Source organism: Vibrio iocasae (assembly GCF_042245395.1).
GTDB classification, from domain to species: domain Bacteria; phylum Pseudomonadota; class Gammaproteobacteria; order Enterobacterales; family Vibrionaceae; genus Vibrio; species Vibrio iocasae.
Window position 1 is genome coordinate 1,322,403 of record NZ_CP145311.1, and the last position, 461,373, is coordinate 1,783,775.

The 461,373-nt window shown below is 43.3% G+C and carries 398 protein-coding genes, 1 tRNA gene, 1 pseudogene and 1 riboswitch (2 of these 401 running past the window's edge); of the genes and pseudogenes, 214 read left to right on the plus strand and 186 right to left on the minus strand.

Annotated elements, in window-relative coordinates:
* From SNR28_RS15885 to SNR28_RS15900, 4 genes are all read right to left on the minus strand, one after another.
* Window positions 1–968: the 5' portion of a TRAP transporter large permease gene (locus SNR28_RS15885; protein WP_375753642.1), read on the minus strand. 331 nt of this gene lie to the left of the window's left edge; the window shows 968 of its 1,299 coding nt (coding positions 1–968); its start codon is at window positions 966–968; the stop codon falls past the left edge of the window.
* Complete coding sequence (locus SNR28_RS15890) at window positions 965–1,489, minus strand: TRAP transporter small permease (RefSeq protein ID WP_375753643.1); 525 nt, start codon at window positions 1,487–1,489, stop codon at window positions 965–967. The genes SNR28_RS15885 and SNR28_RS15890 overlap by 4 nt, the downstream gene beginning before the upstream one ends.
* A 3-nt stretch (window positions 1,490–1,492) precedes the next feature.
* Window positions 1,493–2,518 (minus strand): TRAP transporter substrate-binding protein, encoded by a 1,026-nt coding sequence (locus SNR28_RS15895; RefSeq protein WP_375753644.1) that lies wholly within the window; start codon window positions 2,516–2,518, stop codon window positions 1,493–1,495.
* A 242-nt stretch (window positions 2,519–2,760) separates the two neighbouring features.
* Complete coding sequence (locus SNR28_RS15900) at window positions 2,761–3,930, minus strand: p-hydroxyphenylacetate 3-hydroxylase oxygenase component (protein WP_375753645.1); 1,170 nt, start codon at window positions 3,928–3,930, stop codon at window positions 2,761–2,763.
* A gap of 227 nt (window positions 3,931–4,157) precedes the next feature.
* Here SNR28_RS15900 and hpaA point away from each other — a divergent pair, with 227 nt between their 5' ends.
* Entirely contained in the window at window positions 4,158–5,063 is a 906-nt protein-coding gene (gene hpaA / locus SNR28_RS15905; RefSeq protein ID WP_375753646.1) for a 4-hydroxyphenylacetate catabolism regulatory protein HpaA, read from the plus strand.
* A 51-nt stretch (window positions 5,064–5,114) separates the two neighbouring features.
* The gene (hpaR, locus tag SNR28_RS15910; protein WP_375753647.1) at window positions 5,115–5,540 is read left to right on the plus strand and encodes a homoprotocatechuate degradation operon regulator HpaR; all 426 of its coding nucleotides are present in this window, start codon (window positions 5,115–5,117) and stop codon (window positions 5,538–5,540) included.
* Between the two features lie 133 nt (window positions 5,541–5,673).
* Here the strand turns inward: hpaR and SNR28_RS15915 are convergent, their stop codons facing one another.
* From SNR28_RS15915 to SNR28_RS15925, 3 genes are all read right to left on the minus strand, one after another.
* A complete protein-coding gene (locus SNR28_RS15915) occupies window positions 5,674–6,300 on the minus strand; it encodes a hypothetical protein (protein ID WP_375753648.1) in 627 nt (208 codons plus the stop codon).
* Window positions 6,301–6,417: 117 nt separating this feature from the next.
* A complete protein-coding gene (locus SNR28_RS15920) occupies window positions 6,418–7,044 on the minus strand; it encodes a LysE family translocator (RefSeq protein WP_375753649.1) in 627 nt (208 codons plus the stop codon).
* A 55-nt stretch (window positions 7,045–7,099) separates the two neighbouring features.
* Window positions 7,100–7,933 (minus strand): AraC family transcriptional regulator, encoded by an 834-nt coding sequence (locus SNR28_RS15925; protein WP_375753650.1) that lies wholly within the window; start codon window positions 7,931–7,933, stop codon window positions 7,100–7,102.
* 152 nt (window positions 7,934–8,085) lie between these two features.
* On the opposite strand from SNR28_RS15925, the gene SNR28_RS15930 reads away from it, so the two are divergent.
* Entirely contained in the window at window positions 8,086–10,107 is a 2,022-nt protein-coding gene (locus SNR28_RS15930) for a cache domain-containing protein (protein WP_375753651.1), read from the plus strand.
* A gap of 22 nt (window positions 10,108–10,129) precedes the next feature.
* Here the strand turns inward: SNR28_RS15930 and SNR28_RS15935 are convergent, their stop codons facing one another.
* Both SNR28_RS15935 and SNR28_RS15940 read right to left on the minus strand, forming a co-directional pair.
* Window positions 10,130–10,546, minus strand: a complete 417-nt coding sequence (locus SNR28_RS15935) for a hypothetical protein (RefSeq protein WP_375753652.1) — start codon at window positions 10,544–10,546, stop codon at window positions 10,130–10,132.
* Window positions 10,543–10,953 carry an NAD-dependent epimerase/dehydratase family protein gene (locus SNR28_RS15940; RefSeq protein WP_375753653.1) on the minus strand — a complete coding sequence of 137 codons (411 nt, stop codon included), beginning with the start codon at window positions 10,951–10,953 and terminating at the stop codon, window positions 10,543–10,545. The genes SNR28_RS15935 and SNR28_RS15940 overlap by 4 nt, the downstream gene beginning before the upstream one ends.
* 150 nt (window positions 10,954–11,103) lie before the next feature.
* Here SNR28_RS15940 and SNR28_RS15945 point away from each other — a divergent pair, with 150 nt between their 5' ends.
* A complete protein-coding gene (locus tag SNR28_RS15945) occupies window positions 11,104–11,355 on the plus strand; it encodes a LysR family transcriptional regulator (RefSeq protein WP_375753654.1) in 252 nt (83 codons plus the stop codon).
* 3 nt (window positions 11,356–11,358) lie between these two features.
* A complete protein-coding gene (locus SNR28_RS15950; RefSeq protein WP_375754100.1) occupies window positions 11,359–11,985 on the plus strand; it encodes a substrate-binding domain-containing protein in 627 nt (208 codons plus the stop codon).
* A gap of 354 nt (window positions 11,986–12,339) precedes the next feature.
* Here the strand turns inward: SNR28_RS15950 and SNR28_RS15955 are convergent, their stop codons facing one another.
* Complete coding sequence (locus SNR28_RS15955; protein WP_375748275.1) at window positions 12,340–13,368, minus strand: IS110 family transposase; 1,029 nt, start codon at window positions 13,366–13,368, stop codon at window positions 12,340–12,342.
* Between the two features lie 248 nt (window positions 13,369–13,616).
* Here SNR28_RS15955 and SNR28_RS15960 point away from each other — a divergent pair, with 248 nt between their 5' ends.
* The 3 genes from SNR28_RS15960 (at window position 13,617) to SNR28_RS15970 (ending at window position 16,035) form a co-directional block, all read left to right on the plus strand.
* A complete protein-coding gene (locus tag SNR28_RS15960) occupies window positions 13,617–13,970 on the plus strand; it encodes a VOC family protein (protein WP_375753655.1) in 354 nt (117 codons plus the stop codon).
* A 95-nt stretch (window positions 13,971–14,065) separates the two neighbouring features.
* Window positions 14,066–14,506 carry a GNAT family N-acetyltransferase gene (locus SNR28_RS15965; protein WP_375753656.1) on the plus strand — a complete coding sequence of 147 codons (441 nt, stop codon included), beginning with the start codon at window positions 14,066–14,068 and terminating at the stop codon, window positions 14,504–14,506.
* A 386-nt stretch (window positions 14,507–14,892) separates the two neighbouring features.
* Window positions 14,893–16,035, plus strand: coding sequence for a GGDEF domain-containing protein (locus SNR28_RS15970; RefSeq protein ID WP_375753657.1), 1,143 nt, complete (start codon window positions 14,893–14,895; stop codon window positions 16,033–16,035).
* Between the two features lie 338 nt (window positions 16,036–16,373).
* Here SNR28_RS15970 and SNR28_RS15975 read toward each other — a convergent pair whose 3' ends face one another.
* Both SNR28_RS15975 and SNR28_RS15980 read right to left on the minus strand, forming a co-directional pair.
* On the minus strand, window positions 16,374–17,015 hold the full coding sequence (locus tag SNR28_RS15975) for a hypothetical protein (RefSeq protein WP_375753658.1): 642 nt from the start codon (window positions 17,013–17,015) through the stop codon (window positions 16,374–16,376).
* Between the two features lie 332 nt (window positions 17,016–17,347).
* Entirely contained in the window at window positions 17,348–18,265 is a 918-nt protein-coding gene (locus SNR28_RS15980; RefSeq protein ID WP_375753659.1) for a LysR family transcriptional regulator, read from the minus strand.
* A 256-nt stretch (window positions 18,266–18,521) separates the two neighbouring features.
* Here SNR28_RS15980 and SNR28_RS15985 point away from each other — a divergent pair, with 256 nt between their 5' ends.
* On the plus strand, window positions 18,522–18,830 hold the full coding sequence (locus SNR28_RS15985; RefSeq protein WP_375753660.1) for a DUF1330 domain-containing protein: 309 nt from the start codon (window positions 18,522–18,524) through the stop codon (window positions 18,828–18,830).
* A gap of 551 nt (window positions 18,831–19,381) precedes the next feature.
* Here the strand turns inward: SNR28_RS15985 and SNR28_RS15990 are convergent.
* The 4 genes from SNR28_RS15990 to dhaR are packed head-to-tail and all read right to left on the minus strand — an operon-like array spanning window position 19,382 to window position 22,463.
* A complete protein-coding gene (locus tag SNR28_RS15990; protein WP_375754101.1) occupies window positions 19,382–19,639 on the minus strand; it encodes a LysE family transporter in 258 nt (85 codons plus the stop codon).
* A 7-nt stretch (window positions 19,640–19,646) separates the two neighbouring features.
* Window positions 19,647–19,913 (minus strand): DUF5062 family protein, encoded by a 267-nt coding sequence (locus SNR28_RS15995; protein ID WP_375753661.1) that lies wholly within the window; start codon window positions 19,911–19,913, stop codon window positions 19,647–19,649.
* 36 nt (window positions 19,914–19,949) lie between these two features.
* A complete protein-coding gene (locus tag SNR28_RS16000; RefSeq protein ID WP_375753662.1) occupies window positions 19,950–20,504 on the minus strand; it encodes a hypothetical protein in 555 nt (184 codons plus the stop codon).
* Window positions 20,505–22,463, minus strand: coding sequence for a dihydroxyacetone kinase operon transcriptional regulator DhaR (gene dhaR / locus SNR28_RS16005; RefSeq protein WP_375753663.1), 1,959 nt, complete (start codon window positions 22,461–22,463; stop codon window positions 20,505–20,507).
* A gap of 361 nt (window positions 22,464–22,824) precedes the next feature.
* On the opposite strand from dhaR, the gene SNR28_RS16010 reads away from it, so the two are divergent.
* From SNR28_RS16010 to SNR28_RS16030, 5 genes are all read left to right on the plus strand, one after another.
* A complete protein-coding gene (locus SNR28_RS16010) occupies window positions 22,825–23,550 on the plus strand; it encodes an MIP/aquaporin family protein (RefSeq protein ID WP_375753664.1) in 726 nt (241 codons plus the stop codon).
* A gap of 60 nt (window positions 23,551–23,610) precedes the next feature.
* A complete protein-coding gene (gene dhaK, locus SNR28_RS16015; protein ID WP_375753665.1) occupies window positions 23,611–24,675 on the plus strand; it encodes a dihydroxyacetone kinase subunit DhaK in 1,065 nt (354 codons plus the stop codon).
* 14 nt (window positions 24,676–24,689) lie between these two features.
* Window positions 24,690–25,313 (plus strand): dihydroxyacetone kinase subunit DhaL, encoded by a 624-nt coding sequence (gene dhaL / locus SNR28_RS16020; protein WP_375753666.1) that lies wholly within the window; start codon window positions 24,690–24,692, stop codon window positions 25,311–25,313.
* 62 nt (window positions 25,314–25,375) lie between these two features.
* Complete coding sequence (gene dhaM / locus SNR28_RS16025; protein ID WP_375753667.1) at window positions 25,376–26,878, plus strand: dihydroxyacetone kinase phosphoryl donor subunit DhaM; 1,503 nt, start codon at window positions 25,376–25,378, stop codon at window positions 26,876–26,878.
* A 190-nt stretch (window positions 26,879–27,068) separates the two neighbouring features.
* On the plus strand, window positions 27,069–27,476 hold the full coding sequence (locus SNR28_RS16030) for a GNAT family N-acetyltransferase (RefSeq protein WP_375753668.1): 408 nt from the start codon (window positions 27,069–27,071) through the stop codon (window positions 27,474–27,476).
* Between the two features lie 7 nt (window positions 27,477–27,483).
* Here the strand turns inward: SNR28_RS16030 and SNR28_RS16035 are convergent, their stop codons facing one another.
* Window positions 27,484–28,089: a TetR/AcrR family transcriptional regulator gene (locus tag SNR28_RS16035; protein WP_375753669.1), complete on the minus strand. Its 606-nt coding sequence runs from the start codon at window positions 28,087–28,089 to the stop codon at window positions 27,484–27,486.
* Window positions 28,090–28,261: 172 nt separating this feature from the next.
* On the opposite strand from SNR28_RS16035, the gene SNR28_RS16040 reads away from it, so the two are divergent.
* The 4 genes from SNR28_RS16040 (at window position 28,262) to SNR28_RS16055 (ending at window position 33,265) form a co-directional block, all read left to right on the plus strand.
* Window positions 28,262–29,347 carry an efflux RND transporter periplasmic adaptor subunit gene (locus SNR28_RS16040; protein WP_375753670.1) on the plus strand — a complete coding sequence of 362 codons (1,086 nt, stop codon included), beginning with the start codon at window positions 28,262–28,264 and terminating at the stop codon, window positions 29,345–29,347.
* Between the two features lie 8 nt (window positions 29,348–29,355).
* Window positions 29,356–32,433, plus strand: coding sequence for an efflux RND transporter permease subunit (locus tag SNR28_RS16045; protein WP_375753671.1), 3,078 nt, complete (start codon window positions 29,356–29,358; stop codon window positions 32,431–32,433).
* Window positions 32,434–32,463: 30 nt separating this feature from the next.
* A complete protein-coding gene (locus SNR28_RS16050; protein ID WP_375753672.1) occupies window positions 32,464–32,664 on the plus strand; it encodes a hypothetical protein in 201 nt (66 codons plus the stop codon).
* 133 nt (window positions 32,665–32,797) lie between these two features.
* Window positions 32,798–33,265, plus strand: a complete 468-nt coding sequence (locus SNR28_RS16055; RefSeq protein WP_375753673.1) for a hypothetical protein — start codon at window positions 32,798–32,800, stop codon at window positions 33,263–33,265.
* Between the two features lie 14 nt (window positions 33,266–33,279).
* Here the strand turns inward: SNR28_RS16055 and SNR28_RS16060 are convergent, their stop codons facing one another.
* From SNR28_RS16060 to SNR28_RS16105, 10 genes are all read right to left on the minus strand, one after another.
* Complete coding sequence (locus SNR28_RS16060; RefSeq protein WP_375753674.1) at window positions 33,280–34,440, minus strand: diguanylate cyclase; 1,161 nt, start codon at window positions 34,438–34,440, stop codon at window positions 33,280–33,282.
* A 183-nt stretch (window positions 34,441–34,623) separates the two neighbouring features.
* Window positions 34,624–35,661, minus strand: a complete 1,038-nt coding sequence (locus SNR28_RS16065; protein WP_375753675.1) for an aldose epimerase family protein — start codon at window positions 35,659–35,661, stop codon at window positions 34,624–34,626.
* Between the two features lie 23 nt (window positions 35,662–35,684).
* Window positions 35,685–36,647: a D-2-hydroxyacid dehydrogenase gene (locus SNR28_RS16070; protein ID WP_375753676.1), complete on the minus strand. Its 963-nt coding sequence runs from the start codon at window positions 36,645–36,647 to the stop codon at window positions 35,685–35,687.
* A gap of 94 nt (window positions 36,648–36,741) precedes the next feature.
* Window positions 36,742–38,271, minus strand: coding sequence for a tripartite tricarboxylate transporter permease (locus SNR28_RS16075; RefSeq protein WP_375753677.1), 1,530 nt, complete (start codon window positions 38,269–38,271; stop codon window positions 36,742–36,744).
* A 13-nt stretch (window positions 38,272–38,284) separates the two neighbouring features.
* The gene (locus SNR28_RS16080) at window positions 38,285–39,151 is read right to left on the minus strand and encodes a tripartite tricarboxylate transporter TctB family protein (RefSeq protein ID WP_375753678.1); all 867 of its coding nucleotides are present in this window, start codon (window positions 39,149–39,151) and stop codon (window positions 38,285–38,287) included.
* An 87-nt stretch (window positions 39,152–39,238) separates the two neighbouring features.
* On the minus strand, window positions 39,239–40,249 hold the full coding sequence (locus SNR28_RS16085; RefSeq protein WP_375753679.1) for a tripartite tricarboxylate transporter substrate binding protein: 1,011 nt from the start codon (window positions 40,247–40,249) through the stop codon (window positions 39,239–39,241).
* 83 nt (window positions 40,250–40,332) lie between these two features.
* Window positions 40,333–41,301, minus strand: coding sequence for a sugar phosphate isomerase/epimerase family protein (locus SNR28_RS16090; protein WP_375753680.1), 969 nt, complete (start codon window positions 41,299–41,301; stop codon window positions 40,333–40,335).
* Between the two features lie 65 nt (window positions 41,302–41,366).
* Window positions 41,367–42,332 carry a transketolase family protein gene (locus SNR28_RS16095; protein ID WP_375753681.1) on the minus strand — a complete coding sequence of 322 codons (966 nt, stop codon included), beginning with the start codon at window positions 42,330–42,332 and terminating at the stop codon, window positions 41,367–41,369.
* A gap of 25 nt (window positions 42,333–42,357) precedes the next feature.
* On the minus strand, window positions 42,358–43,182 hold the full coding sequence (locus tag SNR28_RS16100) for a transketolase (RefSeq protein WP_375753682.1): 825 nt from the start codon (window positions 43,180–43,182) through the stop codon (window positions 42,358–42,360).
* Between the two features lie 63 nt (window positions 43,183–43,245).
* Window positions 43,246–43,899 carry a GntR family transcriptional regulator gene (locus tag SNR28_RS16105; RefSeq protein ID WP_375753683.1) on the minus strand — a complete coding sequence of 218 codons (654 nt, stop codon included), beginning with the start codon at window positions 43,897–43,899 and terminating at the stop codon, window positions 43,246–43,248.
* Between the two features lie 425 nt (window positions 43,900–44,324).
* Here SNR28_RS16105 and SNR28_RS16110 point away from each other — a divergent pair, with 425 nt between their 5' ends.
* Genes SNR28_RS16110 through SNR28_RS16130 form a run of 5 tightly spaced genes read left to right on the plus strand, consistent with a single transcriptional unit; the run spans window position 44,325 to window position 48,075 of the window.
* Window positions 44,325–44,780: an RpiB/LacA/LacB family sugar-phosphate isomerase gene (locus SNR28_RS16110; protein ID WP_375753684.1), complete on the plus strand. Its 456-nt coding sequence runs from the start codon at window positions 44,325–44,327 to the stop codon at window positions 44,778–44,780.
* An 11-nt stretch (window positions 44,781–44,791) separates the two neighbouring features.
* Window positions 44,792–45,790, plus strand: coding sequence for a dihydroxyacetone kinase subunit DhaK (locus tag SNR28_RS16115; RefSeq protein WP_375753685.1), 999 nt, complete (start codon window positions 44,792–44,794; stop codon window positions 45,788–45,790).
* Window positions 45,791–45,792: 2 nt separating this feature from the next.
* Entirely contained in the window at window positions 45,793–46,428 is a 636-nt protein-coding gene (dhaL, locus tag SNR28_RS16120) for a dihydroxyacetone kinase subunit DhaL (protein WP_375753686.1), read from the plus strand.
* The gene (locus tag SNR28_RS16125; RefSeq protein WP_375753687.1) at window positions 46,425–47,213 is read left to right on the plus strand and encodes a triose-phosphate isomerase; all 789 of its coding nucleotides are present in this window, start codon (window positions 46,425–46,427) and stop codon (window positions 47,211–47,213) included. Before dhaL (SNR28_RS16120) ends, SNR28_RS16125 begins: the two co-directional genes overlap by 4 nt.
* Before the next feature lie 13 nt (window positions 47,214–47,226).
* Window positions 47,227–48,075: a sugar phosphate isomerase/epimerase family protein gene (locus SNR28_RS16130; protein ID WP_375753688.1), complete on the plus strand. Its 849-nt coding sequence runs from the start codon at window positions 47,227–47,229 to the stop codon at window positions 48,073–48,075.
* 54 nt (window positions 48,076–48,129) lie between these two features.
* Here the strand turns inward: SNR28_RS16130 and SNR28_RS16135 are convergent, their stop codons facing one another.
* Complete coding sequence (locus SNR28_RS16135; protein ID WP_375753689.1) at window positions 48,130–48,714, minus strand: hypothetical protein; 585 nt, start codon at window positions 48,712–48,714, stop codon at window positions 48,130–48,132.
* Window positions 48,715–49,011: 297 nt separating this feature from the next.
* Between SNR28_RS16135 and SNR28_RS16140 the strand changes: the two genes are divergently transcribed.
* From SNR28_RS16140 to SNR28_RS16150, 3 genes are all read left to right on the plus strand, one after another.
* A complete protein-coding gene (locus SNR28_RS16140) occupies window positions 49,012–50,172 on the plus strand; it encodes an iron-containing alcohol dehydrogenase (protein ID WP_375753690.1) in 1,161 nt (386 codons plus the stop codon).
* Between the two features lie 308 nt (window positions 50,173–50,480).
* On the plus strand, window positions 50,481–50,693 hold the full coding sequence (locus tag SNR28_RS16145; RefSeq protein ID WP_375753691.1) for a hypothetical protein: 213 nt from the start codon (window positions 50,481–50,483) through the stop codon (window positions 50,691–50,693).
* Window positions 50,694–50,864: 171 nt separating this feature from the next.
* Window positions 50,865–54,029, plus strand: a complete 3,165-nt coding sequence (locus SNR28_RS16150; RefSeq protein ID WP_375753692.1) for a DUF748 domain-containing protein — start codon at window positions 50,865–50,867, stop codon at window positions 54,027–54,029.
* A gap of 102 nt (window positions 54,030–54,131) precedes the next feature.
* Here the strand turns inward: SNR28_RS16150 and SNR28_RS16155 are convergent, their stop codons facing one another.
* Complete coding sequence (locus tag SNR28_RS16155) at window positions 54,132–55,622, minus strand: UxaA family hydrolase (RefSeq protein WP_375753693.1); 1,491 nt, start codon at window positions 55,620–55,622, stop codon at window positions 54,132–54,134.
* Between the two features lie 311 nt (window positions 55,623–55,933).
* Between SNR28_RS16155 and SNR28_RS16160 the strand changes: the two genes are divergently transcribed.
* Genes SNR28_RS16160 through SNR28_RS16185 form a run of 6 tightly spaced genes read left to right on the plus strand, consistent with a single transcriptional unit; the run spans window position 55,934 to window position 61,894 of the window.
* Window positions 55,934–57,370 (plus strand): tagaturonate reductase, encoded by a 1,437-nt coding sequence (locus SNR28_RS16160; protein ID WP_375753694.1) that lies wholly within the window; start codon window positions 55,934–55,936, stop codon window positions 57,368–57,370.
* A gap of 43 nt (window positions 57,371–57,413) precedes the next feature.
* Complete coding sequence (locus SNR28_RS16165; RefSeq protein ID WP_375753695.1) at window positions 57,414–58,406, plus strand: C4-dicarboxylate TRAP transporter substrate-binding protein; 993 nt, start codon at window positions 57,414–57,416, stop codon at window positions 58,404–58,406.
* Between the two features lie 56 nt (window positions 58,407–58,462).
* Window positions 58,463–58,993 (plus strand): TRAP transporter small permease, encoded by a 531-nt coding sequence (locus tag SNR28_RS16170; RefSeq protein WP_375753696.1) that lies wholly within the window; start codon window positions 58,463–58,465, stop codon window positions 58,991–58,993.
* Between the two features lie 2 nt (window positions 58,994–58,995).
* Window positions 58,996–60,282 (plus strand): TRAP transporter large permease, encoded by a 1,287-nt coding sequence (locus tag SNR28_RS16175; RefSeq protein ID WP_375753697.1) that lies wholly within the window; start codon window positions 58,996–58,998, stop codon window positions 60,280–60,282.
* A gap of 12 nt (window positions 60,283–60,294) precedes the next feature.
* Window positions 60,295–61,239, plus strand: a complete 945-nt coding sequence (locus SNR28_RS16180) for a sugar kinase (protein ID WP_375753698.1) — start codon at window positions 60,295–60,297, stop codon at window positions 61,237–61,239.
* 28 nt (window positions 61,240–61,267) lie between these two features.
* Window positions 61,268–61,894 carry a bifunctional 4-hydroxy-2-oxoglutarate aldolase/2-dehydro-3-deoxy-phosphogluconate aldolase gene (locus tag SNR28_RS16185; protein ID WP_375753699.1) on the plus strand — a complete coding sequence of 209 codons (627 nt, stop codon included), beginning with the start codon at window positions 61,268–61,270 and terminating at the stop codon, window positions 61,892–61,894.
* 43 nt (window positions 61,895–61,937) lie between these two features.
* Here SNR28_RS16185 and SNR28_RS16190 read toward each other — a convergent pair whose 3' ends face one another.
* A complete protein-coding gene (locus SNR28_RS16190; protein WP_375753700.1) occupies window positions 61,938–62,852 on the minus strand; it encodes a GntR family transcriptional regulator in 915 nt (304 codons plus the stop codon).
* 135 nt (window positions 62,853–62,987) lie between these two features.
* On the opposite strand from SNR28_RS16190, the gene SNR28_RS16195 reads away from it, so the two are divergent.
* Entirely contained in the window at window positions 62,988–64,004 is a 1,017-nt protein-coding gene (locus SNR28_RS16195) for a zinc-binding alcohol dehydrogenase family protein (RefSeq protein ID WP_375753701.1), read from the plus strand.
* Between the two features lie 225 nt (window positions 64,005–64,229).
* The gene (locus SNR28_RS16200) at window positions 64,230–68,396 is read left to right on the plus strand and encodes a caspase family protein (protein WP_375753702.1); all 4,167 of its coding nucleotides are present in this window, start codon (window positions 64,230–64,232) and stop codon (window positions 68,394–68,396) included.
* A gap of 102 nt (window positions 68,397–68,498) precedes the next feature.
* Here the strand turns inward: SNR28_RS16200 and SNR28_RS16205 are convergent, their stop codons facing one another.
* Complete coding sequence (locus tag SNR28_RS16205; protein ID WP_375753703.1) at window positions 68,499–70,061, minus strand: alpha/beta hydrolase; 1,563 nt, start codon at window positions 70,059–70,061, stop codon at window positions 68,499–68,501.
* A gap of 178 nt (window positions 70,062–70,239) precedes the next feature.
* On the opposite strand from SNR28_RS16205, the gene SNR28_RS16210 reads away from it, so the two are divergent.
* From SNR28_RS16210 to SNR28_RS16220, 3 genes are read left to right on the plus strand one after another with little or no spacing between them, the layout of a single operon-like run.
* Complete coding sequence (locus SNR28_RS16210; RefSeq protein WP_375753704.1) at window positions 70,240–72,291, plus strand: caspase domain-containing protein; 2,052 nt, start codon at window positions 70,240–70,242, stop codon at window positions 72,289–72,291.
* Between the two features lie 4 nt (window positions 72,292–72,295).
* Window positions 72,296–73,651 (plus strand): CHASE2 domain-containing protein, encoded by a 1,356-nt coding sequence (locus SNR28_RS16215; protein ID WP_375753705.1) that lies wholly within the window; start codon window positions 72,296–72,298, stop codon window positions 73,649–73,651.
* Window positions 73,651–74,040, plus strand: a complete 390-nt coding sequence (locus tag SNR28_RS16220) for a hypothetical protein (protein WP_375753706.1) — start codon at window positions 73,651–73,653, stop codon at window positions 74,038–74,040. Before SNR28_RS16215 ends, SNR28_RS16220 begins: the two co-directional genes overlap by 1 nt.
* On the opposite strand, the gene SNR28_RS16225 is transcribed toward SNR28_RS16220, so the two are convergent.
* From SNR28_RS16225 to amrB, 3 genes are all read right to left on the minus strand, one after another.
* Complete coding sequence (locus SNR28_RS16225; RefSeq protein WP_375753707.1) at window positions 74,009–74,785, minus strand: substrate-binding periplasmic protein; 777 nt, start codon at window positions 74,783–74,785, stop codon at window positions 74,009–74,011. The two genes, SNR28_RS16220 and SNR28_RS16225, sit on opposite strands and share 32 nt — an antisense overlap.
* Before the next feature lie 147 nt (window positions 74,786–74,932).
* Window positions 74,933–75,529, minus strand: coding sequence for an AmmeMemoRadiSam system protein A (gene amrA / locus SNR28_RS16230; protein ID WP_375753708.1), 597 nt, complete (start codon window positions 75,527–75,529; stop codon window positions 74,933–74,935).
* Window positions 75,498–76,295 (minus strand): AmmeMemoRadiSam system protein B, encoded by a 798-nt coding sequence (gene amrB / locus SNR28_RS16235; protein ID WP_375753709.1) that lies wholly within the window; start codon window positions 76,293–76,295, stop codon window positions 75,498–75,500. Before amrB ends, amrA begins: the two co-directional genes overlap by 32 nt.
* 69 nt (window positions 76,296–76,364) lie before the next feature.
* On the opposite strand from amrB, the gene amrS reads away from it, so the two are divergent.
* Window positions 76,365–77,399, plus strand: a complete 1,035-nt coding sequence (gene amrS / locus SNR28_RS16240; protein ID WP_375753710.1) for an AmmeMemoRadiSam system radical SAM enzyme — start codon at window positions 76,365–76,367, stop codon at window positions 77,397–77,399.
* A gap of 6 nt (window positions 77,400–77,405) precedes the next feature.
* On the opposite strand, the gene SNR28_RS16245 is transcribed toward amrS, so the two are convergent.
* Both SNR28_RS16245 and SNR28_RS16250 read right to left on the minus strand, forming a co-directional pair.
* Window positions 77,406–78,329, minus strand: coding sequence for a diguanylate cyclase (locus SNR28_RS16245; RefSeq protein WP_375753711.1), 924 nt, complete (start codon window positions 78,327–78,329; stop codon window positions 77,406–77,408).
* An 89-nt stretch (window positions 78,330–78,418) separates the two neighbouring features.
* Window positions 78,419–78,811 carry a ribosome recycling factor family protein gene (locus SNR28_RS16250; protein WP_375753712.1) on the minus strand — a complete coding sequence of 131 codons (393 nt, stop codon included), beginning with the start codon at window positions 78,809–78,811 and terminating at the stop codon, window positions 78,419–78,421.
* 152 nt (window positions 78,812–78,963) lie between these two features.
* On the opposite strand from SNR28_RS16250, the gene SNR28_RS16255 reads away from it, so the two are divergent.
* The gene (locus SNR28_RS16255; protein ID WP_375753713.1) at window positions 78,964–79,941 is read left to right on the plus strand and encodes an alpha/beta hydrolase; all 978 of its coding nucleotides are present in this window, start codon (window positions 78,964–78,966) and stop codon (window positions 79,939–79,941) included.
* Between the two features lie 21 nt (window positions 79,942–79,962).
* Here SNR28_RS16255 and SNR28_RS16260 read toward each other — a convergent pair whose 3' ends face one another.
* Window positions 79,963–81,117 carry a PLP-dependent aminotransferase family protein gene (locus SNR28_RS16260; protein WP_375753714.1) on the minus strand — a complete coding sequence of 385 codons (1,155 nt, stop codon included), beginning with the start codon at window positions 81,115–81,117 and terminating at the stop codon, window positions 79,963–79,965.
* 134 nt (window positions 81,118–81,251) lie between these two features.
* Between SNR28_RS16260 and SNR28_RS16265 the strand changes: the two genes are divergently transcribed.
* Window positions 81,252–82,121, plus strand: coding sequence for a GyrI-like domain-containing protein (locus SNR28_RS16265; protein ID WP_375754102.1), 870 nt, complete (start codon window positions 81,252–81,254; stop codon window positions 82,119–82,121).
* On the opposite strand, the gene SNR28_RS16270 is transcribed toward SNR28_RS16265, so the two are convergent.
* Together SNR28_RS16270 and SNR28_RS16275 are read right to left on the minus strand one after the other, a co-directional pair.
* On the minus strand, window positions 82,101–83,099 hold the full coding sequence (locus tag SNR28_RS16270) for a 1-aminocyclopropane-1-carboxylate deaminase/D-cysteine desulfhydrase (RefSeq protein ID WP_375753715.1): 999 nt from the start codon (window positions 83,097–83,099) through the stop codon (window positions 82,101–82,103). The two genes, SNR28_RS16265 and SNR28_RS16270, sit on opposite strands and share 21 nt — an antisense overlap.
* Window positions 83,100–83,258: 159 nt before the next feature.
* On the minus strand, window positions 83,259–83,726 hold the full coding sequence (locus SNR28_RS16275; protein WP_375753716.1) for a type II secretion system protein: 468 nt from the start codon (window positions 83,724–83,726) through the stop codon (window positions 83,259–83,261).
* 232 nt (window positions 83,727–83,958) lie between these two features.
* Here SNR28_RS16275 and SNR28_RS16280 point away from each other — a divergent pair, with 232 nt between their 5' ends.
* From SNR28_RS16280 to SNR28_RS16290, 3 genes are all read left to right on the plus strand, one after another.
* Window positions 83,959–87,024: an efflux RND transporter permease subunit gene (locus SNR28_RS16280; protein WP_375753717.1), complete on the plus strand. Its 3,066-nt coding sequence runs from the start codon at window positions 83,959–83,961 to the stop codon at window positions 87,022–87,024.
* 77 nt (window positions 87,025–87,101) lie between these two features.
* Entirely contained in the window at window positions 87,102–87,335 is a 234-nt protein-coding gene (locus tag SNR28_RS16285; RefSeq protein WP_375753718.1) for a DUF333 domain-containing protein, read from the plus strand.
* Between the two features lie 130 nt (window positions 87,336–87,465).
* A complete protein-coding gene (locus SNR28_RS16290; RefSeq protein WP_375753719.1) occupies window positions 87,466–88,749 on the plus strand; it encodes a phosphatase PAP2 family protein in 1,284 nt (427 codons plus the stop codon).
* 75 nt (window positions 88,750–88,824) lie between these two features.
* On the opposite strand, the gene SNR28_RS16295 is transcribed toward SNR28_RS16290, so the two are convergent.
* A complete protein-coding gene (locus tag SNR28_RS16295; protein ID WP_375753720.1) occupies window positions 88,825–89,484 on the minus strand; it encodes a helix-turn-helix domain-containing protein in 660 nt (219 codons plus the stop codon).
* A 373-nt stretch (window positions 89,485–89,857) separates the two neighbouring features.
* On the opposite strand from SNR28_RS16295, the gene SNR28_RS16300 reads away from it, so the two are divergent.
* The 6 genes from SNR28_RS16300 to SNR28_RS16325 all read left to right on the plus strand — a co-directional run bounded on the left by SNR28_RS16300 (window position 89,858) and on the right by SNR28_RS16325 (window position 96,717).
* Window positions 89,858–90,646, plus strand: a complete 789-nt coding sequence (locus SNR28_RS16300) for a hypothetical protein (protein WP_375753721.1) — start codon at window positions 89,858–89,860, stop codon at window positions 90,644–90,646.
* Between the two features lie 78 nt (window positions 90,647–90,724).
* Entirely contained in the window at window positions 90,725–92,629 is a 1,905-nt protein-coding gene (locus SNR28_RS16305; RefSeq protein WP_375753722.1) for a YadA-like family protein, read from the plus strand.
* Window positions 92,630–92,725: 96 nt separating this feature from the next.
* Complete coding sequence (locus SNR28_RS16310; RefSeq protein WP_375753723.1) at window positions 92,726–93,349, plus strand: DsbA family protein; 624 nt, start codon at window positions 92,726–92,728, stop codon at window positions 93,347–93,349.
* A gap of 493 nt (window positions 93,350–93,842) precedes the next feature.
* The gene (locus tag SNR28_RS16315; RefSeq protein ID WP_375753724.1) at window positions 93,843–94,079 is read left to right on the plus strand and encodes a hypothetical protein; all 237 of its coding nucleotides are present in this window, start codon (window positions 93,843–93,845) and stop codon (window positions 94,077–94,079) included.
* Between the two features lie 128 nt (window positions 94,080–94,207).
* A complete protein-coding gene (gene mak, locus SNR28_RS16320; RefSeq protein WP_375753725.1) occupies window positions 94,208–95,119 on the plus strand; it encodes a fructokinase in 912 nt (303 codons plus the stop codon).
* Between the two features lie 338 nt (window positions 95,120–95,457).
* Window positions 95,458–96,717 (plus strand): dicarboxylate/amino acid:cation symporter, encoded by a 1,260-nt coding sequence (locus SNR28_RS16325; RefSeq protein WP_375754103.1) that lies wholly within the window; start codon window positions 95,458–95,460, stop codon window positions 96,715–96,717.
* A 94-nt stretch (window positions 96,718–96,811) separates the two neighbouring features.
* Here the strand turns inward: SNR28_RS16325 and queE are convergent, their stop codons facing one another.
* Entirely contained in the window at window positions 96,812–97,480 is a 669-nt protein-coding gene (queE, locus tag SNR28_RS16330) for a 7-carboxy-7-deazaguanine synthase QueE (protein ID WP_375753726.1), read from the minus strand.
* A gap of 308 nt (window positions 97,481–97,788) precedes the next feature.
* On the opposite strand from queE, the gene SNR28_RS16335 reads away from it, so the two are divergent.
* The 11 genes from SNR28_RS16335 (at window position 97,789) to SNR28_RS16385 (ending at window position 111,732) form a co-directional block, all read left to right on the plus strand.
* Window positions 97,789–99,549, plus strand: a complete 1,761-nt coding sequence (locus tag SNR28_RS16335; protein WP_375753727.1) for a cache domain-containing protein — start codon at window positions 97,789–97,791, stop codon at window positions 99,547–99,549.
* A gap of 97 nt (window positions 99,550–99,646) precedes the next feature.
* On the plus strand, window positions 99,647–102,160 hold the full coding sequence (locus tag SNR28_RS16340) for a cache domain-containing protein (RefSeq protein ID WP_375753728.1): 2,514 nt from the start codon (window positions 99,647–99,649) through the stop codon (window positions 102,158–102,160).
* Window positions 102,161–102,379: 219 nt separating this feature from the next.
* Window positions 102,380–102,745, plus strand: coding sequence for a response regulator (locus SNR28_RS16345; protein ID WP_375753729.1), 366 nt, complete (start codon window positions 102,380–102,382; stop codon window positions 102,743–102,745).
* Between the two features lie 34 nt (window positions 102,746–102,779).
* A complete protein-coding gene (locus SNR28_RS16350; protein ID WP_375753730.1) occupies window positions 102,780–103,070 on the plus strand; it encodes a hypothetical protein in 291 nt (96 codons plus the stop codon).
* Entirely contained in the window at window positions 103,067–105,166 is a 2,100-nt protein-coding gene (locus SNR28_RS16355) for a chemotaxis protein CheA (RefSeq protein ID WP_375753731.1), read from the plus strand. Before SNR28_RS16350 ends, SNR28_RS16355 begins: the two co-directional genes overlap by 4 nt.
* A gap of 11 nt (window positions 105,167–105,177) precedes the next feature.
* On the plus strand, window positions 105,178–107,169 hold the full coding sequence (locus SNR28_RS16360; RefSeq protein ID WP_375753732.1) for a methyl-accepting chemotaxis protein: 1,992 nt from the start codon (window positions 105,178–105,180) through the stop codon (window positions 107,167–107,169).
* Window positions 107,170–107,184: 15 nt separating this feature from the next.
* Entirely contained in the window at window positions 107,185–107,703 is a 519-nt protein-coding gene (locus SNR28_RS16365; RefSeq protein ID WP_375753733.1) for a chemotaxis protein CheW, read from the plus strand.
* Window positions 107,678–108,232 carry a chemotaxis protein CheW gene (locus SNR28_RS16370; protein ID WP_375753734.1) on the plus strand — a complete coding sequence of 185 codons (555 nt, stop codon included), beginning with the start codon at window positions 107,678–107,680 and terminating at the stop codon, window positions 108,230–108,232. Before SNR28_RS16365 ends, SNR28_RS16370 begins: the two co-directional genes overlap by 26 nt.
* Window positions 108,233–108,236: 4 nt before the next feature.
* Window positions 108,237–109,037: a CheR family methyltransferase gene (locus SNR28_RS16375; protein WP_375753735.1), complete on the plus strand. Its 801-nt coding sequence runs from the start codon at window positions 108,237–108,239 to the stop codon at window positions 109,035–109,037.
* Window positions 109,037–110,107 carry a chemotaxis response regulator protein-glutamate methylesterase gene (locus SNR28_RS16380; RefSeq protein ID WP_375753736.1) on the plus strand — a complete coding sequence of 357 codons (1,071 nt, stop codon included), beginning with the start codon at window positions 109,037–109,039 and terminating at the stop codon, window positions 110,105–110,107. Before SNR28_RS16375 ends, SNR28_RS16380 begins: the two co-directional genes overlap by 1 nt.
* Window positions 110,104–111,732 carry an EAL domain-containing protein gene (locus SNR28_RS16385; protein WP_375753737.1) on the plus strand — a complete coding sequence of 543 codons (1,629 nt, stop codon included), beginning with the start codon at window positions 110,104–110,106 and terminating at the stop codon, window positions 111,730–111,732. Before SNR28_RS16380 ends, SNR28_RS16385 begins: the two co-directional genes overlap by 4 nt.
* A gap of 48 nt (window positions 111,733–111,780) precedes the next feature.
* On the opposite strand, the gene SNR28_RS16390 is transcribed toward SNR28_RS16385, so the two are convergent.
* Window positions 111,781–113,184: a cytochrome c peroxidase gene (locus SNR28_RS16390; protein ID WP_375753738.1), complete on the minus strand. Its 1,404-nt coding sequence runs from the start codon at window positions 113,182–113,184 to the stop codon at window positions 111,781–111,783.
* A gap of 404 nt (window positions 113,185–113,588) precedes the next feature.
* Window positions 113,589–115,853, minus strand: coding sequence for a YgiQ family radical SAM protein (locus SNR28_RS16395; RefSeq protein WP_375753739.1), 2,265 nt, complete (start codon window positions 115,851–115,853; stop codon window positions 113,589–113,591).
* Between the two features lie 321 nt (window positions 115,854–116,174).
* Here SNR28_RS16395 and SNR28_RS16400 point away from each other — a divergent pair, with 321 nt between their 5' ends.
* The 5 genes from SNR28_RS16400 (at window position 116,175) to SNR28_RS16420 (ending at window position 120,141) form a co-directional block, all read left to right on the plus strand.
* Window positions 116,175–116,483 carry a hypothetical protein gene (locus tag SNR28_RS16400; protein WP_375753740.1) on the plus strand — a complete coding sequence of 103 codons (309 nt, stop codon included), beginning with the start codon at window positions 116,175–116,177 and terminating at the stop codon, window positions 116,481–116,483.
* Between the two features lie 174 nt (window positions 116,484–116,657).
* Window positions 116,658–117,305: a hypothetical protein gene (locus SNR28_RS16405; protein ID WP_375753741.1), complete on the plus strand. Its 648-nt coding sequence runs from the start codon at window positions 116,658–116,660 to the stop codon at window positions 117,303–117,305.
* 81 nt (window positions 117,306–117,386) lie between these two features.
* Window positions 117,387–117,587, plus strand: coding sequence for a DUF4250 domain-containing protein (locus SNR28_RS16410; protein ID WP_375753742.1), 201 nt, complete (start codon window positions 117,387–117,389; stop codon window positions 117,585–117,587).
* 122 nt (window positions 117,588–117,709) lie between these two features.
* Window positions 117,710–119,437, plus strand: a complete 1,728-nt coding sequence (locus tag SNR28_RS16415) for an ABC transporter substrate-binding protein (protein ID WP_375753743.1) — start codon at window positions 117,710–117,712, stop codon at window positions 119,435–119,437.
* The gene (locus SNR28_RS16420) at window positions 119,425–120,141 is read left to right on the plus strand and encodes a substrate-binding periplasmic protein (protein ID WP_375753744.1); all 717 of its coding nucleotides are present in this window, start codon (window positions 119,425–119,427) and stop codon (window positions 120,139–120,141) included. The genes SNR28_RS16415 and SNR28_RS16420 overlap by 13 nt, the downstream gene beginning before the upstream one ends.
* A 33-nt stretch (window positions 120,142–120,174) precedes the next feature.
* Here the strand turns inward: SNR28_RS16420 and SNR28_RS16425 are convergent, their stop codons facing one another.
* Both SNR28_RS16425 and SNR28_RS16430 read right to left on the minus strand, forming a co-directional pair.
* Window positions 120,175–121,086, minus strand: a complete 912-nt coding sequence (locus SNR28_RS16425) for a LysR substrate-binding domain-containing protein (protein WP_375753745.1) — start codon at window positions 121,084–121,086, stop codon at window positions 120,175–120,177.
* 155 nt (window positions 121,087–121,241) lie between these two features.
* The gene (locus SNR28_RS16430; protein WP_375753746.1) at window positions 121,242–121,670 is read right to left on the minus strand and encodes an META domain-containing protein; all 429 of its coding nucleotides are present in this window, start codon (window positions 121,668–121,670) and stop codon (window positions 121,242–121,244) included.
* Between the two features lie 178 nt (window positions 121,671–121,848).
* On the opposite strand from SNR28_RS16430, the gene SNR28_RS16435 reads away from it, so the two are divergent.
* Both SNR28_RS16435 and SNR28_RS16440 read left to right on the plus strand, forming a co-directional pair.
* The gene (locus SNR28_RS16435; RefSeq protein ID WP_375753747.1) at window positions 121,849–122,103 is read left to right on the plus strand and encodes a DUF1289 domain-containing protein; all 255 of its coding nucleotides are present in this window, start codon (window positions 121,849–121,851) and stop codon (window positions 122,101–122,103) included.
* A 443-nt stretch (window positions 122,104–122,546) separates the two neighbouring features.
* A complete protein-coding gene (locus SNR28_RS16440; protein WP_375753748.1) occupies window positions 122,547–123,437 on the plus strand; it encodes a PEP-CTERM sorting domain-containing protein in 891 nt (296 codons plus the stop codon).
* A 63-nt stretch (window positions 123,438–123,500) separates the two neighbouring features.
* Here the strand turns inward: SNR28_RS16440 and SNR28_RS16445 are convergent, their stop codons facing one another.
* Window positions 123,501–126,278: a tetratricopeptide repeat protein gene (locus tag SNR28_RS16445; RefSeq protein WP_375753749.1), complete on the minus strand. Its 2,778-nt coding sequence runs from the start codon at window positions 126,276–126,278 to the stop codon at window positions 123,501–123,503.
* A gap of 228 nt (window positions 126,279–126,506) precedes the next feature.
* Between SNR28_RS16445 and SNR28_RS16450 the strand changes: the two genes are divergently transcribed.
* The 3 genes from SNR28_RS16450 (at window position 126,507) to argF (ending at window position 130,093) form a co-directional block, all read left to right on the plus strand.
* Window positions 126,507–127,664, plus strand: coding sequence for a D-alanyl-D-alanine carboxypeptidase family protein (locus tag SNR28_RS16450; protein ID WP_375753750.1), 1,158 nt, complete (start codon window positions 126,507–126,509; stop codon window positions 127,662–127,664).
* A 481-nt stretch (window positions 127,665–128,145) separates the two neighbouring features.
* Window positions 128,146–128,757, plus strand: a complete 612-nt coding sequence (locus tag SNR28_RS16455) for a TetR/AcrR family transcriptional regulator (protein WP_375753751.1) — start codon at window positions 128,146–128,148, stop codon at window positions 128,755–128,757.
* 289 nt (window positions 128,758–129,046) lie between these two features.
* Window positions 129,047–130,093: an ornithine carbamoyltransferase gene (gene argF, locus SNR28_RS16460; protein WP_375753752.1), complete on the plus strand. Its 1,047-nt coding sequence runs from the start codon at window positions 129,047–129,049 to the stop codon at window positions 130,091–130,093.
* 118 nt (window positions 130,094–130,211) lie between these two features.
* On the opposite strand, the gene SNR28_RS16465 is transcribed toward argF, so the two are convergent.
* On the minus strand, window positions 130,212–131,909 hold the full coding sequence (locus SNR28_RS16465; protein WP_375753753.1) for a methyl-accepting chemotaxis protein: 1,698 nt from the start codon (window positions 131,907–131,909) through the stop codon (window positions 130,212–130,214).
* Window positions 131,910–132,398: 489 nt separating this feature from the next.
* Between SNR28_RS16465 and SNR28_RS16470 the strand changes: the two genes are divergently transcribed.
* The 3 genes from SNR28_RS16470 (at window position 132,399) to SNR28_RS16480 (ending at window position 135,255) form a co-directional block, all read left to right on the plus strand.
* The gene (locus SNR28_RS16470) at window positions 132,399–133,133 is read left to right on the plus strand and encodes a substrate-binding periplasmic protein (RefSeq protein ID WP_375753754.1); all 735 of its coding nucleotides are present in this window, start codon (window positions 132,399–132,401) and stop codon (window positions 133,131–133,133) included.
* A gap of 49 nt (window positions 133,134–133,182) precedes the next feature.
* Window positions 133,183–134,349 (plus strand): MalY/PatB family protein, encoded by a 1,167-nt coding sequence (locus SNR28_RS16475; RefSeq protein WP_375753755.1) that lies wholly within the window; start codon window positions 133,183–133,185, stop codon window positions 134,347–134,349.
* A gap of 186 nt (window positions 134,350–134,535) precedes the next feature.
* Window positions 134,536–135,255 carry a helix-turn-helix transcriptional regulator gene (locus SNR28_RS16480; RefSeq protein WP_375753756.1) on the plus strand — a complete coding sequence of 240 codons (720 nt, stop codon included), beginning with the start codon at window positions 134,536–134,538 and terminating at the stop codon, window positions 135,253–135,255.
* A 68-nt stretch (window positions 135,256–135,323) separates the two neighbouring features.
* Here SNR28_RS16480 and SNR28_RS16485 read toward each other — a convergent pair whose 3' ends face one another.
* From SNR28_RS16485 to SNR28_RS16505, 5 genes are all read right to left on the minus strand, one after another.
* Window positions 135,324–136,730, minus strand: coding sequence for an aldehyde dehydrogenase family protein (locus SNR28_RS16485; RefSeq protein WP_375753757.1), 1,407 nt, complete (start codon window positions 136,728–136,730; stop codon window positions 135,324–135,326).
* The gene (locus tag SNR28_RS16490; protein ID WP_375753758.1) at window positions 136,723–138,264 is read right to left on the minus strand and encodes a tripartite tricarboxylate transporter permease; all 1,542 of its coding nucleotides are present in this window, start codon (window positions 138,262–138,264) and stop codon (window positions 136,723–136,725) included. Before SNR28_RS16490 ends, SNR28_RS16485 begins: the two co-directional genes overlap by 8 nt.
* A gap of 23 nt (window positions 138,265–138,287) precedes the next feature.
* Window positions 138,288–138,869 carry a hypothetical protein gene (locus SNR28_RS16495; protein WP_375753759.1) on the minus strand — a complete coding sequence of 194 codons (582 nt, stop codon included), beginning with the start codon at window positions 138,867–138,869 and terminating at the stop codon, window positions 138,288–138,290.
* Between the two features lie 57 nt (window positions 138,870–138,926).
* Window positions 138,927–139,832 carry a tripartite tricarboxylate transporter substrate binding protein gene (locus SNR28_RS16500; RefSeq protein ID WP_375754104.1) on the minus strand — a complete coding sequence of 302 codons (906 nt, stop codon included), beginning with the start codon at window positions 139,830–139,832 and terminating at the stop codon, window positions 138,927–138,929.
* Window positions 139,833–139,912: 80 nt separating this feature from the next.
* Complete coding sequence (locus SNR28_RS16505) at window positions 139,913–140,407, minus strand: universal stress protein (RefSeq protein WP_375753760.1); 495 nt, start codon at window positions 140,405–140,407, stop codon at window positions 139,913–139,915.
* 195 nt (window positions 140,408–140,602) lie between these two features.
* Between SNR28_RS16505 and SNR28_RS16510 the strand changes: the two genes are divergently transcribed.
* Entirely contained in the window at window positions 140,603–141,904 is a 1,302-nt protein-coding gene (locus SNR28_RS16510; protein WP_375753761.1) for an NAD(P)/FAD-dependent oxidoreductase, read from the plus strand.
* 37 nt (window positions 141,905–141,941) lie between these two features.
* Window positions 141,942–142,304 (plus strand): cupin domain-containing protein, encoded by a 363-nt coding sequence (locus SNR28_RS16515; RefSeq protein WP_375753762.1) that lies wholly within the window; start codon window positions 141,942–141,944, stop codon window positions 142,302–142,304.
* A gap of 67 nt (window positions 142,305–142,371) precedes the next feature.
* Here SNR28_RS16515 and SNR28_RS16520 read toward each other — a convergent pair whose 3' ends face one another.
* On the minus strand, window positions 142,372–142,761 hold the full coding sequence (locus SNR28_RS16520) for an MAPEG family protein (RefSeq protein ID WP_375753763.1): 390 nt from the start codon (window positions 142,759–142,761) through the stop codon (window positions 142,372–142,374).
* 243 nt (window positions 142,762–143,004) lie between these two features.
* Between SNR28_RS16520 and SNR28_RS16525 the strand changes: the two genes are divergently transcribed.
* A complete protein-coding gene (locus SNR28_RS16525) occupies window positions 143,005–143,970 on the plus strand; it encodes a DUF2860 domain-containing protein (RefSeq protein WP_375753764.1) in 966 nt (321 codons plus the stop codon).
* A gap of 94 nt (window positions 143,971–144,064) precedes the next feature.
* Here the strand turns inward: SNR28_RS16525 and SNR28_RS16530 are convergent, their stop codons facing one another.
* From SNR28_RS16530 to SNR28_RS16550, 5 genes are read right to left on the minus strand one after another with little or no spacing between them, the layout of a single operon-like run.
* Window positions 144,065–145,342, minus strand: coding sequence for a histidine kinase dimerization/phospho-acceptor domain-containing protein (locus SNR28_RS16530; protein ID WP_375753765.1), 1,278 nt, complete (start codon window positions 145,340–145,342; stop codon window positions 144,065–144,067).
* A 2-nt stretch (window positions 145,343–145,344) separates the two neighbouring features.
* Window positions 145,345–146,025: a response regulator transcription factor gene (locus SNR28_RS16535; RefSeq protein WP_375753766.1), complete on the minus strand. Its 681-nt coding sequence runs from the start codon at window positions 146,023–146,025 to the stop codon at window positions 145,345–145,347.
* Entirely contained in the window at window positions 146,018–149,173 is a 3,156-nt protein-coding gene (locus SNR28_RS16540) for an efflux RND transporter permease subunit (RefSeq protein ID WP_375753767.1), read from the minus strand. The genes SNR28_RS16535 and SNR28_RS16540 overlap by 8 nt, the downstream gene beginning before the upstream one ends.
* Window positions 149,166–150,314, minus strand: coding sequence for an efflux RND transporter periplasmic adaptor subunit (locus SNR28_RS16545; protein WP_375753768.1), 1,149 nt, complete (start codon window positions 150,312–150,314; stop codon window positions 149,166–149,168). The genes SNR28_RS16540 and SNR28_RS16545 overlap by 8 nt, the downstream gene beginning before the upstream one ends.
* A 3-nt stretch (window positions 150,315–150,317) precedes the next feature.
* Window positions 150,318–151,691 (minus strand): TolC family protein, encoded by a 1,374-nt coding sequence (locus SNR28_RS16550; protein ID WP_375753769.1) that lies wholly within the window; start codon window positions 151,689–151,691, stop codon window positions 150,318–150,320.
* Between the two features lie 173 nt (window positions 151,692–151,864).
* On the opposite strand from SNR28_RS16550, the gene SNR28_RS16555 reads away from it, so the two are divergent.
* Together SNR28_RS16555 and SNR28_RS16560 are read left to right on the plus strand one after the other, a co-directional pair.
* On the plus strand, window positions 151,865–152,428 hold the full coding sequence (locus SNR28_RS16555) for an SOS response-associated peptidase (protein WP_375753770.1): 564 nt from the start codon (window positions 151,865–151,867) through the stop codon (window positions 152,426–152,428).
* Between the two features lie 44 nt (window positions 152,429–152,472).
* The gene (locus SNR28_RS16560) at window positions 152,473–152,853 is read left to right on the plus strand and encodes a hypothetical protein (RefSeq protein WP_375753771.1); all 381 of its coding nucleotides are present in this window, start codon (window positions 152,473–152,475) and stop codon (window positions 152,851–152,853) included.
* 75 nt (window positions 152,854–152,928) lie between these two features.
* Here the strand turns inward: SNR28_RS16560 and SNR28_RS16565 are convergent, their stop codons facing one another.
* On the minus strand, window positions 152,929–153,129 hold the full coding sequence (locus tag SNR28_RS16565) for a hypothetical protein (protein WP_375753772.1): 201 nt from the start codon (window positions 153,127–153,129) through the stop codon (window positions 152,929–152,931).
* Window positions 153,130–153,414: 285 nt separating this feature from the next.
* Between SNR28_RS16565 and SNR28_RS16570 the strand changes: the two genes are divergently transcribed.
* The 6 genes from SNR28_RS16570 to SNR28_RS16595 all read left to right on the plus strand — a co-directional run bounded on the left by SNR28_RS16570 (window position 153,415) and on the right by SNR28_RS16595 (window position 157,365).
* Window positions 153,415–153,858: an HAD family hydrolase gene (locus SNR28_RS16570; protein WP_375754105.1), complete on the plus strand. Its 444-nt coding sequence runs from the start codon at window positions 153,415–153,417 to the stop codon at window positions 153,856–153,858.
* A 95-nt stretch (window positions 153,859–153,953) separates the two neighbouring features.
* Window positions 153,954–154,550 carry a glutathione S-transferase family protein gene (locus tag SNR28_RS16575; RefSeq protein WP_375753773.1) on the plus strand — a complete coding sequence of 199 codons (597 nt, stop codon included), beginning with the start codon at window positions 153,954–153,956 and terminating at the stop codon, window positions 154,548–154,550.
* A gap of 38 nt (window positions 154,551–154,588) precedes the next feature.
* Window positions 154,589–155,617: a hypothetical protein gene (locus tag SNR28_RS16580; RefSeq protein WP_375753774.1), complete on the plus strand. Its 1,029-nt coding sequence runs from the start codon at window positions 154,589–154,591 to the stop codon at window positions 155,615–155,617.
* Window positions 155,618–155,667: 50 nt separating this feature from the next.
* Window positions 155,668–156,123 (plus strand): GNAT family N-acetyltransferase, encoded by a 456-nt coding sequence (locus SNR28_RS16585; protein WP_375753775.1) that lies wholly within the window; start codon window positions 155,668–155,670, stop codon window positions 156,121–156,123.
* A 209-nt stretch (window positions 156,124–156,332) separates the two neighbouring features.
* Window positions 156,333–156,659, plus strand: coding sequence for a ribonuclease E inhibitor RraB (locus SNR28_RS16590; RefSeq protein ID WP_375753776.1), 327 nt, complete (start codon window positions 156,333–156,335; stop codon window positions 156,657–156,659).
* A gap of 151 nt (window positions 156,660–156,810) precedes the next feature.
* On the plus strand, window positions 156,811–157,365 hold the full coding sequence (locus tag SNR28_RS16595; RefSeq protein WP_375753777.1) for a hypothetical protein: 555 nt from the start codon (window positions 156,811–156,813) through the stop codon (window positions 157,363–157,365).
* 474 nt (window positions 157,366–157,839) lie between these two features.
* Here SNR28_RS16595 and rplY read toward each other — a convergent pair whose 3' ends face one another.
* The gene (rplY, locus tag SNR28_RS16600; RefSeq protein ID WP_375753778.1) at window positions 157,840–158,118 is read right to left on the minus strand and encodes a 50S ribosomal protein L25; all 279 of its coding nucleotides are present in this window, start codon (window positions 158,116–158,118) and stop codon (window positions 157,840–157,842) included.
* Between the two features lie 207 nt (window positions 158,119–158,325).
* Window positions 158,326–160,068 (minus strand): DEAD/DEAH box helicase, encoded by a 1,743-nt coding sequence (locus SNR28_RS16605; protein WP_375753779.1) that lies wholly within the window; start codon window positions 160,066–160,068, stop codon window positions 158,326–158,328.
* A 76-nt stretch (window positions 160,069–160,144) separates the two neighbouring features.
* Here SNR28_RS16605 and rsuA point away from each other — a divergent pair, with 76 nt between their 5' ends.
* From rsuA to SNR28_RS16620, 3 genes are all read left to right on the plus strand, one after another.
* Window positions 160,145–160,840: a 16S rRNA pseudouridine(516) synthase RsuA gene (gene rsuA / locus SNR28_RS16610; protein WP_375753780.1), complete on the plus strand. Its 696-nt coding sequence runs from the start codon at window positions 160,145–160,147 to the stop codon at window positions 160,838–160,840.
* Window positions 160,841–160,951: 111 nt separating this feature from the next.
* A complete protein-coding gene (locus SNR28_RS16615) occupies window positions 160,952–162,142 on the plus strand; it encodes a Bcr/CflA family multidrug efflux MFS transporter (RefSeq protein WP_375753781.1) in 1,191 nt (396 codons plus the stop codon).
* A complete protein-coding gene (locus SNR28_RS16620; protein WP_375753782.1) occupies window positions 162,142–162,822 on the plus strand; it encodes a DUF2913 family protein in 681 nt (226 codons plus the stop codon). The genes SNR28_RS16615 and SNR28_RS16620 overlap by 1 nt, the downstream gene beginning before the upstream one ends.
* Window positions 162,823–162,844: 22 nt before the next feature.
* On the opposite strand, the gene SNR28_RS16625 is transcribed toward SNR28_RS16620, so the two are convergent.
* Window positions 162,845–164,281, minus strand: coding sequence for a DUF2867 domain-containing protein (locus SNR28_RS16625; protein ID WP_375753783.1), 1,437 nt, complete (start codon window positions 164,279–164,281; stop codon window positions 162,845–162,847).
* A 118-nt stretch (window positions 164,282–164,399) separates the two neighbouring features.
* Between SNR28_RS16625 and SNR28_RS16630 the strand changes: the two genes are divergently transcribed.
* From SNR28_RS16630 to fabV, 8 genes are all read left to right on the plus strand, one after another.
* Window positions 164,400–165,779: an MATE family efflux transporter gene (locus SNR28_RS16630; protein ID WP_375753784.1), complete on the plus strand. Its 1,380-nt coding sequence runs from the start codon at window positions 164,400–164,402 to the stop codon at window positions 165,777–165,779.
* A gap of 170 nt (window positions 165,780–165,949) precedes the next feature.
* Complete coding sequence (locus SNR28_RS16635; RefSeq protein ID WP_375753785.1) at window positions 165,950–166,621, plus strand: ABC transporter ATP-binding protein; 672 nt, start codon at window positions 165,950–165,952, stop codon at window positions 166,619–166,621.
* Entirely contained in the window at window positions 166,602–169,046 is a 2,445-nt protein-coding gene (locus SNR28_RS16640; protein WP_375753786.1) for an ABC transporter permease, read from the plus strand. Before SNR28_RS16635 ends, SNR28_RS16640 begins: the two co-directional genes overlap by 20 nt.
* Window positions 169,036–170,154: a lipocalin-like domain-containing protein gene (locus tag SNR28_RS16645; RefSeq protein WP_375753787.1), complete on the plus strand. Its 1,119-nt coding sequence runs from the start codon at window positions 169,036–169,038 to the stop codon at window positions 170,152–170,154. Before SNR28_RS16640 ends, SNR28_RS16645 begins: the two co-directional genes overlap by 11 nt.
* 288 nt (window positions 170,155–170,442) lie before the next feature.
* The gene (gene nhaA / locus SNR28_RS16650) at window positions 170,443–171,594 is read left to right on the plus strand and encodes a Na+/H+ antiporter NhaA (RefSeq protein ID WP_375753788.1); all 1,152 of its coding nucleotides are present in this window, start codon (window positions 170,443–170,445) and stop codon (window positions 171,592–171,594) included.
* Window positions 171,595–172,007: 413 nt separating this feature from the next.
* The gene (locus SNR28_RS16655; RefSeq protein ID WP_375753789.1) at window positions 172,008–172,634 is read left to right on the plus strand and encodes a TetR/AcrR family transcriptional regulator; all 627 of its coding nucleotides are present in this window, start codon (window positions 172,008–172,010) and stop codon (window positions 172,632–172,634) included.
* Between the two features lie 60 nt (window positions 172,635–172,694).
* A complete protein-coding gene (locus SNR28_RS16660) occupies window positions 172,695–174,977 on the plus strand; it encodes an acyl-CoA dehydrogenase (protein WP_375753790.1) in 2,283 nt (760 codons plus the stop codon).
* A gap of 175 nt (window positions 174,978–175,152) precedes the next feature.
* On the plus strand, window positions 175,153–176,355 hold the full coding sequence (gene fabV / locus SNR28_RS16665; RefSeq protein WP_375753791.1) for an enoyl-ACP reductase FabV: 1,203 nt from the start codon (window positions 175,153–175,155) through the stop codon (window positions 176,353–176,355).
* A gap of 256 nt (window positions 176,356–176,611) precedes the next feature.
* Here the strand turns inward: fabV and SNR28_RS16670 are convergent, their stop codons facing one another.
* Together SNR28_RS16670 and SNR28_RS16675 are read right to left on the minus strand one after the other, a co-directional pair.
* The gene (locus SNR28_RS16670; RefSeq protein WP_375753792.1) at window positions 176,612–178,294 is read right to left on the minus strand and encodes an aspartate:alanine antiporter; all 1,683 of its coding nucleotides are present in this window, start codon (window positions 178,292–178,294) and stop codon (window positions 176,612–176,614) included.
* 176 nt (window positions 178,295–178,470) lie between these two features.
* Window positions 178,471–178,737 (minus strand): GrxA family glutaredoxin, encoded by a 267-nt coding sequence (locus SNR28_RS16675; protein ID WP_375753793.1) that lies wholly within the window; start codon window positions 178,735–178,737, stop codon window positions 178,471–178,473.
* Window positions 178,738–179,069: 332 nt separating this feature from the next.
* On the opposite strand from SNR28_RS16675, the gene SNR28_RS16680 reads away from it, so the two are divergent.
* A complete protein-coding gene (locus tag SNR28_RS16680; protein WP_375753794.1) occupies window positions 179,070–180,329 on the plus strand; it encodes an iron-containing alcohol dehydrogenase in 1,260 nt (419 codons plus the stop codon).
* Between the two features lie 64 nt (window positions 180,330–180,393).
* Here the strand turns inward: SNR28_RS16680 and SNR28_RS16685 are convergent, their stop codons facing one another.
* The 5 genes from SNR28_RS16685 to SNR28_RS16705 form a co-directional block, all read right to left on the minus strand.
* Window positions 180,394–181,248: a MurR/RpiR family transcriptional regulator gene (locus tag SNR28_RS16685; RefSeq protein WP_375753795.1), complete on the minus strand. Its 855-nt coding sequence runs from the start codon at window positions 181,246–181,248 to the stop codon at window positions 180,394–180,396.
* Between the two features lie 303 nt (window positions 181,249–181,551).
* Window positions 181,552–183,219, minus strand: coding sequence for a pyridoxal-dependent aspartate 1-decarboxylase PanP (panP, locus tag SNR28_RS16690; RefSeq protein ID WP_375753796.1), 1,668 nt, complete (start codon window positions 183,217–183,219; stop codon window positions 181,552–181,554).
* Window positions 183,220–183,342: 123 nt separating this feature from the next.
* Window positions 183,343–183,855, minus strand: coding sequence for a hypothetical protein (locus tag SNR28_RS16695; protein ID WP_375753797.1), 513 nt, complete (start codon window positions 183,853–183,855; stop codon window positions 183,343–183,345).
* Between the two features lie 158 nt (window positions 183,856–184,013).
* The gene (locus SNR28_RS16700) at window positions 184,014–184,919 is read right to left on the minus strand and encodes a lysine exporter LysO family protein (RefSeq protein ID WP_375753798.1); all 906 of its coding nucleotides are present in this window, start codon (window positions 184,917–184,919) and stop codon (window positions 184,014–184,016) included.
* Between the two features lie 30 nt (window positions 184,920–184,949).
* On the minus strand, window positions 184,950–185,870 hold the full coding sequence (locus SNR28_RS16705) for an HDOD domain-containing protein (protein WP_375753799.1): 921 nt from the start codon (window positions 185,868–185,870) through the stop codon (window positions 184,950–184,952).
* A gap of 384 nt (window positions 185,871–186,254) precedes the next feature.
* Here SNR28_RS16705 and SNR28_RS16710 point away from each other — a divergent pair, with 384 nt between their 5' ends.
* The 6 genes from SNR28_RS16710 to SNR28_RS16735 all read left to right on the plus strand — a co-directional run bounded on the left by SNR28_RS16710 (window position 186,255) and on the right by SNR28_RS16735 (window position 192,686).
* On the plus strand, window positions 186,255–186,836 hold the full coding sequence (locus tag SNR28_RS16710) for a TfoX/Sxy family DNA transformation protein (protein ID WP_375753800.1): 582 nt from the start codon (window positions 186,255–186,257) through the stop codon (window positions 186,834–186,836).
* A 193-nt stretch (window positions 186,837–187,029) separates the two neighbouring features.
* A complete protein-coding gene (locus tag SNR28_RS16715) occupies window positions 187,030–188,058 on the plus strand; it encodes an ABC transporter permease subunit (protein ID WP_375753801.1) in 1,029 nt (342 codons plus the stop codon).
* 3 nt (window positions 188,059–188,061) lie between these two features.
* Entirely contained in the window at window positions 188,062–189,105 is a 1,044-nt protein-coding gene (locus tag SNR28_RS16720) for an ABC transporter permease (protein WP_375753802.1), read from the plus strand.
* Between the two features lie 64 nt (window positions 189,106–189,169).
* A complete protein-coding gene (locus tag SNR28_RS16725) occupies window positions 189,170–190,999 on the plus strand; it encodes an extracellular solute-binding protein (RefSeq protein WP_375753803.1) in 1,830 nt (609 codons plus the stop codon).
* Window positions 191,000–191,010: 11 nt separating this feature from the next.
* A complete protein-coding gene (locus SNR28_RS16730) occupies window positions 191,011–191,859 on the plus strand; it encodes an ABC transporter ATP-binding protein (RefSeq protein ID WP_375753804.1) in 849 nt (282 codons plus the stop codon).
* 11 nt (window positions 191,860–191,870) lie between these two features.
* Window positions 191,871–192,686, plus strand: a complete 816-nt coding sequence (locus SNR28_RS16735) for an ABC transporter ATP-binding protein (RefSeq protein ID WP_375753805.1) — start codon at window positions 191,871–191,873, stop codon at window positions 192,684–192,686.
* 56 nt (window positions 192,687–192,742) lie between these two features.
* Here the strand turns inward: SNR28_RS16735 and SNR28_RS16740 are convergent, their stop codons facing one another.
* The 3 genes from SNR28_RS16740 to SNR28_RS16750 form a co-directional block, all read right to left on the minus strand.
* The gene (locus tag SNR28_RS16740) at window positions 192,743–193,291 is read right to left on the minus strand and encodes a hypothetical protein (RefSeq protein WP_375753806.1); all 549 of its coding nucleotides are present in this window, start codon (window positions 193,289–193,291) and stop codon (window positions 192,743–192,745) included.
* A 160-nt stretch (window positions 193,292–193,451) separates the two neighbouring features.
* Window positions 193,452–193,949: a response regulator gene (locus SNR28_RS16745; RefSeq protein ID WP_375753807.1), complete on the minus strand. Its 498-nt coding sequence runs from the start codon at window positions 193,947–193,949 to the stop codon at window positions 193,452–193,454.
* A gap of 12 nt (window positions 193,950–193,961) precedes the next feature.
* The gene (locus SNR28_RS16750) at window positions 193,962–195,908 is read right to left on the minus strand and encodes an ATP-binding protein (RefSeq protein WP_375753808.1); all 1,947 of its coding nucleotides are present in this window, start codon (window positions 195,906–195,908) and stop codon (window positions 193,962–193,964) included.
* Between the two features lie 191 nt (window positions 195,909–196,099).
* On the opposite strand from SNR28_RS16750, the gene SNR28_RS16755 reads away from it, so the two are divergent.
* Entirely contained in the window at window positions 196,100–197,362 is a 1,263-nt protein-coding gene (locus SNR28_RS16755) for a DUF945 family protein (protein WP_375753809.1), read from the plus strand.
* Window positions 197,363–197,574: 212 nt separating this feature from the next.
* Window positions 197,575–198,657, plus strand: coding sequence for a 3-phosphoserine/phosphohydroxythreonine transaminase (gene serC, locus SNR28_RS16760; RefSeq protein WP_375753810.1), 1,083 nt, complete (start codon window positions 197,575–197,577; stop codon window positions 198,655–198,657).
* Between the two features lie 86 nt (window positions 198,658–198,743).
* Here serC and SNR28_RS16765 read toward each other — a convergent pair whose 3' ends face one another.
* Window positions 198,744–201,191, minus strand: coding sequence for an EAL domain-containing protein (locus SNR28_RS16765; protein WP_375753811.1), 2,448 nt, complete (start codon window positions 201,189–201,191; stop codon window positions 198,744–198,746).
* A 465-nt stretch (window positions 201,192–201,656) separates the two neighbouring features.
* Here SNR28_RS16765 and SNR28_RS16770 point away from each other — a divergent pair, with 465 nt between their 5' ends.
* The 4 genes from SNR28_RS16770 to SNR28_RS16785 all read left to right on the plus strand — a co-directional run bounded on the left by SNR28_RS16770 (window position 201,657) and on the right by SNR28_RS16785 (window position 206,757).
* Window positions 201,657–202,772, plus strand: coding sequence for a phosphoserine transaminase (locus tag SNR28_RS16770; protein WP_375753812.1), 1,116 nt, complete (start codon window positions 201,657–201,659; stop codon window positions 202,770–202,772).
* A gap of 45 nt (window positions 202,773–202,817) precedes the next feature.
* Window positions 202,818–203,987, plus strand: a complete 1,170-nt coding sequence (locus SNR28_RS16775; RefSeq protein ID WP_375753813.1) for a phosphoglycerate dehydrogenase — start codon at window positions 202,818–202,820, stop codon at window positions 203,985–203,987.
* A gap of 40 nt (window positions 203,988–204,027) precedes the next feature.
* Complete coding sequence (locus tag SNR28_RS16780; protein ID WP_375753814.1) at window positions 204,028–204,567, plus strand: DUF1415 domain-containing protein; 540 nt, start codon at window positions 204,028–204,030, stop codon at window positions 204,565–204,567.
* A gap of 159 nt (window positions 204,568–204,726) precedes the next feature.
* On the plus strand, window positions 204,727–206,757 hold the full coding sequence (locus SNR28_RS16785; protein ID WP_375753815.1) for a methyl-accepting chemotaxis protein: 2,031 nt from the start codon (window positions 204,727–204,729) through the stop codon (window positions 206,755–206,757).
* A gap of 113 nt (window positions 206,758–206,870) precedes the next feature.
* Here SNR28_RS16785 and SNR28_RS16790 read toward each other — a convergent pair whose 3' ends face one another.
* From SNR28_RS16790 to SNR28_RS16810, 5 genes are all read right to left on the minus strand, one after another.
* A complete protein-coding gene (locus SNR28_RS16790) occupies window positions 206,871–208,061 on the minus strand; it encodes a C45 family autoproteolytic acyltransferase/hydolase (protein WP_375753816.1) in 1,191 nt (396 codons plus the stop codon).
* Window positions 208,062–208,275: 214 nt separating this feature from the next.
* Window positions 208,276–209,997, minus strand: coding sequence for a cysteine/glutathione ABC transporter ATP-binding protein/permease CydC (gene cydC / locus SNR28_RS16795; protein ID WP_375753817.1), 1,722 nt, complete (start codon window positions 209,995–209,997; stop codon window positions 208,276–208,278).
* Complete coding sequence (cydD, locus tag SNR28_RS16800; RefSeq protein ID WP_375753818.1) at window positions 209,990–211,777, minus strand: cysteine/glutathione ABC transporter permease/ATP-binding protein CydD; 1,788 nt, start codon at window positions 211,775–211,777, stop codon at window positions 209,990–209,992. The genes cydC and cydD overlap by 8 nt, the downstream gene beginning before the upstream one ends.
* Window positions 211,778–211,984: 207 nt before the next feature.
* Entirely contained in the window at window positions 211,985–212,944 is a 960-nt protein-coding gene (trxB, locus tag SNR28_RS16805) for a thioredoxin-disulfide reductase (protein WP_375753819.1), read from the minus strand.
* A gap of 128 nt (window positions 212,945–213,072) precedes the next feature.
* On the minus strand, window positions 213,073–213,900 hold the full coding sequence (locus SNR28_RS16810; protein ID WP_375753820.1) for a DUF2797 domain-containing protein: 828 nt from the start codon (window positions 213,898–213,900) through the stop codon (window positions 213,073–213,075).
* A 173-nt stretch (window positions 213,901–214,073) separates the two neighbouring features.
* Between SNR28_RS16810 and SNR28_RS16815 the strand changes: the two genes are divergently transcribed.
* From SNR28_RS16815 to SNR28_RS16825, 3 genes are all read left to right on the plus strand, one after another.
* A complete protein-coding gene (locus SNR28_RS16815; protein ID WP_375753821.1) occupies window positions 214,074–214,454 on the plus strand; it encodes a VOC family protein in 381 nt (126 codons plus the stop codon).
* Window positions 214,455–214,506: 52 nt separating this feature from the next.
* The gene (locus SNR28_RS16820) at window positions 214,507–215,064 is read left to right on the plus strand and encodes a GNAT family N-acetyltransferase (protein WP_375753822.1); all 558 of its coding nucleotides are present in this window, start codon (window positions 214,507–214,509) and stop codon (window positions 215,062–215,064) included.
* A gap of 115 nt (window positions 215,065–215,179) precedes the next feature.
* Entirely contained in the window at window positions 215,180–215,845 is a 666-nt protein-coding gene (locus SNR28_RS16825; RefSeq protein WP_375753823.1) for an SDR family NAD(P)-dependent oxidoreductase, read from the plus strand.
* 73 nt (window positions 215,846–215,918) lie between these two features.
* Here the strand turns inward: SNR28_RS16825 and SNR28_RS16830 are convergent, their stop codons facing one another.
* From SNR28_RS16830 to SNR28_RS16860, 7 genes are all read right to left on the minus strand, one after another.
* Window positions 215,919–216,803, minus strand: a complete 885-nt coding sequence (locus tag SNR28_RS16830) for a helix-turn-helix transcriptional regulator (RefSeq protein ID WP_375753824.1) — start codon at window positions 216,801–216,803, stop codon at window positions 215,919–215,921.
* A 102-nt stretch (window positions 216,804–216,905) separates the two neighbouring features.
* Entirely contained in the window at window positions 216,906–217,223 is a 318-nt protein-coding gene (locus SNR28_RS16835) for a hypothetical protein (RefSeq protein WP_375753825.1), read from the minus strand.
* A complete protein-coding gene (locus tag SNR28_RS16840; RefSeq protein WP_375753826.1) occupies window positions 217,223–218,854 on the minus strand; it encodes a 4Fe-4S dicluster domain-containing protein in 1,632 nt (543 codons plus the stop codon). The genes SNR28_RS16835 and SNR28_RS16840 overlap by 1 nt, the downstream gene beginning before the upstream one ends.
* 54 nt (window positions 218,855–218,908) lie before the next feature.
* Window positions 218,909–220,012 carry a tetratricopeptide repeat protein gene (locus tag SNR28_RS16845; protein WP_375753827.1) on the minus strand — a complete coding sequence of 368 codons (1,104 nt, stop codon included), beginning with the start codon at window positions 220,010–220,012 and terminating at the stop codon, window positions 218,909–218,911.
* 264 nt (window positions 220,013–220,276) lie between these two features.
* Entirely contained in the window at window positions 220,277–221,176 is a 900-nt protein-coding gene (locus SNR28_RS16850) for a LysR family transcriptional regulator (protein ID WP_375753828.1), read from the minus strand.
* Between the two features lie 118 nt (window positions 221,177–221,294).
* Complete coding sequence (locus SNR28_RS16855; RefSeq protein ID WP_375753829.1) at window positions 221,295–222,185, minus strand: MBL fold metallo-hydrolase; 891 nt, start codon at window positions 222,183–222,185, stop codon at window positions 221,295–221,297.
* Window positions 222,186–222,755 (minus strand): cysteine hydrolase family protein, encoded by a 570-nt coding sequence (locus tag SNR28_RS16860; protein WP_375753830.1) that lies wholly within the window; start codon window positions 222,753–222,755, stop codon window positions 222,186–222,188.
* 120 nt (window positions 222,756–222,875) lie between these two features.
* On the opposite strand from SNR28_RS16860, the gene SNR28_RS16865 reads away from it, so the two are divergent.
* Window positions 222,876–223,814 carry a GlxA family transcriptional regulator gene (locus SNR28_RS16865; RefSeq protein WP_375753831.1) on the plus strand — a complete coding sequence of 313 codons (939 nt, stop codon included), beginning with the start codon at window positions 222,876–222,878 and terminating at the stop codon, window positions 223,812–223,814.
* A gap of 154 nt (window positions 223,815–223,968) precedes the next feature.
* Here SNR28_RS16865 and SNR28_RS16870 read toward each other — a convergent pair whose 3' ends face one another.
* The 3 genes from SNR28_RS16870 to SNR28_RS16880 all read right to left on the minus strand — a co-directional run bounded on the left by SNR28_RS16870 (window position 223,969) and on the right by SNR28_RS16880 (window position 225,779).
* Window positions 223,969–224,703 (minus strand): SDR family NAD(P)-dependent oxidoreductase, encoded by a 735-nt coding sequence (locus tag SNR28_RS16870; protein ID WP_375753832.1) that lies wholly within the window; start codon window positions 224,701–224,703, stop codon window positions 223,969–223,971.
* A 32-nt stretch (window positions 224,704–224,735) separates the two neighbouring features.
* Window positions 224,736–225,251 carry a nuclear transport factor 2 family protein gene (locus SNR28_RS16875; RefSeq protein ID WP_375753833.1) on the minus strand — a complete coding sequence of 172 codons (516 nt, stop codon included), beginning with the start codon at window positions 225,249–225,251 and terminating at the stop codon, window positions 224,736–224,738.
* 123 nt (window positions 225,252–225,374) lie between these two features.
* On the minus strand, window positions 225,375–225,779 hold the full coding sequence (locus tag SNR28_RS16880) for a nuclear transport factor 2 family protein (RefSeq protein WP_375753834.1): 405 nt from the start codon (window positions 225,777–225,779) through the stop codon (window positions 225,375–225,377).
* Window positions 225,780–225,928: 149 nt separating this feature from the next.
* Here SNR28_RS16880 and SNR28_RS16885 point away from each other — a divergent pair, with 149 nt between their 5' ends.
* Window positions 225,929–226,822 (plus strand): LysR family transcriptional regulator, encoded by an 894-nt coding sequence (locus SNR28_RS16885; protein WP_375753835.1) that lies wholly within the window; start codon window positions 225,929–225,931, stop codon window positions 226,820–226,822.
* Here the strand turns inward: SNR28_RS16885 and SNR28_RS16890 are convergent.
* The 3 genes from SNR28_RS16890 to SNR28_RS16900 all read right to left on the minus strand — a co-directional run bounded on the left by SNR28_RS16890 (window position 226,819) and on the right by SNR28_RS16900 (window position 228,842).
* Window positions 226,819–227,610: an arylamine N-acetyltransferase gene (locus SNR28_RS16890; protein ID WP_375753836.1), complete on the minus strand. Its 792-nt coding sequence runs from the start codon at window positions 227,608–227,610 to the stop codon at window positions 226,819–226,821. The two genes, SNR28_RS16885 and SNR28_RS16890, sit on opposite strands and share 4 nt — an antisense overlap.
* 39 nt (window positions 227,611–227,649) lie before the next feature.
* Window positions 227,650–227,796 carry a hypothetical protein gene (locus tag SNR28_RS16895; RefSeq protein WP_375753837.1) on the minus strand — a complete coding sequence of 49 codons (147 nt, stop codon included), beginning with the start codon at window positions 227,794–227,796 and terminating at the stop codon, window positions 227,650–227,652.
* A 188-nt stretch (window positions 227,797–227,984) separates the two neighbouring features.
* The gene (locus tag SNR28_RS16900; RefSeq protein ID WP_375753838.1) at window positions 227,985–228,842 is read right to left on the minus strand and encodes an SDR family oxidoreductase; all 858 of its coding nucleotides are present in this window, start codon (window positions 228,840–228,842) and stop codon (window positions 227,985–227,987) included.
* A gap of 119 nt (window positions 228,843–228,961) precedes the next feature.
* Between SNR28_RS16900 and SNR28_RS16905 the strand changes: the two genes are divergently transcribed.
* From SNR28_RS16905 to trpS, 4 genes are all read left to right on the plus strand, one after another.
* Window positions 228,962–229,867 (plus strand): LysR family transcriptional regulator, encoded by a 906-nt coding sequence (locus SNR28_RS16905; protein ID WP_375753839.1) that lies wholly within the window; start codon window positions 228,962–228,964, stop codon window positions 229,865–229,867.
* A 64-nt stretch (window positions 229,868–229,931) separates the two neighbouring features.
* Entirely contained in the window at window positions 229,932–230,597 is a 666-nt protein-coding gene (locus SNR28_RS16910) for an OB-fold nucleic acid binding domain-containing protein (protein ID WP_375753840.1), read from the plus strand.
* Between the two features lie 245 nt (window positions 230,598–230,842).
* Entirely contained in the window at window positions 230,843–231,364 is a 522-nt protein-coding gene (locus SNR28_RS16915) for a GNAT family N-acetyltransferase (protein WP_375753841.1), read from the plus strand.
* 342 nt (window positions 231,365–231,706) lie between these two features.
* Window positions 231,707–232,729, plus strand: coding sequence for a tryptophan--tRNA ligase (gene trpS / locus SNR28_RS16920; RefSeq protein ID WP_375753842.1), 1,023 nt, complete (start codon window positions 231,707–231,709; stop codon window positions 232,727–232,729).
* A gap of 73 nt (window positions 232,730–232,802) precedes the next feature.
* Here trpS and SNR28_RS16925 read toward each other — a convergent pair whose 3' ends face one another.
* The 5 genes from SNR28_RS16925 to SNR28_RS16945 are packed head-to-tail and all read right to left on the minus strand — an operon-like array spanning window position 232,803 to window position 235,955.
* Entirely contained in the window at window positions 232,803–233,282 is a 480-nt protein-coding gene (locus SNR28_RS16925) for a peptide-methionine (S)-S-oxide reductase (protein WP_375754106.1), read from the minus strand.
* Between the two features lie 6 nt (window positions 233,283–233,288).
* Window positions 233,289–234,038: a BPL-N domain-containing protein gene (locus SNR28_RS16930; RefSeq protein ID WP_375753843.1), complete on the minus strand. Its 750-nt coding sequence runs from the start codon at window positions 234,036–234,038 to the stop codon at window positions 233,289–233,291.
* A gap of 17 nt (window positions 234,039–234,055) precedes the next feature.
* A complete protein-coding gene (locus SNR28_RS16935; protein ID WP_375753844.1) occupies window positions 234,056–234,604 on the minus strand; it encodes a biotin transporter BioY in 549 nt (182 codons plus the stop codon).
* On the minus strand, window positions 234,605–235,219 hold the full coding sequence (locus tag SNR28_RS16940) for an energy-coupling factor transporter transmembrane component T family protein (protein ID WP_375753845.1): 615 nt from the start codon (window positions 235,217–235,219) through the stop codon (window positions 234,605–234,607).
* Window positions 235,194–235,955, minus strand: a complete 762-nt coding sequence (locus tag SNR28_RS16945) for an energy-coupling factor ABC transporter ATP-binding protein (protein ID WP_375753846.1) — start codon at window positions 235,953–235,955, stop codon at window positions 235,194–235,196. Before SNR28_RS16945 ends, SNR28_RS16940 begins: the two co-directional genes overlap by 26 nt.
* A 253-nt stretch (window positions 235,956–236,208) precedes the next feature.
* On the opposite strand from SNR28_RS16945, the gene SNR28_RS16950 reads away from it, so the two are divergent.
* A complete protein-coding gene (locus SNR28_RS16950; RefSeq protein WP_375754107.1) occupies window positions 236,209–237,648 on the plus strand; it encodes a 6-phospho-beta-glucosidase in 1,440 nt (479 codons plus the stop codon).
* A 90-nt stretch (window positions 237,649–237,738) separates the two neighbouring features.
* Window positions 237,739–238,752, plus strand: a complete 1,014-nt coding sequence (locus tag SNR28_RS16955) for a LacI family DNA-binding transcriptional regulator (protein WP_375753847.1) — start codon at window positions 237,739–237,741, stop codon at window positions 238,750–238,752.
* On the opposite strand, the gene SNR28_RS16960 is transcribed toward SNR28_RS16955, so the two are convergent.
* Window positions 238,749–239,717, minus strand: a complete 969-nt coding sequence (locus SNR28_RS16960; protein ID WP_375753848.1) for a GlxA family transcriptional regulator — start codon at window positions 239,715–239,717, stop codon at window positions 238,749–238,751. The two genes, SNR28_RS16955 and SNR28_RS16960, sit on opposite strands and share 4 nt — an antisense overlap.
* Before the next feature lie 111 nt (window positions 239,718–239,828).
* Here SNR28_RS16960 and SNR28_RS16965 point away from each other — a divergent pair, with 111 nt between their 5' ends.
* The 3 genes from SNR28_RS16965 to SNR28_RS16975 all read left to right on the plus strand — a co-directional run bounded on the left by SNR28_RS16965 (window position 239,829) and on the right by SNR28_RS16975 (window position 241,908).
* Window positions 239,829–240,620 carry an MBL fold metallo-hydrolase gene (locus SNR28_RS16965; RefSeq protein ID WP_375753849.1) on the plus strand — a complete coding sequence of 264 codons (792 nt, stop codon included), beginning with the start codon at window positions 239,829–239,831 and terminating at the stop codon, window positions 240,618–240,620.
* 169 nt (window positions 240,621–240,789) lie between these two features.
* The gene (locus SNR28_RS16970; protein WP_375753850.1) at window positions 240,790–241,173 is read left to right on the plus strand and encodes a VOC family protein; all 384 of its coding nucleotides are present in this window, start codon (window positions 240,790–240,792) and stop codon (window positions 241,171–241,173) included.
* Between the two features lie 30 nt (window positions 241,174–241,203).
* A complete protein-coding gene (locus tag SNR28_RS16975) occupies window positions 241,204–241,908 on the plus strand; it encodes a helix-turn-helix transcriptional regulator (protein WP_375753851.1) in 705 nt (234 codons plus the stop codon).
* 86 nt (window positions 241,909–241,994) lie between these two features.
* Here the strand turns inward: SNR28_RS16975 and SNR28_RS16980 are convergent, their stop codons facing one another.
* The 6 genes from SNR28_RS16980 to SNR28_RS17005 all read right to left on the minus strand — a co-directional run bounded on the left by SNR28_RS16980 (window position 241,995) and on the right by SNR28_RS17005 (window position 248,107).
* Window positions 241,995–242,267, minus strand: a complete 273-nt coding sequence (locus SNR28_RS16980) for a hypothetical protein (protein ID WP_375753852.1) — start codon at window positions 242,265–242,267, stop codon at window positions 241,995–241,997.
* Between the two features lie 196 nt (window positions 242,268–242,463).
* On the minus strand, window positions 242,464–243,162 hold the full coding sequence (locus SNR28_RS16985) for an NrdJb (RefSeq protein WP_375753853.1): 699 nt from the start codon (window positions 243,160–243,162) through the stop codon (window positions 242,464–242,466).
* A 34-nt stretch (window positions 243,163–243,196) separates the two neighbouring features.
* Window positions 243,197–245,350 carry an adenosylcobalamin-dependent ribonucleoside-diphosphate reductase gene (locus SNR28_RS16990; RefSeq protein ID WP_375753854.1) on the minus strand — a complete coding sequence of 718 codons (2,154 nt, stop codon included), beginning with the start codon at window positions 245,348–245,350 and terminating at the stop codon, window positions 243,197–243,199.
* 227 nt (window positions 245,351–245,577) lie between these two features.
* Entirely contained in the window at window positions 245,578–246,948 is a 1,371-nt protein-coding gene (locus tag SNR28_RS16995; protein WP_375753855.1) for an SLC13 family permease, read from the minus strand.
* A gap of 159 nt (window positions 246,949–247,107) precedes the next feature.
* Window positions 247,108–247,704 carry a vancomycin high temperature exclusion protein gene (locus SNR28_RS17000; protein ID WP_375754108.1) on the minus strand — a complete coding sequence of 199 codons (597 nt, stop codon included), beginning with the start codon at window positions 247,702–247,704 and terminating at the stop codon, window positions 247,108–247,110.
* Window positions 247,705–247,783: 79 nt separating this feature from the next.
* Window positions 247,784–248,107: a DUF3392 domain-containing protein gene (locus tag SNR28_RS17005; RefSeq protein ID WP_375753856.1), complete on the minus strand. Its 324-nt coding sequence runs from the start codon at window positions 248,105–248,107 to the stop codon at window positions 247,784–247,786.
* 132 nt (window positions 248,108–248,239) lie between these two features.
* Between SNR28_RS17005 and SNR28_RS17010 the strand changes: the two genes are divergently transcribed.
* A complete protein-coding gene (locus SNR28_RS17010) occupies window positions 248,240–250,588 on the plus strand; it encodes a helicase-related protein (RefSeq protein ID WP_375753857.1) in 2,349 nt (782 codons plus the stop codon).
* Between the two features lie 193 nt (window positions 250,589–250,781).
* Entirely contained in the window at window positions 250,782–251,162 is a 381-nt protein-coding gene (locus tag SNR28_RS17015; protein WP_375753858.1) for a transporter, read from the plus strand.
* A 96-nt stretch (window positions 251,163–251,258) separates the two neighbouring features.
* Here the strand turns inward: SNR28_RS17015 and SNR28_RS17020 are convergent, their stop codons facing one another.
* The 7 genes from SNR28_RS17020 to SNR28_RS17050 form a co-directional block, all read right to left on the minus strand.
* Window positions 251,259–252,773, minus strand: a complete 1,515-nt coding sequence (locus SNR28_RS17020; RefSeq protein WP_375753859.1) for a hypothetical protein — start codon at window positions 252,771–252,773, stop codon at window positions 251,259–251,261.
* Window positions 252,774–253,012: 239 nt separating this feature from the next.
* Window positions 253,013–255,310 carry a formate C-acetyltransferase gene (gene pflB, locus SNR28_RS17025; protein WP_375754109.1) on the minus strand — a complete coding sequence of 766 codons (2,298 nt, stop codon included), beginning with the start codon at window positions 255,308–255,310 and terminating at the stop codon, window positions 253,013–253,015.
* Window positions 255,311–255,623: 313 nt separating this feature from the next.
* Window positions 255,624–257,297 carry a cytochrome b/b6 domain-containing protein gene (locus SNR28_RS17030; protein WP_375753860.1) on the minus strand — a complete coding sequence of 558 codons (1,674 nt, stop codon included), beginning with the start codon at window positions 257,295–257,297 and terminating at the stop codon, window positions 255,624–255,626.
* Window positions 257,298–257,315: 18 nt separating this feature from the next.
* Window positions 257,316–257,771, minus strand: a complete 456-nt coding sequence (locus tag SNR28_RS17035; RefSeq protein WP_375753861.1) for a cytochrome c3 family protein — start codon at window positions 257,769–257,771, stop codon at window positions 257,316–257,318.
* 25 nt (window positions 257,772–257,796) lie between these two features.
* Complete coding sequence (locus SNR28_RS17040) at window positions 257,797–259,344, minus strand: flavocytochrome c (protein ID WP_375753862.1); 1,548 nt, start codon at window positions 259,342–259,344, stop codon at window positions 257,797–257,799.
* 315 nt (window positions 259,345–259,659) lie between these two features.
* Window positions 259,660–260,433, minus strand: coding sequence for a response regulator transcription factor (locus SNR28_RS17045; RefSeq protein ID WP_375753863.1), 774 nt, complete (start codon window positions 260,431–260,433; stop codon window positions 259,660–259,662).
* 516 nt (window positions 260,434–260,949) lie between these two features.
* Window positions 260,950–261,723: a LuxR C-terminal-related transcriptional regulator gene (locus SNR28_RS17050; protein WP_375753864.1), complete on the minus strand. Its 774-nt coding sequence runs from the start codon at window positions 261,721–261,723 to the stop codon at window positions 260,950–260,952.
* Window positions 261,724–262,193: 470 nt separating this feature from the next.
* Here SNR28_RS17050 and SNR28_RS17055 point away from each other — a divergent pair, with 470 nt between their 5' ends.
* From SNR28_RS17055 to SNR28_RS17070, 4 genes are all read left to right on the plus strand, one after another.
* The gene (locus SNR28_RS17055; protein ID WP_375753865.1) at window positions 262,194–262,424 is read left to right on the plus strand and encodes a hypothetical protein; all 231 of its coding nucleotides are present in this window, start codon (window positions 262,194–262,196) and stop codon (window positions 262,422–262,424) included.
* Between the two features lies 1 nt (window position 262,425).
* On the plus strand, window positions 262,426–263,703 hold the full coding sequence (locus tag SNR28_RS17060) for a hypothetical protein (protein ID WP_375753866.1): 1,278 nt from the start codon (window positions 262,426–262,428) through the stop codon (window positions 263,701–263,703).
* A gap of 80 nt (window positions 263,704–263,783) precedes the next feature.
* Window positions 263,784–264,062, plus strand: coding sequence for a hypothetical protein (locus SNR28_RS17065; protein WP_375753867.1), 279 nt, complete (start codon window positions 263,784–263,786; stop codon window positions 264,060–264,062).
* 22 nt (window positions 264,063–264,084) lie between these two features.
* Window positions 264,085–264,591 (plus strand): hypothetical protein, encoded by a 507-nt coding sequence (locus SNR28_RS17070; RefSeq protein WP_375753868.1) that lies wholly within the window; start codon window positions 264,085–264,087, stop codon window positions 264,589–264,591.
* A gap of 20 nt (window positions 264,592–264,611) precedes the next feature.
* On the opposite strand, the gene SNR28_RS17075 is transcribed toward SNR28_RS17070, so the two are convergent.
* Both SNR28_RS17075 and SNR28_RS17080 read right to left on the minus strand, forming a co-directional pair.
* A complete protein-coding gene (locus tag SNR28_RS17075) occupies window positions 264,612–266,003 on the minus strand; it encodes a sensor histidine kinase (protein WP_375753869.1) in 1,392 nt (463 codons plus the stop codon).
* The gene (locus SNR28_RS17080; protein WP_375754110.1) at window positions 265,990–266,610 is read right to left on the minus strand and encodes a response regulator transcription factor; all 621 of its coding nucleotides are present in this window, start codon (window positions 266,608–266,610) and stop codon (window positions 265,990–265,992) included. The genes SNR28_RS17075 and SNR28_RS17080 overlap by 14 nt, the downstream gene beginning before the upstream one ends.
* A gap of 456 nt (window positions 266,611–267,066) precedes the next feature.
* Here SNR28_RS17080 and SNR28_RS17085 point away from each other — a divergent pair, with 456 nt between their 5' ends.
* From SNR28_RS17085 to SNR28_RS17105, 5 genes are all read left to right on the plus strand, one after another.
* Window positions 267,067–267,771, plus strand: a complete 705-nt coding sequence (locus SNR28_RS17085; protein WP_375753870.1) for a hypothetical protein — start codon at window positions 267,067–267,069, stop codon at window positions 267,769–267,771.
* Entirely contained in the window at window positions 267,771–268,265 is a 495-nt protein-coding gene (locus SNR28_RS17090) for a hypothetical protein (RefSeq protein ID WP_375753871.1), read from the plus strand. The genes SNR28_RS17085 and SNR28_RS17090 overlap by 1 nt, the downstream gene beginning before the upstream one ends.
* Before the next feature lie 211 nt (window positions 268,266–268,476).
* Window positions 268,477–269,394, plus strand: coding sequence for a helix-turn-helix domain-containing protein (locus SNR28_RS17095; protein ID WP_375753872.1), 918 nt, complete (start codon window positions 268,477–268,479; stop codon window positions 269,392–269,394).
* A gap of 14 nt (window positions 269,395–269,408) precedes the next feature.
* On the plus strand, window positions 269,409–270,581 hold the full coding sequence (locus SNR28_RS17100; protein ID WP_375753873.1) for an alpha/beta hydrolase: 1,173 nt from the start codon (window positions 269,409–269,411) through the stop codon (window positions 270,579–270,581).
* A gap of 95 nt (window positions 270,582–270,676) precedes the next feature.
* Window positions 270,677–271,657: an ABC transporter substrate-binding protein gene (locus SNR28_RS17105; protein ID WP_375753874.1), complete on the plus strand. Its 981-nt coding sequence runs from the start codon at window positions 270,677–270,679 to the stop codon at window positions 271,655–271,657.
* A gap of 5 nt (window positions 271,658–271,662) precedes the next feature.
* On the opposite strand, the gene SNR28_RS17110 is transcribed toward SNR28_RS17105, so the two are convergent.
* Window positions 271,663–272,574: a LysR family transcriptional regulator gene (locus SNR28_RS17110; RefSeq protein WP_375753875.1), complete on the minus strand. Its 912-nt coding sequence runs from the start codon at window positions 272,572–272,574 to the stop codon at window positions 271,663–271,665.
* Window positions 272,575–272,685: 111 nt separating this feature from the next.
* Here SNR28_RS17110 and chrA point away from each other — a divergent pair, with 111 nt between their 5' ends.
* The gene (gene chrA, locus SNR28_RS17115; protein ID WP_375753876.1) at window positions 272,686–273,816 is read left to right on the plus strand and encodes a chromate efflux transporter; all 1,131 of its coding nucleotides are present in this window, start codon (window positions 272,686–272,688) and stop codon (window positions 273,814–273,816) included.
* Window positions 273,817–273,889: 73 nt separating this feature from the next.
* On the opposite strand, the gene SNR28_RS17120 is transcribed toward chrA, so the two are convergent.
* From SNR28_RS17120 to SNR28_RS17145, 6 genes are all read right to left on the minus strand, one after another.
* On the minus strand, window positions 273,890–274,993 hold the full coding sequence (locus tag SNR28_RS17120) for a phosphoribosylaminoimidazolesuccinocarboxamide synthase (protein WP_375753877.1): 1,104 nt from the start codon (window positions 274,991–274,993) through the stop codon (window positions 273,890–273,892).
* Between the two features lie 233 nt (window positions 274,994–275,226).
* Entirely contained in the window at window positions 275,227–275,622 is a 396-nt protein-coding gene (locus SNR28_RS17125; protein WP_375753878.1) for a hypothetical protein, read from the minus strand.
* Window positions 275,623–275,809: 187 nt separating this feature from the next.
* Window positions 275,810–275,989: a hypothetical protein gene (locus tag SNR28_RS17130; RefSeq protein WP_375753879.1), complete on the minus strand. Its 180-nt coding sequence runs from the start codon at window positions 275,987–275,989 to the stop codon at window positions 275,810–275,812.
* Window positions 275,990–276,083: 94 nt separating this feature from the next.
* Entirely contained in the window at window positions 276,084–276,989 is a 906-nt protein-coding gene (locus SNR28_RS17135) for a hypothetical protein (protein WP_375753880.1), read from the minus strand.
* 20 nt (window positions 276,990–277,009) lie between these two features.
* A complete protein-coding gene (locus tag SNR28_RS17140; protein ID WP_375753881.1) occupies window positions 277,010–277,693 on the minus strand; it encodes a DUF2786 domain-containing protein in 684 nt (227 codons plus the stop codon).
* A 164-nt stretch (window positions 277,694–277,857) separates the two neighbouring features.
* Window positions 277,858–278,541 (minus strand): DUF3334 family protein, encoded by a 684-nt coding sequence (locus SNR28_RS17145; protein ID WP_375753882.1) that lies wholly within the window; start codon window positions 278,539–278,541, stop codon window positions 277,858–277,860.
* 223 nt (window positions 278,542–278,764) lie between these two features.
* Between SNR28_RS17145 and SNR28_RS17150 the strand changes: the two genes are divergently transcribed.
* Entirely contained in the window at window positions 278,765–281,803 is a 3,039-nt protein-coding gene (locus tag SNR28_RS17150) for an FAD-binding and (Fe-S)-binding domain-containing protein (RefSeq protein ID WP_375753883.1), read from the plus strand.
* 18 nt (window positions 281,804–281,821) lie between these two features.
* Entirely contained in the window at window positions 281,822–282,283 is a 462-nt protein-coding gene (locus tag SNR28_RS17155) for a methyltransferase family protein (protein WP_375753884.1), read from the plus strand.
* An 80-nt stretch (window positions 282,284–282,363) separates the two neighbouring features.
* On the opposite strand, the gene SNR28_RS17160 is transcribed toward SNR28_RS17155, so the two are convergent.
* Complete coding sequence (locus SNR28_RS17160; RefSeq protein ID WP_375753885.1) at window positions 282,364–283,098, minus strand: DUF3581 domain-containing protein; 735 nt, start codon at window positions 283,096–283,098, stop codon at window positions 282,364–282,366.
* A gap of 432 nt (window positions 283,099–283,530) precedes the next feature.
* On the opposite strand from SNR28_RS17160, the gene thrS reads away from it, so the two are divergent.
* The 4 genes from thrS (at window position 283,531) to rplT (ending at window position 286,713) form a co-directional block, all read left to right on the plus strand.
* Window positions 283,531–285,459 carry a threonine--tRNA ligase gene (gene thrS, locus SNR28_RS17165; RefSeq protein WP_375753886.1) on the plus strand — a complete coding sequence of 643 codons (1,929 nt, stop codon included), beginning with the start codon at window positions 283,531–283,533 and terminating at the stop codon, window positions 285,457–285,459.
* 3 nt (window positions 285,460–285,462) lie between these two features.
* Window positions 285,463–286,017, plus strand: a complete 555-nt coding sequence (gene infC, locus SNR28_RS17170; protein WP_277829226.1) for a translation initiation factor IF-3 — start codon at window positions 285,463–285,465, stop codon at window positions 286,015–286,017.
* A 105-nt stretch (window positions 286,018–286,122) separates the two neighbouring features.
* Window positions 286,123–286,317 carry a 50S ribosomal protein L35 gene (gene rpmI, locus SNR28_RS17175; RefSeq protein ID WP_004401085.1) on the plus strand — a complete coding sequence of 65 codons (195 nt, stop codon included), beginning with the start codon at window positions 286,123–286,125 and terminating at the stop codon, window positions 286,315–286,317.
* Between the two features lie 42 nt (window positions 286,318–286,359).
* A complete protein-coding gene (rplT, locus tag SNR28_RS17180; RefSeq protein ID WP_277827235.1) occupies window positions 286,360–286,713 on the plus strand; it encodes a 50S ribosomal protein L20 in 354 nt (117 codons plus the stop codon).
* Window positions 286,714–286,931: 218 nt separating this feature from the next.
* Here rplT and SNR28_RS17185 read toward each other — a convergent pair whose 3' ends face one another.
* Complete coding sequence (locus SNR28_RS17185; protein WP_375753887.1) at window positions 286,932–288,008, minus strand: PQQ-dependent sugar dehydrogenase; 1,077 nt, start codon at window positions 288,006–288,008, stop codon at window positions 286,932–286,934.
* Window positions 288,009–288,050: 42 nt separating this feature from the next.
* On the minus strand, window positions 288,051–288,512 hold the full coding sequence (locus SNR28_RS17190) for a GNAT family N-acetyltransferase (RefSeq protein ID WP_375753888.1): 462 nt from the start codon (window positions 288,510–288,512) through the stop codon (window positions 288,051–288,053).
* A 300-nt stretch (window positions 288,513–288,812) separates the two neighbouring features.
* Between SNR28_RS17190 and pheS the strand changes: the two genes are divergently transcribed.
* Together pheS and pheT are read left to right on the plus strand one after the other, a co-directional pair.
* Window positions 288,813–289,796 carry a phenylalanine--tRNA ligase subunit alpha gene (pheS, locus tag SNR28_RS17195; RefSeq protein WP_277827239.1) on the plus strand — a complete coding sequence of 328 codons (984 nt, stop codon included), beginning with the start codon at window positions 288,813–288,815 and terminating at the stop codon, window positions 289,794–289,796.
* An 18-nt stretch (window positions 289,797–289,814) separates the two neighbouring features.
* A complete protein-coding gene (gene pheT, locus SNR28_RS17200; protein WP_375753889.1) occupies window positions 289,815–292,202 on the plus strand; it encodes a phenylalanine--tRNA ligase subunit beta in 2,388 nt (795 codons plus the stop codon).
* Window positions 292,203–292,296: 94 nt separating this feature from the next.
* Here the strand turns inward: pheT and SNR28_RS17205 are convergent, their stop codons facing one another.
* Both SNR28_RS17205 and glgC read right to left on the minus strand, forming a co-directional pair.
* Window positions 292,297–293,229, minus strand: coding sequence for a DMT family transporter (locus SNR28_RS17205; protein ID WP_375753890.1), 933 nt, complete (start codon window positions 293,227–293,229; stop codon window positions 292,297–292,299).
* 167 nt (window positions 293,230–293,396) lie between these two features.
* A riboswitch (FMN riboswitch) is annotated at window positions 293,397–293,569 on the minus strand.
* Between the two features lie 128 nt (window positions 293,570–293,697).
* The gene (gene glgC, locus SNR28_RS17210) at window positions 293,698–294,954 is read right to left on the minus strand and encodes a glucose-1-phosphate adenylyltransferase (RefSeq protein WP_375753891.1); all 1,257 of its coding nucleotides are present in this window, start codon (window positions 294,952–294,954) and stop codon (window positions 293,698–293,700) included.
* A 597-nt stretch (window positions 294,955–295,551) separates the two neighbouring features.
* Between glgC and ihfA the strand changes: the two genes are divergently transcribed.
* On the plus strand, window positions 295,552–295,845 hold the full coding sequence (gene ihfA / locus SNR28_RS17215) for an integration host factor subunit alpha (RefSeq protein ID WP_277827243.1): 294 nt from the start codon (window positions 295,552–295,554) through the stop codon (window positions 295,843–295,845).
* A 67-nt stretch (window positions 295,846–295,912) separates the two neighbouring features.
* Here ihfA and SNR28_RS17220 read toward each other — a convergent pair whose 3' ends face one another.
* Window positions 295,913–296,689 carry a RelA/SpoT domain-containing protein gene (locus SNR28_RS17220; RefSeq protein ID WP_375753892.1) on the minus strand — a complete coding sequence of 259 codons (777 nt, stop codon included), beginning with the start codon at window positions 296,687–296,689 and terminating at the stop codon, window positions 295,913–295,915.
* Window positions 296,690–296,934: 245 nt separating this feature from the next.
* On the opposite strand from SNR28_RS17220, the gene SNR28_RS17225 reads away from it, so the two are divergent.
* A complete protein-coding gene (locus SNR28_RS17225; RefSeq protein ID WP_375753893.1) occupies window positions 296,935–297,585 on the plus strand; it encodes a thiopurine S-methyltransferase in 651 nt (216 codons plus the stop codon).
* Between the two features lie 121 nt (window positions 297,586–297,706).
* On the opposite strand, the gene purT is transcribed toward SNR28_RS17225, so the two are convergent.
* The 5 genes from purT to sbcB all read right to left on the minus strand — a co-directional run bounded on the left by purT (window position 297,707) and on the right by sbcB (window position 302,542).
* Window positions 297,707–298,882: a formate-dependent phosphoribosylglycinamide formyltransferase gene (gene purT, locus SNR28_RS17230; protein ID WP_375753894.1), complete on the minus strand. Its 1,176-nt coding sequence runs from the start codon at window positions 298,880–298,882 to the stop codon at window positions 297,707–297,709.
* Window positions 298,883–299,021: 139 nt separating this feature from the next.
* Window positions 299,022–299,909 (minus strand): cytidine deaminase, encoded by an 888-nt coding sequence (gene cdd / locus SNR28_RS17235; protein ID WP_375753895.1) that lies wholly within the window; start codon window positions 299,907–299,909, stop codon window positions 299,022–299,024.
* A gap of 140 nt (window positions 299,910–300,049) precedes the next feature.
* Window positions 300,050–300,742, minus strand: coding sequence for an LrgB family protein (locus SNR28_RS17240; RefSeq protein WP_375753896.1), 693 nt, complete (start codon window positions 300,740–300,742; stop codon window positions 300,050–300,052).
* The gene (locus SNR28_RS17245; RefSeq protein WP_375753897.1) at window positions 300,739–301,113 is read right to left on the minus strand and encodes a CidA/LrgA family protein; all 375 of its coding nucleotides are present in this window, start codon (window positions 301,111–301,113) and stop codon (window positions 300,739–300,741) included. Before SNR28_RS17245 ends, SNR28_RS17240 begins: the two co-directional genes overlap by 4 nt.
* A gap of 4 nt (window positions 301,114–301,117) precedes the next feature.
* Entirely contained in the window at window positions 301,118–302,542 is a 1,425-nt protein-coding gene (gene sbcB, locus SNR28_RS17250; protein WP_375753898.1) for an exodeoxyribonuclease I, read from the minus strand.
* A 574-nt stretch (window positions 302,543–303,116) separates the two neighbouring features.
* On the opposite strand from sbcB, the gene SNR28_RS17255 reads away from it, so the two are divergent.
* From SNR28_RS17255 to SNR28_RS17265, 3 genes are all read left to right on the plus strand, one after another.
* The gene (locus SNR28_RS17255; RefSeq protein ID WP_375753899.1) at window positions 303,117–303,800 is read left to right on the plus strand and encodes a hypothetical protein; all 684 of its coding nucleotides are present in this window, start codon (window positions 303,117–303,119) and stop codon (window positions 303,798–303,800) included.
* Between the two features lie 63 nt (window positions 303,801–303,863).
* The gene (locus tag SNR28_RS17260; RefSeq protein ID WP_375753900.1) at window positions 303,864–304,454 is read left to right on the plus strand and encodes a phage tail protein; all 591 of its coding nucleotides are present in this window, start codon (window positions 303,864–303,866) and stop codon (window positions 304,452–304,454) included.
* Window positions 304,455–304,465: 11 nt separating this feature from the next.
* A complete protein-coding gene (locus tag SNR28_RS17265; protein ID WP_375753901.1) occupies window positions 304,466–305,065 on the plus strand; it encodes a phage tail protein in 600 nt (199 codons plus the stop codon).
* Window positions 305,066–305,192: 127 nt separating this feature from the next.
* On the opposite strand, the gene SNR28_RS17270 is transcribed toward SNR28_RS17265, so the two are convergent.
* Entirely contained in the window at window positions 305,193–305,891 is a 699-nt protein-coding gene (locus tag SNR28_RS17270; RefSeq protein ID WP_375753902.1) for an NAD(P)H-binding protein, read from the minus strand.
* A 467-nt stretch (window positions 305,892–306,358) separates the two neighbouring features.
* Here SNR28_RS17270 and SNR28_RS17275 point away from each other — a divergent pair, with 467 nt between their 5' ends.
* From SNR28_RS17275 to SNR28_RS17285, 3 genes are all read left to right on the plus strand, one after another.
* A complete protein-coding gene (locus tag SNR28_RS17275; RefSeq protein ID WP_375753903.1) occupies window positions 306,359–307,312 on the plus strand; it encodes an L-lactate dehydrogenase in 954 nt (317 codons plus the stop codon).
* A 63-nt stretch (window positions 307,313–307,375) separates the two neighbouring features.
* Window positions 307,376–308,410, plus strand: a complete 1,035-nt coding sequence (cobT, locus tag SNR28_RS17280) for a nicotinate-nucleotide--dimethylbenzimidazole phosphoribosyltransferase (RefSeq protein WP_375754111.1) — start codon at window positions 307,376–307,378, stop codon at window positions 308,408–308,410.
* A 161-nt stretch (window positions 308,411–308,571) separates the two neighbouring features.
* Window positions 308,572–309,600: a succinylglutamate desuccinylase gene (locus SNR28_RS17285; protein ID WP_375753904.1), complete on the plus strand. Its 1,029-nt coding sequence runs from the start codon at window positions 308,572–308,574 to the stop codon at window positions 309,598–309,600.
* A 243-nt stretch (window positions 309,601–309,843) separates the two neighbouring features.
* On the opposite strand, the gene SNR28_RS17290 is transcribed toward SNR28_RS17285, so the two are convergent.
* Window positions 309,844–310,416, minus strand: a complete 573-nt coding sequence (locus tag SNR28_RS17290) for a nucleoside triphosphate pyrophosphohydrolase family protein (protein WP_375753905.1) — start codon at window positions 310,414–310,416, stop codon at window positions 309,844–309,846.
* Between the two features lie 141 nt (window positions 310,417–310,557).
* Here SNR28_RS17290 and SNR28_RS17295 point away from each other — a divergent pair, with 141 nt between their 5' ends.
* Both SNR28_RS17295 and SNR28_RS17300 read left to right on the plus strand, forming a co-directional pair.
* Window positions 310,558–311,613, plus strand: a complete 1,056-nt coding sequence (locus SNR28_RS17295; protein WP_375753906.1) for a diguanylate cyclase — start codon at window positions 310,558–310,560, stop codon at window positions 311,611–311,613.
* 21 nt (window positions 311,614–311,634) lie between these two features.
* Window positions 311,635–311,991: an MmcQ/YjbR family DNA-binding protein gene (locus SNR28_RS17300; protein WP_375753907.1), complete on the plus strand. Its 357-nt coding sequence runs from the start codon at window positions 311,635–311,637 to the stop codon at window positions 311,989–311,991.
* 56 nt (window positions 311,992–312,047) lie between these two features.
* Here SNR28_RS17300 and SNR28_RS17305 read toward each other — a convergent pair whose 3' ends face one another.
* Window positions 312,048–313,451 carry an MATE family efflux transporter gene (locus SNR28_RS17305; protein WP_375753908.1) on the minus strand — a complete coding sequence of 468 codons (1,404 nt, stop codon included), beginning with the start codon at window positions 313,449–313,451 and terminating at the stop codon, window positions 312,048–312,050.
* Between the two features lie 186 nt (window positions 313,452–313,637).
* Complete coding sequence (locus SNR28_RS17310; protein WP_375753909.1) at window positions 313,638–313,868, minus strand: glutaredoxin family protein; 231 nt, start codon at window positions 313,866–313,868, stop codon at window positions 313,638–313,640.
* A 194-nt stretch (window positions 313,869–314,062) separates the two neighbouring features.
* Between SNR28_RS17310 and SNR28_RS17315 the strand changes: the two genes are divergently transcribed.
* Complete coding sequence (locus tag SNR28_RS17315; RefSeq protein ID WP_375753910.1) at window positions 314,063–314,569, plus strand: M48 family metallopeptidase; 507 nt, start codon at window positions 314,063–314,065, stop codon at window positions 314,567–314,569.
* Window positions 314,570–314,850: 281 nt separating this feature from the next.
* On the opposite strand, the gene SNR28_RS17320 is transcribed toward SNR28_RS17315, so the two are convergent.
* Window positions 314,851–315,423, minus strand: a complete 573-nt coding sequence (locus SNR28_RS17320; protein ID WP_375753911.1) for a hypothetical protein — start codon at window positions 315,421–315,423, stop codon at window positions 314,851–314,853.
* Window positions 315,424–315,596: 173 nt separating this feature from the next.
* Between SNR28_RS17320 and SNR28_RS17325 the strand changes: the two genes are divergently transcribed.
* From SNR28_RS17325 to SNR28_RS17340, 4 genes are all read left to right on the plus strand, one after another.
* Complete coding sequence (locus tag SNR28_RS17325) at window positions 315,597–317,102, plus strand: DUF3612 domain-containing protein (RefSeq protein ID WP_375753912.1); 1,506 nt, start codon at window positions 315,597–315,599, stop codon at window positions 317,100–317,102.
* Window positions 317,103–317,128: 26 nt separating this feature from the next.
* Window positions 317,129–317,674 carry a hypothetical protein gene (locus SNR28_RS17330; RefSeq protein WP_375753913.1) on the plus strand — a complete coding sequence of 182 codons (546 nt, stop codon included), beginning with the start codon at window positions 317,129–317,131 and terminating at the stop codon, window positions 317,672–317,674.
* A gap of 26 nt (window positions 317,675–317,700) precedes the next feature.
* Window positions 317,701–318,207, plus strand: coding sequence for a GNAT family N-acetyltransferase (locus tag SNR28_RS17335; RefSeq protein ID WP_375753914.1), 507 nt, complete (start codon window positions 317,701–317,703; stop codon window positions 318,205–318,207).
* Between the two features lie 266 nt (window positions 318,208–318,473).
* Window positions 318,474–320,030 (plus strand): methyl-accepting chemotaxis protein, encoded by a 1,557-nt coding sequence (locus tag SNR28_RS17340; protein WP_375753915.1) that lies wholly within the window; start codon window positions 318,474–318,476, stop codon window positions 320,028–320,030.
* Between the two features lie 132 nt (window positions 320,031–320,162).
* Here SNR28_RS17340 and SNR28_RS17345 read toward each other — a convergent pair whose 3' ends face one another.
* The 5 genes from SNR28_RS17345 to SNR28_RS17365 form a co-directional block, all read right to left on the minus strand.
* A complete protein-coding gene (locus tag SNR28_RS17345; RefSeq protein WP_375753916.1) occupies window positions 320,163–321,185 on the minus strand; it encodes a C45 family autoproteolytic acyltransferase/hydolase in 1,023 nt (340 codons plus the stop codon).
* Between the two features lie 27 nt (window positions 321,186–321,212).
* Window positions 321,213–323,411, minus strand: coding sequence for an EAL domain-containing protein (locus tag SNR28_RS17350; RefSeq protein WP_375753917.1), 2,199 nt, complete (start codon window positions 323,409–323,411; stop codon window positions 321,213–321,215).
* 15 nt (window positions 323,412–323,426) lie between these two features.
* Window positions 323,427–324,404 (minus strand): phosphate/phosphite/phosphonate ABC transporter substrate-binding protein, encoded by a 978-nt coding sequence (locus SNR28_RS17355; protein ID WP_375753918.1) that lies wholly within the window; start codon window positions 324,402–324,404, stop codon window positions 323,427–323,429.
* Window positions 324,405–324,718: 314 nt separating this feature from the next.
* A complete protein-coding gene (gene dbpA / locus SNR28_RS17360; protein ID WP_375753919.1) occupies window positions 324,719–326,104 on the minus strand; it encodes an ATP-dependent RNA helicase DbpA in 1,386 nt (461 codons plus the stop codon).
* A 94-nt stretch (window positions 326,105–326,198) separates the two neighbouring features.
* Window positions 326,199–326,918 (minus strand): SIMPL domain-containing protein, encoded by a 720-nt coding sequence (locus tag SNR28_RS17365; protein WP_375753920.1) that lies wholly within the window; start codon window positions 326,916–326,918, stop codon window positions 326,199–326,201.
* Window positions 326,919–327,156: 238 nt separating this feature from the next.
* On the opposite strand from SNR28_RS17365, the gene SNR28_RS17370 reads away from it, so the two are divergent.
* Window positions 327,157–330,069: a response regulator gene (locus tag SNR28_RS17370; protein ID WP_375753921.1), complete on the plus strand. Its 2,913-nt coding sequence runs from the start codon at window positions 327,157–327,159 to the stop codon at window positions 330,067–330,069.
* 86 nt (window positions 330,070–330,155) lie between these two features.
* Here the strand turns inward: SNR28_RS17370 and SNR28_RS17375 are convergent, their stop codons facing one another.
* The 3 genes from SNR28_RS17375 to SNR28_RS17385 all read right to left on the minus strand — a co-directional run bounded on the left by SNR28_RS17375 (window position 330,156) and on the right by SNR28_RS17385 (window position 332,958).
* On the minus strand, window positions 330,156–330,608 hold the full coding sequence (locus SNR28_RS17375; protein ID WP_375753922.1) for a dCMP deaminase family protein: 453 nt from the start codon (window positions 330,606–330,608) through the stop codon (window positions 330,156–330,158).
* Window positions 330,609–330,683: 75 nt separating this feature from the next.
* On the minus strand, window positions 330,684–331,364 hold the full coding sequence (locus SNR28_RS17380) for a response regulator (RefSeq protein WP_375753923.1): 681 nt from the start codon (window positions 331,362–331,364) through the stop codon (window positions 330,684–330,686).
* On the minus strand, window positions 331,354–332,958 hold the full coding sequence (locus tag SNR28_RS17385; protein ID WP_375753924.1) for an ATP-binding protein: 1,605 nt from the start codon (window positions 332,956–332,958) through the stop codon (window positions 331,354–331,356). Before SNR28_RS17385 ends, SNR28_RS17380 begins: the two co-directional genes overlap by 11 nt.
* Before the next feature lie 239 nt (window positions 332,959–333,197).
* Between SNR28_RS17385 and SNR28_RS17390 the strand changes: the two genes are divergently transcribed.
* On the plus strand, window positions 333,198–334,526 hold the full coding sequence (locus SNR28_RS17390; protein WP_375753925.1) for an anaerobic C4-dicarboxylate transporter: 1,329 nt from the start codon (window positions 333,198–333,200) through the stop codon (window positions 334,524–334,526).
* Window positions 334,527–334,594: 68 nt separating this feature from the next.
* On the opposite strand, the gene SNR28_RS17395 is transcribed toward SNR28_RS17390, so the two are convergent.
* From SNR28_RS17395 to SNR28_RS17450, 12 genes are all read right to left on the minus strand, one after another.
* On the minus strand, window positions 334,595–334,816 hold the full coding sequence (locus SNR28_RS17395; protein ID WP_375753926.1) for a hypothetical protein: 222 nt from the start codon (window positions 334,814–334,816) through the stop codon (window positions 334,595–334,597).
* A 197-nt stretch (window positions 334,817–335,013) separates the two neighbouring features.
* Entirely contained in the window at window positions 335,014–336,237 is a 1,224-nt protein-coding gene (locus tag SNR28_RS17400) for a urate hydroxylase PuuD (protein WP_375753927.1), read from the minus strand.
* Window positions 336,183–337,550 carry a guanine deaminase gene (guaD, locus tag SNR28_RS17405; RefSeq protein ID WP_375753928.1) on the minus strand — a complete coding sequence of 456 codons (1,368 nt, stop codon included), beginning with the start codon at window positions 337,548–337,550 and terminating at the stop codon, window positions 336,183–336,185. Before guaD ends, SNR28_RS17400 begins: the two co-directional genes overlap by 55 nt.
* A 1-nt stretch (window position 337,551) precedes the next feature.
* Window positions 337,552–337,878, minus strand: a complete 327-nt coding sequence (gene uraH / locus SNR28_RS17410) for a hydroxyisourate hydrolase (RefSeq protein ID WP_375753929.1) — start codon at window positions 337,876–337,878, stop codon at window positions 337,552–337,554.
* Entirely contained in the window at window positions 337,875–338,369 is a 495-nt protein-coding gene (locus SNR28_RS17415) for a 2-oxo-4-hydroxy-4-carboxy-5-ureidoimidazoline decarboxylase (RefSeq protein WP_375753930.1), read from the minus strand. The genes uraH and SNR28_RS17415 overlap by 4 nt, the downstream gene beginning before the upstream one ends.
* Window positions 338,366–339,250, minus strand: coding sequence for a xanthine dehydrogenase accessory protein XdhC (gene xdhC / locus SNR28_RS17420; RefSeq protein WP_375753931.1), 885 nt, complete (start codon window positions 339,248–339,250; stop codon window positions 338,366–338,368). The genes SNR28_RS17415 and xdhC overlap by 4 nt, the downstream gene beginning before the upstream one ends.
* Window positions 339,240–341,621: a xanthine dehydrogenase molybdopterin binding subunit gene (gene xdhB / locus SNR28_RS17425; protein ID WP_375753932.1), complete on the minus strand. Its 2,382-nt coding sequence runs from the start codon at window positions 341,619–341,621 to the stop codon at window positions 339,240–339,242. The genes xdhC and xdhB overlap by 11 nt, the downstream gene beginning before the upstream one ends.
* On the minus strand, window positions 341,614–343,026 hold the full coding sequence (gene xdhA, locus SNR28_RS17430) for a xanthine dehydrogenase small subunit (RefSeq protein ID WP_375753933.1): 1,413 nt from the start codon (window positions 343,024–343,026) through the stop codon (window positions 341,614–341,616). Before xdhA ends, xdhB begins: the two co-directional genes overlap by 8 nt.
* 140 nt (window positions 343,027–343,166) lie before the next feature.
* Window positions 343,167–344,243, minus strand: coding sequence for a BMP family ABC transporter substrate-binding protein (locus SNR28_RS17435; protein WP_375753934.1), 1,077 nt, complete (start codon window positions 344,241–344,243; stop codon window positions 343,167–343,169).
* 268 nt (window positions 344,244–344,511) lie between these two features.
* Window positions 344,512–345,441 (minus strand): ABC transporter permease, encoded by a 930-nt coding sequence (locus tag SNR28_RS17440; protein ID WP_375753935.1) that lies wholly within the window; start codon window positions 345,439–345,441, stop codon window positions 344,512–344,514.
* Complete coding sequence (locus SNR28_RS17445) at window positions 345,441–346,589, minus strand: ABC transporter permease (RefSeq protein ID WP_375753936.1); 1,149 nt, start codon at window positions 346,587–346,589, stop codon at window positions 345,441–345,443. Before SNR28_RS17445 ends, SNR28_RS17440 begins: the two co-directional genes overlap by 1 nt.
* A complete protein-coding gene (locus SNR28_RS17450; RefSeq protein ID WP_375753937.1) occupies window positions 346,582–348,114 on the minus strand; it encodes an ABC transporter ATP-binding protein in 1,533 nt (510 codons plus the stop codon). Before SNR28_RS17450 ends, SNR28_RS17445 begins: the two co-directional genes overlap by 8 nt.
* A 255-nt stretch (window positions 348,115–348,369) precedes the next feature.
* On the opposite strand from SNR28_RS17450, the gene SNR28_RS17455 reads away from it, so the two are divergent.
* The 7 genes and pseudogenes from SNR28_RS17455 (at window position 348,370) to SNR28_RS17485 (ending at window position 356,181) form a co-directional block, all read left to right on the plus strand.
* Window positions 348,370–349,023 (plus strand): TetR family transcriptional regulator C-terminal domain-containing protein, encoded by a 654-nt coding sequence (locus SNR28_RS17455; protein WP_375753938.1) that lies wholly within the window; start codon window positions 348,370–348,372, stop codon window positions 349,021–349,023.
* Window positions 349,024–349,117: 94 nt separating this feature from the next.
* Window positions 349,118–349,999: pseudogene (gene puuE / locus SNR28_RS17460) on the plus strand (allantoinase PuuE); the annotation flags it as partial.
* An 18-nt stretch (window positions 350,000–350,017) separates the two neighbouring features.
* Complete coding sequence (locus SNR28_RS17465; protein WP_375754112.1) at window positions 350,018–351,202, plus strand: amidase family protein; 1,185 nt, start codon at window positions 350,018–350,020, stop codon at window positions 351,200–351,202.
* Window positions 351,203–351,237: 35 nt separating this feature from the next.
* Window positions 351,238–352,812, plus strand: coding sequence for a gamma-glutamyltransferase family protein (locus SNR28_RS17470; protein ID WP_375753939.1), 1,575 nt, complete (start codon window positions 351,238–351,240; stop codon window positions 352,810–352,812).
* 30 nt (window positions 352,813–352,842) lie between these two features.
* Entirely contained in the window at window positions 352,843–353,661 is an 819-nt protein-coding gene (locus SNR28_RS17475) for a sulfite exporter TauE/SafE family protein (protein ID WP_375753940.1), read from the plus strand.
* 11 nt (window positions 353,662–353,672) lie between these two features.
* Entirely contained in the window at window positions 353,673–354,902 is a 1,230-nt protein-coding gene (locus tag SNR28_RS17480) for a pyridoxal-phosphate-dependent aminotransferase family protein (RefSeq protein WP_375753941.1), read from the plus strand.
* 1 nt (window position 354,903) lies between these two features.
* Entirely contained in the window at window positions 354,904–356,181 is a 1,278-nt protein-coding gene (locus SNR28_RS17485) for an allantoate amidohydrolase (RefSeq protein WP_375753942.1), read from the plus strand.
* A gap of 59 nt (window positions 356,182–356,240) precedes the next feature.
* On the opposite strand, the gene SNR28_RS17490 is transcribed toward SNR28_RS17485, so the two are convergent.
* Window positions 356,241–358,985, minus strand: a complete 2,745-nt coding sequence (locus SNR28_RS17490) for a sulfide/dihydroorotate dehydrogenase-like FAD/NAD-binding protein (RefSeq protein ID WP_375753943.1) — start codon at window positions 358,983–358,985, stop codon at window positions 356,241–356,243.
* A 2-nt stretch (window positions 358,986–358,987) separates the two neighbouring features.
* Window positions 358,988–363,985, minus strand: a complete 4,998-nt coding sequence (locus SNR28_RS17495) for a 2-oxoacid:acceptor oxidoreductase family protein (protein ID WP_375753944.1) — start codon at window positions 363,983–363,985, stop codon at window positions 358,988–358,990.
* A 469-nt stretch (window positions 363,986–364,454) separates the two neighbouring features.
* On the opposite strand from SNR28_RS17495, the gene SNR28_RS17500 reads away from it, so the two are divergent.
* The 3 genes from SNR28_RS17500 (at window position 364,455) to SNR28_RS17510 (ending at window position 367,030) form a co-directional block, all read left to right on the plus strand.
* A complete protein-coding gene (locus SNR28_RS17500; RefSeq protein WP_375753945.1) occupies window positions 364,455–364,826 on the plus strand; it encodes a YgiW/YdeI family stress tolerance OB fold protein in 372 nt (123 codons plus the stop codon).
* 166 nt (window positions 364,827–364,992) lie between these two features.
* Window positions 364,993–365,727, plus strand: coding sequence for a glycosyltransferase family 2 protein (locus tag SNR28_RS17505; RefSeq protein ID WP_375753946.1), 735 nt, complete (start codon window positions 364,993–364,995; stop codon window positions 365,725–365,727).
* Window positions 365,728–365,755: 28 nt separating this feature from the next.
* The gene (locus SNR28_RS17510; RefSeq protein WP_375753947.1) at window positions 365,756–367,030 is read left to right on the plus strand and encodes an LssY C-terminal domain-containing protein; all 1,275 of its coding nucleotides are present in this window, start codon (window positions 365,756–365,758) and stop codon (window positions 367,028–367,030) included.
* On the opposite strand, the gene SNR28_RS17515 is transcribed toward SNR28_RS17510, so the two are convergent.
* Genes SNR28_RS17515 through SNR28_RS17525 form a run of 3 tightly spaced genes read right to left on the minus strand, consistent with a single transcriptional unit; the run spans window position 367,013 to window position 369,395 of the window.
* Complete coding sequence (locus tag SNR28_RS17515) at window positions 367,013–368,353, minus strand: ATP-binding protein (RefSeq protein WP_375753948.1); 1,341 nt, start codon at window positions 368,351–368,353, stop codon at window positions 367,013–367,015. The genes SNR28_RS17510 and SNR28_RS17515 overlap by 18 nt on opposite strands.
* The gene (locus tag SNR28_RS17520; protein WP_375753949.1) at window positions 368,343–369,002 is read right to left on the minus strand and encodes a response regulator transcription factor; all 660 of its coding nucleotides are present in this window, start codon (window positions 369,000–369,002) and stop codon (window positions 368,343–368,345) included. The genes SNR28_RS17515 and SNR28_RS17520 overlap by 11 nt, the downstream gene beginning before the upstream one ends.
* A 9-nt stretch (window positions 369,003–369,011) precedes the next feature.
* The gene (locus tag SNR28_RS17525; protein ID WP_375753950.1) at window positions 369,012–369,395 is read right to left on the minus strand and encodes a PepSY domain-containing protein; all 384 of its coding nucleotides are present in this window, start codon (window positions 369,393–369,395) and stop codon (window positions 369,012–369,014) included.
* 190 nt (window positions 369,396–369,585) lie between these two features.
* Here SNR28_RS17525 and SNR28_RS17530 point away from each other — a divergent pair, with 190 nt between their 5' ends.
* Window positions 369,586–371,586: a methyl-accepting chemotaxis protein gene (locus SNR28_RS17530; protein WP_375753951.1), complete on the plus strand. Its 2,001-nt coding sequence runs from the start codon at window positions 369,586–369,588 to the stop codon at window positions 371,584–371,586.
* A gap of 61 nt (window positions 371,587–371,647) precedes the next feature.
* On the opposite strand, the gene SNR28_RS17535 is transcribed toward SNR28_RS17530, so the two are convergent.
* Window positions 371,648–371,724: transfer RNA gene (locus SNR28_RS17535), tRNA-Val, on the minus strand.
* 295 nt (window positions 371,725–372,019) lie between these two features.
* Between SNR28_RS17535 and SNR28_RS17540 the strand changes: the two genes are divergently transcribed.
* Window positions 372,020–372,868, plus strand: a complete 849-nt coding sequence (locus SNR28_RS17540) for a DNA ligase (RefSeq protein ID WP_375753952.1) — start codon at window positions 372,020–372,022, stop codon at window positions 372,866–372,868.
* Between the two features lie 39 nt (window positions 372,869–372,907).
* Here the strand turns inward: SNR28_RS17540 and SNR28_RS17545 are convergent, their stop codons facing one another.
* From SNR28_RS17545 to SNR28_RS17555, 3 genes are all read right to left on the minus strand, one after another.
* On the minus strand, window positions 372,908–373,315 hold the full coding sequence (locus tag SNR28_RS17545; RefSeq protein ID WP_375753953.1) for a polymer-forming cytoskeletal protein: 408 nt from the start codon (window positions 373,313–373,315) through the stop codon (window positions 372,908–372,910).
* Window positions 373,225–374,169 carry a peptidoglycan DD-metalloendopeptidase family protein gene (locus SNR28_RS17550; RefSeq protein WP_375753954.1) on the minus strand — a complete coding sequence of 315 codons (945 nt, stop codon included), beginning with the start codon at window positions 374,167–374,169 and terminating at the stop codon, window positions 373,225–373,227. The genes SNR28_RS17545 and SNR28_RS17550 overlap by 91 nt, the downstream gene beginning before the upstream one ends.
* A 270-nt stretch (window positions 374,170–374,439) precedes the next feature.
* The gene (locus SNR28_RS17555) at window positions 374,440–375,810 is read right to left on the minus strand and encodes an MATE family efflux transporter (protein ID WP_375753955.1); all 1,371 of its coding nucleotides are present in this window, start codon (window positions 375,808–375,810) and stop codon (window positions 374,440–374,442) included.
* An 83-nt stretch (window positions 375,811–375,893) separates the two neighbouring features.
* On the opposite strand from SNR28_RS17555, the gene SNR28_RS17560 reads away from it, so the two are divergent.
* Window positions 375,894–376,505: a riboflavin synthase subunit alpha gene (locus SNR28_RS17560; RefSeq protein ID WP_375753956.1), complete on the plus strand. Its 612-nt coding sequence runs from the start codon at window positions 375,894–375,896 to the stop codon at window positions 376,503–376,505.
* Here the strand turns inward: SNR28_RS17560 and SNR28_RS17565 are convergent.
* Entirely contained in the window at window positions 376,502–376,705 is a 204-nt protein-coding gene (locus SNR28_RS17565) for a CPXCG motif-containing cysteine-rich protein (protein WP_375753957.1), read from the minus strand. The two genes, SNR28_RS17560 and SNR28_RS17565, sit on opposite strands and share 4 nt — an antisense overlap.
* Before the next feature lie 76 nt (window positions 376,706–376,781).
* Window positions 376,782–377,648 (minus strand): fructosamine kinase family protein, encoded by an 867-nt coding sequence (locus SNR28_RS17570; protein WP_375753958.1) that lies wholly within the window; start codon window positions 377,646–377,648, stop codon window positions 376,782–376,784.
* 336 nt (window positions 377,649–377,984) lie between these two features.
* Here SNR28_RS17570 and SNR28_RS17575 point away from each other — a divergent pair, with 336 nt between their 5' ends.
* Window positions 377,985–378,329: a DUF3802 family protein gene (locus SNR28_RS17575; RefSeq protein WP_375753959.1), complete on the plus strand. Its 345-nt coding sequence runs from the start codon at window positions 377,985–377,987 to the stop codon at window positions 378,327–378,329.
* Window positions 378,330–378,335: 6 nt separating this feature from the next.
* On the opposite strand, the gene SNR28_RS17580 is transcribed toward SNR28_RS17575, so the two are convergent.
* From SNR28_RS17580 to SNR28_RS17590, 3 genes are all read right to left on the minus strand, one after another.
* Window positions 378,336–378,842 (minus strand): C40 family peptidase, encoded by a 507-nt coding sequence (locus tag SNR28_RS17580; protein ID WP_375753960.1) that lies wholly within the window; start codon window positions 378,840–378,842, stop codon window positions 378,336–378,338.
* A gap of 118 nt (window positions 378,843–378,960) precedes the next feature.
* Window positions 378,961–379,572 carry an OmpA family protein gene (locus SNR28_RS17585; protein ID WP_375753961.1) on the minus strand — a complete coding sequence of 204 codons (612 nt, stop codon included), beginning with the start codon at window positions 379,570–379,572 and terminating at the stop codon, window positions 378,961–378,963.
* A 12-nt stretch (window positions 379,573–379,584) separates the two neighbouring features.
* The gene (locus tag SNR28_RS17590; RefSeq protein ID WP_375753962.1) at window positions 379,585–380,886 is read right to left on the minus strand and encodes a TolC family outer membrane protein; all 1,302 of its coding nucleotides are present in this window, start codon (window positions 380,884–380,886) and stop codon (window positions 379,585–379,587) included.
* A 438-nt stretch (window positions 380,887–381,324) separates the two neighbouring features.
* On the opposite strand from SNR28_RS17590, the gene SNR28_RS17595 reads away from it, so the two are divergent.
* Window positions 381,325–390,753, plus strand: coding sequence for a VCBS domain-containing protein (locus SNR28_RS17595; RefSeq protein ID WP_375753963.1), 9,429 nt, complete (start codon window positions 381,325–381,327; stop codon window positions 390,751–390,753).
* A gap of 114 nt (window positions 390,754–390,867) precedes the next feature.
* Here the strand turns inward: SNR28_RS17595 and SNR28_RS17600 are convergent, their stop codons facing one another.
* Entirely contained in the window at window positions 390,868–392,061 is a 1,194-nt protein-coding gene (locus SNR28_RS17600; protein ID WP_375753964.1) for a class I SAM-dependent methyltransferase, read from the minus strand.
* 129 nt (window positions 392,062–392,190) lie between these two features.
* On the opposite strand from SNR28_RS17600, the gene yccX reads away from it, so the two are divergent.
* Window positions 392,191–392,466: an acylphosphatase gene (gene yccX / locus SNR28_RS17605; RefSeq protein ID WP_375753965.1), complete on the plus strand. Its 276-nt coding sequence runs from the start codon at window positions 392,191–392,193 to the stop codon at window positions 392,464–392,466.
* A gap of 48 nt (window positions 392,467–392,514) precedes the next feature.
* Here yccX and SNR28_RS17610 read toward each other — a convergent pair whose 3' ends face one another.
* The 6 genes from SNR28_RS17610 to SNR28_RS17635 all read right to left on the minus strand — a co-directional run bounded on the left by SNR28_RS17610 (window position 392,515) and on the right by SNR28_RS17635 (window position 398,006).
* Window positions 392,515–392,844 (minus strand): TusE/DsrC/DsvC family sulfur relay protein, encoded by a 330-nt coding sequence (locus tag SNR28_RS17610; RefSeq protein ID WP_375753966.1) that lies wholly within the window; start codon window positions 392,842–392,844, stop codon window positions 392,515–392,517.
* 102 nt (window positions 392,845–392,946) lie between these two features.
* Entirely contained in the window at window positions 392,947–393,609 is a 663-nt protein-coding gene (locus SNR28_RS17615) for a Bax inhibitor-1 family protein (protein WP_375753967.1), read from the minus strand.
* A 220-nt stretch (window positions 393,610–393,829) separates the two neighbouring features.
* Window positions 393,830–394,579, minus strand: a complete 750-nt coding sequence (locus tag SNR28_RS17620; protein WP_375753968.1) for an amino acid ABC transporter ATP-binding protein — start codon at window positions 394,577–394,579, stop codon at window positions 393,830–393,832.
* A 21-nt stretch (window positions 394,580–394,600) separates the two neighbouring features.
* A complete protein-coding gene (locus tag SNR28_RS17625; RefSeq protein ID WP_375753969.1) occupies window positions 394,601–395,698 on the minus strand; it encodes an amino acid ABC transporter permease in 1,098 nt (365 codons plus the stop codon).
* Between the two features lies 1 nt (window position 395,699).
* Complete coding sequence (locus tag SNR28_RS17630) at window positions 395,700–396,905, minus strand: amino acid ABC transporter permease (protein ID WP_375753970.1); 1,206 nt, start codon at window positions 396,903–396,905, stop codon at window positions 395,700–395,702.
* A gap of 72 nt (window positions 396,906–396,977) precedes the next feature.
* On the minus strand, window positions 396,978–398,006 hold the full coding sequence (locus SNR28_RS17635) for an amino acid ABC transporter substrate-binding protein (protein ID WP_375753971.1): 1,029 nt from the start codon (window positions 398,004–398,006) through the stop codon (window positions 396,978–396,980).
* A 450-nt stretch (window positions 398,007–398,456) separates the two neighbouring features.
* Here SNR28_RS17635 and SNR28_RS17640 point away from each other — a divergent pair, with 450 nt between their 5' ends.
* Window positions 398,457–399,401 (plus strand): bifunctional precorrin-2 dehydrogenase/sirohydrochlorin ferrochelatase, encoded by a 945-nt coding sequence (locus tag SNR28_RS17640; protein WP_375753972.1) that lies wholly within the window; start codon window positions 398,457–398,459, stop codon window positions 399,399–399,401.
* 60 nt (window positions 399,402–399,461) lie between these two features.
* Here SNR28_RS17640 and SNR28_RS17645 read toward each other — a convergent pair whose 3' ends face one another.
* Together SNR28_RS17645 and SNR28_RS17650 are read right to left on the minus strand one after the other, a co-directional pair.
* Window positions 399,462–399,944: a YajQ family cyclic di-GMP-binding protein gene (locus SNR28_RS17645; RefSeq protein ID WP_375753973.1), complete on the minus strand. Its 483-nt coding sequence runs from the start codon at window positions 399,942–399,944 to the stop codon at window positions 399,462–399,464.
* A gap of 14 nt (window positions 399,945–399,958) precedes the next feature.
* A complete protein-coding gene (locus SNR28_RS17650; protein WP_375753974.1) occupies window positions 399,959–401,014 on the minus strand; it encodes a 3-deoxy-7-phosphoheptulonate synthase in 1,056 nt (351 codons plus the stop codon).
* A 236-nt stretch (window positions 401,015–401,250) separates the two neighbouring features.
* Here SNR28_RS17650 and SNR28_RS17655 point away from each other — a divergent pair, with 236 nt between their 5' ends.
* Window positions 401,251–401,730, plus strand: a complete 480-nt coding sequence (locus SNR28_RS17655; protein WP_375753975.1) for a DUF4442 domain-containing protein — start codon at window positions 401,251–401,253, stop codon at window positions 401,728–401,730.
* A 79-nt stretch (window positions 401,731–401,809) separates the two neighbouring features.
* On the plus strand, window positions 401,810–402,643 hold the full coding sequence (locus SNR28_RS17660; RefSeq protein WP_375753976.1) for a S1 RNA-binding domain-containing protein: 834 nt from the start codon (window positions 401,810–401,812) through the stop codon (window positions 402,641–402,643).
* A gap of 191 nt (window positions 402,644–402,834) precedes the next feature.
* Here the strand turns inward: SNR28_RS17660 and rsmF are convergent, their stop codons facing one another.
* The 3 genes from rsmF to SNR28_RS17675 form a co-directional block, all read right to left on the minus strand.
* Window positions 402,835–404,262 carry a 16S rRNA (cytosine(1407)-C(5))-methyltransferase RsmF gene (rsmF, locus tag SNR28_RS17665; RefSeq protein WP_375753977.1) on the minus strand — a complete coding sequence of 476 codons (1,428 nt, stop codon included), beginning with the start codon at window positions 404,260–404,262 and terminating at the stop codon, window positions 402,835–402,837.
* 100 nt (window positions 404,263–404,362) lie between these two features.
* Entirely contained in the window at window positions 404,363–407,011 is a 2,649-nt protein-coding gene (locus tag SNR28_RS17670) for an MlaD family protein (protein ID WP_375753978.1), read from the minus strand.
* On the minus strand, window positions 406,995–408,197 hold the full coding sequence (locus SNR28_RS17675; RefSeq protein ID WP_375754113.1) for a PqiA/YebS family transporter subunit: 1,203 nt from the start codon (window positions 408,195–408,197) through the stop codon (window positions 406,995–406,997). Before SNR28_RS17675 ends, SNR28_RS17670 begins: the two co-directional genes overlap by 17 nt.
* Before the next feature lie 240 nt (window positions 408,198–408,437).
* Here SNR28_RS17675 and SNR28_RS17680 point away from each other — a divergent pair, with 240 nt between their 5' ends.
* The 14 genes from SNR28_RS17680 to rmf all read left to right on the plus strand — a co-directional run bounded on the left by SNR28_RS17680 (window position 408,438) and on the right by rmf (window position 429,693).
* A complete protein-coding gene (locus SNR28_RS17680) occupies window positions 408,438–408,911 on the plus strand; it encodes a GAF domain-containing protein (protein ID WP_375753979.1) in 474 nt (157 codons plus the stop codon).
* 101 nt (window positions 408,912–409,012) lie between these two features.
* Window positions 409,013–409,648, plus strand: coding sequence for an RNA chaperone ProQ (proQ, locus tag SNR28_RS17685; RefSeq protein WP_375753980.1), 636 nt, complete (start codon window positions 409,013–409,015; stop codon window positions 409,646–409,648).
* Between the two features lie 17 nt (window positions 409,649–409,665).
* Window positions 409,666–411,663 (plus strand): carboxy terminal-processing peptidase, encoded by a 1,998-nt coding sequence (gene prc / locus SNR28_RS17690; protein ID WP_375753981.1) that lies wholly within the window; start codon window positions 409,666–409,668, stop codon window positions 411,661–411,663.
* A 140-nt stretch (window positions 411,664–411,803) separates the two neighbouring features.
* A complete protein-coding gene (locus SNR28_RS17695) occupies window positions 411,804–412,472 on the plus strand; it encodes a hypothetical protein (RefSeq protein ID WP_375753982.1) in 669 nt (222 codons plus the stop codon).
* A gap of 198 nt (window positions 412,473–412,670) precedes the next feature.
* Window positions 412,671–415,277: an aminopeptidase N gene (gene pepN / locus SNR28_RS17700; RefSeq protein ID WP_375753983.1), complete on the plus strand. Its 2,607-nt coding sequence runs from the start codon at window positions 412,671–412,673 to the stop codon at window positions 415,275–415,277.
* A 79-nt stretch (window positions 415,278–415,356) separates the two neighbouring features.
* Window positions 415,357–415,575 (plus strand): DUF2835 domain-containing protein, encoded by a 219-nt coding sequence (locus SNR28_RS17705; RefSeq protein WP_375753984.1) that lies wholly within the window; start codon window positions 415,357–415,359, stop codon window positions 415,573–415,575.
* A gap of 162 nt (window positions 415,576–415,737) precedes the next feature.
* Window positions 415,738–420,579 (plus strand): NAD-glutamate dehydrogenase, encoded by a 4,842-nt coding sequence (locus tag SNR28_RS17710; protein ID WP_375753985.1) that lies wholly within the window; start codon window positions 415,738–415,740, stop codon window positions 420,577–420,579.
* Between the two features lie 256 nt (window positions 420,580–420,835).
* Window positions 420,836–421,846, plus strand: coding sequence for a quinone-dependent dihydroorotate dehydrogenase (gene pyrD, locus SNR28_RS17715; protein ID WP_375753986.1), 1,011 nt, complete (start codon window positions 420,836–420,838; stop codon window positions 421,844–421,846).
* A 166-nt stretch (window positions 421,847–422,012) separates the two neighbouring features.
* Window positions 422,013–422,555: a cell division protein ZapC gene (locus tag SNR28_RS17720; protein WP_375753987.1), complete on the plus strand. Its 543-nt coding sequence runs from the start codon at window positions 422,013–422,015 to the stop codon at window positions 422,553–422,555.
* 517 nt (window positions 422,556–423,072) lie between these two features.
* Entirely contained in the window at window positions 423,073–425,196 is a 2,124-nt protein-coding gene (gene rlmKL, locus SNR28_RS17725) for a bifunctional 23S rRNA (guanine(2069)-N(7))-methyltransferase RlmK/23S rRNA (guanine(2445)-N(2))-methyltransferase RlmL (RefSeq protein ID WP_375753988.1), read from the plus strand.
* Window positions 425,189–425,437 (plus strand): glutaredoxin family protein, encoded by a 249-nt coding sequence (locus tag SNR28_RS17730; protein WP_375753989.1) that lies wholly within the window; start codon window positions 425,189–425,191, stop codon window positions 425,435–425,437. The genes rlmKL and SNR28_RS17730 overlap by 8 nt, the downstream gene beginning before the upstream one ends.
* The gene (locus tag SNR28_RS17735) at window positions 425,415–427,331 is read left to right on the plus strand and encodes an ABC transporter ATP-binding protein (RefSeq protein ID WP_375753990.1); all 1,917 of its coding nucleotides are present in this window, start codon (window positions 425,415–425,417) and stop codon (window positions 427,329–427,331) included. Before SNR28_RS17730 ends, SNR28_RS17735 begins: the two co-directional genes overlap by 23 nt.
* 5 nt (window positions 427,332–427,336) lie before the next feature.
* Window positions 427,337–429,313: a DUF3466 family protein gene (locus SNR28_RS17740; RefSeq protein ID WP_375753991.1), complete on the plus strand. Its 1,977-nt coding sequence runs from the start codon at window positions 427,337–427,339 to the stop codon at window positions 429,311–429,313.
* A 206-nt stretch (window positions 429,314–429,519) separates the two neighbouring features.
* Window positions 429,520–429,693: a ribosome modulation factor gene (rmf, locus tag SNR28_RS17745; RefSeq protein WP_375753992.1), complete on the plus strand. Its 174-nt coding sequence runs from the start codon at window positions 429,520–429,522 to the stop codon at window positions 429,691–429,693.
* 132 nt (window positions 429,694–429,825) lie between these two features.
* Here the strand turns inward: rmf and fabA are convergent, their stop codons facing one another.
* On the minus strand, window positions 429,826–430,344 hold the full coding sequence (gene fabA, locus SNR28_RS17750) for a bifunctional 3-hydroxydecanoyl-ACP dehydratase/trans-2-decenoyl-ACP isomerase (protein WP_375753993.1): 519 nt from the start codon (window positions 430,342–430,344) through the stop codon (window positions 429,826–429,828).
* 64 nt (window positions 430,345–430,408) lie between these two features.
* Entirely contained in the window at window positions 430,409–432,067 is a 1,659-nt protein-coding gene (locus SNR28_RS17755; RefSeq protein ID WP_375753994.1) for an AAA family ATPase, read from the minus strand.
* A gap of 149 nt (window positions 432,068–432,216) precedes the next feature.
* On the opposite strand from SNR28_RS17755, the gene matP reads away from it, so the two are divergent.
* Window positions 432,217–432,666: a macrodomain Ter protein MatP gene (matP, locus tag SNR28_RS17760; protein ID WP_375753995.1), complete on the plus strand. Its 450-nt coding sequence runs from the start codon at window positions 432,217–432,219 to the stop codon at window positions 432,664–432,666.
* Between the two features lie 12 nt (window positions 432,667–432,678).
* Window positions 432,679–432,987 carry a DUF3634 family protein gene (locus SNR28_RS17765; RefSeq protein ID WP_375753996.1) on the plus strand — a complete coding sequence of 103 codons (309 nt, stop codon included), beginning with the start codon at window positions 432,679–432,681 and terminating at the stop codon, window positions 432,985–432,987.
* A 205-nt stretch (window positions 432,988–433,192) separates the two neighbouring features.
* On the opposite strand, the gene SNR28_RS17770 is transcribed toward SNR28_RS17765, so the two are convergent.
* Together SNR28_RS17770 and SNR28_RS17775 are read right to left on the minus strand one after the other, a co-directional pair.
* Window positions 433,193–434,902: a response regulator gene (locus tag SNR28_RS17770; RefSeq protein ID WP_375753997.1), complete on the minus strand. Its 1,710-nt coding sequence runs from the start codon at window positions 434,900–434,902 to the stop codon at window positions 433,193–433,195.
* A complete protein-coding gene (locus SNR28_RS17775) occupies window positions 434,899–435,447 on the minus strand; it encodes a heme NO-binding domain-containing protein (RefSeq protein WP_375753998.1) in 549 nt (182 codons plus the stop codon). The genes SNR28_RS17770 and SNR28_RS17775 overlap by 4 nt, the downstream gene beginning before the upstream one ends.
* Window positions 435,448–435,768: 321 nt before the next feature.
* Between SNR28_RS17775 and SNR28_RS17780 the strand changes: the two genes are divergently transcribed.
* From SNR28_RS17780 to SNR28_RS17875, 20 genes are all read left to right on the plus strand, one after another.
* Window positions 435,769–436,086, plus strand: coding sequence for an STAS domain-containing protein (locus SNR28_RS17780; RefSeq protein WP_375753999.1), 318 nt, complete (start codon window positions 435,769–435,771; stop codon window positions 436,084–436,086).
* A 25-nt stretch (window positions 436,087–436,111) separates the two neighbouring features.
* The gene (locus tag SNR28_RS17785; RefSeq protein ID WP_375754000.1) at window positions 436,112–436,915 is read left to right on the plus strand and encodes an OmpA family protein; all 804 of its coding nucleotides are present in this window, start codon (window positions 436,112–436,114) and stop codon (window positions 436,913–436,915) included.
* Between the two features lie 2 nt (window positions 436,916–436,917).
* The gene (locus tag SNR28_RS17790) at window positions 436,918–439,011 is read left to right on the plus strand and encodes an SLBB domain-containing protein (protein WP_375754001.1); all 2,094 of its coding nucleotides are present in this window, start codon (window positions 436,918–436,920) and stop codon (window positions 439,009–439,011) included.
* Window positions 439,008–439,700 carry a chromosome partitioning protein ParA gene (locus SNR28_RS17795; RefSeq protein WP_375754002.1) on the plus strand — a complete coding sequence of 231 codons (693 nt, stop codon included), beginning with the start codon at window positions 439,008–439,010 and terminating at the stop codon, window positions 439,698–439,700. Before SNR28_RS17790 ends, SNR28_RS17795 begins: the two co-directional genes overlap by 4 nt.
* A gap of 94 nt (window positions 439,701–439,794) precedes the next feature.
* Window positions 439,795–440,601, plus strand: a complete 807-nt coding sequence (locus SNR28_RS17800) for a PhnD/SsuA/transferrin family substrate-binding protein (RefSeq protein WP_375754003.1) — start codon at window positions 439,795–439,797, stop codon at window positions 440,599–440,601.
* A gap of 11 nt (window positions 440,602–440,612) precedes the next feature.
* Window positions 440,613–442,898, plus strand: a complete 2,286-nt coding sequence (locus SNR28_RS17805) for an ATP-binding protein (RefSeq protein ID WP_375754004.1) — start codon at window positions 440,613–440,615, stop codon at window positions 442,896–442,898.
* A 29-nt stretch (window positions 442,899–442,927) separates the two neighbouring features.
* Window positions 442,928–444,418 carry a sigma-54-dependent transcriptional regulator gene (locus SNR28_RS17810; RefSeq protein ID WP_375754005.1) on the plus strand — a complete coding sequence of 497 codons (1,491 nt, stop codon included), beginning with the start codon at window positions 442,928–442,930 and terminating at the stop codon, window positions 444,416–444,418.
* Window positions 444,419–444,432: 14 nt separating this feature from the next.
* A complete protein-coding gene (locus SNR28_RS17815; protein ID WP_375754006.1) occupies window positions 444,433–445,461 on the plus strand; it encodes a glycosyltransferase family 4 protein in 1,029 nt (342 codons plus the stop codon).
* A gap of 130 nt (window positions 445,462–445,591) precedes the next feature.
* The gene (locus SNR28_RS17820; RefSeq protein ID WP_375754007.1) at window positions 445,592–446,812 is read left to right on the plus strand and encodes a glycosyltransferase family 4 protein; all 1,221 of its coding nucleotides are present in this window, start codon (window positions 445,592–445,594) and stop codon (window positions 446,810–446,812) included.
* Entirely contained in the window at window positions 446,809–448,269 is a 1,461-nt protein-coding gene (locus tag SNR28_RS17825) for a lipopolysaccharide biosynthesis protein (RefSeq protein ID WP_375754008.1), read from the plus strand. Before SNR28_RS17820 ends, SNR28_RS17825 begins: the two co-directional genes overlap by 4 nt.
* Complete coding sequence (locus tag SNR28_RS17830) at window positions 448,266–449,639, plus strand: O-antigen ligase family protein (RefSeq protein WP_375754009.1); 1,374 nt, start codon at window positions 448,266–448,268, stop codon at window positions 449,637–449,639. The genes SNR28_RS17825 and SNR28_RS17830 overlap by 4 nt, the downstream gene beginning before the upstream one ends.
* Before the next feature lie 94 nt (window positions 449,640–449,733).
* Window positions 449,734–450,492 carry an acyltransferase gene (locus tag SNR28_RS17835; protein WP_375754010.1) on the plus strand — a complete coding sequence of 253 codons (759 nt, stop codon included), beginning with the start codon at window positions 449,734–449,736 and terminating at the stop codon, window positions 450,490–450,492.
* Window positions 450,489–451,610 carry a glycosyltransferase gene (locus SNR28_RS17840; protein ID WP_375754011.1) on the plus strand — a complete coding sequence of 374 codons (1,122 nt, stop codon included), beginning with the start codon at window positions 450,489–450,491 and terminating at the stop codon, window positions 451,608–451,610. The genes SNR28_RS17835 and SNR28_RS17840 overlap by 4 nt, the downstream gene beginning before the upstream one ends.
* The gene (locus SNR28_RS17845; RefSeq protein ID WP_375754012.1) at window positions 451,607–453,043 is read left to right on the plus strand and encodes a GumC family protein; all 1,437 of its coding nucleotides are present in this window, start codon (window positions 451,607–451,609) and stop codon (window positions 453,041–453,043) included. Before SNR28_RS17840 ends, SNR28_RS17845 begins: the two co-directional genes overlap by 4 nt.
* Window positions 453,044–453,220: 177 nt before the next feature.
* A complete protein-coding gene (locus tag SNR28_RS17850; RefSeq protein ID WP_375754013.1) occupies window positions 453,221–454,327 on the plus strand; it encodes a glycosyltransferase in 1,107 nt (368 codons plus the stop codon).
* Window positions 454,324–455,511: a glycosyltransferase family 2 protein gene (locus SNR28_RS17855; protein WP_375754014.1), complete on the plus strand. Its 1,188-nt coding sequence runs from the start codon at window positions 454,324–454,326 to the stop codon at window positions 455,509–455,511. Before SNR28_RS17850 ends, SNR28_RS17855 begins: the two co-directional genes overlap by 4 nt.
* Window positions 455,512–455,524: 13 nt before the next feature.
* Window positions 455,525–456,163, plus strand: coding sequence for a sugar transferase (locus tag SNR28_RS17860; RefSeq protein WP_375754015.1), 639 nt, complete (start codon window positions 455,525–455,527; stop codon window positions 456,161–456,163).
* A 1-nt stretch (window position 456,164) separates the two neighbouring features.
* Window positions 456,165–457,436: a glycosyltransferase gene (locus SNR28_RS17865; RefSeq protein WP_375754016.1), complete on the plus strand. Its 1,272-nt coding sequence runs from the start codon at window positions 456,165–456,167 to the stop codon at window positions 457,434–457,436.
* Window positions 457,433–459,541, plus strand: a complete 2,109-nt coding sequence (locus SNR28_RS17870) for an LruC domain-containing protein (RefSeq protein ID WP_375754017.1) — start codon at window positions 457,433–457,435, stop codon at window positions 459,539–459,541. The genes SNR28_RS17865 and SNR28_RS17870 overlap by 4 nt, the downstream gene beginning before the upstream one ends.
* 10 nt (window positions 459,542–459,551) lie before the next feature.
* A complete protein-coding gene (locus SNR28_RS17875) occupies window positions 459,552–460,046 on the plus strand; it encodes a hypothetical protein (RefSeq protein WP_375754018.1) in 495 nt (164 codons plus the stop codon).
* Between the two features lie 91 nt (window positions 460,047–460,137).
* Here SNR28_RS17875 and SNR28_RS17880 read toward each other — a convergent pair whose 3' ends face one another.
* On the minus strand, window positions 460,138–461,373 hold the 3' portion of the coding sequence (locus SNR28_RS17880) for a methyl-accepting chemotaxis protein (protein ID WP_375754019.1). Its footprint extends 669 nt past the window's final position; the window shows 1,236 of its 1,905 coding nt (coding positions 670–1,905); its start codon lies beyond the right edge, outside the window — the gene reads right to left on this strand; it ends in the stop codon at window positions 460,138–460,140.

Below are 461,373 nucleotides of genomic sequence, written 5' to 3' on the forward strand. Positions count from 1 at the left end.
CCCATTGCCATCATTGGTGATACATCACCAACCTGAATCAGGTCGATAAGCGCTGTTGGTAAGCCAGCACGGTTGACGAAGTTAGAAAGAATCAGTGCACAGATAACAACGGCAAACAGTGATGCAGAGGTTTTCGCTGTATCGACTAATATATCGCGTAGAATTTCATAGTTGAGTTTTCTACGATATAGCGCAAGGAAAAATGCGCCTGTTGCACCAATACCAGCGGCTTCTGTAGGTGTAAATATGCCGGCATAGATCCCGCCCATCACTAGCGTAAACAGCAGCAGTGTAGACAGAATGCCTTTCAGTGCAACAAAGCGCTCTCCCCAGCTTGTTTTTTCACCAGGAGGTGCCTGATCCGGTGTACGGAAAACCACCCAGCGAACTGCCAGTAGATAAAGGCTAATACCTAATAATCCAGGCAAGAATCCTGCAGCAAACAGCTCACGGATACTACTTTCAGTCAAAAGACCGTAGATGACCAGCATAACGCTTGGTGGAATCAGGATACCCAGGGTGCCACCTGCAGCAATCGAAGCGGCAGCCAGACCGTCGGAGTAACCATACTTACGCATTGGTGGCATAGCCACTTTAGACATGGTTGCCGATGTTGCCAGGCTGGAACCACAGATAGCAGAGAAACCACCACATGCCAGAATCGTAGACATCGACAGACCGCCACGACGATGCCCAACAAAGGCATTACAGGCTCGGTATAGCTCGCTAGACAGGCCTGATTTAGTCACGAAGTTGCCCATCAGGATAAATAGCGGTATAACCGATAAACCGTAATCCTGGCCAGTGTCTATGATGCGTCGTGCAGCCATAGACATGGCGGCAGTCCAGTTATAATCATTGATATACCAGAACCCTATAAAGCCAACCACACCCATAGCGAAGGCGAGGGGAAGCCTTAAAAAGACCATGGCAATCAGAGCTGTAAAACCGATAATTGACTCAATCATTTGCTACTTCCCTCAGAAACTCTTGGTGCAGATTTAAAAATCGACATCTTTGAGACATAAATTCCGGCATTCAGAAGTGTTAGTACACCACCCACAAACCCCGTTACTGAAATCAGATATGTGACATATCCAAGTGGAATTTCGAGTATTTCGGATACTTCTTCATATTCCAGAGAGCGGCCTGCTAGTTTCCAGTTGGTCATCGCAACCAGTATTAGCGACACAGAGCAGATTAAGTTGATTACAGCCTGACGCAAATCTATCCATTTATCCGGGAAGTAAGCATCAAGCAGGTCGACGCAGATATTTTCTTCTTTCCATGAAACCAGCGGGAAAGCCATAAATACCATGACAGCGAGCAGAACCTCTATCATCTCTGTCGAGCCATCTATCGGTGAATTAAAAAAGTATCGCCCGAAAACATCGACAAATGTAATAGCCATCATAAGGAATAAGCTGATAGCAGCGAGGGTTTCTAACCCTCGCCTTACAGCTACCGAAACATTTTCAGCGACTGTCATAATTTACAACCCTTTCGTTAGTTGCTCGTTGTAGTATTCGAATGCTGCCGGGCCATCAACCTTGCGCTTCTTCGCGGTCTTATACCAGTTGTCAATCAGGCTCTGGCTCTTCTCTTTCACTTCAGCAACCAGCTCCGGAGACGCATTGGTAAAGGTGTGACCATTCGCCAGTGCTTTGTCGTAAGCTGCCTTGTCGTAGTCGTCCATCATCTTACCGAACAGGCGAGATAGCTTTTCACCAGACACTGCCATGATGGCCTCGCGGTCTTCCTTCGAGACGCCTTCTAGCGCATCACGGTTCATTACGATTGCGAAGCTGCCACGGTATAGACCGCCAGGGAACATAAGCGTATTGTTGGTGACTTCCGCCAGACGGAAGCTGCTTAGCGCTTCAACTGGTAGGTAAGTACCTTCTACAACACCTTGTGAGATTGACTCATATACTTTTGGCGTTGGGATGAATACTGGAGTTACTTCCATCTCTTTCGCGATAGTAGAGATAACGCCACCACCTACACGGATTTTTTTGCCTTTCGCATCAGCAATGGAATCAACTTTTTCTTTCGTGATTAGCTGGCCTGGACCGTGAACACCTAAAGCAAGCACTTCTACACCGCGGTGCTCTTTACCTTTCTTCAGGTATTTTTCGTAAGTGTTCCAGTAAGCTTTTGATGCTAGCTCTGAACTTACACCATCTTTGAATGTTGGGATTTCAGGCATCTGAGTCAGTTTAAAACGACCTGCCTTGTGACCGTGGAAAATCCAGGTAACGTCACCAATACCATCAGTAACAACATCAATTTGTGTTTGAGGTGGTGCCAAATCGTATTCGATCTTAACAGTTACACGGCCTTCAGTTGCTTCTTCAATCCATTCACCCCATGTAGGCCATACTATTTTGTTGATACCGTGGTTAGGTGATGCCCAGGAGCTGATTTTCAGCACTTTTTCTGGTGCTGCGTTTGCATTCATTGCTGCAAGAGCTAGTAGTCCGGTGCTTGCTAGTCGTGTGATCTTTGATTTAATCATGACACATCCTTGTATATAGGGTTATTTATGTTGAGGCTGACTTGTTTATATATGTTGTTTTTATCTGTTATGTGAATTTCAATAACATGTTAACAATCTATCAAATTAATATTAGTTAATATGTTAACAAGATCAAGTTTGCCTAATTTCTCTTCAATTTATCGCTTAGACTTTGGTCTTATTTATTTCATGAGTTAATGAAATAAGCACCCAGTCATACAATTGACTGAGTGCTAAGAGTTTTAAACCATGGTTGGATCCGGGTCTAATCCCATGATTTCACGACCAAGAATCTGCTTACATACATCATAATCTGTGTACGCGTGCGCTCCTGTCATGTGTGAATCGCGGAACAGTCGCTGACCTTCATTGTCCAGGAACCAGCTTTGACCACCCATCGCATCAAACAAACGATCAACAGATTCGATACACATCTTCACCGCATAAGCCTGGTTGGTACGCCAGTAAGCTAAGGTTTCGCGAGTAGGGTACTCTTTACGCTCACCGTGCTCTTTGTGGTCATCCCAGGTTTTTTCCAGCATTGCTCGTGCTGCAAATACCTGATGTGTTGATTCAGCAAGGCGCATAAGGGCCGGAGTCGATGCACCAACATTGGCACCAGTGTAAGCGCGAACTCGGTTTTGCTGCTTCTCTTTAAATACTTCAAGCATACGCTCTGCAATACCAAGGCTGATTGCTGCGAAACCACAAGCGAAGTATGGGCGGTAAGGGGTGTAGAAGATGTCACTGTCAGGGTATAGACCGAAACCAGCAGATTTACCTTCCATCATGCCTTTTGCGGTTTCGATGCGGTGCTCAGGAATAAAGACATCTTTTAGTACAAGCGTCTTTGTACCAGAAGACTTCATACCAGCGGCATACCAGTCATCAACAATTGTGTATTCGCTTCTTGGTACCACGCCAAAGCAGTAGACTTTGTTTCCGTCTTGGTCCATTCGGTTGAATCCAAGGATTGCCCAGTCTGCGTGGTCACAGCCGCTGCTCCAGCGCATGTCACCGTTGAAGATAACGCCGCCTTCTGTTTCTTCTGTTTTACCGAAAGGTGCGATACTGCTGCTTGCTGTTGCATCTGGATTTTCTCCCCAAAACTCTTCCTGTGCTTTTTCAGAGAACATAGCCATTTGATGGCTATGAGTTGCTAGAAGGCTTCCGCCCCATGCTGTACCACCGCATGCGCCAGCAAGCGCGGCTACACAGTCGGTAAATTCTGGTAGTGAAATCTCCAGACCACCGTACTTTTTAGGTTGGAATGCACGGAAGAATTTTATTTCACGTAGCAGACGAATGCTCTCTTCTGGTGGAGTTCGCAGTTGTTCTGCTTCCGCAGCATTTGCTGCGATTTTTGGTAGGACTTCCTGAAGTTTTTCTAGTAGTGGATTCGCTCGTTTCATTGTCACTTCCTTTTAATCAAGAACCCGCACTTGGCTGATGTTTATGTAGGGTATTGTGTGTTCTTGGATGTTATTATCATGTTAACTAATCGTTGTTTGAATGGATTAACCGCGATAACAATTGCACTTTTCGTAGAATTAGTTAATATGTTAATAGTTTTGAGCGTTAAATGTGACGTAGTGCATAATAAGGGCGCTAACTGGTAGAAATATAAAGGGAGTAAGCTGTGGCAGGGAATATACCCAATATAAATATCGGTAAGGTATACGATCAAAAGTACGAGAATGCTGAGTTACATTTTGAGCACTTGGACAATTTGGCGGATTTCTTCGGGCGTAACATGCCTGTTCATTATCACGACCGATTTTATCAAATGCATGTGATTTTGAGTGGCACAACACATGTTCACCTTGATGATAAACACTACACCAACGAGGGGATTACTCTCTTTTTCACCCCGCCTGCCGTTCCCCATTCATTTGTTACTGAATCATCCTCTCACGGGTTTGTTCTGACGATGCAACAGCAACTTGTCTGGCGTTTGCTTGAAATGGATAGCGGCCTCAATAGCATGATGGTCGATCAGATGAGTGCATTTTGTACTAACGTACCCGAGGACAACCCTCTGTTGAGACTATTGGTGCTTTTGCAAGATGAGCTGGATAACGCGGGAATCATGAAAGAGCGAGCGACTCAGTCATTGCTTCAACTTGTTTTAATTGAGGTGATGCGATTAGAGAACCGTAATCACTCGGATGCGAACAAGAGAAGCGTGGATGTAAGTGTGTTCCATAACTTTAACCATTTAGTGGAGTCGCACTACCGTGAGCATTGGCCACTCAATGACTATGCCGAGAAGATGGGTGTGTCGGTTTCCCGATTAAATGACATCTGCCGCAGGGTGAGTGGATTGTCATCGAAAAAGATCATCATCGACCGTTTAATGCAAGAGGCGAGGCGCTCATTGCAGTTCACCTCCCTTAGTATTTCCGAAATTGGCTACGATCTAGGGTTCAGAGACCCTGCTTATTTCGCTCGATTTTTTAAGAAGTATTCAGAAATAACCGCCTCGGAGTACCGAAATCAGGTCCAGAGCAACGTTTCATCGGCAACCGAGTCAGAAAAAGAATAATTATAAAAATATCAATATGAGTTTTAACTATCAGGTAAGGAAAGTGATCAAATGAGTGAGTTTAAGGATTCATTACCACTACAGCTAATAAAAGCCAGGGATGTGGCGCTGGATTATTTTCGTCCAGTGCTGACAGAGTATGAAGTAACGGTTCAACAATGGCGAGTGATGAGAGTTATACACTCATACACCGAAATTGACTTTACGAGCTTATCTAAAGAGTGCTGCATTCTGAGCCCAAGTTTAACGGGCATCATCAATCGGTTAGAAAAGCAGGGCTTTGTAAGCAAAATCAAATCTGCGGAAGATCAGAGAAGAGTGCACATTCGGTTGACCGAAAAGTCCAATGCACTGGTAGAAGAAATGAAGGTTGAAATCGACAAGCAGTATGGAAAACTCAAAGAGAAGTATGGAGCAGAGAAATTTACTCAGTTAACCATGCTACTCGACGATTTGATCCAGATGCGTGAAGAGTAGTGTCTAATAAAGCCAATTTTGTTTTTTTAGCCGTCAGGGATGACCTTTGAACTCTTTGGTCGTTGAAGCCTTCAATGATGAAGGCATCAACGTATCAATTCTACACTCTGATTTACGTTTAGGAACAACTGGTCTAATCAGTGGTATTCGCTGCTTTACAGCTCTTTTTCGAAGCCAAATGTTCTACCAGAATAAGGCTATCCGCCAAACCTGGCTTTAAACCAAAAAGTCCAACTTTCAGAACAGCACTAAACTGGTCGATGGCTGACTCTGGTTGAAATCCCTTGTTACATGACTGAAGCTGCTGAGCTTTGGCCCACAGAAAGTCTCTGTACTTGAATCCTTTCTCTATGCGAACACTTATCTCGTTTTTTACCGACTTAGACAGAGGACTCGTATTATCTGCCAATGTCTCATGGTACTCATCAATGACTATCTGAGGAACGTCTGTATTGAAGCCCAGATAGTAGAAAGAGCCTACTATTACAGAAACCGTACAGAATACACCACCGATGATTTTGATTAACCCTTGTCTGCTAATACCTTTAAAATAGGCTGGCCAGGTCAATATGCGGTATACCTCCATAACGATACCCATACCTGTATGGAAGACAGGTTCTTTCCCTTCTCCCAAAGATTCGTCTTTAAGAAAGAGATAACCAATCTTTACTATTAGCCCCATCATTAGATAGATTAGAAGTAATCCAGGTACCAAAAAGGCAGCAATAATAAGTAACGGTATAGGCCATAGAGCTTTCATACGTGTTTCCCCCTGAAGGTTTATGTCTGATAGCTACGATTAATGTTAATACAAGTACAAATTGAATGTAATACGTATTTAATACAAATGTGAAGTAAGTAGCGACATTTACCTTTTCTATTCCAGGAAAAGCCCAATACCAAAAAGAATGAGAATCACACCCGCGCCTCTTTCAATGATATGTACACTCTTCTGTAGATACGATTGCACAATCGGTTTCCCTATAAGCGTGGCGACAAGCAGGTCCCAGAATAAAACAGCGAAAAACATCCATACACCACAGATGACTTGTTGAGTCAAAGTGACTGAATTTCCGAGGATGACAGTCATCAAGCTCATATAAAAGAGAGCATTTTTAGGGTTGAGCAATGCAGAGTTTAACCCAAGAATTAGTTGCTTGCTCCATGATGGAGGTTGTACTTGTTGAGTATGCAAGAGTGCATCATTCTTTTTGCTTCTGATCAGCTGTGAACCTATCCAAAGTAAATAAATAGCTCCGAGGGTTTCAACGACTGAGAACAGAAGTGTGCTCTCTCGTATACTTGTCCATCCAATAATGGCAACTGCTATATAGATGGCATTGCCCAGAGCGACACCAAGACAAATATATCGGCTACCTTTTAGCTTGTGTCGAACTGAATGTGCAACAATCAGGAAAAAGTCCTGGCCGGGACTAAGCAATGCAACAAAATGAGCGAGCGCTAAAGCAGGGAAAGCGGCAGGAAGTAGGACTGTGGATACCATTTGGGGTCACCTATATTTGAATCATTTGGGCAATATAGGTGAGGTACGTTTGTAGTTATTGTCGAAAATTGACGCTAGTGCTCTGATACTGCCTGGGTGTCGATGCTGTGTAGGCTACGAAAGCTTTGTGAAATTGGCTTTGGTCAGAAAAACCCACTTCGTGGGCGACGTCAACAATACTCATTCCAGACTTCAACAGCAGTTTCGCTTTTTCTATCCGGTGATTGTTCAGGAAGGACTTTGGCGTGATACCGAACCGCTTTTTGAAGCCCCTTATCAAAGACTCAGCCGGACGAGATACATCTTCTGCAATCTCCTGTATCGAGGGTGGTTCTGTAATATCCTCCAATAAACGATTTTGTATTGTTTGTGCCAACTCATCACTTTCAGTATCGATATCGCAAGGTGTGCAAAAGCGGCTTACTAAAGTAAGAAGCAGGGCATTTACTGCCGTTATTGTGTTCGGGGACTCATCCTCAATTAACTTGAATAATAGCTCTGCCAGGGTGGCTGAACTCTTCGGGTCTGACACCAACTCTTGTTCGATAACAAATTGTTCAACATGTCGTTCAAACAGTGTCGAAAGTACGTTGCAGCACCACTGTTTATCGACATAGAGCATATAGTAACTGCGAGATCCCTCTGCTATCGGGTTGCAGGCATGTACTACATCCGGTGCGATAAGGATGGTGTCACCTTTACTTAGAATGATTTGTCTTCCCTGTAGCGTAAGGCATGTCGAGCCTGATTCTATTATCCCTATAGAAAGCTCGTTATGACTATGCTCTTTATAACCCTGAGTGCTGTTTGCAGTTCTTCTGACTGTAAGGTGCGGGATAAGAGGGTTAATCCAGAACTGTTGGTCAATATTACGAACGCTGGTGCTCAAGGGTGACATCCAAATGTGGGAAAGTGTGTTCATAATGCTAGTGGAATACATACCCTAGTGCAATGAGCACCAATGAACAGCAAGTTTCTGCTCTGATTGAAAAGCCTTTCTGGTTCGCCTACTTTTAAATGAGAGTAACGGGTGGAAGAGACATGCTGCATAGAGACGAATTAAAGATACTAAGAGCGATAAGGTTAGCGCCTTTAGTCATTGTTTTGTTTTCTGTAGCCACTATATTTCTGGTTATTTTTAATAATAAAGTTAATTTCGAAAAAGAAGTTGCCCGTGTTTATATCAATGCGACTGAAGAAAAAAAGGAGCTAATAAGAAATGAGGTAAATGAGGTTCATAATCTCATTCTTACTGAGCGTGAACAGACCATCGAAAAAATAGAAGCAAATATTCGATCTCGAGTTTATGAAGCGCATTCTATCGCTTTATCTATCTACAAAAACAATCCCGATAAAACCCCTGATGACGTTAAAAAAATAATTAAAGATGCGCTCAGAGACATTCGATTTAGTGATGGCAGAGGCTATTACTTTGTGTATGACATGACTGGTATGGGCGTGATGCACCCGATTCTGGAACATGTGGAAGGCAAGAGCTTATGGGATTTTCAGGATGTAAAAGGTGATTTTGTTATTAGGGATCTATCAGATATTGCCAAAAATAAAGGAGAAGGATTTTATCAGTGGTGGTGGACAAAACCGAATGATGTTGAAAACGAGTATCAGAAAGTTGGATTTGTTAAGTATTTTGCCCCGTTTGATTGGTTTATTGGTACTGGTGATTATGTTCTTGATTACGAAGAAGAACTCAAAGACAACATCTTAAGAAAAATAGATCGAATTCATTATAGTGAAAACGGCTATATATTTGTTGTGGATTATGAAGGGCTATTTTTAAGCCATATCAAGAAGTCTTATATAGGTGTAAATCGAATAAATTTAGTCGATGATGACGGGGTATACATTACTAAAGAGGTTATCGAAACAGCAAAAAAAGGAGAAGGCTACCTCTCCTATATCGGAACAATAAAACCCGATACGGGTATGCCAGCCAGAAAAATATCGTATGTTAAAGGGTACGATGACTGGTCATGGGCGATAGGTACAGGTAGTTATTTGGAAGAGATCGAGGAAGAGATTGAGCGGAAAAAACAGGCGCTGGATGAAGAAAACCGAGACAGTGTTTTTCAGTTGATTGCGCTATGCCTCGTGGTGTTTGTTGTCCTGATGGGAATGACCTTGCTCAACTCAAACTTAATAAAAGCTCGTTTCAGCCTTTACAAAGAAAAAGTAGAAGAGAAAACTCAGAAGCTGAATTTTCTTAATCAAAACCTCGAGCAGCAGGTAAAAGAGCGAACCAAAGATTTAAATAACAAGATCAAAGATATAGAAACCATGCAGAACCAGTTGGTTGAATCCGCTAAGCTGGCCAGTTTGGGTGGTATCGTTGCCGGGGTTGCTCATGAGATAAATACTCCGGTGGGGATTAGTATCACGGGGATCACTCATTTAACCGATATTACAAAAGAAGTCGATTCCAAGTTTGAAAACCAGTCATTAACTTCGGATGACTTTAAGCTGTATCTAGATGAAGTAAAGGAGACTTCCCATATCGTATTCCTGAACTTAGATAGAACAGCTAAGCTTATTCAAAGTTTTAAAATGATATCGGTCGATCAGGCAACAGAAGAAGAGCGAACCTTCAATGTTTATGATTATCTTATGGAAATCTTGCTAAGTGTAGAGACCATAACAAGAAAAAATAAGGTGAAAGTAGAGGTTACCTGCGACAAAAACATCGAAATTCACAGCCAGCCAGGCTACCTCTCACAGGTACTCACAAACTTAATCATGAACTCCATTCGCCACGGTTTTATCGTTGACCGTGAACACGTTATACGAATCCGTGTAGAGCAGAGTGAAGGGGAGTTAACCTTTATTTATGAAGACAACGGTGTCGGTATATCTCAGGAGCACGAATCCAAGATTTTTGAGCCGTTCTTTACCACCAATCGAGAAGAAGGTGGCACTGGCCTTGGCCTAAACATCGTGCATAACCTTGTCACCAGTAAACTAAATGGCCGGATAGAATGCACCAAACCACAGGGGGAGTGGATTCAGTTTGTGATGGTCTTGGTATCCCGAACGACGACTGAATCCTAGATTGAACTAGCTCACCTCTGTCTTACATTTTTATATTCGAGTAGATATACAAGTGCTTCATGAATGAATTATCTGATGTTTTTGGAGTCTCTTCGTTTGGCTTACTTTCGGATGTTAGTTCTGTCCCCCAAACATCAAAAGCATCAGATTTTGGGTCATAGCCTAAAGCTTTCTTAGTTTCCGATATATCTAACCTCTTAAACCGAATATTTGAGATGCCATGCGCAATCACAAAAGGCTCATCAGTTAAGTCATATTCGATACTGTTGATAAGCAAAGAGCATAGATCCTGAGATTCGCTCCATGCGCTTAAGTCTCGTGAGCTTAGCTGGCTCCACTCGTGTTGATATTCAAATGCTCCAATTCGAACGGCAATAACTTCAGTGTTTCTTTGATATGCGTAGTATGCACCCAGAGCTTCGCCAAATACTTTACTCACCCATACAAGTTTTTTGGTCGCACAGGCATATGCTCTTTTACTTGAATATCAAGCGGGTAGCCTTCTATCGTTTGAGCACTACTTGCGTAAATTACTCGTTTTACCCTTGTCTCAGAAGCTGCCTGGAAGATGTTGTAGGTGCCAACTATGTTTGCAGGGAGCAGATGTTCAAAGGGTGTATCAGGAGAAGCAAGTCCAGCCAAATGAACAACAACATCTATATCATTTTTTTCAAAAACGGCGCGAGTCGCTGCTAAGTCACTAACGTCTAATCCAATGCCTCTTTTTTCGGTAACGCTCAGATCACCTAAGATCAGATTGTAACCTGAGTAGTTGGCATCAATATATTTGACAAGCGCAGAGCCAACTCTACCGTTTGCACCTGTAATTAGGATTGTTTTTGACATATCTCATCTCCAATGAGTAACACACTCTCTCTACAAGGTTGAGCTAATGCTTCAAAGCTATGTGTTCACATTTTTTAGTTTGTTCTTTCTAGTTGCGGGAAGAATAACCACAATAGATATATGAATAAAATGATATAAATTTATACCCATATGAAGAGTGCTAATATCAATGTGATGATGTTAAAGACATTAGATTCGTTGAGAGAGACGGGCGGTATTAGTCGTACAGCGGAGCAACTCCATGTAACACAATCAGCGGTAAGTCATGCAGTTAAAGCTTTAGAAAGAACTTTGGAGACGCCTGTTGTAATACGAGAATCAAGGGGGGTATCACTCACGGCTGCGGGGCTAGCTGCAAGTGAGTCGGCAACTATCGCCCTTGAGGCGATCGACAACATTTAAAAACTGGCAAGTTCTTCGGTTTCAGGAAGAGTGAGTATTGCTGCAATAAATTGTGTTTCGAGAGTTATCCTTTCAGAGGTCTTGGTAAACGTCCGAAAGAGTCACCCTAACATAGAAATCAACCTAATTACCGGAACGGATCAGGAAGTAGAGCACTGGGTAAAAGGTGGGATTGCTGATATCGGCATCGCATATAACATGGATGCCTCAAATAGTGAGCTGCTCTTTGATGATGAGTTTTACCTAATCACATCGTATGGACAGTTAAAAACTTCGACTATCGACTTAGAGAGTTTGGATAGCAAGCCAATTATTGTCTCATCATCTGGATGTGAAATATTTATTCAGGAGTTATTTGACCAGCATGAGCACGAGTTATCTATCAAGACAACCGTATCTGATACGGCTGCATTGTTTTCGATAGTGTCATCTGGTTACGGAACTTCATTGATACCAGGCCTTGCTTTTCCAGACGACTGGAAAAAATTAGTCACTCGCCAAACTGTCTCACCAACCTTGCCGTGCTCTTTGAGATTAATGTGTGCCGAAGAGCATACATCGAACAGTGCTGTTCAGGTTTTAATCAACGAAATTAAAGAGATTGCGCAACTAAAACAAAAACTGATCTGAGCCCAATTATGCAGAGTTATAAAGGTTAGGATTTCAGAGCGATGGCTCTGTTACTGATAGATAAATGGGTATTAGTGTTTATTAGCTATGAATGGAAGGTATTGGACATATATGGACGCCCCTGTGATTGCAAGAACTGATTAGGTTCGGCTCGCTGACATATATCCGACGTCTCTATGAGCTTTTACTGCTCGCGCCATGATGTAATCTGCTCTCTGCTTCCTTTACATTTTCACGGCATCAGTAATGCCTTGTCCAAAATTAGGTTTTCGCAGAGACGTTGACCGTTAGTTCATCAATACTTGCAAACTCGGGTACTGCTGTTTATTTGTAAGTAACTCTATATATTAACGGTTACGCAAAGGCTTTATTCACGTTGAATTGTTCACCTGAGCTTAAAAGATGCCATCCAACTCGACATAGCTTATTAGCCAAGGCGACAACAGCTTTAACTTTGCCTCTTCTGGCAATAAGATCCCGTAACCAAATTCCCATCTTGTCCTGACGTTTATCTGCATACCGAACAACCGCTCGTGCGCCATGCAAAATTAGCGTTCGTAGCTGTCTATTGCCGTTTTTGGTAATACCTTTCAGGCAGGATTTACCGCCTGAACTATGTTGCTTCGGAACTAAACCACACCAAGCAGAAAACTGACGGCCATTAGAGAATTGCTTCCCAGTACCGAGTTCACTAATTAATGCAGAACTGATAATGGGGCCAAATCCCGGAACTTCTTGTAACGCTTTAAAACGGGGATTGGTTTTACACAGCTCCAGTAAGTCGTGTTCCACTTGCTGAATATCCCTATTTACCTGCCTAAGCTCATTGTAGTTTTCAAGCAATACACGCCTCATAACGTGAGATAGCTGATTACTCGCATCTTCAATAGCTAATGGCAGAAGTTCTTGAAATTTAGTCACGTGCTTAGGGAATATCACACCATATTCAGCAGCCATAGCACGAGATTGATTAACTAAAGCAATGCGATTATCAACAAGGCGTTGGCGAACGTTTCGCAACGCCTTGATGTCTTGCTGCTCAATAGTCTTTACTTGAACTGGGTGAACATCTGGTCGTTGGGAAGCTTCGCATATTGCTCTGGCATCATTGGCATCGTTCTTCTGGTGCCCAACAAACGGTTTAACGAATTGAGCTGGGAGCAGTATGACTTCAAACCCGTGTTGCTTCATTTGTCGTGCCCAATGATGGGATGATGCGCAAGCTTCCATAGCGATGAGAGTGTTTTCAGGAAGCTGACTCAGTTTCTTCATCAAATCACTTCTGGTGATCTTTCTGTTCCATGCCACCTTGTTATCATGAAGTAGAACACAAACCTGAAAGACGGATTTGGCAATATCGATACCAACAACTTTAATGTTCATGATGGATGCTCCTTCGCAATTAAGTGCTAACACCTTAATTCTGGCTCATCGAAGCCGTTAATGGGGGCGTCCATCACATCATTTTCTATCATCACGCAACTATGGTTTAAGATTCACTTTATTCAGACTCTTGCATAGAATATGCAAACTATGGTTGTCCTACTAGCACCAAAGCACGGTGTCAGTAAGTAAAAGTTTTTCTTGGCGTTGAGCGGCTAACAACGCGTCAACATAGTAGGAGGAAAATCATGACCCCGTCAGCAATTCTTGTTCATGTCCCAGACGTAGCTAAAGGGCTTGATTGGTATAAGAAAGCTTTTCCTGAGTCTGTAGCTGTTTATCATCCAGATTTTGACTTTACGGTACTTGAGCTAAACGGTTTTTCACTAGAAATCGTTCGAGCTGATGAAAAGGTTGGTAGTGGTAAAAACGGTACTGTTTTGTATTGGTCTGTTGACAACCTCGATGACGCATTAACACACTTCGAATCGCTTGGTGCGCATCTTTATCGTGGTCCAATGAAAATCGAAAGTGGACTTTCAATGTGTCAGATAGAAGATCCATTCGGAAACCTAATTGGTCTTCGTGGCTCAAACTCATAAGTTGCGGACAATACTTAGAAGTGGACGCATCATTTTTATGGCACCTTCGGCTAGAAGGCTGATTATCGGTTGATACATAAGGAGTTGAGGCAAATATGAAACTTAAGCTATCTCAAATAGCTCATAGTGACTCAGAAAGCATATTTTCTACGGTTAAAACAGGTCTAAAGCCGTATATCGATGCGGTATTTGGATGGGACGATAACTTTCAAAGAAAGCGATTATTAACTGAGTACGAACCACATTGGTTTTACTGGATATTTAGTGGTCGCCAAAAGGTTGGTATGTTATGTTTCAAAGAATATGAAAACTCATACCATGTGCATCTGTTGATCGTTTTCCCAGAGTTTCAACGTCAGGGATTGGGAACGCACATAATGAATTATGTTCATCATTTGGCCAAATCAGAATCACGCAGTACGGTTACCTTGTCTAGCTTCATCTGTAATGAAAAGGCTGTTAGGTTCTACCAAAATCTCGGCTATTCCATCAAACAATCCGAAGAATATTTTTACTCACTAGAGCTTAGGCTTTAAGTACGCCAGTCAAACTCGCCACAACATAATGTTGCTCTTTCTCTCCTTGAATAATAATGCATGTTGGCATACTCAGACATGACGTCTATTTTGAGCGAAAAGGGAAGGATGTGAGCATGGAAAGTTTTGTACCGTTATCGAAGAGTTGACGCATGAGGACGGACAATAGTTTTCGACAACCACTCGCATTCCGAGATCTATTTCATGCATATTTGTTAGAATTTATTCAGAGTATTAACGTCTGAAGAGGTATTCTCGTCACTAAATGCTCATAAATTGAGATGCATCAAACATATAGGAAATTAATGTCTCGCACTAACTCGTTGCTTTAAAAATACGTAATACTGATCTTAGAGAGTTTTGAGTTCAGTCCAATAGGGGATTTTATGGATATCTATACCCTTGCAGTTTACAGCTCTTTGTTATCAACCACGGTTGCGAGCGCTTTGTTACTCACTAATAAATATATGTTTGCTGGGACGGCTCTAGGAGTCAATCATATTGGTTACTCAGCTCTGTTATTTGGTATCAGTGTTGCGCCACTTTCATTGGGTTTTACACAATCGTCAACATTCATAGTTTTTTTCTCCAACTGTGCATTTACAGTCGCTTTTTGTTCGCTCCTCGCTGGTATTACGGTTTTACGAGGTGCTAGTAAATCATTTCTGCTAGTTTCAGCCGTTATTACGTTATTTACCTTTGGTTTTTTTGTTTACAATACATTTATTACTCCCTCTGTTGCTTCTCGAGTGGAAACACGTTCCATTTTAGTTGTAGCGGTGTGTGTTTTAGCCGTCTATGCGAACTATTCGGGAAGGAGGCGAGATAATATAAAAGCCAAGTTTCTACTCAACTCTATATTAATGGCAAGCGCATTATATATGGCGTTTAGGGCCGTATTTGCTTTTAAGGAAGGAACGATAGCAGATTATTATTCGGCATCTGATGTTCATAAGTTGTCTTTCGTTGTTTCCACGCTTACTGTCATTGGCCTTGCGTTTTCAGTATCTTGGATGCTAACTGACCGTTTGTTGAAACAAACATATCGCTCATCTATCACAGACGAGTTAACGGGTCTTTATAATCGTAGGGGCCTAACAGAACTAATGCCTAAGTTTATGCAACCAGGACGAGAGAATGATATATCTATCTTGCTCGCTGATTTAGATCATTTCAAAAAAATCAATGATAACTATGGTCATGAACAAGGTGACAAAGTGATTCAACACTTTGGCAGAGTTCTTCAAAAAACATGTCGTGATAACGATGTGTGTTTTCGTTACGGTGGAGAAGAGTTTGTGGTTATTTTGCCCAAAGCGACGCCAGAGCAAGCAATGATTATCGCCGATAGGATCCGAGCTTATGCAAAAAACCCTTCTATCGCAGAGCTATCCTGTTGCAGCTATACGGTTAGTATTGGTGTGACACGAGTTCTAGTTGATGACGATTGGAGTTCGTTAGTAAATAGGGCTGACAGTGCATTATATGAAGCAAAGTCTAGAGGGCGCGACTGTATCGTTCGACACTAACTACGCATAAGAAAATACGAACAAACACTACGTTTTATAATAGTAAGTGGTAATACACCACTTATCCCCTGAAACTGTGCATAAGTTTATCGTGTTCCAAAAGCTTATTTGAGAACAAAGCTAAACTAATCCCCATATCAGTTCTTTCCCAATGTGAGCCAGCGGTGTTTTAACCGATAAACAACGTCATCGGCTTTCCATACATTTCCTATATCAGGTTAGAACTAGGGTGTGCTCACTATTGGACAAATCCGTGCATTAGCAGCCGACATGGTTAGGTAGCTAAAGTGAGTTTGCATGTACCTAAACATCATAAGATGTCAATTACATAATAATGCTTACAGTTCAACCAATAAATGTTCTTGCCTTATTTTGTTAAAAACTCTTACCTTGTGTTCATCGATTTCAATCTTATTAATGTCAAAGTGTACGGTAAAAGGATCAGGTTCACTTTCAAAAATAACTTTTTCATCTTGAACATTTTTGCAATGGTCAATGCACTGGAATACTAGTTTGTACCTGTCAAACTGGTAACGATGGAGTAACTGAACGATGACTTTCCCAACCTTCTTAGACTTCGCTTTAGCGTCATATTTATATCCTCCTTCGAACTTTAGTTTCATTTTTTGTCGTAATTCATCTTCAAGATTTAGCCCAAACTTCTGATCAATTTTCGAAAATCCTTCTAAGTATTTTCTTACGAAATAACAATGGGTAAACTCGCTAGAAGTAAACTTTTCCATTGAGGTAAACTCTGGTTTGACGCAAATACGAAAGGCTTTGTCTCCCACAATAGACATATCTTCGTGATACCCTTCTTGAAAAACAAACCTATTAAACGTCCCCAAATCCAGCTTAAGTTCCTTGAGCCAGTCAGAAACAAATAAAGTTAGGTAGTTTGCAACATACTGATACCTTGCTCTCACAAGTGGCTCATACTCTAGTTCTTCTAATGTCATGTAGACTTGGGTTAGCTTCATGATAAAGTCCTGACTCGTTCTTTTTTGGGGATTATTTATGCTGGTTAATCATAGCTTTTATTGCTTATAAGCGCAGTTAAATAGATATGCAGTTGTGATAACAAAGCAATTTGTTGTAAATGAAAGGTTTCGGGAGGAAGTTGCCATAAGACATTTTGTCTCATTAGCGAAGGCCAGATGAACGGAGCTAGACAATTTCTTTCACATACTGCTCTAGTTCATGAAAAGGTTCTATGCGGAACTTGCAGGATAATATGCAAAACATCCTATGAAGCTATTGTAGTAAATAGTGATTTAGTATGGTGAGTTAAGGAAATGTCGGTTATAGGTATTTAACTTTCCCGAACATGTTTAATGATGAAGTCAACACAGTGTTTTATTTTTGGAATTTGATATTTTGCCTGCTGGTATAAAATGTACACATCATAGCTTTGAGTTTGGCGGTTGGAGATGGGCATGTTTACTGGAACCTCGACTAGTTTTCCTGAGGTCAAGTAAGAATTCACCCACCATAAAGGAAAAAGTGATAGCCCTTCACCTGCTAACGTTGCTTCTAGTAATGTTTCACCATTATTGCACCAGAATATAGGTGTAATGTCGGTGGGCTCCCAGTTTCCCTCTCTTTGATGCCACCACGTTAGAGCTCCATGTTTTCCTTTATACTGAAGAGTTGGGCTTGTTTTTAGGTCTTCGATAGACAGTTCGCTGCGACCAAACTTTGTTTGTAAAGTATCGAGCAACCTCGGTGTTGCCACTAGTTTGAATTCAGCGTCAGAGAGTTTTTTGGCTATCACGCGTTCGTTCGGAACGTTTCCAGCGCGAATAGCAATATCTACAGCGTCTCTTCCCAATACTGTTAGTTCATCAGAGAAATTTAAGTCTAAGATAATATTTGGGTACTGTTTCCGAAAATCTTGCATTATAGGAGCTAGAATTTTCCGACCAAAACTTGGGGTTGCGCTTATTCTGATTTTTCCCTCAAAAGCGTCACGTCTCTGAGATATTAGCTCATCGGCATCACTTAGGTTTTGCAGTATTTCAACAACCATTTCGTAATATACTTGCCCCAACTCAGTAGTGCTGACGTTACGTGTGGTTCGTTGTAACAGCTCAATACCCAACTCAACCTCGATATCTTTGATTCTGCGAGATATAGAAGAGGCTGGTACATCCAACTCTTTGGCTGCAGCGCTAAAACTACTTAGCTCGACAGTACGCTTGAAATAACGTAATGCGCGAAATCTGTCCATAATGGCCTTAAAAATCACAATATATAACATTAAATATAACTAACTATTGCTTTGTGGACAAAAGTAATTTGTTTTCGACAGGCTATTTCTTAGCTAGAGAGAAACATATCATGCTTGCATTGTTACTCGCTGGTTGATTTGAAAAATGTTTTGAATAGGGCCGATTGAGATCCCCTCAAACTCCAGCAAAAGAGTATCAACATTTATCTCATCACGACTACGTGTAGAGGTGTTTTAATAAAAACAGGAGATTAACATGCCCGCATATATGATGGCCTTTGTTCGCATTGAAAACGCTGACGCTTACTACCGAGACTACGCATCGCTTGCTGCACCTATTGTTGAGAAGCATGGTGGCAAACCTATGATAAGAACTGAGAATATTCAGACTATTGAAGGGGCTGTTCCTGAGGGGTTGTTAGCTATGTTGGAGTTTCCAACAATAGAGCAAGCGCAAGCTTTTTACGCTGACCCTGACTATCAACCTTTGATTAAAGTGCGCCAGAAGTATAGCAGTAGTGATGCAGTGATTTTCGAAAAAGGATTTGAGCCTTCAGATAGTTAAAGTTCATATTTAATAAAACATTGAAGTAAATAAATTGCGATAATTTTTTCACTTTAACGAGGGCACATGAAGGAGAGATAAATATCTTTGATTCTCTTCTTCGGGAGCCCTCCACCTATCTCAGATAGTGAAACTCTTTTTCAGCTTGAAGTGCTACTGATATCCCCCAAAAAAGCTCCTAGGTACAACTAATAATGGTATCTAATTAGTTCATCTACTGGCCGTCATTGATTGTACCGATCAAAATCCGTAGGCTGGGGTTGTCTTTAGCTGTGTAGCTGAAATTAGTAGTACTGTATAACTATGCATTTGGAGGCGTTACATTTGAGATGCTGCTTTTGCTCACTATTGGGAGAAACCGTCCATACTAAAAATAGTCCACTTCTGATGAATGAAGCACACCTACCTGAATTATTTAGTGCAAACGCGCATCAGCTAAAACAATCGGTACTCACACGCCATAGGCCAGGTAGCCGGACAAAAGAACATAAAAGACTGAGTTCACTTTATTAATCCACACCTTATTGTTTCCCGTAAACACGGAGCGTGCTTTATAGGCTAAAAGCGCATAAGTTACATGGGCACAGATAAAAGCTGCACAGAATACTGATATTTAGGGTAGAAAACTGCAAGATGAACCCTTCACCAAACACCTTACGTTTTCGGATTGCTTGTGCCTTTTGTTGCCCTGATGATGCTTTATCTGTGAACCACAACTTTGTTCCCAGATAAAAAAGGTATGCGGCACCGCAATAAGTGACTACATGAAAAGCCAGCTGAGAAGAGACCGATAACAGACTTTTTTGTATTGATAGCCTATTTCAACGGATCATCGTCAGGCAGGACATTGTGGAGCCATAGCGCCAGTCGTTTCTTGATGTTTTTTCCGTCCAGCTTATCCGCTGGAAGCGGAGTTATTTGCTTAACCTCTACCAAAAACAGATAGACCGCTTTTGCTTTGACTGGCTGTGAAGTGCCTCTATCTGCCAGATCAAATCCTTGCATCTTCGCCATCTTGCAACCGACTTCTAATGCTTTTTTGAACAGTTTGTCTTCGTTAATAATTTTTGATGTTTTAGACATAGCAGTACCATCCTTTGAAGTTGTACTTTCAGTATATCAATCGGATAGAGAAAGTAGGTGCTCTATTGCTTCCATATATTGAGGGTAGTCACTAAATTTGTTTCTTTGCTCTGGCGTCATCTCGAACAGGCTATTTTTTACCGACCAGAATAGGGAAGTGGTTCTAAGCATCGCTTTTAATGGTTTGCTAATTTCAAACTCATAAACATCCTCAAACAGATTGCAAATTTGTTCCTCATCTGCCTGTGTTTCTCCAGACAAAGCTGACTGCAAATCCAGGTAGCGTTGACTGTTTGTCAGAGTTTCCATCACGGGAACATTGTCAGCAGCTAACTCTAGTAGCTTTTTGTCAATCGATTCTAACCAGAATGCTTTGGATAGCTGGCTTTCATCAATGGTAGAGAAATCATTGCGAATTCTCTTCTCAATGGATGATTGGGATTTAAGAAAAACCGTTCGCACAGTTTGAAAAGGAAGCTGATACTCTTTGCACTTTTCAATGATGAGCTCATGAAAGCCGTTTTGGGGTAGATGAAGGTTATCTTTAAATCGCGTGATGGCGTTTTCTTGCTCAACGGTCAGGGCTGTCATTTAATGGTATTCCTCTAAATTTATCTCGTAACTTTTTAATTTTCGCCAAAGAGTAGTGCGATTAATTTCTAATTCTGAACACATTTTCCCAGGTTTTCCTTTGCACCTTTTTGCTGCGTTTAGAATGGCCTGTTTTTCGATATCGGCTAAGGTCATACAGGTGTCTGTACCTCCGGTTTGATTTCCGGCTCCGCTCAATACTGAATCTGGTAAATCATTGAGGGTGATTGTTTCACCATCACTGAAACTCAGCGCTCTTTCAAGTGCACTTCTCAGCTCCCGGTTATTACCCGGCCAGCTATAATGGGTCAGTTGGGTGATTGTCTCATCATCCAGTGAGACATTTGTTCCGGTATCTCCGCGTAAGAACTTAAGATATCGGCTTACCAGAGTAGGGATGTCATCAGGCCGTTCTCTTAAAGGTGGTATTTCAATATCAAATGCTTGCAGTTCGTACATGAGCTGACGACCAAATCGCTTTTCATCGACATGTTGACTCAACTCGCTATCGGATGTGGCGATGATTCTTATATCAACGGGCACAACGGTATGATCGAGTCGGTTAACCAAACCCGTTTTTAATAGATGCAAAAGCGCGGCTTGTACTTCGCTGGTCAGGTATTCGATATGATCTAGAAACAGTGTTCCACCATTCGCGAGCTCGAATTTTGAAGGGAAGGGGTTATCACTATCAGCATCTGAACCCAAAAACTCTGCGGTCATTGATACATGAGGGATCGCCTGACAGTTAATTGCTATAAAGGCTTTGTCTCGTCTTTCACTGGCGTTGTGAATGGCCTGAGCCAAGTCGGCTTTACCTAAACCTTCTTCACCTCTCAGTAACACTGAACCCCGACCTTTTGCCGCATGCCTTGCTAAGCGGATAACTCTCTGCATCCCCTCAGAGTTGAACACAAGGTCATCAAAAGTTAAGTGGGCGAGGTTACCAGAGTGGTGGTGTACTAACTGGCGAATATGCTCAATGGGGTGCATCAGAACAATATAGGAGTGCACTTTGTTTTGCTCATCTTTCACCAACCTGAGTGACATCAATAGGGTAATTAGCTTCTGATTGCTCTCTACCGTTGACTCAAACATCTCCAGCTCTTGCTTGTTTTCAATCGCAAGCTTAACTCTTTGCGGCAGATGAACGATGGAATCGATTTTGTTTCCCAGTGCTTTATTGCTTTCCAGATCAAGGAGCTTACTTCCTTTTTTGTTCAGGTAGTGGATGATTCCGTTGGTATCCCAGGCCAGAACGCCTTCTTCAACACCCTCCAGTAACACGTACACTTCGTTTAGGTGTTGGTTCGACTCAGTAAGACAATATTCGGCGTAAAGATTACTGGCTATCTCTTTTGCCGCAGAATAAACCAGCCCCTGCGAGGTTGGGCTAGCCAGTTCCACAGGTGTAATTAACCCTACAGTGCCAAGAATGTTGCCCTGGCTATTGAAGATTGGAGCGGCATAACTAGCAAACTGATGCAGTGGCTGTTTGAAATGCTCGTAGCCAATTGTCTTTGCAGCCTGAGCAAGTCCAATTGCACTGGATATGGCGTTGTTGCCCATCGTACCTTCTCTCCAGTACACGCCTTCATATATGCCATAAGGCCCGAGAAGTTCGCGCATCGCCTCGCTAGCGCAGATACCTAAGGTACAGCCTGTTTCATCGGTGATTAACAGAGCTGAGCTGCTGTTTTCGAGGAACTCGCAGATATCCTCAATGACAGGAATAGCGATATCTACTAGATAGGATTTATTTCTTTTGAGCGAAGCTAAGGTTACTCCCTTAGCGTAGTTCAGAGGAGGCCAGTGATCATATCTCTGCCTGCGCTTGCATCTATCCCAAACCTCTTTCAGGTAAGGGTCGAGTGTCTTTCCCGCAGAATCCAGACTCTCGTCATTCGCGATGTACTTTGTCCAGTTTTGATGAGCGATATCGATAGAGTCCATCATCATTTATTCTAGAAATTTATTTGTTTCATATTGAAACATTGATTTCTACCAGAAAATTTGAGGAAGTGCACAAAAATGAAACTCAATCATGCCGAAAGTACCAGGACCCGATGCGTCTGAGTGAATTAATCAAAAAGTGGGGGAGATGTAACAGTTTCCAGATGTTGAAGCTGTTCAAATTAAATTCGTAAAAATAAATATTGCGTTTCATATTGAAACAAAATTGAAGCAATTAATGTTTCAATATGAATCAATGGATGGTGTTTTGTTTGTGGATGCAGCCTTGCGTTAGTTTATTTCCAGCCGGATGAAGCCGGTTTAAAAATTATAAAAAATAAACTTAACGTGAATAAAGGTAATGAACATGAACATTTTTATGGCAGAGCTAATCGGTACCATGATCCTTATCCTTCTGGGAAATGGTGTGGTTGCTAACGTAGTACTTAAGGGCAGTAAGGGCGAGAGCTCAGGTTGGATTGTAATTACTGCCGGATGGGCCTTTGCTGTGACCATCGCAGTTTACTCGGTAGGTTGGGTAAGCGGTGCGCATATCAATCCGGCAGTAACAATCGGCATGTGGTCTATCGGTAACCTCGCGGGCAGTGCGATTCCTGTTTACTTAGCGGGTCAGGCTGCGGGTGCATTCCTTGGTGCTGTAATGGTGTACCTGACTTACAAACGCCACTATGACGAAACAGAAGATCAGGGCCTGATACTGGCGACTTTTTCAACGGGACCAGCTATCCGTGATACCAAGTGGAACCTGGTAACAGAAATCATTGGTACAGCGGTATTGGTATTTGGTGTGATTGCGATTTTTAACAGTCACAACGGAATCGCATCAGGGTTTGGCCCATATGCCGTAGGTGTGTTGGTTTATAGCATTGGTCTTTCTCTTGGTGGTTCTACAGGTTATGCCATCAACCCGGCAAGAGATTTAATGCCACGTATTGCTCACGCTTTGCTACCAATTAAGAACAAAGGTACATCAGACTGGCAGTATGCGTGGATTCCAGTGGCAGGCCCAATTGTAGGTGGTGTTATCGGCGCTACTTTCTACAACACACTGCTACCACTTTTTAATCAGTAACAGATAAACAATAACGTACGAACCAGAAGTGAAACTTCAGACATTAACAAGGACTAGAACATGAAAAAGATGATCAATAACGTAGATGATGTCGTAAAAGAAACCCTACAAGGCGTCGCTGCGGCTCACCCAGAGCTGGAAGTTAACATGGAACCTTACTATGTAACTCGTAACTCAGAAAAGCCTAAGGTTGCACTGGTTTCTGGTGGTGGTAGTGGTCATGAGCCAATGCATGGCGGTTTTGTTGGAATGGGTATGCTTGACGGTGCGTGCCCTGGAGAAATGTTTACTTCACCAACTCCGGATCAAATGTACGAATGTGGTCAGAAAGTGGATTCTGGCGAAGGTGTACTTTTCCTAATTAAAAACTACACAGGTGACGTACTAAACTTCGAAACAGCCGTAGAACTGTTACACGGTGACGGTGTGAAAGTTCAGGCAGCATTGCTAGATGATGATGTAGCAGTAAAAGACAGCCTATACACAGCGGGTCGCCGTGGTGTTGCGACAACAGTTTTGGCTGAGAAAATTCTTGGTGCTGCTGCGGAAGAAGGCTACAGCCTGGAGCAGTGTACAGCACTGGCAAAACGCATCACTAATCAGGGACGTTCTTTTGGTGTCGCACTAGATGCATGTACGGTTCCGGCAGCAGGTAAGCCTAGCTTTGAACTTGCGGATGATGAGTTCGAGTTTGGTATTGGTATTCACGGTGAACCAGGTATCGAGCGTCGCAAGTTTACCAGCGGTGATGAAATTGTGACTGACATGATGGCACAGATTTTCGACAACACACCTTACGAACGTACTGTTCGCCAGTGGGATTCAGAAGCGGGTGACTGGCGCGATGAAAGCTGGACAACGGAATCTCTAAGTCAGGGCGATAAAGTAATTGTTATGGTGAACAACCTGGGTGCGACACCTCAATCAGAGCTTTACATTGTTTACCGTAAGGTCGTTGAGCTACTTGAAATTCAGGGAATCAAAGTCGAAAGAAACCTTGTTGGTACTTACTGTAGTTCTCTTGATATGCAGGGCCTGTCAGTCACAGTACTGAAAGTTGATGATGAAATGCTGAAACTTTGGGATGCACCAGTTAAAACACCAGCACTTCGCTGGGGAATCTGATTCAGGAGTAAAAAATGATAGTTACAAAAGCGCATATTGTTGCCTGGCTGGAAGCTTCAGCTGTGGTATTTGAAGAGAATCAAGACTTTCTGACTGACTTAGATCGTGAAATCGGTGATGCCGACCACGGGTTGAATATGAACCGTGGTTTCCGCAAGGTAATGGAAAAGCTACCAAGTGTCGCGGACAAGAGTATCGGTAACATCCTGAAAACAACAGGCATGACGTTACTATCCAGCATTGGTGGAGCGAGTGGTCCGCTATACGGCACCTTCTTTATTCGTGCTGCAACCAGCGTTATGGCGAAAGAAGAACTAACCCTTGCAGAAGTTGAAAAGATGTTCAGTGATGCAATGGAAGGTGTGATTCAGCGTGGTAAAGCTGAGTTAGGTGATAAGACTATGGTGGATACCATGCATGCCATCGTCACCGCACTTAAAGCTTCTCAGGATGATGAGCTGACTGATGCACTAGCAAAAGCAGCAAGCGCAGGAGAAGAAGCGATGAAAGGAACCATTCCTATGATTGCTAAGAAAGGGAGGGCGAGCTACCTGGGTGAACGGTCTGCTGGTCATCAGGATCCGGGGGCAACTTCCGCCTACCTGATGTTTGATACTTTTTGTAAGACCGTTAAGTAAGTAACGATGCGTTTGTAACTAAGCACGAGGTGGCGAAAGCCACCTCTGTTAAGGTAGTTAAGATGGTAAGTTTAGTAATAGTTTCGCATAGCAAACGCCTGGCGGAAGGGGTGCTTGAGCTCGCTTCTCAGATGTCTCAGGGCAAAGTAAAAATGGCGATTGCAGCGGGAATTGATGATCCTGACAACCCAATTGGTACTGACCCAATAGCAGTCATGTCCGCGATTGAAGAGGTTTACTCTCCAGATGGAGTGTTGGTTCTGGTAGACATGGGCAGTGCTATCTTAAGTACCGATATGGCGTTAGAGCTCATCGACCCGGAGATGGCAGAATCTGTTCATGTTTGTGCAGCTCCGTTAATTGAAGGTGCTATGGCAGCTGCGGTGTCAGCAGCAGGTGGCATGTCGCTGAAAGAAGTGTTGAGCGAAACCCACTCTGCGATATTTGCCAAATACGAAACGCTAGAACAGTTGGATGCACTTCCTGCCTCTAAAAACACGAAAGAGTCCGAATCTGAGGTAAATCTGGAAGCGGATCATAAATTTGATTGGACTATCCAGAACCCAAACGGAATTCACGCACGGCCAGCGTCTGCAATTGTTTCTGTTGCAACTCAGTTTGAATCAGAAATGTGGCTGGTTAAAGGCGATAAACAAATTAGCGCCAAGAGTATGAACAACATTACTCTGCTTGGTGTCAAACAAGGTGACACCATATCGTGTTTGGCAAAGGGCAGCGATGCGGCCGAAGCGGTAACAGCTTTTGCTGAGCTTGCGCAATCTCACTTTGGTGATGACCTCGATGAGCATGCGCCGAAGGAGAAGCAAGGAGCACGAGAAGCTTCTGCGAACAGTTCTGATAATGATGGTTCCTTACAGGGGATTTCGATTTCAGAAGGAGTAACAGTTGCACCGGTTAAGTTCTTTGTCTCTGGTGGGCTGAACATTCCTAAGCGAGAGTTTGTTTCTACGGAACGAGAACAAAGTAAACTGAAAGAAGCGTTAGATACTGCTGATAGTGAACTCGAATCCTTAATTTCAGAGGTATTAGGAAAAGCTTCCGATTCCGAAGCCGATATCTTCAGAGCTCACCAGCAACTTTTATCTGACCCTGAACTTCAGGAAACGGTACATGATGTCATCGCGTCTAAAAAGATAATTGCAGAACAAGCCTGGGTTGAGGAAATCGAGGAGATGGCAGAAGCATATCGAATGATCCCGGATACTTACTTGTCTGAGAGAGCAAATGATATCTGTGATATCGGTAGCCGGGTTCTTAGGTTGATGACTGGTGAATCTAAAGATGACCTTTCTTCTGAGGAGCCCATAATACTAGCTGCGAAGGAGTTGTATCCTTCCGACACCGCTCGCCTTGACCCTGAAGTAATTAAAGGGATCTGTCTTGAAAAAGGTGGTAGTACTTCTCACAGTGCCATCATTGCACGTTCACTGGGAATCCCAACTGTAACGGGCATCGAGGATTTTATGACGCTGTGCAAAGAGGGAGACTCGATTACTCTTGATGGCGGAAAAGGAAAAGTTTGGTTGAGTGTTGAAGAGGTTTAATAAAAGTATTGCCTGCACCGACTAACACTGTTTGTTAATCAAATTCTTAATGCTAATAGCCCACCGAAGAACTGTTTCACGGTGGGCTATTTCTTCAGCTAGAACGAACATCTAGGTTCAAGAGAATCGATACATTTGTGAAAAAATTGGGCAAACTGTATTTTGATTGTGTTCCCAGGTATTACCTTAAATGAAAATTAGAAAAATCAGTTTAGAAGAAGCACTCCCGGTTCGTCATAAAGTCTTGTGGCCAAACAAGCCTATCGAATACTGCATCGTAGAAGGTGATGACACAGGGCTGCATATTGGTGTTGAGTTAGATGGCGCCATCGTCTCTGTTGCGTCTATTTATGTTAGTGATGGTGTAGCAAGGCTGAGAAAATTCGCCACCTATCCAGATTATCAGGGCAAAGGCCTAGGAACCTCTCTTATTAAGTTCGCCCTAGACAACCTAAAAAGCCAAAACGTTGATTATTTTTGGTGCGATGCGAGGGAGTCAGCTATCGGCTTTTATCAACGTTTTGGTATGACGGTTAGCGGGGAACGCTTCTATAAAGGTGACGTACCTTACTTCAAAATGGGACTTAGCCTCAGGTAGAGGGCTCTTAGTTGTTAACTCGTACTTGATTAAGAAACATATCTACGCAGCTTTTTAGATAATTGTCTCGCTGTTCTTCGGTTTGCCTGTTTTCAGCACCTAGATATTGCCAGTAAACCGTTTTGCCATGGAACATGAGTAGAAGCTGAATTGCGGCATCTTCACAGGGGATTCCCAAAGAAATGGTACCGTCTTTTTCTTTGTCACTGAGATATTCCGCCATTACTAACAGTGTTTTCTCAGGTCCATGTTCCAGGTAGGTAGATGCAAACTCAGGGTGATTTTCAATCTGGCTAACGGCATTTCTGTACGTCTGTAGGGCTCCAGGTTTAAGAAGCGTTGAATGAAACTCCCTCGCAAATCCCAAGAGGACTTTTTCAATAGGCAAATCACGATCAAATACAAGCTTATTGATCTGGTAACTCAGCACCTTCTCTTTCATGCATTGCAAAAACAAGGCGTCTTTTTTCTTGAAGTGGGCATAAAGAGTTTGCTTGGATACGTCTGCAAGTTTGGCAATGCTATCCATACTTGCTCCATAACCATATAAGCCGAACAATTCTGTAGCGGCATCGATAATTTTTTTTCTCTTTATTTCTCTTGGGTTAGACATCTTTTTGCTTACCAGATAGGCGGGAGTAGAAGAATTCTAGCCAAATCAAACTGGACAGTCTAGTTTATTCATTGTTAGACTTGGATTTCAAACTAGACTGTCCAGTCCATTTTTATTTAATTAGACTAGACTGTCCAGTCTAAATGTAATGTGCACCAGAAAAGGTCAAACTATGTTAACTCTGAAATTGTTGTTGAGCTCCAGCTTAGTATTTGTGTCGATTCTACTCTCAGCATGTACAGATTCGACCGCCAACGAGAGCAAACCGATGGAACTATTGACTGTGGAAACACAGAGAGCTGAGAAAAGTAGCGGTTACTTTGTCGTAAGGGAGTATGTAGGAACGGTGCAAGCGAACCAGAAAGCCAATTTGGGGTTTGAACTTTCAGGAAAGATTTCTCAGATCAATGTAGATATCGGAGAACAAGTACTCAAAGGGCAGGCATTGATAACGTTGGATACTCAACTACTCGTGACAGAGCAAAAACAATTGGAAGCACAGCTCACGGAGGTTAAAGCACAACTAAAGTTAACGAAAACCAATTTGGACAGACAGTATTTGTTAAAGAAAAAAGGGTTTAGCTCTGCAGCTGATATCGATGCCTTAATCAGCCAAAAAGATGCACTGCTGGCGAATGTGTCACGTATTCAATCGTCTATATCAGCCAACGAGTTAAAGCAGCAAAAATCGGTAATCAATGCACCATATTCTGGCATTATTGGAAATCGATATGTTTCTCTGGGGGATGTTGTCTCATCGGGTGCACCAACATTAGAGTTGCTTTCCTCTGGAAACAAAGAAGCGGTAATTGGCGTTTACAAAGGTGATATCAAGGACGTTCAGGCTCAGGACGATTACTCCATACGCATCGATAACAACACTTTTAGTGCTGAACTGATTTCCCAACCTTCAAATATTAATACCAACTCCAGAAATGTCCGCCTGCGTTTCGACCTGGAAGAGAGTGCGGAAGTACTGGATGGGGAGCTAGCCTATCTTTCTTACCAAAAAGAGTTTGTTGAGGAAGGTTTCTGGTTACCAAATAACGCATTGACAGATGGTCTTCGTGGAACATGGAATATCTATGTTTTGAATGGTGCAGACAACCAGAACAGAGTTGAGTCGCGTTCTGTACAGGTACTTTATTCTAACAACAGTCGTGTCTACGTGCAGGGTGCATTATCTGATGGTGAAGAAGTCGTCATATCCGGGCTTCATAAAGTGGTTCCTGGTCAGGCTGTTCAGGCTGCGTATTAGGAGGTTCTATGATGTACAAAGATATCATTTCCAACACCCGACTGATGGTGCTTATTGTTGCTTTTCTGATTGTAAGTGGCATCACCTCATATAGCACACTTCCACGGGCAGAGGATCCGGTGATTACCAATCGGCATGGAACCATTGCCACTCATTATCCTGGAGCAACATCAGACAGGGTTGAATCCCTTGTTACTGAAGTCATCGAGAATAAACTCAGAGAACTAAATGAAATTACAGAGATTACTTCGACATCGCGCCTGGGAATTTCAATCGTCAGTGTAGAGATTGACGAAACTATCATAGAAGTAGAACCTATTTGGTCCGAAGTTCGGGACAAGTTATCCGATGTAGAAGCAACGCTACCTAAAGGAGCGTTAGCGCCGGATCTAGATACCGATAGTGGGGCGTTTACGTCTATATATTCGCTGGACTGGCAAGGAACCGGTGAACCAGATTTACTTATTCTCAGTCGCTATGCTAAAGAGTTAGCTAAGCGGCTTCGAACACTCTCTGGAACAGAGTTTGTGGAAGAGTTTGGTCTGTTGGATGAAGAAATTGTGGTTAACATCAACGCCAATGACGGTATTGCGGTCGGTTATTCTTCTGAACAGCTTGCGAAGGCAATTGAAGGGGCGGACATTAAAGGGTCAGCCGGAGAGCTGGTTAACCAGCACTCTCGCTTTGGGTTAGAGTTATCAGCAGCACTTGACACTGTGGAGCGTGTCAGTCAGGTTCCGGTCTCAGTTGATAATAACGGCTATACCGTAAGAGTAGGGGATATCGCAACTGTCTCTCGCGGCGCAAAAACACCTTATGATGAGCTTGCTATGGTTGATGGCAAGCCCGCAGTTATTGTCGCAGCACGTATGCAATCCGATCTCAGGGTCGATAGGTGGACAGCATCCGCACTTGAGGTGTTGGAAGAGTTTCGAGCTGAGCTGCCTTCAAATATTAAAGCCGAAGTTATTTTTAGCCAGCAGCCCTATACGGAACAGAGATTATTCGAGCTAGGTGAGAGCTTACTTATTGGTTTAAGTCTTGTGCTGATCGTGCTGTTGTTTACTCTCGGTGTCCGTGCTGCATGCATTATCGCGTTGGCCTTGCCGTTAACGTTAATGTTTACCTTAACTATCATGAAGTATCTGGCAATACCTGTTGATCAGATGTCCGTAACAGGGTTTATCGTTGCGTTAGGAATCATGGTAGATAATGCGGTAGTGATGGTCGATACCATTCAGAGCTATCGGTTAAAAGGCAAAGGTAAGATAGAATCCGCGATGATGGCGGTTCAGCATTTATGGATTCCTCTGGCCAGTTCGACGTTAACGACCGTATTGGCATTTGCACCGATCTTTCTGATGCCAGGATCGACAGGTGAATTTGTGGGTTCAATAGCACTTACGGTCTCGTGCGCGTTAGTTGGTTCTTATATCATCTCCCATACAGTTATCGCTTCACTATCGAGTGTTTTTCTTCCCGACAGCAAGAGTTCAAACGCATGGTACCAGAGTGGCCTCACCATTCCGGTGCTTAGCCGATGGTTTTCTGGCTCGATAGCGCTGGCTATTCGCCATCCCTATATAGCCATTCTTATGGTCGTGTCGATACCTGTTTTTGGCTATTGGAGCAGTACTCAGCTAACGGAGCAGTTTTTCCCTTCTTCAGACAGGGATATGTTTGAAGTTCAGGTATACCTGCCACCTCAAGCCAGTATTTATTCCACTAAAGCGACAACAGAGGACATACATAGCCTAGTTACTGAAGAGGCAGGTGTAGAGCAAGTCAGTTGGATGGTTGGCACATCTTTCCCATCGTTTTACTACAATGTGATACCTCCAGAGCAGAACGCTCCGTTCTTCTCTCATGCCATGGTAAAAACAACCGATTTTAACGCTGCGAATCATCTCATTCCATTGTTGCAATCTAAACTCAATAAGCAGGTGCCGGAAGCGCAGATACTGGTAAGGAAGCTTGAACAAGGACCTCCTTTTACTGCGCCGATTGAGCTTCGCGTATATGGCAGAAACATCGAAACATTAAAAAGTATAGGCAAGGATATTCGGTTAATTTTGTCCCGAATACCTCATGTTACTCATACGAGAGAGAGCCTTCCATTGGGCGTGCCACAGTACTCACTCAATGTGGATGAAGAAGCCATTCACATGAACACATTAAACCTGACTCAGTTTGCAGACATGTTGCAATCTACTTTGGTTGGCAGAGAAGGTGCAAGTATTACAGAAGGAACGGAATCGATACCTGTTCGTGTGAAAGTGCATGATAGTGAAAGAGAAAACTATGATGACCTAAATAAATTACGCTTACCAATTACTGCTCAGGGCCAAAATACCGGTATTTCGGTAATGGATTTGTCCAGGCTGGAACTTGTTCCTGGTAGCGGTGGTGTTACCCGCAGAAATGGTCTTAGAGTGAATACGATCGAAGGTTATATCGAAGCGGGTGTTTTGCCACAAACGGTGCTCAACAACTTCAAAGCTGCACTAGAAAGCTATTCATTTCCGGCCGGGTATAAAATCGAGTTCGGTGGGGAAGCGGCAGAAAGGGATGAGTCTGTGAACAACCTAATGGGCAATGTTTCTGTGGTTGTTGTGCTTATGATATTGGTCGTTGTACTGTCATTTAACTCTTTTCGTTTGAGTGCTGTTATCTTCATTGTCGCTGGGTTAGCGGCTGGGTTGGGCATACTTTCCGTATGGCTGTTTGGATATCCATTTGGTTTTACCGTGATTATTGCCTTACTCGGTGTTGTGGGGCTGGCGATCAATGCAGCCATAGTCATTATCAGCGAGCTGGCGGCCTGTCCTGACGCAAGTAAAGGTGATGCTGACGCAATTGTAAATGGTGTTATGAGTTGTACGCGACATATTACCTCGACCACGATTACAACAATTGGTGGATTTTTACCATTGATCCTCGCAGGGGGAGCATTCTGGCCTCCATTTGCCATCGCCATTGCAGGTGGTACTGCCCTGACCACCTTGTTGTCATTTTATTTTGTGCCGCCAGTATTTCAGTTGCTCACTCGAATGCCGATGAAAATACGAACTCTGGCTCATGCGTAATGGATATTCAAATAAAGGTGGGTTATCACTATGAAAACAAGAGCGTGTCCGTTTTGTAGCGGAATAGATTTATCTCTTGAATGGATAGAATCGGCCTGGGGCAGTGAAGACAAAGAACTCCATATTGTGTGCAATAACTGTGCTGCGTCTGCTCCTGCTTATATTTGGAATCAGCAGCAAGCCATGGATGGTAGTACTCGACAAAGCGATAAGAATGATAGTCCAATATAGGTTGAGGGGATTATCATTTGAAAATTTTCATTGTCCTGACTTTTAAATAACTATCCCGTGATAATTTCGTGTAAAACGAATAAAAAACAACCAAATTCATGGTTGTAACTATAGCTTTTACCGGGGAATTCATTTGCGAGATATTTGGCTGCCGCCTGCTGTTTTCTTGTCTTTATTTAGCTTTTCTGTATCTGCCTGTGAGCGAACGGCTGTGGATTCAGAAATGCTCTATTTACCAGAATCATCTGTTATTTGTGAAGAAACTCTTGAGGGGGTGGAAACACTATGGACAGATTTTCAGCAACTTAATATGTTTGATGAAGAGAAAGATACAAACTATTGGGATTACTGGGGTACAGAACTGGCCGATAGCCCTTTGGTATCGAGCGGTGTAAAGCAGAGTCACTTCGGGCTAGCTTTGTGGCAACCTAATGATGATGAGTCCGTTGCTGATATGACTTATACCGAGTGGATGATGAGTCATGGATTTCAGTTTAGCCTTGGCTTTGGAGAGCCGGATAAACCTAAGTTCCGTTTTGATTACCAATGGCACGATATATTGGATGACCAGTTCTCTTTTCAGATCGAAGTGCCGTTTTAGACCATGTTGAAACGCTAAATGATCACTTCAACTCTGTTGCGTCCTGACTCCTTGGCTTTATAAAGGGCCTCATCGGCACGGAACAGAGTCGACTCAAAACTTTCTCCATTATTGAGTTCAGCTATCCCGAAACTCGCGGTGACGGATAGTTCTGATTCACTGCAAAATATTTCGTTTTCGATGAGCATTTTGAGTTTGTTTGATAGCTTTCTGGCATTTTCTACACCGATATCGGGCACAATAATGAGAAACTCTTCGCCACCGAATCGAAATAACAGATCCTCTTTGCGGATGTTTTGCTTTAGCAGTGTCGCGAGTTTAGTAAGAACCGTGTCACCCACGGAGTGTCCCAAGGTATCGTTGATGCGCTTAAAATGGTCGATATCCAGCATAATGAAGGAGATAGGGCTACCACTTCGGGTAGCACGAGATACTTCTATGGGAGCAAGTTCATTAAGTGCTCTTCGGTTATAGGTCTGGGTGAGCTCGTCTCTTCTCGCTTGTCTGATAAGCCTGTACTCCAGACGTGAGCTGATCATCCACATCAATCCAAAGCTGCTGGTGATGATTAATAAATCCATCACGATAAAAGCGAGTTGATGGATGACATCGGCCGACATAAAGCTTTTAAAGTTTCCTTGTTCCATAGACCACATTGCTCGGAAGACGAAGAACATCCCTGCAAGCATAAATGGCAATGCCGTCATCCATTGCGCTATCTGAAGATCTTTTTGAGGCCCTTTAAATAGACAGAAGACACAGAGGGCTGACTGAATCGCCACTATGGTGTTTATTATGATTAAACGGTTAGCAATAGAAGGCTCATAGTAGGTGTAGTAGATAAAGGCCACGACCATAGCGACAAGCATTACGGTGCTTGTAAGGCTATATCTTCCTGATAGCCCTTTGAATTTTTCCAGCCCAAGGTTCAACAGAAGACACCCCAGTACAATGAGCGCATTCGCAACGATTATGGACATGAAAGAGGGGATAATGTTTCTCAAACTGAGGAATAAGAACCCGAACCCTATTGCGATCAGTCCGGTAGCGAAGGATTTGATGCCTTGAAAGCTACTCTGCTTATAAGACAGAAAAATAAGGCCTGTCCCAAATACAAATGAGTTAAGTACTGTTAAAAAAGACAAGGTTCGAATATCAAGCTGAAATATTTCCACTCTTTCACCGTGAATAGCTAAGACACTAACACCCATATCAATGTGGTGTGTTAGTAAGTATTGATTAGGTTTTGGGAATTTGCGAACTGCTTGATGGTCGGGAAAGAGCTACTTTGATTAAGAAAACCCCCGAATTACAAGATGTAACTCGGGGATTGGCCATACACCTTCTAAGACAGAAGGTTAGCCAAAATCATACACAATGGTATGTTCGTAGGTTTTGGATTCGTCGATAAAAGTACACGGGAATCCAGGAGTGTTAACACCGTTTACATAGCCTTTCGGCTCCAGGCACAATCCAGCATATCTCTTATATACCGTATCTGATTTGCCTTTTACGCCATCAAGGTTGTGTCCGTTGTAAAAGTGAAGGGTACTCTCGTTCGAATACACGGAAAGAGTGCGTCCTCCACCTTTAAGTTGTGCCATAAGCGTCAGGTTATTGTTACTGCTGTCTGACTTCGAAAAAACGTAGGAGTGGTTAATCTCGATACCGCTTTCGACACCGTCTGACAGCTGCTTAGGTTTTTGAAAGCAGAACTCTGTGTCGTCAACAGCGAGAATATTGCCGCTCGGAATCCTATCTTCCTTCTGCTCAAGGTAGTTGTCAGCATAGATGGTTAGTTCATGCTCGTTGATACTTCCTTTATCGTGCCCAAACAGATTGAAGTAGCTGTGCGCGGTCATGCTTACCGGGGTAGGGCCGTCTGCTATCGCTTTGTAAGAGAGCTGAAGTCGATTGCTGTTGTTCAGAGTGTAGGTTGCCAGAACTACGACGTTACTCTTGAAGCCTTCCTCGCCATCAGCATCGTGAAGTCTCAGAGTGAGCGATACCTCATTCTCTTTCTGTTCGGTTTCAAGCTCTTTCCAGACTCGTCGATGATATCCAAATCGACCACCATGAACGCAGTGTTTGCCATTGTAGGCGTTACCATTTACTCGGATCGTCTCTTCGTCCTGACGAAAAGCGGCATTTTCGATTCGGTTTGCAACTCGCCCGATAAGCGCCCCAAAGTAATGATTATCTTTAGCGTAGGCACTTATTTCATCTAGCCCCAACACCACGTCATTAACTACACCGTTCTTATCTGGCACATAAAGGTTGCTGATGATGCCACCAAGCTCAAGAATGGATACCGACATGTTGTTATCGTTGGTCAATACAATTTTGCTGACATCCTGATTGTAAAAGGTGCCGTATGAGTGTCTCTCTACAAGCATATGTATTTCTCCGAATCCGTCAGTTAAACCGTATTTTGCGGTTTACCGTCGATAAAGGACTGGACGTTCTCTGCCACCATATTCATGATTCTCATACGTGCATCTAATGTTGCCCATGCAATATGTGGCGTTATTACGCAGTTCTTAGCTGTAAGCAATGGATTATCTGCCTGTGGTGGTTCTTGCCATAGTGTATCCAATGCAGCACCGGCTATAGATTCGGAGTTAAGAGCCTGTGCAAGATCCTCTTCTACTACCAACTGTCCGCGAGAGGTATTGATCAAAAAGGCTTCCGGCTTCATTAGCGCCAGTTTCTCTTTGTTCATCATATTGATGGTTGCAGGAAGAGCAGGGCAGTGAAGAGAAACAAAATCCGCTTCCGATAATACCGAGTCGAGATCTTTCATCTCATGTTGGTAGGATGGAAATGATTTGGCGTAATCATCGTGAGCAATAACCTTCATTTTGAAAGCTGATGCAATCTCGCCAACACGCTGACCGATATTACCAAAACCGACGATGCCTATGGTTTTTCCTGCCAGTTCGATTTGCGGGTTTAACCAGTAGGTCCAGTCTATGTTGTTGGTCCAACCTAGTTCGTTTCTTACGTTGTCACTGTTGATTGCTACATTGCGTGCTAGCTGCATTACATGAGCAAACACCATCTCAGCAACAGTATCGGTGCCATAGACAGGTACGTTCATGACCGGAATGCCCTTTTCACGGGCGTACTCAACATCCACTACGTTATAGCCAGTAGCCAGTACCGCGATGCACTCCAGTTCAGGACAAGCATCGATCACTTCTTTGGTGATTGGTGTTTTATTGGTGAGAATAACGTTAGCGTTTTGAGCGCGTTCTATAACTTGTTCAGTGCTCTCTGTAGAGCGATCGTAACAGGTGAACTCTCCCAGTGCCGAGATTGGATCCCAAGGGTTATCTCCCGGATTCAGAGTATAACCATCAAGGCATACGATTGTTTTCATTTGAATTTTTCTCCTGTGTCAGAGAGGGAGGGCTCCCTCTCTGCATCTTCGTATAGATAGGTTCTTTTGGGTTCTGTTTTCGCTACGAACTTTTCTAGGACGTAGCTAGCCGGTTTTTGACACTGGCAAACAGGTTCTTGATGGCCCGATTAACAAACGGGATCTGGCTACAGATGATCATCACGATAATACAAACCAGAATAAACGAGATTGGGCGTTCGATCATTGGCATCAGGCTACCACCCGTAGTTTTAAGACCAGTACGCAGTGATGTATCCGCCATAGGACCAAGTATTACCCCAATAACCAGTGGCGCGATTGGAACATGTAACTTCATAAAGAAGTAAGAGATGATGCCAATAACACCCATCAGGTAAAGGTTAAATACACGCATACCCAGAGCAAATGAACCGATAACACACAAAACCGCGATTAATGGCATAAACAGGGTTTGTGGAATGCGCAGAATGTGTACCACCTGCTTAGACAGGATCATGCCACATACCCACATTGCGATCGCTGCTGCGAACAGAATCGCTGTCACTTCCGGAATAAAGTCAGGGTTTGATTTTAGCAGCATTGGACCCGGAGCAACGTTGTGAAGCATTAGCGCGCCAAGTAGCATAACCGCTGGTGGAGACCCTGGGATACCAAGGCTCAGTAGTGGAATCATCGCACCACCGACACACGCCTGGTTAGCAACAGACGTTGAGATAACTCCCTCTGGTGCGCCTTTACCGAAGGTTTCCGGCTTCTTACTGGTTTTGCGCGCAATGCCGTATGCCACCCATGCTGCGATATCTTCACCGATACCCGGAACAGCACCGATACCTACACCTGTTACCGCTGAACTACCAATAAGCTTGGAGTTCTTAAACATGGTCTTCATATCTGGCAGCAGTTTACCGATGGATTTGGCATTCATCGACTTCATCTTCATCTTCGATTCAAGAACCGACATGATTTGAGGAATACCGAAAGCACCGATAAGCACAGGTACCACATCAATACCGTTGTCCAGATCGTGCATACCCATGGTAAAGCGAGGGTACATCTGCATGTGGTCCTGACCGATTGTCGATAGCCAGATACCGAATAGACCCGCAATCCAGCCCTTAATTGCCAACTCAGGAGAGGTTAAGCTGCCACTGATTAAGATACCGAATAGCGCCAGCAAGAAGTACTCGTAAGAGGTAAACTGCAGTGCTGCTTTAGCGATCATCGGTGATAACAGCGCAACAAACACCATACCTACCGCAGAACCGATTAGTGAAGATGTGGTTGCCAGACCAAACGCGCGACCTGTCTGGCCTTTTTGCGCCATTGGATAACCATCCATTGCCGTTGCTGCAGAAGCCGCGGTGCCCGGAATGTTAAGCAGAATAGAGGTATACATACCGCCGTAAACACCGCCCACATAGATAGAGAGCAGGGCAAGTAGTGCGGTCTGGTTATCCAGCCCGTAAGTTAAGGTTGTAAGTAGTGCAACACCTAACGTTGCCGTCAGGCCTGGCATAGCACCGAAAATAATCCCCAGGAATGTACTGCCAGCCAGAATCAGTATCAGAAGAGGGGATGTGAAAATATGCAAAAACATATTTCCGAATACAGATAAAATGTCCATATGTTAATCCCTGTTAAAATGCGTCTTCGAGTTCAGACAATTGCTCGTCTGAAAGGTCCATAGCTTCTGTTTCAGTTCCGGTATTGATGTAGTTGTAGTAGGTATAGTTAAAAACCTGTTCAACTACGATGCCTTCTTTAGGCAACGGAACCAGTAAGAAGTAACGGAATATCGGGCAGAGCGCTGCAGGAAAAATGATGGCGATTAAAGTCATCTTCTTAACTTTTTTAACCAGCTCCGGGCTAATCTTCTTCGCATTTCCATACATGGTCAGGAAGAGAGCGACTATAGTGACCAGCAGGATAATGTCAGTGGTAAAGGCGTAACCTGAGTTAACCACATCGTCGATTCCGGTTAAGAAAAGAGCGATAGATAACGCAATAGCACCGTAGTAGATTTTCAGAAGCTTTCTGGAAATCACTTCGTTGTCCAGATAGTACAATCCGATATACAGCAGTAGGAAAGCTGTGGAAGCTAAGAAGAAATCATACCAGGTGATCAGTACGTAGATGTAACTGATGATTCCACCTGCGGAAATAAGAAAACTCTTTGGATTAATCTCTTTAAAGTATTTAAAGAACTTTTCGCGGCCCTGTGCATTTTTGCTTTGCACGAAAACCGACAGACCAGCGGCAAACAGTGCCACACCAATAAATAAAGGTAACAGTCCAGGTGATTCATACCATTCAGTGGTGATACCACCAACAGTACCTGAAAATGGCATTGTTAAAGCAGTTGCTACAACACCAACAGAGAACACCATAACAACAAGGGAAAATGCAAAGTCCCACCCATGCATCTTTTCCTGTTCTATGGCTTCGGCTAGGGCTTTGCTCTCCTCAGAGTGCTCGTCCGTAGCTTGCACGGTATTACTAGACATCCTGACCCCCGTAATACATAGATAACATGAAAACTTTTGGTAATCAGAGCCATTACCAAAGCCCTGATTACCTTATTGCTTTATCGACTATGGGCGTGGAATTCCCAGCGATTCAGGGTTAACCTTAGCCGCTTCCAGTTCCCAAAGTGTCCAGCTAAATAGCGACTCAAGGCGAGCCATACGCTCATTGGCTTTCTTGCCGTACTCACCAACTACCTGATAGTGGTTTTCTTTTGCGTAAGTTGTGATTTCGTCACTCGCCATTGCACTTGCAAACGCCTTCGCTACTTTCACCTTGATCTCTTTTGGCGTCTCTTTCTTCATTGCGAAGCCGATAGCCTGTGAAATCGGAAGATACTCGTTAAGAGAAGGGTAGGTTTCTAGTCCAGAAGGAATAGTGATGTCACCCACTGTGAATGGTTTCTCTGTCAGTGTTGCCAGTGCTTTAAAGTCACCAGACTGGATTAACTGGTTTTGCTCAGCAACAGATGTGATGACTACATCTACTTCACCACTCAGTGCTGCGTTCTGGCTACGGGATGAACCAGGGAACGGGATGAAGTTCATTTCACCATCAATGCCTTTCGCAAACGCCAGGTAGTTAATATGGTGAAGTGAACCCGCAGAGCCTGCACCTACACGCAGCTTGTTTGGATTGGCTTTAATGTAAGCAACCAACTCTTCAATGGTGTTAAATGGAGAGCTTTTGGATACTGAGATTACATCCGGAGAACTCGCCACGATAAAGTAGTCGAATACATCCATACGGTTTTCCCAACCACCCATTACCGCTGCAGTTACGTTTGACTCAGACAGACCAACGAATGTGTAGCCATCAGGCTTAGCACTGTAGCCTTCAAGCAGGCCAACAGAGCCAGATACACCACCAGGTTTGTTAATAACGTTGATGTTTGTACCCAGATATTTCGCCATAGATGCTGTTGCAACACGGTTGATTACGTCAGTACCACCACCGGCAGACCAGGTAACAATGTCCGTGATGTTACGGCTTGGGTAGCGCTCGGATGCCATTGATACGTTAGACATAAGGGAGATGGCAGCGATTGCAGCACCGGCAAGTAATGTTCTTCGTTTCATGTTATGTACCTTTTTTCCACTGTGCTTAAAGCACTTTAGTTAAGTTAACATTTTGTTGTTGTATTCGTCGTAGGGGGCGGTCACTAAAACTTCATAAAGTAACCCTGAAGATCTGCCCAGATATCCATGTATTCTTTCTTGCGCAGACTCTCTTCAAAATTCGACATACCAATCTCATCAATTCGTGCTGAGATTCGGTTTGTCATACTCACATTCGCTTCGAACATCTTGACGATGTCCCAACGCGTTGGTGATGTGTCGGAAGTTAACCATCCTTGATAGTTGAACTTTTTCAGATAGAAAATGAATTCGATGTACTGCATTAGGCTTCGGCTACCGCAGAAGTAGTCCCAGTCCCATTTACCATCGTTGTCATTGATATGGATGTAGTATTTGATGTCCTGCGAGTTAAGCAGAGCCAGCTCTTCCGCAGGGTTGTTGTCACCGTAAAGTGAATGACCGTAGTCCAGAGTGACACCGATGTTCGGATTGCCAATATCTTTAATAAGGCAGATAGTTTTTGCAGCGTCATCAAGATAACAGCGACCACGAACCTCATTCGGCTTGTACTCAATAAACAGAGGAATCTCAGGCTTATATTCACCAGCAGCAGCAAAGGTTTCGCATAGGCGTTGCCAGATCTCAGTGTAGTCAGCCTGGAACGAAAACTCGTAACCGTCACTCAGCGGACAGCACTGCACTTTGTCAGCACCAACCGCTTCCGCGAAGTCTTTCGCTTCTTTAATAAACTGAACAGCGCGGTCGCGTACTACTTTGTCTGGTGACGTCAGGCCGCCGGATTTAAACTCTGGCTCTACTTTCACATTAACGTTAATACACGCAACGTCGATATCGTATTTCACGAGCAGTAGCTTAACTTCTGCCAGATTGTCGAAGTTAACTTCGTAAGGATAGATAAGCTCAGCGCCTGTCATCCCTTCGATCATTCTTAACGTCTGGAACTTCTGCTCCAGCGTTTTAGGCTCGTTATATTCAGCAAAACGATCCTTGGTTTGCCCCAAAAATGGGGTGATTACAGCATGTTTAAACATAAAGTCTCCCTGCAGCCTTCCATGTGGTAGGCCGATATATCACTGATTTAATTCTTTAAGTCGTTTTAGACGGTGGCTTCTGGAGCAACTAACATCGCACTGGCGGAGTCGATGATGTGCTTCGCTGATAAGCCGTATTTGTCCAATAGAAGAGGGTAAGCACCGGATTCTGCAAAGGTGTCCTCAAGCCCCAGATTGTCGAACTTCGCGGAGATGCCTTCCTTGGCCATGCGAGTTGCAATTTCATAGGCCATGCCGTTACGCTTTTGGTGCCCTTCAGCAACAATAACGCGGCCAGTTTTCTTGATAGAGGCACTGATGGTTTCCCAATCGAGCGGTTTTACACTGTATGCGTCAATGACTTCTACACTGATGCCCGATGCCTGAAGCTCGTTTGCTGCTTCAACTGCCTGGAAGAGAATGTCGCCATAAGAGACGATCGTCAGGTCAGTGCCGGTAGAAAGAACGTTACTGCCACCACACTTGAAGGTTGCTGTCTCGTCGTACATTTCGTAATAAGAATCACGCATTAGTCGGCAGTAAACAGGGCCTTGCGTTTCCATTGTCACGTCGAACAGTGCACGGGTAGAAGCGGTGTCACATGGAGCAAACACGTGCATATTAGGAAGCGTGCTCATTAGCGCCATATCTTCTGAAGCCTGATGAGTTACACCATCAATTGCGGCTGTTGTGCCACCGTGTGAAGACATCAGTTTCACATTCAGGTTTGGATAACAGATAAAACTACGAACACTTTCAAGTGCGCGCATGGTCAGGAATACACCGTAACCTGCCACAATCACCGGACGACCGTTGGCAGCCATGCCAGATGCAGATGCCATCATGCCAAACTCAGCAATACCCATCTGGAAGTAACGTTCCGGGTATTTATCGTTAAACAGATATGAGTTGGTGGAATAGCCGATATCTGCTTCAAAAACCGTAAAGTCCTGATTGATGTCACCGTACTCAACCATACGTTCAGCGAAGGCTAAACGGGTTGGTTTATTTGATTTCACTAGCTTTTTCATAATAATTACCAATCACTGCCTCTGTTTAAGCAACCAACTCTGCGCGAGCCGCTTCATATTCTTCTGTTGAAGGCGCTTTACCATGCCAGTTGCGCACATCTTCCATAAAGCTCACACCTTTCCCTTTCACCGTGTTCGCGACGATACAGGTTGGCTTGCCTTTAAATGCGCGTGCTGAATCAAGAGCCTCTAGAATCTGTTCAATATCGTGACCATCGATAGTGAGTACGTTCCAACCAAACGATGCAAACTTATCTTCGATGCTAAATAGCGGCATGATTTGGTCACTGGTGCCATCCATCTGAAGATTGTTCTTATCGACAAAGAACACCAGGTTATCCAGCTCATACTTCGCTGCGGCCATGGCCGTTTCCCAAACCACGCCTTCATTGAGTTCACCGTCTCCAAGTATGGAGTAAACGCGTCTGCCGTCTTTTGTCATTTTGCCTTCAAGCGCCATACCCGTCGCTGCTGCACACCCGTGACCGAGAGAACCGGTTGTGGTATCTACTCCGGGAGTGCTCTTCATATCTGGATGGCCCTGAAGAATTGAGCTGATCTGTCTTAACGAATCCAGATGTTCTTTATCGAAATAACCCAGACGTGAAAGGCTCGCATACCATACTGGGCAGGCATGGCCTTTTGATAAAACAAAGCGGTCACGATTTTCTTTGCGTGGATTTGCAGGATCCAGATTATTCATTTCCGAGAAATAAAGTGTTGTCACTATTTCTGCTGCAGAGAACGAACCACCAATATGTCCAGATTGGGCTTTATAAACCATGTCTAAAATATCCATTCGAATATTTCGTGCGAGCTCATAAAGCTCTGCTAAACTTTTTTTAGGCATAGCAGTGCCTCCTTAAGTTAATAAGTACAATTACAAAATGTGTTTTTAATTAGTTATCTAAAGTTAACTATCAAGGAAATGATAATTATCTAAAAATTCGATAAATTGTTTGGAAACTTCTTTCCAGTGCGTTAAGTGCATCTCTCTGGCCCCTATCGCGTCTTTATTTTCTATTGCATCAACTAATCGGTTATGTTCTTCGATAGAGTCCCAGGGTAAGGGCCTGAGTTTTATAACAATATCCTTACAGCGTTTATTTTGTTCGTTATATTTTCTTGCTGTCTCAATCAATCTGGAGTTGCCAGTGTATTCAAATATCGTTTCATGAAATTGTCTGTCATGTTCAGCCCATTGAAAAATATCATTATTATCCAGGGCAACTTTCATCAACGATGTATATTCTCTTAACTGTTTTATCTGTTCTTCATTTAATGTGTGCTGAATACATAGCTCAATTGCGGTTACTTCCAGATGGGCAATAAGCTCGTATAGTTCTTCTATATCCCTTCTTGACAAGGCGCAGATTCTGAGACCGTGTCTTGGATGAAGTTTAATCAATCCATCTTCTTGTAATCTCAGTAGTGCTTCGCGTACTGGTGTTCGGCTAAAGCCGCATATTTCTACTGCGTCTTCTACAAGTAGCTGTTCGTTAATTCTGAATTTATTCTCCAGAATCATTGACTTAAGTGTTCCGTAAGCTTGTTCTGATAACTTCATTTCTTCTTCTACCTACATCCGTATGAGTTGCTTGTTACCACCATTATAGCCATCGGCAGTAAATCATACGCTAATAAATTTTTTAATTTATTCGTTAAGTTGAGATGATTATAGATTAGGCAATCAGGTTTAAATTTGAAGTTAGTCACGCAATAAAACGTTTTTATAATAAACATTAATGTACAAAAAAAGTACATTAGCATTTTAAATAGATCTATTAACTTATTATTGTAATTAAATATCCTATCATTTAATAAATATTAAAATCTTTATTAAGTTGTTTATTAATTGACGTATTTTTTAATGTATAAAATAAAATATATTTCGTGATTTAGTTCAAAATGATCGTTTGTTTAATTAGGTTAAATATTAAATATACTCTAGTTTAAAAACGAACCGTTATATTAATAAGCGCGGAGTTTACTATGAATATAGCTATTGGTTGCGATGATGCAGCAGTTGAAATGAAAGATACGTTAAAAAATTACCTAACTTCTCTAGGGTATGAATATACCGATTACAGCGAAGCGAAAGAAGGCGACTCTAATTTATATGCAGATGTTGCTGAAAGAGTCGCTCGGGCTGTCGCGGAAAATAAACATGAAAGAGGAATGATTATTTGTGGAACCGGAATCGGGGTTTCCATTATGGCTAATAAGGTACCAGGAATTAGAGCTGCACTCTGTCACGATGTATTTTCTGCAGTAAGGGCCAGAAAAAGTAACGGCGCACAAATTATAACTATGGGTGCACGGGTCATCGGCCCTGAATTGGCCAAAACAATATTAAAAGCATGGATGGAAGCCGATCAGATAGATGAGTCTTCTTTGCCAAAGGTCGAAAGAATCATGGAACTGGAAACGGCCATTCAGGCCAGCTAACGAGGTGTATTATGAGAAAGCCCAAAAAACTAATTAATAATCCTGACGCAGTTGCTAAAGAGCAGTTTGAAGGTTTTATGGTAGCAGCGACGCATATGGAGCAGGTTGGTTCTGTTACCGCAGCAATCAGAAAAGACTTCCAGCCAAATAAGGTCGCGATTGTTACTGGTGGTGGTGCTGGTCACGAACCCATGTATGGCGGTTATGTTGGGGAAGGCCTGGCTGATGGTGTCGCGGTAGGTGATGTGTTTGCTGCACCAACGCCGGATATCATTACTGATGCTTGTAACGCACTCAATCCAGAAAACGGGGTGATCTTTGTATACGGCAACTATGCTGGCGACAACATGAACTTCGATATTGCTGCCGAACTTCTGGAAGATGATGACATTAAGACTCATACCGTTCGCATAAACGACGATGTTATCTCAGCTCCAAAAGAGAACGAAGTAGAACGTCGTGGTATTGCAGGTGCATTGTTTGTTCTTAAAGCGGCAGGCGCTGCTGCTCAGCTGTATACAGAGTTTGATGATGTTGTCGCTGCGACGGAAAAGGCGCTGAAGAATACTGCATCAGTTGGTCTGGCATTGGGCCCTTGCGCGATCCCACGTAACGAGACCTTCAACTTTGATATTGCCGATGATGAACTTGAGATTGGTATGGGCTTGCATGGTGAGCCAGGCGTGGGTAAATCCAAACTATCGACCACTGACGAAACGGTTCCCCAGTTAATGGACAGGCTTGTCGAAGAACTTGAGCTTAAATCAGGTGACAATGTCTGTGTACTTGTAAACAACCTGGGCTCTTCGACACAGATGGAATTGTTGATTGCTAACCGAGCCGTGAGTCAATACCTGACAGAAAAGGGTATCGGTATCCACGATAGCTTGGTAGGTGGTTACTGCACATCTCTGGAGATGTCAGGTTATTCCATATCTCTATTCAAACTGGATGATCAGCTAATGCGTCTTTATGACAACCCTTGCCACTCTTTTGCTCTAAGGAAATAACCATGAATACACATGAAACAATCGAAATGATGCAACTGGTCGCCAAAGGAATGGTAAACAGCGAACCCATGCTGACTAAATACGATCAGACCATTGGCGACGGAGATCATGGGCTGGGCATAGAGCGTGGTTTTAGCAATGTTGTTGTTTATCTGGGTGATGGCTTCTCTGCCAAAGATGTCGGTGATGTGATGACAAAGATTGGTACCAAGCTAATGTCCACCATGGGTGGTGCTTCGGGAGCGATCTTCGGAACCTTGTTCAGAGCTGGTGGTAAGGCGATTAAAGGCGAAGAGCAACTAACCACAGAAGTGCTGGCTCGTTTTCTGGACGCGGGGTTAGAGGGTATCTATAAGCGTGGTGGTGCCGAAGAAGGTGCTAAAACCATGATTGATGCATTGGCTCCAGCGATGAGAAAGGCAAAAGAGTTAGCAAGTGTTGATTTTGAAGAAGCGATAACAGCAGTGACAGAGGCCGCGGAGAACGGTGTAGAGAAAACGAAGGATATGATTGCGACAACGGGTAAAGCAAAAACTCTTGGAGAGCGCTCTTTAGGCCATCCTGATCCGGGTGCAATCTCTATGTCGCTTATCCTGAAGTTTATGGCTGAGTACAGTGAGTCAAAGGTTGCAGCATGAAGAATCCAAACACACAGAAAAAAATGTGGATTGGTTCAAGCTGGAAAATGAACAAGACCTCTTCTGAAGTGAAGAGGTTTTGTGAAGCTGTTGTTCCTGCTCTGAATGATCTTCCCGAATCAGTCCAGAGCTTTTTGATTCCGCCATTTCCTTATGTAGAGAAAGTGGCTAAGTCCCTAGACACGCAAAGGACCAAAATAGGTGTCCAGAACGTATGTTGGGCAGAAGATGGACCTTTTACGGGCGAAGTATCCTGCAGTATGGCAAAAGATATTGGTGCGATGCTGGTCGAAATTGGTCACTCGGAACGCAGATACTGGTTTGGTGAAACCGATGACACCGTTAATAAGAAAGTGAGAGCCACACTTGATGCGGGAATGAGTCCGCTTATCTGTGTTGGCGACACTGCGGACGAAAGACATTGGGGAGTATCCGTCGAATCAATTGTCAGGCAAACCAAAATAGCACTGCATGGAGTAACGGAAGATGAACTGGATAAAGTTCTTGTTGCTTATGAGCCAGTCTGGGCCATTGGAGAAAATGGAGTTCCGGCTTCACCACAAGAAGCTGAAGATGGCTTAAGCGCTATCAAAAATGCTTTGATCTCGAAGTATGGAGAGTCTGCAGCTGAAAAAATTGTTCTGCTCTATGGCGGTAGTGTGCATCAGAACAATGCGGCAGAGCTTATTCAGCAGCCGAGTATTGATGGGTTGTTTATTGGCCGGGCAGCCTGGGAACCTGAAGGGTATGCAGAGATACTCTCTTTAGTGACGCCATTTGCATAACAGGAGGTGAACCATGAAGGAGAATTTTTCAATTAGCACGGTAGCTTATTCTGGCTACCCGATAGCAGAAGCTCTGGATTCTATATCATCTCTGGGTATTAAGAATGTTGAACTGGCATTGATTCAGGGTGCGGTGCATGGGCTGGATGAGGAGGGGGTCTCTGAAGAGAATGTTCGTCATATATTCCGTCTATTACATGACAAAGGAATGCGCTGCACATCTTTCGCCGCTCATTGTGACATGACGCTTGAAAACTGTGATGACCTTTTATTAAAGCGTATAAAGCTTACCTATTTGCTCGATTGTCAAAGGTTGATCCTTTATGCTCCGCGTGACGGGAGCTTGCAAGACTTTCAAACCAGAGCAAAGCGCGCGCTTAAAACGGCAGAATCACTAGGTATACAGGTTCTTATCGAGAATGTTGGTGACCAGAAGCCTTATATGCTGAACGATTCAAAGGATTTTGAACAGGTTAAAAGCGAATACTCGTCGCCTGTACTTGGTATTAATTTTGATCCAGGAAATCTGGCCTCTCATCGACCAGACAACGATCTTCTGCACGATAGCATCAGAAGCCTCGACAATGCCGAGCACATTCACATTAAAGATCTGCACCTGAATGGAGGCGATTATCACTTTTGCGCAGTTGGTGATGGTATCTGTCAGTATCCGGAGTTGTTTCAGTATGCTGTTGAAGTTGGGAAGATGCCATTCTTTAGTATTGAAGCTCCGTTCTCACTGATTCGAAAAACAGATGGCCAGGCGTTGTTAAAGCCTGTATCAGAAGTGCCTGCGTTGTCAGAGATCGAAGACAAACTTGAACGTTCTGTACAAGTAATCACTGAGTACTTCGAGAGATAGCAATACCTGTCCCGTGTATCGGGGTGCACGGGATAGGTAATGCCAGAACAAGGTTTAACGGGAAGCTCTTTTTTTGATTACGACCGTGTAGCAAGGTATGGTCGCTGATGTTGTACATGTTATTTGAACATCATATTTAGGTAACATTTTTTTAAGCTGTCGAGTGACCGATTCTTTGGCAAAGAGGCCTCTTTTGTTCGGTGACAAGTTCTGCTCAAAACTCTCTTCATCAATAAACTCAAGAATGGCAACTTCGTAACGGTTTCTCTCAATAGCCTTAACCAGTTTGTCTAGCTGGAACGCATGATTCCAGAGCATGGTGGTATCAGATGCAATAACCAAATAAGGTGCGGCATTAAAAAAGATAAAGTCCAGTACATCCGACTTAAACACTTTATTAATGGCGGGATAGGTATCCGCAATCTGATAGCGTGGCTTCTCTCCACCATAAACCAGTGTAATGTTGTGTGAACTGCTCAACTGGGAAGCGACAGAGGGGTTACCACAGAAAATGATTTGTTGACCAGAATTCGCTGTCAGGTGCTCATTCACATTTAGCTCGATACTGTTTCGGCTAAAAAGGTTATTAGAAGCGGATCGACCGCCGGTTTCTTCTTTGTAATAGTTAGTTTCACTCATAGTCTGCGCCCTCAACAAATCAACTAAAAACATCCGGTGACAATTTAGAGGATACAAATAGTGTGCCACATGTCACATTTAATTATTTGGCTACAAATATTGAATAAATAATCGATAAGTGGTGTGTGTTACTGATGTTTTGTTGTGTGGGTAGGTAATGTGTCTGCATTATTTGAATTGGTCGATATTTATGCTTGAACCAAAATAATACAGGTTGCATCAACGTGGGGCAGAAAGAATGCAGGTACAATCGCATCAGATATATAAAAGGTGATGGATTTAATGGCCAGGTTAAAAATGGAAAAGTTAAAGACCGAAACAAGCAGTAAAGTGATTATTGGTGAAAACTCGCTTCTAAAAATTTTCGATGAACTTCCTGAAGATACTAAAAACATAACTCTAGTGACGGGAAAACACTTTGCCGAGAGCACTTATTTCAAGTTGGTAGAGGAACAGTGTCAGAGCTTGTCCATTAAACTAAATTGTTTTGTCGTTGGAGCGGAACCCAGAGTAGAGGTTATTGACTCCATCGTTGAATCCTTAATTGAGCCTCAGGATCTTGTCCTTGGCATCGGTGGTGGTAGTGCCCTTGACTCAGCTAAAGCGGTTGCAGTGATGCTGACCTCTGAGGGTAAGACAGAAAGATACCTCGAAGGTGTCGGGGATTTAGCCGCACTGCCAAGGCAGATCCCTTTTTATGCGATTCCTACAACTTCAGGAACGGGCAGCGAAGCCACCAAAAATGCGGTATTTATCAAACCGGGAGAGGTGAGCTACAAGAAATCGATTCGCCATGATTCATACATTCCTGATGTGGTTGTACTTGAACCGAACCTGACCCTAAGTTGTCCTCCAAAAGTGACCGCAGCCTGCGGATTCGATGCCATTGCTCAGTTACTTGAATCCTATATATCGACAAAAGCGACAGAATACACAGAGAAGGCTTGTTTGGAAGGGCTTGAAAAAGCATTTGAAGTATTCCCTGGTGTTTGTGACCAACTGGCAGATAAACCCTTGGCTCGAGAGAAGATGGCGATTGCTTCTTATCTGAGTGGTGTAGGGTTAGCGAACGCCGGGTTAGTTAACGTTCATGGAATCGCAGGTCCAATAGGTGGCGAAATCGATGTTCCTCACGGGGTCGCAGTGGCATCTATATTCCCAGAAACGCTTCGCTTAATGGTAGACAGACTCCCAACTCAAAGTATCACTATGGAGAAGTTAAACAGAGTGGGGCAGTTTATAGATGAGCCATCACTCAATGAGCTTGATGGTTGTGAACGGCTGATAAGCTTTATAGAGCAGGCGAGAGATAAGTATTTGCCAGAAGGTCTATCTGATTACGGTATAACTCAGAAAAATATTGAACAAATAGCCAGAGAAAGCGCAGATAAAAACTCACCAGTGCATTTGACTATTGAAGATATCGTCACTCTATTGAAGGATTGTAGCAAAGCATAAACTTAGGGCTTTGCTACGCAAATATCTCAGTCAAATGAAGATTAAATAAAAATATTTGGCTTTCTTATTTTTAAGAAACAGAAAGAGTCTCTGTTATATGGGTAAATTAATATTTTTGTCATAAAAGTATGAGTTAAATAACTGATTAAAAAATATACAACTTGTGTCATTTACACAATATTTCTTAAACTGATGGCTGTGTTTTTATTCGGAAAATCATTAATAAGTTAGTGTTTTGTACTGTTTTGACGTATTTCAATTCACTTCCTATGGTTAATTACCACTTCAAAACCATGGGGATATATCTGATGAAAAGAAACAGTAAAGGCTATCGCTTGCAGTTGATCAAAGAGACCGTGGAGAGGCAGCGCCGCAGGCAAAGCGAAGACCCCATGACACAGCATATTGACCAACTATTAACTGACCGCCCAGAGATAAAAAACGATCTCACTTCCCATCATTTTGCCGGGCACCACTTTGATCAAGAAGTCGGTGGTTGGGTGAGTGATCGCTGGCACTAACGCCAATCTCTTCGCCTAGATAGAAGCGCCTTTATAATGAGGCGCTTTTTTGATCCCATTTTAGGCTATTCGCACTAGTCTCATCTCTCTGTATCAGATATGTTTTTATTTATTAGGGATATGCAAAATCGATCACCCTTGGTGTCGATGAATAATAAGAGAAAGAATCTCATGAAAACGATGCTGACTGCTGCGCTTGCCCGCTTTAAATCTACTCATAAAGCCATTCGTGTTACTACCTATTTAACGGTTACTTATCTTACGTACGCACTTATCGTTGGGCTTATTTTACCTGCGGTCATTGTAGCGAAAGCACCTGAGAAACTAACAGAGTTTCTTGGGCGTGATACGACAGTGACTGAGGTCCGAATTAACCCCTTCTTGTTAAGGGTGGAGATTAATCAGTTTTCGATAGCTGAGTCTGATTCAGATAAAGCAGAGGATTTTTTCTCTTTTCAGCAAATTAAGACGGAACTTAATTTCTGGGAGAGCTTGCTTAATCTGACTCCAACCCTTGAGTACTTTTTTCTGACAGCACCAGAAATCAACCTCGCCCGACTGTCCAGAGAGGGTGATATAGCCCGTTTTAACTTTAGTGATATTCCTCAACATATTGCGTCACAACAAACTCAGGATGTAGATACAGTTGAACCATCTGTAGAAGAGCAAGGCGATACAGAAATTTTTGGATTTAAAGCGCACAAGATACAGCTACAGAGCGGTAAAGTTGCGTTTCAAGATGAGATTACGGGGGCTTTACTTGGATACAGCAACATCGCAATCAGTCTTGATAACCTGGACACGAGGGCGTTTGTTTTCCAAATCCCTGATGGCGAGAAATACGCTTCTGCACAAATTCGTTCTGAAGCAAATGCATACTCGTTCTCCCTTGCTGGGAACGATGGTAGCAGTTTGGATATAAACGGGCAGTTTCAGCTCAATAAGCTAGAAGTATCGGGAGATGTCCAGTTATCGAATCTTCAACTTTCTCCTTTCTGGCCACTAACGGAAAAACTGATAGAAGCGGAATTAAGCAGTGGCGACATTGATCTTTCTTCGCGTTACCACCTTTTACAACAAGATGAGCAATTGCTGTTTAAATCACAGGATGGTCAATTTGCTCTAAACAACCTGACGTTTAACCATAACCAGGAACCGAAGGTTAAGTTAGCTAACCTGACACTGAAAGACATCGCAGTAAGTACCGCAAATAATAATGTGGATATCGATGCCCTGACGCTTGAAGGTCTATGGGCAAACTCAGTTCTGACTGATAAAGGTATCGACCTTCAAAACTATTTTGTGCCGAATGCACAAACTGAAGAAAACACTACAGATCAGCCGGACAATCAAACTTCCCGAACTGATTCAGAGCAACAGTCATCTGCTGCATCTGAAGATAAACAATGGCTGGTAACTCTAGACCGTTTTGATATGCAACAAACGGACATTAATGTTCAGGAAAGTATGCTTTCAAACGGAGTGTTCTGGCGTATTTATCCCCTGAACTTCAGCACCGGACCAATTGTTAGCGACTTAAGTCAGCCAATTGAGTATCAGCTTGCTCTGGACATCAGTTCCGCATACCAAAAACAACCTGAAGGTTCCAAAGGCAGTTATACAAGCTCCGGGATCTTTGATGCCAAAGAACTTGCCTTAAAGAGCAAAATGCAGCTCACTAAATTGCAGTTGAAGCAGTTTCAACACTATCTTGATCCTCACCTGAATATTCTTATCAACAAAGGAAACGTGTCTGTTGGTGGTGATATTGAAGCAGATGCTACAGGTAAACTTGTTTACCAGGGCCAAGGTTCTGTCGACCAATTGTTGATTAAAGACAAAGTTCAGAATGATCCATTGGTTCAATGGAAAAAGATGTCGATAGACTCCATTAACTTCAGCACCGTAAAAAACGCGCTGAAGATAAACACCATTTTGTTTGATGAACTTTACTCCAAGATCGTGATTACGAAAGATCAGCGAACCAACGTTGACGAGTTGACGAAATCTGAGTCGGAACCCGAACAGCCTGAAAATGCGGAAGCCAAATCTAGCAGTAAAGCAGAAGTCAGTGATGGCTCGGCTTCTCAACAGGCTGGCTCTCCTGCAGTGTCTCTGGATATCGCCCAAGTTAAATTTAAAAATGGCTCTGCGTTTTTTGCTGATTACTCGTTAACACCGAATTTTGCATCAGGTATCGAGCTACTTAATGGTTCAGTTAAGAATATTTCTTCAAACCCAAAAACAAGAGCTGCCGTCGATATCGAAGGGAAAATCGATAAGTACGCACCTGTTGCTCTAAAGGGAGAGGTCAATCCATTAACCCAGCCTCCATATCTGGATTTAAAGTTCAGTGTTGATAGTGCTGAATTGACTTCTGTTAATACCTACTCTGGTACGTATGCAGGTTACTTTATTGATAAAGGCCAACTGTCGATTGATGTGAACTACAAGTTAGAGAACAACATACTTGAAGGCAAAAACCATGTAGTGGTTGATCAACTTACTTTAGGTAAAAAGAGCGATTCAGATCAGGCAACCAGTTTACCTGTAACGCTAGCGGTAGGGCTGTTGAAAGACAGTGACGGTGTGATTGATCTTGGATTTGGTGTCTCCGGTGATGTAAATAGTCCCGACTTTAGCTTTGGTGGCGCAATTGCCAAGGTGTTTGTAAATATCATTACCAAAGCCGTAACCGCGCCATTCTCGTTACTAGCCGATTTAGTTGGCAGTGATGAGGATCTGGACTTTGTTGATTTTGAAGCCGGTGTCGCAGTACTGGATAGTGCTGGGAAAGAGAGATTGTCGAAATTGGCTGAAGCGCTGACGACTCGTCCGAACTTGACTATCAGCGTTGAAGGTTCAGTATTGGCTGCAGAAGATGCTCGTGTGCTGGCTGAAAATAGCCTGCACAGTAAGCTCCAAAAAGCGAGTGGATTGGAGCAGTTACCGGAGAACCTAAGTGCAAGCCGGGTTAGTGAAACTCCAGAGTTAACGAAAGCGCTTGAGCAGCTGTTCAGAGATGAACTTAAAGCCGATCTGCAGCAAGAGAGGGAGAAAATGGCAGCCCAACTTGCAGAAGAAAATCCGTCAGAGGAGGCAGTAGCGCCAGAGCTTATCGAAGAGGCTCTTCATATAAGTATCTACAACCAGCTAATTTCATCCCAGAACATTACTGATAATGATTTGGGTATACTGGCGCAATCAAGAGCGAAAGCCGTTAAAACCTACCTTGTCGAACAAGAGATGGATCCTGGCCGGGTTTTCATTTTGGACAGTAAAGCTAACCTGAAGACAGAACAAAGACAGGCGCTAATGACGATAGATGCGGAGTAGTGATGAGTACGTATTTGGTATAGCTTGTTTAGAATATCCCCGCTAATCGGGGATATTCTTCGTTTATGAGCTTTGAAGTTGATCTAATAACAGCAAAGCGATTTATAGAGTTACACCAGATTTAAAAATTGCCAGTTCTCTAATCTCGTTTATTTCATTCTTTGTTTGGGTACCGCTAGCAATATCACAAACTAAATCAATAAATTGGATTAACAGTTCTTGCATTTCAACTCCTTCAATCAGCTGACCAGCATTAAAGTCAATCCAGTGTTTTTTCTTTAGTGCAAGCTCAGAGTTCGTCGCTAGTTTTACTGTGGGAACAAATCCGCCATAAGGTGTACCGCGACCTGTGGAAAATAGAACCATATGACACCCGCTTGCCGCAAGGGCCGACGTCGCCACTGCGTCATTGCCGGGAGCACTTAACAAGTTCAGTCCCTGTGTATTTAATCTATCTCCATAGTTGAGAACATCGACAACAACACTAGAGCCGGCCTTTTGAGTGCAGCCCATTGATTTATCTTCTAGTGTTGAAATACCGCCTTTTTTGTTACCTGGAGAAGGGTTCTCATAGATAGGCTGATTATGTTCGATAAAGTACTGTTTGAAGTCATTAACCATTGAAACCGCTTTATCAAAGGTTTTCTTGTTTACGCAGCGCTCGAATAAAATATGTTCTGCCCCAAACATCTCGGGTACTTCGGTTAGGACGGAAGTTCCACCTTTTTCTATCAGATAGTCTGAGAATAAGCCCAGTAATGGGTTAGCAGTGATTCCTGAAAGGCCATCTGAACCGCCGCATTCGAGCCCGACTTTGAGTTGGCTTATCGGTGTCTCTGTACGCGTATCATTTTTAATGTTTTGGTAAATGCTCTTTAGGTGGTTAACAGCAGTCTCAACTTCATTGTCTTCATTTTGAGCAACCATGAATTTGACCCTATCTTCATCGAACTGGCCGACGAGTTCTTTAAATGGGCCTATCTGGTTATTTTCGCATCCAAGACCAATGACCAGAACACCACCTGCATTAGGGTGGTGCACCATGTTTGATAGAATCTTGCGGGTATTTTCATGATCGTCTCCCAATTGAGAGCAACCATAATTGTGTGGAAACAGATGTACACCGTCACACTCTATATTCTCTAACTCAGACATAAATGCTTTTATGGCTTGTTTTGCAATCCCGTTGACGCACCCGACTGTCGGAATTACCCAGATTTCGTTTCTGATACCAACGTTTCCACTCGCTCTTTGATATCCGAGAAAGTGTTTGTTTGCCAGGTTAATAGCATCAAGATTTGGGAAATCAGGTTTGTACTGATATTCATCAGTACCAGATAGGTTTGTTTTTATGTTGTGGGTATGGAGCCATGTTCCTTTGGAAATGGTTTCTGTCGCATGACCGATAGGGCTCCCGTATTTAATAATGTCGTCATTTATCGCGATGTCTTTTATTGCGATTTTTCCTCCACGGGATATGTCTTCCTTTAAGGTAATGATTGTATTGCCTAAATGGAGTTGCTCTCCCTCTTTCAGGCTCTCCAGACCGACTACAACATTATCAAGATCATTAATTTTTATGAATTTGCTCATGGGTATCTCTTTACTAAGTTACCCCGTCCGACATTTGTAATAGTAAGTTTGTTTTGTATTTTAAGCAATAAAAAACACTTTAAAGATAGAGTTACTGTACTAATTTATACCTAACTGTCATTTTTTGTCGGGGTATATAGAGTAAAACTGGTTTTTAAGAAATAAAAAACATTTAAAGTACAGTTAAAAATGATCGCACACACGTTTAAGACTCTTTTTTAATTAAAACGAGTTTAATGCACATAGACTCAACTCCATCGATAACACACCTGTCCGACAAACAGAGAAGAATATCGTCTAAGGAACGAGGAATGGCGCAACAATTACAAAGAATAAATTCGGATCATAAGTCTTATCCGGAAAAGATAATTCAGTTTGGTGAAGGGAATTTTTTACGCGCGTTTTTTGACTGGCAGGTTCAGTTATTAAACGAGCAGACAGACTTTAACTCGGGCATTACGGTGGTGAGGCCAATTGATGCGGGATATCCAAAACTGGATACGCAAAATGGCTTATACACAGCTCTTATCCGAGGCATCAATGAAGATGGTCACAGTGTATCTGAACCCAAGCTAATAACGTCAGTTAACCGCGAGCTATTTGCATACGGTGAGTTTGAAGAAGTATTAAAAGTCGCCGAAAACCCTGAGCTTGAATGGGTCGTTTCAAACACGACTGAAGCGGGTATCGAATACAAAGAGAGCGACAAAATCTCTGATATTCCACCATCGACATTTCCTGCGAAGTTAACGCTGTTCTTGTTACGCAGATTTGAAACGTTCAATGGTGATGCGAGTAAGGGCCTTATTCTTTTACCTTGTGAGTTGATTGACTACAACGGTGAAAAGTTAAAGCAGACGATCAATCAGTATGCGGAACTGTGGCAGTTAAGCGACGAATTTAAAGTTTGGTTAAATAACAGTAACACCTTCTGTTCGACACTGGTTGACAGAATAGTGACAGGTTATCCAAAGGATGAAGTTGAGCAACTAACAGAATCATTGGATTATCAGGATAACTTTATTGCGGCTGCTGAATATTTTTATTTGTTTGTGATCCAGGGACCTAAGTGGCTGGAAAGCAAACTGAAACTTCAGCAGTGTCCACTCAACATTAAAGTCGTTGAAGACATCAAACCTTACAAGGAAAGAAAGGTCGGCATTCTGAATGGAGCGCATACCGCTCTTGTTCCTGTCGCTTATTTAGCGGGTCTGGATACCGTTGGTGAGTCAATGAATGACAGTGAAATCTCCAAATTTGTTCAGACATTATTAGATGAAGAGGTGATACCAACACTATCGATGAACAAAGAAGAGCTGACGGAGTTTAAGGACAGCGTAATTAAGAGATTTGAAAATCCTTACATAAAGCATTACCTGATATCAATTGCACTGAACTCATTAACAAAATTTAAGACGCGTTTGCTACCGCAATTGATGACTTATATTGAACAAAATGAACAGGCTCCTAAGAGATTAAGCTTTAGTCTGGCCGCACTGTTTTGTTTTTATCAGGGTAAAAGAGGGGAAGAAGATATTCCTCTGAACGATGAGCCCGCACTACTAGATAAGTTTTCGACCTGGAAAGAAGTAAACAGTGATACCTCTGACTCTGTTTATCAATTCCTGGCTATGGAAGAACACTGGGGAACTGATTTGGCTAACAAAGCAAATCTGCACTCTCTGGTTAACGAATATGTTAACAGAATAGAGACTCTTGGAATGCGTGAAGCGCTGAGATCTTTATAATTGTGACATTAAAATAATACCTACTGATAATAAAGGGATACCTATGAATACCTTACCTACTGGAATTAAGAAGCTATCTGCCGTTGTTGGTCTGACTCTTGGAATGAGCTTCGCAGCACAAGCTGCAACGGAAATTATGATTGCTTATGGCAACCAGCCTGGCGAGCCAATTGATCAGGCAATGCACTATTGGGCAGAGCAGGTGAAAGAGAAATCGAATGGCGATATCGTTTTCAACCTTTTCCCATCCAGCCAGTTAGGCAGTGAAACAGAAGTTCTTGAGCAGGCTAAATTTGGCGCGAATATTATCGCAATTGCCTCTTATGGTTATCTGATGGATACCATTCCAGATTTCGGTGTTATCAATGCTCCATACATCACACAATCTTTTGAGAAAAAATCTAAATTGATGAAGACGGAATGGTTTACAGGTCTGACCGATCAGCTAGCAGATAAAGGCTTGCAGATGGTTGTTCCAGATGTGGTATATGGTACGCGTCACCTTCTTTCTAACCACAAAGTAGAAAAACCAAGTGACCTTAAAGGCGTAAAAGTTCGTGTTCAGCACTCTCGTCTAATGGTTGCAACAGTTGAAGCAATGGGTGGTGTACCAGCGCCTATGTCACTTTCAGATGTTTACCCAGGGCTTTCACAAGGTGTGATTGATGGTGTAGAAAACCCTGCCGTGGTTCTATACGGTGGTAAATTCCATGAAGTTGCTAAAAACCTGAACATGACAGGTCACATCAAGATGCTTTCTCCTTTTGTTGCAGGTACCACTTTCTGGAACCAGCTGACTCCTGAACAGCAGAAAGTGATCACTGATACTAGCCGCGATATGGTGAAGTATGGTGCGACGCTAATCAACGATTTGGAGCAAGATGCATTCGCTAAGTTGAAAGCGGAAGGTGTTCAGGTAAATGAAGTGGACGCCGCGGCATTCGCAGAGTCTGCAGGCGATGTTGTTCAGGCAGCGTTCCCTGAATGGTCACCAAACCTTTATAAGAACATTCAGACTAAACTTGCAAAAATGTAGTCACAAACAAGGGCTCACTATTAGTGAGCCCTTTTCTGGCGCAATTGGAGACAATAATGCATTCACAAACTTCTTTAAAGAGTACTGACCAATCTGTTGCTAAGACGCTAGTTCGGTTCGTTGATAAAGTAAGTCATTTAGACGCAGTAGTAGCATCTGTACTGCTTGCCGTCATTGTTATGTTGATGGGGTATGGCGTAATTACACGTTACGTGTTTAATGCACCAAGCTCCTGGGTAGAAGAAGTCTGTATTGCTTTATTTATCTGGATGACATTCATGGGAGCGAGCGCTCTTATGAGAAATGATGAAGTTGTTCGGATTGATTATCTGGTCAGAAAGCTTCCGGTAAAAGCAGCTAATTTTATTGACGGGCTTTTAAGGCCAGTACTAGTGATGGTTGCTATTGCGTTTATGATCTACTGGGGTTTTAAATTGTTACCTCATTCTCAGGTACGTTTTACGCCTGCTCTCAAGATTCCTTATATTTACATTTATGCTGCGGTACCTATCAGCGCATTATTTATGGCCTATCACCAGATACGTCAGATCTACTTTTTCTTTAAGCCTGACAGTGAGGAAGTGTAAACATGTCAGTGATTATTCCTATTTCTGCGTTGTTGCTGCTTTTCGCCATTGGTATACCCGTTGCGTTTTGTATTTTTCTGGCGACACTGAGCTATTTTCTGATTAACGATCATCTACCAATGATGATTTTGATTCAACGGCTTGCTGGTGGTCTTGAATCCGTTACTTTACTCGCTATTCCATTCTTTGTTATGGCTGGTGTGTTTATGAACCATTCTGGTATCAGTAGCCGACTACTGAAATTCAGTGAAGTACTGACCGGGCATATGAATGGTGGCTTAGCACAGGTTAACGTGGTGCTGAGTACTCTTATGGGTGGGCTTTCTGGTTCAAACATTGCCGATGCTGCGATGGGCTCTAAGTTGCTCGTTCCCCAGATGGTTGCTCGTGGTTATAGTGCTTCCTTTTCATCGGCAGTTACTGCTGCATCTGCTTTGATTACCCCTATTATCCCGCCGGGTATTGCACTGATTATCTATGGATACGTTAACAACGTTTCCATTGGGAAACTCTTTCTGGCCGGTGTTGTTCCGGGCATCATGCTTTGCCTGATGATGATGGCTCTGGTTTCAGTTATATCGAAGAAGAGAGGTTACGCACCAATTCGAGAGAAAAGAGCTTCCGCGAAAGAGGTTGCAGTCTCCGCAAAAGATGCGTTTCTGGCTCTATTACTTCCGGTCATCATCATCGGTGGAATTCGATTTGGCGTGTTTACACCAACCGAAGCTGGAGCTGCCGCTGTATTGTACGCGCTTGTTTTGGGGATGTTCATATACAAGGAGATGAACACCAAGTTGCTTTGGGATGCAACGAAAGAGTCGGTGTTATCCGCAGCTAACGTTCTGCTCATCATCTGTGTTGCTGTTGGGTTTTCAAAGTTCCTTACCTGGGAACGCGTACCTCAGAACCTGGCAATGTGGCTGACAAATGCAGTGGAAAGTCCCTTCGCCTTCCTGCTGCTGGTAAACGTGTTCTTACTTATCGTTGGTATGTTCCTCGAAGGAAACGCAGTAATGATAGTGTTGGCACCCTTACTGGCGCCTGTTGCAAAGTCGTACGGCATTGATCCAGTACATTTCGGAATCATCTTCATATTTAACAGTGCAATAGGTACGGTTACACCACCATTGGGAACGGTCATGTTTACCACCTGTTCAATAACGAAAGTAGCGATTGAAGACTTTGTTAAAGAGATCCTTCCATTCTGGCTGCTTCTAATTGTTGCTTTGATCCTTATTACGTACGTACCGACAATCTCTATTGGCTTGCCAAATATGGTGTTTGGATAATAGGGCATATTGATGAAAAAAATAGCAATCATCGGGGAGTGCATGATTGAGCTGAACGGAGAACCGTTTGGCTCGATGAATCAGACTTTTGGTGGCGATACCTTAAATGCTGCGGTGTACCTGTCACGCTCTTGTTCGGAAGGCGTTGAAATTCAATACGTAACGTCAATGGGCACAGATGCCTTGAGTGAAGGAATGATACAACGATGGCAGCAAGAAGGTGTCGGTACCGACCTAGTTCTTCGTGATAATGCGCGTTCCCCTGGGCTTTATCTCATCCAAACCGACGAAACAGGTGAGAGGACATTTTTGTATTGGCGAAACCAGTCAGCAGCTAAGTATATGCTTCGTCACCATGACTTCGGAGAAGTAGAAGCGGCGCTTAGAGAAATGGATATGATTTTTCTAAGTGGCATCACACTTGCCATTTTAGAACCCAGTGACAGGAAAAGACTGATAGCACTCCTTGCAGAGCTGTCATCAATGGGTACGGAAATCGCGTTTGATAGTAACTTTCGCCCCGCATTATGGCCTGATGACGCGAATCAAACCATTCAGGAGAGTTACAAGGCTTTGCTGGAGTTTTGCTCATTGGCTTTAATTACGCTGGATGATGAACAGGCAATCTGGGGAGATAAAACTTATCAGGAAACTCTCAACCGTTGTAAGCGTTTCGGCACCCAAAAAGTGGTTGTAAAGATGGGAGCGAATGGTTGTGTATATCAAGATTTCTCTCGACACAAAGAGCCGATATCGGTTCCCACGGACATTGTTCGCAACGTAGTGGATACGACTTCCGCAGGCGATTCTTTTAATGGTGGTTTTCTAGCATCTTATCTGACTGGTAAAGACATGAGAACCGCATGTGTGAATGGCAATGCCCTCGCTGGGATCGTAATCCAACATCGCGGTGCGATAGTCTCCAAACAAGAAACAGACATGCTTATTAAAGGCTAATCACCAGTTTGACACATAAGGATAATTCATGAGTTCAATTTCACAACAGCTCAAACAGTTCAGAGTTGTACCTGTTATCGCTGTAGATAACGCCGAGGATATTCTGCCCCTTGGTAAAGTTCTGGTAGAAAATGGTTTACCTGTAGCTGAAGTTACGTTTCGTTCAGATGCAGCGGCTGAAGCCATTCGCTTGTTAAGAGATGCTTACCCGCAGATGCTTATCGGGGCAGGTACGGTTCTGAACCGAGAGCAGGCTATTGAAGCAAAAGAAGCTGGAGCGACCTTTGTTGTTTCACCTGGCTTGAACCCAAATACCGTAAAAGCTTGTCAGGAGTTGGGAATCGAGATCGTACCAGGAATCAACAACCCGAGTGGTGTTGAAGCCGCACTCGAATTGGGTATCAAAACCGTTAAGTTTTTCCCGGCTGAAGCTTCTGGTGGGATTCCTATGATTAAGTCTCTGCTAGCTCCATATACTGAAATTGAGATTATGCCAACGGGCGGGATCAATGCTAAGAACATCTGTGACTACCTTTCTATTCCTAGAGTCGTCGCATGTGGTGGCTCATGGATGGTGGATAAAGGCATGATAGCGCGAGGGGAGTGGGAACAAATTGCCCAACTGACTCGTGATGCGGTTGCTTTAGTGAAGTAAACAACATTGGGTTTATAGTCGTTAGTTAAGAAGAGAGCCAGCGTTATGCTGGCTCTGCGTTATCTGTAATAAGACTATGTTCCATATTTCTTTTGGCTGTCTGAAGGTGATGTCTAAGAGCACCGATGGCACCTATGTCATCACCGGTCAACATTTTGCTGAGTACCGCCATATGCTCTTCAATTGCCACCATGTTTCTCTTTCGCAAATCACTATTATCCCATTGATAATGGTAGTGAAATATCACCGACATAATTTCATAGAACTGTTCCATAAAGGGATTATTTGCCGCAGATAAGATCAGGTAATGAAATGTGCGGTCGAGGTCTGAAAAGGCCTGGTACTCATTCACAACCTCTTCTCTTAGCTCCCGGTGAGACTGAAGCAGGATCTGAGCTTCTTTCCACCTCTGATCATCTTTTGGAAGGTTCATAAATTTACTTAAGGCATGACTTTCCAGCATTTCACGCAGTTCGATAAGGTTCTCTGCGTATCCGTGTTCAAAACGCACCATACGCCAACGGCCTCTTGACGTGTTTTCAATCAGGTTGAACCGAGAGAACTTTATCAGGAACTCGCGAATAACCCGAGTGGAACAGTTGGACTGTTTAGAGAGTTCGAGCTCCGAAAACTCATCTCCGGGCATAATATCTCTGTTTTTTATACACTCGTTAAAATAGAGCTCAAATTCTTTGGTCTGGATTTCATCACTGGATGCTGGTTGTTGAAAAATGTCGGTTTCCTGGGGTAACCGTTCAATGACACACTCGCCCTCAACCAGTTTCAAAATACCCTTTTCACATAAGTCTTTAACGACGTGTCTTATCGTTGTCCGGCTTACACCAAACAGTTCTGAAAGAGAAGATTGAGAGGGTAGTGGTGATGCTATATGTCCCATCGAAATGGCATCTAGCAGTTGATTCGAAGTGCTCTCTCTTAGGTTTTTATTTCTAGCCATTTTTACCTCCACGTGCATTAAATACCATTTAAAAACATAATAAATAGGCATTGATCACGATTTGGCTGGATATTTTTCAGTTAAAAAACCGGCTCGATAAAATTACTGTAACTCCACAAGATATAGAGAAAGAAAATGAAATCGTTAGTTTGTGAAAAGCCATATGAGATGAAGTATGTCGAGTCAGAGATACCTGCAGTGCGTGATGATGAAGTACTGGTTAAGGTAGCGGCTGTTGGTATTTGTGGGACTGATATTCATGCTTATACTGGAAACCAGCCATTTTTTAGCTATCCACGTATTCTAGGACATGAGTTGTGTGGCGAGGTTAAGGCGGTTGGTAGTCAGTCGCAGGATAGATTTGTCGAGGGTGATAAAGTAGCGCTCATTCCTTATGTCTCTTGCAATGAGTGTGCATCATGCAAAAGCGGTAAAACAAACTGTTGCGAAAATATCTCTGTCATTGGAGTTCATCAGGACGGAGGATTCAGTGAATACCTGTCTATTCCGGCCAGCAATGTGCTTAAAGTAAACGGTGTTGATGATAGTACCGCAGCACTGATCGAACCCTTTGCGATCAGTGCTCATGCGGTACGACGTGCTCAATTAGAGAAAGGTGAGCATGTTTTGGTTGTTGGTGCTGGCCCTATTGGGCTTGGTGCAGCAGCCATCGCTGCAGCGGATGGTGCGAAGGTCATTGTTGCAGATACTCAGGCAGAACGTAGAGCCCATGTGGAAAAAGAACTGGGTCTTTTAGCACTTGATCCACTCGCTGATGATTTTGAGTCTGGTTTGCTGGATCACTTTGATGGTTCACTGGCTCAGTCTGTGATTGATGCAACCGGTAACCAGCATGCGATGAACAATGCCGTAAACTTAATTCGTCATGGCGGCAAAATTGTATTTGTTGGGTTGTTCAAAGGAAACCTTGAGTTCAGCGATCCTGACTTCCACAAAAAAGAGACCACAATGATGGGCAGTCGGAATGCGACAATGGAAGATTTCGTAAAAGTACAGCAACTGATGTCTGCAGGGAAACTCGGCTCAGAAATGATGCTTACTCATACCTTTGAGTTCGATACCGTTGGTGACATATACGAAGAGGGTGTTGTTAAGAATCGCGACTTACTTAAAGGTGTGATTGTTTTTTAAGGCCCAAGATGGAACCACTAAGCGTGGTATCTATTCGAGCTTTTCATGATTGTGTATATCAACAGGCGGCCAAATGGTCGCCTTTGTTCTTAAAGGGATTGATTACATGAAGGTTTTACATCTTCGATACTAGAGCTACACTGAAAGCTTAACGGGCGTTAGCATTGACGATGATTAATGCACTATTGAGCCTTGAAACATATATAGTGAATGGATATCGCGATAATGGCATCGACAAAACACGGGTTCAGTGTATTTGCCCTCGTAGGGGCTGTATCTCTCTTTTCCTCTTCAGCATCCGCGCAAAACATCACCCTCCCTGCATTCGAGCTACAGGAAGAGAATGCAATCTTTACCGTTCATACTCAAAGAATCACTCAGCGTAAAAAAGAAGGCGTGTACAACCGCTGGGAGAGTTATTTCGAGAATGGTTTTGTCCGCCATATAACCCGACAGCTACCATTAGACGGAGAAACTGCCCGGTGGAAAGTGGGTTACCTCGAGAGGTACAAAGCTACCGGAGCTTACGAGAATAAGAAGTATGTCAACGACAGACATATGGGCACATCGACAGAAATTGTCCTCAAGGATGGAGAGTATTTTACCGAAAATGAAATGCCCGGCGATGAAATGGAAGGGCCATTTACAGAAGAGGACCGTCAGACCTTTATCAAATTAGTAGGCTCCGAAGGTTTCTATCAAAAAGTCTCGTCAGTCATCACATCCCGTAGATTCAAAGAAGGAGAGAGCTCTCCAATATCACCTGATTTCGAAGCATTTTTTGGAGGAAGCGGATCCATAGAATTAACCAAGCTGAGTGAAAGGTGGGGGCAAAAAACAACCTTATTTACCGTAAAACTCGATGCGTTCAATGGGATGGAAGTGGTAGATGAGTGTGCGTACAGAGTTAGCGCATTGGTCAATGATGGACGGCTTACCGATATCTCCTTTGACTGCGAAATCCGTTTTAAAGGTGAAGACGACATAACAGGTCTGGTCAATGATCGTTTGTCTTACGCTTATAGTGATATAAAAATCAGTGCATTCTCACCAGAGCCGGTAGTCAACATTCACCCTAGAGGCAGCGTTAAAGGAATCAAGTATCTGCCAGAAAGTGGCTTGCTTGCGTATCTGAGTAAAGACGGAATCGATCTGGGCCAGGATAAGGCTTCTTCATGGCTAACCTTCTGGGATCTGAATAAACGTAAAGCGGTTTACACCTCATCCGTTGCTGGTGACAAACTGACGTTCTCACCTAACAGCAATACATTGGCAATCGTTGCTGATAACAGAATGGCGCAAACCTATATTCCCATTGTCGATAAGTTTACCAGCTTCGGGCAGTTCTTCGATTTTGATTTAGATAGAGGCTTTAAGTCATCAGGTGCGATGGGTAAATATATCGTGACTCTGAATGAAAAGAATGAGCTTGAGGTGATAAACCCCGGATACCGTAAATTAATTGAGCGCGTTTCCGTGCCTGATATGCAAGCAGAACAACTTGCTGTCTCTGATGAGGGTAAAGGTATCGTCATCAATCAAAACGGAGAGTTAAGACGGTTTGATGTAGAAATCGATCACTCGCGCTGCAGTAAGAGCAATCATCTGGAATCCTGGTGTAAAGGAGCTCGCGCATATATCGAGTTTGATGACTCCGTTATTTCCTTGCCTGCGTTATTTAAAGAAGCTGAAGAAAGCCAGAACGGTGATGTAAAAGATCTCCCTGTTACTTACCTTGAGATTCACCCAATTAAACCCATCGCTATTTATTGCTCTGAAGACGCCCGCAAGTGTGGAGTGATTAATTACCAGGAGAAAACGCACCAGCAGTTCATTACCACTCAGCTTAGGTTTTCTTCTGATTACGAACAGTTGGTTTCCTACAACGGTAGATACCCTTTAAACGGGCAGGGCGGACAATGGTATGAAAGCGCCTGGTCGATGTTTGGCAACGACTCGTTAGCTGTGGCAAGCGACAAAAATACCGTATTTGTCGGTGGTAGCGAGATTGCTGAGGGAACGAATCAGACGATTGTCGATATTCGTACACTAGAAGATGGCACGCGAATCGACAAGATTAAGGCAACAACGGCTCCGATAACAGGTGCACTTGCTCATGGAGAAGTTATTCTCACGTACTCTTCGGACTTCTTTTCTAACTCGACAACCTATCAGTTTATCTATCTGGATACCTTCAAAGTTGAGCGTCATAAGCTCCCGGTATATATCGAGAATATCGAAGAGCATGAAGGTTATTTTATCTTCTATGGTCGAGACATGATGATTGTTCAGAGCCCGGAAAGCAATAAAGAACCCGGAGTCATTCAAAAGAACATCAATGACAGTGACAAAGTCGCGGGAGGCTTGATATACAGCGTTGGTAATCAGGTATATCGATACCAATTTGCGAGTGGTGAAGAGACGTTGCTATACACGCTTGATGGAGATGTTCATGAGGTCATCGCTTTGGATGATCAGGGCCAGAAAATCGCGGCTCGAATGAACTACGCCAAAGTTGCTCTGCCACATGCGGATAAAGTGATTCAGACTTCGTATGCAAACTCGCCACATGACGCCATGTTAAAAGTCTCTGAGCAGGGGGATTTTCTGCTCGGTGGAGGCTTAGATGGAACAGGCTTTTATAACTCTGCGATTCCTATGATCACTCGTTATGATGTTAACGGTAATCAGAAAGATGTTTTAGCAGTAACCTGGGGCACTCAAACCCAAATGTACTCGCCTGATGGAAAGTATTTGTGGGTTGCTGAGCGCAGCGGCAACATCAGCGTTAAAAGCCTGATCACAGGTACGCTTGTTGAAAGTTTCCCGGCTCATCAGGGCAAGATAACGACGATTAATCGTCTGAGTGAGGGGGTGATAATGACCACCTCTACTGACGGAACTATAAAGCTTTGGAATGAACACATTCGTTATCACGATTTTAATATGTCTAGGTTCTCCACCTCCTTCCCGTTGGTCCAATCGGATATAGGTAAAAGGAACCATAAGCTGATAGCGACCATCATCATAGACAAAGAAGGTGAAGTGATAGCCAGTACACCCGATGGTTATTACTGGGGAACGCCTAAAGGAGTTCACCGAGCCTCGTTTGTTGAGGACAGAGCGCTGTTTGATTATCGTCGGTACGATCTCTTGCTTAACAGACCGGATATCGTTCTGGACCGAATTGGTATCGCAGGCAAGGATCAGCTGGATATCTGGACTCGTCTGGTTGAGGTGAGGAGAAGCCGACAACCTTCGTTGACGAATAATCTTAAGCGAGAAGACGCTCCGTACGACTTTACTCTGACAGGACCGAAGAGTTACCTGGCTGAAGAGCAAATTATTCTGAACTGGCAAACCAACGAGTCTGCAAAAGGTAAGTTGCACATAAGCGTTAATGAATCGCCAGTTTATGGTTTGGAAGGGCAAGATGTCGATGCATCAACAGGCGAGAGTGCTATTGCTCTGTCTGACGGCGTGAATACGATTCGTGCGTACCTGAGTGCGGAAGACGGTACGGTGAGTCGCAGTCAGACCCTGAGTTACTACAAGGTACCATCTGAAACAAAACCTGAATTGTATATTTTGGCGGTTGGTGTGTCTGGATATCAGAACAGCGAGTTGAACCTCAACTACGCAAGTAAAGATGCAAAAGACATCACTGCCTTGTTTGGCGATAGTGAACAGTTTAGCCAGGTTCATGTGCAGACCTTGCTCGATGATCAGGCAACCAAAGATCGAATTGAAGAAGCTCGTGCCTTTATTCAAAAGGCAGGACCCAACGACCGGCTTATCGTCTTTTTTGCCGGACATGGCATGCTTGATCAGCAAGAGAATTACTTCTTTGGAACAACGGATATCAACCCAGAACTGCCACAAGAGAGAGGTTTGAGCTATAAAGCAATTACCGACTTAATAGCCAGCTCTCCTTCAAGGTACAAATTGCTTCTGCTTGATACCTGTCATTCAGGAGAGGTTAATGACCTTGCTTTGGCTGCAAACAGGCCAGTGGCCGAAGGCGTGATTTCCCGTGGTTTTAATGTGAAGAAGCGCAAGAGCAAAGGGGAGAGTAAGGATAACCTCAAACAGTCATATCAGCTTTTGCAAAGTGCGTTTGTAGACTTGCGGGCCAGTACTGGTGCAGTAATCATCAGTGCAGCTGGTGGTCTGGAATATGCGCTGGAAGAGAGTCGCTATAAAAACGGAGTCTTTACTTCTTCGGTTCTGAAAGGTTTGGCAGAGCAGAAAGCAGACAGTAATGGTGATGGTGTAATTACTACGTCGGAACTAAGAGATTATACCTACAGTGAAGTAACCAGACTGACCGGAGGCGCTCAGACCCCGACAACACGAAGCTATAATCTGGATGTGGATTTTGCGCTTTATTAGGTTACTGTATTTGTGAGGTGACGGACCTGATCAATTAAACCAATAAGCTTAGTTAAGAAATCAGCCGGGTGAAAACCCGGCTGATTCGTTGATAAAAGATGCTTATTCCTCAGTTGAAACAATTTGCCAGTATTCGCCTTTGTCTTCTTGCTTTCTGACAAGGGCGCGCTCTTTTGGTGGAACACCTCTTAAGTGATTTACCAGATCTTCGATAACAGGCAGCTTGTTCGCATAGTAAGAGTGAGACTCCGGGATACTCCATGGCGCAGCATTTAACTCGCTGGTATCTATGACATCGAAGTTGTCGACAAGGCTGACCGGCATCCCGAGTCGTTTAGCCTGATTTACTTTTTCGGAGGCGATCAAAGCACCATCATTCTCAGAGGTATACACCGCCCAGTTGGCTGCGAGTTTTCCAATTCGTGGGCCAACCTGATACTTGAACCATTCGCTGTCGACATCCGGAGCGGCCAGAATCACACTACCAAAGCGTAGTGTCTTACCTTCATCGGATAGAGACAGTTCATTCAAAGCGTGCAGAAGAACCTGATTCCCCATACTGTGCGCAACAATATGGATGTTGGCTTCCGGATGACTTGTTTTGAGCTTGGTCAGGAACTCGGCAAGATAGGTGGCACTCCATACTGCGTCTTCACGGTCAGAGGCGTAATCCAGCAGAGAGGCGTTGGAAGGCCATGAAAACAGAACCGGAACGCCGGAGTAGTTGAAGTCATAGGCCATCTGTGCGGTACGTTTTATTGCTGATTTGAACGCAACGTTATATCCGTGAATATAGACGATCAGACTCTGTTTCCACTCACCGCTGCCTTTTTCTACCGGCAGTACATCCCAGAACTCACCTGGTTTCATCTCAGTGACCGACTGAATCAATACATGCTCATTGGCTTTCTTCAACCAGCTGATCGACAAAAATGGCTGTTCAATGCTGCCTTTCTTGTGATTAAAAGGAATTGAGACTTTTGCTTCACCATAGTGGAGCGGGGAAGAAGTATCGCGCGCGCCACCGTAATAATCATCGGAATCAGGGACTGGTTTGCGGGTAGTGCCATAATAGACCGTTTGAATATGGTACTTTTTCTCGCTTGTACTGCGCGACTTAGAGAGAGCAGGAGCCGCTGCAATGGCGCCTGCCAGCTCATTTAATGTCTCATATAACTCATCGGGTTGTGACTTGCTGGCGTTTTGGAACGCGATGTCATGCAACTCAACAATCTGGTCAAATGAAAACCCGGTATCATCGATAAAGTGAGCATCAGGTGCGAGTGGTTGAGAAGGACCAACCATCTTTCGTGCAGCTTCCAAAGCGAAGATCAGAGAATCACTTAATTGATTGCATGAGGTGGCGATGACAGTGACATCTTTGTTGTTGCCCGGACGTTGAATGGTAAACAGGCCATGTAACGAAGTATCCTGAGTCACCCAGACAATAGTTTCTACATCCTTTTGCAGTTTCATCGTCTCAAACGGGGGCTGGGTTGATACCAGGGTGTTTTCAGAATGACCTGAGAGCAGTTGTGGAATGCCATTGGGATAGACGCAGGGCATCGGAACCAGATTAGCGAATGCACTAAATGATACGAATAGACCTGACGCTATGGCAATGAGCGCGTTTAGTCTCAGTCCAAATCTTGATACAGCAGACATTGAATCCTCCGTGAATAATGTTCCTGACTTTACCTGCTTACTAAACTACAATATTTTCAATGAGTTTATACTCAAGTATAGAAAAACAAAAAGTATAGCAACTAGTTTTGTGTTTACCATTTTGTATTTACCACTTTATATTTGCTAAAGCGCTGCTAAAAGGATTTAGGGAGCAAACATGCGTCAGTTATTACTTTCTACCCTGCTTTTCTTCTCTGTTTTTGCACACTCCGCAAGCCAACATGCGATTGTTATCGGTGTTTCTGAGTACCCGAACTTTGAACCTTCTCTTTCACTGCAAGGCCCCAAAAACGATGCGATAAGAGTCTGGAATATGCTGGTTCAGCAAGGGGTAAAGGAGAGCAATATTCAGGTACTTGCTGACGGCGTTGAATCTGCAACGTTGCCAACGAAGAAGAACATCTTTGCTGCTATTCTCAATCTGGAACCGCAGTTAAAGTCCGGTGATTTTGTCTACCTTCATTTTTCAGGTCATGGAAGCCAGCAGCCGACGGACTATAGTGCGGGAAACAGTGACAGTGCTGATGGGCTGGACGAGATTTTCCTTCCCCGCGATGCAGGAGAGTGGAACTACAATATCGGTCAGGTAGAACACAGTATCAGCGACAATGAGATGAACATTTTGCTCACTCGGCTCAGAAACACAGGTGCTGACGTTTGGGTGGTATTTGATTCATGTCACTCAGGGACGATGACAAGAAGCCTTACTGGTCAGGAGTTCAGAAGCCGCAGTGTTCAGGCTAAGGATCTTGGCCTTGCCGATTTTGACCAGCAGAAAGTAAAACAAGCATCCAGAGGTACTTCCGGGCTCAAGCCGGTGGCACTAAATGAAAAAGCAGGGTCTCTGATAAGCTTTGGCTCTGCTCAGAGTAATGAAGAGGCACCGGAAATGGCACTGCCTATGGGCGATAAAGAAGTGCCGCAGGGCTTGTTTACCTATGTGCTAACCTCCATTGTCAGCTCTTATCCTAATATGTCATATCGCCAGTTAGCTCAAGGGATCCTTTCGGTTTACAACAGTGTTCCATGGCATCGAACCACACCGTTATTTGAAGGTGGTGAGAACCTTGATAAGCCAATGTTTCATCGCGATTCAGAAGTTTCAGTCCGTTATCCCGCAGAGATAAAACGAGAGAAGCTGATTGTTCAGGCTGGCCAGCTAAATGGGTTCGAGAAGGGAGCAGTAATTAGCGTTTTCGATGCGATTGATGCAGAAGAACCGGTGGCTTCTTACGAAATCATTGAGTCAGGTTTAGCGACCAGTGTTGCTGAGCTTCGAGTTGGAGCGCTTGAAAAAGAACGAGCATTTATCGAACTGGACTCTCCGGCTTTCCCTAACCCAGTGAGAGTGAAGTGGCAACAGGCACCAACAGCTCAGTGGCATGCTGCGTTGGAAAAGGTACTCAGTTCAAATGACCTATTGAGAAGAACCGTTAAGTGGGTAGGTGCAGATGAATCAGCAGAGTTAAGTCTGTATGTAGCGGATGACAGAGTTTACTTCTTCACGCCAGAAAATATGCGGCTACCTTGCTCATTACAACAAAGGGAAGTGAGCTGTAATGAAATCAACTCAGACGAGCAGTACATCTCTCTGGCGATTGAAAAAAGCAATCCCGATCCTTATGCCACGTTGAACAATGGTCTTTCAAGATATATCCGGGCCAGAAACCTCAAGCGTATGTCGGCAGGTTTTAGCTCTCGTTCTCCAGTCGCTTCTGAAGTACTTCTTAACGACGAGTATCGTGGTCTGGAGCAGGTCATTACTGCGGAAGATGGCGATGAGCTGGTTCTGAGCTTTGTGAATACCAGTAAAAAGCCGGTTGATCTTACGGTTTTGTTTATCGACAGCGGAATGGGTATTTATCAGATCTACCCTGAACCGGGTTATAGCGGACGTCTTTTTGCAGGTGAAGCGGCAGAATTTGAAGGGGTTGTCTCTAGTTCATCGACGGGCGAAGAGCAATTTGTCGTTATTGCGGTACCAACAAGCCGACAGTCTCCTCAGATGTCATTAACGCACTTGCAACAAGAGCCTATGGATAGCGCGTCATTTTATGAAGTGAATCAGGTTGCCAAGAGAGGTAATGGTGGGCTTGATGAAGTGTTTGCCCAGTCTTTAGGGGATATGCCTCAAACACGTGCTTTTAAAAAGAAAGCTAAGGCATCAGAAAAAGCGAGTATCAGCGTGATCAGATTGAGTACCAAGTAAGCGCATGGAAGAAAAACCGCCGATGCAAAGAGAACTAAGATCACTAGCAAAAAAATATTACCGAAAGCATCGGATCCTTGCTCAGTGGTTGCTTTTATTCTTGTTGGGTAGCTGGATGATATTCAGCGACCCATTTGGTGTCGGTTCTGCCAGTGAACGGGCGAGTGAAACCGCATTTTACCGTCTTACCGCAAAGCACTATGACGCGCAGAAGAGCCAGCCAAATATTCTGGTGGTTCTGTTTAATGACCGCTCTATAGATAACTTATATCCCACGCTTCTTGAATCTAACGATTGGCCGCTTTCCTATCTTGATCAGGTCAATTTACTCTCAACGATAATGACACACTCTCCATCTGCGTTGTTTTACGACGTGATGTGGGTGAAACAGCGCTCATTGGATGAAAGTTATGAGCGTGCCGTAAGCAAGCTAAAACTGGTGCAGGAAAAGACACAAGTACCACTATTTTTTGCCAGAGGTGTCGCTGACTCAAAACTGGACGAACATGTGGAAGAGCAACTCAGCGAGTTTACGACTCTGGTTGTGAATGGCTGGGAAGCAAGAGAGGATCTCTATCCACTTTACTCGCAAGGAGCAGAAACAACCGCAACGGCGCTTTATCGAACTTATTGTGAATCAGCCGGATGTCAGCCACCAGAAAGTAATAGTTTGCCAGTCAGTGTCAGATGGAGCGCTAAAGCTGCTCCGGTTCTATTGGAGCATCGTAAACAAGAGTGTGAGGTCACGGACCCAAGTATCTTCGGCGCAGTGTGGAATGGGGGTGAGTATCTGCTACAGAACACCATCCCTGGTTTAAACACTCCAGAGGTAGACCAGCTCTGTCCACCACATCGGGTTCTATTTGCGGACGAGTTGATGGTGCTTGCACGTTCTCCGAATGAAGACGACAGAATTAAACTAAAGAAGTGGATTGAAGACAGCATTGTGCTGGTGGGTGGTCACATTGAAGGTATTCATGACTATGTTATTTCACCGGTTCATGGTGCGCTTCCAGGTGTGTTTTTCCATGCGATGGCACTGGATAATCTTATGGTTTATGAGGATGAGTATATTCGTGATGATCCCAATGCGAAGCTCATAAATCTGATTATCTGGATGGTCTATATTAGTTTGCTATTGGTTGTTCGCAACGTATCTGATCAGTTTTCGAAGTTGTATTGGTTAAAGAACAGTACGAAGCTGTTTAGTGTAGCGTACGTGGCGATAGTGATTGGTATTGTTTTTGGAGTACTGCATCTTTCACCGTCAAACTGGATTTCGATATTGGCGTTAGGCTGGCTGGGTAACAAGCTAATCGAAAGGCTTGATAAAGCTCATTTAAGACAGGAGGCTGACTGATGTTACTTAGACATTTTAAGAAACTTAGCCTCGCTATGGCGCTAGTGTTCTCCAACCAGCTTTACGCAACGAACATCGTCGAAGAGTGGCTTTTGCCCGCTGTTGATCTCGAGTATGCGGATGGCAGCTGGAAAGTTATCGCTGTTAAAAAGCTTCCGCGCCCTCCGTTTACGGTGCTGGAAGAAAGAGGCGACAAGCTTAGGGTTAATATCCGCAGAGTAGGGCTCGTCTGGGTTGGTCGTTCTTCTGTCAGGCTCAGTAACGAGTCTATAGTGCTGAGTTGCCAGGACACTCAAGTATCCAGAGCACGAGACTTCCAGAACTTTGGAATGCGAGGAAATGCTGAGGAGACATCTATTAGTTGTTTGGATGAGGGGGAAGGTCCATAGACGCTTTATCTATATATTTTTCTATCAGTCTTTCAACTTCACCACTCTCGATCATTTCTCGTAGCTTGGCATTGAACTGAGGTAGGTATTCTATGAAAGGAGAAGATTTTGAAAAAGCGATATATTCTTTTTCTGTATTGACTGCAACAGGAAGAATGGTGATTTTATCTGTTAACTCAAGCTGCTTACTTAAAATTCGGGCGTGATTTTCGGTAGTAATCATATACTCAATCCTACCGTGTAGTAACTTCATAAAGTTTTGCGTTGTACTGTAGACGTTTTCAATGTCTAGATGAGCTTCGATATATCTGTCAAATTCGTCACCCCAGCTATAATCCAAAACAGAGCCGCCGGTGCGACCAACCAGATCTGCCCATTGATTAAACGGGAACTCGTGCCCTTTTCTGGTTATCAGTACAGTTCTGACCTCTGAAAAGTGCGTATCAGAATAGGTGAGAAACTGTTCTCTTTCCGTATTGAAATATAAACTGACAATCACATCAATACGCCCTTGTCGCGTCAGTTCAAGCACCCTTGCCCAAGGGTAAGTCTGGGATTCCACGGTAATCCCCATTTCCGAAAATATCCTTTCTGCGATTTCAGGCCCTACACCGATGAGCTTGTTGTTTTCAAGCCAGCTCATCGGAGCATAATCCGAGGCAGCTGAATAAATCAGTGTCTCTTTCGCCGAAACAGGCCCGAGACAAAAAATAAGATACAACAAACTACTTAATAAAGTTCTCATAAAAAATCTGTGGTCTGCAGCAGCACCCGATAACGGAAGTATAGAGACCAAATTCAAAGACTTCCATAAACGGAAATCTTACTAGATCCAAAGGTTGAGTATGTGCATTACCACGCGGAGCGTGGGAACGAGCTGCCCGAGGTCAATTCATTCGTGATACGCCCCCTCAACTGAACTCACAACAAAGGTTTCGACCTTGATATTTTCAGACCAGTAATCAGCCCTCCAGCCTCCTTTTAACTTGAGGTGGCGGATAAACTCGTGCGGGTTGGGTAGTTTCTCCCATACCTGTGGCAAAAATACCGCTCTTCGATGACCTTCAGATAAAATCAAACCTATCTTGTTTTGGCTAAGAAATTCTTCCAGCTCTTGTTGGGATGAACAGGATTTTGGTTTCGGGATAGAAAGAACTGAGACTTCGACGGTTAAAGCTGAGAGTTGCTGGGCTTCTAGAGGAGGGAAGCGAGTATCTTCACAGCAACTCGAGCGCGCTTTTCTGGCAACCTCTTCGGCTAGTGAGTAGTTTGATGAAGGATAGATAGAGCCCAAGCAGCCTTGCAGCTCCCCATCCACTTCAAGAGTAACAAAACATCCTGCTGGTTCTCTGAGTTTGTGTGGCAGGCTTTCTGTATCTGGAATTGTGACGGGTTTATTGGTTATATACTCGTTGATCGCTGATTTTGCGATATCCAAAAGGATATTGAGTTCTTCTTTATTCAGGTGCGGTAACAGTGTAACTGGCATAACCAACCACTCTCGATTTATCTCCGGCGGTATCACCGGAATTTACTAACTCCATTTGCTGCATCTTGCAGCCTTCTTGCTCTGCCAGGACCAGCAGTGTATTAATCGCAGTGCAACCACACGCCATTTCGGGCGTTAAGTCGGGTTCGTAGTGCTCGATATGATCGCAACTCTCTTTGTCTATCTGCCGTGCATCTTTATATGGATGGAAGTGGCTAAGATCGCTACTGATAACAAAGAGGGTTTCTTCATCTTCCCACAATGGTTTAAGTAATGTTGCAAGTGTTTGCGGGGTGATGTAACCAGTGAGTATTGGTAACAGTACAAAGTTATTCAGGCATATCTGTAAGAACGGGAGCTGAACCTCTAAGCTATGTTCCGGTGTATGAATTTCATCGCTGGCAATGGCTTCCTCTGATTTTATCAGCCTCTGCTTTGTAGGTTCGTCTATCGGTATTTCCCCTAACGGTGAGGTGAAGATATCGGCTTCAGGTATCGCAAAACCATCAAAGCTGAAATAGTGACTGGGCCCAATTAAAACAACGCGGTTGAAACCATCAGATATGCGGGTGACTTGCTTGTATGCTTTTGCGGCTGTAGGCCCGGAGTAGACATAACCTGCATGAGGCACAATAAGCGCTTTCAGCTTGCCAGCGCTTATTGGAGGAACGTCAGCTTTGCTTAACCACTGGTTAATCTGAGATGTGAGGTCTGGAGCCGAATCATCGTAGAAGCGGCCCGCAACAGCCGGGTATCGGGTTGTCATATCTGAGCCTATATTTAGTACAGGGGTTTTATTCAGTATAGAAGTAAATAACACTTGGGTCTGCGTAATATGTCTTTCACTCATGGAACAGTAAAAACACGTTATTGGCACCGCCTGAATGATGGCAGGGTTGTTTGCGATCTGTGTCCGAGGGAATGTTCGTTAAGGGACGGCAAGCGTGGAGCATGCTTTGTGCGACAAGCCATTGACGGTGAAATTGTGCTGACCAGTTATGGCCGTAGCAGTGGTTTTGCTATCGATCCTATCGAAAAGAAACCCCTTAATCACTTCTATCCCGGTAGTAAGGTGCTCTCTTTTGGTACTGCAGGCTGCAATTTGGGGTGTAAGTTTTGCCAGAACTGGAACATCAGTAAATCTCGGAAAATGGATACCATTGCAATGGAGGCAAGCCCAGAACAAATTGCAAAGATCGCTGCATATGAAGAGTGTAAAAGTGTCGCCTTTACTTACAACGACCCAGTGATTTTTATGGAGTACGCGGTGGATACCGCGATAGCTTGTCATGAACTAGGGATAAAAAGTGTTGCTGTTAGCGCGGGGTATATCTCGACAGAGCCACGAGTTGAGTTTTATAAACATATGGATGCCGCCAATATTGACCTTAAAGCATTTACAGAGCGTTTCTATCGCAAGATGTGTAGTGGTCATCTCACACCGGTTTTAGAAACATTACAGTACTTAAAACACGAAACCGACGTCTGGTTGGAGGTCACTACCTTGCTGATCCCGGGGGAAAACGATTCAGACTCTGAGCTGGAAGCAATGTGCCTTTGGATCTATGAGAACCTTGGCTCAGATGTACCGCTGCATTTTAGTGCCTATCACCCAGACTTTAAAATTGTCGATATCCCAAGGACACCGTTGCAAACACTTCTAAAGGCAAGAAAGATTGCGTTAGGTCAGGGAATAAACCATGTGTATATCGGGAATGCCATTGACCCGGAATCAGAGAGTACTTTATGCCCCGGTTGCAAGCGCAAGGTGATTGAACGTGAAAGGTACTTTGTAAAAAATAATCGGGTTACGAAGCAGGGGAAATGCCCCTTCTGCGATACTTCGATTCCGGGGCACTTTGACAGTTAGTTAATGTTAAGCGGTATCACTTTGTTTAATACAATCAGCCACTATCGCGTAGCTTAGTTTTTGAGATTTCGACTGATACATGGCTTTGTCAGTCTTCTCAATAAGACTGATCAGATTGTCATCGTCTTTCGGTAAGCTTCCGATTCCGATACTGACACCCACCTGAACTTCTTTGTCGATTTTGTCGATATAGATGGGGTTTGTAATGACAGACTGGATTTTATTTCCAAAACCCTTCAATTCATATTCCAGATTGGCTGGATCGTTAATAGCAAAGAGGATAAGAAACTCATCACCACCTAAACGAAAGCACAAGTCAGAGTTTCTGAACTGCGCCTTGAATCTTCTGGAGAGCTCAACTAAAAGAAGATCCCCGATATCATGACCATAGGTATCATTGATGGCTTTGAACCCGTTGAGGTCCAGATTTGCAACACCTAGATAAGTAGAGCCATTTATCGCTACGTACTCTTTACCTGTCAGACTTTCCAAATGACGTTTATTGAACAGGCCTGTTAGGGCATCGGTGGATGCTTCGCTTTTGAGTTCAGTAATCAGATTTTGAACCGAAGAGTAATCGTGAATGGTAGCAATAGCACAAGGCTTGTTATCAAAAATGATGTTAGCGATGGAAATTTTGGCACTAAAACGCCTACCGTTTGCATCCACACAAGGCATAACGCCTCTGGACATCATCATCTTTGCCTGAGACTTATTATTAATAAAGTGACTCACTTTATGGCGGTGGTGCTTTACCGATTTGGAGAGCATAAGTTGTTCTATCGTCATCTCTGTCATTTCGTCGGTAGAATAACCAAACAGCTTGGCACAAGACTCGTTGGCGAAAATAATGTTTGAGTCGGGATCAGTGATAAGAGTGGCATCAATCAAAAAATTTAAAAATGTCGCTATTTCGTTTATTTTCCCCATTAGAAACCTCGGGTATTTAGTTGTTATTTATGACTTATTTTTATGATATTTAGAATATTATAATTCAATCATGAAGTTTTCGAAGAGGCTCATAATAATTCACATTCGAAGCGTACTTTTCTGGCTTCTCCGAGCGTGCAGTCAGTGAGCTGCATGAGTTCAGAAAGGGTAATTGTCGGATTTTCCAACAGTAGGCGTTTTATCTTAGCCTCTTTAGGCTCAAGCTTATCCTGATGGTGCATCAGCCCTTCCTGCATCTTTTTAATTAAGAACGCTGGATTTTCCAGTTCGGATTTCAATAAATGTTGGTAGAACTCGTTCTGATGAGTGGCAAGTCCGGTTATCTGCCAGTTTCTGGAGCGACGAACTCTGCTTAGCTTGCAGCCAAATCTTGTTGCGATACTTCGAGCCTTTTTAGCTTCGTCACCCCCAATGCGGTGTATCAGTGAGGGCAGGGCGATGGTGATTACCGTATCGGGCATTAATGACTTCCTGAAATTGAATCTTTAGTCCAAAAAGGCGGATAAGATAACTGTAAAACTGAGACAGAAACAAGAAAATCTCATCCTTCTCAACTCGTTGAGCTCCTTAGTCTAACGTTATAAATGTCGAAAGTCAGATAAGGAGAACAATAATGCTTTTTATCACCAATCGTACAGCAATGCAGTCGGCCAGATCCAAATTAAACAGACGGATCAGTTTTAATTATGACAATACAAGTCCATCCGCTTACCTCTATTTCTGTGAGAGGACAGGGAAGGATGAGTATAAAGAGATTAAACAGGATGCCTTTTTCTCCCAGCTAAAAGCGTTGCCAAATGACACCCAGATTCTTTTTTATCTTCACGGTTTCAACAACAATATGGAGCCGCATATTTTCAATAATGCCAAGGCTTTACAAAAGTTGATCAACAAGCAGTCAGATAAAGAAAAGCTGGTTAAAGTTATCCCACTTATCTGGCCATGTGATGATGACAGTCCGATACACTTTGCTGATGACTACTACGATGATCAGGATGCTGCGGATGGTAGTGGTCTGGCATTTTCCCGATTACTAGGTAAGTTCGATAAGTGGAAACAAGCGGAAGCTCAGACAAAAGAGCCGTGTCTAAAAAGAATTAACATTCTGGCTCATTCGATGGGAAATAGGGTGTTAAAGAATGCATTGAAAAAATGGGCTGAAGACTACTCGAACTCCAATATGCCACAGCTGTTTAGGAATGTGTTCATGGTTGCTGCAGATGTTAAGAACGAGATTTTAGAAAAAGGTGAGGAAGGCGAATTTATTGTGGATTCTGCGCGTAATGTTGTCGTCTATTACGCGAATGATGACCTGGCTATGCCGGCCTCTAAAATTGCCAACTCATTGAGTTTGAAAACCATGTCTCGTCGCATGGGGATGACAGGACCGGAAGACATGAGCAAACTGCCGAAGAAAGTTTATGAGGTTGATTGTGATGACTTTAACAATAAGTTTGATAAGCCCAAAGGGCACTCTTATTTCCTAACGGGGGATGGTGACCGAGTGAGTCCAGTCATTCCTCATTTGACTAAGATAATTGAAACCGGTCGGGTTCCGGGGAAACGGAGTGACCGGCTAACGGATGATTAATCTGCTTAGAGTAGGGTTGGACTAACTAAAGTAGCTCTCAAGTACCTTAGAGAGTCGGCCAACCGCAATTTCGAGCTCACTTTCGGTAGCGTTACTGAAATTCAGACGTAGCGCTGCTTTTTTATCTGCGGTAGCAGGATAAAACACATCACTCGGAACAACCGCAACACCTTCAGCAAGCAACGACTTCGCCAGAGCAAAGGTGTCACATTCAGGGATCGTTACCCAGATAAACATGCCTCCCTCGACACTATTTACCCCACACTCTTTCGGCAGATGAGCGTTTAACTCGTCGATAAGTTTTTGATATCGCTTCTTATAAAGACCTCTGATGGTATCAATGTGTTTCGGGAAATCTTTATTCTTAAGCAACCCTAAAAGCAATGCCTGCATTGGAACACTGGAGTGGAGGTCCGCGCCCTGTTTTACTTTGATCATTGGTTCAATATACCCGGACTTACCGGTAACGATACCCATGCGCAGGCCCGGTGACGCTATTTTGGAGAATGAACGAAGGACAATGGAGTTCTCTGGGCAAAAGCTTGAAACCAGAGGTAAAACCTCACCTGTGAACCTTAGGTCGCGGTATGGAGCATCCTCTACCAGAGCAACGTTGTACACTTTACAAAGCTCGGCCACTTTCTTGCGAACTTCTAACGACCAACACACACCTGTCGGGTTATGGAAATCTGGAACGGTATAGAACAGCTTTGGCTTCTCTGCGGCAAAGCAAGTCTCTAGTTTATCTAAATCGGGGCCATGCTGGTTCTGGGGTACGGTGAGCATATTGGCCTGAACCAGTCCGAACACCTGCATCGCTCCCAGATAACTTGGTGCCTCCATCACAACTTTGTCACCTGGATTGATAAAAGCTCGTGCTATTAGGTCCAGTCCTTGTTGAGAGCCCGTTGTTACCATGACCTGTTGGCTTTCCGAAAGCTCAAAGTGGTTACTCAAGTGGTCCAAAAGGGGACCATATCCGGCGGTATTACTGTACTGGAAGACTTCAGGCATATCGGCCATGCCAGTCAGGGTCTCTTTCATCAATGAGATAGGGAAAGTATCAGCGTCAGGCAGACCACCGGCCAGTGAAATCACATTTGGATCATTAGCGGCATCAAGAATCTCGCGAATGTATGAAGATTGAATTTGTTGGAGTGAACGTGCGATTTCCATATGGGTTCCTGATGCAGATGAGTATTCGACAAATAATGATGTTGAAATAGGATAAAATGAGTTGAGATGAATATCATGTCCATTTATGCTTGTTGATATGTCCATTTATGCTATTTTTTATGCCTTCAATCAATTTGCACGCTCAGCAGGTTTCCAGAATCAATGATGTGTTGTTTTACATTCATCAGGATATCAGTCGGGATCTGCCCGCAATTGAGCTGGCAAACATAGCAGCTTATTCTGAGCAGCACTTTCACCGAACTTTTAAAGCCATTGTGGGTGAGTCAGTACATCAGTACATCAGAAGTACACGCATGGAGTACGCAGCTAATCAGCTTACCTTCGACACAAGGGCTACTGTACTGGAAGTCGCCAATAAATCGGGTTTTAGTTCGGTATCTTCTTTTAGCCGTGCGTTTAAAAGTGTGTTTGATGTTTCCCCTGGGGAGTGGCGAAATACAGAGAGCCAGAACGAGAACAAGCCCTACTTAGCGGATACAGAGATAGCGGCGAGCTATGAACGTTTGTCTGAGTGGAATGTTCCAGAACCTCAGATAGTTGAAGTATCAGGACGTCATGTGGCTTATGTGCGTCATTTGGGATATAACCGCTCGATAAGAAATGCGTGGTTATTGTTAAAGGCCTGGGCAGGTAGTGAGGGAAGGGAGTTTAAAACTCAGTATGGGTTACATCATTCTAATCCTGCATGGGTTGAGCTAGACAAGTGTCGCTATGTTGCTTGTATCGAGATAGACACACCTCTAAAACAAAGAGGGATAGTGAATCAGTTAACGATTCCCGGAGGGTTGTACGCTTGTTTCAGGTTGAGAGGAAAATACGGTGAGTTGCTACCCCAAATCAGCCGGATACAGGAACAATGGTTACCCGCATCCGGTTTTAAAATGGGCTCAACACCAGCGTATGTGAAGTACATTAAGAACCATTTTATCGCCGATGATGAAAGGTTCGAGCTGGTGTTTCATTTACCAGTCAGCTTTTACTGAGCGCAGTTTGCCCGAACTGTTAGAGCCTCCACAGACTCTTTTAGAACGTTGTTTTTCAGTTGCGACACTTCCGCCATCGAACATTCTTTGGTAGCGAGGTAACATGGTTTCATTACCCATGGTTCCACCCTGATGAATATAGAGCAGGTTTCTCCCCGTGTTTGCAGGAAGCCAGTCTTTTAAACAGCGCCACATCAGTGGATCGTAGAGTAACTCAAACTCAACGTGTGTCTGCTCTTCCAACTCTTGCCAGGTTTTGTAGTTTTCCTGTTCAAGACGGCCGAAATGGTGTTTGTGCTCCGTGCCTAATATCGTCGGCTTTGGTGATTCACTATCCAGTTCGTTAAACTGTTCAGTTAGGTACTCTTCACCTCCAACACATGCACACGTCAGAACTTCAATACCAAACTGATGCAAATGTTTCTGTAAATAGAGAGCGGTTGTGCCTGTACCCGACGGTAGAGCTACAGTTAGTTCTTCCATTCGCTCCATCATCTTCCAGTTCACAATTTCATCAGCCAGTTGTTTCACCCCTTCTTCAGCAAGCGGACTGCGGCCACCTTCCGGAATAATAAGGTAACCAGGCTCATTAGCGTAGGTATCTTCGATGTACTGAGAAGGGTGTCTTTCACCACGATCTTCCAGCTGTGATAAGTCAATGACTTCCGCACCCATTTCAATTGCACCACGGTAATTTCCCATAGGGCGATCTTTAATAAATGAAGGTATATGATCGACGTAAAATTTCAGCTTCCACCCTCGGCATGCCGAGAGAACCGCTAGAGAATATAGAGAGTTTGCCTGAGCAGAGCCGTATCCTACAAGTGTGTGTACTTCAGAAAAGTCACCGTTCAGAAGTGCAAGGAACTTACGTGCTTTGTTGCCTGAGAACTGCGAATGCAATAAATCATCACGTTTCAGGTGAAAGGGGTGCCCATGAAAACAGTGTCTTGTTATCGGGCTATCTGAGAGCTTCATAGCAAAGGCTATATTGATTCAGTTATTGAAAAAAGGTGGCAGATTCTAGCAGAAATAAAAAGAAAATGAAGGGAATCATCCATTCATTTTCCTAATTATGTAGCCACCCGTTTGGGCATCAAAACCGATATCTATCGCTATTGCTTGATTTGATTAACTTTAGCAGCCATTTGTCACTTGTTTACACTCCAGCTTACCAGTGTCGCTGTCTTGTCTTATTTCAACATGACACTCGGTATTGTCAGCGTCCCACTTAATGCTATCCAGTGTTACCACAGTGTATTGATGAGATTGGTTGTCCTTGATATCGAGAACAGAGTAGCCGCTCAATTCTACACCTTTAGTTATGTTTTTCTTATTGGTAACAATATGACCATATTTGGTTTTGATTTTTGTATCACCAACTTTCACGATGCCGTCAAGCTCTCGGTCTATCCCTTTGATAGCGGCTTTTCCAAAAACGATGTTATCGGCCGCTCGAATCGCACCTTCGGCGCCTTTGAGTGTGCTTACTCGTGCATCGGATTGTAGGTTCAAAAATTTTGGTGCAGCAGTTGCAGACAAAATGCCGACGATAACGATGACCACAACCATTTCGATCAACGTAAAACCAGACTGTTTTTTCATTTATGTTTCCTTAGGATCAATTTTTCACAAATAATACTCATGAGTGAAACCATATCAACCATTGATGATCATTAATGACATTAAAATGACATTTATCTATTGAGTGATGAAATCATGCATGATTAAATAATTTCATAGTCGTCGCATGTAGGGTTTTAGTGCGTCATAAATGATTGGTTAGGTGACTGTCGCGAGCCATTTGATGGTCATATCCCGAGTTTAAGGTAAAAGTATGTTTAAGTTTTTTGTTAAACGGCCAAAGTTTGCTGTTGTGATAAGCATCCTTATCACACTAGTCGGAGTTTTAGCTGCGATGCAGTCACCAATTGGGCGCTACCCTGATGTCTCTCCGGTCACCATTGAAGTCTATACGTGGATGGATGGTGCAAGTGCGGAAGTTGTCGCGAAGTCCGTCGCGCCCGTGATAGAGCAGCGAGTTAATGGTACGCCTGGAATGGAGTACATGAAGAGTACGAATAACTCTGATGGTTCGTATTATCTTCAGGTGGTGTTTAACAACTCGGTAGATCCAGACCGGGCTGCCACCCTGGTTAAAAACCGCGTTGACCTTGCGATGCCAGAGCTACCAAGTTCAGTGATAAACAATGGCGTTACGGTTGAAAAGTTCACCAGCGGAATGGTGATGGCTGTCGCTGTAACCGATGAAACAGGGGTATCTGACGAGTTAGAAATTAATGCGTTTTCAGGTGGTGAACTAAAAGAGTCACTACAGCGAATTAACGGTGTATCCAAAGTCCAGATTATCGGTGAGAAAAAGTACGCCATGCGTATCTGGACCGACCCCGTAAAGATGGCGAAGTACAGAGTAAACATCGATGATGTTGGCTATGCCATTACCGCTCAAAATAAGATTGCGGGTGCGGGACGGATCGTTGGTGACAAGCTAGAATACTCCCTTTCCGTTGACGGTGGCTTAGATGAGAAGGCAGAGTTTGAGAACATCGTTATACGTAACGCGTCATTATCTAAAAAGATTCTTCTTAAAGATGTTGCCAGTGTTGAGCTGGGTAGTGAAAGCTACGTGGCAAACGCATATGTAGACAGCGGTGAAGGCTCACTCATCTTTATTTACCGCACACCAGATGCTAACGCGATGGATGTCGGTACACAGGTCAAAGAGCTGATCTCCAGTATTGATACTAAGTTCAAAGTTGAACCTGTTTACGACACAACGGAGTTTGTCGCGGGTGCCATTTACACCGTGATTGAAACCCTTGTGCTTGCGGTTGCGATTGTATCTCTGGTGACACTGGTGTTTATGCAGTCTATTCGTCTGACACTTATTACCATCACAGCGATCCCTGTATCACTGGTTGGTACTTTCGCCTTTATGCGAGCCTTTGGTATTGATATCAACATCATATCAATGTTTGGCTTGGTGATGGCTATTGGTATTGTTGTTGATGCCGCCATTATCGTGATTGAAAATGCCGAAGCGAAATTGCATGACAATCCTGATATGTCTATAGACGAAGCCATTATTGAAACGGGAAAGGTTGTTGTTTCCCCAATTGTCGCGAGTGCGCTGGTGCTTTTGGCCGTATTTGCACCGACAGTTTTTATGGATGGTATGACAGGTATCATTTTTGGTCAGTTTGGTATCGTGCTTTGTTCTTCGGTAGTAGTGAGTACCGTAGTGGCACTGACACTAACGCCTGCGCTATGCGCTTTGTTTATGAAGCGTGAAAAGAAAGGTGTCATTGCATGTAGCATAGACAAACTCATCTCTTTCAAGATTGGTGGATTTACCCTGTTAACCAAAGGAGCAGTTCGTCTGCCTGTCCTTTCAATCGCGCTTTTGGGTGGTTTGCTTTATCTGACTGCTCAGGAAACCCAGCAACTTAGCCAAGGAATGCTACCCGAAGAAGACACCAACGGTGTATTTGTTATTGCCTCTTTCCCTCCTGGCACGTCGCTTTCAGTAACAGACGCAGCATTTAAAAATCTTAGTGACGAGGTGATGCAGCTTGATGGTGTAAAAAACGTGATTGGTGCAAGTGGTTTTAATCTGCTTACCAGCTCACCAGAAATGAACTCATTGATGATGGTGGCTACTATGCCACCGATGACTGAGCGGGATGTCTCTGATGCAGATTTAGCTGAAGCCATCAACGGTTTGCTTGCGAACAAAGTTGAAGATGGTTTGTATGGGTTTGCTTTTAAGCCGCCAGTGATTCCCGAGCTGGGTACGGTGAATGGTGTAAGCCTGACGATCAATGACTCGAAGTCACGTTCTCCTGCTGAGCTGGCTGTTTTGGTTGGAGGCATTCTTGAAAAACTCAATGCCAGTGATGAAATTGAAATGGCGTACACCCAGTTCAATGTCGACAAACCGGCACTCAAGCTCAACCTTGATAGGCTTGCATTAGATAAGTATGGAGCGGATTATTCTAGTGTAGTAACGGGCTTGCAGACATTTATGGGTGGTATGTACATCAATACCTTCAACATGAACGGTCGAAATTACAAAGTGATGCTGCAAAATGATCCAAACTTCAGGAAAAATCAGGAAGCCCTGGCGCACCTCAACTTCGTACAACACAATGGCCGTGCCATTCCTGCAACTAAGGTGCTGTCTATAGAAGAGATTTATGTTCCTTCATTCCTAGACCGTTTCAATGCGACACAATCTGTTGCGATTGATGCGATTCCATCTGTTTCCAGTGGCGATGCGATTGCTTTTATACAAGAGATGGAGCTGCCTGAAGGGATCAGTATCGAGTTTACTGGTACTGCGCTGGAAGAGATCAAAGCCGGCAATCAGGTTGTTGTCGTGTTTTCTCTAGCTTTACTAATCTGCTTCCTGGTGCTGGTTGCGCTGTATGAGTCATGGTTAATTCCAACCGTAATCATGCTAACGGTACCAACGGCTGTAACGGGTATTGTGGGTGGTGTTATGTGGTTAGGTGGCGACATCAATATGCTGACTCAGCTAAGCGCCGTGTTGCTGATTGGTATGACAGTACGAAATGCTATTCTTATCGTAGAGTTTGCAAAAACACTGCGTGAACAAGGCAGTTTGAGTATCAAAGAGGCAGCCGTCGAAGCGCTCCGTCAAAGGGCTCGTGCGGTATTTATGACTGCCTTTAGTTTTGGTGTGGGTCTGGTGCCACTGATGCTCGCAAGCGGTGTTGGATGTGGCGGTCAGAAGGCGCTAGGCTTTGCTTCATTTGGTGGTATTGTTACCGCAACTTTTATCGGCTGTATTTTTGCTTGCGTGTTTTTTGTAATCATTCAGCAGATACGAGAGCTGGGTAAAGCAAAACCAGCCACTTAAATTGTATTCAGAGTAGGTTGGGGTATTTACTTCAACCTCAAGAACTCTTTCTTAATGCCTGCGGAGCACAGAAAAAAATGAAAGTCGACGTTATTAAATTATCAAGCTTACTCTTATTAAGCATTAGTATTTTAGGTTGCACAAAAGAAATAACAGAAGAACCTATCGGTATGGCAAATCCGGCCAGCGAATATTGTGCAGAACTTGGTGGTGAATCTATTATCAAGGAGACCGATGATGGTCAGGTTGGATATTGTAAGCTCGATGATGGAGTGCTTATAGAAGAGTGGGATTTGTATCGATCACGTTAAAATTGCAGATGTTTGAATTAAATAACTGCTATTTCAGAACTTAAACTCAATCTTGTGACTTTTGTATAAAACGTGTTTGATATATGCGCCATAATGAATACCAACAGGTTTTGTCCGAGTCAAAAATAATATGAAAAAAACGAAAACAAATATCGCAGTTGGTTTCGCACTGGTATTTAGCGCGGCAACAAGTGCTGATAACTTTATTACAGACTCAGTGAATGATGACATTGTTGAGGCCGGCGATATTATTCAAATCGCTCTCCCTGCAACCGGTTTATTTGCTGCGTGGGTTCATGATGATTTCGAAGGAGCCAAGCAACAGGTTTACACACTGGGTAGTACAATCGCCATGGTGGGGACCGGGAAATTTGTCGTTGGCAGAACTCGCCCAAATAAATCTAACACCGCATCTTATCCATCTGGTCATACAGCAGCAGCATTTTCCGGAGCCTCTTTTCTGTATAACCGTTACGGAGCAAGTTGGGGTTTGCCAGCATACGCAGCCGCGACGTTTGTGGGTGCGAGTCGTGTTCATGGAAATCGCCATTACGCTGATGACGTATTGGCGGGTGGCGGTATCGCATTTTTAAACAGCCGCTATTGGGTTTCTGAATTTGAACCCGACGGTGTGAACGTTTTGGCTGTTCCCAAAGATGATGGCGTGATGCTGACGGTACAAATCGATAACCAGGCATTTGATTACAACAAATCGACGAAGCAGAGGACAGTCTCTGCGAAAGATTACCGCTACAAACATAGCTTTACGCTGAATTTAGGAGCGGATCTACACGATTCGATGGGCGACATCGATAGCAACCCTACTTTCGAGCATTCAAAGCCACTAGACCCGAATCAGCCTTTTTCAAGCGCATTGTATGAGTACAAACTCGACAAAGATACTTCGATAGAGTTCAACCTGAGCCCAAATGAAACGCGTAGGGAAGGGACCATAATCGGATCTCTGACGCTTGATAAGACCACATACAATGAAGGTGAAGAGTTTATCGCATCTCTTCGCCAATGGGGCTTTGGCGCCAACTACCTGAAACAGTGGCGTGTGAATGAGGATCTGTTTTTATCAGCTGGTGGTGGTCTGTTTGGTTACTATATCGAGTTGCAATCAGAGCTGACTGGGGGCGGCAAGTATGAGTCAATAAGGGATAACCTACTGCTTCCTTCTGTTGCCGCGAAAGCGCAATACTACTTAGCACCAAAATGGTCTGTTACGAGCCGAATGGATTTACAGTATTTCGATGATCACTCCTTCTACGCAGAAGCGGGCATACACTACCATGTGACACCTTCATGGCAGGTGGGCGCTCAATATGGTTATGCATATAGTAACTGGAGGGATATCAAATTAAGCTACGAATCCCAGGTGGCGATGCTAAGTATTACCAACCGCTTTTAAAGAGTTACTCAATAAGGAAGAGCCGCCTGTAGTTATTTGGTGGCTCTTCGAGTATTTAAAACTATAGAACTATTGCTATCTACGCTTAGCCCAAGTCCCCCAGCATGCAATGCCGAGAACCTCTATTTCATCTTCAGGTAGAGAGTGAATCGGGTTTTTAGAAGTATCATCGCCATACCATACATGGACGGTATCTGCGACTTTAACCAGTGTAAAAAAGTCGGGTATTGGGTTGTCACCGATTCTGGCTAAGACCAAGTCGTCGTTTACCCAGTTCTTATCCAGATCGATCAGTGCAGCGCAATCCCAAGTATGGGAGATGTTTCCCTGAGCTGGGTACACCACACCAAAATGTCCGCTGTGCTCTTTATGTACAGGCATCTTAGTTACTATAGGAGCTTCTCCTGTTTCCAGAAACTTAGCAATATCGGCACGGCTATACACGTTTACCGTGACCGCTTCACTGGTCACCATCTGATTGACAGTATCTTCGTCTGTGTACTTATCACCGATACCAAATGCCAACCAGTGTGGCTGGACACCCAAATACCTGGCGATTTCAGAGATTTCTTCTACGCTCGGATAGGTTCGGTTATCAGATCTAGATAAGTATCTTCCTACCGTCGCTTTTCCTTTACCAATTCCAATTGCAAGGCTTGCGTTGGTCTCGCGCCGTTCTTTGAGCAGCGCGATTATTCTGTCCTGATAGTTCTCATGCATTGAAGATTTACCCATCTGTAATAGTTCTTGAAATCAAATATGAAACATACCGGAACATAATTCACTCGAGTGTGATATTCAATAGTATTCAAGAAAAAATGGAACATGAATCATCTATATGCTGTCCTCTGGTCCTGTTTTCACTCCTTTTTCGTAACAAATTCAGAACAAATGAATCAAAAATGATTCGGTAAATGTCATGCTTGGTTCAGGAATGTCAATCGAATGTCAATTGTGTTCCGATTTCAAAAATGATTATTCACATTTGAAATATGACTGTGTAATATCCACTTCGAAATCAAATATGAGGCTGAACCTTGATTATGTGTCATATATAGTGCTTGAGGTTGGTCAAATTTAATCGCTCCACACATCATAGGAAACACAAATGAAAAAAGTAGCAGTAGCATCAGCAGTATTGGCAGCCATCACAGCTTCTTCTGCGTTCGCGAATACCTCTATCGAGGTTTACTCTGATCGTAGCACTTCTGATAGCAAGTTCTTTGAAGGCGCTAAAGGTGCGACACAGGGTATTATTATTGGCCACTCTCCGATGGATAATCTTGGCCTTGCTGCAGAATTCACAACCAACAAAGAAATTGATCTTGGTGCAGCATACAAGTTCGACTTGTCAGAGAACTTCTACGTAAAACCTCAGGTAGGTTACGTTGTTAAATTCAAAGATGGTTTCTCTGAGTCTTGGGATGACCTACCACCACTTAAGCCAGGTGACTACACAAAACTAACTATTGAAGATCCAAATTCTGATGTAGTTAAGGCTGGCCTTGAAGCTGGCGCTGCATTTGGTGATTTCTTTGCGTCTGCTCGTTACCGTATCGATTTCGATATTGAAGCTGACAAGATCAAAGGTACAAATGTAAAGAACGGTGCTTCTACTAATTTCCTAAAAGAGAAAAGCCGTATTGGCCGTACCGACCTAATGGTTGGTTACAACCTGGATGCTGTATCACTTACAGCTAAGGCTATCCACAAATCTCAGTTAAACAAAGATATTCGTGACATAAACGGTCTGTCTGGTGACGCAAACTCTTTCTGGACAAGTGAGTTCAAAGCAACCCTGAACAACTTCGACGGTGTAGCACCGTACGTTCAGTTCGCTCGTAACCACGAGAACAAAGACAACCAAATCAAACTAGGCGCGAAATTCTCGTTCTAAGCAAATTCTCCACAACTCTCGTTTAAAAATCCATGTGGATTCATTGGGAACGGACTCCCTTATTTTTAGGAAATTCCAATGAAAAAAACTCTCTTAGCACTGTCTGTTGTAGCTTCTTTCTCTACTTTTGCGGCAGACGATTTTGATGTTTATTTAACTGATATTAATAAGCAAATTAAAGAACACGGCCTTACAGTAGACAACAAAGGCATGGTAACGGATGCTGATGGCAACTATGTAGCCGATGCTACTTTCGAGAATGGCAGTATTCGTCTTGAAAACTCCAAAGAAGGTAAAGCAATTGATGTAGATGTAGCATCTGGTTCTGGTGTCTACATGGAAGATGGCTATATGGCTAATGTTGTTGTAATTGATGACACAAATTGGAAGCCAAATAATGATGTTATTGCAAACACGGTTCGCGCTAGTGATATCTTTAAGTCTGTGGATCGTATAGACGCAAAAGAAGACGAATTTGGTCGTCATGCTATCTATGGTAAAGATGGCGATTACATCGGTGGTGCAGTTTCTGGTGACGGCTATACAATAATCACTAACGAAAAAACTGGTGATACTGTTCGTATCAACGAGAAAACTGGTGAATACACATATTGGGATGCGGACAACAACGAGTCTAAGGGTTACATCGACAATGATGTTACTGTAGATCCTATTGATCCAGTAGACCCAAGCAATGGTCGCAAACCAATCTATGTTGATCCGACTGATCCTAAAAAGCCGAATGGAAGTGACCGAATCAAACCTGCAAACAAGCCTTTAGATGTACAAGATATCGTAGATTCTGGTGCTCATATCCAGGAAGACAAACAAGGTAACAAGTCTTTATACGTTAAGAATTCTGACGGTTCATCAATTTATGTTGGTGACGTTAAAGAGCTTGGAGATGATATTGTAATCAAGAATGGCAATGAAAATGCACATATCGATACTAAGTCTGGTAAGTACAGCTACACGGATGCAGAAGGCAAGGTTCACGATGGTCAAATCCGTGACAGAAACGGTATTGTTACAGAAGTGAAATCCAACAACGTTGTTAAAGTTAGTGACATTGTTAAATCAATAGGTCGTATTGATACAGAAGAAGACGAGTACGGTCGTAACGCAGTTTATGATGTAGACGGCAATTACGTTGGTGGTGCGATTTCTGGTGATGGGTACACAACCATCTCGAATGAAAAAACTGGTGATACCGTTCGTATTAACGAGAAAACGGGTGAGTACACATATTGGGACGCAGACAACAACGAGTCGAATGGTTACATTGACAATAATATTGTTGAACCGGTTGAGCCTCAAGACCCTTCAGAAGTGATCGATCGAGTAGCAAAAAATCTAGACGTTAAAGAAGAGGGCAATGGGGTTTACAGCATCAATAAAGGTGAGCATGCGGGTACTCGTATCAACTCAAATACTGGTGAAGTAACTAATGTTCGAGGTGATAAAATTGGGCAAATCAAAGTAGATGATGCTGGTAATGTTATTGTTGAAGAGCGCTCTGGAAACTCAGGCACTCCAGTCAAGCCTGCTGGCAACGTTATTGATGATGCAGCAAACGCAATTAGCGCAGAAGTAGATAAGCGTATTGCAGAGGCTGGTGCTTCTGTGGAGCAAGATGCAAGCCGTTATGCTAATACAGTGGACCTGAACTCTAAGCGCATCGACAGCTTGGAACAGAGCATGAGAGAGATGGGTAACAAGATGCTAGTTCTTGAAGACCGTATGGATGGTGTTGTTGCTTCTGCTCACGCTATCTCAAACGCTCGCCCAGTACTGTCTTCTGCTGGTCAGTACGGTGTTGGCGTAGGTGTTGGTGCTGCAGGTTCTAAACAAGCTATCGCTGTTGGTGGTGCTATGCAGTTCTCGGAAAACTGGTCTGGTTCAATGTCAGTGAACTACGAAACGAAGGGCAAGCGTTCTTCTGACCAATTCTCGGCTGGCGTTGGCGCACAATACGTATTTTAAAAAAGCGTATCTAAATAAAAGAGAAAAAGGGAAGTGTCTTCGGTGACGCTTCCCTAATTTTTCCTGCCAATCTGAATCACTAACAAAGGTTTATTCATGAATAGTCTCGTTAAACAAGCAACAGCGGCATACATCTGTCTGATTCTTGTGGTTATTGCCATTGGTGTTCGTAATCTCCCTAAAGCATACGCGTCGAATTTTGTTGAAAATGTACATTACGTAACACTTAAACAGGAAGCGACACCTGAAAGCGAAATCAAGGTATTTTATTCACCTTATTGCAAACCGTGCGCAGCGGTTCATACGCCACTTCGAATTATTGCAGAGCGTGCTGAGGTCGAGTTTGTTGATGTCCCGGTAAAATTTGGCCCTATGGGTGAAGATTTTCAGGCGAGTATTGCTATAGCAAATAAGCAAAAGGTCGGACACGAGTATGTCGACCAACTTCTTAAAAACATCCATTACAAGCCAAGTAATGCTCCACAAACCCGCGAAGATTTAGCCAAGCTGATTGAAAGTTGCGGTGGCGATTCGGTTGATTTCCGTCAGGGTTGTAAAGATGTTCAACAGGATATTGCTACTTTCGACAAGCTAACAGAACAGTACCGTATTACTGCGACACCGACGATTGTTGTAAACGGCAATAAGCAAATAAAGCTGACGTCACTTAAAAGTATGTCTGAGTTAGAGCAACTTATCTTTGAACTTAGCGGTTCTTAATTAGTACTGGTTAACAACAAGTTAGAGCATTTGAAAGATCAGGGTACCCAAGTACTGGAGGTGCTCTGTATTTTTCACTGGTCACGCAACCAATAGTTCGGAGTACATGAGTAGCGATGTGTAAATTTCGGTTTCGTTTATTTAAAACGGTATTCGCCTTGTTATTGGCATCGGCTTTCCTCCTGTTTACCGGTCCATTTGGGATATTTGGAGGCACTCTCTACGCCATTTATTCTGCGGCTAAACGCATCATATATAGGTTAAAGCAGGCAGAATGGTCTCATAAAGCGAGGCTCATTTGGGCAAAACATAACGCCGTCTTTTCACTTAGTTTCATCCTCTTGTGGTCTGTCGTTGGCATAGGTATTTTTACCTACATTTCTTTGATAACCAATATTCCCATCGTGCTTGTTTGTGTCGGTGTTTCGATAATACCCTTGGTCGGCATCTATTTATCTGACGAGCTCAATGTTGACTACGGTGACGGTTATTAATGGAAAAGTTCGAGTATTTTTTGGCCGTCACCGCACCGATTCTCTTAACGCTAATTACGTGTGGAATCACTCTTTTTGCGGAAAAACCCGAGAGATTAGGCATGATCTTTATTTATGTCGGTGTCATATTTGGCTCAATATGGTTAGTGGGAATGGTTGTTCTTTTGATCATGGAGAAATACATCGAGATTGTTGAAGAAAAAAGACTTAATGATATTAAGAAACGCTTCAGATAACTCTTCACATTTCTACCCGAACCGCAATTCATCTACTCTTTCTTCTAGCGAGATAAATCGCACAGAATCGTTCTGGCAACTAAGACAAAATAGTGACGTATATTTCAATAGATTAGGCTGGAGAGTTCATGCGTATAGGGATTGATTTAGGCGGAACAAAAATAGAAGTTATTGCACTCTCAAATGAGGGTGAAGAGCTTTTTCGTAAACGAGTTGCAACGCCACGTGGCACATACGAAGGCACCCTGAAGGCAATAAAAGGGCTAGTCGATGATGCTGAAGCGGCTACTGGACAGAAAGGTACAGTCGGTATTGGCATACCTGGAACCATTTCTCCTTATAGCGGAAAAGTAAAAAACGCCAACTCTACCTGGCTCAATGGTCAACCTCTCGACAAAGATTTATCTGATTTGCTGGAACGCGAAGTGCGTGTCGCGAATGATGCTAACTGCATGGCGGTATCTGAAGCCACTGACGGTGCCGGAGCTGGAAAGCATGTTGTTTTAGCGCTCATATTGGGAACTGGTGCGGGAGCAGGGGTTGTTATTGATGGCAAACCGCATGCGGGTGGTAACGGCATTGGTGGTGAATGGGGTCACAACAACATGCCGTGGCAGGATACCGAAGAGCGGTCATTCTCTGATTCAACGCCTTGCTACTGTGGGCAGAGTGGGTGCATTGAACAGTTTGTTTCTGGTACTGGTTTATGTGCCGATTACGAGCGAAGGACAGGCAGAAAACTGAAAGGAAAAGAGATTTCAGAACTTGCGATGGCAGGTGATGAAACCGCGAACATTACGCTTGAGGCGTATGAACGACGTCTTGCCAAGTCGATGGCGGGTGTCATCAATGTTCTGGATCCTGATGTCGTTGTATTAGCTGGTGGTGTATGCAATATTGAGCGTCTTTATGAAAACATTCCAAAACTTTTACCAGAGTATGTCTTTGGTGGTGAATGCTTTACCGAAATCAAACCTGCAGTACACGGCGATTCCAGTGGTGTGAGAGGCGCAGCCTGGTTATGGCCTAACGAACGCTAAATAAAAGTACTGTATGGCACCTGTAACTCAGGTGCCACCTTTTGTTGGGTTATTAAAGCTGACAGAAAACCTTCAAAGACTCATCTTACTCATTTACTTCTATTTGAACCCCATCACCTTCTTAAAGTTGATTTATACCTAAGCGCTAATCCGGATCAAAAAACCGTCTTTTTAATAAATAAGTCGGTTGCGTAGCACGCACGACACGTGTACAAATTCAATCTATATATGCATCTATTAAATATAATTTATACGGAATATGATTTTGTTATTTTGGTGAATATTAAATTAAATGGCTGCTTTGTTATTTTTATGTAGATAATTTGAAACTGGGAGGTTTGCGAGTGACAGAAAAGAAAGGTGTATTAGCTAATATCGGCGTTCAGGTCGTAATAGCTATGATTATTGGTACTCTGGTTGGTGCCATCATGGGGGATTCCGCAGCGATGTTTGCACCGTTGGGGGATATATTTATTAATCTAATCAAAATGCTGGTGATCCCACTTGTTGCTGTTGCATTGATCTCTGGTGCTGCGGGGCTAGGTGATAGCTCTAATGCAGGTAAAGTTGGTGTGACGACTTTGGGCTTCTTTGCTCTGACATCAGCACTGGCAGTTGCTTTAGCATTGGTGATGGGTGAAGTTTTTCAGCCGGGTATCGGTATCGATGTTTCAAACATCGAAAGTATGTTCTCTTCTGAATATGCTTCCAAAGGTGAACTACCAACATTTTGGCAGACTATTACGGGAATGATTCCGACCAACGTGTTCCAGTCTCTGACGGAAGCGAATATTCTGCAAATTCTTGTGTTCTGCCTTTTCTTCGGTATTGCTCTTTCTAAGCAAGAAAAAGCGAAGCGTGAGCCTGTGATGCGTGGTGTTAACTGTGTTGTTGATTCAATGGTATGGATGATCAACAAGGTTATGCTTATCGCTCCACTGGGTGTATTTGGCTTAATGGCAGAAGCAGTTGGTACCTTTGGTTTTGGCGCCTTGATGGTCGTGGCAAAGCTATTCGTTGTTTACGTTGCAGCAATCCTAATTTTCGGTTTTATCGTCTATCCTTTACTGGTTCAGCTGCTTACCAAAACCTCTGCCCGTAAGTTCCTGTCGGTAATGAAAAAACCACAGGCAGTTGCTTTGTCAACGGCATCTTCAATGGCAACCCTGCCTGTAACAATGGATGCGACTGAGCACGAGTTGAAAGTTCGTAACTCTACGGCTTCATTTGTACTGCCTCTTGGTGCAACGATTAATATGTCAGGCAACGCGATTTACTACGGTTTGGTCGCTATTTTCTTCGCACAGTTGTTCCATATTGATCTTTCTATGGGCGCGTACATCGCCATCATCCTTACTTCAACTCTAGGTGCAGTAGGTCAGGCGGGTGTACCAGGTCCTTCATTCCTTGTAGTTGCAGTACTTCTGGCTGCAGGGATTCCAATCGAAGGCTTACCACTACTGTTCGCACTTGACCGAATTTTCGACATGATCCGTACGGCTCTGAACATTACTGGCGATGCGGCATGTGCTCTGATTGTTGATTCGTTAATCGAAGAAGATGCAGCAGAACCTGAGCTGAGCAAGCAAGAAGCTTAATCTTTCTCGAAATATAGCAAAATAGGCCTGCAAGAATGCAGGCCTATTTTTATTAACTCATCTTTTTGCTTAATGGTAGTTGCTTGCTGGAGCTCTACGCTATGTCCAGATATTTGTGTGTCTGAACAGACAATCTCCAATTACGACTGACACATGTTTCGATGCATAGCTCAGTGGCTCTTTTTCCCTGGCTAATAGGCTGAAGTGCAATTACGGTGTTTTCTGGTACGCCAGCGTTTACTAATAGCTCGTCCAGTTGCTCAATGTCTCTTTCTCTCGCCACAGGGTGTTTGATTTCATTTGCACGCAGTAGTGCTTGATCGAGTACCGGGAGTTTACCGCCCATACCTATCTTGGGTGACACTGTCACCCAAGTGTCATCTGAACATTTTACGGATGATGTACCACTGGTTTCGATTTGACACTGACACCCGATCGCTTCAAATGCTTGTGTGAGCTTGGTTAAGTCATAAATGCACGGCTCACCACCGGTGATCACTATGTGTTTGGCAGTAAAACCTTGCTGTTGGTAAATATCGATTAAGTCTTGCTCTGAGACCTGACACCAAAGGGGAGAGTCTCCCTGTTTCTCTATGATTGTTTGTGTATTGGTTTCATCGGTAGGAGTTGCGTCCCAGGTTTGTTTGGTATCGCACCACGAACAACCTACCGGGCACTCTTGTAAGCGGATAAAGATTGCAGGCACCCCTGTAAATACGCCTTCACCCTGAATAGTTTGAAAGAGCTCGTTGAGTTTTAGCATAGTAACAATCCGCCTGAGTTGGTTTTCGAAGAGGTGGGCTAGTTTATAGAAAATCTGATATTTATCCAGAACTGTTAGGTGCTCTACTTTTTACCGTATTGGATATGTATTTGTACCTGTTATGGTTTGACATCGAAGAGAAATAAAATAATGATAGGTTTCTTATTACAAGAGAGTAACTGGCAAGTTTTTACTTCAATTTTTAGCTTCTTGTTTATAGATACATAAATGTTCAGATGACCAGCATGGTCTAGAATATAAACGTCAATAATAAAAACACATTATCCAAAAGGTGTTGTCTTTATCTTATGGAAAAGATTTCTGATCAGAAGCTACTCACGTTCATTAAATATACTCCAGTTGCCATCATTGGACTCGCGACACTCGTCATTATTGCCCTGATCTTTTACGATAACCGAATCGAAGCCGAAGATAGGTTAGCAACCCTGCGCTCCGACTTTATTCAGCAAGAAAAGAAGCGTGTTAGACAGGAAGTCGATAGCGTCTACCAGCAAATGGTATACGAGAAAGCGCATACCGAAGCGGCACTAAAAAGCGAAATCAAGCAGCGGGTAAATGAAGCGCACGCCATTGTCTCAAGCATCTACAATAACAACATGGATAAACCTCGTGACGAGGTGATCAAACTGATCAAGGACGTTTTACGGGAAGTACGATTTAATGATGGCCGAGGCTACTATTTTATCTACGAAATGGATGGTACCAACGTTTTGCTGCCGCATCTTGAGCATATGGAGGGGACATCTCGCTGGGATATGAAAGACAGCAGAGGCTCCTATATTGTTCAGGAGTTGCTGGAGAAAGTGGAAGCACATGGCGAAGGCTTCCATCGCTGGTGGTTCTTTAAACCCCAGGACTTGGACAGTGATTTAGAAAAAATTGGCTTTGTTAAGCACTTTGAACCACTGAACTGGTTTATTGGTACAGGCGAGTATGTTGAGGATTTCGAGAAAGAAGTTCAGCAACGTTTATTGAACTGGATCTCTGAGATTCGCTATGGTGCATCTGGTTATGTATTCGTTATCGATAACAGTGCGACGATTCGGGCTCATCAGGATGATGACATGATTGATTTTCAGGGCTTCAATCTGCACGACAGTAATAAGAACTTTTACATAAGAGATCTGCTCGATACCGCCAAAGCGGGTGGGGGCTTTGTAAGTTATCAGTCTCCGTTTAAACCAGATGGTGTTGAGCGATCTGATAAAACCAGTTATGTACGTTGGTTTGATAAGTGGCAATGGGCAATAGGCTCGGGTATTTATCTTTCCGATATTGAAAATTACATCTCCGAACGCGAAGCCGCTATCCGACAACAAAATGATGCAGAGTTAGTGAAACTGATGTTATTCAGCTTCTTGATTGCATCGATCATGTTTGCGTTAGCTACTTATCTGAGTGGCCGATTATCGACCCGTTTCAGGAAATTTCAGGCGCAGATTAACCATGACTTTAACGAGTTGAACAGCAAGAAGAACAAGCTACAGCAAATTGAGCTTTATGATTCACTAACGGTTTTACCAAACAGAATTCAGTTTAATCACCTGGTTAAGAAGCATATTCAGGATGCAGAATTATCTGGTCGCTTTGTAGCCACTGTTCAGGTTGATCTGGACGACTTCAAGAGCATCAACGACCAACACGGTCATGCAAACGGAGACAAGCTACTTGCGATGTTAAGCCGTAGGTTTGAAGCCATCCTGGAGCCTGAGGAAAACGTATCCCGCTTAGGTAGCGACCAGTTTATATTCTGTTTCCCCGGACTGGTAAAAAAACAAGAGCTCAATGACAAAATTGAAATCATTCAAAAGGTGTTCTCTGACGACTTTGTTATTGATGATGAGAGCATTGCTATCAGCTGCAGTATTGGTATCGCAAATTATCCTGAAGATGGTTTGACGGCAGAAGAATTGGTGAGCAATACTGACATCGCATTGTATCAGGCGAAAAGTAACGCAAAGGGAGGCGTTCAGTTTTTCAATGCTGAACTCGCTGCCCAGGTTGAGCGAGAGTTTGAACCCGATTCTATTGAAGAGTTAAAACATTGATAACTCTTTAATAAAAAACATTAAGTTAGATTCAGTTTTATGCACCCCATGTTCTATACTCAGTGAAGAGCTATAGAAATGGGGTGTTGTTCTATATATGGCAAAAATTAATGACAGGAAGTTATTAAATCTAATTCGCTTTGCACCGGTGTTGATTATTGGTGTTTTTGCTATTGCCGTTAATATTGTGGTTCTACAAGATAACAGGCAAAAGGCGACGGATGCGATTGAATCACTAAGAGAAGAGTTAATAGAAAGGCAACAGGAGACAGTACAGCATCACGTTAGCCAAAGTGTCAAACAGATCCAGTTCGAGAAAAACCGCGTAGTAGGACATCTAAAGAAACAAGCACAAAGTCGGGTATATGAAGCCCACGAAATAGCCACCAACATTTACAACCAGAATCAAGGTAAATCTAAACAGGAAATTACGCGCCTCATTTCAGATGCGATTCGCCCGATCCGGTTCTTCGAAGGGCGTGGATACTTTTTTGTGTTCCAGATGGATGGCATCAACGTTGTGCATGGCCTCAAGACTCAACTAGAAGGCAAGTCTGCATGGGACGCTAAAGATATGCGTGGCACTTTTATCCTCAGAGAGCATATTCGTTTGATAAAAGAGCTCGATGGAGAAGCGTTTTACCACTGGTGGTATCAGAAACCGGGAGAGCCTGTTGAAGAAGAATTCGAGAAAATCGGATTCGGTAAACGTTTTGCGCCATATGACTGGTTTATCGGGACTGGTGAATATGTTGCTGATGTAGAGAATGACGTCAAAAAATCGATTCTAAATTGGGCGTCAGACTATGGTTACGATGATTCTGGCTACATTTTTATCATTGATAAATCGGGTGAAATTCTTGCTTCTCATGGTAAAGCCCGAATCGGTAAGTTCGTGGAAAAATCAGAGTCCGTGGATGGAAAGATAACCGTTGATGCCATGGCCGAGGCTACAGCCGATGGGGGTGGTTTTGTTCATTACAACGCTTCTTATAAACCCGGAGAGATTTTTGATGGAGAAGATGTTGCCGCAAAAATTAGTTATGTAAAAGAGATTGAAGATTGGGGTTGGTATGTAGGTTCTGGCTTCTATACCAAAGAGTTTGAACAGTATTTAACGCAAAAACAGTTAGAACTGGAAAACAGCAATAAGACTGAGTTTATAAAGATCTCAATCATCAGTTTTGTATTTACGCTTATGATCATGGGTGTGTCTCTGGTCGCTGGTAATTTAATCGCGCAAAGGTTTAGTAAGTTCCAGGAACGTATTGAAGAAGACTTTGGCGAACTGGAAAGCACGAGAGATCAGATGGAATACATGGCGCAGCATGATGCGTTAACAGGTTTACCAAACCGACTTCTTCTGATTGACGTGATTAGTCAGGGTATTGAGTATTCTAAAGAAAATGACAAGCAACTCGCAGTTATGTTTGTCGATCTTGATGATTTCAAGAAGGTGAATGATCTCTACGGACACTCCTCTGGAGATAAGTTATTGGAGATAATTAGCCGCAAGTTTGAATCAATTTTAGGAGCCAGAGACACGGTTTCGCGCTTTGGTGGTGATGAGTTTATTTTCTGTTTCCCTGGGCTGGATGACATCACTGCGGCAGAGAGAAAAGTTCAGGATATTAAAGGGGTATTTCAGGACCAGTTTGTCATCGGTGGCAAGGTGCTGACTACAGCTTGTAGTATCGGGGTGAGCATGTACCCGGATGACAGTGATTCCCCTGATTCGTTGGTTCGGAAAGCTGATATTGTCCTTTATAAATCAAAAGCCATTCGCAAAGGCGATGTGATGTTCTATGACGACAGCATCAATGAACAAGTGCAATACGACTTCGTCGTTGAGGAAGAGCTGAGAAGAGCGATTTATAAAGACGAGATATCGGTGCTTTATCAGCCTCAGATAGACGCAACCACGGGCAAGATGGTTGGTGTCGAAGCGCTGGCTAGATGGAGCAACATGCGCTTGGGTATGGTGTCACCGATTAAGTTTATTGCGGTTGCTGAAGAAACGGGCTTGATTCATGAAATCGGTTTATTCGTATTCCGAAGAGCGTGTGAAGACATTTCACTGCTCTCCAGAAATGGTGCTGACGCGCTTAAAGTTTCAGTGAACATTTCTCCTAAGCAACTGCTCAATCCAGACTTCCCACAGTTTCTGGCAGAAATCGTTCGCGATGTTGGTATAGATGTTAACAGGATCATTCTTGAAATTACCGAAAATGTGTTACTCGATGACTTGAATAAAGTTACTCCTATATTGAGCAACTTGAGAGACATGGGGTTCGGTATATCTCTGGATGATTTCGGCACAGGTTACTCATCGCTAAGCTACTTAAATAGCCTTCCGATAACAGAGATTAAGATTGATAGGATTTTTGTCGACAAGTTGTTAGTCAGTGAGCAAAGCACCAGCCTGGTTAAAGCAATCATCGCTATTGGAGAGTCTTGTGGTATGCGAGTCGTTGCGGAAGGTGTGGAAACTAAAGAACAGTTTAGCAGCCTGCTTTCGTACGGTTGTGGCTATGTGCAAGGATACTACTTCGAAAAGCCGTTACCCATACAGAAAATTAGTCAGTGGGATGGCTTTCAGGAGTTAGCCTGAGTCTGAAAATACGTAACATAGATTCAATTGATAGATAAATCATTATTCAATAGCCCTTACTTTATTAAGTAAGGGCTTTTTGATGTAACAACATAAGAAAAAACGACAATTAATTAGTGAATCAAGATGTAAATATCAAGGTTGTTGCTAGGCTAAATAGTATGGGTTATGAGTTTAAGTGCATGGATGAGCTTAAACTTTATGTTTTAGGGAGAAGTTATGACAAAAACCATATTAGTTGTTGATGATTCCGATTCATTAAGGGAGGTCGTTTCTATTGCGCTTTCAGAAGCCGGGTACAAGGTCTTGGAAGCGAGGGACGGGAAAGATGGCCTGTCTAAACTCAATGGGAGCCGTATTCACCTTATTATCAGTGACGTAAATATGCCCATTATGAATGGCATTGACTTTGTCAAAAACGTTAAACAGATACCGATCTACAAGTTTACACCGATAATCATGCTCACCACTGAAAATCAAAAGAATCTAATGGATGAAGGGAAGAAAGCTGGAGCTAAGGCCTGGATGATAAAACCTTTTAAACCAGATCAGATTCTGCAAGCCGTCTCTAAGTTGATTACATAAGTTTACTCGTAGGTTGCGCGTTCTGGAGTGTCATATGAGTCATATTGCTAATTTTGTCCTACCGCGAATGTTGACTATTTATGAGGTCGCTGGAATCTACTCCGAACTTGTGTTGGTTATTTCTCAAACCGATGCACTTCACTTACATGGTACCGAGGTAGAAGAACTTGATGGGGCAGGGCTTCAGCTAATTCTTTGGTCTCGCCTTGAGTGTCAGAAGGCCAATAAGGGGTGGTCTATCGTTAGTTCTAGTAAAGAGCTGAGCCAAAGTCTGAGTTTACTGAGTCACTCTCTAAAAAATGACATCCATCTGGAGGATGCATGATCCCTGGAATGGAGCAAGCATTGGCTGTTTTCATTAACGAATCTAAAGAGCTTCTGGAAGAGATGGAAAGCTGCCTGCTCAGCATAGAGGAATCTGGTTCGGGGTTTGACAGCGAGATAGTGAACTCTATCTTCAGGGCAATCCACACTATCAAAGGTAGTGCTGGCATTTTTGGGTTTGATGAGATTGTAAAACTCACTCATATCACCGAGACAGTATTGGAACAGGTTCGAAATGGTGATATCCAATTAGACAACGAGCTAATCTCTCTTCTTTATCATAGTCACGATCTCGCAGAGGAGTTGGTTCTCCTTGCCGCGCAAGAGAAAAAGCCGGAACAAGCTATCTCAGACAGAATTGAACACGTTACGCAACAGTTTATGGCTTATCAGACGGAAGTCGCTGCTGAACCAGTGAGCAGTGATGCATCTAACCTTGAACCCAGGCAAGGTAGCTCTAAAACGAGTTTGTGGCACATCACTTTTAAACCAAAGAAAAATGTTTTTCGCGATGGGTTAGACCCGCTTTCATTCATTCGTTATCTCACCAAAATTGGAACGATAGAGCTTCTTGAAACTGATGAACGTGCACTTGTTTTCGAGAACGAGTTTGACCCTGAACTTTGTTATCTCTCATTCGAAATATCTTTTCTCACGTCCAGTTGTAAAGAAGAAATTCTGGACGTATTTGACTTTATTCATACGGATGCGGATATCACCCTCATTCCTCCGGAGCTGGTGGTATCAGAATACATTAGTCGTATTCAGCAATCACCGAGCGATTCAAGCATGCTTGAAGAAGTGCTTGTTAAAACTGGCACGTTGACAAAAGAAGAGCGCGATGAAGCACTTGAGACTGAGTTGGACTCAATCATGGGGCCAATCGAGGCAACAAATTGGAGCATACAACAACATAAGACACTCAGAATCGAAGCTCAGAAGTTGGATCGCTTAATCGATCAGGTAGGGGAGATGGTGATCAATGGAGCAAGAACGAGCTTGCTGGCCCATGAAACAGGTAACGAGCAGCTGATTGAAGCAATGGGGCATTTGGAAAGGCTCGTAGAGAATGTTCGGGATAGCTCACTTAAATTGAGAATGGTTCAAATCGGGGGAATCTTTAGCAAATTCAAGCGTGTCGTACGCGACGTTGCTGAGGACATGGGTAAAAAAGTACGTCTGGAAATCAGGGGTAGTGATACTGAGTTGGACAAAACCTTTGTTGAAAAAATTAGCGACCCTTTGACGCACATTATTCGAAATTCTATCGATCATGGTATCGAACTGCCGGAAGTTCGTATCAACAAAGGCAAACATGAGGTCGGTAATATTGTTTTGAGCGCCTACCATGAGTCGGGCTCTATCGTGATTGAAATACGTGATGATGGTAAAGGCATTGATATCAATAAAGTTCGTGAAATCGCCATCGATAAAGGACTCATAGCGGAAACAGCGCATGTTAACAATAAGGAGCTGTTCTCGTTGATTTTCGAGCCGGGCTTTTCAACCTCTGAACTGGTCACCAACATATCTGGCCGTGGTGTTGGAATGGATGTGGTGAAGAGAAATGTTGATGCTCTGCGCGGAACCGTTGAGATAGATAGTGAAGTTGATAAAGGTGCCAGAATACTCATCCGGTTACCGCTAACCTTGTCGATAATTGATGGATTTATGTTCGAAGTTTTTGATGCTAACTACGTTATTCCGTTAGATACGATAGTGGAGTGTATGGAGTTGCATGAGTTGGTTGATGCGGAACGACTGAGGGACAAAAACTGCTTAAGCCTGAGAGGGGAGGTTTTGCCTTTTGTTCGGCTTCGTTCACTGTTTGGTATCGATGAAAGGGCCTCGCATGAAAGCGAATCTCTGCTCATTGTTCAGTTTGGTAATCTGAGGGCGGGATTGGTGGTCGACGCTTTACGAGGAGAGTTTCAGACCGTTGTAAAACCACTAGGACGTCTGTTCGAGGGAGCTCGGTGCATAAGTGGGGCAACGATTCTGGGAAGTGGTGCGGTTGCAATCATTTTGGACGTGTCAACGCTGATTGAATCAGCAATCTCTGGCCATGAAAAAGCGGAAGCTGACAAGTACTTATAGGGAGAAGAGTGATGCTTAGAGGCTTAACAATTCGTAATAAGATCATTGTCGCCATGTGCATGATGGCGTTGCTGCTACTTATGATTGCGGTATCTGTACAGGTAAAAAATGGCAGTATCGAGCAGTATGCAGTCGGTGTTGGAGAGGAGGACATTCCAGAGGCAATTCTTTCATTGAGTATGTTAGATGAGTTGGGTGATATGAATTCCAATGTGTTGGAGTTCATAACTGGCGAATCGGATGAGAAGGATGACTTTAGGGCGAACTATACAGAGTTTGTAACCTTTTTTGAGCGATTGAAACAGCTAGGAAGTCTCGACCCAGTGATTATCAGGCAGATAGAAGAGCTTTCAACTCGCTACTACAATGACTCTCAAAACCTTGTATTCAACAGTTTCGATCCAGAGCGGGAGCAGATAGCCGTCGATAAATATAATCATTTGCTCAATGAGTTCGCGGTACCGCTGGAGCAACTGCTAGATACGTTAAAAGCAGAAGAAGTGGCAGATGCAGGAACCAGCGGAGATTTCAATGAAGTGGTCAATGATGATCTGCCTGGCGTTCGTTACTATCTCGAACTTATTGATGAGGAAGGGGACATGATGGCCTCCCTTAACGCTTATATGCGGGGAGAGATAGGAGCCATCAACGCTTTTGAAAAAGATGCCCGAACTTTTGCTGGTTTCTTAGCGGATATTAAAGCGATAGAGCGAAGGCCTGAAGAAATCAAAAACCTAAGTGAAGTAGAGAGAATGTATGTTGAAATCTACAACGGTGGCAAAGAGATCTTTGAAATCTACAATCCCAGAGACAAGATTCATGCTGCGATAGAGATTGATAAGCTGGAGCACGATATATTCAAAAAAATAGAGGAAATACTGGATAAGATAAGTGCTGATGCCATTGCTCAGGGGCGTCAGTCACTGAACACGTTGATAAATGAAGCAAGCGACAGTATCTCGTTAGTTTGGGGTATGCTCATCGTTGCAATTTTTCTTGCGTTCGCTATCGCACTGTTTTTGATACGGGGTATTGTCGTTCCTATCAATGCTCTGGCCGATGCCGCTGAAGATCTGCGCTCGGGCGAAGGTGACCTCACACGGCGCATTCCTGATTTTGGCTCCGATGAAATTGGTGAAACAGCCCGTAGTTTTAATGGCTTTATCGAACGGTTGCAAAATATCTTGCTGGATATTCAGGAGTCGGTTGAGTCTATTTCGCACAGTACAAATGAAGTGAGTGTGACGTCCAGAATGCTCAGTTCTACCTCCAATCAGCTCGCTGCCAGTGTAGAAGAAACCAGTGCGTCGCTGGACCAAATGAGCTCATCTATCTCAATGAATACCGAGAACTCAAAAATGACCAATGACATTGCAACTCAATCCAGCGTTGAGGCTAATGATGGTGGTAAGGCAGTAAAAGATACGGTCACAGCTATGTCGGAAATAGCAGAGAAGATTGGAATTATCGAAGACATTGCTTACAAAACGAATTTGCTTGCGTTGAATGCTGCGATAGAGGCAGCAAGAGCTGGCGAGCATGGGAAGGGTTTTGCAGTAGTTGCTGATGAGGTGCGAAAGTTGGCTGAACGCAGTCAGTTTGCGGCTCAGGAGATTGGTAGCCTGGCGGATAGCAGTGTGCGAATAGCTCAACATGCAGGAGACATGCTGGACAGAATGGTTCCGAATATCGGGAAGACGGCCGATCTTGTTCAAGAGATCACAGCAGCATCTACAGAGCAGAGTACAAGTGTTGCGGAAATTAACCGCACCGTAAGTCAATTGGACGAAATTGCCCAGCAGAACGCATCTGCATCAGAAGAGCTCGCTTCTACGGCAAAAATGGTTCAGGACCAAACGATAGAAATAAGAAATACGGTCAATTTCTTCAAACTAACTAATGACAGGCGACGAATAAAACCGCGTTATTTCACTGGTATGGATGATACTGCAGTAAGTGTGACGGCGGCACCTGAAGATGGTTATGTTCCGTTCGATCGATAAGCAGAGGAGTCAGTGATGTCTGAACACCTGCAGAATGAACAAGATGCCACTACAGAAAAGTATCTGGTCTTTGAGGTTGGTCGCAAGCCATTCTCTCTACCCATTTCTATAGTGCGTGAGGTGATGGAGTACACGGAGGTAGACCCAATACCAACTGCTCCCGCTTTTGTGGTCGGTGCTATCAATCTGCGGGGGAATGTTATTCCAGTGCTATCACTCGCATTACGGTTTGGAGAAGAGCAGAGTGTGGTATCCAACAGAACCTGCATTGTCATAGTAGAAGTCTTACGAAGTGGTGAGAGTCTGGTAATTGGGCTGTTGGTCGACTTGGTGACAAAAGTATTGGAGCTGGATTTGGACCGAGTTGACGATGTGCCTTCATTAGGAGGGCAACTTGAAAACCGCTTTATAAAGGGATTAGCGAAGACGGAAAACCAACTGTTATCCATTTTACAAGTTGATGAACTGCTGACAATAAGAGACATGGACTTACCAGTGGAGGAATCAAATGGGACTGATTCAGAGCGGAAGTGAGAGTGAGAGAGATTTCGTCACTAAGCAGGGATTTAATCGATTTCTGCTTGTAGATATCGGTAGTGAACTATTCGGTATTCCTGTTAGTTCGGTCCGGGAGGTTATCGAGTATACAAATACTACATCGGTACCAATGTGTGCAGGTATCATTCAGGGAGTGATTAATGTACGCGGAAGTGTTGTTCCCGTGATCAACGCAGCCAAAAGACTCAAACTCAATAATGATTTAGAGCATGATCGTTATAGTTGCGTTGTTCTTTACGAGACACAACTGGAACATTTAGGCGAGTTTATGATGCTCGGTGTTTTAGTTAGACGCGTTTGTTCGATTGAGTCTGTTCCGTTTTCCGAGCTTTCGACACCACCTGCCTTTGGAACCGATATACCGCGTCAGTTTATATGGCAAATGACCCAGTTCGACAATTGCTTGTGCTCCCTGCTTGATATGAAAGCATTTTTAAATGTAAGAGAGATAAATAACACTATCAAAGAGAGCCAGAAGCACTACTTCATCAACTATAATCGGTGACGCGATGAGATTATCCGATGAAGATTTTAGGGGGATCAACAAACTGCTTGAACGCAATACGGGTATTGTATTAGCAAGCCGAAAAAGAGATTTGGCGTTCAATCGTCTGATTTCTAGAATCAGGACGCTTGGTTGCAGGTCGTTTCGTGAATACCTGACTATCGTAGGTTCGGTTGAGGGAGAGGCAGAGTTATCTATTTTTGTCGATAGGTTAACGACTCACGAGACATATTTTTTTCGCGAAACTGAGCAGTTTGACGTGCTACACGAGCTCCTTTTGACTAACCGTAAACATCGTTTTCCTATTAAAGCTTGGAGTGCGGCTTGTTCCAGTGGTGAAGAGGCGTATAGCCTCGCGATGGTTCTTGATGACCTGCTTTGCGCTGGAAACTGGGGACTCACCGGTACCGATGTGTCGGAAACATCGATTTCATTGGCCAGAGAAGCGCACTATGCTATTGCGACAGCAAATAAAATTCCAAAAGCGTATCGAATAAGTTATTGCCTGAAAGGGGTTGGTGAAAATAGTGGGGGGTTCATTATCTCTAAGTCAATTCGCAAATATTGCCAGTTTTATGTGGATAACCTGCTAGATTTAAAAGTAGTAATGACCAAGTTCGACATAGTCTTTTTAAGGAACGTGTTGATCTATTTTAATGATATTAAACAGCAACAAATTATAGAAAACGTTGTTGCTCGCCTTAAGAACGGTGGGTTGCTTTTTCTTGGTCATTCGGAAGCTTTGCGTAACAAAAGGCCGGATTTGGAGATGGTGGCACCTTGTGTTTATAAGAAGGTCACTTAATGAAAATAAAAGTCTTTGTGATAGATGATTCTGCAGTGATGCGACAATTTATGTCTAATGCTATCAGCCGTGACGGTGAAGTTATGCTATCTGGCTCCGCTCCTGACCCGATTATCGCTTATCGAAAAATGAAGACGAAGTGGCCCGATGTCATTTTGTTGGATATAGAGATGCCAAAGATGGATGGTATAACTTTTCTTAAGCAAATCATGAGTGAAAGGCCAACGCCAGTAGTGATTTGTTCAACACATACGGAAAAGGGAGCTGCGTTGAGTTTAGAGGCTCTCTCATCTGGCGCGGTAGAAGTAGTAAATAAACCCAAATCTAACTTGTCGGGCTACCTTAGTGGAGAAGGTGGTAGAGAGATTCTCGAAGCGTTAAAAGCGGCTGGGCGAGCTAAGGTAAAGCCTCTAAAGTATCTCGCAGAAAAGTCCTATCGAAAAAAAATGTCTCCTGATACCGTTTTGGAACCGATGATGGGCGATGTCAATGTCGTTACTGACCATATAATTGTGATAGGAGCTTCAACAGGGGGCACCGAAGCGATATTCAATCTTCTGGCCAATATGCCACCTAATAGTCCTCCGATAGCTATTGTCCAGCATATGCCCGTTTCATTTACAGGTGCTTTTGCTCAGCGCTTGGCTTTGAGTACCCGACACAAAGTGGTGGAAGCGAAAAGTGGGACCAGAATGGAGCAAGGGACTGTTTATGTCGCCCCTGGTGGAAAGCACATGCTAATAAAGAGGCATAGTAAGGAATATTATCTTGATATCAAAGATGGTCCTCTTGTCAGTAGGCATAAACCTTCTGTCGATGTGTTGTTCAGGAGCGCGGCTCAAAATGCAGGTCCAAATGCGATTGGTTTGATATTAACTGGTATGGGTGACGATGGCGCGCTGGGAATGCTGGAAATGCGGCAAGCCGGGGCGATGACATTTGCAGAGAGTGAAAGCAGTTGTGTGGTTTTTGGTATGCCGAAAGAGGCCATAGCAAAGGGTGGAGTTGAAAAGGTTTACTCGTTGACGAGCCTGCCTTATCAGATTCAGAAATATCTGGAGTTTCGATGAAAAACATAAGTGCACAAATTACAGCAATGAAAGTAGCGTTCGTCTTAATCGATGAAAAATGTGAAATTTTGGGTATTTCTGAGGAGGCAAAATCAATATTTGGTGGAGATGTTGGGCACTCTCTTTTTTGTATGCCGGATCTGGAGTTTGTTAACGAACGCTTCGAGAGCATTGGTCTTTATGATCAACTTACGGAAGCTATAGCGGAGACGGGGTATGGCTTGTTTGAAGTTGGCATTACTTCAGAAAGCAGAACCATCAGCTGGTATAGAGTTAAGCTAATTCCTTATCGTGAAAACTTTATTCTTTATCTAGAGGATATTAATGAGTTAATTGGTACCCGACGTTTAAATGTGCAGCTTTCAGAGAGGGACCCTCATACAGGTCTGCTTTATCGAGAGGCTTTTTTAAAGGAGATTAAAGAGGCGGATCTCAACGGAATAGTCTGCTGTGTTCGAATATGTAATTACCAACGAATTAATGAGATATGGGGAACTGCAGTAGCCAATATCGTTTATATGGAGATGTTAGCGAGAGTTCAGCTTGAGTGGAGCTATGCCATTTGTGCCAAACACTCTATTGATAGCTTTTATGTCTTCGTTGACTATAGTCAGGACCTTGACCTGGAGTTGTTATATGCCAAGTTGAATGAGCCGTTTGAGTTCAATAAGCATCATTTCTACAGCAATGTAGCGCTGGGATACTATTGTGAAAGAGATGGTGATGAGCTTGAAAAAAGTTTGAACAAAGCAGAAATTGCGATTTTTGATGTTTTAGATAACCGAAACCGGTTAGTTGAGTATCAGGAAGAGTATGCTATTCAGGTTGAGTATCAGAATAAGTTGGAAAATGCTTTTCGTCATGCAATCGCAGCGGACCTCATCGATAAAGAGTTCCATGTATGCATTCAACCTATTCATGATGAGGTAACTGGCAAAGTTGCTGGTGGTGAATGCCTGATGCGCTGGATGCTTAATGGTGAACCCGTTTCACCTGTTGAGTTTATTCCTATCGCTGAACGTCTGGGTGAGATAACCGCCCTTACAAAGTTAAGTCTTAAGACCATAGCAGATGTAATCCAAAAACTTCGCGGACTTGGTGCGGATGTGGCGAGGTATATATTTGCGATAAATATTAGTGTAGTGGAAATTCTGGACGTCGATTTTGTCGAGAAGCTAACTCAATATATTGATGATTATGGTATTCAGCCGGAACAGATCAAAGTCGAACTAACAGAGTCGGCATTTGTCGATAACTTCACATATGTAAACATGGTGTTGTCGCAGCTTCAGCTTCGAGGTTTTAAGGTTTCAATTGATGATTTTGGTACCGGTTTTTCGAGTATGAGCTACCTGTGTAGACTCAGCTTTGATGAGATAAAAATCGACCGTTCGTTTGTATCTGGTGTTATTACTAATAAAAGAAAGCAAACGGTGTTTAATGCGTTAGTGTCCTTGTCTCAGAATCTGGGCAAAGCAATCGTTGCGGAGGGCGTTGAAGAACACAGTCAGTTGGTGTACGCCAAAGCCAAAGGAGTGCAATACATCCAAGGGTACTATTATAGTAAACCGCTCATGCCTGATGAGTTCTTGAATTATTTATTGCATGATCAGAACCTGACATAAAACATGGTGCATAAATAAAGCGGGCTCCTGTATGGAGCCCGCTTAGTATTATTGAAGCGTTTTACCTTTGTATTCCCCCGTCAGAGAAACAAGGAACTGCTTAATCGCATCTATCTCATGATCGGTGAGCTCAACGCCAGACTGATATATCGCCATATCTGATATCGCTTGCTCTAGAGTTTCTGCATGCCCGTCGTGGAAGTATGGCTGGGTCAGAGCTACATTTCGCAGTGTTGGTACTTTAAAGCGATGCTTATCCGATTCTATTCCTGTCACATTGTAACGACCAAGATCTTCTTTGGTGACGTTACCTCGCTCTCCAAAATAATCCGCCTTAAGACCCATAACTTCGAACGATTCACCGCCTAAGATTTGACCAGAGTGACAGCTATCGCAGTTGTATTGTTGAAATAACTGGTAGCCCTCTTTTTCAACCTTGGAAATAGCAGATTCATCACCCTTCAGGTATTGGTCGAATCGACTGTTTGGCGTAACCAGTGTTTTTTCAAATTCTGCAATAGCATCAGTAATGGTTTCACCACTGATTTCTCCTGCATAGGCGGTATTGAATTGAGCAACCAGCGCTTCATCTTCCAATAGTTTAGCGATGACTTGTTCCCAATTTTTTGAGCCCATCTCTATAGGGTTAAACGGAGGGCCACCTGCTTGTTCTTGTAGATCGGCAGCACGTCCATCCCAGAACTGTAATTTGTTAAAGGCTGCGTTATAAACCGTTGGTGCGTTGATACCACCGACTTGTTTATGGATACCAACGGATGTTTTTAACCGATCTACACCACCTGTGCTCAGGCTATGACAAGATGCACAAGAAACGGTATTGTCACCTGATAAGCGCGTATCATGGAACAATTGCTCACCCAATTTCGCCTTGTTTTCATCGACAGAAAAATAGGTGTGGATAGGCTGAACTGAAGCGAGTTTTCTCTCTTCATTCACCGGAGAGCCGTAGTTTTGCTTTAAGCGCTTCTCTTTAATCCAGTCTAGTAGAACTTGCTCTTCGTCATCTGACAGGCCAGAAGCCCAGTGCATCATACGAAAGTTAGTCATAGGCATTGAACCTTCGTGTACAACTCGCTCTAGTTTGTTTAATGCAGTACCCGATACAGACTCAAAGTTTTCGACGCTGTGGTATACAGAAGACAAGTCAAAATGTGCCAGGCCCTTTTGCACGTCTTTTTGAATCATATCTTTTGCAACAGGCAACGACGCATAGAATGGCAGTGGCGCATCGTTTGTATGGCAGTAACCACAACCATTCTTTGCAAGAACTTTCATCGCCTGAAAATCTAGTGAGGACTTATCGTTTAAAGTAAAGTTTTCAAGGCGATCATTAGCCGCACTTGTGTCCTGAAATTTAACTATATATACACTGACTAAATAGGCAAAAAAGCCAATTGCTGCTGTACCAATTATTGTTTGTTTTATCTTCATTGATTACCCCCAGAAAAATTGTGGGGAAGATATTTGATATGCAATAAATAACATAATGAAAAAAAGGAATGAATTTAATCGATATTTTGAAATACTTGTTCGGACACGAATTTATTTTTAATAAAAACAAATATTTAGATTGTCCGGTTGGTTTTGTTGGGTAAATTTAGTACGATTTTATCTGGCAAATAGTTGATTAAAATCAACAGGTTACATTAATTGGATAATTGTGTTATCGGCGGTAAAAATGGATTGGCTTGATCAATGTTTTCAAGGTTATTGAGTGAGCTTAATAACCTTCATATACAAAAAAGGAAGCTATTCAAAATAATAGCTTCCTTATGTATTTATCAGGCAAGGCGTTTTTTACAAACGGTTAAACCTTTTTATGACCAACGCCTCTGTTATTTTTGATGGCGAGATTTGGAGCCCTGTTTATTATTTGAACCTTTTCTCTGACGATTTGCCGAAGGCTTATTACTGGGATTATTATTCCCTGTTGATTTATTCCCAGAGCTACTACTTCTGCTTTTGTTACCAGTGCCACCGCTCTTGCCTTTTGGCTTAGGTGTTCCATGAGAAAACTGTTCTTTCGTGTGCTTGGTAGCAAATCGATTCGCTCCATGCCTTCCTGACTTTCTTCTCTGGGCTGGAGTTTTTGATTCTTTATCTTCCTCTGGTATCAGGCACCCTGGTTTATCACCGATCAGGTATTTTTTCCCCATGTTAATCAGTGCTTCCCTGATAAGAGGCCAGTTTGCAGGATCATGGTAACGCAGCAAGGCTTTATGAAGGCGACGTTGACGTTCTCCTTTAGCCACAGGCACTTCTTCTCTTTTCTTGTACTTAACACGTTTCAGCGGGTTAGTTTCAGAGTAGTACATCGCTGTCGCGTTACACATTGGGCTCGGGTAGAAGTTCTGTACCTGATCACACTCAAAGTTGTTTGCTTTCAGCCATAGGGCCAGATTCAGCATATCTTCGTCTTCTGCACCCGGATGAGCTGAAATAAAGTAAGGGATTAAATACTGCTTTTTACCTGCTTCCTGGCTGTATTTCTGGAACATCTCCTTAAACCGATCATAAGTGTCCATACCCGGTTTCATCATTTTGTCCAGAGGCCCTTTTTCTGTGTGTTCCGGGGCTATCTTCAAATACCCGCCAACATGATGAGTAACCAGTTCTCTGACATATTCCGGTGATTCAACGGCTAAATCATATCGAACCCCTGATGCAATCATGATCTTTTTAATACCAGGTACTTTTCGCGCAGCACGATAGAGATCGATGGTATGTTTGTGGTCGGTATTCAGCTTGTTACAAATACCCGGGAAAATACAAGATGGATGACGACAGTTGCGTTCTGCTTTTGGATCGGAACATCCCAGACGATACATGTTCGCTGTTGGTCCTCCGAGATCGGAGATAGTGCCAGTGAAACCAGGGACTTTATCCCGGATATCTTCCAGTTCATTAAGAATCGACTCTTGGGAGCGGTTTTGAATAATTCTGCCTTCATGCTCAGTGATCGAACAGAATGAGCAACCACCAAAGCACCCACGCATAATATTGATCGACGTTTTGATCATGTCGTAAGCAGGAATTTTGGCTTTACCATACATAGGATGGGGCACACGTGCATATGGCAGGCCAAATACGTAATCCATCTCTTCCGTTGTCAGAGGAATTGGAGCCTGATTTACCCACAGTTCACGGTTACCGTGTTTTTGGATCAGAGCACGACCAGAGTAGGGGTTGGTTTCCAGGTGCATAACGCGAGCTGCATGCGCATAGAGAATTCTGTCGTTATTCAGTTTCTCGAATGGAGGTAACCTGACTGCTGAACGAGCGGCATCGTGTCTCGATGGACGCACAATAATAGGCTTCGCTTCCTCTTTTTTACTATCGCACTCAGGTTCTGTCTGATACGGATTTACCGGTACGAAGGCTTTGCCCGGCTTTTCAATTCGCGATGAGTCTACGATTTTGAAGTCTTCCGGAGCTTCTGCCAGATTGATTGCGGTACCTCGAATGTTTTTCATATCGGCGATAGATTCACCATCTGCCAATCTATGAGCAACTTCAACTAAAGCACGTTCTGCGTTTCCAAATAGCAATATGTCTGCTTTGGCGTCGAATAGAACAGAACGGCGAACTTTGTCTGACCAGTAATCATAGTGAGCCAATCTTCGTAGGCTGGATTCGATACCACCCAGAATGATAGGTGTCTCTTTATAAGCTTCGCGACAGCGTTGAGAGTAAACCAGTGTGGCCCGGTCCGGTCGTTTTCCGCCTTCATTGTTCGGAGTGTAAGCATCGTCATGGCGAAGCTTTCTATCCGCAGTATATCGGTTGATCATCGAGTCCATGTTACCCGCAGTAATACCGAAAAACAGGTTCGGTTTACCGAGCTTCATAAAAGCGTCTTTATTATTCCACTCAGGCTGAGCAATGATACCTACACGAAAGCCCTGAGCTTCAAGTAAGCGACCGATAATAGCCATACCAAAGCTTGGATGGTCAACATAGGCGTCTCCGGTGACGATAATAATGTCACAACTGTCCCAGCCCAGCGCATTCATCTCTTTACGACTGGTTGGCAGGAATTTCGCAGTGCCAAAACATTCTGCCCAGTATTTTTTGTGTTCGAAAATCTTTTCTACATTCATATGATTAACTGTGTTCAACATTGCTTCGGGGCATATGCGGGACATTTTTGTTGTACTTCTTATTAAGCATGTCCGATTGGCCTTGGGTATGATTGCTTACCCAGTCCGAATAAAATAGGGCGAGAGTTTACCATGTTCTCTTTGATGAACGTTAACTTCTGTTGCAGGAAATAATGCGGTAAGGCCAAACTCGTTTGCGATAAACTATCATCCGTTTCTTTAAGTCTTTGAGGAAAGTCAGTTTTACGATCTTCATTTATTTGTGCGTGTTGTTAATCACGTCTATTCTCATAAGTGCCTAATCAAAAAGAGGAACATGGAATGCAAAGAATCACCCGTGAAGAACACGCTCATATATTGTCTGCGCACCTAAGCCATGCATTGAACTGTTATAAAATTGACTGCTATGGCAACCACCTCTCAGAGCTAGAAGGTTATTCAGTTCGGGGCAGAGAGGCGATCAACCTATACCTTGTTAAGAAGTTTGGTTGGACTCTTCATGAGTGTCGTGTTCTCTCATATCGAGATGTTTTAGTTCTGCTTGGGCCTGAGCTAATAAAATTTTCCCCGAGTCAAGATGCTGACTTTCAATACCTGCCTCCGAGTGGGGAAGAGTTGATGAATTTTTAAGCGACTCTATTGTCGTTCTGACGTTGTACAGAACCGCGCGCTTATCCATCTCTTTCAAGCTCTCAGGAAGTGCCTGGGAGCTTTCTCTTTTAAAAGTATGTTATTATCTGCCGTCGTTTTCTCTGAGCCTTAAGTTTTAGCATGCTGAACAACTTCTTATCCTTGGTCCCACCTATGTTGTTGGGAACACAACTTATCCTGACTCTGGTTCTTATCAAGGGTGAAATTTGTCCCGGACAAAGGGGGCGTGTTCACAAACTGTTTCCTGCGTTGGGTGTTTTATGGTTGGCGAGTGCAACTTTGGGTGTTGCTGCGATGGTGGTTGCCGCTCCGATATTTTATTTCTATTCTCAGGTACAGACAAAAAAAACGCGCGAGAAAGGACCATTGTGGGCTCTCCATTTGGGCAACCTGTTAGCCGCAGCGTTCGTTGGTCACAAAATAGTGGGGCTGAGCTATCTGTCTGCACAAGCAGCGGGCCTGTTGTTGGTAGTTGTGCTTGGTGCACTGTTTGCGCAGCTTAACCTTAAAATTGCGCGTTCCCGACTCGATGCATTTCAAAAGATACTGCCTATATCTGGTGTGGTCGGCGTGATAATGCTGGTCATTATGGTTGCGCTACAAAGCTTTCATTTAGAGGAAGTGGCTTTGCAATCTATGGCTACCCAGTTGTTTGCTGGTATTGCCCTGATGATTGCAGGAACGGTTATCTGGTGCTGGCATTTGATAAAATCATCGGTAGCGGGAAAGCTTCAGCTCTCTATTGCCGGGGTGCTGATGGTGCTCGCATGCATAGGGGTACAACCTTTGTTTTTGCTTTAAATCGTCGTAAAGGTCACTATTTTCTTGCTAAATCCTGACTACGCTTATAGATGAGTTTTGGTCGCAAGAGGAGCCTTTGCTATGGATTTAAGCGATGTAACCAACCTGGACAGTTCTATCCTTTTAGGGATAGTGAACGAAAAATTACGCCACGAGTGCAACAGTTTTGAAGATTTAGTCAGCATGTATGAAATGGATGTTGAAAACCTTATCTGTAAACTGGACGGATTAGGATATCAATACGATCCGTTAACTAATCAATTTAAATCTTACGACCGCTAAAAATAACAACTCTCCGCTCTTTCGAAGCGGAGAGTCTCTTTCCTTCGTTTTTCCAGAAGTATCCTATACTTTGAACAATAACAACTCGATTATTCTAACTCCGTATTACTTAAGGGGAATTGATGCGTTTACGCTCAGTTTTTAAGTGGTTACTGACATTTGTTTGTTTGGCTGAAAGTGTTTCTGCAAGTGAGCTGAACGCAGACGTCAGACAAACAATTGAGTTCCTGATAAAGAACGAGCTAAAGCAATCAACGCTTTCTACAGAGCAGCAATATCATGAGTTGCTTTGGTTCGCGCGAGCATCAAAACCATACAAGGGAATGACGATACATGTTGTTTCTGAAGACATACCTACACACCGATATGAGTCGAACGTTCTTGCAAAAGCCTTTAGTCAAATAACGGGGATTAAAGTGATACATGAAATCACTCAGGAGGATGATGTTGTAAAAAAAATGAGTGTGCAGATGGAGACGGACATCAACATTTACGATGCTTACGTCAACGATGTTGATTTCATCGGAACACATTCACGGTTTAAAAAGGCCAGATCTTTGTCTTCCTTAATGGAGGGCGACTGGCAGGCTATCACTTTGCCGACACTGGACATTGAGGACTTTATTGGTATTGATTTCGCGACGGGTATGGATGGTTCTCTCTATCAACTCCCTACTCAACAGTTTGCTAACCTCTATTGGTATCGTCACGACTGGTTTAGCCGAAATGATCTTCAGATCAAGTTTCGTGATCTCTATGGTTACGAACTTGGCGTTCCACAGAATTGGGCAGCGTACGAAGATATCGCGGAGTTCTTTACACACTTTGTCAAAGAGATAGATGGAAAAAGAGTGTGGGGTCATATGGATTATGGCAAGTATGAACCTTCGTTGGGCTGGCGGATTTCAGATTCCTGGCTTAGCCTGGCGGGCGTTAATGATATCCCAGACTTGAATACACCTTATCGTTCGCAGGATTTGGTTGGAGATTGGGGAATTCGAGTCAAAAACTGTCATCCGGTCGGATCTTCAGTAAAGCGGGGAGGGGCACTGGATAGCCCCGCAGCCATTTACGCTGTAGAGAAGTATGTAAACTGGCTCCACGACTTTGCTCCACCAGAAGCGAAGGATCTTACTTTTTCTACCGCGTCCGATTATTTAGCAAAGGGTAATGTTGCACAGCAAGTCTTTTGGTACACCGCGTTTATTCCTTCTATGTACACGAACAAACTAACGGACGGTAATGGCTTGCCACTTTGGCGTGTGGCTCCGTCTCCCAGAGGACGTTATTGGAAAGAGGGGATGAAGTCTGGCTATCAGGATATTAGTGGCTGGACGATATTAAACTCCACTCCGGATAACAGAGCGGCGGCTGCATGGCTTTATGCTCAATTTGTCGTGTCTAAAAGTGTTTCGATGCAGAAGTTTCTCGCTGGGGTCACACCAATTCGGCAGAGCGATTTGCAGTCGGCCTATCTAAACGACAACAAGGAAAAGTGGGGAGGTTTATTGGAGTTTTATCAGAGTGAAGCCAGAAACCACTGGACTCCAACTGGGTTAAGTGTTCCGGATTACGCCGCTCTTTCGAGCGCATGGTGGCAGTATATCGGTCCGGCAGTGAGTAAAGATAAAACTGTCAGTCAAAGCATGGAAGCGTTGGCGAACGAAATGGATCGCCGAATGTTTGTATTAGCGAAAAACAGTGATATTGAATGCAGCCCTAAAATCGGTGAGAAGGATAATACTTATCGACACCTGTCGGATGAGAGCTCGCCCTGGGCGGCACGTCTGGCTGAGGAAAGTGCGGTAACTTTAACTTATAAAGAGGCGCTTGAAGTATGGCAAAAATAGCGCTCCTTATGGTCGTTCTTCTTTTCTCTCGGATCAGCTTCGCTGAGGTCAATGTTTTTGTTTACGACTATCCACCGCTCGTTGTGATGAAAAATAACCAGCCGGTATCAGGGTTATCTTATGAGCTGGTTGATCAGTTGTTTGTGGCGGCAGAAATTCCATTGTCTTATAGCTATCAGCCACTGCGAAGAGCTCTATACAGTACGGAAAGAAATAAAAATACGTGTGCTTTCCCAGTAGAGCGTAATCAAAGTCGCGAAGCGAGTTACAGATGGATTGGCCCTGTCGCTATAAACCGCTTTGCTTTATTTAGTTCACCAGAAAACAAGATAGACTTGCTAACACTTGAGCAGGCAAAGCAGTATCCAATATCTGGCTTTGCTGGAACAGGCATTGTGGAGTACTTAAAGGTTAATGGGTTTGATGTGTTTGAAACCAAAAAAATCGAGCATGGACTTCAGATGTTAATTCATAACAGAGTAAAGCTTTGGGTTTCTGACACACATACGGCTGCGGCATTAGCAAAGAAGTATAAAATAGAACGTTTGGAGCCGAGTTTAACGTTCTTTACAGCCATTAATTTTATGGCCTGTAACTTAGATATGCCTGATGAAACTTACAATAGTTTGTCAGAAACCCTGAGTGCAATGTATCAAAACGGAGCAGCCCAGAATATTTTGAAAACTCATCTGATAAACCAGTAACAGAAGGCTAGCTGTTGCTACTGTTCAGTTATGTTACAACGTTTTTATTCCATCAAGATGATGTTTAGACTGATGTTTCGCGGTGCTGAAAAATGCTTGCAGATATCTCTTATCAGATTCAGCACTTCTTGTTGCAGCAAACAGCCTTCGCCATAATCCAGTACCCAGCGGTTTGCTCGTGATTAAACCTTGTCGTGAGAACTCATTGATCGCCCAGTTTGGAAGGGCAGATACGCCTAACCCAGCGGAAACCATTTGCACCAACATTAAGGTATTGTCCGCCTGTTTCCACCGTTCGGGTTCGATCCCCGATGGCTGCAGAAAGTGGTTATAGACATCCAACCGATTTTTCTTCACCGGATAAGAGAGCATGGTTTGCGTGGCAAGATCGTCTGGTGTGATGATATCTCTGTCCGCCAGCTCATGAGTTGTCGATGTGATGAGCCGCATTTCGAAGTCAAACAGAGGTTCGTAATGGATATCAGACCGAGGAACAATGTCGGACGTAATCACCAGGTCCAATTCTCCTGCTTGCAGAGCAGGAATAGGCTCAAAACCGAACCCTGAAGAAAAGTCCAATGTGACACTTGGCCAACTCAATTGATACTCTTTGAGCGCAGGCATTAACCATTGATAGCAAGAATGGCAGTCGATCGCCATATGTAACCGACCATTGGCATCTTCCTTCACATTAACCAACTTACCTTCCGCTATGGCTATTTTTGGGAGTATTTCGTCAGCGAGCTTCAGCAGTATTTCACCCTGCGCGGTAAACTTTACAGGGCGGGTTTTCCTCAGAAACAGTTGTCCACCAATCCTTTGTTCCAGCTCTTTTAGCTGGTGGGAAAGTGCTGACTGAGTTAAATGAAGCGATGTCGCAGTCGCAGTTAACGATCCGGTTTCTCTTAGAGATGCGATGGTTCTTAGGTGTTTAAGTTCTATCATTAGCTGACTTCATGAAAATTATAATCCATTACAATTATTCACAAACTAGCCAATGTTACCGCTGTTGTAAATGTTGAAAACAAATAAAAAAAGGCGCTCACCTTTATATCGATAAAAAGTGAGCGCCTGTTTCCGATTTTTAGTTTAGTGGAGGGTTATTTCCAGTCAGATAACTTGAACGTTAATGTGTGATTTTCGTTCTTGAGTTCTAGTGTATCCTTGGTTAAAGACATATCACTCCAATCGCTCAGAACCATTGAGAATGTTTTCTCAATTTCCATGGAATCTTCCATACACATCTTCTGAGTCATACCCATTTGCTTGATTCTGAATTGATTATCAACCAATTCACCCTGGCCAAAGAAGTTGTTACAACCGGCATTACCATTTGTCGTCATTTTCTCGCCAATTTCCAGATTAGCCGCGGCCAGGTTACCTTGTGTTTTCAGATCATTACCGTCAATTTGTACCAGATTCCAGTTGTGGTGTTGAAGATCGGCTTCGGTAATCACAGTATTATTTCCATTACTCTGGCAAGCTGTCATAAGAAGGGGAAGCGTAACTACGGCAAGTAGTTTTTTCATATGTTGCATTCTTTTATTGCTCCAACATTGGCGAATATGATGTTACCAGTATAGGTTAATTGGTCGTGTTTATGTCAGAGAAAAGTGAGTGTAATGAGATATTTGTGTTTAATCTGATGTTGTGAACTACTATTAGTTTAATAACTGATTTGAAATGAATAACCGAGAGGACGGTTTTTTGGAGCAATTAGAATTCTTTAATGTTCCCAGCCCATGTATCGGAGTTTGCAGCCTTGATGATAAAGGCTATTGCAAGGGGTGTATGCGCAAAAGAGAAGAGCGCTTTAACTGGTTAACCATGACTCCGGCTCAGCAAAAGCATGTGATAAAACTTTGCAGGCAGAGATATCGACGAAAGATGCAGAAAGGTAACAGCGGAAAACCTTCTCCGGATACCCATCCAGACAGTCCACAATCGGATTTATTTGAGTGAGATTGGTAAAGAATCTTTTGGATATTAGTTTAAAAGTACCAGGCCACTAAATTTTGACCTGAAAACCCCTTAAATTGTATGAGCTTGAACCGCCAGGTTGTCAGTTTTATTTACACAAAAATATATTAATAATGTATTGATTTAGAAGGATTATTCTTGCATCAATATGCAATGTGTGAGATTGAGTCCATCATTACTGTCAGTATTTTTTACAAGGTTTAAAACTGCAACTTAATTATTATCTTTCTTTGAGAAAACTTCTTTAATTATATTTAAATTATTCAATGAGATAGATGTTCGAAGATATTAAAGGCTCGATTCTTGCAAGTTATTCCTATTAGGATGAAAAATGGCTCTAAAGTTTATCGTTCATTTGCAAAAAGTGATATTTGTGAACAATGCTTTAGTTTGTCCCGTGAGCATGGACAGCATTTGAGATAAGAATGATGAAAAAGACGATTTGGATTGGAGTTACCCTTGCGGCTTTGTTTGCTAACAGTGTGTTAGCTGGAAGTTGTACAGGTTCGCGAGACTACAGTGATGCTGATACGGATTATGGTATTGCCTGTCACCAAACCGATAGGTGGCAAGGCTTGGGCGATGGCTGGCCAGACAACCGGTTGGGTGATTCTAGCTATAGCACGGGTCAAACGCCAAGCAGTTGGACTGCGGAAAGCGAAAGCGCTACAGGAACTGTTGGGCATGATGACGGTACGGACGATGGTGTGATGTGGCGTACATCAAGCGATCCAAATAACTTTTCTGGTGCTTTTGGAACCACAGCAAGCCTTACTCAGGGTGACTATGTTCAGTTTCAATTTATGTTTAGCCGTTCCGTTGATGGAAACCATAAATTTGATGAGTTATCAGCCTGGTTAGACTGGAATGGAGATAATAGTTGGGACAACTTACAGGGTAGTAACGAACTGGTTTCAAACCTTCGCTGGTACAAATATCAAGATGACGACGATATTGATATTGCTGATCAAAATAATTGTAGTCTCGCGGGCTTAACCTGGAACAACGATACGCAAAGGTGTAATAGCTCCGATGATTTCAGACTCTACACTAACTATGTGCAAATTCCATTAGATGCTGTGGTAGGGGATACTTGGCTACGTGCACGTGTAACCTGTGAAAACTCATTGACTCACACTAGCACTGGTTGGATTATGAACCCTTATGGCTATTTGCATCAGGGTGAAGTTGAAGATTATATGATAAGTATCGCAGCTAAGCCTGACGATCCTGTTGATGTTCCAGAACCTTCTGGTTTGTTGATTATGTCTCCGGCATTGCTCCTGTTGGCTATTCGCAGACGTAAGCATAGTTAAATCATTCATACTAAATTAAGAAAGCCGCTGAATTCAGCGGCTTTTTCTATGCTTTGAAAAAGGCTACAGACTCTCAGCCAGTAATCGATACTTGTTGTCTTCAGGGAAGAATTTTAGTTTGTTTAGCATCGACTCTGCTTCAGACTTTTTGTCTAACTTATGTAGAGTGTAGGCTAGATGATAGAGCACTTCTGGATCGGATGAGTTCATACTATATGCCTGACGTAGTTGTTCCAGACCTTGTTGAGCTTCTCCGGATTTCACTAATGCCCATCCAGCAGTATCAATAAAAGCGGGAGTTTGGGGGTAGAGTTTTACGGCCTGTTGCGACATCTGTACCGCTTGTTCGAGGTAGCCATCATTGATGTATATCACCGCCAGATTATTCATTGCCAGGGCGAGTTCATTTCGTGGCACTCGCTTTGTTAATAATATTTGATAGTGATATTTAGCTTGTTCGTTATTACCCATCCACATTAAGTGATCGGCCAATTTAGCACGATAAAAAGATTTGTCCGGGTATTTACTCACTATGTTTTCTGCGATTTTTGCAAAATTTTCGGGGTAACCTTCATGCCGGGATAACTTTCTTAAGTTCATGAAAGCAATAACATTGGTCTCTTCCTTCGCCAAAACATTTGAATAATACTTGAAAGCCAGATCGATATTGCCTTTTGCCTGTTCAAGTTCTCCTTTCAACAAGGTGATTCGAACCGGGTCATGTTGTTTCTCTTCCATCTGAGCGATAAAAGAGTAAGCTTCAATCAACTTGTTTTGTTTGATGTTATTTTTGACGATAGAAGATAACACCAGTTCGTTATTTTGTGCCAACGAATGGGCTTTCATCAAAGATTTGTTAGCGTCACCATATAGGCTTAATTGTGTTTGTAGTTGGCTCAATTTGTATAGGTTTCTTGCATCATCAAGCCACCAGGAGTAGAGCTTGTCACATTGAGCTTTTGCTGCATCTGTTCGACCCAACTCTGTGAGTGCACGGGCTCTTGTAAACATGGCGTCTAAATCAACAGGATCTTCTTTAATGATCTGATTTGCTGTTTCAAGGCTCAACTCGAACTCTCTATATTGAAAGTAAATAAGGGAGAGTTTATGCAGGGACTGAATTTGATAATCAGGATTATTAGTGAGCCTTTGCAAGCTCTGCACAGAAGATTGTATCTGACCAAGGCTGTACTCCACTTCAGCAAGGGAGAGTCGGTAGATGCCATCTTCAGGGTACGCTTTTGCAAGTTTTGCCAGCTCTTTTTTGGCTTCTTCTTTCTGATCTTTATTGAACAGCAGGCGAGCGTATTCTAATTGAACCTCTGGCATATTAGGGTGAGCTTGATATAGCTCGGTTAGCCCTTGTTCTGCATCATCAATTAATCTTAGCCCTATCTGCGCTTTGATTTTTAGCAACTGATACTCAACATTTTCCGAGTGGCTCTTTGCCAGTTCCGAACTCAGTTCCAGACTTTTGTCGAACACCCCCGAGTTTAGATACATTGCTGCAAGGGTATGTTTATAGTTGTCGCTCTGTTCGATATTCGACCCAGTTAGCATGTTGATAGCTTGTTCTGTCTGACCCCGATTAATTAAATCGTGAGAAGACAAAACCATAACACCAGAATCGGAACCGTATAGTTCCCTCAACTGCGTGAGTAGCTTATCGGCATCGTATCTTCGGTTATGTTTCAGATAGGCTCCGGCTAACAGCAAAGCGAAATCTTTGTGCTTGATGAGTTCATCTTCGTATCGAGAGAGAAGCTCAAGAGACTGCTGAGAACGATCCAACTTGTTGTACACATCGGCTAACAACACCACTGCCTGAATATCCATCTGCTCTTTCGCGTGACGTATATAGAGCTGAAACTTTTTACTTGCCTGTTCCCAGTTTTGCTGGCGATAGCTTGCCATAGCATCGATAAGCAATAGCTGGGGTTGAGACAGCATAAATGTTTGCTCAACCGTAGATAGTTGCTCTGATAGTACAGATAGAAGCTGATTTGCTTTTTCATCTTCATCGCTTTCAGCAAGAACAATCGCCTGTAACAGACGAGCTTGTGGATCGTAAGGGGTTAATTCGGTAAGTGTTTCAACCCACGGCTTTGCTTCTTCATACTTTTGAAGTGAAATAAGTGTATTTACAACACCATGGATAGATTGAATGCTATCGGGATCTAGTTGGTTCGCTTGTTTAAAATATAGGAGAGCCGCTGCAAGATCACCTCTTTCAAATGCCAGTGTGGCGATATATCTCGATATCTTTTCGTTGGTTGTAGCTAAAGGCTTTAATGGTTCAAGATTGCTTTCTGCCAGTTCAAGTTGTCCCGTCGAGAAATAGACAGAAATTATTCCTAATTGAACTTCAAGATTATTGGGATATTGCTTAGATAAGTCCTGATAGATTTTTAACGCATTATCATAGTCTTCGAGCCCGGTGTAAGCTTGAGCAATTGCGAATTGATATTGATATTCGGATTGTCGGCTTAGCGGGTAGCTGTTAAATAATGACAATATCTTGGTGAACTGCCCCCGATACAGCAAAACGTTAGTTAAAGGTTCGACGACTAGATTGACATCTGCCCCCATATTTAATGCTTCGGTTAACTCCAACTCTGCTTCTTTGTAGAGTTTTTTAGCAGTTAATACTTCAGCGAAGAGCAACTTCGTATGCAAGCTGTTAGGATTTTCCTGCAGTGCATTCTTTAAGTGAATAAATGCATCTTCAATCTTATCCTGATTATATGCAGTGAGTGCCTGTTCGTAATGACTGTCGTTAGCATAAGCCGCCGAGCTAATTAAGATTGAGAGAAGTATTCCAGCAGTGTTCAATTTCATCATCACATCCAATCTGATGTTGCATTTTCTTAATGCGTCCGTGCGTTATATTGTTTTAGGTTATAGGAATGTCGGTGATTTATAAATAAAAAACACCTCTAAATGACGCAGCGCCCTGTTTTTAACGATATTTTAAGAATAGCAAAGTAAAGAGTAATAATTTATTAATGGAAGCAAAATTCCTTAGCCCTTTATCTATAATGCTCCGGCACTTATCGAATGGAGTTTTATATGTTAAGGCCGTTTTCACTGCTTACTACCACTATCTTAGTTTCTTCTTTTGCCTCTGCTACTTCTAGCCCCATTCCAGAACCACCGCAGTTAAGCGCTAAAGGTTATGTTCTTATGGACTACCATACAGGTACTGTACTGGTGGAGAAAAATGCGAATGAAGCGCTAAACCCGGCAAGCCTGACAAAACTTATGACCAGCTATGTTGCAGGTAAAGAGATGGCCAACAGTAACATTGCTATGGATGATAAAGTCCGAATCAGCCAAAATGCCTGGGCCCGTAACTTTCCGGATTCATCAAAGATGTTCATAGAAGTCGGAAAAGATGTCGTCTTAGAAGATTTATACCGGGGGATGATCATTCAATCCGGTAATGATGCCAGTGTGGCTATCGCAGAGCATATTGCGGGTTCCGAGGCCTCGTTTGTTGGAATGATGAATGCTTGGGCGGACAGGTTGGGTATGAACAACAGTTCGTTTGCCAACCCTCATGGTTTAGATGCCAAAGGTTTATATAGCACGCCATATGATATGGCTTTGCTGTCGCAGGCTATTATCAGAGACCTACCGGATATTTATCCTATGTATAGTGAGTTGTCGTTTACCTATAACAACATCACTCAGGGGAACAGAAATCGCCTGCTAAGGAACAGAAGTCTTAATGTTGATGGCATGAAAACAGGTTATACCCAAGGAGCAGGCTACAGCTTAGTTAGCTCCGCCACAGAAGGTGATATGCGGTTGATTGCGGTTGTGATGGGGACGTCGAGCCCTCAGATTCGTGAGTCAGAGAGTGTGCATTTGATTCGCTATGGTTTCCGGTTCTATGAAACCTTGAACCCGCACGCTGAAGGAGAAAAAGTGGTAACGAAGAAGGTATATATGGGTGAGAGCGATGAACTTAAGCTTGGTGTATCTGATGATGTCTTCATTACCTTAAGTCGTTCTGATACCAGACATCTGAATGCGGAAGCGGTTGTTGATAACAAGATTCAGGCTCCTGTCAGCAAAGGAGATAAAATCGGTTCACTGGTATATCGGGTAGGTGACAATGAAGTACATCGGGTGCCACTGATTGCCTTGGAAGAAGTGGATCAGGGAGGTGTATTCAGACGACTGATTGATTGGGTGAAATTATTTGTTTTATCTTTTAGGTAACTACTTTGTCATTCAATAAATTATTAAAGCCAGAGAGGTTTGAACAAGCTTCTCTGGCTTTTTATATTTAATGACCTAATGCTTTAATAAAAGCTCACAAAATAAATTGTTTTACTTATTGAGGTTTATTTATATTTTTAAGTTATTAATGCGCTTCTAACTATTCACTTTATCTGTTACTAGAATCACTTATCGGGAATGAGTAATTAAAATCCGGTGAAGACGTGATGATTGCCATATATATCTGCAGGTTTGATGAGTTAATCGAGAATATTGATTCTGATCAATTAATCCAAACTCGTATCCGCGAGAATTCTACTACTTAAAAATTTGATAGAACTCGCACATTATTGGGCTGTCTGAGTATAGGAACAGTCAATCGTGCGGTAAGATGCTGCAACGACAGTGTCGTCTGGTTGTCATACCGACTATTATATGGTGATCAGATAAATGGATAGTTGAATAAAATTGTGAGTAGCAGATGAAGAAAGAAACGACAGAACAAAGGCTTGAACGTATTCATAACGCGGCTACTCGATTAGCTTCTGAGAGGAAGGTAGATTCGATATCCATTTATGACGTAGCGAAAGAAGCCGCTATTGCTGCCTCTACCGTATATCATCATTATCCGAATATTGAAGCGCTCATTGCCGAACTGATGAATGGCATCTTTGAAGATTTTGCAAAGGTATTAGACAACGCAGTTACGGCTCAAGATGTGCATCACTGGTCTGATATCAACCGTATGATAGAAACCGCCTACGTTGATTACTACCGATCATCGCCTTTGGCTCAGCATACCTTGTTGGGACAACACACGTATGCCTCTGTTCGTCATAAAGATGCTCAGAATGACTTGGTTCTGGGGCAAAGGGTAGAGGAGATTTATCGTAAGTTTTTTGTGCTGCCTGAACTGCCTAAAGATGTCAGTATTTTTGCGATTGCACTCCAGGTTGCCGATAAGGTGTACTCGATGAATTACCGCGAAAATGGTGAAATAGCACCAGAAATGGCCAGGGAAGCGGTGGTACTAACAGAGGCTTATCTAGGGACATATTTGCCTAAAAATTTACCCAAAGTTTCTGTAGAATAAATGTAACTTGAATAATTATAAAGCACCTGAATGGGTGCTTTTTTTATGCCTGAAGCATCATTAAAACGAGATATCGAAAAAGAAGGATTTAATTCAAATTGAATTGTGATTTTTGTCATGCTCTTTTTTTCTAATAATTGCACTCTGCCGATTAGTGATTCTGATTTAAGAATCGCGACACTTTTTTTCCGATACTGAATCCATCGAAATTAACAAGCAAATACTAATTAACTAAGGAATTGGTTATTTATTAAATATCCATTCCAGCGATGTAGATAAGGAATAAATTATGAAATTACCATCTTCAAGTGCAACTGAACTGAACAAAGCGAACATGGAGCACATGGTTTCAATGAAGGACTTCTCTGTAGAAGAGATGGACAACATGATGGAACTGATGACTTACCTGAAGGAAGCGCGTCGTGACAATGCGATCCCACAGCTATTCAAAGGTAAGTCAGTAGGTATGATCTTCGAAGCAGGTTCGACTCGTACTCGTGTGTCTTTCGAAGTTGCAGCAACACTGTTGGGCGGCCACGCGCTATTCCTCTCTCCGAAAGATATCCACCTGGGTGGTAAAGAGTCTATCGATGATACTTCTCGCGTACTATCTCGTATGTGTGATGTGATCATGGCGCGTACTAACAGCCCTGAAACACTAGATGGCCTGCTAGAGATGTCTACTGTACCTGTTATCAACGGCCTGGACACTCGCTTCCACCCAACTCAGATGTTGGCTGACCTATACACAATCAAAGAGCACATCACTGATGGTCGTACGCTGTCTGATTTGACTTTGGCGTTTATGGGTGATGCAACAGACGTATGTCGTTCTTTGATGTTGACTTGTGCTAAATACGGTATGGGCTTCAAGCAAATCGGTCCTAAGAAATATCAGATGGAACAAGAGTGGGTTGAGCTTGCAGAGTCTTTCTGCAAAGAGTCTGGCGGTCACATTGAAATCACTGACGATGTTGAAAGAATCAGCGAGTGTGACGTGGTTTATGGCGACAGCTTCTACTGGGTTACTCAGATGGACGAGAAAGAAGAGCGTCTAGCTGCATTTATGCCAGACTACGTGATCACTGAAGAGCTAATGGCGAAAGCGAAGCCAGGTGCAATGCTTCTTCACTGCCTACCAGCAAACGACAAAGAAGAAGTGACTCGTGGCGCTCTGGAAAGTGAATACTCTGTCGCATTCGACGAAGCAGAAAACCGCTTAACGGCGCAGATGGCTATTCTGGTTTACTTCACTCACAAGCACGCAATTGTACCAACGGAAGAAACTATTAAGCATCACGAAGATAAGATCAATAATTTCCTAGCAGGCCTATAATAACAATATATTTTCCACGAAGTTTTAGCAGCGACCATGTCGCTGCTTTTTTAGTTCTGAAGCCCAATTAAAAAACCGCCTTATCGAAGGCGGTTTTGTGTATTAGTTTCGGAAAAATCTACGCAGTTTTTACCTGAAACTGCTGCATCAGCGTTCTTAGTTCCGCAGCCAGAGTTGCTAACTCCTCACTTGAACGAGCAGTATGTTCTGATGTACCTAATACTTCAGTACCTGAATGAGTGATATCAATGACGCTCTGGTTTATCTCTTCTGCTGCGGCAGATTGCTGTTCACAAATAGCCGCAATTTCCATCGTCATACCGTCAATCTCTTCAACGGAACGGTTAATCGTTTCGATAGACTGACTGGCAGATTCCGCATTCTGTGCACTATCACACACCATCTGGCTACTTTGCTCGATTACCGAGACCGCACTACCAGTTTTAGATTGTAGTGCTTCGATCAGTCGGTGTATTTCCGTTGTTGTCTGCTGAGTTCTTTGTGCAAGGTGACGAACTTCATCGGCAACAACGGCAAAACCTCGGCCTTGTTCTCCTGCTCGTGCTGCTTCAATAGCCGCATTTAGTGCGAGAAGGTTTGTTTGTTCTGCGATTTCAGTAATGTTGACAACAAACTGATCAATGGCGTGGCTTTCATCGTTTACCGATTTCACCTGGCTTGCTGCTTCCTGAATCTGAGTAACCAAACGTTCAATTTGAACCTGATTTTCAGAAACTAGCTGAGCACCTTGTTCTGCCTCTTTGGTGGCTTCACTTGTTGTAGATGCGGTTCTGATAGCACTATCGGCTACCTGTTGAATCGTGGTCGACATTTCTGTCATCGCAGATACTACATGTTCAGTGTTTAACTGCTGCGATCCAACCGCCTGGTTGGTTTGCTCGGAAGCCGCGGCCATCTCTTCAGCGAGCGCAGCTATCTGACCAGAGGAGTTCAGGATTTGCATAATAGTCGAGTTCAGGTTAGACGCCATAGCGTTCATAGCATCTAATAACTGGCCTGTTTCATCTTTTGTTTCACTTTCTAATGATACCTGCAAATTTCCTTTTGCGAGCTGATTAGAAGCGTGAACCGCTTTACGTATGGACTTGGTCAAAGTACGAGTGCTGAGAGTGCCAAGAAGCAGACCAATGAGCAGACCCAAAATACCGATGATAACCATTCCTTTAACAGCGGTCTTTTCATGCTCTTCAGTTTGTATAAGCGCATGAGCCGTTAGCTTTTCAATATTGACTAAGAAAGTACCCAGGTGATCATTCAACTCACTTTGCAGATGCTCTAGTTGATCAAGTAGCGCGTTGGCAGCATCGATGCGATTATTTTCAACATGTGAAATCAGGGTGTCTGCCTGAGAGACATAAGAACTGTGCTCTTTCTCTAACGCCAGTAAAGAAGTTTGGAGTGCAGCGATCTCTTGTTCAAGGTTTTGCGAACTAGCGTGTTGACCAGCGACTCTTAAAATATTCTCGGCAGATTTCAGCTCTTTATCGATTTCCGCGTTGATACTTCTGAACTGGTTAAACAGAATAGAACTGGTTTTGTTTTCCATCCCCCCAGTGAGCCCTTCTGCTCGCAAAGACTTTTCAAGAAGTATTGCCCCTTCTAACTGTTTCGTGGTCACTGACGTTGTTATGTCTGTCAGTGGAATGTCTTCGTCTATGATGCTTTGCAACTCGACGCTAATGCGTTGCATCTGAACATAGCCAAATCCTGCTATTCCGACCATTATGCTCAGAAGGATCGTCACCAAAGCAATCATCTTGGATTTAATAGTCAGGTTGTTGTAAAACTGTAACATCTATATGCCTTGCCAAATTGTTGTGTGCTGTTTAGTTTCTTATGCGCTCAATTTCATTAATCCAACTGACTTTATTTAGCGTATTCGATTTATGGTTACTTTATTATTACCAAATAAGCTAATTAAAATTTATTTATATTTTTCAGTTAGATAAATGATTTCACGGTGTCTTGGTATTTTTAGGGTGCGTTATACTATATCAATTGTGAGACTGATTTATTGACCTGAGTACAAGAAATACTCAATTAATTAGTATGATGAATAAGTTAGAAGTTCATCTAGTAGCTTACGTGATTGCGTTAGTGATACAGGTATCAATATGTTTTTTCCTTCTGCTTAACTATGATATCTGTGACCAGGGAAATCTTTAGTATGTCCAAACTTGCTATAGTTAGTTAAGTGACGTCAGTTATATGAACTGACGATAGATAGAGGCGAATAGTGCAGGCATTTTGGGTTAGGTTATTTGTATGTTTTTTCTTGATACCGTTGAATGTAAGTTCAGCGGGGGCTGAAAATGCAACACTAAGCAATCTACAGTTCTACACAGAGGAGTACCCACCCTATAATTTCAGTGAAGGTGAGCAGGTTAGAGGCATTGCCGTCGATTTATTGATGGAGTTGGCGAAGCAAATGAACTCGGGTATTTCCCGTGATTCGATACATGTCTGGCCTTGGGCTCGTTCATACCGTACGGTGAGAGATAGACAAGGTACAGTTTTATTTTCTACCGCCAGGATTCCACTTCGTGAAAACTTGTTTCAATGGGCTGGACCTATAGCACCTACCCGAATTGTTTTATTGGGTAAAAAGCGCAAGCGAATTACTATTTCCGAAAAAGAGCAACTCAATAAGTATTTCTTTGGTGCCATTATTGATGACGTCGGGGAGCAGTTGATTTTGGATGCAGGTGTACCCGAAAATCAGATTGAAACAGCATACTCACCCGTTGCACTTGCTCAGATGCTAGAGCACGAACGTATTGATTTGTGGGCATACGAAGAGAGAGTTGCATTGTGGGCAATACAAAATGCGGGTTATCAGGCGAGTGATTATGAAGTAGTCTATGTTTTGGATACTGTTGATATGTACTACGCTTTTAACAATGAAGTACCAAAGGAGACGGTACAAGCGTTTCAAAAAGCATTGGACAGCATAAAGCAGAGAAAAGGCGAAGACCTTAATTCTGTATACGACACTATTATTAAAAAATACCAATATTAAATAAGTACACAAATAAAAGTACGATAATTACCAGTTGGCAGGAAACTCAATGACTAAATACAATTTTGATGGCGCTATAGAGCGCAAGGGGACCTATTCCGCAAAGTGGGAGTGCATGAACCTGATATCACCCCACACTAATGAGGAAACACTCCCGATGTGGGTGGCTGATATGGATTTTTCCTGTCCGCCAGAAGTGTTAGACGCATTGCACAAAAGAGTGGATAACCAAATATTTGGTTATAGCATGGCGGATGACAACTATTATCTGAGCGTGCAAAGCTGGTTTCGACGTCGCTTTAACTGGGAAGTAGAGAAGAAGGACATTGTGATTACCAGTGGAATCCTTCCTGCACTTGAAAATCTCGTTGAGGCTTTTTCTGAACCTGAAGATGGCATCATTATCCAACCTCCTGTCTATCACAAGTTTGCTGACATCATTAATCAGAAACGTCGTACTATCGTGAATAACCCTTTGATTGACAACGAAGGTTATTACACTATCGACTTCGCTGATTTGGAGCTGAAAGCGAGCGATCCGAACAACAAAATTATGATGTTCTGCAGTCCGCACAATCCTGTTGGAAGGGTGTGGAGCGAAGATGAGTTACGCAGAGTTGGGGAGATTTGTCTGGCTAATAATGTTCTGCTCATCAGTGATGAAATCCACTTCGACCTAGTTAGGCAGGGTGTTATCCATACACCGTTAGCGACACTTTTCCCTGACGACAACCGAATCATTACTTGTACAGCCCCAAGTAAGACCTTTAATATGGCGGGGCTGCATATCTCGAATATCATCATCCGCAACGAAGATCATAAAAAGCGTTGGAATGAAATTGCGGGCTTTGGATTGCCCTCACCGCTTGGGCTTGCAGCCGCGACCGCAGCATACGAACACGGTGAAGAGTGGCTGGAAGCTCTGAAACTCTATCTGGACAACAACTTTCAGTTTGCCAAAGAATACCTCGATGAGCACTTGCCTCAACTTGGTTTTATTGTCCCTAATGGCACCTATTTTATCTGGCTAAATATGAGACGCCTTGGGCTCTCAGATAAAGAGCTGGACAACAAGTTTATTAAAGAAGCGAATGTTCTTCCTGAGGGGGGAACGATGTTCGGGGAGCAAGGTAGCGGTTATCAAAGACTCAATATCGCTTGCCCGCGCTCTACGCTTGAGGAAGGGTTAAACCGGATTGTACGGGCGTTCAAGTAAAGCCTTTTATTACAATGTTTATCAGTATAGTGTGCGTTACAACTCATTAACATATTAATCACATTGTGTTTGCCGTATGGTGGTGATAGTGTCCAAAAATCATACGGATTGATGGATTTTTAGCTGAGTATCCCTGCGAGGTTTGCTTGGTTAACTCAAAACACAATGAAGTGGGGATGAGAGTAGATGAGTATTGCAGGTAACAACGCTAATCTGGTGCAGCTCAATGACTTCCAAAATGAGATGCTACTGCTGCTTAATTCGAGTTTACAAGTTTCTAAGCTAGCGAGCTATCTGGTGGACGAACGAGCCAGACCTATCTGTTATCAGACGTCGAAAATCCAGCCGTCAATGCACCGCGACTATATCGAACATTTCTATAAAGAAGATCCGCTTTATCCTGAGCACTTTAAATCTGCCAGTGATCGCATCGTTAAAATGAGTGATTTGGTTTCGCCAATCAGGCAACGTACTCACGCTTACTACCAGGACTTCATCAGGCCCTGGAAAGTGAACGAGATTGTTGAGCTATATTTTTATCACAACAACAATCTGATTGGCGGTGCATCTCTGTTTTTTGACCAAACTGTTCAGGTCCCCGATAAAGATGACATTGTTCGCTTGGGAGCTCTTCACAGGTACATCGAGTTCAGCTTAGGGCAACAGTTAAACACCGTAACCCAGATGAGCTTTGATGACTTTTGCGACAACTACTCACTGACAAAAAAGGAGCGTGTTGTCCTTCAGCTAGCGATACAAGGGTTAGCAAACAAAGAGATGGCTCAGCAATTGATTTGTAGCTTGTCTACGGTGAAAACACACCTGCAGCATCTTTTTGCCAAGCTGGAAGTAAACAGTAAAGTAGAAATGGTCAATAAAGTTTATAGCTCTAAGTGCATCATGTAAGCCAGAGCAGTCAAACCACGTAATAAACATGCAAAACAAAGGGGCTAATTCAGCCCCTAATTCTTAGGCTATTTATTGATATTCACGACCTGAAGTTGGCTATTTTCCAACAACCCCTCCAGTCCAAACTCAACACCAAAACCAGACATCTTACAGCCGCCAAATGGTGCGTGAGGCAGTACTTCCGCATGACCATTGATCCAGACCGATCCGCATTCTAGCTTAGAAGCAAGCTCACACGCTTTTTCGGTGTCCCCCCAAACGGAGCCGCCAAGACCTACGTCACTATCATTAGCCATTGCGAGGGCTTCTTCTACACTAGAGTATTTAATGACGGGCAGAGCCGGGCCAAACTGTTCTTTGGCAACGATAGCCATATCTTGCGTTGTATTGCCCACAATCGTTGGTGGATAGAGGTACCCTGGTTTTTCTAATCGGTTGCCACCACTGTATATGGTCGCACCGGACGATTTTGCCTGTTCGACTAACGCCATTACTTTCTCTAGCTGAACCGAGTTTTGTATTGGGCCGAATGTGGATTGTTCATTTAGACCGTCAGCTACCACTTGTTTTTCTGCAAGTTCGGCAAGCAACTGGCAGAGCTCATCATGTTGAGACTCGTGAACGTAGAGACGCTTAAGAGCCGCACAAGTTTGTCCCATATTGATAAAGGCAGTATTAAACAACCCCTCAGCTATCGAGTTAAGATCTGTCCCCGGAAGCACAATACCGGCATCATTGCCCCCGAGTTCAAGAGTCAGCCTCTTAAGGTTTGTGGCGGCAGATTGCATGATGTTTTGTCCGGTTTGAGTCGAGCCAGTAAAGACAATCTTGTTTATCCCTTGATGTTCGGTCATCGCTTTACCGATCTGACCGTCACCAGAAACGACATTAAATACACCATCTGGTAATACTCCCTGCAATAGCTCTCCAAGCAGCAGAGTATTCACCGGAGTGTATTCGGACGGTTTGTTAATCACCGTATTGCCCATTCTTAGTGCAGGAATGATATGCCAGATAGCGATCATCAGTGGCCAGTTCCACGGTGTAATTGAACCTACTACCCCCACTGGTTTACGGTGGCCTTCGATGCGTTTATTCGGAGAATCTTCGTAAACCTCCACTGGAATTTCGATGCCAGCAGTATAGCGAGTCCAGGCGATAGCGCCTCCGACTTCCATATGAGCCAGTGCCAGAGGTTTTCCCTGCTCCTGAACAATGGTCGTTGCCAGATCATCCGCATTTTGCTCAATGGTATCTGCGATCTTGTTGAGATAAGCGTCTCTTTCTTTTTGCGTCAGAGTACTCCAACTAGGGTAAGCGTTTTGAGCAGCTTCGACTGCGCTGTCAAGCTGAGATGAAGATGCACAAGGTGCGGTAAAAGCGATGGTTTCATTCGCTGGGTTGAGAACGTTAAGAGAAGGCATCTCTCCCATTACCGATTGTCCGTTAATCGTTAGTCCTGGATTATTCATGATTTATTCCTTTCGTTGTCACTGACTGTTTCTGATTTAGGTTTATGGTTGAGCTTTTATTTTGTTTGTCTTTAAACATGCTAAAGATAAATAGGATGACAGAGAGGCAAATCAGGCCCAACAGTGCGAGGCTGATTGGCCTTTCAATAAATATGGAAAGGTCCCCATTCGAAACCCCTAAGGCCTGTTTGCTGCGAGTGACAAACACTGGTCCTAGTACCAGCCCAAGAATGATGGGAACGGCCGGGATGTTTTCGCGTTTTAGAATGTAGCCAAACACAGCGAAACCAAGAGCGATTAATGCATCCGAGAACTGATAGTTTTGGCTGTAACTGCCGACAAAACCGAGCACGAGTATGACTGCACCAATAAAGCGGCCTCGAATACGGGTAAGGTTTACGATCCATTTGCTGGTGAAAGTCAGATATAAGAACGCCACTATGTTGATGAGAAACAGCGAAATATACAGGCCGGAAATAAACTCGGGTCTCTCGGCAAACAATGTTGGACCAGGTGTATAGTTGTGAACCATAAACACCGATAGCAGCATCGCCATCATTGCATCCGCTGGAATACCAAACGCAAGCAAAGGAATCATTACTGATGCGGTTACCGCGTTGTTGGAGGTTTCAGATGCGATGAGACCTTCTTCGGCGCCTTTGCCAAACTGCTCCGGCTTCTTAGAGAATTTCTGAGCAAGCGTATAAGAGAAGAACTGAGAACCGAACTCTCCGACTCCAGGTAATAAGCCCATAAACACGCCGAGTGCAGCTGAACGAATCACAGTGATCTTGTACTTCAAAACAGTAAAGATGCCGGAAAATCGGCCCTTACCTTCGTATTTGGTGACTTTAGAGTCGTTACCTTTCTGGGAAAGCAGAACAAACGCCTGAGACATAGCAAACAGACCTATGACTGTCGGCACCAACGGGATTCCACTCATCAACCATTCCTGCTCGAAAGTATAAGTTAAGGTGTTGTAAGAGCGATCGATTCCTACAGAGCCTAAGAATATACCGAGTCCTAACATCATGGCGGCAGCAAAGGCCTGACGGTAGTGGGCCATGACGACAAAAATCATCCCTAGTGCTGCAAGCATCGCAAATTCAGCTGATCCAAAATGATTGGCTACCTGAGACAACACCGGAGCCAACAAAACCAGTGAAAGTACACTGATGATTCCGCCAATAAACGACGAAGAATAGGCAATGGAAAGCGCCCGTTTGCCTTCTCCTTTCTGGGTCATTGGATAGCCGTCGTAAGTTGTCAGTACGGCCACTGGTGTTCCGGGTGTATTCATCAAGATGGCCGGAATAGCCCCGCCATACCAGGCGCCACCATAAACACCGAGAAGAAGTGTTACACCGGGAAGCGGATCAAGTGTAAAGGTCAAAGGCAGAAGAATAGCGATAACGCCCGCTGGTTCCAGTCCGGGAATTGAGCCAATAGATACGCCAAGAAGCGCACCAAACAGGATTGCTATCAGCACATTGGCTGAAAGAATTTCATTTAAACCAAGAAGGATGATATCCATTGTAATTCAGTGCTCCTTCAGTGTTATAAATACATGTTTGCGAAATCAGATAGCTCTGCAGGTAACAGAGAGTAGAGCCATACATCGGGTAGCCAAAAGCTGACAAGTACGCGAAAAACCAGAATCATAATAAGGACGGTTAAACCAGAAATCAGAACCCAAAAGCGGGTAAACAGATTGCTGATCCACAACATGGTCAGGACGAAAATCAGGCTTGAGGGAGCAAACCCCAGTACTGAAAGGCTGCTGACATAAAGCATGAAAAACAGACTTATTATGATTGCGGTTCGATAGTTGCTTATGGCATTAAAGGTAAGCTCAACAGGGTTAATATTCTTCAGGCAGTTTATGTGTTTAGCGGTATTGAACAGCAGATACACACCACTAAAAAAGTTGATCACAATTAGGCCAACAAATGGCGCGACATAAGGCTGTGTGTACCAGCCATGAGCCTTAAGCACTTCTTTTGCCTGATAAGGTTGCAGCAACATCAGCGTAAGCGAACCTAAAAACGAAAGCAGATAGAAATAGTAATGTGATGGCAACTGGCTATCTGTCGATGTTTCGGTTTTTGACGATTTGATTTTGATTTCTTTAATTTCCACGTCACTCTGACCTCATAAAAAGTCGGGGCGAAATAATCTGTATTTCGCCCCGAGTTGTTAGTTCATATAATCCAGCAGATCTTTCGCACTTTCGAAGTCATTGCTAATGACTTCCTGAGCTTTGTCACCACCAATCCAGAACACGCTTGCCCCTGTGTTTGCACTGATCTCAGCAACTTTGTCTGTCTTCAGAGCCGACTGTGCAATTTCAGCGATACGATTTTTCACTTTGTCAGAGGTGCCTTTTTTGACGAACAAGCCATTCCATGTCGTTTGTGAAACGCCTGTTTGTTCTTTTAGTGTCGGAACATCCGGGCTAAGGCTCAGCCTTTCATGTGTGATAGAAGCGATGATCTTTACATCACCCGATTTCAGACAAGACAAAATGGTCTGCGTCACTGTGTTGATAACGGTGGCATCACCATTAGCCAGTGTGGAACAGTTGATGGAATCGAAAGGGGCGTTAGACGAAAACTGAAGACCGATTTTATCTGCCGCTTTAAATGTGATTGCTGTCGGTAAGGCCTGATAGCCAAAGTGAGCCAGAGAAACAGGGTTAGACTTAGAGTACTCCGCAAGCTCTTCCATGTTGTTGTATGGCGCATCGGCTTTCGCAGCAATAACAAATGGATAGTCAAGGAAGATACCGACCGGTTCGAATGTATCTTGATTAAATGGGGCGTTCCCGGACAAAATCTGAGTGGTTAGCAGGTCTGCAACAAACGAACCGATGGTCAGTCCGTCAGGCCTTGCTCGGGAGACTTCAGAAGCTCCGATAATACCGCCAGCACCTGGTTTGTTTACCACAGTCGCCGGTTTACCAGTTTCTTTTGACATCTCCTCTGCAATTAGACGAGTGAGAATATCCTCAAGATCGCCCGGAGGCCATGGAACAATGTATTTAACCGGGCGGTTCGGGTACTCCGCTGCACTTGCTGCGGTTGATGCCAGAAATACCGACATAAATAGCGTCAAAATCGTCGTAAGTTTCTTCATGACAAATCCTTATATCTCACTAATCCGTTTAGAGTGTGTTGTTAGATTTAACGATTCTCAGTGCCGACGAGCGGTACGATAAGTACAGGCACCTGAGATTTCTGCAGAACTTTCTGAGCGGTGGAGCCGAGAAATACGCGCGAAAGTGCACTGGCTTCCCGGCTACCCATTACAATCATTCCTGATTGGTATTGAATAGATGCGTCAATAATCACTTTGTCGGCCTGACCAAACTGGATATTGACGGAAAACTCGGGTAGCTCATCAAGTGCAGAAAATTCTTGTGTGACAAAACGATGGATGCGCGCTTTGATATCTGACACCAGTACCTCTTTATGTTGCTCAGAGTGAGTTTGCTCAATGCTCTTTGGCAAAAGAGAGTGAGAAACATCGGGAGTTACCTTGTTCACCTTATCAACCGCGTGAACGTAGATGATTTCTGCGTCGTGCTTTATTGCCTCTTGCACTGCGACATGAAAAGCACTTCGGCTTCCTTTCCCGATATCTGATGCATAAATAATGGTGTCTACTTTGTTTCTCATTGCACGTTCCATCTTTGAGTGACGGTTTCATTACAGGTGAAGTTGGGGTTGAAAGAAATCAGCCATAAGTATGAGAAGTTAAATAAATGTAAATTTGTGGTTATTTATTTTTACATCTCAGCCTAACGGTTGATATTCGTGCTGAATCCTCCGTGCTTAGATAAAAAGGTCTGAAGCGCAACAAAAGGAATTAGGATGAGGCATTTAGATTCTCTTACTTACTACGCTGCGACCAAGAAATATGATCTGAGCTTTCCGAGGTTGACGGAAGATCTGGAAGCTGACGTCGTGATTATTGGTGGTGGATTCACAGGAGTTAACACAGCATTAGAGCTTGCCGAAAAAGGCATAACCAATACGGTGATTCTGGAAGGCCGTTATCTGGGGTACGGAGGTACAGGGCGCAATGGTGGCCAGATAATGGCTGGTCTTGGTCATGATTTAGACACGGTCAAAAAACATGTTGGCCCTGAAGGAATGGAAGAGCTGTTTAAGATTGGCAATCTGGGCGCTGCCATAATTAAATCGCGAGTCGAGAAGTACAACATTGATGCAGATTTCCGCCACGGCTACGCCTATTTAGGAAGTAACTCCAGACAAGAGAAGACACTTCGAGCCTGGGAGAAGGAGTTCAAGGCTGTTTCCCCCGATGAAGACATCGAACTGTTAACCGGTTCGGATGTTAAGAAGGTGGTGGGCTCCGAGGCTTATAGCTGCGCGCTTAAGCACATGGGAGCAGGGCATGTGCATTCGCTTAACCTGTTATTGGGTGAAGCCAAAGCACTGACAGAGCTATATGACGTAAAGATATTTGAGAACTCGATGGCGATCTCTGTGGAGTATGGTTCAACAGTGACCGTTCGGACACCGACAGGCAGTGTGAAAGCGAAGAAGCTCCTTTGGGCATGTAATGGCTTTTTGGAAGGGATGGAGCCAAACCTGCACAAAAAGACCATTAATACCTATGCATTTCAGTTGGCAACAGAGCCGCTTTCCGATGAGTTGATCGAGCAGATCAGCCCAATCAGAGGGGCGTACAGTGATATCAGGCCAGTGATTGATTACTACCGGGTAACTAACGAAAACCGATTGTTATTTGGCGCGGCAACACGTGCGTTGGAATATGTTCCAAAAGATCTTAAGGCATGGAACAGGGAGCAGATGTTGAAGATTTTCCCTTATCTGGACAAGGTTAACATCGAGCTCGCATGGGGAGGTCCACTCTGTTGCAGCGCTAATCTTTTCCCTCAGCTTGGCACATTGGACGGAATGGATAACGTGTTCTACGTACAGGGTTACTCGGGCTTTGGCGTCACACCAAGCCATATCGTTTGCAAAGTATTAGCGGAAGGGATGAGCGAAAAAACAGACCGTTACGAGCTTATCAGCAGTATTCCTCACGTTAATGTTTTGGGTAAAGACTATATTGCACCAGCGCTGTTAACCAGCGGTAAGGTATGGCATCAGATTTCAGGCTACTGGATGGGTCGAAGATAGGCCTCTTAATTTCAGCTTCTAAACACAAGGAAACAACATGAAACCAATATTATTGAATGGAACTCTTCCTGAAATGGCGGAGATCGGCAGTGTTACAAATTTAGGCTCAACGGTGATTTCCGGAGAGCCGCAGGCCAGTATCGCTATGGTTGACGGTGCTCCTGAGGATAGCGTTGCTTGCGGTATCTTTAAATGTACTCAAGGGGTTTTCTCAATGCAGTACCCCTTTACAGAGCACGCGACAGTACTGGAAGGAAAACTCAAACTTAAAAACCTGGATACCGGTGAAGAGACAACATTCGGCCCTGGTGACTCTTGGTTTGTGAATCAGGGCAGCAAAATAGAATGGCATATTCTCTCTGACTACTTTGTTAAGCACTATCTATCTGTCGCATCTTAACAAGTAAATATAGGGTTATTTAGAGAGCAGCGTACCCGTTTTATTTGGGTACGCTTTTTTCGTTCTGTTACCCAAAAAACTTATCGTAAGGAAGGTAAATCAGGTTCGACAAGATAAGGAGTAGCTGGCTTAACAGAGTTAGGATCATGCCTTTTTTGCGACCACCAAGCGTGTCTTTTAACACAGCTTGACCATGCATGACTCTCCCGATGACAAGGAGCAATCCAGATAGATGAATCAGCCAGATGTTCCCACCGTTAAGTTCCAACAAAATCATTAGAATTATGGTGATTGGGATGGTATCTACCGCGTTTCCGTGGGCAGAGCGTGCAATTTGCAGTTCTTTTACTCCGCCATCAGCGTAGGCGATTTTTCCGGCACGACGTTGTTTGATGACCTGAAAGGTAAGCCAGATCATAATGAGCATCAGCAATGATGCGTAGAGAGCAGTTATCATTTTATCTCCTGACGTTTTTTGCTCAGTATATATTCAAGTAACGTCAAGATGCAGCTCTGAACTCTGCATCTTGAGGTTACTTGAGTATAGTGTATATATAATTCATCATACTTATAAATTCTACCTGTCTGTTATTCAGTTCTTTCTATAAAAGCTGCGTTTTTGAACACTAATTCACTTGGGATTCACCCTCCATAATATATTGTTTTTTGTTGTTTAATCCAGATAACCGAGGAAACGAGAATGAACAAAAGACACGTACTTTTTACCGCGATGGTAGTGAGTGGAGCAGTTTCAGCACAAGGTGGTGAAGGGCGTTTTGACCAGCAAGGTTTAGGGGGAGAACTTACACTATTCACTGGTTTTTCGAGCTCGGAAAGCAATTTGAGTACAGACTCAAGAAAAACCATTGATTCTCTTAATAAATCTGCAGATTCAGAAACTGAATTTATGGCCGCTCCTTTCGGACAATTTCGCTACACCTTTGGAAAGCAGCAGGTCTTTGCAGGTATGTCTCGATCCGATATTGTTGAGGGTGTAATGGCCTTAGAGTTTGGCTATGCGTTTGAACTTGCCGATGAGTCTGCGCTGTCGTTCTCTTACCTTCCGACTGTGGTTAACGGTGAAGTATGGGAGGATCCTTACCTTCTCAATAGTGCCAGAGAGAAGACGGATGTATCAGGAAATGCTTACCGTATCCAATACGAAAATATCGGCGGAATCGGTATTGATACAAGCTTTGCCTATTACGACAGAGACGTAGACAAAGAACTATCTGGTGGCAGCAATGATCTTTTAAAACGAGATGGTGATGGCTATCTGATAGAGGTTTCTACGGGTGTCCCACTGAGTCAGTCTGTTTTTCTTATGCCTTCACTGAGCTACCACAAGTTCAACGCCGACGGTAAAGCAATGGCATTTGATAAGTATGAATTTGGAGCAACAGCAATGTACATGCTTGATAGGCATGCTTTGTCTCTGAATGCTGGTTACTTTAAATCGAGTTACGATGCAGAGAACCCACTCTTCACCAAAACCCGCGAAGACAACGGTTATCAGTTGAACTTTGCTTACGAATACAGCGATTTTTTCGGCTGGCAGGATTTCGGTTTTAACGTTTTAGCCGGGTATGAAGTTCAGGACTCCAACATCACTTTTTATGATGAAAAAGGATGGATGATTGGTATGGGTATCAGTTATTTGTTCTAGGTTATTGTGCTAAAAATTGCCCCACTAACGTTTGGTTAATGGGGCCTCTGATTAACGAAGTAATAGAGTTTGCTCATTAAACTAATCGCGCTTGCTAGGGCAGTTGAAGGCGAGCTAACACACCACCTTCTCGCTTCTGGATATCAATGTTCCATCCAAGTTTATCGCAAACTTTCTCGGTGAGTTCTAGCCCAAAACCGAAGCTAATTTCGTATTCTTCCCCAAGCTGTTCTGTTTCGGAGTTTTCAACGGTTATGTAGTTGTCTTCGTAGCTTATTTTTACCCAGCCACAATGGGTGTACTGAAAAGCATTTCTAATCAGATTACCCACCACGATCATTACGGGTGTAACAGGTAACGCTCTTTCTGGTGAACCTTTGAACTCCTGTATAACCTCTACAGATTCGCCCTGAAGCAGATAATCTTGCTCCTCAATCAACTGTGTAATGATCTCTGGTATGCAGGCCAACGATTCCGTGGGCTGGTTGTCACTTTTGCGAGCTAGCCAGAGTAGGGTCTCTGTTATTTGTTGCATGTTGCTACCCGCTCTTTCAATTCTGGTCACCGGTACATTTGCCATTTCTGGTAACTCAATTCTCTCAAGAATCTCCATATTGGCACGAATGATGGCGATAGGTGTTCTTAGCTCATGACTTGCATGGGCAAGAAACTTTTTCTCTCGTTCAACCAGCTCAGCGTTCTTTCGCAAAGAGGTCTGAAGGCAGTCTGCTATTCGATTGTACTCATCGAACTTAAATTCCGGCTTTTTCTCAGTAAAGTTGGTTGATACTTCTTCCGCCCAATCAACCAGCTGCGAGGTTCTTTTTCCTACTTTGTGGTTGTAGTACCAGAGCATGAGTATGGTGAGAACTAAATAACCAGTTCCGATATAGAATACAATTCTAAGCCGAGTACTAAACCACTTCTCAGCCTGTTCTTCCACGGCATCTATGTCGTACTGCGCCATTGTATATAAGATTCGACCATCGTGGAGTGTATGACGGTGAGCGATGATTATTGGGTCTTCGTCTCTCCCATCGGGGAGCTCTTCATCTCCCATTGCTATCTGGAAGTTACCGTCAGAAAAGTCCATGTACTCCAATAGGTTGTTCCCGCGCACATAGACTTCAGGTAGCTCATCATAAGCAAAGCGGGTGACATAGGTAGAGGGAAGTGGAATGGTCGGATCTTTTTCATAAGCTTTTGCAAAAGCGGCACTTTCGGTAAGCAGTCGAAGTTTTGCTGAGTCTTCCAGACCCGACTCAAAGTATTCAAGCATCAGATTTGCGAAGACAAAAATGGTAACGATAGCTATCCCAAAAAAGAACGATGAAAGGCGGTTTCTGATCGCCAGATTTTGAAATATTTTCATTATTACCCCTTAATTCTGAATCCTTGGCCAACGACCGTTTCAATCAGCTTGTTAGGGAAGGGCTTATCGATTTTTTGCCTGAGTTGATAAAGCTGCACTTTTAAATTGTTACTTTCTGGTGTTTCATCCGGCCAAAGCTTCTCTTCGATTTCCATTCGGCTTACAACACCTGGGCTGCTACGCATCAGAAGCTCTAATAACTGCAAATTGATACGGGTGAGCGTGACTGCGTTTCCTCCTCGAGTCACACTCTTTCGTTCCAAATCTAAGACCAGATCCGCTACCGTCAGCTTTTTAGACTGGCTGCTTCGTCGTTTAGCCAGTGCTTTGACTCTCATTGCGAGCTCTTTCATTGCAAAGGGTTTTACCAGATAGTCGTCAGTGCCGGCATTAAAGCCGGCTTCTTTGTCCTCAAGGGTATCTTTTGCAGTGAGCATCAGGATAGGCATGTCTGCACCACTCTGACGAAGCTTTTCACACACAGTGAGCCCATCGATTTTTGGCAACATGAGATCCAGGAGGATCACATCGTAGTGATTGTCCTTCGCCAGGTTATAGCCGCTGTGACCATTGTATGCATGGTCACAACGAATGTTTTCAAACTTTAGATAGTCGGCAACAGATGAAGCGAGTTCTTTATCATCTTCAACCAGAAGTACATCAATAATGAGGTCGTCATTCATAAGCTGGCACCTTTATCGCTTCTTGTTCATTTTTATCGTCTTTTTGGCGAAAGAGATTCTTGATATCTTCATTCACCATGACCAGAGCAGGGATTAACAACAACGTTATTATAGTGGCAAACAGAATGCCATATCCCATTGAAGTGGCTGCGGGTATTAAAAACTGTGCCTGTGGCGACGTTTCGGTGAGTAGCGGCATCAAACCAAAGTAAGTTGTGGTTGAGGTGAGCAGAATCGCTCTGAGACGACCAGTACCGGATTCAAGTAGTGCATCCATAACGGTGAGCCCTGCTTCACGACCACTGTTGTATCTGGATATCAATAGCAAACTATCGTTAACCACTACGCCAGCGAGCGCAAGAATACCAAACAATGATAACAAGCTTACGGAGATGCCATGCAGCATATGGCCAAGCAACGCACCAATAATGCCAAATGGAATGGCAAACATGATGATAACTGGTTGCAAGTATGACTTAAGCGGCACCGCCAGTAGCGCATAAATGGCAATCAGCGCGATAACAAATACACTTTGCAGGGATTGAGTTATCTCTTGCTTCTCTTTCTCCTGACCAGAAATAGCAATTTCCAAATCACTGTATTCATTCTGTAGCTGAGTCAGAATACCAGCGTTAAGTTTCACCATGACTTCATCTGGAGAGGTGATTGCTTTATCAACATCCGCAGTTACTTGGTTCACTCGACTGTAGTCGATTCGCTCGATGCTTTTTGAAACATATCGGGTAGATATCGTTGCAACAGAAGTGAGAGGGACGATCTTCCCGTTTGCCAGACGGATATCAGCGTACTGCAGATCGGCCAGGTTTTCACGTCGGTTGTCTGGGTACTGAATTTTAACTTTTACTTCATTCTGGCCCTTTTGCAATCGCTGAATTTCATAGCCCTGATAAGCCAGTTTGAGCTGCTGCAATAACTCAGAGTTGGTCAGCCCCATAGCCAGTCCTTCAGGCTTAACATTAATATCGACCTGTGTTTGGGCAGCAGTCATGCCATTTTTTACACCAGAGACACCGTTGATTCTCTCCAGCTCACTGACCAGAGCTTTACCGGCAAGTTCGATAGTCTGATTGTTTTTGCTCCTCAGCTCTATACTGATATCTTTTTCACCAATCATATCAGCGTTAAAGTTGATGCTGTCTATGCCTTCGAGAGAAGGAAGCATGGATTCCCAGCGCTTAGCGATTTCAGTCGCGGCAAAAGGTCGTTGATTGTTCGCTGATAAGCCAGCGGTAATGGTTGCTGTCGTATCTGTGGTTTCAGTCAGCAGGTTCTGTATCGGATCGATACCAAGACCATATTCTTCAACAAGGTCTTGATTGAGTTGTTCGGCAAGGCGTTCAACTTTCAGAGCTTCATTGTGTACCAAACCATAGCCCGCATCGTCTTTAAATACGACGTTAACTTCGATGAAATCCATTGATATTTCGGGGAAGAAAACGACCTTTATCTTGCCTGAAGGCACGAAGCCTGCAATCAGCACGAAGAATGAGATAAAGAGTGCTAAAGCCGCGTAGCGATATTGGAGCGTCAACGCCAGGAAGGGTTTGTAGTAGTGATGGGTGAAGTAGTTTAACCCTGCAAGAACCTTGGTTTGAAACTTGTTCCAATAAGCACCAATACTTCTACCACTGCTGTTTGAATGCATGCGCACATGGGCCAGATGAGATGGCAGAATTAGCTTAGACTCAATCAGCGAAAAGAACAGGCAGAATGCCGAAGCGTAAGCAAACTGAGCAAAGATCTTACCGATATCACCCTCTACTAAGCTGATAGACATGAAGGCTACCATGGTGGTTAAAACACCGAATGTTGTTGGCGTCGCCACTCTCTGAGCACCCGCAATCGTGGACTCTATGCTGGCTCCTTTCTTTTCCCGTTCCTCGTAGATACTCTCTCCAATAACAACCGCATCATCGACAACGATACCCAGAGCCATAATAAAGCCAAAGGTTGTCATCTCGTTTAGTGTCATACCAAAGAAAGAATCTCCCATAAGAATCATGGCACCGGCAAAAATAACAGGCAGCCCCAATCCAACCCATAAAGCAACACGGATGTTTAAGAAGGTGGCGAGCAGAGCGATTACCAACAGCACACCCTGAAAACTGTTGTCCATAAGTAACGACAGTCGGTTTTTGATCGGCTCACTGCGATCGTTCCACAGTTCAATTTTTATTTCAGAAGGTAGTGATTTCTGAAACTCTTCGACAATCAAGCGGGTTTGCTCCGCAACATCGGTTACGTTGGATGAACCATACATCTTCACGTCCAAACCAACCGAAGGCTTGCTGTTGTATCTGGTTAGGGCGTTTTTGTTTGTGAAGTCATCTTTTACCACTGCAATATCAGACAACAAAATGATCTGGCCGTCTGGCATCTGTTTTACTGGTATGGTTGCAAAACCCTTGGCATCTTTCCTCTGTTGTTCTGTTTTGAGAACCAGAGTACCCCTTTCACCTTTTAGTTCACCTCCGGTATCGGTTATCGAGGCGGCACCTACTTTATTTGCCACTTCTGAAAGCGAAAGACCGAGCGCCTGTAGCTTGTTTTCATCCACCTGGATAGTGATTTCATCATCTCGACGACCGACATAATCCACTTTCTGAATGCTACTGTTTGCCAGTAATTTAGAACGAAGATCTTCGGCATATTGCTGAAGAACGCGGTCACTTACGTTTCCATATAAGTTAACTGAGATGGCTTCGTCAATTTCAACGGCTCGTTCGATAACCGGTTTTTCAGCGCGTTGAGGTAGGGTACCAATAGCATCTATCTTGTTCTTTATATCCTGATACAAGGTATCCAGATCGTAACTACTGGTTTTCGTTACCGTCATTGATACATCTTGTCCGGTAGAGCTACTCTGAATGCTCTTAATACCATCAACACCTTGCAACGCATCTTCAAGTTTTAATGCAATGCCTTCTTCAGCCGATTCCGCAGAACCACTATCAAAGCTGACTGTAATAGAGACGCTGTTTGGTGGTGTTGCCGGGAAACTCTCCGTTCTAAGGTTTGTAAGTGCGATAAGCCCGGTCACCAGAATCAGTATCATCAACAAGTTTGCAGCAACAGAGTTTCTTGCAAACCAGGCAATGATGCCCTGGTTTAGATTTCTGTTATCCATCCGTTCTGTCCTCGGTTGCAGTGACTTTCATGCCATCGATGTAGTGAGATAAAGGCTTCTTGACCAGGCTGATTTCTTTGTCGAGGTTACCCCGGGCGATACCAACTTCGTCTGCGTCTCTGAATAAGGCTACGGCTTTATGTTTAAACAGCTGGTTCTCTTTTTCGAACCAGATAAAACCATCTGCGGTGATTGACGACGAGGAAATGACATAGCTGTCAGGTATCGCTTTCCCTTGTAGGTGAACCACGACAAAGCTACCAAACAGCAGAGGAATGTCTTGTGACAATGGCGAGTCTATTTTGATGGTTAAAGTTCGGGTTCGGGTACTCTGGTCAATCACCAATGCGAGATCAGAGACGTAACCATTCCAATAAAATCCGCGGTTATTCGGTGAAGAGAGCTCGACCTGCAACGAACCTAGATCTGCTGGAAGTTGCTGCCACTCGCTTTCGGACAAAGCGATTTTCACTTCTGCCGTTTCAGAGGCTTTGAGCTCACCAATGGTCGCTCCCGGAGACACATAGCTGCCGTTTGTTACGCTACGAGACGTAATGACCGAATCGAATGGTGCATATACCCGAGTATTGGCCAGATTGGTTTCCGCATTTTTCACCGCTTTTTTAGCGGCGACATATTGGCTGCGAGCAATTTCGAGTTGCGGCTCTCTTAAAGCCAGTTTGCTCGGCTTTTCTGAGATCTCAGATCTTTTCCAATTGTCCTGTGCTCGCTGATGTTTTCTTTGCTCTTGTAACAGTGCAAGATGCGCGTCCGCCAACGTTTTCTTGGCGTTTGCCAGAGCAGCCTGATAGTCAGAATCTTCGATGCGAAGAAGAAGGGTTCCTTTCTTCACCAACTTACCGACTTTGAACTCTTCCGCTCTCCATATCACTCTGCCTGAAACATGGCCGAGAAGAGAAAGTGTTTCAGATGAGACAACCTCTCCATATCCTTCAATGATACTATTGTGAGTTCCAGACGACAGACGTTGTACGGTTACTCCGGGTAACACGATCTCATTTTTAGCAGTAACAGATTCAGGTTGATTGCTTATGGCGTAATCCGTATACATTACGGCAGCAGGGATCATCATTATTGCTAGTAAGCTAGCACTTAGCTTTTTCATATTGGTCTTTTTCACGGGTTATACTCCCATACCGAGAGCAAGGCCGAGTGTAATTCGATTGGAAAAGCGAGCTTGCTCTGTTTCTAATAGTTTGATTTTTGCCTGAAAGGCCGACTGTTTTGCTACCAGTAGAGACAGTACGCCGCTGGCACCATCCTGGTAGAGGTATTGATAGTTACGCATGCTTTCAAAAGAGTGCTTATAAGCTCTGCTTAAGTGATACTCCTGCGTCTTAAAAGAGGCTTCCTGATCAAATGCGTTTTCAACCTCTGTGAGTGCATTGAGCATGAGTTTCTGGTAATCGAGATACGCAATTTCCGCATCCAGCTCTGAGATTCTTGCACTGTTTTTCAGAGAGTCCCGATTGAAAATAGGCGCGGTAATCCCACCGATAAGATTCCATGCAGAAGAGCTGTCCAGCAGTTGGTTCATTGTCTCACCCGTTCTGCTTGCTGATGCGGTGAGCGTGAATTTCGGAAGCAACTCTTTGTAAGCAACCGAGGTCTTTTTATCGGCGGAGAGAATTCGCTGATAGGCCGCAATTAAATCTGGTCGAGAGCCAATGACATTTCCGGGTACCTGCACCGGTGGGGATGAAACAGTAACAGGCTCCAGAGCAAGATCTTCTAGATTGTCACTCGACTGCCCCCGCAAAACGTTGAGGTTTCGTATTGCAATGAGTTGACTCTGCTTTCTTGCAGCCAGTGTGGCTCGTACGTTCTCTGTAGAGGCTTTTGCTGTATCTAAGTCTGCCTGCTCTTTTTCACCATCGAGTACCTGTTCACGAATAATTTCCTCGGTATGGACTAAGCTGGTTACCCACTGCTCTTCAACAGCGATGATTTGAGCGCGGTAGTTGATGTCCAGCCACGCCTGAATCACACGGGCTGCAAGGGAGTTTCTGGCATACGTGTAATCAAGTTCGCTTGCTTTTGCAGTCGCAGACGCAGCATCAGACGCATCCGCAAGTCTGCCCCAGACATCTATCTCCCAGCTTAGGTTTAAGGAAAGAGTTTGAGAGTTTGCTATTGCTCCCTTTTTCGCTCTGCTTGCTTCATAGCTTGTGTTCAAGGAAGGATCTTCATTGATTTCTGCCTGCTGGTGAAGCAATCGGGACTGCTTTAGACGAGCAGCGGTTGTTCTCAAGTCATAGTTTGCAGTTAAAGCATCATCAACAATCTTTGATACCGATTCTTTGTCAACCAGTTGTAAGAGCTGATTAGCAAAATCACCGTTTACGAACTCCGATTTTTCTTGCCACTGCTCGGGTATCGTTACCTCGTTCGTTTTGGCTGCAAACTCTTGCTGAGCAGTAAGAGAGCTGCATCCTGCGAGTAACAGAAACATAGTCGCAACGACGACTTTCTTCGTTCTGCTTTTGTTGTTATACATAATTCACCTCAATCATTTGAATTGATTTATATCTTTTTCTGGGTGAATTGCAGGTGAAAGATAAGTGAGGGAAATGAAACTGGTGAACGAACGGTTTCGGAACTCCAACTAACGAGTTCTATGCATGATCTATACTTTTCAGATGACTTACCAACATCACTTTGGATATTTGTGTGTGTGGAAGACTAAACATTACAGACGACCCTTTCGCTCAGCTGGTTAGCGAGATAGTGGGGGTACCTTTTAGAACTAAGGCAAATAATGATTTAAGACCGACTGAATCAGTATCCGTATTCAGGGGAGAAGGAAGTACTCTTGGGCAGCAGGACTTATCGTGGGGGATTAAACCTGATTGGGCAAAGAGGGTCATTATCAACGCCCAGGCAGAATCAGTCGCGGTAAAGCCCACTTTTAGAAATGCTTTTCAGAGGAGTCGCGTCATTGTTCCTTGTTCTGGCTGGTATGAATGGTCCGCTATTGACGGTACTAAAAAGAAGTATCTTATTTCTGACCCGGAACATAAGCCGCTATTTATGGCAGGTATTGCTTTAGGCGATAAGCTCGTTACTTTGACTACAAAGCCAAATAAGCAGTACGCTGAGTATCATCACAGAATGCCTCTTCTTATACCGGGTGATGCTTTGCAGCTTTGGGTTCAAGAAGAGTCTGCTCTTGATATGTTGATGAGTGAGGGCAATGAAAAACACTTTGAAATACAAAAAATTTTGGATGATTAGGCGGTTAATAACGAACTATAGAAACGTTGGTAGTTGGTGTGAGCATGATAATAAGCGAATTTAAGAAAATCCTTTTCAGTTCATTTGTTGGCACAAATTGGAAAATAACTGAGTTCTGGGAACCTAAGGTAACACCGAACTTTTATGCTGCGAAGCTTGAAAATGGTGACTCGAGTGTTGTGATTTTATGCTCGGATGAAGGCGACTGGGCTCTTGCTGATGGCTATGAACCTAGTAGGTCTGATTTGAAATTTGTAGACCAAGCGTTTGTGGCTGAAAAGCTTCGTGAAACTTATGGCGTTCTAGTAATGGACGCAGGCACGTTAGATAGTCCTTTCAAGAATAGTTCCAGACTGTGTCAGTATGACGTCAAGCACTGGAAGCCAAGAACTGTCGGTGAAAGTTTATTTAATTGGTGGGATTAAATGCGGGCAGAGTTTTATGTATAGCCAGAAAAGATAAGAGCTGACAACCTTGCCAGCTCTTTAAATGCTTTTCGATTAAGCTGCTTTTCTTGAAACTTCGTGACGGTAAACGCGCATACCTGTTGTTGTGTTTTCATAAGCAGATATTTCGTTTAGGTAAGACCAAGCGTGCACATCAGTTTTAGTTTGCGCAGCAAGTCTTTCAATTACCGCGTCAATGTTGCGGCCAGCGTAGTCTTTCTTAGGAATAAAGATGTTCTTAATTACAGTTAGCATATTGGGCTCCTTATGTAACTAAATTACATTTAAGTTTGGAATAACTATAAACTAGAACATTAATGTGATCAAGATCTCGTAATAAAATTTCATAAAAATGTCATTATTGTAATTGGGTGATCAAAACAATAGGTGGGTAAATATCCAGGAGTTGAATTATGGCTGTTAACGCTACGCTGTTTTGATGCTAGATTCAGATGAAGCAATTGAGGTGTTTGAATCTGGTCTTATATACATGGAGGTATTTTGAGCAAAGTATATTTGTTTGATTGGGGCGACACATTAATGGTTGATTTCCCAGAAAAGGCAGGAAAAATGTGTGATTGGGACAAGGTACAAACGGTAGATGGTGCGCTTCAGGTGTTATCAGAGCTGTCGTTGGATCACTCCATTTATGTTGCAACAAATGCCGATGATTCTACTGAAAAGGATATTAAAGCGGCATTTGAAAGAGTTGGTCTGTCTCAATACATTGATGGGTACTTTTGCAAATCAAACCTTGGTGTTGGAAAAAGCAGCCCTGATTTTTATTTTAAGATCTCGGAGAAACTGCAAGTAAGCCCTGAGTCACTAGTTATGGTTGGAGATTCGTTGGAAAAAGATGTGAAACCTGCACTGACAGCAGGACTCGATGCATTTTGGTTCAATCCAACATCTATCGAAATAGAACCAAACCAAGTTAAGCAGATAAACAGCTTGGTTCAATTGTGCATTGAACGCAGTAACTGAACGTCGCTAATTAGATGGAGTCGTAAGCGTCTGTAGAGTTCTTTTTACTTATCGCAGCGTTATACATAATTACAAAACAACACAAGGAAAGTGTCATGGTCGTATATGGAGATTTGCAGTCTGGCAACTGCTTAAAAGTAAAAATGTTACTGTCATTTCTAGGGATTGATCACCAATGGAAGCATGTCAATATCCTGAACAGTGAAACCAAAACACCAGAGTTCTTGGCACTGAATCCGAATGGAAAGATTCCTACGGTTGTTCTGGATGATGGGCGTGTACTTAGCGAATCCAATGCAATTTTGGGTTATTTTGCAGAGGGCACTAGCTATCTACCTAAAGACAACTATCAAAAGGCAAAAGTGTATGAATGGCTTTTCTTTGAGCAGTATTCCCATGAGCCATACATTGCTGTAGCGCGATTTATCAAAAAGTATCAGGGTTTACCAGAGAGCCGTTTAGAGGAATATCAATCCTTACAATCAGGCGGTCACAAAGCACTTCAAATAATGGAACAACAGTTAGATAAATCGCCGTTTTTGGTGGGCGACAATATGACTATTGCAGATATTGCTTTGTACGCCTATACCCATGTAAGTGATGAAGGTGGTTTTGATTTAGAAAACTATCCAAAAATCCAGCGCTGGATTACATCAATTCATCGCATGGACGGTTATGTGGGAATGTCATAAGTGCGCAGAATGAACCGTATTAGAATGAGAGATAGATTGTGGAAGTAACAAAGAAAAAATTAAAAGAAGCGGCCGCTGAGAACATTATTTCTAATCAGCAGGCAGAGGCCCTTTATGAGTTTCTGGCGAATCGGTCTCAGGATGTTCCGAAGTTTTCTTTTACACATGTGCTTTACTATCTGGGTGGACTCCTTGCTATAGGTGCCATGACACTTTTCATGAATCTTGGCTGGGAATCTTTCGGAGGCGCCGGGATTGTTTTCGTCTCTCTTTCTTATGCCGTACTTGGTTTGTTTATTAGTAACTACTTTGCTGGTAAAAACCTAACGATTCCAGCCGGTATTTGTGCAACTTTTGTCGTTTGCTTAACCCCGTTGACGATTTACGGGTTACAACAGTGGCTCGGTTTTTGGCCTGATGAAAGTGTCTATCGTGATTACCATAGGTACATAAAGTGGAACTGGCTATATATGGAACTCGGTACACTGTTGGTAGGCGCGATCGTTGCCTGGAGGTACAAGTATCCATTTTTAATCATGCCTATTGCGGTAACACTTTGGTACATGACAATGGATATCACAGAGATGATTTCTGACGGAGACGTTACGTGGGCACTAAGGAAGTTAGTTTCGCTCTATTCAGGTCTGTTTATGATAGGTCTGGCGTTTTTGATTGATATTCGCTGGCATAAAAAAGCCGACTACGCTTATTGGATCTATATCTTTGGTGTGATTGCATTCTGGGGTGGCCTATCTTCGATGAACTCTGATAGCGAGATATCAAAGCTCATATACTTTGGCATTAACCTATTGATGATTGGCGTGGGCGTGCTTTTTGTGCGTAGAGTGTTTGTTGTTTTTGGTGCTCTTGGCGGTTGTGGTTATTTGGGGTATCTGGCATCGGATGTTTTTGAAGATAGTTGGTTGTTCCCTGCGGCTCTTGTCGCCATTGGACTTGGAATTATCTACCTTGGCGTACTTTGGCAAAGACATGAAAAAGAGATGGTTAAATGGTCACGATCATTTCTTCCTGTGGCGCTAAGAGAGATGTTGGAATCCAAGTCCTAATTTCTCGATAGAAAACCAGTATTTATAGTTGTTATATCACAGGAGAAAGAGTGGATTTAACGAAATATAAAGTAGAGCCATTGGCTTCGGAACATGTTCAGGAAGTCACGTCACTCTGGCGAACCTCAATGAGAGAAGCCGTTGGTATACAGCCAGTGCATTCATTCGAGTCACAGGCCTATTTTCTGGAACATATTCTTCCAAGCGATTTTCAGGTGGTTGTCGTTATCTGCAAGCACAAGCTTAACCCAGTTGCTTTTATGGCGAGCTCTAAAACCGGGGTAAGCCAGCTTTACGTATCACCAGACTTTCAAGGGCAGGGAATCGGTTCGTATTTGTTGAAGCTCGCTCAGAAGCAATCAAATGGGTCTCTTACTCTACGAACATTTGAAGTAAATAAGCAGGCGCAAAACTTCTACAAGTCACACGGGTTTGTTCTGTATGCGGGGAACAGTGACAATGAAGAAGGGCTCCTAGATTTAGAATGTAAGTGGGAAGGGCGTTAGCGTCAGTAATATATGGCTAATATAGATAATCTCTGATGTTGGTGGAATTAGTCGCCATTCGCTGGCGGGAAAAATTTCAAATGCTCACTTCCTCCCAATTTCGTGCATTGTGCAGCAAATACAAAGCAATCGAGTATTTGAATAGCTATTGAATTCATAGGTGCCTAAGATGACAAGTTCTAATGATTGCTATTGTATGGAGCGTATTAATGAGTCAATTTCCTGATGACGAAACTGGTGCCACACTTTATCAGTTTCAGCAACACGGATTCGATTTATCCAAGCCTTTAGAAATGGATTTCTTTGTCGCTGTGCCTTCTGAGGGCAAAGGAAATCTTGTCGCACTACAAGCAGATAAGCTTGGCTTCAATACTTGCGTTGAACAGGACGAAGAAACTAAGGAATGGACATGCTACTGCACAATGACTCTAGTGCCTAAATATTCCGAAGTGGTAAAAATTGAAGAACAATTAACGAAAATAGCTAAGCCATACGGGGGTTACGCTGATGGCTTTGGCTCCTACGGAAATGCATAGATATCGTAAACTCGTGTAATTTTAATGCGGTATGGACTGAGTACCTAATGCTCAAAAATGTCCAGTAGCTTTTAAAGACCGATTCAGGGAGCATGATCAACTCACCCCATATTTCCTCATGGTAAGCTCTAATCAACCTGAGAGAGGTTTTATGAAATTATTGTTTAAGTTTTTCTTTATAAGTATTTTTTATGTGACACCTGCATATACTCATGAAGTTATTGAATCACCAGAGCTACAAGAGGCTATGGGATGTAAATCAATGAGCTTAAGTAAAAGTGGGGAATTTTGTTTAAAGAGTATTGTTTTCGAAAAAGCATATAAGTTAGCTTTTTTTAATTTTGACTTGTACTTGGATATTGACACAGAAGACTTAAAGGATATTGGCGATGTATCGCTAGTGCTTATTACGCAGGTATCTACAATGGTTAATGAGCTATCTGCTGAAAGGTATGGTATTGAACCTTTATTGTTAAAGTGGGTAAAAAGCCCGCTTTATGAATCAAAAGATATAGTAGTGGTTTTTGATATTGTAAACAAAAACAAAAAATACACATCTTATTTCTTTCCAAGAAAAGCAGACAATGGAAAAATATTGTTTTTTAACGAAATATTAGTTGGTGAAATGGATGTGTTAACTACTTTTAAGGGTAATTGTCCAGAAAAGGATAAGGAGCTAATAAGCGAGAGTTTTTGTTTTAAATGAATACAGATTTAAAACAACCCTTCTTTGATACCAATAAGTCAAAAAATGAAAGTTGGCTTCTAGTTCTGACTGCATTTTGCATATCTAGCGGTTATTTTGCATAGAGTAAATTTTTGCCACAAACTAAGAGTGCAAGAAATTGTCCATTCTCTTTCACACTTAGCCATTTAAAAGTGCTTTGAACAATTTATCCCATTGAGAACAGTATGAAGTCTGTGACCTGAAAAGAAGGGAGCAAAATCTTAATACGGTATAAGTCCACCCTAAGTCCACGCTTAGAAATGGAAAACAAAAAAGCGGCTCGTAACTAAATGAAATATAAGAGTTAAATGCTATTTTACTTGCTCAAAAACGGCGAAACCCCGGATGTTGGTAGCATCCGGGGTTTCTAATTTTTAGATGTCTCGGTTGGTAAGGCCGATAATCTTTATGCAAAAGATATGGAGATTATCCTCCTAATTCCTTGGTAGGGAATTAGATGCGGATGAAGTCCATGTGTTCAACTTTTGGCTTGAACGCGTGACGCTGTACGTCTTGTGGCTTAACCTTAACTTCTGCGCCGTCGATCACTAGAGTGATGCCTTCGTAGAATTCTGGCTTATCCATTTGGTTGATTACGTCATCGTGGTTTAGTGCGATAGATACTGGCGCTGCTTCACCACCGTAAACGATTGCTGGGAATTGGCCAGCGTGACGTAGGCGGCGGCTCGCACCCTTACCTAGTTCAGTACGTACTACTGCTTCAAATTTCATAGTATTTACTCTCAAATTAGTAAAAATTAAACGTCATTAACTGCATAGCGACCTAGCTGTTAATGGAAAACACTTTGTTGATAAAAGTTAATACCAGCAAAGTGAGCGCGGATACTACCACTCTTAGAGTTTTGGGGCAATAGAATCAGCGACAAATATACAATTTAGTACAGTTTAATTTGTAAAATACAGCCAATGAGCGAATTCTTAATGATCTTTGAGTTCATCATCAAAAATCCGGTCTCTTAACTTCCAGAAACGGCCTGATTTTCTTGCGATTATAAACTGAGGAAGACGGAAACGATGCTGATTATTTACGACCTTAGTGGCTGATGATTCAGAAAAAGGTCGGTGACGATCAGCAAGATGTGAACGAACAAACTGTTTATAAAAGCGCTCTTTCTGCTTTTTAGTATTAAGTGTCCAAAACTCATGAACTTGTGCGTTGTTGTCGCCGATATATGTCACTTTAAGTTGATTTTTTCCGCTGGCATCCTTGTGCGTATCCAACTGCATATCGCGGCATTCGAATACCAGCGCATCCTTGAGGTTGAGGGCATCTCGCAGCTTTTTGTCAGGGTCCACCAATGTAGCGTCGCACTCATGGCAGATTCTGGCGGCTATATCATTATCGGCCCCACAGTCGTTGCAGTACTTAGCCCTAAACCTGTATCCGCAATGTTCGCGTGTACCGTCTTCTTCATCTTCAAAATATCCCTGACATCGGCGTCCGTAATGTTCCAGGAGGAAACCATTCCCATCCAGCTTTCCCCAAAAGTTATTATTGAAACCACAAGCAGGGCAGGGGATTGTGACAATGTCACTTTTTGAATCTGGCTTTGGATCTCCGACTTCTGGTTGGTAGAGGTCGTAGTTGTTTCCAGCGTAATCGAGAACCAGACACTCTTCTTTCCCATCAGATAGGCGCAGACCCCGGCCGATGATTTGTTGATAGAGGCTTATGGACTCGGTTGGGCGCAATATCGCAATCAGATCAACGTGTGGTGCATCAAAACCTGTGGTTAAGACAGATACGTTAACCAGATACTTAATTTTACGTTCTTTGAACTGCCGGATTATCGTGTCACGTTCTTGCGTGTGAGTCTCCCCAATGACAATATCCGCTTCACTTTCAGGCAAAAGGGACAAGATTTCCTGCGCGTGCCTTACCGTTGCTGCAAAGATCATAATGCCTTGTTTGTCTTTGCTTAACTGCTTGATCTGCTCGACTATTTGAGGTGTTGCTCTCTTAGAGTTTTCAATAACCAGATCCAGTTCGGCTTCTTTATATCGCCCTGTATTGGCAGGCTTGAGCTGGGAAAAGTCGTAACTCAAGACAGGGGCGTCGATCATTCTTGCGGGTGTCAAAAAGCCTTCATCTAGTAAGTACCGAATAGGCAGTTCGAAAATGCAGTCGCGAAAAAATCGTGAATCCTCACTGCGCACTTGTCCTCTGGTGTGGTACTGATATATCCACCCCATTCCTAATCGATAAGGTGTTGCAGTGAGTCCCAGAATTTTAATTCCCGGATTGAGTTCTTTTAAGTGGCTAATTACTTTCTGGTAGCTGCTTTTCGGTTCGTCGGGTACGCGGTGGCACTCATCGATCACCAAAAGAGAGAACTGATTTGCAAAGGCATCCAGGTTACGCACAACCGACTGAACAGATGCGAACACAACCTGCTGGTCGGTCTCTTTGCGTCCTAGTCCTGCAGAAAAGATGGAACCGGTTAAACCGTAGCCTTCGTATTTTTCGTGGTTTTGTTCAACCAGTTCTTTTACATGTGCAAGTACAAGTACCCGGCCTTTTGCTAATCTAGCCAGTTCAGCAATAACCAGGCTTTTACCTGCTCCCGTCGGTAATACGATCACCGCAGGAGTGGAATGCTTACGGAAATAGTGAACAACGGCTTTAACCGAATCAGCTTGGTAGGGTCTTAATGTGTACATAGAGAGAAAGTGTGAAATAGCTCAACTTATTCTTAAATTGGTCCTATAATACATGACCCTAAAAGAAGAGGTAATCATGAGACTAGATAAATTCCTGTGTGATGCATTAGGTGCAACCCGAAAAGAAGCGACAAAAATCATTAAAAGTGGTGATGTGACGGTTAATGATGCCGTTCAGAAGAGTGGGGCATTTAAAGTTACAGAGGAGTGTGTCGTTGAGTGGCAAGGGAGAGAAATCACCCATAAGGGCCCTCGTTATATCATGCTCTTTAAGCCGGAAGGATTTGTCTGTTCTCATGAAGATGGTTTTAATCACACCGCTTTTGTTCTGCTGGACGAAGTGAAGATGGAGAACCTTCACTTTGCGGGAAGATTGGATGTGGATACTACTGGTCTGGTTTTGATTACTGATGATGGAAAGTGGTCACACAGAATCACTTCACCTAAACACAAATGTGAAAAGACTTATCGAGTGTGGTTAGTTGATCCGGTGCAGGATGATTATCAGGAAAAGTTCGAACAGGGCATCGAGCTTAGAAATGAACGTGAACCAACGCTACCTGCAAAGCTTGAGATCGTGGATGAGCACGAAGTTGTACTGACGATTACAGAAGGTAAGTACCATCAGGTTAAGCGCATGTTTGCGGCACTAGGGAACAAAGTCGAGGCGCTACACCGTGAGAGAATTGGTGATATTGAGCTCGATGAAGATCTGGAGCCGGGCGAATATCGTTACCTGACGGAAGAAGAAGTTAATTCAGTCTGGACCTGATAGTTTTCTGACATTAATTCACGGTTGATATATTAGACTAACGCTTCTTCCCTGAGCGTTTCCTTTTCTATTTTATTCTGTATGCAGTTTGCACTGCATTTATAGGGGCTTATGACAAATTCAAATGCCACACAACTCAGTTTTCTGATGTTTGTGATCCTTGGTGCCATCGGTGCCTTAACTCCACTCGCAATAGATATGTATCTACCTGCGATGCCTTCTATTGCTAAAGAGCTGGGAGTAGAGGCGGGTGCTGTTCAAATTACATTAACCACGTATACCGCTGGCTTTGCAATAGGCCAGTTATTGCATGGCCCGCTCTCGGATAGCTATGGCCGTCGTCCGATTTTGATTGTCGGTATTATTCTGTTCGCTATAGGCTCAGTGGTTTGTGCAACAACAACGGATATCGAATCGCTAAAATACGTTCGTGCAGCACAAGGTTTTGCTGGTGCAGCAGCGGCCGTCATTATACAGGCTGTTATTCGCGATATGTTCGACAAAGAAGACTTTGCCCGAACTATGTCGTTTGTGACGCTTGTTGTTATGGTGGCACCTCTAATCGCACCAATGTTAGGTGGACATTTAGCAGAGTGGTTTGGCTGGCGTTCTATATTCTGGGTGCTGGCGATTTTTTCAGGTGTCGTTATTCTGGCTGTACTTTGGAAGATTCCAGAGACGCTAGCGAAAGAAAACCGTCAACCATTGCGCCTTAAAACGACACTACAGAACTACATGCGTCTTTTTACCAACCCTGTTGCATTTGGTTTGATGTTTGCTGGTGGGTTTTCTTTCGCTGGTATGTTCGCATTCCTGACCGCTGGTTCTTTTGTATATATTGATATCTATGGCGTAGCGCCTTCTGACTTCGGCTACCTGTTTGGATTAAACATTGTCTGTCTGACTTTGATGACAACGATCAATGGTCGGGTGGTCAAGAAGTTTGGCTCTAAATGGATGCTTAGCTTCGCTATTTCTATGCAGCTGATAGCGGGTATAGGTCTGTTTTTTGGTTGGCTGGCAGATATTGGTTTATGGGGCATCGTGCCGTTCGTTATGATTTATATCGGTATGATGTCTACCGTAGGTAGTAATGCAATGGCGTTGCTGCTTTCGAATTACCCATCAATGGCGGGGACTGCGTCATCGCTCGCGGGTACACTTAGATTTGGCACGGGTTCAATTATCGGTGCTATCGTAGCGGCATTGCCGAGCCATTCGGCATGGCCTATGATTTTGGTTATGACACTTTGTGCTGTTGCATCAGCGCTGTTTTATTGGTTTATGGGAAGAAAAGTATAATGTCGGTTTATAGTGTTGAGCTGCAAAAATTGGTGAATTCTGCTCTGGATGAGTTAGAAACAGAGCATAAGAAAGGCAAGCTCGCGAACACGCCTGTAAGCAACACGCATTTTTTGGTTCGATGGGTAACAAGAAGTCTGAAAACACAACGCTTTCCTCGTATCGTGGGTGACGACCTTACACGCTGGCAAAAAGCAGGAAGAAGCAAAGGTACAGAGTCTGATTTGTTGTTCACCTTTCGTAGTATCTCTCAGTTTTATGGCCACTTCCTTCCTATCTCTGGAGAGGCGAAACCAATCAAAGATAAAGACATTGAATCCTTCCTTGAATTGATGGAAGAAAATAATTGGGGCGTTAGTACTGAGTTCGATCTTTCTGAAAAAATACAAGTGTTTACTGAAGGTGAAAACTCTCTATTGTTATGCTCGCGTCAATGTGATGAGTGCTTTTCTGATGCAGATGAAAATGGGCATGAGACAATGGTAAAACCTATGAGCTTTTATGTTCGGGGTAATCATGCTGCATTTGTTAACTTAGCAGCAAAGGCTGGTTTTTTAGTCCATAAAAGAACAGGTTATAAGTCTGTAGTGAAATATCACGGAGAGTATCTTGTTTACCCTAATAATCAAGGTTCGCAACTGGCGGAAATCCCAATCGGATTTAAGCCAGAAGATTATTAAGCACAGAGTATGTTAAGCGAGCTTATTGGCTCGCTTTTTTACAAATGGCTTTCACCATACCTTTAAAGATAAATAGGTGAGCTGGCATCATAGCAAACCAATATAGCAGCCCTCTGAACCCTTGAGGGTGCCACCAGGCGCGAACATCCAGCTCTCGGTAATCACCATGGTCGACAACAGAGCATTCTAATCTTCCCAGTCCAGGAGCTTTCATACCAAACAGTAGGGAAAGGAACTTGTTGTTTTCATAACGAATGACTTTCCAGGAGTCGATGTGGTCACCGATTTTAAGTTCAGGCCCAGCCGGACTTCTTCTGACTGGTATTCCTCCGCCAACAAACAGGTCCAGCCATTCTCTCGTGCGCCATAAAGAGTTTGCAAAGAAGTAGCCTTCTTCTCTGCTGCCTATCTTTTCAATGACTGACCAGAGCTCTTCCTTGGTTAGCTTTGTTTCTATGGTTGCTCCGGCATCTTTAGGGTAATAACCATAGCCTGCCTGCCAACGATCCAGTGCGGCTGGATCGAATCCCCATACATTGCTACGGATAAATTTGCCTTCTTGGCTAATAGAATTGGATACAGCATCTTCGTACGAGATTAGGGTTTGCGGGTATCGTGCGCGGATTTTTTGAGAGTCTGCAACATAGTCATGATCAAGTCCGGCCAGTAACGCTTTGCCTATCGTCGAAGGGACAGATGTAACAATTCCCAGCCAATAGGATGCCATTTTAGGTGTCAGTAGTGGGGTGGACCATAAACGAAATGGGCGACCAGTGGCAGTGCATATGGATTTAAACTGTTCACGATAGCTCAAAATATCAGGACCACCTACTTCGTAATAAGTATGATCGCTTGGGCTCTCATTAAGCAGTGAGAGCAGATAATGGTTCAGGTTTTTCAGTGCTATTGGGTTGGCTTTTGAATCAACCCACTTAGGTGCAATCAAAATGGGGAGGTTGTATACAAAGTCCTTCATGATTTCGAAAGCAGCAGAACCGGGGCCAATAATGACGCCTGCTCGAAGTTCGGTAACAGGAACGGGTGTTTGACGAATAATTTCGCCTGTTTTCTTGCGCGCCTGCAGATGTTCGGAGTTGCCGGTCTGTGGCTGAATGGCACTAAGGTAGATTACGTGTTTTACACCACTGTCGATAAGGGCGTGTTTAAAGTTGATTGCTAGTGACAGTTCGTACTCAAGAAAGTCATGTCCGTGGGCCATACCATGAACCAGAAAGTAGACCAAGTCGTGACCTTTGACGACTTCCTGGGTTCGTTCTCTGTCTACAAGATCCAGATAGGTAATGTTGAGGTTGTCATGAGGAGCAACCCTGGCCTTAAGATAATCTATGTTACGGGAAGCAGCGGTTACCTGATGGCCAAGTGAGAGTAACTGTGGAATAAGTTGCGAACCAACATAACCAGAGGCACCTAATACTAAGATTTTCTTATAGTTATCCATAAACAGATCATATCCATATGATGATATTTATTCTAAAATTGACGTAACCGCAGATTGAAGACTTCCCTCCTCATGTTGAAGGGCCAACCAATCGATTTATCATCTTGCTGAGGCTCTAATGAGAAACACCTTATCACAAGCTTATAGCTATACAAAAGGTGACTTTTTACGTCGCTTGATCGCTATCGCTCTTCCTATCGCATTGCAAAACCTGATGTTTTCTAGTCGTGGGCTTGTTGATGTTTTAATGCTCGGACAGTTGGGTGAAGCGGATGTTGCTGCGGTGGGTGTCGCTAGCCGGGCCATGTTTGTTACCACCATTATGCTGGTGGGTGTAAACATGGGAGGTGCATTATTAACTGCTCAGTATTGGGGAGCAGGAGATAAAAAGGGAGTAAAGGAAAGTACGGCTCTCACCTGGGTGATCGCCAACAGTTTTGCGGTTTTAACGGTTATTGGCTTCTTTTTCTTCGCCGAATCAATAATGGGGTTAGCCACTGATTCTAAAGAAGTTATTGCGCTTGGTAGTGATTATATTGTTATCTCTTCTTTTAGCATGATTGCGGTTGCATGTATAAGCAGTATGGCCGTTGGTTTAAGAGCGATGCATCAGCCAGGAGTCAGTACGTTCTTCAGTGGGATAGGGATTCTCTCTAATGTGTTCTTAAACTGGGTACTTATCTTCGGTAACCTTGGTATGCCTGCAATGGGTATTAAAGGAGCGGCAATAGCGACGGTGTTGAGCGGTGTTATTGAAGTGGCGTGCGTATATAGTTTTATCTATGCGAAAAAACACTTGCTGGCGTTTGGTACGAACGAGCTATCGGCAATATTCGATACTGAAAAAGTGTCTCGGTTTTTAAAATTATCTCTCCCAACAACGTTTAACTTTTTCGCCTGGGCTGCGGGAATATTCTCTTATCATGCTTTGATGGGACAAACAGGGGTGCAAGGTCTCGCTGCTCTTTCGGTTATGACTCCCGTAGATCAAATCAGTTTTAGTTTTCTGATAGGTACGTCAAATGCCGCAGCGGTTTTGACCGGGAATAGCATCGGAGCCAAAAAGTATGAAGCCGTCTACTATCAAGCCATCGGCTTGCTATTGCTGAGTATTATTGTAGGTATCGCAGTATCCATATTGCTTTATTTAGTGCAGGGGCCAATTTTGAGTGCGTTCACTGCACTAACACCCGAGACGAGGGCTTTGGCCGATAAGTTTATCCTAATTTTATGTGCGGGGATGGTTATTCGATCTATACCTATTACCCTTGTTGTAGGAGTGTTACGAGCTGGTGGTGATGTTAAATACTGTCTATATCAGGACCTTACAACTCAGTGGTTGATAGGCATACCCTTAACAGCGATTGCGGCGATCGTTTTTGGGGCCCCGGCAGAGGTGGTATACGCCATGTTTTTGATTGAAGAAGTCATAAAATGCTTCACTTGTATCAACAGACTTCGCAGCAAAAAGTGGATAGTCAATCTAATTGAAAAATAAGTAAATTTATTTGATAGATTGCAAGATTAGTTGATAAAAAACGGACATAAATCATTCAAATTTACTCCATGTAGGTAAATAGTGTGATCAACTATTCAAAACGCTTCCGAATTGTGTGATTTTAGTGTAGATTCACAGACCCAATTTTTTAATTGCGAGTGAGCTCATTAATGTTAAAACTATCTGACCTTAGTAAAGGATATCTCGATGGCGGAGAATTCCATCCAGTACTACAAGGGGCAGGATTAGTTTTACAACAAGGTGAGCAGCTGGCGCTGATGGGTGAGAGTGGTTCTGGTAAGAGTACTCTGCTTAATATCATCGCGGGCTTAGATGTCGCAGACTCCGGTGAGATCTGGTTCCCCAACTTTGCCATGCACGATTGCAAAGAGGTTGAGCGTACTGCGTATCGTCGCAATAACATCGGTCATATCTTTCAGCAGTACAACCTGCTTCCCACTTTGAATGTCGCTGATAACATTCGCTTTTGTCGTCAGCTAAAAGGTATGCCGGAAGATAAAGGACTTTGGCGTCAGATTTTATCTGCGCTTGACCTGATGCCTTTGTTAGGTCGATATCCAGAAGAAGTGTCGGGTGGACAACAGCAGCGAGCGGCAATTGCCAGAGCGCTTTATATGGAACCAAACCTTTTACTGGCGGATGAGCCAACAGGTAGCCTTGATGAGCGTAATGCGGAAGCGGTGATGCGTTTGTTGACTTCTTTGTCTCGTCAGCTGGATTGTACTTTGCTACTGGTGACGCACAGTGAAAAAGTAGCCAATCATATGAGTGGTTGCGTGCGACTGCAAGGAGGACAGCTGCATGTTATGGCCCGTAGTTAAAGCACTACTTGGGCATTATCGGCGGCATCCTCTTCAAATCCTGCTTGTATTACTGGGGTTAACGCTCGGCATATCCATTTTTGTTGGTGTGGAAGCCGTGAACCAGCACGCCAAGCAAAGTTACATAGACGGAGAACGACTGTTTTCCGATCCGCTTACTTACACAATTCGATCAAAGCACAACGCCAACAAGATTCCTCAAGGTTTTTATATCCAGCTTAGACGGGAAGGCTTTCATCAGTGTGTTCCTTTAGACACCCATAGGGTTGAAACAGCTAACGGTAACGACCTCACGATAGTAGGATTGGATTCTGTTGCAATGCTGAACCTTATCGGAGTAGATGACTTTTCGGCATTGGCACTGGCGCAACCACCATATCCGCTAATGCTTAGTACAGAGCTGGCTTCCTATCTTTCAGTGAAAGACGGTGACTTTCTTCAACTGAATAATGGTTCGCAGTTAGGACCTATTGTAATTGATCAGTCCGGTTTATTAACGGGAACGCGAATTATTGGGGATATCGCTAAGCTAAGGGAACTGAAAAGAACGGGCGGCTTCTCAGCGATTAACTGTGGTGCGATGCCGAAACTCAAGTTTGACCGATTAAAGAGTATGTTACCGAATGGATTGACGGTAACCAGAAACTCAACTGCGGAGCTAAACTCTCTTACTCAGGCTTTCCATATGAACTTGAGTGCGATGGGTATGCTCGCGTTTTTGGTTGGCTTGTTTATTTTCTATCAGGCGATGTCGCTTTCATTTGTACAGAGACAACCTCTGGTCGGCATTTTGCGACAGACTGGTGTTTCAGGTTGGCACCTGGCAAAAGCGTTGACCATTGAACTTACATTCCTGATCTTGTTTGGCTGGTTGTTCGGAAACTTGTTCGGACTGTTATTAGCAAACAAACTTATTCCAACCGTTTCTACCACACTGGCGGATCTCTATGATGCTGACGTTGGTTTGATGATTCAATGGAGTTGGGAGTGGAGCTTAAACAGCCTACTTATGGCTGTTGTGGGCGCTATGGCTGCTTGCACATGGCCTATGATTCGCCTTCTGAAATCGCAACCTATCCGCCTTACTGCCAGATTATCTTTGGTCCGTTTTGCTGGTAAGGAATTCTTTTGGCAGGCTCTTATTTCAGTTTTTCTGGCCGCTGTCGCTCTGGCTTTTTATAACAGTGAACCTTCACCCGAAACGGGCTTTACCTTAATTGGCCTAATGATGGTGAGTACAGCACTAATAGTCCCTTTTATCGTTTTCCAGCTATTTAACTGGCTTTCTTACACGCTACGTTGGGTCAAAGTTAGATGGTTTTTTGCCGATGCGGCCGCGAGCATGAGCTATCGTGGTGTTGCTCTAATGGCATTTATGTTGGCGATGTCAGCGAATATTGCAGTTGAAACTTTAGTAGGCAGCTTCAGAGAGACCACTGACAAGTGGTTAACAACGAGACTTGCTGCGGATCTTTATATTCATCCTACGAACAACTCGGCTGCACGGGTAAGCAATTGGCTACGTCAGCAAGATGAAGTTGGAACTGTTTGGTGGCGTTGGGAAGAAGAGTTTATGACCACTGGCGGAACTCTGCAGGTGGTGAGTTCCGGTAGCAGTTCAGGTGAAAGGGATTCGATCCCAATGAAGCTTGCTATTCCTAATTACTGGTATCGCCTGCATGATACGAAAAGTATTTTAGTCAGTGAGTCTATGGCGTTAAAACAGAACATCAGGCCAGGAGACTATATATCATTTAACGAGCCGCTTCGAAGAGGTTGGTTGGTTGCAGGTGTTTATTACGACTACGGAAACCCGTATAACCAGATCATGATGTCTCACCAGAGTTGGTTACAGATATTTTCCGGACAGGGAAATGTTGGTTTAGGGGTACACCTTGAAGATGGCGTTGATGCAAACGCATTGGTTAGAAAGCTAAGCTCCCACTTCCACCTTTCTGAAGAGCGTGTTTTAAATAACACGAATATTCACAATCAAGCGATGAGAGTATTTGACCGCACGTTTGTTATTGCTGACACATTGGGTGATTTGACACTGGTTATTGCCGTATTTGGCTTGTTCTTCTCTACGGTTGCCGGGGAAGTCTCTAAGCAGAGGCAAGTTGCACTGTTGCGATGTTTTGGTATTTCAGGAAAAGAGCTTGTCTCTTTGAGCAGCCTGCAGCTGATGATGTTTGGTGCTATATCTGCATTGGTGGCTCTGCCTCTTGGTTATGCCGTTGCGAAAGTCATGGTTAATGTCGGTCTCAAGCATTCATTTGGCTGGAGCATGTCATTGTATGTTATCCCATGGGAATACATTGAAACCTTTACCTGGACAATGGCTGCATTAATCGTCGCGGGGGCTGTACCTGTGATAGGTATGATCAAGCGCTCTCCGATGAAGTCATTGAGAGATGCGCTTTAGTATGAAGATCCTTGCCAAATACAAGTATGTCTGGGTAGCTATTGTACTGCTGGCAATTGCTGCAGTGAGTTTTTACAGCTTCTATAACGAATCTGAACCAGCGAAAGCACAAGATTTACAAGCACTTTTTAACCGAAAAAAGATGGCGGTCTATGAGCCAGTATTGCCAAATCAGCCTGTAAGATTGCCAGACGATTTTCGTTTTCATCCTGAGTTTGAACATGAATGGTGGCGTTACGTCGCTAACCTTAAAGACGCTTATGGTAAATCTTATAGTGTCCAATGGTTCTTTTTTCGGGTTGCAACGGATGAGCGGAAAGAAAATGGGTGGCGCAACCCTCAGTTATACAATGCACAGGTCGTGGTTACGTCTGAAGAAAACACCTGGCGTCAGCAACGACTGGCTCGCGGTGGTATAGGGCAGGCAGGTTTTGGTACGCGTCCATTCAGACTTTGGCTGGACAACTGGAGCTGGCGATCAATAGGCAAATCTCCGTTGCCTGGAAAGCTTAATGTTGAAACAGATACCTTCTCCGTCAAATTAAACTCCTTTGCGAAAGGTCCGTATGTGCTTTCAGGAGAGAATGGATATACACAAAAACACGATCTTTTACCGCTCGCCTCGTACAGTGTTCATGCTCCATTTGTAAAAGTAATGGGAGAACTGATTCTGGATGGTGAAACCATACCTGTAACCGGTACGGGTTGGCTGGATAAAGAGTGGGGAAGTGAGCTACTTGATCAGCCACAGGCGTCAGCAAACATTACTCTGAACTTAAGTGACTCCATGTCACTTTCGATTCAACGAACTAAGATTCAGAATCATGTTGCCTACACAAATGGGACGTTGGCGACCAATAGCGGCTTTGTGACAAACTTGTCTGACAAGCAAATACACGTAAGTGCTGAAGAACTTGTTCCATTGAGAAATGGCAAAGTGTTACCACTGGTTTGGTCCATCAAGGTACCCGACTACGATATTGACGTAACGATCCAGCCATTAGAAGTAGAGCAGTGGCATCCATTTATTATCCAGTACTGGGAAGGCTCTGTAGAGGCAGTGAACAAACCTGGAATCCAAGGTTTCATGCAACTGTCAGGGTACTAACGTCATTATTAACTCTGTTTTTTATTCTCTAAAAGCGCGCTAATTGCTAATTTATCGCGCTTTTTTACATTTCTAAACAATGTAAATACTGCATTTAATTCCAATCACCGACTAAACTTCATTCAGGAATCGATTCAAAAATATACTCTTTACGTACAACATTTCGTAAATATCGATGTTTTTCATCTAAACAATCGATTTTTTCTGTATGTAAGTGATGTGTAGACTGTTTCGCATCTTCCGAAAATATTATTCAAATAATAAATATAAAGGTGTTGAGGTTATTTTATGAGCGATATGATTCGTGACTTTTTCAAAATGGAGTCAGCGGGTGGCATCCTACTAGTTATTGCGGCAGCCTTCGCAATGATGGTTGCAAACTCTCCTGCTGGCCCTGTATATGATGCTGCACTGCATACATATGTCTTTGGAATGTCAGTATCTCATTGGATTAACGATGGCCTGATGGCGGTTTTCTTCTTGCTCATCGGTCTTGAAGTTAAGCGAGAGCTTCTTGAAGGCGCGCTTAAATCAAAAGAAACAGCGATATTCCCTGCGATTGCTGCGGTAGGTGGCATGCTTGCACCAGCGTTGGTTTATGTGGCGTTCAACTCCAGTGATCCAGAAGCTATCCGTGGTTGGGCAATCCCGGCAGCAACAGACATTGCTTTCGCGCTTGGTATTATGAGCCTTCTCGGAAAACGTGTACCTTTGGCACTAAAAGTATTTTTGTTAGCGCTGGCCATTATCGATGACCTTGGTGTTGTTGTTATTATCGCTCTGTTCTACAGCAGTGATCTTTCAACTCTTGCCCTTGCTATTGGCTTCGTGATGACGGGTGTCCTGTTCATGATGAATGCCAAGAATGTAACAAAAATATCCTGGTACATGGCTGCAGGTATCATCCTCTGGATTGCAGTACTTAAGTCTGGTGTCCACGCAACATTAGCGGGCGTTGTAATTGGTTTCGCTATTCCGCTGAAGGGTAAAGTCGGTGAAAGTTCACCTCTGAAACACCTGGAGCATGCATTACATCCATATGTGGCGTTCGCAATACTGCCTATGTTTGCATTCGCGAATGCTGGTATCTCTTTAGAAGGCGTATCTATTTCAGGGCTTAGCTCAATGTTACCGATGGGTATTGCGGCAGGTTTGTTAATTGGTAAGCCGCTTGGGATTTTCAGCTTTAGCTGGGTTGCGGTTAAGACAGGCATCGCGCAGCTTCCAGAAGGTGTAAACTTCAAACATATTTTTGCAGTTTCAGTGCTTTGTGGTATCGGATTTACAATGTCTATCTTTATATCGTCATTGGCATTTGTTGGTGTGAGCCCTGAATTTGATACATACGCTAGACTTGGAATTTTGATGGGTTCATCAAGTGCAGCAATTATTGGTTATGTACTACTGCATACCACATTGCCGAAATTATCGAACGGATAAGTATCTTAAGTGTTCTGAATTAGCCTCCCAAAGTGGAGGCTTTTTTGTGTTTGATCGATTTTTTGCTAATCCGGATAAGAAAACACGAACCAAAAAAAAGCCCAAGCTAAATTGGCTTGGGCGATACAAACATAGGAGTTAATAAGAAAAAAGCAGCATGTTAGTAAGTTAAGTTCGAAAACAAGTCCATCGAACATTGAGAACTTAAGAATGCACTTCTTACTACAAATAATCAGACCAGAGCTTTTCCAGACAGTTCCATCTTTTTTAAATTTTTTTCATATTTATGCCTCATAAATGTCGCATAACCTCAAAGGGTTAGGCCGAAACACAAATAAATGTGATGTTACGTGCTTGTTAATAAACTGTATCAGGTGTATATTTCAAACAGTTGTTTGATACGGGTGATTGAAATGGCTCAAAAGAATAAAACAAAAGACAAAATTTTGGATGTAGCCGAAAGCCTGTTTGCAGAACAGGGCTTCAACGATACGTCTTTGCGTGCAATTACCAGTAAAGCGAATGTGAACCTGGCATCGGTTAACTACCATTTTGGCGATAAGAAAACCTTGGTCCGTGCTGTGCTAGACCGCTACCTGGAAGCATTTATGCCAGCTGTTGGCGATGCATTAGTTGAACTCAACCACCGAGATCAGTTTACGATGGATGAGGTTTTCGAAACGCTGAGAAACCCACTCTTAAAATTGAATGACATTCGACCAAATGGTGCCAACAGATTTATGTTGTTGGTTGGTCGTGGATATACAGATGTTCAGGGACATCTTCGCTGGTTTATTACTACACGTTATAGCGAAGTCTTATCCCAGTTCGTCAACTCTGTGAAATTAGCGAATACCGAAATTGAGGACCAAACGTTGTTCTGGCGTTTACATTTCACCTTAGGTACTTGCATTTTTACAATGGCAACAAGTAAGGCATTAGCTGAGATTGCCTACAACGATTATGGTCAAACGGTTGATTCGAATGTTGTTATCGACCAATTGATACCGTATTTAGCGGCAGGTGTTGCTGCGAAATAAGCTCTAAATTAACCCTAAACACATAATAACAATACTCTGTAGAACAAAAGGATCTGAACTATGTGCTCTCTAAGAAGAAAATGGATAAGTGACCCGGCCTTTAAGATGTTTAAAAAAGTATTGCCCCCTCTGTCGAGCACAGAGAAAGAGGCGATGGAAGCCGGCAGTGTATGGTGGGATGGTGAGCTATTCTCTGGTTCACCTGACTGGCAAAAACTGCATCACTATCCAAAACCTACTTTAACTGCTGAAGAGCAGTCGTTTATCGACAATGAAGTAGAAACACTTCTTGATATGCTTGACGATCACAAGATTGTTAAAGAAGATCGAGACCTTCCAAAAGAAGTATGGGATTACATTCTTAAAGAACGTTTTTTCTCCCTTATTATTCCTAAAGAGTATGGCGGCAGACAGTTCTCTTCACATGCGAACTCTACAATTGTTTCAAAAATCGCTACTCGCAGTAACAGTGCTGGTGTCACTGTTATGGTTCCGAACTCACTTGGTCCGGGTGAGTTGGTAGCGCATTATGGTACGCAAGAGCAGAAAGACTACTGGTTGCCTCGACTGGCTGATGGCACTGAGATCCCTTGTTTTGCATTGACTGGCCCTGAAGCAGGCTCGGATGCGGGTGGTATTCCTGATACCGGCACAGTATGTATGGGTATGCACGAAGGTAAAGAAGTTCTGGGTATGCGTATCAGTTGGAACAAACGCTACATTACGCTTGCACCTGTTGCTACGGTACTTGGTCTTGCATTTAAACTGCAGGATCCGGATGGCCTTCTTGGTGATAAGCTAGATCTAGGCATCACCTGTGCACTTATTCCTTCTGACCATACTGGTGTTGAGATTGGCGAACGTCACGATCCACTTGGTCTGGCATTTATGAACGGTCCGACGCGTGGTCAAGATGTCTTCGTTCCAATGGATTGGATTATTGGTGGACAGGAGTACGTAGGTAAAGGTTGGCGTATGCTGGTTGAATGTCTGTCTGCTGGTCGTGGTATTTCACTTCCTGCGATGGGTACAGCGACGGGTCATTTAACATCTCGTACAACGGGAGCATATGCTTATGTTCGTAAGCAGTTTGGTATGTCTATCGGTAAGTTTGAAGGTGTCGCTGAAGCGCTTGGCCGTATCGGTGGTCTCACATACTTGCTTGAAGCATCACGTACGCTGACTACCACATCCCTGGATATGAAAGAAAAACCAGGCATTGTGACAGCGATTGCTAAGTACCACATGACAGAAATGGCGAGACAAGTTCTGGATGATTCTATGGATATCCACGCAGGTCGAGGTATTCAGCAAGGCCCTATGAACTATCTGGCAAACTTCTATATTGGTGCACCAGTTGCGATTACCGTAGAAGGTGCAAACATCCTTACTCGTAACCTAATGATCTTTGGTCAGGGGGCAACACGCTGTCATCCATATGTTCTGAAAGAGATGGAGGCTGCTGCTAACCCAGATACAGAGCAGGGTGCGAAAGAGTTTGATGAACTGCTATTTAAACATATTGGCCACGGTACGAAGAACGCCTTTGGTTCTCTGTGGGCAGGTTTAACAGGTTCAGCGTTCATTCGCTCACCAATGAGTGGTCCAACAAAAGGCTACTATAAAGACCTGACACGTATCAGCCGAGCATTGGCAATCAGCTCTGATGTTGCAATGGGTACGTTAGGTGGCGATCTTAAGCGTAAAGAGATGATTTCTGCTCGTTTAGGTGATGCTCTTAGCTTCCTTTACATGGCTTCAGCCGTTCTTAAGAAGTACGAAGATGATGGCCGTCAGCAGAGTGATTTGAACTTTGTTCATTATGCGGTTCAACACTGTACATACAATGCAGCAAAAGCACTAGAGGAAACTTATACAAACTTCCCGAACAAAGCTGCGGGTCGTATGCTTAAGGTACTTGTTTTCCCACTAGGCAACCGCTTTAAGAAGCCTGAAGATAAGATATCTTTGAAACTGGCTGAAAGCCTGATGACTCCGGGGGCGCATCGTGACAGGTTAACGCACCTTTGCTACATAAGTGACAAAGAAGATGATCCTGTAGGCCTGATGGAGAGAGCATTCATCAAGATGTATGAAATCAGAGGTTTGGAGCGTAAGCTGGTTCAGGCGGCTAAGGAAGGAAAAGTGGCGAGAAAAGGCCTATTGGCAGACAGATTGCAACAAGCACTTGAAGCAGGTGTGTTTACACAGGCGGAAGTTGACAAGATCAAGGCTGCCGAAGCGATACGTTCGAAAGCGGTTCAGGTTGACCACTTTAGTCATGACTTCTCAGAAGTTCTGACTGATAAGGTTCCAGCACCTAAGTTGAATAGTGTTGCTTAATCGACCCGAAATTGACTAATTTGGCACCCTTAGGGGTGCCTTTTTCGTTATGGATCGAGTGGAATAAATAGATAGTGCTCCAACCACTTAAGAATTAACGGTAATTTCGAAGAAATAAGATGCGATTTTTTGCTGAAAACTTTATGCTACGAGGGTTTTTTAAAGGAAGCTGAATATGATCATCAAACCTAGAATTCGTGGTTTTATCTGTACCACAACACATCCGGTTGGATGTGAAGCAAACGTAAAAGAGCAAATCGAGTACACGAAAGCTCAGGGCCCAGTTCAAAACGCGCCTAAGCGTGTATTGGTTGTTGGCTCATCAAGTGGTTACGGTTTATCTTCACGCATTGCTGCTGCTTTTGGTGGTGGTGCATCAACGATTGGTGTTTTCTTCGAAAAAGCGGGTACTGAGAGAAAACCTGGTACTGCTGGTTTTTACAACGCTGCAGCTTTCGACAAGCTGGCACACGAAGAAGGACTGTACGCGAAGAGCTTAAACGGTGATGCGTTCTCCAATGAAGCAAAAGAAAAGACGATTGAGCTAATCAAAGAAGACCTAGGTCAGATTGATATGGTGGTTTACTCTCTTGCTTCTCCAGTTCGTAAGATGCCAGAAACAGGTGAAGTTATCCGTTCATCTCTTAAACCAATTGGTGATACTTACACTTCAACGGCTGTTGATACCAACAAAGACGTTATCATTGAAGCGAGTGTTGAGCCTGCTACAGAACAGGAAATCGAAGACACTGTAACCGTAATGGGCGGAGAAGACTGGGAGCTTTGGATCAATGCTCTGTCTGACGCTGGTGTACTTGCAGATGGTTGTAAAACAGTAGCATACAGCTACATTGGTACTGAGCTTACCTGGCCTATCTACTGGGATGGTGCTCTTGGTAAAGCGAAAATGGACCTGGATCGTGCAGCAGAAGCACTGAACGCAAAACTTGGTGAAACAGGTGGTAGTGCAAATGTTGCAGTACTTAAATCTGTTGTTACTCAGGCGAGTTCTGCAATCCCTGTTATGCCACTTTACATCGCTATGGTGTTCAAGAAGATGCGCGAAGAGGGCATCCATGAAGGTTGTATGGAGCAGGTTTACCGTATGTTCCGTCAGCGCCTGTATAAAGATGATGCAAGCGCACCTGAAACAGACGATAAGAACCGTCTACGTCTTGACGATTGGGAACTTCGTGATGACGTACAAGAACACTGTCGCAAGCTATGGCCTCAAATCACGACTGAGAACCTGAAAGAGCTTACCGACTATGTTGAGTACAAAGAAGAGTTCTTGAAACTGTTTGGTTTTGGCGTTGAAGGCGTAGATTACGAAGCAGACGTTAACCCAGCCGTTGAGTTTGATGTTATTGATATCTAATTAAGGTATTGATTAATTTTATAAAGGTCGCAGTAGCGACCTTTTTTGTATGTGCGTATAAAGGCTTACAGGGAATGCTTGCTTACGCTAACCGCACAATGAGCATTGTGTTTAGATTCTCATGTCCTTCAATGCATGTTGCTGCAGCAAGCACACCCTGCAAACCTTCTTCCTAAGTGCGTACAAAGGCTTACATATAAAAAAGGCCGCAAATAAGCAACCTTAGGTGTGGGATACTGCATACTGCATACTGCTTTTAGCTCAGGATGATCAGCAATGTACCAGCTAACGTCATAAGGATATTGGCGATTGCATAAGTACCTGCATAACCTAGTGCAGGAATGGTAGAACGGGCATAATCGTTCACGATATCCATTGCAGGAGCACAAGTTCGTGCACCGATGATCGCACCAAACAGCAATGCTTTGTTCATCTTAAAGATGTACGCACCAACCAGAAACGCTAATGCTACCGGCACGACACTGACCACAAAACCGATAAGAATGATTTTTAAACCAACATCGCTCAGATAGCTCATCAGATTGCCACCAGCACTTAGACCGATACCCGCCATAAAGAACATCAGGCCCAGATCTTTGACAATGTTGAGCGCTCCCTGTGGAACGTAGCCAAACGTAGGGTGGTTGGCTCTTAAGAAGCCAAGAGTGATGCCTGCCAGCAAGAGACCAACAGCATTACCAAGGCCAAAAGTAACCTGTCCAAAGGTCATGGTAATCAGACCAAAAAGCAGCCCCAGAATAAAGAAGCTACAGAAAGCAAGCAGGTCTGCCATCTGACTATGAATCGAGATGAAACCGATTCGTTCCGCAAGGCCATTGACTCGGCTGGATTCACCACTTACCTGTAAGATATCCCCTTTGGCAAGGATGATGTCGTGGTCCATTGGCATCTCGATTTGAGCGCGGATAACACGGTTTAGGAAACAGCCGTACTCTGATAGGTTCAGCTCAGAGAGTTTTTTACCTGCAATGCTGTCGCTTTTTACTACAATCTCTTCTTCCACTACCCTTAGATCGAGCAGGTTGCGGTCGAAAACTTCTTTACCGTTTCGAAAACTAGGGTCGAGACGCGCATGACTGTCCGGATAACCTACTAGTGCGATTTCGTCACCTTCTTGTAAGATGGCGTCACCATCAGGGTGCGCAAGAATACCGTGACGACGGATACGTTCAATATAACAACCCGTTTGACGATAGATACCCAGCTCACGAAGGTTTTTACCATCTATCCAGTCGATGAGTTCCTGACCGACGCGATATGCTCGAATAATTGGTAGATATACTTTTCTTTGCCCCGCATTACCAATGCCGCGTTCTTTAGCTATCTTCTCTGCACTGTCGTGGAGGTTCTCTTTCTGCATCTTTGGAAGCAGTTTGGCGAACAAAATCATACTGGTTAAGCCGACAAGATAGGAGATAGCGTAACCAACAGAGAGGTTTTGCATGACCGTATCCATAGTCATATTGCGAGGCAGAGTCGCGAGACCGGAATTTAACGCGTCCTGAGCACCAACCAGAATAGGAGTCGCGGTGAGTGCACCTGCCATCATACCTGCTGATAACCCGTAGCTAAGCCCAAGATAATGGCTGGCGAAGTAAGTCAGGCTAAGCGCCGAGACAAGAACAATCAGGCTTAACAAGAAGTAGTGTTTGCCATCGCGGAAGAAAATACCGAAGAAGTTCGGACCAGCTTCGATACCAACACAGTAGATAAAAAGCATAAATCCGATGGTGAGAGCTTCGGTGCTAAAGGTAAAGCCCAGGTTACCCATGATGAGTGCAGTGAACAGTACACCAATTGAGTTACCGAGTTGAAAACCACCGAAACGAATTTTACCAATGGCTAAACCAATGGCTAGTACGACGAATATAAGCAGAATCGGGTTCTGCTCTAATAAAAGAATGACATCAATGTTCACAGTTTCGCTCAAAGCAATTTAAAGTGAGGGACAGGAAAGCAATACGCCTGAAAATTGTATCTGAATATTATTAAAAGATAAGTGTAAATTTGATTTTTTTTCAATTAATTGTCATTGGTGGTTCAAAAACAAAAAAAGCCCGCCAGAGGCGAGCTTAACTACTGATTCATATACGGTTATTCGCTGAATAAGTTCAGGTTTTCTCTAGCGTATGCTTCAAACTCTGTGTAACCGCCTACGTGATCTTGGTCTACAAAGATTTGAGGAACCGTTTCTACTGGTTTACCAACGGTTTTTTCCAGATCTGCTTTTGTAATACCTTCTGCATGAATGTCTACATAGCGGTAGTTAAAATCGTCACGCTCTTCTTTTAGCTTATCAGCAAGATCTTTAGCGCGAACACAGTATGGGCAACCTGGACGACCGAAAATAACAACAAACATGACTTTCTCCTGTAATTTATTCTTAAGCTGTTTGGCTTTGGTTTCAACTATGCATTATATGGGTCAGAAAATAAAGCTCGAAAGCCCTTTCAATTTAATAGGTAAAACCTATCACTAAAATATTGGTTAGTTTGCACCCAAGTAGATGCTAGTCAAATATTTCATTTGTAGATCCAGGGATTCAAAAATTAACTGATGTAGAACAAAAATGGATGAGCTTAAATGTGGTGATCTAGAGACAACAAGTATTTTTCCCAAAAATAAAAGTGCGACTAAGAGGTTGAGCAACTTATTGATAATAAATAGTTTTTAAAATTCGAAAGGTATTTATTATGTTTCAGTTCATGACTTCGACAAGGATAGTGTTTGGGGAGGGGGCGCTTAACTCTTCTCTTTCCGTTCTGAATCAGTTTGGCTACAGCGTTTTGTTGGTTACAGGTAATGACCAGCAGCGTGCCCAACCGATCATCAGTTACCTCAATAGTCAAAACATGCGTTACCAGCATGTCTCTCTTTCTACCGAACCCAACATTACCATGATAGAGGAAACGGCTGTTATTGGACGTAAGTTCCAGCCAGATATGGTGGTTTCCATTGGGGGCGGCAGCGTTATTGACATGGGTAAAGCACTCGCAGCAATGATCCCCAATCTTGGCAACGTATATGATTACGTAGAAGTGGTTGGCCGTAGCGTCCCGCTTAAAACAAAACCACTTCCATTTATCGCTATTCCTACGACAGCAAGTACCGGTTCTGAAGTAACGAACAAAGCCGTGCTTCGTTCTGGTCAGGATCGAGTAAAAGTGAGCCTCCGAAGCCCGGAAATATTGCCGGATATTGCGATTGTCGATCCTACTTTGACCTATGGTACAAAAAAGGCAGTATCGGCTCGTGGTGCGATGGAGACTTTTACTCACTTAATGGAATCATATGTATGCGGTGATCCAAACCCGCTTACAGATATGGTTTGTGAAGAAGGGTTGAGAAGGCTAGCGCGCTCCATTGTTCCTGCTTGTATTGAAGACGATAAGAAGAGCAGGGCAGATTTATCTTTTGCAGCGATGTTAGGAGGTATGGCGATTTCGAACGCCAAGTTGGGTGCGGCGCATGGATTAGCTTCATCACTTGGTGGAAAGATGAAAGCACCACATAGTGTATTAACCGGTCGACTAGCACCATTTGTTATGCGTGAGAACATTGATGCAGCTAGAATGGCGGGCAGAAACGACATTCTGAACCGTTACAAAAAGTTGTCACAAATACTCTGTGGGAAGGAACGTGCTTCCGATGACGAGTGCATTAACTGGGCTTTTAATATGCTGGAACGATTGAATGTCCCACTTCTTAGTCAATTTGGTATTTGTGATTTCTCATTTAGAAACGTCGCGATGGATGCGCTTAAATCAGTATCGATAAAAGGAAACCCACTTCCACTTAATGAAGAACGCCTGGTATACATTCTCCAGCAGGTTTGTGATTGTCAGGAACATGGCGATTCAGAGCTGGAGTTCGAAGCTGGTTCTGAAAGCGTTCAGGTTCGTTCTTTGGGCTATGAGCCTAGCGAAGACAAAACTTCTCCAAGCCTAGAGTAGGCTTACTGAGAGTGAAACTAAAAAAGGACGCATTTCGCGTCCTTTCTCATCTGGATTAATTCATTTAGAAGTGAGTTATTTTATCGTATCGGGAGTCTTTCAACGCATCTTTAACGCGACGAAGATTTTCTCTGAAACTGGAACCTCTGCGAAGCGTAAAACCTGTCGCCAGAACATCAATAACCGTCATCTGTACGACACGGCTAGCCATTGGCATATATACGTCAGTATCTTCAGGCACATCGAGTGTGATAGAAAGGGACGCGGCTTTATCCAGTGGTGAGTCTTTAGCGGTAATAGCAATCACTGTCGCGCCATTTTCACGACCAAGATTAGCAACTTCTACCATGCTCTTGGTACGGCCTGTATGAGAGATAAGCACAATAACATCGTTATCTGTACAGTTAATACAGCTCATGCGCTGCATAACAATATCTTCAAAGCAAGCGATAGGGATATTAAATCGGATAAACTTGTTCTGAGCATCTTTTGCAACAGCAGATGATGCGCCAAGGCCAAAGAAAGAGATACGCTTTGCCTGAGTCAAAAGGTCAACCGCACGGTTGATTTGAGTTGCATCAAGGCTATTCTTCGCAACGTCCAGACAAGCCATGGTAGATTCGAAAATCTTATGGGTATATGCATCAGGACCGTCGTCCTCTTCGACATTACGGTTTACATAGGGGGTACCGTTAGCCAGGCTTTGTGCCAAATGCAGTTTAAAGTCTGGGAAACCTTTCGTATCCAGTCTGCGGCAGAAGCGGTTTACGGTTGGTTCACTTACATCAGCCATTTTTGCCAAAGTAGCAATACTGGAGTGAATCGCCGTTTGTGGGGAAGCCATAATGACTTCAGCAACTTTACGCTCTGATTTGCTGAAGTTGTCCAGGCTTTTTTGAATTTTCTCTAAAATATTCATAATAATTATTAAAATAGTTCGCTTCCGTTAAGCTCTAAATCCTTGTCTAATCTCGCTGATTTCTTGTCAGTCTTATATTTTTTGATTAAACACAGAGCCACCAAATTAAATTGAGTATAAACCTAACCTTCAATTTGGAAAAAGATAAAGTCGTACAATTTAGAGGTTTATTCATCAGAACATGACAAACCTCAAACTAAATTTCAGTTTAGAAAGGAATTGGGCGAGGAAGCGGTCAATAATTTATCGATTTTCGATGAATATTGACCGCTAAATTACAGAATTCAGAAAGAAAATTTCAACTTAACTTTCAATTTTTGTTGTTGATTTAGTCAATACATCATCCGTGATTCGTTTGATCTCATCCATCAATGAACCATGTGTTTTCGCGATTTCTCGTTGCTCTTCCAACACACCAGACAAAATATCACATGTTGTTAACGGATTAGCTAGGACGACTCTAAAAACGATAGTTTTCATATTGTCCCACTGATGCGGGCTCAACTTGGTTCTGGAAACAAAAGACTTTCCTGATTCTCGTTGCCTTTTCTGGATAGACTTAGTTAAGTCATTCAGCAGCTGATGGAGTCTTTGCCTTGGAGCTTCACTTGCTAGTTCAAGTGCCTTGCGCGTATCCGCAGGAACGTAGCGATAAGTTAACAAGCACAGTTCTGGTTCTGAGATCAGTTCAAAATCTGGCTGCTGTTTGATTAAGTCAGCAAAGTAGCGCGCTTTATTAATACTTTGATCGATTAGGAGCTCATAACCCGGACGGCTAATGATATGCATACTTGCATAAACCAGCATGGCTATACCAGAACGTGAACCTTCAAGAGTGCGGCTACCCAGATCCTTTGATCCTTTACGCAGAATATATTCAGCATGGTGTTCAATGGCAGACATATCATTCGGATTTTTAAACAACACCATGCCAGCACCCATAGGGATATAGAGTTGCTTATGCGCATCAATGGTCACTGAGTCTGCTAACTCAACACCATCAAGTAAATGACGGTGGTTGTTTGACATTAAAGTCGCACCACCCCATGCCGCATCTACGTGGAAATGGCAACCTTCGCGCTGACTGATCTCCGCAATCTTTCTTATCGGGTCAATGTTGCCTGTTTCTGTTGTACCTGCAACGCCGATAACCGCAAATGGCTTAATATTCTGGCTTTTTAGCTGAGCAATTTTTCTCTCAAGATCATCGGGACAAATACGGTTGTTTTTGTCCGTTTTTACAGGAACCAGTCCGTCTTGTCCGATACCCAGTACATTGGCTGCTTTTTTAAGGGAGTAGTGTCCACGTTCTGATACAAGAATAGCCAGGCCATCATAGCCATAGTGCTTCATTGCTCGGAACAGACCTTCGTTTTCAACGCCTTTAAAGTCACCATCTGGTTTGAGCGCATTGTTACGTGCAACCCATAACGCAGTAATATTGGCAATTGTACCGCCAGAGCAAAACGCACCGAGTGCGTGTTTAGCACTGTGCATCCATTTACCGTAGAAAGCGTCATCCTGACCATAAATCATGCGATGCAGCATACCTAGCACCTGACGCTCCAACGGTGTAAAGGCCTTGGAAGTCTCAATCTTCACCAGATTCTGGTTTAGCGCGATCATAATCTTTGATAGCGGCATCAGGAAATAAGGGAGAGCGGATGTCATGTGCCCGATGAAGCTTGGTGCAGAGGTGTGTACAGATTGTGCAACCAGGGTATCCATCAGGTGTTGTGTATGATCGGATACGAACGAAGCTTCTTCGGGGATTGCAGCGTTAGAGAAATCTTTTTCAATCTCCCTTAGTGGTTTTTCTTCAGCAACAATATGCTCTCGCAGAAACTCGTTAAGGTTTTGCGATAATTCCGCTTCAATTTGTGATAGTGCTGAGCCTGGCGCTTCTGGCACAGTAAAAATACGAAGCAAGCTTTCGAAACTTACGTCCGCTGTCTTGTTTTCTGAAACCATACTAAGAGATTTTAACTTGATTTATTGCTAGCGGGTCAATCTAAACGAAAACGGGAACAATGTCCCGTTTTAAATACGCAAACTGATCTTTTAAAGATGACCTTGCTTAGATTTGAAGCAGTTTTAAGGACAGCTTATAGCTTCTGCTTTTTCAATAGCGTCGTTATATTTTGATAATACGCTATCAATCTTATTTGGATGACTCAACAACTCAGCAAAGGCAGAGCGTAACTCATAATTTTTTTCATGAGGCTTGCTTTGGCGGAACTTGAAACTCGCACTCGCCACTTCTCCGAGCTCGTCGCTTCTTGAGGCAAGAGTCTTCACATCTTTCTGTTCTAGCTGAAGCCAGGATTCGATCGTTTGTTCTGTCGCTACTTTTGAGGTGTCATTCTGCAAGTAATAATGAACGGCTGAACGGTTGAGTTCAAAATGTTGTTTGCGGCCTTCATAAAACCATTCTCCAACCTCTTTCAATTCTGGGTATTGGGTTGTCGTTAGCCCGATGAGGTCTTTGTACCAGTTGAGTGAGGCATCGATATAAGCATCGTACTTACCAGCGAGGCACTGCTTATCTGCTGCTTGAGTAAACGTTGCAGTGCTGCATAGAAGCAGAGTGATCAAAATACGGTTCATTGCAATTCCTTGAGCTTAATGTGTTGAGCGTTATTTTCTATCTGAGATAGATTTATGTTGTTAGAATGTGACGCAATATAACATCTGATTAAACAGAATCCTGAGAGCCAGCTAACAGAGTTTTGTATAAATTAGGACTTTCTTAATCTGATCGCTACTTATCCGGCCAAGGAAACAAAAAACAGCATAAATACAGGCACTAACAAGCTCAGAATAAACCCGCTTACAATAGCAATAGGAACGCATCGCACTCCGCCACTGGTTTGAATTACTGGCAGAGTAAAATCCAATGCGGTAGCGCCCGCATAACCGATAGCGGTACATGGGCGAGTTTTTATCACCATAGGTATCAAGATTAAAGCGACCAGTTCTCTTAGCAGTTCTATCATAAATGAGGCTCCGCCATAGACAGGGCCAAATGCGTCTCCCATCAATATGCCAGACAGCGAATACCATCCAAATCCTGAGGCCATAGCAAGTCCGCGGAAATACGGTATATCTAGAACAAAAGCTGAGATTAATCCTCCACACCATGAGCTCAGAGTGATGACAAGTGCAATGATCATCCCTCGCTTGTTGAGAAGGATCTGACGCAGAGTGAGGCCACTATTTCGCAACTGTATGCCGATCAAAAACAACAGCACAAACAGAATCCATTCACTGGCGGTATCAACCCAACTCAGATCAATGGGAAGTAGCAGACCAACAACAAGGCCTGAACCTACGACTGCAATCAGCTTTATTGATTCCATTGCCATGGACGAGAAGGGGAGACGTTTGAGTGAGTGCTCTGTTTGTAATGGAAGTGCTTTATCAATAAAAGGTAAAGCCAAAAGGTTGCAGCTACCCAGAACAACAAAAAACGTTCCAGTATAAAGCAGGATGGTTTGCAGGTTTGAACCTAAATTATCCAAAGCTGCCAGACTCAATCCCATTAAGGAAAGAATGATATACACCAGAGACGATGTATATTTGTTAATTTTTTCAAGTAAACTCTGGTTAGAGACAGAAAATAAATACCCCACAATAAGTGGGGCAAAAATAAATAGCATTCCTGCAATCATTGATTGGTTCGTTCCTTCGATCTATATGCTTTATAGTCCTGAGGCTTGAATCACATCTGATACTTTAGAGCGGAACTCAGCTTCGGATAAATTGCTGATTTCATATAACGCTTCTGCACCGGTAGTATTGATTTCTACCTGATGGTCATCAATCGCTTCATCATCACGACGGAACATTAACAGGTGGTTAGCCATTCTGGCAATATCTAAGTAGCTGATATCTTGTCGCTCTTCTGATTTTTCCTGATTCGTCGCCACTTCTAAGAAGTCGTTATCAAACTTCCAGTGATTAAGAACAAGCTCACTTGTTTCAGGGCAACGTGAATCCAGAATCTGCATTACTAGGTCTTGCTCAAGATAATTCCCTTTATCCAGGTAGAGGTGATATTCGTTGACCAGACAGAAAAGGCCAATATCCGCAAGTAAACCCACTAGAAGCGCTTTCTCTTCTTCTAAATAGTCGTATTTACCTTTGGCGTTCTCTTTAATTGACTGAGTAACCATGACCATTGTGGCAGCCAGTTCGCGAGAATTAACCGCGCTATCAACCAATATCTTATTACAGTCAGTATTTAAGTCAGCACTGTGTTTCAGTTGTTCAATAGCCTGAGCTGTAACAATATCTCGCACCCGCATCATACCCAGCCGGGAAACCGCAGTTTGAAGATCAGTACAGGTTATGTTTCTTCGGTTAAAAATAACAGAGTTTGCAACCCTGATAACGACGGCAGCAAGACCTGGATCGTCAATCAGACAGTTTGCAATATCAGGAATACCGGCATCTTCAGACGTACTGAGTTGCTGGATTTTTAAAACGACCTCTGGAATAGGTGGAAGTGAGATCTTTCCGGTCTGAATAGATTGCTCAACCAGAAATGCGAATTCAGTTTCCAAAGACTCGATGAGCTTGTCTTTGTTGTCTGGCAACCAGTAAAAAGATAAATGATTCATTGTATTATTGTCCTAATTTTCCGTGCCCATATTACAACCGCTCAGGACTCTTTTTCAATACGCTATATTGTTCGTTCATACAGCAAATATTTACATTAACAATAAGTGTATTCCATCTATAGCATTGATTAGTAATACTTAATTCACTTTAGGTGTTTATTGTGAAGCTCACCCAACCATAATCGTAACAAGGTATGTTATTTGGCTTACTTTTACCTTTAATCATACGTACAATCGATTTTGCTGACTGGGATAACATCCAATTTACTTATACATAAATTTAATTATAAACACTGTTTAATTTTTTACTTATAACTAACAACGTTTTTTCGCGTATATCTTTGTGCTTTCCGGGGGAAATAATTCTACGGAGGATCAAGGAATATGATCGATCAACGATTTTTTGGCTACCTAAAAACTTTCGGTCCCTACCTTAAACGTTCAATGTTTGGCGGAACTGGCATCTTTGTCGAAGATGCAATGTACGCACTTATCATAGAAAAGCAGTTGTTTCTTCGCGGTGGTGAAGAACTCGATGATAAGCTCACTTCAAAAGGCTGCAAAAAATATAGACACGTCAAGAAACAAACTACTGCGACCGTAAATTATTACGATATTACAGAGTTATTTGACCAAAATGATCATGAACTTGAGGGACTTATAAACCGCTCTATTCAGCTATCGGTTGAGTTCAAAACTTCTCAAAAGTCTGCAGAGAATATCCGGCTTCGAGATCTTCCAAACATGCAATTAACACTCGAAAGAATGGTAAAAAAATCAGGTGTGAAAAATGTTGATGAGTTTATCTCTCTTGGGCCTGAAATTGTATTTCGTAAAGTTCAGGACGAATATGGTAAAGACGTGGATACACGCTTGCTATGGAAGTTTGCCGGTGCCGTTGACGGAGTTCACTGGGAACTGCTGGATTCAGGAAGGAAGAAAGAACTGTTAGAAAACTGTACTTAGATAACCTTTACCTACCACTTTTTTGATTTTGGGCTGAACTCTGACGGGTTCAGCCCTTTCTCTTTTTAACTGCTGAACTTTTCGCCTAAAAAAGACTTTTAGCAATTTTTACTAACACTGTTTTGGCATTAACTATATGATTAACAATATATGATACGTTAACGGGACAAAGACACAGGGAGTCTGTAGCAAGGTGTTAGACTATTTTCTGCGCAGGATGGTGCTGGTTATTCCTACCTTTATTGGCATCACTATTCTTATTTTTGCCATTACCCGCCTTGTCCCTGGCGGGCCTGTCGAACGCATTCTCGCTTCAATGCAATTTAATCCTGGTGACACCGCAGTTGTTACTTCCGATGTTGGTGCGGGCTCTGCACTGTCCGAAGATCAAATAGCGCAACTTAATGAGTTTTATGGCCTGGATAAGCCAGTCGTAGAAGCGTATTGGGAGTGGTTAACCAAGTTAGTTTCACTGGATTTTGGTGAGTCGACCCGTTACTACGAACCCGTCACCGATATGATTGCCGAGAGGCTCCCCATTTCATTGTTTTACGGTGGCATGACCTTCTTTATTGCTTACTTTATTTCCATTCCTCTGGGCTATTTTAAAGCCTTAAAGCACGGATCTGTTTTCGATTCTGCTTCATCTGTACTTATTTTTATTGGCTATGCATTGCCTGGCTATGTTGTTGGTGTGCTATTGATAACCTGGTTTGCCTACAATTTAGAGTGGTTTCCTATGGGGGGCTTTGTCAGTGATGATTTCGATGACTTTGAAACCCTATATGAGCAAGTTAAAGATATTCTCTGGCATGCAGTCTTACCTTTGATTTGTTATTTGATTGGCGATTTCGCCACGCTAACAATGACGATGAAAAACAACCTGATGGAAAACCTGTCTGCGGATTACATCCGTACTGCGATAGCGAAAGGTTTGCCGTTCAGGCAAGCTGTCAGAAAACACGCACTAAGGAACAGTTTGATCCCGATCGCCAGTCATTTTGGCAACTCTTTACTTTTCTTTATGACAGGTTCGTTTCTTATTGAGGTGATATTTGATATCGATGGAATTGGTTTACTTGGGTACGAATCGATTATTGAACGTGATTATCCGGTTGTGATGGGCATTGTCGCTATCAACGCAGCGATGCTCTTAGTTGGCAATATTTTGTCAGATATTTGCGTGGCACTTGTTGATCCACGAGTTAAGTTTGGGGAGTAGAAAATGATTAAACTTGATCCCCTTACCAGAAAGAAAATTCAACGTTTTAAACAGATTAAACGCGGTTATTGGTCGTTTATATTATTGTCGTTATTGCTCATTCTTTCTTTGTTTGCAGAGCTATTTATTAACAGCAAAGCACTGGTGGTGAAATATCAGGGTGAATACAGTTTTCCAGTATTTAGTGATGTTATTCCAGGTCAATATTATGGGCTGTCGTACCCAAGCGAAACGAATTACCGGGACCTAAAGCAGAAGTTCCAAGAAGAAGGTGATGGCAACTTCGTTATCCTTCCTATCATTCCATGGAATCCATACGAACAGGATTTTTCCGGAGATTACCCTCCAACACCACCTGATGCAGAGAGTAAGCATTATTTAGGTACGGATGTTATAGGTAGGGATATACTTGCTCGTTTAGTTTACGGTTTTAGAATTGCAATGGGGTTTGCACTAATAACCATGGGTATCTCCTATGCGATTGGTACAGCCGTAGGGTGTGCAATGGGATTTTGGGGCGGAAAGTTTGATCTTATTGTTCAGCGTCTGATTGAGATATGGTCAATGGTGCCATTTCTCTATGTCATTATGATTCTTGTGTCGATTATTCAGCCAACATTTACGCTATTTGTCGCGATAAACGTGTTGTTTAGTTGGATGGGGATGACCTGGTATATGCGGACGATGACCTACAAAGAGTCGGCCCGCGAATATGTATTAGCTGCGAAAGCACTGGGCGCCTCTACACCCCGGATCCTGTTTAAGCACATTCTGCCAAATACCATGGTGATGATTGTGACATTAGCGCCTTTCACTATAGCCGGAAACATAACTGCCTTAACCGCACTCGATTATCTGGGCCTTGGATTAATGCCTCCAACGCCAAGCTGGGGGGAGTTATTACAGCAAGGTAAGTCAAATTTGGATTCTCCCTGGATTGCAACCTCGGTCGTTGCTTCCATTGTGTCCGTTCTGGTTATGGTGACGTTTATTGGTGAAGCGGTGAGGGCTGCATTTGATCCGAAAAAATTCACTCGTTATAGCTAACTTTCGTTATAACTGAACTGTGTACTCTAAAATAATAAAGATAAGACCTGACAAGGAAGTATTTATGAAACTGAATCGAGTTGCCACCGGGCTATTACTTTGTGGTTTTTCCGCAGGATTAGTTGCTGCTCAGCTTCCAGATGGGCTGGTTTGGGAAACAAACTGGGACGACCCAGTATTTGCTTCTGACCAGGCTCAGTTTGGTGGCACATTCCGCACCTCTCTTTTGAGCTACCCACAAACTTTTCGTACTGTAGGCCCTGATGCTAATGGTGCATTCAGGCAATGGTTAGGGGATGTGAATCCTGCACTAGTTGGAAAGCACCCGAACACAGGAAACTGGATACCATCACTTGCCAATGAGTGGGCGTTTGGAGAAGACCACAGAACGGTATATTACCGATTAAACCCTGAAGCGAAGTGGACCGATGGAAAGCCCGTCACTGCAGATGATTTTGTTTTTGTTTTAACCTTGATGCGTTCAAAAGATATTGTTGCCCCTTGGTACAACACCTATTTCAGTACGGTTTTGGAAGACGTAAAGAAATATGATGACCACACGATTTCGGTCACTCTTGCGAAACCAAAAGATAAGACGGATCTGCTGTACGCAACCAACATGGGTCCAAGACCAAAACATTTTTACAAACCAGGTAAAGATGAAAATGGGGATGGTATCGACGACAACTTTGTTCGTAAGTACAACTTCAAGGCTGAACCCACAACCTGGGCTTATAAGCTGGATAAAACTAAAAAAGGTCGCTCTATTACCTTTAAGCATGTAGGTAAAGACTGGTGGGGCTATAGCAACAAATACTATAAAAATCGTTACAACGTCGAGAAAATCAGAATCTCGATAATCCGCGACAACGACATTGCCAAGAAGCATTTTGAAAAAGGCGAACTGGACGCTTTCGCACTGGTACTGCCTGACCTGTGGCATGAGAAATCAAATGGCAAACCCTATGCCAGTGGATATATTCACAAGTTTTGGGGCTACAACCAGTTACCTCAGGGAGCTGGGGGTATGTGGCTCAACACGGCAAAACCGAACCTAGATAATCTGGATGTTCGAAAAGGGCTAGGATACGCAACGGACTTCGATGGAATGATAAAAAATGTTCTTCGGGGGGACTATGTTCGAAAGCCAAATGGAATGGGTGTTGGTCAGGACAACTACACAAACACCGATATTACTGCGCCAGAGTTCAATCCTAAGCTCGCTGTAGAGTACTTCGAGAAAGCCGGATTTAATGTCATCGGTCCCGATGGTATTCGAATGAATGACAAAGGTGACAGGCTTAGCTTTGAAATTACCTATGCCGCTAAACACCACACCCCAAGGCTTTCATACGTAAAAGAGCAGGCAAAACAAGCCGGCCTGGAATACAACCTTAAACTTATTGATGGCTCTTCTGCGTTTAAATACGTACTAGAGAAGAAACACGATATCTCTTTCCACACGATGGGAAGTGGTGAAAAACCACAATATTGGGAGTACTTGCATTCTTCGAATGCCAACAAACCTCAAACCAATAACTTTACCAACTATTCGACACCAGAGCTGGATAAGTTGGTTATGGCATTCCGCCAGGAGTTCAGCACTGAAAAACGAGAAACACTCTCTCGTGAGATTCAAAAAGCAGTCGCGGATGCCGCCGTTATTGTTCCTGGCTACATGGTTCCGTATACAAGAGAGGCCTACTGGCGCTGGATGAAGTTCCCAGAACAGCCAATGACTAAGAAAACAGAGTCTCTGTTCAGCATTGGTACACCATCTGATTTAGGAACTTATTGGATTGATAACGAAGTTAAGAAAGAAACCAAAGCCGCTATGAAGAAAAAACAAATTTTTGAGCCTGTTACCACCGTCAATGATGCGTATAAGTTTTAGGAGCTTTGAGAGTGAGCAGCGCTGATGTGATATTGGAAGTTAAAGATCTTCATGCAGAGTTTTCTACCGACGAAGGCATCGTCAAGGTGCTTCATGGGGTTAGCTTTCCTCTAAAGCGTGGCAGAACCCTCGGGTTAGTGGGTGAGTCCGGGTGTGGAAAAAGTGTCACCTCTATGTCTATCCTGGGACTTTTGCCTCAGCCTTATGGGCGGGTGACCAGCGGACAGGTGTTATACGGTGGCAAAGATCTACTTCAGTTACCTGAATCAGAGAAATATAAGATTCGCGGCAACAATATATCGGTTATTTTTCAGGACCCAATGACAGCGCTTAATCCGGTTCACAGTATCGGAAAGCAGCTAACAGAGGTTCTCAGCCTGCATAGGCCAGATCTTAAAAAAGGGCAGAGAACCAGCTACGCGATCGAAATGCTGGCTAAAGTGAAGATCCCAGAGCCAGAAAAGCGTCTCAATGAGTACCCTCACAACCTCTCTGGCGGTATGAGACAACGCGTAATGATCGCTATGGCATTAGCGTGTAAGCCCGATATATTGATTTGTGATGAACCGACTACCGCTCTTGACGTGACGGTACAGGCATCGATTCTGGATTTGATGACGGAATTACAACAGGAAACCGGAATGTCGATGATTTTCATCACTCATGACCTTGGTGTTGTTGCGGAAATCTGTGATGACGTTGCTGTCATGTATGAAGGGAAAATTGTTGAGCATGCTGACGTGTTTGAGTTATTCGACACGCCTAAGCACCCATATACAAAGCGTCTCTTGTCAATGATGCCAAGTTTGGAAACGGAACCTAAGCAAATCATTGACTATGAAGTTTATCAGCCGGAGTAATAGAGTATTTCATGAGTGAAGTGATTCGAATTGAAAATCTAAAACAGTATTTTACATCTGGTGGCGGTGTGTTTAAGCGGGGATACACGGTCAAAGCAGTAGACGGTGTTTCTTTCCATGTGAATCGAGGCGAAACATTGGGCTTGGTAGGGGAGTCTGGATGCGGAAAAAGCACATTAGGACGAACGCTGCTTAAACTTTATGAACCGACTGAAGGACGTATCTTCTTTGAAGGAGAAGATATTACCGATCTCTCAACCAGAGAGATGAGACCGCTTCGCAGAGAGATGCAGATTATCTTTCAGGACCCTTTGGAGTCTTTAAATCAACGTCATACGATTGGAATGATAATCAGCGAACCGTTCGAGATACATGGCATCGGCACCAAGGCTGAACGTAAGGTTTGGGTTGAAGAGTTACTAGAAAAGGTTGGGCTGCCTGCAAGTTCGGTAAACCGTTATCCACATGAGTTTTCGGGTGGTCAGCGTCAGCGTATCGGTATCGCTCGCGCGATTGCTCTTAAACCCAAACTTTTGATTTGTGATGAATCGGTCTCTGCACTGGATGTTTCTGTACAGGCTCAGATCTTGAATTTGTTGTTGAAACTCCAACAGGAGATGGATTTGGCGATCATTTTTATCTCCCACGATTTATCTGTGGTTCGACATGTATCAGACCGGGTTGCTGTTATGTATTTTGGGAAGATCGTTGAATACGGTCCGGTAAAAGAGATTTACGACTCGCCTAAAGCGGATTACACAACAACCTTGTTAGCGGCTATTCCTGCAACGCATCCAAGAAATCGAAGAAGAAAGGTTGGAGTTTAAAAGGGTCAAACGTAAACACCTCCCTCAAGAAAAGGAGGTGTTGGTATTAAGAGCGCTTAGAATTTGAAACGAGTGGTGAACATGGCTTGGTTGCCATAAAAGTCTTCAAATTTGTATTCCAGGCCTAAAGAGAATAGCTCTGTGGAGTGGAAGCGAGCATAGACAGAACCGATGAAATCATCGTCATCTTTAATATCAACGTATCCAACTTTACCACCAACTTCTAGCTGTGGACCTAACCATTGACGAACACCAAGGTTAATTTCCATACCCAGATCGTTACTCAGGTTTTTGTCGTTATCGACAACACGAGCTAGCATTTCACCTGTTAGGTCTGCCCAGTTGTTGATTGGTGCGTGGAAGCCGAAACCACCTGCGAAGTTGTAGTCACCTTCGAACTCTGAGTCGATGCGAAGAATCGCGTGAGCATTTGGGTGAATGGATTTGCTGTATGCCGCACCAAAAGTTACAGGGCTGGCACCGATACGCGCTTCTGCATAGTCGTAATTGAAGTTACTCATAACCGAAGGGCTATTTGGGTCTGTAGCTGCAAAAGCAGAGCTAGATGCAAGTACAAGTCCTGCAACAAGAAGTGTTTTACGCATAATAAAAGTAAACCTATTTCCTAATTTTGATCCCTGATTATTTAATTACAACCAAGGCCACTGTAATTCCTTGCCATATAATAATAAATCAACGGCTTGAGTCACCAAAAAATTGTCACTTTTGTAGTGGCTGAGTTCTTTTTATGCAATCTGAGTGCCATTATTCGCCGAATTGGGTTCTCTTTTCAGCAATTGCGTTAAAGATTTTTTCTGTATCCAGAACTCTGGCCCAAGGCATCAGGTCATCTTCATTTTCTATTACGAATGCGGTTAGCTGTTCAGTAACGTGAGTGACCAACTCTTCACCACGCCAAGGCTTGGCAACATAGTAGTCAAGACTTGCGTTGTTGACGGCCTGAATAGTGTCTTCAAGATCTGCCTGACCAGTGAGCAGTAGTTTTCTGGCTGCTTTAGTGTCCTCTTGTTTATTGAGTTCAATTAAAAAACTGATCCCTGTTTCCTGAGGCATGATATGGTCACAAAGGATGAGCGCCAATTTTACGTCATCTTCTTCGTATTCTTCGATAACCTCTCTGGCTTCAGCAACGGATTCTGCTCCCTCAATAATAAAATCATCTTCAAAATCTGAAAGATCCTGAACAACACTGTCCAGTACTTCACGTTCGTCATCGACACAGAGTATCAGGTATTTATTCATGGCATTTCCTTATTACTGTTGAACCAGAGGATTGGCTTGCTGAAAGGGTAGCCAGACAATCATCTTGGTGTATTCACCCATTTCGGATTCGACTTCGATCCATCCACTATGATGGACAAGTATCTGCTGGCAGACCGAGAGGCCAATTCCTAGGCCAAAGTTACCTTCTTTTTTGGTGGTAAAATTGAGCTCAAATATTTTGTCTATCTTATCTTGAGGAATCCCGTGCCCGTTATCCTCAAACGTAATTTTTGCGTACAGCATATCTTCTTTCATGGCCTGAGAAGTGGTTATCTTTAAACAACCATTTTCAGGGAAAGCATCAATCGCGTTAGATACCAGGTTGGTCCATACTTGCTGTAATGCATTGGAAAGACACAGGATGTTAGGAAGCTGATTGTATTCTTTAATTACCTGATGTCGTTTCAACTTATTCTCGAATATCACCAACGTATCTTCGATACCTTCGTGAATATCGACGACGTGCATCACTTCGTCGTCTTGTCGAGCGTAACCCTTGAGGCTTTTAACCATATCCGCAATTCTTTTTGCACAAACCTGAATAGAGCGAAGCGTAGAGCCGGCAATATGGTATTTTTCCAGGCCAAGTACCGTCCCATGTAAATCGCCACTTTCTCTTCCCAGTTGCATTACCTCATCGAGATCATGATGTAGATTAAGCTGCACAATCTTCTTCGCCAGCTGCTTATCTCCGATATCGGAGACAATGCTCTTGGTTTGCTGACGAATTTCTGACGTTGACATAGGTCGGGATTCCATCGACTCCTTGAGAATATTAGCGCCTAGCTCCTGATGCGAGTCCGGGAGTGGAGAGTGTATGAGTTCGTCTATTTTGGTGGTGAGCGTCTCTGCTCCTCTTAAGATAGCTGCAACAGGGTTATTCAATTCATGAGCAACGCCAGCGACGAGCTGCCCCAACATTGCCATCTTTTCTCTTTCTATTAACTGCTGGTGCGCGGATTCCAGTGACTCATACGTCTTTTGCAACTGAATCTTAGTATTGATGCTTCTTTGCAGGCGACGGTTAAAGTGGCGCAAAAGCAGGTTAGTAAAGAGTGGTAACAGTTCACTGTTAGAACGCATTACCTGAGAGAAGACGTCTTTATCCAGCTTGATCACTTTGGTTGTAGTGAGCGTAATCGCGGTTGAGAAAGAGGCTTCTCCGGTGACAAATGACATACCACCGACAATATTGCCTTTGGAATGGCGCACCACCTCTTGCTGTACACCTAATTCATCAAGCTTATATAATGCGACTTCGCCTTCTACTATGAACCACAAAAATTCATTGGGCTCATCTTCAACGGTTAGTAAGTGATCAGGGGAATACGTCCGAAGGGCACGTGTTTCGTCGGTTTCGGCAAAAAATTCAAGCAGGTTGCCGATAAACTGATCGGCCAGATAAGCGTCGCTAAGCTCGTGATAATCGTGGATGAAGCCGCTACGGAAAGAGTTAAGTTTGTGCTCTATATGTGCACTTAGAATACGTGATTGATCCAGAACAGTGCTGTAGTGAAGCCAGTCAACATCAGGGATGTCGGTTATAAAGGTCGTTAACTCTTTAATGGCAGTATTTAGAACAGCACCCTCTTTGAGTGGGTGAGTCAAACAGTGGTCAAGGCGACCTTCGTTGACCGCTGCAAGTATGGTCTCTATGTCATTGCCATCACTTACCAGCACCTTACGCGCATTCTTAGTGTGTGGGGACTTTTCCAGATGAATAAGAAAGTCAGAACCATTGAACTCTTTCGTTGATGTCGCTATCGCCATTGCGACAGATTGTTTTTGCTCTTGCAGATACTCTATTGTCTGTTGCGCTTCCTCTGGAGAGTCGATGCAATAAATATCAAAGTGCGAAGCAAGTGGCGCCAGTTCTGTTCTGAGCAGATCAACAGATACTGGATCATTATCAAGATAGAGTAGAACAAATGGGTTCACAGAAGCCTCAACATACAGTTAATAAAGGTAAAAACTTACAGCATACTCTTGTTACTGTACCAACTTTCTGGTGAGCGGGATGAGAGGTGAGTAAAAGAATCAGACATATATATGGTTTTATCTTTCAGGTACATAGGCTAGACTTTATGGATTGTTGACACAACTCAACGACGATCTGATTAAGTGAGACCATGAGAGATTTAAAGAAAATAGGTGCCATTGGAGGTGCCATTGTATTAGTAGCATGTTGGCCGTTGGCTGTGGGACAAATTGGTCAGACCGTGATGAAAGATGGCATTGCAGAGCTGAGCAATCAGGACATCAGAGCAGAAGTCATTTCATACGAAAGAGGTTATTTGTCTTCTGTAGCAAAAACCCGATATGAAGTCGTCGATCCGGTATTAAAGCAACAGTTGATTGCCGACGGTTTACCGACCGATCTCGTTGTAAAGCACGATATTTCTCATGGGCTTTTAGGGATTGATACGATTTCAGTTCCAGCCAATGTGGACAACCTGCCGGTAACACTTAGCTCTCATACCCAGTTGAATGGCAACACTGATTTTAGCCTGGATATCGAGAATCTGAATTTTGAAGATTCTAATAATCTGGGTGGCTCTGTTTCACTATCTCGCTCTCGTATCACGGGCAACGCGACTGTATTAGGTGAACTTAAGTTTGCATTTAGCTTCCCTTCGATACAGGTGAGTTTTGAAACGGGCGACAAGCTATCTTTCACCGAGCTTACCGGCTCTGGTGAGGGTAAAAAGATCAGTGGATTTTGGCATGGTGAACAGCATGTAAACCTTGGTGAAGTATCGCTTGAGACTTCTCAGCAACAGCCAGTGTTGTCGGGTGAGGCGTTAGCTTATCACTTTGTTTCTTCGTTAAATGAAGCCGGCGATCGTATTCAAACCAATCATGTCATTCAGGCTGGGAAGTTTGTTAATAGTGATGGTGAGATAGAAAATCTTAATGTTGATTTCACATTAGGGCAGTTAGATATCACCTCGTTTGAAAGTCTGGTAGAGCTATATCAAAGCCACACGGTGCTGACTAACAGTGTGTTAAACCAGTCTGCGCCTCACATAGATAACCTTTTTGATAAAGGATTTGAACTTTCTATGAATCAAATGAAGCTTTCTTTGGGACAGGGTGTGTTTGATTCCAGTTGGAAGCTGGTGGTTCCTGAAGGTACGTCAGGGGTATCGCAGGATTTGAGTAAAGTTATTCCAGCGTTGCAGGGAAATCTCGATACCTTTATCTCAAACGGGCTTGTGACCGAGTATCCGTTCATTCAGGAAGGTATCGATGAGTTGGTTGTGATGGAAATGATAAAGCCGGTCGATGAAGGTTATAAAATTAATGCGACGGTAGAGGATGGAAACTTAGTTTTCGAAGGTGGACAAAAAATGCCCTTGATAACAATTTTGTTCCCAATGATCGCCCAGTAATCATTAGATTAATGAGTCTGGATGAAGTTAATTAAGCAAAGAGGTCATTAGACCTCTTTTTTGTGCTTTTTATACGGTGGAAAACGTGTTATTACTGGGGTTATGAACTTTGTTCTTACAACTAAACGTCGCTATATCCAGTTAATTACGGATGATTTAGTTGCTATTTATGTCTGACAAATATCGATTATCTATCGGGAGTATTCTTCATCATGGAAAAGATTTTTAACTTCAGTGCCGGTCCTGCCGCTTTACCTAAACCAGTTATGGAAAAAGCTCAATCTGAGTTTGTAGACTGGAACAACCTGGGCACATCCGTGATGGAAATCAGTCACCGAAGCAAAGAGTTTATTGCAGTAGCCGATGCAGCAGAGCAAGATTTACGTGATCTGCTCAATATACCTGATAACTACAAAGTACTGTTCTGTCAGGGCGGAGCGCGTGCACAGTTTTCTGCCGTCCCTATGAACTTGCTCGGTGACGCGGAAACCGCTACTTATATCGATGGTGGTTACTGGGCAGAAAGCGCAATTAATGAAGCTAAAAAATACTGCCAACCTGATGTGTTTGTTGCTAAAACAGAAATCGATGGCAAAGCAGCAATCAAGCCAGCAAGCGAATGGACCATTTCTGATAGCGCTGCTTATGTACATTTTTGTCCTAACGAAACCATTGATGGTATCGAGATCAATGACCTGCCTGTCACAGATAAGCCGATCGTAGCGGACATGTCTTCGACGATTCTTTCTCGAGAAATTGATGTGTCTAAGTATGGTGTTATCTACGCTGGTGCTCAAAAAAATATCGGTCCTGCGGGTATTTGCATCGCTATTGTTCGTGATGATCTGCTGGATTTAGCGAAGGAGTTTTTGCCTAGTATTCTTAACTATAAAGTACTGGCTGAAAAAGACTCGATGTACAACACGCCTCCTACGTTCGCCTGGTACCTATCTGGCCTGGTATTCAAGTGGTTAAAAGAGTTGGGTGGTGTTAAAGCGATTGAAAAGATTAACCGTGAGAAAGCGGCGCTGCTTTACGATTATGTTGACGCTTCACCTTTCTATAAAAACAACGTACATCCGAATAACCGTTCTTTGATGAATGTACCTTTTCAGCTAGCGAAACCTGAACTGGACGCTAAGTTCCTTGAACTGGCAGACAAAGCGGGTCTTAAAGCGTTGAAAGGGCACAGAGCAGTGGGTGGTATGCGTGCTTCAATCTACAACGCGATGCCATTAGAAGGTGTCGCTGCTCTGGTAGAATTTATGAAGCAGTTTGAAGCTGAAAACGCTTAATACTAGCTCAAAAGTTTGCCATGCCAAGGCATGGCAAGCTAACTAATCAAGAGAAAGAAGCGGGGGCCTATTTTCTCATTTGTTTTTTATTTTTCATTTAAGTATCGAATGATGTTTGAACTGTCTATCAAACCTCGATACTCACCATCATCCGAGATAACTACCCATGGGAATGGATTTGAGTTCCGGATTTTCTCGTGAATTTCCCCATCATTAATTGTTTCGTGCACTTGCGTTATCATCGTGCTCATCATTCCGTTTACCGAGCGGCTAAGAGAACGATAGTCTTGCATGGTTTCACGATCTGTACCAAGTGAAGGTGTTGCGTGTAAGTTAAAGCACTCTCTGGTTACAATACCGACACATGTTTTTTCGACTATTACAGGCAAGGCGTTTACTGAGCAACTGTCAAACAAGGCTTTCACGTCGTTTAAAGTACTATGTGGAGACAACATAGGTGGACATTCGACAAGCTCTATTGGTTCATCAGTAAGATCTTGTAGCTCATTAAGCTTATTTCTAATCTCTATGTTGGTGGGGAGGTTCTCGACCTGTGTTGGTTTTTCGAAATAGAATCCCTGCATAAAGTCAACTTTAAGATCGTGCAGAATAGTGAGCTCCTGAATGGTTTCTACCCCTTCAGCCACAACTTTGACGCCTAACGTATGTGCAAGGTGTGTGATCATTTTAACGATGTAATAGTTATGAGATCCAAAGCTTATTTCTTTGACAAAATCTCGGTCAACTTTGAGCAAATCGAAAGCGCCATCCTTTAGGTATGAGAAAGACGAGTAGCCCGTACCAAAGTCATCTATCGCGATTTTGACGCCTTTATTTCTTAGCTTGAACAGAATGTCGCTGTCTTTGTGTTTGCTATCAAAGTAAGCCGATTCGGTGAGCTCTACTGTGATGTAAGGAAGATGTTCAGCATGTTGTCTCAACAAAGAAAAGACATCACTGAACACTTCTTTCTTAGATTTTTGAGAGTTCAAAGAAACGTTTATCGTTAGCTCGACCGCTTTCCCGTACTTCTGTATCAGAAGTGGACGGTAGCTAATAGCTTTATCTGCAATGGCAAGATCAAGCTGGGTAATTAGCCCCAAATCTTCAGCTATACGGACGATTTCCTGCGTATTTAATATCTCTCCATCATTGTCCCGGAACCGACATAAAGCTTCGAGCTTCTTAACCTTCCACTCTCTGGCACATATGATTGGCTGAAAATAGACCTCCATTTTCTTGCTGGCTATTGATTCACGAACAACTTCTTCCAGAGATTCTCTGTGTTTAATTTTGTTATGTAAGGTACGATTGAAAAAGCAGATATTACTATTGTTAGATGTGTGCTTTTCGTACATGGCTTGTAGTGAATGAGAGACTAAACGCTGAGCGTTATTTGCATCTAACCCTAAAACAGACACACCGATTGTGCATTCAGATATTTTTCTATACACGTCCGCGTCTACTCGTGCCTTAACCTTGTTAAATCTTTCTTTGATTGCCTCAAAAATTGATAAGGAGTGCGGTTTTGTCTCAGTTCTCTCGTATGTAATTTCCATGGTAAAAACGGTTTTTTTAAGAAAGCCAGCGCAGAAGTTATCTTCGTGATACGCAAGGGCACTCGCTAACTGTTTCTTCTGGTCAAACTCGGATTCATCGTTAAAACTTGGTACAAACGAGAGTACTAGCATTCCTTGACTTTCTTTACGTGTATTGAGCGATTCTTTAACTTTAAGATAAAAATCATCTTCACCCGGTAGTTGTGTAAGAAGTTCGATCCCACCGTGTTCCATGCCAGCAACTCGATATAGCTTGTCAGAAAGATCAAGTGTTGTTCCAAGAAAGTAGACTAGGCCCTGTTTAGAGGTGATTTTTTGAATGAGTAACTCTTGTGGAGCAATAGCGCCAGATTTTCTCTTACTTAAAATCAAACCACTCCAGTAGCCTTGTCGGTTAACCTTTTGCCACATTTCCCGAAAGTAATTATCGCCATGCTTCTGTGCATTAAAAATGGAGGTTTTTTTACCGACGAGTTCACTCATCTGGTAACCGGATGAAGCTTCAAAGCATGAGTTACATGCCACGATTCTCGTGTCTTCATCTGTAATGATCATACCGTGGTGATTATTCTCGAAAATCTGGTTGAAAAAATCTCCAAGATCTTCGGGAGCGGGAGAAGCAAAGAGAGGGATAAGAGCACCAGCCACGAAACTTTCTGTGATTTTTCGTGCAGATACGAGGCACATGGTTGTGTTGCCTTTATATCCTGTGACGCTTACTTTTATTGGATCTGGATTGGAGCCAGATGCAGTATTCTTAAGCAACAATAGGATTTTCGGTTTGTACTCGACAGAAAAGATGTCGACAAACGATTCTAATGAATCTATCTGATTTGTAACCTGAAGCTTTTCATGTAAAAACTCGCTATCAATGGTAAATTCGTTTGAGGTCGTATACCAGTTGAACGCGGTTTCTCGTTTTTCCGTAAGTTCGGAATACATGTCATTCTGAACCAATTTCATTGTAGCAACCATAATTCGTCCCTCTTGTTAGTCAGAATTACAGCCAACGCGTGTTAATGTTTTTATTAATTTGTAGCAAAAATGTTAACCTTAATCCTTTTGGGTGATATTGATCTAGAGCAAAAGTTTAGTTGTTGGGTAGTTTAAAGTTTTGTTGTTGAGACATAAGTCTGCGTGATATTAGAGTATAACTCTGTTTACTTGTCCTTTTATCAATAAACGTGAGGCTATTGTCAGGTTACCCGAAGTTCAAAACAGGTTTGCCCATTTATTCGGCTTAACTCCATGGTTCACTCTGGAATGTACATCTACAGCAGATGTTAAAACTGGCTTTCATTCTATTTATACAGGAATACCCTAAATGGGTTTTCGTGTACAAAAATCGTACAAAGATCAACGTTCTATAGTTGCATAATTTTTATACTAACTCCTTGATTCGAAGTTATTTTGTAATAGGCCACCGAGCCAGGGAGTAATATGAAACCTCAAATCACACCAGCTAATCCGAACTTTTCTTCAGGCCCTTGTGCCAAACGCCCAGGATACGATGTTAGCAAGTTAGACTTATCGACATTGGGGCGCTCTCATCGAAGCAGCATCGGTAAATCCGCATTAAAGGAAGCAATAGAGAAAACAAAAGAAGTGCTGAACATACCAGACGATTACCGTGTCGGAATTGTACCAGCCTCTGATACTGGTGCGATGGAAATGGTGTTGTGGTCAATGCTCGGAGCGCGACCAGTGGATGTGTTCACCTGGGAGTCATTCGGAGAGGGTTGGCTAGGTGACATTACTAAACAGTTAAAGTTGGACAATGTGAACCACTATGGTGCTGATTATGGTTTTCTGCCTGATCTTACTCAGGCGAACCCGAACAACGATACTGTGTTTACCTGGAATGGAACCACTTCAGGTGTGTGTGTTCCGGATGGAGAATGGATAGCAAGCGGCCGTGAAGGGCTTACGATTTGTGATGCAACGTCTGCGGTATTCGCTATGCCTATGCCGTGGGAGAAGCTGGATGTAACCACTTATAGCTGGCAGAAGGTTTTGGGTGGAGAAGGTGGGCACGGTGTTATTGTGCTGAGCCCAAGAGCGGTTGAACGTCTGGAAAACTACACACCGCCTTGGCCGATGCCTAAGATTTTCAGACTGACTAAAGGCAATAAGTTAATTGAAGGAATTTTTAGCGGTGCGACTATCAATACGCCATCAATGCTTTGCGTTGCTGACTATTTGGATGCTTTGGGTTGGGTAGAGTCGATCGGCGGGCTTGATGGGTGTGTTAGCAAATCAAGAAACAATCTATCGGTAGTTGAACAGTTTGTTGAGGAGAATGACTGGATTAACTTCCTCGCAGAAACGCAGGCGATCCGTTCTAATACTAGCGTTTGTTTATCTTTAGATGCCACGCCTGAGCAAGTGAAAGAGTTGGTTAAGTTGCTGGACAGTGAGGCGGTTGCTTATGACATCGGAGCCTATCGTGATGCACCTGCAGGATTGAGGATTTGGTGCGGTGCGACAGTAGAAGCGAGTGATTTAGAAGCGCTAATGCCATGGTTAAGTTGGGGCTATCAGCAAATATGTAAGTAGTTGCCACCACGATGCAGTGAGATCTCAAATTCAGGAGCACCACCGATGAAGAAGATAAGAACGTACAACAGTATAAGTACCCATGGGCTAGACCGTTTTCCGCGTGACAACTATGAAGTCGCCAGCGAAGTGAGTGAGCCAGATGCCATAATGCTGCGTAGCCAAAACTTACACCAGACGGAATTTCCGGATCAGGTTAAGGCGATAGCTCGCTGTGGAGCGGGCGTGAACAATATTCCCGTCAGTGACTGTACGCATAAAGGAATCGTTGTATTTAACACACCGGGAGCAAATGCCAACGCAGTTAAAGAGCTGGTGCTGACTGGCATGCTTTTGTCGTCCAGAAAGATATTGGATGGTGTAGGATTTGCCAAACAACTTGCAAGCGAAAAAGATAACCCGGAGTTCTCAAAACTTGTCGAAAAAGAGAAGAAAAGATTTGTCGGATCTGAACTGGCAGGGAAAACGCTTGGTGTGGTTGGCTTGGGTGCGATTGGTGCAAGTGTTGCGCACTCAGCCCTTGCATTGGGAATGAAGGTGATCGGCTATGATCCAGTATTGAGTGTTGACGCCGCATGGCAACTTTCATCCCAGATAAAACGCGCCGAGAACATTCAATGGCTGCTTGCTCGCTGTGACTTTGTTAGTTTGCATGTTCCTGCGAATGAGCATACGAAAGACCTGCTGAACAGTGAAAACCTCTCTTACCTGAAAGAAGACGCTGTTTTACTCGATTTCGCACGGGGCAGTGTCGTCAACCAGTCGGCTTTATTGGATTCATTAGAAAGTGGGCGAATAGCGCAGTATGTCTGCGATTTTCCGTCTCCTGATTTGTTAGAGCATCCAAAGATTGTCTTGTTGCCGCATCTTGGTGCCAGCACCAAAGAGGCGGAGCAGAACTGTGCTCTGATGGCTGCAGATCAGTTGATGGACTTTCTTGAAAATGGCAACATTCGCAATTCTGTGAACTTTCCAAGCATCAGTTTAGAAAGAACACAAGGCCATCGGATCGCATTTGCCAATGATAACGTGCCTAAAGTCTTGAGTCAGGTTCTTTCGGTTCTCTCTGATTTAGAGATTAATGTTATCGACATGCTTAACCGAAGCCGTGATGATATCGCGTATACGATAATGGATATCGAAACCGAGCCAACCAGTGAGGTTCTGGCTCAAATTGCGGAGGTTGAACATGTCTTCAATGTGAGGGCTTTTTAACTCTCCCTAACAACTAAATGAAGTAATAAGGTCTATCAATATGTCCAAAGCAGAACAAGAGACGAAACAATGGCTGGAAGATGTGGTGATAGGCCTTAATTTGTGCCCATTTGCTCATAAACCGAATAAGAACAACCAGATAAAAATAGCTGTGACTCCGGCAACAACAGAAGAAGAACTGTTAGAGTTTATATTACTTGAGCTTAGAGAGCTGGATCGAACAGAGCCTGAAGTTCTGGAAACGACCCTGGTTGTTATGACCGATATGCTACAAGATTTCATGGATTATAACTTTTTCTTGGACTGGGTGGACGCACTGCTCAAGCAAGAGGAATATGAAGGGATCTATCAGATTGCGAGTTTTCACCCGGACTACTGCTTTGGGGGGGCTGAACCTGATGATGCGGAAAACTTAACAAATCGCTCTCCTTACCCAACCATTCATTTAATCAGAGAAGAATCAATGGAGAGGGTTTTGAAGCATTATCCAAACCCTGAGTCTATCCCAGACAACAATATCTCAAGAGTTGAAGCATTGACGGATAGAGAGAAAGCGAAACTGTTTCCATATCTGTTGTAGTTCTTTTTTCACAAGTAGCTTGTTGTCGTGAGCTAATAATGAAATAAGCTTGTTAGCCTATTACTGAAACTTTCCCGCATAAAAAGTGCAATAAATATGTCATGACCCTTAACTAACATCATATCTGATCTTCCTAATTGAGCTGCTACAGATATTGTCATGTCTACTGATAATCCCCCCCGTTTTTCGTTCTCTTTGATGCACGTACTGGTGGCCATTTTTATTGCGATCATTCTTTCTGTAATTGGTCTTGCAATCGTTAGTAAAAGAGGGGTTGATAGCATTGGCGATGAGTTCAAAGCCCTGTCTGAAAGTGCACTCCCGATTGCTATGGACAATGCAAAGTTAACTCAGAATGCACTGCAACAGATCAAAGTTCTCAACCAGGGATTGCAATCCAAATCGATTGAAGCGCTAGAGCACACAGAGTCTGTCATACAGGTCCTGACCGATGAATCGTCAGTCATAATAAAAGAGTTGTTCCGTGTTGCTAACGACTTTGATAAGGCGATTCCTGTTGAAGAACAAGAACGCTTAAATCAAAGTATTTCTCAGTTGGAAGCATATTCTCAGCAGGTTATTCAGACTCAGTACAAATCGATAGAACTCAATAATCAGATGGATGAGATGGTGCCGGGTTTTCGTTATGGATTGAGCTCTATCGGACCAGAAATGAGCCGTATTGCCTCTTTTCTTGTTCAAGACAACCCTGAAGCATCAGATGCTGCTAACCGATTTATCAACCAATCCAGCGAGCTGGAAAGTACATTTCTCCTTCTTTTGATGCAGAATGATCTGGATAAGGCAAAAGTGCTTTATCGTGAAATGAAAAACCGCAAAGCGGGGATAGAGCTTGCCTTTGGTGATTTTTCTGAGTGGCACCCAGACGTGAACGAGTTTGCCAGCCTAACCGCACCTTATGAAATGGTTAAAGAAGGTTTTAAGGAAGCTGGAGTATTAAAGTTGATCCTTTCTCGACTAGAACTTATTCAGGAACAGGAAGCTTTATTGCAACAGGCAACCGATGCAGCGAATCTAACAATATCAACGTTAAATGCCATCTCTGAAAAAGCGGAAACACTGATATCAAAGAGTCGGGCTACTGTTTATAAGTCAGTAGACGCCATTATTGTGACGGTAATAGCAAGTTGCCTTTTTTTAGCCGTTTTTGTTCTTATCTCTGGTTTTGTTTTGCGTCGCTGGATAAATCAAGGGTTAAAAAGTATCACAGGGCAGCTGAGTTGCCTGACAGAGCATGACTTTTCTGGTCAGGTTGATGTGGCAGGTCCGGAAGAGTTACAAGTTATTGGAAACAAGTTGAACAAGGTGATTGGTGCGACCAGCCTGTCATTAAAAACCGTAACGGAAAACTGCGAGACGTTATATGCAACGGCAGGGAACAGTCATACTGCAGCTGAGCAAACCGACAAACTGCTTCTTGAGCAGAATGACTCTTTGTCTGAAATGGTAACCGCTATCGAGCAGCTTCAGTCGTCTATCAATGAAATATCGGTAGTTAGCTCAGAGTCTTACTCAGAATCCCAATCCGCAACAGAGTTCGCAGCAAAGGGAACTCAGGTCCTGAAACAAAACACACTTCATCTAGAGTCGTTGGATCGCACACTGACTGTGAACGAAGATGTAATGAATGAGCTAAGCCAGAAGGTGTCGAGTATTAGTGAAATGGTCGATGTCATCAGCGGTATCGCGGACAGTACCAACTTGCTAGCCCTTAATGCGGCTATTGAAGCGGCTCGTGCCGGAGAGCAAGGACGTGGATTTGCTGTTGTTGCTGACGAGGTTCGTAAACTCGCAAGCGGAACCAGTGACCAGACGGATAAGATTCGTGAAATGATGGTAGAGCTGGTCAATGCTGCTCAGAACTCAAAAGCCTCCGTAGAAGAAAGCCGTCATGAAATGGGCAGTGCGATGAGTTCAAATCAGCAGGTGATGACATCATTTAAGGACATAGAGCAAGCAGTGAACAATATCCGTCTTAGGGTTGAACAGGTATCTGTAGCGACGGAAGAGCAGGAGAGGGCGACTGCGAACGTACAAGAGAGCATTGCTCATATTAACCGCCAAGGTTCACAAACCAAGCAACAGCTTGATGCGATGCTCAATAGCTCAGAAAATGTGGCAGATATTGCGGGTGAACAACAGGCAATGATGCACAACTATAAGTTCTGATTGGTGCAGTATATTCAGGACTCAATGAATTTTGTTTTTTGCTTGCTTGAAAAAGCCAGAGACAAACGTATTGTCTCTGGTATCGATAAGAAAAAGTTAAACCTCGTATCAAATTAGTAGTTGCTCATGTGAACAGGCGCATGGTCATTATCTGTCTGAAAATAAACGTCAACTTTTTTTCCGTCGATTTTGTAGTAAGTGTTTGTAACCGTTCCCATCATTTCACCTCGGCCTTTCCAGAGTGGCTTGCTTTGAAGCAGTCCGCGTACTTCCTCTTCAGAGGTATCTATACTTGCGTTCTTCATGAAATGATTCACTGCTTCCTGACGAGCAAGGGAGTGTGCGGCAAACGCCTCATCAACGAAGTCTGCAGGCTCACCGTAGATAGAGTGGTTTGCATGCGCCTTGTATTCGCCCTCACTATAGTTAACTTTGCCACCGTATGTGTTTTCAATGTTCATCGCTGGTTTGTTTGCAGAGGCGACTGTATATGTGAAAAATGCTGTGTACTCAAGGTACTTATCGAACACGGACTTGATGCCTTCATAGCTATCTTCGTTATACACATCCCAGCTCAGGTAAAATGAAGGTGTTGCTGTATCGCTTAAGATTTCACCTCCGTCTTTTTCACGCAACGTTCCCTGATCTGCCATGGTGTTCATAGTCATAACCTGAGCACCTTTCGTTACGCCACCGTAAGGAATTAGGCCTGCCCAAGTCTGAATTAGACGAGTCTTGCCGTCAGTGTCTGTGTGCTTAAGCATCAGCAAACCTTCGTAGTTAACACCCATGTAATCGAAGTTGGAAGCCGCCCACGCTTTGCTACCTGAGGCTGCTACTGCCATTGAAGTACATTTTGCAGGTGCAGAAGCATCGTGTGCTGGTTTTTCTGCCTGAAGGAAACCCATGCCACCATTGCGCTGAGACTCAAGAATAGCTTCATCAGACATAGCGACCGCAAGGAGCAGGTTAGGGTTCATGTTTAGTTCGTCAGCCAACCCACGGATGTAAGATGCTGATTCAGGGCTTGCTTTCTGTAGCTTTGCGAATACTTCCTGATTGTCGAAAGATTTAGATAACGACTCTGCACTTAGACCTGGAAGCATTACTCCTAGTGTATCGCTGAAACGCTTGATTGCATCTTCAACCTGATCACCAGCAACTTCGCCTACATGCTTACCAAGTTCATAAGTTGAACCGGTGAATTGAACTTCACCGATCTGGTCTGTGTGCTGGATCAGTTCTGCGTTAGCAGCAAACGCGCTGCTTAGTAATACTGCAATAGAAAGTGCTTTAAGTTTCATTCTTTGTTCCTCAATTATGTTTTGTCGTCGGGCAGAACATAAGTTATCAAGTGAATTCTTTAAGTTCTGCGAGAGAATATAAGTCACGTTTGAGTATGAACATAATTGCTGAGCGTGCGTTTTATGCATGCTTGATAGGTGATGAACGGAAGAAAGTAGCAAAAAAATAGCCACCGTCAGAGGTGGCCATTTAGATATATTGCGCTGTTACGGCTTACAGAGTTTGGCTTAGCTGGAAGTATCGGCCTTTATCTGCAAGTAAATCGTAATGGTTGCCATGTTCGATGATTTTTCCATTTTCAATCAAACAGATGTCGTCCATTTTCTCCAGATTGACCAGGCGGTGGGTGATAAACAGAACAGTTTTATTTTCGAAATGTTCTTCAAACAGTACCATGATTTGGCTTTCTGTTTTTTTATCCAGTCCTTCTGTTGGTTCATCAAGCAGTAGAATAGGTGCATTGTGTAAAATTGCACGCGCAATACCTATACGACGTTTTTCTCCACCAGAAAGTTGGCGTCCACCATCTCCAAGCCAGGTATCAAGCCCTGTATCTTCAAGTAATTTTTCCAGCCCAACTTTTGTTAGTACTGCGTTTAACTCTGAGTTATCTGCATCAGGCTTCGCCATTAGCAGGTTGTCGCGTAAAGAGCCGTTAAGGATATCAACTCGCTGACTTACCACCGAGATGCTGTTTCTAAGAGAAGACTCACTCAACTCAGTTAACTTGCTACCGGCTATCGTGATTTCACCTTGTTGTACATCCCAGTAACGGCAAAGTAGTTGAAGTAGGGTGGATTTACCAGACCCCGTCTGACCTAAAATAGCGAGCTTAGAGTTTGCTGCTATCTTGAGGTTTACACCATTGATGACTCTTGAGTCCGCATCCGGGTAGCTAAATTCGATATTGTTAAACTCTATATCCAGACTGCCCTGATTGAGCTCACCTGTTTCTGGGAACTCTACATCTGGTTTTGCTTCAATAATCTCATTTAGTCTGCGAGCAGACGTCAGGGTTTGACCCAAGTGCTGGAATGCCCCAGCGATTGGCATCAAGAGCTCGAAACTTGCCATTGTCGCAAACGCAAACATCGCGATTAATGGATCAGGCTGATTGCCCCCAATACCATCTGCCGCAAGCCAGAGAATTAAAGTCAGAATCCAACCATTAGCCAACATTAACAGAGCACTTGCCATTCCAGTCAGATTTGCATTAACAAACTGGTTTGTGAGCAGTTTCTTCTGCGCATCCAAAATAGCGTTGCGGTAACGCTCTTCTGCGCCGAATAGCACCAATTCGCTATGTCCCTGAAGCCAGTCCAGTGAGTTAACACGAAGTTCAGATTTGTTTAGCGTCAGTTCGCTACCGTTTCTTTTGCCAAGCTTGTAAAAAACAACAGGCCAAACGAAAAGAAGAACCGCAAGTACGCCACCAAGTATTAGACCAAGCGATAAATCAAACCAACTTAAGAATGCAGTTAACGCAACGATACCTAGTGTGCCAACAACAATCGGGTTTACCAGTCGAAGGTAAACATGATCCATTGCATCTACATCGGCAACCAGTCGGTTTAGCAGGTCTCCATCACGGATACCAGAGATACGGCCTGGAATAAGGGGTGCAAGTTTCTTAAAGAAAAAGATTCTTAAATCGGTCAGTAGTTTAAATGTTTCATTGTGGCTGACAACGCGCTCGCCCCATCGGCCTGCAGTGCGTCCAATAGCTAATCCACGTACGCCACCGCCAGGCAACATATAGTTAAAGGTTTCACGAGCTATCGTTAAACCCGCAACCGCTGCGGCTGATATAAACCAACCGGAGAGGGTAAGAAGGCCAATTGAAGCAAAGAGTGTTGCGAACGCCAGCAACATGCCCAGAGATAAGCCGAACCAATGTTTCTTATACAGTTTCAGATAAGGGAGTAATTCACGCATCGAGATCTCCTTTATTTTCTGCTAGTTGCTGGTTTCTGGCGCTAAGCATTGTGTTGAATAGCCCTTCGGCTTTTGCTAGCTCTTCATAAGATCCAGATTCGGTAATCTCACCGGATTGCATAACTAAAATCTGTTCTACACCTTTCAACTGGTTAAGTTGGTGAGTCACCATCAGGGTCGTTTTACCTTCTACTTTTCTTTCTATACCTTGCATGACAAGCTTTTCACTATTTGCATCCAGACTTGCTGTTGGCTCATCAAGTAACCAGAAGTTGCCTTTCTGAAGCATTGAGCGGGCGAGGGCAAGACGCTGAGCCTGTCCGACCGAAAGTCCCCCGGAACGATCACTGATTTGATAGTCGAGACCATGACGATTAACGAACTCACTGGCAAATGAGTCATCCAATGCCTGCTGGATCTGTTCGTCGGAAACGTTCTGATTACCCAGTGTGACGTTTTCTCTGATAGTACCGTGTAGTAGAAGAGGGTTTTGTCCAACCCAGCTAATTTGCTCACGCCATAGAGAAAGGTCGCATTGATTCACTTCAATACCGTTGATTTTCAGGCTGCCTTGATACGGTAGGAAACCTAAAATAGCGTTGATCAGTGTTGTTTTACCTGCACCACTCGGGCCGACCAAAGCAGTAGTCTCACCTGAGTTCATAGTGAAGGTGACAGGACCAAGTAATGGCTTGCCATCCGGGCTGTTTACCATCAGGTCGTTGGCTTCGATACGAAGGCTTTCCAGGTTTGGAATCGGCTCTGAACCTTCAGACATTTTCTCAACGTCAATATTCAAAAACTCGACAATGCTTTCTGCAGCACCTACCGCTTGAGCTTTCGCATGATAGAAGGTGCCCAAATCACGTAATGGTTGATAAAACTCTGGTGCCAGAATCAAGATAAACAGACCTGAGAACAGGGTTATGCCCACACCATAGTGCCCAAAGTTCAGTTCGCCTATGTAGCTGAAACCGAAGTAAACAGCGGTAATCGCGATAGAAATAGAGGTAAAGAATTCAAGCACCGCAGATGAAAGGAATGCGACGCGCAAAACATCCATGGTTCTGGTACGAAATACTTCAGATGCACCGTGAAGTGTCTCTTCTTCTTTGGCTGTACGGTTAAACAGCCTGATGGTTGTCATTGACTGTAAGCGGTCATAAAAATGGCCGGATAAGCGTTGAAGCGCTTTAAAGTTCTTGCGGTTAGCTTCTGCTGCACGCACGCCAACAAATGCCATGAACATCGGAACCAGTGGTGCCGTAATAAGGAAGATGAGCCCGGCTGCCCAGTTTATTGGGAAGACGACAACCAAAATAATGAACGGAACAAGCACTGACAGAGACATCTGAGGCAGGTATCGGGCAAAGAAGTCCTGCATATCTTCGACCTGTTCAAGCAACAAAGTTGCCCAGGTGCCAGCTGGCTTTCCTTTGATATAAGCAGGGCCAAGTGCTTTTAGCTTATCCAGAATGAGCTGGCGAATGTAGATTCTGATTTGCTCACCGCAACGGAATCCTGCAATCTCGCGTCCCCAGGTACAGGCAGCTCGGCCTACCACAGATAGAGCAAGTCCTACAAAGTGCATGACAAGTTCGGACTTGTCGACATTTTCGATAATGAGTTGGTGAAGAATTGAAGCAAGAAGAGCGGCCTGAACCAGCAAAAACAAGCTTGAAACAACTCCTAAAGTAATGCTGATCAACAACCAGCGCTTTGCCAGTTTACTTTGTTGCTTCAGCCACTTATTTAATTCGCGCTGTTTAGATTTATCCATTTGTATAGAAGGCTTTTATAAAAGTTATAATTTGCATTACGAACAGGGGAGTATACAAAAAGAAAACCAGTGGGAATACCACTGGTTTGTAGGGTTTTGAAGTAGGGCAACACTGAATGTTCTCTGACCAGCTTTATTTTTCTGATCAACCAGTTAGCTTTCTAAAATTACTTCCGAATACTACCTCTTAAGTATTACTTCTGACGATTATTTTTCAGCCAGTGCGTCCAGATAACGTTCTGCATCCAGAGCCGCCATACAGCCAGTACCTGCAGACGTAATTGCCTGACGATAGTTACTATCCATAACATCACCTGCAGCAAATACGCCTTCAATGCTAGCTTGGGTCGCATTACCATTCAGGCCAGAGTTCACAATGATGTAGTCATCGTTCATCTCTAGCTGTCCTTTAAAGATCGCGGTATTTGGTTGGTGACCAATTGCGACAAAAAGACCCATAACATCAAGGTTTTCCGTTGCTTCTGATTTGGTGTCTTTAATACGAACACCTGTTACACCCATATCATCACCAAGCACTTCATCCAGTACGCGGTCGGTATGCAGGACTACGTTGCCATTTTCCACCTTATCCATCAGGCGCTTCATCAGGATTTTTTCCGCACGGAAACCTTCTCTGCGGTGAATCAGGTGAACTTCAGAGGCAATGTTAGAAAGGTACAGAGCTTCTTCTACTGCAGTGTTACCGCCACCGATGACAGCAACTTTCTGATTGCGGTAGAAGAATCCGTCACAGGTAGCACAAGCAGAAACACCACGGCCTTTAAATGCTTCTTCAGACTCCAGACCAAGATACTTAGCCGATGCACCAGTAGAGATAATCAAAGCGTCACACGTGTACTCGCCACTGTCACCTTTTAGGCGGAACGGACGGTTTTGAAGATCCACTTCATTGATATGATCAAACACGATTTCCGTTTCAAAACGTTCAGCGTGCTCTTTCATGCGCTCCATCAAACCCGGTCCGGTCAGGCCTTCTGCATCACCTGGCCAGTTTTCAACTTCGGTAGTTTCAGTCAGCTGACCGCCTTGCTGGATTCCGGTAATGAGTACCGGGTTTAAGTTTGCGCGCGCAGCGTATACTGCTGCAGTGTATCCCGCAGGACCAGAACCCAGAATTAATAGGCTAGCGTGTTTTACTTCACTCATCGAGCTGACTCCAAATTAATATATTTTTTAACTTTGCAGATTATATGGGGATTTACTAATGCAATACAAAGGGTACGGTAACAATATCTGGTTATAATTAATCACCATTCGTTACTTAAGCGTTTCACTCACGTATCCATGACTTCGACTTCGTAAGAAGTGAATTTTCGGATATTGATGACACCTGTGTCCAGAATAAGATACTGGCCCTTAATTCCATTGAGCGTACCTGTTACCACTGGCTCTTTGTCAAAGTTGTGTGAAACGATTTTAGTAGGATGCTCGGTGACCGGATAAGCAATATCGGTTATCGAATCATCCAGCAGCTCAACAGCGTCATCACCAAATTTGGCTTTTATCTCTTCGACGACAGGCATAACAAGTGGGATAAGCTCTTTCGCTCTCTCTTCTAGTGGCATGGGGTCACCATCGCCTTTAAGTAGGGTTCGCCAATTGGTTTTGTCGGCTATATGCTTGGCCAGTTCAACTTCAATAAGGCCAGAGATATAGCGGGTTTTCACCTTAAATATAGGTAGCCCTTGCGTCGCACCCTGATCGATCCAACGTGTTGGGATTTGGGTGTGGCGCGTAATACCGACTTTCAGGCTAGAAGTGTTAGACAGGTAGACGAAATGGTCCACCATGCAGTTGTCTTCACCCCATTGCGGCTCACGGCAGGTACCCGCATCGTAGTGGCAAGTCTCTGGCTTCATAATGCACATATCGCAACTGGCCAGCTTTTTCATACAGACAAAGCAATGGCCTTGAGAGTAACTTTTTTTCGTTTTCTTGCCGCACGAGCAGCAGTAGATATTGCCAGTATGTTTAAGCGTAATTGGTTTGCCGATAAGTGGGTTTAGAGGAATTAATTGATCCCCGACAGGAAGAGAGTATTCAACGCCATTATTCAGAGAAGACTTAAGCTTTCTGAGCGTTCCGGTAATTTGAAATGACATAACTTTGCTCGATTTATTTGTTTTATTTTAAGTGAGACATTGTAACTAAAAGTGCAACGAAATACCTCGCTTGAATGAACCATTTCATTTGCGTCTCATTGAGAAACTTGTTCTGGTGACATTGTAAGCTACTTTTAAGAAGTGCTATTCACCGAAATAATCAGGAGACAATTATGCAAGGAAATCCGGTTAGTTGGTTCGAAATATATGTTGATGACCTTCCACGAGCTAAAAGTTTTTATGAATCAGTATTTGCAGTCACGCTTGAGCCCATCGAGAGTCCCAAAGGTTCTGAATTAGAGATGTTGGGGTTTCCATCAAACATGGAGCAATATGGGGCATCTGGTGCAATTGTAAAGATGGAAAACATTAAAGCTGGCGGAAACAGCACCATGGTTTACTTTTCGTGTGAAGATTGTGCGGTTGAAGAAGCTCGCGTTGAAGCTGCAGGTGGTAAAGTCCAACAGTCCAAGTTTTCTATTGGACCTTATGGTTATATTTCTCTTCTTATTGATTCCGAAGGAAATATGATTGGTTTACACTCTATGCTTTAGGGCTCTGGGTTCAGGTGCTCTTTCAAACTCAATTATTTAGATAGGAGTTGCATTGTTTAGTATTGAAACTGAGCGCCTGATTATTCGTGATATGACAATCGAGGATGAATCCTCCTTTGTTGCCATCTCCCAAGATGCCAAGTATCAGCGTTTTTATGATGAGCAAGACTGCGACCCGCAGAAATACAAAGAGCTTACACAACTCTTTATTGAACAGGCCCAACAACGCCCCCGTACGTCGTATCAACTAGCGATAGAGTTAAAAGAGACTGGCCAGTTTATCGGTACGGTTTGTTTACGCCTTGAAGATAACCGACAAGCATCGGTTGGTTGTGGATTATCGCGAGCGTATCAGGGAGCGGGATTGATTCAGGAAGCCTCCAGAGCCATGATGAAATTTGGTTTTGAAGAACTGAATATTCATCGGATTTACGCTGAAACTATCAGTGAAAACCGTGCAGCGATTCGTTTGTGTCAATCTCTGGGAATGCGCAAAGAAGCACAGTTTCGAGATCACAGATATTTTAATCAGCGCTGGTGGGACACGGTAATTCTTGCCATATTGCAACCCGAATGGAATGTGTTACAAGAGGGAAGGGAGCTCCAATGAAATATATCTGGTTAAAGGTTGGTTTAACGATAGTGGTATTCGCTGCGCTTTTTGGTGTGGTCTATTACAAAGTTGCCAGCGGAACAATTTAAACAAAGTAAGAAGTGAAAAGTAGATGATAGTGATCACCGGAGCGAGCAGTGGATTAGGCGCTGAACTAGCAAAGCAATACGATAATCAAGGAGATGCTGTTTGCATTACTGGCCGAAGTGAAGAAAAGTTAGCTGCCGTATCTGCTGAGCTGTCTGAGCGTTCAGGCTATCAGGTGTCGGATTTAGCCGATTATCAAGAAGTAGAATCGCTATTCGATGGTTTAGAAACAACACCTGAAATGATCATTCATTGTGCTGGTAGTGGCTATTTCGGTCCTCTTGAGCAGCAAGATCCCGCAGAAATAGAAAAGCTTATTCAGAACAATCTCAACTCCGCTATTTATGTAGTAAGAGAAGCGGTAAAACGCTACAAGGATGAGCCAGTGAATCTGGTGGTTGTTATGTCTACGGCAGCTCAATTACCTAAAGCGGAAGAGTCGACCTACTGTGCCGTAAAGTGGGCAGTTAAGGGGTTGATCGAATCAGTTCGGCTCGAACTAAAAGGTAAGTCAATGCGCGTTACCGCTGTTTATCCGGGTGGTATGGCAACAGACTTTTGGTCAAGTAGTGGTAAATCGTTGGATACTTCCAGCTTTATGTCCGCACAAGACGCAGCAACCATGGTGAAAGGTGCCATTTGTTCGTTGGGCAATGGTTATGTTTCTGATATCACTGTGAATCGAAGTTGATATAGATAACAGTATTCCACAGCCTCGAGCGAACCAATTTGTATTAATACAGCTAGTTCAACGAGGCTTGATATTACAGGTGCTTCTTATTTGAAAATGCTTTAGACATGCTTCTATATTCAGTTGGTGTTATTCCAGTGTGCCTTTTAAAGAACTTGGCTAAGTTACTTGGCTCGTGAAAACCCAGTACAACGGCAATTTCTGATATAGACATAGGGGTGTATCCGATTAATCTTTTTGCTTCGAGGACTATTCTGGAATCAATAAACTGCTTAGCGGAGATACCTTTCATTTTTTTGCAAAGATTATTTAATCTCTTAATGGTCGTTCCCAGCTCTGTAACGTACTCGCTTGCATTGTGTCGAGTGTTGAAATACTTCTCTACGGCGTCGCTAAATTTTTGATAGTCATCGATATCCTTATTTTTACCTGAGTTGAAGTAACTCCCTTGTCCACGAGTGAATATTTTCAACATGATATTTTGCAAAAGGTTACTTTGTATCCTTTCAGACACACCGTCATACGTTGTCTTTTGTTCCTTATACAATTGCTGAAAATCTTGCCCGACCATGCCTATTGAATCTGTTATGACATCCACTCCGCGCATTGCTTTCATTACGTTGTACACACCATTTAGGTCTTCCTTAGGAAAAACGCCAAACTCTTTAAACGTAATAATATGACCTTCCCATTGGAAGTTTGAGTCGAAATGGTGAACTTGGTGTGGGCTTAAAACAAACAATGTACCCGGTCGGCAAGGGTACATTTTTCTGTCAACATAATGAAACCCACTACCTTCTTCAACGAGTAACAGAGCATAAAATTCTACTCGATGTGGGCGTGTTAAAAGCTCTTTACCTTTTTTAGCAACAAGCTCAGCGACAGTCTCGACCAAGATACCCTGAATATCAAAGTCACTATTGAAAGGAAAGCTTTGAATTGCTTCTTGTACTCTCATGAAAAAACCAAAAGTTGTTGACTTGATTTATAACGATATTTCATTTTTGTAATGAGGTAGAAAAGGGCGATGCCCTTTTCTAATTACTATTTATCGGTGAGTCTAAGCTGATTTTATGCTTTTAGTGTTTAGTACTATTAAAATTTTAAATAATACTGCACCGAGAAGAACGATAATCATCCCCACAAACCCTAAGAAATACCAACCGGCATTTCCTTCATTTTCTCCTAAAAGAGTAAATGCACCTGCGACGGTTAAGATGAAGGAAAACCACCAGCCTATAACAAGGGTCCACTTCCACCAGTTCATTCTCAACTCATAGTCTTCTGCCCAAGCTTTTGCCGAACGGAATATATACACCTGCAAAGCACCAAGTATCATCCAAAATAAAGGATCAAGTACCGTTGATTGTGGAAACATTAGAAGCCCTCCCAGTTACCGTCGTATTCCCAGTCTTTGTTTACGCCTTCAAAAAACTCTTCCGCACGCAACCACTCAGGAGGTTGGTGATAACTGGCAAGGCGTCCACCATTGTGTGGTGCAGCATAAGACTGTGCGTCAGGGTAATAGAAAAAGTTGTGTTGCATCGCTAATAACGCCTTGCGAGTTGCGCCTGTTGGATCTCTAGGATCGGCTTCTTTAACCAGTGCATGTATCCAGTTATTTCTACGAGTATAAGGACATACAGAAATACACACTCGACAACCGACATTTCCATCAGTAGGTAATGATGTCCACAACCTAAAGCAGCTATCCTGATTAAAATCGTACCTTTTATATCCACGAACAACAGAATCTGGCTCGTCTGACGTGCTTATAGAACCACTTGGGCAGGTGGTTGCACATATCTTGCAATCGCGACAAAAGTGTCTGACACCAATATCGATTGGTTTGTCATATTCAAATTCGAGATCTGTTACTACACAAGCTAATCTAATATTTGTACCCACTTCAGGAGTGATTAAACAACCACTTCTAGATATCTCTCCGAGCCCGGCCTTTGCTGCAAGTGGAGGTAACATCATCTCATAGTCACCGCCTGGCACCATAGCGCGTCCAGCCCAGCCAAGTCTGTTTAAAAACACTTCTAGCTTTCCTGCGGTTGCCCGGACAAGACTATAAGCTTCCGTCGACGTGCCATAGACTGGTGCTGCGTACATAGCATCCCAGCTCATAGGAACACCAAGAATAATTACTGATTTCCAGTGTTCAGGTATCTTATCCCCCCACTCAGCACCATCATTCTCTGTTCCCCTCATAATATTTTTAAACACAAAGTCTGGGTCGACTTTTGTTATTCCGACGAAGCTCGCTCCAAACTGATGGGCGACTTTTTTTAACAGCTTGCTTGCATGAGCTGGAGATTTAAAATCTCGTTTTTTTATTACGGGTCTAGATGCAGTAGATTCATCTCTGGTGGCAACGTTCGCTAAAGCAGGCATGACTTCCGGACTACCGCCATACAAATCGTCATAGATGCATTTATAGTCAGCGATCTCTGGATCTCCTTCCGGAGGCAGTGGCCAATTTACACTAACGCCATTGGCACCAGAAAGCATAGCGTTGCATGCATGATCATAAGCATGAATAATTGCGAATCTATCTGAATACTCGTGATGTACTTCTTTGGATAATTGTTGCTGTCGTAGTGCTTCCATCATCTCTGGCCAGCGCTCTGGCCATTTATCATAATAAGCAACCACTCTTTCATCTGGACAAGTTTGGTATCCTTCTAATGGATTCCAGCCATCATGCACAGCATGAAATATCATCCCCAATCTTTTGAACAGAAAGTCTTCACGCTCTGGCCTTTCTGTCTCTCCCATTTTCATAATTGTTGGGGCAGAGTCAACGCGAAAAGGTTCTCGGTCAAAGAACATGTCTTTGCCAGCTGCTGTTCTACCCCAGCCAACGTTTTGATCCGGTTCTCGACCTAAGACAAATCCAGTACTTGCCCCCACACCGACTGTAGCTACTGCTGCGGCCGCACCTCCCATTTTCAGGAAGTCTCGCCGCCCAGGGTTCTTAGTTTTTTCTTCTTGCTTCGACATTTTGCATCCTTGGATTGTAAATAGTCATATATTTAAACTCTCTAATAGAAATCTTTATTCGATTGCAATTGCTAAGTTTTTTCTAATGGTTTGATACTCATTTTTGTACTTTATTTTATATTGAGGAGCACTCTCAGTTAATTTGATGTAAGCAATCTCTGCTTCCCTCCATAGGTTAATTAAATAAAATATTTTAAATCTAAGTTCAAGAGCATTAACTTCGTAAGGTTCGACTGCCAGGTAATCGTCTACATCTTTAAGTGCTTCACCGAACATTTTTAATTCAAAATATGAACGTGCCCGAATAATTTTAAAATCAACAGCATTTGGCTTGTTATCTATCAGTCGATTGATCAACTTAATAGTGCGTGAATATTTTTTTAGCTCATAACATGCAACAGATTCAAGTTCATCTAATTCTGCTACTGTATCCTTGATACTTTTTCTTGCGGAGTTAATGTTATTTAAGCTTTCTTCAAATTTATTATTCGCATTCAAGCATGCTGAAATAGTCAAATATGCGCTGACAGATGAAGGGTTTACTTTTATTGCATCCTGAGCATAACGAATAGACTCTTCAAAGTTTTCAAGTTGATAATATATATATGCAATGTTTAGCAAACTTCCCAAGTGCTTATCATCTCGAGCAAGACTTTTTTTATAGAACTCGATTGCTGGTTTTATATGTCCAGAAAGCATGGATTCGAAACCCAAGTGGAAGTACGGCTCAGCTGAGTCAGGTGCTTTATCAGACGCCTGTATAAAACACTGCCTTGCTTGCTCTTTATCTCCCAGTTGGAGTAAAGCCCGGCCAAAATTAGTAATATAAGTAACTGTCGAGTTGGTATCCAAAGGTTGAAGAACAGATAAAGCCAGTTCTGGTTGTTGGTTTCGCAATAAAAGCTCACTAGCTAATTCTTTAAAGTGAGGTTTGATCTTTAGGTCGATGCCATTGATGTAGTAGTTAGTGGCTCTTTTTTGCGCTTCTTTTAATATCTCTAAATCATTTCCATTGATACCCATGACTAAATATTGCATTTCACTCTTTAATATCGTCATGGTTTCAGATACTTTGAGTTTCCAATCAGGTATTTTATGAGAAATACCTAATATAATGAATAAGTCTTCTACCCAATCAGTATTGTATTGTATATCCATAATCTGGCTCAATTATTTATTTAGTAACTCATAGATTATAGAGTTTCATAAAGGTCAACAGGTCGATTCTTTCCCTAATTTTATACATATCAGCCATTACAAATAACCTTGATTAAGGTCAATTTAGTTTAGGCTTACAATTTTACTTAGAGATCAATTCTATTGAAAAATACTAAATGATAATGAACATAAAGTGATTAATAGTAACTGATTTAGTTAAAGCGAATTAGTAATGATTATTTAAGGGTAAAGATTTAGTCTATGCTACTCATCCCAATATGGGATCTTGTCATAGTAAGTACTACAGAAATCTATAAAGGCTCTGGTTCTACTCGGCATATGTTTTCTATTAGAATATATTAAGTATAGCCCTGTCACTTCCGGTTGGTAATCTGGTAGTACCCTAATTAAATCGCCTTTTCTTATCTCGTCACTTGCAATGAAGGTAGGCTGAACGGTGATGCCACCCCCAAGCTTTGCTATTTCCATTAGCAAGTCGCCATTGTTGGCAGATATGGACTGGTTCAGTTTTAACTCAGAGTAATTTAAACCTAAAGATTTCTTAAATATAGAAGGGTCTCCATATGAGAAGTTTAAAATCTGATGACCTGATAATGCTGTCGGTGTCGTTGGCGTACCATTTTTTTCCAGGTACTTAGGTGAAGCTAGCAAGGCGATCTGAACATTTGCTATCTTTCGCGCGATAATATTGTCGCTTTCTAGGTTACCAATTCTTAATGCAACATCGACTCCTTCTTCCACGATATTGACCTTACGATCAGTTAAGTCTAGCTTTACCTTCACATCTGGGTAGAGATTACAGAAATCCATCAACAGCTTGGGAAGGTGTCTATACCCAAATGACATAGGGGCGTTTATGGTGATCTCTCCTGACACTTTTTGGTGCCAGTCTACGAGTGAACCCTCCATTTCTTCGATATCCAGAAGAATTTGCTCACATCGGTTCAAATATCGCTTTCCAGCCTCAGTTAAACTGATTTTACGTGTGGTCCTGTTAAGCAATCTTACTTGCAAACGATCTTCTAAAGCTGATACGTACTTACTTACTAATTGTGGGGACATGTTTAACTTATCGGCAGCTTTTGAGAACGCGCCTTCCTTAGACACCATAATGAAGGTTCTCATTAGTTCAAACTTGTCCATACATTAACTCCCGCCTCTGGTTTGATCGCTTTTCTTCACTAATAGTAGTCTTTTTCGCATGCACATCTAAGAGTACAGCTCAGGTTACTCATACGAGATCGCCCGAGCTGTGTTTACTCTAGAAGTTCATAACAACGCCATCATTTGGCACCAGAACCTGATTTTCAATATTCTGATCTATAAGGTAACTTCGGAGACTTTCTCGACTTAATGTACAGTGGTCAAGCGTATCCATATGTACTGCGACAATATCTGCCGCTGGATTAAGATTATGAGCTTTTAATACGTCCTCTTTATCCATAAGAATTGAGTCTGACAAGAAACCGGGCAATTTCGCTGCACCTGTATTTAAGACAATAATCTCGGGCTTGAATTGCTTGAATTGCTTGATCGCTTGCTCGACTTCCTGGTGCCAAACAGTATCGCCAGCGATATACGTTGTTTTATATCCCGGAGCTTCAAACACTACGCCCATTACATCCCCTATAGTTGCTGCAACTCCAGGTTTTGCATTATCCTCAATAGAAGCATGTTGCCCTCCAGTCCGGTGTAGCGACACTCCACGAAATACCGTGTCCATACCTAAAACATGAACATTGGTGAAGCCCTGAGATTGAATCAACTTTGCGTCAGCTTCATGTTGAGTAAACAAAGGGATCTCTTTTGGAAGTACATTTTGAGCAACTAAATCCCAGTGATCTAAATGTGTATGTGTTACCACAACAGCATCAATATTTTTGACGATATCTTCAACCGATACGGTTAGATCCAATAGCGGGTTTCGCTTACTTTTGTCTGCCCCAAAAGGTTCATAAGCGCCTTTCTTCGCTAACATAGGGTCAACTAAGAATGTCGTCTCTCCGTAGGTTATCTTGGACGTAGCATTGCGTACGTGCTGTATCGTTACCGAATTATTTTTGGTTTCTTCTTTCGAAGGCCCGGCGTTAGCTATTCCAGAGACTAATGCTCCAATAAGTACAATTGAACGAACAAGTGATTTCGTATTCATTTACTTATCTCCTTTGTGTAGTCGGTTATTCAAATAATCCTGTGTACTTACCACTTCAGCGTAAGCAAAATCGAGTGCTGACATAAATGCGCTATGAACGTCTTCCGCAGCGACAGTTCTACCTTTGAATTCGAGATCTCGGGTTGCACATGCATCTTCTACGATTGTGACTGTATACCCTAAGTCGTGTGTCGCTCTCGCAGCAGCATCAATACACATATGGCTCATACTCCCCAGTATAGTGACGTGTTTTACACTCAATTCTTTGAGATGTTTTTCTAGATTTGTGTTTAAAAAAGAGTTGATTTCGTTTTTGCATACAATCAGTTCACCAGCTATCGGAGCAACGATTGAATGTATGCGAGTCCCCTCAGATGAAGGTGCGAAAAATGCAGGTTCCGCGTCAATAGATTCATGGTAAACATGTATCACAGGGATATTTTCTGCTCTGGCAAGCTCTAGAATCCTCTTAGCATTTTCAGCAGAGGCCTCCATGTTGTGAAGGGGCCATTTACCTCCAGGAAAATAGTCATTCTGTATGTCTACTAAAATTAAAGCGTGTTCTTTCATCTTTATTCTCACTGTAAATTCAACGTTATTTAGCGTTGGTGGTTGCTATAAATAGAATAAAATGACAGCATCTCTTAATCATGTGGCGTATAAGACATAAATTCAGCAATATCCGACAATATGAAAAAAGTTACTCCAATATCCGTAGGTATTATCAGCTATCCAGGTGCACTTACTTCCGCAATATATGGTTTGAGGGATATGTTTCAGGTAGCGAATAATCTGCATGCGCGTAGAGAAGTTGATAATCGTGAACTTGTCATAACAACAATTGATACCGAATACTCACTTCCATCCGAACAGTTTCAGGTGTTTATACTTCCTCCGAGTATTCAGGACGACTTCATTGATGACTTTTTTCCGGTGTGGAAGAGTTGGATGTTGCAACAGCATCAAATGGGCGCAATAGCTTGCTCTATCTGTGCTGGTGCATTTCGACTGGCTGAAACAGGAATCCTTGATTCAAGACCCGCAACGACTCATTGGGCTTTAGCTGAGCTGTTTTCAAAGAATTACCCCAAAGTCTTACTTAACACTGATAAGCTAATTATTGATGATAATGATGTAATTACTGCTGGTGGCATGATGGCATGGGGGGATATGGGGTTACGAATTATTGAGAGGTTTCTGGGAAAAGAAACCATGCTTCTTGTATCAAGTTATTTTCTTATTGAGCCAAGTGGGCGAGAGCAAAGCTACTATAGCTCCTTTAAACCATCACTATCTCATAAAGACAAGCAAGTATTAAAGGTTCAGCATTGGCTTCAGAAAAATAATAATAGTGTCATAGGCATGCAAGAAATGGCTGAAGTAGCTAATCTAAGCGAACGAACACTGCTAAGACGTTTCAAGAAAGCAACAGGATATACTCCGTCAGAGTACCTGCAAAATGTTCGAATTGATAAAGCGAAAGAACTGCTGAAGCAGCAATTAAGAGTTGATGATGTCGCATGGCAAGTAGGATATAAAGACTCTAACTCGTTTAGAAGAGTGTTTCATAAAGTAGTGAGCCTTTCGCCCAGTGAGTTCAGAAATCGATTTGCATCTAGGTATAACTAAATAAACTGGTTCGCTAATAACTCCTTGTACACCATAGCTGCTTACGCAAGTAACATGGATATAGCGCTGGAATCTGTATGCTCGTCAGTAGATAAAAACGAAAGCGCCACATACAATAGTGGCGCTTTAGATCATCTAAGTAGCAAGATTGTTATCAGTGCCAACCACCGTCAACACCAATAACTTGCCCAGTAACCCAAGAGCTAGCTGGCTCAGCAAGTAATAGAATCCAACGACTGATATCTTCAGGTACACCGCGACGCCCCATTGGTACTGCTGCTTGTTCTTGTTCTTCAACCTTAGCAGCTTGTTCTTCAGATAATCCCATCATGCCTGTCAAAGCGCCTGAGTATGTAGGTCCAGGGGCCACTGCATTTACACGGACGTCCGGAGCTAACTCTAAAGCCCAGGATTTTGTCAGGTATTCGACAGCTGCTTTACTCGCTCCATAGTGTGATAGCCCCGCAAGTGGTGTATGTCCAACCGTGCTTGATATGTTGATGATGTTCCCTTTGGCTTCTTTTAAGTACGGTAAACAGGCTTTGGTCAGAATACTTGTTCCAATGACATTTACTGCAAAAACATCATTTATTTGCTCTGCTGTCATGTCATCTAAATTGGCGTTGGCACCCGCTCCTGCATTGTTTACTAACACATCAATTCGGCCCCATTTTTCGATCACTTTATCAACTATGTGTTGAGCACTAGAAGGGTCGCTACTGTCTGCTATCAAGGGAAAGATATTTTCGCTTAAGGCAGAAACATCATTTAACGCATCGATACGTCGACCAGTTATCAGTACCTTTGCTCCATGCTCAGCAAATTCTAAGGCAGCAGATTTACCAATACCATTGCTACCGCCTGTAATTATAACGACTTTATCTTTCATATTTACACCTACTCGATCTTGTGTATTCAGGGTTAAGCATCCGATAGGGGACGAAGGAAAATTTGTTCTCGAAGGACTTGCCAACGACCATCTTCGAAACGTAACTCAATGTTGCAGAGCAAAGTCATCTCTTCACCGTTCATGCCGCTATGTTTCCTTGTAAGGACACTTACTGCGGTATCACCAAGCACATGAAAATCATGCCATTTTGCCCATGTATTTAACTGAGTTTTACCTTCTTCTGCTTGCTTTCTAAAGTGGCGAATAAACTCTTGTTTGTTGTAAGTTTTTACAGAGTCGTCCGGCAAAATTAAAGTGGTATGAAAATCTTTGTGATAAATCGTCTCTAGTGCATCGACATCAAAATTTGTTGCTCGGTCAATTAGGTGATTCATTGCCTCTCGCACTCCTTCTTGAGTGCGAGTATTTTTAAACTCTGCTGGTACAACGTAGTTTGGGTCGAGTACTTTCGACTGGGCAAAAGCTCCAGTCGTGATTAAGAGTATCGATACTGAAAATAATGTTAAGAACTTAGTTGCCAATTTCATGGTAGATCCTTTAGTTGTATTCAAGTGGAACACTTTTGGTGATTTAACCGGAACAGGTGGTGTGTAGCTTTCTTTGTTTTTGTTGAAACAGGCGCGTCACCTGTTTCAGTGCCGTCTTTATGTTTAGGCTTCTGATAGAGGGCGCAAAAAGATCTGTTCACGAAGCACTTGCCAACGCTCATCTTCATATCGGAATTCAATGTTACAAAGTAACTTCATTTCCTCACCGTTCATACCGCTGTGAATTCGGCTCAGAACGCAAACAGCGGTATCACCTAGTACATGAAAATCATGCCAGTCAGCCCACGTATTTAGTTGAGTTTTTCCTTCTTCAGCTTGTTTTGCGAAGTGCGTTTTAAACTCTTCTTTGTTGTAAGTCACTACTGTGCTATCAGGCATCACCAAAGTCGTGTGAAAGTCTTTGTGATATATCGTTTCCAAGGCTTCGATATCAAAGTTAGTCGCTCGGTCGATTAGGTGATCCATTGCTGCACGGATAGCTTCTTTTGTGTGTGTTGCTTTTGTCATGAGAACCTCGCAATTGTGAATAATTTGTACTCTATGTTTTGTTAGCCTAAAAATGGCTAATCAATCGACAGAAGGAATCATACTGAGAATGAAATTCGAATAGAACTAAGCTAATATGCATAGTAATTATTCCAAAAACAAATACAGCTATGGATCAATTAAGTGCAATGCGGACCTTTATCAGAGTTGTTCAATCGGGAAGCTTTTCTGCTGCTGCAAGAGAGCAAAATACTTCTCAGGCAACCATCAGTAAGAAAGTAGCCGCACTCGAAAACAAACTTGGTGTGAAATTGATAACACGAGCGAATAGAGACCACTCCTTAACTGAAGCCGGGAGCTCGTATTATGAGCATTGCATGTCTGTCATTTCTGAAATAGATGAAATGGATGCAAATGTGCGCTCTCAGGTTTCATCTCCTAAAGGAATACTTCGAATCGCGGCACCAGCACCATTAGGCAGAATAGTGTTATCCCCCTTAATAGCAGAATTTCTCAGAGAGTATCCCGATATCGAGATAGACATGTCATTGGAAGAGCGTCATATAGATTTGATTGCGGAAGGTATTGATGTAGCAATCCGTGCGAGAGCTCTCGACGATTCATCAATGATCGCAAGATCACTTTTTGAGAACCCTCAAATCTTGGTTGCCACACCTGAATATATATCCAAGGCGGGTATCCCGGGAACACCGATAGATTTAAAGCGCCATAATTGCATCGTGTATACGCTAAAAAAGACACGGAGTAATTGGCACTTTAACTACGATGGAAAAGATATCGCAGTACCAGTATCTGGTTCATTTCGAAGTAATAATGGGGAAACTAATTTAGAATTGGCATTATCAGGGTTAGGCATTACCCAATTGCCCATTTGGATGGTTGATGAGTACCTGAGAACAGGGAAACTGATTCAGGTACTTAAAGAATACGACGCTGGTAATATCCCAATTAATGCTATTTATCCACAAAATCGCTATGTACCATTAAAGGTCAGGTGCTTTATCGATTTCATCAGAGACAGGCTAAAGAGTAACTATGCTTAAAAGTACTTCGATATTGCGTCGAAAGGTGCATCGATAGTTAAACCAAGCTTGCTCTCAAGTTCACCAAAAAATGAGTCTTTGTTCGTCAACAATATCTCCTGAGTATCGTTTCCGTCTCGGATTTTAAGCTTGTTGTTTAACAGAGTGATCACTCCCGTCTCTGTAGACAAAGCCGCTTTGCAGCCAGAGGTAAAAGAGGAGTTTTTGCTTGTTGATGTGTAATGGTTGCCATACTCAATATCACCATCGCAAACATAGCTCATGTCCAGGCTGTAGAGATCATTCCACTGTTCGTCATCCTTAATCTGAAGCACATTGCCATAGAGTTCGTGAGTGATAAATCGATATGTTTGTATGTCTGTATGCAGTTCTTTATTTAACTCAATGGGCAAAGGAGATCTTGGTGTTAGCGCACCAAATCCCACATCGACAAGCCATTTCTTTCCTTCGATAATCACTAAGCTGACCTGGTGACTACGACCACTTGGCCCGTCACCTAAGTGAACTCTTCCCAGAAGAGGCCTTGATTCAAAACCAGCGGCATTCAGTATACGTAGCATCAATCCATTCAGCTCGAAACAATACCCGCCTCTTTTATCAAGAACCAGTTTTTGGAATATCGCTTCTTCTGAAAGCTGAATACCTCTGCCTAACAACACATCAAAGTTTTCAAATGGAATATGCCTGTGTTGAGCAATATGGAGTTGCGTGAGGCCACTTTCGCTTGCGACGGGCATATCCGATAGACCGACTCTACTTAGGTAATCACTAATCATCTTCTCGTTCATTTTTTCTCCAGTTCATGACTTGTTAATCTAATACCTTAATTAATAAAAACCAATAAAAAGCATTGATAAAACAAAGCCAAATAAAACGCTGGGGTTTAATCGCTTACGTTTAACACGATAAGGTAATTTTGGTGTTTCTTCCTGAAACGTTTTGGTTGCAAGTTCTTTTACATAGTCATTTTGCATAGCGTTCCTCCTTGAAATTGGAGAAAGCTTAATTGCTAAAGTTAACTTTAGGTCAAGAGGTATTTCCTTAGAAGGTCAACAAATGAAATTTGGCATTAAATGGGGTCTATAAGGTAGGCAGAAAATCACCTTTCTAGTTTGCCGATAGAAAGGTGATTTTGATAGCGGATAAGTTAATATCAAATAAGCTATTTGATCAACGGCGTGAACTCCTGGGCAAATGCGTCAAATGTTCTTGCGGGTCTTCCCAGTACCTTTTCAACATCATCAGTGACATAGGCGTAGCTACCTTGGGCAAACCAATCCAAAATCTCTGCAAGGTGTATTGCTAACCACTCATTCATACCAGAAGATTTCATTGCATCTTCAGCCGCAGCTTTTGGTACCGCGATATATTGGATCTCTTTGTCTGCTGCTTTAGAAATAATTGCGGCCTGCTCTGCAGACGACAGCGCTTCTGGGCCGGATAGTAGATAGGTTTGTCCGTTATGACCCTCTTCAGTAAGTGCAGCTACTGCAACAGCAGCGACATCACGAATATCGACAACGCTCTGTTTTGCATCTCCCAGCGGTAAAAAGAATTGTCCCATATTTTTAATGGTTTCCAGACTACCAAACAGGTTCTGGTAGAAGGAGTTTGGCTGAATCAGTGTGTAATCTAAACCAGATTTTTTGACCATTTCATCGGTGATGGCGTGTGTACGAATGATCTCTGAACCTGCATCGGTTGACGCGCCCATACCAGAAAGTTTAACAAGATGCTTAGCACCACTTTTACTCATAGCTTCTAGTACATTGGCAACCCACTTTTGGTTATCTGGATGAGCTGTCATCGCCAGATACACATGAGTAATTCCTTTCATTGCTTCAGCCATTGATTCAACGTTGTCAAAATTACCTAGCCTAATCTGACCTTCGTTTAGTCCAAGTGGTGCTGCACCAGCGGCACTTCTAACCATAACGCGAAATGGTACGTCTTTTTCTTTTAGCTGATTTACTACTTCAGAACCGGTATTACCTGTTGCGCCAAGAACCAGAATAGTCATGTTTTCACCTTTTTTGTGAGTTGTTTGCCTTGTGTACAGAAACTATAATTCATCCCATTATGCTTGATTAGATAGTTGGTTCGGGTTTTATCTTCCCGTATTTGGGATAAAGGTGTTGAATGAAAGAGATCGATGGATTACCACTTTTCGCTAAAGTTGTGCAGCTAAAAAGCTTTGCTGAAGCGGCAAGGCAACTCAACTTACCGACAACAACGGTCAGCAGGAAGATACAGCAACTTGAATCAGAGCTGGGTGGAAAACTGCTCAACAGAACAACACGATCACTCTCTTTAACTGAGTTGGGTGAGAGAGTGCTTCCCAAAGCGATATTGATACAAGATACGGTAAAAGAGTTGCAGACTCAGGCAGAAGAGTTTTCTAGTAAGCCTGTTGGGAAGTTGCATATCTCTGCGCCAAGGGCATTTTGTCAGGATATTCTTGCTCCATTACTCGCAGAGTTTAGGAAGCAATATACGGGGATTAAGATTGACTTGGACGCTTCAAACCGTATTCAGGATCTTACTAAAAGTAGTGTGGATTTTGCCTTTCGTATCGGTGAACTTGCGGATTCGTCCTTGATTGCAATGCCAATAACCCCAGTAAATTATGAGCTGGTCGCAAGCAAAGAATGGTTGGAGAGTAATCCGCTATTAACCCATCCGAACATGCTTGCAGACTATCCAACTATCAGAAACCATGTGGAAGGTTATATCTTACCCTGGCACTTCACCAAAGAAGGTGAGAGCTATCTGCATCAAGCTGAGCCGGATTTACTGTCGGATGATTTTTATGTATCCGTTTCCTATATCAAAGCGGGTGTTGGTCTTGGCTACCTTCCAATATCCTTGACCAAACAAGGCATTGAATCTGGCGAACTTGTTCGGGTTTTGCCCGACTGGGAAAAGCAAACACCAACGGCTTTCCTTGTTTATCCAAACCGAAGTCACTTGCCTCAGAAATCAAAACTATTCATAGAGTTTATCAGAGAGCACAAATTATACTTTAGGGGCAGGCTCGCGTGGTAGAAATGCGTTAAACTGGTGAAATCTGTCATCAGATAAAAATAGTCTAATAATCAGGAATCTAAACGTGAAAAAACTTATCTCTATCATCGCATTCGTTTCTGCTTTGTTCTCTTTTACTTTGCAAGCATCTGACGCCGGGCATACCGGAAAAGTGTTGGAGGTCATCAATGCTGGTGGGTACTCCTATGTTCTATTAGACAAAGGGAGCGAACAAGCCTGGTTTGCTGGCCCTCAATCTCCAATTACTGTTGGGCAAGAAGTTACGATTTCTGAGCCGGGAATCGCAATGAAGGGCTTTCATAGTAAGAGTCTGAATCGCGACTTCGAAGTGGTTTACTTTGTGAATAGTTTTGGTGGTGGCATGGCATCGCCACAGCCAACGATTAGCGAACCTTCAGTTGCGGAGAAAGTTGAAGTTGCTGCGTTAATCGGTGGGGTAACCGTTGAAGACGTGTTTACTCAAAAAGATCAGCTTTCAAACAAAGAAGTATCAATTCGCGCAAAAGTGGTGAAGTTCAGCCCTCAGATCATGGGTAAAAACTGGGTTCATATTCAGGACGGCACTGGCAGCGCGAAGATGGCAAGCAATGATTTAACCGTAACCACCGCTGAAACAGCAAGGGTAGGGGATACCGTTATCATTACCGGTAAAGTGACACTGGATAAAGACTTTGGCTTTGGCTACAAATATGACGTTATGTTAGAAGAAGCTCGAATCAAGGTTGAGTAATCCTGATTTAAATTGCTGAGTAGCTACCATCCGGCTCCCTTAAATAGGGAGCCGGATATTTATTGTAAACTGGCAAGTCACCGTTTGAATTGATTATTATCCTCGTTCCCACTCAAAACTCAGCTAATTACTGAGTGACATACTCTTGTAACCCTATCTGAACAATCTGACCATGATGTTGACATAGAATTCTAAATGAATAAAAGTCTATGGCTACCTATAGAACAGGATGGACAGGTAAGCACATGAGTATAAGTATAGAGACAAAACGCTTAAGCATGAGGCAGTTATCAAACGATGACTGGTCTTTATACTATGATCTTCAAACTGACTCTGAAGTGATTGCTTTGTGCTTTGACGAACCGAGTGAAGCTGACGTTAAAGCAGGGTTTGAGTCTAGATTGCCTAACTGGGCAGAAAACTCAGAACATTGGTTATGTTTAGTAATCATTGAAAAAGAGACAGGGCAAAAAGTTGGAGTAACAGGCTTTAACTTAACCGGTGGTGAGGCCGAGGTTGGTTATTTATTTTTGCCTGCGTTTCATGGGAAAGGTTATGGTACAGAATCACTTGAAGCTCTGTTGGAGTGGTCACAACAGATTAGAGAGATAAACCGCTTTAGAGCGGTAGTCACTGAAGGAAATACCGCATCAGAAAAGGTTCTGGAAAAGTGTGGCTTCAAGCTCTCAAAAGTCGAAAAAGATGCCTATGAAATTCGTGGACGACTATATGACGATTATATCTACACACTCGAGTGTAAGAGTTAGGTCCGACACATCTATCATCCAAACGTGAGTCTGAGTACAAACGATATAAATCATCGTGGGTATCAAACTATTTGGAGTTCCCTATCATACCTTTCCGGGTAGCTACCCATTAACCTGACACAGAGGCCATCAAATTGATAATGGATTATTCAGGGTTGAGTTTAAAACTAATTATTGTTAGCTTGTTGGGATGAAACTCATCTCAACACCTTCATCATTTTTCTTTTGGTGGCGCTCTAATTAGAGCGGCACGGAATTCTCACATTCTTAAGCTGCTGGAAGGTAGCTAAGACTGTGTTCTCAATATCTCCAGTAGCGATCTATTTACTAGGAGATAAAAACATGAACACTAATCAACCCTCTGATAAATCGGAAATCATATTAACAGGTGACAGAGCTACAGGCCCATTGCATCTTGGCCACTATATCGGTTCACTGAAGCAGCGTGTCGCCTTACAGCATGTTCACGACCAAACTATCCTTGTCGCAGACATGCAAGGTTTGACAGATAACGCTCATAATCCATCTAAGGTATCTTCCAATATACTTAATGTCGTCGCAGATTATCTCGCGGTAGGTATCGATCCAAGTAAAACAACAATTTGTCTCCAGTCGCAGTTACCCGCATTAGCTGAACTAACGATGTATTACAGTAACCTTGTGACAATAGCGCGGTTAGAGCGAAATCCTACGGTGAAAAACGAGATTCAAAACAAAGGCTTCGAACGCTCAATCCCAGCTGGCTTTTTGACATACCCAATTTCTCAGGCCGCTGACATTACTGCTTTCAACGCAACTCTCGTTCCTGTTGGGGATGACCAACTGCCTATGCTTGAACAAACGAATGAAATTGTGAGGAAAATAAATACCCTAGCAGGAAAAACAGTCCTTAATGAATGCCGCCCATTACTAAGTAATGCATCACGTCTACCTAGCACAGACGGAAAGAACAAGATGTCAAAATCAATGGGCAATGCTATCAATCTTGGTTCTTCCCAGAGGGAGATCAGTGCTGCTGTAAAATCAATGTATACCGACCCAAATCACTTGAGAATTGAGGACGCCGGTTGTGTTGAAGGAAACGTAGTTTTTACATATCTTGATGCATTTCACCCAGATTCAGACTACATCCTTCAGTTGAAAGAGCACTACCAACGAGGAGGCCTTGGTGATGGAACAACGAAAAAAATCCTTGAAGAATGTCTGCAAGAATTACTTCGGCCTATCCGAGCGAAAAGAGCTGAACTACTAGATGATAAAGCACAGTTAATTGATATTTTGGCTAAAGGAAGCCAAATTTCGAAAGAGAAAACTGAAAGGGTACTTTTCGATATTAAAGATATATTTGGGCTGAATATTCTCTGAGTTGGGCAGGAGCAGGATTTATCCATTGAAATCCATGTCATTTCGCTTTTCGGTACTGTTCAACAGGGCTAACTTAGCCCTGTTGCTTATATTTATGCAGAAGGTTTTTTGGAATATGGCAATAGTCGTCAGGAAACAGGGTTAACCTGTCCTGATGCTCATCATCACTTTTTACATAGTTGGATAATTCCAGCACTTCTACCGCTATTTGATCAGCATCTTCCCGGCTTTCGATATAACGCTTCACTACGGTTAGATGGTGACTGTTTTGACTGTAAACTCCGGTACGATACTTTTCACCAACATCTTCCCCTTGCTTGTTAATGCTATATGGGTCAATGATTTCAAAGAAATAATCCATCAACTGTTCAAGTGAGACTATGTCAGGGTTGAACCGGGTGCGAACGCACTCTGCGTAGCCATCGTAGTCGCTTTTGGTTGTGTTTGAGGAGCCATTGGCTCTTCCTGCTTCAGTCGATATCACACCGGGCAGATGGCGCATATATTCCTGAACACCCCATAAACAGCCACCTGCAAAATAGATTTCTTCCACAGTCATTTACCTCTCAAGCTTTTTAAGCAAATAGTCCATCAGTTTTAGATCCAACAGCGAATTTGCGTCAACTTGGGCGTACTCCTGATAATCGTTGCCTATCACATCAAACTCAAGAAGATCTAATGCTTCTTTGTCGTACTCAGGATGTGTTGATGAGAGCAGCCAGCAGCCTTTACCAAAACAGCCCTGAACTATTGCAGCAGGCTTCTCAGGAAGCTCAGAAAAGCGAGCTAACACTTCATATTCGGAGGTTTTATCAGAGTCAAAGGTGCATCCACCAATATAGAGTGATTTTGCTGAATCAGCACCGAACTCAGCGTCCAATAGTTGAAGGTCAACCACGCGTGGAGCCGTACCATTGTAATTATCACCATGACCAAAGGCTTCTACCGGGCCCTGTGCAATACCGGGAAAAAAGCGCAGTTCGTTTTGGGTAATAATTTCATATGGCAGATCTTTTGCCCAGTAGGTGGTTTCGCAAGCCATATAGGCTCCGGCACAGATACCCAGATAACACCCACCTTCTTCAACATAGCGCTTTATCAAGCGGTTCGCTTCACCATTGAGTTTGGCGGCCTTATAGCGACTTGCGCCACCGGGCATAACAAACAGGTCGATATCCTGAGTTAGCGCGCCCTCAAGAATCTCATTTGCGTTTACAAAGTAGACACTCTGCTTACCGCGCAATCTTCCCAATGTATAGTAAAGAATATGATTGGCTGATACGTTGTCTGAGTAGATGAGTATGTTCATTAAATCTGTTGCCTAACTTATGAAGCTCTTGAAAGCAGGCTTGCAGGTCGTGCCTTAGCGATTGCAGAAGTGAGTAGACCAGCAATCACTGCTTTGATGATATCACCTGGAATAAATGCAGTAACCAGCGCCGCAGATTCTAGTAAGGTTTTCTTCAGCACAATAGCCATGCCAGCAATACCAAACATATACATAACGATAATACAGCCGATAACAGACGCCACGCCGGATACAACAGCAAGGTTGCCACTGCGCCACTTTTCTACGATCAGGCCTGTTACATAAGCAGAAATCGGCCAGCCAATCAGAAAGCCACCAGAAGCGGAGACAAACAAACCTAAACCGCCACGGCCGCCAGACAATAACGGTAAACCCAAAGCGACCAGTAGCAAGAACAGCAGAACAGCCAAACCGCCTCGCTTAGCGCCCAGAATGGTACCGCAAAGCATAATACCAAGGCTTTGAGCAGTGATTGGTACACCAAAGGCCAGGGTGATTTTTGGCACCAGACCTAGCGCGGCAATCAAAGCTGCAAACAATGCGGTATAAGCTATATTCTTTTCCATTTAATCTTTCTCCATATTTGTCAGGCCACCGCGAGCACGAAGTGCTTCGGCAACATGGTCGGCATCATCTAACGCCAGGACCGTAAAAGGTAAAATAACTCGCCAGCCAGAACGACGATTAGAGCGTGCTCGCCACGCCCAAGATAGGTTCTGGCCTTTAGATATCAGTACCGGTGTCATTCTGATCACCAGAGCAATCGAAAGTTCCAGAGCCTTAGTGTTCAGACCAAGGCGTTGGAAAGGGGTAGCAAGAAAGCGAACGACATCAATCATGTCCGAGAGTCTGGTGGTCATTGTGACCAGATTCGCTAGCGCAACCGCTGAAATCAATCGGATAATAATGGTTGCACCTAGCGCAATTTCCGAAGTCCAGAGATGCCAGATTGCAACAATCAATATAAATGGCCAAAGCACTTTCAGGTGCAGTAATCCGTTCTTGAGAAACGTCTTACCCGGAAGGGCATAGAGTGAAAGAACCGCAATTAAAAATAGGCTATGAAAAAGCAGGTTTTCGATAAAGAACAGTCCTAGCGTCGTAAAACACAGGCCTGCCAGTTTATATCCAGCTTTCCAGTGGTGTGCTCTGGTCTCAATTGGAGAGGTTAGAGATATCATCACTGTCTCCAATTTTGTGCATTTCTTCTAAGTATTTTGGTAAGACTTCGTCTGGCGAGCCTAAAGCCGCTATTTCACCCGCTTCAATCCATAACAGTTGCTCGTAGTTATTCAGGTCTGCTGGGTCATGGCTGATATGGATCAGAGCGCCGGGGAACTTATCAAGGTAACGTTGAAGCTGTCTTTTGGTTGGAATATCTAAACCAGCAAAAGGCTCATCCAGAATGATGAGGTTCGGCTGCATTGCAGCAACTGCCATCAGGCACACCAGATGTTTTTGTCCCTGAGACAGAGCAGAAGTATGAACGTTTTTCCAGTGCTCTTTACCAAATGTTGCCAGTGTCTCTAAAGCGTTTTTCTCAGCAACGGCTTTCTTTTGTCCCAGTTGGCGCAGGCCAAAAACTACCTCTTCTAATACAGTAGGGAAGATAATCTGGTGGTCGGGGTTTTGAAACAGAAGGCCGATTTCCTGAAGTGCCGTTTTTCGGTCTTTAAAGGGATTGATTCCAGCGACTTCGATTTGGCCGGAATGTACATCGATCAGCCCAGAGAGTGCACGTGAAAGCGTAGATTTTCCTGAACCGTTGCGTCCAATTACTCCAAGGCGTTTTACCTGAGTTTCCAGAGACATTCCGTTCAGAATTTTCTTTCCTTCAATCTCCAGATGTACATTGTCTAACTTAATAGAGCTGCCACCGGAGTGTTCACGCGTATCATTGCTACTAGTACTGTTCATATAACCTTGTTGATCGATACTTCAATTGGTTTGATGGGGCTGCATAGTACCAACTTGGTATTAGTGGGTAAACCACTTATAAATTCAGGTCTTTACTCTCTGTCGCTCTCTTTTTATTCAAACCGGAACCTAACTCAGGCCAAATATTTATTGTGAGATGCATCACGTTGAGAGGTTTTGATGTTTGTTGAAACCGGTTTCAGAACTAACTTCGTCCTAAGTAAGCTCAAATTAACGAATAGCAGGCAAGATGATGAAGAACGTATTTTCAGATGACTTTTTATGGGGTGGTGCAGTTGCGGCTCATCAGTTAGAAGGTGGTTGGAACGCTAATGGTAAGGGACCAAGTGTAGTTGATGTGTTAACCGCTGGCGCACATGGCGTTCCCCGCAGGATTACCGATGGTGTGGTAGAAGGAGAGAACTATCCAAATCAGGTCGCTGTTGATTTCTACCACCGCTATAAGCAAGACATCAAGTTGTTTGCTGAAATGGGATTTAAGTGCTTCCGTACCAGTATCGCCTGGACACGTATCTTTCCTAAAGGCGATGAGCTGGAGCCATGTGAAGAGGGACTCCAGTTTTATGATGATCTGTTCGATGAGCTGCTTAATTACGGAATTGAACCAGTTGTTACGCTGAGTCACTTTGAAATGCCTTACCATCTGGCAACCGAGTATGGCGGCTGGATGAACCGTAAGGTCATCGACTTTTTTGTTCGCTACTCTGAAGTGGTTATGGAGCGATATAAAAACAAAGTGAAGTACTGGATGACGTTCAACGAGATAAATAATCAGGTTAATGTTTCCGCTGATATCTTCGGTTGGTTATGCTCTGGTGTGAAATACCCGCAGATGGAAAAACCTCAACAGGCGATGTATCAGGCTGTTCACCATCAGTTTGTTGCTGCTGCATTGGCAGTGAAGAAAGGGCACGAGATAAATCCTGATATGAAGATCGGTGCGATGATCTCTTTTGTTCCCTACTATCCGATTTCGTCTAAACCAGATGATGTTATGTTAGTGCAGGAGGCGATGCGTGAGCGCTACCTATTCTCAGATGTGATGGTGAGAGGCCACTACCCAGCTTATGCGAAGAAAGACTGGGCGAGAAAAGGATATGAAATTTTTATGGAATCAGATGATGAGCGTATCCTGAAAGAAGGGAAGGCAGATTATTTGGCCTTTAGCTATTACATGTCTAACACGCTCGATTCAACATCACATCGATCTATTGAAGAAGCGATGGATGGCGGGCATGAACAAACCGTAGAGAACCCTTTTATCAAGTCTAGTGACTGGGGCTGGCCTATAGATCCAACGGGCTTACGCTATGTACTTTCATCACTTTATGAGCGCTATGAGGTGCCACTGTTTATTGTTGAGAATGGCTTCGGTGCTATCGATAAAGTGGAAGAAGATGGCAGCATCAATGACGATTACCGTATCGACTATCTTGGTGCCCATATCAAAGAGATGAAAAGCGCAGTAGGCATCGATGGCGTGGATCTGATGGGTTACACACCTTGGGGGTGTATAGACCTGGTCTCCTTTACCACCGGCGAAATGAAAAAGCGTTATGGCTTTATCTATGTGGATAAACATAATGATGGAAGTGGTAGCCTTGAACGTTCACGCAAAAAATCCTTTAACTGGTATAAGAGTGTGATCGCTTCAAACGGTGAAGATATTTAGAGCAAACTCAGCCTCAATCTCAACCTGAACCCCATCAGCCCGCATATAGCTCGCTGATGGGGAACATTTAACTAAGGATGTAGCGCGTTAATGAAAGTAACCATGCTGGATGTTGCAAAAAAGGCAGGAGTCTCAAAGGCAACCGTATCGCGGGTTCTGAACAAGAAGAACATTGTTCGACCGGATTTGGTGAAACGTGTTTATGAGGCGATTGCTGAAACGGGCTACAGACCTAATATCCTTGCTCAGAACCTAGCGAATCAGAAGACCAACTTTATTGGTTTTGTGATGAGTAATGTTCTGTTTGATGGGCCTTATTTTTCAACGTTGATGAGCAACGCAGCGTCGTATTGCGAGGAGAACAGTCATCAGCTGGTGGTTATTGACGGTAAACACAGCAAAGCAGAAGAGCGACATGCGATTAATTTGCTTCTGGATATGAAGTGCGCAGGAATCATTGTTTATCCAAAGTTTCTAAATGAGAAAGACCTGGGTGAGATCATTAGCAGTACTGAAACCCCCATTGTTGTATTAAATAAGACAGTCTCCGACTATCCAGACAATGCAGTCACTACCGACCATTATCAGAGTGCCTGTTTGTTGATTGAGCACTTTGTTCAGCAGGGGCATCGGGAGATTGCGATTATCCGTGGCAACATCAATTCAGGGACGGATAAGCAACGTTATCAGGCATATAGAGATGTACTTCAAAAGCATGGCATCCCGATCAATATAGAGTTTGAGCAGCAGGGAAACTGGCGACCAGAGGGTGGTTATGCAGCAGCACAAGCATTGCTAAAGGCTTCCCATAAACCAACCGCTGTAATTGCCAATAACGATGATATGGCTATAGGTGCTATGAAGGCGTTTCAGACTGCGGGGATTAAACTTCCTGACGATATATCCATCGCTGGTTTTGATAACAGCAAGATGGGAGAGTACTTGTCTCCAGGATTAAGTACCGTCAGCGTCCCGCTGGAAAACATGACAAAGAAAGCGGTATTGAAAGTTATCGGTGAACATCAAGGGGCTCAAAAGATTCCTGCGAATGGAGCTTTAGTCATTCGAGATTCTATTTCCTGTATTAAAGTACGCAGCTGTTAGTCAGTACCACTAAAATGCCTTCTCCACTGAGAAGGTGTTACGTTAAAAGCATGCTTAAAGTGTTTTCTGTATACACTTTCTGAGCCAAATCCTGAGAGTTGCGCAACGTGTGAAATCGGGAACTCACTTGCTTCCAGTAGTTGCTGGCTCAGTTTTAATCTTTGGTTCATTAGCCATTCTCCAAATGTACATCCGTAGGCGGCTTTGAAGTGTCGGGTAAAGGTTCGACGACTCATTGCACACTGTTGTGCGACAGAATCGATATCGTGTTGCTGATCCAACTGCTGTTCAATCTTTTCAATCACTTTACTGATCCCGGTTTCCTGTTCAGGCCTTGCGGGTATTGGGGTGGGAATGTACTGCTGCTGACCACCCGAGCGAAAGGGGGCTGTCACCATTACTCTCGCTAATTGGCTGGCAACCTCACTACCGCATAACAGGCGAATAATGTACAAACAACAATCGAGAGCGGCCGCAGTGCCTGCTGATGTGATGATCTGGTCATGAGCAATAAACAGAGGTTGGCTGTCGAATTTCACTTTTGGGAATTTCTTAATATAAGCCTCTGAGAAAGCCCAGTGGGTGGTGGCGGTTTTGCCATCTAATAGTCCGGTTTCTGCGACGACAAAGGAACCAAGGCACAAGCCAACTAACATTGCACCATTCGAATGAGCTTTAATTAGTTTATCAGTCAGAACCGTAGGCACTTCAGGCAAGTCACTTGGCCAGCTAGGTACAACGATGATGTCCGCTTGATCAAGCAAACTAAGATCGTGTTGAACTTCAATGCTAAACCCTGACGTGCTATTGATTTTAGTACCGCTTAACGCACAAATGCTTAAATCAAACACTGGTGCGCGGTCGATAAATACATCCTGAAATACCAGGCATGGAACTGAAAGGTGAAATGCACTGATATCCTCAAAAGCAAGTACAGCTACTTTTTTAGTTTTTGGCGTAGTCATGTGAATGGCCCAATATGAACGTTAGTTGTCCTTAAGGACAATTCTACACCATCTCTCACTGGTACATAATGAGTTTCAGTTATTAAGCACCAGAATTGAGCGAGTCAGACTATGAAAATCCATCACCTACGCAGCGCAACTTTTGTTATTGAGTCCAGCGATAAGTTTATCCTTATTGATCCTATGTTATCTGATAAAGGCGCGTTACCTCCGTTTTCTGTTTTTCGCTACAAAGCAGTGAAAAACCCGATTGTTGATCTACCAGCGAATGCCGATGAGATTTTAAGTAAAGTTACCCATGCTCTGATTACTCATAGTCAGACTTTTAATTTCAAACCTCTTCAACACAGTGATCATCTGGATGCACCGGGTGAAGCATTCTTAATTGAAAGAAATATTCCTATTGCGACGCCAGCAAAAGATAAAGCCTACCTGGAGAAATACGGTATGACGGTGGAGCAGGGTGTTGGTAACTGGGAGACTGTCGAATTTGCTGGTGGCAAACTGACAGCGGTTCCTGCGTTACATGGTCACGGGTGGGTAAGCAAAGTGTCAGCTAATGGTTGTGGTTTCTATCTGGAACTGCCGGGAGAACCATCTATCTACGTGAGTGGTGATACGGTTTTAACGGATGACGTGAAGCGTGCGCTTACGGAATTACAACCAGATGTAGCAGTTGTCGCTGCGGGTCAGGCTCGCCTTGATGTCGGTCAGGCGCTTTTGATGCCAAAAGATGAGGTTATGGAGTTCATTAGCATGGCTCCGGGTAAAGTCGTAGCGAACCATATGGAAGCGCTAAACCACTGCCCAATTGATCGCAAAATTCTGCGTGACTCTGTTATCGCACAGGGTTTTGAATCTAAAGTCCTAATACCAGCTGATGGCGAAGTGCTGGAAGTGTAGTCCTACTTTTTTGCTGCTCGTTGAACACTGGGCTATTACCTTGTACCAAGGTTGTACTGAATGTTGCTATTAGCGTATTTATATTTTGCTGATCACTACTGACACAATGCTGTCAGTAGCACTCAGTTAAGCTGTGTTTGTCTGATTGGATACACAGTGGAGAAATGACATGAGTAACAGCAACATTAATATCGCAGTTTGGTTTGAGATACCTGCTATCGATTTCCAGCGAGCTATCAATTTTTATCAAACAGTGTTTGATGTCGAGATAGTAGAATGTGAAATGAACGAGCTAAAGCAAGGGCTGTTTCCACATGACGACAAAGCCCTTGTTTCAGGTTCGATTGTTTGTGGAGAAAACTATACACCGTCAACGCAAGGAACTATGGTTTACCTAAATGGAGGAGAAGATCTCAGTATCTCTTTATCCAAGGTAGAGTCTAGTGGTGGTAAAATCTTGCTCCCTAAAGTTCATTTAGGTCCTGAGATTGGCTATATTGCTCACTTTACTGATACCGAAGGGAACCGTATCGGTTTACATTCCATGCAATAACCCGTTCAAATTAATCATTTGGAGATTCGTGTGCGCCGGGCTGACCGTCTTTTTCAGATCATTCAATACCTTCGTAACCGTCGCTTGACTACTGCTAAGTGGCTATCTGAGAAACTCGAAGTCTCTGAGCGCACTATCTATCGTGACATACAAGACTTAATGGTATCTGGTGTCCCCATTAATGGAGAGGCAGGTATGGGGTATGTGTTAAATCGCCAATTTGATATTCCCCCTATCATGTTTACTAAAGAGGAAATTGAGGCGTTGGCTATTGCTGCTCGGTTGAGTAAAACATGGGCAGGTAATAAGTTAGCCCATTCTACAGAACTTGCTTTGGCGAAAATCGAGTCTGTTATGCCGGAGCATCTCAAATCAGAGCTTTCCAAACCCAGAGTCTATACACCAGAGTTCTTAGTGGACGACTCAACGAAAACACGGCTGGATGATATTCGGTGTGCGATCAACTCGAAATGCGTGATTTCCATTGAATACTTAAGTCTTAAAGAAGAAACGACCAGAAGGGATTTGTGTCCGCTGGGTTTATTTTTCTGGGGTAAAACCTGGACGTTAGCAGCGTGGTGTGAACTAAGGCGGGGTTATCGTAATTTCCGAATAGACAGAATAAAATTGGTTCACTTGACGAGTAAAACCTTCGAAGAAAACGAACAAGTATCATTGGAACGCTTCTTAAATGAGACCTATCAGGGAGCAGACAAGACACTATTTACCGAGTAGTTTAATGACTTGTCGGGCTCTTTTGGCGGTCACATTAGCGTCGCTTTTCCGTCTTGATTACTAACTTTGATTTACACGCTAATAGCTTATGATACGAGCCCTTGTTGTTTCGCTCGGTCGTAACATGCCTTAGCTTCTTTGAAGTTGATTTTGGTTCTAACAAAGAGGTATATCAGAAACGGACTGGCAATTACGTTGAGAATCAGAAATACAAAACCCATAAGTTTAGCTGTATTGTCAGGTACCAAATAGGTCGCGACGATCGCTCCAAAAAACAGTACTATTCCCAACCATGTTGCAAACCTAATTGCTTTAGATCTAACTTTCCATTTGGCGTAATTTTCTTTCTCAAAATCCATGAGATAATTCCTATAAGTTGTTTAATTTGTGAACTAAGTCTTATTTTACGGATTGTTGAATACCCATAAATGATCATAGTCAAGTAATAGGAACATCTTTAACGCTGTATCTAAAGTGATACTGTTTTGCAGTTGTCAGCAAAAAATAAAGCGAGCATATAAGCTCGCTTTAACATGGAGTAATTTTGTTGCTAGCTTAGCCGCACTTTGAATCACCGCAGTTCAGGCAGGTTTGGCAGTTGTCTTTAATCACAACAGCTTTTGTGTGGCACTTGTAGCATAAAGTCGCGTTTGGCGGGAAGTTGCTTTTTGCCTGCTCTTCTTCCTGCTCTGGTTCCGCTTTTACTTCAACCAGCTCTGCTTTTTTCTTTTCTAAAAAAGCTTTTTGATGTTCGTCCATTTCTGGGTTTTCCAGAAGGCCGATCTCCATAAGGTGCAGTTCAATCACGTTGCCGATTTCCGCAATCAGAGATGGAACGTATTTTCCTTTGTTCCAGTAACCACCACGAGGATCGAATACTGAACGAAGCTCTTCGACAAGGAAGGTACAGTCACCACCTTTGCGGAATACTGCAGACATGATACGAGTCAGGGCCACTATCCATTGATAATGCTCAAGGCTCTTAGAGTTGATAAACACCTCAAATGGGCGACGAACTTCGTGCTCTGTACCTTCATTTAAAACCACGTCGTTGATGGTGATAAACAATGAGTGTTCAGAAACGTGTTCCGGTGTTTTCAGCTTATAAGTAGAGCCCATCAATTTTTCCGGTCGGGCAATTGTTTCATGCATTTGTTGGATTTCTGGTTGCTCTTGTTGTTCAACCGCAGAAGCCTCTTCATTCACTTCTTTGATTTTAAATCCAACGATTTTGTTTTCTATTTTTTTAGCCATTTTGGCCCTCTCAAATTCTGGTGAATGCGCAAGCTTAGTATTTGCCGTAATAGCCTTCTTTTAAGGCGTCATACAGGTTTGCTGCGGTGTGAGTCTCACCATCATATTCAATCTCTTCATTACCTTTTGCCTCAAAGGTAGTGCCATCTTCAAGCTCAAACACATAGGTAGTGGCTTCAAGATCTTTCTCTTTGATCAATACACCCTGGAATACTTCAGGATTGAATCGGAATGTGGTACATCCTTTCAGTCCTTTGTCATAAGCTTCCATATAGATATCTTTAAAGCTTTCGAACGGGAAGTCAGTTGGCACATTCGCTGTCTTCGATATCGAGGAATCAATCCAGCGCTGAGCAGCTGCCTGAACCGCAACGTGCTGTGATGGAGTGATATCATCTGTCGTGATGAAGTACTCCGGTAGTTTAGCTTCTTCCTCTTCCGAGTATGGCATTGCTTTTTGGTTAATCAACTGGCGATAGGCCAGCAACTCGAAGCTGTATACATCAACACTTTGCTTGGACTTCTTACCTTCGACAATCACATTGCGGGTGTAGTGGTGTGCAAAACTTGGTTCGATACCATTACTGGCGTTGTTTGCGAGCGACAGAGAGATGGTTCCGGTCGGGGCAATGGAACTGTGGTGTGAAAATCTTGAGCCCAATTTAGAAAGCTCTTCAACCAGCTCTGGTTCGTGCTCTGCGATTTGCTGCATGTAGCGGCTGTATTTAGCATGAAGCACTTTACCTGCAACTTTATCGCCCAGCTTGATGCCGTCTTTTGCCATTTCTGGACGAAGTCGAAGCATCTTAGCAGTGATTTCAAACTCTTCGTCCATCACTGGTGCTGCGCCTTTCTCTTTTGCCAGCTCAAGTCCCGCTTTCCATCCGGTTATCGCCATTTCGCGAGAAACCTTGTCGGTGAACTGAATAGACTCATCGCTGCCATAGCGTCGTTGTAACATAGTCAGAGTCGAGCCAAGGCCAAGGAAGCCCATACCATGACGGCGCTTATGTTCAATCTCGTGACGTTGCTTTTCCAGAGGTAACTGGTTGATCTCAACTACGTTATCCAGCATACGAGTGAAGATTGCCACAACTTTGTTGTAGGAATCCCAGTCGAAAGATGCGTGCTCTGTAAACGGATTACGAACAAACTTAGTCAGGTTGACCGATCCCAACAGACAAGCACCGTATGGTGGCAGAGGTTGCTCACCGCATGGGTTAGTGGCGCGAATCTCTTCACAGAACCAGTTGTTGTTCATCTGATTCACTTTATCGATAAGAATAAAGCCCGGTTCAGCGTAATCGTATGTAGAAGCCATGATGACATTCCATAGCTTACGAGCCTGAATGGTTCGATAAACACGACAGGCAACACGACCCTGATCGTCTTCGACTAAGTCTTGTTTTGTTGGCCAGTCTGCCCAGGTGATGGATTCGTCGTTATACAGATCGATACCGTCTTGCTTGGCTTCTTTCGCAGTAAGCGGGAAGATGAGCTTCCAGTCAGCATCTTCTTTAACGGTTTTTATGAAATCTTCAGTGATAAGCAGTGATAGGTTGAACTGACGCAGACGGCCATTTTCACGCTTAACCTTGATAAACTCCATCACATCTGGGTGGCGAATATCCATAGTGCCCATCTGCGCACCACGTCGGCCACCTGCAGAAGAGACGGTAAAACACATCTTGTCATAAATATCCATGAACGAAAGTGGGCCAGATGTGTAAGCGCCAGCGCCAGATACAAATGCACCGCGTGGACGAAGTGTGGAGAAATCGTAACCAATGCCGCAGCCCGCTTTTAACGTCAAGCCAGCTTCATGTACTTTATTTAAGATATCATCCATTGAGTCGTGGATGGTTCCAGACACGGTACAGTTGATAGTGGAAGTAGCTGGCTTATGTTCAAATGCGCCTGCATTGGAGGTGATTCTTCCCGCTGGAATTGCGCCATTTCTAAGCGCCCAAAGGAACTCTTCATACCATTTTTTCTTGTCTTTCTTTTCAAGGTCTGAGAGTGCTTTAGCAACACGCTTAAAAGTGTCGTCCAGAGTGTGATCAACAGGCTCGCCGTGCTTGGTTTTGAGACGGTATTTGCTGTCCCATATTTCCATTGATGTTGATTGGTATTCTATGTCTATTGCAGTAGTGAGATGAGTGTCAGATTCTTTGTAAGTGTCTGCCATGGTTGGATAATTCCTTATTTTTGGCATGGTTTTGTTGAGTTTATGCCGAAGCCGCAGACATGGATCAAACCACTGAACAGAAAGATCTTCAAGTCTTGATCTTTCAGAAAAAAGAAGTTATCTGAATGGGTGTTTTGAAGTGTTAACCAGAGCCCAAATCCCTATGAAATAAAGGTTAAATATAGGAAATGATTTGGGCCCCAATTTTTAGTTGAATCTTTTTCAACTTACCAGAAGAAATGAGCAATTATTGCAAGTACAAATATACAAACAAAGTTCAATACAACGCCTACACGCATCATGTCTTTTTGTTCAATATGACCCGATCCAAACACCAGTGCATTTGGTGGCGTCGCAACGGGTAGCATAAATGCACAGGATGCAGAAACCGCGATAATGACAGACAGAATTATCGGTGATACACCCAGCATTTCAGCAATACTGGCGAATATCGGGATTAACAAAGCAGCACTCGCGGTGTTGCTGGCAAACTCAGTAAGGAAGACGACGAAGCCAATCACACAAAGCAATGTAAAGAACAGTCCCATCTGGCTTAAAAACTCACTTAACTGCTGCGCCAGAAATACACTAGTACCGGTCGCCTTAAGTACGTTACTCAGGCAAATACCACCACCAAACAGAAGCAATACACCCCAGTCTACGGTTTTTTCTATATCCTTCCATTCAACCACTCTTGAAGCACCTAGTAGCAAAATAGCACCTATAGCAACTAGTGTATCGAACTTAGAATACCCGCCTAACATTGCATTGATGGGCTTACTGAAGATCCAGAAAGTCACGGTGAGTGCGAAGATGGCAAGTGTGATTTTTCTGTTGGTTGTCCAGGTAAGAGTCGTGTGCTTAATCTCGAAAGTATGGTTGAGATTTGGCTTAGTCATCAGGTAGATAACGGTTACTGCTATCGGGAGCAAAGTTAGCGAAACAGGTAGGCCTAACGCTACCCAATCAGTAAAGTTAAGGCCCATTTCAGCTGCTGCTATGGCATTTGGTGGGCTACCTACCAGAGTGGCGATACCACCGATTGAAGCACAGTAAGCGATACCCAAAAGCACAAAAATATAGGTGCTTTTGTTTGTTTTTTCGTCCACGTTTGCCATAACTCCAAGCACTAGCGGGAGCATCATGGCAATTGTAGCTGTGTTGGAAATCCACATCGAAAGCCCTGCACTGACTGAGAACAGCATCAAAACTGCAACAGACATCTTTCCTTTTGCTGCAATCAACACCTGATCAGCAATCGCTTTATCGATTTCTTGCTTGTGAAGAGCAGCGGCAAGGGAGAAGCCGCCTAGGAAAATAAAGATGATTGAACTAGAGAAATAGCTCAACGCTTTGGAGGTATCAAATATATTAAAGACAATCGCCAGCATGGGTACTAACAGGGCAGTGATGCTGACATGCAATGCTTCGGTGAGCCAAAGAATTGCGATGAAAATCAGGATACTCAATCCCTGAACAACGCTGGGTTCAAACGGTAATGTGTTTAACAAAAATATAAAAAGTACGGCATCGCCTAAGATTATCAATGTATTACGGCTTAGAAAATCTTTAGGAGAAGGGAAGCTTAACGCCATCATGGTTCACTCCTATAAAGATCAAAAACATATAATTATTATAGGAGTTATAAATGAGCTAAATATGCTCCGAATCGATGGGCAAGGCGTATTCGGAGCAAAAATTGATTTAGATAAATAAAAGGTTAAATAAATACTCTAATTAGAGTGTGTGAGAGTAGTTTATTGTTGATTAATTGGCTCTTTAGGTCCTAGGAACTTCGGTTTTGTTTCCAGAATATAGAGATCCAATATGGCTTTTACCCGAGCAAAAACTTCGCGAATTCTCACTTGAATTCCTGATTGTTGAGAGGGCCCCGGAACCGCAAGACAAACAGCATGAATATTGTAGTGACGCGCAATAAACAGTGCTCTCTCGCAATGGAATTTCTGAGTGACGATAATAAATTCGTCAGCATCAAATATCTCTTTTGAACGAACGATAGAATCCAGAGTTCGGAAGCCAGCGTAATCCAAATGAATAGACTCTTCTGGTACGCCAGCTTTGAGTAAATCGCGTTTCATTGTCCAGGGTTCATTGTAAGAACGGTGTGCGTTATCTCCACTCATTAAGAATGCATTAACTTTACCGTCAGTAAAGAGCTGTATCGCAGCGTTAATTCTGTTGGTGTAATAATCGTTAAGAATTTTTCCCAGATATTTACTGGTCCCTAACACCAACGCGACATCATAATCAGGGAGTTGCTCTATATCGGTATAGATATCATCAGATGTAGACCAACTGATATAACGGTCAACGGCGAAAATAGTGATAGCCATCGCGAGTAATAAGAACAATACCTTCTTAGATAATCGTTGAATCAGACTCGGACGGTCGCTGAAAATATTTCTCACAACATTACACCTGTCTGTTTTTTTGAGCCCAGATTCCGATAAGAATAAAGCTGGAAAGTACGATAGAGAACATTAAACCCGGATCCAGACCTCTCAGTGTCTTAGATAAATAGGGCGTTGCATACACAATTAACATTCCGTAGCCAAAGGCGTTTAGCAGAATAAACGCTCCGGTGCGCACAATAAAGTTGTGGCCGGATAAAAGCTTTCTTAGTGCCCGGTTAATGTCATTTCCCGCCATCACCAGAAAACAGGCAATGAGCGCGGTTGATATTTCCGAAAGATAAGGAGAAATATGCTTACCCACAGGAGCGAGTACATCGAGCATATGTTTAGTCTCATAGTTTTACGGTTGAGAGATAATATCGTCTATTTTCATTTTTATCACCTGAAATTACTGGTTTTTATGACCTTGAGGTATACTCTGCGTCATCCATTCGGGTACACATCAAATTAGCCAATGAACACACTACCGATATACACAATATTCTCTGAATTTGAAAACCTGATTCAGTCACACCATCTGGTTGTTGAAGCTGAAACGGGCTCCGGAAAGTCTACCTGTCTTCCGTTATGGGCTTCAAAGCGTGGTCGTGTACTTGTTATTGAGCCCAGAAGAATTGCATGTACCTCTCTTGCGGAATTTCTCGCGCAGCAAGACAACTCGGCCATAGGCAAAAAGGTAGGGTATGCGATAAAGCTGGAATCCAGATTTGATGAACACACCGAAATTGTATTTGTGACACCAGGCGTTGCGTTAAGGTGGCTTGCCGAGGGAACACTGAGCCAGTTTGATTATGTAATGATTGATGAGTTTCATGAAAGGCGATGGGATACAGACTTGCTTTTGGCTCTGTTACTAAGAGACAACAGTCATAGGCTTATTGTGACGTCAGCAACCATGGAAGGTGAGCGGTTAAGTCAATATATTGGTGCCAAACGACTCGTTTCTGAAGGTCGGCATTATCACGTTTCTGTCCAATACTCAGCAAAGGATGCTCACTATCTGCCTGATGTGAGAAATGTTGAGCAGTCGGTATTTGCTTCAGTTACCTCAGCGCTTGAAAGAACCGATGGTGATATTCTGGTTTTTCTTCCAGGTCGAAAAGAGATATCTCAGTGTGCTCAGAAATTGCGTTCGATCGATGGTATCGAGGTTGTGAGTTTACATGCTTCAGTATCGGATTCAGAAAGATACAAAGCTCTACATCAACTTGATCGACAAAAAGTTGTACTTGCTACCAACGTAGCGGAAACCTCACTGACTATTCCTAATATCACAGTGGTGATTGATAGCGGACTGGAAAGACGGACACTGCAGAGAAATGGCCGAACGGTTTTGAGCCTCAAGAGTATTTCTAAGGCCAGTGCAAAACAGCGAGCTGGGCGGGCAGGGCGAGTAATGGATGGTGAGTGTATCCGCTTATATGGCGAATTCGCCCCTCTTGAACCGGTCACGCCCCCAGAGCTGATGAGAGAAGAGTTGACAGAAGCCATGCTTGCAGCTGCTAGTTGCGGTAGTCAGTTAGAAAGACTCGGCTTTCTGGATAGCTTACCTGAAAAATCTTTGAACAAAGCGAAGACAATGCTTCGTTCGATGGAAGCTATAGATGATGATGGGCAGATTTCTGCTCACGGGCGATTACTATATCCTTTGCCAATCGATGCTCTGTATGCAGATTTGCTCACAAGAATGCCAACGAAAGCACTTCAGGAAGCCATGGTTGATTTGTCTGCTGCGTTATCTGTGCCTGCGTTTAAATATAAATTGCCCGGTAGTGAGAATAAATTAGAACTACTTGCTACCTGGGAGCCTCTTTCATGTGATGCTGTCACTTATTTAAAGTTAGTTCGTGGAGAGCAATGTGATGCTCTTGAGGTGGACAGTGACGCGTTAAAAGAAGCACAAGGACTAGCCCAACAGATGCGGGATGTACTTGAGCTGCCGGATTTGGAGGTGGCTTCGCGCTACGATCGAAATCAGTTGATCAAAGCCATAATCGAAACTCATCCTGAACTTGTGTTCGTGAGACGTACAAAGAGACGGGATGCTATGGGGAACGGCTATTCTGAAGTATTGCCGGGCAGAAGCAGTCGTTTTAGTGAAAAGGACGAGGCAGCGATTGTTTTAGACCAGCACAGTGTGCCGGGGCGCGGCGTCAAACAGACTCTGAATTTGGGTTCTGTCATGCTGCCTGTGGCTCTGCCTTTATTGGCTGAAATGGAACTTGGTGAATGGCAACAGGGTGAAACTGATATTGATGAGCAAGGTATTCTCTCAACTCTTAATCTTGTTTATGCGGGGCGATGTATAGCTACTAAGCAGGTTGTTCCTGAAGGGGAGTTGTTGGTTAAACCTTTGGTGGAAGCTGTATCTACTGGGGCAATTATGCCAGGATTTGCAGAAATCAGAGCAATGGAAATTGAGCATTGGAAGCTATATGTAGACCTAAAAATGGATGAAAGATGCAGCAATCATGAAGGCCTGACATTTGAGGTATGGTTTACTCAGCAGCTTCAGGATCTTGGAGTAAGTTCTGTCGAAGAGCTGGAAATATTCTCTGAGGATGATTTTGAGTTCGATGGTATTCCATATTGGGAATATAAAAACTTTGCTGAAACCTATCCTTATCAATTAAATATCGGTGATCTACAACTTAGTGTGGAGTATATGCCGAGCAGAAAACTTGTTTATGTAATCTACGAAAGTGGCTTAAGAAAGACAGATCCAAAGCGAATAGAGTTGCCAGTATGGAGGGGGTGGAAAATACAGTATAAAAAGGCGAGCAGGATTGTCGATATCCGATAAATTTTACCCCTTGAATTATTAAGGATTAATAGCAAGTTATATCTGTATTGAAATCCAGATGTTAATGGAATGATGTTCTTATAGCTTTAGATAGTTCTAATAAACCTCTAAATTCGATTGTCACATAACCTATTGATCTAAGGCGAACTCTGTCAGATAGTAGATATCCGTAATCTACTGTGTTGGGGAGCATATGGTGGATAACCAAAATAGTGAGCTTGTCGTTTTTGATTACACGACATTTCTGGGAGCAGACAGCAAGAAAAAATGGACTTTTTTCGAAGCGTTTTCGTCTATTGCTCCTGTATTTGGCTTAGCGTGGAAAGATACGTTAGAGCAAGAAAAAAATCCGCAGCAGAGGTTTATCGATAAAGCATTTAGTTCTTTATCTGCCCAAAGCAGCGATGAGTCTAATATTATCCGTCTTGCGGAAATTGCCAGATTAGAGGGCATCAAAGAGTTAAAACTCATGATGCCTTACGAGCTGGAGCAAGAACAGTTGGAAAATATTATTCAGGAGAGCGAAGCTGAGATATCACGTTCAGCACAAGATGAATTTATGATTCGTCTCTAAACCAACTCATCTGAACATACTGAGTATTCGGTGCTAATTGAAAAGCCAGACGTCACTTAGGTTACGTCTGGCTTTTTTACACATGAATGTTAGTCGTTAGAGCTTGTATGTCTGGTCGGTAAACTTTATATACTCAACATTGACGAGCTTATCGGTGCCGATTCCCGGACCCGAAAATTCAGTTGTGTTGTTGCCCAAGTTGGTAATGGTATAGCTGGCTCTTGGGCCGTTCACTTTCAGTACATCTGTACCATCAGAGCCGTCAATCTCATTATTTGCACTGTTTCCTTCGAAGTAGTTGTTTGCACTATTTCCCAGAATATTGATCGCTGCGTTACCAATGATCTTTACATTTTTCAGGTATTGGGATTTATACGTGTAGACTTCACTAGGGTCAGTTGATAGTTGAAGCTTAAAAGTATTTCCCGTTGAAGGGTTAGCCTGAAAATAAGTACTGGTTTGAGCGCTATCAATACGGGCAGTGTATTGATGAAACTTGGGTAAGAACTCGTTAGCAAAACCAAAGCCAGTGGCATCTGAAGGTAGTGTTAGTCGGGAGATATAACGGTAGTTATCCATTCCCTGATACTCATTGCGAACACCATCGTAAAGGCCGTAATAGGTATCTGCTACTGCTGCAAAGAACTCGTGAGAGAAGCTTTGGCCCATTATATATTGTTGTGGATTGGAATTGGGAATGTCATCTCCAAGCCAGTCATTCCAGCCAGCCTGACGTTGTGCATCGTTAGTTGCTCCCACGGTTTGAGGGCTCCAGATCGCGCTATGTGTTACGTAGTCATTGGAAGTGTCTTTATCTTCGTACTCGTACAGCCCTGTTGATGAGTTCAACTTATAGTCATGAAAGATACTTAAACTATGGTCAGTGATACGCTTTTGTAATCCACCGTTTGTGCCATCATGAGTAATCGGCGAGAAACCCTGAGCCTGAGTAATGTGTAAGATCTCCTCTACGGACGCATCTCTGGTTTTACCAACACCGTATCCTTCAAAATAAGGTGTTTCACCAATATAGACGGTTTCGTTATACCCAAGAGCTTGGCTATTTACGAACCAGCCGTACTTAGAATACAGGCTGCTGTCATTAGCGATATGCAGTAAAAAATCATCTTGAGCTACTGGAGCGAGCGATGGCTCAATAACCTTCAGGCGATTCATAACTTGTACCAGCAGATTCCCTATATCACTCTCGGTATTAGCCATCATCAAAGTTGCTTGTCTGGAAGCCATAGACTCAAAAATTGCTTTCTTACTTAACTCACTGTTTTCACCTGTTTCTGATAAAAGTGACATCCAGACAGATATTGCCTGCCTAAGATCTTCATCACTATCATCTGTAGCTAATATAGTGATTTTTTTGCTGGAATCAGATGCCAAAGAGAGTTGTACAAAGTAATCAAAACCAGCATCTTTTGCTGCCTGGTAGTTAGCAGGAAAAGTTGTGTTAAATGGGGCATCAAAATTGAAGCTGGCTACAGTTGTAGATTCTGAAGGTAGGGTATCTGGTGAAGTTGAGTTATCACCATCACAACCAAATAAAACTAAAGAAGAAAGTACTACAGGGGCAAGGGCCAATCTATTTATATACAGCATGTTTAGACCAAATAATTAACAGAGAATCTATTTAAACCTGATGGGGTTCAAAAATTTGTCGAAACCTAGCCGTACTCTTTTTAGTAATTTAATTAGCAAGTTAATAACGCTTTTATTTTTTCGCTTGATGGTATCATTTTGAAATCAGATCACTAAAAACCCTTACAATCCATTACAAAAAAGCCTGCACGTATGCAGGCAAAAAGGTAGGTGTTTTAATTTAGTTATATTTATATCTGTTACATTTTTTCAGTAAACGTACGAGTGATGACATCTTGCTGCTGCTCTTTTGTCAGAGAGTTAAAGCGTACAGCGTAACCAGATACTCGAATGGTTAACTGAGGGTATTTCTCAGGATGTTCCACTGCGTCCAGAAGCATCTCACGGTTTAGCACGTTCACGTTTAGGTGCTGACCACCTTCAATCGAAATACCACTTTGGCCTTCTTCGTGGTGGAAGTAACCATCCATTAATGCAGCCAGGTTTTGTTTCTGACTATCATCATCTTTACCCAGGGCGTTTGGCACTATTGAAAAAGTGTATGAAATACCATCTTTCGCATAAGAGAAAGGCAGTTTTGATACAGACGTTAATGAAGCGACGGCACCATTCTGATCACGACCATGCATAGGGTTTGCACCTGGACCAAATGGCATGCCTGCTTTACGACCGTCTGGAGTATTACCTGTTTTCTTACCATAAACCACATTCGATGTGATTGTCAGGACTGACTGAGTTGGCGTTGCTTCGCGGTAAGTATGCTTCTTCTGAATTTTCTTCATAAAGCGCTCAACCAAATCGCAAGCGATATCATCAACTCGTGCATCGTTGTTACCAAATTGCGGGTATTCACCTTCGATATCGAAATCAACAGCCAAGCCGTTTTCGTCTCTTACCGGAGTTACTTTTGCGTACTTAATTGCTGCGAGAGAGTCAGCAACAACAGATAGACCAGCGATACCACATGCCATAGTACGGTAAACATCTTTATCCATCAGCGCCATTAAAGAGGCTTCGTAACTGTATCTGTCATGTGAGTAGTGAATAATATTAAGCGCTGTGACATATTGAGTTGCCAGCCACTCAAGCACTTCATCAAACTGAGGCATGATGCGATCAAAATCCAGTACTTCATCTGAGATAATCGCACGTTTAGGGCCTATCTGAACTTTAGATTTCTCGTCGATACCGCCATTGATGGTATAAAGCAGGGCTTTCGCAAGGTTTGCTCGAGCACCAAAGAACTGCATATGTTTACCAACAATCTGAGGACTCACACAACAGGCAATCGCGTAGTCATCGTTGTTGAAGTCTGGGCGCATCAGATCATCGTTTTCGTATTGAACGGATGAAGTATCAATAGATACTTTCGCTGCGTACTGCTTAAACGCGTCAGGCAGTTGCTCTGACCAAAGAATTGTCATGTTTGGCTCGGGAGCTGGGCCCATGTTGTACAGAGTATGCAAGTAACGGAAAGTAGTTTTTGTTACCAGTGTACGACCGTCAACACCCATACCTGCCATAGCTTCTGTTGCCCAGATAGGGTCACCGGAGAACAATGAATCATAGTCAGGGGTTCTCAGGAATCTCACCATACGTAGTTTCATGATGAAGTGATCAATCATTTCCTGCGCTTGTGACTCGGTAATCACACCTTTTGCTAAATCTCTTTCGATATAAACATCTAGGAAAGTTGACGTACGGCCAAGAGACATAGCGGCGCCGTTTTGCGATTTAACGGCGGCTAAGTATCCGAAATAAGTGTACTGGATAGCCTGTTGCGCAGTTGCCGCTGGTGTTGACATGTCGATGTCGTATTTTAAGCCCATCTCGCGAATGTCTTTCAGTGCCTGGATTTGATCGGCCAGTTCTTCTCTTAGACGTAGAGTTTTATCTAGTTGTCCACCATTTTCCAGAGAAGCTTGAGTTGAGTTATATTGCTCTTGCTTCTCAGCGATTAGGAATTTAATACCGTAAAGCGCTAAACGGCGGTAGTCACCAATGATTCGGCCACGGCCATAAGCATCAGGTAAGCCTGTGATAATACCGGATTTGCGACAAGCAAGAATGTCTTTGGTATATAGGTCAAAACATGCTTTGTTGTGTGTTTTTCTGTATTCGGTAAAAGTCTTTTCGATCTTAGGATCCAGTTCGCGACCATATACCTCACAAGAGTTTTTCACCATGCGGATACCGCCATTTGCGATCATTCCGCGCTTTAATGGCTTATCGGTTTGCAGGCCAACGATGGTTTCAAGCTCTTTGTTGATATAACCAGCATCATGAGAAATGATGGTTGAAGGAAGGTCAGTATCGAAGTCGATTGGCGCGTGAGTTCGACTCTCTTCTTTAATACCTTCGAGTACATTATTCCATAAGGTTGTTGTAGATTCGGTTGCTTCTGCCAGAAACGACTCGTCTCCTTCATATGGCGTGTAGTTGCTCTGAATGAAATCACGAGTGTTTACTTCTTTTTGCCAGTTGCCAGCGGTAAAGCCTTCCCAAGCTTCAAGCATTGCAGTGGTTGGAATTGTCATCATCTTACCTCACGGAATAATGGTTTACTTAAATTAGAAGCAAATATTTCCCTTTGTAGTCATTTATTTTATATGGGGAATATCTGTGAAATTTGTTGTGCGGGGAGAATATATTGCGCTATCTAGTATGAGTAAAATGAATGTTATGCAAATAATAAATGCATAAAGTGCATAAATTAAGATTGGGAAATAAAACCACTCCCTTTATTCTTATGTGGAATAAAAATGCTGGAATTTTACAGTTTAGATAAAAAAAATCTCCTATTGATGGCAAATCAACAAGAGATTTTTTGATTATATGATTAACGGAAACTTACTTTTTAACTTTGAATAATTTCCCGGTAAGCATGCTCTTAAAGTGTTCGGTGACCGTAACACCTGTAGTACATAGGTACACGTGAGCCGCGATAAACAAAACCATGATATGAGACATAGCCACATGAATCATTACCGTTAGCTCTTTGCCGTTGTAACCCAATACTTCAGCGGGTAATAACTCGCTAAAGAACAGACCAATACCGGACAATATCAGTAACGGGAAAGCGCCAAGTACGATGGACAAGTAACCGACTTGTTGAAGCGGGTTCAGACGCTTCTTAGGATCATGTCCGGCTGGGTTTTCCTCACCTTTATGGATCCCTTTCAGGTAATATGCCGCTTGCTTAATACCAGAGCTAACAAAGTCTTTACGAGGTAGATATTGCTTTATCTGGCCTGAGACTAGCAAATACAGTAGATAAAGTATCCACAGTACAATCAGGACAGCACCAAGAACATTGTGACTGTATTGCGAGAACTCAAAGGCAACGAGAGAGAAATGCATTGATAAACCTGTCAGGAGAAGAGTGACAAAAACAATTACATTGCTGTTGTGCCACAATCGAATACCTGTCGGGAACATCACAGTGTTTGTTTTCTCTAGCTCAACTTTCTCTTTTTTACCCAGGTTTCTCATACGCAGATGTATACCGAGCAGCAGCAACACAGCGACAAGTGCGATACCAAAGATTGAGTCGATCCAGCCGATACGAGTCGCACCGATGATATAACGGTCATCAAGTAACTTCTCGTTCAGATACCCAAGCGGAGAGTCAGCTTTATCCGCTCTTTCTTCAATGGATTTCGCGTTGATCTTAATCAGCTCACCATCATCAAACAACCCTTTGTCCAGATTCGAAAATGCCTTTTTTTCGTTTCTGTAACGATAGAGCGTTGAGGTGATAGCAGTATCTTCGCTATGACAAAGTTCACAATCAGACACTGCTACTTCAGCTGGAGTGATGGTGTGAAGCTGGCTACCTTCACCAGCGCTATGACAATCTACACAACGTACAGCGTCAAAGTGCTTGTTTTTTTCTGGTAAGAACCAGTGAGCCATATCCTGATCCAACATTTTCTTGTCAGTCAGCTTTTCGTATCCTTTCAAGTCGTTATGACATGAAAAACATGCTTCGTTGGCATCTTTGATACTACCCGCAATGTCTTCGGTTCTTTCTGGAAATTTGAACGAATGCGCATTGTGGCAAGCTTCACATTCAAACTCATTACCAAACTCATTGATGATGGTTTTAGTGTGGTGACTTGACTTCAACTGCTCGTCAATTTCGTGGAAAGCGTTGCTATGACAGCTTTCACAACTTCTGCTGGCTGTTTCGCCTTCAAAACGGTGTGGAGCCTCATCAAACGCTGCTTGATCTGCGCCTTTGTGACAGTTTTGACAGCTTAATCCCTGGTGCACCGAGTCGTTGTAGTGAATAGTATCGACATGAAGATCGATATCTCTTCCCCGGTCGGTGACCCACTCTTTATTAATGCTGTCACTGTTGTGGCAGGAAAGACATGATTCATTGTCTGCTTTAGCCTCACTCCTGAGTTGTTTGGCTTTCTCGTTGAAATCAGTCGAATCAACGGTGCTTGCCTGAACATTCAAGGTAGTTAGCAGTACCAATAACACCATGCCAAATGCTTTATTCAATAATTTGAACATTGGTTACCTCTGGTGTTATTAAGGTGTCTGGAAGCCAAACTGATGACAATCACTACATACAGATTTCGATTTACCATGTTCGATATGACATGAATCGCAAGGTAATTCGGTTTCCCAGTGTGGAGAATTGTGAGGGTTCGGATGCATCTCTTTGGTGAGTTTCGCTACATCTTCCGGACTGCCGTGGCAACTTGCGCAGTTCGAAGTATCTGCAGGTGTTACCGGTTCGTTTGAACCATGACATAAAGCGCAGCTTTGACCATTTTGATGTACTTTTTTGTGATAACCCTTTACTGGTACTTTTCCGTAAATCTTGTCATCAAGAAAGTCGAGAATGGTTTGATGTATTGCGTTTTGTTCAAGGTTTTTGTCTGCGGTTGTTTCAGTTTTACCTTCAGCAAACGCATTGAATGCCAGGCTCGTCGTAAGAACGAGAGCGAATAATGGCTTAAGTATATTAAGTACGTTTTTCATTGTGAGTTGTCCCAATAGAAGAAGATTAAACCGAGTCATTAGCTGCAACGCTGTTCCCAGCGATACGGCCCATAACTAATCCGTCTGTTATTGCACAACTGCCCAATCGGCTCGCACCGTGTGGACCACCCGTTACCTCACCGGCGGCATAGAGACCTTCGATAGGTTCGAAGGTTTCAGAATGCAGAACCTGAGTTGTCACGTCTATTTGTACGCCACCCATAGTGTGGTGTACTTTTGGCCACGCTCTAACACCATAGAAAGGAGGTTCAATAATTGGTGTAGCTGTAGAGATAGGCTTACCAAACTCAACATCATCGTTGTTCTTAACGTACTCGTTATAGTCACTGACAGATTTCATCAGTCTATCTTCCGGAACTCGATAGAACTTGGCGAGTTCTTCTAACGTATCGAACTCATTAATCACCTTGTACTTAAGACCACGGTCCAGGGTAGGGCACGCTTTTGCACCGACACTGTCAACAAGAATGATTGGATAATCTGGTTCGCTGCCATTGCCTGCGCTCTTGATGATCGCTGTTGCTCGTGTCTTACGGTCAGCAAGTTCGTTTACAAAACGTTCACCCGTAGCGCGTCCGACCATGATGCCGTAGCGGAAACCAGACTGGATATTGAACATGGAAGCGACACCAAATCCACCTTCATCAGGAGATGCCCATGGACCAAGCTGTATTTGCCCCATCTGTACTGGTATTGCACCAATGCGGAATGCAGCACGCATAGCTTCACCAGTTGCACCTAGCTGATTGGTACTGTCGATATCGCCACTCAAACGAGGATCCTGTGTTGCGCGGAAGTCCTTGTCACGGCTGAAACCACCGGACGCAAGAACAACGCCACGTTTCGCTTTGAAATGTTTGATAATGCCAGTTTCTTCATCAGGGAAACGATAACCGTCTTGAACCTGAACACCGATGACGCGCTTTTCATCATTGGTCACAAAGTTCAGCATTTTGCATTCTGTACGGATGACAACACCCTCTTTGCGTGCTGTACGAACGAGAGGACGGACAATACCAGAGCCAGAGGCATTATGAGTTAGGTATGTTCTGGCGACAGAATGGCCACCTAGCCATGAAAGCTTTGGTTTAAATTTCGCACCGCAATCGATCACGAAATCGTAAGCATCGCGCGAGCCTTCTGCGATTGCCCTAGTCAGTTCTGCATGATTGATTCCGCGCCCGGCTTTCATCATATCTTCAACCATCAACTCGACACTGTCTTCAACGCCTTCTTCTCTCTGCAGCTCACTGCCTGCAACTGCGAAGAGGCCACCGTTAATGGTTGAGTTTCCGCCTGGCACACGCATTTTTTCGATGATCATCACATCGAGACCTTTGCGACGAGCTTCTATAGCAGCAGAAAGTGCAGCAAAACCACTACCAATAACTAAGACATCAAATGTCTTGTCCCATTGGATATTATTTTGCTGAGTGATGGTATTGGCGTTGACACTGTTACTAAACACCATGGTGGTTACTGCTGCCGCAGCACTGCCCGTAAGGAGCTTTCGCCGGGTCAGATCGGTAGGAGAGTTATTATCTTGACTCATTATTATTGCTTCCATTTTAACAAAAAAACTAAGAACGAAAGCATCACGAGATAACAAGCTCATCATGGTTATTATTGCTGGTATATCAGATGATATCCCGTGACACTTCAAAATATAAAATGTTGCTTTTAGCGCCTAAAAGACGCTAAAAGTTATCTATTTGTTATAAACGTGTCGACAAGTTACTTAAGTAACCCTGATGGCCATGTGGGTATATTAATCTCAACTACCACTTTATGGCTAATGACGATTTTTCATTTTATATATGCATAAAATGCATATTTGATCATTATCACATACTATTACTGCATGAATCTAAGCTGCATTTTGGTTGTAAATAGCTTCTTGAGATGAGCGTAAAATAAGGTGATTGAGAAACAATTGGAACATTTCACCGAGAGATGAAATTTCCAGTTTACTGTAGATATTTTTACGGTGTGCTTTGACCGTCGCTACTGTAATTTCAAGCTTGTTGGCAACTTCTTTATTGTCGATTCCCTGGATTATTAGGGTCGCAATTTCTTGTTCTCGACTGGTCAATACTTCAGCGCCAAATGCATCCAAAGATTGGTGAATGGCATTGACAAATTGATTCTCACTGGTTGCAGCTGTGGTGGCCCAAATATGCGGCCACAATTTACGGCATTGAGTCTTCAATTTTGGAAAGTGCTTTTGTAAAACAAGCTTATCCTTGGGAGAAAATGGGTCGAACTCGTTACTACGACGAACGAAAATCGCAACACGACGTTTCGAGTCTAATTGAACATTTATCGCAATTTCATTCAGGCGTTTGTTATCTGCTTGAAATTGCTGTCGGTATTCTCTGAATTTGCATTTATCAGTAATTACCTCTTCGATCTTGTAGATTCCTTCCTGCTTTCTGTTTGAAAACGTTGCATAAAATGGGTCGAAAGCATAGGAACTGTTAATGATGTTCAACATTGACTGGTTGTGCTCACTCTGTAGTGAGTTAAACAAACAGATTGGGTGGCTACCATTTTGGTAACCCAAAATGATGATTGACTCGTATCGGACTACCTTAGTTAGATAGTTGACTAAGCTGATTGGTGAGATCGCATTTTGGCTCATAGTATTGCTTCCGTATAGATTCAACATAATCAAAAGCGTCATGAGACTTAGTACATCTGGTTATTATTCTGTTATATCCAATGTTATCTCATGACACTTATTAATATAATCAGCACCTTAGATCGGATTTGTACTAAGAAGGAGCTGATTTTATATTCGTGTCGACAAGTTACTTAAAGTAACCTCTATGGCCATGTGGCTATCTTAATTCTGCATACCCCTTTTTGGCTAATGACTATTTATCATTTTATCTATGTATTAAGTGCATACATTCCGTGTGGCCTATGTTTGAGGGGCATAATCGAGCGACTAAAAATACATCGCTATTTGTTGGTTTTCCACTTTGTAATGTTTTGCATGAAGTTCCCCATTGAGTCTTTATTTAGTAATAATCTATGGGGAACTTTATAGCTGCACAAAGTGATCAAAATCAGCATCTTTTGCAGTCAGATAGCGCAGGGAAAGTCGTGTTAAATGCAGTGTCAAAATTGGATTTGGCTGCTTAGGCTAGATAATTCAGGCTGCATCCTGCTTGTAAATAGTCTCTTGAGAGGAGCGTAAAATAAGGTGGTTGAGGAACAATTGAAACATTTCCCCTAAAGATGAAATTTCCAGTTTACTGTAGATGTTTTTTCGGTGCGCTTTTACCGTGGCGATCGATATTTCTAACGTGCTGGAAATCTCTTTGTTGTCTGACCCCTGTATGATTAAGGTTGCAATTTCTTGCTCACGCCCTGTTAGAATTTCCGCACCGAAGGCATCCAAAGATTGGTGTATCGCGTTGACTATTTGGTTATCACTCGTTTTGGCTGTAGTCGTCCAGATATGGGGCCAAAGTTTACGACATTGGGTCTTCAACTTAGAAAAGTGCTTTTGCAGAACAAGTTTATCTTTAGGAGAGAATGGGTCGAACTCACTACTACGACGAACAAAAATAGCAACACGACGCCTTGGATCTAACTGCACGCTTATTGCAACCTCATAGAAACGTTTGGTATCTGCATGAAATTGTTTTCGGTACTCTTTGAATTTACATTTGTCAGTTATAACGTCTTCTAGTTTGTATACTCCTTCCAGTTTATTGTTGGAAAAAGTTGAATAGAATGGGTCAAAAGAATAAGAACTGTTGAGTATATCCAACATTGATTGCTCATACTCACTATGCAAGGAGTTAAACAAACAGACAGGGTGGCTACCGTTTTGGTATCCCAAAATAATGATTGATTCAAATCGGACGACCTTGGTTAGGTAGTCTACCAACTTTATTGGTGAGATCATATTTTGGCTCATAGTGTTATTTCCGTTTAGGTTCCAGAAAACTAATTTAAGTATCACGAGTGATTGTAGACCGATGGCAATTTATCGACTTATCCAGATGATTATTCATAGGCTTAAATAATCAGCCGGTTGGGGTCTTTTAAATTAAAGGTACCAACTGAAGAGCTGATACTCTCAATAATGTCGAATAGTTACTTGAAGTAACTATCTATGACCATGCGGTGATATTAAAACCATATTCCCCTTTTTGGCTAATGACCATTTTGTCAATTTTTTACTGCAATTATGCGCATGGTGCATATATTTCTCTTTATATATACATATTACGCATTGTTAATGGAGTGTGATATTTAACAAAAGCTTCGAACCAGCTTTTTGTAATGCTTTGTAAGAAGTTCCCCATTGAGTCTTTACTCAGTATTAATCTATAGGAGATTTAAACGTGCCCTAGTCGTAATCCATAGTTGTGGTTGGATAAAATAATGAAAAAAATCATATTATTAATGTCATTAAGTGTTTTGAGCGCTTGTGGTGGTTCTGGCGGAGGAGGTGGGAGTTCCAGTCCAGGAGCAACGCCTTCAGCCGCAGATCCTGTTTTTAAAGTTCGTAACCTTGTTACTTTAAGCCCGACTCAACTGAGTTCGATTGACGGTTTAAAGTTTGTTTCAAACGAAAATGCCATTATTTTCGAAACGCCAGCGATATATAAATAATATGAAAAAGACTCTACTTACATTAAGCCTATTACTGGCAAGCTCTGCGTCGATCGCGGATACTCAAAACCAAATACAAAATTTGCAGGGCTATTACAAAACGAGTAGCGCAGTTGGTTATGTATCGAACAAGCTTAAACAAAACAAGGTTGAGTTTGTTCGCCTCGATAAAGCTATCAAGGATAAAGATCCTGGTAACTCGCCACAATCAGTTGGTTCAGCCAAAGATATTGCAGATGGACGCAGTATTGCTCAAACTTTGAGTAACGCTTTTAGTTTTCAGGCTGGGCAGATGGTTTGCGTGGTGACCAGAGACAATGCTGAAATTGCGTATCCAGTTGATGATAGCACCACAAGTTGTAGTACGGACTTTTCTGATATCCATAAAGCAATGGCGAAGAAGCAAAACGGAAACTTAGTGTTCTTCACCCGGTACGGAAACAGCAGTGACGCGACCTACTACATTGAAGAAATCAATGCTGACGGTACAGAAATGCAAAGCAAGTTCCTATACAACTCAAAGGGAACTTTGGTTGGCGATCTTGTGATGATTAAGAAATCTGGAAGCACATATAATATTGAACACTTCAGTAACTTAGGTGATTCAGATAGTCGTACTGGTAAGGTTGGCTCTATTAGTTATCAATGGACGGACGGTTTTGTTGTCAATCCTGGAGACTCATCCAATCAATCGACTAATGTCTATTCATTTTCGTATCTGTACGGTACTGAAGCCAAAATGGGTAACCGACAAACTAACCACTACTGGGCTATAAAAGATCAGGTCAAGATGATAAATGGTTCACCATTTGTAACACTGGTACAGCGTTATATGGAGTCCGAAGATGGTGCGAACACTTCTCATGATGAGTACTCATCTGATAGTAAAGACATGTTATTGACATATAACTTTAATAATCAAAATCGTCTTGTCGGATTAAGCCCTGATGCATGCATGATAAAGCAGATTGCGGATGGAGAAACAAGCATTACCAGATATCAAGGTTACTTTGTCGATAAAAACTGTATCCATGTACCTAACGATTTAACCCGATTCCCTAAACAAGAACTCACGCGTTTAACGGATGATGGTGGCGCAGAAAAAACGCCATCTTCTTTAAGAGCTAGTGCAGTGAAGATGAAAACACAGGTTGATCTTTCAGGCAGTAACTCTGCAAGTGCGATGACAAATGTAGAATACAATCGAATGAAGGCGCGCTATCTAACTGCACTTATTTCTTATCAGAGCACACTTCGATCTATAGAGTTTTGGAAGTAATTATCTGAAAGTAAAACTGACGACTTTAGCAAGTAAGTTTTTAAGGCATCGGCGTAAGGTTTTAACAAGAGATTATTGAGATGAAAGCTAAAATGATACCTGCATTTCTTTGTATATTTATTCCTATGTTTGCTAGCGGAGAGTCGTTGGAGAGTTGCTCCCGTTTTTTGCCTGAAGGAACCTCATATGAGATTACTATTACTACGTTAGTCAACAAAGACAATGAAGAGCCAAAATTTGATGGAAATATAAATATAGATTGGAGTGAGGAGAATGTTGAAAATTTAAAGTTCGAACTTTCCGATTATATAAAATGCGTGGCACCACTAATCACATCAGAACCAGAACTTGAAATTTGAAAAAGTTGTTAAAGAAACTCCCATGACAGAAAGAATCGATTTCAAGGTAGGGGACTCGGTAAGATTGCTTCGAGTACCAGAGCAGGACGTCAACGATAAACTTAGCAATAGTGAGCCAAGTGAGAGATTGGCTACTGCTAAAATTTTCGAAACCATGATCGAGCAAACACCGATTGTCATCATCGATCAAGTAGACGAGTATAATCAACCGTGGTTTTCTGCCCGGGTCATCGTTGATGGTCAGTTTGAAAATCATTCATTGGCAATAATGGATGAAGAGTCATGGGAGGTTGTGTATCAAAACAACGGGAACTCAGAACCTCCTAAAGAACATGAGATAGCTAAAGTCAAAGTGTCAATTGACAGGGTCATGGAAGAGTTCGAAGAAGATTATTTGAAACTTTCTGAAGAATCAGAAGTGTTATTTGAGGCTCAGGAAGCATTAAATCAGAAATATGAATCTCTGGATAAAACCACAGGTTTGAGTCTCTTGTTTAAAAAGATGGAGTATCTAGAAGGTGGGGGCTGAGTATTCCCCCCCTTCTTTTTCTATATCGATTCTTCTGAGACTGGAGGGACTGATGAGGAAGAGGAGCAAGACGGGATAGTCAAAGTAAACATAGCTCCACCGTATTGACTATCGTCGACCCGTATTTTCCACCCTAGAATTTTCGCAGCACTCATGGTAATGGTTAAGCCTAATCCAAATCCACCGGACTGAGTGTTTCTGCTCTTATCCAAACGGGAGAAAGCTAAAAATATTTCTCTCCTTTTGTCTTCTGGGATTCCGGAACCATCGTCATGAACAGAGACTAAAGTGTGCTCTTTTTGCCGATCGATATGTACCCATACACCTGATTTAGTATATTTTTCAGCGTTTTTGAGTATGTTATCCAAAACTAGTTGGGCCAGAGTTTGTTCTGTGTCGATAAACACAGGTGTTTGCGAACTGACGATCATCTTTCCTTTGTCTGGAGAATGAACACGCAATCTGCTTTGAACGAACTCGACTAGTTCAATATGAATCAGTTTCAATGATGAACGGTTGCTTTCAGTCGGTGCTAGTTTAGCAACGGTAACGATATTAACTGTGAGTTGGTTTATCTCTTCTATATAGTCATCGATATCATTGAATATTGGTTGTTTCGATTCTGGGAGAGATCTTCTCGCCAGATCGCAGGTAAGCTGAATCCGGCTCAATGGGGTTCTGATTTCATGAGAGATAGCCTGAGCAAATATCTGAGTTTGTTTAATTTTGTCCTCTATCTCATTCGCCATTTCGTTAAAACTGATAGCGAGTGTTGATATAGGGCGAGGAACTTGTTCATTGGCTCGTATGCTTATATCGCCATTACCAAAGGATCTGTATGTCACTAATAGCTTTCTGAGATAACCATCAAGTCTTCTGATCGGAAGATATATGGTGAGTGCCAGTGCAATTCCCATGGCAAACAGCAGTGACAAAGTAAAAATGATTTCTGTGTCTTTATACCATTCTACTTCCGGAACAAAAAAATCACGGTTCTCACTAAATACCAACGAGTATTCCGTGTCTTCCAAGTCAAAAATTGCAACGTACAGACCTCGTTCTTTTACATAAACCGGAACATTGTCAGTCAGGCTTATAAACTCACAATCAGGACAAGGGGACTGACCATTCCACTTAGGGATAAGCTCAAAATCAAAGATGTAAAACGAAACGCTCTTTTTTTCTAGTAACTCTTTATACAGGTTTGCATCGATTCCTTCTGATACCGAGTTAACATGCGATAAGTGTTTTTCTGTAAAAAACCTTGCATCTTGTAAAAATCGCTCGGCTTCTGAAGTGAAAAAGAACTGGCTTCCCAGAAATGCAAAAATAGTGGCGGTTAAAACGAGTCCAGCGATGATGCTGATATAAACTCGGGTAAAAAGTGAACCGTAGTTTTTAATTATCGACAAGGGCGTACCCCTTACTTCTGATGGTTTTAATCACGACATGTTCGATTCCGCTGGTTTGCAGTTTTTTTCGTAAGCCAGAAATCCGCATGTCGATCGTTCTGTCGCTACTTTTATACTCAATTCCTCTGACGGCTTTACAGCAATCTTCACGAGATACGGGGTGGCCGTAATTCTTAAAAAGTACAGAAAATACATCGAACTCAGAATCTGTCAGTTTTATCTCCATACCATTAAAAAAAGCGCGTTTAGCATCATCATCGAGTCTTAACGAGTTGTTAATACATGATGATGCAGCGATTTGAGGGTTACGCCTTAGCATAGCTTCTATTCGCGCCAGCAGAATATTCGCCTTAACAGGTTTGGTAACATAGTCATCTGCCCCAAACTTGAAGAGGCTAACTTCGCTGAGTTCATCTGCTGAGGCAGTAATAACAATAATCATCCCATTATAGAATGTACGGGCACTTTGACAGATCTCCGCACCACTCATACCGGGAAGCATCAAATCAAGCAGGACGATATCAGGTTGATACTCACGTATCGCATCTATTGCCAATGCTCCATCACTCACGATTTGGGTAGAATAGCCTTCATCGGAAAGGTACATTTTTAATAGCTTCGCAATTATCAGGTCATCTTCAACAATAAGTATTTTTCGTCCCACAGCATTACTACCTTTCACAGAAGTTTATTTATCCATTTAGTTAGGCTCATTAGTGAATCGCAGATTTTGCAATCTAGGTATCTGCATGAAACACAACTCTTACAAACCCTTACAAAGCAAATCATAACATTCAGTAAAATTATATACTGTTTAGCTAATTGTAATTAGGTAAGACACCCCAATACTGGAACTGTTCAGTGACATAATCTGTTTCATTTATACATGTTAATTATAAGTTAATTAATACGCTCCTTGTGGGTTTTGTTGCATATGGATGGGACGTGCTAACTTCGTTTAACCTTCCGTTTTATTAAGTTTTCCATCCAACATTTTGGGATGGTTAAACACACAAATATCGGTCATTAGAAGCCGAATTTATCTAGACTGAAAGGTAGTTTTATGAAGAAGCGAATTGTTGTTCCCCTGTTGTCACTTGCTCTTACCGCATGTGGGATGGATCTTGCCATTATGGATAAGTCTGAAGCGGTAAAGGCCGAGCCTGAGATACCGGTAAAAACCAGTGGAGATTTTTGGGGATTTGGCAGAGAGGGCACTTTTGAAGTAGCAGGACTTTATCATGGCAAATACAGTCGTGACATCTCGGAATCAAATTGGTTTTTCAACCGTATTAACATTAAAGATGGCAGTTTGGTCGCTGAGGTAACCAAGAATAGTGACAACACCACCTGGCTGTTAGTGTGCAGTGGGGGAGGTACTTCTGTACATTATTTAGGTGTGGATTTTGGCGGTGTTGACCCATACACATGTAAGATCTCTCTAAACGATAAGCCTGTTGGTGAGTACAAAATGGAACCGGATTCGAGCTTTATCAAAATTGGTATCGAGAAAAAAGAAACGGGCTTTATGCGCCTTGGTAATGACCTGATGAATGTAGAAACAGTGCACTCCAGTGATAGCCTTATGATGCCTGTTGAGATGGCCCTTGGATATAGCTTTAAGCTTGGTAGTGGGGAAGTCGCAGCAACACAATCAAACGGTATGATTACTATTCAAATGTTAAGCACATTGACCGATTCGCAGAAGGATACTGTGGTTGTTGGTAGCATCGCAAGCGCGCTGAGCTGGCGTCCAGACGAAGAATAATGAAAAGATTAGTCTTCACTCTTGCAGGCCTTGCTTTAACCGTCAAACTGGCGGTTATTGTAATGGCCGAAGAAGAAAACGTAACTGCGCCAGAAGAAATTATCGAGGGTTGCTATAGCCAGCGGTATGTCATCACAGATTATGCGACTGAGAGTTCAGAAACCAAAACCAGCTACTTGCAAATAACAAAGTCAGAAGGTACATACCACCTCAAGGGCTGGATTTGGGGAGATAACTATCATGTCTGCGATATCCTGGTACCTGATGGAGAGACCCAAGGTAATATGGAATACGCTGATGGCGTGCTCACATTTAGCGTTATAGATGAAGAGTATGGCATCAACTGCAATCTGGAAATGATAAACGGTATTAACGGCATCACTGTTCGTGACCGTAATTATCATTGTACAGATCAGGTGTTCTATTGTGGTGTAAGAGTGGGATTGGATGGGCTTAGGTTAAAAAGTACACCTAACCAATGTGAAGATTCTTAGCTGTATTTCTGGGAGGAGAAGAAATGTAGCTTTGTTATAGCTGAACTGTATCTTTTTCGTAGATTTGTATCCAATTTTCGTAGTTTTGTGCAGTGATCAAAATAGCCGCTTTTTTTAACATATTCTCATCATAACGAGAGGGTGAAAATGTGATAATCAAATTAATAGCGAATACTATAAAAGTTGTTGTCGGGATATAAAGTAGGTTTTTATGAAAAAGTACCACTTCTCTTCATTAACTGAGCATCATGAAGCGTTAGGTTTTCCCAAGCCAGAGCATCCACTGCTAAGTGTGGTTCATATTAGCAGTAAGGACAAAGGAGGCGTACTTGCTTGCAAAAAAGATGACGATATCGTTGTTTCTACCGACTTCTATTCTATCTCGATTAAGCGAATCATTTCCGGTGAGGTCTTCTATGGCCGTACAAAATATGACTGCAACAATGGCACGATGATATTTACAGCGCCACAACAAGAACTTCGTACTAAAGGTATAAAAGTTCAGTCAGAAGGGCGCCTGATTATGTTTCATGAAGATTATGTTCGGGGCCATCCTATTCAGGAGCAAATAAAAAAGTACCACTTTTTTAGCTACGCTATTAATGAAGCTTTACACCTATCGCCTAAAGAAGAAAAGCAAATCACCGATCTTTTTGATGCCATTGAAACTGAGTACCACAACAATCAGGATGAGTTTACCAAAGAGCTTATTCTGGATTTGGTTACAACACTACTGAGGTATTCAAACCGCTATTACCATCGCCAGTTCTTGATGCGAAAAGAGAGTCAGAACTCACTTTTCGAGAGATTCAGGAAAGAGCTGGAAGATTCTTTAAACGTAAAGCCAGGAACAGATCCGGTTATTCCTTCAGTAGAAGAGCTCGCTAATAGCCTGCACGTGACGGCTCGATATTTAAGTGATGCACTAAAAGTTGAAACAGGGAAAACAGCGAAAGACTGGATTCACCTCGAACTGATCGATTCAGCTAAAGATTTGTTGTTATCCTCAAATGTTTCCGTTTCGGAAGTGGCTTACCGGCTTGGTTTCGAGTATCCAAACTATTTTGCCCGGCTGTTTAAAAAGAAAGTAGGACTTACTCCTTCTCAATACCGCAACCAGATTCACTAATTTTTATGAATAAGATGATACGTATATTTTTCGTTCTAGTTTTGTTGGGCATTGCTGCTGGGTGTTCAAACTCTTCACATCGCAACGCTTTAAATGATTCGCAAGATTACTATAACTACATACAACCCAGCTTTGCCGACTATCTAAAAGAAACGAGAGCGTGGTTAACAGCAAATCGAGGTTATGTAACATCTGACCATGAAAAAGAAATCTCGATGAATATGCCGTTTGAACTCATGCCTGAGATGCCAACGGATAAGGCTGTATTGTTGGTTCATGGTTTAGGGGATTCACCTTACAGCTATTCTGATTTGGCAGTGACGTTGAAAGAGCAGGGTTTTTATGTACAGACATTGCTTTTGCCAGGGCACGGGAGCAAGCCCGAAGATTTAATGTTGCCTCGTTATCAGGATTGGCAGGAAATCGTAGATCACTACACCAATTTACTGAAACAAAAGTATGACCAGGTATGGTTAGGTGGTTTTTCCACAGGAGGAAACCTGGTCACCATTCACGCTATCGAACAAGGCGGCGTGGACGGCCTTATATTGGTGTCTCCAGGACTTCAGTCAAAAGCACCTATATTAGAAAAATTTGCACCGCTGGCTGCTCTGTTCTTTGATGGCTATACAGAAGAAGAGACTAACCTTGCCAGATATAACTCTGCTCCGCTCAACGGTGCGATAGCTTATAGTGACAGTGCTTCGAGAGTTAGGAGCCTACTTAAAACCAAAACAGTAACCATTCCTACGTTAGTGGTGATAAGCGAAGCAGATAGCATTATTGATCCAGTGGCGGTAAGAGATTTGTATTCTGAACGCTTTGATAATCCTAATAACCGACTGATCTGGTATGGAGAGTCAGAACAGGATTCATCTTCTATTGAAGTTCTGACTATGCACCTCTATAACCATAAGATCAGTACTGGTTCACATATGAGCCCAATTTTTGCGCCTTCCAATGCTTACTATGGCGAGAATGGTGAAAAGAGAATGTGTATGAACAGTTTTAGTGATGAAGCGACAATGCGCTGTAACAACGGTGAAGAAGTATGGTTCTCTGCATGGGGCTATGAGGAAGAGGGGAAGATTCATGCAAGGCTTACCTGGAATCCTTATTACGCTGAACTAGAGCAAAGTATTCGCAGAATAACGCTGTCAGACAAGTACACAACTATAAAACAGTAACGTGTCACCAAATCGTCTAATTAATATAAGTGGAATATAGACCTAACTCGTTCTATATTTCTTAAATTGATTTAGATGTACTGTAAGAGGTAGATATGACAAGAAACTGGGGAGTTTTATGTATTTTATTGACCAGTTTCAGTATCAGCTTCTTTGTCCGTTCCGAAAGCATTTTAGTTGTAGAAAGCTATCACTCTGAGCACCCTTGGGATCAAAGCTACAAACAGGGCCTGCAAGAGGTCTTGGGTGAGCATTTTGTGCTCTCTTACTATGAAATGGATACTAAGCGTATCCCAAGGGAGCAGTATCAGGAGCGAGCTGACGCTGCCTGGAAATTGTATCAGGAATACTCTCCTGTACTTGTCGTCATCGCCGACGATAACGCACTAGAGGCGTTAGCCCCTCGCTTTTTGAAAACCAATACTCCTGTTGTCTATCTTGGTATTAATGCGAATCCGAGAAAGTATGGTGTAGCAAATGCGCCAAACTTTTCTGGTGTGATTGAACGTCCTCTTTTAAAACGTTCTGTACTGATGTTGAACAAATTCATGTCAGTGAAAAAGGTACTGGTTTTGTTCGATGAGAGTGAAACCAGTAATGTCATCCTTGAAGATATTTTTTACGGTAAAAAGCAGGCTCAGATGGAAGGAATGGTTCTGGATATCAAACTTATCCAGAATACGACCGAATGGAAAAAGCAAGTGCTAACCGCTAAAGAACATGGGTATGACGCGCTGGTCGTCGGGTTATACCACACGCTGACTGATGAACAAGGTGATCACATTAATTCAGAGGACGTTATCCGATGGACTTCTTTAAATACTAAAGTACCTTCGTTTGGTTTTTGGGATTTTTCAGTCGGCAAGGATAAGAATGTCGGTGGTTATGTTGTGTCGGGATACGAAGAGGGCAAGTTAGCTGGCCAGATTGCATTAGGTATGTTGCAAGGAAAGCGTGTCCGGGTAAGGCCACAAAGTGGAGGGCAGGGCGCATTCCTGTTTAGCCAATATCAGTTAAGCAAATGGAACATTACGCTGCCTCCTGAGATTTTCAATCAGTCCCAAATACTAGAGTAAAGGGGCTAGGCTACCACTGTTTTTGCGATAATCTCCCTTAACCAGCGATTCTTATCATCACCCTGTTGTGCCTTTAGGTAAATCAAGCTGATATCAAAATCAGGCACTGAAATCGGAGGGCTCAGCGCTTTAAGTGCATGGCTGTACATCTCTGTTTCCGCAAACCGTTTGGGCACCACACATAAAAGTTTTCTTCCTAATAACAAACGTCTAATGGTCAGGAAGTTTCTTGAAGTAACAGCAACTCGCCTTTTGCACCCAAGAGATGCTAGTTCCTTATCCACCTTCGTTTCGATTTTGCCATCCGGACTGACTAAAGCGTGCTCCACAGCAACAAACTCTTCAACGGATATTGTGTTCTCGAACGGGACTGTTTCTGGATCAAATAAACAGAGGTGCTGCTCTGTGTAGAGTTTTTCTGAAGCAAACCGCTGATCAAGGTTATCGATACTGCCGATAACCGCATCAACGTGTTCACGTTCAACAATAGAGCTGTAATTTCCTCTGTTGACATTGAAAAAACGAACTTGTGACTGAGAAGAAACCTCACCAATGGCATCGTATAAAGCAGGAGCGAACAGTTGTTCCGCGTAGTCGGTTAAGCCTATTTTCCAGACGCCCTTGAACTCAGAGGCTGAAAACTCAGGTTGTATCAGCAGGTCATTCTTTATCGATGCCAATAATCCATCAATCACTGGAGCAATGTTTTTCGCCCGTTGAGTTGGTTCCATTCGAATACCTACACGTTCGAAAAGACGATCATCAAATAGTCCTCTAAGTCTTTGAAGTGTATAGCTCATAGCGGATTGGCTGACAAAACATTGTTCAGCGGCTTGGCTGACACTTTGGCACTGATATAGCGCCTGAAACGCGACAAGTAAGTTAAGGTCTACGTCTTTCCAGTTAAAAGCTTTCACTTAAAATGCCTCTCATCCAGTTTGATTCATAGTGAGTATGAAAACTATCAATTTGAATCATTTTATGACTTTTTTTACAGTGATTCTACTTTTCAAATTGAGTAGTAAGTAATGTGGTCAATATTTAAAACTTTCTTTTTTCTTGGCTGGATAAGCTTTGGTGGGCCGGCTGCTCATATCGGATATTTTAGGCAGAACTTTGTAGAAAAGCGTAAATGGTTAGATGACAGTGAGTACGCTCAGATAGTCGCGCTAAGTCAGTTTTTACCGGGGCCAGGTTCTAGTCAGGTTGGATTTGCACTCGGCTATAAAAAAGGTGGACTTGCTGGGGCTTTTGGTGCGTTTCTGGGTTTTACTTTACCTTCAGTAATGATCATGTTGCTACTGGCGATGGTCAGTAGCCGATTACTTGATTCTGAAATGTATCAGGCCGTTGTGCATAGCCTTAAGCTATTTGCAGTTGTCGTCGTTGCTGATGCAACCTTGGGGATGTACAAAAACTTCTGTAAAACCAAGCTGACTTCAGGTCTGTGTGTTACTACCGCTATTGCTCTGTTGTTGCTCCCTCAAATTAGCACTCAGATAATCGTCTTGTTGATTGTCGGACTTATTGGCAGCCGTTTTCTGGTTAGTTCACCGACAAAAGTAATTGAACCCTTTAAGCCTTCCGTTCTGCCACTGCTGTTGTTTGCGTTGCTGCTGTTCGGACTTCCTCTGTTTGCTCATTATCAACCACTTCTGGGGATATTCAGTGACTTCTTTCAGGCAGGTAGTTTGGTATACGGTGGTGGTCATGTTGTGCTTCCATTGCTTCAGGGGTTGGTTGGCGATCAGGTTTCTCAAGATGCCTTTCTGACGGGATATGCTGCTGCCCAAGCCGTTCCTGGGCCCATGTTCACGTTGGCGACTTATATTGGTTATGAGATGTCGGCAACACCTGTATTAGGCGCTTTGGTTGCGACTGTCGCTGTGTTTTTACCTGGATTTTTGCTTCTTCTCGGTGTTCTGAAAAACTGGGAAAGACTGGCAGGTAAACCAAGAGTTGCGGGTGCTATAAATGGCGTTAACGCTTCTGTCGTTGGGCTTTTGTTGGCTGCTCTGTACCAGCCAGTATTTAGTAGTGCTGTGAGTTCACCTGTGGATATCGCTATTGTTATTGCAGGGTTCTACCTTCACAAGAAGCTTAATCTTTCCGTTCTATGGACAATTTTGTTCTTTGTTGTGATTGGCGCTGTCATTTAGATTGGTTAACCCACAAAATAAAACCCTCACAAGTTGCTTGTGAGGGTTGATTCGTTCGGTAGAGTGAACTTATTTAGTCAATCAAAGCGTATTCTTCTTTAAGAACCTTAATGATTTCAGCTTTAGGGTTGTCACTTAGAACGATTTTCTTACCCGTGATTTTCTCGGCAATACCGATATAGGTATCAGAAACCATCTGCATCGCATCAAGTGGCAGTTCGTTATCACGTGCTAGTGCACTTCTTTCGTCCATACGATCTTTGTTAAGAAGGATATCTGGGTCAGGGAAGTGATTAAGCAGGAACTGACGGAAGCCTTCTTTTGAATTCTCTACGATATTGCCAGCATCATACTCTGACTTATCCCAGATACGTGAAGAGTCTGGTGTACCCACCTCATCCATATAGATGAGCTTTTCATTGCCTTTTGAATCGGTAACATAGCCAAACTCAAATTTGGTATCAACAAAGATCTGATCAATGTCCGTCAGTGCTTTGCTGATCACACCAAAACCTTCTTTTAACAACTTCTCATACTGAGGAATATCTTCAGCTTTTGAAAAGTTAAAGGCTTCGAAGTTCTCTTCGATGTTTTTACGTGAAATGTTTACATCATCAGCCTCAGGAACACCCTGTATACCCTTAAGAATACCTTTTGTTGATGGGGTGATTAGAAGTTCTGGTAGTTGTTTGTCTTTTTCCAGCCCTTCAGGAAGCTGAATGCCACAAAACTCACGCTCGCCTTTTTCATAAGCACGCCACATTGAACCGGTAATATAACCGCGACAGATCGCTTCAATCATCACGGGTTTTGCTTTTTGTACAATCCAAACAAATGGGTGAGGAATATCGAGAATATGGCTGTCAGCCAGGCCACTGTCTTTAAAAAGTTGGAACCAATGGTTTGAGATAGCGTTGAGTGCAGCACCTTTCCCAGGAATACCTTTCAATCCATTCTCACCACGCCAGATACAATCAAATGCAGAAATACGATCACTGATAACCATAATGGCAAGTGGAGCATCGTCTGCAACATCATAGCCTTTGTCTTTAATCAATCGCTTGCTGTCTTCTTCAGTCAGCCAGTATACAGAGCGTACTTTGCCGCTATGAACAGGCTTATCTGTGCGAATTGGAAGGTCATCATTTACTGCTAGAACTTGATCGGCGAGATTCATCGAAAGATTCCTATTATTAATCCGAAAATAGGGTATAGCTAAAGGAAAATCCTTCAGCGTCAATTGAATGAGCGCATCATACCAGAACTACGACAACCTTCCAGAGAAAAAGCAAACGTTTGCCTTTTTGGTGTTCTATTGGTTTGGGAAATAGAAAATGGGATTAACAAATAAAGAAAAGGCTACAGGAAAGTCTGTAGCCAAACAAAAAGGCATGAGATAAAAATGTGAATTTAGTGTATCGAGGATGCAGATAAGAAAAATACCTCACATCCATATTCAGCTGCGCAGTCTAAAATCTTCGACTTCGCCTGATGAGATAGATGACAACTTGCCACTACAGCGCTAGCAGTACGAGCCTGAATTGCCTTGAGCACAATCTCTTCTTCGCTGAAGTTCATAGAAGGTTTCATATGAATGATATTGTTGCAGTTAATACCATGTCCGGAAAGATCAGACTGCACTGGGCGAGGGCAGTTAGCAGTAAACAAAATCCATAAACGCTTGTGTGAAAGCGCAGCTAATTGCTGATACATATCGGTATTAACCGTAGGTAGAGCAGAGTTGTTACCCATCATTGGGCGGTCAATATAGGTGTGTAGCTGAGAATAGTTGTTTACTTGAAGCATAATACTGTTTTCCTGTACATACTGTATAAGTAAACAGTAGTGTATATTCACACAGTTTGCAACTATAAAAACGACTGTATTTTGGTCAATGTGATGTTGATCTATTCAGGAAAGGCAAATAGCAGACATAAAAAAGAGCCGCGATATGCGGCTCTCTATCCAATCCGTTGGAGTACAGCTTGCTTGACTATGCTTCCGTAGCGTGTTTTCTCAAAGCGAGTTCGTCTATGTTGAATAGGTTCACATCGAACTTGGCCAGATCCTGACAATCTTCACAAGAGTGGTGGAATCGACCATCAACGTAGTCATGACGAATCAGTAAGCTTTGTTTTTTACACCAGTCGCAAGAGCCCTCGGTTTTAAACATACATTCTCCTTCAGATGTAGCTGCACTTAAGAGCGCTATTATTAGCGCGCGTATTATGACACAAATTCAAGGAAAATGTTAAGTAAATGTTAATCTATTTTCGGCTTTTGTAGCCCGCTACAATTTTAACGGCTGCATTGAGACGTTTCATTTCATCTTCACTGCCCCCTGCGTCTGGGTGATAGATTCGGCTTAACTTTTTGTAACGCAGTTTTATTGATTTTTCGTCGGGAACACGATTTGGGTTGAAGCCAAGTAACGAACAGGCGAGGTTGTATGACTGATCTTTGCTTTGAAGTTGGCTATGCCGTTGCAGCTTTGTCAGTTGCTCATGGGCTTTGTTCAGGTGAGTCTGGAGTGAACGTATTTTCCTTCTGTTCTCAGAAAGCTGATGTTCATATGTACCGAGTTTGCTCTCTTTTTTCTGTCTGAAGAAGCGACGTACAGTTATCACCAGAATGAATAACGCGATGGCTGAAATGAAAATCAGCACTTCATAAGGGATCTTATTATTTATGTTGGCAACGGATTTGTTGTTTTGGTTGTTCTGGTTTGATAGTGCTTCGTCGGCCGCTTGATCGAGAATGGCTATAGAGGAAACTTGCTTCTCCCTAATTCGATTAAATTGAGCCTCAAGTACTCGCGAGTATCCTTCTTCTGCTTCTGGAATACCCTTTTCATTACCGAGCTCAAACCAGTTTTCGGCAAAAATCAGGTTATCAATTGGTTTATTAGCGTGGTCTTCAAATAGCTTGCCTATTTCCGCTATGGCTTCTTTGTTACCATTCTGAATCGAGTTCAGGTACCAAAAGTGGGCTTGTTTTAACTTGTTCTCGCCATAGTAAGCTCTTCCGAGCTCTAACTGAGCGGCAGGGTTGCCTGCGTTAGCATCTTCAATGAGTTCTTCTGAAGGCGCCGCCGTTGTATTCGAGCACGCAATGAGTAGAAGTAGTGTGAAAGTGGAACGATATCTTTTGGTTACAGCTTCCATGCGTATCATTCTATTTTCCTTTTACTGCGCTACTTAAGCATTTTAGGGGCTTGTGTCCCGTCGACAGGGCGGTTAACAGAGACTCTTCTACCTTTTTTTAGACCAACTTCGTAGTCTTCGGTGATGTTTTTCATCGCTTCTTTTAACTGTTGTTTAAAGGTTTCTCTGTCTATGTTTTGAAACTCACGATCAATATAGCTGTTAATCTTATTTTGTGAGTCATCGTCTGGTGTAATCACCGGAAGTTTTTCCAGTGCGCCTTCTACCCAGCCGGAGACAAAGGAGTTAACTCGGCGGGTGACTTCCACTGAACTGGTACCGGAGCCAGCAAAGCTATTTCGAAACTGGCCCGTATGCTCGTTCATTTCGCGATAGATGATGTCGAAAGCAAAAGCAGCAAAGATAGCTCTGTCCGCTTCTCCAATAAATTCGACTCTTTTTAATCCCTTATGATTAAGCAACACAGCCTCAACACCAAACTTAGTGTTAATACCACGAATGATTCTAAGGATAGTTGAGCTAATCGAAGTAGGGAGAAGATGAGTCGACTGTGTTTTGCCCATCTTAATAAACTCAATATCGTCTTTGTCTAAACCATATTTGAGCATTAGGCGGTGTGCCATTTTTATAGCCTGAGCCGCTTCGTTTACGTTAGCGGAATTACCTAGCTCCAGACACTTAGCAATTTTCTTAAGGGCTTTCTTTTTATCCATCGAACTTACTGAATTTTGACTCTTTCTTATGAAAAGTCGACCATTTTACCGATTTTAGCGGGGGAGATAAAGAAGTAACCAAAGTTACTGAGACAACAAACAAAGAAAGCTCTTCAAATGGAAGAGCTTTCATTTCAATTTTGATAGCTACCTGTTACCTCAGACTATATGCCAAGCTCATCCAGAAGGTCATCGGCTGCTTCGTCAGCAAGTTGTGCCTGAGTACTTTGAGCTGAGTTGGCTCGATTTCTTTCTGCTTCCAGGATTGAATCAGGAGATACATCTTCTTCAACGTCAAAATCTTCTAACTGGATAAACTCAGTTTTATCCATGGCTAATTCCAAATAGAAAATGTTGTTGTTTGCTGTAGAGAAGGTCACACGTCTTGCTTGTGGGCGATCTAAGTTGGTATCAACGGAAAGCAGTACCTGTTTGTTAATGGCCAGCATCTTCGGCTGGTTTTGAGTGATGTTAGTTTTAAGTTCTTTTCGGATCTTACTAGTGAAATCCCCAACCAATTGGTTCATCAACTCGCCCAGCACGTCAGCTACATCATCAGATGTGTGTAGAATTGCCAGCTCTTCTTCAGGCATCCCCATGTTTTTCATATATGTATGGTAAAGCTCTAAAGCGGCTTGAGAAGTAAAGTTAATCACAACCAAACCAGAGAAACCGCCATCAAATAGAACAAAGCAACCCAAATCTGGTTTTAAGCAGGTTTTATTAATTTTCTGCACCATGGCTGAATAAGAAACATTGGTACCAGTGGCAGAACTGAGAACGTCAGATACGGAATGGCAAAGTTTTAACAGAATATCTTCAGTTGTTACTACAGTATTTTTCTTCATAAGTTCTCGCAAGGAAAAGCGGGTGATATTCATGTCAGTATGGATAAAAAAGACTAGTACGTCATGTGATTTCATTCGGCTTTTCTGTTTTGTTCGCAATTCAAATGTTGTAAAGTGACGTGAATCAAAAATTACAAAAAATCAGACAGTTCAATTAAGAACTAAGATTCAAACACTAAGACCCGAATAGAGTGGAATTATATATATCGGGGCAGGAAGCGAGATGTTACCAAGATTAGCAAGTCAGACGGACGTCGATCCCGTCGTATTAAAATACCTTGAAGAACTTCAACAAGCTGGTTTTACTGGCGATATCGAAACACAATACTCAAGTCGATTAGCGGTTGCGACCGACAACAGTGTATACCAACAGTTGCCTCAAGCGGTTGTTCACCCAAGAACGACGGAAGATGTGGTCCTGATTGGTAAAACGGGCAACAAGCCTGATTACGACCGAGTTACTTTCTCTCCCCGAGGTGGTGGTACTGGTACTAATGGTCAGTCTCTGACCAAAGGGATTATCGTTGATCTGTCTCGCCATATGAACAAGGTGCTGGAGATCAATACCAAAGAAGGCTGGGTTCGTGTTCAGACTGGCATTGTTAAAGATCAGCTCAATGATGCGATTCGTCCTCATGGCTTTTTCTTCTCACCTGAGCTTTCAACCAGTAACCGAGCAACACTTGGTGGCATGATCAATACGGATGCTTCGGGTCAGGGCTCTCTGGTTTACGGTAAAACATCCGATCATATCCTTTCTTTGCAAGCCGTTTTTGTCGATGGTTCTTTGTATGAAACAGACGACAGCTATGGGTTGCCTACCGAAGGTGAGTTTGCCCACGAAGCGTATCAGGTGACGAAAGGTGTCTGTACAGACAAGCGAACTCAGATTGTAGATAAGTTTCCACCTTTAAATCGTTTCTTAACGGGTTATGACCTAAAAAATGCGCTATCTGATAAAGGTGAGTTTGATCTGACTCGAGTTCTGTGTGGCTCTGAGGGCTCTCTTGCCTTTATAACTGAAGCTAAGCTGAATCTTACACCAATTCCAAGAGTTCGTACTCTGGTAAATGTAAAGTATGACAGCTTCGATTCTGCGCTGAGAACGGCTCCTTTTCTTGTTAAAGCGAATGCGCTTTCTGTTGAAACCATTGATTCAAAGGTTTTGAACCTGGCAAAACAGGATATCGTCTGGCATTCGGTGAAAGAGTTGCTGACTGATGTGCCGGATAAAGAGATGTTGGGCATTAACATTGTTGAGTTCGCTGGACAGGATGAATCAGAAGTCGCCCAGAACGTTCAGGCTTTGGCAGACCAACTAGACAAGATGGTTGCTACCAACGAAGCAGGTATTATCGGTTATCAGATATGTGACGATCTGGCGAGTATTGGCCGAATTTACGGCATGCGTAAAAAGGCAGTTGGTCTTCTAGGGGCCGCGAAAGGTAGAGCCAAGCCAGTAGCGTTTGCGGAAGATACCTGTGTACCACCTGAAAATCTCGCTGATTTTATTGTTGAGTTCCGGGAGTTGCTTGATAGTAAAGAGCTGCAATACGGGATGTTCGGTCATGTTGATACGGGGGTATTACATGTTCGCCCGGCACTGGATCTTTGCGACCCGCATCAGGAAGAACTGATGCAGGAGATATCAGACAGAGTCGTTGCTTTGGTTGCCAAGTATGGTGGCTTGATGTGGGGAGAGCACGGAAAAGGGTATCGATCTGAATATGGTCCCGAGTTTTTTGGAGAAGAGCTGTTCACTGAGCTAAGACGCGTGAAAGCAGCCTTTGACCCTCGTAACAAGATGAACCCAGGCAAGATCTGTACACCCTTGGAAAGCACCGAAGAGCTGGTGAAAGTCAATGGTATAAAACGCGCGTTCTTTGACAGACAAATTGATGTTGAAGTGCGCGACAGTTTTAAACTGGCGATGGAGTGTAATGGTAACGGTCTTTGTTTTAACTATGACACCAGTTCACCAATGTGTCCTTCCATGAAGGTGACTGCAGATCGTCGCCACTCTCCAAAGGGAAGAGCGGGATTGGTCCGTGAATGGCTACGTCAGTTAACAGAGCAGGGTATTGATGTTCTGGATCTGGAAAAGCAGACGCTGGAGAAAACCCCGACGGTTAAAGTTCTGATTGACCGCGTCCGTAATAGTGTGAACAAACGTCACGAGTACGACTTCTCTCATGAAGTTTATGAAGCGATGAATGGCTGTCTGGCGTGTAAGGCGTGTGGTACTCAGTGTCCGATCAAAGTGGATGTGCCAAGCTTCCGTTCGCGCTTCCTGAACATTTACTACTCTCGTTACCAAAGACCAGCAAAAGATTATCTAGTCGCAAATATTGAGACAATGCTTCCATTGATGGCTCGCATACCAAAGGTGGTAAATGCGACGTTGTCACAAAAGTGGGTGCAAAACCTGACAGCTGCTTCTGTCGGCTATATTGATGCGCCTTTGTTAACTGTTCCGACCTTGAAAAAACGTTTGAGTGGTTTGTCGGTAGAAGAGTTCGACCATCAGACTCTTCATCTTCTTTCAGATGAAGAAAAGCAAAAGCATGTTTTGATTGTACAGGATCCTTTCACCTCTTATTACGATGCTCAGGTTGTGGAAGATTTCGTCAAACTGGTCGTAAAGTTGGGCAAGAAGCCTGTGGTTTTACCGTTTAAGCCAAATGGTAAGGCGCAGCATATTAAAGGCTTCCTGAAACAATTTACTTCTACTGCGGTAACAACATCTGAGTTTTTATCTCAGGTGGCAGAACTTAATATTCCAATGGTTGGTGTCGATCCTGCGTTGGTGCTTTGCTATCGAGATGAGTATGCAGATATTCTGGGTGAGCAGCGTGGAGATTTTGAGGTCCTGAACGTACACGAGTGGATGATGAACAACCTGGATTCATTTAATCCGGGGCAACCTTCTAACCTACCGCCATGGTATCTGTTTGCGCACTGTACTGAAAAAACTCGCATGCCTAACTCAGAAAAAGAGTGGGCAACCATCTTTAAGTTCTTTGGTGGTGTGCTTGAGCCCGTATCTGTTGGTTGTTGTGGGATGGCTGGTACTTTTGGTCATGAAGCCGATAAGCTGCAAATGTCTACAGATATTTACGATTTAAGTTGGAAGCAGAACTTTGAGAAGCTTCCGAAAGAGCAGTGTCTGGTAACAGGTTATTCATGTCGAAGTCAGGTTAAGAGAACGGAAGAGACCTATTCGAAACACCCGCTTCAAGCCCTGTTGCAGTTGGTTGGCTAGCGTAAGAAGGAGATACAGATGGATGCACTTAAACTGAAAATACCGCCAGTGTTTGTGTTTCTGGTCTGTATCGCGCTTATCTACTTTCTTGATAAAGCGCTGATTCCGTTTTCGATTGAACTGCCAGGGCGCTATCTGGTGTTTGCTTTCTGCTTTATTACAGCAGGAGTGTTTGGATTAGCTGGTATATATGAGTTTAAGAAAGCTAAGACATCCGTACACCCAGTCGATATTGATAAAGCGACAACCGTTGTCGATAGCGGAATATATAAACTGTCCCGTAATCCAATGTACTTTGGATTGCTTCTGCTTTTACTTGGCTTTGCCTACATTTTGCAGAACATCTTAAGCTTGATGGTGTGTCCGTTGTTTGTGCTATACATGAATCATTTTCAAATCATTCCAGAAGAGCAGCATCTGGCAACGAAGTTTGGTGAAAATTACAATCACTACAAAGAGCAAGTTCGAAGATGGATATAAGCGCTTAAAGGATGTTAGTTACAGAAATAAAGAAGGCCTGCAAAACTGCAGGCCTTTTGAAATCAACTAGATAGTAGGCTTTATGCCATTACTGGTTCTGCTGAGAACTTAGAAAGAAACTGTTCTTTGCGCTCGTTAAAGCGGGAAACCAGATCATCGATGGAATCTTGATTGTAAGGTTTTAGGCCACTCGCAACCATACGCTTAACACCTTTACCTACAATTTCACCATCTTCCTTAAAATCGAAGTTTAGTGTTACGACACCGCGCTTACCTTCGATATCGAAAGTTGCACCAGCGAACTCTACTTCTGGGTGCTCAAGGTCTAGTCGGTCAAATTCCACTTCCATGCTCTCATAGATAACAAGCGGACGTTGACAGTTGATCATCATCTGCTTTTCTTCCATTAGAGGAACCATGATGTGAGGGAAGTTCATCCCAGAGAACTTAACGTAGCTCTTTACCACGTGTTCAATAAACTCAGGGTTGGTATTGCATTCACCCTCGTGAGTCATATGCAGGTACTCTTTACCATTGGCATCAACAACCGCACTTTCGTGCTCGCCCTTGTTTTCAACGCTCAGGTTAATACCTTCATTCACCATTCCGGAGAAGTCGAAGCGCATTTTCTGGCTTATACCCTCTTTTTTAAGCAGTACAGCAAATAACAGATCGCCTGGTACACAGAAGCGCTTGTTATCTTCATCGTGGATTGGGTTGAAGTCGCCAGCTACTTTTTTTGCAAAGTGGCTTGCTTGCTGTTTAGTGAACTGAAATTGCTCGCTGATCGCTGAAAAGTAAGGTTTTAAAAACATAATTATCTTAGGGTTGCCAAAAACGGGCGGATTATAACTGACTTCCATTGTGTAAATGGTCTATCCAGTGAGAATGCGGTCATTTTTTTGTTAAATAATAATGATGAGCTATCGAGAATGCCCGCTTACACTAACCGCTTAACAAAGTCTTTGGGCTGAAGTTAACTCCTGTACTACTCGCATGTTAGTTCCACCGGGCACACTCGATATCCCATCAGCACTAATAGCGGAGATGCTACCCTTGTTCCAGCGCTTTAGCGCGGTATTGTAATAAATCCTTCTTTGCATTCAGCGGATTAGATAGGTAGAATCGCTCCTCTTGGAGATTGTCCGGTATACGTATTACCGAGTGGCGATCAAAAAGATTTATTTTCAATTATTTTAGATGAACATGTGTTGCTTAGTGTGCAACACCACTGTAAAGGACATAACATGCCTGTAATTACTCTTCCTGACGGTAGTCAACGTCAATTCGATAACCCTGTTTCTGTATTACAAGTCGCTGAATCTATTGGCCCTGGTCTTGCGAAAGCAACCATTGCTGGTCGTGTAGATGGTGAGCGTCGTGATGCTTGTGATTTGATCGAAAATGATGCTGCTCTGGAAATCATTACTAATAAAGATAATGATGACGGCCTTGAGATTGTACGTCACTCTTGTGCACACCTTCTTGGTCACGCTATTAAGCAGCTATTCCCTGAAACTAAAATGGCGATTGGTCCAACCATCGACAACGGTTTCTACTATGATATCGATCTTGAACACTCTCTGACTCAAGAAGATCTTGATGCGCTTGAAAAGCGTATGAAAGAGTTAGCGAAAACCAAGTATCAGGTTATCAAGAAAAACGTTAGCTGGCAGGAAGCACGCGATACTTTTGAAGCGCGTGGTGAAACATACAAAATGGAGATTCTGGACGAAAACGTATCTAAAGATGATCGTCCGGGTCTTTACCATCACGAAGAATACGTTGACATGTGTCGCGGCCCACACGTGCCGCACATGGGTTTCTGTCAGCACTTCACTCTGCTGAACGTTGCTGGTGCATACTGGCGTGGTAACAGCGACAACAAGATGCTTCAGCGTATCTACGGTACTGCTTTCCACGATAAGAAAGCACTGAAAGCGCACCTGACTCGCCTTGAAGAAGCCGCGAAGCGCGACCACCGTAAACTGGGTAAGCAGCTAGACCTGTTCCACATGCAGCAAGAAGCGCCGGGTATGGTGTTCTGGCACCATAACGGTTGGTCTGTATTCCGTGATCTGGAAGTATTTGTTCGTGAAAAACTGACTGAATACGATTATCAGGAAGTAAAAGGTCCTCTAATGATGGACCGCGTTCTTTGGGAACGCTCTGGTCACTGGGACAAGTACGCAGACGCAATGTTCACAACAAGTTCTGAGAACCGTGAATACGCGATTAAACCAATGAACTGTCCGGGCCATGTTCAGATTTTCAACCAGGGTCTAAAATCGTACCGTGACCTTCCACTGCGTATGGCAGAGTTTGGTTCGTGTCACCGTAACGAGCCTTCAGGTGCGCTGCACGGTCTGATGCGTGTTCGTGGCTTTACTCAGGATGATGCACATATCTTCTGTACAGAAGAGCAGATTCAGGAAGAAGTAACGGGCTGTATCAAGATGGTATACGATACATACCAGACATTCGGCTTTAATGACATTGTTGTTAAGCTTTCTACACGTCCTGAAATGCGTGTGGGTAGTGACGAAATTTGGGACCGTTCTGAAGAAGCACTTCAGGAAGCACTTAAGAACCTGGACATCGACTTTGAGATTCAAGAAGGCGAGGGTGCATTCTACGGACCTAAGATTGAATTCACTCTGTACGACTGTTTAGATCGTGCATGGCAGTGTGGTACCGTTCAGCTGGACTTCAACCTGCCGAATCGTTTAGGTGCAACTTACGTTGGTGAAAACAACGAAAGATTAGTACCAGTTATGATTCACCGTGCAATTCTTGGTTCACTTGAACGTTTCATCGGTATTCTTATTGAAGAATACGCAGGTTTCTTCCCGACATGGCTTGCGCCAGAACAGGCTGTAGTGATTAATATCACTGACAAACAGTCCGAATACGTCAAGGAAGTTACAAATAAATTGCAAAAATACGGATTTAGAGTCAAAGCGGACTTGAGAAATGAGAAGATTGGCTTTAAAATCCGCGAACATACTTTGAAGCGTGTACCGTATATGCTCGTTTGTGGTGACCAGGAAATGGAAGCCGGCGAAATCGCAGTACGTACTCGTAAGGGTAAGGACCTCGGTAAATTCAAGATTGAAGATTTCATTTCACATCTTCAAGAAGAGGTTTCTAGCCGTAAGCTTAATCTGGAGGAATAAACTATTAAAGGCGGAAGACGTGGCCAACAACAACCGGCCAAACAAAACCAGCACCGTTTAAACGGTGAAATTCGTGGCGTTCGTGAAGTACGTTTGACTGGCGCAGATGGTGAATCAGTAGGTGTAGTAAAACTTGGTGAAGCACTAGCTGCAGCAGAAGAAGCTGGTATGGATCTTGTAGAGATCAGCCCTAACGCCGAGCCACCAGTTTGTCGTGTGATGGACTATGGCAAGTTCCTCTTCGAGAAGAGCAAAGCTGCTAAAGAGCAGAAGAAGAAGCAAAAGCAGATCCAGATTAAGGAAGTAAAATTCCGTCCTGGAACTGATATTGGAGACTATCAGGTAAAACTACGCAACCTGACGCGTTTCCTTGAAGAAGGCAACAAAGTGAAGGTAACAATTCGCTTCCGTGGCCGAGAAATGGCACACCAGGACATCGGTGTCGACGTTCTAAACCGTCTGAAAGAAGATACAGTAGAATTTGCTGTTGTAGAATCTTTCCCGACGCGTATCGAAGGTCGTCAGATGATTATGGTGCTAGCCCCTAAGAAGAAGTAATTAACGGCTTTGCAAGTAATACAGCCCAGCTGCTGTAAGGCGGCTGGGTTTTATTCGCCCTAATTACTGTGTTTATTAACAAACTACAATGCGGAGTTATTCATCATGCCTAAGATGAAAACCAACAAAGGTGCTGCTAAGCGTTTCAAGAAAACTGCTGGTGGTATTAAATACAAGCACGCGACAAAACGTCACATCCTGACTAAGCGTACTACTAAGAACAAGCGTCAGCTTCGTCCAAATGCAATCCTTCCTAAGTGTGAAGTGGCTGCAGTTGTTCGTATGATGCCATACGCTTAATTCTTTTTAGTTATTTCAACAAGTTTAGTTTAGGAGACAATTATGCCTCGCGTAAAACGTGGTGTTCAGGCTCGCGCTGCACACAAAAAAGTTCTAAAGCAAGCTAAAGGTTACTACGGTGCACGTTCTCGTGTTTATCGTGTAGCTTTCCAGGCAGTTACAAAAGCTGGTCAATACGCATACCGTGACCGTCGCGCTAAGAAGCGTCAGTTCCGTCAGCTATGGATCGCTCGTATCAACGCTGCTTCTCGTCAGAATGGTCTATCTTACAGCCGTTTCATCAACGGTCTTAAGAAAGCTTCTATCGAGATCGATCGTAAGATCCTTGCTGATATCGCTGTATTCGACAAAGCTGCATTCGCAGTACTAGTTGAAAAAGCGAAAGCTGCTCTTTAATTAAGAGTTAGTTTACAGACTTTGAAAAGGAGACCCTCGGGTCTCCTTTTTTCTTTTCTGTTTTAACTGCATGTATAGTGATTGCTGGGTGCACTTGCTGTAGTAAACATGCTGCGCACTGGCTAAATAGGACCTAATTGCTTGGTAGAGAGCGGCTTAGCGGAAGCTAGTGCTCCCAGTAAGCACATAGAGTAAGCACATAGCCTGAACGCACAATTTTAGTTTTCTACTAACCGATAAATATTCCCACGATCAGTACTAAAATAAATAAACCCATCAGGGCTTAACTCTACATCGCGAATCCTTTCACCTAACTCCTCTGCGATTCTCTGTTCATCAACAATATTCTTTTTATTATCCAGAGTCAGAATATTCAAGTGAGTCAGCTTAAGAGCTCCTGCTACCAGTTTTCCGTTTAAAGAAGGATAACGCTCACCTCGGTATAGCAAAATATTACTAGGGGCGATGGACGGAATGTAAACTTTACGAGGGGATTCTATGCCTTCTTTTTCTTGGTGATCAGCGGCATCTAACGGTCCCCAATATTCTTTACCATGCGATGTAATGGGCCATCCGTAATTGGCTCCTTCTAATATAAGATTTACTTCGTCACCACCACGGGGACCATGCTCAATTGACCATAAATCACCAGTTTTTGAATCATAAAAAAGCCCCTGTGGGTTTCGATGACCAAAGCTCCATATCTCATCGAGAACACTCGCATCATCAACATATGGGTTACCACTGGGAGTAGAACCGTCTAGATTCAGGCGCAATATCGAACCTGCGTGATTAGCAGTATCCTGGCCATTCGGTCTGTCACCGCGATCACCAATGGAAATAAACACATGCCCTTTTCCGTCAAAAGCTATGCGGCTTCCAAAGTGCCTTGCCGTATTACTTGTGGATTTTGAGACAAAAATATCAGTCCATTCAGTGAGGGAACTTTGCTTTAAAGTAGAGTAGGCGAGGGCAGTTGCTGCCCCTTGTGGCGTTGACTTGCTATAGGTGAGAAAAGCTTTATCACTTATTACCGCTATATCCAGCAAGCCTCCCTGACCACGTGTGTAGATTTTATCTACAGTTGGTTGCGTTTTTATGCTTCCGTTACTGATCGTTAGCTTTTTAATACCGCCATTTCGCTCGGTGACCAGTACTGTATCTTTGTCAGGAAAAGCAAGCCCCCAAGGAACAGCAAACCCTTTACCTACCAGTTGGTAACTGTATTGGGAAGCCGCAGCAAAATGTGGTACCAGGAAAAATGACAATAAAAGTAAGTTGTAAAGCGACTTCATAAATCTCTACGTTGTTCGCTGATGAATAAGATAGATCTTAGTCTAAGCGAGGTGTTTTTCCATTAAGCGGTGCTGAATACCCGCTTCCTCATATTGTTCACCGTAAATTGTATACCCTAGTTTAGAGTAGAAGTTAACGGCATGTAGCTGTGAACCCAAATAAATACGTTTGTAGTTATTGGTTACAGCGACTCTTTCCAACTCGGATAAGATTAGCGTCCCGTATTGTTTGCCTCTGTGTTCTTTCAATACTGCGACTCGCCCGATATGCCCGTCGCTGAGTATTCTTCCGGTTGCGACGGCTTCTTTGCCAACAAATACAACGGCATGAATAGAATGGAGGTCTTGTCCGTCGAAATCAATGTCAGGATCAACATTCTGTTCCTTAGTAAATACTGTGTTTCTGATGGTTTTGATGGCTAGTTTATGAGAACTGTCGAAGCTGGTACTAATTACTTTATGATCATCCATTGTGTCTGTCTCTTTTCGAATTTTCTGGACCATTCTTACCCTCTGTATATGGCTATTTCCTATGAAAATTACAAGTTCAAATCGCGATTTAGCATTTGCATGATGAGCAATGAGAATACTTGCTGTCTAGTTGTTGATTAATTGAGCATTAGTTGGTATTTGATGCAGATTCAATTTGGCTTTAACGCTTGGTTTTATTACTATGTACAGCTATTCATGAATACATCCGTGGGCGTGTTGATCTTTCCAAATTGCAATAGTTAAAGCTTGCAATATGAAAAGACCAAAACGCCCATAAATTATGGACACTACCGAGAGGTAGATGAGGAAAAGATGCAACATCTACAAGAGATCATTGCTAACGCAACAGCCGCCATTGAAAGCGCTGATTCGTTAGTTGCACTTGATGAAGTGCGTGTTCAGTTTCTAGGTAAAAAAGGTGAGCTGACTGCTCAGCTTCAGAGCCTGGGTAAACTACCACCAGAAGAGCGCCGCAGTGCTGGTCAAGAGATCAACAAAGCAAAAGGTGCGGTTCAGCAGGCTATTGCGGCTCGTAAAGATGCGCTACAGCGTGAAGAGCTAGAGAAAAAACTCGCTGCAGAAACTATCGATGTAACACTGCCGGGTCGTCGTATTGAAAACGGTGGCCTACACCCTGTTACTCGTACTATCGAGCGTATCGAAAGCTTCTTTGGTGAGCTAGGCTTTACCGTTGAGTCAGGTCCAGAAATTGAAGATGATTTCCACAACTTTGATGCGCTAAACATTGCAGAAGATCATCCGGCTCGTACTGACCACGATACTTTCTTCTTCAATCCAAAGCTGATGCTTCGTACCCACACTTCTGGTGTACAGATTCGTACTATGGAAGAGCGTCAGCCTCCACTACGTTTTATTGCTCCTGGTCGTGTTTACCGTAACGACTACGATCAGACTCATACCCCAATGTTCCATCAGGTAGAAGGTATGCTGGTTGACGAAAACGTAAACTTCGCACAGCTTAAAGGCATTCTTAACGACTTCCTATGCAACTTCTTTGAAGAAGATCTGGAAGTGCGTTTCCGTCCTTCTTACTTCCCATTCACTGAGCCTTCAGCAGAAGTAGATGTGAAAGGTAAGAATGGCAAATGGCTTGAAGTTCTTGGCTGTGGCATGGTTCACCCTAACGTACTTCGCAGCGTAGGCATCGATCCTGAGAAATACTCTGGCTTTGCTTTCGGTATGGGTGTTGAACGTCTGACGATGCTTCGTTACGGCGTAAATGACCTACGTGCGTTCTTCGAGAACGACCTTCGTTTCCTAAAACAGTTCAAGTAAATCAGGGGCAGTCGAACTATGAAATTCAGTGAATCCTGGCTACGTGAGTGGGTTAACCCATCGGTAACTACTGACGAGCTTACACATCAAATCACTATGGCTGGCCTTGAGGTTGATGACGTACTACCTGTCGCTGGTGAGTTCACCGGCGTAAAAGTTGGTAAAGTTGTTGAATGTGGTCAGCACCCAGATGCAGACAAACTTCGCGTAACGAAAGTAGATGTTGGGGCTGAAGAGCTTCTAGATATCGTATGTGGCGCGCCAAACTGTCGTGAAGGCCTTAAAGTTGCAGTTGCAACGGTTGGTGCTGTGCTTCCTGGTGATTTCAAAATCAAGAAAGCAAAACTACGTGGTCAGCCTTCTCACGGCATGCTTTGTTCTTTCACAGAGCTTGGTATCGATGTTGAGTCTGATGGCATCATGGAGCTATCAGAAGCGGCAGAAATTGGTATGGACTTCCGTGCGTTCCTCGATCTGGAAGATGTAACGGTAGACGTTGACCTGACTTCTAACCGTGCTGACTGTTTCAGCATTCGCGGTCTTGCTCGTGAAGTGGGCGTACTAAACCGCGCTGACGTAACTGAGCCGGTTTTTGAAGCGGTTGCTCCATCAATCGATGACACAATCTCTATTGATGTTAAAGCTTTTGATGCATGTCCTCGTTACCTTGGTCGTGTGGTTAAGAATGTAGATGTAACAGCGGCTACACCAATCTGGATGCAGGAAAAACTACGCCGTTGTGGTATTCGCTCTATCGATCCAGTGGTTGATATCACTAACTATGTTCTGCTTGAGCAGGGCCAGCCAATGCACGCATTCGATCTAAACCAGATTGAAGGTGGTATTGTGGTTCGTCTGGCAGAGCAGGGCGAGAAGCTGACTCTTCTTGACGGCAACGAAGCTGAGCTTAACAGCGATACACTAATCATCTGTGACCACAACAAACCACTAGCTATTGGTGGTGTATTCGGTGGTGAAGGTTCCGGTGTAACGACTGAAACTAAAGATGTGCTACTTGAGTGTGCATTCTTTGCTCCTGATGCAATTAAAGGCCGTGCACGTAGCTATGGTCTGCACACAGATGCTTCAATGCGTTACGAGCGCGGTGTTGACTACGCGCTACAACCAAGTGCTATGGAACGCGCAACGCAGTTGCTGATTGAAATCTGTGGCGGTGAAGCGGGTCCTGTAATCACAGCCGAATCTGAAGCGGATCTTCCGAAGCCAAATACGGTTTCTCTACGTCGCACTAAGCTGGATAACCTGCTTGGTCATCACATCCCATCTGCAGATGTGGCGGAAATTCTTGAGCGTCTGGGTATGTCTGTTGAAACAACAGAAGAAGGCTGGACTGCACAAGCTCCAACATGGCGTTTTGATATCGCTATCGAGCAGGATCTGGTTGAAGAAGTTGGCCGTATCTACGGTTACGACAACATCCCTAATCAGGCTCCAGTAGCAGCTCTTGCAATGAACCTGCATAAAGAAGCGGATCAGCCTCTTAAGCGTGTTCGTGATCTGCTTGTCGATCGTGGTTACCACGAAGCAATCACATACAGCTTCGTAGAGCCAGAACAGCAGAAACTGATTGTGCCTGATGTTGAGCCTTTGATTCTTCCATTCCCGATCTCAGCGGATATGTCTGCCATGCGTCTTGGTCTGATTCAGGGCTTGTTGAACACAGTTGTTCACAACCAGAAGCGTCAGCAGCCACGTGTTCGTCTATTCGAGCAAGGTCTGCGCTTTATTCCTGATCAAGCAGCTGAGAATGGCATGCGTCAGGAAACAATGCTTGCTGGTGTTATTGCTGGTACTCGTAGTGAAGAGCACTGGGACATTGAGTCAAACACCGTTGATTTCTTTGACCTGAAAGGCGACCTGGAAGCGATTCTGGAGCTTACTTGCAACGAAAAAGCGTACAGCTTTAAAGCGGCTAAGCACCCGGCACTTCACCCTGGTCAGTCAGCAGCAATTGTTGTTGATGGAAAAGAAGTCGGTGTTATCGGTACTGTTCACCCAGAATTAGAGCGTAAGTTTGGCCTGAATGGCCGTACTATCGTATTCGAAATTGAATGGGCTGCAATTAACGAACGTGTAATCCCTGAAGCGGTTGCTCTGTCTAAGTTCCCATCAAACCGTCGTGACATCGCATTGGTTGTTGATGAGTCTGTAGCATCAGGTGATGTTGTAGAAGCTTGTCTGAAATCTGGTGGTGAGTTCCTGACAGATGCGAAGCTGTTCGATGTGTACGTAGGTAAAGGTGTAGAAGAAGGTAAGAAGAGCCTTGCTATCGCACTAAGCCTTCAGTCTGTTGAGCGTACGCTTGAAGATGCGGACATTGCTGGTTCTGTAGATGCCATCGTTGCTGCGGTTTCTGAGCAGTTCGGTGCGACACTGCGTGACTAATTAAAAGTCATTGCGATCAAGAAGGGCGCTTGTTTAAGCGCCCTTTTTTAAGGCTTCTAATATAGATAAGCTTCGTTGGCTAGCTTTCTATACTTTAAGCGCTTTGTAACTCGGAATCCACGGGCTGTGACAATTCATGTCTACGAATTTCCACATTACCAATAAGTAACAGACAAGCGCCGATGATCTGATACTCGTTGAGTGAAATATCTAACGCCCACCAGTTTATCAGTGCTGCAAACACGGGGAAGGTCATCTCTGCGAGCGTAGCAGCTTGTGCGGGCACTCGCTTTAATCCCTGGTAATAGAACCACATACCGACTAAGCCACTAAGTAGTGCCATAAGCACCAATGAGCTCAAATCTCCGGTGGTGATAGTGGTAATCTGCTCCTGATTTAATACCCCCAATGTTGCGAGAACAAGTAAACCAGTGGTAAAACGCCCGGACATGATGGCATTAGCCGACATGCCTGTTTGAGATAAATACTTTCCGCAAACGGTGGCCATACCCCATGCAAACACTGCAAGTAGTGTGTATCCGTACCCCATAACAATATCGTTGCTCAAATCGCTATAGTGAAGGTTTGCCGAACTTAACTTGGCAATATCAGTCCACATCATGGTTAGGCTCCCTGCAAGAATAACCAGAGCCCAAAAGGCAAAGTGCTTACGAATCTGCTCTTTAAGAAGCCAGGAGGCCGCGAGAATGGCGACAAGAGGCTGCAGTTTTTGTAACAGAATCACAACGGTAGGATTCAGGTATTGAAACGCCTGAGTAAACGCAAGTGTACCAACAGCCGAGCCAATTCCGCCAATGAAGAATAAACTAACAAAACCAAGACGAGATAAACGTTTAAACTCAGCTTTATGCTTGATAAGCAGCGGAAGCGTAATTAAAAACAGTGTGATGTGTTCAAGTAAAACGATTTGAAGGGTAGAGTACCCTGCATTTAATAGTGGGTAACGTATCAAGGTATCTAACGCCCAGGTCAGACACGCGATCATGATAAAGAATGTACCTGCCATCTTAATTTCCTTTTTAATAAAGATGAACAGGGGCGATGATTGAAAAACAATAGACAAATACTCTGGCATGCAGAAAAGGCGGCACAGTGACTCAACGGTGTGAGCGCCATGATACCTGAATCTAAACTTGCCAAAGCAGAACTTTCACCTGACGGTAAAGCTCTCTAGTCGATCTTCTTTCATCCGGACTATTACCGTCGGCTTTGGAGTCTCACCAAATCTGCTGACCTTAGAAGAAATTACATCCACTAAGCGCTCGCGGGCTTTTTGCTATCAATATCTAAGTATAAATAAGCAAATTACCGCCGGTGGGGAATTGCGCCCCGCCCTGAAGTTCGATTTAAATTATGAATCGTTAGAACTTTATGTATTTTCTAAAATAAATTCAATAGTCTGTATCAATAAACCGACAAAAAAACAAAGGGCTCACAGATGTGAGCCCTTGAACTATTCAGCTTAAGTGGTTGGTTACTTAAACATCTCAGAAGTAACTAGTACAATACCGTTTGGTGACACTGTGTACTTCTCTGCGTCTGCAGCTGGATCTTCACCAATTACTGTGCCATCTGGAATCTGACAACCTTCACCTACGATAACCTTAGTTAGTCGACAGTGACGACCTACATCAGCATTTGGCAGAATGATTGAGTCCTTAATGGTTGAGTAGCTGTGTAGGCGAACATCGGAAGAAACCAGAGAGTGTTCAACCGCTGCACCAGATACAATTACGCCTGCTGTAAGTACTGAATCTACTGCGTAGCCGCGACGGCCATCGTCATTGAATACAAACTTCACACCAGGACGCTGGCTCTGGTTTGTAATTACAGGCCATTCCTGAGAGTACATATCCAGCTCTGGGTCTGGGGAAAGCAGATCCATGGTTGCAACATAGTACTCATCCAGGTTACCAACATCGCGCCAGTAAGCCGTTTTACCAGGGTGACCGCCTCCGTCAGCGAATACATAACCGCTAACTTTATGACGACCAAGAAGGCCAGGGATGATGTTATGACCGAAGTCGTGGTTATAGTCAGGATCTTCAAGTGCATTTACCAGCTCTTCTTCAAGAAGGTCTGCATTGAAGATGTAGATACCCATAGAAACAAGTGCTTTAGATGGGTCATGTGGGTCTGCTGGTGGATTAGCCGGCTTCTCTACAAATGCTTTTACTTCACCTTCGCCATCGATACCCATTACACCGAATGAAGACGCTTCTTCAATTGGTTTGTGGATACAAGCAACAGTAACTGCTGCATTTGTTTCCACATGGAAGTTAAGCATACGTGAGTAGTCCATTTTGTAGATATGGTCACCACCAAGTACAAGAACGTATTTAGAGTTTTGCTTTTTAATCAGATCAAGGTTTTGGTATACCGCATCCGCTGTACCACGATACCAATCTTCACCTGTTCTTTGCTGTGCCGGAACGATACGAACACCTTCGCCCATTGCTGGAGAAAGAACCTGCCAGCCGTCTTGAAGATGATCAATCAAATCCTGCGCCATGTATTGAGTTAGGACGCCTACCTTACGAATACCTGAGTTAATACAGTTAGAAAGAGTAAAATCAATAATTCGAAACTTACCGCCAAATGAAACAGCTGGCTTCGCGTTATTACTTGTCAATTGTTTTAATCGTGTTCCTTTGCCTCCTGCCAAAATAAGTGCGCTTGTTTCTCGAACAAGTCTATTGGTATCAGCATGCGAATAATTGTTACTTGACATATATTTAAAGCCTTTTAAATAAAAAAATAATAAAACTGTCAGCACCCTTGTAGTTTGGGGGCTAGCACTGACCCATTTACAGTACTATGTTTTTTCCAACAACTTTGTTGCGTGCGTCACTGTTCAGGGGAAATGCATACTAAATTAGTTATATATTTGTTTTATGCCATGTAGTTGATATTCAGTGATTGAGTGTAGGAAACAATTATGTTTCAATTGTAAAACTTTACCCGCCTAACAGGTTAAAACTTAAAGAAATATCTTGGGTTTTATCATAAAAACTGCAAATAAATCTTATCTCTTACAATCCCTGATTATTTAGTGAATTATTCTTCCTTCACAGGAAAATCAGTTAGATATCATCAATATAATGATAAAACTATAATTATATTGGGATACTTATCTACCCTAGTAGCATTTGAAATCGATTACTTCTACTCAAATGGTCTAATATTCTAAGAAAAAAATTGGCGAAAATCATAAGGTTGGCATAAACTTCAGTTGACTGTGCCAATACACTTGTTATTGGTAAGGTAACTAAATAGTGGTGTTGCTTATATAGCAGCAATGTTTAACAAAGCTTTGAGGGAAGTTTTTATGGCGCTCACAAAGGCCGATCTGGCTGAGAACCTGTTTGAAAAACTAGGATACAGTAAACGGGATGCCAAGGAGACGGTTGAAGTGTTCTTCGAAGAGATTCGCAAGGCATTAGAAAGTGGCGAGCAGGTAAAACTGTCAGGGTTTGGTAATTTCGATCTTAGAGACAAAAGTGAAAGACCAGGTCGAAACCCTAAAACCGGTGAAGACATTCCAATTACTGCACGACGCGTTGTAACATTCCGTCCCGGGCAAAAATTAAAAGCTCGTGTAGAGAATATCAAACTTGATTAATGATAAAAAAGACCACTGTATTTAGTGGTCTTTTAGTCATTTTTGCTTGTTGTCGGTTTTCGACTCGCTAGGCAGCTCTTATTTCAGTTGTGATGTAAGGCTGCCAAGCATCCTGGTAAAGTTCTAGTGATTGACGTCGAAGAGATGTTATACGGTGTATCTCGTACTCCGTTAGCATTCTGCTCTCGCTGACTGCCAATCTTTCTATTCCTTGTATTGCTTCATACAGATCATGTTCTGGACCGCTTTTTACTTCTGCTATTGATCTCAAATGCAGTTGAACTTCTGCAATATGTTTACTTTCTGGTAGCTCAATCAATACGTTTAGATCCCGATATCCTGACGGTGCTGGGGTTTTGAAGCGATTCTTTACTTTTACGATGTTTGTCTCTCGTGCCAATGTTTCGTATGCCGATACCAGACCTTCGATGTCGTCAGCTACGAGAGTCGCCCGTGCAAGATCAGTGATTTGGTTTGCCTGACCATTCAGCTCAGTGTTGACTTTAATTTTAGCTCTCTCTTTGGATTTTACGCCTGCAAACTCAGGGGTAGTGTTTGTTAGCATTGCTGTTGTTTTACAGATGTTCTCTAGCTCAGCTTGGGCAGATTCCGCTTGTGCATATAAAGCGTCAAAATCATTGATTGGTTGAATTGTGTGGAAGGATACAGGTTCTATACCATACAAGCCGCTTAGGCTATGTTTAAACAGTTTTGGGCTGATTTGATTTGCACTTTCTTTGGGTTTTTCCTGCTTCTTGGAAACGTCCTGCTGAACAGCTGCAAACGCGGGCGCTTTACTCAAAATGAGCAGCGATAGGGTAAGCGTACGTAAAAGTTGACTCATCAACACTCCTGACTTATCTATGTCCCTGGTAAAACTGTATTTTCAAAAGAAACCAGATTTTATAGATGATGTCGTCAGCGGATTGCTTTCGCTTACAGGAATATATCTTAGGGCATTTTTTCTTTTTCCAATGGATCTTTGCATTAATTTACATTGTATGAGACTTCCATCACATATATTAACTCTTGAATGTTTAACAAAATTGATACAAATTACCCGTTGGTTTTCAAAGAACAAGTAGATGTATGCGAGATAGAGAGTTTTGGCATAGTAAATGGGCCTCAAATAAAATCGGTTTTCACCTGGAAGATGTTAATCCACTGCTGATTAAGTTCTGGGAGAAAGTGAATGCAGACAGAGAATCGAGAGTGTTTGTACCTTTATGCGGTAAAACCGAAGATTTAGTCTGGCTGGCGAATCTGCATGATAATGTGCAGGGCGTAGAGCTAAGTGAAATTGCTGTAAGAGCATTTTTCTCGGAGCACTTTTACACTCCGCTCGTAACTCAGTTACCGGGTAGTCACGAGCTGTATCAGTTTGATGAGCTGAACATTTATACGGGGGATTTTTTTACCGCACCTGTTGAACCTTATGATGTGGTTTACGACCGAGCAGCATTGGTTGCACTACCGGAAGACATGAGGCACGAGTATGTAGAGAGGGTTAAATCATTTCTCACAAAAGGAGGACGAATCCTTCTTATTACTCTTGATTACATACAGAGTGAAATGGCAGGGCCTCCGTTTAGTGTCTCTGAAGCAGAGGTTCGAACACTTTTTAGCGATTGTACGATAACGAGGGTATTCAGAGATGAAGCCGATTCCGAGCATCCTAAAATTACTAAGAAAGGACTTAGCCGGTTTGCTGAAGAAGTGTGGCTGATCGAAGGGTTTTAGCTTTGCATAAATAGGGAAGCTGAGCTTCCCTAGGTTCATTGACAAAATCCGCCATCCCACTAGCCTTGTGATTGCGAAGGCGGGGACCTACTTGGACATTTGCGTTTTGATTAAATATCGCTTAGTAGATGATCTTAATCTTAGCCGCAGCTTCAACTGCAACATCGACCGCTTTTTCAGTCGACTTTCTTCGAGTCAGGACAACACCAAGGCGACGTCTGCCATCAATATCTGGTTTACCGAAAAGACGTAACTGAGTTTTTGACGCTGAAAGCACATCTTCTAAACCTTCATAGCGAATATTGTCCGATGTTCCTTCTCCTAAAATGACAGCAGATGCGGACGGACCATATTCGACGATCTTATTAATTGGCAACCCCACGAATGCTCGAACGTGCAGCGCAAATTCAGACAGTTCCTGTGACATCATTGTGACCATACCAGTATCGTGCGGGCGAGGGGACACTTCACTAAATATGACCTTATCGCCTTTTACGAATAGCTCTACACCAAACAATCCGTAACCACCCAGTGCATTAACAACGGTCTCAGATACGTACTGAGCTGCTTTAAGCGCGATTTCAGACATTGCTTGTGGCTGCCAGGACTCGCGGTAATCACCATCTTCTTGTCTATGACCAATAGGTGCGCAGAAATGCACGCCATCAACAGCGCGTACAGTCAGTAAAGTTATTTCGTAGTCAAAATCGACAAAGCCTTCAACGATAACGCGTCCCGCACCGGCACGACCGCCTTCTTGTGCGTAGCTCCATGCTGATTCAATATCAGATTCTTGCTTGATGATGCTTTGTCCTTTACCCGATGAACTCATCACTGGCTTAACGACGCATGGCATGCCGACAGTCTCAACGGCTTTATTGAACTCTTCAAAAGTGTCAGCGAACCGGTAAGGTGAGGTTTCTATTGAAAGATCTTCTGCTGCGAGTCGACGGATACCTTCACGGTTCATGGTCAACTTGGTCGCATTGGCAGTAGGGACAACATTGACGCCTTGCTCTTCAAGCTCGATCAGTGTATCAGTGGCAATTGCCTCTATTTCGGGAACAATATAGTCAGGTTTTTCTGCTGCAACGACTTTTTTCAGTGCTTCTCCGTCTAGCATATCAATCACGTAACTTTTATGCGCGACTTGCATCGCAGGAGCATCTGCGTATCGGTCACATGCGATAACTTCCAGACCTAGTCGCTGACATTCAATAGCGACTTCTTTACCAAGTTCACCAGAACCTAGCAGTAACACTCGAGTTGCGTTTTCACGGGTAGCAGTCCCAAACATCTTGTTTCCTTTATCCAGCAATGATTTTTAGCGGATCATACTGAAATTAAATTAAGACGCAATCGTTTGCTGTGTAAATCTGAGAAATAAAAAAGCCTTATCGAAATAAGGCTTTAATGGGATATGTTGCTATATGTATTTAGACTGAAACATAGCTAACAGGAATGTCAGGATTGATTACATCCAGCGTTGCCTGGATATAGGCTAAGTGACTGATCTTTCCGGTAGAGACTTCTGCAACAGCAGCGTTCTTAATTTCATCAAAGCTGTGACCTGACATGAGTACCTGCATAAAGGCAACTTGCAATGGTGGCAGGCTAGGGTTGAATGCTGCGTTTTCAGCATAAGCACCCATAACAACGGTTCCATCGTTAAGCTCAAGAGCAACACCACTATGGTTCTCTGTGTAAGGAGAGTGGCTCATGTTCAGCGCTTCTACGGCTTTTTGCAGAAGAGAATCATCTTCCGGGGACTCATGGGATAGTCTGTTTCCATCCATCAGTCTCTCTTTTATCTGAAGATCGCTTGGTCCAAAAGATTCTGGAAGGTATTCCTGAAGCGATTTTTCATCTCTCTGAGGTAGCTGAATCATCAACTCATTGGCTGTTGTTAGCTCATTCATAAACTGACGGCAGTGTCCGCAAGGGCTGTAGTTAACCGTCACATCTTTCAGGCCTTTTTCGCCCTTCATCCATGCGTGGCTGACAGCACATTGCTCTGCGTGGACGGTTTGACCAAGCTGAGCGCCTTCGAACTCCATGTTGGCACCAAAGTATAGTCGACCAGACAGGCCTCTTGCGATTGCACCAACAAAAAACTCGGAAATAGGCGCGTAAGAGAATGCCGCTGCGAGAGGAAGTAAGGTTACTCTAAGCTCATCATCTGGCAATCCTGTGATCTGCAAAAGTTCGTCAAACTGTTCAGAAGAGATAGTCGCGTCAAAATCATCAGATGCCACAATTTGCTTTAGGTACTGAGCAATTTTTGGTGGCATCTCATTCAGCACTTGTTCTAGTCGAGAGTTCATCAATGACTCCTTTGGTTATCGTTATGTGTCATTTTAGAACAAATTTGCATTAATGCTGTGACAAAGGTCTCAGTAAAAAATGTAATGAGTTTTCATTTTTCATTAATTGAGTGACGTCACGCTTTTTGAGTGTGTATGCCTTAACCATTGACGATAATGTGCAGCCACTCGACAAAAACGTAGAACATTGGTGCGAGAAAAGAGGTAATTACACCGCAAAGAACCAATGCCAATGAGCTAAACGCACCTTCTTTGGGATTTTTCTCAATACTTGTTGCAGTTCCTAGTGCATGAGCAACCGTTCCCATGGTTAAGCCTTTTGCAATAGGGTGAGTGATACCGATTAAGTTATAGATTGGATAGGCGAAGATTGCACCAAATACACCCACGATTAGAACCATGATTGCTGCTATTGCTGGTTCTCCACCCAAATGGCTAGAAACTTCCATGGCAATTGGTGTGGTAACGGACTTGCCTAGGATACTGGCGATCAAAGGGATATCTGTGTTGAGTAGTACAGCAATCACTGATGCAGTAAACATGGAAAGAACACTTCCTACACCGCAAGCAAGAAAGATGATTTTCCAGTTTGCCCTGATTTCGCGAGCTTGTTCATACAAGGGGTACGCAAGAGCAACAACCGCAGGTTGCAACAAATACATCAGAACTTCATTTTCAGCATAGTACGTTTGATAAGTCGTCTCTGTTAACAGCAACAGTGGGATGACTATAGCCAAACTAATCAGTAGCGGATTTGCTAATGGGTGTTTGAGCTTTTGGCTGATTAACCGAGCAATCAGAAACGAACTGAAAGTTACAAATAGCCAAATCATCTCTTATCCACCAATATTTTCTCAAGCATCCAGGCCAGACAAACTAAGACAATAGCGGAACCCCCAACGGTACTAACAAAAATCTGCAGAGCATTTGCGCTGAGAAGTTCGTAATGCTCCATTAGCCCTACGCTTACAGGTATAAACAGCAAAATCATATATCGGATTAATAGCTGGGCAGAAGGTTTGACCCACTCTGCTGGTATAACGCCCGTTGTCATCAGGAAAAAAAGAAGCAACATGCCGATAATACTCCCCGGAATGCCTATCCCAAGGAGCAATTGAATAGAATTACCAGCAAAAAGTGCAGCGACAATAAGAAACGCAGAAACAATGTATCTGACGATTTGGATTATTTTGTTTTTTATCATTCTCTTAGGATACAAGGTTCTCTACGTATTTGTAGACAGACTTTAGTATGGCTATTTTCTTCTCATCGGACTCGTGCTCATGGGCTAAATTCTCCAAATTTAACATGTAATCAGGTAGTTGAGACTCAAAGTAATCTCTGCAGTGATTTGTCCATTTAACCTGTTCTGTTTCACTTAACGTCGATGGAAAGTTTCTCGCACGATATCTAAATAGAAGAGGTTCGATACGAGGGTCTGAATACGAGATATCCAAAGCAGCCAGATGCTCAGGCGCAGTCTGTCGGATTATATCTATAGAAGCCTTATCTGATGGTGAGAAGAAACCGTCGTAAAGCATGGTATCTACATTTCCTTTGTTCTCGAACTCACGCTCATGTTGATAAAGCTCGATCAGTTTTTCGCGAATCTCTGGATGTTGTTTGATCGTTGCCAGGTTCTTAAGACATTTTTCACGATCGATACCAATCTGTTCTGCATTCTCTGCAGTCAGGGTTTTCGCGGGTGCAAGAATAGGGCACTTGTTGATATGAATCAGCTTAACCGGAACAGGGAGTTCATCTTCACTTAACTCAGAGTGTCTGGTATACAGACGTTCTTTGAGCATATCGCCATCAAGCTCAAGGATAGGTGAGATGTCTTTTGCCAGATTGATACAGATTACGGCATTCTGATTCTTCGGGTGCCACGCAACAGGAACAATCCAACTCGTGTTAGAGCATTCAACACCGAACATTCCGGAAACATGAACTAGAGGAGTCAGGTTAACGATATCAATAAGCTCATTTAACTTACGTTTGTGGCGCATCTGATATAGGTACTCGAACAGTTTAGGCTGTGCGGCTTTTAGTTTTTTAGCTAGCTCTATGGTGGCGATGACATCGGCCATTGCATCATGGGCATTTTCGTGTTCGATACCATTTTCGACCGAAAGCTGTTCCAGCTTGAAGCTGGGTGTGCCGTCCTCTTTCGTCGGCCAGTTAATTCCTTCCGGGCGAAGTGCGTAACAGGTTCGCATTACATCAAGCAGATCCCATCGGGAGTTACCGTTCTGCCAACTCCAGGCATAGGGGTCAAAGAAGTTGCGATAAAGCGTATATCGGGTGACTTCGTCATCAAATCGAATGCTGTTGTAGCCAAGGCTAGTGGTATTCGGGACAGAAAGTTCCTGATGTATTCTGCGAATAAACTCTGGCTCGGGCAGTCCCTGATTTTGCGCCTTTTGCGGTGTGATTCCGGTAATTAATGCGGCTTCTGGTGAAGGTAGGTAATCTGCTGGTGGCTGACAATAGATAACTAGGGGCTCACCAATAATGTTGAAATCCATATCAGTACGAACACCAGCAAACTGGCTTGGCCTGTCAGTAGCAGGACTTGTTCCCCAGGTTTCATAATCGAACCAGAAGAATGTAGGTGAGTGTTCGTTTTGCATAGTTTGTTCCGCATCGCTTAATTAATGGCGATATTAGACCATTGAGCACAAGTTAAGGCAATGAACAGACATGTTTTTCGTCACTAACTGGCCGAAAGTAGTTCACTCCAAGAAAGATGAACGAGTTAAACGGTACGTATTCCTATAACGCGGTATTCGTTTTAACTATTAGTATGGACACAGTAGAGCAATATCTGTCAGGTTATTTTACATATTTATATTGATTTAAATTAGATTGAATAAATAAAAAATATTCAGTTAGTAAGGTGTGAGCTGTTTGTTTTATCGCGCTAATTATAAACCAAGGCTAACTTATTGATTAATGTTGGAATGAAATTAATTATGGGTGTTTACTCTAATTTTTCAGCTTTCCATTAGAATAAATACGTAACTCTAATATTGTTTTTAATAAGGAAGTATAACGTTAATTTGTCATGAAAATTTACACTGAATCTCAAGGTTTATTATAAGTTTCTATTTTTGCTGTGGTTTATTTTAGGTTCATTTTATGCATGTGAAAGCTGTGCTTAATACAAGATCAGATATTAATAATTCGAAGGTCTGAGGTGTAATTATGAAGATGATGATTAAGGTTATATTTGCAGTAATATGCTTGTTTTCATTTCAAGTTCAAGCAGTGCTTATAGAGTACGATAACGAGTCGGATTTCCTAACCGCGATTACAGGTTTAAACACAAATGTGGTTGATTTTGAGTCACAATCTGCTGGTGATGTAATTTTAACTGGCTCATCAGTAAGTGGTGTAACATTTGACTATTTTATTGATGGATTTGACCTTTTTGTTGATGACTCTTTTGATACCACTTCGCCAGTAAACTATCTCGGGGTTGATGTAGATGATGGTGCATTTATTGGTGGTGACAGTTTTACAATGAGTTTTGCATCTGAACAAAGTGCTTTTGGTCTTTTTATTCATAGTGCTGATTTAATATTTGATGGTGATATAACTCTAGAAACAGATAGTGGTTTAATTATTGATTTGATAGCTAATGTTGATGAACTTTTGGCTGATGGGGAAGCGTATTTTATAGGGTTTTCTACAGACGATGTTCTAGAACAATTTAACAGCGTAACATTATCTAGTTTTCAGGAAGATTTTGCATTTAACGTTGATGATATAACCACAGCAAGTACTGTTATACCTGAACCTAATACTTGGTCACTGATTCTTTTAGTTATAACTGCGTTAACCTTTAAAAAATACTCTTTAACAAAACGAGTAAATATTACCAAATAGACCTTAAGTCATAATATTTATCGTTAAGGAGTAAACCTAACTTACTCTCAGGAGGAAGGAAGAATGAAATCAAAACTAAGAAAAATTACAATAGGGGCAGCGATAGCAACTAGCCTCTTTTGTTCAACTACATCACTCGCTAGCACTCCGTTTCTTGGAGAAGTAGCATGGGTGCCTTATAACTTTGCACCTAGAGGTTGGGCTTTTTGCGATGGGCAAATCTTAGCTATTAGCCAAAATACTGCACTGTTTTCGTTGATCGGAACGATCTATGGCGGTGATGGCAGGACAACCTTCGCGTTGCCTGATGTGCGGAGCAGAACCATTATGCATGAAGGCACTGGACCGGGTCTAACCTCGAGAGCTCTCGGAGAAAAAGCAGGACAGGAACAAGTTGCTTTAAGTGTTTCTGAAATACCAAGCCATACTCATACGCAAAAAGCAAGCAGCGGCTCTCCAACCACAACAAGCCCGGCCAATGCAGCTCTTGCAAGTCCAACGAGAACCAGACTATACGCTGAGGATGCTAACGTTAATATGTCGGCAGATAATATTGCGGCAACAGGTGGTGGCCTTGCACATGACAACATGCAGCCCTATACAACCTTAAACTGCATCATTGCCATTCAGGGTGTCTATCCATCACGTAGCTAGAGGTTTATACTATGAAAACGCTAGTAATAAAATTTTTAGCCATACTCGTTAGCTCACTGAGTCTTGCTGCACCAACTTATGCTTCGACTGATAGCCAAAGTAATTACATTGGAGATATCAAGTGGGTTGCGTTTACATTCGCTCCCCAAGGTTGGGCGTTCTGCGATGGCCAATTGTTGCCAATTGCTCAAAACCAGTCCTTGTTTTCGTTGCTGGGAACAACATATGGTGGTGATGGAAGAACCACATTTGCGTTACCAGATCTCCGTTCCCGCATTATGGTTCATGAAGGTCAGGGGACAAACCTGACAAGCCGGGGACTTGGTGAAAAAGGTGGGCAGGAAAGAGTAGCGATTAATGTGGCTGAAATGCCTGGCCATACTCACGTGCTGAAGGGCACCTCTGACACCGCAAATACAACTCAACCACAAGTACGCACCTTGGCAACTCCCAGACGAAGTAAGGTTTACAGTACGGGATCACCTACAATTAATATGGACCCTACAGCGATAGCGAGTGCAGGTGGAGGTTTACCACACGAAAATATGGGCCCTAGTATCACTTTAAACTGTATTATTGCGATACAAGGTCTATTCCCACCGAGAAATTGAATGTAGTACTTCTAAAAATGTAAGCCGTAAAGAGGGCAGCAATAACTGGTGTAGTATTGTTTATTGCTGCTCTGAACCCGGCGAATAATAGAAGGATCTAATACCTATTCTTTCCACTCGACATTCATCAATTGAACACTTTTAGCATTTCTACCATTTCTGGCGAGCTAAATGTCATGTAGGCATCGGATGGTTCGTGGTCGGGTTGCAATGAAGCATATAGCATTGCCTTAGCCACATCTTTGCCTTGGATAGGTCTAAAGTTGGCGAAATAGCCGACGAGTAATGGTTGTAAGGCTTTCAGAATTTTACCAATAACAATCTCATCGGTTCGCGGCTGTTTACGTGTCCCTGCTAAAGGGCCGGGGCGGACGAATACAACCCTTTCAAACCCCATGCTTAGAACGGCTTGCTCTGCTTTACCTTTGCAACGTAGGTAATGAGATAAGGACTTGTGATTCGCTCCGAAACTGGAGACAACTGCAATGCGTTTTACACCTATCAGCTTCATTTCCTGAGCCACGCGACAAACCAGCTCAAAATCGACTTTTGCTAATGCCTCTTTAGTGCCCGCTTGTTTGATTGTGGTACCAAGGCATATGAAGCCTATATCCGGAGCTTGTTGGTCTTCATCCCAGTTCGTAATCATCAGGCCTTCGTGCTGCTTTTGGATGAGTCTTTTGTCTGAGTAAGGGAGGGGTTGACGGACTAATGCATATACTTTGTTTATTGAAGCGTTATCCAGCAAAAGTTTAAGTAGTTCGCTGCCTACTAGTCCACTCGCGCCTGCGATTATCGCTACCGCGCCATCACCAAACCTATCCATTTTGTTGTCCTTGAAAGCTGTAATACCAACAATATATACAAATCATACGATTAAGGCTTCCTTTCGGAAGCCTTAGAGTAGTGCAAATGTGATTAGGTCATTGATAGTGGAACTTTATTCTTCGCTTTCTTGCGATTCTGAGAGGATGACTTCGGCTTTCTTACTTTTTTCGAGGTCTGATTTAACAACATACAAACTCCTCCGACTTTTGATTGATATTTGTTTATTTTTCCCTTTCTCACACTCATGTCACATATAAGTATAGACCCTATACATGAATTACATAAAAAATTAATTACTGGTTCAATAAAGTCGATGCTGTACTTCTCTCTGGGTTGGCAGAATATTCTTCTGAATTATGCCTGGGTCAGCATTTACCTTTGTAAAATAAGTTCGTGATAGTTTATTGTGGAAGTAACTGGTTTATCAGAAAGTATGACTCAAGAAGAGTGTCAGGGAGAGACAAAATGAAAATTGGTGTTATCGGGGCCGGCTCCGTTGGTGTCGGGATTTGTAATTATCTATTAACGCTTGGTAGTGTAAGTGAGCTGGTGTTATTAGACCTCAACAAAGATAAAGCGGTGGGGGAGATATTGGATTTCAGCCACACCAATGCTTTGACTTTTAGTAAGAACACACGCTTGCGGGCTGGGGATGATTATGAACTCCTGCGGGATGCCGATATTGTTGTCATTACGGCAGGCGCACAAATTAAAGAAGGGCAGACTCGTCTTGATTTGGCAGAAATCAATAGCAAGATTTGTGTAGATATTGCCAGAAAGGTTGAGAAGGTTGCACCAGAATCTAAGTTAATCATCGTCACTAACCCATGTGACATTGTCACTTATTTCGTGGTAGCTAATACCGGATTTGGTGTGTCGCAAGTCATTAGTGCAGGTTGTTTGATTGATACTGCACGCCTAATGACCATTGTGGCCGGAAAGGCGGATATAGACCCTAAGAATGTTTTTGGCTACGTGTTGGGTGAACACGGCAGTAACTGCTTCACACCTAAAAGCTTGATAAGCATTGGCGGACAACCTGCTGACTATTACTGTGAAACAAACAACCTACCTAAGATTGATGCCGATGAGTTACTGGATGAAGTGAGGCAGGCAGGTTTCGAGATTTTCTACAAAAAGCAAAACACAACGCATGGTATTGCAGCGAGTGTGTTCAGAATCATTCAGGCGATTACGATTGATGAAAAGTCGGTGTTGCCTGTCGGGACGTTAGTTCAGGGGCAATATGGTCTAAATGATGTCGTACTCAGTTTGCCAACCATTGTTGCTCGTAAAGGTGCTGAGAAGATTCTTATTCATCCATTTGAACCAAATGAGATGTCACAGCTGCAAGGTATCGCAACGAAGCTTCGAAGTTTGATAGAAGAAGTCGCGGATAAAACAGGATTGATGAAGTAGTTTAATCATTATCAATATTTGTTAGAGTGTGCATAGCACACTCTTTTTATATCTACGAACAGAATCAATATGTTAGACAATACATTTTCAAGCCAGATCCAACACAGAATCGATCAGAAAACCAAACCACCTGGTGCACTTGGTGAGTTGGAGCAGGTGGCACACAAACTTGCACTCATTCAAAGTCAGGGGAAAGAGATAGCAGCAGAGCAAATTGAACTCAAAAAACCGACTATGCTGGTGTTTGCGGGTGACCACGGAATCGCAGATGAAGGTGTGAGTATTGCGCCAAGTGCGGTTACACAACAAATGGTACTGAACTTTATTCATGGTGGCGCTGCCGTTAACTGTTTTTGCCGTACCAATAACATCGATTTAAAGGTTATTGATGCAGGAATTCTGCTTCCGGTAGAAACAGATTCAGCTTGTTTTATTTCTCAAAGGTTGGGTACCCGAACAGAAAACTTTGCAGAAACCGCGGCGATGTCTGCCGAGCAGGTAGAGCAGGGATTACAGTTTGGAAAGGATGTTGTTGAGTCTGTATTGTCTGACGGCAGCAATATTTTGATGTTTGGTGAAATGGGCATTGGTAATACAAGTTCTGCATCTGCCATCTTAAGTGCGCTAAGTGGCTACAGTGCTGAAGAGTGTGTTGGCTTAGGTACCGGTATTAATGAAGAACAGCTTGAGCGAAAGATCGAGTTGGTAAATAAGGGTGTTCAGCGTTGCTCTGGCGCTGATGTTTACGAAGTATTAAGACAAGTTGGTGGTTACGAAGTTGTCCAGATTGTCGGAGCGTTTCTTGCGGCCGCTGAAGCAAAGGTGCCTGTCTTGGTTGATGGCTTTATTATTTCCGCTGCAGCTTACGCTGCAACTAGGATCAATCCTGAATGCCGGGATTTCATGATATTTGCGCATCGTTCCAACGAAACAGGGCACAAAATTTTGCTCGATGAGCTAGATGCCAAACCTTTGCTTGATCTGGGGATGAGGCTAGGTGAAGGCACAGGTGCCGCATTAGCTTACTCTATACTCGTGGCATCTGCGGAGTTTTATAACAATATGGCCAGCTTTGAAAGTGCAGGTGTAACCGTTTGATTTCTCACTATGAGATTTTAATGGAAGAAAACCTCGATTGAACTGTTGGTACTGAATACCTTTAAGGTTAATATACCCTTTTTAAAGGGGGAGTCCCCCGACGTTAATACAATATCTGCGATGTATCATAAGCGTGGTGCTATGTTACAAAGGAGTAGCGCATGGAAAAACCATTGTTTCGTCAATCATTCCTGTATGACACTTTAGATATGGATACCGAAATGTCTCCGGTTCAGTTTCAGTTACCATCGGGCCTTACGGTCAGGCTTTTAAAGCGTGGTTTGCTGGAAGTGTCACCGGAAAATATGACTGACCAAACAAAGTCCATTGTTGTATCCGCTGGAGTTCATGGTAACGAAACGGCTCCAATGGAGTTAGTCGACGCAGTTATTGAGGACATTCTGAGCGGTAAATGTACGGTCACAGAACGTTGCCTGTTTATGCTAGCCCATCCGCAAGCCACGAATGAGCAGACGCGCTTTATCGAAGACAACATGAACCGTTTGTTCGATAAGCGTGTGCAATCCGACTCAATCGAAGGCAAGATTGCATCGCAGGCAATGAATGATGTCGAGGCGTTTTACGAAGGAACTTCGCCAGAGCAAAGATGGCACCTTGATTTGCATTGCGCTATTCGTCGTTCCAAGCATCTTACGTTTGCGGTATCGCCAAAAACGACCAAACCGACTCGCAGTAGAGCACTACTCGACTTCACCGCTAAAGCTCGTTTAGAAGCCATTCTTCTGTCTAATGCACCGACAAGCACCTTTAGCTGGTACACAGCGGATGCGTTTGGCGCTCAATCTCTGACTGTTGAACTGGGTCAGGTATCTCCGCTTGGCGAAAGCGACCTATCTCTTATTAACGACTTTGATACGGCATTCCGCGCTTTGATAACAAATTCTTTAGAGGGAATAGAGGGTGTGGATGCTATCCCGTATCGTGTGACTCAGACTCTCAAGCGTACTCACGATGATTTCGACTTTAACTTTGGTGATGATGTTGAAAACTTTACCCGCTTTGAGCATGGACAAGTGTTAGGCCACGATGGTGACAAAATACTGTTCGCTAAAGTGGAGCAGGAAGCCGTGGTGTTTCCAAACAAAAATGTCGCTATAGGGCAGCGTGCGGCACTGATGGTGAGTGAAGTTGAAACACGCTACGAAAATGACCAGTTGGTGTACGATTAAGGTTTAATTTTGAACGACTTAGGATCGGATATTTGGTCTTAAATCGGGCAAAAAGCACTAAGTTAGTGCAAGTATTCAAAAGTAGAAAGAGAAGTATTTTTTAATATTATTAAAATTCAATGGGTTACAAAAATATATTTTTTGGCACGCTATTGGCATTAATAAGAGTGATACATTCTCGTTCTACTTTCGTTAGGCATTCGCGCCTTTAGCTACTCGTGGCAAAGGCGCATTTTTTTGCCTTTAAATCAATGAAGTAAGATCAGCAGGGCGGTAATAAACGGACTTTAGAACCTTACCTTCTCGTATGGTTTTGCTTTTAGCGATAAAATCTTTCGCGCACTTAGCGATAATGTAATCACCTTTAACGACAGCTCTTAGTTCAACGCCCTGTTCAGCGTAGAATGATTCCGTTTCCTGATACTCTTGTTCGTTACGGCACACCTTGCTCATGTTACTAGAGTGAATCTCATCCCAGCAAGGGACAAAGTTGATGTCCAGGTTTATGGCTGTATTTAACAACACGTCGATCATATAGCTGATAGACAGATTGTCTTCGACACGTGTATGACCAAGATGCACAAGCCTTCCCATTAGAACGTATACACTGTCTACAATCGCGTCGGCCTGCTCTATTTTACTATCTGCCTGTGCCAGTTCAGTCAACTCTTCAATAATCAGTGAAGAGTGTAAAGTATCTGAACTATCGTCCATTGTGTCTTTAGAGTCGACAGGTAAGTCGAACGTTGAACGAAACTCACAGATATCGTTGTAAATGTGGTCGTATATTTCTTGTGTTAGTTGAGTCAGTTTCATCTTAGCTACCGATAGAGGTTTTCGTAGCGAGAGATATTAAAAGATCTGAGTTATTTCTTCTACTTAGATTGAATAAAGAGATTAGATGATCTTTACTAAAATAAGGAGTTATCTACAAAACAGGTGTATTTCATTACGACAATGAAGGATTCACGGGAAGTTATCAGAGTCATCCGTCGTTTGTATCAAATTACTAACGACTATGGAAAAGGTTACGATATCCAAATGTTCCAGATCTTAATGCTAGGTTTGGAGGTTTTTGATTTGGACATCGCAATCATGTCCAGAATTCAGGATGGTCGGTATGTTGTCGAACACTCCATCGCTCCAGAGGACAGTGACCTTAAGCCTGGTGACGAGTTTAACTTTGACCACACTTTTTGTGAAATGACCTGTCAGTCTGATGTACCCGTTCTTGTTCCGGATATCACCACAACTCCTGCATTCACCGGTCATCCAGCCTATCAACATTTTAAGCTTGGTGCTTATATCGGGATCCCTATTTATTTGCACGATGAGCTATACGGAACGCTAAATTTTTCTGGCTTGAATGCGAAAACAAAATCGTTTCCTGAGAGTACCGCAGAGCTCTTAAAGTTGATGGCGCTTTGGATTGAAGGGGAGCTGGTCAGAAATAAACAAAAGCATGAGCTGGAGCTATTAAATCGAGAACTTGAATACCAGGCTCGATACGATGCATTAACTAATCTTCCAAACAGACGGTTTTTATTTGAAACTCTAAGAGCCGATATCGAGAAGATGCAGATGCTGGGCGGTAATGGAGCGTTACTTGTGGCCGACCTTGACCACTTTAAGCAGATAAATGATAACTTTGGGCACCAAATGGGTGATGAAGTTCTGCAAAAAGTTGCGTCTAGTATCGCTGAGCAAATAGGTGATGTTGGAATGGTTGCTCGTTTTGGTGGAGAGGAGTTTGTTATCTGGCTGCCAAACAGTGAAGTCGCTTTGTCGCGTGACATTGCTGAAAAGGTCAAGACCGCAGTTTCATCTATCCGATTAGAGCAGACACATTTGTCTATTTCGGTTGGATTATGCCACTTCCATATCGCTGAGTGGGTGGAAGGAAAAGCCATAGATATAGCAGATAAGATAATCTCTCATGCTGATAGTGCCTTATACAATGCGAAATCATCAGGGCGAAATAGAGTCGTTGAAATTCAAAAACACTACGATTAAGGACATCTGGGGAGGTGAACCTTGAATAGAAGTGAATTGATCAAGTTTTTAAAGTCATTTAATGGCTGTGAAGAAACTTATCCTTTTGGTCCAGAAACGTTGGTTTACAAGGTGAAGGATAAGATTTTTGCTTTGGTTGGACACCGAAACGGTTCTGACTTTATTAATCTTAAAGCAAAGCCAGAAGACGTATTGTTTATGATTGAGCAGTTTACTTTCGTTAATCCTGGGTATCATATGAACAAAAAGCACTGGGTTAGTGTCACTGTCGATCACCCGGAAACTGCAGAAGTATTACAAGGTTTTGTGGAAAACTCCTATCAGCTGATCGTGAGCAACTTGAGCAAAAAACAGCAAGCTGAACTGAAAAGCTACTAGATGTTCTGGCGCACCTAAATTTAAGGTGCGCTTTATGTTTGGGCCTAGTTTTCTAATCAGGCAGGTTGTATCTCGCGGATATCTGCGGTGTTGTGTGTACGAATTACATGGTGTAAACGGAATAACATAAGCAGTGCTCCTAGTGTCAACCCAGTAATGATTCCAACCCAGAAACCTTCTTCTCCCATTGCTGGTACAAGTTTGTCAGTAAGGCCAGTCATAACGCCTAGCGGTAGCGCGACACCCCAGTAGACACCAATCGATAAAAACATAGGTATCTTGGTATCTTTATAACCACGCAGTGCTCCATTTGCTGCGGTCTGTATTGCGTCACTAAACTGATAGACAGCTGTATATATCAGTAATATGGTTGCTGTGCCGCTGATGACCGGATCATTGGTATATAAACGAATAATACTATCCGGAAAAAGCAGAAGAGTGACGATAGAGACCGAAGACAGCATGCCCGCAATAGCGATGCCGAACAGGCTCCTTTCTTTGGCAGCTTGCTGGTTTTTTGCGCCTAATGCGTGACCCACTCGAATAGTGATACCGAACGAAAGGCTCATTGGGATCATATAGGTCAAACTGGAAATATTTAGTGCGATTTGCGCGGCTGCAACATTATCAGCACCAATACGACCGATGAGCAGTGCGATTACCGCAAAAATACTGCCACAGACTGCGATGTTCATACCAATAGGCACACCGAGTCTAAGTAAATGCAGACAGTTTTTTACCCGCGGTTTTATGTCTGAGAAATGGATGATTTTCTTATAGTGGTGATGCCCTTTGATGTACGTAAACAGTAGTAACGACATCACCCAATAAACGATACTGGTAGCCCAACCACAACCTACAGCACCTAAAGCAGGGAATCCAAGTTTGCCGTAGATCAGCACGTAGTTTATCGGAATGTTCAGCAGCAACCCGATAACGGAAATCAACATTGGCGCTTTGGTGTTGTTCATTCCTTCACAAAAGCCATTGAGCGTATAAAAGAGTGCGATACCCGGTACACCGAAAGCTAGTGCAACAACATAGTCACTCGCGATCGGAATAATCTCAGACGCTACCCCAATGGTGTTTAGAATGTTGTTGCCGTTTGAGAGATAAAAAATAAGCAGGCCGCTAATCAACGCTGCAACCCAAATCATCTGAATAAACTCTACACGTATCTTATCGAGTTGGTTTGCACCGCGGTGATAAGCAACCACAGGTGTTAAAGCCATGATGATACCCCGGAGCAATAGAGCGACGGGTACCCAAAGGCTGGTTCCCAGAGCAATCGCAGCAAGATCGGCAGGGCTGACCTGACCAGCCATGGTGGTATCCACAAAACTCATTGCCTGAGTAGCAAATTGAGTGAGAATGATAGGAATCGACAAGTGTAACAGTGAGCCAGATTCACGGGTAAAACGAGAAAAAGTCGTTGAGTTTAAAAGTGTATTTTTTTGCATGAAGTACAGATAACACCAATATAAATACACAAGTGGAGGCAGGATGGCAGGTGTGTATTTTAGGGTGTGCCGTTTAAGGTGGCTAGAATATAACCAGATTTGTGACCAAGTTCAAGACTTGTAACAAAATTATTTTCCTTTGGTTAATGGATTGATAAAGGTCAATGTTAAGTTCAGAAAGAGCTATTACTTGGAGTTATACATCTTCTCAAAGTTCTTTGGGTTCCAACCGATCATAATTCTGTCACCGATTTTCAAGACAGGGACAGAGCGAGCGCCTATAGCGTCTAGTTCCTTGCGGCCTCTTTGCATTTTTGCGTTCGTGAGTCGGTACTTGTAACCTTTTGAGTCCAGGTAGCGTTGGGCATCTTTGCAGTGAGGGCATTTGTCTTTCACGTATAAAACAAGTCTTTTCATTGTGTTATTTCACTTATTGTGACTAATGGTGTTTCATCATTGATTCGGTTGGGAGAGGAGTCTAATCAATTCGAGAAGGAAATGCGAGTGAATGAAGCTATGTTGGAGAGGGGTATAAGGGTATATACTGTGGCGCTACTACAGATTCACAAGATGGTTTTCTCCTACAAAGTAAGCGTAACATGAACAGTTCAATGAATAAGTCACTTCGTTACATTAATGGTTACCCTGACTCGATAGTCTCCCAAGTCTCACATCTTGTGGAGTCTGGTAAGTTATCGCAGTGGTTCAAAAATAAGTACCCGGAGAATCATCAGATAAAAAGTGAGAGAGCGCTATTCGACTATACAGTTGAGATAAAGAATCAGTATATGAAAAAGACCTCACCGCTGAGTAAGGTCATTTATGACGGTAAGATTCACTTGATTAACAATGCTTTGGGGCTTCACTCCTTTGTTTCCAGAAACCATGGGGGAAAGCTAAAATCCAAAAACGAGATACGAATTGCAAGTGTATTTAAGAATGCGCCTGAGCCATTACTGAGAATGCTAGTGGTTCACGAACTGGCTCATTTAAAAGAAAAGGAGCACAACAAGGCATTTTACTCGCTTTGTTGTCATATGGAGCCGGATTATCATCAACTGGAATTTGATGCTCGCCTGTTTATGATTTATCTGGAACAGGGAAATAAGGGAAGCTAAAGCTCGGTCTTAGTATTTATCAGCAATGACACAGCGAGGTTTACATGGAAATTGAAATCTATATGCCATGCAGGCCAGAGTGGATTTGCGACATTATTTTGTTTGCGGTCACCATTTTGTTTTGTGTCGGACTTCTGGCTTTTATCTGGGTGGTTTGGAAAGAATACCAACAGATAAACAAAAAAAATCGGAAGCCTTAGGGCTCGCTAAGGACTTCCGAAAGACACATTACCGTTCTACTTTCTATTTATGTTTGTGTATATCTCTTCAAGTTATTATTTCTATGCTGTGTAACAGCAAGTCAGGAAGTAATCTCCACCGCACTTAGATGTGTAATCTTTATCATCCAGACACACTTTAGGCTGGCCATTTTCATCAAGTTTAATCAAGCTAATCCAGTGACGCATACGTTCTGGTGAGCCCTCAATGGCGGTTGGGAAGGTTGCACAGGTTTCTAATTGAATGTCCGCAATTTCAACTTGTGTACGTCCACTTTCGTTTGAACACTTCTTAAAAATAACTTCAACATGGCTACCATTTTTGTCTCGAAGTACTATCGAATATGGGTGCTCAGGTCGGCCGGTATAAGCAACGAATTGTCCAGGCTTGTCCAGGCCACAGTGTGTTCCGTCGGTAAAGTAAGCCATGAGATGGCGTCCATCTCGAACATAACAGGCAACTTGTTCGTGTGAGCCTTTGTCTAGTGGAAACATGGTGTCCAGAAGTTGTACGGCTTTGCGCTGCTTTTCTTGCGCCTGTTGTGCTTTTAGTGATTCAACGGCAAAGACCGCTTCAGCAATAAAAGAGTGTCGGTCGTCACTGTTATTTGTGTTTTTAAATGCTGGTAGATTCATGGTCTTTCCCTCGTGTGTATCATCCGTTAATTGTTTAGCAAGTTTTGAGTAAAGACTCCAAAAAGTTGATCCGGTCTACTTGTTGACTTGCTTAATTTGAAGATTACACAAAATATCACTACAATTTCACAACAAAAATTTCACATTGTGAATTTTACAATAGGCAGGAAGCCATGAGACAAACACAAAGTCTGATACGGAAGTCCCATTTCTTAGGTACAAAGATACGTAACCTACGGAAACGTAACCATTTAACCATGGAAGATCTTTCTTCACGTTGCGTCCGCATAGACCCGGAAAACTCTCCCTCAGTCTCATATCTCTCGATGATAGAGAGAGGAAAAAGAGTTCCAAGCGCCGATATGCTGGATGTCATTGCGAAGGTTTTTCAAAAAGATGCTCGCTGGTTTTTGGACGATGAGCCAGAGTCTCAGGACATTACTCCCGACAAAGGACGCAAAGGGGGATTGAGTGGTATTCCACTTGAACCGAGCTTTCTGTTCTCCAATGACATGTTGCAAATAGCGATTCCTGAGCTGCTTTCTCAAACAGGGGTGACGGGGCGTCAATTTGCGCAACTGTTGATTAGAGCTTATCAGGAACACCATCAAAATCATTTTCCCGATCTAGAACGGGCTGCAGAAGAGGTTGGTCTAAAACGTGTTCCGCTTGCAGTTGAAGATATGCTGGATCTCGCAGCTCATCAGGGGTTACAAGTGCAATGGTTCGATGATGCACCTAAAGAGGTGTTGGATGAACTGGGAGTAGTTAGCCGTCAGTTAGTCACATCCTACTTTGAACCGCCTGGTAAGATTTATCTGAACACAATGTTGCGTGATTATCCTACAAGGCTTAAGTATGATCTCGCGGTCTATATCGGTCATTGTGTTTTGCATAACAACGAAGGATTAGCAAGCACATTGACCATTGGTAGTCACACCTGGGGAATCGATGATTCAGTGACTAATGGATCACCGATAAACCCTCAGGATATCCTGACCGCATGGCGCAGCTTCGAGGCGAGCTTTTTTGCCGGTGCATTGTTATGTCCAAAGGTACCATTTAGGCAGTTGTTAGACCGTCATGGGTATGAAATTGACGTCCACAAAGTAGCGGGTGTCTCCCCTTCAGTAGCGATGAGACGCATGACCGTTGTTTCACCTTATCCTCACTGGCACTACTTCGATGCCCATGCGTTAGGTAAATTAAAAGCAGTGTATCGCGGGAACGGCATTCCTCTTCCTTGGGGTAACATGCGCGAAGTGAATGATCCATGCCAGCATTGGTCGGTGTTTAGAATGCTGTCTGAACCAAACGATAACTCAAGAGCTCAGATTTCGATTCTGGATGTGAATGAAAAACCCAGAATTTATTGCTGTGAGTCTGTCGGTGTCGTGGACCCTGCGGGTAATAATCGAGTGCTTTGTGCCGGGTTGGACTTGAACCCAGCGATTGAAGCTCAAGGTCAAAGCGCTCAAGAAGTGGCAAATGAAATGAAGGAACTTTGTGTTAACAATGGGGGGGAAGTCGCCATTCCTCGGCACATAAAAAAAGAACTGACATCGGTTGCGAAAATCCTGAACATCAACTGGATAGGTCGTGGTATCGACAGGCAGGCAAGGCTGATTTGCTCCAGAGGTAACGTGTGCCCAAGAAAACCAAGTTGTTACGATAAATAGACGCTATGCAGAGTAGGAGTTTAAATATGAAACGCTTTAGAAAGTTTCAGGGGGGATTTATTCTGCTTGCCTCCTTATTTTCGGGTGGGTTATTTGCTCAAGATCAGAAAGATATAACCGAAAATATAGAGCGTTTCACCGAAAATATATATTTGACGCAGAGTAATACGGATTCTGGTTTAAAAGCGTTTCTGGAACGAAATGATGGTAGGATTGTTTTTATCGACGGCTTTCTGGACGCCAGTCTGTCAACGGAAGAGCAAACAAGCGTGGAACAAGGTTGCGAGCTGGATGTTGATGCGATTGTTGAACAGGAGCTTGATAATACGCCTGTTCCTTTACCGTATTATGATCGCCTTGAGGAGTTGAACTGTTTCGGTTCTTACTTAGTGTTTGATCTTTCGAAAGAAACGATTTATGCCCCCAGTTTTGGTGGTACCGGCGTGGTAATGATACGATTGAAAGGTTTTTTTGATGTATTCACTACTTACCATTCAGGGCCAAGTATTCATTATCACCTAAAGGCCATCGCCGTTCCGCTTGATGTCAGGCTCAGAATGTATGGGCAGTAGTAATCACAGTACTGGAACCTTGACCTATGATAATCGCTGAGACAAAACGCCTTGTAATCAGGCACTTCGAACTGAAAGATGCAACATATATCTTAAATCAGCTTAATCAGGATTCATTCATCAGGTATATCGCTGATAAGAATGTGCGAACACAATCTGATGCGGAAAAATATCTCGAAGAGGGGCCGTTAGCCAGCTATAAGTGGCATGGTTTTGGTTTAAACATGGTATTACTCAAAGAGAGTGGTGCAGCCATTGGTATGTGTGGATTAGTCAAGAGAGATGAGCTGGAACATCCCGATTTGGGTTATGCATGTTTGCCTGAGTATTGGAGTAAGGGTTACTCATTCGAGGCGAGTGAGGCCGTATTAAGAAATGCCAGAAAGGTGCATGGTATTCAAACTGTTTTAGGTGTCACACACCCAGATAACGAAGCTTCGAACAAACTGCTAATGAAACTTGGCTTTCAGCAGGTTAAAACCATTGACCTATATGGCTCCATAAACAACCTTTACAAGTACGACTCAATCTGACTGTATCGTCAATTATCACCTTGCTAGATCCAGTGTTAGGTAATGAAAACAAACACCTTTATATCTTATGCTTGATGAACGTATTAATTGTGTGAATATATTAGTGCGTTATGTTTTTCGAATGTTAATTAATATGGTTTATGTAAAACCTAAAGCGTTCTTTTATAGCTCATTCTTATCAAATTAGAATAAGGAAAACGTTTTTATTTATAAAACTGTTTGTACTTCATACTATATACACCTAATTCTAACTTGGTGTTCGTATCATGTCCGCTAGCTCCGATCCGCAAAACAAGAAATTTCCTGGTGACGTTAGTCTCATATCCACAACTGAACCGTCGAGTCACATCACTTACGCGAATGAAACGTTTTGTGACGTAGCGGAATATCAAAGTGACGAGTTGCTTGGTCAGGCACACAATATTGTCCGCCACAAAGACATGCCAAAAGCTGCTTTTGCACAAATGTGGCAATACCTGAAATCAGGTAATAGTTGGATGGGGCTGGTAAAAAACAAATGTAAAGGTGGTGACCACTACTGGGTAAATGCATTTGTGACACCAATCAAAAACGAAAAAGGCGAAATTATCGAGTATCAATCGGTAAGAACGAAGCCTGAATCTGAGCAAATAGATAGAGCAGCGGATCTCTATAAGAAGATCAATGAAGGCAAGATGCCGAAACTTTGGCGCTATTCTTTTGTTAAAACCAACCTTGTATTGGGTACGTTATTGCTATTGCAAAGCCTATGGATGCTGGCGGTTGTTGAGCCAATGTATTTTGGTATTGCAGGGGCAGTACTCAGCTCAGCTCTATTGATCAATGGTTTTCGTCAGAAAAGCCGATTCAATAAAATAGAGTCGATGGCTCAGAAGTCTTATTCAAACCCATTAATGGAAAAACCTTATACCGGTTGTTTCGATGATTACTCTCAGGTCGAGCTGGCGCTATATATGCGTAAAGCAGAGCTAAGAGCTGTTTCTGCGCGCGCTTCTGAGACAACCTCAAAAATTCTGATTTCTGCAGAGGATAGTCATGGAGATACTCAGTCTATTGAGCAGAGTTTGAACCAACAGTTTGCGGAAACAGAGCAGGTCGCAGCGGCTGCTGAAGAGCTGTCTCATTCTATTCAGGAAGTTTCTCAGAGCGCTCAGGATGCATCGCTGGCAACAGACGAAGCGAGAGCCGAATCGCAGAAAGGTCAGGAAAGCCTGGCAATGACCATTGATGTGATTGAGAAGCTAGCCTCAGAGCTGGATAGCTCTAAGAAAGTGATCAATCAGCTGGCGGACAACAGTAAGCAAATTGAATCTATCCTGGATGTTATCAATGGTATTTCTGAACAGACAAATCTGCTGGCTCTGAACGCTGCGATTGAAGCTGCACGAGCAGGAGAGGCGGGCAGAGGTTTTGCCGTTGTTGCTGATGAAGTTCGTACTCTTGCTTCAAAGACTCGCTCTTCGACCGATGAGATCTATACCATGATTTCTAACCTTCAAGAAACGGCAGATGACGCGGTGAGCTTGATGGGTAAAGGCCAGCAGCTTTCAGTGGATTGTCGTGACAGAGCAAATGAAACCAGCGATGTGCTTACTAATATCACTTCAAAACTTCAATCTGTAAATGACAACAGTCATCAGATTGCCCTTGCTGTAAGTGAGCAGGTTGGAGTAACAGAAGAAGTTAACCAGAACGCGGTAAGAATTAAAAACCTTGCAGATGATACGCTAAGCGTATCTAAAACTTCGCTCGATAAGTCAAGCAGGCTGGTCGAAGATATTGACGCAATGAACCGTCTAATTAAGCAGTTCCTAGTTGCTTAATGGATGCTTAAAATACAGCAACTGTCGACTTCAAGACACTGTTGAGTATATAAATGGTTAACAAAAAACGCAGCTGGATTTCCAGCTGCGTTTTTTATTGGGTAACTATTCCTATAAACTTCGAAGACTTGGTTACGCAGCTATAGTTTTGGTATACGCAGGTTGCTCACTGTGTGGTTCGAATACTTTCATGGTTATTATCTGTTCCTCAAACTCGAAAACTGCTGTAGCTAACGTGTTTTCTTCATCCGGATCATCTTCTGCTTGTCTGAAGATAGGAAGTATCGGATCGTGAGCATCTCTTAGAATTTTTAAGCAGGTTGCAGAGTCAAATGCATCTTTGTATGCGTACGCCAGTTCTTCCATTCGACTTTGTCTTGAGTCGGAAGAGTCAGTAATAATCTGAGGAACGAAATCGAGGTCCTTGTGTACCAAGTGATTTGCGTGTACAACGACCGGGCATGCCTCGATTGCAGAGATATCATGAAACGGAGCCTCGACGCTTAGCGCTTTTCGGTAGGTCATGTCTGCTACTGTATAGTGGAAAGCGCCACTCCGCTTACTATCATTTAGCGTTGCCAAAAATGCCTTATAGTCTGATGCTTCTAATAAGCTTCTCGACATAATCATGCGCGGCAATCCAACCTGAAGCTCTGTTAGGCGGATATTGTTTACAGAGAAAGCGAGACCAAATTCGTTCATTGCGAATGAATGGCCTGGAATCGAAGCAGGATAAACAAAAGAAGTGAAGCTTGCAGAGTTTTCCATGTTAGCTTCAAGTAGGAACACGGATTCTTTCAGTGCGGGATCACCGTCTTCATTGTGAGCAACTAAACTCAATTTCTTTTGTGTTACACCAATGGATGTGCAACCTTCCGGAATGCAGTTGACCAGATCACCACGACAGTTCCATAACAGAACATCGCGTAGATCTTGGCTCGTACCGTCTGCAATGCCTTTTAATTCAGAATATATTCCGGGACGTTCGTCTTTTATTAGTTGTTCAACTTCGGTTAACCAGTCTGAGTTTATCCAGCCTAATAGGTGCTGGTAACCTTCCGATGGTTTAATGTGTTGAGCAAAAATATCTTTAGAACGCTTGCCTATTTCAAGGCCTAGCTCGTAGTGATCGCCAAAAAACTCGACTGTTTTCATAAACTCTGATTATCTTTCTTTGTACAGTTAGTATGGAATAGTACATGCAGGATTAGATAATTGATAGTTATCGGGCGATCTTGATTCTTTTAGTAATTGAATAAAACTGTTAGCAGGCAGTGGTTTAGAAAAGTAGTAACCTTGGCCATAGGCACATCCGTTCTCTTCCAGGTAGACTTTTTGCTCCCATGTTTCGATACCTTCGGCAACGACGTCTATATTTAGGTTGGACGCAAGTGCGATAATGGCTTTTACTAGCTCTGCATCTTTTTTGACGTTTGTCAGATCGTTGATAAAGCTGCGATCTATCTTAATACCATCCAGTTGAAATCGCCTCAGATACGCCAGCGATGAATAACCCGTACCGAAGTCATCTAACCAGACTTTCAGTCCACTGTTTCTCAACTCTTCCAAGGTCGCCATCGCCTCATCTTCATCTTTAAAGAATAGGCTTTCAGTGATTTCAACGTGTATGTTTTCCGGGGATACACCGTGTGCTTTGAGTGAGCGCGATATCTGCCTCACAATATCATGTCGATAAATTTGATTGGCCGATAAGTTGAATGAAACATGGAAGTTGTTTGGTAACGAATGCTTCCATATTTTTAACTGCTTACTGAGTAACTCTATTAACCAGTTACCTATCGGTATAATCATTCCGGTCGCTTCAGCGATGGGAATAAATTCGGCAGGCGAGATCATGCCTAGAACAGGATGTTTCCACCTAACAAGCGCCTCGGCGCCTATCAGGCGATTATTATCTAGGTCATTTTGAGGTTGATACCAAAACTCAAACTGCTCAAGATGATTTAGTGACTTTCTCATTTCACGCTCAAGAAGCGCTTTGCGGATAACTTGTTCATTCATCGAGTTATTGAATCTTTTGTAGGTATTACGGCCATCGTCTTTGGCTTGATACATAGCGATATCCGCGTTCTTGATGAGTTCTTCTGAGTTGAGCCCGGCTTCGGGATAAACCGCAACACCTATGCTTCCTCCAACAACTAATTGATCCTGGTCGACCTGAATTGGTTCCCGGATATCTCTAAACAGCGCTCGGATCACGAGCTCTATATCTTCCTGCAGAGAGACGCCTGGTAGGTATACAAGAAATTCATCACCACCTACACGGGCTATCATGCTTTGACTTTTATTGGGCGTATATGATGAAAAGCTTGTTTCAAGGTTCAGTGAAGACTCCAGCCGAGTGGCCATCTGAATCAGAAACAGATCTCCCTTTTCGTGACCGTAATTGTCATTGATGGTTTTGAAGTTATCCAAATCAATAAAGAGTACTGAAAAAGGTGTTTTTGAGTCCGAACTAAGTTGGTTGTCCAGGTGCTGAAGAAACTGAACTCTGTTTGGTAAGCTAGTTAGATGATCATGAAAGGCGAGAAAAGCAATTTTCTCAGTTTTCTTCTCAAGCTCTTGTGACATATCAGAAAACGCAACGGCAAGTTCGCCAAACTCATCACTACGTTTTACGTTAAGCAGGCTCTGAGCGGCACTAAAATTGGTGTTCGCAATGTGTTTCGTATAGTGGATGAGTTTAGTGATTGGATTGCTTACCGAGCGAGCAATAAGGATGGCCAAAAAAGTAGAGACGAAAAAGATGATGGCTGCGACAGTGCCCATGCTTAAGAACAGTTTTTCTCTGACGTTCGTTTCTATTGAGTCGAAGATATGGGAGATACGCTGTATGTTTTGGTTAATTTCCTCAAGAGAATACTCTATATAAACACCACCGATAATCTTCCCGGAAACCATGATGGGTTGAGCACATCCAAATTTATTATCGTCAAATTTGCTGTATTGCTCACCTCGCTCTAATACCGCGGAAGTGACTTCTTCATTGTCGAACTTTTCTCCGAAGTTTATCAGCCATTTACTGCCATCATGAAATGTGTGTCCGTTGACATCAAATACTATGATTTTGTTTATTTTTTTTACGTTCAGCAGAGGTTCAATTAGATACTGGGCCTGATCTGGATTGTAATTGTAAAGTGGGTCGAACAAAGCATAGGCGAGGTAATCGGACATCTGGTCGGCTTGTTCAATAACGGTTTGTTTATAAGCTTCTAGTGAGCGTTCTGTTACCTGATTAAATAGATCATCAGATTGTTTTTGAGCAAGATATAGAAATACAGCAGTGCACGAAACGATGGTGGTTAAAGATAAAATGACGGTGAATAAGATGTATTTTCCCTGAACTTTAAGTTGAAACATAATGATTACACCGAGTTAGTTTAGTGACTGCTTTACGGTTTTTTGAAGTTCCATAATGGGTTTTAAGGCAGGTCCGTTGCTGTCAAAAAGCTCGAATTTCTTGGTATCCTGGAATGCGGCTAGTGCTTGTTTGCCGTCATCAGTTTTGTCGGCATTAAGTAGGGCACCGATAAGTTTCTGCTTACGTTCAGCGGTCATCTTGGGGCTGAACAAAACGACACTTCTTGGAATAGGAATACTTGTGTGCACGATCTTTAGTTTATTTTTGTAGGATTCAGGAACGACGGCTGCATCATTCCAATCAGTATTGCTGAATACGCCTGCCTCAACCTGTTTTCGGTATACCCATGCCGAAACACTCACTTCGCTTGAGCTTTTGAGCTGATCTTCAATAAATACGTATCCAATTTTTCCAGCTTCTACTTGGTCCTGAACAGAACGTAGTTTATGGAGTTGATAGCCATGGTTTAGAAGGATTGCTGCGGGAACGTAGTATCCAGAGGTTGAGCCTTTGTCTTCAAAAGCGATGACTTTTCCGATCAAGTCATCCAGATTATTAATTCCGGAGTCTTGATGAGCGAAGATGATAGAGTTGTAGCTATCAACCTGTTTTTTCCAACGTAATAACTCAATGCTCGCACCGTGTTCCTGTTGAAGAGTGAGGCCAGAGAATATGGTTTCAGAAACAAGATCAACATGCCCGGCTTGTAACCATTGTCCCATTTGCTGAGGGCTATTGTGCACCCATACTTCAGCTGTTTTGATTCCCTGATCTTTCAGTTTTCCAGCCAGGTAGTTGGCAAGAGGCGTTGTGTTTTTTATATGTTTTTTAGCCTTACTACTAATAATCCCGATGACGAGTTTATCTTCAGAGGGCTTATGGTGGGCAAATAGAGGTGCGCTAATTATCGTAGATAAGAGGAATAGAATGCTGAGTGTTACGAGCTTGGTGTGCGTGCCATTGAAGACTCTTATACGATAGTTCTGTTCCATTGGCTCTGAATCTCCCACGCTAGTGAACAACTGCATGCATCTACGAGCAAATTATTTGCGATGCATTTATCAATTAGGTTCGCAGAGTATTGTTGAACATGGAACTGATTAGTTGTTACGCGATGTAAGTAATATTGTCTGTGATTTTCTGACGGAGCGGATAATTAAACTTATCAAAAAGTTAGTTAGAACAGATATCCAACGCAGAGGAAGTAGTACGTTGTCAGCTATAGAATTGAGGGCAAAGAGAAGGGAGCTGAAATGCTCCCTTAATTTGATACTAGCTTGGTAATAGTTTGGTAATGGTTTGGTTCTTATTTTAGTAATCGAGCCTTAAATTTACGACCTTTAAGCTTGCCATGTTCAATGGTTTTAAGTGCTTTTTTAGCAACGGATTTGTCAACAGCGACATAGGAGCGCATAGCAAATAACGAAATCTTGCCTACTTTCTTGCCATCTATGCCGTTCTTTCCGGTTAACGCACCCAGAATATCACCAGCACGAACTTTCTGTTTTTTCCCGCCTGCAATTTCAATGGTTTGCATCTTAGCTTCGAATGCAGGCTTGGACAGCACATCGTCACCTGGTAGTTCGACAGGCTCAATTGGCATGTCCATGAACTCATCAATCATCGTAACGCGATACATCTCTTTGTCACTGAACAGACTGCAAGCGAGTCCATTGTTACCAGCGCGTCCAGTTCGGCCAATTCTGTGTACGTGTACTTCAGGATCTCTTGATAGCTGATAGTTGATCACCATATCTAAGTTGTCGACATCTAACCCTCTGGCTGCGACATCTGTTGCTATCAATACCGAAATACTTTTATTAGCAAACTGAGTGAGTGACTGGTCTCGGTCTTTTTGTTCCAGATCACCGTGCAGATCAATAACATCAAACCCATCGCGGTATAGTTCTTCAGCAACGTCTTGTACTTCGCGCTTTGTGTTACAGAAGATAACGGTGGATTCTGCCTGATATTGCAACAGCAGTTTTTTTACTGCTTGTAAACGCTCTTCATTATTTTCAACCTTAAAGAAAAGCTGCTTGATGCTGTTACCGCTATGGGTTGATTCCACTTTTACAAGTTCTGGTTCAACCATGATTCGGTTAGCAATTGATTGAATTTGCTCTGGGAATGTTGCGCTAAAGAGTAATGTCTGACGTTTCGACGGCGCATGGTCAATGATCGTATCCAGTGCTTCCTGAAAGCCCATTTCAAGCATTCGATCAGCTTCATCCAAAACCAGCGTGTTGAGCTCTGAAAGGTCAATACGTCCTTTAACAAGGTGGTCTAAGATTCTCCCCGGTGTACCGACAAGGATATGAGCACCGTGCTCCAAAGAGCCGATTTGTGGGCCCATTGGCATACCGCCACACAAGGTAAGCACTTTGATGTTATGTACCGTACGGGCAAGCTTACGGATCTCTTTAGCTACCTGGTCCGCCAGCTCTCGAGTTGGGCACAATACAAGGGACTGCACCCGAAAACGCTTAACATCGAGATTCGTAAGCAGGCTTAAACCAAATGCGGCCGTTTTACCTGAGCCAGTTTTTCCCTGACCAATCACATCTTTGCCTGATAGCATTAATGGCAGCGATTGCTGCTGAATAGGGGTCATATCGGTATAACCCATAGACTCCAGATTTTGTAAAAGTGCAGCTGAGAGTGGAAGCTGTGAAAAGGCGGTCTGGCTCAAAGGAAAATCCTTAATGATTTAGAGATTACAAATTAGCGGTGCAAGATAGCGGTTTCGGTGTAAGAGTACAACCGAAACTCGCCTAGAAGGAGGATTAATCCGAAAGGTAGTACTCTACTGTCGTAACCACCCGAACTTTCTTTATGTGTGGGTTATTTCTGTCCCTTGGCCGAATACTAAACTGACCTTGATACGCTTTCTTAATCTTACCCAGCTTACTTTTAGAGTCTTTCGCGAATTTTTCTGCTACAGCCCTGGCGTTTTTAGTCGCTTCTTCAATCATGTCAGGCTTTATTTCATTTAGCCTGGTGAACAGGTATTCTGTCTGGCCATCGTATCCACCATCCGTAAATACAATCCCTTTTTTGCCTAGCTCGGATAGTGTTCCCATGACTTTCCGTACAGTCTCAATATCTGAAGAATACACGGTGACGGTTTGAAAAGCGGTATAGCGGAATCTTGCCTGGCTATCACCACCATATTGCTGCGCTGATTTATCCACAATAGAGGGTGAGGAGAGGGTTATTTCATCGGCTGAAATGCCGTGTTTGATCAGATAGCTTGTGATGCTTTCTGACTGCTTGTCAATGTTGTTATAAAGCGTCGAAAGATCATTATCAGCAACATTGAATCTAATTGGCCAGATGGCGACATCAGCGGAATACTCTTGTTCAGATAATCCTTTGACCGAAACCGTACGTTCATACATTTTATACTCGATGGCAGCAGCGGCTAGCAGATAACCCAAGATGGCCAAACCCAAACAGATGAAAACGCCTAGTACTGCAGAACCAGAAAACGACTCTTTTTTCATTTTTATTATCCTTGAACTTCTTTTTATGTAAGTAAGATAGATATCTTCCAGTTTGGTTCAAATTATTAAACTTAACCACCTGTTCGGGTGATTAGGTAAAAAGATGTAAATGAGCTAATTTGACAAGAAATGAACCTCATACGAATAAGACACATGTTAATATGGAATGGATGTCACGTAACGTATTTGCATAAGAAATATTCGCAAAGGCTTTTATAAAAACGAGTTGGTAAGTTCAATGATAACCTGCACAAAAACCGCAGCCAAAAAGCAGAAGGATCTCTTTTCTCAGGGCAGAATCCTCACCTGGCTTCTTTCTATATTTATTGTCACTTTTTTTGTTGCTGGTGTATTTTGGTCAACCGCGTATTTTAAAGTGGTAAATCGATATGTTGCTGTTAACCATTTGATTCATCAGTTTGATTTTGGCAAAGCGAAAGGCGAGTACTTTGTACGTACCGGAGAGGCAGAGGATGCTTCCAGAGCACTTGATGCAATCAATGGTGTTGAAAACCAGGTTACTGAGTTGGTTGAATCAGGTGCGCTTAAAGCCGATGACCACTTAAACAAGCTAATTGAAGCCCTTAAAAACCACAAACACGATTTCACAGAGTATGCTGAGCTTTCACAAATAGGTTTTATAAGCGCAGACGAAGAACAGCAAGCACTTCATCGGGTCATAGAGACAGGAATGCTTACCGGCAAGCTGATAGCAAAGTATAGCGGGGAGTACAACAACGAGATAACCCAATACAATCAGGCCACAGTCTATTTTCTTGGTGGAGCGGTCGTTTTTGTCATTATTGTTATCTTCTTATCAAGAAATATACGTACCACCCAGCAGGAAATGCAGGAACTGGTGGTAAGCCTTGATAATGCCAGGAAAGAGGCGGATTGCGCAAACGAGGCAAAATCAGACTTTATCGCTAATATGAGCCACGAAATTCGTACACCGATGAACGCCATAATCGGTATGAGCCAGCTGGCGCTTGATACAGAACTGAATCCGCGACAAAGAAACTACATCGAAAAGCTCCATCATAGTGCCGAATCATTGATGACTATCATCAACGATATTCTTGATTTCTCGAAGATAGAAGCAGGCAAGATGGAGATTGAACTGGTTGACTTCAAACTTGAAGAAGTGATGGATGAGTTGAGCAGTGTTATCGCGATGAAAGCGGAGCAAAAATCCTTAGAGTTGGGCTTTGATGTTCAACCGACTTTACCAACATATTTGATTGGTGATCCTCTTAGACTGAATCAGATCCTTGTTAACCTCGGAAACAACGCCGTTAAGTTTACCGAAGAAGGTGGTGATGTAACGATAAAAGTGGAGGAAGTGCCTACCGAAGGTACAGATGATGAAATAAGCTTGCTCTTCTCTATTTCTGATACCGGTATTGGCATGACAGAAGAGCAGCAAAGCAAACTCTTCCAATCCTTTAGCCAGGCTGATACATCAACGACAAGAAAATATGGGGGGACTGGTTTAGGTCTGACGATTTCTAAAAATCTTGTGGAGATCATGGATGGTGAAATCTGGTGCGAGAGTGAAGCTGGTAAGGGAACAACTTTCTATTTCACAGTGAAGTTGCACAAACAAAAGCGCCAGTCTGAACTGCCACAAACCATGTTTGAAAGTGCGGGTGAGTTAAGAATTCTGGTGGCAGATGATAACGCACACGCGCGCGAGATTCTTTGTCGCATGCTCTCTAATTTCAATTTCTCCATTACAGAAGTAGACAGCGGAGAGAGAGTGGTTTCTGTCTTAGAACAGAATAATAGCGTTAGATCAGCAAGAAACTTTGATATCGCGATTGTCGATGGCGATATGCCTGGATTGAGTGGTACTGCGATAGCAGAGAACTTAATGTCTAACACCATCATTGGGGTCAAACCTAAAGTGATTATGACGAACAGTTATACTCAGGACGTGGTATTAGAAGACGTTTCTGCCAGCGGTATTTCAAACGTGTTAGTAAAACCTGTTACGCCATCGGGTGTTTACAACGCAATACTCAAAAGTATTGGCAAACGAGTCGCCATACCTACCGCACAGAAACAGAACCGAAGCCAAGCTCTGGAAAGAGCAAAAGAGAAGGTGAGAGGTGCTTCAATTCTTTTGGTTGAAGATAACATTATCAACCAAGAGTTGGCGATGGAGTTGCTGTCAGGTTTGGATATGCATATTACCTTGGCAGAAAATGGCCAGGAGGCACTAAATAAACTTAGCGAAGAGCAGTTTGATGGTGTGTTGATGGACTGCCAGATGCCGATTATGGATGGCTATCAGGCAACACGGGAAATCAGAAAACAGCCAGAGTTCGCTAAACTACCTATTCTGGCGATGACCGCAAATGCAATGGCTGGTGATAAGGAAATGGTCATCGGAGCGGGTATGAACGACCATATTTCTAAACCTATCGATATTGAAGATATGTTTACTACCATGGCCAAGTGGATTGCGCCTAGAGAAGTTAGGAACTCCGTAACGGCTCAGATTGAAAACAAAACAGAAGCAGGAGGTGATGAGCTGATAGCTTCACTATCCACCTTAGATACTGTTTTAGGGCTTAAACACGCTCAGGAAAATACGAAATTGTACCTGCGTTTGCTTGAGCACTTTGTGGAAAACAATAAAGGCTTCGAGAAGAAGTTCGCTCTTGCGTGGGAAAGCAGCATTGCGGATGCTGAGAGAATGGCGCATACGCTCAAAAGTACAGCTGGTTCAATTGGTGCGGCAGAAGTGCAGAACGCAGCGCTGGAGTTAGAGCAAGCGATTAAAAACAACGCCGCTTACGATCAATTGCCAATCGAAAACTTAGTCGTGGCCCTCAAACCTGTGGTGAGAGAACTCACTGAACGATTAACAATAATAGCCGAGGCAAGAAGCGGCTCACGTCAACGTTATGCTCCAGTAGATATGGACCGAGTGACAGTGTTAGTAGAAAAGCTGGAAATATTGCTGGAAGCCTACGATACCGAAGCGCTTAATCTGATTGACGAGCTAAACATGCTGCTTAATAAAACTCGATTGCAAAGCGCTCTGAACAAAACAAAGTCATGTCTGGAGATTTACGAATTTGATAAAGCGATTGCATCGCTGAGCCACTTTAAAACTCAACTGGAAATACCTGAACCAGCATAGTGATTCAGATGTGCGGTTAAATAAAAACGGAGGCCAGAACCTCCGTTTTTTATTTTGGAATCATTTACTTATTGAGAAACGATTGATTAATCGTCGCTGTTCAGATCTTCCAGTGGAAGCCAGTTTACCTTCACCCCTGCTTGAAGAAACATGTCCTGACTGATTTGAATTTTGTCACCCCAGCGAGAGAGAAAATCGGGCTCTTGCTCTGGGCAATGTACTGCAGCAATACCGGTTTGGATTATTTTTGCAGCGCAGTTTGGACAAGGAAAATGGGTTACCCAAATATCACAGCCATTCAGGTCTCTTTTAGCGAAAAGAATGGCATTTTCTTCCGCATGTAGAGTTTTAAGATATTTCATTTCTCGTTCATCCGTCATCGCACTATCTGAGATGCCATGAGGGTAGCCATTAAAGCCAACTGAGACGATTCGATTTTGCTTGGTAATGACGGCACCAACTTGTGTTGATGGGTCTTTACTCCAGGAACCTACAAGTTCTGCCATTTGGTAAAAACGGTGGGCCCACTTAGAAATCATGTACTCTTTCCTCCGGGAAACGTTGTTCTACGGCCTATCGTAAATTATTCAGCTCAAATTCGACAGAAATATTTGCTACAGAACGTGATAAAGCCTTTTTGGACGGCCTCCGGTGTTGTAATTAAGCGCAAGCTGTATAAAGCCTTCTGATTCAAGAAATTCCAGATATCGTCTTGCGGTTACTCTGCTGACATTCATCTTTTCACCAATATCGTGAGCCGAGAAGTGAGATAGCTTTTCTTCCTTGAGAACATTTTTAAGGGTTTCCAGAGTCGTAGCATCGATCCCTTTTGGTGTCTGACGAGTGGTTTTCCTCGGTGATTTTCTTAAAATCTGGTCAATTTCACCCTGATCCACTCGGTGAGAGGTACCAAGCTGAGTACGATATTGATGAAAATCGTCCAGTGCATGCTGTACTCTGGACATTCTTATTGGTTTCACCAAATAATCCAACACACCTAAATGAACCGCCTTTTCTATTACTAAGCTGTCACGCTCCGCAGTGGTCATGATGAAATCGCAATGTGCACTTTGCTCTCTAAGCTCTCTGATAACATCCAGCCCACTTCCGTCTGGCAGAGTGATATCCACAAAAACCAGGTTAGGCTGATAAAGCTTGAACTGAAGTAGTGCTTCAGCGCAGTTTTCACTGATGGCGACAACTTCGAAATTTGGATGCTGATTGATTGTAGACTCAAGCGTGTAACTCGCTCTTACATCGTCTTCTAAAATCATTACAGTGTGTTTATTCATCATTTTCTACGGAGCTCTTGTCTAAATAGATGCTAAACAGGGTGGTTTGGTTTTCTGTTCTTTCCCAGTCGATACTTCCGTTGAAGTAATCCACCAGTTGTTTTACCAGATAAAGGCCAATGCCATTTTGTTCTGTGTCAGCCTTAGAGCTGACTCCGAACTCAAGAATCTGATCCGCGATTTCTTCTGAGATGCCAGCACCGCTATCTTCTATTTCAATGATCAGGTGGCTGCTTCTGTCACTTAAATACACCGATAACTCAGGAGATACATTGTCACGATTCTGCCACGCTGCAAGAAGTGCGTTATCCAATAGATTCCCAATCATGGTTACCAATTTTTCAGATGTGTTCTTTTTATAGCTGGACAAACTGCTATCCGCATCCAGATTGTATTTCACTCCGATATCTGAGGCTCTGTTGAATTTGGCTAAAAGTAAGCTGGCAATTGCGCTATCGGATACTGACATGACTATGCTGCCAAGCACGCGCTGATATCGGTCGGTCTCCTGTTGCACATATTCGATGGCATCATTGTAGTTTTTCGTCTGGAGCAGCCCGGATATTACATTTAGCTTATTTGAATACTCATGGGTTTTGCTTCTTAGTATTTCTGAGTAACTCTTTAAATAGCTCACTTCGCGTTCCAGTTCGTTCTTGTCTAAATCCGGGAAGAATACAATGGCGTGACCAAGAGAGCCTTTGGATGTATTAATCGGGTAGATATTTGCCTGATATTGCAGTTTACCAATGTTAAAAACGCCCTGATGAAAGTGGGTTTGATTGGCAAGTACCAGGTGGCTAAGCGGTGAAGAGTAGTAGGCTAACGGGTGATTGAGATAATCATTTTTGTCGGACGTAGACAGTGACAGAAGTTTTACCGCAGTATTATTGATGGTGGTGATGTTCATGTTTTGATCAACTGCGATCATTGCATCCCGGATGCTGTCAAAAACCATCTCATGTTCACGGAACTTGTTGACGATGTATTCTGGCTCATAATCTAAGAAGGTTCTTTTTAGCTTGTATAGGAACGCGATAATGGTGCCTACACCTAACAAGTAAACCACAACAATTAACAGGCCTATTTCGCTAAACTCTTGCAGGAGAATGCTGGCTGTTTTTGAAGACAAGTAACCGATACATATCGCGCCAATGACCTCTCCGTTCAGGCGAATAGGGGAGAAGCTACGTATAGCTTGTCCCAACGAGCCAGTATCCAGGCTGCTGTACTCTTTCCCTTCGGTTAAAGCCGGAAATATATCCTCACCGACAAAGTGCTTACCAAGCCGGTCTGGTTTGGGGTGTGTGAGGCGAAGCGCGTTCTTGTCTACGACCACAATATAAGAGGCGTCGGTACTCTTTCTTATATCTTCTACATATTCCTGTAAATCGTACGGTTCTCCACTATTTTTCGCATCAACGGCACTGATTACAACCGGGTTATGAGCCAGCACTCGGGCCAGTTCCAGACCACGCGCTTCAAACTCGTTGGTATGCGAAGCTTTAAGCATGATCAGTATCGCAGAGGTCACGATAATACCGATTGTTGAGGAGGTCGCGATAGTCGATATCGCCAGATAGCTCTTCAGTTTCATTCTGACCCTTAAATAGCCAATAAATATCATAGGTACGGTAGATGGATGAAAGTATATCTTTGCTTGAGTAGAGAAAAGTTGTTTTTCGTCAGATGTTTATCTATTTGACAGATTTATCGTTTTTGTCGTTTACAAAAGTTACAAAAGCATCAATTAGTTACATTGAATGCCCACTCAAATATCGTGGTTTTAAGAGTTGTTAGACTGCAGGCAGTGAAAATAACCTTTAAGGACTAAACATGTTGTATCTTGAGTTTCTGTTCCTCTTGCTCATGTTGTATATGGGCTCCCGTTACGGAGGTATCGGACTTGGTGTCGTTTCTGGCATAGGTCTGGTCGTCGAAGTATTCATCTTCAGAATGCCTCCAACATCACCACCAGTTACGGTGATGCTAATTATTCTTGCCGTCGTGACTTGTGCTTCCATACTGGAAGCGGCTGGTGGTTTGAAGTTTATGCTTCAGGTTGCAGAAAGAATACTGCGTAAGAATCCTAAGAACGTCACTTTAATTGCTCCTTTTGTTACTTATACCATGACATTCATGTTAGGTACGGGACACGCTGTATATTCGATTATGCCAATTATTGGCGATGTTGCGCTGAAGAATGGTATTCGTCCTGAACGTCCGATGGCTGCTGCCTCTGTGGCTTCTCAGATTGCGATAACTGCATCACCGATATCTGCGGCAGTGGTGTACTACCTTGCACAGCTTTCTAATATTCAGACGGAAATTACCTTAGTTTCTATTTTAATGGTGACAGTGCCTTCGACATTAGCAGGTACTTTCCTGATGGCACTATACAGTGTGCGTCGTGGTAAAGAGCTTAACGATGATCCTGAGTATCAGCGTCGCCTGAAAGATCCAATGTGGCGAGAGAAGATCCTGGAGACGACAAACACCACTTTGGACGAAGTACTTCCTTCTTCTGCACGTAACTCGGTACTTATCTTTATCACTGCGTTGCTTGTTATCGTAGCGGTTGCAATGCTGCCTGAACTGAGAACAATTGTTGATGGCGGTAAGCCTATTAAGATGTCAGTTATCATTCAAATGATGATGTTGGCATTTGGTGGTGTGATTTTGCTGGTAACCAAAACCGATCCACGCAAAGTGCCAGACGGTGTTGTGTTTAAGTCGGGTATGGTTGCTGCGATTGCTATCTTCGGTATCGCCTGGATGTCGGATACTTACTTTAAGTATGCGCTTCCTGAGTTTAAAGAAGGCATTATCGGCATGGTAACTGACTACCCTTGGTCATTCGCGTTTGCGCTATTTATTGTCTCTGTAGTGGTGAACTCCCAGGCAGCGACAGCTCGAATGATGTTACCTGTTGGTATCGGTCTTGGCTTAGACCCAGCACTGCTAATCGGTATTATGCCAGCAGTTTACGGTTACTTCTTTATCCCGAACTATCCTTCGGATATCGCAACAGTGAACTTCGACTCATCGGGTACGACTAAGATAGGTAAGTGGTACTTCAACCACTCGTTTATGTCGGTGGGTATAATTGGTGTTGTATCAGCTTGTATTATTGGTTATCTGTTAGGTCAGGCTATTCTGGGCTAATCAGAAACAGGGCACCAAATAAAAAGAAGGTCGCAAATTGCGACCTTCTTGTATTTAGTTGAATCTTGTTAAGCACTAATCGTGTGAGTGAGTCGTCTTCTGGCATGTTTACCAACACGCTCTATCACTTTATTAACTACTTCGTTATGCATTAAGCCTTTAAAACCCGTATAGGTACCAATTCCTGATAGTTGGTTACCTTTTACAAGATAACCTCCTCCATTTAGGAAGTTGGTGATAACGACAGCATAGTCATCTTCAAATTCTATTCGCGTAAATTTTCTAGCCATTTTCTGCCTCTTATGAGATCTAGTTTTGTTTTTTATAAACCGACATTGTTATCAATGTGTTTCATATAATATAGCACTCATATTTGATTTATCTACTACTAAAGGGGTATTTGAATGTGATCGGAGGTGTAAATGCTCAGGATTGATTTAAAAATAAACAATGTAATAGCCCTTCAATATAGAAGGGCTGGAAGTGATTACTTACCTAAATGTTTTTTTAGTATGGTCCTCTCATCATCTGTCATTTCGGTCTTGTTTAAGAACGGCATATCGGTACTCTCGACGGAGCGTGCCAGTATTCTTGGTGCCCAACGTTGAATATCTTCCCAGGTATCGAAGACTGCACCGCTAGGGGCAACAGTAAAGACATCGTCACTAGGTGAAAGGCTATGACAAGTGACACACCGTCTATTAATGATATCGGTCACTACCATCTGTCCGTCGTTACTGTGGGCGGGTTCGCTTAGCTTGCTCTGACTGACATCTGGTTTAGTGATGATTGGTTTCTCCAGGGTTGACGACCAACTAACAACACCGGCTAAAACAAACATAGCGACACAACCAGACACTAATAGAGACAGACTTTTTTGCCCTGAGTGTTTTAGATTGAAGTAATGTCTAATCCAGGCACTGATAACCATCACTAACATAGCAACTAACCAGCTGTGCGCGTGTTGATAGATCATTGGATAATGATTGCTGATCATTAAGAAGACAATTGGCAGCGTAAAGTAGTTATTGTGCGTTGAACGTCTTTTAGCCTCTAGTCCTGGAGCAGGATCTATGGTTTCTCCTGCTGCAACTTGTGCGACCAATTTCCGCTGTCCCGGAATTATCTTGTGCCAGACATTGTTGACCATGATTGACCCTATCAACACGCCCATATGGATGAATGCGCCACGACCACTAAAAGTTTGAGTGAAACCGTAGAAGAACAGAGCGCCAACCAAGACAAACGATGCAACAAACAGCCATTTGGATTGTGCAATCGGAGAACGCAATAGCAGTTCATACGCTACAACACCAAAGGCAACCCCGCCAATACCAATGCCGATAGCCTGTGGTGTGGTGAGTGCCATTATTCTCGGATCAATCAGGTAGGCCTGAGCATTGAAGTAATACATCCAGACAAGTAAAACGGTACCGGTAATCCAGGTTGCATAAGCTTCCCATTTGAACCAGTGTAATTTTTCAGGCATTTTTTCAGGGCCTACCTGATACTTGGCAACTTCGTAAAATCCTCCTCCGTGAACGGCCCACAAATCTCCTTTAATACCCTTATCTTTTTTCCATTTTGGCGGTGTCTCTAAGCTATTATCTAACCATGTAAAGTAGAAACTGGCACCAATCCACGCGATTCCACAAATTACATGGAACCATTTGATAAATAACGCAATCCATTCGTAGAGGTGTGGCCACATACTTTAACTTCCTTTGAGTAAACGAGTCTTCCATTGACATAGGTGCGTTCAATCGCACGATCATCGCTGAGTGTTGAGATAGCAAAAAGTTGCTCTTTGAGAGTTTTACAGCGGAGTAAACGCTGTTGAAGGATGGGTGACGCCATAAAATCCAGTTCGACAAAATCGGCCTCGGTACCCGGATTAAGGTTTCCTACCAGATGTTCGATACCCATTGAGGCGGCAGCACCTTGAGTGCACAGATATAAAGATTCAAAAGGATCGAGGCTGATATCTTGCAACTGACAAATTTTGTAGGCGTCCGCCTGATTAGCAAACAGGCTCAGACTTGTCCCGGCACCTACATCACTGGCCAGAGAGAGATTGATCCCATGATCTTTAGCTTTCGCGTAGTTGAATAGGCCACTGCCTAAAAATAAATTCGAAGAAGGGCAGAAGCTAATAGTTGCACCACTGGATGAGAGAACTTTGTACTCTCTTTCTTCCAGATGAATGGCGTGTCCATACAGCGCACGTTCACGTACAAGGTTGTTCTGCTCATAGACACCCAGATAATCGGGGCTATTAGGATAGAGTTCTTTAATCCATTCAACTTCCCCAAGGTTTTCACTCAGATGAGTCTGAATAAAGGTATCCGGGTGTTCATTCGCTAACTGACCTGCCAGAGCAAGTTGCTCAGGTGTGCTGGTAGGAGCAAATCTCGGTGTAACGGCATACATCGCCCGACCACTGTTGTGCCACTTTTCGATTAGCGCTTTACTTTCTCTGTAGCCAGACTCAGGAGTGTCACGAAGGTAGTCAGGACAAAAGCGGTCCATCAGCACCTTGCCGCAAATCATTCTTGCATTGATCGTTTCTGAAGCCTTAAAAAAGGCATCAACGGACTGAGGGTGTACCGTTGCAAAAACGCTCGCGGTTGTTGTGCCATGAGCCATCAACTGATTGACAAAAAACTCAGCCTGAACGTTGGCGTACTCTTCACTGGCGAACTGTTTTTCAGTCGGGAAAGTATACTCATTAAGCCAGTCGAGCAGTTGCTTTCCGTAGCTGGCAATCATTTCGATTTGAGGGAAATGAACATGGCTGTCGATCATTCCTGGTATGAGTAAGCCTTTGTGCTGCTCTACACCACCGTAGTTTAAAAGTTGTTGATTGTGAGGATGCTTAAAATAACCCGCAGCCTCACCTATGTGAGCAATTTTTCCGTTTTCCACCACTAACACGCCATCGCTAAAGTAGCTGTAGTGTTTCTCTGGTGACGATGTGGTCTTGGGGAAATGAAGAATGCTTCCTCTGTGTACTTGTCTGTCCATCTTAGCTGCCCCGATAGGTTGAATATGAGTATGGGGAAAGCAAAAGCGGAACATGGTAGTGGCGAACCTCGTCGTCGACATGAAAATGAACTTCCACCAGGGGAAAGAAGGCACTACCGTATGTCGTTTCACAATAAGGTTTGGTTAAGAACCTTAAAGTATAATTACCGTAAACCAACTCAGTGTCGTCAAAACGGACGCGGCCATCTTCGTTAGTTTCTCCGTTAGCTATTGTGTCTCTGGTCTCAAAATCGACCAGTTCTACAGGAATACCAGTAGCAGGCGTTCCCTGTGTTGTGTCCAAAATATGGCAACTTAGACTGCTCATTTATAAGCCTCCATTCGAATTTGGCTGATTTTTCTCTGTTCTACTGATGCGTTGACCAACTCAGTTGATCTTGAGTTTTGGTAGCGCTCGGTAAGAATGTTCAACATTTCCTGTGCAGATTTCCCTGTGGCACAGACGATAAAAATGAACCCATACTTTTTCAGATAGTCGTGGTTTATTGAGAGTAGCTGTTTCAGTAAGTCATCCGATGCTTCAGACACTTGTGACTGTTCCGATTCGCTCAGTGCTTTCCCTTGCGAATACTTCGCTTTTAGCGTAGTTATGTCTCCAATCATTGGGTGTCCTGCGAATGCTTCTAGCCAGTCGTCTTCCTGAAGCTGGCTGAAAGCTTTGTCAGCGGAGCTGGAGAAATCGGAAAAACAGTGAAAGGGGGCTTCTAACTGCATTGATCTGATCCATTTACGACTGGTACAGATCTGAGCGAGCTGATGTTCATCCAGACAGATGACGTTCTCTTGAGCTAAATTCATTTCGCAACCTCCTTGTTGATCGAGTGGCGAAGCTCGTTCGCTGCGATCCATCCAGCTTCACTGTTATCTGACTTACCTTCGTAGTTTTGGAAATAACCTATTAACTGTGCGGAGATTGAGACCGCCACTTGCATTGGAAGCTTGCCTTGAATGTCGGAGTGGCCAATAGGGCAAGTAAGTTGGTTAAGTAATTCAGGGCGAGTAAGCTCTTCTTCGAGCCTGAACTCGAAGCGATTTTTCTTTGCTGCGGACCCAATTAAGCCAATGAAGGGAAAGCAAGATTTTTCAAGCGCTTTAAGGGTCAACCTGTAGTCGAGGGCATGATCCTGAGTCATGACAACCAGATGAGAGGCTTCGGATATCGTATCTAAAACACACTCTGGTTCCTGATGAAACACAGTGTTGACGCCGGTATCTTTTAAAGGTTCCAGCCACTCAGCACGATTATCCACAACCGTCAAATGACAAGGCAGTTCTTTCAGTATGCTGGTCAGGGATTGGCAAACATGACCCGCACCGAAAATGACCACTCGTGGCAGGTTTGTCTGCATGTATTCAAACAGAACCTGTACAGCACCACCGCAACATTGACCCAAGTCGGCAGCAAGAGAAAACCTCTCTACCGACACATTTTGGGTAGGGTGACTAAGACCCTCACGCGCTTTTTTAATCACTTCAAACTCCAGGTTTCCACCACCCAGAGTTGCGTACTGATGTGTCGGGCTAATGACCATTTTGCTCCCGGCAGAACGGGGCACAGAACCGACATCAGCTAAAACAGTAGCAATACAATAAGGTTCACCTTGTTGCGTCAGCCATTGGCAAGCACTTAGCCAGTCTTGCTTTGGATTGCTGAACAGTTCACTTGTTTTAAATGACATCTTCAACCTCCTCAGAATCCTCTGCGCGGGTATACCCAACGCCATCGAATTGCGCAGCACAGGCGTTGAGAATCTGCTCACCTGTTGCCGGAGCCTGTAGAGCAGGGATGATCTTGTGGTCGCTGATTGAAGCGATGGCATCGTAGATGGCACACCAGACACTAATCGCGTGCATAAATGGTGGCTCACCTACTGCTTTCGAACGATAAATGCTGTGCTCTGGGTTAGCTTTATCATAAAGAGCGATGTTCATCTCTTTCGGGTAATCACCAATGGTTGGAATCTTATAATTCATTGGGCTGTTGCTAAGAAGAGCGCCATCCTTGTTCCAGACGAGCTCTTCTGTGGTTAGCCAACCCATACCCTGAATAAATGCGCCCTCTATCTGACCAATGTCTATCGCAGGGTTAAGACTGTTACCAACATCGTGAAGGATATCGACCCGATCGATTCTCATTTCTCCGGTTAGCGTATCGATAGTGACTTCCGAGCAAGATGCACCAATTGAAAAATAGAAGAATGGACGACCGCAAGACTTCTCCATGTCAAACCAGATCTTCGGTGTTTTATAGAAACCGCTTGATGACAACGACACACGAGAGAGATAAGCTTTTTGTACCAGTTCAGTCCAGTCTATTTCATCTTCGCCAAGTGCAACTTTACCGTCGATAATCTCGGGAAGATCCTCGAGCTCGTAGCTCTCTTTGGCGAACTCAAGAAGACGCGCCTTAATCGTTTTTGCTGCATTATGAGCGGCCATCCCATTCAGATCCGCCCCTGAAGAGGCCGCAGTTGGTGATGTGTTTGGAACCTTGTCAGTACGGGTAGAAGTGACCAAAACCAGAGAAATTGGGATACCGAGGGTTTGAGCAACGATTTGCTGCACTTTTGTGTGTAATCCCTGGCCCATTTCAGTACCGCCATGGGAAACTTGAACACTGCCATCGGTATAGATGTGAACCAAAGCACCGGCCTGATTGAGGTGAGTAGCCGTAAAGGAGATACCAAATTTGACTGGTGTTAATGCCAACCCTTTTTTCAGCACCATATTGGACTTATTCCAACGCTTGATTTCTTCTCTGCGTTTACGGTAATCCGCACTGCTTTCAACTTGTTTGATAACCGCTTTTATGGTGTCTGTCTGTTCCACCTCCATTCCGTAGGGTGTGATATTCTTTCCTTCGCGATAGAGGTTTCTCAGCCTTATATCCAGCGAATCGATACCAGTTTGGATACTTAAATCCTGCATTGCCTTTTCTATTGCGATCATACCTTGAGGGCCACCAAAACCGCGGAAAGCGGTATGACTTACGGTATCCGTTTGCAGTCGGTTACCGATGATGTGCGACTGTCCCAGATAGTAGGCGTTATCACTGTGGAACATCGCTCTGTCAACGATGGCTCCGGATAAGTCGGGGGAGTGACCGCAAAGGCCATTCACTTCCATCACCGCTTTTTCTATAACACCGTCTCTTGTGGCTGCGATCTGGTAGTGATTGTGGAATGGATGACGCTTACCTGTGATCGACATATCTACAGCGCGAGGAAGCCTTATTTTGACCGCTTTTCCCGTGAGCTTTGCGCCTAAACTAGCCAAACATGCCCATTGGGCAGCTTGTGACTCTTTACCTCCAAAACCACCACCCATACGACGCATATCGACAGTCACTTTGTTGAAAGGGATATCGAGTACTTCTGCTACCAGAGTTTGTACCTCTGTGGGGTGTTGGCTGGAAGTTCTTAGAAAAATACCGCCATCTTCGGTTAGCTCAGCGAGGCTTATTTGACCCTCTAGATAGAAGTGTTCCTGACCACCAACCGACATCTTTTGCTCAATAAGAACATCGGATGTTTCTAACTCAGAACGTTTAATCTCACGACCAAACTGGTTTTGTGGTAACAGATGTGGTTTGTCTTTCGCTTCTTCAAACTCTAAGGTTGCTTCACTATTGGTATAGGTGACAGTTGCCTTTTTAGCGGCTTGCCAGGCTTGGCGATGTGTCTTAGCTAGAATCAATACAATGGGTTGTTTATGAAACTTGATGTTGCCATCTGCTAACAGTGGATCGCCCTTAAAGATGGGACCAATGTCTTTTTCACCGGGAATATCGTCATAACCAATGACTTTTACTACCCCTTTTGACTTTTCCACTTCGCAAAGGTCAACCGATTGAATCGAACCTTTTGCAACGTCGCTTAGAACAACAGCACCGTGCAGACAACCTTTTGGAGCAGGGTAGTCATCGAGAAACAGCGCTTCGCCTGTTGATTGTTTCTCAGCACTCTCATGTTTGTGTGAACGACCAACAACCTGGAAATCAACATCTGTTGGTTGTGAGGTAATGTGGTTTACCTGAGTTAATCTACGCATTGTCAGTCAGCCTCGTATTTATCTGGTTACACTCAAAGTAAAAGCGTTGAATCAGGTTTTGAACGAGCCTGGTTCGATATTCCGCGCTACCACGTACATCAGAAAGAGGGTGGATGATTTTCGGTACGTGGGCTTTAACTTTATTGACTAACAATTGTGTGAAAGGGCGGCCCACTATTAGCTCTTCAAGCTCGCTAAGACGAACCGATTTGGCGGCAATACCACCCGCGGAAATAATGCATTGCTTAACGCGATTATCCGAACCCAGTGTGAAGTTAAGCGCCAGTACAACGGTCGCGATGTCGTCTTCGAAACGTTTGCTGACCTTGTAAATGGCGTGTTTTTGGTTGGGTGCCAGTTGTGGAATATGCACCGCACTGATCCATTGATCAGGTTTGATGACGGTTTCCCGGTAACCCGTGATGTAGTCTTCAGGGGCATACAGGCGTTTTTCTGTGCCGTTATCCACCTCTATTTTTCCGTTCAGGCTAATTAATAACGGTGCTATATCGCCTATTGGTGAGGCGTGACCTAAGCTACCTCCAAGAGTTGCGCGATTTCGAATCGTCAGGCTACCCAGACGTTCAATCACTTCATCCGTCGAAGGGAACTGTTTACGCATAAACTCGTGGATTTTATACAAGGGGACTGAAGCACCAAGTCGCCAACCTGATTTAGTTCTAGTGATCTCCAGAAGATCTTGTACTTCGGAAAGATCTATGAGCTGTTTTACATCGTTGAGCTGCTGAGTTATCTCTAGCGCAAGGTCAGTACCGCCTGCGATCATGGTGGCGTCGGGCATAGATTTTTTGGCCTCAGCCAGCTCTTTGCGGTTTGTTGGCTTGAGGTAGTTCAGTGTTTCTTGCTTGTCACAACCTGATATCCAGTTTTTGACTTTTTCTTCATCTGGTTGTGCTGGATCCCAGTATTCGATGCCTGCGAGTTCTTCTGCCGCTTCAATGAGCGGTCCGTACCCTGTGCAGCGGCACAAGTTGCCTGCCAGAAAATCGATGGGTTTCTCTGGTTTTTTGCTTTGCTTAGATAAGGCATAAAGCGACATAACAAAGCCCGGAGTGCAAAATCCGCATTGAGTACCGTGTTTTTTTACTACGGCTTTTTGGACAGGGTGGAGCTCTGCGCTGTTCTTTAATTGTTCCACGGTAATAATCTGCTTACCGTGGAGCGCATTCAGTGGGGTGATGCAGGCGTTTATTTGGCGGTAACGAAGTGTGTCGGCCTCATCCGTGTCCACCATTACTACAGTACATGCACCGCAATCACCGCTGGCGCACCCCTCTTTTGTCCCTGTCATCCCCTGCTGTTCACGCAAATAGTTGAGTAGCATTGCGCCGGGCGTGGCATGCTCTATTTCTACTATTTCGTCATTGATCATCAGTTCTAACATCTACTTCCTCTATTATTATATTTGTTAGTTACGTTCTTTTAAGTATAGGTGTTAATTAAACTTGTCCATGTGGTCAGGTATTGGTTTAAAAAAAGACTCGCTGAGCTGTTGAGTGCACAGCGAGTCGTGATGATTAGTCGTTAATTTGGAATGGTTGCTTCGATGCCTTCTACGTACCAATTGATACCGGCCAGCTCTGCATCTGTCATTGTATGACCTGCAGCGATCACTTCTTTACCAGCGTTATCTTTTAGAGGGCCGGTAAAGGGATGAAAGGCGCCAGATTTGATTTTTTCGTGTGTTGATGTGATCGCCTCTTTCAAATCTTCAGGAAGGCTTGGGTTGACTGACACGATTTGAAGAATGTCATCTTTAAATCCACCCCAGTAGTCTTCTGGTTTCCAGTTTTTATCCATTACTTCTTGTACTGTGCGGATATAGTGTGGTGACCAGACATCACGTACTGAGAACATGTGCGAGTTCGGTGCGAAATGGCTCATATCTGACGCCTGACCGATTCCCATCACACCACGTTTTTCAGCCGCGATTAGAGGAGCAGGACTATCGGTATGCTGTAAAATAATATCTACACCCTGATCCATTAAGGCGTTGGCAGCATCTGACTCTTTGCCTGGGTCGTACCATGTATTCACCCAGACAATCTTGATTTTCACATCTGGATTTACGCTTTTAGCGCCAAGATATACAGAGTTAATATCGCGAATCACCTCAGGAATCGGGAACGAGGCAATATATCCAATCGTGTTGGTCTTGGTCGCCATGCCAGCGGCTACACCCGAAACATAGCGTCCTTCATAGGTACGCAGAATATAGGTAGAGACGTTTTTGGAACGCTTATATCCTGTCGCGTGTTCAAATTTAACTTTAGGGAAACGTTTCGCGGCTTTAAGCGTTGGGTTCATAAAACCAAAAGAAGTTGTGAATATCACATCGTGACCTGATTTTGCGAGCTGAGTGATCACACGTTCAGCATCTGCACCTTCTGGTACATTTTCTACGAAAGTCGTTTCCACTTTTCCTTTAAAGTGTTGCTCCATTTCAATTCGACCCTGATCGTGCTCATAGCTCCACCCATGGTCGCCTACCGGACCAACATAGACGAAACCCACCTTCATAGGATCGTCGGCCATTACTTCGGTTGAAAACAGTGCGGATGCGGTAATCCCCGCAGTTGCCATCCATCTTTTTAATGTCATGAAAATCTCCATATTGTTGTGCTTATACTTCCTTTGAGCTGAGAAGCTTCTATAGCGTTATTGCAAAAACCTGACCAATTGGTCGTGTTTTTTGAAAAATGTATGCCGTAAGCGGCAAGCCCTTTATTAGCAGGGGTTACAGAGGTATAGGAAATGTCATATGTGGACGTTAGTGACAAAGAGAAGATGGTTAGAAGAGAGGAGATGAGCAGATTAGGTGCGTTAACACAATGTAAACGCACCGTTATGATGCATGGTGGGTTTTATATCAATGGACTTTTGGATCGAATGGCTTCGAAAGGCTCATCGGTGTAGCGAGCTTTTGTTTTAGAGAGTTCGAGCTGATTATCACCATGACCGCAATCGTCGCGACATAGGGAGTCATCGCCAATAAATTAGGTGAAATATCGAATCCAAAGCCTTGCATCACCAAGTGAAGTATTGAGGCAAAGCCAAACAGATAAGCACCTAACATCAGATACCCAATACGCCAGGATGCAAAGACAACCAGAGCAAGGGCAATCCACCCGCGACCAGCGGTCATATTTTCCATCCACATTGGGGTATAGGCCAAGGACATGTATGCACCGGCAATACCTGCCATTGCACCGCCAAACATCGTCGCCAGAAAGCGAACTTTTATTACCTTGATACCAAGTGCGTTTGCAGAATGTGGATTCTCACCAACGGCTCTAATGGTGAGGCCGATGCGAGTCTTTTGCATTACCCACCAGGCAACACCAGCGATAACAAAGCTAAGATACACTAAGATGTCCTGATTAAAGAGCAGTGGCCCTAAAAAGGGTATGTCGCTTAAAACGGGGATCTCAATAGGTGTAAACCCAGAGATTGTAGAGCCAACAAGGTCTCCACCCAGAAAAGAGCTTAAACCAGTACCAAAAATAGTAAGAGCCAGCCCGGTAGCGACCTGATTGGTATTCAGGTTGAGTGCTAATGCACCAAATAACGAAGCCATCAGAACACCCGCAATAATCGCAAAACAGATACCGACAAACAGGCTGCCACTATAAAATGCACCCGCAAAACCTGCCATCGCACCCATCAGCATCATGCCTTCCTGGCCCAAGTTCAAAACGCCTGATTTTTCGCAAATAAGTTCTCCCAGCGCTATCAATAAAAGGGGCGTACCCGTTTTTAATGCCGCGATAAGTATTTGTTGAATTAATAGAGCATCCATTACGCGACTCCTTCTGGCGCTTGATCGAGTTTTTCTTTTTGTGATTTTTCTTTCTGGGTTTCAAACTCCCGTTCTGCTTTTTTTCTTGAACGTCTGGGTGCCACTTTTATTTGGTAAAAAATGAGGAAATCGCAAGCCAATAGGAAGAAGAGCAGAGTTCCCTGAAACAATCCGGTAATGGCTGTTGGTAATCCGAGTTCTATCTGAGCGAGATCACTTCCCATGTAAAGTGTGCCCATAAACAGCGCTGAAATGATGATGCCGATGGGGTTCAATCTACCGAGGTAAGCCACAATGATGGCAGCGTAGCCATACCCGGGCGAAACCGAAGGAATTAATTGACCTATTGGTCCGGTCACTTCGGAAGCTCCCGCAAATCCAGCCAAAGCGCCGGCAAACAACATGACTCCCCAAACAACTTTGTGACTGCTAAACCCAGCATATCTCGCGGCTGCCTGATCTTCTCCGTACGCTCTTAACTTGAATCCAGGAAGCGTTTTGAATAGTGCGATACCAGAAAATATAGCCAACAACACCGCAATAAGGATGCTCACAGTTGCCCGTCCTTCATCCTGAATCGTGGGTAATAACACGGAATCTGCGAACATGACTGATTCTGGAAATCCGAATCCTTGTGGGTCAGCAAGAGGACCATGTACCGCCCATAACAGCGTGTATAGTCCAATATAGTTAAGCATGATGGTGCTGAGTATGATGTTGGTATTAAATACTCTATCCAGTAATGTCGGAATAGCAGACCACGCCATGCCAGCGAAAACCCCTGCAAGGATAGCTGAGTAAAGCATAGAGTTAGAGCTGCTTTCGTTGGCTTGCACAGCGATAGCGCTGGCCGCCACAGCTCCAACCAACAGTTGGCCTTCCACGCCTATATTCCAGATATTCGCCCTGTAGCAAAGAGCCAGCCCGGTAGCGCATAGTAGAAGTGGTGTCGCTTTAACCATAAGCTCACCCAGGTTGTAGGCGTCGCTTACTGGCTGAATGATAAACACCTCGAAGGCTTTTATAGGGCTTACATCAAGGGATATAAACATCAGACTTGAAACGATCATGGTTAAAATGATCGCAACTATTGGTGAAAGCCACGCCATCTGTTTTGAGCTCTCTATCCTAGGTTGGACTTTAAGCATTGGCGGTCTCCTTGTGCTCGACAAATCCTCCGGCAATCCATTTGCCGATTTGCTCGATATTGGTTTTTTCTGTTTCAACAATAGGGGCGACTTGGCCCTCATATAGTGCCGTGATGCGATCGCATATGACGAATAACTCGTCGATATCTTCAGAAATAACGAGTACCGCAGCACCGGCATCTCGAAGTGCGATTAACTGCCTATGAATTGCACTGGCTGCACCGATATCGACTCCCCAGGTTGGATGTGCACAGATAAGCACTTGTGGTGTTTGCTCAACCTCTCGACCGATAATAAATTTCTGCAGATTCCCACCGGAAAGGCTTTTTGCCTGAGATAACTGGTTGTGACATTTGACCTTGTTGTCGGAGATGATCTGGTCGGCAAGTTCAGACAATTTTTTTGCCATAATAAATCCATGTCGAACCAGAGAACCAGAGTTGGTCAATAGTGTGTTTTCTCTTAGACTCATTTCAGGTACTGCGCCCTGACCAAGCCGATCAGCGGGCACATAGGCCATACCTAGTTTGCGCCTTTGTCCTGCATCAAGAGATCCAATCGGAATATCGTTGAAAGTAATGTTTGCGTTATCAGCTCTGGTATCTTCTCCACTCAGAGCTTCCAGAAGATCTTCTTGACCGTTGCCAGCCACACCCGCTACCCCCAATATTTCCCCGGCTCGCAACTGCAAGTTGACTTCGGTTAGTCCACAACCGAAAGGATGAGTAGGGGATAGCGATAAAGAATGGGTTTCAAAAATAATCTCTTCACCAAGCTTTTTAACATAACTTTCTGAAAGTTCCGCGTCGCTACCAACCATCATTCTGGCGATGGAGTCTGGTGTTTCTTCTGCTGGAGTACATTCACCCGTCACGACGCCACCTCTGAGTATCACTGCGCGGTCACATAACTCGGTAACTTCTTTTAACTTGTGACTGATAAACATGATGGCGCAGCCTTCGGAAGATAACTTTTTAAGAACGCGAAAAAGCCCCGAGACTTCCTGAGGAGTCAGGACAGAAGTAGGTTCATCCAATATAAGCAACTTGACTTCCTGAATCAGGCATCGGAGGATTTCAACTCTTTGTCTTTCACCGATACTCAGGCTGTGAACATATCGGTCGGGATCCACGTGGAGATCGTACTTTTTACTGATGTCTATGATTGACTGTCGTAGGTCATCCAGCTGCTCTACAAACGATTTATCCAATCCCAGTTCAATATTTTCCTTGACGGTGAGGGTTTCAAAAACGGAGAAGTGTTGGAACACCATACCGATCCCCATGTGACGGGCCTGGTTTGGAGAGAGGATATCGACTTCACGATTATTCCAAAGTATGGCGCCTTTATCCGGGTGGTTAACTCCGTAAATCATTTTTACAAGTGTTGATTTTCCCGCGCCGTTCTCACCGAGTAAAGCCAGTATTTCTCCCTCGCTTAGCTTCAGGTTTACGTTGTCATTTGCGATAACACCGGGATATATCTTGCTGACATTCCAGAGTTCTAAAAGAGGTGGTTTTGTCATGTTGAGCTCATTCCTTTGCTTTATTCCTTCTTGTAATAAAAACTACTAATGCAATAACCTGACCAACTGTTCAACAATTGGAAGTGCTTGCTATCTGCTTATTTTGGCGAGGAAAGTTGCGCCTGTAGCACGGATAAATATGGTGCAACGGCACCATGATGGTGCGCGAAATGTTAAATTTATGTGCTTGACACGGCAGTAGAAAGTAAGGAATAAAATAGAAAGGAAGGAATTAACTACAAATGGACTAACACTATGTCAGAAATTAGGGAAAAGCCTGCAACATCGACGGGCGATGATGTACGTCAGGGAGCAATTAGAAAGAAAAATCAAAAGCTTATCCTATCTGCTGCTGCAGATGAGTTCGTGAAACACGGATTCAAAGGAACTTCTGTACAAGCCATTGCCGATAGAGTAAGCCTTCCCAAGGCGAATATTCTCTATTACTTCAAGTCTAAAACTGGCCTATACAAAGCGTTATTGAGTGACATTCTGGATATGTGGAATGAAGGTTTTTCCGATTCTAATTCGAGCCGGGAACCCGCTGATGTAATACAAAACTATATTATAGAGAAAATGCGCTACAGCCGTTCTCATCCAAAGGAATCAAAGATTTTTGCGATGGAGATTATTCAGGGTGCTCCCATCATCAGAGACGTTATTGAACGCCCTATGATTGGCTGGACCAGAGAAAAATCTAACGTGATTAAAACGTGGATTGAACAGGGCCAACTTAAGCCAATTGAACCGCTCTATTTGCTGTTTATGATTTGGGGTACGACACAGTTTTATGCTGACTTTGATACCGAAATAGCACTACTAAAGGGAAAACCTTTAACGGACGAAGAGTTTTTAGATGCGCAAGAATTTACGGTAAATACCATTCTGAGAGGGCTGAATCTGGTTTAAAAAGGCAGAAACCTGAACAGTTGGTCAGATTTTTGCTTAACAAAAAATATTCTAATTATTAACATAAGTAAAAGTCGTCTAACAAGGATAGTGAATGACTAAAGAATATCCCCGTGACCTGATTGGATATGGTGAGAATCCGCCAAACCCATACTGGCCTCGAAAATCGCGCATCGCATTGCAGTTTGTTGTGAACTACGAAGAAGGTGGTGAAAACTGCGTGTTGCATGGTGATGGTGGCTCAGAGCAGTTTTTGTCTGAGATCGTAGGCGCTGAATCCTATCAGGATAGACACTTAAGTATGGAGTCGATATACGAGTACGGAAGTCGTTCTGGTTTTTGGCGTTTACATAGACTCTTCAACGAACACGATATCCCGGTGACTGTTTTTGGCGTTGCTACCGCTTTAGAGAAGCACCCCGGTGCGGTAAAAGCGATGTTGGACTCAAACTGGGAAATTGCAAGCCATGGCCTGAGATGGATTCACTATCAGCACTTTACTGAAGAGCAGGAGCGAGAACATATTGAGCAGGCGATAGCAATACATGAAAGGGTAACGGGCTCAAAACCCAGAGGTTGGTATACGGGGCGAACAAGTCCTCATACGTTAAAGTTGATCGCAGAACGCGACGACATACTTTATTGTGCTGATAGTTATTCTGATGACTTGCCGTACAGGGAGACCCATTATTCAAAGCCTCTTCTGATGGTCCCGTACACTCTCGATACAAATGATATGCGCTTTGCTACGCCTCAGGGTTTTAACAGCGGTGAACAGTTCTTTCAGTATCTAAAAGATGCTTTTGATGAGCTATACCGAGAGGGTGCTACTCAGCCAAAGATGCTGAGTATTGGTTTGCATTGCCGATTAGTCGGACGTCCTGCAAGGCTGGCTGCATTGCGTAGATTTATTGAATACACCAAACAATACGATGATGTCTGGTATGCAACACGCGAGCAAATAGCCGAGCATTGGCTGGATCTTGAGAGTGGTGTGGCTGATGGACTGGTAACGCAAAAACCGGATGTCTGTGATATTCGCGATGTAAACACTAAAAAGAATCACGGACTTCTTAATGGCATTAAGCTTTCTGTGAAAGATCTTTTTGATGTAAAAGGTTACAAAACAGGGACTGGTATACCGGCATGGAGAGATTCAGCGCCGTTAGCCAGTGAACACGCAAAGGCGGTCTCTTTGTTGTTAGAAGATGGGGCTTACCTCACCAGTAAAACGCAGCTAGACGAACTTGCTTACTCATTAGGCGGGATAAACTCCCACTATGGGGTATCGAGAAACCCCTTTGACTCCAGACGCGTAAGCGGTGGCTCGAGTTCAGGTGCTGCGGTTTCTGTTTCAAACAGTGCGTCAGATATTGGGCTGGCAACCGATACTGGGGGCTCTATCCGAGTTCCGGCTAGTTACTGTGGCTTGTATGGAATGCGTCCTACCTATGGCAGGGTCCCTGTGGAAGGGTTGGTGCCATTGGCTCCCCGTTTTGATACTGCGGGTATGCTAACTAGGGATCTTAAGTTGATGAAAGGCGCGTTCAATGCTCTGTTTGCAGAAGAGAAAAGCAGAGAAGCGAAAACGGATGTAACTACCTTGCTTTGGTGCGAGGTGCTCTGGGAAGGTGTGGAACCGAAAGCAAAGCAGTATGCAAAAGCACTGTATGAAAGTTATCAGGGAAATAAAGCAACGATAAGTGATCCTGTTTTGGATGCCGATAAGAGAAGGGAATGTTTTTCGGTCTTGCAGGCACAGTCCATTTGGCGCACTCATGGTGATTGGTTAGAGGGGGCGATTTCAGGTTTTGGTAAAGATATTCAGACTCGTCTTGAGTGGGGAAGATCGTTATCTCCGGCTGATATCGCCAAAGCAGAGGAACTCTATCAACAGTGGCAATCGACAAAAGAACAATGGATTCCAAAAGATTCGGTTCTTTTAATGCCAACGGTTCCGGGTGTAGCACCTATGATTAATTCAAAGGGCAATGAGTTGGTAGAGCAGAGAAACGTGCTATTAGGGCTCACATCTATCGCGGGATTGAGTGGCTGGCCTCAACTTCAATGTCCAGCTATCACTGTTGACGGTCTTCCTGTGGGTATTAGCTTCCTTGGACGGGAAAACAGTGACATACAAATAATAAAGTTCGCACAAGAAGTGCTTAGAGACGTGTAACTACGGCTCATTGAACGAGAATAGAAGGAATTAACATGTCATATCAAGCTGCGGTTACATCTCCTCATCATTTGGCATCTAAAGCCGGAGAGGCCATTTTAAATCAAGGTGGAAATGCGATAGAAGCCTGTATCGCGATAGCAAGTACTTTAACGGTGGTTTACCCCCACATGACCAGTTTAGGTGGCGATGGTTTCTGGTTGATACATAAACCGGGAGTAAAACCTTTAGCTTTGAATGCGGCAGGTAAGTCTGCAAGAGATTTACGTCGAATGGGCTTTGGTGAACATCTGCGTGGCCCCAATGTTGCACTGACGACTGCGGGTGTTGTATCGGGTTGGGAAGAAGCGCTTAAGAAGTATCCGGGGAAGCTTTCTTTGGCAGATATTTTTTCACCAGCGATTAAACACGCTTCAGAGGGATTTGAGGTGACTGAAACCCTTCACAATGCGATGGTAAAACTGAAAGAAGAGTATCCAAATCACGATTTTTCATCGGTGTTTCTGAATGGCGATGAACCTTATGAGGTAGGAGCGACATTAAGGCTGAATGCTTTGGCCGATACGTATCGCAAGCTGGCAGAAAACGGGCTTAATGACTGGACCACAGGTGACCTGGCCCATGAAAATGCCACTTATCTGGCGAAGCAGGGAAGTCCGATATTGTTCGAAGATTTGGAAGATACCGTCGCGAAATGGTGTGAGCCGTTATCCTGCAATACTCAATGGGGAAAATTCTATAACTTCGGAGCGCCGACACAAGGTGGCGCCTCATTAAATATTATCGCTCTGTTGAACAAGTATATTCTGGAGGCCGACAAGCCAAACGAGTATTGGAAAACCGAAGAAGGCGAGGAACAGGTTCTTCATTTATTGGTCGAAGCAGTAAAAGTGGCCTTCAATTGGCGCAACGAATTTCTATGTGATTCTCCTGAGTGCTCGCAAGAAATGCAGGATCGTTTGACCGAAGAGTCGATTGCTACCCAATTTAGCTCTATTAACGAACAGGCGACTGAATGGCCAAATCCAGGACCGATAGGTGACACCGTTTGGATGGGTGTTGTTGATAGTGATGGACTGGCGGTTAGCTATATTCAGAGCATCTACTGGGAGTTCGGTTCTGGCGTCGTTAACCCTGACACTGGTGTGGTGTGGAATAACCGTTGTTTAGGGTTCAACACTGACCCAGAACATCCGAACCATCTTGCACCTATGCATCAACCTATGCACACCTTAAACCCCCCAATGGCATTGTTGAGTGATGGTGACAGGTTGTTATACGGAACCATGGGCGGAGAAGGACAACCTCAAACTCAAGCAGCGATAATATGGCGCTATCTGGTTCAGAAAAAAGAGTTGTCAGAATCGATTGCGAACCCTAGATGGTTGTTAGGTAAAACATGGGGCAAGTCGAGTGAAAACTTAAAACTTGAGGCTTCGTTATTCGATAAACATGGGAAGAAAATGCAGACGCGGGGGCATGATGTTGTATCTGCACCTGAGTACGCAGAATTTTTTGGTCATGCTGGTGGTATTCATATCAATAATCAGTGCTCAACCGCAGCCAGTGATCCAAGAAGTGATGGTGAAGCCATCGTCTTAAAATCATAAAAATAATTAAATAAGGAATAGTAAAGCAGTATGGAACAAATAATTAACTTTTTACCCGTTGTATTTGCGCTACTGGCAACGGGTGTTGTTGCGGGCATTTTAGCCGGACTTCTAGGTGTAGGGGGTGGAATTGTGATTGTTCCAGTTCTTTACTACCTGTTTCAGTATTTTGGTGTTAGCCCTGTATCCGCGATGTTAATTGCTACAGCCACCTCTTTGGCAACTATAGTCCCAACATCGGTGAGTTCGATTCGGGCTCATCACCAAAATAGCAATGTTGATTGGGACTTACTCAAATGGCTTGGTCCTTTTGTCGTCGGAGGTGTGGTTGCGGGTAGCTTACTAGTGACAAAAGTTGGCGGGCCATGGTTAACCGGTATGTTCGGTGTTATCGCAACCTTATCCGCATTCAATATGTTGTTCAGGGGGAATGCAGCACCACTCGCTCAAGAACTGCCCTCAAAGCCAGGGCAGGGTGTAATTGGGTCAAGTATTGGTTGCCTCAGCGTGATGATCGGAATAGGCGGTGGCACCTTGACTGTTCCGACACTTACTGCATTTAACTACCCAGCGCATAAGGCCGTTGGTACGGCGGCGGCAGTTGGGTTGCTGATTGCATTGCCAGGGGTGGCAACCATGTTGCTGGCCGGGCAAGCACCAGTTGATGCACCCGTAGGAAATATTGGAATGGTGAACTGGTTAGGCTTTGCTTTTATCGTACCGTTAACCGTCGCGTTCTCTCCTGTCGGTGCAAGAATTGGAAAAAAACTGGATAGTAAGAAGTTAAAAAAAGTCTTTGCAGTAGTTTTAGCATTCACTGGTATTCGTATGTTACTGCAAACACTATAAGGAAGTTGTAAATGGAATTTTTTGAAAGATTGTCTCCTCCACCAAGGATCTTGATGGGGCCGGGACCTATTACGGTTTATCCACGAGTTTTGCAGGCGATGAGCAATCAGTTGATTGGTCAATATGACCCTGTTATGACCGGATATATGAACCAAACCATGTCGCTCTATCGTGAGATTTTTAAAACACAAAACGAAGCGACAATGCTTGTTGATGGTACTGCCAGAGCGGGCATAGAAGCGGTGCTGGTTTCTCTGATTGAACCGGGAGACAAAGTATTGGTGCCTATCTTTGGTCGCTTTGGTCATCTGTTGGCGGAAATTTCAGAAAGAGCGGGCGCTGAAGTAGTGAGTTTTGAAGTTGAGTGGGGCACGGTTGTACCTGACTCAATGATTGAAGAGGCGATCATTAAGCACAAACCTAAGGTGCTTGCTCTGGTCCAGGGCGATACTTCTACGACCATGCTTCAGCCTCTTGATGAGATTGGTGAAGTATGCAAAAAGCATGGGGTATTTTTTTACAGCGATGCTACTGCATCGATAGTGGGTAACGCATTCGAAACAGATAAATGGCAGTTGGATGCTGTCTCAGTTGGACTGCAAAAATGTCTTGGTGGTCCTTCAGGTTCCGCACCTGTGACCTTGAGCGAGAAGGCAGTGGAATATATCCGCTGTCGTAAACATGTCGAAGCAGGTATCCGGGTAGACAGTCATCAAACAGGTTCGTTGAGTCGCATTCGGTCGAACTACTTCGATTTAGGAATGATACTGGACTACTGGGGAGAGGAACGACTGAATCACCACACCGAAGCAACATCAATGTTGTTTGCAGCAAGAGAGTGTGCCCAGCTCAATCTTGAAGAGGGTTTAGAGAACGTCATTGCACGTCATAAAAAAGCGGGGGATGCCATGGCTCGCGGACTTGCTGCTATGGGCCTGACCTTGTTTGGCGACCAGTCACATAAAATGAATAACGTAGTGGGTGTCGTCATTCCTTCAGGTGTTAATGGAGATGCCATTCGAATAGCGATGCTGGAACAATTTAACATTGAAATAGGCACCTCTTTTGGCCCTTTACATGGAAAAATCTGGCGAATAGGCACCATGGGTTATAACGCTCGCCTGGATACCGTATTGCTCACGCTGGTCGCGCTCGAAGCGTTGCTCGTAAAAGCGGGTGTTCCGGTCAAACAAGGCGCTGCTTATCAAACTGCTATAGAAATTTATCAGGAAGGAAAATGATATGGCAGTGAACATCAAGGATGAGAAGTTGTTGTCCGAAATGTCGCAACAGCTTGCAGAGCAGGTAATGGATTACTGTGAACAACTGGCAGAGTTCACGCAAACTTTTGGTGTGATGGATAGGCGTTACCTCACACCTGAGCACCGTGAAACCAATGATAGGATCGCGCATTGGGCAACAGAAAGCGGGCTTAAACATTGGCAAGATTTGGCTGGGAATCAATGGGTACGTCTGGCGAGTACTGATGCGAATGCAAAGAGGGTTATTCTAGGTTCCCACACTGATACCGTGCCCAATGGTGGCAAGTACGACGGCATCTTAGGTGTTGTCGCACCACTTGTACTGTTGAAATGGTTATCAGAATCTGGTCGCCAATTTGACTTTCATATTGACGTTGTAGGTTTTGGTGATGAAGAAGGTACGCGCTTTGGTGCCACGCTTCTGGGAAGCAGTGCAATTGCAGGTAAATGGCAGAGTCGATGGCGCGAATTGCAGGATGAAAGTGGAGTGACGCTTGCTCAGGCAATGTATGACTTCGGGCTGGATGTATCTAAGATTTCTGAAACTCAAATCGACAGCAATCGTGTAATTGCGTACCTGGAGACTCATATAGAGCAGGGCCCCATACTAGAAGAAAAGGGCATACCGATATCGTCTGTAAAAGGCATCGCGGGAGCGAGACGCTTTGACATTACCATAGAAGGGCATGCCGGACACGCTGGAACGGTGCCTATGTCACTACGAAAAGATCCTTTGGTCGTCGCAAGTCAGTGGGTGACGGAGGTTAGCCGATTAGCAACGGAGACAAGTAGGTCAGAACATCCCGTTGTTGCAACGGTAGGCAAGATGGAAGTAAAACCAGGAGCGGTGAATGTTGTTCCCGGAGAAGTAAGTCTGACACTGGATATTCGCAGTCTAAGTGATTCAGCAAGAGACGAAGTAGCAGATGCTTTGCTCGCGCGACTTGAACAGAACACGTCAGATAAAGGGCTGTCGTTAAAAGTGATTCAAACACACGATGCGGGCTCTGTAGTCTGTGAACCACGCTTAACGCAAGAGCTGATGAATGTTGTAGGTGATATCACTGGAGAGCCTGTGGTGCTTGTTTCAGGGGCAGGTCACGATGCCATGGCGATGGCCGATATTGTGCCTACTACTATGATGTTTGTGCGTTGTGAAGGGGGTGTTAGTCATCATCCAGGTGAACGGGTAACCGCAGAAGACGTAGCGGTGTCGCTTCGTGCTTTGTACAAATTTCTCGAAAGGATAGAGAATTAGGAACTCGATAAAAAAGAGGCCCAAACAGAATGTTTGGGCCTCTTGCCAATCGTATAGGTTTATTCAGAGATAAACTTATGCGCTATCTGGCTTCGTGTTTCCTGAGGTTTAAACTGACCAAACCTTGGAAGGAACTTATCCCAGTCAATGATATGACTGTTGATCTCAGGTCCGTCGATACAAGCGTGCTTACGCACTAGCTTTCCGTCGATCATGACAGGAACCATACACGCGCCACACATACCGGTTGCATCCACCATAATGGAGTTCAGGCTGGCAACACACTCAACTTTGTAGCCAAGTGTCTGGTCGCTCACGGCTCTCATCATCAGCGGAGGACCAATGGTAATGACTTCCGCAATGAACTCACCCTGACCAGCCTGATGTTGCTTCAGTCGCTCTTCTAACGGCGTGGTGACAAAACCTTCGATGCCGAAACTGCCGTCGTTACTGGTGTAGATTACTTCCAATAGTTCAGGGTAGGCTTCGCGTAAGGTTTCAACCTTATCACCTTCATCTGTCCAGAATCGCTGAGCTTTTCCACGGAAACCAGAGATTAAGGTTACCTTATTCCCAATTTCCAGGTGAGCACGCAGGATAGGGTGGACAGCAGGGAGACCTACACCACCAGCGGTAAAGTACACACGATGATTATCTTCGTGTGGGACAACTTTACTTGGCTGGCCTAGCGGTCCGGCAATGGCTTCAAAGCATTCGCCTTCCTGCATCTGGTTCATCAGCTTAGAACTGGTTCCCAGACCCTGTACCACTAACTCAATGGTTCCGGCTTCAGCATCCCAGTCCGCAAGTGTTAACGGAATCAGCTCGCCTTTTTCATCGATCAACACACGCACGAATTGGCCTGCTTTTGCTGAGCGGGCAATCAATGGTGCCTGAATAGTGAACTCAACGATTTCATCGGTAAGCTGTCTGCGTTTGATGATCTTAGGAGGCAATTGTCCAAGATCCGTATAGTCGCTGGCCTTGTTGACCAGATTAATGACTTCACGGTTATTGAACTCAATACCACTCATGATTTCACGGGCAGCAGCCTGACCGTCACCCGCGGCCTTAATCGCTGTAGAACCACCACGAGTTGCATCACCACCACTAAACACACCAGAAATAGACGTTTCTTGTGAGCCTTTGTTAAGAAGTAATGTTCCCCACTTAGAAGTGTTCAGGTCCGGGTTCGCATCTTTCACTATTGGGTTTGAGCTGTTGCCCAGCGCCATGATTGCGAAATCGACCTTCATCTCTTCGGTTTCACCAGTAGACTGAGGGCGACGACGACCTGATGCATCTGGCTCACCTAGGGCCATAACATCCAGTTTCGCACTGCTCAGGAAGTGCTTCTTATCACCATTAAACACAGTTGGAGCACGTAGCTCTTTAAGTTGAATACCTTCTTCAAGTGCATGATGAAGCTCTTCAACCCTTGCAGGCATCTCCTGTTGTGTACGGCGATAAACAATGGTGACGTTAGCGCCAAGGCGACGAGCAGTACGAGCTGCATCCATCGCGGTGTTACCACCACCAATGATCATCACTTCTTTATTTTCCATGTCCGGCATTGGTGTTTCGTAATCCGGTTCGTTAGCGTGCATTAAGTTAACGCGCGTTAAGAACTCGTTAGCCGACATGATGTTCAGTAAATGTTCACCAGGAACATTCATAAAGCGGGGAAGGCCTGCGCCTGTACCTACGAAGATGCGAACAAAGCCTGCACGTTTCAAGTCTTCAAGTGTGGCCGTTTTACCAACGATGTAGTTGGCAACAAAGCGACCACCCAGAGCTTTGATTTTCTCCACTACGTCATCAACAAGCTGATTCGGTAAGCGGAACTCTGGAATGCCGTAGCGAAGTACGCCACCAAGTACATGGAATGCTTCAAATACAGTGACAGGGTAACCTTCTTTTGCCAGCAAGTAGGCATTGATAAGGCCGGATGGACCTGAACCTACAATCGCAACCGGAGGTTTGCTTGCCATTACCCACGGGTTACATGCGACCGGTTTAGGTGGTTCACCGTTGGAAAGCTCGCGCTCTCTTTGCGGCAGGAACCACTCTAACTGACCAATCTCAATTGGTCGGTTATTGTGAGTACACACGCCCTGACACTGAAGCTCTTGCGGACAAACCCGGCCAGTCACGTTTGGCAGTGGGTTTGCATCACGAATAAGCTCAAATGCCGCTTTAAAGCGTCCTTCACCCATCAGATTCAGTACTTCAGGGATATGGATCTTAACCGGACAACCGCCATCAGCTTCTTCTGCCGGCTCTCCATTCTTATCGCATTGAGTAATACCTACTTCACAAGGTCGATCTTCACACTGCTTATCACGTATTACTTCAAGCCACACGAACATTTCCACTTCACGGAGCGTGTAGCCCAGTCCCATGTAGCCAAGATAACCCTGACTGACAAGGTCAAAGTCTTTCCTTCTTTCCTCGGCAGGACGAACGTAAGGAGGAATGTTGTTCGAGCCGGGCCACCCTACGGATAGCCCTTTGAACATTGGATAACGCTCTGATAAATGCGTATCTAACGCTTCAACAAAAGCACGCTTTTGCTTCAGTGGAACACGCCATAAGTAACGTAGTAGCGCGACACTCAACTCATCACCAACAAGCAACAGTTCCCATAACTTGTTGGTGAACTCAGCACTGAGATTGCCACGTTTTAACGTGTCTCTTATAAGCTTCTGGCTCTCTTCGATCACCATCTGCTGAAAACGGGCAGGGTCTTGCTCCATCCGTTTTAGCATCAGTTCTCTCTGAGGCTGATTTATTACCGTAGTCATGACTACACCTCCGCTGATGCAGGCGCGTTAAAGTGGATTATTTCCGCATCACATTCATCTGCGATTCTATGAGCGCGGTTAATAAGTTCCTCAGTAAGCTCGACCGAATCTAAAGCACCTGGTATTACATGGCTGATAACTTTAGGTTCGCCATCTTCAACAATGGTTGTCTTCTCAAACAGTTCACCTAGTTGCTGATAGCAAGTCTTACAGTCAGTACAGAGTGATTCCTCTTCTTCACTGATGGATACCAGCGGGAGGCTCTCACCATCGGCTGAAGTCGCCTTAGGTGCTGCTGTATCAATCTGAGTTACAGGAATATCACCCATTGCACCCGCAGACATTGCTAGCTCTGCCAGACCGTTTGCGATGGTCTCAATGGTTTGATCATTGTTGTCTACTGCCTGCTGGTAGTTCTGTTTCCACTCTTCAACCTGCTGCATGTAGCCGTCTTCAAGACCTGCCATATGCTGACCGCTCAAGTACTGAAGCATATGCCAGTTGCGCAGACGTTCTTCAGTCAGGGCAACAATAGAGTCAGATACTTCTAGGCGCATTAGATGCTGCTTTTGATCCACAGACCAGATAAACGGTGTTTTGTTTAGTCTTTCATCAGCGTTCATTGCAACATAGTCTGCCAGTTCAACGGCATTTGCATCTTCCGCAACTACGTTGAAATGCTTCTTGAAGCGACCTTCGTACAGAGCGAAGTCTGCAGGCGTAAACGGAACTTCTTTAAGCTGTGTCATACCATCGCTATCCTGATAGCTGATCATATGCATTGCCCAGTCTTTGTTCTGCTCCGGGTTACCTTCAATAGAGAATCTCTCTGCCAAAGTCGCGCCTTTGCGTGGGTCGTGAATAAACACAGGGTTCATGCGACTTTCAACCGCATAACGAGCATGTCGGGTACTTGCATCATCTGCGATACCGTGTTCACCCATACATGGAGTGTAAACATCAAACAGAGCAGGGGCATCCTGATAGTTCAGATACTCCATTAAGCTCGACATAAAGTGACCCTGTAGCGCAGTGGATGTTTGAGCAACCAGTACTTCAGGGTGGAATGTCGCGATAATGCCTAGCTCTTTACGTGCTTCCTGCTTACCACTGTGCGCTTTACCGAATCGACTTAAATCAGAGTCCTGCGCGGTATAACTTGCAGTCGACGCCTGTCCACCCGTATTTGAGTAACTACCTGTGTTCAGTACCAACACTTTGATTGGTGTAGAGGTCGTCAGCAAGCGAGATAGTGCGCCAAAGCCGATGTCGTACGTTGCACCATCACCACCGATACTGAATACGGTTGGAAGAAGCGCTAGCTCTTGATCAGACAGGTGAGTCCATTCCAGGTAACGCATCTGGTTGTCATGTACTTCAGCGTCGTACATATCTTCCAGTTCAAGCTTCGCAGTGCGTAACGCTTTAAATTGCTCTAGCTGGTTTGCTACTTCACCTTCAAACAGACCTTTGGATAGTGCAGGTGTGTCCTGGAACAAGCTGTTAATCCATGGGTCGTTATATGGGTTTGCAGGGAATGTCGACGCGTAAACACTACTACAGCCCGTTGCGTTAGCAATCAGTGCATCGGAAGGACCGTTTCCTGTTGGACCATTTTCGAAGTGGTACAGACGTTTCTCAAGCGTTTTGACTGTGCTTTCGATACGTTCTGCACGTGCCGGATCAGAAGCAGTTACGTTGGTTTGCTTCTCTTCCAGCTTGTCTATCATGGTTTCAAGACTTTGGATATGTGCCTGATATCTCTGTTGTTGTAATGCGCGGTTGATTGAGGTAACTAAACGTAACGCTGTCACTTCTCCACAACCACGACAAGCACCGTGACCGGAACTCATTGCGTAGTAGTTGCTTCTATCAAGAAGAAGACGCTTAGATTCAGAAGAATCTTCGACACCTTTTTCAAGGAAGCGCTTAGGTGTGTTTGGCATCTCCGCAAGTGTATTGAACAGCGTCTTCATCTCTTTGTTGAGGTCGCTGGTCTGACGTTCTTTAATAAGTGCGTTAGGGCCACAAACGTCAACACACTCCATACAGCCACTACATTTACTTGGATCCACCGCTACTGAGAATAGACCACCGCTTCCTGGTACCGCTTTTTCCATTGTATCGAAGAATGGCTTAGTACGAGCAACAGGCAGAGCTTCAAGTGCCACACTCAGTTCAGCAATCTGTTGTGTGATTGCAGGATCATCAAAGCTCATATTGTCAGTCACTCTGACAAATGCCTGTGACAATGAAAGTGACTCGTTCTTCGGAGCGGTACGGTAGTATTGACGAACCGCATCCAGAATAGGAGGCATCTTAACTTTAAGTTGATCACGTTGTGCTGGTGGTACATTCAGCTTGTCGATAGCGATATAGACGATATCGTGCAACTCGTGAACCATGTTTGGAATCGCACCGTCCGGACAAGCAATGGTACATTCCATACAGCCGGTACACTTCTCGGCATCAAACGTAGGAACGTTGAGTCGGAACAAGCCCTTGTCTTTAGTGATCGCACTCGCAGGAGGTAGGAACATACCAGAGCCTGGAATTACAGGCGCTTCACCGATAGAGCCGTCCGCGTAGCGACTGCCAGCAATCTCATTGAAGTAAGATTGATCAAACAACCCGCAACTTGCAGATGCCTGTGCTGGTTTCTTCAAAGAAATCTGCTTGCTTTCAACGATGGCCGCATCGTCAAAGTCCTGGTAATTCACTTGCATGGTTGCGTGCATACCTTCGCGGATAACAGCCATGTTACTCGCGACGACTTTTTCACCTTTAGCACCAAACTTCTTGGCAATTTGCTGTGAAATACGTTCTACCATTAGCGCTTCATCAGCACCCTGAGTCACCTGAGTTGCATGACCACACAACGCACCGATAAAGGCGATACCCATCATTCGGATCTCTAGATCGGCTGATGGTGCCTGTTCTCTTGCTACTTTAAACGCATCAACAATTAAGAAGTGAATATTGTTTTCACGAATATATTGTCGTGCACTAGCTGGGATTTCTTTCCACACCTGCTCTGGTTCATGGTGCGTTTGCAGAATGAAAGTACCGTTTTTAGTCAGTCCAGCCAGTGGGTTAGTGTGCATAAACACTTTGTGGTCTGGCGACAATACGATTTCTACTTGCTGTAGCTCTGCGTTGGTGATCTTGATTGGATCCGGAGACAGAGTCAGGAAGAAATTCGTTGGTGCGCCACTCTTTTCAGAACCGTACTTAGGCATAGACTTGGAGTTCATACCCAGTGCACCCGCCAAAATATCGGTCAGTAGTTTACCTGTCGCAATGGTTCCGTAGCCACCTACAGAGTGGAAACGAACTCTAAGTGCTTCTTCTGGCAATAGATTTGGATTTTCACCAGTTTCTAACGCCATTAGCTCTGTATCTGGGTATGCGCTACGCAGTCTTTCCTGAATCACTTTCAGTGTGCCTTGAGCGTTTTCATCGAAGAACTGGCTGCCCACATAGAAGAACGGTTTGATGGAATCTGCACGCATGTTATCGAACACAGCGATCAGATGACGAGGTTGAAGATCGTGTCCGCCAAGTCCAAAAATACCTGTGCTGATTAGCGGGATCTGATTAAGTGCAGGAATGCCTTTATGTCTTACTGTTCTTGCGTTCTCTTGTGCTTTAAACAGTGCATGTGTAATACGCTCGGTCAGACGAGTTTCATCACAACGCTCCAATACGGTTACAACATCTTTACCCGCTAACTTTTCAACGATTTGTGCTTCAGGGAACGGGTGAAGCTGTTTGATGGAGATAACACCAACTTTCTGGCCTTTCTCTCTTAGGTAAGCCGCAACGGCTTCTGCATCGTCAGTAACTGAGCCTAGGCCTACGACAACATGTTCCGCATCGTCGCACATGTAGTCCATGACAGGTTGGTAGAAGCGGCCTGTAAGCTCGCCATACTCTTGCATTGCCTGTTCTATAAACTTAGGTACGTCACTCATAAAGTGGCTGCGATGGTCGACGATACCCGCCTGATAGTCAGGTTGGTTCTGAACACCACCAGTCAGACCTGGGTTATGTGTATCTACCAATGCAGGAACTAGCTGACGAGTGCCTTTTTCATAAGCATTGAGCCAGTTTCTTTTCCACTTCTTAGCCAATAGTTCAGGAACAAACTGGTTAATTTCTTCGAGTAGCTTGCCTTCACTATCTGTTTCGATAGATTCTTTATTGCTTTCTATGTAGCCAATCAGATCAGCCAGTTTTTCAGGCCAGAACTGATTTTGATGTTTATCTATAAAGTTACGAACTTGCCAAACACGACCTTTAGCACCATACAACATGCGCTGTGCTTCGGTTGGTGCTTCGATACGGCTTGCAGGATCGCCCAGGTATTGTTTTAACAACTCAGGCTCTGGAAGTTTAACTTCGCTCTGGATGTGACTGGTTGCGAAGCCGTCCATCGTGTTTGCAACCGGGATCAAAGAGAGCGCACTAACGCGATAAGAAATCGCGGCTAAATCTGCAGCTTCTTGTGCGTTGCTACCAAACAGTGTGGTGTAACCAGCGGAGAGTAGTGCGTAGACATCATCGTGACCGGCCATTACGTTCAGTGAGTGACGAGAAACTGAACGAGCTGCGACGTGAAGAACAAATCCTGCCGCTTTTTTACCAACGGTGACATAGTGAGATTCCAGCCCGTAAAGAATGCCCTGGCTGGATGAAGCGTTTGAGATGTACTTACCACCTGTGAGGGCTGCACCTAGTGCGCCACTTTGAGCCGAATGCTCGCCTTCAGGTTCGAAGAAGAATGGATGTTTTCCCCATACGTTACATCCACCCTGAGCACGAAACGCTTCGTAAAGCTCAGAAATTTCTGTAGAAGGGGTAATAGGGTAACCAATGACGCCGCCGCAAACATAGTCCATAACATGCGCTACAGCGCCGTTGCCATGAATTACAGTGGATAGTCCTGGGTATTGAGAGGTGTTGTCTTGCTCATGGCTTTGTAGCTTAGCTGTAGGCATAACACGTTGCTCCTTAATGTGTGGATTTAAATCCCATCGCTATTGGAGTTACAGCATTGCTACCTAATTGTGTCACACCATTCCGTTTAAAGGGCTGGCACTTTATTGTTGTTCTACCGGTAGCTCCAATGTGATGGGTGCTCAAGCGTACCGACGTTCTTTGCGTCGATTTCACTTTTTCACCAGATGAATGCACGGCTAACTTTCTATCGCATCTTTTTAATTATGAGTTTTGATATCTCTGATGATGCGTATATGAAAATAGTACACCGTTTGCTAATTTAACTTTGCTTGTTTGTTCACAAAAGTGAGACTTAAAACTTGAGTAAAATAGTAGGGTTTTCTAGTAAGAACAGGGTGTTAGTATTTCTGAACCGAATATGAACAACCGGCTCAGCATCGATTCAGTAGGGAAGTTGTTTAATAGAAACCGTTGAATACATCAGACTAAATCAGAAGGAATATTCAGATGAAATCAAAGGTTATTGCTATCGCACTTTCGCTAATTTTGGTACCAACAGCGGTTTTAGCTAAAGACAAACATCACGAAGACCGTGCTCTTTCGTACAACGGACCGGTTGAGCTTTCCAGTGTTACGTCTCTGCTGGAAGACACCAGCTACTTTTCTGAGAAAGATGTGATCATGGAAGGGTATATCATTCGTCAGACACGTAAGGATGAGTTCATTTTTTCGGACGGTGAAGGGGAAATCAAAATTGAACTTGATGATGATATCCAACTAGACCAGACAGTAAATGAAGAAACCAAAGTTCGAATTTATGGCGAGTATGAAGGTGGTAGTACACCAGAGGTAGAAGTTGAAGGCATTCAGTTACTCTAACTTTCTCTCATACAACAGACTTAAAAATACCTGCATTCGCAGGTATTTTTGTGTTTGGGAAACCGCAGGCAAATATGAACCGAACATGAATATGGTGCTCAGCATAAGTTAAGTATCACATTGGTACTCTGTATCCATCAAATGAAGAGAACCTGTTGGAGTACCTATGAGCCCGCTAAGTATTGTTATCATCACCCTTAATGAAGAACGTCGTATTGGCCGCTTGCTTGAAGATCTTTCAAAGCAGACGTTTCAGAACTTTGAAGTCATCGTTGTTGATTCCAACAGTGAAGACGCGACTTGTGACGTTGCTAATGGCTATCAAAATGTATTGCCTGACCTCACGGTGCATAAAATGGAAACTCGTGGTGTAAGCCTGGGTAGAAACACCGGAGCAGAGTTAGCTAAACATGAACGAATCCTGTTTTTAGATGCTGATGTCTGCCTTGAGCCAAGCTTCTTGAGCGTTTCTTTAGAGAAGCTTGAAAAGAGCAAGTTAGAAGTTGCGGGAGTTTACCTGGGATCTTCTGGTCTTCCTGTGATGTACAAGCTGGGTTACAACGCAATCAACGCAGGTATGTTTGTTACTCAATTTGTATTCCCTACTGCTGTGGGTGCTTGCATATTCTCAACACGCAGGGCGCATCAACACGTTGGTGGTTTCGATGAAGAGATTAGCCTGTGTGAAGATTGCGACTACGTAAAGCGTCTTTCTAAAACATTCCGATTCCGTTTTATTCCAGTGAGTTTCCAGTTTGATGCTCGCAGATTGGAGCAAGATGGCCTGTTTTCGACGGGGTTTGTATATCTGAAAGCCAATGTACGACGCTTCTTTTTCGGTGAGATTCGAAACAATGAAGTGAAGTATGAGTTTGGTCATTATGAAGATCAAAAAGCGTAACTAAGTCGTAGAGGATAGAGAGACAGTTATGCTGGAGAGTCTGTCACTGTTCATAGGCGCATTTGGTGATGCGCTTATCGGACCTAATCTATTTGTACCCGGTGAGCCCTTTATGATAGCTGCCGGGTATCAACTGTTCGCCGGAAGTGTATTTGGTGTTATTGCAGTTTTGGTTGGCGGGTTTCTTGGTGATCAAGTAAGTTTTGGAATAGGTCGTAAATATGGTCGTCGTGTTCAAAAAGCCATTCTGAAAAAAAGGCCAAAGCTGCGAAGAAAGGTAGCGAAGGGAAAACTGATGCTAATGCGAAACGAACGCAAGGTGTTAGTGTTGGCCCGTCTGCTTGGTCCTGTTGCCTGGGTGATCCCGTTTATAGCGGGTATGGAACGCGTAAAATGGCACCGTTTTAGTTTCTATTCTTCAATCGGACTTTTATTAGGTGTTGGACAGTTTATTCTCTGGGGCTACCTGCTAGCGATGGGTGTCGAGAAGGTGCCATTGCTTGAAGAAGCCAGAGTTTTCTTGTCAGAACATTTATTCTTGTTGGTTACCTTAGGCGCTGTTTTAACATTTTACGTTGTTGCGAAGCGTTATAGGGTGTCTCGTGCTGCTCTTAAGTCGTTTATTTTGTTGATGATTGGTGTTGGTGCGGTTAATTATATCCATTTCTTTGAACAACTGGATGATATCGCTAAGCAAGAACGTGTGGTTGTTTCGAAAGACCTTAGACAGGTCGACTACAAGGTCTACGCAGGTCGCTCGGCTTATTACAATGCTCAGGCCATTAACGTTCTTTATATTGGTGATTCTCCGAGAGAGCTGATGAAGGCGCTTGGCTGGATTGAGAATCAGACTTTCTCAAGAAATGACATTGGCTTTATCGATTATGTGAATCTGATTAAATCCGGTATACCACCTGTTTCCGATCTTTTCTGGCAAGGCATTCCTCAGGAGATGGCATTTCAGCAACCTGGTACCTTATCGACGCGCAACCATATACGCTGGTGGTCAGTTCAATCGCCGGAAGGAGATAGCTCTGAAACGCGATGGTTTGGCGCCTTAAGTTACGACAACGGGTTAGGCGTAACGGCTTATTCCGGCTTAGTGACACTTCTGCACACGATTGAAGCGGATGTTGATAAGCAAAGAGATGCTCTGGCTCAGTCGGTAACATCAAGCGACATGTGGCGTAGTGAGTTTAAGAGTGTTGCCAAACCTGTCGTACTGGATGAACGTCATGACTACTATACGGACGGGAACATATTGGTAGTCAGACCATCACTCACATTAGCGGCTAAGATTTAGCCGCAAAATAGCTTTCAGACCACCCATGGAAGACTTCTCAAAAACCAACTCTCCACGATAACTGTGCGCCATTTCTGCGACGATATTCAAACCAAGGCCTGAACCAGGCGTTGATTCATCAAGACGAACACCTCGTTTAACAATCTCATCTAGCTTTTCTTGTGCAACGCCTTTACCGTCATCCTCAATCGTAATACTCAGAGAATCGTTGTCGACTTGTCCATAAACTCTGATTAATGATGTGGCCCACTTATAGCTGTTTTCAATCAGGTTCCCCAACATCTCATCAAGGTCGGTACTATCAACGGCTACCTGTAGATCACTATCCAGTTCGTTCACCAAAACCAGCTCACGGTGTGCATAGACTTTGTCAAAAGCAGCTGTTATTGCATCGACACGTTCTGAAGGGTTGGCGTTGACCGATAATATGTTCATCGAACCGGCCATTCTTGCGCGGCCTAGGTGATAGTCGATTTGCTGCTGTAGATGAGCAATGTTGTCTTCGAAAGATTTCTGCTGATCGTCTGGCAGCTCCGCTATCTTGTTTTTTATCACTGAAAGCGGAGTTTTAAGGGAATGAGAGAGGTTCCCTGCATGATTCCTGGCGCGCTCTAGTAGTTCTTGGTAGTGAAAGAGCAGGGCGTTGAGATCCGTGATTAAAGGTGTTATTTCCTTAGGGTAGTCATTCGACAGCGCCTTTTGGTCGCCTTTTTCAAGAGTGTTTAGCTCTTTTTTCAACTTGTTGAGAGGTCTTAATGACCAGTTGACCTGAACGAAGGTAAATGAAAGAAGGCCAATAAACAGCATAAACTGAATAAGCATTAGCCATTCAATCAGCTTGTTCAGGGTCTCTTCAATAGGATCTTCATCAATGCCAATAGTGATCTCCAGTGAGCCCCGATAGTCAGGAATGGTCACTGTCTGAGTGATGGATACCAGTTTTTCACCATTCGCTCCGGTTAACTGTTTGGATTTCTTCTGGAAAGGCGTTATTTCTTTGTCCCAAAGAGAACGTGAACGGAGTGTCTGTTTCTTGCTTGTAACGGTCCAATAGTAACCACTGTATGGCCGATGATATCTTGGATCGGAAACCTGCCTTTGTTGTACAAGATCACCATCGCTATTGACGGTCAGGTTTGCAATTATTTCGTCTGCGACGAGCTGCAGTTGTGTTTTTGCGTCGTCAACAAGATAGGAGTTCACTAGTGTAGGTGTAGTAATACCAGCGGCCAGAGTTAGAGCCCCAATCCAGAGGCTGGCTGCCAGCATGAGTCGAGTTCGAAAGCTAAGCTGTTTTAGCTTGGGGGACAACTTACTCAACATTTAATTGGTATCCTAGTCCTCTGACGGTTTTGATGATCTTCGGAGATATTTTCTTGCGAATTCGGCCTATAAAAACTTCTACGGTGTTTGAATCTCTGTCGAAATCTTGCTTGTAAATATGCTCTACCAGCTCGGTACGGGAGATTACCTTCTCACTATTGTGCATGAAGTATGCGACCACCTTGTATTCCAGCGCCGTAAGTTCAACACCTTGTCCTTTCCACATCACTTTTGATGTTCGGGTATCCAGGCTGAGTTCGCCTAGTTGTAGGATAGAAGATGCCTGACCAGACTGGCGCCTTAACTGAGCACGTATACGAGCGATAAGCTCAACCATTTCAAATGGTTTAGTCAGATAATCATCCGCACCAGCATTTAATCCTTCGACTCGTTGGGATAGCCCGTCTCTTGCACTTAAGATGATTACCGGAGTGTTGATACCTTCATCACGTACGCTTTTTAAAACCGTAAGGCCATCAAGTTTTGGTAATCCGAGGTCGAGAACAATGGCTTCCCACTCCTCTGATGTTGCTCTGTACAAAGCATCTATGCCATCAGACGCGACTTCTGATACCCAACCAGCCTGATCAAGTGCGTTGCTGATTTGAGAAGCCAGTTGTGGTTCATCTTCTACAACTAAAATTTTCATCAGATAACCTTACCTTTTAATTACGCTCATCAGATCGCGACCTTTGAGCTCCATCAGCTCTAGCGTTGTTGCGTTGTACTCCGCTTTTAACACGTTATTTTCATGCAACAGCTTAATCTCGTATATCCACTCGTCATCATCTTCTTCCAACTCAACTTTAATCACTCTGCCATGTAGGTTGGTTTCTACTTCCTGATAGAGCTCTGAAAAAGGTTTGATAAGCCCCTTTTGTACTGCGTCATAAACTTCATCCTGATCTTCCTCAAATTCTACACGGGTTCCGTCGCGATGAACGTCATAAACCAGTTCGTGGCCGTCTTTACCTTTTGCGAATAAGTGCATGGGCGATAGCAGAAATAGCGTAATAACGAAATAAGAGTGAGCTTTGGTCATAACAGGCCTTCAAATCAAAAAGTTAGTTTGATGGTATTAGAGCAGTTTAAAATATTCAATATGAATAGAACATGAACGTCCATCTACATATCAGTGCTTACTAAAATATCAATAGATAGTTGCATATTGGCCTATTATTAATATGTGAGTTAATTAATCAGGCTTAATTGAGACGGTGGAATAGTGAACTATGAGTTGGTTAGCGAACTTAACCTTTAGACAAAAACTGCTGTTATTGATTGCTCCCTCGATTATAGGTGCGTTGATATTTGCTTTCGTAAACCTGAAAGGTGCGTATGAAGATAAACTTGTAGTGGATGAGATTAGCCCGCTTGTTGCGTTATCGATTGAAGGTAGCTTGATCGTCCATGAACTTCAAAAAGAGCGAGGAGCAACTTCAGGATTTGTTGGTTCGAAAGGCAAATCTTTTAGAGATATACTCGCTGCCCAGCGGAAAGAAACCGATGCTGTTATTAGAAACCAACTGAAACTTCTTTCATCTGAAAATCAATCATTGAGTAACACCCATCCAGATGTTTTTAACGAGTTGCAGGTGGTTCTTCGTACCATGGACCAGCTAGGGCAACTTAGGTCAAAGGTCGATAGCTTGAGTATATCTGCTCCGGAGGCCGCTAAATTTTTTACCGACTTGAACGCCCTCACTTTGGGCATGAGCGGGAATATCGCTAACCTTTCAACATACGGTGAGCTCACGACCAAGATACGAAATTATTACACTTTTATGCAGGCGAAAGAGTCTGCAGGACAGGAAAGGGCAATACTGAATATCGCACTTTCACATGGTTCATTTCCGGAAGGCATTTTCCAGAAGGTGGTCTCTCTTGATTCTTACCAACAAGCATACCTTAAAACATTCAGGCAATTTGGTACCAGTGAGCAGCTTCAGGAACTCGATAGTATTAATCGAAGTCAACCTGCGGTTCGAGTGTCTGAAATTAGAGAGATTGCTTATAAGAAATACATAGAGGGTAATTTTGGTGTTACCGGGCAAGAGTGGTTCAACGCGGCAACGGCCAGAATAAACAAGATGAAGGAGCTGGAAGACAAGTTGTCTGTTGATATTAATGTGTTGGTGGAAGAGATCAGAAACCGAGCAGACAACGAAATCATGTTCTCTGTCAGTCTGACCGTAATGCTTATTATTGTGACCCTGGTGATTTCGATTTTGGTATCCCGGCTTCTAATTGGGCAAGCCATTAGGCTATCTGAAACCATTAATGCTGTATCACAAGACAAAGATCTGTCACTTCGGTCAGAAGTTCTATCGACGGACGAGCTGGGAACCAGTGCTAAGAGCTTTAATCAGATGCTCGATATTATCAGCGATATGGTTCAGGGCATCGAAACCAGTAGCAGTCGTCTTGCTGCTGCTGCGGAACAGACAAGTTCCTCTGTTGTTGAGAATGCAAAGAGTATGGATAAGCAGAGCTTAGAAACGGCGCAGGCGGCCAGTGCGACTGAAGAAATGACAGCGACTGTGAATGAGATTGCGAGTAGCACAGCAATGACAGCCGATTCTGCAAACCGCGCGGCATCACTCTCATCTGAAGGGGTAACACAAGTTGAGAGTAACGCTAGCAGCATGAATAAACTGAGTGATGAGATGTCATCGGCGAATACTCAGGTCATACAGCTTAGTGAGTCGAGCAAAGAGATTCATGAAATTGTCGATGTTATTAAAGCGATAGCGGAACAAACGAACTTGTTGGCACTTAACGCTGCTATCGAAGCCGCGCGAGCGGGTGAGCATGGGCGCGGGTTTGCAGTGGTTGCTGATGAGGTTAGAACTTTGGCCCAAAGGACTCAAGAGTCTACTCAGAAAATTGAAGATATGGTGGTTCGCTTTCAATCAGAAGCTGACGCTGTTTCCAAATCCATTGAGTCATCGTTCGAGTTTGTAAAGGTATCTCAGGAACAAACACTATCGGTGAGAGATAAGTTGGAAGAGATTAATGATGCGATTGTTTCGATAACGGACATGTGTAATCAGGTGGCCACAGCAGCAGAAGAACAAGTGGCTGCGACCAACGAAATTGCGATCAACATAAGGACGATTAATGATCTAGCGGAAATAAGCTCTGATATGGGTGGTCAGATATCCCGAGCGGCTCAAGAACAAACAGAATTGTCAGTAAAACAGAGTGAGTTGGTTTCGCAATTTAAGGTGTGATTAAAACCTAACGGACAAACAAAAACGCCCATTCTTTCGAATGGGCGTTTTTGTATAAATATGGTGCGTCCGAGTGAACTCGAATCACCGACCCCTACCATGTCAAGGTAGTGCTCTAACCAACTGAGCTACGGACGCATCGCTTTGGAACGAAAGGGATATTAGCTATAAGGTTGTGGTCATGCAAGTAAATTTTCACTAAGTTTGAACTGATCGGCGCTAAATTCATCTGTTTGATGGATATTTGGTCTATGAGCCTTTTAAGAGAAAGAAAATATTGCCCATATCGCGATTCTTACGCTTATGGTCGCAATTCAATGTAAAGTCATGAAATCATAAAAAATAACTTAGTGATGAGTTTAAAAATCCTCCATTACTTCTTCTTTTCGTGCTTTTGCTTCGTTTATAAAAGTTGCAAACGGAGGGATTGGAAATGCTGGATAAACGCTATATCACTTTTTTCGCATCCGCCTTAATAGGGGGGGTATCAGAAGCTTCGGCAATGCCTTATATGCCCGACGTTATTTTAGCTAAGCCATATTATGATGAAATCAATCTGAACCAGTATTGGATGAGTGAAAAGTTGGATGGGATCCGGGCTATCTGGACAGGTGATAAACTGGTGACCAGAACAGGGCGTCAGATTTATGCGCCTGGTTGGTTTCTAGATGCGCTTCCAGACTTTCCTGTAGAGGGTGAGCTTTGGGCTGGAAGATCCAATTTTAATCATGTTCAAAAAACGGTACTGGATAAAGAGCCTGAAGATACAGGCTGGAAGAAGATTAAGTTCATGCTTTTTGATCTTTATGGTGAAGATTTGCTTTATGAAGAGAGGTATAGCAAGTTAATTAAACAGATTGATGGAAAAAGTTCCCCGATTCTAGAGGTCGTTCAGCATCAACCCATAGTCGATAGAGTGAGCTTATATGACTTTATGAGACAGATTCTCTCTCAAGGAGGAGAAGGTGTCATGCTGCGAAGGGTGGGCAGTTTGTATGTATCAGGTCGTACCGACGATTTACTGAAGCTAAAACAAGTGAGTGATACCGAAGCTAAGGTCATTGGCTATAAAGAGGGCCGAGGGAAATATACAGGATTGATGGGCGCACTCCTTGTGGAGCTTGAATGTGGTTCCCGTATGTACATAGGTACCGGTTTTACAGATAAAGAAAGAGCTGCACCACCTGTAATTGGATCGGTCATTACAATCCAATATAGTGGTTATACGTCGGGTGGATTACCAAGGTTTGCCCGTTTTTTAAGGGAACGAATGGAAGAGTGAGGCAGGGCATACATCCTCACTCATCTTTTAGGTGTCTACTTAGGACGCGTTTTGAACCTTTTCCTTTTTATCGGAAAGGTTGATGACTTCGTCATCTGATACCGTTTTTGAGTTTCCTAAGAATACGCCACCTTTATGAATGATCAGTTCTGAAGAGCTTACCTCTCCTTTTAACTGACCATTGCCAAGGATCTCAATACTTTTCGCGAATATTTCGCCTTCAAACAAACCGTTAATAATGGCTTTTTCTGCATAGATTTCGCCATCAATGCGTCCGGACGGGCTGATAGTTACAAGTTTGTCCGTTTGTAATTTACCCGATACTTTTCCATCTACCTGAATGTTGCCAGAGAGAGTTAGTTCTCCTGTAACTTTGGCACCCTCTGCGATGATAGTTGTATTGTGGTGTTTACCTGATTTTCCACGCTCTTTATTAAATAGTCCCATTTTATGCCCTTACTAACTTTAAAAACGGATTCGAAGTTTTCCATACTCCAGTTTACAAACGGTTTAGGATCTAACGCTCTACCAACGAAACGTACCTCATAGTGAAGGTGCGCTCCTGAACTCATTCCGGTGTTACCTGATAGGGCGATGAGATCGCCTTTCTTAACAAAATCACCATTTCGAACTTTGAAGGATTTTAAGTGCGAGTACGATGAAGTTATACCATAGGCGTGAGATAGCCTTAGGTAGTTACCAGACCCTTGATTACTCTTACGAGTCACTTCTACCACACCATCAGCAGGCGCATACACGGGGGTTCCGGTATTGACTGCGAAATCAAGCCCACGGTGCATCGTACGTTTCTTGGTTACAGGATGGGTTCTCATTCCATAAGGAGATGAAAAGCGTCCTTTCTTTACCGGGCTGCCACTGGGTATGATCTGGAGGATGTACTGACGAACAACGGTGTTAATTGCAGCTACATCTAGTCTTGAGTCGATATCAAGCGCGTCGGGAGATGAACCGACGACCGTCTCTATATCTTTTAACCTATCACTTAATGATTCAAGCTCTTGCTGCTTTAGCGTTACTTCTTGCTGTAAGTCGTCCTTCAGCTGTTCATATTCCCTTAGCTCTTTGCTGAGCAGAGACGATTGCTGTTCAAGAATGGTTTGCTTTTGTTTAAACAGGTTTACTTCATCCATTAAGAAGTAAATACTGCCGCTTACTGCAAGAACTGCGCAAAGCAGGAATATCCCCAGAAACTTGAGCCGCACTACCGTACTTCTGGAGAGTTTAAAGTGGTTGGTTCCTTTTACGCCAGATATGGCGACAACAATACTATCCGAGGTCATGATCTGTCATCAAAGGCAAAAACAATGGCGGACATTATATAGAGGTTATTAATTTGACCACTATTGATATATGTATAAAGCGCGGAAATATTTCTGGTTTTGTGAGGTGGTGCTAGGAATATAATATTGAGCTCATCGCTGCGATCAAAGTACATCACCTGGCTAGGTAATGTACTTTAAAATCAATATATTGCAATATTGTTGGAAAGGATTAATATTTGGTTAAGTTATTGTTCTTTCTTTAACTTATCCTATTAAACATCTGTCATTTTATCGTGATGCATATTCCAACTGAACTTGATCGTTTTGTTTTTGCATCCAGCGCAAACGCAGTGTCAGCATAATTGCAGCAGATGTGAGACCAATGATGAAGCCAATCCAAAAGCCGTAAACGCCCATCCTCGGGATAATGATGTCTGTCATCGCTAATAGATATCCTGAAGGCAAACCAAGAATCCAATAAGCAATAAAGGTGCAGTTAAAGATCGCTTTCATATCTTTATAGCCTCTTAGGGCACCGGCACCGATAACCTGAACAGAATCTGTGATTTGATAGATGGCAGCAATCAGCAAGAGCTGTGTAGAGATCGTGGCTACTTCCGGAGCATCTGTATACAAGAGAGTAATTTCGTCTCTAAATAACACAGTAATCAAAGCAGTTATTGAAGCGAGAAGCAAGCCAAGAGCAATACTGACTTGTGTGGATATTTTTGCGCCTTCGGTACTCTCTTCACCAAGCTTATGTCCTACACGGATACTGACAGCCGCGCCTATGCTCATTGGAAGCATAAAGACCAGAGATGAGAAATTGATAGCAACCTGATGTGCTGCAACAGTGATTGGTCCCAATGGCGCTACAAGTAAAGCAACGACAGCAAACAGGGTAACCTCGAAGAATATAGAGAAAGCAACGGGCAAACCGAGCTTAAATATCCTGGCTTGCTCTTTCCATTCGGGTTTATGAAGCTTTTCAAATAACCCTACATGCTTCAATCGTTGTGATGTCGCCACATAAAAAAGCATAAGAGCAAACATAAGTGTATACACAATCGCGGTGGCTACACCACATCCCACGCCACCAAGGGCAGGCGCTCCTAGTTTGCCATATACAAACATCCAGTTAAGCGGTACGTTTGCAGCAAGCCCTAAGAAACCGATTACCATCGCAGGTTTAGTTAAAGCCATTCCGTCAGTGAAGCTACGTAAAGCCTGATACAGCAAGCTCGCTGGCACAGCAAATAACATAGCATTCATATAGCCCGTTGTTTTTTCGGCAAGTATTGGATCGACATCCATCATACCGACGATGAACTTGGTTTGTACCAGAACAAGCAGTGTTGGAATGATGAGAAGCGCTGCCATATAAAAGCCTTGCTGAACTTCATAGGCGATTTTCTTTTGCTTTCCTGCACCATTGAGTTGGGCAACGACTGGAACGAGCGCCATTAGTAAGCCAATGCCGAACAAAATAGTAGGCATCCATATACTCGATGCAACAGCAACAGCCGCCATATCAGTTGCACTGACTCCACCCGCCATAATAGTATCCACAAAGCCCATCCCTGTTTGTGCCACAGAGGCAACGAGTACAGGTGTAGCTAATTTAACAAGCGCTTTTGCTTCTTTCTTATAACGGTGCACAGGAGTTCCAATAATAAAGAGGTGATATGGGTGTAATGATAATGAAATGTGAGTATTATCACCATAAAAACTTAGGAGTATTTATGTTTACTGGAATTGTTCAGGGCATGGCTAAAGTGGTATCAATTGCTAAAAAAGAGAATTTCCAAACTCATATTATTCAATTACCTACAGAATTAGCCCAAGGATTAGAGATTGGTGCATCGGTTGCTCATAATGGCTGTTGTTTAACGATTACGGACGTTTGTGGTGACAATGTCACATTCGATCTGATGCAGGCGACATTAAAACTGACTAACCTTGGTGAGCTGCGTGAAGGGGACTACGTGAATGTTGAAAGAGCGGCTAGGTTTGGAGATGAAATTGGCGGACATAGCATGTCTGGACATGTTTCATTAACTGCCAGTATCGATAAGGTGATTGATACACCGAACAACCGCACGGTTTGGTTCAAAATGCCTGAAGACTCTATGAAGTACGTTTTGGCCAAAGGGTATATTGGCATTGATGGATGTTCATTAACGATTGGAGAAGTCGAAAATGAACGTTTTAGTGTTCACTTGATCCCAGAGACACTTGAAAGGACGTTGTTTGGGCAGCGAAAAGAAGGCGAGAGGGTCAATATTGAATTTGATCCCCAAACTCAAGCAATTGTTGATACTGTAGAACGTGTTCTGGCTAACCAGAAAAACTAAAAGTATTGTTCGTCATCAGCATCAACAAATAAGTTGATAGCATCGTGTTGTTCATCAACTTGCATGTTTAAATGTATTGCTCTGCAACAGGCAGGGCAATCATCATAAAACTCCTGGCTACCGTTAGATGCATCTAAAGTTATGCCAATGGAATAACCGCAGTGTGGACAAAGTACGTGCTTTTCACAGTAATCTTTCATGTTTGTCTTCCTTGGCTAATGAAGCCTTTTTCAACCCTATATTGTAAGAATAGTATAGGGTTGAAATAGTTATGGCTTAGTCGCCAAAAATGCGCTCTATATACTGTTTTGCTTCTTCGAGGTAGTGGCCACCAAACATATTACAGTGATTGAGAATATGATAGAGGTTATAAATATCTTTCCTCTTTTCGTACTCGTAGCTTAACGGAAATATACTTTCGTAACCTTGATAAAACTCTGGCTGGAACCCTCCAAACAACTCGGTCATGGCTATGTCACATTCGTGATCTCCCCAATAACAGGCGGGGTCGTAGCATAATGGTCCAAATGCGGTGTTTGATGAGTTTCCATGCCAAAGATCGCCATGAATGAGTGATGGTTTAGGATGATGATTCGACAGCTTTTCGTTAATTCCCGATACGATGGTATCAATATCGCCAAATTGAATGCCTTTCTCATTGAGAAGTTGAAGTTGCCAACCGATTCGTTGCTCTGAGAAGAAACGGCTCCACTTCTTCGTCCAGGTATTTGGTTGTAAAGTCAAACCGATGTAATTGTCCTGGTCGAAACCATACTCTTTTTGCTCTCCCCATTGGTGGAGCTTAGCGAGTTGTACGCCAAATTCGTAGCTACGGTTTCTGTCTTCCAAGGGTTTTGTCGCTAAATAATTAAGTACGATAAACGCATGCTCTTTGCATTGTCCAAACAAGACGAGTTCGGGGAGGGATACGGTGTCTGAGAGTCTAAGTTCTTTTATACCTTCTGCTTCTGCTTCAAATATGGGGAAGTTCTCTTTTGATTGTGTTTTGACAAAATAGCGTTGTTCACCATCACTGATCATATAGCATTCGCTTACACCACCACCCTCCAGTTTCTGCTTCTCCCTGATTTGGAAGGTAAACATTAATGTATCTGAAAGTTGCTGAGAAATTGCTTGCCACATATACCCATCCTCGAACTGATTAGCGTTTCACAGATTAATTCTAGGACATTTTTTCACGAAATCAGGTGGTTACTTGGAAATATTCGGAATTAAAGTTGATATGGCTCATAAAGTCTGTAAAAGGTGAAGCAATGTCACCACCATAACCCCCAAGTTTCTGCAGTTCAGTCTTATAAGTACTATATTTAGGTTGATTGTGTGAAAAAGATTGCGTAACACAAAGGTTTTTAAGTTGAATTACTGGTTCTGGTGGCATCATTTAAGTTGATGATTTAGTATTGATTAGGTAACACATATTAAATGTGAATTATCACAATAACATTCTCGGAGTATATAGTGGTTGTTGATACGGATGGCTATCTGGCTCTTATTGAGCACCTGACCTTTAATCTGGATGTATTTGCATCCGGTACTGGTGATACAGGTGAAGAAACCGTAGAAGATGTAGTAACGGATATGATCTCCAGCAATATCATGGCTCTGTTTGAGCAAAATCCAGAATTGCATTCTAGCGTGCGCTTTAAGCTTCTTAAAGAGGTCGACTCAGTAGTAGAAGACTTAGGTGAAGTGCTTGCTGGTGTATGGCTTTCAAAAGCGACAAACGAACAAATTGTTTTTCTTGATGAGTATATTGCTCTGGTCAAAAACTTGTTTGATGTTGCTGTTGCTACTTACGATTAATAGAAGTTAATCAACTCTTCTTACTTGCCAGAACACCGAAGACCAATATGGGTTGTCTAATCTTGAAATGATGACCCCTTTCGATGTCGATGCGTGCATAAAGGCATTATTCCCCAGATAAATACCGACGTGATTGTCCTTCCATGAGGTTTTAAAAAAGATCAGATCACCTGCTTTGGCTTTTTTATAATCAACCTCATAACCTGCGTTTACTTGCTGACTTGTTGTTCTTGGTAGGCTTTTATTCTGAGCTTTGTAAAAGACGGATTGCACGAACGCAGAGCAATCCACACCGCGTCTGGAAGTACCTCCTAGCCTATATGGTGTCCCTTTCCAGGATTCGTATTCAGTCCATAACTTTTCCGTATCAGAATCTGACTTGAGAGTTTGTTTTAGTTCGGTATTGCTAATAGAGGAATTGTCTGGCTGAACTCTAGAGGTCGAACAGCCTCCAATCAGCACGAGGAAAAGAGTAGCTAAGATGGCTTGTTTGATGTTTGTTGCGTGTTTCATTTGACCCGTTCAAATCATCTTCTGTGATTCTATTGATAGTAAATGAAATTGTTCGGTAAGTCTTGTCAGAAAAAAAGCGACTCAATTTCTTAAGTCGCTGTTCGTTGAATTGGGTGTGCTACTTCTTACGCTTGGTGAATATATTCCACTCTTTCAATATAGAGTCGTCATATCCTATAACAGATGCGGTAACTCTGCGGTTCAACGCATGATCAACTTCTGATTCTCCATCTCTATCAAGAACAGAGTCACCATAGCCGGTAATAGTCACGCGGCTTGGTTCTATGCCTAGTTGAATAATTGCATCACGCACCTCATTTGCTCGTTCTTTCGAAAGAGCCAGGTTATGTGTTGCAGAACCCGTGCGACTCGCGTATCCCTGAATCTCAACGGATGTCTCTGGGTACAAACCTAAAAACTCAACCATTGACTTGATTTCACCAATAAACGCAGGGCTTATGATTGATGAGTCGTTGGTAAACAGGATTTTTAGCTGGATCTCTTGTTGAGACTGTAGCTTGCTTTCACAACCATAGTTATCAACTTCTGAACCGGGTGGTGTTGTTTTGCACTTGTCTCTTGCATTGATGACACCATCAGAATCATCGTCTTTTAGATCTGCAATCTGATCCGGTTCTGGAGTAGACAAGTAGTCATACTTATCTTCTGCATTAATCGGTTGCGAGACAGCCAGAATCAAGAGTGAAAGTGGAAATATCGTATTTCTCATCCCATTTATCCTTTATTCTACTTTCTCGTTCCATTCTTGCGGAATATCAACAAGTAGTGCATCGAGTAAAGTACCTGTCGCATTTAATACGCGGTATTTAGCGTATAGTCCGTCATACTTAGCGTCCAAATAGTTTTTACGTGCTTCGAACAACTCATTTTCTGTGTTTAATAGATCAAGAAGAGTGCGTTGACCGATACGATATTGCTTTTCGTACGCGATAACAGTGTCCGAAGTTGAATCTACATTTTGTGACAAGAACTCTTGTTGCTTGACGGTCAGCTCCATAGCACTCCAGGACAAACGAAGACCTTCATTTACGTTACGGAAGCTAGAATCTCGAAGGTCTTTTGCTTTATTTAGCTGATAAGCCATTCGATCTTGCTCTGCTGCGTCTGAACCACCATTAAATAGGTTGTAACGCATGCGGAGCATTGCCGATGTTTCATCTCGACGGCCTTGTCGACCATCAGCATCGTCGTATAAACCATGGGAAGCTTCAATGGAGAAAGTAGGGTAGTTAGTTCCTTTGGATTGTTCGTATTGGTACTTCGCTGCTTGTACGTCTGCCGCAGCAACTTTTAATACAGGATGGTTTGCTTCAGACAACAGAGCCGCATCATCAAGTGTTGATGGAATGGTCTCTTCGTCTGGTCTTGGAGAAATTAGATCCTGTGGAGACTCGCCTACTAGCTTTGTAAACTGAGTATAAACATCGATAACGTTGTTTTGAGCCGCTATAAGGTTACTGTTGGCATTCGAGATACGGGCTTCTACCTGTGATAAATCGGCTGTTGAACCGATTCCCGAATCCACTCTGCGCTTGATGTCTTTATAGATTTTCTGGTGAACTTCCAGGTTTCTTTCAGATAGGGTCAATACTTCTTGAGCTTTAACCGCATTCAAATAGACATTGGAAACTTCAAGTGCCAGGTCTTGTGCATCGGCAATTAACTGGTATCTCATGGACTCAGCTTCAGCAGCGGTTCTATCGATATCTTTAATCGTTGCAGAGCCATCCCACAGAAGCTGGGTGAGTCGAATAATAGCTTCTTTACGAGTTAGTTCAGTTTCATTTCCTGTCGCAGGATCGATCTTTTCATAACCAATACCAGCGTCCAGGTCTAAATTAGGTAAATATGCCCCGCTTGATACATTGTTTGCTTCTACATAACTTTTAAAATCGTTATATGAGCCTTTGATATCCGGGTTACTCGTAATAGTGGTAGCAATAGCTTGCTCTAGTGTTTGGCTATGTACACCAAAGCTGAGTGAGACAAGACAACCTAACGTGCTCAACCTAGTCCATTTCAAAATAGTTTCTCCAAATAGATAACACCCTCGAATGAGATGTTATCTCTTTCTAATGCATGAGTTTGTAATAAAAATGTTTAAAGTAAAGAACCTAAGATAACGGGCTGTAAATTGTTTTGTATTAATAAGACAAATCAGATGATATTCACCTGGGCAGTCATATAAGCTCCGTTCCTCATCGGGTCGATAATCTTAAAGAATACAGCTAATTATTTAAATATTATATTCCCATAATAAATAAAAATCTCAAACATGAGATCAAATCTAAATAAATGAGACGTATACTACAAAAGTTTATTTACTATCGCCAAAATGTGGTTCTCGTTCCACTTTGGTGGTAGTTTTGGGCGTTGCTGTGAATTGATTTGTTTACAGAAATAACAATAAGTAATGAATTTATTGCATTTAATGCATGTGTAGACGAAGGAAAGGTTGGTTATGAGTGTTTTGTTCGATGATATCTCTGAAAATTCTAAATATATAGTTATCGATATTAACGGTCACATTAAAATTGTTGATGGTTTCTCTGAGTTAAATCCCGGTGATGTTTTTGTCTATAAGGGAGATTCTCCAATGGAGGTTGCTGCCGAAACAAAGATTGGCATCATTGGAGACGATGGAGAAATTCAAAACATTGATGATGAGATAGAGCAGATTTTTGCTCAATTGGAACGAGGACAGGACCCAACACAGCTTTCCGAAGCTTTTGCACCGGCAGCAGGTACTACAAATACAAGTTCATCGAATGAAGGTACCACAACTGTTGAAAGAACAGCGGCTGAAAGCCAAGGAAGCACTGCTTTTGACACTTCAGCGGAATTTAACTCAGCAAACAGCACTTCAGAAGAGTCTGCTCTTTCATCCACTCAAAGACTCTCACTAGAAAGATACCTCGCTGATCCAACTGCCATAGACGATGCCTTCGTTACAGACGAAGATCAGCCAGTAACCATGGACGTGTTGGCGAACGACTCTGATGCAAACAACGATACTTTAACTTTAACAGCGGCAACAGTACCGGCCGGACAAGGCACTGTTGAAATTGTAGATGGCAACCTTGTTTTCACCCCTGCTGCTAACTACTTTGGCGTGGCAACGATTACTTACACCGTAGATGACGGGAATAATGGCAGCACAACAGCGACAGCGACAGTAGTCGTTAATTCAGTGAACGATGCACCTGTTGCAGTTGATGGCACCAACAGCACAGAAGAAAACACGATATTGGAAGGTAATGTTCCAGCAGCAACAGATATCGATGGAACCATTGCCAGTTACCAGCTTGTTTCTGATGTATCTGAAGGCGCTCTAACGTTAAATACCGATGGTAGTTACTCGTTTAACCCTGGCACAGAGTTTGATGATCTTGCTGAAGGTGAAACGCGCGAAGTTACCTTTACTTATACTGCTACGGATAATGGTGGTTTAGTTAGTGATGTTCAGACTGTTGCTATTACTGTAACGGGTTCAAATGATGCTCCAGTATTAACAGTTAATAACTTGAGTGCGACGGAAGATGGCAGTGCAGTTATCGGTACCCCAAGTTTCGTTGATCCTGATACCAACGACTCAGGACACACTTTCAGTGTTACAGCAATGCCGGAAGGGCAAGGTAGCGTAAGCATCGATGCGAATACTGGTGAGTACACTTACAACCCGGGTAATGACTTTCAGAATCTAGCTTTGAATGAGACCGCTACTGTTAGCTTCGATGTGACGGTTGATGACGGCAAAGGTGGTACGGATACTGAGACGGTCACGGTGACCGTGAAAGGTACGAATGACGATCCGGTGTTGACAGTCAATAGCCTGAATGCGGATGAAGATGGTGGTGAAGTGAAAGGCACACCAAGCTTCACAGACCCTGATATAAAAGATAGTGGTCATACTTTCAGTGTTACAGCTATGCCGGAAGGACAAGGCAGTGTCAGCATAAACGCAAGCACGGGTGAGTACACGTACAACCCGGGTAGTGATTTCCAGAGTCTGGAGATGGGTGAAACTACAAAAGTGAGCTTCAATGTAACAGTTTACGATGGTAATGGTGGTTCCGATACCGAGACCGTAATTGTGACTATTACTGGCACCAACGACAAGCCGACTATTGAAACAGAAACCCGCAGTGTGACGGAAGATAAGAGCATTCGAGGACGTATGGATGCGGATGATGTGGATTTGGGCAAAGGCGCAGAGCTGACCTTCAGCACAAGCAAAACCGTGAAAGGTCTGACTCTGAATGAAGACGGCACCTACCGTTTTGACGCGTCAGAATATGATTCACTGGAGAAAGGTGAAACACAAACCATCACGGTTCCGGTGACCGTAACGGATGAACACGGTGCAAAAGCGACCTCGACTCTGGAGATCACTATTACCGGCACCAACGACAAGCCAACCATTGAGACAGAAACGCGGAGTGTGACGGAAGATAAGAGCATTCGAGGTCGTATGGATGCGGATGATGTGGATCTGGGCAAAGGCGCAGAGCTAACTTTCAGCACAAGTAAAACCGTGAAAGGCCTGACTCTGAATGATGACGGGACTTACCGCTTTGACGCGTCAGAATATGATTCACTGGAGAAAGGTGAGATACAAACCATCACGGTTCCGGTGACCGTAACGGATGAACACGGTGCGAAAGCGACCTCGACTCTGGAGATCACTATTACCGGCACCAACGACAAGCCAACCATTGAAACAGAAACCCGGAGTGTGACGGAAGATAAGAGCATTCGAGGTCGTATGGATGCGGATGATGTGGATCTGGGTAAAGGTGCAGAACTGACCTTCAGCACAAGTAAAACCGTGAAAGGCCTGACTCTGAACGACGACGGCACCTACCGTTTTGACGCGTCAGAATATGACTCACTGGAGAAAGGTGAGATACGAACCATCACGGTTCCGGTGACCGTAACGGATGAACACGGTGCGAAAGCGACCTCGACTCTGGAGATCACTATTACCGGCACCAACGACAAGCCAACCATTGAAACAGAAACCCGCAGTGTGACGGAAGATAAGAGCATTCGAGGACGTATGGATGCGGATGATGTGGATTTGGGCAAAGGCGCAGAGCTGACCTTCAGCACAAGCAAAACCGTGAAAGGTCTGACTCTGAATGAAGACGGCACCTACCGTTTTGACGCGTCAGAATATGATTCACTGGAGAAAGGTGAAACACAAACCATCACGGTTCCGGTGACCGTAACGGATGAACACGGTGCAAAAGCGACCTCGACTCTGGAGATCACTATTACCGGCACCAACGACAAGCCAACCATTGAGACAGAAACGCGGAGTGTGACGGAAGATAAGAGCATTCGAGGTCGTATGGATGCGGATGATGTGGATCTGGGCAAAGGCGCAGAGTTGACCTTCAGCACAAGCAAAACCGTGAAAGGTCTGACTCTGAATGAAGACGGCACCTACCGTTTTGACGCGTCAGAATATGATTCACTGGAGAAAGGCGAGATACAAACCATCACGGTTCCGGTGACCGTAACGGATGAACACGGTGCGAAAGCGACCTCGACTCTGGAGATCACTATTACCGGCACCAACGACAAGCCAACCATTGAGACAGAAACGCGGAGTGTGACGGAAGATAAGAGCATTCGAGGTCGTATGGATGCGGATGATGTGGATCTGGGCAAAGGCGCAGAGCTAACTTTCAGCACAAGTAAAACCGTGAAAGGCCTGACTCTGAATGATGACGGGACTTACCGCTTTGACGCGTCAGAATATGATTCACTGGAGAAAGGTGAGATACAAACCATCACGGTTCCGGTGACCGTAACGGATGAACACGGTGCAAAAGCGACCTCGACTCTGGAGATCACTATTACCGGCACCAACGACAAGCCAACCATTGAGACAGAAACCCGCAGTGTGACGGAAGATAAGAGCATTCGAGGTCGTATGGATGCGGATGATGTGGATCTGGGCAAAGGCGCAGAGTTGACCTTCAGCACAAGCAAAACCGTGAAAGGTCTGACTCTGAATGAAGACGGCACCTACCGTTTTGACGCGTCAGAATATGATTCACTGGAGAAAGGTGAGATACAAACCATCACGGTTCCGGTGACTGTAACGGATGAACACGGTGCGAAAGCGACCTCGACTCTGGAGATCACTATTACCGGCACCAACGACAAGCCAACCATTGAGACAGAAACCCGCAGTGTGACGGAAGATAAGAGCATTCGAGGTCGTATGGATGCGGATGATGTGGATCTGGGCAAAGGCGCAGAGTTGACCTTCAGCACAAGCAAAACCGTGAAAGGTCTGACTCTGAATGAAGACGGCACCTACCGTTTTGACGCGTCAGAATATGATTCACTGGAGAAAGGCGAGATACAAACCATCACGGTTCCGGTGACCGTAACGGATGAACACGGTGCGAAAGCGACCTCGACTCTGGAGATCACTATTACCGGCACCAACGACAAGCCAACCATTGAGACAGAAACGCGGAGTGTGACGGAAGATAAGAGCATTCGAGGTCGTATGGATGCGGATGATGTGGATCTGGGCAAAGGCGCAGAGCTAACTTTCAGCACAAGTAAAACCGTGAAAGGCCTGACTCTGAATGATGACGGGACTTACCGCTTTGACGCGTCAGAATATGATTCACTGGAGAAAGGTGAGATACAAACCATCACGGTTCCGGTGACCGTAACGGATGAACACGGTGCAAAAGCGACCTCGACTCTGGAGATCACTATTACCGGCACCAACGACAAGCCAACCATTGAGACAGAAACCCGCAGTGTGACGGAAGATAAGAGCATTCGAGGTCGTATGGATGCGGATGATGTGGATCTGGGCAAAGGCGCAGAGTTGACCTTCAGCACAAGCAAAACCGTGAAAGGTCTGACTCTGAATGAAGACGGCACCTACCGTTTTGACGCGTCAGAATATGATTCACTGGAGAAAGGTGAGATACAAACCATCACGGTTCCGGTGACCGTAACGGATGAACACGGTGCGAAAGCGACCTCGACTCTGGAGATCACTATTACCGGCACCAACGACAAGCCAACCATTGAAACAGAAACCCGGAGTGTGACGGAAGATAAGAGCATTCGAGGTCGTATGGATGCGGATGATGTGGATCTGGGCAAAGACGCAGAGCTAACGTTCAGCACAAGTAAAACCGTGAAAGGCCTGACTCTGAATGATGACGGGACTTACCGCTTTGACGCGTCAGAATATGATTCACTGGAGAAAGGTGAGATACAAACTATCACGGTTCCGGTGACCGTAACGGATGAACACGGTGCGAAAGCGACCTCGACTCTGGAGATCACTATTACCGGCACCAACGACAAGCCAACCATTGAAACAGAAACGCGGAGTGTGACGGAAGATAAGAGCATTCGAGGTCGTATGGATGCGGATGATGTGGATCTGGGCAAAGGTGCAGAGCTGACCTTCAGCACAAGCAAAACCGTGAAAGGTCTGACCCTGAACGACGACGGCACCTACCGTTTTGACGCGTCAGAATATGATTCACTGGAGAAAGGTGAGATACAAACCATCACGGTTCCGGTGACCGTAACGGATGAACACGGTGCGAAAGCGACCTCAAATCTGGAGATCACCATTACCGGCACCAACGATGGTCCAGTAGCCGTAGACGATGCTGACAAAGTATTATTCACCGAATCGTTCGAAACCAGTGGCCTGTCAGGAAATAGCTGGGGAGAGTTCGGTAATTACAACGGCTGGACCATTACAGACAAGAATGGTAAATCCGCTGAGCTGGAAATCCAAAGTGGAAACGTAGGTGGGTCTTCGGCATCCGAAGGCAATGCACATGCCGAACTCGACGCTCATGGGCCTAACAGTCTTGTTAAAATATCTAGAGAGCTAGACACAGAACCGAAAGAGTCTTATGAGCTGAGTTTTGATTACAAACCACGCCCGGGAAGTGTAAACGATAGCAATATGAAAGTGACATTTGGTAGCACGAGCCTACTAGTTGTCGCAAGTAAAGATGCTCAGGGGGCGACCAAGGTAACGGTTTATGACATCGATGAGAATGGCAACAGACTTGGTGTCGCTGAGGATGTGACCGTTACATACAATGAGGTAACCGGTTGGTATAGCGTTTCAGTCACCGGAGTGTCAGACAGTGACGCGACAACAACGCTTTCTTTTGCTGGTGAAGGTCAACAAAACTCACTTGGAGCTTATTTAGACAATATCGAAGTAAAAGAAGCGACTCTTACTACAAGTGAAGATGCTGTACTAAATATCTCTGTTGCTGATGTTCTACTTGGAAACGACACGGATGTGGATGGTGACAAGTTATCAATTGTTAAGGTTGATGATAAAGAGATTAAAGTCGGAGAGACAATAATACTTGATAGTGGAGCATTGCTGACTTTACGTTCAGATGGCACTTATGACTACAATCCGAATGGTAAGTTTGATCATTTATCTGAGGGTGAGCGAGCAACCGATACGTTTGAATACACTGTAGATGACGGAAACCAAGGAACTGATACTGCAACAGTTACTATTACACTTACAGGCACTAATGATGCGCCAACTATCGAAGCAACTAAGCTAGAGAAACTGGAAGAGGGCTCAGTAAGTGAAGGTACATTGGTTGCTACGTTTAAAGCGGATGATCTGGATGATGCAGATGTTAAAGGCCTGACGTACCAAATTACCAGTGGTAATGAGGATGGTTATTTCCAGATAGATGCAGATGGGCGTGTCACGCTGACCGCGAAAGGTGCTGCTGCCATAGATAACGATAAGGGTACTGACATCACCAGCCTTGAGCTGGGCGTGAAGTCGTATGATGGCAAACACTACTCAGACGAAATTAAAGTGGAGATCGATGTTGATCGCATTAATGACAATGCGCCACGTGTGATTTCATACGGCTCTAACCATGAGTTGGTTGAAGGGACATGGGAAGCCAAAGCGGGTGTGCATCTCGCCAGTTTTAGAATTGAAGATATCGATGATCAAGATACGTTGACTTACCGAATTACAAGTAATAACGATGATGGCTACTTCCAGATAGATGAAAAGACAGGAGTGGTGACGTTAACGGCGAAGGGGGCTGATGCTATCAACAGTGATGAAGGTAAAGACATCACAAGCCTTGAGGTAAAAGTGGTCGCCAGTGATGGGCAGCATGACACCAGAGAGATGGCACAAAGCTTCAAAATTATTCGCGTTAACGACAATGAGCCAACCATCGAAGTAACGGATGTCAAAGAGTTAACAGAAGGCTCAGTCAAAAAAGGCACTTTAGTTGCCACGTTTAAAGCGGATGATTTGGATGACTCGGATGTTAAGGGGCTGACGTACGAAATCACCAGTGGTAATGAGCAAGGTTACTTCCGTATAGACGCAAAAACAGGTGATGTGACGCTGACCGCGAAAGGTGCTGCTGCCATAGATAACGATAAGGGTACTGACATCACCAGCCTTGAGCTGGGCGTGAAGTCGTATGATGGCAAACACTACTCAGACGAAATTAAAGTGGAGATCGACGTTAATCGTATTAATGACAATGCGCCAGTAATAGACATTTCTGACGGTGCTACTGAAACTAATATAGTTGTCAATGAAGATCACGAGTTCGTTTCTTCTGAAACACCTATCATAGTTACTGATTTAGATGATGGTGATTCATTAACCTATGAAATTCTTGATTCTGATAAAGCAGCAAATGGTTCAGTCAGCATTGATCCTGTTACAGGGAAATATACATACAATCCAAATGAAGACTTTAGTGGGAAAGATTCATTTAAAGTAACAGTGACTGATGGTAACGGTGCTAAAGATACCGTTGTTATCAACGTAAATGTTAAACCAGTAAACGATAACCCTGTAGCAGATGATTTTAGCATCGCATCTGACCAAACCTTTAGTTTTGGTAGTACTGAGTCTAGTAAAGATCATGTTACCGATCCTGACTCAGAGCAGCTCGCTATAAATATTTCGGAGGCTGATGGGCCAAAATATGGTGAGCTCAAGTTCTTCGATAGTGAAGGTAAAGAAGTTGATCCGGCGAACGTAAATGAGTTCACAGAGGTTAAGTACGAAAAACTAAGCGATGCGGATATTACCGCTAAGTTAAGCTTTGACGCTAAATCTTTAGTTGAGGATGATAAGTTTGATGTCGTAGGTCAGCAGAGCGCTGAGGTTACATCAACAGGGGTCACCATAAGTTCGCATCAATACTCCGGTGCAATGCCAGATGGTGAGCCTACTGACACTGAAACAACAATCACGTACAAGCAAGATCAAACGAAGTCTATCAACAAAGTTGGGCTTGGTGTTGATTCTAGCGATAAAGATACACCGGAAATGGATGTTACAGGAAAAGAATATATTTCTGTCGACTATACCGGTGCAAACGCTGAAATAACCTCCGCTAAGTTTACGTTTAGCAGCCTTGGCAATTATTACGATAAGAATGATACGAGCGCTCAAGAGGCTCAAGTCAATATACTGGCAATAAGCACTACAGGTGAGCCGTACCTCTATACGTTTAATGATAAAACCAATGATGTTGTGTTTGACGGTAGTGGTGATTTTAGTGTGGTAATTAATGCTCCTGAGGGTGTCTCTTTTGACGAGTTCAGAGTATTTACTACTCAAAGTGCTGATGATGCAGATGGAATAGATGCGAGTACCAAGCTCAACTCAAACATGTTATTGCAAGGTGTCGAAGTTATATCTGCCGATGTATCTGACTCATTTAAATATGAAGCAACAGATAGTGATGGTGCAGTTAGTAACGAAGCAGAGGTTACTATAGATACGATCGAAGTTAATTCTTCAATGGTGTCAGGGTTGAAAGGAGAGTACTTCACTTATCATGATAATCCGGGAAACAATGTTGCTCAGAAAGATTATGGTAATAATCTGAGGAATGTATCGGGTGCACTTAATTATCTTGAATCTGGGGATGAGAATGATGCTGATGCAATTTTTACCTCTACTGGTTTAAGCTATAAAGGTAATAATGGTCAAAACCTGGGTGGAGAAAATAACCTAGAGGTGTTCCTAGGTACAGATTCTGCTTCACTAAGCAAGTCAGAATCATTTGAAAATTCAGCAGATGCTATCGTCCGCATGTCTGGTGCTATTGAACTAACCACTGGTTTTTATGCATTCAAAGTGACTGCTGATGACGGTTATTCCATAAAGGTCAATGGTGAAGTAGTAGCTCAGTTTGATGGCAATCAAGGCCCAACAATGCGACACCCAGATAGTGCCAATAATGCAGACCCAAGAAGCACTCATGTAGTGTTTGAAGTCGAGGACGCAGGATATCAGGATATTGAAATTGTCTACTGGGATCAGGGTGGTCGGTATGAGCTGGATGTCGAACTGGCTAATTTCGGGAATACAAAACCGAGTGTGGTTACTGTTCAAGACTTTGAACCAATCAGCTCTGATATCTTACACCACGAGGCACCGATAACTGATGCAACGATTGGTAGTAGCAGTGTTGTGTTTGCAGGTGTTGGCCAGGATATTTTAACTGGTGGCGAAGGCGACGATACCTTTATCTGGACAACTGAAAGTCTGGATAACGGAACGACTGACACTATCAGAGACTTCACCGTAGGTGAAGACTCTATTGATATAAGTGAACTTCTTGACCTTAGCGATGATCAGAACTTACCAACCAATGCTAGTGATCTGGGTGATCTATTGAATAATATTCAGGTCGATGAGGCGGAAGGTGATGTGTCTTTTAATATTACTAACAATGGTAACACTCAGACTATTGTTATCGAGGATGTTGTCTCTCAGTTAGATAGTTTGTCATCTCCTGCAGAGCTAACCAATGAACTATTCTTCAACAGCTTTATTAAACATGACTAATAACTAGTTTTGAGTCCCTGATACTCAAAGGGCCAGAATCAGTGAACACTGATTCTGGCCCTTTTTAATGTATTGAAACGTAACACAAGTGAATAGTTGCGATTTCTTATAGACTTAGAAAACTCTACAAGCAAAACCCTTCAGATAGAAACCTTCAGGATAAGCGGTATCAACAGGATGGTCGGCAGCTTGTTCGAAACGCTCAACAAATTTCACGCTTCGGTTTGCGTCAACAGCTGCATCGGCTAGGATCTTCTGGAATAAATCTTGGTCCATCAGGCCTGAACAAGAGTAGGTCAGTAGTGTTCCACCTGATTTCAGAATCTGCATTGCCAACATGTTTATGTCTTTGTATCCACGACAAGCACCATTTAACTGGGCTTTGGAGTCCGCGAACTTAGGTGGGTCCATAATGACAACATCAAACTTCGTACCTTGGTCACGATATTCACGAAGCAGCTTAAATACGTCTGCATTTAAGAAAACAGCGCGCTTTTTGGAGATATCGAACCCATTCAGTTCCGCATTGCGTTTTGCCGTATCAAGCGCGGGCTGCGAGACATCAGCGTTGATGACGCGTTTTGCACCACCTTTTAAAGCGTAAAGACCAAATCCACCCGTGTATGAGAAGCAGTTGAGGACTTCTTTATCTTTGACATACTTCGTTGATTGCTCTCGGCTGTCACGCTGGTCAAGGTAGAAGCCCGTTTTGTGGCCGTTCTTAATATCAACAGAGATCTTTACACCGTTCTCTTCAATAACTACAGACTCAGAAGGCTCTTCTCCGTAAAGAACACCAACGGTTTCTTTTAAACCTTCTTTTTTACGAACCGCAACATCTGAACGTTCATAAATGTTGAAGTCGGGGAAAACCTCGTTCAAAGCTTCAACTAGGGTTGTTTTTTGATACTCCGCCCCGGCACTGAGAAGCTGGCATACAAGGTAATTCTGGTAACGATCGATTGTGATTCCTGGCAAACCATCTGATTCTGCTGCAATAAGGCGATAACCGGTTAGTCCATCCCTTTCAATACAATCATCACGTAGTAGTTGTGCCTGCTGAATACGTTCTACAAAAAAAGCCTTATCAATGTTCTTTTTTTCAAAAGACCAGACACGAGCTCGAATTTGTGAAGCAGGGGAGTAAGCTGCTTTTGCCAGCCATTGACCGTTGTTAGCAAAAACATCTACCGTTTCGCCACTTTCGGGATTACCTTCCACTCTTTCTATGCCACGAGAAAAAATCCAAGGGTGTTTTCTACGCAGTGATTTGTCACGGCCTTTAGCGAGATAGATAGAAGCGGTCATAAGTATTACCAGAATGTGTTAAATGGGGCGGTATTGTCCTTGATGAGGAAACCAAAATCAATTCTTATGTCACAGTAAGTTATCTCTCCTAAGCTAAGATAAAGGAATCAAAACTCAAGGAAAGCGGTTATGGAGAAAATCAGCTATAAGTTTACTGTCGAAGGTACAGTGCAGGGGGTTGGCTTTCGTTATCACACTTGCCACGAAGGCTTAAAACGCGGCTTAACAGGATATGCAATGAATCTGTATAACGGTGATGTAGAAGTTGTTGCTTGTGGTAGCGAAGCTCAGCTTGATGATTTTATCGAGTGGTTAAAAATGGGGCCAAGAATGTCACGGGTTACAAAGCTAACCTGGGACGAAGTTCCTTTTAAGGCTTACAAAGGCTTTGAGATTAAATACTGATTCACCCTCTAGGGAGAATCAGTTATTCAGACATATCTGCGAACTGGCTTAAAGGCATTTAGCCGGTTTTGGAAGGCCTGCAAGTTTAGTCGCTTGTTTTGCTGGCCCCTTTTTGAACAACTTAAACAAGTACTTGCTGTTGCCTTTTTCCGGACCATGCTCTTTTTCGACCGCTTTTACCAGCATTCGTACTGCCGGGGAGGTATTGAACTCTTCGTAAAACTTGCGAACGAATAAGATGATTTCAAGATGATCTTCCGTTACTTCAATACCTTCGTCTTCAGCAAGAATACCGATCATGCCTTCTTCCCATTCTTCATGGTTGAGAAGGTAGCCTTCTTTATCTGTCTCTATTGATTTACCGTTGTATTCAAACATAAATATTATCTTGTGCTTTGTTTTGGCAAAGGATACTCCTTTTACTGAAAACAAAAAAGCCCGGATGTAAATCCGGGCTTTGAGATTCGTTGTTCAGACGTATTAGTCGTCGTTCATTACACCAAGGATGCTTAGTAGGCTGATGAACATGTTGTAGATAGATACGTACAGAGTAACTGTCGCTGAGATGTAGTTCGTTTCACCACCACGCACGATTGACTGCGTAGTTAGCAAAATTGCACCTGTTGAGAACAGGATAAACATACCGCTCATAGCTAGAGACAGTGCTGGCATCTGTAGGAATAGGTTTGCGATGAAACCAACTAGGATAACAACAAAGCCTGCCATCATCATGCCGTTTAGGAATGATAGGTCACGTTTAGTTGTTAGAGCGTATGCAGAAGCAGACATAAATGCCAGTGCAGTACCACCCAGCGCAGTCATTACTACATCACCCATGCCTGCACCAAGGTACATGCTTAGGATAGGACCTAATGTGTAACCAAGGAAACCGGTAAATAGGAAAGTAAACACGATACCCATGCTGTTGTTACGGTTCTTTTCTGTTAGGAAAAGCAGGCCATAGAAACCAACAAGCATAATAATCAGACCTGGATGCGGTAGGTTAAGAGCCATAGATACGCCGGCTACCACTGCAGACCAGATAAGTGTCATTGAAAGCAAAAAGTATGTATTACGCAATACTTTGTTTGTTTGCAGCACGCTCTGCTCGGTAGAAGTGCGTGATACCATTGGACTGTTCATAATCTTCCTCAAAAGGTAACTGACTTGTTTATTACTTAGTTTATATATGTGGCTAAAAGTTTCAAACTTCAAGCCCCTGTAGACTCTAATAATACAGAAAAGTGTTTTTATTCATAAAGATAACTTTTCTGAAAGGTGTAACAAAATGTTATACCGTTTATCTTGCTAAAAGTAAGGGTAGCAAAGCTACCCTTATTTGATCTATTTTGCAGAATTATAGTTAGTGACTCAAGATCTGGCTCAAGAAGTTTTGAGTTCGATCAGACTGTGGATTTTCAAAGAACTCTACAGGATTGTTCTCTTCAATAATCTCACCGGCATCCATAAAGATAACTCTATCGGCAACTTCTTTAGCAAAGCCCATCTCGTGTGTTACACAAAGCATGGTCATGCCTTCATCAGCGAGTTCAACCATTACATCGAGTACTTCACGAACCATTTCTGGATCGAGCGCAGATGTCGGCTCGTCAAACAACATGATACTTGGGTTCATGCAAAGAGAACGCGCAATAGCAACACGCTGCTGCTGACCACCGGAAAGCTGTCCTGGATATTTCAAAGCTTGCTGAGGAATCTTAACTCGCTCAAGATACTTCATTGCTATCTCTTCCGCTTCTTCTTTAGGCATTTTCTTTACCCAAATCGGAGCAAGAGTACAGTTTTCAAGAACTGTCAGGTGAGGGAACAGGTTAAAGTGCTGGAAACACATTCCCACTTCTTTTCTCACCGCTTCAATGTCTTTTAGATCTTCAGTCAGCTCGTTACCTTCAACGAAAATATGGCCGCGTTGGTGTTCTTCCAGGCGGTTAATACAACGAATCATCGTCGATTTACCTGAGCCAGAAGGGCCACAGATGACTATCTTTTCGCCTTTTTTCACTTTTAGGTTGATATCTTTAAGAACATGGAACTCACCGTACCACTTGTTCATATCTTTAATTTCGATTACATGTTCATTCTGTTGCGACATAATACGTCCTTGAACCTCTAATTAACGTTTGTGGCCGGTGTGGAGTTTGTTCTCTAGGTAGATCGAGTATCTCGACATACCAAAACAGAACACCCAGAACACTAACGCGACAAATACATAACTTTCTATAGCAAAACCAAGCCATTCAGGGTCGGTGTTTGCTGCTTGTCCGATACCCAGTACGTCAAACATACCGATGATTAATACCAGACTGGTGTCTTTAAACAGGCCAATAAATGTGTTTACGATCGAAGGAATCGTGATCTTCAGAGCCTGAGGCAGGATGATCAGGCGAGTCTTTTCCCAGTAGCTTAGCCCAAGAGCGTCTGCTGCTTCGTACTGTCCTTTTGGAATTGCCTGAAGACCACCACGGATAACCTCTGCCATATAGGCTGCACTGAACATCACAACACCAATAAGTGCGCGAAGTAACTTATCTGTCTCTGAACCTTCAGACAGGAACAGAGGCAGCATTACCGATGCCATAAAGAGTACGGTAATAAGAGGTACACCACGCCAGACTTCGATGTAGACTGTACACATGCTTCTAATGATAGGCATGTCAGAACGACGACCGAGGGCCAACGCAACACCGATAGGTAATGAAACAACAATACCAACCAGAGCAATGATCAGAGTGACAAGAAGTCCACCCCACTTATGAGTTTCTACAACCTCCAGTCCAAAGAAACCACCGTATAATAATCCCGCGACAATAAACGGATAAATGTTTACGAAGAACAGCCAAATCCAGCCACGCTTTGGGGTCTTTTCATACATTAGTGCAACAACAAAAATCGCTAACGTTGCGTAGAAAAGGCGAGGGCGCCAAAGCTCAGCCTCAGGATAGAAGCCGTACATAAACTGTTCCCAGCGCACACTAATAAATACCCAACATGCGCCATCGCGGGTACACGCATCACGCGTAGTACCTATCCAGTCGGCTTTAAGTAGTGCCCAGTCTGAGATAGCCCAGATAATAGACAGAGCGAAGTAACCCAGAATAAATGTAAGAACAGTATTTACAGGGCTATTGAACAGATTCTTACGAAGCCAGCCAACAATACCAACAGTGTTTGCCGGTGGCGGGAGATCTTCTTTAAATTGATGTACTTTCATTTTATCTCTCCACCAACGCAACTTTACGGTTGTATATGTTCATCAACAGCGAAGTCACCAGACTTAACGTCAAGTAAACGGCCATGGTCATCGCGATGATTTCAATTGCCTGACCAGTCTGGTTTAGAGTAGTACCGGCAAATACTGAAACGAGATCTGGATAACCTATCGCCATCGCTAACGACGAGTTTTTTGTCAGGTTTAAGTACTGACTTGTTAGCGGAGGGATAATGATTCTAAGTGCCTGAGGAATGATGATCAGTTTAAGTGTGCGCGACTTAGGCAGTCCAAGCGACATTGCCGCTTCTGTTTGTCCGTGGCTGACCGCGTTAATACCAGAACGTACGATCTCTGCAATAAATGCAGCGGTATATATGCTCAAAGCAAGTAAAAGGGCGCCTAGCTCGGGAATGATGTTGACACCGCCCCGGAAGTTAAATCCTTTTAGAACAGGATATTCGCCAGAGATTGGTGAGCCTGAAAGCAAGTAAACAATAGTTGGAATAACAACAATTAAGCCCAAGCCTATTCTAAGCATTGGTGTCTGTTGCCCTGTCAACTTTTGCTTATTATTAGCCCAGATATTGATAATAACGGTAAAGATGATGCCGAAAAGAAAAGCGCCAATAACCAGATTACTACCGTCCTCGAACACAGGAGAAGGGAAGTAAAGGCCACGCACGTTCAAAAATATAGCTTCACCGACGCTAATACTTTGCCTTGGAGATGGCAGCGCCTGTAGCACCGCGAAATACCAAAAGAATATCTGCAATAGTAGAGGGATATTACGAAACGTTTCTATATAGACAGCTGCCAGGCGGCTAACCAACCAGTTGGAAGAAAGTCTTGCGATACCTATGGTAAAGCCTAAGAATGTGGCTAAAAGAATACCGAGAACCGAAACGAGTGCTGTATTCAGTAATCCAACAACAAAGGTTCTGCCGTAAGAGAAGGTTTCATCGTACTCGACAAGAGTCAGGCCAATCCCAAAGCCAGCTTCCTGAGTTAAAAATTCAAATCCAGTCGCGATCCCGCGAGCTTCTAGATTGGTAAGTGCATTGTTGACTATTGAATAGAAAAAATAGACCAGAGCCAGAATAGCTACTGCCTGAAAGGCGATTGCCCTAAAAGTGGGATTATATAAAAGGTTTGCGCTCTTTGGCTTGGGTTTACCCGGGGCCATTGCGCTTGTATTGTCAGGTTTCATACCGCTTTAACCTCAAAATCCAAAAAAGGGCGGCAAAACCGCCCTGTATATCTAGTAGTTGTAATGATTAAATTAGCGGATTGGTGGAGCGTATAGGAAGCCACCTGCATTCCACAGCGCGTTAACTCCGCGTGAAATCTTAAGTGGTGAACCTTCACCTACTGTTGCTTCAAACACATCACCGTAGTTACCAACCTGCTTAACTACCTGATAACCCCAGTCATCACGGATACCCAGGCCTTTACCTTTAGGTCCGTCAACACCAAGGATACGCTTGATATTAGGATCTTTAGATTTCAGCATTTCGTCAGCGTTAGCTTGAGTGATGCCGTACTCTTCAGCGTTGATCATCGCATTCAGAACCCACTTAGCTACGTTGAACCACTGATCGTCACCCTGGCGAACTACAGGACCAAGAGGTTCTTTAGAAATGATTTCAGGAAGTACTACCGCAGAACTTGGATCTTTTAGGTTAAGACGAAGTGCGTAAAGACCTGATTGGTCGGTAGTTAGCACGTCACAACGACCTGAGTCGAAACCAGCAGAAGTCTGAGCTGCTGTATCAAATACTACTGGCTTATAAGACATGCCATTGTTACGGAAGTAGTCGGCAAGGTTAAGTTCTGTAGTCGTACCAGACTGTACACAAACAGAAGCGCCATCTAGCTCTTTAGCACTCTTTAGACCAAGATCTTTGTTTACCATAAAGCCCTGACCATCGTAGTAAGTTACACCTACGAAGTTAAGACCAAGCGCAGTATCACGGTGTAGAGTCCAAGTTGTGTTACGAGAAAGGATATCGATCTCACCGGATTGAAGTGCTGTAAATCTTTCTTTTGCAGTTAGTGGTACGTACTTAACTTTAGTCTTGTCGCCAAGAACGGCAGCAGCAACAGCTTGACAGTAAACAACGTCAATACCTTCCCATTCACCTTTAGAGTTAGGGTTTGAGAAACCTGGTAGACCTGTACTTACACCACATGTGAGTACACCATCTTTCATGACTTTATCTAGAGTACCGTCAGCTGCAGAAGCAGTGTTTGCCATAAGCGCAGTAGAAGCCGCTACGACGGAAGCAAGAACTGTTAGTTTATTTGCCATTTGTATCCTTCCTGTATGATCCATGTTGAACCAGGTGACACCTGATACAATATTCTTTATTTTGTTGTGTTTTTGTTGAGAGTTATAAGTGTTAAAGTTTTCAAAGCTCTCAGTCATATCCATTAGTAAGGCTCTAGAAACTCGAAAATATTTGTTTATTAAAAAATAAATATAGAGAAAATCTAAAACCGAACACATGTAAGAATGAACAATTGTTACGTGTTTGTAAATAGTGCAGCGGTGCACAGTGTTGGTGATTTCGAATTATTAGCAGGAAAATAAGCTTGTTATTAATATATATATCCAAATAAGATGTAAATAATAGCCTATACGACTGGTATGATGTTTAAATTTGATAGTAAATAGTTGTGTTTGTATAAATTATGTTACGCAATTGCCCGAAAATGGTGCGTCATGCCAAAAAGTTCAATGTATTAAAGAAGGATGAAGATGCAATACTTTCCTCTATTTATGGACCTTAAGAATAAACCCGTACTTGTTGTTGGTGGGGGAGAAGTCGCATCCCGAAAGATTGAGACTCTAGTCCGGTCGGGGGCGAAGGTGACCATTATTTCTCCTGAAATATCGGAGACATTAAAACAGTTGGTTGATGACGGCACATGTATGTGGCAGAAGAAAAAGTATGACTCTGATTTGGTCACCAGTTTTGTTCAGGTTTGGGCAACAACCAATGATTCAGTGTTAAATCACAAGGTTTATCAGGATGCAAAAGACAAAAACATTCTGGTAAACGTGGTTGATGATAAACCGTACTGCGATTTTATTACTCCTTCTATGATTAATCGGGGTCGTATACAGATAGCGATTTCAAGTGGTGGAGCATCGCCTGTCCTTGTTCGGAAAATCAGGGAGTTGCTCGAAGTCTCCTTGCCGCAAAACCTTTCGTTATTAGCAGATTTTGCTCAGAATAAAAGAGACGATATAAAGAAAAAATATGCAACAGTAGAAGATAGGCGCCGATTCTGGGAACACTTATTTTTTAGTCCGGAAATAGATATGGTTCAGAGCCATAACGCATTATCTGAACTGTATAATCGAAAGCTAAGTGAGAACCAAGATGTGACCGCGTCACATGTTTTTGTTGAGTATTCAAAAGATGTAGAGATGCTATCCATTAAGGCATTGAGGGAAATACAAAAGACAGAACAAGTTCTGTTTACAACGGATTGTCCATTCGATTTTATAGACTTGTGCAGAAGAGATGCTGAGCGCGTGGAATACAAAAACGCTAAAGATCTGGAACAGTTTTTGAATAAGAACAAGCAAGCTTTGGCTCTATCTTGCTGCATTTATATTCAAAAGGATAGATGGAGAGACGACCCGGAGTTGGCCAAATTAGTCGCGAAAGGTCAGGTATTGAAAATCGTAGAATAATCTGCAAGCATTGACGAAAAAAAGGGGCTAAATAAGCCCCTTTTGCGGATAGGAGATAGGTTAGTCTCTAAAGTTATTAAACTGGAAAGGCTGTCCTAGGTCTGCTTCTTTAATCAATGCAATAGCAGCTTGCAGGTCATCACGCTTTTTACCCGTTACGCGTACTTTATCGCCCTGGATTGAAGCTTGAACTTTAATCTTTGCATCTTTTAGCTTTTTAACGATGTTCTTAGCCATTGGAGTTTCTATGCCCTGCATAAATAGAATCTCCTGAAGCCATTTTTTCCCAGATGCACTAGGGTCTTTTATATCCATCGAGTTTGCATCAACACCACGTTTTGTCAGGTTGCTTCGAAGCATATCTCGCATCTGCTTTAGCTGGAAGTCTCCCTCAGCAGCTAGTTTTACGGTTTGATCTTTGATTTCAAAGCTCGCCTCTACACCACGAAAGTCAAAACGGGTAGCGATTTCGCGATTTGCATTATCAACCGCGTTATTTAGTTCAACATTATCTATTTCAGAAACAATATCAAATGAAGGCATATTATAGTTTTCCTCTACTTACGGCTATCTTTAACAGCGTTTGCCAGCATATCAAGCATGTCTACTGTGTGTGCCCAGCTTAAACAAGGGTCAGTGATAGACTTGCCATAGGTTAAGTTACAAATATCGGTCATTGGCTGATTGCCTTCCTCGATAAAGCTTTCGGCCATAATACCAGCGATATATTTACTTCCACTGCGCAACTGCTCACAAATGTTTTCAGCAACTTCTAGCTGCTTGCGGTGTTGTTTCTGGCAGTTAGCATGACTGAAGTCAATAACCAGACGCTGTGGTAAGTCAAACTCTGCGAGCTGATTGCAAGCTTCTTCTACGAAGTTTGCTTCGAAGTTTGGCCCTTTGTCCCCACCACGAAGAATAACATGACCAAATGGGTTGCCACTTGTGCGGTATACCGTCATACGGCCGTTCTTGTCTGGCGAGTAAAAGTAGTGAGATGCATGTGATGCGCGAATAGCATCGATGGCAATCTTGATGTTTCCGTTAGTACCGTTTTTGAATCCAACCGGGCAAGAAAGTGCTGACGCCATTTCACGGTGAATCTGAGACTCGGTCGTACGGGCACCGATAGCACCCCAGGTGATTAAGTCTGCAATATACTGACCTGTGATCATATCCAGAAACTCAGTAGCAGTAGCAAGACCGAGCTTGTTGATATCAAGTAGTAACTTACGTGCTTTTCCAAGACCCGCTTCAAGTGCATACGTACCGTCCAGGTTAGGGTCGGTTATAAGGCCTTTCCAACCAACGACAGTACGTGGCTTCTCAAAATAGGTGCGCATAACGATAAAGAGTTCGTCTTTATATTGTGCTTGAATGCTCGCTAGTCTTTGAGCGTAATCTAACGCTGCGTCTGTATCGTGTACAGAACATGGGCCTACGATAACCAATAGTCGGTTATCTTCACCCAAAAGAATCTTTTCGATTTGGCGACGAGAGGACTCGATACGCTCAGCAACATCATCGGTAATCGGATATTGGCTGACCAGTTCTGCTGGACTTGGCATTGGCCCAAGTGGTTGAGTTCTCAATTCATCTGTTTTCAATGGCATGTTTTCGCCTGCTGTTCTAATTTCGACGCGGTAAAGATAACGGAAATAGGTAAAGGAATAAACTTGTTTAACAGCGAATTACACTATGTGTGTGTTTCGAGGGTCTTTTTTCAGTGACATTGTAACTACTGAGGTGTCAAATACTTATCTTGTTAGCAATAATGTAACAATAAATTGACATTTAAACGGTTGTTCGATTTACTGGTCCAATCAGTTTCAAGGGAGATGAGATCACCATGTTTAGCCCACTGACCAAAGCTACATTCGGATTAAACGTTTTTGCGTTTTTTAAAGTTCCATTGGTTTGGCTATGCCGACCTAAAATTATTTCCTTAGGGAAACAAAAGGTAGCCATCAATATTCCACTTCGAAGAAGAACCAAAAATCACCTAAATAGCATGTATTTTGGCGCACTAGCGATCGGGGCTGATCTTGCCGGTGGATACTTTGCTCTTTACAAGGCGGACCAGCGAAAGATGAAAATTTCTATGGCTTTTAAAGGTGTAGAAGGGCAATTTATAAAAAGGCCGGAAGCGGATGTATTATTCACATGTGAACAAGGTGACTTGATAGATGAGGTACTCGACAGAAGTAAAGCGAGTGGCGAAAGAGTTAATGAGCCAATTCGAATCATAGCTACTTGTCCGTCTATCAGTGGTGATGAGGTGATGGCAGAGTTTGATCTTATGTTATCTGTGAAAGTAATAAAAAGTTAGATAAGAGACTAATTCCTGAAGCAGTGAATCGATTCTTTGGGTATAATCCACGCCTGATTTATCCTGGGAATGTAAGTTGATGATTAAAGTTGGTCGAGTAAATAATCTGGAAGTCACTAAAATAGAGAGCTTTGGTGCTTTTCTGGATGCGGATGATTATGGCTCAGTTTTATTGCCAAATAAGTATGCACCTGAAAACATCGAAGTAGGTCAGTCTATTGAGGTTTTCCTATATTTTGATTCCGACAGTCAACTAACGGCGACTACAGAAAAGCCTGTTGCACAGGTAGGTGAATGGGGCTTGATGCGTGTCGAAGGCGTAAACGCTACAGGCGCATTTGTGGATTGGGGTATTGATAAGAAAGATCTGTTAGTGCCTTTTAGCGAACAACGTACTCGCTTTCGCGCAGGGCAAGACATCCTGGTCTATGTGTATACAGACAAGGCTTCCGGACGTATTGTCGGCACAACAAAATTCAATAAACTGCTTGATAAGACGCCTGCGAATTACACCCGAAACCAGCAAGTTGATCTGATAATTGCGGAAAGAAGCGACCTCGGATACAAAGCCATCGTGAATGGCGAACACTGGGGTATGGTGTTCTTTTCAGACGTATTCGGTAAGTTGTTTATTGGTAAGCGCTTAAAAGGATACATTAAGAACATCAGAGAAGACGGCAAAATCGATCTCTCTTTGCAGAAAGTTGGTGTAGCGAAGATGGATGATTTAAGCCAGAAGATCATCGATACACTAGAGAAGAAGGGTGGCTTCCTTCCACTCAATGACAAATCAACACCAGATGCGATATTCTCGGTGTTCCGTACCAGTAAGGGTACTTTTAAGAAGACGATTGGTGGATTGTACAAAAGCGGAAAAATTACTATCGAGAAAGATGGGATTCGTCTGAGCTAATACATATTCCCTTAAAACACATTCCCCAAAACAAAAAGAGCCCAGCTTCTCTTTGCTGGGCTTAGGGGAAAGGCTCCATCTACAGAGCCTGCGCTAATCATTAAATAAAGTGTAGTACAGGCTTTTTGTATTACAAGATGAATGCCCCTTTTATAGCGTTAAAAGTTTAGTTTAGTAGAGTTAAAACTCTACTAAAACAGATTGCCATCGCGGACCAGTTCTCGTGGCAAACCATTCTTAATACGGTTTCCCACCCATTTACCAAGCCCGATTACAACGCCTGAGTGAGTGATGATAACTTCTCCTTTACCAGTTGCACCCTCTGGCCTTACATCGCGTCCCATATACCATTCGCGAGCTTGATCGATTGAAAACTCAAAAGAATTTTCTTCACGGCCATTTGCAAGAGCCATAATTGCTTCATGCTGCCAGCGGTAACCTTTTTTATGCGCTTCAGCAAGTTTGATTCCCATTCGGTCAAAACGTATTTCACCTATCATGCTTTCAAGAGCTTCAGGGAAAAGCCAAACTTCTTTGTCTCTTAACCATACCCCTGTTGATTCTGGGAGCGACATCCCAAGAACGGAATTAAACTGAGAAGCAATATCAGTCACCGCTTTTCGAGAGGCTTTGTCGAATGGGAACTTACCCAAACGCTTTTTAACCGCAGGTGGCTCTGCTGATGCGATTTTGCGGAGTCGTGCGACGAAGAAGCCCTCACTATCAAAGATTTGAGGGTAAATATGCAGGAACCCGTCTTCTGTAACTGCTTCCTCTGCATTTGGGAATAGGTTGTCGAGACGTTCAAACTCAATCTTATCGCCAAACTTTTGTTTGATGTGATGACAAACCTGCTGGTTTTCTTCAAGGTTTAGCGTACAAGTGGAGTAAACCAATACACCACCAGGTTTTAATGCATGAAACGCACTTTCAATAAGATCTTTCTGTGTTTCTGCAATCTCATTAATAGACGCCTTGCTCCAGTTGTTCATCGCGTCTGGGTCTTTACGGATGGTACCCTCACCAGAACACGGGGCATCAAGAAGAATGGCATCGAACTGTTCTGGTAACCATCCACCGAATACGCGTCCGTCAAAGTTGGTTAATGCAACGTTCTTTACGCCACAACGCTGGATGTTTGAGTACAGGCCCTTAATTCTGCTTGCTGAAAACTCATTGGCAACCAGTGCTCCCTGATTTTCCATCGCAGCGGCTATCTGAGTTGTTTTAGAACCAGGAGCTGCTGCGACATCAAGAACCGTTTCAAGAGGCTCTTCCTGACCAAAAAGCAGAGCGGTTACCGGCATCATAGAGCTGGCTTCCTGAATATAAAACAGACCAGACATGTGCTCTATCGTGTTGCCCAGAGGTGTTTTGTCGTTTTCATCTCGTTCAATCCAGAAGCCAGTATCACACCAGGGTACCGGGCTTAACTGCCAGCCTTTTTCGGCCGCACGAACTTTGAACTCTTGAACAGAGATTTTTAACGTGTTGACACGGATACTCCTGCGAAGAGGACGCTTACACGCATCAATAAACTCATCCATATTAAGATGAGAGGGCATGATTTCCTGAATTTGTGAAAGGAAACCTTCCGGCAGCTTTATATTTTGATTCACTGCTAACATACCTGGGTGACAAAACAGAGGCTGCACATTCTATACGAAATAGAGAAAAATGCAGCCTTTAGGAGAACGCTTTTTAGATGAGATAAATGGGTTAAGGTTTAGGGATAGCGGTTCGCCAATTCTTCCACTCGTCTTCAGGTTCTGAATGTAAGTAGAACGAACGATGTTCCTCAGCCATAGGTGCAAGGGAGGAGGCTTCTGGTGTTGCGAAAGAGATACCACCCCGAAGCAAACTATCGACAGTACCCGATTTAACTTGCGCGCCAGCAAGACCAACTGAGACATCCAGGCCAGAGGCATTCCAGAAAACAGTATTATTGCGAATTAAATATGCGTATTCGGTATCGATCTCAATGGTGGATACAACTCTGTCTGCAAAGGTACCAAGTTCAACATTTACCACTTTACCTACTTCAAAGTCTCGGAATAATACGGGAGTTCCAGGGTTAATAGAGTCTCTGTTTTCGCTTTGTAGCGTAAAAATTACGCCAGCAGGCTTATACGGCACAGTGTTTAGTACAAAGGTGTAGTCTGGTTTGCCTTTGTGTGGTTTTACCGAGATGTAGTTTGCGACTAACGAATCGAGGTTTTTGATGCCACTCAGACCAACTTCCGGTGAAACAAGCCAGAAGTAGCTGTTCGTTGTCGCCACCGTGTTAATAAACTCAGGTTGGATCCGAGCTTTAATTTCAATCTGGTTTGTTTGGAAGTTCGGTTCTATTCGAGCTACTTCGCCAATATTAACCCCTTGAAACTTAATTGGGGTTCCTTTAGATACAGGGGCATTTGCTTTTGTAAATAACGTTATCTCCTTGCCATATTTGCTGGCTTTATCGAGATCTTCATAAAGCTTCCAGCGGGTGTTTTGTTTGTTTTCAATCCCTGGCAAAGAATCGAATGCAATGCCACCTTTAATGATACTTTGAACTGGCGATGCTTTAATCTTGACGCCACTCAAGCTTGCATCAATTTCAACACCCGAGCGATTCCAAAATACGGTATCTTCTTTAACAAGGTGCAGATATTGATTTTCAATTTTGACCAGAATATTCACCCCTTTGCTCGTTAACGCATAATCGAACACTTTTCCCACAGGGACATTTTTATACAGCAGGGGGGTGCCTTTGCTTATTGGAGGCAATTCTTCAGCAAATAAACGAAGATTTGAGGTTCCGGTTTGATTGTATTTGGCCAGCTCAGCTGCAGACTTATTTGGGTGTAATTGATATTCAATGGATTCTCTTTCTGCAGACAATTGCCCTTCGCTGATAAAGCTTACTGATTCTGTAATTAGGCGTTTAAAAGGAGGCAGGTCAATGTTGAGTTCTCCGTTACTAGTGCTTGCTGTGACCACACCAGTGACGAAGAAACGGTTATTTGATTTAATCAGATTTCGATACTGCCCATCGACAAGTAGGGTAAAGTGGACTTTATCCTCATGCAGTTTCACGTCAGTGATTTTCCCGACACTTATCCCTTTATATAAGACAAGTGCGCCTTCACTTATCGCGTACGAATCATCAGAGATGAGTTTTACCATCACAGAGTTAGGTTGCTGCAAAAGTAACTCGTCTTTGTGGATTGCAGTAAACGAGCGAGACTTTTCACCTTTTCCGGGGACTAACGTAAGGAAGTTTCCTTTTACTAGATTCGCAATGTTCTCAACACCGGATAGCGCAAGCTTTGCCTCTTCAAGTACAAACTTAGAGCCATTAGTCAGCATATCTGCAAACGCGGGTTGAATGGCCGCTGATGCGATAACATGCTCTCTCTCTTCGCTGAAAGAGAGTTGGTTAATTTCTCCGACTCTGAGCCCCCGGTACATAATTGGTGCACCATGTGAGCCAATGCCACTGTCATCAGGAAGTATGATTTTAATCGGAATACCGCGTCCCGCGGTTTTTAAGTCTGGATAGAGTTCAAATTCACGATTTTGATCAACTTGTTCGCCACCGTCTGGTGAATCTACGGCTATTGCACCAACCAGCATCGCACTTAGGCTCTCAAACTGAACATCGATACCATCAAAGCCGATATTGGCTCCAACACCACTCACATTCCAGAATCGGCTCTTATCTGTAATGATGTGGGCAAATTCATTCTTAACATAAGCTTTTATTAAGACGTTATCTGCTTTTTCATTGAGCTTATAGCTATACACTTCTCCAATCGGGATCTTTCGGTAAATGATTTGCGAGCCAATGGAAATAGAACCAAGATTTTTTGAGCGTAAGGTTATGTTCAGCCCCTGGACTGCTTGTAGATCAGCTGGTCGACTGTCTAATGCGGTGTAAACGGTTTTTAACTCCTCGCTATCGGTTTCTACACCTGGTTGTATCGATATATAGTTGCCCGAAACTAAGGCGTCTAAACCGGATATACCAGAAATACTCGCGGTCGGTTTTACTAGCCAAAATCGAGTGTTATCTCCTAAAAGCTTTGTAGCTTCAGGGTAGATATCTGCATCGACATAGATATTCTCCAGATTGGGAGAGAGGGTTATGTCTCGTACCATACCCACTTCCAAACCTTGATACTGAACTGTCGTTCTTCCTGCGATGAGTCCTTGTGCATCAGAAAAGTAAATTTGAATTCTTTGTCCGGCATCGTTGATTGCTTTAACAACTAGCCAACTAGCAAGCGCAATGGTCACCAACGGAAGGATCCATAAAGGAGAGATACCATGATCTCTTTTCACTTTTGGCGAGTATGACTTTTGTTTCTTATCTATATCGTTCATTTATGAACTCATCTTTATTATTCGTATCTGACGGTTTGTTCGTGATTTCTGGTGTATCCCAAATTAGCCGGGGGTCAAACGCATCGGTTGCAAGCATTGTAAATACAACGACCATTCCAAAAGCAACAGCACCGTAACCCGGGCTGAAGTTTAAAATCATGCCCCGATCAACCAAGGTCATCATGATGGAAATAACAAACAGGTCCATGACTGACCATTTACCTATCCATTTAATTACAAAGTAGATAAACATTCTTTGTCTGCGGTAGAAAGTTTGTTTGAAGTGAATTGTGATCAGAATAAATCCTAATCCCACAATTTTGGCCGCAGGTACCAAAATACTGGCCACAAAGATAATTAATGCAATGCCATGCATTTCCATATTAATGAGTGAAGCAACACCCGACAAAATCGTATCTTCTAGCCTTTGTCCGTTAGTGAACAAAATTGAAATAGAGTAAATGTTAGCGGGGAAAATACAGATTAACGCTGCAATTAAACAAGCCCACGCTTTCTGTATTGATCTAGGCTTTCTATGGTGCAAGCTATTATGGCATCGTACACATTTGTGATTCTCTGGTTGAGAAAGATGACAGTTGTGGCAATGCACTTCTTTTTGTGAAAAGTGATATTTATCTTCTTTTTGCCATGCTTCCCAGTATCTACGCGCACTAAACCGGGATATCAACATGAGTGCAAATATCTGAAGTAACACGAGCCCAACTAAGCCAGGTCCGACGAATATCTCCGAATAGTCTCTGAGTTTAAAGCAGGAGATACCAATACTCACCAGAAACACATCGAGCATCATCCAGTGTTTCAACGCCTGTACGGAGATAACAGAAGTACGAAATAGACTAAACCAGCGCTGGTGCATGGCTAAGTGCGCGGTTACCGTTGCAACACAGACAACGAGCGGTGCAATCGTACTACAGAAAAATACCAGCAGTCCGAGCATGACGAAACCTTCCTGCATCAAAGTGAAGGTTCCCGATGGGAGTGTGGCGGGGATCATCACACCAAAAAGTCGAATACTGATAAATGGAAAGAAATGCGAAGGTATAAATAAGAATAAGCAGGTGATAGCGAGAGCTAGATTACCCGACAACGGGTGAGAACCGCCTCTATATAACTGTGAGCCGCACCTTGGACAGTAGGCACTTTTACCACGGGGAAGTTCATGCATTTCAACGGGTAGCTCACACCCCTGGCATAATCGTACATGCCTTACACGATGAGTAAGAAGGGCTCGGGCGTTAGAGGAGTATGAGTTATCGCTTTTCATATTTGTCATTTATAGAACATATTCAATCACTTGAAAAGTAACAAAACACTCAAGATGCAGGAATTTTTTGCTTGTACAATCCATCATATAGACTTAGATTCTATGTTTCAGCCTTTAATATAAATATAAGTAACTAATCAGATGACATTAAAAGAGTACCAAAGACTTACTAAACAAGCCGTCGCGTTAATAGAAGACGAAAAAGACTTTATTGCCAATCTCGCCAATATCAGTTCCCTTATATATATGGAGTTGGAAAACCTCAATTGGGCCGGTTTTTACTTGATGAAAGATGAGGAACTGGTTCTAGGTCCATTTCAGGGAAAACCAGCATGTGTGAGAATACCTGTGGGCAGAGGAGTATGCGGTACTGCGATTTCTGAAGGTAAAGTTCAACGTGTGTACGACGTGCATCAGTTTGAAGGCCATATTGCCTGTGATGCAGAGAGTAACTCTGAGATTGTTTTGCCTTTTAAGATAGGAACAGAGTGGGCTGGTGTTTTGGATATAGACAGCCCAGTAGTTGGACGTTTTAGTGAGATTGATGAGGAAGGTCTTACATATTTGGTTCAGGAAGTGGAAAAGCTGCTCAATTCGCACGCTAACAAAGCATAAATTATGATTTGAGTGTGGTTTTTCATTAACATCTCTCTATAATAGCCCAAATATTTGTCCGAATGACTCGCGGAAAAAGGCCGCTCTAACCAGGAATCCTCATGGAAAACACTGAAAAGTTAAAAAACAGCAAAGAAGTTATTGCATATATTGCTGAATGTTTCCCTAAATGCTTTACTTTAGAAGGTGAAGCTAAGCCGTTAAAAATCGGCATTTTTCAAGATCTAGCTGAACGTCTGGCTGAAGATGAAAAAGTAAGCAAGACTCAGCTAAGAGCAGCTCTTAGACAGTACACTTCATCTTGGCGTTACCTACATGGTGTAAAACCGGGTGCAGTTCGAGTCGATCTTGACGGTAACGAATGTGGTGTTCTTGAAGAAGAACACGTAGAACACGCTAAAAAAGCGCTTGCAGAGAGTAAGGCTCGCGTACAAGCTCGCCGTAAGGAACAGGCAGAGAAAGCGCGTGAAGAAGGCAAAGCGAAACCTAAAGCTAAAAAGCCTCAGCAACCTCGTCGTGCAAAACCAGGCAAACAACAAAAACCAAGCAACAAACCTGCAGCGGTGGAAACTCGCGCATTAGCCTCTGAAGAAGTGATCGTTGGTAAAGCGGTTAACGTAAATATGGGCAAAGGTAACATGGCTGCGACTGTTGTTGAAATCAATAAGGATGATGTGCGTGTTCAACTAGGCAACGGTTTACAAATGGTTGTTAAAGTGGAGCATCTGCGCGCATAAAGGAGATAATCCTACGCATGAAATGCCGTTTTAAAATAACTTTAGTTGCTGCTGGCGTAATGCTGGCAGCTTCTGTTAACGCTTTAGAAGCCAAATTTTCTAAAGATGATCTTCCTATTCTTGCTCCTGAAGCTCAGCACGAAACTGCGAGCAAACGAGTTACTTCCCGATTTACCCGTTCTCACTACAAGCATTTCAGTTTAAACGACGAGTTCTCTCAGGCGATTTTTCAGCGCTATCTGGAAATGTTGGATTTTAATCGCAACGTTTTTACTCAGTCTGATATCGACTCTTTTGATGATTGGTCCGTTAAGATGGATGATCAGCTCAAGGCGGGTAATACGCAGATTGCATTTGACGTTTATAACCTTGCTCTGCAAAGAAGATTTGAAAGATACGAATTTGCTCTAAAGCAGTTAGATGAAGAAATTAAGTTTGATACTGAAGAGTCAATTGAGCTCGATCGTTCAGAAGCCCCGTGGGCAGAAGATGTCGATGAGCTGAATGAACTTTGGCGTAAACGCGTTAAGTATGACGCGCTAAGCTTAAAGCTGACGGGTAAAGAGTGGAAAGAGATAAAAGAGACTCTGGAAAAACGTTATAACAATGCGATTAAACGCGTTACCCAGTCACATAGTGAAGATGCTTTTCAGCTATATATGAACGCCTTTGCTCGTGAGGTCGATCCGCATACGAGTTATTTATCTCCACGCAATGCCGAGCAGTTCCAATCCGAGATGAATCTATCTCTTGAAGGTATTGGTGCCGTTCTTCAAATTACCGATGATTACACGGTTATTCGCTCTCTTGTCGCAGGTGGTCCTGCATCTAAGAGTAAATCTCTGTCAGAAGGTGACCGCATTACGGGTGTTGCCCAGGACGGCGAAGAAATGGTCGATATTATTGGTTGGCGACTTGATGATGTTGTCCAGCTAATTAAGGGACCAAAGGGCACGAAGGTCACGTTGCAGATATTACCGGAAGGCAATGACGGGGAAAGTCACAACGTAACAATAGTTCGTGATAAGATTCGCCTCGAAGACAGAGCTGTTAAGTCGGAAGTCATTGAACTTGATGGTAAAAAGATTGGTGTTCTTGAAGTGCCAAGCTTTTATGTCGGTTTATCCAAAGACACTGACAAGCTAATTACCGAACTTAAGAAAGACAAAGTAGACGGCATTATTGTTGATCTTAGAAACAACGGTGGTGGTGCGCTTACTGAAGCAACGGCTTTATCCGGTCTATTTATCAAAAGCGGACCTGTTGTGCAGGTTCGTGATAGTTATGGTCGCGTTAACGTCAATGCGGATACTGATGGGAAGATCAGTTACGAAGGACCACTAGCTGTGCTCCAGAACCGTTATAGTGCGTCCGCTTCAGAGATATTTGCCGCAGCAATGCAGGATTACGGTCGTGCAGTTGTACTGGGTGAGAACTCTTTTGGTAAAGGAACTGTTCAGCAACACCGTTCTTTGAATCATATTTATGATTTGTTTGATAAAGAGCTGGGTTATGTTCAATACACTATTCAAAAGTTCTACAGGATAGATGGTGGAAGTACACAAAATAAAGGTGTAGTACCGGATATTTCTTATCCGACAGCAGTTGAACCATCTGAAACTGGAGAGAGTGTAGAGGATAATGCACTGCCTTGGGATAGTATTGACAGAGCAAACTATAATGTTCTTAAAGATCGCCAAAGCCAAATTGATGCGCTAACGGTTCTACACAAAAATCGTATTCAGGATGATATGGAATTTAGCTTTATCAAAGAAGATATAGCTAGATATCGCGCTGAGAAAGATGACACTTCACTTTCACTAAACGAAAAAGTTCGTAAAAAAGAGAGTGATGAAAAGGATCAGCGTCGTCTCACTCGAATTAATATTCGTCAGAAAGCGGATGGAGAGCCAGAGTTTGCGACATTGGATGATTTACCAAAGGACTACGAAGCACCTGATGCTTACCTTGATGAGTCTGTTGCAATCATGGTTGATATGCTAAAAAGTAACTAGAATATTGTTCTAGTAAATGATAAAAAGCGAGCAAAAATGCTCGCTTTTTTCTTTTTTGAAATTGCAATGATTTATATCAATATATTTAGCTATATATAGAAAACATACCTAAGCTTAAAGAAAAGAGTGAGGGATGTCTTATGAAATGGCTGATTATGTTGCTAGTCTGTTTCGCAATGCAGGTAGGAGCCTCAGAGTCCAGAGCAAAGAATGATTTAACATCATTCGATTATCCTTTCCTACTTGGAAACTGGTATCTGGTCAACCCAAATCCAAATACTGAGCGGCAGGACTTTTTGACGATTCGCTTGTCGATTGTTTCCAACTATACCTTCTTTATTGAGATACAAAAAACCGACTACAGTGTTGAACATTGGCAGGGACAGTACACTGCGAGTAATTCGACACTTGTATTAGGGATGAATAGTGAAACACCGCAGTATTACAATTATCTTGTTAATCACAACCAACTTATCTTAAATGGCGTTGCTTTTATAAAAGGGCTACCCAAAGATTTGGTAGGAAGTTGGACGAGTGAAGCCATTACCGGAGATGATATTCTCGCGAGTGACGTAACGAGAATGGCATTAACACTACAGCCAGATTTTATATTTATGTTCACCGTCGAATCTGATGATGGCGACCACGCTATCCGAGAAGGCGTCTACTATTATGAAGATGATCATCTGGTATTGATGTACGAAGATGGTGAGCAAGATTCAAAATATACTGTAGAGAACAACAAGCTAACGTTAGAAAGTGAAGGGTTTGATATGTATGCGGTGTTAAACAGGGTAGAGCCGGAGTAAAAACTGGCTCTAACCAGTGCAAAATAGCATCGTTCAGCTCAAATCAGCTTTATATTTCAGATGTTTGTGATATGTTGCATTATTATATATTTAATTAGAAGGTGTCATATGACACCTTTCTTTTATTACATTAGTCATCAGAAGGCCTGAACCTATCTCTTTTGGAATAAAGGATGGGTGTAAAAAGGATTAATCACTATGTCTCAAAACCCTCAAGCAAAATATCGTAAAGACTATCAATCCCCCAATCATACAATTACCGATATTGATCTTACATTTGATCTTGATGATACCAAAACGCTCGTTACTGCTACCTCTCGGGTAAAGCAACTTAAAGACATTACAACGTTGGAGCTCGAAGGTGAGCAACTCAAACTCGTATCTCTACATGTAGATGGTACGGAATGGTCTAAGTTTGAAGAATCAGAAGGTAAGCTTTCAGTTTTTGATTTACCAGAACAATTCGAGTTGCAAATCAAAACAGAAATAAATCCGGAAGGAAACACGGCCTTAGAAGGTTTATACAAATCGGGTGGAGCTTACTGTACACAGTGTGAAGCGGAAGGTTTTAGGCGCATCACTTATTACATGGACAGACCGGATGTTCTTGCTAAGTTCACAGCAAAAGTGATTGCAGATAAGGCTCAATATCCCTACTTGTTGAGTAATGGCAATAAAGTAGATGAAGGTGATTTGGAAAATGGTCGCCACTTTGTAACGTGGGAAGATCCTCATCCAAAGCCTGCTTATCTTTTTGCTCTTGTTGCCGGTGATTTTGATGTACTTAGAGACAACTATGTGACTCGCTCGGGCAGGGATGTTGCGCTGGAGATATTTGTCGACAAGGGAAATCTAAACCGAGCCAATCATGCGATGGTTTCACTTATTAACTCGATGAAGTGGGACGAAGAACGATTCGGTCTTGAGTACGATCTAGATATTTACATGATTGTTGCGGTTGATTTTTTCAACATGGGGGCAATGGAGAACAAGGGTCTAAACGTCTTTAACTCGAAGTTTGTATTAGCAAATGAAGAGACTGCCACCGACACCGATTATCTTGGGATTGAGGCCGTTATTGGTCATGAGTATTTCCACAATTGGACTGGTAATCGAGTGACGTGTCGAGACTGGTTCCAACTTAGCCTGAAGGAAGGATTAACGGTTTTCCGTGATCAGGAGTTTTCATCCGATCTGGGCTCTCGTGCAGTAAACCGAATCAATAATGTTCGTATCATTCGAGGCCCACAGTTCGCAGAAGATGCAAGCCCAATGTCGCATCCGATTCGTCCAGATAAAGTCATTGAAATGAACAACTTCTACACACTTACTGTGTACGAAAAAGGTAGTGAAGTTATCCGGATGATGCATACACTGCTTGGAGAACAAAATTTCCAAAAAGGGATGAAACTATACTTTGAACGCCACGACGGCACTGCTGCGACCTGTGATGATTTTGTTGCTGCGATGCAGGATGCGTCGGGTATCGACCTAACTCAGTTTAAGCGTTGGTACAGTCAATCAGGCACACCGACTCTAAAAGTGGAAGGGAACTTTGATGACAAAGCTAAGACCTTTACTTTGAAAGTTTCTCAATCTACTGCTCCAACGCAGGAGCAAAAAGATAAGTTGCCACTGCATATACCATTAGATATAGAACTGTATGCTGCCGACGGGACTGTTGTTGAGTTACAATGTAACAATGAAAAAATACACAACGTTCTTAATATCAAAGACGAAGAAAATACTTTTGTGTTTGAAAACGTTAAGGAAAAACCAACTGTTTCCTTGTTAAGAGAGTTCTCGGCACCTGTTAAGCTAGAGTTTGAATACAGTGATGAAGAACTAATGTTCTTAATGGTTCATGCTAAGAACGATTTCGCTCGTTGGGATGCAAGTCAGATGTTACTTGCTAAGTACATTAAGGCGAATGTAGAAAATATTCTGGCAGGAGAGGCGTTTAAGTTTTCTGATGAAGTATTGGATGCGTTTAGAGGGGTATTACTTAACGATGAGCTTGAACCAGCATTTGTAGCAGAAGTTCTTTCATTGCCAAGTGCTAACGAAGTTTCTGGTTGGTTTAAACCAGTTGATGTTGATGCCATAGATCTTGTACTCCACAACATTAAGCAAGCTATTGCACAAAGTTTAGCGGATGAACTTTCTGCAACTTACGCGGTACTGGCTCAGGAAGAATATTCGATTGACCACGATTCCATTGGAAAAAGGGCACTTCGTAACCGTTGCCTTAGCTACCTCGCCGGTTTAGAGCATGGTAACGATCTCGTTAAATCTCAGTATCAGTCTGCAAACAATATGACAGATACAATCGCAGCGATGAGCGCGGCAAACCATTCAAAACTTGCTTGCCGAAGCGAACTTATGGATGACTTCAGTGCGAAGTGGGAGAAAGATGGTCTGGTCATGGATAAATGGTTTGCACTGCAAGGTACAAATCCTGTCGAGAATGCACTAGAAGTTGTTCGGGATACAATGCAGCATCCAACGTTCAGTCTAAAAAATCCAAATCGTACTCGGAGTTTGATTGGCACATTCCTGAACAATAACCCTGTTCATTTCCATGCGAAAGATGGGTCTGGTTACCTGTTTGCCGGGGAGATCCTCAAAGAGCTGAACGACAGCAATCCACAAGTGGCTTCAAGGTTAATTGATCCATTACTTAAGTACCGTAATTACGATGAAGAGCGTCAGAACCTGATGCGTGAGGAGCTTGAAAAACTCGCTGCAATGGATAACTTAGCAAAAGACTTGTATGAAAAAGTAACCAAGGCCTTAGAGTCATAGTTTCTGAAACCTATTGAGTTGGTGGTCGCTTTGTTCAGGCGGCCACTTCTTTTTGAACGGACAATAATCGAATATCAAAATGAACCAATATACTTTCCGTCTGGACATCTCTTATCAGACATTTTTGCAACACTATTCAGGTGCTGCCAACCATATTATGGTTTTTTCTGAGCAAGGCCTGAAACTCCAACTTCCTGCTTCGCGTTTTAGACCATTTTTAACACAAATTGGTGTGAGAGGACGCTTTCGTCTAACAACTGACCAAAATAACAAGTTTGTAAAGTTAGAAGTTCTATAGTCTTCTGTTATTTCAGTGGTTTAATTCTCTGTCCGTATCACAAAATCGCATTTTTCTCCTTATCTATCGATTAAACAATTAACGGTTTCTAAATAAAGCTTTTACAATAAAGTAAAGTAATCCCCTATAAACAATAAAAATACCCTACAACGGAGTAGAAGCATGACAGTTCGTGAAACCGTAGTTCCGGTCCTGCTAGAGAAGGTATATCAGTTAATTCAAGACAAACTTGAACCTGCTCAACAACCACTGGTAACTAAGCTTGCCAAACACCTTTTCAACCATATTTCACAAGATGACCTTTTGCACAGAAATGATTCTGACCTTTATGGTGCGATCATTAGCCTTTGGCATCATATTTCAGAAACAAAGAGTGACGGATTTTCCGTTCAGGTATTTAATCCATCGGTAAGTCGCCATGGCTGGCAATCAACTCACACTATCATTGAAATCGTGGTACCTGATTCCCCATTTCTTGTAGATTCAATCAAAATGGCATTAGCCAGAAAAGGGTTAACCTGTCATTTCATGATCCATGGACCTACGCAAATTGAGATCGTGGACAACGAAATCAATGGGATCAATGCTGGCAAAGGTGAGTATCGATCGTTATTTCATGTGGAAGTGGATCGTCTAGGTACGAGTGAAGATCGTTCCGCACTTAAAAAAGAGATCATTAGTGTTCTGGAGGATACACATAGAGTCGTATCTGACTGGAAGACCATGTCTAACAAGCTCAATGACGTCATCCTAGAAGTTGAACAGCAACTCGATACGATACCAGTAGAAAAAGAGCGACTCGAAGAAACGTTGCAATTTCTTAGATGGTTAGGTGATCACAACTTTACCTTTATGGGTTACAAGTCTTTCGACGTAACCAAAGTGGATGATGAGCTTCAACTACAACCTACTAAAGAAAAAGGTTTAGGGCTGTTTGCTGTAGAGCGACGCGTTCGAACGGTTAAGTTTTCTGACTTCGCTGAGTCTGCCAGGCGTGAAGCAACAAAACCCTATCTATTAATTTTGACTAAAGGCCAGAATGCTTCCCGAATTCACCGTCCTGCATATACCGATTATGTTGGTGTTAAACGATTCGATAAAGAAGGAAACGTGATCGGAGAGCACCGATTCACAGGCCTATATACTTCAGCCGTTTATAACCAGAGTGTATTCAACATTCCACTTATAGGGCAGAAGGTAGAACGCATATTAGAATCGAGTGGATATAGACTTGGCTCATACTCTTATAAAGCATTGAACAACATTCTGGAGAACTATCCTAGAGACGAGTTGCTCCAGGCTTCGGAAGAGGAACTACTTGAAGTAGGGACCGGCGTTGTTCAAATGCAAGACCGAGATCTTGTCCGGTTATTTGTTCGCAAAGACCCATTTGGTCGATTCTTCAGTTGTATGGTTTACGTAACTAAAGAGCGCTACAACACTCAACTGCGAAGACAAACTCAGAAGATACTCAAGCAGCATTTTAAATCTGCGCAGGACGTCGAGTTTACGACTTACTTTTCTGAAAGTCCGCTAGCACGAACTCATTACATCGTTCGTGTAGACAACAACAACATCAATTACGATGTTAAAACAATAGAGCAGAACTTAATGGAAGCATCTTCTACCTGGGATGATCGTCTTGCTAGTGCGATTGTCGCAAACTTCGGTGAAAGCAAAGGCTTAGCATTGTCGAAAGAGTACATGCGAGCATTCCCTGGATCCTATAAAGGGGATGTCATGCCGGGTTCTGCGGTAGCGGACATTGAGAGACTAGAAGTACTAAGCGACGACAACAAACTAGGGATGCTTTTCTATCGACCACAAGAAGAGAGTTCCGATTCGAAAGTTGTGCACCTAAAGCTCTACCACAGAGATGAACCCATACACCTATCGGATGTTATGCCGATGCTTGAAAATTTGGGTTTGAGGGTAGTGGGTGAATCGCCTTATGAGGTGAGAAAGTCGAATGGCGTTGTTTATTGGATTCTCGATTTCTCGATGCTCCATAGAAGTGAGGCTGCGATTGATCTAAGAGAAGCGCGAGATCGTTTCCAGCAAGCCTTCGCTGCAATTTGGTCAGGCGATTTAGAAAGTGATGGTTTTAACCGTCTGGTACTTGGTGCAGGATTAAGTGGTCGTGAGATTACCGTTCTCCGTGCTTATGCTCGCTATATGCGTCAGGTAGGATTTCCGTTTAGTCAGAGTTACATAGAAGAAACACTGAGTGATCATCCTCACTTAGCAAAAGGGTTAGTTGATCTATTTGCACGTCGTTTTGATCCAAAACATAAAGGTGGAAAGAAAGGTCAGAATGATCTTATTAACTCTTTAATGGAGCAGTTGGATCATGTTGAAAGCCTTGATGATGACAGGATCATCCGTCGTTACATGGAAATGATCAATGCGACGTTGAGAACCAACTATTTTCAACTTGATGCTAACAAGCAACCTAAGCCTTGGCTTGCATTGAAGCTTAGGCCGTCAGAAATACCAGAGATACCAGCACCTGTCCCTGCATTTGAGATCTTTGTTTATGCTCCGGACATTGAAGGTGTTCACCTACGAGGCGGTAAGGTTGCGCGTGGAGGACTGCGTTGGTCTGACAGACAAGAAGATTTCCGCACTGAAATACTCGGTCTGGTAAAAGCGCAACAGGTTAAGAATACGGTTATCGTGCCGGTTGGCGCGAAAGGCGGCTTCGTTTGTAAGAAACAACCTTCTTTGTCTAGCAGGGATGAGATATTTGCTGAAGGTAAGCGTTGTTATAAACGATTTATTCGTGCACTGCTTGATGTATCAGACAATATTATCGAGGGCAGTGTGGTGCATCCTGTCAACGTGGTTCGTCACGATGAGGATGATCCATATCTGGTTGTCGCAGCAGACAAGGGAACGGCGACATTCTCTGATTTAGCCAACTCTGTATCTGAGGAGTATAACTTCTGGTTAGGTGATGCCTTTGCCTCCGGCGGTTCGAACGGTTACGACCACAAAGCTATGGGTATTACAGCTAAAGGCGGTTGGGAGTCTGTTAAGAGACACTTCCGGGAAATGGGGATTAACTGTCAGGAAACGGACTTTACCTGTGTGGGTATAGGTGATATGGCTGGGGATGTGTTTGGTAATGGTATGCTCCTATCGAAACATATTCGATTGCAAGCTGCGTTCAACCATCTGCATATCTTTATCGACCCAAATCCAGATTCGGCTAAAGGGTGGAAAGAGCGTCAGCGTTTGTTTGAACTACCAAGATCCAGCTGGGAAGACTATAACGCTAAGTTGATCTCGAAAGGTGGCGGTGTCTTTTCGCGTCGATCTAAATCGATCAAACTGACACCGGAAATACAGAAGATGTTAAACACTCGACGATCCAGTGTTGCACCCAATGATCTTATTAAGATGATTTTGCAAATGGAAGTGGATCTTTTGTGGAATGGCGGGATCGGTACCTACGTTAAATCTGAATCTGAATCTAACTCGCAGGTTGGTGACCGTGCAAACGATGTATTGAGGATTGATGGCAAGGATCTGAAAGCGAAGGTTGTTGGTGAAGGTGGTAACCTGGGTATGACTCAACTAGGTAGAATTGAGTATGCGTTAACAGGAGGCCGGGTTAATACCGACTTTATTGATAATGTTGGTGGGGTAGATTGCTCCGACAACGAGGTTAACATCAAGATTCTGTTGAATACATTGGTTGGCAACGGCGATTTGACCGTTAAGCAGCGTAATGAAATTCTGGATAAAATGGAAGATGAAGTCGGTGAAATTGTACTGGACGATGCGTATTGCCAGGCAGAGTCCATCTCTGTCAGCGAACAACAGGGTGTTTCTTTAGTTAAAGAGCAGATTCGCTTTATTCATACGTTAGAGAAAACGGGTTATCTGGATAGAGCGTTGGAGTACATTCCTGACGACGAAACTCTCCTTGAAAGGGAAAAGCAGGGGCTTGCTTTTACAAGACCTGAGATTTCAGTCTTAGTGGCATACGGAAAAATGTTACTAAAAGAGCAGCTAGTCGTTGATGAAATCGCAAGTGACGATTATCACAAGCAATTGTTGGTGAATTATTTCCCAACAGAGTTACGACGTAACTATAGAGATTCTTTTGAAAATCATCCACTTAAAGCTGAGATAATTGCAACTGCGCTTGCTAATCAAATGGTCAATGAGATGGGGTGCAATTTTGTAACTCGTCTTGAAGAAGAAACAGGCGCACAGGTTGCTACCATAGCGAATGCCTATGCTGCAGTGCGTGAAGTGTACAACTATTCCGCGTTATTCAAAGACATCCGGGAACTCGACAATGTTGCTTCAGCAAATGCGCAATATGATCTCTTGTTCACCGCTCGCAGAACTCTACGAAGGTTAACTCGCTGGATGATCAGAAATTGTCCTACGCAAACCTCTGTTAATGATCTCATTGAACGATTCAGAACAGACGTTCAGGTTGTTAAAGATCATTTGGATGAGTCGTTAGTGGCATCTGAAGTCGAAGAGCATAATGAGTTAGCAAGGAGTTGGATCGAAATGGGTGTTTCTGATGATCTGGCAAATCATGTCGCTCGTCTGTCTAGCATGAACTCAGCTCTTGATATTTCATCTATCGCAAAAGAGAGTGGGAAGTCTGTTGAAAGTGCTGCGAAGCTATACTTTACTTTGGGAGACAGATTATCACTTCACTGGTTCCTTAAGCAGATCAACTCTCAAGCGACCGAAAACCACTGGCAGGCACTGGCCAGAGCCGCATTTAGAGAAGATCTTGATTGGCAGCAACGCCAGCTAACAGCACAGGTTCTAAATTGTGGTTGCTCAGTCGATGACTTCGAACCGGTGCAGGCGTTAGAAGATTGGATGGAAGTGAACTCTGTATCTCTTCACCGTTGGGAAAATATTCTTAACGAGTTTAAGGTTGGTTCGGTCCATGAGTTTGCTAAGTTTTCAGTCGCTCTACGTGAGTTGATGTTGTTAAATCTTAATTGTTCTTCAACAAAAATCTAAATAGGTCTGACGACTGCTGTTGAAAGAAGGGGATGCAGATGACTGTGTCCTCTTTTTTATGTCGGTGAGGTTAACGACATGCAAGACAGCATTACGCTGTAACATTGTAATTTCGTGAATGATTATCGCTTCATACATTCATAAATATATGGAAAATAATAAATTAAATAAATATTTAAGTATTTGAATTGAATTATTCCAGAATTCAGTAATAATACTCACCCGTTTACTCGGGGCTTTTCTTTCGGAGGCATAAATGCTCTACCGTCTTGCCAGAACTGGCTTTTTCCAACTCGATGCTGAAAAGGCACATGATTTAGCAATCGATAACTTCAAACGTTTTCAAGGTACACCAGCAGATCTTTTCTACAGACAGACTCTTCCTGTAAGAGAAGTGGAGTGCATGGGACTTACATTTAAAAACCCGGTAGGTTTAGCGGCCGGTTTGGACAAAAATGCTGAATGTATAGATGCATTCGGTGCTATGGGTTTTGGCTTTGTTGAAGTAGGTACGGTGACACCGCGTCCTCAGCCAGGCAACGACAAGCCACGTCTGTTTCGTATCACAGAGGCTGAAGCCCTCGTGAACAGAATGGGATTTAACAATAAAGGTGTTGATGTACTGGTAGAGAATGTTAAGCGTTCTAATTACGATGGCATTATCGGTATAAATATTGGCAAAAACAAAGACACTCCGATAGAAAATGGCAGTGAAGATTATCTCATTTGCATGGACAAAACCTATGATCATGCGGGATATATCGCTGTTAACATTTCATCGCCAAACACACCTGGGCTAAGAACACTTCAATATGGAGAAGCGTTAGATTCGCTTTTATCTGATCTTAAAGTGAAGCAAGCCGAGTTGCAGAAGAAATATGACAAGTACGTGCCTCTGGCATTAAAAATTGCTCCGGATTTAAGTGACGAAGAAATTGTTCAAATTTGTGATTCACTTGTTCGCTTCAATATTGATGGTGTTATCGCAACCAACACAACTTTGGATCGAAGTATTGTGAAGGGAATGAAACACGCTGAAGAGGCTGGCGGATTGAGTGGACGTCCGTTGCAACATCGAAGTACAGAAGTGATCAGACGTGTTCATGAAGAACTGGGTGATAAGCTACCTATCATCGGTGTTGGTGGTGTCGATTCTTATGTGGCAGCCAAAGAAAAAATGATGGCTGGTGCAAAACTCGTACAGGTGTATTCGGGTTTCATTTACAAAGGTCCAGGCTTAGTAAGAGATATTGTTAAAAATTTGTAATTTTAAAAATTGAAGTTGCATTTTTATAGATTTCAGAGGAAGGGAAGAGATTCTTTTCCTCTTTTTTTTTGCTGTTCCGCTTGTAGAATTATTTTTAACGTTGGCTAAGGTAATTAGGCGTTATACCTAACTTATTGATCAAAATAAAATAATTAAGAGACGGACGATGCTTAAACCCAGAGATACATGGAATTGGTACTTTGATGAGTGTAAATGCGCTCTGATGCTGGACCTTGGAAATGACATGCTATTTCGTGTCAACCTTCCTCAAAAATTACTCGTAGATTGTGCCTTTATTGCGACAGACTTCTCTGTAGAAGACGCATCTGCATTTCAATCCTTCCGCGAACAAGCGTCTAAGCTCGATCTGAGCGAGCCGCGCCAGGCTGAACTCGTTTTGAACTGTGTTGCTGCTAAGCGATTCCATAAACCTGTTCAACCCAAGAGTTGGTTCTTTGAGACTCAGGGGAGTGGTCATTGTCCGCAGGAAGGCGATCTCATTCACCTACAAAATAGATTAAGCAGTGGTTACTTCATGGTGGTAGAGGTGTGTGAGAACGCAAGTCTATGCGTTTATGTAGAGCTGTCTGAGTTCTCACTAGATGGTGTAAAGTCGCTACGTTTCGGTGAACCCATTAAGGTAATGCACGACCGCATGGAATGTGCAAATCACCTCTTTCAAGAGCTCCCTGTAGCAATGGTTAGCTGAAAGTAGAGTTCCTCCTCCTTGTTTGTATAGATTCGTTCCTTTGAAGTATGTTAATCGACCAATATGGTCGATTTTTTTTTGCTTAGATTTCCCATTTCTCATTCAATTAGGGTAAAACCTCTAATACCTGCTGTGAGCTCGGTTCGGTAATTGAGTTTTTTTTTCCAAATATTTCCCCCTCAACTCTCGTTGTTGTGACCAGTAAATAGACAAAAATTCCCTTTTTTATCCTATTTTGTAATTAAATTACAGTGATAAGGTGTGGTGGTATATACCAGAAATCTAACGCATAAGTATTCACTAGCAAGGATGATTCCAAAATAGGTTCTTAAAGGTATAGGAGTAAATACTTACATATTATTTTTAGTAAAATATGTTTATGGCAAAGCTTACAGCTCTAAATAGTTGATTCTTTGAGCGGTTGATGCATATAGAAGAGGAAATTTAACTTTAGCCACTCAATTGAGTGGTTTCTCAGGTATAATCAAACCCATTTTTTTGGCTTCTGCAGACGAATATGAATCAATACTTAGCAATAACCTCGAACGGACTTGAAAACCTCCTGGTTGAGGAACTCAAATCATTAGGTATAACCGACCCAAAACCAGTGCAGGCTGGGGTCAAATTTAAAGCCAGTAATCGAGAGGTGTATAAAGCTTGTTTGTGGAGCAGAATTGCTTCCAGATTTGTGAAAGTACTTGCAGAATTTAACTGTCAGGACGATATGGATCTCTACCTGTCTTCCATGGCAGTCAACTGGCCATCTCATTTCGAAGCGTCCAAAAAATTTGTTGTTGATTTTAATGGTACTAACCGAGAAATTCGCAATAGTCAGTATGGGGCGCTTAAAGTTAAAGACGCAATTGTGGATAGCTTTAATAAGAAGAACTTACCGCGTCCGTCAATCAGTAAAGAACAGCCAGATATTCGAATCCATGTACGTCTAAATAAAGAAAAGGCTCTACTTGGTATTGACATGGTTGGTACTGGCCTTCACCAACGCGGTTATCGTACAGAGTCAGGTAGAGCGCCACTTAGAGAAACATTGGCAGCCGCTATCGTAATGCGTTCTGGCTGGAATTTTAATAGTCCGATGTTAGACCCTATGTGTGGTTCTGGTACTTTGCTAATTGAAGCTGCACTCATCGCGGCAAACATGGCACCAGGTGTAAACAGAGAAAGTTGGTGTTTTGAATCGCTGAGTGATTTTGAACCTGAGGTATGGGCAGAACTGAAATCAGAAGCAAGTGTTCAGGCTCGACGAGGTGTCAAGAAAACTGACGCTAGATTTTTTGGATTTGATAACAATAAGAAAGTTCTTAATGTCGCTCGCGAAAACGCAAAACGAGCCGGTGTTTCCGAGCTAATAGAGTTTAGCTTTGGTGATGCTTCAGAAGTGCGTAAGCCAGAAGGCGTCGAGGGCGGTGTGATTGTTTGTAACCCTCCATACGGTGAGCGACTAGGAACCGAACCAGGCTTAATCGCGCTTTACACATCCTTTGGCGCTCAGCTTAAAGCTGAATTTGGCGGTTGGAATGCGTCTATCTTCTCGAGTTCAGATGATTTGCTAAGTTGTCTGCGAATGCGAGCGGACAAGCAATTCAAGCTTCACAATGGAGCGCTACAGTGTCACCAAAAGAACTACTCGATATCAGAACGTAAAGAAGCAGCCGATTCAGGAAGCAAACAAAGCTCTGTAATCGTTGCTCCGGACTTCTCTAATAGACTTAAAAAGAATATAGGTAAAATCGCCAAATGGGCGAAGAAAGAGAACCTGGAGTGTTACCGAATCTATGATGCAGACCTTCCCGAGTACAATGTAGCGATCGATGTGTACGGAGATAATATTGTTATTCAAGAGTATGCTGCGCCGAAGAATATTCCTGAAGAGAAAGCGAAACGTCGATTAACAGATATCATACGTGCAACCATTCAGGTAACAGGCACACCAGCTAATAATGTTGTGCTTAAGACTCGTGAAAAGAAAAAAGGTAAATCTCAATACGAAAAGCTAAGCGAAGGGAGTAACTCAATTCGTGTACAGGAATATGGCGTAGAGTTACTGGTTAATCTTCATGATTATCTTGATACAGGGCTTTTCCTCGATCACAAGATCACCAGAAAGAAACTGGGGGAAATGGCGCAAGGTAAAGATTTCCTAAACCTTTTTGCGTATACCGGTTCTGCAACGGTTCATGCCGCTTGTGGGGGAGCTAAATCGACAACGACTGTTGATATGTCGAAAACTTACCTTGATTGGGCGAAAGAGAACTTACAGCTCAATGGACAAGTAGGCAGACAGCACCAATTTGTTCAGGCAGATTGTTTGCAGTGGCTACAGAACGCTCAAGGCTCTTATGATCTAATATTTATCGACCCGCCTACATTCTCTAACTCAAAGAGGATGGAGCAGTCGTTCGACGTACAACGAGATCATATTCAGTTGATGAAAGACCTTAAGAGAATACTTAAAGAGCAGGGCACTATCGTGTTCTCGAACAACAAACGCCATTTTAAGATGGATTTAGACGCTTTAAACGAGCTTGGATTGGTAGCGAAGAACATATCTTCTCAGACGTTACCTCTTGATTTTGCAAGAAATAAGCAGATTCACAATTGTTGGGTAATTCGACATGCCTGATCCAAACCTGGTGCTCTATAGCACTGATGGGTGCCATTTATGTGAAATGGCATTAGAAATGCTCGCGAAACTCAACGCAAAGGTTGAGGTCGTCGACATTGCTTTTGACGATGAGTTATTTAGTCGTTACGGGGTCACGATACCTGTCGTGAGTTATGGGCCAAGTGAACTGAACTGGCCTTTTGAACAACAAGAATTAGAAAACTGGTTAGAGATAAATGGCATTACTTACCATAAATAATGGCCAACTTGCGTTTGGTGATCACCCACTATTGGACCATTCCGATTTTGCCCTTCAGGAAAACGAAAGAGTGTGTCTTGTTGGTCGAAACGGAGCAGGGAAGTCGACACTTCTAAAAGTATTATCAGGCGATATTCAGCTTGATGATGGCAAATTTCAGATTACACAGGATGTGGTTGTTTCCAGATTAGAGCAAGACCCACCAAGAAATCAGGAAGGGACGGTGTTTGATTATGTTTCAGAAGGATTGGAAGAAGTAGGTAAACAACTTAAGATCTATAACGATCAATTGGATCTTATCGCGACAGAACCCACTGATGCGAACATTAATAAGCTAGCGAAGATTCAGGAACAACTGGAACACTCAGGTGCATGGCGCTTTGAGGACAGAATAAAGAATGTTCTTGCAGCGTTAAAGCTTGATGGACACACACAACTTACAGACCTTTCTGGTGGCTGGCAGAGGAAAGCAGCACTTGCAAAGGCGTTGGTGTGCGATCCTGATGTACTGTTGCTTGACGAACCAACTAACCACCTTGATGTTACTACCATTGAGTGGCTTGAGACTTTCTTAAAAGACTTCAGGGGCTCGATTATCTTTATATCTCACGACCGAGCTTTTATTCAATCTATGGCGACTCGTATCGTGGATCTTGACCGCGGGCAACTGTCATCATTTCCCGGAAACTATCAACAGTATTTGGTTGATAAAGAAGAAGCACTTCGGGTCGAGGAAATGCAAAATGCCGAGTTTGATCGAAAACTCGCTCAGGAAGAAGTGTGGATCCGCCAGGGCATTAAAGCACGTAGAACACGTAATGAAGGGCGCGTAAGGGCGCTTAAAAAGTTAAGGGTAGAACGTAAAGAGCGAGTAGAGGTTCAGGGCAAAGCTAACATCAACCTAGATACAGCGATACGCAGTGGCAAGATGGTTTTCGAAGCTCAAGACGTCAATTACTCAATAGATGATAAGAAACTAGTTGAGAACTTTAGCTTTAATATCATGCGTGGTGACAAAATTGCGCTAATCGGACCAAACGGATGCGGAAAAAGTACCGTATTGAAACTACTTCTCGATGAGTTAACACCTGACAGCGGTAAGTTACGTTGTGGTACTAAACTAGAAATCGCTTACTTTGACCAGTACAGAGAGAAGTTAGACCCAGAAAAGACCGTTATGGATAACCTTGCTGATGGAAAGCAAGAAGTGATGGTCGGTGGCAGACAACGCCATGTATTGGGTTATTTGCAAGATTTCTTGTTTCCGCCAAAGCGCGCCAGAACCCCGGTGAAAGCATTGTCTGGTGGTGAGAAAAACAGACTTCTATTAGCCAGAATCTTCCTAAAACCGAGCAACTTGTTGGTGCTCGATGAACCAACCAATGATTTAGATATAGAAACATTGGAACTTTTGGAAGATTTGCTTGCCAATTATGAGGGCACACTTTTACTTGTGAGCCACGATAGACAGTTTGTCGACAATACTGTGACGACAAGTTGGATTTTTGAAGGACAGGGTAAAATAGAAGAATTTGTTGGCGGTTATCACGATGCACAGCAACAACGTGCACAGGTACAGATTTCGCGTCAGGATGAAAAATCGGCTAAAAAGGCGAAAGTGGTTGAGGAAAGTCCCAAAACTAACCAAGCTCGCAATAAACCGAACAAGTTATCGTATAAGCTACAGCGCGAATTAGAAGGCCTGCCGTCTAAACTCGAAGTGTTGGAAGGTGAAATCGAAACTCTGCAAGAGACAGTGAACATGCCGGAATTTTTCACAAAGCCGGTCGAAGAAACGCAACCAATTTTAGACAAGTTATCCAGTTTAGAGCAGGAGCTTGAAATCGCATTCGAACGCTGGGAAGAGCTAGAAGCGATGCAACAGGAATTTTAGAGTAAATGAGTAGTAAAACATTTAAATTATCCACAGTAGCAACATTTGTTCTTGCTGCCACAAATGCAAATGCGGCCCTTTATCAGGTAGTAGAGATCAGTCCGTCTTCCTCTACTGTTGAATATCATGCTTCAGCGATTGAAGCTGAAAGTGGCAGTACTAACTGTTTCAGTACAAACTGTGGTACGGGTACCGCGTATTCTTTGGCAGGGGATACTCTGGTGGGTGAAGGCTTTTCTTTTAAGAATGAAGTGCCTTACCGTGTAGATAACCATTTCAATTATCAGGATCTCGATGATCTTGAATCATACTGTAACAGCCAGTTGAAGTACTCAACGTGTGAAGCTTGGGCTGAACGAAACTGGTTGGGTAACTCCAGTTTGGATACTGGAGGCCTTCAGAACGAACGTGAAGCCTTCTATCAATCGTCTTATAAGTCGAATCATAGCTCTTTCTTTGATAGTACGAACTATACTTTTACACCCTCTGCAGGAAGTGCAGCTCCTGGCTCTTTGGGGAGTGTTCATAGCAATACAATAGATACTGTCGTAAACAGCATGTATGGCACTACTGGCGTAATAGGTAACACAAGTAGCGGATACTACGAAAGTAACTATTCTCAAATTTATCGCCAACGTGGCTTTTATGCAACGAGCGCATCTTCTGCAGTTGTATTAGAGCCGGCCTATGAATCTGCATTCAGCATTAACTCTGGTAGTAAAGGGGCTGAAGAAAGAACAGTAAACCAAATGGGACGGACATTTGCGTATGACTCATTCGAACATGGTGGTAAAACTTACATTGTAGGTAGTGCATCCGTTGCGACCTTTGATTACAACGATTCGAACAAGGACTATGGTAGCCGTGATGTGGGAACTTGTATTACAACCGCTGCTGCGGGCAGTAATACGGGCGATCCTGCACTTAGTGCCAATTGCCAAAATTTTGGATTTGCAACGAAAGCGTATATCTGGGACACCACAGACTCAGGTGTAACCAAACACCCAGTCTCTCCTTGGGGTATGAGTGGAACTCAGTATGCCAATTATGATGAGGCGGCTTCCCAAGCAAGTGTAAGAGCTGCGGTTATCGCTGATCGAACAGGTAGTACTTACAATACAACACCTGTACTTGTTGGATTTAATACCGAACGCGATGGTAACAACATGATGATGCAGGCTGCAGTATTCAGGCCTACAACACCATCTTCTTTCTCCGTAGCAGACAACGCATGGACATCGACGTTTATTGCCAATGCAACGGTTAAGATTGGTAGTGATTTCACCTACAGTAACTCTTTAGCAAAAGCTATCAACAAAAATCTAATTGTAGTTGGTGAATCAAAGCTTCGTGGAGATACTCCGGAAAACGGTGCTGCCGCAAGCAAAATGTTTGTCGCTGATGCGAATGCTTCTACGCCAACGGCTACATACTTTAATGGTACCGAATCTATTTTCTTCTCTGGTGCCGGCGGTGAAGTAAACGCAATTAACAACTTTAACGAAATTGTTGGTGCCGTTGACGCAGAAACCCACCGCGAAGTGAACGGCAAGATACGTAAACGTCGTGGCTACATTTATCCATATAACAACTCTGCGGGTACAGATAGTAGCCGTCGTGAAATCTTTAGCAACCGTGCTTGGTGGTTAGATGACCTGACAAACGGTGGCTCATACAGCTCCAGCAACAATAAGTATCGTATTATTAGTGCCTCTGATATTAACGATGCGGGTGTTATTTCAGCTACTGCTCTGAGATGTGCTTCAGGTTATGATTCAACTGCGCATTTCTCATATTGTGGTAATGGTAAAGAAACAGAAACAATTGTTGCTGTTAAGTTAGTACCGATAGCTGGTGCAAAATCTACAGATATTTCAGCTCGTGCTACCGAAGAAGACACAAAAGTGAGTCGCAGTGGTGGTGGAGTAGGTTGGTTATCTATCGCTCTTCTTAGCTTATTAGGATTTAGAAGAAGAAAATAAATTTTCATCATATTAGGGAACAGGCTCACATAATGTGGGCCTGTCTTTTTTTTGTACTTGAGATCAAATCTCAGATCGCTCATTCTTATTCATGGAGTTGCTAAAACTCCATATGTAAGTCATATCGATATAACCTCAAATCAAAAGGAATTGTATCGGTATCGTAGTAGTACGTTAGGAAACATACATGTATGAGGAACTGCACTATGAAGAGACAGAAGCGTGATCGCCTAGAGCGAGCTCAATCTCAGGGTTACAAAGCTGGTTTGAATGGAAGATCTATGGATGATTGTCCATATCAGCAATCTGACGCGAGGTCGTTTTGGCTAGGTGGATGGCGTGATGCCAGAGATGATAAAGCCACTGGTCTCTATAAATAACCCCATACAACAATCTACTCAAGAGGAATGACCCCGTTAAGGGGTCAAATATTTAATACCTAATGCACTATAACTAAATATATTGTCAAAAAATAAAGCAACCACAATGGGCTGCTTCGCTTTAAAACTAGCTTAGAAAGAAGAAGTGTCTTGGAAAAGACCAACTTTCAAATCTTTCGCTGCATAAATCTCTTTACCATCCACAAGAACGCGACCATCAGCTAAGCCCATTACTAGCTTACGATTTACAACACGCTTCATGTCAATTTGGTATGTTACTTTTTTCGCTGTTGGTAGGATTTGTCCTGTGAACTTAACTTCACCGACACCTAGAGCTCGGCCTTTACCTTCACCGCCAATCCAGCCAAGGAAGAAACCAACAAGCTGCCACATCGCATCCAAACCTAAACAGCCAGGCATTACAGGGTCACCTGGAAAGTGGCAATCAAAGAACCAAAGATCAGGAGTAATATCCAGCTCTGCTTCGATATATCCTTTACCGAACGCACCCTCTGTTTCGCTCATTAGGTTTATGCGATCCATCATTAACATGTTTGGTGCTGGAAGCTGCGGGTAACCAGGGCCAAATAGTTCGCCACGGCTTGAGGCAATTAGGTCTTCACGATTATAGGAACTGCGTCTGTTTTGCATTATATGTTACTCCAATTCTTAGTAGGTGCATCTTAGTGAACAGGTGTAAGCTAAACAACTCCGATCAGTTAACAGAAAATCTGTTTCTAATCCGCTGTATAAAGCTTTCGTTAACCTCACCGTGAGCAAAGTTCTCAATTCTATCTGAAATCTTGTTTAAAATAGTGTCTTCACTGTCACCACGTAGGACTTTACCCATAATTATCTCTACGGCTTCGTCTACAGTTTCAACAGACCAGACATGAAACTCATTATTTCTAATACTTTCAACAACTTCTTTATGAAGAGATAGATGTTTTAAGTTTGATTTGGGAATGATTACTCCCTGATTACCAGTAAACCCCTGGTGTTCGCACACATGGTAAAAGCCTTCAATCTTCTCGTTTAATCCACCAACCGCTTGCACTCGTCCGAACTGATCTACCGCTCCAGTAACTGCAATTTGTTGATTTATTGGACTCTCTGAAAGTGCGCTGACCAGTGAACAAAGCTCTGCAAGCGACGCGCTATCACCATCGACTTCACTGTAAGATTGTTCAAATACAATCGAAGCTGAATAAGGTAATGGTTCATCCAAATCGAGAGCACTACTAACAAAAGCTTGCATGATCATCATTCCTTTCGCATGCAAGTTACCACCTAGCTCGGCTTTGCGTTCTACGTCAGAGATATCACCATCGCCAAAGTGAATAACACAGGATATACGCGCAGGCTCACCATAAGAGACCGGGTGACCAGGAACATCGATAACAGTTAGTCCATTTACCTGGCCGACTTGCTCACCTTCGGTTTCTATAATGACCTGACCATCAAAAATATCATCGAGTGCTCTTAATGGTAGATAAGATTCCCGATAGTATTTATTGTCAATCGCAGTATCGATATTCGCACTGGTAATCGGCTTATGTTGAGATTCAATAGCAGCTTCGCTTAGCAAAGAGTTGTTCCATTGAAGAGATAGAGGCATGTAGTTCTGATCTTCTGTCTCTCTTGCACCAGCAACCATCAGGCGAACAATTCCATCCTGAGTTAATTGTGGTAGCTCAAATGTTTTACACAACCATTTTAAATAGCCTAGGTATTGAATAAAACTCTTAGAATCAAGCTTAATATCGAGTTCGACTTCGCTAAATATACAGAAACCAGAGTGAATGTCTGAGTCGAAATAATCCAACTCACTCATCTGCTCGCGATCTCCTATAACAATTAGCTTCACGTCAACCTGATGTGCAGGTGGTTCTAGTGCAATATGTTTAGGGTCTACATTAACAGGAGAAACAGCTTCTCCTAATAGTGCAGACTTTAATACCATCCAGGAAGAAGGGTTAGCCATAATAAGATTGGCAGAGACGACCAGATATCCGCCATCAGCTTTGTTTAGTAAACCTGGAGTAGACGAAACCACTTCACCATCGCGAACTTTGTATTGCCCCAGGATGGATGTCATTTCGAGCGTCTCAGCCTTAACAACCGGTACATCCGCCGAAATAATCTCTCCGCTGTGAAGCGCATCTATCACAGCATTACGATAGATCGCGTTATCCGGTGAGTTCACCAACAAGACTTTTGTCCAGTTATGTAACTGCTCAAAGCGTATTAGCGCCGAACGGAGCCGAGGTTGAAGCTCAATAAAGGATAGGGGAGATAGCTCATCATACTGGTTGATAGAGTCAGTATATTCAACAAACTGTGGTACGACTGCGCGCCAATCTTCTTGATTCATAAGTAGCAAGAGTTCAGATAAAGAGTGCGATTATATATAAAAAGCGTAGCTCTACATAATAAAATTGAGACATATCACCGATAATTTAGCTGTTCATTGTGTTAGCTTTGGGTTACGCTGTCACTAGGTGTGCAAAAGGACTATTCGTGATGAAATATCAACAACTTGAAAACCTTGAATGTGGCTGGAAATGGCAATATCTCATGAAGAAATGGCGTGATGGTGAAACGATCACCAAGCACATTGATTCTAGTGAAGATTCACAGGCCGTGGAGTTACTGAGACAAATAGAACATGAGCCAACTCAAGTGCTTGAATGGATCGAGAATCATATGGCCGAAGAGCTCGACAAAAAGCTGAAGCAAGCTATTCGAGCTAAACGTAAGCGTCATTTCAATGCAGAACAAGTTCACACCAAGAAAAAGTCTATCGATTTGGATTATCGTGTGTGGGAAAAACTTTCCATCAGAGCATCCGAACTCGATTGCACTTTGTCTGATGCTATTGAATATCTTCTTAGCGAAGCGTCGAAGAGTGAAAAAGCAAACCAAACCGTAAGCAGCTTAAAAGAAGATCTCAGTAAATTATTATCAAGCTAGGGGTAAGTTTTTATGATGTATGTAATTTTAGTTGGCGCCATTGTTGTAATTTGGTTGGTAGCTGTTGATAGACCTGTACTAAGGATGTCGTTTAAAAATGGCGAGTTGGTCAGTCATAAAGGAAATCTACCGCCAGCTTTTGGACACAACTGCAAAGAAATCGGACACAGAACACCATTTGATGGCATCGTAAAAGTGTATATGACGCGTGGCGGCGCCAAACTTAAGTTTTCAAAAGAAGTACCGAATAAAGTCCAGCAAAGAATAAGAAATGTTTTCCCACATCAAGGGTTTAAAAGCTTCGGCAAGAAAAAAGCTTAAACATAAATAAATATAGAGAAAAGCTGCCGACGGCAGCTTTTTTATTAGATGTTCAAGCCGGACATTACTAAATAGCTTTTACAGTACAACTGCGTATTAGGTATATTATGTTAAATGAAGTATATGGAAACACACAAGCATAGCTCCTCTCCCTAGTCCCCACGTAAAGCCAGAATCTTTTCTGGCTTTATTGCTCGCTAAATCGTTAAGCACTATCTTTTACCCAATCAACGATTGTCTGTTTTAACTCATCTGCCGTGTATGGTTTAACCAATATGTCGCTCATACCTGACTCAATACATTTCTCTCTTTCTTCAAGTGTTGTTGCGGCAGTTAAGGCGACAATTGGTATCTCATGTCCTTGTTCACGTAGCTCACGCGTGGCTTGGAAACCATCCATCTCTGGCATGCGACAGTCCATAAACACTAGATCATAATCTGAAGAATTAACTGCATGGATTGCCTCAATACCATTCCAACAAGTATCCGGTGCTACACCTATTTTACCCAGCATTTCTTTAACGATAACCTGATTCAAACTGGCATCATCTACTACCAATATCTTTAGTTTGCTCCATTCAATATCAGAGGTATCAGATTCCATAGCACCATCGGCACACAAAGCCTCAACTCCTTGAGGAATGTTCAGATGCACTTTGAATACGGTCCCTATACCCAGTTCACTTTCACACTCAATTTTCCCATTCATCAAACTTGTCAGATTTTTGCAAATGGCCAAACCTAACCCAGACCCTTCGTGAGTGCGCTTACTTGACCTGTCCACCTGAACAAACGGATCGAACAACGAGCTTTTCGCTGACTCCGGGATACCGATTCCGGTATCAATAACGTCAAAAGCTAAACGATCTTCAGACCAGCGGGCTTTCAGAGTGACCTGTCCACTTTCAGTAAATTTAAAAGCGTTTCCAATGAGATTGACTAATATCTGCTTAACTCTATCCAGATCTCCATACAAGACATCCGGAATATTTTCTGTAATCACTTCAAATTGAACACCTGTATCAGACGCTTTAGGCGCAAATATTCCTCTAATAGACTCTTCAAGATTGGTCCATCGAAAATGCTTCGGAATAATTTCCATCATTCCTGCATTCATCTTGCTGAAATCGAGAAGATCATTAATGATAACCCGAAGCAGCTCACCACCGTGTACAAGGTTGCTGAAATAGTTCTGCTGTTCATCAGATAGCGAGGTTCTCTGGATTAAGTCTACGCTACCCAGTACGCCATTAAGTGGAGTTCTTAACTCATGATTAATCATGGCCACGAACTCTTTGGTTGCCCTTTCTGATTCCTCTGCTCTAACCCTTAACTCAATTTCACGCTGCCACATCAGGCTACGGATTAACGCTACTCTTATTAACTCCCCTATCATAGTGAGCTTGTTAAGAATAGTTTCCTGGTCCACTTCACTGGTATCGACCTGAAAGACAAAACCAGCGGCTTGTTTCCCCTCATACATGATAGGTAAAAAAAGACGTTCACCATCCCAACAGCTAAATTTGCAGTACTGGTTTTCACACCCTTTGAGCTTTAGATTTCCGTATCCACTCGTTGATAAGCTATCAAACACTTCGACATTGATATGCAGTAAAACATCCAACACTACAGGGTTGTAAGCGATTTTCCTCACTAAGGTGTGTAACTGAACTTCACTGAGTTTCTTTTCGAGAAAAGAACGGCCAAAACTGATCAACACCTTATCGATATGCTCTTCAAACTCAAGTTTTCGGATATGTTGCTCCGATCGTTTTTCAAGCTGCTCCATCGCTAGTTGTAGTTGCTGATTAAGCTGATAGAGTTCCAGACTCTTGTTCTCGAGCAACTTTTCAGCTTCTTTTCTGGCCGCTGACTCTCGTTTCAGCTTGCGTTCAAGGTGGTTAAGCTCTGTCATTCTTTCGTATCCCTATTTAGAAAGAAGCGCACTTCCCTACCCTGTGGATCAACATTTTGCATTTTCACAGTAAGTTGTTCATTGAAATGTTTAGCGCACCCGTTTACCAATCCTAAGCAAACATGGCTCATACACCGTGCACTCTGGTAGTCGAAAACCATCTCTGTTTCGCTTTCACTGATAAAATCAAATCGTGGTGGGTTGGATTCTGGATAGAGCTTCTTTACTTCTACGTGGATATAATCTTCAACATGTCGGATAAATTGAAAAGCTGTCTGACACTCTTTTAAGCCTGCCTGATTGGGAATGGTTTGATAAAGGTTATCGAAAACTGTCTCTCCGAAAACTTCCTGTAGTTTTGTTGCTGATACGCCTGTTTTTTCGCTTAAGGAAACAATAAGTTTTACCAGACTTCTGTGATCATAAGAGCCAACGGTAGTGTAAACTCCGTCATCTTCAGCGTCATCAAGTATGCTGTCCAGAACTTCTAAACCAAACTTCTGCTCCACCAACTGCATAAACTCTGTAAAAATGATTCCTTTCATTCGGCTGTTCCTTTTGTGTGGCAATATCATTCAGTTAAGAATGAACAATAGCGTACTTTTTTTCAAATTAAAGAGTCATTTACACACCCAAACTGCGCACGTTTTGGCAATCTGACTATGTTTTCTGGTTCTCTTTTCCAACGTAGTTTTCTAAGCATTTCATTTCGACTCTCATTTTGAGAAAAACAAGACACCCCTCGATAGCACCAAATCAATATCACCCTATACATATGTTTTTTAAAGATTATTTTCTTGGCACACATAGTGCTCTATCTAGTTCGACTCTTATTTAGAAAGTCACAATCAAAAAGGAGATTTATCATGGAACTGCGAAAAATAGAGACAAGCCAAAACGTTCTAACACTGTTACTTACAGGTGACCTTGATGCCAGCGGTAGCAAAAAGGCACTACCACACATTGATGAAGTACTGTTTGAAGACAACCACCCCGAGATAGAAGTAGACATGAAACACGTGTCATTTTTAGATTCGTCAGGTGTCGGAGCCATTGTTTACTTTTACAAACGCCTGGTAGAAAAAGAGCGTCACCTGAGAATCAAAAATGCTTCTGGTCAACCTCTTGAGATTTTTAGTCTGCTGAGAATTGGAAATGCCATTCCAATTAACTCAAAGCACTAACAACTACCAGGCAGAGGGATTAGGCATGAAATTGACAATTTTAGTTCCAGTTTTACTTCTGGCAGGAATAACAGGATGCACCAGCTATCCTGAGCATGGCCAAGGAGGGATGGCTGAAAACCATTTTTCCTCAGGCTTTACTCCTGTCATGCCCGATCAACCTCTAGGTCCCGAGCATGGTCTTAGATTTGACTGGCAGTTGGCTAAACTTCATCTGGAGATGCTGGTTCAAGAGGGCGCAGAAATGTGTTTCCCTGCAACCGTACTACAAAGCCGAATGAGACAAGATCGAATTGCCAGAGAGCTCGCGGCCGGACTCTATAGGGATGCAGCCAATGACCTTATTGTTCAGCGTAAAAGGTTGACTGAACTTGAACAAGACCTCACGTATGTCACATCTCAAGCCGAATGCGTACTTCCACGTAATAGTATCGATATGGTTGCTCTGAACACAAACATAGAAACCATCTACAACTTACTAAATGCTGATAATCAGTTCGCCTTTGATTCAAGCGAAATCAATCCCAAATACATGGGTAGGCTAGCCGAAGCAGCGTTGTTGCTAAGAGAAAATTCCCAGTTAAGCCTGACACTTACAGGCCATGCTGATGCAACAGGCAATAAAGCATACAACGACAAACTCGCAAATGAACGCGCAGAACAGGTGGAACGCTACCTTAGAATATTTGGCCTTGCTGCAAACAGGATCAGTGTTAATTCAGTCGGTTCCGCTAACCCTCTATTTGAGGGAGAGAGCGCTGGTGTGCGACTCACAAATCGAAGAGTGAGCGTCGAAGTTCATTCGCACACCGACATGAAGGGAGAATAAACATGAAAAAATTAATCAAAAGCCTTCTGCTATTCATTATCTCCTTACAATGTCCGGCGTCCGAATCTGGTAACATCCAAATTGGCGATCTTCTACGGATCAACCTTCCCGGAGAGATGGGATTTAATAAGGACTTTCAGGTTGACCGCAGAGGTTTCATCACCTTGCCTGAGGTAGGCCCAGTACTGGTCGCGGGATACGATGGCGAACAAGCCAAAGAATTGATTCTTGACCGCCTTTCCGCTGCCTATAGAAATCTGACGAGCGCTGATGTTTACGTTCAGGAAAAGCAGGTTTTAATAACTGTTATGGGTTATGTGGAGAACCCCGGAGAGTTTAACTTACCTCATTATGCGACAGTTCAGAGTGCGCTCTATACTGCAGGCGGGATTCGCGCTGGTGCACAACTAAATAAACTACAGTTGCGTCGTGGAGACGCAGTCTCAGAGTTTAATTATAAAGACTACCTGGATACGGGCGATTCGAGACTGCTACCCTCTCTACAAACGCTTGATGTTATTTTTGTGCCCTCTTCGCCGCTAGTGGGAAATATTGAGCAGGATTTTGACCCTTCCGCTCAGGCTAACTCCGGAGACAGTTCAGACCACAAAACCGGAATTAAGGTTTTTGGAGAGGTTAATTCTCCCGGAACCTTTAGTTACAAACCAGATATCACTCTAGTAGACGTATTAATGCGTTCAGGAGGCGTAACCAGATACGCGAGTGTAGAGCAGATTCGGGTGATTGCAGATAACCAGCCTTCAATGTTCAACTTAAAACGATACCTCGATACCGGTAATAGTGCTTTTCTTCCCGACTTACTTCCCGGTACAACCATCTTTGTTCCAAGGCAGGATGAGGAAATAAAGTCCGGCGCAAATGTTGTCTATGTGATGGGTGAAGTAGCAGAGCCCGGAGCTTATGAAAGTAAGCAAGAAGCGACATTTATGGACATCCTTGCTAACGCGGGTGGCCCTACAAGATTTGCAGAGTCAAGACAGATTCGCGTTATTAAAGCGAGTGGTCGCGTTGTAAACTTTGACCTTACTGCATTCACAGAAGGGCTTAGCACTTCAGTTCCCCAAATAAAACCCGGTGATGCTATTTTTGTCCCTGAAAAAACAGATATGAACGAAAAATCCTGGCTAAAAGTCGCGCCTAACAGAGCAGTTAGAGTGATTGGTGAAGTCGTGCGCCCTGGCAGGATTGAATGGGCAAATGAAATGGATCTGATGGACTTACTGGCTCATGTTGGTGGTCCGACACTGCGGGCCGATACCACGCGGATTGAAATAATACCTTCGGCAAACCAGCAAGAAATGATCGTTTTCAATTTGGATGCCTATATCAAAAAAGGTGCGCCAATCGCTCAGCTTCCAAAAGTAAGTGCCGGTGCAATCATCAGGGTACATGATTTACCTCAGGATCCTTCTGACAATAAGTCACAATGGGTTCGACAAAGCTCAGATCGCTCTATCTACGTCTTTGGTCAGGTTAATGCTCCCGGTCGTTATCGATTCACAGAAGAGATGCACTTCCTCGATATTCTTTCTGCAGCAGATGGCCCAACAGGCGAAGCAGATATTCATAACATCCGGGTCACACATCGCGATAAGAGCTATGCAAAAGTCAGTAAGCTCAACCTTGCGCTGTACTTTGAAACAGGTGATGAGAATCTGCTTCCGGAAGTGAATATTGGCGACACTATATTTATTCCCGAAAAAGATCGCAACTGGCTGGAAAGGCCTAAAGAGAAAACCGTCAGAGTACTAGGCGCGATTAACAATCCTGGTCGTTATCAGTTTGATGACTCTATGACCATACTCGATATGCTCGCACAAGCCGGCGGTCCATCAGAGTCTGCGTACTTAGAAAAAATAACCATCGTAAATATTTCCTGCTGCCAAAATCAGGCACGTACATTCGACCTGATTGAATTCAGCAAAACGGCAAATATCTATCAGCTACCACTCCTAAGAGCGGGAGATACCATTTTTATTCCCGACCAGAGCGATAGCCTTGCTGAGAAGCTGAGAGTCGGTTTAAAGGACATACTACAACTAGCGACAACAATTGTTTTGATAGGAGCGATATGATGAGTATTCCTGCCCTACATAGTGAAACCGAGCAACTGTTTATCATGGCGGAGGCGACCAACTGTCGATCACTTTGCGTAACAGGATGCCATGCAGATGCCGGGGTTACCTCATTAGCGATGGCAATGGCTGAACGCTACATATTAGCGGGTTACAAAACACTATTGCTCGATCTTAATCTTCATAAACCGTCGTTCATTCCTGTTGAAGGTGAAACTCTATCAGGTAATGTGACACTGATAACTGAGAAAGAGTCTCATCGTTGCTTTCAGGGGTTATGCTGTAATCTTGATACGGCCTCAATACTTGAGTTGCGCAGAGGCGCTTTTCTGGATCAGCAGATCGAAATATGGCAAGAGAGCTATGAACGTATTGTGGTTGATACTTCTCCTCTGCTTCAAAAAAACAAAGGAAACATACCCGCAAATCTTGTTGCAGCAGCCTGCGATAACACCTTGTTATCTGTTCTGGCCGGAAAAACAACTAAGACAGAAGTCGAAAAGGCATTAAAGCTGCTGGATATGGAATCGATCAACTTATTAGGGACTGTACTCAACCTAAAAGATCAACCCACATTGTCAGAAGAGATGGTAAGAGAAATCAACCGCTTTAGCTGGTTACCAGAAGGTGTTCTTAATTGGTTAAGGCAAAGAGTCAGAAACTATAAGCTTATTGATGTTCACAGTTAAAGCAGACTGATTTTAACTGTGCAAAACAACTTCATTAAACTAGTATTTATCTGACAAGCAATTGAAAAAAAACAAATAAGCCAAAGGAATTGGTATGAAAAAACGGCTTTTCACTCTCGTTCTTGTATTGTTAACAGGCGCTATGCCAACTCAAGCTGCTGAGTACTTATTTGGTGTGGTACCGCAACAGTCAGCAACCAGACTAGCTCAACAGTGGACTCCTATTCTAAGAGCGCTTAGCAAAGAAGTGGGGCATGATTTTCTGTTCGCCACTGCGAAAGATATTCCTACCTTCGAAAAACGGCTCAAGGAAGGTGTGTTCGACTTTGCATACATGAACCCTTATCACTTCGTCGTTTTTAACGAGAATCCTGGTTATCAGGCTGTCGCAAAAGCAAAGGATAAGAAAATACGCGGCATCATTGTTGTGAGAAAAGATAGTGGTATCAATTCTGTCCACCAGCTAAATGGTGAAGAGCTAGCCTTCCCTTCCCCAGCGGCATTTGCCGCCAGCATACTAACAAGAGCTTACCTAAAGCAGAGAGGTGTCGAGTTTACCCCTAAGTATGTGTCATCTCATGATTCTGTCTATCTCGGAGTAGAGAGAAAGTTCTATAAGGCAGGTGGCGGGATACAAAGAACATTTAACGCAATGAACCCTGACGTGACAGAGCAACTTGTACCAATCTGGACAACGGAAGGTTATACCCCACATGCTATTGCTTCGCATCCGGATATCAGCCCTGAACTCAAAACCAAAGTAGACGCGTTTTTTGCCCGGCTCTCAGAGACGACTGAGGGCAAATCTCTTGTCGAGCCTTTAAAGTTAAAGGGCTTCGTCAATGCACAAAATAGTGACTGGGATGATATACGTGCGCTCGACATACATCTGCTGGATTAGGATCGAGATTTATGGTTAGTTTTCGAGCAAAAACCATCATAGGCATTGCAGTAATTGAAATTGTCTTGCTGGTCATTCTTATAATCAGTGCCCTCTCCTTTCTTGGCAACTCAAACGAGAAACAGTTAATACAAAGGGCTTACGCCACGACGACTATGTTCTCCCACGCTGTTAAAGACTCTGTGCTTGTTATGGATCTGGCAACGATGGATGATCTCGTCAACGACATTATTGATCTTGATGATGTACTTTATGTGCGAATCATTTCCTCTGGACGACTGCTCGCCTCAGGCGGTGATCCTGCTCTGCTTAACATATCCTCCAGTATTGATGAGAGTCTTGATACGGTGATAGATGGTGTTTATGACACCAAAGTAGATATTGTTAGCGACGGTGTCATTTACGGCTCTATAGAAATTGGTTTTGCGACAACAGCAATAGACAACATGCTCAGTCAGGCCAGAAACGCAATCATCGGTCTCGCTACTCTGGAAGTCGCTCTGGTTGCATTGTTCTCGTTTATTCTCGGCACATACTTAACTCGTAACCTGGTCAGACTTAGAAAAGCAACAAACATAATCAGCAGTCAGGGGCCCGGTTATCAGCTTGAAATTCCACAAAAAGACGAGTTGGGTGAGGTAGCAATGTCTTTCAATACCATGTCCCAAAATCTCGAAGAGAGTTACAAAGAACTTCAGAAAGCCCGAGAAGAAGCAGAACATGCCAATGAAGCTAAAAGCCGCTTTCTTGCATCTATGTCTCACGAGATACGAACACCAATGAATGGTGTGATAGGTTTACTTTCGTCTGTTGAGCAATCCAACCTAACCAAAGAACAAACTAATCTGATTGAGACGGCAAAAGAATCTGGTCAACTCATGCTGTCTTTGATCAACAACATTCTGGATTTCTCCAAGATGGAAGCTAACAACCTTGTGATAGAACACAAGGTGTTTAGTATCGAAAGATGTATCGATTCGATCTATCAAACTATGCATCCCATCGCGTCAAGCCACTGTATAGAGCTCAGTGTAAATACGACTGACCTCCCCGCCCATGTTATTGGGGATGAGACACGTTATAAGCAGATTTTGCTGAACCTTGTTGGCAACGCATTAAAGTTTACTCAACACGGTGAGATTCGCATCGAGGTGGTTTGCGAACAGCAGAAAGAAGGAGTAGCAACGATAAGTTGTGAGGTTATTGATACTGGTATTGGCATTTCTGACGAAGCTCTGCCTTACCTGTTTGACGAATTTACTATGGCTGACCATTCATACTCTCGGACCAATGAAGGTTCAGGACTTGGTCTGGCGATCTGCAAGCGACTTATCCATCTTATGGGTGGTGAAATAATGGTTCAAAGTACATTAGGTGAAGGAAGCCAATTCTCGTTTACTATACCGATGGAAGTTGCAGCACAACATACCAATGAAGACGAAGTGATATTACAACCTCTTCATCAAGAAGTAATAACAGCAAAAATTCTGGTTGCTGAGGATAACATTGCAAATCAGTTGGTAGTAAAGACCATGTTCAGCCACCTGGGCATGAATATAGATCTGGCAAACAACGGTATTGATGTTCTGGAGAAAGTCTATCAAGCCGACTATGACCTGATATTTATGGATATCTCAATGCCGGAAATGGATGGCCTTGAAGCTTGCAAACAAATTAGAAGCTCGCAAAACCAAGATATTGCCTCATTACCAGTGATTGCGTTTACCGCACATGCATTATCAGGAGACAAAGAAAAATTTCTTGCCGCAGGAATGACAGATTACATATCCAAGCCTGTCAGTCGCACTGATCTTATCAAGATTCTGAATAAGTACATTGAGAGCCCTGAGATATCGACGATAAGCAACTCAGAGTGGTTAAAAGAAGCGCAAGGAGAAGAGATGAACCAGACTCCTGAACCGGAAAATTCCGACTATAGTCAGTTAGTTGATGAATTAACGTTACAACAGATGATAAAAGACACAAGTGCTGAAGTTATACCTATGCTTATTGAGCACTATTTAGTAGAGGCGAAACAGCACACCGCTACGATGCTAAAATCCGCGAGTGAGCGAGATTTCGAAACTCTTCAATATGAATCCCACACTTTAGGCAGTTCCGCATTAGCATTAGGTAATACAGCACTATCGCAACTTTCACGTGAAATAGAAGGAAGTTGCAAAAACGAGGATTTCGAGCAGGCACTAAAGCTAACCGAACAATTAGACCAACTTGCAGAAGAGTCATTCTGTCAACTGACAGAACGAAAAGAGAAAGGGTTTGAGCCGGTCGCATAACGACCATACCCAGAAATAAAGGAATAATTATGAATACAAAAGTCCTTCTGGTAGAAGATTCAACGTCATTAGCCATATTATACAAAGAGTACGTAAAGAACGAACCATACGAGCTGTTTCACGTGGAAACAGGTCGTGAGGCAAAGCAGTTTATTGAAAGATATCTTCCACAACTGGTGATTCTAGATCTGCAACTGCCAGATATCTCCGGACAGGAGATTCTTGACTGGATACAGGAAAATCAGTTTCCTACTACTGTCATCATAGCCACAGCGCACGGTACCATAGATGTTGCCGTCAACCTGATTCAGAGCGGAGCTAAGGATTTTCTGGAGAAACCAATCAAAGCAGAAAGACTAAAAGCTTCTATTGCTGTAAATCTGGAAAACGCAAAGCTGATGACGCTTGTCGACGATCTTAAATCTACTCTCGACCGATCTCAGTTTCAGGGATTTATTGGTTCAAGCCTTGCCATGCAAAACGTCTATAAAACCATTGATGCCGTTGCCCCTACAACGGCGAGTGTATTTATCAGTGGCGAAAGCGGTACCGGTAAAGAAGTGTGTGCTGAAGCGATTCATAAACAAAGTGATCGTAAAAATAAACCATTTGTCGCGATCAACTGCGGAGCGATTCCAAGAGACCTACTGGAAAGCGAAATTTTTGGCCATGTAAAAGGCGCTTTTACCGGAGCAACCACCGATAGAAAAGGCGCTGCGATGATGGCGAATGGCGGAACACTGTTTCTGGATGAGCTCTGCGAAATGGAACTGGAAATGCAGAAGAAACTTCTCAGGTTCCTTCAGACCGGGACATTTACCCCTCTGGGTAGCAACAATGAATGCCAGGTCAATATCCGCATCATATGCGCGACTAACCGTGACCCAATGAAAGAAGTTGAAGCAGGCAATTTCCGGGAAGACTTATATTATCGAGTTCATGTAATACCGATTGAAATGCCCCCTCTCAGGGAAAGAGATGGCGATATCATCGAACTTGCGAATCACTTCCTTAAGCAGTATGCAAAACTGGACAAGAGAAAGTTCGTGGGACTGAAGCGTGACACTGAAAAAATTCTTAAACAATATCATTGGCCAGGGAATGTACGAGAACTTCAAAATGTTATTCGAAACATCGTCGTCTTAAATGATGAAAAGTATGTAAGTCCTGAGCACCTACCGGCTCAATTTTCTGCCCCCAGAAAACAGAAGCAACCTCAGGTGGAAACTAAACTCGAACGCAGCATGGCTGAAGCGGAAAGCATTACTCAAGTACAGGAAGTGCTACAAAACCTTTCTGAGGCCATTGCAGTCGGAAACGGTGCTGCAGTAATTGAGGGAGAAAATATACCTAAACCGAGCCAAGCTGATACGACTATCCGCCCTATGTGGGAGATAGAAAAGGAAACCATTCAGCAGGCGATCGATTATTGTGATGGGAATGTGTTAAACGCCGCGGTAATGCTTGAGTTAAGCCCTTCCACTGTATATCGAAAAAAACAGTCATGGGAGTCAGAGTAACTAGGGGCCAATTTATGAGCAATATTAATCCAGGAGAGATCTGGCTAATTACAGACAGTCGACGATTTGGAGGAATTGAAAGCCACATTATCGAACTGGCAAAAGGACTCAAGGCTCACAAACAGCCAGTCAGAGTCATCTTATTAAAAATGTATGATGATGGGCTTGAGCTAAAAACAAAGCTGGAAAATGTGAACATAGCCTGTTCTTTTCTGGACAAACTTGCTCCCGGAAAAAATCCTCTATTAGCGCTGATATCAGAAGCAAACGAGCATAAACCGCTGATCCTGCATGCTCATGGTTACAAAGCCGGGTTAATCTGCAAATTGTCAGGGCTTATTGTAAATGCACCTGTCGCAGTAACCTACCATGCAGGAGAAACGCCCAAAGGAAAGGTTTGGCTATATGACTATCTGGACCGCTACACCGCTTTTATTTGTAGTACTCGATTTTCAGTCAGCCCAGCGATCGATAAAAAAATCCCCTCTCAAACAACAGTACTCAACAATTTTGTTTCCATGCCGAAAGCGCTAAAAAACAGAGGAAAACTTATCGCATACGCTGGTCGACTCAGTCATGAAAAAGCGCCAGATCGGTTTATTAACCTAGCGAAAAGCTTTCCTTTGAGCTCATTCGTTCTTTACGGTGATGGTGACATGATGGAGGAACTAAATCATAACGCTCCAGACAACGTATCTTTTGCCGGCTATCAGGAAATGTCAGATGTTTGGTCCGATATCGATATACTAGTTATTCCATCCCGATTTGAAGGTTTGCCTATGGTTGCATTGGAAGCGATGGCCCGAACTATTCCAGTCATTGCGATGGATGTTGGCGCACTTAGTAACCTTATTAAACATGGAGAAAACGGCTGGTTATGCCAAAGAGAAGAGCAGCTCGTTGAGGCTTTACAGACTTGGGTATCAATGAGTGACGATGAACGAGAGTGTATACAAGTAAACTGCAGAGAAACCGTAAAATCTCGCTTCTCAGATACTAAAATAATTCCTCAGATCCTCGATCACTACCGACACGCACTTTGATTTTCAATTTGCGAATACCATTAAACTTAAATTGGTTTTGATTATTTTCCCATAATTTCAAAAGCTTAAAACATACCAATACTGGCACTCTCCTTGCTCTTCTACTCCTGAGCACTTAAATCAGGAGACAATGATGAATCAGGGACCGTTACCTCACTCAGAAGCCACAGACCACAAACTGATATTCGATCCTGTCCCCTTTTCCGGTGGGTCAAAAATCGCTGTGCGCGAAATGCTGGCATTGTGTAATCCCGACAATGTTAAGTTTACTGTTTTAACAAATAATCCTGCTAGCTGGAGTGACAAGGATACTAAAGACAGGTTAACCGTTATGTCTTATTCCTTACCTGAACTCATTCAAACCAGAGTTGGAGGGCTCGGGTACTGGTTCAAGCAACTGCTACTACTGCTCATTATCTGTTACACCCATATAAAACTCTCACTACGCGGGCAAAAGCCTTCAGCTATTCTCGGGATATCTGGTCCAGGTGTGGACCTCTCTATCTATCTTTTCAAGTATTTGTTTAACTGTAAGATAATCCAACTCGTGCAAGGCCCTGTAGCGCCATCTCGTTCTATTGGCTATTGCCTTACCCGAGCCGATGAAGTCTTTTATCTTAGTAGTTCAAAACCTTCAATCATTGCAGCGTTACATACTCACTTTAACTCTTCATTATCTGCTACAACCGCAAAAGAAATAACCCACTTTCAGGTTAGCTGTTCACGTTACGTAGCATTTGACAATGGACTAAATAAACAGCGATGGCCCACACCCTGTGAGTATCTTGAGACCAACGTTTTCTGGGCTGCCTCTTTATTGAAATGGAAAGGATTGGATATATTGCTGGAGGCTAGTCGAATCGTTCGTGAAAACGTGAAGCTTCAATATCAGATCTGCTATATCAAGCCCGAAAGTACTAATGCTGAGGTCTCGTTAACTCCTATCGACGAAGAAGGGTTTCATTGGTTTGAAAAGCCCGGCAACCTTGATGAAATACGCTCTCGTTGCTCGATTTTTGTTTCTACAAGTAAAAATGAACCGTTCGGCCTGTCAATTCTCGAGAGTCTGGCCGCTGGTCTTTGTGTGGTCATCCCTGCAGATAACGCTTACTGGGATCAAAAATTGGTCAATAGCGAAAACTGCATTAAATACCAGCCTGAAAACCCGTCTTCTCTAGCTGACGCTTTGTGCCAATTGGCTTTTAACCCGAGAACTATAGAGCGAGTCGGTCAATCAGGCCGAAAAATTGCTCAACGCTACGAGGCTTCAATCAGCTACCGACATATAGTGGAATCATTGGAAGAAACGACAAGTGAGGTTATCTCTCCTGTAAACAGGAGCTCGGTATGAACAAATCAATGATCACTATTGTGATGTACAGTGCCGGACTTTTGCTAACAAAAGCAACTTCACTTTTTATGTTGCCATTTCTGACTCATTCGTTGTCAGTCAACGAAGTTGGGCGTCTGGAGTTTCTCGCCAGTATCACAGCCTTCGCGGGACTGATCACTGGTCTGGCGATGCATGAAGCTCTATATCGATATGCTGGTGAAACAAATAACAGCAACGAACGTAAAAACATCGCTAGTGAGTTTTACACCATAGTTTGGTTAGGCAGCTTATTTTTCTTTCCCATTATTTTTGCGATTACCACGCTAACCAACAAAAGTTTTCCTGATATTACACATACAGAAGTTCTTCTGGTTGCATTGGGGCTGCTACTCAGTGCTCCTTTATCTATGGCGCTATCATGGCTCAGAGTGGAAGATCATGTGACTCATTTCGTGATGATTACCGTTGGTGGCTGTATTGTTCAGATAAGTTTGATTTTTATAGCCATAAATTTGCACTTCGGCCCACCAGGTGTGTTGTTTGCAGCTGTAATCACGCATTTCATGCAACTGTCTGCGTGCCATATGCTGGGCTATCTCCGATTTAGAATTCCAGACAGTAAGAGAGCGAAGCTCGCGCTGACTTACAGCTTACCCATTGCATTTGCCGGAGTGATTGCATTTGGGCTCAATGGTGCCGAAAAATGGGTCATCGCGGCAACGGCCTCCCTTGAATCTTTAGCCTCTTACGCGATCAGTACCAAACTTGCTCTTGCCATGTGCATACTTGTTCAGCCTTTTAATATGTGGTGGATGGGGAAGCGTTTTAGTTACCTAAAGTTTCAAGGTTGTGAAAAAACAACCCGTTTGACACACACTGGTATGGTTTGGGTGTTTGTACTGGCAAGTAATCTGTTGTTTTCCGGTCCCCTACTGATCAACTTTTTTCTTCCGGTAGAGTATTCAGATGCCGCGGCCTATCTCCTGTTTCCTTTAACTTGTGCTCTTTTTAAAGAGCTCTCTGAATTGGTCAATGTTGGGTTGCTCTACCGTCAACAAAGTCAAAGGTTACTCTCTATCAACATCCGTTCGTTGGTAATTGGAGGGATTCTGCTGGTTCTTCTTTGGAGTCTATCTATATGGGGTATTCTCATCTCGCTGCTAATCGCACAGGCCTATAAGCTTTACTCTGTCTACATCACTAGCCAAAACCTTTACCCTCTACCTTATAAACTCACCCCTTTGATGAGTTTGTTTGCATGCTATCTGTTTTTCATTGTTTTATCGCAGCAAACAGAAACCGACTATTACAGATTACTCCTCTCGATTGCAGCACCACTGATAATCGTGGTTATCGCCCTGAAAGCAGATCTTCTCCCTACGCCTGCTTCCAGTTTGCGTGCATTTGGTTTGAAGATATGGCCAAAGAGAAAATTCATAAGCTCCACTGTAAACAAAGGGCAGTTAAAGCTATGAGCAGCACTATCCGGTATAACAAGAAAACAGCTTTATTGTCTCTTTGCCTGGCTATCGTATTGACCATTATTTGGTTCAAACTTCCACATCCCGCGATAGTGTTTGTACTAGCAATGCTGCCAGTTGGAATCTTACTAGTAACCAATCAGGTTTTCTGGTTCGTTCTTCTTTTTGTTGTGTTCTCTTTTTTCCGGATTCACGAGGCTATTCCTGTCCTCTACTCGCTGAAAATTCCTTTGCTTTTGTCACTGGGGGCTTTGGCGGGACTTTGCTGGCACCTATTCATATCCAGAAAACTCGTGCCCTACTGGCATCCAACGTTAAACTGGCTGGGTGTTTTCTGGATACTAGTTCTTATCGGTTTATTTGCGGCATCAAATAGGCCAGTCGCCATTAGTTACTTCAACTCCATCTATTGGAAGATAATACTTATGTCTCTGGCGATAATGTGGATTATCAACACCAGACGTCAGCTTGAGCATGTATCTATTACGATTGTTATTGCAGGTCTTATTGTTTCTTTGATTGCACTTCAGAATGCACATTCCGGTATTGGACTTGTCGAGGGGAACAGAGTCACTATCGGGCGTCAGATAGGGTCGATGCTGGGAGACCCAAATGATCTCGCGTTAGTACTTATGTTCCCTTTCGCGTTTGCGACTAGCGTCTTCCTTAGCAAAGGATATTCGACGATCTTCCGATGTATCGCATTGCTCACTTCGATAACGCTCTTTCTCGCGGTGCTTGAGACACAAAGCCGGGGTGGACTCTTAGGAGTACTCGCAGTTGGAGGCATTTTTGTTCGCTATTACGTTCGTTCAAATATGCTTTTAGGCGCAATCACTATTCCGTTAGCCTTAGTTTTGTATTTGGTAGCGGGTATTTCAGATCGTACCTCGGGAGGCTCTGCCGAAGAAGGTATCGACGCATCAGCGATGGGTCGACTTTATGCCTGGGAGGCCGCTTTCAAAATGGCGCTGGATAATCCGATAACCGGGGTCGGATTAAATAATTTTTACTTCAACTACTTTTATTACAGTACACACTGGGATGGCTTAAACCACGCGGTACATAGTACCTGGTTTGGTGTGCTCGCAGAAACCGGATTTGCAGGCCTCATTGCTTTTGTCGCTTTTCTTGTGTCGCTCATTCGTCTCGCATCCAAAACCGTCACCAGATTAAGGGGTCAAAAGCTAGCATCACAATGCAAGACCTTTGCGTGTGCAAAAGCGGTACACGCAGGTCTTATTGGAACGGTTGTTTCCGGCACCTTTCTGACACAAGGCTTCAACTGGCCAATCTACATACTGGCTTCACTGACTATTGTTGTTGCTCAAATTGCTAGTCAAAATGAGAATAGAACAGACTGATTAACCTATCTCCTTGATTAATAAGGCTCCAAAGATGGCACGAAGTGTGTAACAGAGACAGTACGCACAGACAACATCATCTAAAGGAGCTTATATGCAATCGATAAATGTCTCCCAACTAAAAACTTGGGCTATCGAGCATCCAAATCCCCGAGTAAGGAAACTGTTTGTAATTGCCAAGCGATCCCGAACCGCTGAGCTACCGACTATCCCGTTCCTAAATGCTCTGCTTTATCACACCTACTCTATGGTAAAAAACATGCTAAGCGAAATAGCACGGATGCTTATTCATACCCCAGCCTTTAAAGGCAGAGCACTAAAGTGCGGAAAGCGGCTCTACCTTTATACAGGTGTTCCATACATATCTGGCCCTCTAACGATTCGAGTCGGAGATGATTGCCGAATCTCGGGTCAGACTACGTTTACAGGCCGCTCTTCCAGTAAATCACCTACGTTGGAGATTGGAAACAACGTAGGAATCGGTTGGCAGACGACTATCGCTGTGGGCTCGAAAGTTATCATTAATGACAATGTAAGAATTGCAGGAAGAGCCGGATTATATGGCTACCCAGGCCACCCCTTAGACGCAAGTGATCGGGCTGCTGGCAAAGCGGATACGGAACAGCAAATCGGAGATATTTGTCTTGAGCGTGATGTTTGGCTCGCAAACAACGTGTCGGTTATGGCGGGAGTCACTATCGGGCAAGGAACTATTGTTGCAGCAGGTAGCATTGTGACCAAAGATTTACCTCCTTATGTACTTGCGGGAGGAAACCCTGCCAAAGTCATTAAATCTCTAAATAAAGAAGAACTACACAACCAACTGTGCAATGAGATTCAGGAGGTATCATGAGAGACTTAATCGTGTTTGCGGAAGATTTTGGTGGTCTGCCATCAAGTACACAGCATTTGGTGAAATACATGGCGAAAGACAGAAAAGTTTTGTGGGTCAATTCCATTGGATTGAGGCAACCCAAACTATCGTTTCGTGATGGAAAGAGAGTCATCAAAAAGCTGGCTGGTTATATTCGTCAACAAGATGGACAACTGAAATCCAAACCAGAGCACAATATCACTGAAACGAATCTCCTCACTATTCCTGCACCATCATCAAAACTCAGCAGACAAATAGCCCGAGATTTAATGATTCATCAACTGTTGCCTCAAATAGAAAAAGCAGGACTCAATGACCCTATCTTGTGGTCATCCTTGCCTACGGCCGCAGATTTATGCGGTCACCTCAATGAGCATGCTGTTGTGTACTATTGTGGTGACGATTTTGCTGCGCTTGAAGGTGTGAATCATCAAACAGCTGCGCACCATGAATCTAAACTTGTGGACAAGGCAGACCTGATACTTGCGGCAAGTGAAGAGCTCGAAAGCAAGTTTCCTAGCTCAAAAACTTGTCTTTTACGTCACGGTGTTGACTTCGAATTGTTCACCAAACCATCTCAAAGAGCCGCTGATTTACCGTTCAATCCTTCTCATCGTATAGCCGGCTTTTACGGCAGTTTATCCTCCTGGTTGGATTACGACTTAATAGAAAAAATAGCCATCGCACTACCTGAATGGAAGTTTGTGTTTATTGGCCCTAACATGATGTCTGGTAACCCTCTGCCCAAACTATCAAATATCATCTACTTAGGTCCGAAACCTCATCACGAACTTCCCTCTTATTCTCAACACTGGGATGTAAGTATGATGCCATTTAAAGTCAATGCGCAGATAAAAGCTTGTAACCCATTAAAACTAATGGAATATATGGCAGCAGGTCGGCCAGTGGTTAGCACCAGCTTTCCAGCCCTTAACCCTTATCTTTCTCATATATATTGCTCCTCTCATCAAGAAGAGTTCATTCAACAACTTCAATTTGCCGCAGCAAACGGAAAAAGTAACTCATCAGAACTGATAAGTAGTCAAAGTTGGGAAAACAAGAGCCGGTTTACAAGCTGGCTAATGGAGCTACTGTGACAGAACTCAAACTCAGAATGTTGAAACTGCTCAATGCAGCATGGAGACAGAGATACGTCATTGTTATCCCGATGCTAGTACTCCCATTGGCTGGAGGGTTTGTGAGCCATATAGCTCCTAAACAGTATCGGTCTCATACCAGTATGCTGATTCAGGAAACGGCAAAGATGAACCCATTTTTGCAGGACATTGCGGTTTCTACAGGATTCAAAGAACGAATAAATGGATTAAGAACACTACTCAAAAGCCGTCATATATTGTTGTCAGTAGCAAGAGAGCAGCAACTGATAACAGAAGATATGACCTTTCAGCAGCAAGAACAGATTGTCGCTGAGTTATCAAACAGCCTGTCTGTTTCGCAGCTGGGAAATGACTACGTTAAAATAAGCCTGACGTCTGAAAACAAAGATGAGATTAAACCTCTTCTGGAATCGGTGAGTAAGCATTTTATTGAGCAGTTGCTCGCACCAGAGCGTTCTTCCATCAGAGATTCGAGCGAGTTTCTGACAATACACATTAATAAGCGAAGAGATGATCTGGAAGCTTCAGAGCAAGCACTTGCCGAGTTTCAGACAAAGAATCCCGATATCTCCCCTCCTCTTCAGCAGGAAAACTTATCGAGACTGGCAACAATGAAACAGAGCCTTGCTGAGAAAGAAGCCCTTCTTGCCGGTATTGAGAGAAGCCTGGGTTCGATTGATCAGCAACTTTCCCGTTCAAACCCCGTCGTCGGAAAGTTAGAGGAGGAGATAATAGACACTAAAAGCGAGCTCACTTTGCTAAAAGCGCGGTATACCGACAACCACAGCCTGGTTCAGAGTAAACAAAGAGATCTAGCGCGTCTTGAAACTGATCGGGCGAACCTAATCAATTCTGGTTCATCTAATCTCAACAGCGATGTTTTATGGGATATAGCCAGTACTGCAGCGCTCTCTGATATCAATGATATTCCGCCACTACTGGTAACGCAGCTTCACACCCTTCAGCAAACAAGAGCGAAATATGAAGCTCTTCAAGCTGAAACATCAAGTTTAGAAGGTATGATTGAAGAGCTTGAACAAAAAACGTTTAGATACAGTGAAAAGGCGAAAACATTATCACGTCTGCAAAGGGAAGCGACTCACAAACAAAATCTTTATGACGAACTAGTAGAACGTTACGAAATGGCTCAGTTGACAGGATCTCTGGGTATTTTTGAACAAAACAAAAGAGTGAAGATAATAGACCTTCCCTATACACCGGGCATACCAATTAACTTACCACTCGCTCTTTACGTTTTCGCTGGCTTGATTGCAGGGACAGCGCTAGGCATTGGGCTAGCCACCATAATAGAGTTGTTCGATTCTAGCTTACGTTACAAAGATGAAATAGAAGAGCTAACCAACTTACCCGTTATCTCTACCTTTCCAAACTATAGTTATCTGTCTAACTAATCAGGTTACTTGAGTATATGACGGCCACTATTTAAGTGGCCTTCAATTTGATTCTCAATCTGATAAAAACCCTTCCCCTTTAAATTATCATAAAATAAATCCATATAAAACAATAAGATAAAATTGGCACACCACATGCTCTATCTAAGTCAGGTTCACTAAAGACAAGGATAAGGTATGAACAATTACAATAATCCTAAACATGGAAAGAAAGTGATTCATGTCGTCCAGCACCTTGCCCCGGGCGGTATTGAAAATTTGGCGCTGGACTTACTCACATTTGCTAACCCAAATGACCACATATTGCTTGTCAGCCTCGAAGGAACAAAGGCTCAGGCACTTATTAACTGGCCTCGTCTAAAGCCATTTGCAGATAGGCTTGCGTTTCTAAATAAGCCTCCCGGAGTTCAAATTAGCCTGGTAAACACGCTTGTAAAAGTGTTCAAAAGCATTAAGCCGGATGTCGTACACACCCACCATATAGGCCCTCTGCTGTATGCGGGTTACGCTGCTCGATTAGCCAGTGTCCCCGTCAGAATCCACACAGAGCATGATGTATGGCACCTAGAAAGCCCTAAACACCAGAAACTACAGAAACTCTTACTCAAACTAGCACGACCAACCCTAGTGGCAGACGCGACACAAGTGAGTAAAAAATTGGCTCAAACTTTCTCGTATAAAGATTCAGTCGTGATAAAAAACGGCGTGGACTGTCAAAAATTCAAGCCGGGTTCAAAACGATTAGCACGTCAGGAGTTTGGTCTGCCAGAAGAAAAATTTATTATAGGCTGTGCTGGTCGATTACAAGCGGTCAAAGGTTTTGATAACGCAGTAAACGCGCTCTCAATGTTACCTCAAAGAGTAGAGCTCGTTATCGCAGGTGACGGTCCTGAAAGAGAATCGCTTGAAGCACTCAGTTGTAAGTTAAATCTCGATTCCAGAGTCCACTTTTTGGGCCGTGTCGATGATATGCCTCGTTTTTACCACTGTTTGGATCTCTTCTTATTACCTTCACGAAAAGAGGGATTCCCGCTCTCTCCACTTGAAGCTCAGGCCAGCAACATCCCAGCTATGGTGTCTGATGTAGGAGCATGTGCAGAAGTTATCTGCCCAAGTACAGGCATCCTTATACGTAAAGATAGCGTAACTGATATAGCCGGAAGCGTGATGAAGATGCTTGATCACAAGAGCAAGAAGTTACCAAGAGAGTTTGTTGTCAATGGGCACGATATCCGCCAGATGGTTCGTGCTTACGAAGAACTGGCCACAGGAGCGATCGCATGAGCATTATTTTGATTATGACTCTGACAATCGGCTGTATGTTGTTGGTTGTTTACCATCACCTTCTTTATCCATTACTTCTAAAAAGGTTGGCGAAGCATATGCCTGTTCAGCCTGACAAAACGAACAAACGTTCGTATAAAAGAAGGAAAGAAGATGGGCATTTACCTAAGGTAACGGTTCTTGTCCCGGCATGTAATGAGGAAAACTGGATCGCTGACAAGATCCGGAATCTTGCAAGCCTTGATTACCCAAAATCCAAGCTCGACGTCATTGTTGTATGTGACGGTTGTACAGATTCAACCGCTGATGTCGCAAAGGCCACGATTCAAGAAGCCATATGTGCCGACGTTCAATTTAAGATCATCGAACATCGCATCAACCAAGGTAAGTTATCGATACTAAACCAGATGATCCCGAATCTTGATTGTGATCTGGTTGCCCTGACCGATGTCTCTGCATTGATCTCACTTGATGCCCTCCTTATCGCATCAGAGCATTTTCAGAATCAGAAAACAGGTGTCGTTAACTCCAAATACTGCATGACCAGTGGCTCGGATAGCGGAGAAGCCACCTACTGGCAATATCAAAACCGAATCAATCTTGGAGAGTCATGTCTTGGGGCGACATTGGGGGCTCATGGTGCGTTTTACATCATTCGCCAGGAACTTTTTCAACCACTCAGGCCAGACACCATTAATGATGACTTTGTCTTGCCAATGGAGATCGTCAAACAAGGTTACAACATCGTTTATGAGACTGATTTGATTGCTGTAGAGCAAGAAACCACAAACCTCAAGGATGATTTCAAAAGACGAGTAAGGATATCTGCCGGAAATATGCAGCAAACCTTGAGACTTTTTAGCCTGTTTAATCCGCGCAGGCCTGCAATCGCCTTTGCATTCTTCTCAGGAAAAGGGTTGAGACTGTTAACACCATACCTTGTGATGATAGAGCTTTGCGGGTGTATCTATCTTCGCGAATACACTTTTTTCCAAACCGCCTTACTTACCCAACTTCTACTAATCATGTTAGCGGGCATTGTCACTCTGTTTCGCTCTCGCTTCAAAAACAAAATCAGTGATGCCTTGAGGTGTCTGTTATCTGGACATGCAGCCAACTTGATTGGAGGACTGCGATATCTTTCGGGCTCAACGGACGGGCGTTGGAAAAAAGTGAATCAGTAGGGGAAACAAAGTCATGAATACATTCAACAACACACAAACAGTATTCGTATGCAAAAGAGCGTTTGATGTACTTGTCTCATTGGTATTGCTAGCGATATTTACTCCACTACTTCCGGTGATTGCTCTGATGATTAAAAGTACGTCAGAAGGCCCGGTTATCTACGGGCAGATGCGAATCGGAAAGTACTGCCACAACAAGGCTGTTCTTTTCGAAATGTTTAAATTCCGCACCATGTATTGTGATGCAGAAGCTCGATCTGGTGCGGTATGGGCAAAGAGCAATGATCCAAGAATTACCCCTTTCGGGCTTGTCTTAAGAAAAAGTCGGCTTGATGAAATACCTCAACTGCTAAACGTACTCAAAGGTGAAATGTCTCTGATCGGTCCGCGACCAGAACGGCCTGTTTTCTATAAAAAGCTTGATGATGCAATCCCGTTTTTTGCCGAACGAACTTATGGGGTATTACCGGGTATAACTGGTCTCGCTCAGGTAAACCAGGGCTATGACAGCTGTATTGAAGATGTAAAACGAAAAGTGGCTTACGACCACAGCTATGCGCTTTGCATGGGATCGATTTTCCTTTGGTTAAAAACAGACATTCAAATTTTGTTAAGAACTGTCCTGGTGATGGTTCAGGGAAGAGGGCAATAACATGGATAACTCCACGCAAAAATCAGCTCGTTCATCTGAGAAACCGTCAAACATTCTCTTTGTTCATTATGGCGATAACTGGATTAGAGGTAGTGAAACTTGTCTTCTGAATCTAGTGAAATCTTTGGATCAAGACAAATTCAGGCCAATCGTCTGGACGAACAACATGTCACTACAGGATAGGCTCCAGGGTATTGCGCCGTGCACATTGTCATCGTTTAGTTTTCTGGCTAACGAACTAACTCCTGATGCCGGATTCTGCGATTGGTTAAAACAGATATCAAACGCAGTAAAACTCATCAGACAACATAATATTGATTTGATACATGTGAATAGCGGTGCTCCGTGTCAATGGATGGTTATTGCCAGTTACCTGACCAAAGTACCGATGGTGACGCAATTACATAGTGATTACAGCTGGAAAGACAGAGTCACTCTGGGCCTTCACATCGCTCCAATGTTGATTACCGTTAGCCGTGCAATCAGTAAAAACTTACGTCGGGAAGGCGTAACCAGCGAAAAGCTCCGTGTCATTTCCAATGGTTGTGCTCAACCTCGAAACAACCACGCTGTGCTTGATGTGAAAAGGAAACTTGGCCTGACTTCATCTGATGTTCTTTTGGTTTCGGTTGGTTCTTTGATACATCGCAAAGGAATGGATACGCTGATTAAAGCAGTTCACTCTTTAAAAGAAGAAACACGCCAATATCACTTACTTATTGTCGGAGAAGGTGAAGAAAGAGCGAATCTGGAAGCGCTTTGCCAGAAACTCGGTATCGAAAATCGCATTCATTTTGTTGGAGAGCAATCAAATGTTTATCAGTGGCTCCGTGGAGGTACTGACATATTTGTAAGCGGTGCCAGAAGTGAAGCCTTTGGGTTAGTGTTTGTAGAGGCAGCTTTTGCTTCTGTTCCAGTCATCGCACCTGAACGTGATGGCATTCCAGAAGTGTTATCAAATAACCACTCAGCACTTCTCTATAATGAAGACACAGAGCTCCCCCACCTAATCAAAAGACTTGCAGACACTCCAAGGCTTCAGCAACGCCTCTCAATAACAGCGAAACAAAACGCAGAGAATGAGTTTTCGATTCAGGCAAATACCCAAGCATTTGAAAGACTGTATATGGAAATACTGAACACCCCTGAAAAAGCGCGGCCTCGTATGGCGTCCCTGCTGCACCCTCTCAGTTACGCCATTTTTGGTGGTGTTCTGCGTCTTCTGAAGAAAAAAATGCGTTCATCTTTTACTATCAGGGAGATAACATCATGAAAATATTACTCTTCTTCCTACTCACATTATTGCCGTTGCGGGTAATATCAGCGCCTTTTGACACCTGTCCAAGCAAAGCCTATTTGTTTCAGGCGACACCTGTACAGGTATATGGGGTCAACTTAGTCACCGGTAACACAACCCTGCTTCAGGGTGATACGGGGTTAAATGCAAACATCAATGGTGTAGGCTTTGATTTCAACAGTCGGTATATCTTTGGGTATGACACTACAAATAGAGCGATAGTCAGGCTGGGAAAAGATTTTCAGGCTGAGACACTGAATACTAACGGCCTACCCACTGACCATACGTTTTTTGTCGGTGATGTATTTGAACAGCATTATTACCTTTACCGAAAAGGGAAAGGACTATTTAAAATAGATCTTCGTCCATTGGATTCAGATCCAAACGCAGTACTTGACGTTGAAAGAATTTCCACTCAAGCGGATATCAATCTAACGGATTTTGCTTTTAACCCTGTCGACAACAAGCTATATGGGACTGATAACGGTTCCGGCTATCTTTATGAGTTTGACACCAACACCGGTAACGCGACTTACGTTGGAGACACTGGTGAAAAAGGCACGTTTGGAGCCGGATATTTTGATGTAAATGGATATTACTATGTGTCCCGAAATCAGGATGGCCAAATATACCGAATAGATTTATCAGACGACTCAGTAATCTCTCAAGGAAATGTTCCTGCTATTAAGTTCGCAGACGGCCCCTACTCTAATCAGAATGATGGAGCTCGTTGTGCCAACGCTCCCGTCATTGATGAAGATTCAAATATAGACTTTGGAGATGCACCAGATAGTTACTCAACTACTCTGGCTTCCAATGGTCCAAGACACGAGTTGGATGGGCTCACATGGTTGGGTGAGAATGAACCTGATGGAGAGCAAGGTGGACTTGTTGCTCCATTGAGCGACGACAACTCCGGCATCGATGATGAATCAGGCGTTACCTTTATCACTTCTATTACTGCAGGCTTGGACGTTGCACTAGATGCACTTGCCTCCACTGAGGGCTACCTTTCTGGCTGGATAGACTGGAACCAGGATGGGGATTTTGCCGATGCGGGAGAACAAATCATTACGGATGAACTTCTGTCCTCCGGAAACAACACTATTTTCATAATTGCAGATGCGGCTGCAATTGAAGGAATTACATGGGCACGTTTCCGTTTCAGCCAGCAACAAGGGTTGTCTTATGATGGTGGCGCTCGTTCTGGTGAAGTAGAAGATTATCAAGTCTACGTAACCGCTGCAGGCTCAACAATAAGGCACTTTCCGTCAGAACAAGAAGCGGCCACAATAGCCTATGAAGACAATTGGCCTCACAAAGCTGACTACGATATGAACGATGTGGTTATCGAGTACCACATCACTGAAATACTCCATGAGAACAGTGTGAAGAAAATTCATATCAGAGGGTCGCTTCTCGCGTACGGTGCCGACTATCACAACGGCTTTGCCGTTCGCCTACAAGGATTATCCAGAGATGCAATAGATCCAATCACTACGCGCCAATATCAAAATGGTGAGTTAGTGGGAAACAGCGGTTTGGAGTCCGATTCCGAAGAAGCAATCTTTATCATTTCTGAAGATCTTAGTTCCGTGAAACAGGGGCAATGCCTCTATTTCCGAACTCAAAACAGTTGCAAGCAGAACCATAGCTTTATGTTCGAGCTACACATTAACCTGATAGAGGATGCGGAGAGTTCTGCGCTGATAGCAATGCCTTATGATCCTTTCATTTTTGCAACACCTGGGTATTACCACGGCGAGCAACTGCCATTTCAACCCGGACGCAGCTGGGAGCTACATTTACCAGATCATTCACCAACAGAGAAGTTTAATCATGCTGAGATGTGGGGACTGGGGATAGATGCAAGTAACACTTCGGAGGATACCTACTTTAAAACCAGTAATAACTTACCTTGGGCAATTTTAATTCCCGGAACCTGGAAATGGCCGGAAGAGAGAGTTGATTTACTTACAAGCTACCCTAGGTTTGCCACTTTTGCTGAAAGCGCCGGGCAAAATGGAAAAGATTGGTATCGCCTAAAACATGCAAATCAGTCTAAAACATATAACCCATAGGAGAACAGACATGAAATCGATGATGATACTTAGTCTATTATGCCTACTCACAGCCTGTGGTGGTGGAGGTGACTCTGGCGATACAAGTACTCCTGAGACAGCCCCTGATTCTTCTCCGGACAACGCATCAGACTCGACTCCGGATTCTGGAGTTAGTCCCGACGCTTTAGCAGAAGTGAGTTCGGTAACAATGGAAGAGTTGGTGATTCCCGATGGATTTAGCTTTGACACGCTAGAAACAAGGATATTAACCGTCGACCTGTCCGAATATTCTGGAGAGCGTAGCTTTATCTCACTCTATGCAGAGTATGATAGCAGCACTCTAAAACCGGTGTATCGCAGTAAGATCATTACGGCAGAACTTGTTGGTGGTGAAACAACTATTAGCTTCACTCTAAATGACGATGAGTTACCTATCGTCGCTGAAGTGTATGGGTTAACTAGCCGAACGGCATCTCAAAAGCTTATAACTTTTGCTTCAAACAGTGAGCTCTGGCAAGAGTAACTCTCCGATTAGATTATTTTCTGACAAAACAAAAAACCAGCGTCTCCGCTGGTTTTTTTAAGTCTTCGACTGGAATAACTTAAAGCGAGTGTTAAATAGTAAATCTATTCACAATATCTACGAGTTTTTCGTTGATCTTGCTGATGTTTTCCACATCTGACAGCGCTTCCTGACCATTACTCTCTATTCTGGTAACGATGTTACCAATCGCTACCATGTTTTGGCTGACTTCATTGGTGACACTGCTTTGCTGTTCCGCAGCAGTTGCTACTTGAGCACTCAGGCTATTAATTTTATCGACAAAGTTGTTCATTGTTACAAGGCTTACGGCAACTTCTCCTGCGTTGCCAGCCGTGTCTTCACAACGAAGTTTTGTTACCTTCATTGACTCAACAACATTATTTGATTTATCCATTAAACTACTCAATGCTGACTCAACTTCAGATGTACTATCTTTGGTTCTGCTCGCTAAATTTCGAACTTCATCTGCTACCACAGCGAAGCCGCGACCTTGTTCCCCTGCTCTCGCGGCTTCAATTGCAGCGTTAAGTGCCAATAGATTAGTTTGCTCAGCAATGTCTCCAATGACATTTAAGATACTGTTTATATTCTCAGTTTCAGAATTCATTTGTTGGACGTTTTCAGAAGAAACTGTTACTTCTGAAATCAATGACTCTACCGTAGATTGAGCAACTTCGACGGTTTGTTGTGACTGAACACTGGTATCATTCGCTTGTTGCGTAATTTGGGCGGTATAGCTGATATCTGACGCCATCGATTCTGCAGCTGAGTTTAGCTCTTCAATAGCAGCCACAACCTGTTCTGTTTCGCATACGTGTCGCTGTAGGTGTTCAGCATTATCTGAGGATCTCAGGCTTAATTGAGAGATGTTCTCCTGCATCTGAATGGACGATTGCCTAATTTCGTTCATCATTTCCTGAAAATTAGAAATGAACTGATTCACTCCTTGTGCAATCTCAGCAAGATCGTCTTTACCATTTATTTCGAGTCGTTGAGTAAGATCTATCTGACCTCGAGACAATCCATTAATGGTTTGCTTCAACAAAGGTATTGGACGATACACATAATGCAAAACGACCGAGTAAATTACGATAGACAGCACCAGAGCGACCAAAGTCGTTAGTATTGCGAAGTTTCTTGCGTCATCCAATTTGGAAAATGCAATAGATTTGTCCAGTTCAATCGCAATATACCAGGCGATATTCCCAATGATAATTTTATGTGAAAACAGAGTCTTATCACCATTGCTAGAAGTGTATTCTATTATGTTTTCGTTGCTGCCAATGATTTGTTGAGCAACCTCTGC

Coding starts and splice junctions, on each gene's coding strand:
- SNR28_RS15890 (WP_375753643.1), bottom strand. CDS start 1,489: ATGACAGTCGCTGAAAATGTTTCGGTAGCTGTAAGGCGAGGGTTAGAA.
- SNR28_RS15895 (WP_375753644.1), bottom strand. CDS start 2,518: ATGATTAAATCAAAGATCACACGACTAGCAAGCACCGGACTACTAGCT.
- SNR28_RS15900 (WP_375753645.1), bottom strand. CDS start 3,930: ATGAAACGAGCGAATCCACTACTAGAAAAACTTCAGGAAGTCCTACCA.
- hpaR (WP_375753647.1), top strand. CDS start 5,115: ATGAGTGAGTTTAAGGATTCATTACCACTACAGCTAATAAAAGCCAGG.
- SNR28_RS15915 (WP_375753648.1), bottom strand. CDS start 6,300: ATGAAAGCTCTATGGCCTATACCGTTACTTATTATTGCTGCCTTTTTG.
- SNR28_RS15920 (WP_375753649.1), bottom strand. CDS start 7,044: ATGGTATCCACAGTCCTACTTCCTGCCGCTTTCCCTGCTTTAGCGCTC.
- SNR28_RS15930 (WP_375753651.1), top strand. CDS start 8,086: ATGCTGCATAGAGACGAATTAAAGATACTAAGAGCGATAAGGTTAGCG.
- SNR28_RS15940 (WP_375753653.1), bottom strand. CDS start 10,953: ATGTCAAAAACAATCCTAATTACAGGTGCAAACGGTAGAGTTGGCTCT.
- SNR28_RS15945 (WP_375753654.1), top strand. CDS start 11,104: ATGAAGAGTGCTAATATCAATGTGATGATGTTAAAGACATTAGATTCG.
- SNR28_RS15955 (WP_375748275.1), bottom strand. CDS start 13,368: ATGAACATTAAAGTTGTTGGTATCGATATTGCCAAATCCGTCTTTCAG.
- SNR28_RS15960 (WP_375753655.1), top strand. CDS start 13,617: ATGACCCCGTCAGCAATTCTTGTTCATGTCCCAGACGTAGCTAAAGGG.
- SNR28_RS15965 (WP_375753656.1), top strand. CDS start 14,066: ATGAAACTTAAGCTATCTCAAATAGCTCATAGTGACTCAGAAAGCATA.
- SNR28_RS15970 (WP_375753657.1), top strand. CDS start 14,893: ATGGATATCTATACCCTTGCAGTTTACAGCTCTTTGTTATCAACCACG.
- SNR28_RS15975 (WP_375753658.1), bottom strand. CDS start 17,015: ATGAAGCTAACCCAAGTCTACATGACATTAGAAGAACTAGAGTATGAG.
- SNR28_RS15980 (WP_375753659.1), bottom strand. CDS start 18,265: ATGGACAGATTTCGCGCATTACGTTATTTCAAGCGTACTGTCGAGCTA.
- SNR28_RS15985 (WP_375753660.1), top strand. CDS start 18,522: ATGCCCGCATATATGATGGCCTTTGTTCGCATTGAAAACGCTGACGCT.
- SNR28_RS15995 (WP_375753661.1), bottom strand. CDS start 19,913: ATGTCTAAAACATCAAAAATTATTAACGAAGACAAACTGTTCAAAAAA.
- SNR28_RS16000 (WP_375753662.1), bottom strand. CDS start 20,504: ATGACAGCCCTGACCGTTGAGCAAGAAAACGCCATCACGCGATTTAAA.
- dhaR (WP_375753663.1), bottom strand. CDS start 22,463: ATGATGATGGACTCTATCGATATCGCTCATCAAAACTGGACAAAGTAC.
- SNR28_RS16010 (WP_375753664.1), top strand. CDS start 22,825: ATGAACATTTTTATGGCAGAGCTAATCGGTACCATGATCCTTATCCTT.
- dhaK (WP_375753665.1), top strand. CDS start 23,611: ATGAAAAAGATGATCAATAACGTAGATGATGTCGTAAAAGAAACCCTA.
- dhaL (WP_375753666.1), top strand. CDS start 24,690: ATGATAGTTACAAAAGCGCATATTGTTGCCTGGCTGGAAGCTTCAGCT.
- dhaM (WP_375753667.1), top strand. CDS start 25,376: ATGGTAAGTTTAGTAATAGTTTCGCATAGCAAACGCCTGGCGGAAGGG.
- SNR28_RS16030 (WP_375753668.1), top strand. CDS start 27,069: ATGAAAATTAGAAAAATCAGTTTAGAAGAAGCACTCCCGGTTCGTCAT.
- SNR28_RS16035 (WP_375753669.1), bottom strand. CDS start 28,089: ATGTCTAACCCAAGAGAAATAAAGAGAAAAAAAATTATCGATGCCGCT.
- SNR28_RS16040 (WP_375753670.1), top strand. CDS start 28,262: ATGTTAACTCTGAAATTGTTGTTGAGCTCCAGCTTAGTATTTGTGTCG.
- SNR28_RS16045 (WP_375753671.1), top strand. CDS start 29,356: ATGATGTACAAAGATATCATTTCCAACACCCGACTGATGGTGCTTATT.
- SNR28_RS16050 (WP_375753672.1), top strand. CDS start 32,464: ATGAAAACAAGAGCGTGTCCGTTTTGTAGCGGAATAGATTTATCTCTT.
- SNR28_RS16065 (WP_375753675.1), bottom strand. CDS start 35,661: ATGCTTGTAGAGAGACACTCATACGGCACCTTTTACAATCAGGATGTC.
- SNR28_RS16070 (WP_375753676.1), bottom strand. CDS start 36,647: ATGAAAACAATCGTATGCCTTGATGGTTATACTCTGAATCCGGGAGAT.
- SNR28_RS16075 (WP_375753677.1), bottom strand. CDS start 38,271: ATGGACATTTTATCTGTATTCGGAAATATGTTTTTGCATATTTTCACA.
- SNR28_RS16080 (WP_375753678.1), bottom strand. CDS start 39,151: ATGTCTAGTAATACCGTGCAAGCTACGGACGAGCACTCTGAGGAGAGC.
- SNR28_RS16085 (WP_375753679.1), bottom strand. CDS start 40,249: ATGAAACGAAGAACATTACTTGCCGGTGCTGCAATCGCTGCCATCTCC.
- SNR28_RS16090 (WP_375753680.1), bottom strand. CDS start 41,301: ATGTTTAAACATGCTGTAATCACCCCATTTTTGGGGCAAACCAAGGAT.
- SNR28_RS16095 (WP_375753681.1), bottom strand. CDS start 42,332: ATGAAAAAGCTAGTGAAATCAAATAAACCAACCCGTTTAGCCTTCGCT.
- SNR28_RS16100 (WP_375753682.1), bottom strand. CDS start 43,182: ATGCCTAAAAAAAGTTTAGCAGAGCTTTATGAGCTCGCACGAAATATT.
- SNR28_RS16105 (WP_375753683.1), bottom strand. CDS start 43,899: ATGAAGTTATCAGAACAAGCTTACGGAACACTTAAGTCAATGATTCTG.
- SNR28_RS16110 (WP_375753684.1), top strand. CDS start 44,325: ATGAATATAGCTATTGGTTGCGATGATGCAGCAGTTGAAATGAAAGAT.
- SNR28_RS16115 (WP_375753685.1), top strand. CDS start 44,792: ATGAGAAAGCCCAAAAAACTAATTAATAATCCTGACGCAGTTGCTAAA.
- dhaL (WP_375753686.1), top strand. CDS start 45,793: ATGAATACACATGAAACAATCGAAATGATGCAACTGGTCGCCAAAGGA.
- SNR28_RS16125 (WP_375753687.1), top strand. CDS start 46,425: ATGAAGAATCCAAACACACAGAAAAAAATGTGGATTGGTTCAAGCTGG.
- SNR28_RS16130 (WP_375753688.1), top strand. CDS start 47,227: ATGAAGGAGAATTTTTCAATTAGCACGGTAGCTTATTCTGGCTACCCG.
- SNR28_RS16135 (WP_375753689.1), bottom strand. CDS start 48,714: ATGAGTGAAACTAACTATTACAAAGAAGAAACCGGCGGTCGATCCGCT.
- SNR28_RS16140 (WP_375753690.1), top strand. CDS start 49,012: ATGGAAAAGTTAAAGACCGAAACAAGCAGTAAAGTGATTATTGGTGAA.
- SNR28_RS16145 (WP_375753691.1), top strand. CDS start 50,481: ATGAAAAGAAACAGTAAAGGCTATCGCTTGCAGTTGATCAAAGAGACC.
- SNR28_RS16150 (WP_375753692.1), top strand. CDS start 50,865: ATGAAAACGATGCTGACTGCTGCGCTTGCCCGCTTTAAATCTACTCAT.
- SNR28_RS16155 (WP_375753693.1), bottom strand. CDS start 55,622: ATGAGCAAATTCATAAAAATTAATGATCTTGATAATGTTGTAGTCGGT.
- SNR28_RS16160 (WP_375753694.1), top strand. CDS start 55,934: ATGGCGCAACAATTACAAAGAATAAATTCGGATCATAAGTCTTATCCG.
- SNR28_RS16165 (WP_375753695.1), top strand. CDS start 57,414: ATGAATACCTTACCTACTGGAATTAAGAAGCTATCTGCCGTTGTTGGT.
- SNR28_RS16170 (WP_375753696.1), top strand. CDS start 58,463: ATGCATTCACAAACTTCTTTAAAGAGTACTGACCAATCTGTTGCTAAG.
- SNR28_RS16175 (WP_375753697.1), top strand. CDS start 58,996: ATGTCAGTGATTATTCCTATTTCTGCGTTGTTGCTGCTTTTCGCCATT.
- SNR28_RS16180 (WP_375753698.1), top strand. CDS start 60,295: ATGAAAAAAATAGCAATCATCGGGGAGTGCATGATTGAGCTGAACGGA.
- SNR28_RS16185 (WP_375753699.1), top strand. CDS start 61,268: ATGAGTTCAATTTCACAACAGCTCAAACAGTTCAGAGTTGTACCTGTT.
- SNR28_RS16190 (WP_375753700.1), bottom strand. CDS start 62,852: ATGGCTAGAAATAAAAACCTAAGAGAGAGCACTTCGAATCAACTGCTA.
- SNR28_RS16195 (WP_375753701.1), top strand. CDS start 62,988: ATGAAATCGTTAGTTTGTGAAAAGCCATATGAGATGAAGTATGTCGAG.
- SNR28_RS16200 (WP_375753702.1), top strand. CDS start 64,230: ATGGCATCGACAAAACACGGGTTCAGTGTATTTGCCCTCGTAGGGGCT.
- SNR28_RS16205 (WP_375753703.1), bottom strand. CDS start 70,061: ATGTCTGCTGTATCAAGATTTGGACTGAGACTAAACGCGCTCATTGCC.
- SNR28_RS16210 (WP_375753704.1), top strand. CDS start 70,240: ATGCGTCAGTTATTACTTTCTACCCTGCTTTTCTTCTCTGTTTTTGCA.
- SNR28_RS16215 (WP_375753705.1), top strand. CDS start 72,296: ATGGAAGAAAAACCGCCGATGCAAAGAGAACTAAGATCACTAGCAAAA.
- SNR28_RS16220 (WP_375753706.1), top strand. CDS start 73,651: ATGTTACTTAGACATTTTAAGAAACTTAGCCTCGCTATGGCGCTAGTG.
- SNR28_RS16225 (WP_375753707.1), bottom strand. CDS start 74,785: ATGAGAACTTTATTAAGTAGTTTGTTGTATCTTATTTTTTGTCTCGGG.
- amrA (WP_375753708.1), bottom strand. CDS start 75,529: ATGCCAGTTACACTGTTACCGCACCTGAATAAAGAAGAACTCAATATC.
- amrB (WP_375753709.1), bottom strand. CDS start 76,295: ATGACAACCCGATACCCGGCTGTTGCGGGCCGCTTCTACGATGATTCG.
- amrS (WP_375753710.1), top strand. CDS start 76,365: ATGTCTTTCACTCATGGAACAGTAAAAACACGTTATTGGCACCGCCTG.
- SNR28_RS16245 (WP_375753711.1), bottom strand. CDS start 78,329: ATGGGGAAAATAAACGAAATAGCGACATTTTTAAATTTTTTGATTGAT.
- SNR28_RS16250 (WP_375753712.1), bottom strand. CDS start 78,811: ATGCCCGATACGGTAATCACCATCGCCCTGCCCTCACTGATACACCGC.
- SNR28_RS16255 (WP_375753713.1), top strand. CDS start 78,964: ATGCTTTTTATCACCAATCGTACAGCAATGCAGTCGGCCAGATCCAAA.
- SNR28_RS16260 (WP_375753714.1), bottom strand. CDS start 81,117: ATGGAAATCGCACGTTCACTCCAACAAATTCAATCTTCATACATTCGC.
- SNR28_RS16270 (WP_375753715.1), bottom strand. CDS start 83,099: ATGAAGCTCTCAGATAGCCCGATAACAAGACACTGTTTTCATGGGCAC.
- SNR28_RS16275 (WP_375753716.1), bottom strand. CDS start 83,726: ATGAAAAAACAGTCTGGTTTTACGTTGATCGAAATGGTTGTGGTCATC.
- SNR28_RS16280 (WP_375753717.1), top strand. CDS start 83,959: ATGTTTAAGTTTTTTGTTAAACGGCCAAAGTTTGCTGTTGTGATAAGC.
- SNR28_RS16285 (WP_375753718.1), top strand. CDS start 87,102: ATGAAAGTCGACGTTATTAAATTATCAAGCTTACTCTTATTAAGCATT.
- SNR28_RS16290 (WP_375753719.1), top strand. CDS start 87,466: ATGAAAAAAACGAAAACAAATATCGCAGTTGGTTTCGCACTGGTATTT.
- SNR28_RS16295 (WP_375753720.1), bottom strand. CDS start 89,484: ATGGGTAAATCTTCAATGCATGAGAACTATCAGGACAGAATAATCGCG.
- SNR28_RS16300 (WP_375753721.1), top strand. CDS start 89,858: ATGAAAAAAGTAGCAGTAGCATCAGCAGTATTGGCAGCCATCACAGCT.
- SNR28_RS16305 (WP_375753722.1), top strand. CDS start 90,725: ATGAAAAAAACTCTCTTAGCACTGTCTGTTGTAGCTTCTTTCTCTACT.
- SNR28_RS16310 (WP_375753723.1), top strand. CDS start 92,726: ATGAATAGTCTCGTTAAACAAGCAACAGCGGCATACATCTGTCTGATT.
- SNR28_RS16315 (WP_375753724.1), top strand. CDS start 93,843: ATGGAAAAGTTCGAGTATTTTTTGGCCGTCACCGCACCGATTCTCTTA.
- mak (WP_375753725.1), top strand. CDS start 94,208: ATGCGTATAGGGATTGATTTAGGCGGAACAAAAATAGAAGTTATTGCA.
- queE (WP_375753726.1), bottom strand. CDS start 97,480: ATGCTAAAACTCAACGAGCTCTTTCAAACTATTCAGGGTGAAGGCGTA.
- SNR28_RS16335 (WP_375753727.1), top strand. CDS start 97,789: ATGGAAAAGATTTCTGATCAGAAGCTACTCACGTTCATTAAATATACT.
- SNR28_RS16340 (WP_375753728.1), top strand. CDS start 99,647: ATGGCAAAAATTAATGACAGGAAGTTATTAAATCTAATTCGCTTTGCA.
- SNR28_RS16345 (WP_375753729.1), top strand. CDS start 102,380: ATGACAAAAACCATATTAGTTGTTGATGATTCCGATTCATTAAGGGAG.
- SNR28_RS16350 (WP_375753730.1), top strand. CDS start 102,780: ATGAGTCATATTGCTAATTTTGTCCTACCGCGAATGTTGACTATTTAT.
- SNR28_RS16355 (WP_375753731.1), top strand. CDS start 103,067: ATGATCCCTGGAATGGAGCAAGCATTGGCTGTTTTCATTAACGAATCT.
- SNR28_RS16360 (WP_375753732.1), top strand. CDS start 105,178: ATGCTTAGAGGCTTAACAATTCGTAATAAGATCATTGTCGCCATGTGC.
- SNR28_RS16365 (WP_375753733.1), top strand. CDS start 107,185: ATGTCTGAACACCTGCAGAATGAACAAGATGCCACTACAGAAAAGTAT.
- SNR28_RS16370 (WP_375753734.1), top strand. CDS start 107,678: ATGGGACTGATTCAGAGCGGAAGTGAGAGTGAGAGAGATTTCGTCACT.
- SNR28_RS16375 (WP_375753735.1), top strand. CDS start 108,237: ATGAGATTATCCGATGAAGATTTTAGGGGGATCAACAAACTGCTTGAA.
- SNR28_RS16380 (WP_375753736.1), top strand. CDS start 109,037: ATGAAAATAAAAGTCTTTGTGATAGATGATTCTGCAGTGATGCGACAA.
- SNR28_RS16385 (WP_375753737.1), top strand. CDS start 110,104: ATGAAAAACATAAGTGCACAAATTACAGCAATGAAAGTAGCGTTCGTC.
- SNR28_RS16390 (WP_375753738.1), bottom strand. CDS start 113,184: ATGAAGATAAAACAAACAATAATTGGTACAGCAGCAATTGGCTTTTTT.
- SNR28_RS16395 (WP_375753739.1), bottom strand. CDS start 115,853: ATGAATGTAGAAAAGATTTTCGAACACAAAAAATACTGGGCAGAATGT.
- SNR28_RS16400 (WP_375753740.1), top strand. CDS start 116,175: ATGCAAAGAATCACCCGTGAAGAACACGCTCATATATTGTCTGCGCAC.
- SNR28_RS16405 (WP_375753741.1), top strand. CDS start 116,658: ATGTTGTTGGGAACACAACTTATCCTGACTCTGGTTCTTATCAAGGGT.
- SNR28_RS16410 (WP_375753742.1), top strand. CDS start 117,387: ATGGATTTAAGCGATGTAACCAACCTGGACAGTTCTATCCTTTTAGGG.
- SNR28_RS16415 (WP_375753743.1), top strand. CDS start 117,710: ATGCGTTTACGCTCAGTTTTTAAGTGGTTACTGACATTTGTTTGTTTG.
- SNR28_RS16420 (WP_375753744.1), top strand. CDS start 119,425: ATGGCAAAAATAGCGCTCCTTATGGTCGTTCTTCTTTTCTCTCGGATC.
- SNR28_RS16425 (WP_375753745.1), bottom strand. CDS start 121,086: ATGATAGAACTTAAACACCTAAGAACCATCGCATCTCTAAGAGAAACC.
- SNR28_RS16430 (WP_375753746.1), bottom strand. CDS start 121,670: ATGAAAAAACTACTTGCCGTAGTTACGCTTCCCCTTCTTATGACAGCT.
- SNR28_RS16440 (WP_375753748.1), top strand. CDS start 122,547: ATGATGAAAAAGACGATTTGGATTGGAGTTACCCTTGCGGCTTTGTTT.
- SNR28_RS16445 (WP_375753749.1), bottom strand. CDS start 126,278: ATGATGAAATTGAACACTGCTGGAATACTTCTCTCAATCTTAATTAGC.
- SNR28_RS16450 (WP_375753750.1), top strand. CDS start 126,507: ATGTTAAGGCCGTTTTCACTGCTTACTACCACTATCTTAGTTTCTTCT.
- SNR28_RS16455 (WP_375753751.1), top strand. CDS start 128,146: ATGAAGAAAGAAACGACAGAACAAAGGCTTGAACGTATTCATAACGCG.
- argF (WP_375753752.1), top strand. CDS start 129,047: ATGAAATTACCATCTTCAAGTGCAACTGAACTGAACAAAGCGAACATG.
- SNR28_RS16465 (WP_375753753.1), bottom strand. CDS start 131,909: ATGTTACAGTTTTACAACAACCTGACTATTAAATCCAAGATGATTGCT.
- SNR28_RS16475 (WP_375753755.1), top strand. CDS start 133,183: ATGACTAAATACAATTTTGATGGCGCTATAGAGCGCAAGGGGACCTAT.
- SNR28_RS16480 (WP_375753756.1), top strand. CDS start 134,536: ATGAGTATTGCAGGTAACAACGCTAATCTGGTGCAGCTCAATGACTTC.
- SNR28_RS16485 (WP_375753757.1), bottom strand. CDS start 136,730: ATGAATAATCCAGGACTAACGATTAACGGACAATCGGTAATGGGAGAG.
- SNR28_RS16490 (WP_375753758.1), bottom strand. CDS start 138,264: ATGGATATCATCCTTCTTGGTTTAAATGAAATTCTTTCAGCCAATGTG.
- SNR28_RS16500 (WP_375754104.1), bottom strand. CDS start 139,832: ATGTCGGTATTTCTGGCATCAACCGCAGCAAGTGCAGCGGAGTACCCG.
- SNR28_RS16505 (WP_375753760.1), bottom strand. CDS start 140,407: ATGAGAAACAAAGTAGACACCATTATTTATGCATCAGATATCGGGAAA.
- SNR28_RS16510 (WP_375753761.1), top strand. CDS start 140,603: ATGAGGCATTTAGATTCTCTTACTTACTACGCTGCGACCAAGAAATAT.
- SNR28_RS16515 (WP_375753762.1), top strand. CDS start 141,942: ATGAAACCAATATTATTGAATGGAACTCTTCCTGAAATGGCGGAGATC.
- SNR28_RS16520 (WP_375753763.1), bottom strand. CDS start 142,761: ATGATAACTGCTCTCTACGCATCATTGCTGATGCTCATTATGATCTGG.
- SNR28_RS16525 (WP_375753764.1), top strand. CDS start 143,005: ATGAACAAAAGACACGTACTTTTTACCGCGATGGTAGTGAGTGGAGCA.
- SNR28_RS16530 (WP_375753765.1), bottom strand. CDS start 145,342: ATGAAAATATTTCAAAATCTGGCGATCAGAAACCGCCTTTCATCGTTC.
- SNR28_RS16535 (WP_375753766.1), bottom strand. CDS start 146,025: ATGAATGACGACCTCATTATTGATGTACTTCTGGTTGAAGATGATAAA.
- SNR28_RS16540 (WP_375753767.1), bottom strand. CDS start 149,173: ATGGATAACAGAAATCTAAACCAGGGCATCATTGCCTGGTTTGCAAGA.
- SNR28_RS16550 (WP_375753769.1), bottom strand. CDS start 151,691: ATGTATAACAACAAAAGCAGAACGAAGAAAGTCGTCGTTGCGACTATG.
- SNR28_RS16560 (WP_375753771.1), top strand. CDS start 152,473: ATGATAATAAGCGAATTTAAGAAAATCCTTTTCAGTTCATTTGTTGGC.
- SNR28_RS16565 (WP_375753772.1), bottom strand. CDS start 153,129: ATGCTAACTGTAATTAAGAACATCTTTATTCCTAAGAAAGACTACGCT.
- SNR28_RS16570 (WP_375754105.1), top strand. CDS start 153,415: ATGGTTGATTTCCCAGAAAAGGCAGGAAAAATGTGTGATTGGGACAAG.
- SNR28_RS16575 (WP_375753773.1), top strand. CDS start 153,954: ATGGTCGTATATGGAGATTTGCAGTCTGGCAACTGCTTAAAAGTAAAA.
- SNR28_RS16590 (WP_375753776.1), top strand. CDS start 156,333: ATGAGTCAATTTCCTGATGACGAAACTGGTGCCACACTTTATCAGTTT.
- SNR28_RS16595 (WP_375753777.1), top strand. CDS start 156,811: ATGAAATTATTGTTTAAGTTTTTCTTTATAAGTATTTTTTATGTGACA.
- rplY (WP_375753778.1), bottom strand. CDS start 158,118: ATGAAATTTGAAGCAGTAGTACGTACTGAACTAGGTAAGGGTGCGAGC.
- SNR28_RS16605 (WP_375753779.1), bottom strand. CDS start 160,068: ATGTACACATTAAGACCCTACCAAGCTGATTCGGTTAAAGCCGTTGTT.
- rsuA (WP_375753780.1), top strand. CDS start 160,145: ATGAGACTAGATAAATTCCTGTGTGATGCATTAGGTGCAACCCGAAAA.
- SNR28_RS16615 (WP_375753781.1), top strand. CDS start 160,952: ATGACAAATTCAAATGCCACACAACTCAGTTTTCTGATGTTTGTGATC.
- SNR28_RS16620 (WP_375753782.1), top strand. CDS start 162,142: ATGTCGGTTTATAGTGTTGAGCTGCAAAAATTGGTGAATTCTGCTCTG.
- SNR28_RS16625 (WP_375753783.1), bottom strand. CDS start 164,281: ATGGATAACTATAAGAAAATCTTAGTATTAGGTGCCTCTGGTTATGTT.
- SNR28_RS16630 (WP_375753784.1), top strand. CDS start 164,400: ATGAGAAACACCTTATCACAAGCTTATAGCTATACAAAAGGTGACTTT.
- SNR28_RS16635 (WP_375753785.1), top strand. CDS start 165,950: ATGTTAAAACTATCTGACCTTAGTAAAGGATATCTCGATGGCGGAGAA.
- SNR28_RS16640 (WP_375753786.1), top strand. CDS start 166,602: ATGTTATGGCCCGTAGTTAAAGCACTACTTGGGCATTATCGGCGGCAT.
- SNR28_RS16645 (WP_375753787.1), top strand. CDS start 169,036: ATGCGCTTTAGTATGAAGATCCTTGCCAAATACAAGTATGTCTGGGTA.
- nhaA (WP_375753788.1), top strand. CDS start 170,443: ATGAGCGATATGATTCGTGACTTTTTCAAAATGGAGTCAGCGGGTGGC.
- SNR28_RS16655 (WP_375753789.1), top strand. CDS start 172,008: ATGGCTCAAAAGAATAAAACAAAAGACAAAATTTTGGATGTAGCCGAA.
- SNR28_RS16660 (WP_375753790.1), top strand. CDS start 172,695: ATGTGCTCTCTAAGAAGAAAATGGATAAGTGACCCGGCCTTTAAGATG.
- fabV (WP_375753791.1), top strand. CDS start 175,153: ATGATCATCAAACCTAGAATTCGTGGTTTTATCTGTACCACAACACAT.
- SNR28_RS16675 (WP_375753793.1), bottom strand. CDS start 178,737: ATGTTTGTTGTTATTTTCGGTCGTCCAGGTTGCCCATACTGTGTTCGC.
- SNR28_RS16680 (WP_375753794.1), top strand. CDS start 179,070: ATGTTTCAGTTCATGACTTCGACAAGGATAGTGTTTGGGGAGGGGGCG.
- SNR28_RS16685 (WP_375753795.1), bottom strand. CDS start 181,248: ATGAATATTTTAGAGAAAATTCAAAAAAGCCTGGACAACTTCAGCAAA.
- panP (WP_375753796.1), bottom strand. CDS start 183,219: ATGGTTTCAGAAAACAAGACAGCGGACGTAAGTTTCGAAAGCTTGCTT.
- SNR28_RS16695 (WP_375753797.1), bottom strand. CDS start 183,855: ATGAACCGTATTTTGATCACTCTGCTTCTATGCAGCACTGCAACGTTT.
- SNR28_RS16700 (WP_375753798.1), bottom strand. CDS start 184,919: ATGATTGCAGGAATGCTATTTATTTTTGCCCCACTTATTGTGGGGTAT.
- SNR28_RS16705 (WP_375753799.1), bottom strand. CDS start 185,870: ATGAATCATTTATCTTTTTACTGGTTGCCAGACAACAAAGACAAGCTC.
- SNR28_RS16710 (WP_375753800.1), top strand. CDS start 186,255: ATGATCGATCAACGATTTTTTGGCTACCTAAAAACTTTCGGTCCCTAC.
- SNR28_RS16720 (WP_375753802.1), top strand. CDS start 188,062: ATGATTAAACTTGATCCCCTTACCAGAAAGAAAATTCAACGTTTTAAA.
- SNR28_RS16725 (WP_375753803.1), top strand. CDS start 189,170: ATGAAACTGAATCGAGTTGCCACCGGGCTATTACTTTGTGGTTTTTCC.
- SNR28_RS16735 (WP_375753805.1), top strand. CDS start 191,871: ATGAGTGAAGTGATTCGAATTGAAAATCTAAAACAGTATTTTACATCT.
- SNR28_RS16740 (WP_375753806.1), bottom strand. CDS start 193,291: ATGCGTAAAACACTTCTTGTTGCAGGACTTGTACTTGCATCTAGCTCT.
- SNR28_RS16745 (WP_375753807.1), bottom strand. CDS start 193,949: ATGAATAAATACCTGATACTCTGTGTCGATGACGAACGTGAAGTACTG.
- SNR28_RS16755 (WP_375753809.1), top strand. CDS start 196,100: ATGAGAGATTTAAAGAAAATAGGTGCCATTGGAGGTGCCATTGTATTA.
- serC (WP_375753810.1), top strand. CDS start 197,575: ATGGAAAAGATTTTTAACTTCAGTGCCGGTCCTGCCGCTTTACCTAAA.
- SNR28_RS16765 (WP_375753811.1), bottom strand. CDS start 201,191: ATGGTTGCTACAATGAAATTGGTTCAGAATGACATGTATTCCGAACTT.
- SNR28_RS16770 (WP_375753812.1), top strand. CDS start 201,657: ATGAAACCTCAAATCACACCAGCTAATCCGAACTTTTCTTCAGGCCCT.
- SNR28_RS16775 (WP_375753813.1), top strand. CDS start 202,818: ATGAAGAAGATAAGAACGTACAACAGTATAAGTACCCATGGGCTAGAC.
- SNR28_RS16780 (WP_375753814.1), top strand. CDS start 204,028: ATGTCCAAAGCAGAACAAGAGACGAAACAATGGCTGGAAGATGTGGTG.
- SNR28_RS16785 (WP_375753815.1), top strand. CDS start 204,727: ATGTCTACTGATAATCCCCCCCGTTTTTCGTTCTCTTTGATGCACGTA.
- SNR28_RS16790 (WP_375753816.1), bottom strand. CDS start 208,061: ATGAAACTTAAAGCACTTTCTATTGCAGTATTACTAAGCAGCGCGTTT.
- cydC (WP_375753817.1), bottom strand. CDS start 209,997: ATGCGTGAATTACTCCCTTATCTGAAACTGTATAAGAAACATTGGTTC.
- cydD (WP_375753818.1), bottom strand. CDS start 211,777: ATGGATAAATCTAAACAGCGCGAATTAAATAAGTGGCTGAAGCAACAA.
- trxB (WP_375753819.1), bottom strand. CDS start 212,944: ATGAGTGAAGTAAAACACGCTAGCCTATTAATTCTGGGTTCTGGTCCT.
- SNR28_RS16810 (WP_375753820.1), bottom strand. CDS start 213,900: ATGTCATTTCAAATTACCGGAACGCTCAGAAAGCTTAAGTCTTCTCTG.
- SNR28_RS16815 (WP_375753821.1), top strand. CDS start 214,074: ATGCAAGGAAATCCGGTTAGTTGGTTCGAAATATATGTTGATGACCTT.
- SNR28_RS16825 (WP_375753823.1), top strand. CDS start 215,180: ATGATAGTGATCACCGGAGCGAGCAGTGGATTAGGCGCTGAACTAGCA.
- SNR28_RS16830 (WP_375753824.1), bottom strand. CDS start 216,803: ATGAGAGTACAAGAAGCAATTCAAAGCTTTCCTTTCAATAGTGACTTT.
- SNR28_RS16835 (WP_375753825.1), bottom strand. CDS start 217,223: ATGTTTCCACAATCAACGGTACTTGATCCTTTATTTTGGATGATACTT.
- SNR28_RS16840 (WP_375753826.1), bottom strand. CDS start 218,854: ATGTCGAAGCAAGAAGAAAAAACTAAGAACCCTGGGCGGCGAGACTTC.
- SNR28_RS16845 (WP_375753827.1), bottom strand. CDS start 220,012: ATGGATATACAATACAATACTGATTGGGTAGAAGACTTATTCATTATA.
- SNR28_RS16850 (WP_375753828.1), bottom strand. CDS start 221,176: ATGGACAAGTTTGAACTAATGAGAACCTTCATTATGGTGTCTAAGGAA.
- SNR28_RS16855 (WP_375753829.1), bottom strand. CDS start 222,185: ATGAATACGAAATCACTTGTTCGTTCAATTGTACTTATTGGAGCATTA.
- SNR28_RS16860 (WP_375753830.1), bottom strand. CDS start 222,755: ATGAAAGAACACGCTTTAATTTTAGTAGACATACAGAATGACTATTTT.
- SNR28_RS16865 (WP_375753831.1), top strand. CDS start 222,876: ATGAAAAAAGTTACTCCAATATCCGTAGGTATTATCAGCTATCCAGGT.
- SNR28_RS16870 (WP_375753832.1), bottom strand. CDS start 224,703: ATGAAAGATAAAGTCGTTATAATTACAGGCGGTAGCAATGGTATTGGT.
- SNR28_RS16875 (WP_375753833.1), bottom strand. CDS start 225,251: ATGAAATTGGCAACTAAGTTCTTAACATTATTTTCAGTATCGATACTC.
- SNR28_RS16880 (WP_375753834.1), bottom strand. CDS start 225,779: ATGACAAAAGCAACACACACAAAAGAAGCTATCCGTGCAGCAATGGAT.
- SNR28_RS16885 (WP_375753835.1), top strand. CDS start 225,929: ATGGATCAATTAAGTGCAATGCGGACCTTTATCAGAGTTGTTCAATCG.
- SNR28_RS16890 (WP_375753836.1), bottom strand. CDS start 227,610: ATGAACGAGAAGATGATTAGTGATTACCTAAGTAGAGTCGGTCTATCG.
- SNR28_RS16895 (WP_375753837.1), bottom strand. CDS start 227,796: ATGCAAAATGACTATGTAAAAGAACTTGCAACCAAAACGTTTCAGGAA.
- SNR28_RS16900 (WP_375753838.1), bottom strand. CDS start 228,842: ATGACTATTCTGGTTCTTGGCGCAACAGGTAATACCGGTTCTGAAGTA.
- SNR28_RS16905 (WP_375753839.1), top strand. CDS start 228,962: ATGAAAGAGATCGATGGATTACCACTTTTCGCTAAAGTTGTGCAGCTA.
- SNR28_RS16915 (WP_375753841.1), top strand. CDS start 230,843: ATGAGTATAAGTATAGAGACAAAACGCTTAAGCATGAGGCAGTTATCA.
- trpS (WP_375753842.1), top strand. CDS start 231,707: ATGAACACTAATCAACCCTCTGATAAATCGGAAATCATATTAACAGGT.
- SNR28_RS16930 (WP_375753843.1), bottom strand. CDS start 234,038: ATGAACATACTCATCTACTCAGACAACGTATCAGCCAATCATATTCTT.
- SNR28_RS16935 (WP_375753844.1), bottom strand. CDS start 234,604: ATGGAAAAGAATATAGCTTATACCGCATTGTTTGCAGCTTTGATTGCC.
- SNR28_RS16940 (WP_375753845.1), bottom strand. CDS start 235,219: ATGATATCTCTAACCTCTCCAATTGAGACCAGAGCACACCACTGGAAA.
- SNR28_RS16945 (WP_375753846.1), bottom strand. CDS start 235,955: ATGAACAGTACTAGTAGCAATGATACGCGTGAACACTCCGGTGGCAGC.
- SNR28_RS16950 (WP_375754107.1), top strand. CDS start 236,209: ATGAAGAACGTATTTTCAGATGACTTTTTATGGGGTGGTGCAGTTGCG.
- SNR28_RS16955 (WP_375753847.1), top strand. CDS start 237,739: ATGAAAGTAACCATGCTGGATGTTGCAAAAAAGGCAGGAGTCTCAAAG.
- SNR28_RS16960 (WP_375753848.1), bottom strand. CDS start 239,717: ATGACTACGCCAAAAACTAAAAAAGTAGCTGTACTTGCTTTTGAGGAT.
- SNR28_RS16965 (WP_375753849.1), top strand. CDS start 239,829: ATGAAAATCCATCACCTACGCAGCGCAACTTTTGTTATTGAGTCCAGC.
- SNR28_RS16970 (WP_375753850.1), top strand. CDS start 240,790: ATGAGTAACAGCAACATTAATATCGCAGTTTGGTTTGAGATACCTGCT.
- SNR28_RS16980 (WP_375753852.1), bottom strand. CDS start 242,267: ATGGATTTTGAGAAAGAAAATTACGCCAAATGGAAAGTTAGATCTAAA.
- SNR28_RS16985 (WP_375753853.1), bottom strand. CDS start 243,162: ATGGCTAAAAAAATAGAAAACAAAATCGTTGGATTTAAAATCAAAGAA.
- SNR28_RS16990 (WP_375753854.1), bottom strand. CDS start 245,350: ATGGCAGACACTTACAAAGAATCTGACACTCATCTCACTACTGCAATA.
- SNR28_RS16995 (WP_375753855.1), bottom strand. CDS start 246,948: ATGATGGCGTTAAGCTTCCCTTCTCCTAAAGATTTTCTAAGCCGTAAT.
- SNR28_RS17000 (WP_375754108.1), bottom strand. CDS start 247,704: ATGGCTATCACTATTTTCGCCGTTGACCGTTATATCAGTTGGTCTACA.
- SNR28_RS17005 (WP_375753856.1), bottom strand. CDS start 248,107: ATGCTCGATGTACTCGCTCCTGTGGGTAAGCATATTTCTCCTTATCTT.
- SNR28_RS17010 (WP_375753857.1), top strand. CDS start 248,240: ATGAACACACTACCGATATACACAATATTCTCTGAATTTGAAAACCTG.
- SNR28_RS17015 (WP_375753858.1), top strand. CDS start 250,782: ATGGTGGATAACCAAAATAGTGAGCTTGTCGTTTTTGATTACACGACA.
- SNR28_RS17020 (WP_375753859.1), bottom strand. CDS start 252,773: ATGCTGTATATAAATAGATTGGCCCTTGCCCCTGTAGTACTTTCTTCT.
- pflB (WP_375754109.1), bottom strand. CDS start 255,310: ATGACAATTCCAACCACTGCAATGCTTGAAGCTTGGGAAGGCTTTACC.
- SNR28_RS17030 (WP_375753860.1), bottom strand. CDS start 257,297: ATGTTCAAATTATTGAATAAAGCATTTGGCATGGTGTTATTGGTACTG.
- SNR28_RS17035 (WP_375753861.1), bottom strand. CDS start 257,771: ATGAAAAACGTACTTAATATACTTAAGCCATTATTCGCTCTCGTTCTT.
- SNR28_RS17040 (WP_375753862.1), bottom strand. CDS start 259,344: ATGAGTCAAGATAATAACTCTCCTACCGATCTGACCCGGCGAAAGCTC.
- SNR28_RS17045 (WP_375753863.1), bottom strand. CDS start 260,433: ATGAGCCAAAATGCGATCTCACCAATCAGCTTAGTCAACTATCTAACT.
- SNR28_RS17050 (WP_375753864.1), bottom strand. CDS start 261,723: ATGAGCCAAAATATGATCTCACCAATAAAGTTGGTAGACTACCTAACC.
- SNR28_RS17055 (WP_375753865.1), top strand. CDS start 262,194: ATGAAAAAAATCATATTATTAATGTCATTAAGTGTTTTGAGCGCTTGT.
- SNR28_RS17060 (WP_375753866.1), top strand. CDS start 262,426: ATGAAAAAGACTCTACTTACATTAAGCCTATTACTGGCAAGCTCTGCG.
- SNR28_RS17065 (WP_375753867.1), top strand. CDS start 263,784: ATGAAAGCTAAAATGATACCTGCATTTCTTTGTATATTTATTCCTATG.
- SNR28_RS17070 (WP_375753868.1), top strand. CDS start 264,085: ATGACAGAAAGAATCGATTTCAAGGTAGGGGACTCGGTAAGATTGCTT.
- SNR28_RS17080 (WP_375754110.1), bottom strand. CDS start 266,610: ATGTACCTTTCCGATGAAGGCTATTCTACCCAAATCGTGAGTGATGGA.
- SNR28_RS17085 (WP_375753870.1), top strand. CDS start 267,067: ATGAAGAAGCGAATTGTTGTTCCCCTGTTGTCACTTGCTCTTACCGCA.
- SNR28_RS17090 (WP_375753871.1), top strand. CDS start 267,771: ATGAAAAGATTAGTCTTCACTCTTGCAGGCCTTGCTTTAACCGTCAAA.
- SNR28_RS17095 (WP_375753872.1), top strand. CDS start 268,477: ATGAAAAAGTACCACTTCTCTTCATTAACTGAGCATCATGAAGCGTTA.
- SNR28_RS17100 (WP_375753873.1), top strand. CDS start 269,409: ATGATACGTATATTTTTCGTTCTAGTTTTGTTGGGCATTGCTGCTGGG.
- SNR28_RS17105 (WP_375753874.1), top strand. CDS start 270,677: ATGACAAGAAACTGGGGAGTTTTATGTATTTTATTGACCAGTTTCAGT.
- chrA (WP_375753876.1), top strand. CDS start 272,686: ATGTGGTCAATATTTAAAACTTTCTTTTTTCTTGGCTGGATAAGCTTT.
- SNR28_RS17120 (WP_375753877.1), bottom strand. CDS start 274,993: ATGAATCTCGCCGATCAAGTTCTAGCAGTAAATGATGACCTTCCAATT.
- SNR28_RS17125 (WP_375753878.1), bottom strand. CDS start 275,622: ATGCTTCAAGTAAACAACTATTCTCAGCTACACACCTATATTGACCGC.
- SNR28_RS17130 (WP_375753879.1), bottom strand. CDS start 275,989: ATGTTTAAAACCGAGGGCTCTTGCGACTGGTGTAAAAAACAAAGCTTA.
- SNR28_RS17135 (WP_375753880.1), bottom strand. CDS start 276,989: ATGATACGCATGGAAGCTGTAACCAAAAGATATCGTTCCACTTTCACA.
- SNR28_RS17140 (WP_375753881.1), bottom strand. CDS start 277,693: ATGGATAAAAAGAAAGCCCTTAAGAAAATTGCTAAGTGTCTGGAGCTA.
- SNR28_RS17145 (WP_375753882.1), bottom strand. CDS start 278,541: ATGAAGAAAAATACTGTAGTAACAACTGAAGATATTCTGTTAAAACTT.
- SNR28_RS17150 (WP_375753883.1), top strand. CDS start 278,765: ATGTTACCAAGATTAGCAAGTCAGACGGACGTCGATCCCGTCGTATTA.
- SNR28_RS17155 (WP_375753884.1), top strand. CDS start 281,822: ATGGATGCACTTAAACTGAAAATACCGCCAGTGTTTGTGTTTCTGGTC.
- SNR28_RS17160 (WP_375753885.1), bottom strand. CDS start 283,098: ATGTTTTTAAAACCTTACTTTTCAGCGATCAGCGAGCAATTTCAGTTC.
- thrS (WP_375753886.1), top strand. CDS start 283,531: ATGCCTGTAATTACTCTTCCTGACGGTAGTCAACGTCAATTCGATAAC.
- rpmI (WP_004401085.1), top strand. CDS start 286,123: ATGCCTAAGATGAAAACCAACAAAGGTGCTGCTAAGCGTTTCAAGAAA.
- rplT (WP_277827235.1), top strand. CDS start 286,360: ATGCCTCGCGTAAAACGTGGTGTTCAGGCTCGCGCTGCACACAAAAAA.
- SNR28_RS17185 (WP_375753887.1), bottom strand. CDS start 288,008: ATGAAGTCGCTTTACAACTTACTTTTATTGTCATTTTTCCTGGTACCA.
- SNR28_RS17190 (WP_375753888.1), bottom strand. CDS start 288,512: ATGGTCCAGAAAATTCGAAAAGAGACAGACACAATGGATGATCATAAA.
- pheS (WP_277827239.1), top strand. CDS start 288,813: ATGCAACATCTACAAGAGATCATTGCTAACGCAACAGCCGCCATTGAA.
- pheT (WP_375753889.1), top strand. CDS start 289,815: ATGAAATTCAGTGAATCCTGGCTACGTGAGTGGGTTAACCCATCGGTA.
- SNR28_RS17205 (WP_375753890.1), bottom strand. CDS start 293,229: ATGGCAGGTACATTCTTTATCATGATCGCGTGTCTGACCTGGGCGTTA.
- glgC (WP_375753891.1), bottom strand. CDS start 294,954: ATGTCAAGTAACAATTATTCGCATGCTGATACCAATAGACTTGTTCGA.
- ihfA (WP_277827243.1), top strand. CDS start 295,552: ATGGCGCTCACAAAGGCCGATCTGGCTGAGAACCTGTTTGAAAAACTA.
- SNR28_RS17220 (WP_375753892.1), bottom strand. CDS start 296,689: ATGAGTCAACTTTTACGTACGCTTACCCTATCGCTGCTCATTTTGAGT.
- SNR28_RS17225 (WP_375753893.1), top strand. CDS start 296,935: ATGCGAGATAGAGAGTTTTGGCATAGTAAATGGGCCTCAAATAAAATC.
- purT (WP_375753894.1), bottom strand. CDS start 298,882: ATGTTTGGGACTGCTACCCGTGAAAACGCAACTCGAGTGTTACTGCTA.
- cdd (WP_375753895.1), bottom strand. CDS start 299,909: ATGAACTCTCGACTAGAACAAGTGCTGAATGAGATGCCACCAAAAATT.
- SNR28_RS17240 (WP_375753896.1), bottom strand. CDS start 300,742: ATGATTTGGCTATTTGTAACTTTCAGTTCGTTTCTGATTGCTCGGTTA.
- SNR28_RS17245 (WP_375753897.1), bottom strand. CDS start 301,113: ATGATAAAAAACAAAATAATCCAAATCGTCAGATACATTGTTTCTGCG.
- sbcB (WP_375753898.1), bottom strand. CDS start 302,542: ATGCAAAACGAACACTCACCTACATTCTTCTGGTTCGATTATGAAACC.
- SNR28_RS17255 (WP_375753899.1), top strand. CDS start 303,117: ATGAAGATGATGATTAAGGTTATATTTGCAGTAATATGCTTGTTTTCA.
- SNR28_RS17260 (WP_375753900.1), top strand. CDS start 303,864: ATGAAATCAAAACTAAGAAAAATTACAATAGGGGCAGCGATAGCAACT.
- SNR28_RS17265 (WP_375753901.1), top strand. CDS start 304,466: ATGAAAACGCTAGTAATAAAATTTTTAGCCATACTCGTTAGCTCACTG.
- SNR28_RS17270 (WP_375753902.1), bottom strand. CDS start 305,891: ATGGATAGGTTTGGTGATGGCGCGGTAGCGATAATCGCAGGCGCGAGT.
- SNR28_RS17275 (WP_375753903.1), top strand. CDS start 306,359: ATGAAAATTGGTGTTATCGGGGCCGGCTCCGTTGGTGTCGGGATTTGT.
- SNR28_RS17285 (WP_375753904.1), top strand. CDS start 308,572: ATGGAAAAACCATTGTTTCGTCAATCATTCCTGTATGACACTTTAGAT.
- SNR28_RS17290 (WP_375753905.1), bottom strand. CDS start 310,416: ATGAAACTGACTCAACTAACACAAGAAATATACGACCACATTTACAAC.
- SNR28_RS17295 (WP_375753906.1), top strand. CDS start 310,558: ATGAAGGATTCACGGGAAGTTATCAGAGTCATCCGTCGTTTGTATCAA.
- SNR28_RS17305 (WP_375753908.1), bottom strand. CDS start 313,451: ATGCAAAAAAATACACTTTTAAACTCAACGACTTTTTCTCGTTTTACC.
- SNR28_RS17310 (WP_375753909.1), bottom strand. CDS start 313,868: ATGAAAAGACTTGTTTTATACGTGAAAGACAAATGCCCTCACTGCAAA.
- SNR28_RS17315 (WP_375753910.1), top strand. CDS start 314,063: ATGAATAAGTCACTTCGTTACATTAATGGTTACCCTGACTCGATAGTC.
- SNR28_RS17320 (WP_375753911.1), bottom strand. CDS start 315,423: ATGAATCTACCAGCATTTAAAAACACAAATAACAGTGACGACCGACAC.
- SNR28_RS17325 (WP_375753912.1), top strand. CDS start 315,597: ATGAGACAAACACAAAGTCTGATACGGAAGTCCCATTTCTTAGGTACA.
- SNR28_RS17330 (WP_375753913.1), top strand. CDS start 317,129: ATGAAACGCTTTAGAAAGTTTCAGGGGGGATTTATTCTGCTTGCCTCC.
- SNR28_RS17335 (WP_375753914.1), top strand. CDS start 317,701: ATGATAATCGCTGAGACAAAACGCCTTGTAATCAGGCACTTCGAACTG.
- SNR28_RS17340 (WP_375753915.1), top strand. CDS start 318,474: ATGTCCGCTAGCTCCGATCCGCAAAACAAGAAATTTCCTGGTGACGTT.
- SNR28_RS17345 (WP_375753916.1), bottom strand. CDS start 321,185: ATGAAAACAGTCGAGTTTTTTGGCGATCACTACGAGCTAGGCCTTGAA.
- SNR28_RS17350 (WP_375753917.1), bottom strand. CDS start 323,411: ATGTTTCAACTTAAAGTTCAGGGAAAATACATCTTATTCACCGTCATT.
- SNR28_RS17355 (WP_375753918.1), bottom strand. CDS start 324,404: ATGGAACAGAACTATCGTATAAGAGTCTTCAATGGCACGCACACCAAG.
- SNR28_RS17365 (WP_375753920.1), bottom strand. CDS start 326,918: ATGAAAAAAGAGTCGTTTTCTGGTTCTGCAGTACTAGGCGTTTTCATC.
- SNR28_RS17370 (WP_375753921.1), top strand. CDS start 327,157: ATGATAACCTGCACAAAAACCGCAGCCAAAAAGCAGAAGGATCTCTTT.
- SNR28_RS17375 (WP_375753922.1), bottom strand. CDS start 330,608: ATGATTTCTAAGTGGGCCCACCGTTTTTACCAAATGGCAGAACTTGTA.
- SNR28_RS17380 (WP_375753923.1), bottom strand. CDS start 331,364: ATGATGAATAAACACACTGTAATGATTTTAGAAGACGATGTAAGAGCG.
- SNR28_RS17385 (WP_375753924.1), bottom strand. CDS start 332,958: ATGAAACTGAAGAGCTATCTGGCGATATCGACTATCGCGACCTCCTCA.
- SNR28_RS17390 (WP_375753925.1), top strand. CDS start 333,198: ATGTTGTATCTTGAGTTTCTGTTCCTCTTGCTCATGTTGTATATGGGC.
- SNR28_RS17395 (WP_375753926.1), bottom strand. CDS start 334,816: ATGGCTAGAAAATTTACGCGAATAGAATTTGAAGATGACTATGCTGTC.
- SNR28_RS17400 (WP_375753927.1), bottom strand. CDS start 336,237: ATGTGGCCACACCTCTACGAATGGATTGCGTTATTTATCAAATGGTTC.
- guaD (WP_375753928.1), bottom strand. CDS start 337,550: ATGGACAGACAAGTACACAGAGGAAGCATTCTTCATTTCCCCAAGACC.
- uraH (WP_375753929.1), bottom strand. CDS start 337,878: ATGAGCAGTCTAAGTTGCCATATTTTGGACACAACACAGGGAACGCCT.
- SNR28_RS17415 (WP_375753930.1), bottom strand. CDS start 338,369: ATGAATTTAGCTCAAGAGAACGTCATCTGTCTGGATGAACATCAGCTC.
- xdhC (WP_375753931.1), bottom strand. CDS start 339,250: ATGTCATTTAAAACAAGTGAACTGTTCAGCAATCCAAAGCAAGACTGG.
- xdhB (WP_375753932.1), bottom strand. CDS start 341,621: ATGCGTAGATTAACTCAGGTAAACCACATTACCTCACAACCAACAGAT.
- xdhA (WP_375753933.1), bottom strand. CDS start 343,026: ATGTTAGAACTGATGATCAATGACGAAATAGTAGAAATAGAGCATGCC.
- SNR28_RS17435 (WP_375753934.1), bottom strand. CDS start 344,243: ATGACATTAAAAAGATGGATGGCAACTGCGGGGATTACCGCATCCGCA.
- SNR28_RS17440 (WP_375753935.1), bottom strand. CDS start 345,441: ATGGATGCTCTATTAATTCAACAAATACTTATCGCGGCATTAAAAACG.
- SNR28_RS17445 (WP_375753936.1), bottom strand. CDS start 346,589: ATGCTTAAAGTCCAACCTAGGATAGAGAGCTCAAAACAGATGGCGTGG.
- SNR28_RS17450 (WP_375753937.1), bottom strand. CDS start 348,114: ATGACAAAACCACCTCTTTTAGAACTCTGGAATGTCAGCAAGATATAT.
- SNR28_RS17455 (WP_375753938.1), top strand. CDS start 348,370: ATGTCAGAAATTAGGGAAAAGCCTGCAACATCGACGGGCGATGATGTA.
- SNR28_RS17470 (WP_375753939.1), top strand. CDS start 351,238: ATGTCATATCAAGCTGCGGTTACATCTCCTCATCATTTGGCATCTAAA.
- SNR28_RS17475 (WP_375753940.1), top strand. CDS start 352,843: ATGGAACAAATAATTAACTTTTTACCCGTTGTATTTGCGCTACTGGCA.
- SNR28_RS17480 (WP_375753941.1), top strand. CDS start 353,673: ATGGAATTTTTTGAAAGATTGTCTCCTCCACCAAGGATCTTGATGGGG.
- SNR28_RS17485 (WP_375753942.1), top strand. CDS start 354,904: ATGGCAGTGAACATCAAGGATGAGAAGTTGTTGTCCGAAATGTCGCAA.
- SNR28_RS17490 (WP_375753943.1), bottom strand. CDS start 358,985: ATGACTACGGTAATAAATCAGCCTCAGAGAGAACTGATGCTAAAACGG.
- SNR28_RS17495 (WP_375753944.1), bottom strand. CDS start 363,985: ATGCCTACAGCTAAGCTACAAAGCCATGAGCAAGACAACACCTCTCAA.
- SNR28_RS17500 (WP_375753945.1), top strand. CDS start 364,455: ATGAAATCAAAGGTTATTGCTATCGCACTTTCGCTAATTTTGGTACCA.
- SNR28_RS17505 (WP_375753946.1), top strand. CDS start 364,993: ATGAGCCCGCTAAGTATTGTTATCATCACCCTTAATGAAGAACGTCGT.
- SNR28_RS17510 (WP_375753947.1), top strand. CDS start 365,756: ATGCTGGAGAGTCTGTCACTGTTCATAGGCGCATTTGGTGATGCGCTT.
- SNR28_RS17515 (WP_375753948.1), bottom strand. CDS start 368,353: ATGTTGAGTAAGTTGTCCCCCAAGCTAAAACAGCTTAGCTTTCGAACT.
- SNR28_RS17520 (WP_375753949.1), bottom strand. CDS start 369,002: ATGAAAATTTTAGTTGTAGAAGATGAACCACAACTGGCTTCTCAAATC.
- SNR28_RS17525 (WP_375753950.1), bottom strand. CDS start 369,395: ATGACCAAAGCTCACTCTTATTTCGTTATTACGCTATTTCTGCTATCG.
- SNR28_RS17530 (WP_375753951.1), top strand. CDS start 369,586: ATGAGTTGGTTAGCGAACTTAACCTTTAGACAAAAACTGCTGTTATTG.
- SNR28_RS17540 (WP_375753952.1), top strand. CDS start 372,020: ATGCTGGATAAACGCTATATCACTTTTTTCGCATCCGCCTTAATAGGG.
- SNR28_RS17545 (WP_375753953.1), bottom strand. CDS start 373,315: ATGGGACTATTTAATAAAGAGCGTGGAAAATCAGGTAAACACCACAAT.
- SNR28_RS17550 (WP_375753954.1), bottom strand. CDS start 374,169: ATGACCTCGGATAGTATTGTTGTCGCCATATCTGGCGTAAAAGGAACC.
- SNR28_RS17560 (WP_375753956.1), top strand. CDS start 375,894: ATGTTTACTGGAATTGTTCAGGGCATGGCTAAAGTGGTATCAATTGCT.
- SNR28_RS17565 (WP_375753957.1), bottom strand. CDS start 376,705: ATGAAAGATTACTGTGAAAAGCACGTACTTTGTCCACACTGCGGTTAT.
- SNR28_RS17570 (WP_375753958.1), bottom strand. CDS start 377,648: ATGTGGCAAGCAATTTCTCAGCAACTTTCAGATACATTAATGTTTACC.
- SNR28_RS17580 (WP_375753960.1), bottom strand. CDS start 378,842: ATGAAACACGCAACAAACATCAAACAAGCCATCTTAGCTACTCTTTTC.
- SNR28_RS17585 (WP_375753961.1), bottom strand. CDS start 379,572: ATGAGAAATACGATATTTCCACTTTCACTCTTGATTCTGGCTGTCTCG.
- SNR28_RS17595 (WP_375753963.1), top strand. CDS start 381,325: ATGAGTGTTTTGTTCGATGATATCTCTGAAAATTCTAAATATATAGTT.
- SNR28_RS17600 (WP_375753964.1), bottom strand. CDS start 392,061: ATGACCGCTTCTATCTATCTCGCTAAAGGCCGTGACAAATCACTGCGT.
- yccX (WP_375753965.1), top strand. CDS start 392,191: ATGGAGAAAATCAGCTATAAGTTTACTGTCGAAGGTACAGTGCAGGGG.
- SNR28_RS17610 (WP_375753966.1), bottom strand. CDS start 392,844: ATGTTTGAATACAACGGTAAATCAATAGAGACAGATAAAGAAGGCTAC.
- SNR28_RS17615 (WP_375753967.1), bottom strand. CDS start 393,609: ATGAACAGTCCAATGGTATCACGCACTTCTACCGAGCAGAGCGTGCTG.
- SNR28_RS17620 (WP_375753968.1), bottom strand. CDS start 394,579: ATGTCGCAACAGAATGAACATGTAATCGAAATTAAAGATATGAACAAG.
- SNR28_RS17625 (WP_375753969.1), bottom strand. CDS start 395,698: ATGAAAGTACATCAATTTAAAGAAGATCTCCCGCCACCGGCAAACACT.
- SNR28_RS17630 (WP_375753970.1), bottom strand. CDS start 396,905: ATGAAACCTGACAATACAAGCGCAATGGCCCCGGGTAAACCCAAGCCA.
- SNR28_RS17635 (WP_375753971.1), bottom strand. CDS start 398,006: ATGGCAAATAAACTAACAGTTCTTGCTTCCGTCGTAGCGGCTTCTACT.
- SNR28_RS17640 (WP_375753972.1), top strand. CDS start 398,457: ATGCAATACTTTCCTCTATTTATGGACCTTAAGAATAAACCCGTACTT.
- SNR28_RS17645 (WP_375753973.1), bottom strand. CDS start 399,944: ATGCCTTCATTTGATATTGTTTCTGAAATAGATAATGTTGAACTAAAT.
- SNR28_RS17650 (WP_375753974.1), bottom strand. CDS start 401,014: ATGCCATTGAAAACAGATGAATTGAGAACTCAACCACTTGGGCCAATG.
- SNR28_RS17655 (WP_375753975.1), top strand. CDS start 401,251: ATGTTTAGCCCACTGACCAAAGCTACATTCGGATTAAACGTTTTTGCG.
- SNR28_RS17660 (WP_375753976.1), top strand. CDS start 401,810: ATGATTAAAGTTGGTCGAGTAAATAATCTGGAAGTCACTAAAATAGAG.
- SNR28_RS17670 (WP_375753978.1), bottom strand. CDS start 407,011: ATGAACGATATAGATAAGAAACAAAAGTCATACTCGCCAAAAGTGAAA.
- SNR28_RS17675 (WP_375754113.1), bottom strand. CDS start 408,197: ATGCATGAACTTCCCCGTGGTAAAAGTGCCTACTGTCCAAGGTGCGGC.
- SNR28_RS17680 (WP_375753979.1), top strand. CDS start 408,438: ATGACATTAAAAGAGTACCAAAGACTTACTAAACAAGCCGTCGCGTTA.
- proQ (WP_375753980.1), top strand. CDS start 409,013: ATGGAAAACACTGAAAAGTTAAAAAACAGCAAAGAAGTTATTGCATAT.
- prc (WP_375753981.1), top strand. CDS start 409,666: ATGAAATGCCGTTTTAAAATAACTTTAGTTGCTGCTGGCGTAATGCTG.
- SNR28_RS17695 (WP_375753982.1), top strand. CDS start 411,804: ATGAAATGGCTGATTATGTTGCTAGTCTGTTTCGCAATGCAGGTAGGA.
- pepN (WP_375753983.1), top strand. CDS start 412,671: ATGTCTCAAAACCCTCAAGCAAAATATCGTAAAGACTATCAATCCCCC.
- SNR28_RS17705 (WP_375753984.1), top strand. CDS start 415,357: ATGAACCAATATACTTTCCGTCTGGACATCTCTTATCAGACATTTTTG.
- SNR28_RS17710 (WP_375753985.1), top strand. CDS start 415,738: ATGACAGTTCGTGAAACCGTAGTTCCGGTCCTGCTAGAGAAGGTATAT.
- pyrD (WP_375753986.1), top strand. CDS start 420,836: ATGCTCTACCGTCTTGCCAGAACTGGCTTTTTCCAACTCGATGCTGAA.
- SNR28_RS17720 (WP_375753987.1), top strand. CDS start 422,013: ATGCTTAAACCCAGAGATACATGGAATTGGTACTTTGATGAGTGTAAA.
- rlmKL (WP_375753988.1), top strand. CDS start 423,073: ATGAATCAATACTTAGCAATAACCTCGAACGGACTTGAAAACCTCCTG.
- SNR28_RS17730 (WP_375753989.1), top strand. CDS start 425,189: ATGCCTGATCCAAACCTGGTGCTCTATAGCACTGATGGGTGCCATTTA.
- SNR28_RS17735 (WP_375753990.1), top strand. CDS start 425,415: ATGGCATTACTTACCATAAATAATGGCCAACTTGCGTTTGGTGATCAC.
- SNR28_RS17740 (WP_375753991.1), top strand. CDS start 427,337: ATGAGTAGTAAAACATTTAAATTATCCACAGTAGCAACATTTGTTCTT.
- rmf (WP_375753992.1), top strand. CDS start 429,520: ATGAAGAGACAGAAGCGTGATCGCCTAGAGCGAGCTCAATCTCAGGGT.
- fabA (WP_375753993.1), bottom strand. CDS start 430,344: ATGCAAAACAGACGCAGTTCCTATAATCGTGAAGACCTAATTGCCTCA.
- SNR28_RS17755 (WP_375753994.1), bottom strand. CDS start 432,067: ATGAATCAAGAAGATTGGCGCGCAGTCGTACCACAGTTTGTTGAATAT.
- matP (WP_375753995.1), top strand. CDS start 432,217: ATGAAATATCAACAACTTGAAAACCTTGAATGTGGCTGGAAATGGCAA.
- SNR28_RS17765 (WP_375753996.1), top strand. CDS start 432,679: ATGATGTATGTAATTTTAGTTGGCGCCATTGTTGTAATTTGGTTGGTA.
- SNR28_RS17770 (WP_375753997.1), bottom strand. CDS start 434,902: ATGACAGAGCTTAACCACCTTGAACGCAAGCTGAAACGAGAGTCAGCG.
- SNR28_RS17775 (WP_375753998.1), bottom strand. CDS start 435,447: ATGAAAGGAATCATTTTTACAGAGTTTATGCAGTTGGTGGAGCAGAAG.
- SNR28_RS17780 (WP_375753999.1), top strand. CDS start 435,769: ATGGAACTGCGAAAAATAGAGACAAGCCAAAACGTTCTAACACTGTTA.
- SNR28_RS17785 (WP_375754000.1), top strand. CDS start 436,112: ATGAAATTGACAATTTTAGTTCCAGTTTTACTTCTGGCAGGAATAACA.
- SNR28_RS17790 (WP_375754001.1), top strand. CDS start 436,918: ATGAAAAAATTAATCAAAAGCCTTCTGCTATTCATTATCTCCTTACAA.
- SNR28_RS17795 (WP_375754002.1), top strand. CDS start 439,008: ATGATGAGTATTCCTGCCCTACATAGTGAAACCGAGCAACTGTTTATC.
- SNR28_RS17800 (WP_375754003.1), top strand. CDS start 439,795: ATGAAAAAACGGCTTTTCACTCTCGTTCTTGTATTGTTAACAGGCGCT.
- SNR28_RS17805 (WP_375754004.1), top strand. CDS start 440,613: ATGGTTAGTTTTCGAGCAAAAACCATCATAGGCATTGCAGTAATTGAA.
- SNR28_RS17810 (WP_375754005.1), top strand. CDS start 442,928: ATGAATACAAAAGTCCTTCTGGTAGAAGATTCAACGTCATTAGCCATA.
- SNR28_RS17815 (WP_375754006.1), top strand. CDS start 444,433: ATGAGCAATATTAATCCAGGAGAGATCTGGCTAATTACAGACAGTCGA.
- SNR28_RS17820 (WP_375754007.1), top strand. CDS start 445,592: ATGATGAATCAGGGACCGTTACCTCACTCAGAAGCCACAGACCACAAA.
- SNR28_RS17825 (WP_375754008.1), top strand. CDS start 446,809: ATGAACAAATCAATGATCACTATTGTGATGTACAGTGCCGGACTTTTG.
- SNR28_RS17830 (WP_375754009.1), top strand. CDS start 448,266: ATGAGCAGCACTATCCGGTATAACAAGAAAACAGCTTTATTGTCTCTT.
- SNR28_RS17835 (WP_375754010.1), top strand. CDS start 449,734: ATGCAATCGATAAATGTCTCCCAACTAAAAACTTGGGCTATCGAGCAT.
- SNR28_RS17840 (WP_375754011.1), top strand. CDS start 450,489: ATGAGAGACTTAATCGTGTTTGCGGAAGATTTTGGTGGTCTGCCATCA.
- SNR28_RS17850 (WP_375754013.1), top strand. CDS start 453,221: ATGAACAATTACAATAATCCTAAACATGGAAAGAAAGTGATTCATGTC.
- SNR28_RS17855 (WP_375754014.1), top strand. CDS start 454,324: ATGAGCATTATTTTGATTATGACTCTGACAATCGGCTGTATGTTGTTG.
- SNR28_RS17860 (WP_375754015.1), top strand. CDS start 455,525: ATGAATACATTCAACAACACACAAACAGTATTCGTATGCAAAAGAGCG.
- SNR28_RS17865 (WP_375754016.1), top strand. CDS start 456,165: ATGGATAACTCCACGCAAAAATCAGCTCGTTCATCTGAGAAACCGTCA.
- SNR28_RS17870 (WP_375754017.1), top strand. CDS start 457,433: ATGAAAATATTACTCTTCTTCCTACTCACATTATTGCCGTTGCGGGTA.
- SNR28_RS17875 (WP_375754018.1), top strand. CDS start 459,552: ATGAAATCGATGATGATACTTAGTCTATTATGCCTACTCACAGCCTGT.